This window comes from Rhodococcus sp. D-6, assembly GCF_040256695.1.
GTDB lineage: Bacteria > Actinomycetota > Actinomycetes > Mycobacteriales > Mycobacteriaceae > Rhodococcus > Rhodococcus pyridinivorans.
This window is the reverse complement of record NZ_CP132970.1, coordinates 3,672,651-4,134,023: the sequence shown is the minus strand read 5'-3', so window position 1 is coordinate 4,134,023 and position 461,373 is coordinate 3,672,651. Positions and strand designations below refer to the sequence as shown.

At 66.0% G+C, this 461,373-nt stretch carries 433 protein-coding genes, 1 tRNA gene, 16 pseudogenes, 1 riboswitch and 1 other annotated feature (1 of these 452 cut by a window edge); of the genes and pseudogenes, 260 read left to right on the top strand and 190 right to left on the bottom strand.

Translation table 11 applies throughout. The annotated features are described in order from the left end of the window. Positions 1-852 precede the first annotated feature (852 nt). The 3 genes from RBB84_RS19345 to RBB84_RS19335 all read left to right on the top strand — a co-directional run bounded on the left by RBB84_RS19345 (position 853) and on the right by RBB84_RS19335 (position 3,857). Positions 853-1,119: a hypothetical protein gene (locus tag RBB84_RS19345; protein ID WP_138846054.1), complete on the top strand. Its 267-nt coding sequence runs from the start codon at positions 853-855 to the stop codon at positions 1,117-1,119. A 34-nt stretch (positions 1,120-1,153) separates the two neighbouring features. Then, entirely contained in the window at positions 1,154-1,987 is an 834-nt protein-coding gene (locus RBB84_RS19340) for a DUF6884 domain-containing protein (RefSeq protein WP_350246514.1), read from the top strand. Between the two features lie 688 nt (positions 1,988-2,675). Continuing rightward, positions 2,676-3,857 carry a tyrosine-type recombinase/integrase gene (locus RBB84_RS19335; protein ID WP_350246512.1) on the top strand — a complete coding sequence of 394 codons (1,182 nt, stop codon included), beginning with the start codon at positions 2,676-2,678 and terminating at the stop codon, positions 3,855-3,857. Positions 3,858-3,979: 122 nt separating this feature from the next. On the opposite strand, the gene RBB84_RS19330 is transcribed toward RBB84_RS19335, so the two are convergent. The 3 genes from RBB84_RS19330 to RBB84_RS19320 form a co-directional block, all read right to left on the bottom strand. Then, entirely contained in the window at positions 3,980-4,231 is a 252-nt protein-coding gene (locus RBB84_RS19330) for a hypothetical protein (RefSeq protein ID WP_193904238.1), read from the bottom strand. Positions 4,232-4,811: 580 nt separating this feature from the next. Continuing rightward, positions 4,812-5,195 (bottom strand): hypothetical protein, encoded by a 384-nt coding sequence (locus RBB84_RS19325; protein ID WP_193904239.1) that lies wholly within the window; start codon positions 5,193-5,195, stop codon positions 4,812-4,814. Between the two features lie 63 nt (positions 5,196-5,258). Then, complete coding sequence (locus RBB84_RS19320) at positions 5,259-6,104, bottom strand: hypothetical protein (RefSeq protein ID WP_350246510.1); 846 nt, start codon at positions 6,102-6,104, stop codon at positions 5,259-5,261. 122 nt (positions 6,105-6,226) lie between these two features. On the opposite strand from RBB84_RS19320, the gene RBB84_RS19315 reads away from it, so the two are divergent. The 5 genes from RBB84_RS19315 to RBB84_RS19295 all read left to right on the top strand — a co-directional run bounded on the left by RBB84_RS19315 (position 6,227) and on the right by RBB84_RS19295 (position 10,754). Continuing rightward, positions 6,227-6,526: a hypothetical protein gene (locus RBB84_RS19315; RefSeq protein WP_193904241.1), complete on the top strand. Its 300-nt coding sequence runs from the start codon at positions 6,227-6,229 to the stop codon at positions 6,524-6,526. Between the two features lie 50 nt (positions 6,527-6,576). Further along, a complete protein-coding gene (locus tag RBB84_RS19310) occupies positions 6,577-7,881 on the top strand; it encodes a WGR domain-containing protein (protein ID WP_229568565.1) in 1,305 nt (434 codons plus the stop codon). A 337-nt stretch (positions 7,882-8,218) separates the two neighbouring features. After that, positions 8,219-9,313: a hypothetical protein gene (locus RBB84_RS19305; protein WP_350246507.1), complete on the top strand. Its 1,095-nt coding sequence runs from the start codon at positions 8,219-8,221 to the stop codon at positions 9,311-9,313. A gap of 284 nt (positions 9,314-9,597) precedes the next feature. Next, positions 9,598-10,089 carry a hypothetical protein gene (locus tag RBB84_RS19300; protein WP_350246506.1) on the top strand — a complete coding sequence of 164 codons (492 nt, stop codon included), beginning with the start codon at positions 9,598-9,600 and terminating at the stop codon, positions 10,087-10,089. Between the two features lie 101 nt (positions 10,090-10,190). Further along, positions 10,191-10,754 (top strand): helicase associated domain-containing protein, encoded by a 564-nt coding sequence (locus RBB84_RS19295; RefSeq protein ID WP_350246505.1) that lies wholly within the window; start codon positions 10,191-10,193, stop codon positions 10,752-10,754. A 158-nt stretch (positions 10,755-10,912) separates the two neighbouring features. On the opposite strand, the gene RBB84_RS19290 is transcribed toward RBB84_RS19295, so the two are convergent. Together RBB84_RS19290 and RBB84_RS19285 are read right to left on the bottom strand one after the other, a co-directional pair. Next, entirely contained in the window at positions 10,913-11,509 is a 597-nt protein-coding gene (locus RBB84_RS19290; protein ID WP_350246503.1) for a restriction endonuclease, read from the bottom strand. A 58-nt stretch (positions 11,510-11,567) separates the two neighbouring features. Further along, entirely contained in the window at positions 11,568-12,554 is a 987-nt protein-coding gene (locus RBB84_RS19285; RefSeq protein ID WP_350246501.1) for a hypothetical protein, read from the bottom strand. Positions 12,555-14,350: 1,796 nt separating this feature from the next. Here RBB84_RS19285 and RBB84_RS19280 point away from each other — a divergent pair. The 4 genes from RBB84_RS19280 to RBB84_RS19265 all read left to right on the top strand — a co-directional run bounded on the left by RBB84_RS19280 (position 14,351) and on the right by RBB84_RS19265 (position 19,470). Next, positions 14,351-14,947, top strand: coding sequence for a hypothetical protein (locus RBB84_RS19280; protein ID WP_175428141.1), 597 nt, complete (start codon positions 14,351-14,353; stop codon positions 14,945-14,947). A 409-nt stretch (positions 14,948-15,356) separates the two neighbouring features. After that, positions 15,357-15,590 carry a hypothetical protein gene (locus tag RBB84_RS19275; protein WP_138846041.1) on the top strand — a complete coding sequence of 78 codons (234 nt, stop codon included), beginning with the start codon at positions 15,357-15,359 and terminating at the stop codon, positions 15,588-15,590. Between the two features lie 2,207 nt (positions 15,591-17,797). Continuing rightward, complete coding sequence (locus RBB84_RS19270; protein ID WP_138846040.1) at positions 17,798-18,952, top strand: ParA family protein; 1,155 nt, start codon at positions 17,798-17,800, stop codon at positions 18,950-18,952. After that, complete coding sequence (locus tag RBB84_RS19265; RefSeq protein ID WP_228045357.1) at positions 18,952-19,470, top strand: hypothetical protein; 519 nt, start codon at positions 18,952-18,954, stop codon at positions 19,468-19,470. The genes RBB84_RS19270 and RBB84_RS19265 overlap by 1 nt, the downstream gene beginning before the upstream one ends. A gap of 178 nt (positions 19,471-19,648) precedes the next feature. Here the strand turns inward: RBB84_RS19265 and RBB84_RS19260 are convergent, their stop codons facing one another. After that, entirely contained in the window at positions 19,649-20,395 is a 747-nt protein-coding gene (locus tag RBB84_RS19260) for a hypothetical protein (protein ID WP_350246499.1), read from the bottom strand. 312 nt (positions 20,396-20,707) lie between these two features. On the opposite strand from RBB84_RS19260, the gene RBB84_RS19255 reads away from it, so the two are divergent. The 18 genes from RBB84_RS19255 to RBB84_RS19170 all read left to right on the top strand — a co-directional run bounded on the left by RBB84_RS19255 (position 20,708) and on the right by RBB84_RS19170 (position 33,835). Next, positions 20,708-21,082 carry a hypothetical protein gene (locus tag RBB84_RS19255; protein WP_169690342.1) on the top strand — a complete coding sequence of 125 codons (375 nt, stop codon included), beginning with the start codon at positions 20,708-20,710 and terminating at the stop codon, positions 21,080-21,082. Next, positions 21,075-21,800 carry a hypothetical protein gene (locus tag RBB84_RS19250; RefSeq protein ID WP_169690343.1) on the top strand — a complete coding sequence of 242 codons (726 nt, stop codon included), beginning with the start codon at positions 21,075-21,077 and terminating at the stop codon, positions 21,798-21,800. Before RBB84_RS19255 ends, RBB84_RS19250 begins: the two co-directional genes overlap by 8 nt. A gap of 168 nt (positions 21,801-21,968) precedes the next feature. Next, positions 21,969-22,382 carry a hypothetical protein gene (locus RBB84_RS19245; protein ID WP_229568573.1) on the top strand — a complete coding sequence of 138 codons (414 nt, stop codon included), beginning with the start codon at positions 21,969-21,971 and terminating at the stop codon, positions 22,380-22,382. A gap of 981 nt (positions 22,383-23,363) precedes the next feature. After that, positions 23,364-24,449, top strand: a complete 1,086-nt coding sequence (locus tag RBB84_RS19240) for a hypothetical protein (protein ID WP_350246496.1) — start codon at positions 23,364-23,366, stop codon at positions 24,447-24,449. Next, complete coding sequence (locus RBB84_RS19235; RefSeq protein WP_350246495.1) at positions 24,446-25,297, top strand: hypothetical protein; 852 nt, start codon at positions 24,446-24,448, stop codon at positions 25,295-25,297. The genes RBB84_RS19240 and RBB84_RS19235 overlap by 4 nt, the downstream gene beginning before the upstream one ends. Beyond that, a complete protein-coding gene (locus RBB84_RS19230) occupies positions 25,294-26,166 on the top strand; it encodes an AAA family ATPase (RefSeq protein WP_193904251.1) in 873 nt (290 codons plus the stop codon). Before RBB84_RS19235 ends, RBB84_RS19230 begins: the two co-directional genes overlap by 4 nt. A 99-nt stretch (positions 26,167-26,265) precedes the next feature. After that, a complete protein-coding gene (locus RBB84_RS19225; protein WP_350246493.1) occupies positions 26,266-26,703 on the top strand; it encodes a DUF6283 family protein in 438 nt (145 codons plus the stop codon). 306 nt (positions 26,704-27,009) lie between these two features. Further along, a complete protein-coding gene (locus RBB84_RS19220; RefSeq protein WP_193904253.1) occupies positions 27,010-27,405 on the top strand; it encodes a hypothetical protein in 396 nt (131 codons plus the stop codon). Positions 27,406-27,649: 244 nt separating this feature from the next. Continuing rightward, on the top strand, positions 27,650-28,231 hold the full coding sequence (locus RBB84_RS19215; RefSeq protein ID WP_193904254.1) for a hypothetical protein: 582 nt from the start codon (positions 27,650-27,652) through the stop codon (positions 28,229-28,231). 186 nt (positions 28,232-28,417) lie between these two features. Continuing rightward, positions 28,418-29,071 carry a hypothetical protein gene (locus tag RBB84_RS19210; RefSeq protein WP_350246491.1) on the top strand — a complete coding sequence of 218 codons (654 nt, stop codon included), beginning with the start codon at positions 28,418-28,420 and terminating at the stop codon, positions 29,069-29,071. 89 nt (positions 29,072-29,160) lie between these two features. Further along, positions 29,161-29,664 (top strand): AAA family ATPase, encoded by a 504-nt coding sequence (locus RBB84_RS19205; protein WP_350246490.1) that lies wholly within the window; start codon positions 29,161-29,163, stop codon positions 29,662-29,664. Between the two features lie 56 nt (positions 29,665-29,720). Beyond that, complete coding sequence (locus tag RBB84_RS19200) at positions 29,721-30,122, top strand: hypothetical protein (protein ID WP_193904257.1); 402 nt, start codon at positions 29,721-29,723, stop codon at positions 30,120-30,122. A gap of 152 nt (positions 30,123-30,274) precedes the next feature. Further along, positions 30,275-30,793 carry a hypothetical protein gene (locus RBB84_RS19195; RefSeq protein ID WP_193904258.1) on the top strand — a complete coding sequence of 173 codons (519 nt, stop codon included), beginning with the start codon at positions 30,275-30,277 and terminating at the stop codon, positions 30,791-30,793. A 112-nt stretch (positions 30,794-30,905) separates the two neighbouring features. Beyond that, positions 30,906-31,514 (top strand): exonuclease domain-containing protein, encoded by a 609-nt coding sequence (locus RBB84_RS19190; RefSeq protein WP_350246487.1) that lies wholly within the window; start codon positions 30,906-30,908, stop codon positions 31,512-31,514. Positions 31,515-31,705: 191 nt separating this feature from the next. Continuing rightward, positions 31,706-32,365, top strand: coding sequence for a hypothetical protein (locus RBB84_RS19185; RefSeq protein ID WP_350246486.1), 660 nt, complete (start codon positions 31,706-31,708; stop codon positions 32,363-32,365). A gap of 146 nt (positions 32,366-32,511) precedes the next feature. Beyond that, positions 32,512-32,814: a hypothetical protein gene (locus RBB84_RS19180; RefSeq protein WP_326603347.1), complete on the top strand. Its 303-nt coding sequence runs from the start codon at positions 32,512-32,514 to the stop codon at positions 32,812-32,814. Between the two features lie 389 nt (positions 32,815-33,203). After that, positions 33,204-33,389, top strand: coding sequence for a hypothetical protein (locus RBB84_RS19175; RefSeq protein WP_138846023.1), 186 nt, complete (start codon positions 33,204-33,206; stop codon positions 33,387-33,389). An 80-nt stretch (positions 33,390-33,469) separates the two neighbouring features. Beyond that, positions 33,470-33,835 (top strand): hypothetical protein, encoded by a 366-nt coding sequence (locus tag RBB84_RS19170; RefSeq protein ID WP_138846022.1) that lies wholly within the window; start codon positions 33,470-33,472, stop codon positions 33,833-33,835. A gap of 57 nt (positions 33,836-33,892) precedes the next feature. Here RBB84_RS19170 and RBB84_RS19165 read toward each other — a convergent pair whose 3' ends face one another. Beyond that, positions 33,893-34,159, bottom strand: coding sequence for a hypothetical protein (locus RBB84_RS19165; protein WP_138846021.1), 267 nt, complete (start codon positions 34,157-34,159; stop codon positions 33,893-33,895). A 257-nt stretch (positions 34,160-34,416) separates the two neighbouring features. Here RBB84_RS19165 and RBB84_RS19160 point away from each other — a divergent pair, with 257 nt between their 5' ends. Beyond that, positions 34,417-36,774 carry an ATP-dependent DNA helicase RecG gene (locus RBB84_RS19160; RefSeq protein WP_350246483.1) on the top strand — a complete coding sequence of 786 codons (2,358 nt, stop codon included), beginning with the start codon at positions 34,417-34,419 and terminating at the stop codon, positions 36,772-36,774. Here RBB84_RS19160 and RBB84_RS19155 read toward each other — a convergent pair. Then, on the bottom strand, positions 36,771-38,402 hold the full coding sequence (locus tag RBB84_RS19155; RefSeq protein WP_203011628.1) for an IS1634 family transposase: 1,632 nt from the start codon (positions 38,400-38,402) through the stop codon (positions 36,771-36,773). The two genes, RBB84_RS19160 and RBB84_RS19155, sit on opposite strands and share 4 nt — an antisense overlap. Before the next feature lie 177 nt (positions 38,403-38,579). Between RBB84_RS19155 and RBB84_RS19150 the strand changes: the two genes are divergently transcribed. Then, positions 38,580-38,846 carry a hypothetical protein gene (locus tag RBB84_RS19150; RefSeq protein WP_350246482.1) on the top strand — a complete coding sequence of 89 codons (267 nt, stop codon included), beginning with the start codon at positions 38,580-38,582 and terminating at the stop codon, positions 38,844-38,846. Positions 38,847-38,904: 58 nt separating this feature from the next. Here RBB84_RS19150 and RBB84_RS19145 read toward each other — a convergent pair whose 3' ends face one another. Together RBB84_RS19145 and RBB84_RS19140 are read right to left on the bottom strand one after the other, a co-directional pair. Next, on the bottom strand, positions 38,905-40,383 hold the full coding sequence (locus RBB84_RS19145; protein ID WP_350246480.1) for a phosphotransferase: 1,479 nt from the start codon (positions 40,381-40,383) through the stop codon (positions 38,905-38,907). Between the two features lie 55 nt (positions 40,384-40,438). Then, positions 40,439-40,720, bottom strand: coding sequence for a hypothetical protein (locus RBB84_RS19140; protein WP_350246478.1), 282 nt, complete (start codon positions 40,718-40,720; stop codon positions 40,439-40,441). Positions 40,721-41,000: 280 nt separating this feature from the next. On the opposite strand from RBB84_RS19140, the gene RBB84_RS19135 reads away from it, so the two are divergent. From RBB84_RS19135 to RBB84_RS19095, 9 genes and pseudogenes are all read left to right on the top strand, one after another. Then, the gene (locus RBB84_RS19135; RefSeq protein WP_193904264.1) at positions 41,001-41,351 is read left to right on the top strand and encodes a hypothetical protein; all 351 of its coding nucleotides are present in this window, start codon (positions 41,001-41,003) and stop codon (positions 41,349-41,351) included. A 398-nt stretch (positions 41,352-41,749) separates the two neighbouring features. Further along, positions 41,750-42,598: pseudogene (locus tag RBB84_RS19130) on the top strand (class I SAM-dependent DNA methyltransferase); the annotation flags it as partial. 37 nt (positions 42,599-42,635) lie between these two features. Next, positions 42,636-44,132 carry a site-specific integrase gene (locus RBB84_RS19125; protein WP_254584716.1) on the top strand — a complete coding sequence of 499 codons (1,497 nt, stop codon included), beginning with the start codon at positions 42,636-42,638 and terminating at the stop codon, positions 44,130-44,132. After that, positions 44,129-45,931: a hypothetical protein gene (locus RBB84_RS19120; RefSeq protein WP_191903119.1), complete on the top strand. Its 1,803-nt coding sequence runs from the start codon at positions 44,129-44,131 to the stop codon at positions 45,929-45,931. Before RBB84_RS19125 ends, RBB84_RS19120 begins: the two co-directional genes overlap by 4 nt. Next, the gene (locus tag RBB84_RS19115; protein WP_191903118.1) at positions 45,928-48,063 is read left to right on the top strand and encodes a hypothetical protein; all 2,136 of its coding nucleotides are present in this window, start codon (positions 45,928-45,930) and stop codon (positions 48,061-48,063) included. Before RBB84_RS19120 ends, RBB84_RS19115 begins: the two co-directional genes overlap by 4 nt. Beyond that, a complete protein-coding gene (locus tag RBB84_RS19110; protein WP_191903117.1) occupies positions 48,060-48,476 on the top strand; it encodes a hypothetical protein in 417 nt (138 codons plus the stop codon). Before RBB84_RS19115 ends, RBB84_RS19110 begins: the two co-directional genes overlap by 4 nt. A 55-nt stretch (positions 48,477-48,531) precedes the next feature. After that, positions 48,532-51,225 (top strand): DNA methyltransferase, encoded by a 2,694-nt coding sequence (locus RBB84_RS19105; protein WP_254584713.1) that lies wholly within the window; start codon positions 48,532-48,534, stop codon positions 51,223-51,225. A gap of 5 nt (positions 51,226-51,230) precedes the next feature. Further along, positions 51,231-53,186 (top strand): DEAD/DEAH box helicase, encoded by a 1,956-nt coding sequence (locus RBB84_RS19100; RefSeq protein ID WP_225223549.1) that lies wholly within the window; start codon positions 51,231-51,233, stop codon positions 53,184-53,186. Then, on the top strand, positions 53,183-54,334 hold the full coding sequence (locus RBB84_RS19095; protein WP_191903114.1) for a GIY-YIG nuclease family protein: 1,152 nt from the start codon (positions 53,183-53,185) through the stop codon (positions 54,332-54,334). The genes RBB84_RS19100 and RBB84_RS19095 overlap by 4 nt, the downstream gene beginning before the upstream one ends. 171 nt (positions 54,335-54,505) lie before the next feature. Here RBB84_RS19095 and RBB84_RS19090 read toward each other — a convergent pair whose 3' ends face one another. Beyond that, complete coding sequence (locus RBB84_RS19090; protein WP_203011628.1) at positions 54,506-56,137, bottom strand: IS1634 family transposase; 1,632 nt, start codon at positions 56,135-56,137, stop codon at positions 54,506-54,508. A 46-nt stretch (positions 56,138-56,183) separates the two neighbouring features. On the opposite strand from RBB84_RS19090, the gene RBB84_RS19085 reads away from it, so the two are divergent. Next, a complete protein-coding gene (locus tag RBB84_RS19085; RefSeq protein WP_350246475.1) occupies positions 56,184-56,558 on the top strand; it encodes a GIY-YIG nuclease family protein in 375 nt (124 codons plus the stop codon). Between the two features lie 34 nt (positions 56,559-56,592). On the opposite strand, the gene RBB84_RS19080 is transcribed toward RBB84_RS19085, so the two are convergent. Genes RBB84_RS19080 through RBB84_RS19065 form a run of 4 tightly spaced genes read right to left on the bottom strand, consistent with a single transcriptional unit; the run spans position 56,593 to position 58,602 of the window. After that, entirely contained in the window at positions 56,593-57,459 is an 867-nt protein-coding gene (locus tag RBB84_RS19080) for a hypothetical protein (RefSeq protein WP_350246474.1), read from the bottom strand. Continuing rightward, positions 57,456-57,728, bottom strand: a complete 273-nt coding sequence (locus RBB84_RS19075; RefSeq protein ID WP_350246473.1) for a hypothetical protein — start codon at positions 57,726-57,728, stop codon at positions 57,456-57,458. Before RBB84_RS19075 ends, RBB84_RS19080 begins: the two co-directional genes overlap by 4 nt. Before the next feature lie 2 nt (positions 57,729-57,730). Further along, positions 57,731-58,180 carry a hypothetical protein gene (locus RBB84_RS19070; RefSeq protein WP_350246472.1) on the bottom strand — a complete coding sequence of 150 codons (450 nt, stop codon included), beginning with the start codon at positions 58,178-58,180 and terminating at the stop codon, positions 57,731-57,733. Between the two features lie 35 nt (positions 58,181-58,215). Continuing rightward, positions 58,216-58,602, bottom strand: coding sequence for a TIR domain-containing protein (locus RBB84_RS19065; protein ID WP_350246470.1), 387 nt, complete (start codon positions 58,600-58,602; stop codon positions 58,216-58,218). Positions 58,603-58,776: 174 nt separating this feature from the next. Between RBB84_RS19065 and RBB84_RS19060 the strand changes: the two are divergent. From RBB84_RS19060 to RBB84_RS19035, 6 genes and pseudogenes are all read left to right on the top strand, one after another. Next, positions 58,777-59,682: pseudogene (locus RBB84_RS19060) on the top strand (N-6 DNA methylase); the annotation flags it as partial. Then, on the top strand, positions 59,679-60,932 hold the full coding sequence (locus RBB84_RS19055; RefSeq protein WP_193904266.1) for a restriction endonuclease subunit S: 1,254 nt from the start codon (positions 59,679-59,681) through the stop codon (positions 60,930-60,932). The pseudogene RBB84_RS19060 and the gene RBB84_RS19055, both read left to right, overlap by 4 nt. Then, positions 60,932-64,066, top strand: coding sequence for a type I restriction endonuclease (locus RBB84_RS19050; RefSeq protein WP_193904267.1), 3,135 nt, complete (start codon positions 60,932-60,934; stop codon positions 64,064-64,066). Before RBB84_RS19055 ends, RBB84_RS19050 begins: the two co-directional genes overlap by 1 nt. Before the next feature lie 166 nt (positions 64,067-64,232). Further along, the gene (gene mihF, locus RBB84_RS19045) at positions 64,233-64,547 is read left to right on the top strand and encodes an integration host factor, actinobacterial type (protein ID WP_350246468.1); all 315 of its coding nucleotides are present in this window, start codon (positions 64,233-64,235) and stop codon (positions 64,545-64,547) included. A gap of 118 nt (positions 64,548-64,665) precedes the next feature. Further along, positions 64,666-65,076 carry a hypothetical protein gene (locus tag RBB84_RS19040; RefSeq protein WP_350246467.1) on the top strand — a complete coding sequence of 137 codons (411 nt, stop codon included), beginning with the start codon at positions 64,666-64,668 and terminating at the stop codon, positions 65,074-65,076. Next, on the top strand, positions 65,067-65,474 hold the full coding sequence (locus RBB84_RS19035; RefSeq protein WP_350246465.1) for a hypothetical protein: 408 nt from the start codon (positions 65,067-65,069) through the stop codon (positions 65,472-65,474). Before RBB84_RS19040 ends, RBB84_RS19035 begins: the two co-directional genes overlap by 10 nt. A 196-nt stretch (positions 65,475-65,670) precedes the next feature. Here RBB84_RS19035 and RBB84_RS19030 read toward each other — a convergent pair whose 3' ends face one another. Beyond that, positions 65,671-65,883 (bottom strand): hypothetical protein, encoded by a 213-nt coding sequence (locus RBB84_RS19030; protein ID WP_326603369.1) that lies wholly within the window; start codon positions 65,881-65,883, stop codon positions 65,671-65,673. Further along, the gene (locus tag RBB84_RS19025; protein WP_350246464.1) at positions 65,876-67,480 is read right to left on the bottom strand and encodes a hypothetical protein; all 1,605 of its coding nucleotides are present in this window, start codon (positions 67,478-67,480) and stop codon (positions 65,876-65,878) included. The genes RBB84_RS19030 and RBB84_RS19025 overlap by 8 nt, the downstream gene beginning before the upstream one ends. Positions 67,481-67,601: 121 nt before the next feature. Here RBB84_RS19025 and RBB84_RS19020 point away from each other — a divergent pair, with 121 nt between their 5' ends. Next, positions 67,602-67,862, top strand: a complete 261-nt coding sequence (locus tag RBB84_RS19020) for a hypothetical protein (protein ID WP_350246462.1) — start codon at positions 67,602-67,604, stop codon at positions 67,860-67,862. A gap of 466 nt (positions 67,863-68,328) precedes the next feature. Here RBB84_RS19020 and RBB84_RS19015 read toward each other — a convergent pair whose 3' ends face one another. Together RBB84_RS19015 and RBB84_RS19010 are read right to left on the bottom strand one after the other, a co-directional pair. Beyond that, positions 68,329-68,715: a hypothetical protein gene (locus tag RBB84_RS19015; protein WP_350246461.1), complete on the bottom strand. Its 387-nt coding sequence runs from the start codon at positions 68,713-68,715 to the stop codon at positions 68,329-68,331. 455 nt (positions 68,716-69,170) lie between these two features. Continuing rightward, entirely contained in the window at positions 69,171-69,731 is a 561-nt protein-coding gene (locus RBB84_RS19010) for a hypothetical protein (protein ID WP_138845985.1), read from the bottom strand. 154 nt (positions 69,732-69,885) lie between these two features. Between RBB84_RS19010 and RBB84_RS19005 the strand changes: the two genes are divergently transcribed. From RBB84_RS19005 to RBB84_RS18965, 9 genes are all read left to right on the top strand, one after another. Next, positions 69,886-71,292: a hypothetical protein gene (locus RBB84_RS19005; RefSeq protein ID WP_350246460.1), complete on the top strand. Its 1,407-nt coding sequence runs from the start codon at positions 69,886-69,888 to the stop codon at positions 71,290-71,292. An 88-nt stretch (positions 71,293-71,380) separates the two neighbouring features. After that, the gene (locus tag RBB84_RS19000) at positions 71,381-71,620 is read left to right on the top strand and encodes a hypothetical protein (protein WP_350246459.1); all 240 of its coding nucleotides are present in this window, start codon (positions 71,381-71,383) and stop codon (positions 71,618-71,620) included. 301 nt (positions 71,621-71,921) lie between these two features. Beyond that, complete coding sequence (locus tag RBB84_RS18995; protein WP_138845982.1) at positions 71,922-72,365, top strand: hypothetical protein; 444 nt, start codon at positions 71,922-71,924, stop codon at positions 72,363-72,365. Positions 72,366-72,449: 84 nt separating this feature from the next. Next, a complete protein-coding gene (locus RBB84_RS18990; protein WP_138845981.1) occupies positions 72,450-72,683 on the top strand; it encodes a hypothetical protein in 234 nt (77 codons plus the stop codon). 243 nt (positions 72,684-72,926) lie between these two features. Next, positions 72,927-73,217: a hypothetical protein gene (locus tag RBB84_RS18985; protein WP_350246457.1), complete on the top strand. Its 291-nt coding sequence runs from the start codon at positions 72,927-72,929 to the stop codon at positions 73,215-73,217. After that, positions 73,214-74,863 (top strand): transposase, encoded by a 1,650-nt coding sequence (locus tag RBB84_RS18980; RefSeq protein ID WP_350246456.1) that lies wholly within the window; start codon positions 73,214-73,216, stop codon positions 74,861-74,863. The genes RBB84_RS18985 and RBB84_RS18980 overlap by 4 nt, the downstream gene beginning before the upstream one ends. Positions 74,864-75,249: 386 nt before the next feature. Continuing rightward, positions 75,250-75,984, top strand: coding sequence for a hypothetical protein (locus RBB84_RS18975; RefSeq protein ID WP_254707621.1), 735 nt, complete (start codon positions 75,250-75,252; stop codon positions 75,982-75,984). A 505-nt stretch (positions 75,985-76,489) separates the two neighbouring features. Next, positions 76,490-76,834, top strand: coding sequence for a hypothetical protein (locus RBB84_RS18970; RefSeq protein ID WP_138845978.1), 345 nt, complete (start codon positions 76,490-76,492; stop codon positions 76,832-76,834). 281 nt (positions 76,835-77,115) lie between these two features. After that, on the top strand, positions 77,116-77,715 hold the full coding sequence (locus tag RBB84_RS18965; RefSeq protein ID WP_229568609.1) for a DUF4190 domain-containing protein: 600 nt from the start codon (positions 77,116-77,118) through the stop codon (positions 77,713-77,715). Between the two features lie 63 nt (positions 77,716-77,778). Here the strand turns inward: RBB84_RS18965 and RBB84_RS18960 are convergent, their stop codons facing one another. From RBB84_RS18960 to RBB84_RS18950, 3 genes are all read right to left on the bottom strand, one after another. After that, positions 77,779-78,339 carry a hypothetical protein gene (locus tag RBB84_RS18960; protein WP_193904137.1) on the bottom strand — a complete coding sequence of 187 codons (561 nt, stop codon included), beginning with the start codon at positions 78,337-78,339 and terminating at the stop codon, positions 77,779-77,781. 103 nt (positions 78,340-78,442) lie between these two features. Continuing rightward, positions 78,443-78,880, bottom strand: coding sequence for a hypothetical protein (locus RBB84_RS18955; protein WP_138845976.1), 438 nt, complete (start codon positions 78,878-78,880; stop codon positions 78,443-78,445). Next, positions 78,877-80,178, bottom strand: coding sequence for an AAA family ATPase (locus RBB84_RS18950; protein ID WP_193904139.1), 1,302 nt, complete (start codon positions 80,176-80,178; stop codon positions 78,877-78,879). Before RBB84_RS18950 ends, RBB84_RS18955 begins: the two co-directional genes overlap by 4 nt. 292 nt (positions 80,179-80,470) lie before the next feature. On the opposite strand from RBB84_RS18950, the gene RBB84_RS18945 reads away from it, so the two are divergent. The 6 genes from RBB84_RS18945 to RBB84_RS18920 all read left to right on the top strand — a co-directional run bounded on the left by RBB84_RS18945 (position 80,471) and on the right by RBB84_RS18920 (position 87,279). Next, positions 80,471-80,917 (top strand): hypothetical protein, encoded by a 447-nt coding sequence (locus RBB84_RS18945; RefSeq protein WP_229568611.1) that lies wholly within the window; start codon positions 80,471-80,473, stop codon positions 80,915-80,917. Positions 80,918-81,281: 364 nt separating this feature from the next. Then, on the top strand, positions 81,282-81,692 hold the full coding sequence (locus RBB84_RS18940; protein ID WP_229568612.1) for a DUF6573 family protein: 411 nt from the start codon (positions 81,282-81,284) through the stop codon (positions 81,690-81,692). Positions 81,693-81,967: 275 nt separating this feature from the next. Beyond that, on the top strand, positions 81,968-83,662 hold the full coding sequence (locus RBB84_RS18935) for a VWA domain-containing protein (RefSeq protein ID WP_350246453.1): 1,695 nt from the start codon (positions 81,968-81,970) through the stop codon (positions 83,660-83,662). 607 nt (positions 83,663-84,269) lie between these two features. Beyond that, positions 84,270-84,698 (top strand): ImmA/IrrE family metallo-endopeptidase, encoded by a 429-nt coding sequence (locus tag RBB84_RS18930; protein WP_217580336.1) that lies wholly within the window; start codon positions 84,270-84,272, stop codon positions 84,696-84,698. Further along, positions 84,699-85,910: an MAB_1171c family putative transporter gene (locus RBB84_RS18925; protein ID WP_350246452.1), complete on the top strand. Its 1,212-nt coding sequence runs from the start codon at positions 84,699-84,701 to the stop codon at positions 85,908-85,910. Next, positions 85,903-87,279 carry a cytochrome P450 gene (locus RBB84_RS18920; protein WP_350246451.1) on the top strand — a complete coding sequence of 459 codons (1,377 nt, stop codon included), beginning with the start codon at positions 85,903-85,905 and terminating at the stop codon, positions 87,277-87,279. The genes RBB84_RS18925 and RBB84_RS18920 overlap by 8 nt, the downstream gene beginning before the upstream one ends. Here RBB84_RS18920 and RBB84_RS18915 read toward each other — a convergent pair. Both RBB84_RS18915 and RBB84_RS18910 read right to left on the bottom strand, forming a co-directional pair. Continuing rightward, positions 87,254-87,682, bottom strand: a complete 429-nt coding sequence (locus tag RBB84_RS18915; protein ID WP_169690397.1) for a hypothetical protein — start codon at positions 87,680-87,682, stop codon at positions 87,254-87,256. The two genes, RBB84_RS18920 and RBB84_RS18915, sit on opposite strands and share 26 nt — an antisense overlap. Further along, positions 87,679-88,353: a helix-turn-helix domain-containing protein gene (locus tag RBB84_RS18910; RefSeq protein ID WP_350246449.1), complete on the bottom strand. Its 675-nt coding sequence runs from the start codon at positions 88,351-88,353 to the stop codon at positions 87,679-87,681. Before RBB84_RS18910 ends, RBB84_RS18915 begins: the two co-directional genes overlap by 4 nt. A gap of 366 nt (positions 88,354-88,719) precedes the next feature. On the opposite strand from RBB84_RS18910, the gene RBB84_RS18905 reads away from it, so the two are divergent. From RBB84_RS18905 to RBB84_RS18870, 8 genes are all read left to right on the top strand, one after another. Next, positions 88,720-89,664, top strand: coding sequence for a DUF932 domain-containing protein (locus RBB84_RS18905; RefSeq protein ID WP_169690399.1), 945 nt, complete (start codon positions 88,720-88,722; stop codon positions 89,662-89,664). Between the two features lie 245 nt (positions 89,665-89,909). Next, positions 89,910-90,059, top strand: a complete 150-nt coding sequence (locus RBB84_RS18900) for a hypothetical protein (RefSeq protein ID WP_175428138.1) — start codon at positions 89,910-89,912, stop codon at positions 90,057-90,059. After that, positions 90,059-90,484 carry a hypothetical protein gene (locus tag RBB84_RS18895; RefSeq protein ID WP_138845965.1) on the top strand — a complete coding sequence of 142 codons (426 nt, stop codon included), beginning with the start codon at positions 90,059-90,061 and terminating at the stop codon, positions 90,482-90,484. Before RBB84_RS18900 ends, RBB84_RS18895 begins: the two co-directional genes overlap by 1 nt. Positions 90,485-90,642: 158 nt before the next feature. Further along, positions 90,643-91,278: a type IV toxin-antitoxin system AbiEi family antitoxin domain-containing protein gene (locus tag RBB84_RS18890; RefSeq protein ID WP_138845964.1), complete on the top strand. Its 636-nt coding sequence runs from the start codon at positions 90,643-90,645 to the stop codon at positions 91,276-91,278. Between the two features lie 353 nt (positions 91,279-91,631). Next, complete coding sequence (locus RBB84_RS18885) at positions 91,632-92,543, top strand: nucleotidyl transferase AbiEii/AbiGii toxin family protein (protein ID WP_229568621.1); 912 nt, start codon at positions 91,632-91,634, stop codon at positions 92,541-92,543. A gap of 169 nt (positions 92,544-92,712) precedes the next feature. Then, positions 92,713-93,099 (top strand): hypothetical protein, encoded by a 387-nt coding sequence (locus RBB84_RS18880; RefSeq protein ID WP_138845962.1) that lies wholly within the window; start codon positions 92,713-92,715, stop codon positions 93,097-93,099. Between the two features lie 107 nt (positions 93,100-93,206). After that, on the top strand, positions 93,207-93,434 hold the full coding sequence (locus RBB84_RS18875) for a hypothetical protein (RefSeq protein WP_350246446.1): 228 nt from the start codon (positions 93,207-93,209) through the stop codon (positions 93,432-93,434). Beyond that, positions 93,431-93,688 (top strand): GNAT family N-acetyltransferase, encoded by a 258-nt coding sequence (locus RBB84_RS18870; protein ID WP_350246444.1) that lies wholly within the window; start codon positions 93,431-93,433, stop codon positions 93,686-93,688. Before RBB84_RS18875 ends, RBB84_RS18870 begins: the two co-directional genes overlap by 4 nt. Before the next feature lie 80 nt (positions 93,689-93,768). Here the strand turns inward: RBB84_RS18870 and RBB84_RS18865 are convergent, their stop codons facing one another. Then, entirely contained in the window at positions 93,769-94,305 is a 537-nt protein-coding gene (locus RBB84_RS18865) for a hypothetical protein (RefSeq protein WP_350246443.1), read from the bottom strand. 38 nt (positions 94,306-94,343) lie between these two features. Here RBB84_RS18865 and dnaG point away from each other — a divergent pair, with 38 nt between their 5' ends. Beyond that, positions 94,344-96,086, top strand: a complete 1,743-nt coding sequence (gene dnaG / locus RBB84_RS18860) for a DNA primase (RefSeq protein ID WP_350246442.1) — start codon at positions 94,344-94,346, stop codon at positions 96,084-96,086. Positions 96,087-96,207: 121 nt separating this feature from the next. On the opposite strand, the gene RBB84_RS18855 is transcribed toward dnaG, so the two are convergent. Continuing rightward, positions 96,208-96,840, bottom strand: a complete 633-nt coding sequence (locus RBB84_RS18855; RefSeq protein WP_138845959.1) for a DUF2510 domain-containing protein — start codon at positions 96,838-96,840, stop codon at positions 96,208-96,210. 253 nt (positions 96,841-97,093) lie between these two features. Between RBB84_RS18855 and RBB84_RS18850 the strand changes: the two genes are divergently transcribed. The 5 genes from RBB84_RS18850 to RBB84_RS18830 all read left to right on the top strand — a co-directional run bounded on the left by RBB84_RS18850 (position 97,094) and on the right by RBB84_RS18830 (position 99,810). Beyond that, a complete protein-coding gene (locus RBB84_RS18850) occupies positions 97,094-97,759 on the top strand; it encodes a hypothetical protein (protein ID WP_193904151.1) in 666 nt (221 codons plus the stop codon). A 73-nt stretch (positions 97,760-97,832) separates the two neighbouring features. Beyond that, the gene (locus RBB84_RS18845) at positions 97,833-98,315 is read left to right on the top strand and encodes a hypothetical protein (RefSeq protein WP_350246440.1); all 483 of its coding nucleotides are present in this window, start codon (positions 97,833-97,835) and stop codon (positions 98,313-98,315) included. 82 nt (positions 98,316-98,397) lie between these two features. Beyond that, positions 98,398-98,901 carry a hypothetical protein gene (locus RBB84_RS18840; protein ID WP_326603422.1) on the top strand — a complete coding sequence of 168 codons (504 nt, stop codon included), beginning with the start codon at positions 98,398-98,400 and terminating at the stop codon, positions 98,899-98,901. A gap of 147 nt (positions 98,902-99,048) precedes the next feature. After that, positions 99,049-99,369 carry a hypothetical protein gene (locus tag RBB84_RS18835; RefSeq protein ID WP_193904154.1) on the top strand — a complete coding sequence of 107 codons (321 nt, stop codon included), beginning with the start codon at positions 99,049-99,051 and terminating at the stop codon, positions 99,367-99,369. A 3-nt stretch (positions 99,370-99,372) separates the two neighbouring features. Further along, a complete protein-coding gene (locus tag RBB84_RS18830) occupies positions 99,373-99,810 on the top strand; it encodes a hypothetical protein (protein ID WP_193904155.1) in 438 nt (145 codons plus the stop codon). Positions 99,811-100,119: 309 nt separating this feature from the next. On the opposite strand, the gene RBB84_RS18825 is transcribed toward RBB84_RS18830, so the two are convergent. Continuing rightward, entirely contained in the window at positions 100,120-101,355 is a 1,236-nt protein-coding gene (locus RBB84_RS18825) for a hypothetical protein (RefSeq protein WP_350246438.1), read from the bottom strand. A gap of 142 nt (positions 101,356-101,497) precedes the next feature. On the opposite strand from RBB84_RS18825, the gene RBB84_RS18820 reads away from it, so the two are divergent. Both RBB84_RS18820 and RBB84_RS18815 read left to right on the top strand, forming a co-directional pair. Further along, positions 101,498-102,802, top strand: coding sequence for a hypothetical protein (locus RBB84_RS18820; protein WP_138845951.1), 1,305 nt, complete (start codon positions 101,498-101,500; stop codon positions 102,800-102,802). An 86-nt stretch (positions 102,803-102,888) separates the two neighbouring features. Continuing rightward, positions 102,889-103,302 (top strand): hypothetical protein, encoded by a 414-nt coding sequence (locus RBB84_RS18815; protein WP_138845950.1) that lies wholly within the window; start codon positions 102,889-102,891, stop codon positions 103,300-103,302. 307 nt (positions 103,303-103,609) lie between these two features. Here RBB84_RS18815 and RBB84_RS18810 read toward each other — a convergent pair whose 3' ends face one another. Beyond that, positions 103,610-104,218 (bottom strand): hypothetical protein, encoded by a 609-nt coding sequence (locus tag RBB84_RS18810; RefSeq protein ID WP_138845949.1) that lies wholly within the window; start codon positions 104,216-104,218, stop codon positions 103,610-103,612. Positions 104,219-104,378: 160 nt separating this feature from the next. Between RBB84_RS18810 and RBB84_RS18805 the strand changes: the two genes are divergently transcribed. The 9 genes from RBB84_RS18805 (at position 104,379) to RBB84_RS18765 (ending at position 116,869) form a co-directional block, all read left to right on the top strand. Next, positions 104,379-106,700 carry an AAA family ATPase gene (locus RBB84_RS18805; protein WP_350246436.1) on the top strand — a complete coding sequence of 774 codons (2,322 nt, stop codon included), beginning with the start codon at positions 104,379-104,381 and terminating at the stop codon, positions 106,698-106,700. A 178-nt stretch (positions 106,701-106,878) separates the two neighbouring features. Beyond that, positions 106,879-108,072: an AAA family ATPase gene (locus RBB84_RS18800; protein ID WP_193904160.1), complete on the top strand. Its 1,194-nt coding sequence runs from the start codon at positions 106,879-106,881 to the stop codon at positions 108,070-108,072. 51 nt (positions 108,073-108,123) lie between these two features. After that, positions 108,124-109,917 carry a hypothetical protein gene (locus tag RBB84_RS18795; protein WP_350246434.1) on the top strand — a complete coding sequence of 598 codons (1,794 nt, stop codon included), beginning with the start codon at positions 108,124-108,126 and terminating at the stop codon, positions 109,915-109,917. Between the two features lie 89 nt (positions 109,918-110,006). Next, positions 110,007-110,570, top strand: coding sequence for a GNAT family N-acetyltransferase (locus RBB84_RS18790; protein WP_193904162.1), 564 nt, complete (start codon positions 110,007-110,009; stop codon positions 110,568-110,570). A 103-nt stretch (positions 110,571-110,673) separates the two neighbouring features. Beyond that, complete coding sequence (locus RBB84_RS18785; protein WP_193904163.1) at positions 110,674-111,468, top strand: hypothetical protein; 795 nt, start codon at positions 110,674-110,676, stop codon at positions 111,466-111,468. A 217-nt stretch (positions 111,469-111,685) separates the two neighbouring features. Next, a complete protein-coding gene (locus RBB84_RS18780) occupies positions 111,686-114,106 on the top strand; it encodes a hypothetical protein (protein ID WP_350246432.1) in 2,421 nt (806 codons plus the stop codon). A gap of 123 nt (positions 114,107-114,229) precedes the next feature. Next, positions 114,230-114,949: a hypothetical protein gene (locus tag RBB84_RS18775; RefSeq protein ID WP_350246430.1), complete on the top strand. Its 720-nt coding sequence runs from the start codon at positions 114,230-114,232 to the stop codon at positions 114,947-114,949. Between the two features lie 289 nt (positions 114,950-115,238). Next, positions 115,239-115,409, top strand: coding sequence for a hypothetical protein (locus tag RBB84_RS18770; RefSeq protein ID WP_193904166.1), 171 nt, complete (start codon positions 115,239-115,241; stop codon positions 115,407-115,409). Between the two features lie 266 nt (positions 115,410-115,675). Next, a complete protein-coding gene (locus RBB84_RS18765; protein WP_350246429.1) occupies positions 115,676-116,869 on the top strand; it encodes an IS110 family transposase in 1,194 nt (397 codons plus the stop codon). 18 nt (positions 116,870-116,887) lie between these two features. On the opposite strand, the gene RBB84_RS18760 is transcribed toward RBB84_RS18765, so the two are convergent. After that, positions 116,888-117,367, bottom strand: coding sequence for a GNAT family N-acetyltransferase (locus RBB84_RS18760; protein ID WP_350246427.1), 480 nt, complete (start codon positions 117,365-117,367; stop codon positions 116,888-116,890). Positions 117,368-117,542: 175 nt separating this feature from the next. On the opposite strand from RBB84_RS18760, the gene RBB84_RS18755 reads away from it, so the two are divergent. After that, the gene (locus tag RBB84_RS18755) at positions 117,543-118,583 is read left to right on the top strand and encodes a hypothetical protein (protein ID WP_193904169.1); all 1,041 of its coding nucleotides are present in this window, start codon (positions 117,543-117,545) and stop codon (positions 118,581-118,583) included. Between the two features lie 13 nt (positions 118,584-118,596). Here the strand turns inward: RBB84_RS18755 and RBB84_RS18750 are convergent, their stop codons facing one another. Next, the gene (locus RBB84_RS18750; RefSeq protein WP_193904170.1) at positions 118,597-118,950 is read right to left on the bottom strand and encodes a hypothetical protein; all 354 of its coding nucleotides are present in this window, start codon (positions 118,948-118,950) and stop codon (positions 118,597-118,599) included. A 160-nt stretch (positions 118,951-119,110) separates the two neighbouring features. On the opposite strand from RBB84_RS18750, the gene RBB84_RS18745 reads away from it, so the two are divergent. Next, on the top strand, positions 119,111-119,353 hold the full coding sequence (locus RBB84_RS18745; RefSeq protein ID WP_193904171.1) for a hypothetical protein: 243 nt from the start codon (positions 119,111-119,113) through the stop codon (positions 119,351-119,353). 95 nt (positions 119,354-119,448) lie between these two features. Further along, positions 119,449-119,601 (top strand): hypothetical protein, encoded by a 153-nt coding sequence (locus tag RBB84_RS18740; protein ID WP_169918160.1) that lies wholly within the window; start codon positions 119,449-119,451, stop codon positions 119,599-119,601. Between the two features lie 99 nt (positions 119,602-119,700). On the opposite strand, the gene RBB84_RS18735 is transcribed toward RBB84_RS18740, so the two are convergent. The 4 genes from RBB84_RS18735 to RBB84_RS18720 are packed head-to-tail and all read right to left on the bottom strand — an operon-like array spanning position 119,701 to position 121,383. Beyond that, on the bottom strand, positions 119,701-120,495 hold the full coding sequence (locus tag RBB84_RS18735) for a metal-dependent hydrolase (RefSeq protein WP_193904172.1): 795 nt from the start codon (positions 120,493-120,495) through the stop codon (positions 119,701-119,703). Continuing rightward, positions 120,489-120,752 (bottom strand): hypothetical protein, encoded by a 264-nt coding sequence (locus tag RBB84_RS18730; RefSeq protein WP_193904173.1) that lies wholly within the window; start codon positions 120,750-120,752, stop codon positions 120,489-120,491. Before RBB84_RS18730 ends, RBB84_RS18735 begins: the two co-directional genes overlap by 7 nt. Then, complete coding sequence (locus RBB84_RS18725; RefSeq protein ID WP_350246424.1) at positions 120,749-121,045, bottom strand: hypothetical protein; 297 nt, start codon at positions 121,043-121,045, stop codon at positions 120,749-120,751. The genes RBB84_RS18730 and RBB84_RS18725 overlap by 4 nt, the downstream gene beginning before the upstream one ends. After that, positions 121,045-121,383, bottom strand: a complete 339-nt coding sequence (locus RBB84_RS18720) for a hypothetical protein (protein WP_193904175.1) — start codon at positions 121,381-121,383, stop codon at positions 121,045-121,047. Before RBB84_RS18720 ends, RBB84_RS18725 begins: the two co-directional genes overlap by 1 nt. A 161-nt stretch (positions 121,384-121,544) precedes the next feature. Here RBB84_RS18720 and RBB84_RS18715 point away from each other — a divergent pair. Further along, positions 121,545-121,910 (top strand): annotated as a pseudogene (locus RBB84_RS18715) (zinc-ribbon domain-containing protein); the annotation flags it as partial. Positions 121,911-122,024: 114 nt separating this feature from the next. After that, on the top strand, positions 122,025-125,795 hold the full coding sequence (locus tag RBB84_RS18710) for a zinc-ribbon domain-containing protein (protein ID WP_350247689.1): 3,771 nt from the start codon (positions 122,025-122,027) through the stop codon (positions 125,793-125,795). A gap of 137 nt (positions 125,796-125,932) precedes the next feature. Here RBB84_RS18710 and RBB84_RS18705 read toward each other — a convergent pair whose 3' ends face one another. Further along, positions 125,933-128,614 carry an FtsK/SpoIIIE domain-containing protein gene (locus RBB84_RS18705; RefSeq protein ID WP_193904177.1) on the bottom strand — a complete coding sequence of 894 codons (2,682 nt, stop codon included), beginning with the start codon at positions 128,612-128,614 and terminating at the stop codon, positions 125,933-125,935. Positions 128,615-128,989: 375 nt separating this feature from the next. Between RBB84_RS18705 and RBB84_RS18700 the strand changes: the two genes are divergently transcribed. From RBB84_RS18700 to RBB84_RS18685, 4 genes are all read left to right on the top strand, one after another. Then, entirely contained in the window at positions 128,990-129,112 is a 123-nt protein-coding gene (locus tag RBB84_RS18700; RefSeq protein ID WP_265579977.1) for a hypothetical protein, read from the top strand. Between the two features lie 447 nt (positions 129,113-129,559). After that, positions 129,560-130,771 carry a hypothetical protein gene (locus tag RBB84_RS18695; RefSeq protein WP_138845936.1) on the top strand — a complete coding sequence of 404 codons (1,212 nt, stop codon included), beginning with the start codon at positions 129,560-129,562 and terminating at the stop codon, positions 130,769-130,771. 400 nt (positions 130,772-131,171) lie between these two features. Further along, entirely contained in the window at positions 131,172-131,564 is a 393-nt protein-coding gene (locus RBB84_RS18690) for a hypothetical protein (RefSeq protein ID WP_138845935.1), read from the top strand. Next, positions 131,561-132,307 carry an RES domain-containing protein gene (locus RBB84_RS18685; protein WP_138845934.1) on the top strand — a complete coding sequence of 249 codons (747 nt, stop codon included), beginning with the start codon at positions 131,561-131,563 and terminating at the stop codon, positions 132,305-132,307. Before RBB84_RS18690 ends, RBB84_RS18685 begins: the two co-directional genes overlap by 4 nt. Positions 132,308-132,472: 165 nt before the next feature. Here the strand turns inward: RBB84_RS18685 and RBB84_RS18680 are convergent, their stop codons facing one another. The 4 genes from RBB84_RS18680 to RBB84_RS18665 all read right to left on the bottom strand — a co-directional run bounded on the left by RBB84_RS18680 (position 132,473) and on the right by RBB84_RS18665 (position 135,637). Continuing rightward, a complete protein-coding gene (locus tag RBB84_RS18680; protein WP_138845933.1) occupies positions 132,473-132,730 on the bottom strand; it encodes a hypothetical protein in 258 nt (85 codons plus the stop codon). 72 nt (positions 132,731-132,802) lie between these two features. Continuing rightward, on the bottom strand, positions 132,803-133,312 hold the full coding sequence (locus tag RBB84_RS18675) for a single-stranded DNA-binding protein (RefSeq protein ID WP_138845932.1): 510 nt from the start codon (positions 133,310-133,312) through the stop codon (positions 132,803-132,805). 104 nt (positions 133,313-133,416) lie between these two features. After that, complete coding sequence (locus RBB84_RS18670; protein ID WP_350246421.1) at positions 133,417-134,985, bottom strand: hypothetical protein; 1,569 nt, start codon at positions 134,983-134,985, stop codon at positions 133,417-133,419. A gap of 319 nt (positions 134,986-135,304) precedes the next feature. Continuing rightward, positions 135,305-135,637 (bottom strand): hypothetical protein, encoded by a 333-nt coding sequence (locus RBB84_RS18665; protein ID WP_138845930.1) that lies wholly within the window; start codon positions 135,635-135,637, stop codon positions 135,305-135,307. 220 nt (positions 135,638-135,857) lie between these two features. On the opposite strand from RBB84_RS18665, the gene RBB84_RS18660 reads away from it, so the two are divergent. Together RBB84_RS18660 and RBB84_RS18655 are read left to right on the top strand one after the other, a co-directional pair. Further along, entirely contained in the window at positions 135,858-136,745 is an 888-nt protein-coding gene (locus tag RBB84_RS18660) for a hypothetical protein (protein WP_138845929.1), read from the top strand. After that, entirely contained in the window at positions 136,742-138,067 is a 1,326-nt protein-coding gene (locus tag RBB84_RS18655) for a DnaB-like helicase C-terminal domain-containing protein (RefSeq protein ID WP_193904180.1), read from the top strand. Before RBB84_RS18660 ends, RBB84_RS18655 begins: the two co-directional genes overlap by 4 nt. A 48-nt stretch (positions 138,068-138,115) precedes the next feature. On the opposite strand, the gene RBB84_RS18650 is transcribed toward RBB84_RS18655, so the two are convergent. The 4 genes from RBB84_RS18650 to RBB84_RS18635 all read right to left on the bottom strand — a co-directional run bounded on the left by RBB84_RS18650 (position 138,116) and on the right by RBB84_RS18635 (position 142,964). Continuing rightward, entirely contained in the window at positions 138,116-139,981 is a 1,866-nt protein-coding gene (locus RBB84_RS18650) for a hypothetical protein (protein WP_138845927.1), read from the bottom strand. 161 nt (positions 139,982-140,142) lie between these two features. After that, the gene (locus RBB84_RS18645) at positions 140,143-140,727 is read right to left on the bottom strand and encodes a hypothetical protein (protein ID WP_350246419.1); all 585 of its coding nucleotides are present in this window, start codon (positions 140,725-140,727) and stop codon (positions 140,143-140,145) included. A gap of 106 nt (positions 140,728-140,833) precedes the next feature. Further along, positions 140,834-141,505, bottom strand: coding sequence for a hypothetical protein (locus RBB84_RS18640; protein ID WP_350246418.1), 672 nt, complete (start codon positions 141,503-141,505; stop codon positions 140,834-140,836). Positions 141,506-141,830: 325 nt separating this feature from the next. Next, positions 141,831-142,964, bottom strand: coding sequence for a hypothetical protein (locus RBB84_RS18635; RefSeq protein ID WP_350246416.1), 1,134 nt, complete (start codon positions 142,962-142,964; stop codon positions 141,831-141,833). Positions 142,965-143,254: 290 nt separating this feature from the next. Between RBB84_RS18635 and RBB84_RS18630 the strand changes: the two genes are divergently transcribed. Then, positions 143,255-145,189, top strand: a complete 1,935-nt coding sequence (locus RBB84_RS18630; RefSeq protein WP_350246414.1) for a hypothetical protein — start codon at positions 143,255-143,257, stop codon at positions 145,187-145,189. Beyond that, complete coding sequence (locus RBB84_RS18625; RefSeq protein ID WP_350246413.1) at positions 145,186-145,566, top strand: hypothetical protein; 381 nt, start codon at positions 145,186-145,188, stop codon at positions 145,564-145,566. Before RBB84_RS18630 ends, RBB84_RS18625 begins: the two co-directional genes overlap by 4 nt. Positions 145,567-145,622: 56 nt before the next feature. Here RBB84_RS18625 and RBB84_RS18620 read toward each other — a convergent pair whose 3' ends face one another. Beyond that, on the bottom strand, positions 145,623-146,270 hold the full coding sequence (locus RBB84_RS18620; protein WP_350246411.1) for a hypothetical protein: 648 nt from the start codon (positions 146,268-146,270) through the stop codon (positions 145,623-145,625). A 215-nt stretch (positions 146,271-146,485) separates the two neighbouring features. On the opposite strand from RBB84_RS18620, the gene RBB84_RS18615 reads away from it, so the two are divergent. Genes RBB84_RS18615 through RBB84_RS18605 form a run of 3 tightly spaced genes read left to right on the top strand, consistent with a single transcriptional unit; the run spans position 146,486 to position 148,530 of the window. After that, positions 146,486-147,082 carry a hypothetical protein gene (locus RBB84_RS18615; protein ID WP_219129082.1) on the top strand — a complete coding sequence of 199 codons (597 nt, stop codon included), beginning with the start codon at positions 146,486-146,488 and terminating at the stop codon, positions 147,080-147,082. A 36-nt stretch (positions 147,083-147,118) separates the two neighbouring features. After that, the gene (locus tag RBB84_RS18610) at positions 147,119-147,541 is read left to right on the top strand and encodes a hypothetical protein (RefSeq protein ID WP_071935013.1); all 423 of its coding nucleotides are present in this window, start codon (positions 147,119-147,121) and stop codon (positions 147,539-147,541) included. Further along, positions 147,538-148,530 (top strand): hypothetical protein, encoded by a 993-nt coding sequence (locus RBB84_RS18605; protein WP_350246410.1) that lies wholly within the window; start codon positions 147,538-147,540, stop codon positions 148,528-148,530. The genes RBB84_RS18610 and RBB84_RS18605 overlap by 4 nt, the downstream gene beginning before the upstream one ends. Positions 148,531-148,563: 33 nt before the next feature. Here the strand turns inward: RBB84_RS18605 and RBB84_RS18600 are convergent, their stop codons facing one another. Continuing rightward, positions 148,564-148,875 carry a metalloregulator ArsR/SmtB family transcription factor gene (locus RBB84_RS18600; RefSeq protein WP_193904189.1) on the bottom strand — a complete coding sequence of 104 codons (312 nt, stop codon included), beginning with the start codon at positions 148,873-148,875 and terminating at the stop codon, positions 148,564-148,566. Between the two features lie 142 nt (positions 148,876-149,017). Here RBB84_RS18600 and RBB84_RS18595 point away from each other — a divergent pair, with 142 nt between their 5' ends. Together RBB84_RS18595 and RBB84_RS18590 are read left to right on the top strand one after the other, a co-directional pair. After that, the gene (locus tag RBB84_RS18595) at positions 149,018-149,317 is read left to right on the top strand and encodes a hypothetical protein (protein ID WP_193904190.1); all 300 of its coding nucleotides are present in this window, start codon (positions 149,018-149,020) and stop codon (positions 149,315-149,317) included. 66 nt (positions 149,318-149,383) lie between these two features. Further along, entirely contained in the window at positions 149,384-150,106 is a 723-nt protein-coding gene (locus tag RBB84_RS18590; RefSeq protein WP_350246408.1) for a hypothetical protein, read from the top strand. Between the two features lie 22 nt (positions 150,107-150,128). Here the strand turns inward: RBB84_RS18590 and RBB84_RS18585 are convergent, their stop codons facing one another. After that, the gene (locus tag RBB84_RS18585) at positions 150,129-150,575 is read right to left on the bottom strand and encodes a hypothetical protein (RefSeq protein WP_193904192.1); all 447 of its coding nucleotides are present in this window, start codon (positions 150,573-150,575) and stop codon (positions 150,129-150,131) included. A gap of 642 nt (positions 150,576-151,217) precedes the next feature. Between RBB84_RS18585 and RBB84_RS18580 the strand changes: the two genes are divergently transcribed. The 7 genes from RBB84_RS18580 (at position 151,218) to RBB84_RS18550 (ending at position 158,453) form a co-directional block, all read left to right on the top strand. Then, positions 151,218-152,462, top strand: coding sequence for an IS256-like element IS1164 family transposase (locus RBB84_RS18580; protein WP_255026428.1), 1,245 nt, complete (start codon positions 151,218-151,220; stop codon positions 152,460-152,462). A gap of 168 nt (positions 152,463-152,630) precedes the next feature. Next, on the top strand, positions 152,631-154,214 hold the full coding sequence (locus RBB84_RS18575) for an ABC transporter substrate-binding protein (RefSeq protein WP_350246406.1): 1,584 nt from the start codon (positions 152,631-152,633) through the stop codon (positions 154,212-154,214). Beyond that, entirely contained in the window at positions 154,211-155,254 is a 1,044-nt protein-coding gene (locus RBB84_RS18570; RefSeq protein ID WP_350246404.1) for an ABC transporter permease, read from the top strand. The genes RBB84_RS18575 and RBB84_RS18570 overlap by 4 nt, the downstream gene beginning before the upstream one ends. Continuing rightward, positions 155,247-156,083, top strand: coding sequence for an ABC transporter permease (locus tag RBB84_RS18565; RefSeq protein ID WP_350246403.1), 837 nt, complete (start codon positions 155,247-155,249; stop codon positions 156,081-156,083). Before RBB84_RS18570 ends, RBB84_RS18565 begins: the two co-directional genes overlap by 8 nt. Next, the gene (locus RBB84_RS18560; protein ID WP_350246401.1) at positions 156,080-157,012 is read left to right on the top strand and encodes an ABC transporter ATP-binding protein; all 933 of its coding nucleotides are present in this window, start codon (positions 156,080-156,082) and stop codon (positions 157,010-157,012) included. The genes RBB84_RS18565 and RBB84_RS18560 overlap by 4 nt, the downstream gene beginning before the upstream one ends. After that, complete coding sequence (locus RBB84_RS18555) at positions 157,009-157,623, top strand: ATP-binding cassette domain-containing protein (protein WP_350246399.1); 615 nt, start codon at positions 157,009-157,011, stop codon at positions 157,621-157,623. Before RBB84_RS18560 ends, RBB84_RS18555 begins: the two co-directional genes overlap by 4 nt. Positions 157,624-157,865: 242 nt before the next feature. Next, complete coding sequence (locus RBB84_RS18550) at positions 157,866-158,453, top strand: SDR family NAD(P)-dependent oxidoreductase (protein WP_350246397.1); 588 nt, start codon at positions 157,866-157,868, stop codon at positions 158,451-158,453. 236 nt (positions 158,454-158,689) lie between these two features. On the opposite strand, the pseudogene RBB84_RS18545 reads toward RBB84_RS18550, so the two are convergent. Further along, positions 158,690-160,260: pseudogene (locus tag RBB84_RS18545) on the bottom strand (FMN-binding glutamate synthase family protein). Positions 160,261-160,381: 121 nt separating this feature from the next. Here RBB84_RS18545 and RBB84_RS18540 point away from each other — a divergent pair. Beyond that, positions 160,382-162,757: an FdhF/YdeP family oxidoreductase gene (locus RBB84_RS18540; protein WP_350246395.1), complete on the top strand. Its 2,376-nt coding sequence runs from the start codon at positions 160,382-160,384 to the stop codon at positions 162,755-162,757. A gap of 7 nt (positions 162,758-162,764) precedes the next feature. Here RBB84_RS18540 and RBB84_RS18535 read toward each other — a convergent pair whose 3' ends face one another. After that, entirely contained in the window at positions 162,765-163,763 is a 999-nt protein-coding gene (locus tag RBB84_RS18535) for an MBL fold metallo-hydrolase (RefSeq protein ID WP_350246393.1), read from the bottom strand. A 98-nt stretch (positions 163,764-163,861) separates the two neighbouring features. Here RBB84_RS18535 and RBB84_RS18530 point away from each other — a divergent pair, with 98 nt between their 5' ends. Next, entirely contained in the window at positions 163,862-164,341 is a 480-nt protein-coding gene (locus RBB84_RS18530) for a TspO/MBR family protein (RefSeq protein ID WP_024102396.1), read from the top strand. Positions 164,342-164,683: 342 nt separating this feature from the next. Beyond that, positions 164,684-165,286 (top strand): annotated as a pseudogene (locus tag RBB84_RS18525) (carotenoid oxygenase family protein); the annotation flags it as partial. Here RBB84_RS18525 and RBB84_RS18520 read toward each other — a convergent pair. Then, complete coding sequence (locus RBB84_RS18520; RefSeq protein WP_006553111.1) at positions 165,265-165,468, bottom strand: hypothetical protein; 204 nt, start codon at positions 165,466-165,468, stop codon at positions 165,265-165,267. The pseudogene RBB84_RS18525 and the gene RBB84_RS18520 overlap by 22 nt on opposite strands. A 94-nt stretch (positions 165,469-165,562) precedes the next feature. Next, the gene (locus RBB84_RS18515; protein ID WP_006553112.1) at positions 165,563-166,846 is read right to left on the bottom strand and encodes an amino acid permease; all 1,284 of its coding nucleotides are present in this window, start codon (positions 166,844-166,846) and stop codon (positions 165,563-165,565) included. A gap of 68 nt (positions 166,847-166,914) precedes the next feature. Here RBB84_RS18515 and RBB84_RS18510 point away from each other — a divergent pair, with 68 nt between their 5' ends. From RBB84_RS18510 to RBB84_RS18495, 4 genes are all read left to right on the top strand, one after another. Then, entirely contained in the window at positions 166,915-167,673 is a 759-nt protein-coding gene (locus tag RBB84_RS18510; RefSeq protein ID WP_350246391.1) for an ArsR family transcriptional regulator, read from the top strand. 13 nt (positions 167,674-167,686) lie between these two features. Further along, positions 167,687-168,073 (top strand): VOC family protein, encoded by a 387-nt coding sequence (locus RBB84_RS18505; protein WP_006553114.1) that lies wholly within the window; start codon positions 167,687-167,689, stop codon positions 168,071-168,073. Between the two features lie 42 nt (positions 168,074-168,115). After that, positions 168,116-168,298: a hypothetical protein gene (locus RBB84_RS18500; protein ID WP_006553115.1), complete on the top strand. Its 183-nt coding sequence runs from the start codon at positions 168,116-168,118 to the stop codon at positions 168,296-168,298. A gap of 80 nt (positions 168,299-168,378) precedes the next feature. Continuing rightward, positions 168,379-169,725: a phosphotransferase family protein gene (locus RBB84_RS18495; RefSeq protein WP_024102392.1), complete on the top strand. Its 1,347-nt coding sequence runs from the start codon at positions 168,379-168,381 to the stop codon at positions 169,723-169,725. A gap of 4 nt (positions 169,726-169,729) precedes the next feature. Here the strand turns inward: RBB84_RS18495 and RBB84_RS18490 are convergent, their stop codons facing one another. Genes RBB84_RS18490 through RBB84_RS18480 form a run of 3 tightly spaced genes read right to left on the bottom strand, consistent with a single transcriptional unit; the run spans position 169,730 to position 172,211 of the window. Beyond that, positions 169,730-171,346, bottom strand: coding sequence for a cation acetate symporter (locus tag RBB84_RS18490; RefSeq protein WP_016692584.1), 1,617 nt, complete (start codon positions 171,344-171,346; stop codon positions 169,730-169,732). Then, positions 171,343-171,717 carry a DUF485 domain-containing protein gene (locus tag RBB84_RS18485; RefSeq protein WP_006553118.1) on the bottom strand — a complete coding sequence of 125 codons (375 nt, stop codon included), beginning with the start codon at positions 171,715-171,717 and terminating at the stop codon, positions 171,343-171,345. Before RBB84_RS18485 ends, RBB84_RS18490 begins: the two co-directional genes overlap by 4 nt. Continuing rightward, positions 171,714-172,211 carry a nuclear transport factor 2 family protein gene (locus RBB84_RS18480; RefSeq protein ID WP_350246388.1) on the bottom strand — a complete coding sequence of 166 codons (498 nt, stop codon included), beginning with the start codon at positions 172,209-172,211 and terminating at the stop codon, positions 171,714-171,716. The genes RBB84_RS18485 and RBB84_RS18480 overlap by 4 nt, the downstream gene beginning before the upstream one ends. Positions 172,212-172,336: 125 nt before the next feature. Here RBB84_RS18480 and RBB84_RS18475 point away from each other — a divergent pair, with 125 nt between their 5' ends. The 5 genes from RBB84_RS18475 to RBB84_RS18455 all read left to right on the top strand — a co-directional run bounded on the left by RBB84_RS18475 (position 172,337) and on the right by RBB84_RS18455 (position 177,522). After that, positions 172,337-172,936, top strand: a complete 600-nt coding sequence (locus RBB84_RS18475; RefSeq protein ID WP_024102390.1) for a TetR family transcriptional regulator — start codon at positions 172,337-172,339, stop codon at positions 172,934-172,936. Positions 172,937-173,022: 86 nt separating this feature from the next. Next, positions 173,023-174,219, top strand: a complete 1,197-nt coding sequence (locus RBB84_RS18470) for an acyl-CoA dehydrogenase family protein (protein WP_024102389.1) — start codon at positions 173,023-173,025, stop codon at positions 174,217-174,219. Continuing rightward, complete coding sequence (locus RBB84_RS18465; RefSeq protein ID WP_024102388.1) at positions 174,216-174,956, top strand: hotdog fold domain-containing protein; 741 nt, start codon at positions 174,216-174,218, stop codon at positions 174,954-174,956. The genes RBB84_RS18470 and RBB84_RS18465 overlap by 4 nt, the downstream gene beginning before the upstream one ends. Beyond that, positions 174,953-175,828: an alpha/beta hydrolase gene (locus RBB84_RS18460; protein ID WP_024102387.1), complete on the top strand. Its 876-nt coding sequence runs from the start codon at positions 174,953-174,955 to the stop codon at positions 175,826-175,828. Before RBB84_RS18465 ends, RBB84_RS18460 begins: the two co-directional genes overlap by 4 nt. Then, complete coding sequence (locus RBB84_RS18455; protein WP_024102386.1) at positions 175,825-177,522, top strand: AMP-binding protein; 1,698 nt, start codon at positions 175,825-175,827, stop codon at positions 177,520-177,522. Before RBB84_RS18460 ends, RBB84_RS18455 begins: the two co-directional genes overlap by 4 nt. A gap of 38 nt (positions 177,523-177,560) precedes the next feature. Here RBB84_RS18455 and RBB84_RS18450 read toward each other — a convergent pair whose 3' ends face one another. Both RBB84_RS18450 and RBB84_RS18445 read right to left on the bottom strand, forming a co-directional pair. Next, positions 177,561-178,859 (bottom strand): MFS transporter, encoded by a 1,299-nt coding sequence (locus RBB84_RS18450; RefSeq protein WP_019288841.1) that lies wholly within the window; start codon positions 178,857-178,859, stop codon positions 177,561-177,563. A 75-nt stretch (positions 178,860-178,934) separates the two neighbouring features. After that, on the bottom strand, positions 178,935-179,264 hold the full coding sequence (locus tag RBB84_RS18445; protein WP_006553126.1) for a GYD domain-containing protein: 330 nt from the start codon (positions 179,262-179,264) through the stop codon (positions 178,935-178,937). 127 nt (positions 179,265-179,391) lie between these two features. On the opposite strand from RBB84_RS18445, the gene RBB84_RS18440 reads away from it, so the two are divergent. Further along, entirely contained in the window at positions 179,392-179,799 is a 408-nt protein-coding gene (locus RBB84_RS18440; RefSeq protein WP_024102384.1) for a TIGR03618 family F420-dependent PPOX class oxidoreductase, read from the top strand. Between the two features lie 25 nt (positions 179,800-179,824). Here the strand turns inward: RBB84_RS18440 and RBB84_RS18435 are convergent, their stop codons facing one another. Further along, the gene (locus tag RBB84_RS18435) at positions 179,825-180,406 is read right to left on the bottom strand and encodes an HdeD family acid-resistance protein (RefSeq protein WP_064256428.1); all 582 of its coding nucleotides are present in this window, start codon (positions 180,404-180,406) and stop codon (positions 179,825-179,827) included. A gap of 98 nt (positions 180,407-180,504) precedes the next feature. Between RBB84_RS18435 and RBB84_RS18430 the strand changes: the two genes are divergently transcribed. Together RBB84_RS18430 and RBB84_RS18425 are read left to right on the top strand one after the other, a co-directional pair. Continuing rightward, complete coding sequence (locus tag RBB84_RS18430; RefSeq protein ID WP_024102382.1) at positions 180,505-181,317, top strand: DUF72 domain-containing protein; 813 nt, start codon at positions 180,505-180,507, stop codon at positions 181,315-181,317. Continuing rightward, a complete protein-coding gene (locus tag RBB84_RS18425) occupies positions 181,314-181,829 on the top strand; it encodes a hypothetical protein (protein ID WP_006553130.1) in 516 nt (171 codons plus the stop codon). Before RBB84_RS18430 ends, RBB84_RS18425 begins: the two co-directional genes overlap by 4 nt. 13 nt (positions 181,830-181,842) lie before the next feature. On the opposite strand, the gene RBB84_RS18420 is transcribed toward RBB84_RS18425, so the two are convergent. After that, positions 181,843-182,355 carry a MarR family transcriptional regulator gene (locus RBB84_RS18420; protein WP_064256429.1) on the bottom strand — a complete coding sequence of 171 codons (513 nt, stop codon included), beginning with the start codon at positions 182,353-182,355 and terminating at the stop codon, positions 181,843-181,845. 70 nt (positions 182,356-182,425) lie between these two features. Between RBB84_RS18420 and RBB84_RS18415 the strand changes: the two genes are divergently transcribed. Then, positions 182,426-183,838 carry an FUSC family protein gene (locus tag RBB84_RS18415; RefSeq protein ID WP_064256430.1) on the top strand — a complete coding sequence of 471 codons (1,413 nt, stop codon included), beginning with the start codon at positions 182,426-182,428 and terminating at the stop codon, positions 183,836-183,838. Positions 183,839-183,900: 62 nt separating this feature from the next. Here RBB84_RS18415 and RBB84_RS18410 read toward each other — a convergent pair whose 3' ends face one another. Beyond that, on the bottom strand, positions 183,901-184,299 hold the full coding sequence (locus RBB84_RS18410) for an Lsr2 family protein (protein WP_006553133.1): 399 nt from the start codon (positions 184,297-184,299) through the stop codon (positions 183,901-183,903). A 37-nt stretch (positions 184,300-184,336) separates the two neighbouring features. Beyond that, positions 184,337-185,413 carry a nucleoside hydrolase gene (locus RBB84_RS18405; protein WP_064256431.1) on the bottom strand — a complete coding sequence of 359 codons (1,077 nt, stop codon included), beginning with the start codon at positions 185,411-185,413 and terminating at the stop codon, positions 184,337-184,339. Between the two features lie 59 nt (positions 185,414-185,472). On the opposite strand from RBB84_RS18405, the gene RBB84_RS18400 reads away from it, so the two are divergent. Then, a complete protein-coding gene (locus tag RBB84_RS18400; protein WP_064256432.1) occupies positions 185,473-186,279 on the top strand; it encodes an acyl-CoA thioesterase domain-containing protein in 807 nt (268 codons plus the stop codon). A gap of 19 nt (positions 186,280-186,298) precedes the next feature. Beyond that, on the top strand, positions 186,299-186,949 hold the full coding sequence (locus tag RBB84_RS18395) for a cyclase family protein (RefSeq protein WP_024102378.1): 651 nt from the start codon (positions 186,299-186,301) through the stop codon (positions 186,947-186,949). A gap of 49 nt (positions 186,950-186,998) precedes the next feature. Here RBB84_RS18395 and RBB84_RS18390 read toward each other — a convergent pair whose 3' ends face one another. Next, positions 186,999-187,670 carry a FadR/GntR family transcriptional regulator gene (locus RBB84_RS18390; RefSeq protein WP_006553137.1) on the bottom strand — a complete coding sequence of 224 codons (672 nt, stop codon included), beginning with the start codon at positions 187,668-187,670 and terminating at the stop codon, positions 186,999-187,001. Positions 187,671-187,857: 187 nt separating this feature from the next. Between RBB84_RS18390 and RBB84_RS18385 the strand changes: the two genes are divergently transcribed. Further along, entirely contained in the window at positions 187,858-189,642 is a 1,785-nt protein-coding gene (locus RBB84_RS18385) for a 2-isopropylmalate synthase (RefSeq protein WP_064256433.1), read from the top strand. Here RBB84_RS18385 and RBB84_RS18380 read toward each other — a convergent pair. Beyond that, positions 189,611-190,342 carry a M50 family metallopeptidase gene (locus tag RBB84_RS18380; protein ID WP_006553139.1) on the bottom strand — a complete coding sequence of 244 codons (732 nt, stop codon included), beginning with the start codon at positions 190,340-190,342 and terminating at the stop codon, positions 189,611-189,613. The two genes, RBB84_RS18385 and RBB84_RS18380, sit on opposite strands and share 32 nt — an antisense overlap. A gap of 53 nt (positions 190,343-190,395) precedes the next feature. On the opposite strand from RBB84_RS18380, the gene RBB84_RS18375 reads away from it, so the two are divergent. Together RBB84_RS18375 and RBB84_RS18370 are read left to right on the top strand one after the other, a co-directional pair. After that, a complete protein-coding gene (locus RBB84_RS18375) occupies positions 190,396-191,094 on the top strand; it encodes an AzlC family ABC transporter permease (RefSeq protein ID WP_064256434.1) in 699 nt (232 codons plus the stop codon). Further along, positions 191,087-191,416: an AzlD domain-containing protein gene (locus RBB84_RS18370; RefSeq protein ID WP_059382666.1), complete on the top strand. Its 330-nt coding sequence runs from the start codon at positions 191,087-191,089 to the stop codon at positions 191,414-191,416. The genes RBB84_RS18375 and RBB84_RS18370 overlap by 8 nt, the downstream gene beginning before the upstream one ends. On the opposite strand, the gene RBB84_RS18365 is transcribed toward RBB84_RS18370, so the two are convergent. Further along, complete coding sequence (locus RBB84_RS18365) at positions 191,386-192,624, bottom strand: glycosyltransferase 87 family protein (protein ID WP_024102374.1); 1,239 nt, start codon at positions 192,622-192,624, stop codon at positions 191,386-191,388. The genes RBB84_RS18370 and RBB84_RS18365 overlap by 31 nt on opposite strands. A 232-nt stretch (positions 192,625-192,856) precedes the next feature. After that, a complete protein-coding gene (gene aztD, locus RBB84_RS18360) occupies positions 192,857-194,098 on the bottom strand; it encodes a zinc metallochaperone AztD (protein ID WP_024102373.1) in 1,242 nt (413 codons plus the stop codon). Between the two features lie 217 nt (positions 194,099-194,315). Here aztD and RBB84_RS18355 point away from each other — a divergent pair, with 217 nt between their 5' ends. Further along, a complete protein-coding gene (locus RBB84_RS18355; RefSeq protein ID WP_064256435.1) occupies positions 194,316-195,503 on the top strand; it encodes an ATP-binding protein in 1,188 nt (395 codons plus the stop codon). A 22-nt stretch (positions 195,504-195,525) separates the two neighbouring features. On the opposite strand, the gene RBB84_RS18350 is transcribed toward RBB84_RS18355, so the two are convergent. Next, positions 195,526-196,200 (bottom strand): nitroreductase, encoded by a 675-nt coding sequence (locus RBB84_RS18350; RefSeq protein WP_064256436.1) that lies wholly within the window; start codon positions 196,198-196,200, stop codon positions 195,526-195,528. 110 nt (positions 196,201-196,310) lie between these two features. After that, positions 196,311-197,318, bottom strand: a complete 1,008-nt coding sequence (locus RBB84_RS18345) for an NAD(P)H-dependent glycerol-3-phosphate dehydrogenase (RefSeq protein WP_064256437.1) — start codon at positions 197,316-197,318, stop codon at positions 196,311-196,313. 157 nt (positions 197,319-197,475) lie between these two features. Here RBB84_RS18345 and RBB84_RS18340 point away from each other — a divergent pair, with 157 nt between their 5' ends. Further along, the gene (locus RBB84_RS18340; RefSeq protein WP_026061046.1) at positions 197,476-197,925 is read left to right on the top strand and encodes a helix-turn-helix transcriptional regulator; all 450 of its coding nucleotides are present in this window, start codon (positions 197,476-197,478) and stop codon (positions 197,923-197,925) included. A gap of 5 nt (positions 197,926-197,930) precedes the next feature. Next, the gene (locus RBB84_RS18335) at positions 197,931-200,822 is read left to right on the top strand and encodes an ATP-binding cassette domain-containing protein (protein ID WP_350246379.1); all 2,892 of its coding nucleotides are present in this window, start codon (positions 197,931-197,933) and stop codon (positions 200,820-200,822) included. Here the strand turns inward: RBB84_RS18335 and RBB84_RS18330 are convergent. The 10 genes from RBB84_RS18330 to RBB84_RS18285 form a co-directional block, all read right to left on the bottom strand. Further along, entirely contained in the window at positions 200,812-202,053 is a 1,242-nt protein-coding gene (locus tag RBB84_RS18330; protein WP_024102367.1) for a benzoate/H(+) symporter BenE family transporter, read from the bottom strand. The genes RBB84_RS18335 and RBB84_RS18330 overlap by 11 nt on opposite strands. Before the next feature lie 12 nt (positions 202,054-202,065). Continuing rightward, entirely contained in the window at positions 202,066-204,795 is a 2,730-nt protein-coding gene (locus RBB84_RS18325; RefSeq protein ID WP_064256439.1) for a LuxR family transcriptional regulator, read from the bottom strand. Beyond that, positions 204,792-206,135 carry an aromatic acid/H+ symport family MFS transporter gene (locus RBB84_RS18320; protein WP_019288830.1) on the bottom strand — a complete coding sequence of 448 codons (1,344 nt, stop codon included), beginning with the start codon at positions 206,133-206,135 and terminating at the stop codon, positions 204,792-204,794. The genes RBB84_RS18325 and RBB84_RS18320 overlap by 4 nt, the downstream gene beginning before the upstream one ends. Positions 206,136-206,236: 101 nt before the next feature. Continuing rightward, positions 206,237-207,034 (bottom strand): benzoate diol dehydrogenase BenD, encoded by a 798-nt coding sequence (benD, locus tag RBB84_RS18315; protein ID WP_064256440.1) that lies wholly within the window; start codon positions 207,032-207,034, stop codon positions 206,237-206,239. After that, positions 207,031-208,650 carry a benzoate 1,2-dioxygenase electron transfer component BenC gene (gene benC, locus RBB84_RS18310; RefSeq protein WP_019288829.1) on the bottom strand — a complete coding sequence of 540 codons (1,620 nt, stop codon included), beginning with the start codon at positions 208,648-208,650 and terminating at the stop codon, positions 207,031-207,033. The genes benD and benC overlap by 4 nt, the downstream gene beginning before the upstream one ends. Before the next feature lie 32 nt (positions 208,651-208,682). After that, positions 208,683-209,186, bottom strand: a complete 504-nt coding sequence (gene benB / locus RBB84_RS18305) for a benzoate 1,2-dioxygenase small subunit (RefSeq protein WP_006553155.1) — start codon at positions 209,184-209,186, stop codon at positions 208,683-208,685. A gap of 14 nt (positions 209,187-209,200) precedes the next feature. Further along, positions 209,201-210,574 (bottom strand): benzoate 1,2-dioxygenase large subunit, encoded by a 1,374-nt coding sequence (benA, locus tag RBB84_RS18300; protein ID WP_006553156.1) that lies wholly within the window; start codon positions 210,572-210,574, stop codon positions 209,201-209,203. 185 nt (positions 210,575-210,759) lie between these two features. Further along, the gene (locus RBB84_RS18295) at positions 210,760-211,824 is read right to left on the bottom strand and encodes an IS630 family transposase (protein WP_350246376.1); all 1,065 of its coding nucleotides are present in this window, start codon (positions 211,822-211,824) and stop codon (positions 210,760-210,762) included. 185 nt (positions 211,825-212,009) lie between these two features. Continuing rightward, positions 212,010-213,002 (bottom strand): 2Fe-2S iron-sulfur cluster-binding protein, encoded by a 993-nt coding sequence (locus RBB84_RS18290; RefSeq protein WP_197481849.1) that lies wholly within the window; start codon positions 213,000-213,002, stop codon positions 212,010-212,012. Between the two features lie 2 nt (positions 213,003-213,004). Beyond that, a complete protein-coding gene (locus RBB84_RS18285; protein WP_024102362.1) occupies positions 213,005-214,216 on the bottom strand; it encodes a cytochrome P450 in 1,212 nt (403 codons plus the stop codon). A gap of 165 nt (positions 214,217-214,381) precedes the next feature. Here RBB84_RS18285 and RBB84_RS18280 point away from each other — a divergent pair, with 165 nt between their 5' ends. Further along, complete coding sequence (locus RBB84_RS18280; RefSeq protein WP_156666101.1) at positions 214,382-215,305, top strand: AraC family transcriptional regulator; 924 nt, start codon at positions 214,382-214,384, stop codon at positions 215,303-215,305. A 79-nt stretch (positions 215,306-215,384) separates the two neighbouring features. Here RBB84_RS18280 and RBB84_RS18275 read toward each other — a convergent pair whose 3' ends face one another. The 3 genes from RBB84_RS18275 to RBB84_RS18265 form a co-directional block, all read right to left on the bottom strand. After that, positions 215,385-215,879 carry a hypothetical protein gene (locus tag RBB84_RS18275; protein WP_064256509.1) on the bottom strand — a complete coding sequence of 165 codons (495 nt, stop codon included), beginning with the start codon at positions 215,877-215,879 and terminating at the stop codon, positions 215,385-215,387. A 90-nt stretch (positions 215,880-215,969) separates the two neighbouring features. Continuing rightward, the gene (locus RBB84_RS18270) at positions 215,970-217,583 is read right to left on the bottom strand and encodes a 4-hydroxyphenylacetate 3-hydroxylase N-terminal domain-containing protein (RefSeq protein WP_064256442.1); all 1,614 of its coding nucleotides are present in this window, start codon (positions 217,581-217,583) and stop codon (positions 215,970-215,972) included. Between the two features lie 34 nt (positions 217,584-217,617). Continuing rightward, positions 217,618-218,184, bottom strand: a complete 567-nt coding sequence (locus tag RBB84_RS18265; RefSeq protein ID WP_019288825.1) for a flavin reductase family protein — start codon at positions 218,182-218,184, stop codon at positions 217,618-217,620. Positions 218,185-218,438: 254 nt separating this feature from the next. Between RBB84_RS18265 and RBB84_RS18260 the strand changes: the two genes are divergently transcribed. Then, a complete protein-coding gene (locus RBB84_RS18260; RefSeq protein WP_064256443.1) occupies positions 218,439-219,359 on the top strand; it encodes an AraC family transcriptional regulator in 921 nt (306 codons plus the stop codon). Positions 219,360-219,369: 10 nt separating this feature from the next. Here RBB84_RS18260 and RBB84_RS18255 read toward each other — a convergent pair whose 3' ends face one another. Continuing rightward, positions 219,370-220,167, bottom strand: coding sequence for an IclR family transcriptional regulator C-terminal domain-containing protein (locus RBB84_RS18255; RefSeq protein WP_024102357.1), 798 nt, complete (start codon positions 220,165-220,167; stop codon positions 219,370-219,372). A gap of 190 nt (positions 220,168-220,357) precedes the next feature. Between RBB84_RS18255 and catA the strand changes: the two genes are divergently transcribed. From catA to RBB84_RS18230, 5 genes are all read left to right on the top strand, one after another. Beyond that, positions 220,358-221,209, top strand: a complete 852-nt coding sequence (catA, locus tag RBB84_RS18250; protein ID WP_006553165.1) for a catechol 1,2-dioxygenase — start codon at positions 220,358-220,360, stop codon at positions 221,207-221,209. Positions 221,210-221,360: 151 nt separating this feature from the next. After that, entirely contained in the window at positions 221,361-222,488 is a 1,128-nt protein-coding gene (locus RBB84_RS18245; RefSeq protein ID WP_006553166.1) for a muconate/chloromuconate family cycloisomerase, read from the top strand. 37 nt (positions 222,489-222,525) lie between these two features. Further along, the gene (gene catC, locus RBB84_RS18240) at positions 222,526-222,807 is read left to right on the top strand and encodes a muconolactone Delta-isomerase (protein WP_006553167.1); all 282 of its coding nucleotides are present in this window, start codon (positions 222,526-222,528) and stop codon (positions 222,805-222,807) included. Between the two features lie 34 nt (positions 222,808-222,841). Then, on the top strand, positions 222,842-223,978 hold the full coding sequence (locus RBB84_RS18235) for a nucleotide pyrophosphatase/phosphodiesterase family protein (RefSeq protein WP_064256444.1): 1,137 nt from the start codon (positions 222,842-222,844) through the stop codon (positions 223,976-223,978). A gap of 75 nt (positions 223,979-224,053) precedes the next feature. Then, a complete protein-coding gene (locus tag RBB84_RS18230; RefSeq protein ID WP_006553169.1) occupies positions 224,054-225,022 on the top strand; it encodes an alpha/beta hydrolase fold domain-containing protein in 969 nt (322 codons plus the stop codon). 4 nt (positions 225,023-225,026) lie between these two features. On the opposite strand, the gene ygiD is transcribed toward RBB84_RS18230, so the two are convergent. Next, entirely contained in the window at positions 225,027-225,869 is an 843-nt protein-coding gene (gene ygiD, locus RBB84_RS18225; protein WP_064256445.1) for a 4,5-DOPA dioxygenase extradiol, read from the bottom strand. Between the two features lie 37 nt (positions 225,870-225,906). Beyond that, a complete protein-coding gene (locus tag RBB84_RS18220) occupies positions 225,907-226,743 on the bottom strand; it encodes an alpha/beta hydrolase (RefSeq protein WP_060652640.1) in 837 nt (278 codons plus the stop codon). A 128-nt stretch (positions 226,744-226,871) separates the two neighbouring features. On the opposite strand from RBB84_RS18220, the gene RBB84_RS18215 reads away from it, so the two are divergent. The 3 genes and pseudogenes from RBB84_RS18215 to RBB84_RS18205 form a co-directional block, all read left to right on the top strand. Beyond that, the gene (locus tag RBB84_RS18215; protein ID WP_064256446.1) at positions 226,872-227,618 is read left to right on the top strand and encodes a hypothetical protein; all 747 of its coding nucleotides are present in this window, start codon (positions 226,872-226,874) and stop codon (positions 227,616-227,618) included. A gap of 205 nt (positions 227,619-227,823) precedes the next feature. Then, positions 227,824-229,503, top strand: a complete 1,680-nt coding sequence (locus RBB84_RS18210) for an ABC-F family ATP-binding cassette domain-containing protein (RefSeq protein WP_064256447.1) — start codon at positions 227,824-227,826, stop codon at positions 229,501-229,503. Then, positions 229,500-230,744, top strand: a pseudogene (locus RBB84_RS18205) (MFS transporter); the annotation flags it as partial. The gene RBB84_RS18210 and the pseudogene RBB84_RS18205, both read left to right, overlap by 4 nt. A 41-nt stretch (positions 230,745-230,785) precedes the next feature. Here RBB84_RS18205 and RBB84_RS18200 read toward each other — a convergent pair. Genes RBB84_RS18200 through RBB84_RS18190 form a run of 3 tightly spaced genes read right to left on the bottom strand, consistent with a single transcriptional unit; the run spans position 230,786 to position 234,269 of the window. Then, positions 230,786-232,138: an MFS transporter gene (locus RBB84_RS18200; RefSeq protein ID WP_064256448.1), complete on the bottom strand. Its 1,353-nt coding sequence runs from the start codon at positions 232,136-232,138 to the stop codon at positions 230,786-230,788. Positions 232,139-232,171: 33 nt separating this feature from the next. Further along, positions 232,172-233,152, bottom strand: coding sequence for a PDR/VanB family oxidoreductase (locus RBB84_RS18195; RefSeq protein ID WP_064256449.1), 981 nt, complete (start codon positions 233,150-233,152; stop codon positions 232,172-232,174). 1 nt (position 233,153) lies between these two features. Beyond that, positions 233,154-234,269: an aromatic ring-hydroxylating dioxygenase subunit alpha gene (locus RBB84_RS18190; RefSeq protein ID WP_064256510.1), complete on the bottom strand. Its 1,116-nt coding sequence runs from the start codon at positions 234,267-234,269 to the stop codon at positions 233,154-233,156. 129 nt (positions 234,270-234,398) lie between these two features. On the opposite strand from RBB84_RS18190, the gene RBB84_RS18185 reads away from it, so the two are divergent. Beyond that, positions 234,399-234,986 carry a PadR family transcriptional regulator gene (locus tag RBB84_RS18185; protein WP_024102343.1) on the top strand — a complete coding sequence of 196 codons (588 nt, stop codon included), beginning with the start codon at positions 234,399-234,401 and terminating at the stop codon, positions 234,984-234,986. Positions 234,987-235,081: 95 nt separating this feature from the next. Here RBB84_RS18185 and RBB84_RS18180 read toward each other — a convergent pair whose 3' ends face one another. Next, a complete protein-coding gene (locus RBB84_RS18180; RefSeq protein ID WP_006553175.1) occupies positions 235,082-235,978 on the bottom strand; it encodes a LysR family transcriptional regulator in 897 nt (298 codons plus the stop codon). Positions 235,979-236,131: 153 nt separating this feature from the next. Here RBB84_RS18180 and RBB84_RS18175 point away from each other — a divergent pair, with 153 nt between their 5' ends. From RBB84_RS18175 to RBB84_RS18135, 9 genes are all read left to right on the top strand, one after another. Further along, entirely contained in the window at positions 236,132-237,505 is a 1,374-nt protein-coding gene (locus RBB84_RS18175) for an NAD(P)/FAD-dependent oxidoreductase (RefSeq protein ID WP_064256450.1), read from the top strand. Between the two features lie 235 nt (positions 237,506-237,740). Further along, on the top strand, positions 237,741-238,169 hold the full coding sequence (gene acpS, locus RBB84_RS18170; RefSeq protein WP_024102341.1) for a holo-ACP synthase: 429 nt from the start codon (positions 237,741-237,743) through the stop codon (positions 238,167-238,169). Continuing rightward, complete coding sequence (locus RBB84_RS18165; RefSeq protein WP_024102340.1) at positions 238,166-238,408, top strand: acyl carrier protein; 243 nt, start codon at positions 238,166-238,168, stop codon at positions 238,406-238,408. Before acpS ends, RBB84_RS18165 begins: the two co-directional genes overlap by 4 nt. After that, a complete protein-coding gene (locus tag RBB84_RS18160) occupies positions 238,405-239,592 on the top strand; it encodes an acyl-CoA dehydrogenase family protein (protein WP_064256451.1) in 1,188 nt (395 codons plus the stop codon). Before RBB84_RS18165 ends, RBB84_RS18160 begins: the two co-directional genes overlap by 4 nt. Continuing rightward, positions 239,589-240,545 carry an amino acid--[acyl-carrier-protein] ligase gene (locus RBB84_RS18155; RefSeq protein ID WP_064256452.1) on the top strand — a complete coding sequence of 319 codons (957 nt, stop codon included), beginning with the start codon at positions 239,589-239,591 and terminating at the stop codon, positions 240,543-240,545. The genes RBB84_RS18160 and RBB84_RS18155 overlap by 4 nt, the downstream gene beginning before the upstream one ends. Next, positions 240,542-241,501, top strand: coding sequence for a DUF1839 family protein (locus RBB84_RS18150; RefSeq protein ID WP_024102337.1), 960 nt, complete (start codon positions 240,542-240,544; stop codon positions 241,499-241,501). The genes RBB84_RS18155 and RBB84_RS18150 overlap by 4 nt, the downstream gene beginning before the upstream one ends. 177 nt (positions 241,502-241,678) lie before the next feature. Next, positions 241,679-244,003 carry a glycoside hydrolase family 2 protein gene (locus tag RBB84_RS18145; protein ID WP_231912024.1) on the top strand — a complete coding sequence of 775 codons (2,325 nt, stop codon included), beginning with the start codon at positions 241,679-241,681 and terminating at the stop codon, positions 244,001-244,003. Between the two features lie 164 nt (positions 244,004-244,167). Then, positions 244,168-244,332, top strand: a complete 165-nt coding sequence (locus RBB84_RS18140) for a hypothetical protein (RefSeq protein ID WP_019288222.1) — start codon at positions 244,168-244,170, stop codon at positions 244,330-244,332. Between the two features lie 87 nt (positions 244,333-244,419). After that, positions 244,420-245,454 carry an NADP-dependent oxidoreductase gene (locus tag RBB84_RS18135; RefSeq protein ID WP_024102335.1) on the top strand — a complete coding sequence of 345 codons (1,035 nt, stop codon included), beginning with the start codon at positions 244,420-244,422 and terminating at the stop codon, positions 245,452-245,454. Positions 245,455-245,488: 34 nt separating this feature from the next. Here the strand turns inward: RBB84_RS18135 and RBB84_RS18130 are convergent, their stop codons facing one another. The 5 genes from RBB84_RS18130 to pcaB form a co-directional block, all read right to left on the bottom strand. Beyond that, positions 245,489-245,923 carry a hypothetical protein gene (locus RBB84_RS18130; RefSeq protein WP_174556246.1) on the bottom strand — a complete coding sequence of 145 codons (435 nt, stop codon included), beginning with the start codon at positions 245,921-245,923 and terminating at the stop codon, positions 245,489-245,491. A gap of 66 nt (positions 245,924-245,989) precedes the next feature. After that, positions 245,990-247,201, bottom strand: a complete 1,212-nt coding sequence (locus RBB84_RS18125) for an acetyl-CoA C-acetyltransferase (protein ID WP_024102334.1) — start codon at positions 247,199-247,201, stop codon at positions 245,990-245,992. A gap of 22 nt (positions 247,202-247,223) precedes the next feature. After that, the gene (locus RBB84_RS18120; RefSeq protein ID WP_006553186.1) at positions 247,224-248,045 is read right to left on the bottom strand and encodes an IclR family transcriptional regulator; all 822 of its coding nucleotides are present in this window, start codon (positions 248,043-248,045) and stop codon (positions 247,224-247,226) included. Then, positions 248,042-249,214 carry a 3-oxoadipate enol-lactonase gene (gene pcaD, locus RBB84_RS18115; protein ID WP_064256454.1) on the bottom strand — a complete coding sequence of 391 codons (1,173 nt, stop codon included), beginning with the start codon at positions 249,212-249,214 and terminating at the stop codon, positions 248,042-248,044. The genes RBB84_RS18120 and pcaD overlap by 4 nt, the downstream gene beginning before the upstream one ends. Beyond that, complete coding sequence (gene pcaB, locus RBB84_RS18110) at positions 249,211-250,560, bottom strand: 3-carboxy-cis,cis-muconate cycloisomerase (protein WP_064256455.1); 1,350 nt, start codon at positions 250,558-250,560, stop codon at positions 249,211-249,213. The genes pcaD and pcaB overlap by 4 nt, the downstream gene beginning before the upstream one ends. A 154-nt stretch (positions 250,561-250,714) precedes the next feature. Between pcaB and RBB84_RS18105 the strand changes: the two genes are divergently transcribed. Together RBB84_RS18105 and RBB84_RS18100 are read left to right on the top strand one after the other, a co-directional pair. Next, the gene (locus RBB84_RS18105; protein WP_006553189.1) at positions 250,715-251,461 is read left to right on the top strand and encodes a CoA transferase subunit A; all 747 of its coding nucleotides are present in this window, start codon (positions 250,715-250,717) and stop codon (positions 251,459-251,461) included. Beyond that, entirely contained in the window at positions 251,458-252,105 is a 648-nt protein-coding gene (locus tag RBB84_RS18100) for a CoA transferase subunit B (protein WP_019288227.1), read from the top strand. The genes RBB84_RS18105 and RBB84_RS18100 overlap by 4 nt, the downstream gene beginning before the upstream one ends. 55 nt (positions 252,106-252,160) lie before the next feature. Here the strand turns inward: RBB84_RS18100 and RBB84_RS18095 are convergent, their stop codons facing one another. From RBB84_RS18095 to RBB84_RS18055, 9 genes are all read right to left on the bottom strand, one after another. Beyond that, on the bottom strand, positions 252,161-253,291 hold the full coding sequence (locus RBB84_RS18095; RefSeq protein ID WP_024102332.1) for an AI-2E family transporter: 1,131 nt from the start codon (positions 253,289-253,291) through the stop codon (positions 252,161-252,163). A gap of 130 nt (positions 253,292-253,421) precedes the next feature. Beyond that, positions 253,422-253,498: transfer RNA gene (locus RBB84_RS18090), tRNA-Met, on the bottom strand. 148 nt (positions 253,499-253,646) lie between these two features. Beyond that, on the bottom strand, positions 253,647-254,477 hold the full coding sequence (locus RBB84_RS18085; RefSeq protein ID WP_064256456.1) for an SDR family NAD(P)-dependent oxidoreductase: 831 nt from the start codon (positions 254,475-254,477) through the stop codon (positions 253,647-253,649). After that, complete coding sequence (locus RBB84_RS18080; protein ID WP_064256457.1) at positions 254,477-254,959, bottom strand: nuclear transport factor 2 family protein; 483 nt, start codon at positions 254,957-254,959, stop codon at positions 254,477-254,479. The genes RBB84_RS18085 and RBB84_RS18080 overlap by 1 nt, the downstream gene beginning before the upstream one ends. A 102-nt stretch (positions 254,960-255,061) precedes the next feature. Beyond that, positions 255,062-255,682: an LON peptidase substrate-binding domain-containing protein gene (locus RBB84_RS18075; protein ID WP_019288231.1), complete on the bottom strand. Its 621-nt coding sequence runs from the start codon at positions 255,680-255,682 to the stop codon at positions 255,062-255,064. Further along, on the bottom strand, positions 255,682-256,155 hold the full coding sequence (locus tag RBB84_RS18070; RefSeq protein WP_006553195.1) for a DUF309 domain-containing protein: 474 nt from the start codon (positions 256,153-256,155) through the stop codon (positions 255,682-255,684). The genes RBB84_RS18075 and RBB84_RS18070 overlap by 1 nt, the downstream gene beginning before the upstream one ends. Before the next feature lie 37 nt (positions 256,156-256,192). Beyond that, positions 256,193-256,936: an ESX secretion-associated protein EspG gene (locus RBB84_RS18065; protein ID WP_039584226.1), complete on the bottom strand. Its 744-nt coding sequence runs from the start codon at positions 256,934-256,936 to the stop codon at positions 256,193-256,195. Between the two features lie 5 nt (positions 256,937-256,941). After that, positions 256,942-258,225, bottom strand: a complete 1,284-nt coding sequence (locus RBB84_RS18060; protein ID WP_064256458.1) for a PPE domain-containing protein — start codon at positions 258,223-258,225, stop codon at positions 256,942-256,944. Positions 258,226-258,328: 103 nt separating this feature from the next. Continuing rightward, the gene (locus RBB84_RS18055; RefSeq protein WP_064256459.1) at positions 258,329-258,931 is read right to left on the bottom strand and encodes a TetR/AcrR family transcriptional regulator; all 603 of its coding nucleotides are present in this window, start codon (positions 258,929-258,931) and stop codon (positions 258,329-258,331) included. Between the two features lie 292 nt (positions 258,932-259,223). Between RBB84_RS18055 and RBB84_RS18050 the strand changes: the two genes are divergently transcribed. From RBB84_RS18050 to RBB84_RS18040, 3 genes are all read left to right on the top strand, one after another. After that, positions 259,224-259,985, top strand: a complete 762-nt coding sequence (locus tag RBB84_RS18050) for a 3-oxoacyl-ACP reductase family protein (RefSeq protein WP_006554715.1) — start codon at positions 259,224-259,226, stop codon at positions 259,983-259,985. A 32-nt stretch (positions 259,986-260,017) separates the two neighbouring features. Then, the gene (fabG, locus tag RBB84_RS18045; RefSeq protein ID WP_006554714.1) at positions 260,018-260,776 is read left to right on the top strand and encodes a 3-oxoacyl-ACP reductase FabG; all 759 of its coding nucleotides are present in this window, start codon (positions 260,018-260,020) and stop codon (positions 260,774-260,776) included. Positions 260,777-260,895: 119 nt separating this feature from the next. Continuing rightward, entirely contained in the window at positions 260,896-261,108 is a 213-nt protein-coding gene (locus RBB84_RS18040) for a DUF4287 domain-containing protein (RefSeq protein ID WP_006554713.1), read from the top strand. 13 nt (positions 261,109-261,121) lie between these two features. Here RBB84_RS18040 and RBB84_RS18035 read toward each other — a convergent pair whose 3' ends face one another. Both RBB84_RS18035 and RBB84_RS18030 read right to left on the bottom strand, forming a co-directional pair. Then, the gene (locus RBB84_RS18035; RefSeq protein WP_039584222.1) at positions 261,122-262,225 is read right to left on the bottom strand and encodes a CoA transferase; all 1,104 of its coding nucleotides are present in this window, start codon (positions 262,223-262,225) and stop codon (positions 261,122-261,124) included. Then, on the bottom strand, positions 262,222-263,409 hold the full coding sequence (locus RBB84_RS18030; RefSeq protein ID WP_024102321.1) for an acyl-CoA dehydrogenase family protein: 1,188 nt from the start codon (positions 263,407-263,409) through the stop codon (positions 262,222-262,224). Before RBB84_RS18030 ends, RBB84_RS18035 begins: the two co-directional genes overlap by 4 nt. Before the next feature lie 120 nt (positions 263,410-263,529). Between RBB84_RS18030 and RBB84_RS18025 the strand changes: the two genes are divergently transcribed. Then, on the top strand, positions 263,530-264,561 hold the full coding sequence (locus RBB84_RS18025; RefSeq protein ID WP_064256460.1) for a LacI family DNA-binding transcriptional regulator: 1,032 nt from the start codon (positions 263,530-263,532) through the stop codon (positions 264,559-264,561). A 6-nt stretch (positions 264,562-264,567) separates the two neighbouring features. On the opposite strand, the gene RBB84_RS18020 is transcribed toward RBB84_RS18025, so the two are convergent. Further along, positions 264,568-265,899: a serine/threonine-protein kinase gene (locus RBB84_RS18020; protein ID WP_064256461.1), complete on the bottom strand. Its 1,332-nt coding sequence runs from the start codon at positions 265,897-265,899 to the stop codon at positions 264,568-264,570. Positions 265,900-266,057: 158 nt separating this feature from the next. Between RBB84_RS18020 and RBB84_RS18015 the strand changes: the two genes are divergently transcribed. The 4 genes from RBB84_RS18015 (at position 266,058) to RBB84_RS18000 (ending at position 270,517) form a co-directional block, all read left to right on the top strand. Next, a complete protein-coding gene (locus tag RBB84_RS18015; RefSeq protein WP_064256462.1) occupies positions 266,058-266,924 on the top strand; it encodes an SGNH/GDSL hydrolase family protein in 867 nt (288 codons plus the stop codon). A gap of 120 nt (positions 266,925-267,044) precedes the next feature. After that, the gene (locus tag RBB84_RS18010; protein WP_064256463.1) at positions 267,045-268,457 is read left to right on the top strand and encodes an ethanolamine ammonia-lyase subunit EutB; all 1,413 of its coding nucleotides are present in this window, start codon (positions 267,045-267,047) and stop codon (positions 268,455-268,457) included. Then, entirely contained in the window at positions 268,454-269,218 is a 765-nt protein-coding gene (gene eutC / locus RBB84_RS18005) for an ethanolamine ammonia-lyase subunit EutC (RefSeq protein ID WP_064060393.1), read from the top strand. Before RBB84_RS18010 ends, eutC begins: the two co-directional genes overlap by 4 nt. A gap of 525 nt (positions 269,219-269,743) precedes the next feature. Then, on the top strand, positions 269,744-270,517 hold the full coding sequence (locus RBB84_RS18000) for a PASTA domain-containing protein (protein ID WP_064256464.1): 774 nt from the start codon (positions 269,744-269,746) through the stop codon (positions 270,515-270,517). Here RBB84_RS18000 and RBB84_RS17995 read toward each other — a convergent pair. Both RBB84_RS17995 and RBB84_RS17990 read right to left on the bottom strand, forming a co-directional pair. Further along, positions 270,514-271,698, bottom strand: a complete 1,185-nt coding sequence (locus RBB84_RS17995; protein ID WP_064256465.1) for an FAD-dependent oxidoreductase — start codon at positions 271,696-271,698, stop codon at positions 270,514-270,516. The two genes, RBB84_RS18000 and RBB84_RS17995, sit on opposite strands and share 4 nt — an antisense overlap. A gap of 101 nt (positions 271,699-271,799) precedes the next feature. Then, the gene (locus tag RBB84_RS17990) at positions 271,800-272,717 is read right to left on the bottom strand and encodes an RNA polymerase sigma-70 factor (protein ID WP_064256466.1); all 918 of its coding nucleotides are present in this window, start codon (positions 272,715-272,717) and stop codon (positions 271,800-271,802) included. A gap of 1,009 nt (positions 272,718-273,726) precedes the next feature. Between RBB84_RS17990 and RBB84_RS17985 the strand changes: the two genes are divergently transcribed. Then, positions 273,727-274,341 carry a YdcF family protein gene (locus tag RBB84_RS17985; RefSeq protein WP_231912031.1) on the top strand — a complete coding sequence of 205 codons (615 nt, stop codon included), beginning with the start codon at positions 273,727-273,729 and terminating at the stop codon, positions 274,339-274,341. Positions 274,342-274,353: 12 nt separating this feature from the next. Here RBB84_RS17985 and RBB84_RS17980 read toward each other — a convergent pair whose 3' ends face one another. Together RBB84_RS17980 and RBB84_RS17975 are read right to left on the bottom strand one after the other, a co-directional pair. Next, positions 274,354-274,866, bottom strand: coding sequence for a DinB family protein (locus RBB84_RS17980; protein WP_231912025.1), 513 nt, complete (start codon positions 274,864-274,866; stop codon positions 274,354-274,356). A 98-nt stretch (positions 274,867-274,964) separates the two neighbouring features. Further along, a complete protein-coding gene (locus RBB84_RS17975; protein ID WP_064256468.1) occupies positions 274,965-275,585 on the bottom strand; it encodes a class I SAM-dependent methyltransferase in 621 nt (206 codons plus the stop codon). 148 nt (positions 275,586-275,733) lie between these two features. On the opposite strand from RBB84_RS17975, the gene RBB84_RS17970 reads away from it, so the two are divergent. From RBB84_RS17970 to RBB84_RS17960, 3 genes are all read left to right on the top strand, one after another. Continuing rightward, complete coding sequence (locus tag RBB84_RS17970; RefSeq protein ID WP_041803482.1) at positions 275,734-276,210, top strand: hypothetical protein; 477 nt, start codon at positions 275,734-275,736, stop codon at positions 276,208-276,210. 2 nt (positions 276,211-276,212) lie between these two features. Beyond that, complete coding sequence (locus RBB84_RS17965; RefSeq protein WP_064256469.1) at positions 276,213-276,410, top strand: helix-turn-helix transcriptional regulator; 198 nt, start codon at positions 276,213-276,215, stop codon at positions 276,408-276,410. 220 nt (positions 276,411-276,630) lie between these two features. Next, on the top strand, positions 276,631-277,743 hold the full coding sequence (locus RBB84_RS17960; protein WP_064256470.1) for an alpha/beta fold hydrolase: 1,113 nt from the start codon (positions 276,631-276,633) through the stop codon (positions 277,741-277,743). A 35-nt stretch (positions 277,744-277,778) separates the two neighbouring features. Here the strand turns inward: RBB84_RS17960 and RBB84_RS17955 are convergent, their stop codons facing one another. Together RBB84_RS17955 and RBB84_RS17950 are read right to left on the bottom strand one after the other, a co-directional pair. Then, positions 277,779-278,339, bottom strand: coding sequence for a TetR/AcrR family transcriptional regulator (locus RBB84_RS17955; RefSeq protein WP_064256471.1), 561 nt, complete (start codon positions 278,337-278,339; stop codon positions 277,779-277,781). Positions 278,340-278,499: 160 nt separating this feature from the next. Further along, positions 278,500-279,114, bottom strand: a complete 615-nt coding sequence (locus RBB84_RS17950; RefSeq protein WP_064256472.1) for a dihydrofolate reductase family protein — start codon at positions 279,112-279,114, stop codon at positions 278,500-278,502. A gap of 131 nt (positions 279,115-279,245) precedes the next feature. On the opposite strand from RBB84_RS17950, the gene RBB84_RS17945 reads away from it, so the two are divergent. After that, positions 279,246-279,662: a VOC family protein gene (locus RBB84_RS17945; RefSeq protein WP_350246361.1), complete on the top strand. Its 417-nt coding sequence runs from the start codon at positions 279,246-279,248 to the stop codon at positions 279,660-279,662. Here the strand turns inward: RBB84_RS17945 and RBB84_RS17940 are convergent. The 3 genes from RBB84_RS17940 to RBB84_RS17930 form a co-directional block, all read right to left on the bottom strand. Further along, on the bottom strand, positions 279,644-281,014 hold the full coding sequence (locus tag RBB84_RS17940) for an amino acid permease (protein ID WP_197481853.1): 1,371 nt from the start codon (positions 281,012-281,014) through the stop codon (positions 279,644-279,646). The two genes, RBB84_RS17945 and RBB84_RS17940, sit on opposite strands and share 19 nt — an antisense overlap. 145 nt (positions 281,015-281,159) lie before the next feature. After that, a complete protein-coding gene (locus RBB84_RS17935) occupies positions 281,160-282,413 on the bottom strand; it encodes a Glu/Leu/Phe/Val dehydrogenase dimerization domain-containing protein (protein WP_033097445.1) in 1,254 nt (417 codons plus the stop codon). A gap of 141 nt (positions 282,414-282,554) precedes the next feature. Beyond that, complete coding sequence (locus RBB84_RS17930; protein WP_006554689.1) at positions 282,555-283,064, bottom strand: winged helix-turn-helix transcriptional regulator; 510 nt, start codon at positions 283,062-283,064, stop codon at positions 282,555-282,557. Between the two features lie 186 nt (positions 283,065-283,250). Here RBB84_RS17930 and hppD point away from each other — a divergent pair, with 186 nt between their 5' ends. Continuing rightward, positions 283,251-284,456 carry a 4-hydroxyphenylpyruvate dioxygenase gene (hppD, locus tag RBB84_RS17925; protein WP_039583747.1) on the top strand — a complete coding sequence of 402 codons (1,206 nt, stop codon included), beginning with the start codon at positions 283,251-283,253 and terminating at the stop codon, positions 284,454-284,456. Positions 284,457-284,464: 8 nt separating this feature from the next. Here hppD and RBB84_RS17920 read toward each other — a convergent pair whose 3' ends face one another. Continuing rightward, complete coding sequence (locus RBB84_RS17920) at positions 284,465-284,905, bottom strand: SRPBCC family protein (protein WP_064256473.1); 441 nt, start codon at positions 284,903-284,905, stop codon at positions 284,465-284,467. Positions 284,906-285,055: 150 nt separating this feature from the next. Here RBB84_RS17920 and RBB84_RS17915 point away from each other — a divergent pair, with 150 nt between their 5' ends. The 5 genes from RBB84_RS17915 (at position 285,056) to RBB84_RS17895 (ending at position 289,919) form a co-directional block, all read left to right on the top strand. Then, positions 285,056-286,183, top strand: a complete 1,128-nt coding sequence (locus tag RBB84_RS17915; protein ID WP_006554686.1) for an NDMA-dependent alcohol dehydrogenase — start codon at positions 285,056-285,058, stop codon at positions 286,181-286,183. Positions 286,184-286,230: 47 nt separating this feature from the next. Beyond that, positions 286,231-286,857: a TetR/AcrR family transcriptional regulator gene (locus RBB84_RS17910; protein ID WP_064256474.1), complete on the top strand. Its 627-nt coding sequence runs from the start codon at positions 286,231-286,233 to the stop codon at positions 286,855-286,857. A 94-nt stretch (positions 286,858-286,951) separates the two neighbouring features. After that, complete coding sequence (locus RBB84_RS17905) at positions 286,952-288,163, top strand: acyl-CoA dehydrogenase family protein (protein WP_064256475.1); 1,212 nt, start codon at positions 286,952-286,954, stop codon at positions 288,161-288,163. Beyond that, the gene (locus tag RBB84_RS17900; protein WP_064256476.1) at positions 288,160-289,188 is read left to right on the top strand and encodes a phosphotransferase family protein; all 1,029 of its coding nucleotides are present in this window, start codon (positions 288,160-288,162) and stop codon (positions 289,186-289,188) included. The genes RBB84_RS17905 and RBB84_RS17900 overlap by 4 nt, the downstream gene beginning before the upstream one ends. Next, entirely contained in the window at positions 289,185-289,919 is a 735-nt protein-coding gene (locus RBB84_RS17895; RefSeq protein WP_019288270.1) for an SDR family oxidoreductase, read from the top strand. The genes RBB84_RS17900 and RBB84_RS17895 overlap by 4 nt, the downstream gene beginning before the upstream one ends. A 4-nt stretch (positions 289,920-289,923) precedes the next feature. Here RBB84_RS17895 and RBB84_RS17890 read toward each other — a convergent pair whose 3' ends face one another. Continuing rightward, positions 289,924-291,303, bottom strand: coding sequence for a cytochrome P450 (locus RBB84_RS17890; RefSeq protein ID WP_064256477.1), 1,380 nt, complete (start codon positions 291,301-291,303; stop codon positions 289,924-289,926). 95 nt (positions 291,304-291,398) lie between these two features. Between RBB84_RS17890 and RBB84_RS17885 the strand changes: the two genes are divergently transcribed. Beyond that, entirely contained in the window at positions 291,399-292,019 is a 621-nt protein-coding gene (locus RBB84_RS17885; RefSeq protein ID WP_006554893.1) for a TetR/AcrR family transcriptional regulator, read from the top strand. Positions 292,020-292,085: 66 nt separating this feature from the next. Here the strand turns inward: RBB84_RS17885 and RBB84_RS17880 are convergent, their stop codons facing one another. Further along, the gene (locus tag RBB84_RS17880; RefSeq protein ID WP_019288272.1) at positions 292,086-292,808 is read right to left on the bottom strand and encodes a hypothetical protein; all 723 of its coding nucleotides are present in this window, start codon (positions 292,806-292,808) and stop codon (positions 292,086-292,088) included. Positions 292,809-292,916: 108 nt separating this feature from the next. Here RBB84_RS17880 and RBB84_RS17875 point away from each other — a divergent pair, with 108 nt between their 5' ends. From RBB84_RS17875 to RBB84_RS17860, 4 genes are read left to right on the top strand one after another with little or no spacing between them, the layout of a single operon-like run. After that, positions 292,917-293,447, top strand: a complete 531-nt coding sequence (locus tag RBB84_RS17875; protein ID WP_064256478.1) for a methylated-DNA--[protein]-cysteine S-methyltransferase — start codon at positions 292,917-292,919, stop codon at positions 293,445-293,447. Beyond that, complete coding sequence (locus RBB84_RS17870) at positions 293,434-293,949, top strand: RNA polymerase sigma factor (protein WP_033097440.1); 516 nt, start codon at positions 293,434-293,436, stop codon at positions 293,947-293,949. The genes RBB84_RS17875 and RBB84_RS17870 overlap by 14 nt, the downstream gene beginning before the upstream one ends. Next, positions 293,937-294,533 (top strand): methylated-DNA--[protein]-cysteine S-methyltransferase, encoded by a 597-nt coding sequence (locus RBB84_RS17865; protein ID WP_006554657.1) that lies wholly within the window; start codon positions 293,937-293,939, stop codon positions 294,531-294,533. The genes RBB84_RS17870 and RBB84_RS17865 overlap by 13 nt, the downstream gene beginning before the upstream one ends. After that, complete coding sequence (locus tag RBB84_RS17860; RefSeq protein ID WP_006554658.1) at positions 294,530-295,426, top strand: AlkA N-terminal domain-containing protein; 897 nt, start codon at positions 294,530-294,532, stop codon at positions 295,424-295,426. Before RBB84_RS17865 ends, RBB84_RS17860 begins: the two co-directional genes overlap by 4 nt. On the opposite strand, the pseudogene RBB84_RS17855 reads toward RBB84_RS17860, so the two are convergent. Together RBB84_RS17855 and RBB84_RS17850 are read right to left on the bottom strand one after the other, a co-directional pair. Beyond that, positions 295,399-297,065 (bottom strand): annotated as a pseudogene (locus tag RBB84_RS17855) (bifunctional 3'-5' exonuclease/DNA polymerase). The gene RBB84_RS17860 and the pseudogene RBB84_RS17855 overlap by 28 nt on opposite strands. A gap of 27 nt (positions 297,066-297,092) precedes the next feature. Then, a complete protein-coding gene (locus tag RBB84_RS17850; protein ID WP_006554660.1) occupies positions 297,093-298,598 on the bottom strand; it encodes a DUF3533 domain-containing protein in 1,506 nt (501 codons plus the stop codon). Positions 298,599-298,814: 216 nt separating this feature from the next. Here RBB84_RS17850 and RBB84_RS17845 point away from each other — a divergent pair, with 216 nt between their 5' ends. Further along, the gene (locus tag RBB84_RS17845) at positions 298,815-299,219 is read left to right on the top strand and encodes a hypothetical protein (RefSeq protein ID WP_024102291.1); all 405 of its coding nucleotides are present in this window, start codon (positions 298,815-298,817) and stop codon (positions 299,217-299,219) included. 13 nt (positions 299,220-299,232) lie between these two features. Here the strand turns inward: RBB84_RS17845 and RBB84_RS17840 are convergent, their stop codons facing one another. Genes RBB84_RS17840 through RBB84_RS17830 form a run of 3 tightly spaced genes read right to left on the bottom strand, consistent with a single transcriptional unit; the run spans position 299,233 to position 301,646 of the window. Further along, entirely contained in the window at positions 299,233-299,907 is a 675-nt protein-coding gene (locus RBB84_RS17840; protein ID WP_064256479.1) for a response regulator transcription factor, read from the bottom strand. Further along, positions 299,895-300,986, bottom strand: a complete 1,092-nt coding sequence (locus RBB84_RS17835; RefSeq protein ID WP_064256480.1) for a histidine kinase — start codon at positions 300,984-300,986, stop codon at positions 299,895-299,897. The genes RBB84_RS17840 and RBB84_RS17835 overlap by 13 nt, the downstream gene beginning before the upstream one ends. Positions 300,987-300,995: 9 nt before the next feature. Beyond that, on the bottom strand, positions 300,996-301,646 hold the full coding sequence (locus RBB84_RS17830; RefSeq protein ID WP_064256481.1) for a DedA family protein: 651 nt from the start codon (positions 301,644-301,646) through the stop codon (positions 300,996-300,998). Positions 301,647-301,803: 157 nt separating this feature from the next. Between RBB84_RS17830 and RBB84_RS17825 the strand changes: the two genes are divergently transcribed. The 4 genes from RBB84_RS17825 (at position 301,804) to fahA (ending at position 305,709) form a co-directional block, all read left to right on the top strand. After that, positions 301,804-302,331, top strand: a complete 528-nt coding sequence (locus RBB84_RS17825; RefSeq protein ID WP_064256482.1) for a MarR family winged helix-turn-helix transcriptional regulator — start codon at positions 301,804-301,806, stop codon at positions 302,329-302,331. A 116-nt stretch (positions 302,332-302,447) separates the two neighbouring features. After that, a complete protein-coding gene (locus RBB84_RS17820; protein ID WP_064256483.1) occupies positions 302,448-303,650 on the top strand; it encodes a homogentisate 1,2-dioxygenase domain-containing protein in 1,203 nt (400 codons plus the stop codon). Continuing rightward, positions 303,647-304,528 (top strand): hypothetical protein, encoded by an 882-nt coding sequence (locus RBB84_RS17815; RefSeq protein WP_064256484.1) that lies wholly within the window; start codon positions 303,647-303,649, stop codon positions 304,526-304,528. The genes RBB84_RS17820 and RBB84_RS17815 overlap by 4 nt, the downstream gene beginning before the upstream one ends. Further along, positions 304,525-305,709, top strand: coding sequence for a fumarylacetoacetase (gene fahA, locus RBB84_RS17810; RefSeq protein WP_064256485.1), 1,185 nt, complete (start codon positions 304,525-304,527; stop codon positions 305,707-305,709). Before RBB84_RS17815 ends, fahA begins: the two co-directional genes overlap by 4 nt. A 100-nt stretch (positions 305,710-305,809) precedes the next feature. On the opposite strand, the gene RBB84_RS17805 is transcribed toward fahA, so the two are convergent. The 3 genes from RBB84_RS17805 to RBB84_RS17795 form a co-directional block, all read right to left on the bottom strand. Continuing rightward, positions 305,810-306,028, bottom strand: coding sequence for a helix-turn-helix transcriptional regulator (locus tag RBB84_RS17805; RefSeq protein WP_064256486.1), 219 nt, complete (start codon positions 306,026-306,028; stop codon positions 305,810-305,812). Continuing rightward, entirely contained in the window at positions 306,028-306,702 is a 675-nt protein-coding gene (locus tag RBB84_RS17800) for a hypothetical protein (RefSeq protein ID WP_064256487.1), read from the bottom strand. The genes RBB84_RS17805 and RBB84_RS17800 overlap by 1 nt, the downstream gene beginning before the upstream one ends. 123 nt (positions 306,703-306,825) lie before the next feature. Further along, on the bottom strand, positions 306,826-307,563 hold the full coding sequence (locus RBB84_RS17795) for an IclR family transcriptional regulator (protein ID WP_064256488.1): 738 nt from the start codon (positions 307,561-307,563) through the stop codon (positions 306,826-306,828). A 138-nt stretch (positions 307,564-307,701) separates the two neighbouring features. On the opposite strand from RBB84_RS17795, the gene RBB84_RS17790 reads away from it, so the two are divergent. After that, the gene (locus tag RBB84_RS17790; RefSeq protein ID WP_064256489.1) at positions 307,702-309,132 is read left to right on the top strand and encodes an acyl-CoA synthetase; all 1,431 of its coding nucleotides are present in this window, start codon (positions 307,702-307,704) and stop codon (positions 309,130-309,132) included. 6 nt (positions 309,133-309,138) lie between these two features. Here RBB84_RS17790 and RBB84_RS17785 read toward each other — a convergent pair whose 3' ends face one another. Beyond that, on the bottom strand, positions 309,139-309,867 hold the full coding sequence (locus RBB84_RS17785) for an MOSC domain-containing protein (protein ID WP_064256490.1): 729 nt from the start codon (positions 309,865-309,867) through the stop codon (positions 309,139-309,141). 195 nt (positions 309,868-310,062) lie between these two features. Here RBB84_RS17785 and RBB84_RS17780 point away from each other — a divergent pair, with 195 nt between their 5' ends. Both RBB84_RS17780 and thiC read left to right on the top strand, forming a co-directional pair. Continuing rightward, positions 310,063-310,386 carry a hypothetical protein gene (locus tag RBB84_RS17780; RefSeq protein ID WP_153008407.1) on the top strand — a complete coding sequence of 108 codons (324 nt, stop codon included), beginning with the start codon at positions 310,063-310,065 and terminating at the stop codon, positions 310,384-310,386. A 513-nt stretch (positions 310,387-310,899) separates the two neighbouring features. Continuing rightward, a riboswitch (TPP riboswitch) is annotated at positions 310,900-311,010 on the top strand. Then, entirely contained in the window at positions 311,008-312,792 is a 1,785-nt protein-coding gene (gene thiC, locus RBB84_RS17775; protein WP_064256491.1) for a phosphomethylpyrimidine synthase ThiC, read from the top strand. (Overlaps the previous riboswitch by 3 nt.) A gap of 87 nt (positions 312,793-312,879) precedes the next feature. Here the strand turns inward: thiC and RBB84_RS17770 are convergent, their stop codons facing one another. The 10 genes from RBB84_RS17770 to RBB84_RS17725 all read right to left on the bottom strand — a co-directional run bounded on the left by RBB84_RS17770 (position 312,880) and on the right by RBB84_RS17725 (position 324,303). Continuing rightward, positions 312,880-314,301 carry an NAD-binding protein gene (locus RBB84_RS17770; RefSeq protein ID WP_231912026.1) on the bottom strand — a complete coding sequence of 474 codons (1,422 nt, stop codon included), beginning with the start codon at positions 314,299-314,301 and terminating at the stop codon, positions 312,880-312,882. Between the two features lie 14 nt (positions 314,302-314,315). Beyond that, positions 314,316-315,077, bottom strand: coding sequence for an SDR family oxidoreductase (locus RBB84_RS17765; RefSeq protein ID WP_064256492.1), 762 nt, complete (start codon positions 315,075-315,077; stop codon positions 314,316-314,318). A 174-nt stretch (positions 315,078-315,251) separates the two neighbouring features. Beyond that, positions 315,252-316,562, bottom strand: a complete 1,311-nt coding sequence (locus tag RBB84_RS17760) for an MFS transporter (RefSeq protein WP_006552215.1) — start codon at positions 316,560-316,562, stop codon at positions 315,252-315,254. Positions 316,563-316,691: 129 nt separating this feature from the next. Beyond that, positions 316,692-317,330, bottom strand: coding sequence for a response regulator transcription factor (locus RBB84_RS17755; protein WP_006552214.1), 639 nt, complete (start codon positions 317,328-317,330; stop codon positions 316,692-316,694). Further along, positions 317,327-318,508 carry a GAF domain-containing protein gene (locus tag RBB84_RS17750; RefSeq protein WP_064256494.1) on the bottom strand — a complete coding sequence of 394 codons (1,182 nt, stop codon included), beginning with the start codon at positions 318,506-318,508 and terminating at the stop codon, positions 317,327-317,329. The genes RBB84_RS17755 and RBB84_RS17750 overlap by 4 nt, the downstream gene beginning before the upstream one ends. A gap of 55 nt (positions 318,509-318,563) precedes the next feature. Further along, positions 318,564-319,688, bottom strand: coding sequence for a glycoside hydrolase family 88 protein (locus tag RBB84_RS17745; protein ID WP_064256495.1), 1,125 nt, complete (start codon positions 319,686-319,688; stop codon positions 318,564-318,566). After that, positions 319,685-320,839, bottom strand: coding sequence for a zinc-binding dehydrogenase (locus RBB84_RS17740; protein WP_033097427.1), 1,155 nt, complete (start codon positions 320,837-320,839; stop codon positions 319,685-319,687). The genes RBB84_RS17745 and RBB84_RS17740 overlap by 4 nt, the downstream gene beginning before the upstream one ends. Beyond that, positions 320,836-322,035 (bottom strand): CaiB/BaiF CoA-transferase family protein, encoded by a 1,200-nt coding sequence (locus RBB84_RS17735; protein WP_024102240.1) that lies wholly within the window; start codon positions 322,033-322,035, stop codon positions 320,836-320,838. The genes RBB84_RS17740 and RBB84_RS17735 overlap by 4 nt, the downstream gene beginning before the upstream one ends. A gap of 7 nt (positions 322,036-322,042) precedes the next feature. Next, entirely contained in the window at positions 322,043-323,161 is a 1,119-nt protein-coding gene (locus tag RBB84_RS17730) for an acyl-CoA dehydrogenase family protein (RefSeq protein ID WP_006552209.1), read from the bottom strand. A 50-nt stretch (positions 323,162-323,211) separates the two neighbouring features. Next, positions 323,212-324,303, bottom strand: a complete 1,092-nt coding sequence (locus RBB84_RS17725) for a CaiB/BaiF CoA-transferase family protein (RefSeq protein ID WP_064256496.1) — start codon at positions 324,301-324,303, stop codon at positions 323,212-323,214. A gap of 207 nt (positions 324,304-324,510) precedes the next feature. Here RBB84_RS17725 and RBB84_RS17720 point away from each other — a divergent pair, with 207 nt between their 5' ends. Beyond that, on the top strand, positions 324,511-325,986 hold the full coding sequence (locus RBB84_RS17720) for an aldehyde dehydrogenase (NADP(+)) (RefSeq protein ID WP_064256497.1): 1,476 nt from the start codon (positions 324,511-324,513) through the stop codon (positions 325,984-325,986). A 331-nt stretch (positions 325,987-326,317) separates the two neighbouring features. Here the strand turns inward: RBB84_RS17720 and RBB84_RS17715 are convergent, their stop codons facing one another. After that, positions 326,318-327,505 (bottom strand): LysR substrate-binding domain-containing protein, encoded by a 1,188-nt coding sequence (locus RBB84_RS17715; protein WP_269454808.1) that lies wholly within the window; start codon positions 327,503-327,505, stop codon positions 326,318-326,320. Here RBB84_RS17715 and RBB84_RS17710 point away from each other — a divergent pair. From RBB84_RS17710 to RBB84_RS17700, 3 genes are all read left to right on the top strand, one after another. Next, positions 327,504-327,911 carry a hypothetical protein gene (locus RBB84_RS17710; protein ID WP_006553284.1) on the top strand — a complete coding sequence of 136 codons (408 nt, stop codon included), beginning with the start codon at positions 327,504-327,506 and terminating at the stop codon, positions 327,909-327,911. The two genes, RBB84_RS17715 and RBB84_RS17710, sit on opposite strands and share 2 nt — an antisense overlap. Positions 327,912-327,945: 34 nt before the next feature. Next, positions 327,946-328,815: an alpha/beta hydrolase gene (locus RBB84_RS17705; protein ID WP_019288297.1), complete on the top strand. Its 870-nt coding sequence runs from the start codon at positions 327,946-327,948 to the stop codon at positions 328,813-328,815. A 135-nt stretch (positions 328,816-328,950) separates the two neighbouring features. Next, positions 328,951-330,396, top strand: coding sequence for an NAD-dependent succinate-semialdehyde dehydrogenase (locus tag RBB84_RS17700; RefSeq protein WP_033097425.1), 1,446 nt, complete (start codon positions 328,951-328,953; stop codon positions 330,394-330,396). Between the two features lie 96 nt (positions 330,397-330,492). Here RBB84_RS17700 and RBB84_RS17695 read toward each other — a convergent pair whose 3' ends face one another. Next, entirely contained in the window at positions 330,493-331,083 is a 591-nt protein-coding gene (locus tag RBB84_RS17695; RefSeq protein ID WP_231912027.1) for an MHYT domain-containing protein, read from the bottom strand. Positions 331,084-331,773: 690 nt separating this feature from the next. Between RBB84_RS17695 and RBB84_RS17690 the strand changes: the two genes are divergently transcribed. The 3 genes from RBB84_RS17690 to RBB84_RS17680 all read left to right on the top strand — a co-directional run bounded on the left by RBB84_RS17690 (position 331,774) and on the right by RBB84_RS17680 (position 336,790). Next, entirely contained in the window at positions 331,774-333,417 is a 1,644-nt protein-coding gene (locus tag RBB84_RS17690) for an NAD(P)/FAD-dependent oxidoreductase (RefSeq protein ID WP_064256499.1), read from the top strand. A gap of 119 nt (positions 333,418-333,536) precedes the next feature. Beyond that, positions 333,537-334,598 (top strand): alpha/beta fold hydrolase, encoded by a 1,062-nt coding sequence (locus RBB84_RS17685; protein ID WP_024102233.1) that lies wholly within the window; start codon positions 333,537-333,539, stop codon positions 334,596-334,598. A 437-nt stretch (positions 334,599-335,035) separates the two neighbouring features. After that, positions 335,036-336,790 carry a helix-turn-helix domain-containing protein gene (locus RBB84_RS17680; protein WP_064256500.1) on the top strand — a complete coding sequence of 585 codons (1,755 nt, stop codon included), beginning with the start codon at positions 335,036-335,038 and terminating at the stop codon, positions 336,788-336,790. 327 nt (positions 336,791-337,117) lie between these two features. Here RBB84_RS17680 and RBB84_RS17675 read toward each other — a convergent pair whose 3' ends face one another. Beyond that, on the bottom strand, positions 337,118-338,299 hold the full coding sequence (locus tag RBB84_RS17675; protein WP_064256501.1) for a serine hydrolase domain-containing protein: 1,182 nt from the start codon (positions 338,297-338,299) through the stop codon (positions 337,118-337,120). Between the two features lie 242 nt (positions 338,300-338,541). On the opposite strand from RBB84_RS17675, the gene RBB84_RS17670 reads away from it, so the two are divergent. Next, the gene (locus tag RBB84_RS17670; RefSeq protein ID WP_006553292.1) at positions 338,542-339,438 is read left to right on the top strand and encodes an alpha/beta hydrolase fold domain-containing protein; all 897 of its coding nucleotides are present in this window, start codon (positions 338,542-338,544) and stop codon (positions 339,436-339,438) included. Positions 339,439-339,452: 14 nt separating this feature from the next. Then, positions 339,453-340,541, top strand: coding sequence for a helix-turn-helix domain-containing protein (locus RBB84_RS17665; protein WP_064256502.1), 1,089 nt, complete (start codon positions 339,453-339,455; stop codon positions 340,539-340,541). A gap of 114 nt (positions 340,542-340,655) precedes the next feature. On the opposite strand, the gene RBB84_RS17660 is transcribed toward RBB84_RS17665, so the two are convergent. Further along, the gene (locus RBB84_RS17660; RefSeq protein WP_064256503.1) at positions 340,656-340,883 is read right to left on the bottom strand and encodes a hypothetical protein; all 228 of its coding nucleotides are present in this window, start codon (positions 340,881-340,883) and stop codon (positions 340,656-340,658) included. A gap of 583 nt (positions 340,884-341,466) precedes the next feature. On the opposite strand from RBB84_RS17660, the gene RBB84_RS17655 reads away from it, so the two are divergent. From RBB84_RS17655 to RBB84_RS17635, 5 genes and pseudogenes are all read left to right on the top strand, one after another. Beyond that, positions 341,467-342,045 carry a TetR family transcriptional regulator gene (locus RBB84_RS17655; protein WP_231912029.1) on the top strand — a complete coding sequence of 193 codons (579 nt, stop codon included), beginning with the start codon at positions 341,467-341,469 and terminating at the stop codon, positions 342,043-342,045. A 452-nt stretch (positions 342,046-342,497) separates the two neighbouring features. Next, positions 342,498-343,028 (top strand): MarR family transcriptional regulator, encoded by a 531-nt coding sequence (locus RBB84_RS17650; protein WP_082921040.1) that lies wholly within the window; start codon positions 342,498-342,500, stop codon positions 343,026-343,028. 74 nt (positions 343,029-343,102) lie between these two features. Further along, positions 343,103-343,414: a DUF5313 family protein gene (locus tag RBB84_RS17645; protein ID WP_231912030.1), complete on the top strand. Its 312-nt coding sequence runs from the start codon at positions 343,103-343,105 to the stop codon at positions 343,412-343,414. 194 nt (positions 343,415-343,608) lie between these two features. Continuing rightward, a pseudogene (locus RBB84_RS17640) lies at positions 343,609-344,223 on the top strand (ParA family protein); the annotation flags it as partial. After that, a complete protein-coding gene (locus RBB84_RS17635) occupies positions 344,223-344,579 on the top strand; it encodes a hypothetical protein (protein ID WP_350246346.1) in 357 nt (118 codons plus the stop codon). The pseudogene RBB84_RS17640 and the gene RBB84_RS17635, both read left to right, overlap by 1 nt. 213 nt (positions 344,580-344,792) lie before the next feature. On the opposite strand, the gene RBB84_RS17630 is transcribed toward RBB84_RS17635, so the two are convergent. Next, a complete protein-coding gene (locus RBB84_RS17630; RefSeq protein ID WP_231912106.1) occupies positions 344,793-345,566 on the bottom strand; it encodes a 3-carboxyethylcatechol 2,3-dioxygenase in 774 nt (257 codons plus the stop codon). Between RBB84_RS17630 and RBB84_RS17625 the strand changes: the two are divergent. Both RBB84_RS17625 and RBB84_RS17620 read left to right on the top strand, forming a co-directional pair. Next, a pseudogene (locus RBB84_RS17625) lies at positions 345,508-345,861 on the top strand (glutathione-dependent formaldehyde dehydrogenase); the annotation flags it as partial. The gene RBB84_RS17630 and the pseudogene RBB84_RS17625 sit on opposite strands and share 59 nt — an antisense overlap. A gap of 234 nt (positions 345,862-346,095) precedes the next feature. After that, positions 346,096-346,872 (top strand): VOC family protein, encoded by a 777-nt coding sequence (locus tag RBB84_RS17620; RefSeq protein WP_064257374.1) that lies wholly within the window; start codon positions 346,096-346,098, stop codon positions 346,870-346,872. 200 nt (positions 346,873-347,072) lie between these two features. Here RBB84_RS17620 and RBB84_RS17615 read toward each other — a convergent pair whose 3' ends face one another. Then, positions 347,073-348,023: a hypothetical protein gene (locus RBB84_RS17615; RefSeq protein WP_064257378.1), complete on the bottom strand. Its 951-nt coding sequence runs from the start codon at positions 348,021-348,023 to the stop codon at positions 347,073-347,075. 550 nt (positions 348,024-348,573) lie between these two features. Between RBB84_RS17615 and RBB84_RS17610 the strand changes: the two genes are divergently transcribed. Beyond that, positions 348,574-349,290, top strand: a complete 717-nt coding sequence (locus tag RBB84_RS17610) for an ATP-binding protein (protein WP_231912105.1) — start codon at positions 348,574-348,576, stop codon at positions 349,288-349,290. A 765-nt stretch (positions 349,291-350,055) separates the two neighbouring features. Here the strand turns inward: RBB84_RS17610 and RBB84_RS17605 are convergent. The 11 genes and pseudogenes from RBB84_RS17605 to RBB84_RS17555 all read right to left on the bottom strand — a co-directional run bounded on the left by RBB84_RS17605 (position 350,056) and on the right by RBB84_RS17555 (position 360,523). Then, positions 350,056-350,496 (bottom strand): DUF1931 family protein, encoded by a 441-nt coding sequence (locus RBB84_RS17605; RefSeq protein WP_010595771.1) that lies wholly within the window; start codon positions 350,494-350,496, stop codon positions 350,056-350,058. A gap of 13 nt (positions 350,497-350,509) precedes the next feature. Beyond that, a complete protein-coding gene (locus RBB84_RS17600; protein ID WP_064257373.1) occupies positions 350,510-352,225 on the bottom strand; it encodes an FAD-dependent oxidoreductase in 1,716 nt (571 codons plus the stop codon). Continuing rightward, complete coding sequence (locus RBB84_RS17595) at positions 352,203-352,469, bottom strand: UBP-type zinc finger domain-containing protein (protein WP_071936080.1); 267 nt, start codon at positions 352,467-352,469, stop codon at positions 352,203-352,205. The genes RBB84_RS17600 and RBB84_RS17595 overlap by 23 nt, the downstream gene beginning before the upstream one ends. After that, positions 352,466-352,918 (bottom strand): thioredoxin, encoded by a 453-nt coding sequence (trxA, locus tag RBB84_RS17590; protein WP_064257372.1) that lies wholly within the window; start codon positions 352,916-352,918, stop codon positions 352,466-352,468. Before trxA ends, RBB84_RS17595 begins: the two co-directional genes overlap by 4 nt. A 14-nt stretch (positions 352,919-352,932) precedes the next feature. Further along, complete coding sequence (gene clpB, locus RBB84_RS17585) at positions 352,933-355,563, bottom strand: ATP-dependent chaperone ClpB (protein WP_064257371.1); 2,631 nt, start codon at positions 355,561-355,563, stop codon at positions 352,933-352,935. Then, complete coding sequence (locus RBB84_RS17580; protein WP_064257370.1) at positions 355,545-355,874, bottom strand: chaperone modulator CbpM; 330 nt, start codon at positions 355,872-355,874, stop codon at positions 355,545-355,547. Before RBB84_RS17580 ends, clpB begins: the two co-directional genes overlap by 19 nt. Next, a complete protein-coding gene (locus tag RBB84_RS17575; protein ID WP_006930779.1) occupies positions 355,871-356,791 on the bottom strand; it encodes a J domain-containing protein in 921 nt (306 codons plus the stop codon). Before RBB84_RS17575 ends, RBB84_RS17580 begins: the two co-directional genes overlap by 4 nt. Positions 356,792-356,796: 5 nt before the next feature. Beyond that, positions 356,797-357,321 (bottom strand): nucleotide exchange factor GrpE, encoded by a 525-nt coding sequence (locus RBB84_RS17570; protein WP_064257369.1) that lies wholly within the window; start codon positions 357,319-357,321, stop codon positions 356,797-356,799. Positions 357,322-357,329: 8 nt separating this feature from the next. After that, entirely contained in the window at positions 357,330-359,210 is a 1,881-nt protein-coding gene (dnaK, locus tag RBB84_RS17565; protein WP_064257368.1) for a molecular chaperone DnaK, read from the bottom strand. Between the two features lie 966 nt (positions 359,211-360,176). Further along, a pseudogene (locus RBB84_RS17560) lies at positions 360,177-360,284 on the bottom strand (ATP-binding protein); the annotation flags it as partial. Further along, complete coding sequence (locus tag RBB84_RS17555; RefSeq protein ID WP_156666200.1) at positions 360,239-360,523, bottom strand: hypothetical protein; 285 nt, start codon at positions 360,521-360,523, stop codon at positions 360,239-360,241. The gene RBB84_RS17555 and the pseudogene RBB84_RS17560, both read right to left, overlap by 46 nt. 391 nt (positions 360,524-360,914) lie before the next feature. Here RBB84_RS17555 and RBB84_RS17550 point away from each other — a divergent pair, with 391 nt between their 5' ends. From RBB84_RS17550 to RBB84_RS17535, 4 genes are read left to right on the top strand one after another with little or no spacing between them, the layout of a single operon-like run. After that, the gene (locus tag RBB84_RS17550; RefSeq protein ID WP_064257377.1) at positions 360,915-361,739 is read left to right on the top strand and encodes an IclR family transcriptional regulator; all 825 of its coding nucleotides are present in this window, start codon (positions 360,915-360,917) and stop codon (positions 361,737-361,739) included. A gap of 35 nt (positions 361,740-361,774) precedes the next feature. Beyond that, entirely contained in the window at positions 361,775-362,569 is a 795-nt protein-coding gene (locus tag RBB84_RS17545) for a fumarylacetoacetate hydrolase family protein (protein WP_064257366.1), read from the top strand. Then, positions 362,566-363,354, top strand: a complete 789-nt coding sequence (locus RBB84_RS17540) for a fumarylacetoacetate hydrolase family protein (RefSeq protein ID WP_064257365.1) — start codon at positions 362,566-362,568, stop codon at positions 363,352-363,354. The genes RBB84_RS17545 and RBB84_RS17540 overlap by 4 nt, the downstream gene beginning before the upstream one ends. A 2-nt stretch (positions 363,355-363,356) precedes the next feature. Beyond that, entirely contained in the window at positions 363,357-363,554 is a 198-nt protein-coding gene (locus RBB84_RS17535) for a tautomerase family protein (RefSeq protein ID WP_006551052.1), read from the top strand. Between the two features lie 414 nt (positions 363,555-363,968). On the opposite strand, the gene RBB84_RS17530 is transcribed toward RBB84_RS17535, so the two are convergent. Both RBB84_RS17530 and RBB84_RS17525 read right to left on the bottom strand, forming a co-directional pair. Next, entirely contained in the window at positions 363,969-364,994 is a 1,026-nt protein-coding gene (locus RBB84_RS17530; RefSeq protein WP_039957952.1) for an AraC family transcriptional regulator, read from the bottom strand. Positions 364,995-365,362: 368 nt separating this feature from the next. Next, complete coding sequence (locus tag RBB84_RS17525; RefSeq protein ID WP_350246342.1) at positions 365,363-366,211, bottom strand: helix-turn-helix domain-containing protein; 849 nt, start codon at positions 366,209-366,211, stop codon at positions 365,363-365,365. A gap of 218 nt (positions 366,212-366,429) precedes the next feature. Here RBB84_RS17525 and RBB84_RS17520 point away from each other — a divergent pair, with 218 nt between their 5' ends. From RBB84_RS17520 to nphA, 3 genes are all read left to right on the top strand, one after another. After that, on the top strand, positions 366,430-367,683 hold the full coding sequence (locus tag RBB84_RS17520; protein ID WP_350246341.1) for an IS256 family transposase: 1,254 nt from the start codon (positions 366,430-366,432) through the stop codon (positions 367,681-367,683). Between the two features lie 333 nt (positions 367,684-368,016). Beyond that, positions 368,017-369,522, top strand: a complete 1,506-nt coding sequence (locus tag RBB84_RS17515; RefSeq protein WP_156666202.1) for a 4-hydroxyphenylacetate 3-hydroxylase N-terminal domain-containing protein — start codon at positions 368,017-368,019, stop codon at positions 369,520-369,522. Positions 369,523-369,550: 28 nt separating this feature from the next. Next, on the top strand, positions 369,551-370,078 hold the full coding sequence (gene nphA, locus RBB84_RS17510; protein ID WP_064257376.1) for an NADH-dependent flavin reductase: 528 nt from the start codon (positions 369,551-369,553) through the stop codon (positions 370,076-370,078). Between the two features lie 67 nt (positions 370,079-370,145). Here the strand turns inward: nphA and RBB84_RS17505 are convergent. Both RBB84_RS17505 and RBB84_RS17500 read right to left on the bottom strand, forming a co-directional pair. Beyond that, positions 370,146-370,638: pseudogene (locus RBB84_RS17505) on the bottom strand (DDE-type integrase/transposase/recombinase); the annotation flags it as partial. 107 nt (positions 370,639-370,745) lie between these two features. Then, positions 370,746-371,819 (bottom strand): reverse transcriptase domain-containing protein, encoded by a 1,074-nt coding sequence (locus RBB84_RS17500; protein WP_231912133.1) that lies wholly within the window; start codon positions 371,817-371,819, stop codon positions 370,746-370,748. 3 nt (positions 371,820-371,822) lie between these two features. On the opposite strand from RBB84_RS17500, the pseudogene RBB84_RS17495 reads away from it, so the two are divergent. Next, positions 371,823-372,416, top strand: a pseudogene (locus RBB84_RS17495) (IS4 family transposase); the annotation flags it as partial. Between the two features lie 357 nt (positions 372,417-372,773). Here the strand turns inward: RBB84_RS17495 and RBB84_RS17490 are convergent. Continuing rightward, positions 372,774-374,137, bottom strand: a pseudogene (locus RBB84_RS17490) (IS1380 family transposase). A gap of 153 nt (positions 374,138-374,290) precedes the next feature. On the opposite strand from RBB84_RS17490, the gene RBB84_RS17485 reads away from it, so the two are divergent. From RBB84_RS17485 to RBB84_RS17475, 3 genes and pseudogenes are all read left to right on the top strand, one after another. Then, positions 374,291-375,555 (top strand): IS3 family transposase gene (locus tag RBB84_RS17485; RefSeq protein ID WP_156666269.1). Its coding sequence is split into 2 segments (ribosomal slippage): positions 374,291-374,588 and positions 374,588-375,555, totalling 1,266 coding nucleotides; the frame shifts between segments, so codons are not numbered across the junction. Beyond that, positions 374,578-374,709 (top strand) — a sequence feature (AL1L pseudoknot). Its footprint overlaps the gene before it by 132 nt. A gap of 882 nt (positions 375,556-376,437) precedes the next feature. After that, a pseudogene (locus tag RBB84_RS17480) lies at positions 376,438-376,653 on the top strand (hypothetical protein); the annotation flags it as partial. A gap of 207 nt (positions 376,654-376,860) precedes the next feature. Further along, positions 376,861-378,087 carry an IclR family transcriptional regulator C-terminal domain-containing protein gene (locus RBB84_RS17475; protein WP_350247685.1) on the top strand — a complete coding sequence of 409 codons (1,227 nt, stop codon included), beginning with the start codon at positions 376,861-376,863 and terminating at the stop codon, positions 378,085-378,087. Positions 378,088-378,168: 81 nt separating this feature from the next. Here RBB84_RS17475 and RBB84_RS17470 read toward each other — a convergent pair whose 3' ends face one another. Genes RBB84_RS17470 through RBB84_RS17460 form a run of 3 tightly spaced genes read right to left on the bottom strand, consistent with a single transcriptional unit; the run spans position 378,169 to position 381,195 of the window. Beyond that, complete coding sequence (locus RBB84_RS17470) at positions 378,169-378,807, bottom strand: RraA family protein (protein ID WP_064257616.1); 639 nt, start codon at positions 378,805-378,807, stop codon at positions 378,169-378,171. Positions 378,808-378,859: 52 nt separating this feature from the next. Continuing rightward, positions 378,860-379,864 (bottom strand): hydroxyacid dehydrogenase, encoded by a 1,005-nt coding sequence (locus RBB84_RS17465; protein ID WP_064257619.1) that lies wholly within the window; start codon positions 379,862-379,864, stop codon positions 378,860-378,862. A 41-nt stretch (positions 379,865-379,905) separates the two neighbouring features. Then, positions 379,906-381,195 carry an MFS transporter gene (locus tag RBB84_RS17460; RefSeq protein ID WP_231912136.1) on the bottom strand — a complete coding sequence of 430 codons (1,290 nt, stop codon included), beginning with the start codon at positions 381,193-381,195 and terminating at the stop codon, positions 379,906-379,908. A gap of 268 nt (positions 381,196-381,463) precedes the next feature. Between RBB84_RS17460 and RBB84_RS17455 the strand changes: the two genes are divergently transcribed. The 5 genes and pseudogenes from RBB84_RS17455 to RBB84_RS17435 all read left to right on the top strand — a co-directional run bounded on the left by RBB84_RS17455 (position 381,464) and on the right by RBB84_RS17435 (position 386,055). Then, on the top strand, positions 381,464-381,853 hold the full coding sequence (locus tag RBB84_RS17455; RefSeq protein WP_082921190.1) for a WhiB family transcriptional regulator: 390 nt from the start codon (positions 381,464-381,466) through the stop codon (positions 381,851-381,853). A gap of 525 nt (positions 381,854-382,378) precedes the next feature. Further along, a pseudogene (locus RBB84_RS17450) lies at positions 382,379-382,756 on the top strand (alpha-hydroxy-acid oxidizing protein); the annotation flags it as partial. A gap of 118 nt (positions 382,757-382,874) precedes the next feature. Further along, positions 382,875-383,330 (top strand): hypothetical protein, encoded by a 456-nt coding sequence (locus RBB84_RS17445; RefSeq protein ID WP_064257618.1) that lies wholly within the window; start codon positions 382,875-382,877, stop codon positions 383,328-383,330. Between the two features lie 273 nt (positions 383,331-383,603). After that, complete coding sequence (locus tag RBB84_RS17440) at positions 383,604-384,695, top strand: IS110 family transposase (protein WP_064257831.1); 1,092 nt, start codon at positions 383,604-383,606, stop codon at positions 384,693-384,695. Positions 384,696-385,095: 400 nt separating this feature from the next. Beyond that, a pseudogene (locus RBB84_RS17435) lies at positions 385,096-386,055 on the top strand (IS481 family transposase). Positions 386,056-386,068: 13 nt separating this feature from the next. Here RBB84_RS17435 and RBB84_RS17430 read toward each other — a convergent pair. Both RBB84_RS17430 and RBB84_RS17425 read right to left on the bottom strand, forming a co-directional pair. Beyond that, positions 386,069-387,247 carry a M20 family metallopeptidase gene (locus tag RBB84_RS17430; RefSeq protein WP_064257546.1) on the bottom strand — a complete coding sequence of 393 codons (1,179 nt, stop codon included), beginning with the start codon at positions 387,245-387,247 and terminating at the stop codon, positions 386,069-386,071. Then, positions 387,244-387,765, bottom strand: coding sequence for a VOC family protein (locus RBB84_RS17425; RefSeq protein ID WP_231912124.1), 522 nt, complete (start codon positions 387,763-387,765; stop codon positions 387,244-387,246). Before RBB84_RS17425 ends, RBB84_RS17430 begins: the two co-directional genes overlap by 4 nt. Before the next feature lie 107 nt (positions 387,766-387,872). On the opposite strand from RBB84_RS17425, the gene RBB84_RS17420 reads away from it, so the two are divergent. After that, positions 387,873-388,754 (top strand): MerR family transcriptional regulator, encoded by an 882-nt coding sequence (locus RBB84_RS17420; RefSeq protein WP_197481939.1) that lies wholly within the window; start codon positions 387,873-387,875, stop codon positions 388,752-388,754. Between the two features lie 73 nt (positions 388,755-388,827). Here the strand turns inward: RBB84_RS17420 and RBB84_RS17415 are convergent, their stop codons facing one another. From RBB84_RS17415 to RBB84_RS17395, 5 genes are read right to left on the bottom strand one after another with little or no spacing between them, the layout of a single operon-like run. Then, positions 388,828-389,610, bottom strand: coding sequence for a cyclase family protein (locus RBB84_RS17415; protein ID WP_082921173.1), 783 nt, complete (start codon positions 389,608-389,610; stop codon positions 388,828-388,830). Between the two features lie 10 nt (positions 389,611-389,620). After that, a complete protein-coding gene (locus RBB84_RS17410; RefSeq protein WP_064257543.1) occupies positions 389,621-390,193 on the bottom strand; it encodes a flavin reductase family protein in 573 nt (190 codons plus the stop codon). Further along, entirely contained in the window at positions 390,193-391,713 is a 1,521-nt protein-coding gene (locus RBB84_RS17405) for a 4-hydroxyphenylacetate 3-hydroxylase N-terminal domain-containing protein (RefSeq protein ID WP_064257542.1), read from the bottom strand. The genes RBB84_RS17410 and RBB84_RS17405 overlap by 1 nt, the downstream gene beginning before the upstream one ends. An 18-nt stretch (positions 391,714-391,731) precedes the next feature. Continuing rightward, positions 391,732-392,184, bottom strand: coding sequence for a RidA family protein (locus RBB84_RS17400; protein WP_197481938.1), 453 nt, complete (start codon positions 392,182-392,184; stop codon positions 391,732-391,734). Between the two features lie 32 nt (positions 392,185-392,216). Beyond that, positions 392,217-393,620 (bottom strand): cytosine permease, encoded by a 1,404-nt coding sequence (locus RBB84_RS17395; RefSeq protein ID WP_064257541.1) that lies wholly within the window; start codon positions 393,618-393,620, stop codon positions 392,217-392,219. A 223-nt stretch (positions 393,621-393,843) separates the two neighbouring features. On the opposite strand from RBB84_RS17395, the gene RBB84_RS17390 reads away from it, so the two are divergent. The 3 genes from RBB84_RS17390 to RBB84_RS17380 all read left to right on the top strand — a co-directional run bounded on the left by RBB84_RS17390 (position 393,844) and on the right by RBB84_RS17380 (position 396,334). Beyond that, positions 393,844-395,178 (top strand): L-serine ammonia-lyase, encoded by a 1,335-nt coding sequence (locus RBB84_RS17390; protein WP_064257540.1) that lies wholly within the window; start codon positions 393,844-393,846, stop codon positions 395,176-395,178. A gap of 34 nt (positions 395,179-395,212) precedes the next feature. Beyond that, complete coding sequence (locus RBB84_RS17385; protein WP_064257550.1) at positions 395,213-395,899, top strand: HAD family hydrolase; 687 nt, start codon at positions 395,213-395,215, stop codon at positions 395,897-395,899. Between the two features lie 102 nt (positions 395,900-396,001). Then, complete coding sequence (locus RBB84_RS17380; protein ID WP_064257539.1) at positions 396,002-396,334, top strand: hypothetical protein; 333 nt, start codon at positions 396,002-396,004, stop codon at positions 396,332-396,334. A 102-nt stretch (positions 396,335-396,436) separates the two neighbouring features. Here the strand turns inward: RBB84_RS17380 and RBB84_RS17375 are convergent, their stop codons facing one another. Continuing rightward, the gene (locus RBB84_RS17375) at positions 396,437-396,670 is read right to left on the bottom strand and encodes a hypothetical protein (RefSeq protein WP_064257538.1); all 234 of its coding nucleotides are present in this window, start codon (positions 396,668-396,670) and stop codon (positions 396,437-396,439) included. Positions 396,671-396,960: 290 nt separating this feature from the next. Between RBB84_RS17375 and RBB84_RS17370 the strand changes: the two genes are divergently transcribed. The 3 genes from RBB84_RS17370 to RBB84_RS17360 are packed head-to-tail and all read left to right on the top strand — an operon-like array spanning position 396,961 to position 399,945. Further along, positions 396,961-398,058, top strand: coding sequence for a tyrosine-type recombinase/integrase (locus RBB84_RS17370; RefSeq protein ID WP_156666253.1), 1,098 nt, complete (start codon positions 396,961-396,963; stop codon positions 398,056-398,058). 53 nt (positions 398,059-398,111) lie between these two features. Then, the gene (locus RBB84_RS17365) at positions 398,112-399,599 is read left to right on the top strand and encodes a tyrosine-type recombinase/integrase (protein ID WP_350246338.1); all 1,488 of its coding nucleotides are present in this window, start codon (positions 398,112-398,114) and stop codon (positions 399,597-399,599) included. Further along, a complete protein-coding gene (locus tag RBB84_RS17360) occupies positions 399,589-399,945 on the top strand; it encodes a DUF6262 family protein (RefSeq protein ID WP_082921171.1) in 357 nt (118 codons plus the stop codon). The genes RBB84_RS17365 and RBB84_RS17360 overlap by 11 nt, the downstream gene beginning before the upstream one ends. Positions 399,946-399,954: 9 nt before the next feature. On the opposite strand, the gene RBB84_RS17355 is transcribed toward RBB84_RS17360, so the two are convergent. From RBB84_RS17355 to RBB84_RS17330, 6 genes are all read right to left on the bottom strand, one after another. Beyond that, positions 399,955-401,120 (bottom strand): IS3 family transposase gene (locus tag RBB84_RS17355; protein ID WP_350246337.1). Its coding sequence is split into 2 segments (ribosomal slippage): positions 399,955-400,845 and positions 400,848-401,120, totalling 1,164 coding nucleotides; the frame shifts between segments, so codons are not numbered across the junction. Positions 401,121-401,223: 103 nt separating this feature from the next. Continuing rightward, a complete protein-coding gene (locus tag RBB84_RS17350; RefSeq protein ID WP_064257723.1) occupies positions 401,224-401,649 on the bottom strand; it encodes a tautomerase family protein in 426 nt (141 codons plus the stop codon). Between the two features lie 25 nt (positions 401,650-401,674). Beyond that, on the bottom strand, positions 401,675-402,427 hold the full coding sequence (locus tag RBB84_RS17345) for an SDR family oxidoreductase (RefSeq protein ID WP_024102192.1): 753 nt from the start codon (positions 402,425-402,427) through the stop codon (positions 401,675-401,677). An 87-nt stretch (positions 402,428-402,514) separates the two neighbouring features. Continuing rightward, the gene (locus RBB84_RS17340; protein ID WP_064257722.1) at positions 402,515-403,993 is read right to left on the bottom strand and encodes an aldehyde dehydrogenase; all 1,479 of its coding nucleotides are present in this window, start codon (positions 403,991-403,993) and stop codon (positions 402,515-402,517) included. A gap of 14 nt (positions 403,994-404,007) precedes the next feature. Then, a complete protein-coding gene (gene dmpG, locus RBB84_RS17335) occupies positions 404,008-404,994 on the bottom strand; it encodes a 4-hydroxy-2-oxovalerate aldolase (protein WP_231912156.1) in 987 nt (328 codons plus the stop codon). A 65-nt stretch (positions 404,995-405,059) separates the two neighbouring features. Further along, the gene (locus RBB84_RS17330; RefSeq protein WP_006551041.1) at positions 405,060-405,938 is read right to left on the bottom strand and encodes an acetaldehyde dehydrogenase (acetylating); all 879 of its coding nucleotides are present in this window, start codon (positions 405,936-405,938) and stop codon (positions 405,060-405,062) included. Between the two features lie 222 nt (positions 405,939-406,160). Between RBB84_RS17330 and RBB84_RS17325 the strand changes: the two genes are divergently transcribed. Next, on the top strand, positions 406,161-407,255 hold the full coding sequence (locus tag RBB84_RS17325) for a VOC family protein (RefSeq protein ID WP_024102189.1): 1,095 nt from the start codon (positions 406,161-406,163) through the stop codon (positions 407,253-407,255). 399 nt (positions 407,256-407,654) lie between these two features. After that, the gene (locus RBB84_RS17320; protein WP_138941515.1) at positions 407,655-407,837 is read left to right on the top strand and encodes a hypothetical protein; all 183 of its coding nucleotides are present in this window, start codon (positions 407,655-407,657) and stop codon (positions 407,835-407,837) included. Between the two features lie 133 nt (positions 407,838-407,970). Here the strand turns inward: RBB84_RS17320 and RBB84_RS17315 are convergent. The 3 genes from RBB84_RS17315 to RBB84_RS17305 all read right to left on the bottom strand — a co-directional run bounded on the left by RBB84_RS17315 (position 407,971) and on the right by RBB84_RS17305 (position 412,160). Further along, positions 407,971-409,229 (bottom strand): IS3 family transposase gene (locus RBB84_RS17315; RefSeq protein WP_153008518.1). Its coding sequence is split into 2 segments (ribosomal slippage): positions 407,971-408,884 and positions 408,884-409,229, totalling 1,260 coding nucleotides; the frame shifts between segments, so codons are not numbered across the junction. 578 nt (positions 409,230-409,807) lie between these two features. Beyond that, the gene (locus RBB84_RS17310; RefSeq protein ID WP_019290748.1) at positions 409,808-410,848 is read right to left on the bottom strand and encodes a 2Fe-2S iron-sulfur cluster-binding protein; all 1,041 of its coding nucleotides are present in this window, start codon (positions 410,846-410,848) and stop codon (positions 409,808-409,810) included. Between the two features lie 97 nt (positions 410,849-410,945). Next, complete coding sequence (locus tag RBB84_RS17305; protein WP_024102186.1) at positions 410,946-412,160, bottom strand: cytochrome P450; 1,215 nt, start codon at positions 412,158-412,160, stop codon at positions 410,946-410,948. A 338-nt stretch (positions 412,161-412,498) separates the two neighbouring features. On the opposite strand from RBB84_RS17305, the gene RBB84_RS17300 reads away from it, so the two are divergent. The 3 genes from RBB84_RS17300 (at position 412,499) to RBB84_RS17290 (ending at position 416,979) form a co-directional block, all read left to right on the top strand. Beyond that, positions 412,499-413,743 carry an IS256 family transposase gene (locus RBB84_RS17300; RefSeq protein ID WP_350246327.1) on the top strand — a complete coding sequence of 415 codons (1,245 nt, stop codon included), beginning with the start codon at positions 412,499-412,501 and terminating at the stop codon, positions 413,741-413,743. A 1,198-nt stretch (positions 413,744-414,941) separates the two neighbouring features. Next, positions 414,942-415,913 (top strand): LLM class F420-dependent oxidoreductase, encoded by a 972-nt coding sequence (locus RBB84_RS17295; RefSeq protein ID WP_019290753.1) that lies wholly within the window; start codon positions 414,942-414,944, stop codon positions 415,911-415,913. 133 nt (positions 415,914-416,046) lie between these two features. Beyond that, complete coding sequence (locus RBB84_RS17290; protein WP_350246335.1) at positions 416,047-416,979, top strand: alpha/beta hydrolase; 933 nt, start codon at positions 416,047-416,049, stop codon at positions 416,977-416,979. Here the strand turns inward: RBB84_RS17290 and RBB84_RS17285 are convergent. Beyond that, positions 416,949-418,124, bottom strand: coding sequence for an MFS transporter (locus tag RBB84_RS17285; protein WP_006551035.1), 1,176 nt, complete (start codon positions 418,122-418,124; stop codon positions 416,949-416,951). The genes RBB84_RS17290 and RBB84_RS17285 overlap by 31 nt on opposite strands. Positions 418,125-418,265: 141 nt before the next feature. On the opposite strand from RBB84_RS17285, the gene RBB84_RS17280 reads away from it, so the two are divergent. The 14 genes from RBB84_RS17280 (at position 418,266) to RBB84_RS17215 (ending at position 437,746) form a co-directional block, all read left to right on the top strand. Next, on the top strand, positions 418,266-419,663 hold the full coding sequence (locus RBB84_RS17280; RefSeq protein ID WP_064257025.1) for an amidase: 1,398 nt from the start codon (positions 418,266-418,268) through the stop codon (positions 419,661-419,663). Between the two features lie 21 nt (positions 419,664-419,684). Further along, positions 419,685-420,788 carry an XdhC family protein gene (locus tag RBB84_RS17275; protein ID WP_024102181.1) on the top strand — a complete coding sequence of 368 codons (1,104 nt, stop codon included), beginning with the start codon at positions 419,685-419,687 and terminating at the stop codon, positions 420,786-420,788. A 54-nt stretch (positions 420,789-420,842) separates the two neighbouring features. Then, positions 420,843-422,546: a PucR family transcriptional regulator gene (locus RBB84_RS17270; RefSeq protein ID WP_024102180.1), complete on the top strand. Its 1,704-nt coding sequence runs from the start codon at positions 420,843-420,845 to the stop codon at positions 422,544-422,546. Positions 422,547-422,723: 177 nt separating this feature from the next. Continuing rightward, positions 422,724-424,172 (top strand): solute carrier family 23 protein, encoded by a 1,449-nt coding sequence (locus RBB84_RS17265; protein ID WP_006551031.1) that lies wholly within the window; start codon positions 422,724-422,726, stop codon positions 424,170-424,172. Positions 424,173-424,259: 87 nt separating this feature from the next. Beyond that, complete coding sequence (locus RBB84_RS17260; RefSeq protein ID WP_064257026.1) at positions 424,260-425,174, top strand: FAD binding domain-containing protein; 915 nt, start codon at positions 424,260-424,262, stop codon at positions 425,172-425,174. Continuing rightward, positions 425,171-425,842, top strand: coding sequence for a (2Fe-2S)-binding protein (locus RBB84_RS17255; protein ID WP_064257027.1), 672 nt, complete (start codon positions 425,171-425,173; stop codon positions 425,840-425,842). The genes RBB84_RS17260 and RBB84_RS17255 overlap by 4 nt, the downstream gene beginning before the upstream one ends. Beyond that, entirely contained in the window at positions 425,839-428,367 is a 2,529-nt protein-coding gene (gene cutA / locus RBB84_RS17250) for an aerobic carbon-monoxide dehydrogenase large subunit (protein ID WP_064257028.1), read from the top strand. The genes RBB84_RS17255 and cutA overlap by 4 nt, the downstream gene beginning before the upstream one ends. After that, complete coding sequence (locus RBB84_RS17245; protein WP_006551024.1) at positions 428,364-429,041, top strand: carbon monoxide dehydrogenase subunit G; 678 nt, start codon at positions 428,364-428,366, stop codon at positions 429,039-429,041. Before cutA ends, RBB84_RS17245 begins: the two co-directional genes overlap by 4 nt. 196 nt (positions 429,042-429,237) lie before the next feature. Next, entirely contained in the window at positions 429,238-431,340 is a 2,103-nt protein-coding gene (locus RBB84_RS17240; protein ID WP_064257029.1) for a hydantoinase/oxoprolinase family protein, read from the top strand. Then, the gene (locus RBB84_RS17235) at positions 431,337-433,289 is read left to right on the top strand and encodes a hydantoinase B/oxoprolinase family protein (protein ID WP_006551022.1); all 1,953 of its coding nucleotides are present in this window, start codon (positions 431,337-431,339) and stop codon (positions 433,287-433,289) included. Before RBB84_RS17240 ends, RBB84_RS17235 begins: the two co-directional genes overlap by 4 nt. Then, on the top strand, positions 433,289-434,137 hold the full coding sequence (locus RBB84_RS17230) for an NmrA family NAD(P)-binding protein (RefSeq protein ID WP_064257030.1): 849 nt from the start codon (positions 433,289-433,291) through the stop codon (positions 434,135-434,137). Before RBB84_RS17235 ends, RBB84_RS17230 begins: the two co-directional genes overlap by 1 nt. 26 nt (positions 434,138-434,163) lie before the next feature. Next, a complete protein-coding gene (locus RBB84_RS17225) occupies positions 434,164-434,979 on the top strand; it encodes an enoyl-CoA hydratase (RefSeq protein WP_006551020.1) in 816 nt (271 codons plus the stop codon). A 57-nt stretch (positions 434,980-435,036) separates the two neighbouring features. Next, positions 435,037-436,554: an acyl-CoA synthetase gene (locus RBB84_RS17220; protein WP_064257031.1), complete on the top strand. Its 1,518-nt coding sequence runs from the start codon at positions 435,037-435,039 to the stop codon at positions 436,552-436,554. Positions 436,555-436,594: 40 nt separating this feature from the next. Then, on the top strand, positions 436,595-437,746 hold the full coding sequence (locus RBB84_RS17215; protein WP_006551018.1) for an acyl-CoA dehydrogenase family protein: 1,152 nt from the start codon (positions 436,595-436,597) through the stop codon (positions 437,744-437,746). 30 nt (positions 437,747-437,776) lie between these two features. Here the strand turns inward: RBB84_RS17215 and RBB84_RS17210 are convergent, their stop codons facing one another. The 5 genes from RBB84_RS17210 to RBB84_RS17190 form a co-directional block, all read right to left on the bottom strand. Continuing rightward, a complete protein-coding gene (locus tag RBB84_RS17210; RefSeq protein WP_064257032.1) occupies positions 437,777-438,616 on the bottom strand; it encodes an alpha/beta hydrolase in 840 nt (279 codons plus the stop codon). A 75-nt stretch (positions 438,617-438,691) separates the two neighbouring features. Next, positions 438,692-439,291, bottom strand: coding sequence for a class I SAM-dependent methyltransferase (locus tag RBB84_RS17205; RefSeq protein WP_082921091.1), 600 nt, complete (start codon positions 439,289-439,291; stop codon positions 438,692-438,694). 475 nt (positions 439,292-439,766) lie between these two features. Continuing rightward, a complete protein-coding gene (locus RBB84_RS17200; RefSeq protein WP_019290767.1) occupies positions 439,767-440,306 on the bottom strand; it encodes an acyl-CoA thioesterase in 540 nt (179 codons plus the stop codon). A gap of 33 nt (positions 440,307-440,339) precedes the next feature. Then, complete coding sequence (locus RBB84_RS17195; RefSeq protein ID WP_019290768.1) at positions 440,340-440,819, bottom strand: MarR family transcriptional regulator; 480 nt, start codon at positions 440,817-440,819, stop codon at positions 440,340-440,342. Positions 440,820-440,862: 43 nt separating this feature from the next. Then, a complete protein-coding gene (locus RBB84_RS17190; protein ID WP_228045189.1) occupies positions 440,863-441,795 on the bottom strand; it encodes a DNA-3-methyladenine glycosylase 2 family protein in 933 nt (310 codons plus the stop codon). 155 nt (positions 441,796-441,950) lie between these two features. On the opposite strand from RBB84_RS17190, the gene RBB84_RS17185 reads away from it, so the two are divergent. After that, positions 441,951-442,469, top strand: a complete 519-nt coding sequence (locus tag RBB84_RS17185) for a ribonuclease H (RefSeq protein ID WP_033098456.1) — start codon at positions 441,951-441,953, stop codon at positions 442,467-442,469. A 12-nt stretch (positions 442,470-442,481) separates the two neighbouring features. Here the strand turns inward: RBB84_RS17185 and RBB84_RS17180 are convergent, their stop codons facing one another. From RBB84_RS17180 to RBB84_RS17165, 4 genes are all read right to left on the bottom strand, one after another. Beyond that, positions 442,482-443,240 carry an ATP-binding cassette domain-containing protein gene (locus RBB84_RS17180; protein WP_064257033.1) on the bottom strand — a complete coding sequence of 253 codons (759 nt, stop codon included), beginning with the start codon at positions 443,238-443,240 and terminating at the stop codon, positions 442,482-442,484. Further along, positions 443,237-444,247 (bottom strand): iron chelate uptake ABC transporter family permease subunit, encoded by a 1,011-nt coding sequence (locus tag RBB84_RS17175; RefSeq protein ID WP_231912080.1) that lies wholly within the window; start codon positions 444,245-444,247, stop codon positions 443,237-443,239. Before RBB84_RS17175 ends, RBB84_RS17180 begins: the two co-directional genes overlap by 4 nt. After that, a complete protein-coding gene (locus tag RBB84_RS17170; protein ID WP_064257035.1) occupies positions 444,234-445,202 on the bottom strand; it encodes an iron chelate uptake ABC transporter family permease subunit in 969 nt (322 codons plus the stop codon). The genes RBB84_RS17175 and RBB84_RS17170 overlap by 14 nt, the downstream gene beginning before the upstream one ends. A gap of 100 nt (positions 445,203-445,302) precedes the next feature. Continuing rightward, entirely contained in the window at positions 445,303-446,286 is a 984-nt protein-coding gene (locus tag RBB84_RS17165) for an ABC transporter substrate-binding protein (protein WP_064257036.1), read from the bottom strand. A gap of 191 nt (positions 446,287-446,477) precedes the next feature. Here RBB84_RS17165 and RBB84_RS17160 point away from each other — a divergent pair, with 191 nt between their 5' ends. Next, positions 446,478-447,356: an amidohydrolase family protein gene (locus RBB84_RS17160; RefSeq protein ID WP_006551007.1), complete on the top strand. Its 879-nt coding sequence runs from the start codon at positions 446,478-446,480 to the stop codon at positions 447,354-447,356. Between the two features lie 16 nt (positions 447,357-447,372). On the opposite strand, the gene RBB84_RS17155 is transcribed toward RBB84_RS17160, so the two are convergent. Beyond that, positions 447,373-449,010 carry a class I adenylate-forming enzyme family protein gene (locus tag RBB84_RS17155; protein ID WP_197481884.1) on the bottom strand — a complete coding sequence of 546 codons (1,638 nt, stop codon included), beginning with the start codon at positions 449,008-449,010 and terminating at the stop codon, positions 447,373-447,375. Positions 449,011-449,314: 304 nt separating this feature from the next. On the opposite strand from RBB84_RS17155, the gene RBB84_RS17150 reads away from it, so the two are divergent. From RBB84_RS17150 to RBB84_RS17130, 5 genes are all read left to right on the top strand, one after another. Beyond that, complete coding sequence (locus RBB84_RS17150; RefSeq protein WP_197481885.1) at positions 449,315-450,706, top strand: ABC transporter substrate-binding protein; 1,392 nt, start codon at positions 449,315-449,317, stop codon at positions 450,704-450,706. A 65-nt stretch (positions 450,707-450,771) separates the two neighbouring features. Beyond that, on the top strand, positions 450,772-453,042 hold the full coding sequence (locus RBB84_RS17145) for an ABC transporter permease (RefSeq protein ID WP_024102161.1): 2,271 nt from the start codon (positions 450,772-450,774) through the stop codon (positions 453,040-453,042). Continuing rightward, positions 453,035-453,778 carry an ABC transporter ATP-binding protein gene (locus tag RBB84_RS17140; protein ID WP_064257038.1) on the top strand — a complete coding sequence of 248 codons (744 nt, stop codon included), beginning with the start codon at positions 453,035-453,037 and terminating at the stop codon, positions 453,776-453,778. The genes RBB84_RS17145 and RBB84_RS17140 overlap by 8 nt, the downstream gene beginning before the upstream one ends. Continuing rightward, the gene (locus tag RBB84_RS17135; RefSeq protein WP_006551002.1) at positions 453,775-454,479 is read left to right on the top strand and encodes an ABC transporter ATP-binding protein; all 705 of its coding nucleotides are present in this window, start codon (positions 453,775-453,777) and stop codon (positions 454,477-454,479) included. The genes RBB84_RS17140 and RBB84_RS17135 overlap by 4 nt, the downstream gene beginning before the upstream one ends. Continuing rightward, positions 454,476-454,841, top strand: a complete 366-nt coding sequence (locus tag RBB84_RS17130; protein WP_082921089.1) for a hypothetical protein — start codon at positions 454,476-454,478, stop codon at positions 454,839-454,841. The genes RBB84_RS17135 and RBB84_RS17130 overlap by 4 nt, the downstream gene beginning before the upstream one ends. A gap of 71 nt (positions 454,842-454,912) precedes the next feature. Here RBB84_RS17130 and RBB84_RS17125 read toward each other — a convergent pair whose 3' ends face one another. Next, entirely contained in the window at positions 454,913-456,226 is a 1,314-nt protein-coding gene (locus RBB84_RS17125; RefSeq protein WP_006551000.1) for a bifunctional o-acetylhomoserine/o-acetylserine sulfhydrylase, read from the bottom strand. A gap of 377 nt (positions 456,227-456,603) precedes the next feature. Between RBB84_RS17125 and RBB84_RS17120 the strand changes: the two genes are divergently transcribed. Beyond that, positions 456,604-457,443, top strand: a complete 840-nt coding sequence (locus RBB84_RS17120) for an IclR family transcriptional regulator (RefSeq protein ID WP_041803465.1) — start codon at positions 456,604-456,606, stop codon at positions 457,441-457,443. Positions 457,444-457,549: 106 nt separating this feature from the next. On the opposite strand, the gene RBB84_RS17115 is transcribed toward RBB84_RS17120, so the two are convergent. From RBB84_RS17115 to RBB84_RS17105, 3 genes are all read right to left on the bottom strand, one after another. Continuing rightward, the gene (locus RBB84_RS17115) at positions 457,550-458,482 is read right to left on the bottom strand and encodes a diiron oxygenase (RefSeq protein WP_006550998.1); all 933 of its coding nucleotides are present in this window, start codon (positions 458,480-458,482) and stop codon (positions 457,550-457,552) included. Between the two features lie 118 nt (positions 458,483-458,600). After that, positions 458,601-459,023 (bottom strand): MFS transporter, encoded by a 423-nt coding sequence (locus RBB84_RS17110; protein WP_231912081.1) that lies wholly within the window; start codon positions 459,021-459,023, stop codon positions 458,601-458,603. A 314-nt stretch (positions 459,024-459,337) separates the two neighbouring features. Continuing rightward, positions 459,338-460,435 carry an adenylate/guanylate cyclase domain-containing protein gene (locus tag RBB84_RS17105; protein WP_024102157.1) on the bottom strand — a complete coding sequence of 366 codons (1,098 nt, stop codon included), beginning with the start codon at positions 460,433-460,435 and terminating at the stop codon, positions 459,338-459,340. Between the two features lie 140 nt (positions 460,436-460,575). On the opposite strand from RBB84_RS17105, the gene RBB84_RS17100 reads away from it, so the two are divergent. Beyond that, a protein-coding gene (locus RBB84_RS17100) for a DUF6319 family protein (protein WP_064257046.1) crosses the window boundary here: on the top strand, positions 460,576-461,373 show its 5' portion. It continues 39 nt past the right edge of the window; only the first 798 of its 837 coding nucleotides appear in the window; the start codon lies at positions 460,576-460,578; its stop codon lies beyond the right edge, outside the window.

Here is a 461,373-nt window from a genome sequence, read left to right as displayed (position 1 = left end):
GCGCATCATAGGAAAGAGGTCGCCGATCGCCGAGGTAACGCGGTGTGAAGCAACTGGGGTCCATCGTCCGATTGCTCTGATCGGTGGCGCCCGAGGTTCGCGTCAGGCTCGACGTGCCCACGGTTGGTGGCCGACCAGCACATCTCGGAATAGTGCCGCCGGCGGGGGACGACTGCGGACTTTGCGTGACCGGCAGTCCCAGGATCATTCGATGGGGATCTACGTAGCGGGGGTCGTTGCGACAGGATCATCTGGAGTCCTGCACGTACCTGACCTCAATCTCGCTGGTCGGGGGCACTTTTCCGACTCCCGATACTGACACGAATTTGAGAAATCGACACGCCGCTGACAGCCAACTGACATGAAATTGAGAAACTGACACTGAAACCGAGAACCAACAGTGACCTGGGGTTTTGTGGCGGAACAGGGATGTATTTCAAGTAACGTCCCGTTTTGATGGTGCGAGCAGCGCTAATGACAGTTAGCGCCAACACTGATGCGATGACCAGGAATGTGGCGATCACCGACTTTGAGGCGGTCCGCCTATCCGCACGCCGAGGGAATCCGGTCATTTCGGGCGTCAGGTGACCGACGCCGACGGGCGCTGAATCCCCCTCGCCACGGCCCATTGCGACTCATCGACCCGCTGCGGAAACCCCAAGATGAGGATTCGGCCACCTCATGGCGCAACCCGTTATGTCACGTGACGGAACGGGCCGGTGAGGCCGCCCAACTACCCGCCCGACCAGGACATTCCCCTCCGCCAGCCAACGCCCAGCGGCAACTGAAACACCCCGAACATCGGCCCGACAGTATCCCAACGACCTGATCGCCAGACGCTTGGAGCCGCCGATGACCTACCGCAACCGCCCCTCCCGCATCGCCGTCGCAACGCTGCTCGCCGCCACCACCACATTGACCCTCGCCGCCTGCACCCCCACCAGCGACAATGCCCCGAAAGTCACCCGAATCGAAGGCGACCCCAAGACCTGGGTTCGCGTCCACACCATCGAGCTCTCCGACGGAACGTCCGTCCTGTGCCTTTGGGAGCAGAGCACCGGCTATGACGCCGGCGGCCTCAGCTGCGACTGGGCGAACAAGACCACCCCCAGCGAGTAGCCACTCCCTTCCCCCAAACCCCAAGGACATCTCGATGCCGCCGAACTTCCGCCCCACATACGACTACGACGACCCCGACCTGACCCCACCCTCCCCCGGGGTCGACCTGATCATGCAGGTAGGACTCGTGGAATCGCTGCCCGGAATCGGTCCCGCCACCGGCGGACAGTACATCGGAATCCCCCGCGCGATCGGTCCGCTGCACACCCGTCTCTGGAGACCCCACGACCAGGTCGAAATGACCCTCCCCAACACCGATCTGCAGCTCTGGCACGCCCCGTTCCACGTCGCTGGCCATAGCCACGGCGAGTTCAAGCTCTCGGAACGGCGCGGCTGGCACTGGCTACGGTGGACGGTCGCCGACCATGTCACACACGACCTCCGCCAGCTCCGGACTGAAGCGGACCTCGGGGTCACTCCGGTCTACTCCGAGACGGCGAGCGATCCGCTGGTCATCGTTCCCTGTGGAGCCGCCAAAGCGCCCTTTCCCTGCCCGGCCGGAGAGCTGTACACCGGCAGCTACCACCGACTCACCCGCCGCGCCGCCGATGCCCTCACCAGCAGCGACAACATCCGCATCATCAGCGCCCTCCACGGCCTACTACCCCTGGACCAGGTCATCGCACCGTACGATCTGCGCTTCGGCCGACCGGGATCCGTCACCGCCGAGCAGCTCCAGGAGCAGGCCGATCAGCAGGGACTCCTCGGACACCCCAATGTCGTCATCCTGGCCGGACGTGACTACACCAGGCTCGCGCAGCAGGTGTGGCCACACGCCCGCACCCCACTCGCTGGCACCCGCAGCATCGGAGAACAGCAGCATCGCCTCGCACGCATGGCAATGCACCGATCGCAAGCCTTCCGATGAACTGGCTGATTTCCGCAGTGGGGTCGATACAGTGGGGCAAATCTATGGGAAGGCACGTGATGGCGTTCATTTGTGTATGCGGTGTGCGGTATCCATCAGCTAGTGCTGCTGTCGGATGCCCGCGGTGCGGTGCACGGAAGATCGTGCGTCAGCAGGTGCAAAACGCTGTGGTTCCTCCCCGTCCGCGATCCAAGCCTGGCAAGAAAAAGCAGGTAAAGCCGCTCGCGATTGGCGGTGAGTCGGTCAAGAATGCCGTTCATCTAGCGGTTCAGAGCCACATAGCCCGAATCGGACTTCCCGACAGGGAAGTTCTTGAATCCGGGTCACCAGTCAACACGGTGATGCAGCACATTGCAGACTCATGTTCGCCTGCGGAACTGGCGCGTCTACGCAATGAAGCCCTTGAGCTCCAACAGTCCTTAAGCGCTCTCATAGAACTGGAGTTCACCGAACAAGCGAAAGAGCGACGGACGAAGAACCGCCGTAAGCCGACGCAGGTCCGTACCGTCGTTGGCGGTGGCCTCCCCGGTATGGGACATCGCGGATAGGCCGGCCATATGACAGACTCCAGATCACTCCTCCGGGCACTGTGCCTGGCCCGGTTCCAATAGCGATTCAACTGAACCGCGGTCCCACCGAGGCGTCGGTGCTCCTCGGTAGGCTCCCTCCAGACAGGAGAGGAGCGGCGTTGACCACAGAGCACTTGCTGGGAGAAACCATCCTTGCCGCACCGGCCCCGGTGGCCGCGGGTAACCCGGAGCTGTCCACAGCCCCCGTCCTCTCCGCTGAATCCAAAGCTCGCATCGTCGCCGTTCTCGAACAGCGCCACTCCCCCTCCACTGCCCGCAACTACCGGCAGGACTGGGAGAAGTTCACCGCCTGGTGCAGCGCCCACGGCCACATCTCGATACCGGCCCACCCCGCCGTCGTCGCCGACTACCTCACCGAATGCGCGGACCTGCGTACCGAGACCGGCGAGCGCGCCTACTCGATGAACACCCTCGCCCGGTGGGTCGCCTCGATCAACTACTGGCACCGCGCCGTCGACCACCGCGCACCCGGCGAATACCAGCTCGTCAAGGACACCATCTCCGGTCTGCGCCGTACCTACGCCGCGGCCGGCGACCGTCCCGTCAAACGCGTCGCGCCGCTCGAGCTCGCCGAGATCGAGCACATCGTCACGACTCTCCGCGGCGAGGCCAAGACCTGGCAATCCCGAACGCGCGAGCGCCGCGACTCCGCACTGCTCCTCCTTGGGTTCCTCGGTGCGTTCCGCCGGTCAGAGCTGTCCGACCTGCAGATCCGCGACGTCACCATCCACTCCAGCGATGGCCTCCACATGAGGGTCCGCCGCTCGAAGACCGACCAAACCGGCCACGGCCTGATCAAGGCCGCCCCTGTCGCCCTCACCCACACCGTGTGCGGCCCCTGCGCCTACCGCCGCTGGCTCGACGTGATCGCCGCCCACCAAGCTGCCGGCCGACCCGGCATCATCCGACTGCTCCGCACCGACGACTATCCAACCGGGCACGTCTGCCATCTCCCCCACCCCCAGCTCACCGACATCGACGTGCCGGTGTTCCGGCCGATCCGCGTCAACGGCAACCTCGGCGACACCGCACTGTCCGGGCAGGCCATCCACGCCGTCTACCGCAGGGCAGCCCACGCCGGCGGCCTCTCCCCCGCGAAGATCGCCCAACTCGGCGGCCACTCCGTCCGCGCCGGGTTCGTCACCGAAGCACTCCGCAACGGCGCACAACCCCACGAAATCCAGCGGCAGACCGGGCACGCCTCCCCCACCACCGTCGGGATCTACGCCCGCGAGCACAACCCGCTGACGGGCAACGCTGTCACCCGTTTCGCTCGCTGACCGAAAGTTGTTCGCGAGCTGCTCGACGCGGACCAGCACCGATCAGATACGAACGGCGGCGGCCTGCCCGTTGTCTCGGGACAGCCCACCGCCGTTTCGCTATTCGGTCTTACCGGCTGCGGCTATGTCCCGTACGCCAGGGCCGCGACTGCTACGGCCGCCGCCACCGGGGAGAGGAACAGCAGCGGGAACTCCTCGGCGATCCGCAGCCGGATGACGCCGCGGTACGAGGCGAACGCAATCCCGAACACGACGATCGCGGCGATCAGCAGCAGCCACCACACCGGGTCAAACGCGCCGACCAGGTCGGGGACAAACGGCGGCGCCTCCGGCTTGACCTCGGGAATCTGAGCGAACGCAGGGGGGACGGACACGAAGCCTCCTATGTGGTGCGGATCGCTCGATCGGGGTGCCGAGCGTGAACCGAGAATCTCCCATCGGGCACCGACGTGTTTCACCGTCACAGGCAGGGATCAGTGAGTGCGTCACTGTCTGTGGCACCACCACCAGGCGGCACGACCACCAGGCGGCACTCCCTGGCTCGATGTTCGCGTAAGTGATGTCCTCGGGGGAGATATGGCGCCCCACCACTCCAGCGCCCCCAGACCGGCTACGCCTCCCCGCCACCGTCGAGATCTTCGCCCGCGAGCACAACCTGCTAACCGGCAATGGCGTCACCATCAACACTGTCGGAGCGGTGGGGCGACTCCTGCCGGGAAGAAGTCGAGGCGGATCGCTTCCGACCGCGGTACCTCGTGTGAATCGATGATGCTCCGTGCACAGGCAGGGTCGCATGACTATGCGAATACTCGAATTGTTCGCTGCCTTCCTCGCACACCGGTGCTCGAGACCAGCCGGCGTCCACCAAGTCTCGAACTCAACCGCGCACGCTTTCCCCGCATATCCCCGACGCTTCACCACAGACCAGGGACGATCAGCGCAGGTGGAGACCCATCACCACATCGACATCTGCTGGTCATCGACCGAACGGCGCCGCCGCGATCGGTTGTCCGACGTCCCTTCCACCGGCTGGTCCGTTGACCACCTCGTCCTCGCCGGACTTGCACCGATCCCGGTCGCGTCGCCGATCTGCTCCCACGTCATCCCAACGCGCAGCGCGCGCTGCACGTCCAGCACCGGATCGACACCGGCGCGATGTGCGATCGCGATCCGCGTCAGCAGCCGCGCCTCGCTGTCGTCCCGTAGTTGGTCTGCCGAGTGGGCGCGGGCAGGGCCGATCGCGCTGTCCACGACTCGGTCGAGCAGCACGTCGACCTTCTCCGCGAACAGGTCAGCGGCGTCAGCGAGTCGCTCGCGGTCGACCCAGGGCTCACCCATGTCGGCAGTGTAAGCAGTGGAAACGGCCCCTCGCATGCGATAACGACCGAGGACAACCGGCGGCTATCCGAGGAGGAAGCTGCGCGCAGTCTCCAACGTTGGCTCGACGACATCCATCGCGTAGACGTTCCGGTGCGAGCTGCCCCAGTTGTACGGGGCGTGAGCGGCGGGGTGACTGAAGTTCGCGATCGCGGTGGCGACGCCGGCGAACTCGGCGTACTCGAGCTGCTCGTTCGCCGGATCGATCCGCTCAACATGCTTGAGGTGCGGCGCGATCAGCGACCGAAGTGCCTTGCTCTGCAGGATCACCATGGTGGGCTCGAGGATCCGGATCGTCGCCGCAAGGTGCGGGAGGCATGCCCGGTCCATCGCCGGCACCTGCGCGGCCTGAAATCGGCGGCCCTTCGCCGAGTCGACCGGCCGCACCGCCGAGCACAATCGCTTGTTCACCAGGGCATAGCACTGCATGACGTGCTGCGGCACCGGGTGATTCGCCAGCGGCAACAACTCCCCAGCACGGTCATCGCCCAGGCCGCGGCCGAACGCGGCGCGCAGTGCGCTGGTGGTGCCGAGCATGTGTGCATGGCGGGCGCCGAACCTCATCCCGATCGCTTCGTCCTGTTGCAGTCGCCGCGTCTCGAGGGAGATGTGCCGGTCCGGGCGCCCCATCTCCATGCCCAGCACCAGCACTCGCAGGGGGACGCCGTCTTCGAATAGGTCGTAGTGCAGGCCCACGTGAGAGAGCTGTCCTTCGTAGAAGTCGGCAGCCTTCTTCGCGGCCGCACTGCCACAGCTGGCACTGGATCGGCAGACGAAACCGCCCGCACCGAACACCGACCTGGACATGTACTCGTCGAGCTCAGCGATCCGCTGACGGGTCCGCACCGGGTCACTCGTGAACTGAGCCATCTGCGCAACCTACCGGCGGCCGCCCAGCACCCAGCCCGACTCACGGATTGCCGTGCTGAAACACCTGGACCGGCCCACTCCTACGTTTGCCCCAGACCAGCACCGACGACCAGGAGAACACCATGACGACCCACTCCGACAGCCCCGCCACCGTCGCGCACATCGAGATTGCGCCAGGCGAGCTCACCCACATCACCGGCGCCGTGATCGTCGGCGCCCACGACGGCCACGTCCGCGTCACCGGCACCGTCGAACTGTCGGACGTCATGCCCAGAATGGTCAGCGTCGAGACCGAGGCCGGAACCCTCTACCTCGACCAGGATTTGCCGGTCACGATCGTCAACCCGACCCTCCAGTCGAGCGAGGACCGCGACGACATCGAGGGCCTGGCTCACACCGTCGGCCTGCTCAAGGCGTCTTGACCCCCCACGACCAGCACATCGACTCGCCCCGGAAGGAAACAAGGACCGCAGTGACCACTACCGCTCACATCAACGAGGCCGTCTACATCGACCCGCGCGCCGGGAACGACAAGTTCTACCGGACCTTCACCTTCGGCTCCGCATGGGTTTCCCAGTACGGCCGAAACGGCACCCTGGGCACCTTCACCAAGATCGTCGAGACCGCCAGCCCCGAGGCGGCAGTGAAGGCCGCCGCCGCCAAGTTCGCCGGCAAGGTGAAGAAGGGCTACGAGCCCGTGCGCTCGGGTGGCGTCGAAACCAGCACCGTCATCACCGCGGACAACCTCGCGGTGCTCGATACGCTCGTGGAGAGTCTGCAGAAGGGCGACGCCGTCGGCATCGTCACCGAGCCGGTCGCCGCCGTCGAGATGGATACCCGTCGTGAAGACTTCACCGCTGCCGCTGTCGAGGCACTGACCGCCACCTCGTTCCTCGGGGAGCCCGCGGTCGCCGAGGACACCATGCCCTCGCTGCCGGTGCGACCGATGCTCGCCTCCGTGCAGCCCGCCGAGATCGTGGCGGACGCGATGGACTCCGACGACTGGTGCGCCCAGTTCAAGTACGACGGCGACCGCGTCGTCATCGAAATCGACAACGGCGAGATTCGCGTCCTCAACCGCCAGGGGCAGGCGAAGGTCCGCAACGTCGGACCGTCGCACCTGCATCCGTTCAGCGCCTTGCACTCCGGGCGCTGGGTTTTCGACGGTGAGGTAGTGGGACGCACCCTGGTGCTCTTTGACCTCATCGTCGCCACCGACGGCATCAACACCTGGGCGCGCGAGTCCATGGGGTTCCCGGTCCGCCACCACACGCTCACCATTCTCACCGAGGTGTTGGGCATCCCCGCCGTCGACAAGGCCACGGAGGGCAGCCCGGTGGTGCTCGCGCCCGTCGCGGTGACCGCGCAGCACAAGGCTGACATGCTCGAATCCGCTGTGGCCGAGCAGCGCGAAGGCATCATCCTGCGCCACTACTGCGGGACATACGAGTCCGGTCGCCGCTCGACCATGCTGGTCAAGCACAAGCTCATCAAGGACGTCGACGTCGTCGTCACCGCCCTGCACCCGGTGAAGGACTCCGCGGAGCTCGCCGTCCACGACGCCGAGGGGAACCTCGTCCAGGTCGGTACCGCGTCCACCATCGGCAAGGGCGCAGTCGAGGTCGGTCAGGTCTGGGTGGTGACGTTCCTGTACGTCGCCAACCCCGAGCACCCGCGGATGGTTCAGCCGCGCCTGATCCGCCAGCGCCACGACAAGGCCCCCACGGAGTGCCTGCTCGACCAGTTCGCCGACGCAGGCACCAACAAGGCCGTCTGACCAGCACCCGATCGGCGTCAGAAGCCCCCGACACCACCCGGTGCCGGGGGCTTCCTGGTGCTGGCGGGGTGCGCGCCCCCCTCAGCGAACCGGCCGCAGCTGCCCGATCTCGGCCCGCCGAGTCCCGTCCGGATCGGCCACCATGAGGTAGCGAGGTGACCAGCGCAGACACGGTCGGCCGCTCAAAGTGTCCTGACACCCCGCACGACCTGCGCATCGGCCCGTCCCCTGGCATTCCGCGGGAGGCGGGCCGACCCGGTGCTCACCCTGGCTAGCCTTCCCAGGTGACCGACGCACCCATCCTCATGCCGGACCAGGGCGATGCGAGCATGACGCCATGACGAGCTCCTACCCCCTCGGCGACCTCGTGCCGGCCATCGCGATCGGCGCGCGGTACAGGTACGACTGGCAGCTGTTCGCGGACTGGTGCACCGCGGTCGACGCGCCTGCGCTACCCGCGGACCCGCTCACGATTGCGATGTTCCTCGACGAGCACCCGGCCGCGACGGGAACCCACCGGCGGCGTCTGTCCGCGATCAACACCGTCCACACCCGCTGCGGTTACCCCGCGCCCGGGACCGCGCACGCGCTGCGGGAACGCCTGACCCGCCGCACACGACCGCGTCCGGACCTGCGGGACACCGCATTGGAAGCGATTCGCCGACTGCCGACCACGGGTTGGCCCGGAGGTCTCTTCGGCCGACGCGACGCCCTCCTACTCACCCTGACCTGCCGCGTGGGCCTCTCCCCCATCCAAGTCGGACGCCTCCAACGCAGCGACGTCACCTTCGACGGCCGCACCCTCCGCATCCCCAGCCACGGCATCGTCATCCCCCACGACCCCCACGAATCACCCCGCACCGAACAGGTCGCCGTGTACCTGCGGTGGGCCAGACTGCAGGCCTTCACCGACCGCACCCCCTCCAACCGGTGGCTCGGCGAATCCCTCACCAACGCCACCCCGGTCACCGACGACTCCGCCACCGGCCTCCAACTGCTCCCCGCGATCCGGCACAACGGGCCGCTGCTGCCCTCGTTCGACAAATGGGGCCACGCCAGCCTGAGCCGCGTCGGCCTGTCCCGCCGCGCCATCACCCGCATCCTCACCGCGCACCTGAGCGGCACCACCAGCACTCGGGAACAACGGCAGGTGAAGTTCTTCGACGACGGCTGGGCCGACGCCGTCGAGGATGTCGTCGAAGCCATCAGCGAAGACGAGAAGGACAGCACCGAGCCTGTCGAGCCCCCAGAGTTGTCCAGCGAGGAGCTCGCAGCACGCTACGAAGCAGGTCTCGCCGCGCGCCGCGGCACCGCGAAAGCGATGGCAGACCTTGAGCCGGCCTTCGAAGAGCTCGACGACCGCACCGACGAACTCCTTGCTCGCATTCAAGACCTCCTCGAATTCGTCGAAGGATCCCCGCCCCGAGCTTGAGGTAGTCCCGGCTCTGTCGGGGTAAGGCCGTACGCTCGGCCCTCTCCGATGGAAGGGGAACCGTCGCCGTGCTTGGCATTACCGCTGAATCAGCGCCTGTTGTTTCTGCCGCTGCGACCGTAGGCGGAGCGATAGCGACGTCGTTATCGGTTGCCGTCGCCGCGTTCCTCGGTGTGCGATCGCTACGCGCGCAGGCCGCTGACAGTCACGCTCGATCGCGTCCGATGGTCGGCGCTGCCCTGACGCTCGACCCCCACCCCACGAGTCAAAGCGCGGATCTAGAGGTGCGGAACTACGGCCAGACCGTCGCCTACGACGTCACGGTGACCTTCGACCCGCCGCTTGCCGATACCGGCACGCGATCCGGCCAGCCGAGCCTCGTGCCGTTCTTGATACAGCGTTACGACCAGACCACCCCAAACCTGATGCCCGGCACGATGCTGAAAAATACGTGGTACATCCTGCACGAGGAAGCGGCCGGCGAATCGGTGAACGACGAGCCGATCGCCGATCGCGTGGTTGCGACCATCGAGTACTTCGACGCCCCGAACACCCCTGGAGACGGTGGTCGGCGCCGCCGTCGTAGCCGATTCGAGGATCGTTTCGTCCTCGACATTACGACGCTCTACGGCGAGGCCCGCACGATGCACTCCGACGACCACCTCGGTCTGCACAAGCGATCCACACAGACGTTGGAGGCGATGCGACGGGATCTGTCGACTATCGCGAGCAGCGCGAAGAAGGTCGCACTCGGCGACCTCAGCGAGAGCCGATAACGCTTGACCTGGACTGTCGTGTCCAGTCCGAGGTTAGGAACCGCCACCGCGGAGCCTCGACCGATCCGGACTGGAGAAGGCGGTTTCTAACCTCTGCGGGCATGAGGGAGAAGCGGTTCGAGACGGGTCTGTCGCACCTTCGTACCTACGTCGAACAGCACGGTGACGGGCACGTGCCCCGGTCCTGGATGTGCCCGGACTGCGGGTTCGCTCTGGGTAGCTGGGTTGCCCATAAGCGGGCCGCGATCCGCGCCGGCAACACCTCGCTGGGTCCGGAACGGATCGCTCAGCTCCACGCCGTCGGCTTCGAGACCACGAGCCCTCGCGGTGTACGCGGCCCCACCTCACTGCACCAGCAGCAGTGGGATCACGGACTGAACCATCTGCGGGCGTACGTCGCCACCCATGGCAACGCCGATGTCCCCCGCCGCCGCGTCACCGAGGATGGCTTCGCCCTCGGCATGTGGGTGCAGTCGCGCCGCAAGGAACTGCGAGCCGGAAAGCTCACCGCCCCGGACCGCCTGGAGGCACTGTCCAAGCTCGGGTTCATGGAGCACTCCGACCGCCGCGGAGGATTCGCCGCACCCAGCCGGAATACCGCCGCTGAAACAGGTGGAGAAGCGGTAGGCAATCATGGAGACACGTCGAGGCAGAACTTGGCGTAACAGACAACGGCACTGTTTTCCTCCCCTCGAAACAGTGCCCCGCCGGTCACCGCGCTCCTCCCCTCACCGCGGTGACCACACGGCCCGGGCTCGCGTCTCCCTCCCCTCGACGCGAGCCCGGGCCGCACTCATCTCGACGCTCGGAGGGGCCGCTTCCCCTACTTGACGCCTGGCTGATAGACCCGGGCAAGCACCAGCCCCAGCACAGACAGCGCAAGGAATCCAAGCCACACCGGGGCGGCGGACGGGACCGTCAAGACAGAAATGAACAGCCCGCAAATCGACACAACCAGCAGGCTCGACCACACCACCGTGCGGACCGTAACCATGAACGCGGCCCTTGCGGCACGAGCCGCGCGGACCTGATCGATACCCGCCACGAAGTCCTTCGCGTGCTGGTTGACAGGGAACAAATTGCCGTCGGAGGTATAGGCGAACAAGCCGATCCCGTGCTCGTCTGCGTACCCGACGGCGTCCTGCGTGTACGGCGAAGGGGACAGCAGCTCCGCGAAGAACAGCATGTCCTTGGAATGTTCTGCGCCCCGCGCCCCGTACAAGCGTTGCAGATCCGGCCGCCCCACCTTCGAATGCATCCACTTCACTTGAGCGACTGCACGGCGGGCAACGACGTCGACGCCCCCGTCCGCGCCGCGCCCGGTCACCCTCGCATCCGGGAAGCCCATATCCCTCATCTGTGACGCCGCGAACTGCTCGGCGTCCTCTGGAGTGGTGATGTATCGGGACCGAGAATCCATGGCGCGACCTCCGGATCTGCCGACACTGTAGCCACTCGTAGCACGCATTCAGGTCAGATCAGGAGCCCAAACTCTGCAGACGTTGCAGCGTTCGCGGACGCATCAACCACTCCTCGAACTCCAACGCAGAGTCATCCCGCTCCCACACCTGCAGCCACTGCCGCCACACCCGATACGAGCACCGCAGCGACGGCGGCAGCGTCTTCTGCGACAGCGCGTACCGCACCCCGTCATCACGGCCCTGCGCCGGCCGCACCACCATCGGCCGACCCTTCACAGACCAGTCCGGAGCCTGTCCGGACTCAAGGAAACCAAGGTCCGCGAGCAACCCGTCATCCCACCCACCGACACTGCGCCGACCCTCCAACTGCATCTGCACATCCGGGGTGACCTCCCACAACACCTGCGCGATATGACCGGCCTCAATCGACATCTTGTAGCCCCGCAGCACCTGCAGCATCCGCCACCGCTCCTTGTGCGTGATCTCCATTTCCACAGCCACAATCCGCCCACCGACAATCGCCGTGAAGTCCGGCCAATGCAGCTCCCCCGCCACCCCGACCGGCACCCCGAACCACCGCGCACGCCCCGCCCCATCCATCGTCGGCGAGACCGCCATTCCGAACTCATCCGCCGCCGACGACCCCGCCACCGCCACACCCACGAACCGTGCGAACGCCTCCGCCGCCTGCCCACTGTCATTCGCGCGTTCCACCGCCCGCATCTGCCGCTCGGACACCACCCGCACCCCACGGGCACGCATCCGCAGCGCCGCCTCCGCCACCAACAACCGGTGCAGCATCCGCTCCTCCGACGGCACCAACGCCCGCAGCTCCGGGAACCCCGGGGCCGCCGCGGCCGCCATCCCCGCCGCCGTCGGATACAACACCGTCCCCGCCCACCGAAGGTTGTCGGACCGCTCCAACAGCCCTGCCTCCCGCATGTACTGCACCCGCTTGCGCGCCGTCTCCCACACCCCGCCATAGAAGTGTTCGGCGGCGTGCCGAAGCGTGATCGCACCGAACGCACCGGCGAACTCCAACAACTGCTCATCCCCCGGCGTCCGACGCCACCCGTGCCGCCGCACCGTCCCCGACGACATCCCCTGATTCCCCCGCCGCGCAGCCGCCGCCCGCCGCTTCCGCGTCATCGGAACCCGGTACCCCGCCCCCAAATCAGACGCCTTCTCCACGTACTCCGGCACCAACACCACTCCTCACATCACGTCCAACGCGCCAGCCCCAGACCCCGCAGCCACACCAGCCACAAGGCCCCCACCAACGCGCCCCCCACCCGGGGGCTTACCGCGCACACCCCATCACCCGCCTTCTCCACCTGAAACACCTGCGAAAAGCCCCCACCCCACCCCCGCCGACCACCGCCACTCACCTCCACCCGGGGGTGTCGCGGGTTCCACTGGTCTCGTGCCTCGCCGGTGGTGCCCCTGCTGCCCCCTCTTGGGGTGTCGGTGCCCGCGCGGTGCGTGGGGGTCACCCCTTTTGGGCGGCCTTGGTGTGAACCCCTTGGTTCCTCGCTCGCTCGGAACGCTGCGTGGTTCACGGGCCGCCCAGGGGTGAGGACCCCCTCGCATCGCGTGGGTGTGTGGTGGTCGCCTTGGACGAGGGGTGTTGCCCCCGGGGCAGCGCGGGTTGCCCTTGTCGGGTCAACCTGCTGCGGCGGCCGCGCAGGGGTGGTGACTGTCGGGTTCGCGCCGGAGGCGCTGCCGGGCACGGCCGCGGGGTGTTCACCCCGGTTGGTGGCTTCTGGGTGGTTGCGGTGATCGCCGTCCTGCCGGGTGGGCCTCCGGCCCGAACGTGCGCACCTCACCGGAGGCGCCGTCCCCGACTGGGGTTGTTGCGGCGGTGGCGTAGGTCTTCCCTCGGGCCGCCCCTTGTGGGTGACAGTCGGGTCGTCGGGCTGCCCCGAGTGGACGCCGAGTCATCCCGACGGACAACCCCGAGGGGCGGGTCGCACGCGTCGAACGCTCGGACCGCCGGCCAACCACGATCTGAGCGGAGCGAACCCGCCGCTAAACCACACACCCACCCGGCCACCGCGAGGCCACCCCTCCCGACCCGGCACACGAGGATGTGCCGCCGAAATCAGGAACCCCGCCCCGTCACCAACGGCGCGTTGCAGCGACCGCGCCAACCCCCCCTGAAACTCCGTCGACCCGCCCGGTGCTGTGTCGACCCGAAGTGACCTCACGGGTCAGCACAGGGCCAACCCCGCCACGGGCCAACCATCCACGTCGCACGCCACCCACGTCGCAGGCCCACAAGCCACCCCCGAAGCCGACCCCCGCCCAACCCACAGCCGACAACGATCCGGCCGGAGGCCACCCCCCCCGGTCACCCCACCAGCCCGGCACACGAGGATGTGCCGCCGAAATCAGGAACCCCACCCCGTCACCAACGGCGCGTTGCAGCGACCGCGCCGAACGACACCCACCGACCCGTGCGGCACCGAAGGCGCACCGCCCCCGGAAACGAACCACCCACCAACACCGCGCAGGTCAACCCCCGGCCCCCTACCGGCGGCCGGGAGCCTGGGGAACCGGCGCCCTCAACCCAGCCCCACGGGCTGGGTTGCCCGGCCACCCTCCGGGTGACCGGGACGGGCACCGGCACCCCAGGACGAACACCCCCAACGACGACGACCCGTCGCCCCGGGACACCCACACACCCCGGCCACACCGGCAGGCGCCCACCCCACCCACCACAGGTGGCTGGGTTTTGGGCGCGCGGTGCGGGCGTGGGCGGTGGGGTGCGTGGTTCGGGCACCCAAGCGGTGTGTCTATGTATTGTGGACGTAGACACATTTTCGGGAGTCGAGAAGGCGGTGCTGTCCGTGAACGCGGTGGTCACAGACTCGGTGCGGGAGCAGGCCGCAGCCTTGGATGCGTTGCGTAGCGCTCATGCCCGCGAGAGCGACGAGCGTGGCCGGCTCGCGATGGCCACCGCGGTGACCGGTGCCGCGTTGGTGCGGGCTCGGGAGATGGACGTGCCGTGGCGGCAGTGCCAGGAGGCTCTCGGCGGGATCAACCGGGCCGCTGCGAACGTGCGGTGGAAGAACGCGCGGCAGCGAGCCGCCACCGGGGTGGATGCGGACTCCTCCCCCGATGCGCTGTCCGAGTTCGCGGACCGCTGGGGCGGCGACCGTCCGCTGCGTGAGCTCCAGGCCCTCGAGGTCGCTGCAGAGTGCGGTGCCCGCCAGGCCGGCGAAGTGGAGCGAGCGGCGTGTGAGGCGGAGCCGGGCCGCCGGGACTACGAGATCGACGACCTCGTCGGTCGCACGGTCGAGGATGCGGTCGAGGCCGGGCGCCTGGCGCTGGTACGCGCGGCTCGCAGCGGTCCGGTCCCCACGCTTGAGGCATGGCGGATCGTGTCGGAAGCAGCTGCAGCGTTCCGCCCGCTGTGGCGGCACACCGACCGGTGAGCAGCCCGGGGGCGCGTTGACACGCCGACGGGCCGGTGGCGGGTTCGCCGGTGGTCACCGCGTGTTCCCCGTACGCTGAGATCGGTCACGCCGCCCTCCGTGGTGGTAGCGGAATCCGATCGATCGAGGAATCCGACCCTGTCCGCCCGCGTGGACAGCGGTCGCGGGGTTGTCGTCCACGTGCCTCTGGTGGTCGCATGGACGCGAGCGTGACGACGGGGCCGGCTCCTTTTCGGGGAGCCGGCCCCGAGGCGTTTCCGGACCCGACGCGGGTGTCTCCCTCCGCCGCCTCGTGTCTCCCCGGGAGACCGCTGTCCAGCCAGGTCGCAGGGCATCGCCGGCGGTATGTCCCGTCGCCGGACTCTCGGGTCTGCAACAGGCGGTGAACCGGCTCGGTCCACTCGTGGCCATGAGCACTCGAACAGGCACCAGCGACCTCGCCTTCGCGTTCGCGGCCGCACCGCTTCCGGCAGTTCTCGGGATCGGCGCGCTTGCGCTCCTCGGTCTCCTCGCGCTGGGTGTCGCGCTGCACCAGCCGCGGTACGCGAACCTCGGCGCTAGAAGCTGCCTCTGGCGCCCGCTGACGGGCTCCGCCGCAGTCCTCGCCGCCACCGTGGCGGTCGCGTACTGGCTGTTCCCGTGAGAGCTTCCCGCTCCCGCCTGAGCGGAGGGCTCGACGAGGCTCACCTGCTCTCGCCGGACCCCGGTCGGCGAGGGGTGTCTCCTCGGCTCGGTCGTGTGGGCTCCGAGACCGCTGTTCGGCCCGCAGGCGGCCCGGAGGACGCGAAACGCGGCACGCCCTCTGAGCGCTCCGCTCCCCCTTTCTGGCACAGGAACCCCAGATTGGCTTTTTCGTCCGCGAGCGTGGCTCTCAGGCGGCAAAACGGGGGTCTCTCGTTCGCGTTCGGGACCTCAGATCTCCGATTGACCCGGAAACGCGTCAGCGAGCCGCTGACGCGTCGAGGACGCAAATCGGGCCTCCGGGTCCGTCCGACGCCGTTTCGGGCGCCAGCGGGCCGCGCAGGCATCCGCAGGCCCCATCCGGCGCAGCCCGCCAGCCGACCAATCGCGGCCAGGACGATTCGACGCCACCCGAGCCGCCCCGGTCGCCGACCTCGGGCCCGACGAGTCGCCCGTCGCCCGTGCCGCACGACTCCCCCGCTCCACACGACTCCCCCGCTCCACACGACTCCCATGAGCCGTGCATCGCAGGGGAAACCCCCGCGCCGCACGAAACCAGGGTGACCCCTGGGATACACGCAACACGCCAGACACGCGATACACGCAATACCCGGGTAATACACGAAACACGCGACACCCAATGGGCACGAGACCGGCACGAATGCAGGGATACGCGCGAAACACGAGAACCGAGCGCCACACGTGGGCCACGCGCAAAACGCGAAACACGGGATACACATGAAACCCGCGCACTCCCCAAATTGCGCGAACTACCCGACACCCAAGACACACACGCCACACGCCAGAACCCGGTATCCCACGACACACGAGATACCCGCTCAACCCGAGTACGCCGGGCCGCGCTGGAAATGCGCGACACCCGCGATACCCGCCTACACCTCCCCTCCCCCGCCCCACCCGGATCCCGCGAAACACGCGCCCCCCGGCATTGCCCGGACTCCCCCGAGACCCGGGACACCCGCTTCACCCGCGCACGCCCGGACTCCCCAGCTCCGCTCGACTCCCGCGATACCCGACAACACCGGCTTTCACTGGAGACGCGCGAGACCCGCGATACCCGTCCGCACCCCTGCTCCCCCGCCCCACCGGACTCGCGCGATACCCGTCTACACCCCGACTCCCTAGGCCCACCCGACTCCCGCGATACCCCTGAAGCCCGCGACTCCCGCGAGTCACATGACTCCCCCACTCCCATGACCCCCGCGAGACCCCACCAACACAAGACACCCGCGAAACCCCAAGTACCCGCGAACCCCATGTGACACGCGATTCCCCCGATGCACGCGTTCCGTGCAATACCCGGGCAATAGGGGTACTGCGTGAAACACGAGAGTCACACGAAACCCCACGTCAACCGGTAAAACGGGAACAACTGGAGACACACTCAACCGGGACAACACGCGAAACGCACGACCAACGCGACACCCACGAATCACGCGGAGCCTGGGAACAGTGGGACACCCACGCCACACGCGATACCGGTGCATCCCAACACACACACGAATCGCCGGTTACCCGCTATACCCCTCGAATACGAGATACCCGGAACTTACTGGTATAGCGGAATACCCGGCCAACACGTGCCACACCGGTCACCCAACGAACACACCTCATACGCGATACCCGAACCTGACGGGAAGAGGGGGTAACACGAGACACCCGCGTTACCCGGAGAGGGCGTGCCACCCACGAATCGTGGGTCACACGTGACCCCCGCAGTACCCGACTGACCCATGCCACACGGGTTATCCACGGCACCCTTGTCACCCGCGAAACCCGGGAAGCGAGGGCGACACGCGAGACACGAGATACACGAGATACACGTGGCATACCCGACACCAGTGGTATGCGTGATACCCGTGACCAGCATGGAACCAGAGAAATGGGGGAGACACTCTAAACACGCGCATCACTAGAAACCGGGTGGACACACGAGACACGCTGTCCACGCGTTACCCTTCAACCACGCGAACCTCTCCAGTCACGGGAGTCACGCGCTACCACCGGACCCTGTGACACACGCGGATCGCGTGGAGAACCCGCCACCTACGGTTCTCGCACCACATCAACCACCAGAACACGAGGAGCTGCCGTGCAGCCTACGAATCTCGTCGCCCCCTCGCGTCGACACAGCGGGGGAGGGGTCCGATGAGCCTGACCCCTGCGGAACTCAACGCCGCACTCGACAAGTCCTGCTCGATGACCTCTCAGAAGGGTGGAGTCGCCAAGACCACCACCACCGCCCAGTACGCGAAGTTCCTCGCGAACGTCGGTGTGAAGGTCCTGATCGTCGACGCCGATACCAACCGCAGCATGACGGTCCTTACCGGCACCGGGCCGACTGTCGAGGACCCCGTCTCGATCGCCGACCTGATCAAGTACCCGACCGAGCCCAGCATCGTCGCTCGCGCTGCGCACCTGGCTACCGAACCGTGGCAGCCCGACACAACCCGGCCCTGGAAGCTCGGGGGAGCGCTCGTACCCGGAGGATCGGTTCATGTTGTGCCCTCACCGGGCGCAGCGCTGCAGGAGATCGCGGACGAGAAGCCCGCAGCCGCGCACTTGCGATTGTGGAAGGGGTTGCACGAGTCCGGACTGTCCTCGGACTACGACGTCGTGTTGATCGACTGCCCACCCTCGGTGGGGTCGACCACGGAACTCGCGATTCTCGCCTCCGGATGGGCCATCTTCCCGGCCCACCCGGAACTGCTCGGCACGGTCGGGTTCGCTGACGGCGTCCGAGCGGTCCAGCACTTCGCGGAGGCCTGGCGTCATCCGCTCGCAGTGGCAGGCGTCGTGGTCACCAAGGTCAACCGCACCACCGAGCACCGCATCGGAGTCGAAGGCACGGTCCAGTTCGTGAATGGGACCTGGCCTGACTCCGGCTTCGACGCCGACGATCCGCGGGACGCGTTCGCATCCGGGGTGTGGGCGCCGGCTATCAACGAAGCCGCGTTCGTCGCTGCTGCCAACGGTCGTGGCGAGTCCGTCGCCGACGCTCTGCCCTCGATGTTCACTGCAGCGGGGGAGCCGAAGATCAATACCGACTCGCAGTTGCGCCTGGTGTCCGCCTACATGCGGCACGCACTCAACCTTCTCGCGCTGCTCGCCCCGGAGCGGTACGAGGACACCATCGAGAAGCTCCAGAACGAACAGCTTCCTCAGGTGATGCGTGAGGTCCTGTTCGAGAGCCCGCTCAAGTTCACCGTCGAACCCGACGAAGACGACCATGTGCCGGCCGCAGACGCCGGTGGAGATGAAGGTGCGGCGGTTGCCGTGGCCGTCGCAGAAGGAGTTCAGTAATGGCGAAGATGACGTCAGGTCGACCCGATCGCTTCGGCGGCGGCACTCTGCCTCCGGCGTTCGTTGGCGCAACGGCACCTGCAGCAACGGCACCTGCAGCTGTCGAGCCCTCGCTCACTGCCGTCCCGGAGACGACGCCGGTGGCCGAGACTCCCGCACCCGCGCCGTCGGAGGTCGAGGAAGCTCCGGAACCGAAGGCCGCTCCGGAACCGACGAAGAAAAAGAGCACCACGTCGCGCAGCAAGCGGGTCGTCGAATCCACTAACAGCGAGGTCCGTCGCAAGTACGTCGAGTGGGACCAGTCGATCGAGGACGAGTTCCAGGACGGCTGCGACGACTGGTACGGCGACCGCGACCGTCGTGAGCGCAAGCGTCGCCTTGGCCGCCGTCCGTCGGACAACGCTATGGTCATCGCGTTGATGCGCCTCGGTCTCGAGACGATCGCCAAGGACCCGAAGGCCAACGATCGGCTTGAGGATCTGCTGCCGGTCGACGCACGGCGCCGCCGAAAGTCCTGAGCGCCCTATATATATACAGAGAGAGCCGTATCCCCGGGACGACCACGTGTCTCCCGGGGATACCGCTGTCCGGGGTAGGGGAGTGGTGCCCTACCACCCACACCCATCTCTGCATCGAGCTCTGTATTGAGCGAGGCCTATCTCTATAGGGCGCTGAAGGTGGGAGCGGTTGATTCCTCTAGTTGAGGTCACGCATCGGATCTGCGCAGGTCACAGCGCCGTCGAAGGTAATCCACGTGACGCGATCGAGCTCACCCGAGCCTGCGAGCAACGGTGTCGCCAAGGCATACCCGTTGAAACGGATCGATCGACGGTCGGGACTGACGATCACATTCGGCCCCCGGCCCCCCATGGCCCAGGAGGCGTGAGCCTTCCATCCAGTCCCCGTTTCATCTACCCACCCGAGGAGCACGGATGGACTGTAGGGCGGTCGATTGCTTCGCGGTTTCGGCACTTCATACTCGGCCTGCAAACCGACGTTGAGCGACTCGAAGACACCATCTTCGTTGGCGGAGTAGCCCCAACCCGTCCCGCTTATAGGCGGCGGATCTCCAACGGTCTCGCAGTGCACGCTGGTCGGCACCACAACGCCTTGCCAGCCACCAGCTACTTGTACGTGCGCTCCCACCGTTTCCATGAACTCCGCCGGTGGCATCGGTAAGGCGGCAGGTTCGTCGATCGTGCCCCCGAACCTGACCTGCGGCTTCTCATGTGGAACGGCTGCGGGCGTAGGAGAGGGAATGGTCGAAGTCTGGGTGGCCGTGCTGCTGGTGGGCGGGGAGGCTACTGGTGCGGTGGTGGATGCCCAGCTCGGTGTGGCGACGGTGGATGGAGCCGACGGCGCATCGGCGGTTTCCTCCGGGGACACCGAAACCTCTGGTCCGCACGCCGCGGCCATCACCGTCAGAGCTGCCAGAGCCAGCATCCGTCGCATCGCACAGTCCAATCGGAGGTGGGGAAGGAGTCTCATTCTCACCCGGCACAGTCACCGGGGCGGTTTCTACGCTGGGTGAGAGTCGGAGCATTCGCATCGTTGGTGGAGCCGAGAGGACGCGGCCTTACGAATCTCCCCGTCTCCCCGGGAGACGCCTGTCCGCCTCCGTGGTCGCAGGAGAGAAACCCGCCGGCGGGGGACACGTGCCCGAAGGTTCGTCGAATTCCTCCAGGTCAGCGCCGGTGGAGAAGCGACATGGTCCTATGTCGCGACCACCACGCCCAACCACCCAGGAGGACCGCGATGACCGAGACGATGCCCGCGCGATGGGACCGCGCAACGGCGACCACGCTCGCCCGTCTCCGCGAGACGACCGGCCGCCCGGTGAGCTTCCTGGTGACTCAAGCGGTCCTCCACGCGACCAATGACGGAGCCAATCTGACCAATTACTTCGCCACCCCCGCCCGTGGTGACACCGTCCGCACGACCGTCACCCTGCACGGCGACGTCGCCAGCAAGCTCGACTCGATCGCCGCAGCACATCCGTCGGCAAGAGGAGTGCGCAGTAGATACGCCGTGGTTCGGGCCTGCGTGCGATGGTGGCTCGACACCGACCTCGATGACCTGTCCGCTCGCCTGGGCGGGCAGTGGCTCCGAGTGGAGGCGCGTCGTGCCTGAACCCCGTCAACTGCGGAGACCGCGCCGGACTACCAGCGGCCCCGGCTTCGTCCAGATCCCCAAGACGTTCGAGAAGCAGTGCCTGGCCGACGAACTCACCCTCGAAGAGATCGGACTGCTCACCCTCGCGAACACCCATCCCGAGACCAAACACGTCGGCGTCCTCTACCGCCCGAACGAATGGAACGACGTGTTCGGCGGAACCAGTCACGTCGGGCGACTCCTCGATAACCTGCAGGCCAAAGGAAAGCTCGCCCTCGATGGGTACTGGGTCCTCATCCGCGGCTGGATGCCCACTCGCGGGTTTCGTCAGCCGAAGTACTTCTCCTCTGGTCTGTACAGCCTTGTGCACCAAGTCGACTCACCGCTGCTCCGGATGGTGATCGGATCCGAACTCCTCGGCCTGCGACTGTGCGACCAGACGCCCGCGGACCTGGAGAAGAACCGGATGTACCAGTACGCCTCGGAGTACTGGGAGGAAATCACCGGCTGCCCTTTAATTCCCGCCAGTTCGATGACCGGCGACCTCCTGCGGCCCCCGGAGGAGATGCTCGATCACCTTGCTGTGATGCCCGGCGCGGAAACGGCATTCAAAGGCCTCACCTCGCGGTCGTGGTCCGTGATCGACGAGCCGCTGCGTGCCCCCCTGCAGCGCTCACTGTTGTCCCGGTTCGGAGACAATCGGTTCGGGCATCTCAACAGCACCCGGCTCGGTTGACCGGCTCTGTCCGCTGCACCGTTGCATGAACGGCGGGCCCGCCACTGGTGGGCCCGCCGAGCTATATCCACGGCCGGTGGATCCCAACAACTCCCGAGCTTCCGGTACGAGACGGTCAGCGCAGCCCACCACCGCCGCAGCCGCCGGCCGATTTCAAGGGAGTTGCCCATGCCTGCCACTCGTTCCGCAGAACGCACTGAGTTCCTCACCGATGTCTTCACTACCGCGATGGAAGGCGGGGTCTCGTACTGGGCATCAGTGCTCGAGTACAGGCACACCGAGTCGCCGCGGGCGGTGCTCGTTCACACCGAGGAGCTCATTCTCGGTCACGAGACCATGAGCTGGGTTCCCGGTCCGGACGCGGAGGAACTTATCGTCGATCTCGATGTCGTAGCGCGAGGGATCAGTCGAATCGTCAAGGGAGAGGTCGACTACTTGCCCGAGACGCATCGCGCGCGGATCGCCGCCGCCAGCCGGGAGAACGACATGATGCCGGCGGATGGCCGACACGGTGACATCGACGCGGGGATCGCCGAGCACGTCGTGCAGGCAGCACTGTTCGGTGCGATCGTGCACGGTTGAGCATTTGGCTACGACAGGAACAAGCCCGTCCCGATCACGTCGGGGCGGGCTTCGTCGTAGGGTCGGAACTACCTTCGCAGGACGGGATTTCGAGCTGTCCACGAAAGGGCTCGGCGGGGCATTTGTCCGGTATTTCCGGTGGTGTAGGGGTGGTGTAGGTCTGCCATAGGGTATGCCGATTTCCGTCGGCCCCGATCTGGCATAGCCCTGCCATACCCAATGCCGATTCAGACTATTCGGACAGTCATGGGGTATGCCATCCGCGCGATGAACGATGGGTTCCGGAATCATCACCGCAGGTCAAGCCACACGCTCTGGAACGACGCTTGTGTGGCGTAGGGTATGCCGCCCAATCGGTCTGGCATAGGCGTGGCATAGGGGTGGCATACCCATGGCATACCGCCTATCGCGCGAATAAGAACTGAGATATAAGAACTACTAGTGGTCACCTTGGGTAGGTGGGGGGTGTGGGGGGAGGGGCAAATTCGCGACGCACGGTCGCCACACGAACGCGACCTGCAGCCGGCTCGACGCTGCGGACCCAACGAACCGTCGCCAGGCTGCAGGCCCGCTGTCCCGGCTGACGCCGAGACGCCCAGATCGATCCGCCTCTCAGACGTTCTGAAACCCCCGACCGGGCACAGGAACCCACCCCACACTCTTCAGGCGTCCCACGGCCCGCACAGCCGTACAAAACATCGACCGGAGAACAGCCGCCCGGCCGCCTCTCGACGCCAGCTCACCCGCGTAACCCTCTGCCCGTCCATCGGATGCGCCCCTTCCCGGGCGCCGGCCCCGCCCGTTTCCGTTCGATGCACCCTCACCGAACAGGCACACCCGGTCGCGGTCGAATCAAGGCGCCACCTCGATAGGGACACCGAAACTGCTGGACACACGACCATTTCGTCTTCCGACCGGACTGGAGAAGCGAAACCGTAGCCTTTCGCGCACCACCACGACCACCAATCGAAAGGCCCCGGTATGCCCCTCCGCGCAGCCGCGGACACCGAACTCGCCACAGTCGTCTCGGACGCGGTCGCAGCCGCCCTGCCCGCCTTCATCGACGCTGTTACCGCAGCCGTGCTGTCCGACCCTCGCCTCACCGTCCAGCAGAGCTTCATCGCCGACACACCCGCACCGGCAGGTGCCACTGCCGGGCTTCAAGCGGTGCTCGCCGCGAACCCGAAGCACCGGCCGACCGACCCGGACGCGTGGATCGCCGCGGTCGCCGAGCACTACCCGGCCGCTGCGCCGGCGCTGGAGTGGGCATGGTCCGATCAGTGCCCTACCGACTACTGGCGACGCCTCCGCGGTGCACCGAGCATCGCCAGGAGGCAAGGGCGCAGTACCCGAAGCGAACTCGACCAGCTGCTGTCCGAGCACTCTCTTGCCACCACTCGAGATCGCGCCGACCTCGTCATCGACCTCAGCGCTGCCGTCGAGACTGTGCGGGCCGCGATCGCCGAACGGCACACCGCAAAGGCGACCTACACCTGGCGGCGCAACCTTCTCGCCGCCGCGCACGTCACCGGCGGCAACCTTCATCAGGCCGTCACCGTGATCTGCTGGTGCCTGCGCTCACGGCCCCACTGGCAGCGCACCATCACCCAGGCCCCGTCGAAGTCCACCTTCGAGAAGATGCTCGGCGACTGGCGCGCCGATGGACAGGACTGGACCATCGCCGATGTCGCCGAACCCGAGATGGCTGAGCAACTGCGCGACCTCGGACGGACATGGACGCGGTACCAGAGCAAGCACGGGGGAGGGGCGTCTCCGTCGGTGCCCCGCACCGGCCGCAACCTCCACCGCGCCCTCGCAGGCGACGGCATCGAGGCGGTTCCGGCCGCCGAGCTCGGTGCGCTGATGCGGTGGTGGTTCGAGGAGGGCAATGCCCGCTTCCACATCCGGGACGCCGATTTCCCCACCCCTGACGTTGTGTCGCGCGCGCTGCTCGCGATGCGGACCTCCCGTACCGCAGGTCCGTCGAACGGCGTCGCCGCCACCAACACCGCCGCCTCGGGGGTGCGCGCCCATACCGATCTGAGCGAACTCGAGGGACTTGCATGATCACACCCAACAGCCCCCGCCGCATCTCCGCGGTCCTCGGACAGGTCACCACGATCGAGGTGCCCTGCCGCGATTGCGGCGCTCTCGTCGCTCGTCCCGCACAGCTTCCCGGCCGCCCGGAAGGCTGGCGCGACGCTGTCCGGTGTCGGGTGCATGCCGCCGCAGCAGGCGTCGACGCCGCCTCTGCCCGCGCCGCGTCCGCCCGAGATCGCGACCGTCAGACGTGGTTCGACACTGTCCGCGCATTCGACGCGGTCGCCGGATACGAGCACGCGAGTGTCGACGAGATCGACTCGACCAAGACTGCTGCCGCATGCCGTCGCCTCATCGATACCCACACCGCGGCCGATCCGCACGGCGGTCATCGCGGTGGCATCGCGCTCATCGGACCCACCGGGATCGGCAAGACCCGCGCCATGTTCTCAGTCGTCAATGCGCTCGCCCCCGGCCGCCGCGCGCTCGTCGGCAGCGAAGACACCATCCTCGCCGTCGACGTGCCGCCGTGGGAACTCACCGCCGCGATCACCGCGCGGATCACCGGAGTCGAAGTCCTCGGCATCGACGACGTCGGAGTGTCCCTACGCCGGCCCGACGAGCGAATGCTCGCCTGGAAGGCATTGGCCGACGCAGTAGCCCGTGCCACTCACCCAGTGACAGTCGTGATCACCACGAACTTGCAGGGGTGGACGGCGTTGACCGGTTGGGTTGGCGCGCAGGCTGCATCGCGATTGTCCGGATGGATGCCGCTGGCGTCCCCGGGGTGGACCGATCGCCGCACAGGTAGAACGCATGAGCAGTGGCGCAACGACCTGCTCGCCGCCCAACGACCCGAGGAGCGAAACCGATGAGCCAGACCGGCATCGAACTCCCCGAGGCGCTCGAGATCCCGGCCCGCGGATGGCTGCGGGGCCTGTTCGATCGCAGTGCACCGGACCTTGCTGGCCAGATGGACGCCGCGGTCGCCGCGGTGCGTTCGAGTCGTCGACCCGAGTACGTGGCGGTGTTCGGAGGCAAGGGGGGAGCGGGCAAGACGACCACCTCCACCGGGATCGGGTCGATGCTCGCCGCGGTGATGCGTGACCGGGTGGCAGTTGTCGACTCCAACCCGGACAAGGGCACGCTGCGACTCAAGTTCCCGAAAGGGCAGTCCGCGCTCCCGCTGCAGCAGCTCGCCGGCCGTACCGAGGTGCTCCATAGTTACTCGGACCTGCGGCCGTATCTGCTGTCCAACGACCTCGGCCTCGACGCGCTCACCTCGACGCGGCACCGGGACACGACCTCGGACGGTCCGGTGTACGCCGAGATCCTCGACTTCCTCACCGCCGACTACCGCGTGGTCGTCGCCGACTGCGGCACCAGCGCAACGTCCGATGTGGCCCGTGAGGTCCTGGCCCGTGCCACGCAGTTGGTGGTCGTCACGCCGGCCCAGATCGACGGGTTCTACGCGCTGCTGGAGACACTCGATGAGCTGGTCGACATGCGGCGTTCCAAGCTGCTCGGCGATGCGGTGGCGGTGATCAACGGGATCCACGAGTCGACCTCGGTGGACGTCGACAAGATCCACGCTGATCTCAAGCGGCGTGTGCGGGCGGTGCGGCGGATCCCGCACGATCCGCTCTTGGCAGCAGGTGCGGCGTTCGACTTCGGCCAGCTTCAGCCGGGGACGAAGGTGGCCTACGCGGAACTGGCGGCGACGGTGACGGCCAGATTCCGGTAGCCGGCCGCGTCGTCGGCGCTGCAACAGTGTCGGTCCCGGTGGGCAGGGTTTGTGATGCGTGAGCGATTCGCCACGTGAAGTCGTGGGGAGGGGTAGGCGATGTCGGGGGAGTTGAATCGACAGTTCAAGGAAGGGCTACCGCGGCGGCGTCGACCGTGCGTGGAGTGCCCGTGGCGCCGTGATGTCGCGGCGGGGAAGTTCGGGCGGGACCGTTTCGATGCGCTGGCGGGCACCGCGGGAGGCCCGGGGTGTGAGGCGGGCGTCGGCGCTCCGATGTTCGTGTGCCACAAGTCGCGGGAAGGCTCCGACAAGGCGTGCGCGGGGTGGCTCGCCACCGTCGGGGCCGACCATCTCGGCGTCCGGATCGCGGTGGTACGCGGGGATCTCGACCCGGCGGCGCTGCAGCCCGGTGAGGGGTGGCCGCTGCTGTTCGACAGCTTCGAAGAGATGGCCGCCGTGCAGGCCGCGGCCGATGGTGCGTTCTGTGAGACCGGAACCGGTAGCGGTACACCGATGATCGAGGCCAGGGAAGGGTGACACGAGCGATGAGCAGGCTTGTTGGCGAGAGTGCGGTCACGCAGCGGTATGCGTTCTGTGAGCCCGTCACCGCTGCGGCGATGGGCAAGATCCACCTTCGGTCAACCGAGGGGCACCCTGGTTCGCCCGCGGGTTTGCCTGCCGGAACGGCGGCGCTGTGTGGCCGTGACCTTCGGTCCGGGTGGGATCTCGAGCTGATGGCCACCGAGGAGTCCATCGCAGAGGCTGGACGACCGCGCGCCAGCGACGGCCATGTGTGGTTGTGCAGCCTGTGCGCTGAGCAGTACGCGAGGGAGGAGCATGGCGATGTCGCCGACGTCTGACGTGTTGGGTCCGGGAGTTCCGGAGGTGCCGGGTATCGCGCCGAGTGTGACGTTCGGGTGGGTTCCGGGGCTGATCGGCAACGAGCCGGGCGTCGTAGTCGAAGGAATTCCTGGGTTGGTGGGCGACGGTCCGGGCATCGTTGTCGGTGGGGTGATCGGATTCCCAGAGTCGGCGAGCGCCATCCCGGGGATGACGGTCGGCCTGCCGCCGGGGCCGATCGGTGTGGGCCTCGGTGACGTGGGCCCTGTGGTGAGCGACTCGTCGGATTCGGTGGCCATGTTGTTGCTGCTGTCCTCGGTGGCATCGGGGTGTGCGGCTGTCGGTTTGGTGTTGATCGTCGTGACCTTGCTGGGCCGTCGTTCGCGGACTCGGTCTTGAACGTGCGTCGGATGCCGGGTGGCTTGGAGCCAGACCTGTCCGGTGCCGGTTCGCGTTCTTGGGCGGTGCATAGCTGGCCGGCCGATCGTCGACCGCGTCTTGCGGCACGCCGAGATGGGCGAGCGCGTGGCGATTTTCGTCTCGGCAGTTCAGCGCCGTGCACCAGTAGCGAAGTCTGCAACACACGCTGTACGCCGGCGGCATCGTCGGTTGCAGCAGTTCTCACCGACACTCTGGAGTACACGTGAACGCAGACAATCGAATCCCCGCCAGCTCCCCGTGGGGTGCTGTGCAGTACGGCAGCGTCGTCGCCGACGGCATCATCACCGTCTCCACGGCCGGACACGGGGGTGTGCGGATCAGCCCGGAGCGGTTCAAGCAGATGCCCGCCGCACTTCGAATCGGACGACGGCGCTGGTTCGAGGAGGACTGCGAGGCCGCTCTTGTGGGACTCGCATTCGCCGATGACCTTGGGCTCGACGATCGTCGCCGGGCTCAGGTTGCGCAGTCGGTGGCCGACTGGTTCCCGACGAAGTGGGAAGCGCACTTCGGTCGCACGCTCGAGCCGGGGGAGTCGTACCTGCGGGACAAGGAGACCTTCGAGGTGGCCACCGCCGACCAGTTCGTCGCCGACAGCGCGTTGGGGGACTGGCACGAGGACGTCCCGGAGGGGATGGTCGGGGTGACCGCGCTCCGCCGCGGCGACGGCGCCCGCGGCAGGTTCCTGGTCGCCCACGACCGGTACTCCCAGCGCGGCAAGTTCGGGTACGTGCTCGACGAGGCGGTCGACGTGGTGTGGTCGTCCGCACCGAAGCTCGCGGCGTAGTCACCGGACATGGGTCGGCCCTCGGGGGAAGTCACTCCCCGGGGGGTCGACCCGCGTCGTCTCCATGACGCCGGCGGACAGCCGGCGATGTTGATTCGCGCCGTGCGGTGCAGCGCTGCAACACCTGCGATCCCCGCTCGCGAACCTTGCGTCGCCCGATAGGCCCCGACAGTGAGGAACCGAATTATGGGAACCGACGTCTACTCATCCACCCGACTGACCATCACTGAAGAGCAGTCGACCGCGCCGACGTTCAAGGAGATCGTCGACCGGCTGCTGGAGATCCCCGAACTCGACGAGGTCGACGCGTCCGACACGCCCTTCGACACCGTCTTGTCGGCGCTGATGTCGACGATGTACGAAGCGACCGGCACGGACGAAATCGAGAAGGACGGCGACACGTTCGTGCTCTCCGTTTCCGGGTGGGGGCGGCTCCGAGGAATGGAGGAAACCCTGCGGGTGCTCGCCGATGCTGGCTTCGTGGGCGAGATCGAATGTGAGGACGAGCACAGCGACCGGTGGCGGTACCGGATCGACGACGCCGGGCTCGTTCACCGTGATGCAGGCGAAACCATCTACACGGGGGGCCCGATCACAGGGGTCTGGCTTGTGCAGATGCAGCCCCCAGATGACAGCGATCTCGACCACGTCGCCGTCGTCGGCGCCGAACAGGACGCCGAGCCGATTCTCGCCGGCTGGGCGCGCAGGGACGCCCGCGAACTCATCGAGCGCGGCGAGCTGGCCGCCTCGCGTATCGACCTCGATGTGGACGATTCGGCGTTCCTTGACAGGTGGGCCGAGGTCGGCGGCGTGAAGTGGGATGTCTACCAGCCGAAGTGACTACCGCGGACGTGGGGGTCGGGGTGAAACACCCCGACACCACGCCACGCACGGTGGTGGACATCCCGCTCCCACCGAAAGGACCGACTGTGCAGATCTTCGACCTCCCGACCAACCTGGCCTGCATCCAGCCTGATTCGGCGGGAAGCGAGAACTGGGTCGGACTCACCCGCGGCCTGCCGGGCTCGGGCAAGAGCTCTCTCGCTCGGTTGTGGGTGCAGCAGGACCCGGAGCGCCGGGTTCGGATCAGCCGTGACGATCTCCGCGCCGAACTGTTCTCCGGCTCCGGCCAGCTCACCGAAGAGCAGGAGAAGGTCATCACCTTGACTCAACGAGCGCGGACCGCGGCAGCGCTCGGGCAGGGCCGCTCGGTCGTGTGCGACGACACCCTGCTCGACCCAGCACACCTCACAGCGTGGGAGGAGTTCCTCGCCCCGTTCGGCGTCCCCGTCGTCGTGGTCGACGTACCGACCCCAGTCGACGAGTGCATCCGTCGCGACCGCGAACGCGGCGCCGCAGGAGGACGACAGGTCGGGGAGGCGGTCATCCGCATGCTCGCCGACCGCTACGGATACCCGGGTGGACAGTGCTGACCGGCAGACTCGTCGGGCAGGGCGAGCCGGACAAGGGGGCTCGTACCGTGCCCGCCATGAACAATGCTGTCCGCCAATCAGAACCGCTGCCCGTGTGGGTTGTCGTGGCCGACACGACAGGACGGCTCGCCGCGCCCTGCCAGGCCGTGGGCATCACGGCGCACCGAGCGTTGCTGGTCGCCGCGACAGACGACGTCGACGCATTCGTCGCGGCGGTCGCACGGTTCGGCGTGACTGTTCCGTCGCGGCGTCGCGGTGACCTCCTGCCGGCGGGGGTGGTGCAGGCGGTATTCGACCCGATTGTCGGTACGACTCGCGAGCGTCCTGGCCGGTTGCTCGCTCGATGTGGTGATGGCCGGGACGGTGCTGTCCTCGTCGACGGTGACCTGGTGGTGCCCTGGGCCGACCTCGGAGACCTGACCGCGCTCGCTGCCGAAGCCGCACGCACCGCGGCATAGCCGGGGACGTGCACGACCGCCGGGACAGTCACAGCAGTAGCGGCAGCCAGGGCGTGCATCGTCCGCCGGCCCGGTCTGGCTGAAACACGCAGGGCCCCGGCTTCATAGCGTCCATCCTCGACAGCTTCCCGTAGATGCCCCGAGGAGAACCCATGACGGCGACCGACGCGCCCGATGCCTACCTGACCGCGGCGCTCGCCGACCATGGTGACCCGCTGACCGGCGACCAGTACGTCGAGCGCGTGCTGCTCGCGCGGCAGGCGGCGTGGGCGGATCAGCACCGCGCCGTGGGAGAGGCGAAGGGCCTCAAGCTGTCACGGATCATCACGCCGCTGCTGCCGGACTTCGTGCTGGAGGCGGACATCGCGCACGTACAGCTTCCGCAGGCGACGCCCAAGCACCGGCCGCGGCCGCGGCGCTACCGTCCCGCGTCGTACTGGCAGGACCGCGTGAACAAGGTCGGCGCGCAGATGGAGACGCTGGCGGAGCCGATCATCACCGACCGCGCCGCGGCGGGAGGCGCCGCGCTGGGCCCGCGGCGAACCCGCAGGGTCCAACAGCAGGAGGACACACGGCTGGCCCGCTACACCCAGCTCCAGCGGCAGCACGGCCACGCGCAACAGATGCTGCGGGCCGCGCAGGCGCGGGAGGCGTGTCACACCCAGGGGTGACGATCACCCACAGAGACTGCGGCCGCCGCGTCGGCCGAAACCGGTGCGGCGGCGGCGAACGACTCACGTAGCGTGCGCCGCCGCACCATCCGAGAGAAGAGGGAGAAACCAGATGAGCGTGGATGGGTTCGTATTCGTCGACCTCGAAACCACCGGCACCAGAGCAGCCGAACACGAGATCCTCGAGATCGGCTTCGCGCTGTACTCCGTGGACCTCGAGCCGGTCGAGCGGTTCGAGATGCTCGCGGTCACCACCGGCACCGCAGTCCTGATCGAGCGGGTCCGAAACGACCCGGCCTACGACTTCATTACCCGGATGCACACCAAGAACGGCCTGTTCGCGGAGCTCGAAAAGCAACTCGTCACCCTCGGCGACAAGGTCCCTACGGACCTGTCGGGGTACGAATCCGAGATCGTCGACATCCTCGCCCGGTGGGGAGTGGACGAATCCACCCCGCTGTGCGGGTGCTCGCACCGCATGGATCGTGAGTTCCTCGACCGGTGGTTGCCGAAGGTCGAGGCGATGTTCTCGTACCGCATGATCGACGCGCGGTCGTTCTGCGAAGCCGGAGCGATCCTCGACGCCGGGCGTACCGCCGAACGCCTCAAACTCGTCGACGAGTACGGCACCGCAAACCATCGGGTGGCCGAGGACATCCACTACGCCGCGAACCTGCTGCGCGTCTTCCACGATCGGGCCCCGATTCCATTCGGCGCCTGAACCGCATACCAACTCAGGGTCGGCCCGTCCCCTTTCCGGAGGGGCGGGCCGACCCGTATTCGTTGCTCCGCTCGGCTGTCCACACCCCCCACCGCAGCCCACAGGCCTGATGGTCTGCGGCGGACTGCAACACGACCACCGGTGGCACCGGAAGGTCAAGGGCATCAACTTCGATTCGCCGGGAGGCCACCGTGACCGTCACCTTCGACCCGCCGCTGCTGCAGCGCATCGCCGGCTACAACCGCACGCTCCGCGAGGAGATCGCCGAGCGTGCGGCCGCGCAGCGCGCTCTCGCCGCCCGCGCTCTCGCGTTTGCTGCTCACGCGGTGAATCCGGATGCGCACACCGTCACGGTGCACGAGATCGACTCGTGGTTCGCATTCACGGACGTCACCTGCACGGGACCCGACGGCTCGCTGCGCGCGGTAAAGGGCTTGCCTGTCGAGGTGCTCAGCGTCGTCAGCGCCGCGCTGGCGACCCTTTGCCCTGGCGAAGCGTGCGCGCCGTGGAGGCGGGCCCAATCCACCGCTGAGCTGGACATCGCAGCTGCGCTCGTCCCGGCCGCCGGGTACCCATTTCAGACTGTCGAAGAGCGGGTCCTTGGCGCGCTCGAGAAGCAGACCGGCAAGACGATCCGAAAGGTTGAGATCACCAGCGAGGAGTTCGAAAACGGCTTCTACCCCTCGACCACGGTGGAGGTCGATTTCACCGATGGCGACAGCGAGCACGTGTACTTCGAGGCGTTCGCCGATGGGGATTTCCTCTCAGAGTTGCACGAATACCAGGGTCAGTTCGGTCGCAACACCCGCATCGTGATCACCCGGTCCGCACAGGGCATCACGATCGACTGATCACCGCGCACGGCCCGCACCGGGGATGGCGGGCCGTGCGCCTTCCTTTCAGCTCGTCGGTTGTCCGCAGCACCCGCTGACCCATCGTCGACCCATCCACGCCGGTGCTCGTGTGCCGGCGACCGAACCGAACTGGAGACGAACTCATGACCACGAACCCGCACGATCCGACCAACCTCACCGAGGTCGCCAACAAGCGAGGCACCTTCATCCGCGTTGGTCAACAGTGGTGCGACAACAGCCCGACTCGGGATCCGATCCGGCACTTCACTATCGAGGCGATCGAGGAGACCTACGGCCACCATCAGGCCATCTGCCGGATCACCCACGGCACCGACCGCGCCACCGGTGGCCGCGTGCCGATTGATCGGGTGGTGAGCATCGACGTCGACCGGTTACACCCGGTCCGCACCGGCTACCGACAAGTCGACCCCTCCGATCCGACGTGACCCGGGTCGTGAACGGTCTCGGCCATGGAGGTCTTCGGAGGACTGTGAAAAGCCACCGGGTGCACCGCACCGTCGTTCGCACTGTCGTCGTGCGACCTGGAACCTGTCCGCCCGCACCAAGTTGGGGGAGGGTGGAGAAGCCGGCCCTCATGCTGCCTGTCACGTGATGACGAGGGGATGGCATGGGATTTCCGGGGATCGACGGTCGCATCGGCGAGGCTGATCGTTTGAAGAATCCGCGTGCCGTTCGAAAGTTGTCCGTATGTCAGACGAGTCGGTGCAGCCGCTCATGGCGGAACACCCGTGCCGTAACGGATGAAACACCTATCGGATGTGTTTCTAGCGTTGCAATTGCCATCACGGAGATTGCAACGCGAGGAGGACACGCCATGCCGCGAAGGATTCGACCCGAATGCACGTGCGGGACCTGGGATCGGCTTCACGAGCCTCACTGCGACCGCCGCACCCGCGACTTCATCGAGAACGACGAATTCGATGACGCGGTCGACGAGTTCAGGGACGACTGGGAACCGACCCCGACCGACTACGTCGCTGCCGGGCTCAACATCGCCTGACACCTCTACCGCGGCTGCCCCGTGCACCTGGCGGGGCAGCCGCCGTATCTGCCTGCCCTCAACACCGAAAGTGAGGACTGATGTCCGAAGCCACCCGTCCCAAGAGCACCATCGCGCAGATCATCACCGCCGTCGCCGCGGTCACCGGCGTCGTTCTGCTGGTGCTCGCGGGCGTCGTCTTTGCACAGATCGCCGAGCAGTCGGCTGTCACCGTCCCCAGCGCCGTCAAACAGTGGGCGTGCCTGCCCTACACCGAGTACGTCCTCGACCAGCACCGCGCCGGTCTGACGCCCGAGCAGATCCGGGCGACCCTCGACGTCGTCGAACTCGACCGCGGTTCACAACCGGGAGTCACCCCTGCCACTGTGAACATCGACGAACCACGACTCGACTCGATCGACACATGCGGTTTGCCCGCCGAGATCATCGACGCGGCCGCGAAGTAGCGACGTCAGCACCGGCCCCGGCCCCGTCCCTCGCGCGAGGGACGGGGCCGTCATCGTCTACCGGGCGACGCGTTCACGCGCGTCGAGTTCCTTGCCGAGCAGGTCGAACTCGGTGAGCATCCGGTACCAGTCCTCGACATGGTGCTCGACGTCGTAACCGGCCTCGAACAGACGTCGGATGAGGTCGAGCTGCTGGTTGTACCGGTCGACCCAGGCAGGCGCCCACACGGTGCCGTTCCAGCGCCGGTAGCCGTACGGCATGTGCTCCCAGCCACGGATGCCGGGCGGAAACGACTGCGAAGCAGCAGAAGCAGAAACGAACATGAGGCCCTCCTGCGGGGGCTCGGGCGCAGCGGAAGGCCGCGCAGGCGGTGGGCCACCGACGGTGGCCCCGGGTCCTCATGTGGTGTGCAGCGACGGTATCGACCGCAGGCACGTGGTGTTTCAGCTGCCGCTCCACTGGTGAAGCCGGCCGGTACCGTGCCGCTCGCGGCGCACGCCGGAGTTTGTCGGGGTGTACAGGGAAGATGCGCGCAGATGCGAGCTGTCCGCCGTTGTCGGGCAGGGAAGGGTGAGGTGAGGTGACCGCAGTCGAGCAGGTCGATACCTTGCGGGCCGCGGTGATTGCGCTTCACCAGTCGGGTTCGGCGACAGCCATTCTGTCGGCCGCCGCACGGTCGGCGCACTGGCACCCCGCCGTCGTCGAGCGCGTTCGAGCTCAGTTGCCGGCCTTCGCCGACCAGCTCGGCGCCCTCGGGTTCGACCTCACCCAGCTCCTCGGTCCCACCGCCCAGAAAGCGAAGCCCCCGCCGCAGCGCGCGCCGCGGCATGGCTTCGGCGCCGGCCCGCCGCGTGTCCCACTGGATCCGGCACTGCGCGCTCCACAGCACGCTGCGCCGCGGCGTGGTTTCGGTGCCGGCCCTGCCGCGCCAGCCACCGATCCGGCCCTGCACCAGGGGACACCGAAACCGCAGCACACAACCCGAAACGCTCGCCCCCGCCACGACGTCGAGATCCGCACCATCCCGACGCTGTCGGCCGCAGCCGTCCTCAGGCAGCCCTCCCACAAGCCACCACTCGAGTTCGAAGGCACTCTCGACGGACTGCGCGGCGTCCCCATCGATGACCTCGCCGGCATCCGAGACGACGCCGGCATCGGCGACAAGGAACTCGAACGCCTCACCGCCGCCGGCATCGCCACGGTCTACGACCTGATGATGCGGGTGCCGCTGCGCTACATCGACCGCTCCGAGATCACCCCCATGTCGGCCCTGCGGCCCGGGATGAAGAACGTCGCCACCGTCGGCAAGGTGCTGTCCACCAAAGCCGACTGGGGCAAGAAGTACGCCCGCATCGAGATCGGCGCCGGCGGCTACCGGGTCACCTCGATGCAATTCCAGCAGCCGTGGCTGGCGCAGCGCTTCCGCCGTGACGACCTCGTGCTGATGTGGGGTGACGTCACCGAATGGGAAGGGTTCATCCAGATGGGCGGTGCGCTGATCGCGCCGATGCGCGATGCCACCGCCCCGTTCGTGCCGGTGTACCCGCAGTCCGACAAACACCAGGTCTCGACGTGGACGCTGCACCGCGCCGCCCTCGACGCGCTGCGCCGTCTGCCCGCGCTCGACGATCCGCTCCCGGATCAGATCCGCACCGCCCGGCAGTTGCCGGGTCGGCTCGAGGCGCTGCGCGCCGTGCACGTCCCCGACAACGCCGCAGATGCCACCTCGGGCAGGGACCGTCTCGCGTACGACGAGCTGCTGCGGATGCAGTTGGCGATGGGTGTGCAGCGCAACGCCGCCCGGCAGCGACCCGCGGTAGTGCACGCACCCACCGGCACGCTCACCCGCCCGTGGCTCGATTCGCTGCCGTGGCCACTGACCGGTGCCCAGACCCGCGTCCTGAAGGAGATCGCCGCCGATCTGCGGGCGCCGTCGCCGATGAAGCGGCTACTGCAGGGAGACGTTGGTAGCGGGAAGACCGCCACGGCCATCGGTGCCATGCTCATGGCCGTCGAAGGCGGCCACCAGGCAGCCCTCATGGCACCCATCGGCGTCCTCGTCCAGCAGCACTACGAGGAGATCGCCGAAACCTGCGAGCAGCTCGGCCTTCGAGCCGTCCTCGTCCCGGGCAAGAACAAGCCCAAGGCCCGACGCGAGGCGCTCGCCGGCCTCGCCTCGGGGGAGATCCACATCGCCGTCGGCACCACCGGCCTGCTGTCCGAGGACGTGCAGTTCAAAAGCCTCGGTCTCGCAGTGATCGACGAGCAGCACCGGTTTGGAGTGAACCAGCGTGCAGCGTTGCTCGCCAAGGGCCCCGGCGGTGCGATCGCCGACGAACTCGGCGCCACCGCCACACCCATTCCGCGTACCGCGGCGATGACCCAGTTCGGTGACGTCGACATCTCCATCCTCGATGAGCTGCCCCCGGGCCGGACTCCGATCAAGACTCGGTGGGAACCGGTGGTCCCCCTGGACGACCCGGCCCACGAACACTGGGTCTTCGTCCGCTCCCAGATCGCCGAAGGTCGACAGGCGTTCGTGGTCTGCCCGCTTGTTGCCGAGCCGGAAACGAAGGCCGGCCAGGAATCCGAAGCGCAGTCCGCTGCCGCCATGGAAACCGCGACAGCGCTCTCCGACGGTGCACTGTCCGGGCTGCGGATCGCGGTGGTTACCGGCCGGCAGAAGCCGGCCGACCGAGCCGAGATCATGCACGCCTTCAGCATCGGAGAGCTCGACGTGCTCGTCGCGACCACGGTGATCGAAGTCGGTGTGTCGGTACCGAACGCCACCACCATCACCATCCTCGACGCCGGCAACTTCGGTCTCGCGCAGCTCCACCAGCTCCGCGGCCGCGTCGGACGAGGCAAGCACCCCGGGTTCTGCGTCCTCACCGGTGAGGTGTCCGACATCGGACCTGAGTTAGGACATTTGGCTTAGTGTCCCGATTCGAACCCGAGACGGGTGAGAATCTCCAGCTCGGCAGCAGGGATCTGCGGCGGAAAGTCCTGGACGGCACCGTTGATGGCGATGGTCGAGGTCCGCAGCGGCCGCAGTTGCTTGACCAGCCTCGCGACCGCGACACCGGTGTGGTCCTGGGCGCAGCGGGCGACGGCCAGAGCGGCGAACACGATGGTCAGGTGCGCCTCGATGGCGTCGCGGGTGCGGTGGAACATCGGCCGTGCCCGCAGATCGGTCTTCGACATGCGAAACGACTGCTCGACATGCCACAGGTCGTGGTACTTGCCGATCACCTCGCCCGGTTCCATGAGCGTGACCGGGATGTTGGTGACGTATCCCTTCAAGCCGACCAGCGATCGAGCTCGTGCCAGCGCGGCATCATCGAGTCGCTGACCTGCGCTGGTGGTCTTGACGAAGCGCGTCGCCTTCGACTTCTGGGTGCCCTCGACCACCGCCCGCGCCCTCGCCTCCTGGGCATTGAGAGTCTGGTTGTCGCGCACGGCACGTTTGCGGGTGTACTGCCAGATCGCCCGCCACGAGGTGGGATGCCGAACCGGATCCCAGACCGGTTCGGCCCGCCTTTTCACGGTGTTGACCACGCTGCGGGCGTGCCGGGGGGTGACGGTGTCGATGATCTGCCCATCGGTGAACACATCACCGTGCCAATGGAAATGGGACGTCAGATCAGCGGGCGCCTTCGTCACCCGGGAGCCGACGATGAACTTCAGGCCGGCCTCGTCGAGAGCGGTGAGATTCGCCGCCGACAGCATGCCGGCGTCGGCGGCGATGACCATCTCCACGCCCTCGAGGTCGTGCCGGGCCTGGAACTGACGCACCATGGGGACCAGGGTGTGGGTTTCGGCCTTGTTGCCTTCGAAACAGGCGATCTCCAGTGGGAACCCGGTGCGGTCGACGAGCAACCCGACCACGATTTGTGGATCGACCCGGCGCTCTTTGGAGTAGCCGACCTTGCGCAGGTCGTCTTCCTTCTCGGCCTCGAAGTACAAGGTGGTCACATCGAACAGCAGCAATCCCAACCCGCCGGTGCTGGCCGCGTACTCGAAGCAGCGGCGGGCGATCCGGTCGCGGTAGTCGCCGGTGATGATCTGCGCGAGGTGGCGTTGAATCGTTTTGTACGACACCGGATCAGCGCCGAGATCGCCGAGGACGCGCAGGGCATCGATCTTCGAGGTCGGTTCGACGATCCGGGCGATGACCAGGTCTTTGAACACCGCGTCGTCGATGATGTCGAAGCCGAGCCCGTCGTAGACGAAGGTGAGCACGTCGTAGAGCAACCGGGCGCTGGTGCGCACGGTTCGTCCCGCCCCGGCGAGCTCGCCACCCTTGCTCGTCGTCGGGCCGGGCAGTTGGCCGGTCCGCCAGTCGGCAACATCGGCGATCTGCTCGACGGGCGTCGGCACATCCAGCTCCAGCACGCCTTGATCGCCGTGCAGCAGGTGTCGGGCTCGTTCGAGCAGAATGCCCAGCTCGACGTCGGTATGCGCGGACCCGACGTGAGCGAGGATCTCGTGCCGGCCGCGGTGTTTGCGCACGACCTGCACCGCGACCGCTCCGGATGCGGTGCGCACTTTCCGCACGAATGCCACGGCCCGAACCTACCTGCTTAGTGTCCCGATCCGCTTCGTCGACGTCGTGAATGCGCAGGTGGAAGCCTCGACAGGTGTTCTACCCGCCAGTAATGTCCTAACTCAGGAGGCAAGCACCCCGGGTTCTGCGTCCTCACCGGTGAGGTGTCCGACATCGGACAGGCCCGCATGGACGCGATGTGCGAAACGACGGACGGCTTCAAGCTCGCCAACGTCGACCTCGAGCTCCGCGGACCCGGCGCACTCGCTGGCACCGCCCAGGCCGGGCACCGCGCAGGGCTGCTCGTCGCGGACCTGCTCGCCGACGCCGAGCTGATGCACGCCGCCCGCGCGGACGCACAGCAGATGCTCGCGGCCGACCCACACCTCCTCCGCCGACCGACCCTGCGCGCCGAAGTCGAACGCGCCTTGGGGGAGGACGCCCACTACCTGCGGCGAAGTTGAGCGCTATGCGGGGAAGACGTTGGCAGTCCTGCAGGGGTGCAGATCGACAGCCGCATACTTAGACCACCCTGCTGCTGGTCCACCGACTGTCTGGGGAAATAGGAATCTGAGCGGTCAGTTCCTGAAGGATGTCGCGGAGCGCTTCCACAATGACAGCCCCTTCGGCGTTGATGTTGTTCCTGGTCCATTCTCTGACCAATGTCCGTTTCCCTCCAGAATCGGTCCGATGGACCTCCGCGACTAGGTCGACCGTCGGGCGAGCCGAGTCGTCCCCCATCACGCCGCCGACAATCGTCTGAAGGTCTCCCTGGTCTGGCACGAGTCGGAGGATCAGCGCTCCCTCCCACGGCTCGGGCGGAGGAGGCCCATCTCCCTCATAATCACCGATGGGCGCATTCCGGCCGTGAGACGCCAAAACGGCTGGGCCATCGACCTGATCATCGGCATCGAAACGCCAATCAACTTTGACGCTTGAGTCGAAGACCACGTTCTTAAATGCAGACTTGATCTCCGACTGAAGGGTTGTGAAATACTGTGCTTTGGCCTGATTGAACCTCTCGTGGTTGGTCACCAATGTTCCGTAGACGCTGCGAGGAGAGGGTGCGGGCTCTATGCCTTGCGTCAAACGAAGCCAGGACTGGAATTCGTCCCGAATTTCCCGTGCGGTCGGTCTGCGGAATGGATCATTCGATGTGGCATCCCGGAGAAGTGGGTCGAGGGGATAACCCGCTGGCCCGAAAAAGCGGCGGAACGAATAGGCCCACTCCGTGGTTGAGTTCATCTCTCCCTGTGGTGGGAACAAGATCGGTACCTCGGCTCGCTCTTCGGTGGCGTCCGGCTCTTCGGTCGCGTCCGCCAAAGCGCACTCGTACTGGTACTCAGCTAGAGACCACATTGTCTTTATGAGTGAGTACACGTCCGCAGCGGGCCAATATGTAGTGGGTTTCGGATTTAGCGCCTCGGGTGCTAAGTAAGCGAACGGCCCAAGCTTGTTGAGCTCTTGGGTGTGTCTCACTCTGTCTTCCCAGCCCGCGATTCCGAAGTCGCCAAACGCGGGGGTGTTCTCAAGCCAGAAGAGGTTGTCCGGTTTGATATCGCGATGCGTGAGTCCCTTCTCCTGATGGAGTTTAAAAAGGGTGTCCGCTAACTCAGCGAACAGGCTGACCAACGAGCGGAAATCCTTGCCGCGAACATAGTCCTGCAGGGGCGTCGCGGTCTGCATGACGAACCATCGGGGGCGTTCTCCAGGCTCTCGATCAAGGAGAGGAACCACGCCCTTGATTCTCCCCAACGCTTCCAACCCTTTGACCTCGTTGAAGAAGCGTTCCCGGGCGGTTTTCGACGCATCGTCGTTCCGCATACGTTTGGCTACTGCGCGTTTGGGAGGTTGCCGGGGACGAGGAATCACACTATCAATGGACCATACATGTGCACCGCCGAGTTTCTTTCTCAGAACCCAGCGGTCGCCGATTCGGTCATTCGTTTCCCACTTTGGGAGCGGAACGTAACTGCCGTTGTCGTCATGCGAACTGGTCACAAGTGAAGATTAGCGAAGGATCGTTGGTGTACGGCGAAGCTGGTGAGGCGGTCGATTACTCGTGTACGACATCGGCGGTCGACGACGGGTAACCGGTGAGGTCGGTGCTGCACCACCATTGCCCGTCGCGCCGGTAACCGTTCGTTGCCAGGACGTCGTCGGCGAGCTGCTGACCCCAGGCCGGGGTCGGGTGGTCGCCCACGGGGATCTCCTGCTCCCAGGCGGGAGGATCATTCGGGTGGCTGTCGGCGTCCACCGCGGTCAGATCGATCGTGTTGTCGCACGCGCTCGGGTGCATGGCGATGGTCGCGGTGATCAGCAGTGACGTGTCCTTCATGACGCATCCCTCCGTTCGGATCGGTTGATGCGCAGCACGTTATGAACGCCGGGTGCGGGGTGTTTCACACGCGCGTGTCGGTGCACAGAGGTGTCCGGCCGGTTCGCGTGCACAAGGCCGGCCAGACAGACAAGATGGGCCTGCCAGCCGTAGGCCTGCCAGCCGTACCGGTCATCGGTGCAACACCCCCCTCCCGTCAAGGGAATCTGGTGCCACGAAACAGGACATGAAGCCCCGACCATCCGGGTTGGGGCCCGACCGTCGAAAGGGGGAGTGCGGCATGCGCACTCGTACCGTTTCCGATCTGCACCTGTGCCCGTCCTGCGGACACGGAATCGTTCGTGCACGCTCGCTCACAGCCCAGGAGCTCGCCGACGGTGCTCCACAGGACAACCTGGCGGTCATCGGGTGCTGCGCCACCCACAGTGATCCGGCCGTCGTCGCCGTGTACGTTCCGGCCGTGACAGTCGCAGCGTGGCCGACGATCACCGCCGACACCGCTATCGACTCGTTCTGCCCCGACTGCGGCGACACCGCGACCGGCTGCAAGTACCTGCAGCGCGGGGTGCCGGGGCTCGCCGAGCGCGTGGAAGCGCGGGCACGTGCGGACGAGAAGGCCGGAATGGACTAGGTTCGGTCGCCGCACGGACGCTGCCCCGACCATGAAGTACAGGGGCGGGGCAGCTCCATGTTGGCGTTGCCCGATGGATCCGCACGATCGAGTGCCGCCCCACTGGCCGGACAAAGGAGTGTCGGCTCCTTCGGCCTCCGACACGATCAAGTCCGTGCACGGTCAGCGCAGGCACGAATGCCACCCGTTCCGACAGGCCCACGGAAGCCGATTGCCGCAGAGTTGCCAAGCCCCGTCGTCGCAGCCGCCCTCATGGAACGGGGAGGGTTACAGTGCGCGATGATGTCTCTCTGACGTACCGGCTGCTACAGGCTGTGTGCCGCCTGTCCGGACGGCGTGCACAGGCTCGCTGCTGGGCGTCCGAATCGGTCGTCGAGTGAGCCTTTGTAAGGAGCGTTGTGAGCACCCTCGGTAGCTTCATCTGGTCGATCGCCGACCAACTTCGGGGTCCTTATCGCCCCAACCAGTACGGCAACGTGATCCTCCCGCTCACGATCCTGCGTCGTCTCGACTGCATCATCGAGCCCGATCGGGAGACGGTGCGCGAGCTGGCGGCGAAGTACGACAACCCCAACAGGCTCAAGATCGAGGTCAAGAAGGCCACCGGGCGGCCGTTCTACAACACCTCGAACTACTCCTTCACCAACCTCCTCCAAGACGCCGACGGGCTGGCGGACAACTTGGCCGACTACATCGACCGGTTCTCGCCCGATGTCGATGTGTTCGAGTACTTCGACTTCAAAAAGGAGATCCTCGCCCTGGAGAAGGCGGAGCTGCTGCGCGAGGTCATCACGTCCTTCAAGGCGATCGACCTGCATCCGGACGTCGTCTCCAACGCCGACATGGGCGATGCGTTCGAGTACATCATCCGCAAGTTCAACGAGGCGGCGAACGAAACCTCCGGTGACCACTACACCCCGCGGGACGCGATCCGGCTGCTGGTGGACCTGCTCTTCGCGGAGAAGGATGTCGACCTGACCGAGGCCGGCATCGTCCGCACGCTGTACGACCCCACCGCGGGCACCGGCGGCATGCTCGCGCTGGCCGAGGAGCACCTGCTTGCACAGAACCCCGACGCGAAGCTGAGCCTGTATGGCCAGGAGTACAACCCGCAGTCGTACGCGATCTGCAAGTCCGACCTGCTCGCCAAGGGCCACGACGCGACCAACATCGCCTTCGGCAACACCCTCACCGACGACGCGTTCAAGGGCCGCCACTTCGACTTCTGCATGTCCAACCCGCCGTTCCGTAAAATGTCGGCGTGTTGTGGCATCGTATGTTGCTGTGAAGCAGAGCGAGGAGATGCGCGGATGGCGGCTGGCCTATGCGCGGCCTAGCCGTCGGCGCCTGACCTCCCCGGTGGCGCTCAAGTACGCACCCACGATCGATGCGCGAGAAGCCGCTGTTGGAATCCGCCCGGGACAACCGTTCCTGCTGTCACCTACCGGACGACCTGACATCGACGTCTCACTGTTCTTCGCTTCCGACACGTTCACGCGTCTGGCAGCCGATTCCCAGGCCTCGTACGCGATGGACCTCAAGGTCTTCCTGTCGTTCCTCGCCGTCCAGGGAGTGGATTGGCGGGACGCCACCCACGATGACCTCGCCGACTTCGAGTTCTGGCGCAGGCGCGACGACCGAAACCCTCGTCGAGTGAGTGCGGCCAAGTTCTCGCGGGAGCTTGCGGCGATCTCGAAGTTTTACAGCTGGCAGCAACACCGAGGCACGGTGAGCCGTTCACCTGTGGTGATGGTCAACCAGGGGAAACCCGCCGGTCCGCGGAGCCTACGTCCGGAGCTGCTGCCGAAAAGCGTGCGTTCGACCCGAGTGAAGTGGTTGACCCCCCGCGCCTACGTACGGTGGCGCGACATCGGACTCGGCGGATACCTCCCGGACGGTACGCGGGACGAGCGGTGGCGCGGCCGCAACGACGGCCGAAACCTTGCTCTTGCAGAAACCTTGTGGTCCAGTGGATTACGACTCCGAGAAGGAGGATCGCTGGTACTCGCCGAGCTACCGTCGTTCGCCTCGGAACTGCAGTACACCCGGGGCCGGGTCAGCGAATCGGTGGCCAAGGGTGGCCGTGGGCGGGACTTCTGGATCTCGGGCCGCACCTTGAAATTGATCGACAACTACTGCGAGTCGACTCGACGTGAAGCCGTCCACCGTGCCCAGCGCGAAGGCCGCTACACCGCGATCACCACGAAGAAGGTGGTGGACCGGGTCGACCATCGCCGAATCGTCCACTACCGAGACGGTGACGGCCGACCGGCCACTGTGCCCCTGGACAACCTCGACTGGAAAGACCGACTCGACTTCTTCGTCGAGGGCGAGAGCGGACTCGAGCCCTGGATGCTGTGGCTGTCGGAAGCCGGACTGCCTCTGCCCTACCGCACCTGGGAGGCCGTGTTCTCTACGGCCAACGCACGTTGCCACGGACTCGGGGTAGACATTCGGTGCCACCCGCACATGCTGCGGCACTCGTTTGCGCTGCGAATGTTGGTCGCGCTCATCTACACCCATGACCTGCGGATGGGGATCACGGCGGCCGAACGCCGCGAGTTCCGCCATCTGTTCGGCGATCCGTGGGTCCTCGTGCAAACGATGCTCGGGCACGCAAACCTCGCGACGACCCGGGACTGCTACCTCGAACCGGTATCCGGACTTCAGGTCGAGTTGTTCCTCAACTCCGACCCGGCCGACGGGTCACTGATCGACGACCTCGTCTCCCGGGTCGCACAACTCTCGCCCCGCATCCAGGACAGCGAGGATCGGCGATGAGCCCGTCGACGTCAGCATCGCTGCCACCCGCAAAGTACGCCCGGCCGTCCCTGATCGACGTCGCCGTGAGACAGGTGAACTTCGTTGATCCCGACGGTCGCAGCAAGGTTTTCGACTTCACCGATATTCATGCAGCACCAGCACTTCTCGATGACCTCGTCCGTGCGTTCGCCAGCGGAGTCGCACCGGGAGGGCGCTGGCAGTCCGTCGCGACAGCAGAAGCGGCGGCCGGCACGGCCAAGCACCTGGCCCGCTACCTGACCGAGGTCCATCCACACGTCATCTCGCTGGCCGATCTGACTGCCGAAGTGTGGTGGGCTTGGCGATCGGAGAAGGACAAGCACACGCGCTGGCCCGGGCAGGTGACGATGATGCGGGCCCTGCTGTCGGAGGCGACCACGCTGCCGCAGTCGACCCGTCGAGCGATGCGCGCGAAGGCGGTGAAACCACGTAAGCGTCTCCCGGCGAATGACGCCTACACCCGTGATGAGTTCACGGCGATCCGCACTGCGGCGAATCAACGTGTGAACCAAACTCTTCGCCGAATCGAGACGAACACTGCGGCGATGCAGCGCTACCTCGACGGCGCCGAACCTGCCGACGCCCCGTCCTTCCGAGTTCAGGGCACACGGTGGACTGTCGGGTCCCTGTTGGCCCACCTGTCCCGCACCGGGATGATGCCGTCCCAGTACCTCGCCTGGGCAGTGAGCCAGAAGAGCTGCTTCGACCTGCGCGGCGTCACCAACCCGGCGCAAGCACTGTTCCCGAGCATCGACGAGGTGCAGTGCCTGATGGTGCTGCTCGTGTGCGAGCGAGGATTCAACCTTTCGGTGATGAACGCGCTGACCGTCGACTCGTTCCGGGCATCGGACCCGGGCACCGAGGAACCCGTTCACACCGTAGACGTCGACAAACCGCGACGAGGAACCCGGCGATACTCCACCGAGATCCTCGTTGGCGAGGCCGGAAAGCTCTGGGAGCGTGCGGTCACCCTGACCCAGCCGTGCCGAGACGCCCTGGACGCGATCGGCCGTCCGACCGACAAACTGCTGGTCGCCCACCGGCACAAGAACCTCACATCGGACGGCCCGTTCCGCACCGAGTGGACGACCGCTTGCCTCGGCACGTCCAGCGCAAGCCGGACCTCAGGCGGCCCGACGTGGACGTTTCGGCGTCTCCGGTTGACCGAGCAGGTCTTGAACCAGACGGCACGACAGAACACCGAGACCGAGAGCGAGGACATCTACCGGCGCCCGGACCCGCTCACCGCAGAAGCAGCCTCCGAGACGATCACTGCCGGGTTGAACGACGCCGTCGCACACGCACACGCCTCGGTCCACGTCCGCGCGATGAGCATCAGTGAGGTCGAGCAGGCGAAGCAGAACCCGGAAGCAGTGGCCTCGGCCCTTGATGTCCCGGTTCACACGCTCGAGTTGCTCCTGGCGGGACGCCTGGACACGCCGACCGCGGCCTGCGTGGACTTTTTCGGCAGCCCATTCGCCGTCGAGGCTGGCCAACCATGCCCGGCCTCGTTCTTCGCGTGCTTCGCATGCGGCAACGCAGTGATCACGCCCCGGCATCTGCCACGCCTGGTCGTCCTCCTCGACGCACTCGACGACATCGCGACCGTGGTGACCTCGAACCGGTGGGACCGAGACTTCGCCGAACACTACGCACGGCTGCGCACCATCCTCACGACCAACGCCAAGACCGCCGAGATCGTCCAAGCACGTGATGCTGCCCGCGACGAGGACCGAGAGATCGTCCACCGGCTGCTGAATCGGAGGCTCGACGGATGACGGCGCACTTTTCCACAGCAGCATCTGTCCCAACCCCGGTGGCCGTGTCGGACTCCGATCCGATCATCGTCGACAAGACCCGCATCGCACCTACCTACACCGAGCCGATCTCTCGGTTCGGAGACAACCGCTGGGATCTCGCTCCACTACTGCACAAACCCACCGTTACGGGCTCTCGATCCATCAACTTCGACACCTTCCCGCCGCCGTTCCGTTCGGCAGCGAAGCGGCTCCTCTGGCTCTGCCTGAACGTGCCCACACCCATAGAGGACCTGGAACGACCGACCGCGACGCGTTCCCAGTTGTCGGTCGGCTCCATCGTCGTTTACGCCGGATTTCTGCGGCTGTGGATGACATGGCTTGATGGACAAGACATTCACCGCCTCGACGGTGTTACCGACAACGTGTATCGACGCTACTGCTCCGAGATAGCCGCCAGCGGGCTTAGTCGTGAGAGCCAGGCGAACCGACTCTTCGCGATCACACGATGCTGGCTGTACGGGCCGTACCTACCCGACACCGATACCTTGATCCGCCCCTACTGGGAAGACACCCTCGCCCGAGCGGACGTCCTCGGCGACGCCAAGTGGTCCGCGGAGAACCGCACTCCGCCGATCCATCCGCAGACCATGTCGGCGCTGCTCGTCTGGGCGATCCGGTTCTGCACCGACTTCAGTGCGGACATCATCGCAGCGACCCGCACCAAGTCGAATCCACCACGTATTCCGCATCTCGACGGCCTGACGCCCAGCGAGCGTTTCGGCAACTATGCACAGCAGCGGCGGAGGTCGTCCAAGACGATTCCAGGGTTCTACCCGAACAACCGCCCAGGCCAACGCTGCATCGCCAAGCAGTTCATCGGGTGGCAGGTGGGACTGGATACGGAGGACGTCCTTCACCTTGGTGCGATGGATCGCGTCTTCGGTGATCTCGAGCCGATTGACGAGGCAGAGCTGCCGGTACCGATCACCGGCACCATCGATAACCAACCCTGGACCGGGGGAATCAACTTCTACGACGTCGACGACCTGTCCCGCCTATTGTCGACCGCAGCATTCATTGTGGTGGCGTACCTGACCGGCATGCGCGGCGAAGAATGTCGAGCATTGCGGCATGGCTGCTGCCGCACGACCACCGACGAGACGACCGGGCAGGCCAGATACCTAATCTACGGCCGCGTCTTCAAGAACGCACTCGACGAGTCCGGCAACACCCTTCCGGGCGGAAGCGAGCGCGACCAACCGTGGCAGGCAATCACGCCAGTCGCCAAAGCAATCGAAGTGATGGAAGCACTGCATCCCGACAGTGACCTGCTCTTTCCGCTCCGGGCATTCACGCCGTTCCGGAACACTGACGCCGACAAGTCCGTGCATCCACGGATGATTCGTGACCGCACAATGGACCTGATCTCCTGGTGCAACACCAAGGCCGACGAGTTCGGCCGTCCCTACGAACTCATTCCCGCTGATCCCGACGGCCCGGTTGTCCTCAAACGATTCCGTCGCACCCTCGCGTGGTTCATCTACCGCCAACCCGGGGGACGGATCTCACTGGGGATCCAGTACGGACACCTTCGGGGACACAGCACCGACGGCTACGGCTCCCGAGTCGCCAGCGGCCTACGGGACGTGTTCCCCATGGAAGAGGCCCTGGCTGCTGCCGAGTACCTCGAAGCCGCCTACACCCGCCTCGACAACGGCGAATCCGTTACCGGGCCCGCCGCGCAGCGGTACCGGGACGGCGTCCGCCTCTACCGCCGACAGTTCGGTGGCCGGTACCTGACCAACCGTCAAGCCGCAGCCCTGCGCTCGAACCCGCGGTTGCGGATCTACGACAACAACGAGCAGTTCGTGAGCTGCTGCTACGACCAGTCCAAAGCCCTGTGCCACCCCGATCGGGACAGAGCAACAAGGGTCGAGGCGTCACCGGACATCACCAACTGCCAACCCAACTGCGGCAACATCGCGCGCACCGACCGCAATATCGCCGACGCCGAAGCGGCCATGGACCAGGCCCGCAACGAGATCGCGAGTCCGGCCACCCCGCTCCCACTGAAAGTGCGTTTGGAACAACGCATCGACAACCTGAACCAGATCATCGATCACCACCGCAATCCTCGGGGACACCGATGACGATGGAAACAACAGACGACGACGTACGGCGGGCGATCCGCGACGCGATGAACCGCCTCATCGCAGGCGAAGCCCTGCACTCGGACGGCAAGCTCACCATCAAATCGCTCGCCGAAGAAGCGCAGATCAAACGCTGGCTACTCACGCACCGCCACACCGACCTTCAAGCCGAGTTCCGAGCACGGATAGCGAACACCGACGCCCCACCTGCATTGGTGGCGCTTCGCGATGAGCGAGATGACGCACAGCGACGCATCGACGAACTCACCGCACACGTCACAGCCCTGCAGGAAACCGTCCACCAACTCGAACGGATCATTCAGATGCTGGCGCTGGAGAACGATCAGCTACGGGAACGTCAACGCCCCGGGCGAGTCGTGCCGATCGGTCCACGTCAGGGAGAGAAACAGTGAACAGAGACCGTTCCATCACCACCTGGTCAGGAAAGAAAGAAGCAGGAGCACCGACATGCGGTTAAACCTCAAATCCGTCGAGGAACGCGTGAAGCCGCTGGCGAACCGCACGTCCTACGACCGCGAGTTCATCTTCGAACTCCTCGCAGCCTACGGACGCTCAGCCGGCAATATCACCAGGTTGCGCAACGGCTCCCTGAACATCGCTGACGACCCGACCACCGAGGTCGGACAGAAGAACGTCGTCTACTTCAAGTCGACCACCGAGGATCTGTACGGCGTCATCGACGAGTTGCGGACCTCACCGACCGTCGTCAGGTACAGCTGCCGATTTGTCATCGTCACAGATTTCAAGGATCTACTGGCGGTCGACACCAAAACCAACGAGACGCTGGCAGCGCCCATCACCGACATCGACAAACACTTCACGTTCTTCCTGCCGTGGGCGGGGATGGAGAAGGCCCAGTACGTCGGTGAGGCGCATGCGGACGTCAAAGCAGCCGAACGTATGGCGAAGCTGTTCGACGAACTGGTCGCGATCAACCCGGGGATTCACGGGTCTCCGCAAGCCCGCCATGCCCTCAACGTGTTCTTCACCAGGTTGCTGTTCTGCTTCTTTGCTGAGGACACCGGGATCTTCAAGTCGGGCCAGTTCACCGAAGCCGTAAGCAACCTCACCCAGCCGGACGGCTCCGACGTCGACCAGCTCTTGACCGACCTCTTCACCGCCCTCGACACGCCTGACGGCTCCCCGAAGCCGGCCCACCTCGCCGCGTTTCCGTATGTGAACGGCCGCCTCTTCACAGTCGAGGCACACCACACAGTTCCGAAGTTCAACAAGAAGGCCCGAGACCTGCTGATCGAATCCGGCCGATTGCTCTGGAGCGAGATCAACCCCGACATCTTCGGATCGATGTTCCAAGCTGTGGTGACACCTGGGCAACGATCGGATCTTGGACAGCATTACACGTCGGTTCCGAACATTCTGAAGACGATCGAGCCCTTGTTCCTCGACGACCTCAAGGAACAGCTGAATGCAGGCTTCGGCAGTATCACTAAGCTCGAAGCGCTATTGACACGCATCAGCAAGATCAAAATCTTCGACCCCGCCTGTGGATCGGGAAACTTCCTGGTCATCGCCTACAAAGAGCTACGCAAACTCGAACACGCGATCCTCGAGCGGCTCCAGGATCTGCGCACGGACCGGCAGCATGCGATGTTCGTGGGGTCGCAAATCAACATCGAGAACTTCTTCGGCATCGAGCTCGACGACTTTGCTGTCGAGGTCGCGATCTTGTCCCTATGGATCGCAAAACACCAGATGAACGTTGAATTCTTCGACAAGTTCGGAATTGACCTGCCGCTGATCCCGCTAAAAGAAGCTGGACGAGTCAGGCAAGGGAACGCGACCCGCGTCGACTGGCAGCAAGTCTGCCCAAACAGCGGGAATGAAGAGATTTATCTCATAGGGAACCCTCCATATGCTGGTGGTAAGGTTCAAACGAAAGAGCAAAAGACTGACTATTCGTACGTATTCGGAACTCGTCCGTACTCGAAGAATCTAAACTATATATCCCTCTGGTTCATCAAGGGCGCTGACTACATTAAGGGAACGCGCGCTGAAATTGCTTTTGTTACCACTAATTCCATTTCGCAGGGTGAGCACGTAGGCCTCCTATTTCCAACCCTGTTCGGCATGGGGCTGGAAATCGGTTACGCCTACACTTCCTTCAAGTGGGAGAACAATGCGCGCCGCAACGCTGGCGTAACCGTCGCGGTTGTTAACCTCCGGAATGCCCGGGCGGGGGTGAAATACCTCTATTCCAACGAACTTCGCATCGAAGCGGATAATATCAATGGGTATCTCGCAGATGGCCCCTTCGTGCTGATCGAACGACGGAAGTCTCCAATTGGCTGCGGTGGCGAGCTTCCCTCAATGGTGTTCGGATCCATGCCACGTGACGGAGGGGGGTTAATCCTCACTCCCGAGGAAAAGGAAAGGCTCGTAGCTGAGGCGCCCGACGCTGAGGCTTTCGTTAAGGCGTACGTCGGATCAGACGAGTTCATCAAAGGTCTCACACGGTACTGCCTGTGGATCGACGACAGAGATTTGGCACGTGCGCGATCGATCAAGCCGATCGTCCAGCGATTGGAACTAGTTTCTGCGAGCAGGTCTGCAAGTAAAGCCCCAAGCACAGTTGCATTCGCTGAGAAACCGCACCGATTTGTTCAGATCAGTTATAAACCAACCGAGTCAATAATTATTCCGAGCATCTCATCGGAACGTCGCGATTACATCCCGATCGGGTACCTCGATGCCGATACGGTCGTCTCGAATAAGGCGTTTGCCTTGTATAATGCCGAGCCGTGGGTATTCTCACTGTTGACTTCGCGCATGCATATGACTTGGACGCGGGCGGTCACCGGCCGTCACGAAATGCGTTATCAGTACTCAAATACGATCGTCTACAACAATTTCCCAGTGCCTCGCCTCACTAGCTCTACGAAGGCGGAGATGAACGAATTGGCTTTGCGAGTACTCGATGTACGCGAGTACCACTCCGAGAAGACGCTCGCTGACCTCTACGATCCTGACCTCATGCCCGACGACCTACGGTTGGCTCACCAGGAACTCGATCAGGCCGTCGACGTGATCTACCGGAAGCGAGGCTTCGACTCCGATGAGGATCGGTTGTCGTTCTTGTTCGGTATGTACGAGCAGACGGCGAATGCGGAGGCGAAGAAGTGAGTACTATGAAAAAGCCAGTGAATATCGTCGACGTTAAGTACGCCCAGACGGGCGGGAGCGTCGACACGGATTCGCTCGGTATGCGCGAGATGCAGCAGCGCGTGTTTGCCCAGCGAGACGCTCAGTACCTTCTACTGAAGGCGCCGCCGGCTTCAGGAAAGTCTCGAGCCTTGATGTTCGTTGCCTTGGATAAGCTCTACAACCAGGGGCGTAAGAAAGTCATCGTCGCCGTACCGGAGCGTTCGATCGGTGGATCATTCGCGAGCACGGAACTGACTCGGCACGGGTTCTGGGCTGATTGGGAGGTGGAGCCCCGCAACAACCTCTGCATGCCTGGCGGTCCAGCAAGCAAGGTGCAGCACTTCGTCGACTTCCTCGCAGGGAGCGACCCGATTCTCGTGTGCACGCACGCAACGCTTCGATTTGCCTATGACAAGCTCCCGGCGTCCGCTTTCGACAGCACGGTCCTCGCTATTGACGAGTTTCACCATGTTTCGGCCGACACACAGAGCAGCCGGCTGGGCGAGCTACTCAAGGGAGTAATGGCCGGGTCGGACGTCCATATCGTCGCGATGACCGGCTCTTACTTCCGTGGGGACACAGTGCCCGTGCTCCTTCCCGAGGATGAAGCGAAGTTCACACCGGTTACGTTCAACTACTACGACCAGCTCAACGGCTACCAGCACCTGAAGTCCCTCGGAATTGGACACCACTTTTACCAGGGCCGCTACACAAGTGCGATCCACGAGATCCTCGACCCAGCAAAGAAGACTCTGGTCCACATCCCGAACGTTAATAGCGGCGAGTCGACCAAAGACAAGATCGAAGAAGTCGGATTCATCCTCGATGCGATCGGCGAGGTCATCAGCCAGGACGACACCGGAATCCTGAACGTTCGCGCTAAGGACGGCACGATCCTGCGAGTGGCGGATCTTGTCGATGACAGTGACCAGATCAAGCGAGCCGAGACCCTGCACTATCTCACTGCCGTGGCATCCAAGAACCGCGATGCTGTCGATGTCATCGTCGCGTTGGGGATGGCCAAAGAAGGCTTCGACTGGCCGTACTGTGAGCACGCGCTGACAGTCGGCTACCGGGCATCACTTACCGAGGTCATCCAGATCATCGGCCGCGTCACCCGCGACAGCCCAGGCAAGACACATGCCCAGTTCACCAATCTGATCGCGCAGCCTGATGCGACCACTGACGACGTCAAGCTGTCGGTGAACAACATGCTGAAAGCAATTACCGCTTCGCTGCTCATGGAGCAGGTACTCGCACCGAACTTCACCTTCAAGACGAAGATGAGTGACGACGACAAACCGAAGGCGGGTGAGCTCAAGGTCAAGGGTTTCAAGGAGCCCAGCTCCGAGCGGGTGAAGCAGATCGTTGCGACCGATCTGAACGATCTCAAAGCGACGATCCTTCAGGACGAGACGTTCACCAAGGCTGCCGCGGGCAACCTCGATGCTGAGGTGACGAACAAGGTACTGATACCGAAGATCATCCGTGAGCGGTACCCCGACCTGAGCGAAGCCCAGGTCGAAGAATTGCGTCAGCAGGTCGTGGTCGACTCGGTCATCAAGAACGGAGAAGTACGCGAGGTTGGTGACAAGCGTTTCATCCGTATGGCGGACAAGTTCGTCAACATCGACGACCTCGACATCAACCTCATTGACAAGGTCAACCCGTTCCAGCGGGCCTTCGAAGTGCTGTCGAAGTCGGTGACCCCGCAAGTCCTCCGCATCATTCAAGACCAAATCACGGCTACCCGTGTCGAGGTCACAGAGGACGAAGCACGCCTACTGTGGCCCAAGATTCAACAGTTCGCGAAGGTCAAAGGCCGGAAACCCGACCTGCGCAGCGATGACCCGACCGAAAAGCGTTACGCGGAAGTGCTTCTCTTCCTTCAGAAGAAGAAGCGTGAGCACGACGAACGACAGAGGATGGTGCAGGAATGATTTCCGACGACCTTCAGAGCATCTTCGACTCGGACGACAGCGGACTCCTCGACGCACCCGAGAAGACTGTCAAACTCACGTCGAGTGATCGTCTGGAACGCTCGTTCCTTGAGATCGTCTCGTTCTACCGTGAGCACGGCAGGATCCCGCGATCGGACACTCGGGAGATCGCCGAGCGTAAGCTGGGAGCCCGGCTCGACGGAATCCTCGCGAATGACGAGAAGATCGCGGCGCTGGCGCATCTCGACGAGTTCGGACTGCTCGTTGTTCCTGAGCCGCCACGGTCGATCGATGAGTTGCTCGAGAACGACGATCTGGATCTTCTCGACGACACCAGCGGACTCCTCGACACTTCGGATTTGCCTTCTCGTGCACCGCGATCTGAGCCGGACGCTATCGCGCAGAGGGTCAAGAGCGCCGACTTCGCGGCGTTCGAACCGCTGTTCAAGCAGAAGCACGCCGAGTTGGCAGCCGGCGTTTCGAAGCTCATCGACTTTCCGGGTGAGAAGTATGTCAAGGAGGGTGCGTTCTTCGTGCTCGCCGGCGTCATGGCATTCGTGGCCGAGGTGCGCGAGCCCGCAGAGGAGGGGGGCGCGAAGGAGCGGTTGCGGTGCATCTTCGAAAACGGCACCGAGTCCTCGATGTACCGCCGGTCGCTCGCCACACGACTCTACGAAGCTCGTAGAAAGAACGAAGGCTCCTACGCTGTCATTAATGCAGAGCTCGACGGCATCCTTGACGACGATCAACACACCGGGTACATCTACGTTCTGAAGTCTCTTAGTGACGACCCACAGATCTCTTCGATCGAGGACCTCTACAAGATCGGATTCACGACGGGATCCGTCGAGAAGCGGATTGAGCACGCCGCTGACCAGCCGACCTACCTGATGGCCCCAGTCGAGGTTGTGGCGACCTATCGCACGTACAACATGAAGACATCCGTCCTGGAGCACCTGCTACATCGTGTCTTCAGCGACGTCAAACTCAGTATCGAACAGGTTGGGAAAGACAGGCGGGTCTATGTTCCGTCCGAGTGGTACGTAGCGCCTCTGGATGCAATCGACGAAGCGATCAGCATGATCGGATCGGGTGACATCGTGAACTACGAGTACAGCGCGGAGCGGAGGCGTCTTGAACGTCGGTAGGAATCGGCTAGGAAACCTTGTATGTGGAGGCCGGCTAATCGCATTCTGATTTCACTGTATTCAAGAGTGGGATATCGCCGTTCACAAGGGGATTGATAATTTCGTCGAGAACATAGGATTCGGACCGTCGCATGCGCTGTTCAAGCTCCAACCTGAGTTAGGACATTTGGCTTAGTGTCCCGATTCGAACCCGAGACGGGTGAGAATCTCCAGCTCGGCAGCAGGGATCTGCGGCGGAAAGTCCTGGACGGCACCGTTGATGGCGATGGTCGAGGTCCGCAGCGGCCGCAGTTGCTTGACCAGCCTCGCGACCGCGACACCGGTGTGGTCCTGGGCGCAGCGGGCGACGGCCAGAGCGGCGAACACGATGGTCAGGTGCGCCTCGATGGCGTCGCGGGTGCGGTGGAACATCGGCCGTGCCCGCAGATCGGTCTTCGACATGCGAAACGACTGCTCGACATGCCACAGGTCGTGGTACTTGCCGATCACCTCGCCCGGTTCCATGAGCGTGACCGGGATGTTGGTGACGTATCCCTTCAAGCCGACCAGCGATCGAGCTCGTGCCAGCGCGGCATCATCGAGTCGCTGACCTGCGCTGGTGGTCTTGACGAAGCGCGTCGCCTTCGACTTCTGGGTGCCCTCGACCACCGCCCGCGCCCTCGCCTCCTGGGCATTGAGAGTCTGGTTGTCGCGCACGGCACGTTTGCGGGTGTACTGCCAGATCGCCCGCCACGAGGTGGGATGCCGAACCGGATCCCAGACCGGTTCGGCCCGCCTTTTCACGGTGTTGACCACGCTGCGGGCGTGCCGGGGGGTGACGGTGTCGATGATCTGCCCATCGGTGAACACATCACCGTGCCAATGGAAATGGGACGTCAGATCAGCGGGCGCCTTCGTCACCCGGGAGCCGACGATGAACTTCAGGCCGGCCTCGTCGAGAGCGGTGAGATTCGCCGCCGACAGCATGCCGGCGTCGGCGGCGATGACCATCTCCACGCCCTCGAGGTCGTGCCGGGCCTGGAACTGACGCACCATGGGGACCAGGGTGTGGGTTTCGGCCTTGTTGCCTTCGAAACAGGCGATCTCCAGTGGGAACCCGGTGCGGTCGACGAGCAACCCGACCACGATTTGTGGATCGACCCGGCGCTCTTTGGAGTAGCCGACCTTGCGCAGGTCGTCTTCCTTCTCGGCCTCGAAGTACAAGGTGGTCACATCGAACAGCAGCAATCCCAACCCGCCGGTGCTGGCCGCGTACTCGAAGCAGCGGCGGGCGATCCGGTCGCGGTAGTCGCCGGTGATGATCTGCGCGAGGTGGCGTTGAATCGTTTTGTACGACACCGGATCAGCGCCGAGATCGCCGAGGACGCGCAGGGCATCGATCTTCGAGGTCGGTTCGACGATCCGGGCGATGACCAGGTCTTTGAACACCGCGTCGTCGATGATGTCGAAGCCGAGCCCGTCGTAGACGAAGGTGAGCACGTCGTAGAGCAACCGGGCGCTGGTGCGCACGGTTCGTCCCGCCCCGGCGAGCTCGCCACCCTTGCTCGTCGTCGGGCCGGGCAGTTGGCCGGTCCGCCAGTCGGCAACATCGGCGATCTGCTCGACGGGCGTCGGCACATCCAGCTCCAGCACGCCTTGATCGCCGTGCAGCAGGTGTCGGGCTCGTTCGAGCAGAATGCCCAGCTCGACGTCGGTATGCGCGGACCCGACGTGAGCGAGGATCTCGTGCCGGCCGCGGTGTTTGCGCACGACCTGCACCGCGACCGCTCCGGATGCGGTGCGCACTTTCCGCACGAATGCCACGGCCCGAACCTACCTGCTTAGTGTCCCGATCCGCTTCGTCGACGTCGTGAATGCGCAGGTGGAAGCCTCGACAGGTGTTCTACCCGCCAGTAATGTCCTAACTCAGGCGACGGGATCCGTCGAGAAGCGGATTGAGCACGCCGCTGACCAGCCGACCTACCTGATGGCCCCAGTCGAGGTTGTGGCGACCTATCGCACGTACAACATGAAGACATCCGTCCTGGAGCACCTGCTACATCGTGTCTTCAGCGACGTCAAACTCAGTATCGAACAGGTTGGGAAAGACAGGCGGGTCTATGTTCCGTCCGAGTGGTACGTAGCGCCTCTGGATGCAATCGACGAAGCGATCAGCATGATCGGATCGGGTGACATCGTGAACTACGAGTACAGCGCGGAGCGGAGGCGTCTTGAACGTCGGTAGGAATCGGCTAGGAAACCTTGTATGTGGAGGCCGGCTAATCGCATTCTGATTTCACTGTATTCAAGAGTGGGATATCGCCGTTCACAAGGGGATTGATAATTTCGTCGAGAACATAGGATTCGGACCGTCGCATGCGCTGTTCAAGCTCCAAGCGCGCCATGGGACGCGATGCGTCCCGCGCCCACTCGGTGACGTCCAGCACGTTGCTCGTCGCATTCGAATAGTCGATGTGATCGCGAATCTGCATTTCGTTCCAGCCAAGTGGAGCTTTGAACTCTAGGATTGGTGTCGGCCCAGATTCATCAATCGGGATGGCACGGAATGGGTCAGGGGCCAGCGATCGAACCAACTGCAAGGGTTCGGCCAGGCCGACGCGGATGTTCACAATGTGTGCAGCGAGGGCGTGTCCGCGCCGGTGTCGATCAATCATGGCGAGCCTGTTCAGCCACCACAGGACGTTCGACATATGGTCAGGTGCTGCATTGAACGGTTGTATGTGACGGAGCAGGCGGAAGGTGTCGTCCGACATTGCCTTCATCCGGCCACGATGGTCCCTGCTGTCGAACTTTTCGGCATCGGTGAAGATCGGAAAGTAGATGCCCGATTCAGCTGGCGGTGGATTCTTGCCGCTGTCGCGAACAGCGAGGTGGTAGGCGAGTCCGTCCAGTGCTGACCGTAGCTCGTAGAGCCATTCACCAAACAACGTGCTGAGGCGGGTCGGCATTGGTCGCACTGTCTTGATCACAAAGAACCAGGAGTCGTCACTGGCTGGGACGGCGCCGAGCTGTCGGGGTTTCGTGTCCAGGTATTCATTCCAGACGTGGCCGATCTCAGCGCGGAGTTCACCAGCACGGTCGACGCGGTCCCGGAGGATTTCGACGGGCCAGTCGTCGACGGTCACAGTGACTCGAGGATTGCTCGGAGAAACGGGGAGTCCTCACCTTGGACAGCGTGGGGCAATTCTGCGAAGGGCACACTGGATTCGTGTTGCTTGCCTCGCATCGACATCCAGGCCGTCCAGGCATCGTGGACGTCCTCAAGAGTCGTTTCCGGCCCCTTCACCCTGGCGAGCACCGCGTACATGAGCAACAGAGGATACGAATCGTCCGGCAGGACGTCGGCCGACAGATTGCTCTTGATCCGCTCAGCGAGCTGCTCGATGTAGTTCACGGTCACCACCAAATCACGTAGATCGCCAACATTGCGTACAGCACTGCAAAGAGCAGCGGGACGAGCCTCTCGATCTGGCCGAGCTCTGCATAGCGCTTTCGCCAGCTACTCACTGGGTCTTGCTTCAGGTGCTCCCACTCATCCTTGAAGAGATGGATCTGCAAATGCCCCGCCTCAAGCTGATTGATGACCGCAAATTTCGCGCTGTTGAGATCACGATACGAACGGAGCAGCATCCACCATGAGCACGCGATGAGGACGCCGGCGATCGCGGCGAGAGTAAGGACAAAGCGGTCCGGCGTCGGATCGTCCTTCGTTCCAGTGTTCACTGCAAAAGCGCCGAGGGCGACTGCGAGTCCAGCCTGAATCGAGAAGAAGAACGTGTTCGCAGTTGCCCGCCGAGCGGAGACGCGGTCGGCCATCTCCACGGCGAGTTTGTACTGCTCGAACACACATGGATCGAATGGCTGCGCCGGATCAGAGGGTGTCATCGACTGCCGCCGATCAGGGCTTTCAGGTTGTCCCAGGTCCATCGATAAATCTGGTCCGTAGTCTTGGCTGAAGACGGCTTTCGGCAGGTCTGCCCCGACCGGCCCCAGAGGAGGAAGTAGTTGATTCCTTCCTGTTGGGCGAGGGACAGCTCGTACGCAACACCACTCGCGGTATTGGTGTTCGTCCCGCAGATGACCGCAACGACGTCGGACGCGCGAATCCTTCTCCGGGCTTCTTCTTTCCACCCCGGCGACGCTGTCTTGATTGACCAGTCACTGATCTCGAACGGAGAACCGGCATTCTTCGACTGTCCGATCAGGAAGTTCTTCAAGTCGAGGTCGTAGTCGTAGTCGAAGCTGACGAACACGCGAGTCTTGGTCACTGCACGCCTTCCAGCGAGATGAGTTCGGGTAGTGCACAGAGTCGGAGCCAGGCCCTAAACGACCATCGATCCGACTAGGGGCATCAGGTTACATCCAGCGTCTGACAGGCTCCGCTCAGAAGATCAGCACCGCTAATCGACCCGGCAGGCAACACGCCGAAACCCTGCAGGGAACCGCCCTACGGCGTCGACTGGAAGCAGTACGCCAAGGCGGTCACGAAAGAGCGCGACGAAGCAGGCCCCTATGGCCGCTTTGCCCCCGGTCTGCCGTCGACGTCGGACGGGCAGATGCTTTTCCTGCTCCACCTGGCCCACAAGATGCGCGCCCCCGAGGACGGCGGCGGCCGCGTCGGCATCGTCATGAACGGCTCGCCACTCTTCAACGGCGCCGCCGAGTCCGGCCCCTCCAACATCCGCAGGTGGCTACTTGAGAACGACCTGGTCGAGGCCATCGTCGCACTGCCGACCAACATGTTCTTCAACACCGGCATCGCCACCTACATCTGGATCCTCGATAACACTAAGCACTCCGACCGCAAGGGTTTGGTCCAGCTCATCGACGGCACCTCGTTCTGGACCAAGATGCGCAAGAATCTCGGATCTAAGGGCCGCGAGATCAGCGATGCCGACCGCGCCGCGATCGTGAAGTTGTACGCCGACTTCACCGACGCCAACTCGGAGCACTCTAAGCTGCTGCGCAACGACGAGTTCGGCTACTGGACAATCACCGTCGAGCGGCCTCTCCTCGACGAGTCCGGCAACCCCGTCGTTGACCGCAAGGGCAAGCCCAAACCGGACCCGAAAAAACGCGATACCGAGAACGTTCCGTTCACCTACGGAGGCTCTACCGCTGGCGACGTGGGCAAGACCGAGGTCATCCAGGCCTACTTCGACGCCGAGGTGAAGCCGCACGTCCCCAACGCCTGGATCGACTGGGCTAAGGTCAAGACCGGCTACGAGATCCCCTTTACCCGCTACTTCTATAGGTACATCCCACCCCGGCCACTCGCCGAGATCGATGCCGATCTGGAGAAGCAGGTTGCCAAGATCCTCGACCTCCTGCGGGAGGTCGAGGGGTGACCCAAGCACAGTTCGATTTTGAGCAGGCATGGGCAGGCAGCGTTCCGGCTCGCTGGCGCTGGACTCGGAACAAGGAACTTCTGTCCGAGTCGCAGGCCCTCACTGCCGATGGCTCGGAGGAGCTCCTCAGCGTTTCGCATCTGACAGGGATCACTCCAAAGTCGGAAAAGAATGTGACGATGACTGCAGCTGAGAGCCTTAAGGGCTACCGCCTGGTGGAGACTGGCGATCTCGTCATCAACACCATGTGGGCGTGGATGGGAGCGCTTGGCGTTGCGAAGCAGTCGGGGATTGTAAGCCCGGCTTACGGGGTCTACAAACCTCGCCAAGATGCGCCCTTTCATCCGGTGTTTTATGACTACTTCTACAGATCGATTCCGTACGTGATGGAGATGACTCGTCTCTCACGCGGCATTTGGTCCTCGCGGCTGCGGCTTTATCCGGATGTCTTTCTCCGCATGGCGATTCCGATTCCACCGCTGGAGGAGCAGCGCGCCATCGCCGACTACCTCGACCGCGAGACCGCCCGCATCGACACGCTCATCGAAGAGCAGCAGCGCCTGATCGAGATGCTCCGCGAGCGCCGACGTGTGCTGGTCACCCGCGCCGTCTGCTTCGGGGTGGACGAAGACGTCGAACTTCGCGACAGCGGTGACCCTGTGGTCGGTCTGGTCCCCCGTCATTGGACGGTCAAGGCCGTCCGCCACTGGATGGAAAGCCTCGACGGTCAGCGCATCCCGCTGAGTGGCGAGGAACGTGCCGACCGTCGCGGTGACTTCAACTACTACGGAGCATCCGGAGTGATCGATCACGTCGACGGCTACTTGTTCGACGAACCGCTTGTGTTGGTCTCTGAAGATGGAGCCAATCTCCTGATGCGCTCCACGCCGATTGCCTTTGCTGCCAAGGGGCGCTACTGGGTGAACAACCATGCCCACGTCCTTCGTCCTCTAGGCGATGGCGACGTCGACTTTTGGGCCCAGAGGCTAGAAGCACTTGATGTCACCACCGTCGTTTCTGGATCGGCGCAGCCCAAGTTGACCGCTGGAGCCCTAATGGGACTCCGGGTTTCTGCACCTGATGACATCAACGAGCAGCGACGAATCGCTGCATATCTGGCCGAGCAGACCTCAAAGATTGACGTGCTGATCGCAGAGTCGGAGCGCTTCGTTCAACTATCACGGGAGCGGCGTGCCGCGCTGATCACCGCGGCAGTGACCGGGCAGATCGACATACGGGAGACGGGGTAATGGCCGATCACAACGAGATCGTCTTCGAGTCCGAGATCTGTGCGTACCTGGAAGCCCACGGGTGGCTGCACTCGGCGAACGACACCGGATACGACCGGGAACGGGCGCTGTTCCCCGAGGACCTGTTTGCCTGGCTGCAGGAGACCCAACAGACGGCGTACGAGAAGGCTTTGAAGGCCGCTGGGTCCCAGGCGAAATTCCTCGACGTGCTGACCACGGCGCTCGACAAGCCTCTCGAACACGGTGGCGGGACGCTGAACATCCTGCGCAACGGGGTGCAATACATCGGTGGCGGCCGGTTGAAAATGGCCCAGTTCCGCCCCGAAACCAGCCTGAACGCGACCACCAACGAGCAGTACGCGGCGATGCGGGTGCGGGTGATGCGGCAGGTGCATTTCTCCACCGCAGACCAACGCTGCATCGACCTGGTCTTTTTCGTTAACGGCCTCCCGGTCGCCACCGTGGAGTTGAAGACCGACTTCACCCAGTCTCTCGACGAGGCGATCAACCAGTACCGCAAAGACCGGCATCCGATGACCAACGGGCGGGTCGAGCCGCTGCTGTCGTTCGGATGCCGGGCGCTGGTGCATTTCGCGGTCTCCAACGACCTGGCCGCGATGACCACCCGGCTCGAAGGTGAGAAGACGCACTTCCTGCCGTTCAACATGGGCTACAAGGGCGGCGCAGGGAACCCGCCGGCCGAGGGCGGGCGGTCGGCGACGGCGTACCTGTGGGAGCGGGTCTGGGACAAGGACGCCTGGCTGAACATCATCGGTCGGCTGATGATCGTGGAGACCAAGGAAGAATGGGATGTCGCGACCGGGACGTCGGTGCGGCGTACGAGCATGCTCTTCCCGCGGTTCCACCAGTGGGAGGCTGTGACGAACATCGTCGCCGCGGTGCGCGAGGAGGGGGTCGGGCATCGTTACCTGATCGAGCACTCGGCCGGGTCGGGGAAGACGAACACCATCGCCTGGACCGCCCACCGCCTCGCCCGTCTGCACGTCAGCGACGAGAAGGTGTTCGACTCGGTGATCGTGGTCGTGGATCGCACCGTGCTCGACGGGCAACTCCAGGAGGCGATCCGGCAGATCGACGGGTCCGGGAAGATCGTGGCCACGATCAGCCCGGAGGACGTCCGCAAGGCGGGGGCGAAGTCGAAATCCGGGCTGCTGGCAACCGCGCTCAAGAACGGGGAGCTGATCATCGCGGTGACGGTGCAGACCTTCCCGTTCGCCCTCGACGAGATCCGGAAGGACTCGTCATTGAAGGGCCGGCGGTTCGCGGTGATCGCCGACGAGGCGCACTCCTCGCAGTCGGGTCAGATCTCCGCCAAGCTCAAGGCCGTGCTGACCGCGGAGGAGGTCAAGGAGATCGAGGAGGGCGGTGAGGTCGACGTCGAGTCGATCCTGGCTGCGGAGATGACCGAGCGAGCCGACTCGGAGACCATCTCCTACTTCGCGTTCACAGCGACGCCGAAGAACAAGACCCTGGAGCTCTTCGGACGTAAGGGGCCTGACGGGAAGCCGGTCGAGTTCCACCTCTACTCGATGCGCCAGGCGATCGAAGAGGGTTACATCCTCGACGTGCTCAAGGGCTACCAGACCTACGACACCGCGCTGAAGATCGCCGGCAAGGCCGAGAGCGGCGACGGCGGCGAGGTGGAGGAGTCCGCGGCGCGTAAGGGGTTGATGCGGTGGGTGAAACTGCACCCGACCAACATCAGCCAGAAGGTGCAGATCATCGTCGAGCACTTCCATACCAATGTCGCCCACCTGCTCGAGGGCAAGGCGAAGGCGATGGTCGTGACCGATTCGCGCAAGGCCGCGGTGAAGTACAAGAAGGCGATCGACGCCTACATCGCCAAACGAGCGGCCCTGGACGCCTCGTACAACTACCGCACCCTGGTCGCATTCTCCGGTGCGGTGACGATGGACGAGGACGAGCAGTGGGCGTCGGAGTGGGGGCCGCAGCCGAGCAAGGACGACGAGTTCACCGAGGCCAACCTGAATCCCGGTGCCGGCTCGGACCTGGCGGCGGCCTTTAAGGGCACGACGTACACGATCATGTTGGTTGCCAACAAGTTCCAGACTGGGTTCGACCAGCCGTTGCTCTCGGCGATGTACGTCGACAAGAAGCTCTCCGGGGTCACGGCCGTGCAGACCCTCTCCCGGCTCAACCGCACCCATCGCACCGCGAGCGGGGAGCAGAAGCGCAAGACGTTCGTCATCGACTTCGTGAACAAGCCCGAGGACATTCGGGCGGCGTTCGAGCCGTACTTCACGGGCGCCAGCCTCGAGACCGAGACCGACCCGTACGTCGTCGTCCATCTCGCCACCAAGCTCGCCCAGGCCGGGATCTACACCCCCGAGCAGGTGCGTGAGGTCGCCGAACTGTGGGTCACCCGCAAGGGCAACAACGCACTCTCGGCCGCGATCGGCCCGGCCAAGCACGGCTTCGCCCGCCGCTACGCGGGGGCGCTCGAGGCCGACGACAAGGTCACCCTCAACACCCTCGACCTTTTCCGCAAGGACGTCTCTACCTACGTGCGGCTCTACGACTTCATGAGCCAGATCGTCGACTACGGCGACCCGTACATGGAGATGCTGTCGATCTTCCTGCGGCTGCTCGAGCGGGTGATCGCGGACTCTGCCTGGGCTGCGGAGGTCGATCTCTCCGACGTGGTCCTGGTCGGGGTCAAGCACACCAAGGCGGCTGCGGTCGACATCGCGCTGACCGGGGACGGTCAGCTCAAGGGCATCAACGCCGCCGGCACCGGCACCCGCAAGGAACCGAAGTACGTTGCCCTGCAGGTCGTCATCGACAAGATGAACGACCTCTTCGGCGCGGAAGCCTTTACCGATTCACAGATCCGCGAGTTCGTGCAAGGACTGGTGCAGCGACTGCTCGACTACCCGGACCTGGTCAACCAGACCAAGGTGAACTCGAAGAAGCAGTTCATGGAATCGCAGGACTTCCACTCGGCGGTGACCGAGGCGGTCGTCGACAACCAGGAGGCCCACAACACCATGGCCGACTACTTCTTCAGCGACGGCCCCGCCATCAGCGCCGTCATCGTGGCGCTCGCGGATGCGTTCTACGAGGCAGCGATCGATCAGCAGACGCAGGTATAAGCGGCCCTACCCCGGCACGGTGCCATGCGGATCAGGCGAAACGGTGGCAGTGCCGCTGATTCGGTGCGGTGGGCGCATTGGGTGGAGAAGTCGAACGGCAGGATCTGCGTGCAGTTGCCGCACCCCTGGCGGCACAACCGAATCGACTACCTCGAGGAGAACACTGATGGCTCTTCCCCAGCTGTCCCCCGAAGCACGTCAGCAGGCGCTCGCGAAGGCTGGCGCGGCTCGACGCACCCGCGCACTCATCAAGGAGGACCTCAAGAAGGGCCGGGTCGAGCTGCAGGATGTAATCCGGCGAGCCGAAACGGACGAGGTCCTCGCCAAGATGAAGGTCATCGACCTGATCGCAGCTCTTCCGAAGTTCGGGAAGACGAAGGCGTCCGCAGTGATGGTCGATCTCGACATCGCGGAGAACCGGAGCATCCGCGGTCTCGGCCAGAACCAGCGAGGCGCACTGCTGCAACGGTTCGCCAGCTGACATCTGCCTATCGGCTGCCGGCCCATCATCACGGTGGGTCGGCAGTCGGCGTGCAACACCAGAACGTCACGTACGAGACCGTGGCGGCATCTTCCATCCAGTAGAAGGAGCCGCAACGATGCTGCAGATCACCCGCAATCCGGAGCAACCCCTCGACGCCGACAAGGTCGATCATCTGACCCCCGAGCACTTCACCGACCTTGATGAAGTGCGCTACCTGATCTTCGCGCACGAGCACGTGTTCGCCTCGATCGTGCCGGAAGTGACGATTGTGCCCGCGGTCCGTGTGGGACTGGTCGGCGACGGCGACCCGATCGCCGAATTGGTCGCATCGATCAGCCGAATCGAACCGGGTCGCGTGGTCACCACCGACCTCATCGTCACCGACCTCGGGGAGTGGACATCCGACACGACCTGCAACGGATATGAGCTGGCCGAGCAAGTCCTCGATGAGGTCGTGGACCTCATCAATGAGGCCCTGTCGAACGCCATGCACCTCGTGGCCACGGTGGGTGCGCCGTGCGCGTGATGAACCCCGGCAGCGGTGAACCTCGGCCGTATCCTCGACGCACCGATGCCGATGCCCCCGCCGATGATGGCGGGCAGGAGGATTTGATGGCCAAGGTCAAAGACACAGTCACCGTGAGGCTGCCCGGGGAACACCGTGCGGTCTCCTGGTCCGGAGGAGTATTCGTCGGGGACCCCGAACTCGTCTCGACTGCCCAGGGTCTCGCGGCGATCGCGGCGCAGGTCGAGGTCGCCCCGCCCGGGGGGTACGCCACCGCGGGCGCGGACAGCAGGCAAGGGGCGATGGTGGCGATGCTGGGCGCGGCCCGCGGTCGCGGCATCGTGGTTGAGGACGACCCGGAACTGTGGGACGGCATCATCGACCCCGACGCTGATGATGGCGGCGAAATCATTCATTGAACGGAAGGCGCTTTCGCACATGGACTATCGCAGCACCCACGCAGTCGGCCGTCGACGCGACCCTCGAGACCGCCCCCGCGCGCCGCGCCCGGCGACCACGGACCGCCCTGCCACCGGGCCGAACATGACCGAGATGATCCACCGAGAGCTGTTCTCCGACTACAGGCCGACGGGGCCGAAATAGTCCGGTCTCCGGTCAGTGGGCGGTTCGGGCCTCGGTGATCAATTCCTGGGGCATCGCCCGCTGCCCTTCCTGCGCGCGGACCCACTGCACAGCCTCGGAAGGGGACATCCCCAACACCTGTCCCAGCGCGGAAACCGTGGTGACCAGAGTCCCGTCCGCCGTGCGAACATCCCAGGCCCGCATGTCCCAGAACGTCGGGAACGGGCGCCGCGCTCGCTCAGACACGCTCAACCTCCCACTGTGCACGGCCACCGACCACGATGACCTCTTCCTCGGACAAGCATCCCATTCCCGTTCGGGGCAACGACAGGATCCGCGAGGCATGGACGGTGCCGTGCAGCCGCACCGACACGTACTCATCGTCGTCCCACTCGCGGCGGGCGAAGTAGGACGACACCTCACCGCGAAGGGTGAACGACGCCGCCGGGTTCAACGTCAGATCCGCCGGCTGTCGATCACCTTTCACCGCCGGCACCCACGCAGGAGCAGGGGAGCCGGTCGGAAACCACATCCCACGCGAGATCGACACCTCGGAAATCCCACGCGCGGCGAGATGCCTTTGCGTGAGCGCGTACTGGGCCTGCACCACCGCCCGGGCCCGCCGCGCTTCCACCGACTGCGGCGGGTCGGAGTCGGGATGGACGAATACATCCCGGACCGCGGACTGCATATGCACCGCCGCGGGCGACATGTCCCGCTCTGTGTGCGCAGCCCACGCCGACATCGCCTGCGAGGCGACCGTGCGCCGAGCGAGGACCGCGACAGATCCCGTCTCGCTCGGGGTCACCATGCGGTGATCGACCCGCTCGCCGGTCCCGATCTGCCGCCACGGTTCGTCGTTGGCTGTCCGCCAGCACAACCCGGCCGCAGACTGACCCCATTGCGCTCGATCGGGTGCCGCCAGCGCTGCGCACTCTGCGTCATCGAACAGTTCGCGGTCCTCGACGTCGGCCATCTCGTCCCCCAGTCGGGCAGCATTGTCACGCTTGACCGGCACCGCGAACGGCTCGAGCGCGCCCTGCGACAGCACGACCGGCACAGGCTCGCCGTCGATGTGGTCGTCCTCGATGCACGCCCGCTGTGCCCGATCGAGTGCCATGTCCCGATGCGCTGCGAACTCGGCGCTGTTTGTATCCAGTGACCCGTCCGCCCGGCGGGGGATCTCCGGCAAGCCCTGGGGGAGTGGCCCGTACCGGTCGTCCCGGCACACGGTGGTGATCGCGTCGGCGTCGGCGGCGGTCAGCGGAATGTCCTGATACAGGCTGGTCGACAGGGATTGCGCAGCAGCGGTTCCGGCTGCGGTGGTCGCTGGTGTCGGGGGCGGAAGGTGGGTGCTGGCGGTGAGGGCGAGGCGGCGGGCGTCGAGGATGACCGATGGGCAACGGTGGGAGGCCGCGGCGAACTGGCCGCACGCGGGACAGCGATCGCCGCCACCTCGGACCTGCGGAGGTGTCCATCCATCGGCCGCTGCCGGGTTCGCCGCGATGTCGGCAGCTCGGCGGCGCGCGAGCCCACGCGTGACGAGCCGGCGGAGTTCGGCGGCCTGCTCTGGCTGTCCGCACTGTTCGTGGGCGTGGGCCTCGAGCATCAGGTTGTGCACGCCGCGGGCGGTGGACGCAAGGTCGATGCGTTGCTGCTGAAGTTTGCGTCGTGCTTGGTCGAGCTCGCCGGCGGACTGGTCGAGCCATGCCTGGGACGTCGGTTGCCGTGCTGCGGTTGCCAGTCGCGCATCGTGGGTGAGCTGTAGCCGTCGAACCTCCTGCTCGGCGCGGTCGAGGCGATCAGCGGTGTGGGGGAAGCACCGTCTGCCGACACGGCACACTGCGGGTCCTCCTGGTCTGTGGGTTGCGGGTCGCGCACACCGTAGAAACGCCGTTCACCACCGCCAGGCGGCCGACTTTCCGGCGCAACATCGGATGGGTGCGGTCGTAGCGTTCTCTGTCATGACCAGTACTGACCCGTCCACCGAACGTGAATCGGTGACCGTCGTGACCATCGACCACCGGCATGGCAACACCGTGTCGGCCCACCGCACCGAGGCTGGCGCTCAGCGCGTGCTGCGCGAACACGTGGAGACGTGGTGGCATGAACTCGCAGACGAGCCCGGCCCGGTCCCCGACGGTCCGAGTGCAGCGATCGACGAGTACTTCACCCGGCACCCGAGCGACTTCTACACAACCGAAGTCGTCGAACTCCTGGACTGATACGACGCAGCAATGCACCCGCCCCAGCCCGGGTGCTCTGCCTTCAACCCGCAGCTGACGAACTGACGCGGCGTCTTCGGCTGGGCTGTCATCCCCGGCCGAGGTCGAGAATTAAAATCGAATACATGTTCGATCACTGGCCGTCTGGGTTAGGTCCTCCGCCGTACCGCGTCGTGGACCCGCCGACGCCAGTGATCGTGCACATCGCCTCCGCTATCGGCTCCACCGACGGACGCCGTGCCAACGAGCTGCCACTTCGAGTGCGCGCGGAAGGACTCGCCCTGGACCTCCAGGTACCGGGGGCCTTATCGGCGTGGGCGCGGGTGAATACGGGGGGCTGGATCTGTCGCGTTTCGTTCCAGATCCCGACCGGCAACGGCCGCGGCTACCTCGAAGTCGACCAATGGTGCCCCGCCTCAGCTGTCCGACCGTGCAAGTGAGACCGGTTCCGCCGATGGCGATCGCCTCAGAGCTGCAGGATCGAGCAGTCGTAGAACCACCAGGCCTCGATCCGATCCCTGTCGGTCCTGATCGTGATGTCAACAGGGCCGGTGCCGCCGGCCGGTACGACGAACGCGAAGGTCGGGACGTGCGGTGCGTCGTTGAACGAAGCGGCGATTCCCGGCCCAGATACATGGCAGAAGCCCGGGAAATTCGGACCGACAGAAAGTGAGTTGACCCGGCAGGTCAGCAGGTTTCCGCCGCCGGTCGGGGCTTCGGTGAGATTGATGTGCGCTTCAGGGACGACGTGCGACGGCGGGTCGGGATTGAACCACCACCCGAGCCCGCATCCGTTGCGTTCTGCATCGTAGGAAAAAGCGTGCCGGAACGTGAGCCACGCGTGCTCATCCACGGGTGCCGCGGGCTGAGGTCAGCTACGCGCCGCACCAGCGGCCGATGCTCCCAGTCCAAAGCATCGATCTCGTGATCGAGAAGGAATCGTTCAGGCGCTGCGGGCACTTCTCGTAGCGTCACTCCTTCTCGTTTAGCGAAGGCAGCCATTTCCGAGAGTGAGATTTTCACCTATTCAGCGTGAACCTGCGAAAGGGAGTGGCTAGCCAGCGACCGGGTGAGAGCTCTCCAGAGCGAGGCAAATGGGCTGTACTGGGCGGCAGCACCTCAGGGACCACTCGATGTGGCATCCACGGACGCCAGAAAACGCGCTGGTCCGACGCTTGATCGCTCTGTCCGCGAAGGGTGGAGAACGTTCATGGTCCTATTCGGCCCATGAATCGTCGACGCCCGCCGCGCCGGAAGCAGGGCTGTGCCCCACGCTGCCGGAACCTTGTGGGCGCCGGCGGGGATGGGCTACCCGCAGAACTGCGCCGCCCGCGCGCGCAGCAACTCCGGGTCGCGCTCGATGAGCTCGACAGGGGTATGCCCGTCGACTGTGGTCATCCACCAACGGGCAACCGCCCATCCATCGCCGTGCTCGGTGACCTGCCGGTTTACTTCCGCCACCACCGGGTGGACCCGCGCCCGGGCGAGATCGAACTGGAACGCCGGGAACAGAAATCGGCCCTGTACCTCCACACCGACGATCTCGCCGCGCGAACGCAGGCGCGACGCGACAGCCCGGTTGCTCGATCCGCGCGCACCGACCGCTTCGGCGACGTCCACCGCGGTGAGCATGGGTTGGCCGAGCACGACGTTCTGTTCCGCGATCGCGGCGCGGGCGGCTGCGAGGGCCTGCTCGACGAGCTGTCCGACGCCGGCCTCGGTGACGGCGGTCAGCGTCGGGCCCATCGCCAGCAGAGTCGCGAGCTGGTCGCGGACGGTCGCGAAGGCTGGGCGGCGGTCGAGTTCGGTGAGTATTGCGCGCACGAACTCCGAATCGCTGAGGTCGGCGAGCTGGTCGCGCGGCGGCATGCGGTCCTTTCGTTGACGGCTCGTAGCGGTGGTTACGCAATCTTGCACCGTTGCGCGCGTTGCACCTACTCCATCACCTCGCGACCTCCTCCCGCAGACGGTGGGGACACCGAAAGCACAGGTAGAGCCGGTCGGGAAACAGGGAGAGACATTCGTGTGTGACGGGATCAACGATCCGGGCGGGCCACGTCGATGCCCCTCACAGCGCGGCGAACGGCGCCGCGAATACCGGCGTGCGCTCTACGCGGCGCAGAAGGCCGCGACCATCGCCGATCCCGCCGGACCCGAACCCACACATGGCGACCACTCGGCGATCGCGACAGACGAGCAAGTGCGCGAGGCATGCGCCGCAGCGAGCGCCCTGTTCGACGCGTTCGCCGGCAACCAGAACGTCGGGACGCTCCGCCGGTATGAATCTGCTGTCCGCTACGCCGGCGAGCTCGTGGCCACCCAGGTCGACGCCGAGATCGCTGCCCGCCTCGACCCGACCGAACTCGACCGACTCGACGCCGACGCCGCCGCGCTCGAGGCAGCCGTCATCGAGCACGCCCGGGAGAAACGTGCCGTAGAGCAGCGAGTGCATGACCTCACGGCCAAGCTACGACGACTACCGCCGCCGGAACGCGTCCAGTACCTCGACGAGATCGACGAGCTCGTCAATGACTTCAACCAGCGAAGCCGAACACTGCAGGCCACTGCCGCGGAGATCGAACGGCGTCGGCTCGCGCACGGTGCCGCCGAAGGTCGCGTCGCTGCAGAAGTGCTCGGCCGCTACCGCGAGTACGGCACCGTCGTACCCGATGTCCACCAGAGCACCACGAAACGGGCACAGCAGGTCACCGCCGCAGCCTCCACCGTCTTCCCAGCAGACTGGATGACCGCGTCCAACAACAGCCGCCGAATGATCGTCAAAGAGTCCAAGGACCGCGCGTACTACCAGCACCAATCGAGAGTGCGTGTCTCCGAGAACACCGACTACGACTACAGCGACGACCCGACGTCCGAGCAGACCTGGGCAACCCGCAAGGAGATGCCGCCGGCACCGGAGAAGTCGACCGTCGACCGGATGCGTGAACTCGATTGGCCCGACGGCGACCCGAAGTGGGTCGCTGTCCGGGACCCGGAAACGCGTCGCTGGGGATGGAAGCTGCGCATGACCTACAAGGGCACCGTGACGATGTCGGAGCTGCGGGTTCCCAGCTCCGCATCGAGCGCCGAGGACACCCACCGCACGGCGATCCACGAGATGTCACACCGCGTCGAGACATTCAACGTTGCGGCGACCGCTGCGTGCCTGAGCTTCCGGGAACGCCGCACGACCTCAGTAGACGGGATCCCGCATACGTTGCAGCAGTACGCGAAGGGGGAGTACGTGCGCCCCGATGACTTCGTCGACGTCTACGTCGGAAAGCAGTACCAGTCGTCGGTACACACCGAGGTGCTGTCGATGGGGATGGAATCGGTGTTCGGGGGCTCCCATGGGGGACTCAAGGGCCGCCACGGTTACCGCGCCGATCCCGAGCACCGGCACCTGATCTTGGGTCTCTGCGCCACCGCCTAAACCCGGCTGTTGCAGCTGCAACACCGCGGATTCCCGTTTCTAACGTCTCAATCGACCGAGATCGACTGAGCCCAAAGGGGAATCCACGATGGCGCACCTGCCCTACACCGTAACCCGCCGACCTGCCGAGCTCGCCGTACACCGCCGCACCCACCTCCACGTGGTGAGGCCGGCGGTGGCTCCCCGGCCCACGCTCGAAGAGGAGCTGCTCGCGCGTCTGGATACGTGGATGGCGCACCATCCGACTTCGGCGAGCATTGTCGCCGGCGGCAGCGTCGTCGCATTGATGTTCCTGGCGGCCTATGCCGTGGTCGTGTCGAGCATCTGACACAGCACTACGCGCCGTGAGAACGGTGCGACACCTGTACCGATGCACGCGAATCCGCGCAGTCCTCCGGTATCTTCACACCACCACCACCGCGGGGACCATCGCAGCGTCCACCGAGACCAAAAGAGCCGCCAACGATGACGGTTGCCCGCATCCAAGAGGCAGGTACCCCGAGGTGAACCTGCTTGTCAGCGTGCGTATCCCGACCGTAGTGCGGTCAATCCCGACTGCAACACTCTCCACCCTGGTCGGCAAAGTCGTTCCCGTCAGCACCGAGAACGACCGAAAGAAGTTGCCCACCATGCCTGCTCCCGTGATCCCCACCAAGTCTGACTTCGCTGAAATTCACGGCATCGACACCGAGACGGGCTACCTCGTCGACGTCGACGGTGCGTTCCTCGGGGTTGACCCGGCCATCACCGCCTCCAAGCACAAGCTGTTCATCGCCGCGGCGACCGCCGCCGCCCGTCTGCTGCGCGCCCGCCCCTCCGCTGGCACCGCCACCGTGTGGAGCCGCAGCCACCAGCGCCTGTGGGACGCGATGAACATCGATCTCCGGCAACTCCGCGGCCACGTCCATCACGACGCCACCCGCCGGCTGCGCGACGCGATCGACCAGGCCCGCGTCGAGCGTCGCCTCCGCGAGAACGGTCAGCCCTTGCCCCCGCGCAACGCCGTCTACCTCAAGGCCCTGGCCAGCGAAATCCGCCTCGCCGAGCGTTCCGTCGCCGCTCTGGCCGCCTGACCCCGCTGCGCCTCGCCCGGCCCCCCGGGGCGGGGCGCAGCGGCCTCCAACCACCCGTCTCGCTTCACCCGCCCAGGAGTCCGCATGAGCGATCAGCCACTGATCCGCGTCACCATCACCGAGACTGTCGTCTACAAGCGCGACTACACACCCGAGGAAATCGTCGAGGTCGACCGCGGGTTGGCCGGCCGCCCTCCCGACGCGATCACCACCCTCATTAACGAGCACGGGGACAGTGAGGGGCGCTTGTACGAGGACATGGAGCGCCACAACGAGGTCATCAGCGCAATCGTCGAGGCGGTGCTCATCGACGAGTGACCGGCGCTGCCGCCCGTCGCAGGGAACTGCTGCATGGGCACGGCCGGCCAGGCGCTGTCCGTCGGTTCCCGAGGCGTCGTCTTGCCTGGAACGAGCACAAGCTTCGGCGTCTGTGGCTGTGCAACATTTGGAGAGGGGCGGCCCTACATTTTGTGCATCGGATCTGCTCACACCCCCCGCATTGAACGGAGAGTCACGGTGCACACACCTACCGACAAAACCGAACTTGATCTTGTTACTGCGGTGCTTCTCGTCGTACCCGAAGCAACCACCATCACCCTGGAGCTCGCGGACTTCACCGAGACGCCCACCTGGGACACGATGGTCGTGCTCACCATGGGAAAGTACGCAGCACTCGACGCGCTGGAACTCGACGCAGACGTCCTCGCAGCGTTCTCCGCAGCGCATCCGCCAACAGACCGGTACGTCATCGACGTCGACGCCGCCCTCACCGCGCCCCTCACACCTCCCATCCCGCTTCCCCTGCTAACCCCGACGTCCGAACCGATCCGAATCCCGCGGGCGGCATCATGACCCAGCCCAAGCTCGCACACGCCACCGAGTGGGGGCGGATGTACGGCCGGTTCGTGGGAGACCGGCCGCGTGTGCCCTCGATTACGACCGTCCTGGGGGAAGCCCCGGACACCCTGCACGGGTGGCACGCCCGTGTCGCAGCCGACGCGATGAAGGCCTACCTCGACGGCGGTGACGCGCTGGCCCGGTACCCGCACGTGACCGCCGCGATCGACGAAGCCCGCGCCCGCAACCGCGACGTGGACCGTGCAGCGCGCAAGGCGATCGCGGGCACTGGCCTGTGGTTGGCTGACCAGGCGGCCGAGCGAGGCGATCGTGTGCACGACTACGCCGAACAGGTAGCCCGCTACTGTCCTGGTGTGCAGTTGCGATACCGGTACCGCCTCTATCCGACTCCCGGCCAGCAGAATGCGCTGGCTCAGGCGCTCGGGTGTGCGCGGGTGGTATTCAATGATGCGATCGCCGCCCGCGAGCGTGCTCGTCGGGACGGTCTGCCGTACCCGAAGGACGCGGAGTTGTCGAAAGCGCTCACTGCAGCCAAGCGGACCCCCGAGCGGAAGTGGCTGGGCGAAGTGTCGTCGGTGGTGCTTCAACAGGCTCTCGCAGACGCGAACACCGCCTACCGCAATTTCTTCGCCTCGATCAGCGGCAAACGCAAGGGCCGGAAAGTCGGGCCGCCGCGGTTCCGGTCCCGCCGGGACCACAGGCAGACCATCCGGTTCACCCGCAACGCCTGCTTCGCTGTCACTGGCAGTCGCATGTTGCGGCTGCCGAAGATCGGGGACGTGAAACTCGCCTGGTCCCGGGAATTGCCGTCGGAACCGTCCTCGGTCACTGTCGTCAAGGATGCAGCCGGACGCTACTTCGCTTCATTCGTGGTCGAGACCAGTAACGAGCCCTTGCCCGAACTCGACGCCGAGGTCGGAATCGATCTGGGGTTGACAACGTTCGCGGTCCTTTCCAACGGCACGATCATCGATTCTCCGAAGTTCTTCCGCCGCGCCGAACGTAAACTCCGCAAGGCGCAACAGGATCTGTCCAGGAAGGAGAAGGGCAGCAGGAACCGAGCCAAGGCGCGATTGCGCGTTGCGAGGGCTCATGCCAGGGTGTCTGATGCCCGCAAGGACTGGGCACACAAACACTCCACGACGATCATCCGCGAGAACCAAGCGATGTACGTCGAGGATCTGTGTGTCACGGGGTTGGCGCGGACCCACCTGGCGAAATCGGTGCACGACGCTGGGTGGGCCACGTTTATCCGGTTGCTTGAGGAGAAAGCCGCCCGGTACGGACGAGTGGTCGGAAAGGTAAATCGGTTCTTCCCGTCGTCCCAGACTTGCTCGACGTGCGGTCGGATCGACGGACCGAAGCCGCTGTCGGTCCGGACCTGGACTTGCCCGTGCGGAGCAGTTCATGACCGGGATCTGAACGCTGCACGAAACATCCTCGCCGCCGGACGGGCGGAGAGGCAAAACGCCTGCGGAGAGACGGTAAGCCTCCCACATAACGGGGAGCACGACTCGATGAAACAGGAACCCACCGAGAGCGCCACGGGCGTTGGTAGGAATCCTCGGACTTCGGACCGAGGAGGACGTCAAAAGTCGAAGGAATCGTTCAACGGCCAATTGAAGCGACTCGACCGATAGCCGGATTTCAGCTTGTGGCGGGGGCGAATCTCAGGAGTACCGCACCGACACGCAGATCCGGCGTGTGGAACCGGGGCGTAGGGGTAAGCCCGCCATGCTCGTGGGAAGCGGTATTTGCGACCTGAGACTTGGCCGCACTTGCTGGTGCGCTGTCCCGAGGGTTCCCGGTGAGTGCCTGTGTCGTCCAAGAGCATCGGTCGAAGCCGCGGGTAATGGCATTCCCGCCCGGGACTGATCGAGTGGCTGGACCAGATCGTCCCGCGGCCACTCCGGGCGTGAAGACGCAGCGCATTGCCATTGGAGAAACGCGCGGGCCGTTTCCGGTTTGTTGCGTCAACCCCATTACTCTCATGGGTGCGTTACGACACGACAGCTGGAGGATGAGAGTGGGTCAGCCGAACAAGGGACGGTTTCTCGACCGCCCGACCCCTTGGGTAGACCCGCCCGCGCCTGGCCCGACCGTGGTCATCGACATCGATGGCCCGCTGGCCAACATGGATGAGTTCGCCCACCTGATTCAGGCCCCCAAGTACAAGGACCGGGACTGGAAGGCCTTCCACAGTCACTTCGGCGACGCCGCACTCAACCGAGCCGGCGGCCGTCTCGTCCGCGACCTCGTCGACGCAGGCTTCACCATCGCGTACACCACCACGCGTCTCGACACGTTCATGCCGACCACCGACTACTGGATTCGGCAGAAGTCCCTGCCTCCGGGGCATATCGAGTGCCGCGAATTCTGGACCGATGGCACCGTCCGCCCGTCCCTCGACATCAAGCGCCGGCACTGGTGGAAGTGGGTCGACAAGTACGAGGACCAGTCACCGGTTGTGGCTTGGATCGACGATGGTCCCGAGGCCGTGGCGATGCTCGCCGAGCAGGGCTGTCCGGTCTGGAAGTTCGACCAGCTCGTCGTCGAGCACCTCGCCGGCAACCTGCTGCCGACGATCGAGCGCGGCCCCCGCCCCGCGGAGGAACTCGCCAAGCAGCGCGCCGAAGCACGCCCGATATTCGACGAGGCCGAAGCGGAACACCAGCGCAAGCACAAGAAATGGCAGCAGGCACACGTAGCCCGAATGAAGCAGCGGCAGAGGGAGCGCCGCCAACGACGCGCCCAGTCGTGAGCGGCCCCCACCGGGCAGGTACTTCGTTGGCACCGCCGTCGCCTACTCCCTGCTGACCGTTCTCGCTGCCCTTGGTCGTACCCCGGATCCGGGACCTCATCGGGTCGGCGCGGACCGTGTTCGCCGCCGCGCTACCGTCCCATCCGGCATCGGTGACCCCAGGGGCACTTGAATGCGACCTGACAGTGACAATGCCGCAGACCAGATCCTTCGTACCGCCAATGACCAGGCTGGCGAGGTCGACCGCGGGTACCGCGGCATTGGGCAGTGTTTACTCTGCGCGGGCCGAGACTCTCTCGTGCTGTCCGGCTTCCGGACGGTGACGATTCTGGGGCGCAATGAGCACCGTTTTCGGCTGCGACACCGCCACGGCCTTCCAAAGTTCCCTGCCGAAGAGCGATATAAACCCCTGGTCCGTGTCGATGAGTAGCGATGCAACACGGCGCCGTCGCGTTCATAGCGTGGCGGTCGAATCCAATCCGCCGAGTTCGCCCAGGAGAACCGTATGGCCACCATCGCTGACCTTGAAACCCACCTCCGCAACCTCTACGAAGAGCAATCTCAGGCGAATCTCGAGATCGAGACGACCAGCATGGCGCTGATCGCCGCGCTGCTGTGTGAAGCAGTCCCGGCCGCAGCGCACCTGCTGCTCGACTGGAGTGACCAGGGCCCGCACCACGCCCTTGCCGATGTCACCGCTGCCGACGGCACGTCGCTGATGGAACAGGTTGAGGACCAGGCCGAGGACGTCGCGGTGTACGTGACGAACCTGCGCGGTGCCATCGCCGACCGCTTCGAACCGATCAACCCCGAGGGCGGGATCTATCGGGTAGAGCTTGCTCGCTTCTGATGCCCGCAATTACGGTGGGCCGCTCTCGTGCGAGGGCGGCCCACCGGCATATCGGCTTGAGGTGATGCACTCGGATGTAATTCGATCGAACTACATCCCGAGTGTGTCCCCCGTCCGGGACTCTAAAATGCCTGCACGATGCTCGAATGTCCTCGAATCCTTCATATCCCGCAGCGCAACCTCGGTCGGATACTGATGCCGCAGCGGCTCCGCCTCGTGCTCCCCAACTCGGGAAGATCGTGCTGTTCCTCGGATTGGGTGCCTTCCTAGGATCTATCGTCATGCTCTTGGTCTACAGGGGTATACCCGAGCCCCTGATGGCTGTCCCTGGGGTCATCGCACTGGGGATCGCTGCTGTCCTGGGCTATTACGCCTACACAACCTATCGGGAAGAAGACGGCCGCCTGCAATGGTGGCAGCTGCTCACTCCCGCGTTTCTCGCTGTCGGCGCGATTTCCTTCTTCTACGCCGCCACAGGCGCCCCCGTGTTGTTCACTCTGCTTTTCCTCGTCCGGCTCGGCGGTTTGCTGGCACTTGTTGTGGGCGGGATCATCGCAATCGTGCAGGCATCGAGTCGGCCGGCGACATCGTCTGCCAGTACGCTGGTCGCTCCCATCGTCGGGTACACGGCACAGGGAGAGCCCGTGTACGGCGCTCCGATGCGTTCACAGTCCACCAATATTCTCGCGATTCTCGCCCTGGTGTTCGGCCTGCTCGGTGGCGTTCTTGGGGTGGTGTTCGGGCACATCGCACTGAGCCAGATCAACCGAACAGGTGAGAACGGTCGCGGCCTGGCCATCGCAGGTTTGGTGCTCGGCTACATCTCGGTAGTCGCTTGGATCATCGTCGTCATTGTCGCCGTCGAGGCCGTCACTATCTGAGCGGCCCCGACGTCCCCGTAACGTGCCCGCCCCGGAAGGGGCGGGCACGCCCGTTTACAGGGGTCACGCCCAGGTGATGCGGCTGGCACCGTGCTCGAGTGCCCAGACCGCGAGATCGTGCAGTTGGGTGAGTCGACGACTGTCGTAGCCCTCGGCGCGACCGCAGTCGATCATCCGAGGACCGATCGTGCGGGCCGGTACACCAGCGGACGTGGGTGTGGCCAGTGCGAGGAGTGTGCGTCCGAGGAACTGCTCGCAGGACTCCTCACCCCATAGATCGTCCTCACCAGCGGTCTGCACCTCGTGGCTGTCGTTCGTGCCGACGACGTCGCCCGCGTCGAGCCCGGGGAGCAGACCGAGTAACCGCAGCAGGTGACGGGCGTTCGCGTTCGACGCATTCACCCATGGAATCTCTTGGTCGCCGTGCACCGGTTCGACCAGGTACGCCCCGTAGGTGCGAACAGCCTTGGGATCGGTGCAACCGGGTAGCGGCTCCCGGGTGGTCTCAAGTTCGGCCACGCGGGCGTACGCGGCCTCACGGGTGGCGTGCTGTTCCCGGCCACCTTCACCGTCGGTGACGTCGAAGCCGGTGGGCTCGATTTCGGGGGTGAAGGTGACCGACATGCTGCCTCCTGAAGAACGGTGGTTCGGCGATTCCGAACCGGTGCAACCACTCTCGCTCTGACACTCAAAGGGTGTTGCACATCAGGACGGTCGGCTAGCCGATTCACCCGACCACGAATCCCGCGATCGGCGGCAAGTCGACACCATCGGGGCGGTCGACGAGCCGTAGTCCGTCCCGGCGCACCGGTGAGCCTTCCTTGTAGTACGTCAGTACCTGCGCAGCGAGCGCCCGCGTTGCCTCCTCGCGAGTGCGGGTTCTCATGCGGCGCAGCCGAATGTCGGCGTCGAACACGACGGTGGTGTCGTGCACTGACACCCTGCCTTGATCGATCGTCGGCACGCCCGTCATGTTCGCTGCCCACGCGTACCCGACGACCTGCTCGAGATAGGCCACCGCATCCTCGTCGGGCTCGTCGTCGAAGATGACCCCGAACCGGGTATATCTGTCGAAGTCAACACCGGATGCGCTGAGCGGACGCAACACTGCGCCACCGCGCCAGGCTGGAAGCTGCTGCCGCATGTTCGGTCGAATGACTGTCATGCGCGGCCGCCGAGCGCGAGGGGTTGCACGCCCATCCCGTAGACGTCATGGATCGCGTCCTGAACGCACTCGATGCTGTCGAGGTCGGTGCAGGCCGAGAGCATCGTCGCGAGTGCAACCTCCAATCCGAGGCCAGCGTCGAGGACCTTCTGCGTGACCAGCAGGTCCGCGATCTGAGGCACCCAGCAACCGAGGCCACCGTCGTTCTTCTCCTCGGCGTTGCGGGTGTGCAGGTTGCGGGCGACCTTGATCAGCTTCGGGTCGACACCGGCTGCCTCCGCGGCCGTGAAGTCCGCTGCAACCTCGATCGCGATCGGGAACCGCCGCTTGATCGCGTCATCGAGTGGGCGAACGCCCTGGCCGTACTCGTTGTAGCCGATGACCATCCAGAACCCGTCAGCGGCGACGACCGGTTCGGACCCCGGCAGATCGTCGATGTTCAGGGTGCGGCGCCCGTCGGCCACCGACATGAGCACGGCCATGGTCTCGGACGGCACGCGAGAGGCCTCGTCGAGGAAGAACACCTTGCCTTCGCGCATCGCTCGGGTCAGCGGACCGTCGCGCCATTCGAACCCACCATCGGGCAGCGGAAGGTACTGGCCGACGAAGTGCGAGACGTTGGTATCACCATGGCCCTGCATCACGACCAGGTCGGTGCCGAACGCGCCGTAGGGCACGGTGGACTTACCGCCGCCCGCGGGTCCGTGCAGGCGCACGAACAGATCGGGCGAGTTGGCGCGCAGATGCCGCATGAGGGCGACGTCGGTATGCCCGGCGACCTGTCGTGGGTACATCGTGTGCCCGTTCGGCAGCACGATCCCGTTGCGCTCGCTGGGGTCGACGGTCAGGCCGGTCACCCGCGAGGCCGACGGCGCTGCGGTGGCAGCGGTGGCAGATGCCGGCACGGGGGAGAGGGTCTGAGCGACCACGGCCTCGACGGTCGAGACGTCAGCCGACAACACCGCGTTCTCATGTTGAGCAACGGCGACGAGTTCGGCGGGATCGATCTCGCCGGTGGCTGCGACGTCGAAGGTGACCGGACCTGCAAGGACCGTGTCGTAGCTGCCCTTCGAGCACTTTTTCGTCCATACATCGGCCATCGCGGCGACCGCAGTGTCGATCGAGGCGTACTGCTTGTTGGACTGAACGCGCATCCGGTTGCCGACCCAGTTGGCGAAGCCGCCGGAGGCCGTGGCGAATCGGAAGGACGAGCCGTCGCGGTACACGAATGCCGCGTATACCTTCTGCTCGGGGCTATTCGGATCCTGGACGGCGAATCCGGCGACGGTCGTGGTCATGGCGTGTTCTCCTGATGGTGTTGGTCGTAATCGGTGTGCCACCAACGTATGAACGGTCACGCCACGGTGTTTCAGACCTCGAAGGTGGTGCGGTCGGCTGCGTAGGCTCTACCGCACTCTGACCGCGCTTCCTCTCAGCCACTTCCAGGCGTGTTTTCCCACGTTCGACGAGATCTGTCCGGGGCGCGGTGATGACCGGATGTATACCCGGAATTTGGGTGGTGCAACACCTTTCGCGTGTGGTTCGTAGCGTCGGCAGCGTTCACGATCGCGAGATGACGAGGAGCAGGCGATGTACTACACAGATCTCAAAGGCGAGCCCGCCGTGGGTGAACTCTGGTCGCCCGGCCCGAAGATGCACACCGTGTGGGTTCTCACCGCTGGCGAACCAATCGTCGTCGACACCCGCACGATGACCGAGATGCGCTACCTGGCCCCCGAGCTGGGCGTTCCGCATTCGAAGAGCGCCGTCGACGCGGCGCGGAAGGTTATCGAGGCGTGCCCTGCCTCCGGATATCCGCGCACTCTCACTCCTCGCGATGCTGCCGAGGCTGAGGCAGTCGGCCACGCCCGCACCGTCATCGCCGAACGTCAGGCATTCGACAACGACTGGCATCAGCGGCAGATTCGCCGTGGTCAGCGCGCCCCGTTGAGCAAGAAGGCGTGGGCAGAGCTGTTCGCAGCACGCATCGCTGAGTTCACCGTCGACAGTCCGGTCCTGTTGGCCCCGGCCGCTTGAGCCGATGAACGCAACGTCTCCGGCCATGCGGGTCGGAGGCGTTGCGTTCGATGTCAGCGCTGCGCGGGCCGGCGCACCTCACCATCGGAGCCGCACCTCGGGCCCTCAGCTGTTCGTGATCTGCACCCGTGCACGGTGAGCAGCTATGGCCGATCTGGACGATCCATGTGTCATCGGAGGCGCGCTGCCGCTGTCCGCCCGACCTCGCCAAAGTGAACGTCACTGACGCGACGGCGAAGCCCGAATCGACGCGATCCGCTGTGCCGCGGCACGCGCCAAGCAGCCAATTCACTATGAAACACGTTTGCAGACAACGTCATAACGTCGTTCCCATCGACATCATGACGGATCCACGGAGGAATTGATGAGCAGTGCACGAGTCATTGACCAGCTCGAGGTCATCCACACCTACAGTCGCGCCGACGCGATCGCAGACGGTGTTCTGCACGATGTCACCGAGCTCGCCGCCGAACAGGGCATCCAGTACCCGGTCGCGATCGCAACCCACGCGTGGGATGCCGCCGTGGCCTGGGACCCCGCGCACGGTGCGATGCAGGACGAGACCGGCCGCCAGTGGGACGTACTGACAATGGCTGCCATGGCGTTGCGTCGCGCCCGTCGGCTCGGTCTGACGGGCCTGCAGATCTTCACCGTGTACGTCGTCCCGAACCGTCCCGGTGCCGACGAGCCGGAGCCGGTCAACCTCGGCATCTCCGTCGGTCCCGGCGACAACTACGAGCCGGTGCTGACGATCACGGGACCCGCGGACCTCTGACGCGGTTGGGCGTATCCCTTCGTCCCCCGTCCCGGAACGGGTCCGTTCCGGGACGGGGCGTCACGAGACCAATCGGAGTCATCGCGGCTGCCGCGATGACGTGCCGATAGTGGTTCCCTGCCGAGAAGACTGTCCGCCCGCAGTGGATCCTCCGCCGGCGCACATCCTGCGATGGGAACCGACCGGCTGCCTCCGGAACGCTCGCTTGCAACTCTGTAGGACCGACGTCGAGACGATCGGTGCAACCACAAACCCACGACCGACAGGAGCACCGAATGCCCGCCACCGCCACTGCTACCACTGCTCGCACCGCTTGGGAGAGTCCGGCCCACCCACAGTGGCGACAGCTCGGCTCCCGGCTGACCGACTGGGTCGACACTCTCACCCCACGCCGCGACGTCCTCGTGTCGGTGCTCCCGCATCATCCGGGCAGCGGCCAGCCCGCAGGGGTGTTCAACCACCGCACCGCTCGCATCACCCTCGACGCCACCCAAGCGATGCCCGGTCGACCCGACCCCGATCGCATCGATCTACGCGACGAGCGGGACCGCGCGCGATTCCCGGTTCTAACCGGCGTCCTCGCTCACGAGGTAGGCCACGCCACCCACACGACGCGTCGCTACGGGTTGAACGGCGCTGTCGCAGAGTGGGCAGCGTTGCTCGAGGAGCCGCGCATGGAGGGCCGGGTGGCCGCAGGTAATCCCCAGGCGCGCCGTTGGTTGCAGGCCTCGGCGCTGCACCTACTCGGGCAGATCGATCCCACAAGCACCGATCACGCCGCCCGCACCCTGGTCCTGCTCGGTGGCCGCATTCTGGCTGGTGTGCTCGACGAGGAGTCGTTGCCGGACCTGGACGCCGCGTTGGCGCCGTGGTTGACCTCGGAGCAGATCGCCGTCATTGCCGAGCAGACCGACCGGGCGGTCTCCGCGGCCGACGGTGATACCGAGGCAATCACCGCCGCCGCCGAGACGATCGCCTCGCTGTTCGGAGACGACGCCGAGATCGCGCGCGACGGAGACGGTGACGGTGAGGGTGACTGCGGTGCGCATTACGGCCCGCCCGGGGACGGTCCGCTCGCGGCTGCGCTGACTGCTGTCGCTGTTGTCGCTGCCCGAGAGCTGCGTGCGGCTGCCGGCATCGTCGATCCGTCCCCTGCGGCTGCGGCTGCTCGCGCAGCGCGGCAGGCCCACACTGCACGGGCCGCCGAGGACCAGCGCATCGCCCGCCAGGGACTGCACGAGTCTCGTCGACGCCAACCGACTGCTGACGATCACAAGCACGCGAAGGCACTGACTCGGAGCCTCGAGTCGGCGGCATTGCGTGCTGTCGATGTGGCCCGCACGCCGTCGTCGACCCCACCGGGACGACTGCGGACCTCGCAATTGGTGCGGAGGCAGGGACAGATTCATGCCCGGGTGCGGCCGACCGCGACCCCATGGGAGAACGCCCGCCGACGGACGGTCGACACACCCAGCCTGCTCGTGGGGGTCGCGCTCGACATCTCCGGGTCGATGGAACCTTTCGCTGAGCCCACAGCGGTGGCCGCATGGGCGCTGGCCCGGGCCGTACGACAGGTCGGCGGCAAGGCCGCGACAGTGACCTGGAATCACACTCCGTCATTGCTGCCGGTCGCAGCCGTGAGTGGATCGGTCCCTGTGCCGGCGATCGGCGGGGGATCCATCGGCTTGCCGGCTGCGCTGCGCGTCCTCGACCGCGAGCTCGTCCTCGGTCGCGATCAGGGCGCTCGGATGGTCGTTGTGGTGACGGACGGTGATCTTCCGAACCCTGTCGCGGTGCGCGAGGAGGTGGAGAGGTTGATCGCTGCTGGTGTGCGGGTCTTGTGGCTTGTGACGGAGGACGGTGGGATGACACCGCCTGTGGGGGCAGAGGTCGCGGTGATCGAGGACCCGAGCCGCATCGGGCAGCTTATCGGTGCTGCGGCGGTGACTGCGTTGAGGTCGGAGAAGTGACAGGTCGTGGAAATAGCTCAGCCCCCACCGTGTGGTGGGGGCTGGGACTCTTAAGACTCGCGCTCGCATGAACTCAGCGTCTGCGGCACGTACGGCTGTGTCGGCCGACCCGGCAAGCCGGGGTCTGTATGTGTGCTTCCCCTCGGGGCGCGGGATCAGTATGGCACAAGATGTGGCTTACGCAAAGCCCCAATGTGGCTTAAAAGTTGCTTCGTGATGCTGCTGCCTGCCATCCCTGGTGGCTCATATGCACCTTAGCCAGCACAAGTTTATGTTTCAATCGGGTGCGCCAACGATTCGGGACAAAGCAACAATTTGCCCTCGGATTGCCCAAAGGTGATGCTGACGGAGCAACGAAAAAACCCCACGAACCCGCCTCGATTCATGCCCTGCGCAGCGGTGATCGTATGGTGGAGCGACGATCGAGCCATGCAATCCGCGTAGCGATAGCCCGGGGGGGCGCGCGAGATGGAGGTAACCAGGGGTGGCGCAGTACGACCCAGGTGAGCAGACGGACCCAAACGCACGGAAGCGCGTCGACGAACTGCTTGTCGAAATCCACGAGTCGATGCCCGGCCCGTGGTCATTCGAAGAGTTCAGGACGTGGTTGTCTCGCCGCCGCGGCGTCCCCATCGAGATTCGGCCCCGACCGGACGATCAGCACGTCGACGCTCCATGTGGGTGGACCCTTGTCTGCGAGGACCGCGACATCGTCTACTACCCCCTCGACACACCTGAGACCCGATCACGATTCATCACCTACCACGAGTTCGCACACCTGCTGTTCAACCACGACGACGGTGAAACCGATCGCCAAGCCCTGGCCCGCGAACTCGCTCCCGACGTGGACCCCGAACTCGTGAAGAAGGTCTTCGGCCGCACAAACTACGACCGACCCGAAGAACAGGAGGCCGAACTCCTTGCCCTGCACCTACTGCGCAATGACGTCGAACACCTGGGCATCGGTGTCCGATCCAGCAACCCGAAAGTTGCCACGCGCGTCGGTCGGGCGCTACGGCTGCTTCGGGGTCGATAGATGACCTCGACACTGCCGGCCGCCATCGAGTGGCCGATGATGATCATCCTTCTCACCGTCGCCCTGCTACGGGCGCTGTTCCTACACTCGCGCCTCGACCAGCGATTGACGACCATGCTCGTCTTCTGGGGATTCTGTGCACTCCTGCGTGACCCCCACATCCAGGACCAGCTGGCCCAGCACCTCGTGGATCCGTCAGTTATCCGTCAGACAACCCACATGTTCGCCATGCTCGCCAGTGCGGCGATCATCGGCGCATGCGCGCTCTGGGCCGCCCCTGCGGAACGATCGACGACCGGTCTCGCCGCCGCATGGCACCGGCCCGAAACGCAGCCGATCGTCTATACCGTGGTCTTGACCATGGGACTCGCGCTCTTCCCGCTCTCTGCACCTGCCCGTGCCGCCGGACAGACGCTCGAACAACATGGCGGATGGCAGCTGATCGCCTACATGGTGGTCTATGCGGCCCCTACGATCGTCGCGATCAGCGCGGTGGCGGTGCTCCTCATCGAAGCGGCACGGCAAACGAAGAGTGCGCTGGCGGCCGTCGGATTCGCGCTGGCCGTCGTGGCGTGCGCGATCTCCCTGCTCGACTCCACCACCCGCATCATCAACGCCTGTTTCCTCTACGGCGGTCACCGCAACGCGTTCACAATCTGGCGTAGCGAATCGAACGATGTGCTGTTCTTGCCCGAAGTGACCCTCATCGCGCTCGTACTGACCGGCCCGCTGGTGAACCGACTGGCAGAGCGAATGGGACTGGACAAATCGAGCCGTCAGGTCCGCCGTCTCACCCCCATGTGGAACGACCTGTCCGGCGCTGTGCCGACCGTCATCCTGCAACAGCGCCCCGACCGCGCCGACGAGCTCGCTCAGCGAATGAGCATCGAAATCTGGGACACCCTAATCCGGCTTCGCGACTATCTTCCGCCGCGACTGATTCCCCGGCGCACCCCCGACCTGTCGCACATCCGTGAGCGCGACCGGGTCGGCGTGACAGCAGCGCTTGCGGTGCAGGAGGCGATCGAGGGCTATCGCACCGGGACTCCTCCCGAGTCGTCTTCCGCCACTCCCTCCGACCTCAACCATCTCGATCTTGAAGAACTGGCCCGCGGATGGGTACTAGCTCCTCACACCCTCCGCACCGAGACCGAAGAACAGACAACCACGGAAGGACATGGGCGGCCCGGGCTGTCCACACCACATGGCTGAGCACAACACCATTCCGCATCCCCCCAAACGACTTCCCATCGTCGGCGACGTACTCGGCATGGATCGCGCCAAGCCCAACCAGAAGACCCTCGTCATGCACGAGCTTCTCGGCCCGATCTACCGCCGCACGATCATGGGCATGCACCTGACCTTCGCGTCCGGCGCCGACGTCGTGGCTGACCTCAACGACGAGACCCGATTCCGCAAGCACGTGGGCCGGCCGATCGCCCAGCTGCGTGAACTTGCCGGCAACGGCCTGTTCACCGCAGACAATGGAACCGGCGCCTGGACCGCAGCCCACAACGTCCTCATGCCCGGGTTCACCAAGGACGCCATGCGGGGCTACCACGACACGATGAGCGACACCCTCGCCGAACTCCTCAAGTCCTGGGACCAACGCCCGAGCCAGGCCCTCGACGTCACATCCGAGATGAGCAAGCTGACCAGCGAGGTCATCGGCAGGTGCGGATTCGGCCGCTCGTTCGGCTCGTTCGACCGCGACGAAGTCGACCCCTTCGTCTCAGCCATCCAACGCGCTCTCGACTACTCACAGCGCTCGTCGATCCCACTGCCGATCCTGGGCAAGCTGCTCGGCCGCGCAGAGGCCCGCCAGAACGTCGAGGACATCGCCTACCTGCGCTCGGTCGTCGACGACGTGATCGACGCCCGAGCGCAGGGCACCGGGACACATTCCGATCTGCTCGACCTGATGCTCAACAACCCGGACCCTGACACCGGGAAGAACCTCGACCGCGAAAACATCCGCGACCAGGTGATCACCTTCCTGATCGCCGGCAACGAGACCACGTCGAATGCGCTGTCGTTCGCGCTGCATCTGCTTGCCACCCATCCGGAAGTTGCCGCCCAAGTTCGCGCCGAGATCGACGCCGTGTGGCCGGATCGGTCCCGGCCGCAGCTATCCTTCGACCAGGTTTCCAAGCTGCGCTACACCCGCCGAGTGATCGACGAGACGTTGCGTCTGTGGCCTGCAGCGCCAGGCTACTTCCGGGAAGCAATCGAGGACACCACCGTGGCCGGCGGCTACGAGTTCAAGGCAGGGGACTGGGCATTCATCCTGTTGCTGCGTCTGCACCGGGACCCGGTCTGGGGGCCTGACCCCGAGCGCTTCGACCCGGATCGGTTCCTGCCCGAGAACGTCAAGGCACGTCCCGGTCACGTCTACAAGCCCTTCGGCACCGGGATTCGGTCGTGCATCGGTCGGCAGTTCGCGTTGCACGAGATGCAGCTCGCGCTGGCGACGATCGTGCACCAGTACGACCTGGTGGCCGACCCGGACTACTCCTTGGAGGTTGCCGAACTGCTGACCTTGCGGCCGGCAGGGCTCAAACTCGAGTTCCGTCCGAGGTAATGGAGCCGCGGCGGTGTTCGTCCACCAGCGCCTCGAGTTCGGTAACCAGCGATTCGAGGCTGCTCTGGGCGCCATCGCCGCCGCGGAAGCAGATGCCGTTGAGTTTGGCGTCGCGGGCTGCGATCAGCGCGCGGAACTGCAGGTCGTAGTTCGCGGTCCCCGGAAGGTCGATCAAGTAGTTCTCGGGAGCAGAGAACTCACGAGCGATGGCTGCGAGGAGGTCATCGCCCGCGCCCGGGTGGGTACCGCTGCGCAACGCGATGATGTCATCGGCGGTGATCTCTGTACCCAGATCAGCAGATACCGCTGCGGCGACAGACTGAGCAGACCGCTCGGACTGTCCGAACTCATGGGCGAGCTGGAACAGCCGGTCTACACGCGTAGCCACTTCGGCAGCTGTCACGAGTCGATGCCTCCTCTGCGGCTAGCGAATCGTTCCTCGAATCGTGCCGCTAGTTCTTCCGGTATGCCGTTTGCGCGGCCAATCAACCAGCGCCGGTAGTAGCGCTCCTCGGCAGAGGGTTCCTCAGGATCGACCGGTTCAGCAAGATGCGCGCTGAACGCGAATTCGATCATGGTAGGGATGCCGTTCTTCGAACTACGGTTCCGTTCGAGGATGTCGGTGACCCAGGTCCCGGTCAGGGAGGAAACAAAGCGCTGCAACGCCTCAGTGGTGCTGGCCAGCCGATGATTGCCGTCGTCTTCCTCGGCGAGGACAGTCAACGAATTCAGGATCTCCAACAGTTCCGTGAGCTGCTCGAGCGAAACAGGGACTTCCATCGGCCCGAGTTCGAACGCTGGCGCAAGGGAAGCTGGACGGACTGGAGGTTCGGGCAGAGGGGTGGGATGTCCGCCGGCCCACACACGTGCCGCGCTGCCCGGCTCCCATCGCAACGCATGATCGAAGCGATTGCGGGTGGTGGCGGTCGGCTCGCTGCCTTCCGCGCGCTCAATGCGCGTCTGTGTGGTGTCCGAGGGGCCACCAGCTGCTGTGACGTCGTCCTGCGTCATCCCGAGTGCTTCGCGGCGCTCGCGCACGATACGTCCGAAGCGGACGCGGTTGGACGCCTTCATGCCTCACAGCCTAGGGGACCAAGCGACATCAAAGCTAATTGATGGCGAAAAAAGTTCACGATCGACATGCCTCCTTATTCGCCACATGACCTGCGGCTATTACATCTGTCTTGGACATGTCCTCTGTTCGAATGATGCCAGGGTGTCACTTTTGAAGCCGCACGACGGGACGGATGCGCAGCATTATGTCCGATAGAAACACTGGTTCTCCCGGCTGTCCGACGCGAAGCGACCGCTTCTCGCAGTACAGGCACGGTTCATGAGAACTAACTGTGGACGCTCCATTCGCGTGAGATCTGAAACACAGCAGCGGCCCGTTCATAGCGTCGAATCCGACATCGCATCCCAGCCACATCGGAGGTTCACATGACCGCTCCCGCCGCCACCCGCATCCCCGCCAGCCGCGCACTCGGCGCCGACATCAGCGCCGCACGCAACGTCCACGATGCCCTCGAACTCGCCGGGCTGGCCTGGGGGATCGAAGAGCACCCGGCCGATAGCTTCGCCCTCACCACCCCAGGTGGGGTCACCATGACCGGCATGCCGGGGATGCGCTTCTTCCTGCGTTCGGACACCAAGGAGGCGTTGCACCTCGGCGGTGCCCGGTACACACCTGTCACCAACGCGGACGCATTCGCCGCCGCCGACGCTGCGGTCGCGATGGGCGCCCGGTTCGCCACCGGCGGCGCCTTGCGCGGGGGTCGACAGACGTACTTGGAGCTGGATCTGCCGGATGCGGCGGTGAAGGTCGGCGGCAAGGATCTGGTGGCCTTCACGCTCCTACTTCGCACTGCCCACGATGGGTCCGGCCGCGTCTCGGGCGAGGCCCGAGTGAAGCGTCTGGTCTGCACGAATGGGATGACCGCAAACATCGGGTTTCCCGCTACGTTCGCGATCGGTCACACCCGTTCCGCGCACGATCGACTCGCTGCCGCTACGACGATGGTTCAGGGCGCGGTCCGCTTCGCGAAGGAGTTCAGCGCGATCGCGGATCACATGCTCGACACCCCGATGACGCTGACTGAGTTCGGCGCGTTCATCGACGCTATGTACCCGCGGCCCGACGAAGAGAACGCGCGCGAGTTCGGCCGGTGGGAGCGCCGTCGTCACGAGCTGATCGAACTGTTCCGCTTCGCGGACACCAACGATCTCGGCCGGGGAAGCCGCTGGGGCGCGTACTCGGCGCTGACCGAGTACGTCGACTGGTTCGCACCGGTCCGGGGCGGCGACGACGCCCGGGCGACGCGTCAACTCGACGGCACCGCCCAAGGCGCCAAGGACCGGGCAATGAAGATTCTCGCCGGCGTTTGATCGCTCGCTGGAAAGGGCGGGGAGGCCTGCAGGCCTCCCCGCCCTTTCTCGTCGGCGCGTTGTGCTGTCCGCCTCTAATTCAGCCGACCTCCCGCGAACCGTGGGTATCACGGGTATCACGGGTATCGCGTGTTTTCCGGGTACTAGGACTGCAACACTGCAGGTCGGAGGGGAGCAGGGTCGAGTCATCACTCCAACCAGCAGAAAGGACACCCGTGATGACCATCGTGCAGCCAACCGGGAAAATGAGTGCCCGGCAGCTCCGCCACAAGCTCAACGTCGCCCACGCGTCCGGGCGGCTTCAGCCCAACGGCCGCGCACGCGCCGCGAAGGGCAAGTGGCGGGGCGACCGCTCCGCCACCCGCCGCCGTGCGATCTCCGAGCAGGTGAGGTGATGACTGTTCTCGACACGATCTGCGCTCAGATCGACGTATGGGAGAGCGTTCGGAACGACGCCACCGATCAGATCGCGCGCTTGGCGGTCGAACGCGTCCGACAGGTTGCTGCCGTGGTGCACCCGGATGCTCGGGCCTTGCACCTGGGCTGTGACGGTGACGGGTACTACCTCATGGGCATGTTCGCCGATGGCGGCCGCGACATGATCGACGGCACGGTCGACATCGATGGCATCGATCCCGACGATGACCTCACCGACGTTGTCTCGGCGCTCCCTTCGGGTGCTGCCGCCTACGACCGTGACGCCCAGACGTATCTCGTCACGCTGCCTGGTGGCGCGCCTCGGTGCGCTGCGTGCGGTCGCACCTATGACGAGGACGACTCGTGCGCCGACGACCTCTACGGTCGTCATCGCTTCGCCTGACCATCCACCTCGCGGCCTCACCCGACCTCTGTGGGGTGAGGCCGCTGGTGTGCATGGCGGGACGGGGCAATGGGGCTGTCCGTTAGGCGCGGAGGACGCTACGGATGCCGAAATATGTGACTGAAATACCCGTTCCATGAAAGGGGTACTTTTGCAGCATGAACGGGACACGCTGGTTGACAATCGCAGCCGAACTCGCCACCACCCAATGGGGCCTGTTCACCACCGCCCAAGCCCGCGCCGCCGGCATGCACCCCAAGCACCTCGCCACCCTCGCCGACGCCGGCGCCATCCACCACGTCCGCCACGGCATCCACCGCATCCACGGCGCCCCCTGGCACCCCCACGAAGACCTCCGGGCAGCCTGGCTCGCACTCGACCCCACCCGCACCGCCGACGAGCGCCTCACCGAAGACCCCATCACCGCAGCCGTCTCACACCGCAGTGCCGCCAAGGTCCTTCAGCTCGGCGACGTCGATGCAGACCACCTCGAGTTCACCCTCCCGCGCCGGCGCCAGACCCGACTGGCCGACCAGCGATTCCACGTCGGCGCCCTCGCCTCCGACGACACCGAGCTCGTCGACGGCCTACCCGTCACCACCGCAGCACGCACCATCGACGACCTCGCCGCCGACCTCCTCGACGGTGGCCACCTCGCCGGAATCATCCACACCGCAATCAGCACCGGACGACTCACCTACGACGCGGCCGCCACAATCCTCGACCGGCACTCCCGCCGCTACGGCCACCCCCGCAACAACGGCCAGCGGCTGCTCGAGCATCTCCTCGCCTGACCAACACCCAGAGGTTCATCCTCGGGGCACACGGGGTCTACTCAATCGCCGGGAGACAACGGTAGACCGACCATCTCCTCGAACTCTGCCCGGCGATCGTCCTCCAACCTGTCCCAGACATCCCGGTACGAGTGCCACGGGATGCCATGGTGAATCCCAGCAGGCTCGCCCCAAAAGCCGACGTTCAACTGCTGTTACCGGCGACGCGGGAATGCACTGCAGCGTCATGAACTGTCGGTCCCCCCTGTCCGCGAACACGCTCACGCTCCCAGGAGACGCCGGCTATTCGTCGCCCTCCCGGACCGGAAACTGCACTGCAACACCGGGAACCACCGCCGCAGACGATTCCCTGCATGACCCAGCGATACCGCAGCACCGGCGCCTTCCACATGGCCCTGAACGCACGCATCAAGTCCGTAGCTGCTGCCACCGGCGCACCAGCCGCACAGGTCCGCCGCCAGTTCCTGGCTCAACGGTTCCTTGCCCGCGTGTTCGCCGACCCCACCGCTCCCTGGATCCTGACCGGCGGCACCGGGCTCCTGGTCCGTCTCGCAGGCGCACGGCACAGCGAGGACCTCGACCTGCTCCACACCAGCGCAGGCACCGACGCCGAAACGGCAATCGACGACCTGCGAGCGACCATCGCCGCTACCGAAGGTCTCGACCCGTTCCGGTTCACGATCAGCGTGCCAGCCACGCTCCACGGCCTGACCGGCGGCGCCACCGTGCGCGTCAACGCACACCTCGGAACCACCCCCGCCGGGAACTTCCCCGTCGACCTGGTCGTCGGCCGTAGCACCGTCGGACGCATCGAACGCCTCGCTCCGGCACCGGTACTCGACCTCGACGGCATCACCCCCACGCCCGCGATCGCCCTCTATCCCATCGCGGACCAGCTGGCCGACAAGATCGCCGCGACCTACTTCCGCTACGGCCCGCGTCGCTCGCCGTCGACCCGCTTCCACGACCTGGTCGATCTGCTGTTCATCGTCACCCATTGCGCCATCCCCGCCGCCGACACCCATGCGGCGCTCACCAGCGAATTCCGCCGTCGACAGATGCCCGCCGTCACAGCCATATCCGTACCCGGCGACCGCTGGCATGACGGCTACCGTCGCACCGCTCGACTCGCTGGACTCCCCTCCGAGTACACCGATCTCGACCACGCCCTCGCGACGGTGGGCGCATGCCTGAACCCACTGCTCGACAGCACCCGCACCACCGGCACGTGGTGCCCGGACGCTGGCGCCTGGCTCGACGACTAACCGTCCCGGGGCTCACGCCCGGCACCCTCCCGGCCAGAACTCACGCTGTCCGACACCCTCGCACGTGGCGAATGCCCAAACCAGCACTGCACAGATCGCCGCTGCAACAACGGAACTCGGCGCACGAGACGGTGAAACCGCACCGCCGCCCTAACACCAGGAGCCGACCATGACCCTGTCGCTGATCATCCCGATGGCCGCATTCGTCGCCGCTGCCGGCATCGGAGCCCGCAAGTGGCTCTACGTCCCCTTGGTGCTGCTCGCGATCCCCGCGCCCGCAGTCGCCACGGTCCTCGCCTCGATTGCCCTGGTCTGGCTCGCTCGCCGCTACGCCGCCAACGCTCGCCCCATCGCCTCCAGCATCCTCGCCGCAATTTCCCTCATTGGCTGGTTCATCGGCACCGGTCCCAGTCTGCAGGGCTACGGCGCGTTCTCGCTGCTCCTGATCCTCGTTGGCCTCGCCCTCACCGCGGTATCCCTCATCCGAATCACCGGCGCGGATATGGAACCCCAACCTGAGGTCGCGTCGAAGTCAGCCACCGAGTCCAACGCCTGACCTCCGGCCTGGCCGCCAATTGATGAACCAGCGCCGACAACCGGGATTGGCCATGGGTTCTGTCCAACCAATGCGAGAACCCCAGCACCAGCGAGGACGATGGACCGATGCCATACGAACCCATGACCCTGACCACCGCCGATGCAGGGCAACTGCTGACCCTCCAACGCGCCGCTTACGTCGCCGAAGCGCAGGCCCACCGAGACCTCGAACTCCCACCGCTGACCGAAACCCTCGACGAACTGATCACCGAACTCGTCCAGCCCGCGGTCACCGCATTAGGCATCCGCGACGACACCGGACGCCTCATCGCTGCCGTCCGCCTCCCCGCATGAACCACGAACCCCATGCGGCCGAACTTGGCCGCCTCGTCGTCGCACCCGACCAGCAAGGTCGCGGCCTTGGCACCCAACTTCTTCACCATGCCGAGATGCACCTGCAACCGCGAGTGACCGAACTACGACTGTTCACCGGTGAACACAGCGAAGCCAACCTGCGCCTGTACGGAGGACACGGTTACCGCAAAACCGGGCGCACGCCGACCCCCGCCGGCTACGCCCTGATCCACCTCACCAAGCACCTCAACTGACCGCTGTTCACCCACGCGAAGCCGGTGGTGGCTGGCCACGGGATCGGGATCACGCGCAGCCAGCCCGAGACCTCCAACGATCAGAGTTCGCCCGCAACGTCGGCTCGGTAGTGCCTGTTGCTGTCGTCGAGAACCTCATCCCAGTCGACCCCAACCGCATCCGTGAGATGGTGCAGATCAACAAGCAGATCGAGGACCCCGATCTTCAGATCCTCACCGGCATCGCCGACCAGCCGCATGTAGTCGGCGAGCACTCCCACGACGTTCAGCGCCCGCACCGCGTTCGCCTCCGCCGGATCCTCGATCTCGTAGCAACGGGGCGTCTGACTGTGAAGGACCATCGCCTTCGCGAGATCCTCGGCAGATTCCGCAGCCCGCAACGTGGGCAATGCCTTCACCGGCATGGGTCCTCCAGATTTCGTAGTGATCGAGAATGACGGCACCATCGTCGAATCCGTACCTGCCTGGTGTTTCACACCCCATCCCTGCTGCACACTGCCAGTGCTGCGCTGCCGGCCGCGGAGGCGTCTTTGGCAATCGGTCGGCGTGGTGAAGCCCGACCGTACGGTGGCCTCCGCCGCTTGGAGCACCATCAAGCGAGCGTCGAGCGGGGCCACCAGCTGGCTCTCGGCGCGGTAACCGTGAGGAGCGTTGCATGAGGATCCCCGATGACACCCTCGAACAGATCCGGGAGCGGGCCAGGATCGACGAGATCGTCGCCCGCTATACGCGTCTGGTTCCTGCATCCAGGGGAGAGGCGAAGGGCTGCTGTCCGCTCCCGGACCATGACGAAAGGACGCCCTCGTTCTACGTCAACCCCGGAACCGGGGTCTTTCACTGCTTCGGGTGCGACCGAGGCGGGGATGTCATCACCTTTCTCGAACTCGTCGAGCAGCTCACCTTCCGTGAAGCGGTCGAACAGCTCGCCGAACAGGTTGGGGCGGCGATCCTGACCGACCGCGAGCAGGCACACCGCAGCAGCACAGAAGGGACACCGAAACTGCTGCGTGCAGCCCTAGAGATCGCCGCCGAGGTGTACGCAACCGCGATCACTGACGACCCCGCCGCCGCGTCTGCCCGTGAGTACCTGACCGAGCGCGGCTTCACCGACGCGCACATCCGTCAGTGGGGGATCGGCTTCGCACCTCGCGGCCGCACCACGGTCCTCGGCGCACACCTGGCCACCCGCGGGCTGCCCGCGAATGCTGGACACGATGCCGGGCTCATCCGTCGGGGCCGGGCCGGTCAGCCCTACGACACCTTCGCCGGCCGACTGATCTGGCCCCTGCGCGACCCGCAGGGCCGCATCGTCGGGCTCGCCGGTCGCAGCCTCGATGACCCCGGCCACAACCCCGACCGCTACCGCAAATACGTCAACAGCGACGACAGTGCTCTGTTCCGCAAGTCCGACACGCTTTTCGGGCTTGCAGCCGCACGACCCGCCATCGTCAGGCAGCGACGCGTGATCGTCGTCGAGGGATACACCGACGTCATGGCAGTGGCAGCCGCCGGACATCCCGAGGTCGTCGGTGTGTGCGGCACCGCTTTCACCGCGACACACGCACGACTGCTGTCCAGACTCCTCGGGTCCGACGGAGAGATCGTCGTGATGTTCGACGCGGACGACGCGGGCCAGACCGCCGCCTGGAAGATCGCTGTCGCCTGCCACCAGTTCGCGACGGTCACCCTCGCAGTTCCGGGGAAGAGCGGTTCGGACCCGTGTCAGCTGCGCGCCGATCACGGCGACCAAGCCGTAAGGGACGCCGTAAACGCACGTCAACCTCTGATTCGGCAGATCCTCGGCCGCCTCCTCGTCGACGCTGACACACCCGAGAAGGCAGCCGTGGCCGCGCGCCGGGCAACAGCGATGCTCGGCGAACTCACCGACGACGTCCTGATCCTGCGGTACCGACGATGGCTGGCCGGCGAACTCGGGATCCCCGAAGGCCAACTTCAGGTCCCCGCCCCACCGTCACCACCGCCGTCCCTCAAAGTCACTCCGATCGAGCGTTTGGACTGCATTCGAGATCTCGCGGCCCAACTCGTCGACGACCCAACACTGTGGAGTCGCCTGCAGCTACCCGAGGTGCTCGAACTCGCAGATCTGCTTCCCGACCGGTACTGCGCCGTCGTCGAGCGCGCCGCGGTGGCCCCACCGGAGATCCCGGACCGATGGGCCTGGCTGCTGTCCACGGCTCCCGATGAGGCAGCGCGTGCTGCGGTGACAGCGTTGCGGGCCGGCGCACCGCTGCAGCGGGAGCCGATGAGAGCGGTGAGCGAATGTGCGCGGGCGTACGGCCCGGCGCGGTTGGCTGCGGTGCGGGCGGTAACAGCCGACCCCGACTCGGTTGGCAGGTTCGCCCAGTTGGCGGCCGGGCTATCCCGTGTCATGAAGTGATCTGGTGGGTTAGGTTCCACAGCAGAGGGATCAAGTCAGGTGCAGAGCAGATTCGCAGCGAGGGCAGTTCAACGCTGACCGGGACCGATCCAGAGCATCGGTCCCGGTCAGACGAGGAGAATTACGCGGGTTCGCAGACGCGCCCTGAGTTGGGGCGTAGCTCGTTGCCGTTGATCTCGAGGCCCGTTTGTGCGGCGCCTAGCCGGCCGACAGCAACCTTGCCGGTGCCAATGCGGTTCACAGAACCGTCGGGGTTGGGAGTGGCGCAGTCGTAGTAGATGAAGTATCCGCCGTCGGGCTTCTCGCGCATGATGCGCTGCATCAGGTTGACATGGATTCGGCGCAGGCCAAGCGCGTCATCGCTGCCGAGGTGAACATGGGCGATGATGAGGTCATCGTCGTCGCTGGCGATCTCGTACGGCGGTACCTCGACCTCTGCGACGGGGGCGGTCGATGAGCTTGTCGCTGCCGGAGCTGCGGATTCGTCGCGGTCGGGACCGAACACGAAGCGATCGCACGCGACGAGAACCAAGTACACGACAACGATTCCGCCCACGACCTTCGCCGCGGTGGTCTTCCAGTTTCGTGAATTGGTCTCCTGAGGCTGTTGAGATTCTGGGTGCCCCGCCGCTGGAAGAGGTGGTGCTGAATTCGTGGCCTGGTGGGTGTGTTCTGTCCACCGATGTCCATCCCACCAACGAACGAGGTGGGGGTTGTCGGGATCGGGGTGCCAGCCGGGCGGCGGGGTGGTCATGCGCTGTTGATTCCTTTCGTCCGCTAATTATCTGGACTGGACTGCTCGTCGTTACCTCACGGAGTGAGGTCCGCGTCACCCGGCGGCGCCCCGCTGCCTCGCGATCGGCGCTCTCGCAGCGCCCGACGGAGAGGAGCTCGATCGTCTCGAAGCGAAGTCTCGACACAGACTGCAACACCGGCGCATTGGTGTCGGCATCGTTGCTTACGTTCGGAGCAACGATCGAAAACACACCAACCGGAAGGACTTACCGATGACGACAGGATTCACCGCGCCGCGCGGTCGAGGACGGCGAAGCCCCGTCAAGCCGATTGGTTCGACGCGACCCGCGGCCGCCGCGCCGGCCCAGGAGCCGACACCCACCGGCGACCCGACACCGACCCCGCCCGAGCCAACCCCGGCCGCGACCGGCGACGCCGCACCCTCACCCTCACCCGCCGCCGAGTTCACTCCCGAGGGGGAGGAGCAAGCCACAGTCCCCGAGCCGACTCGCGGCGTCCCGTCGGGTTCCGCGCCCGATTCGGCGTCGACTGCCGAAGCACCGGCCGCGCCGGTACGCGAGCAGCCGCGCCCCGCTGCACAGGCGAAGCCGCGGACCACCGCACCCACCCCGGAGCCGGAGCAGCCCGCAGTCCCGGTCGCCCAGCCCGAGCAGGACCAGCAGCCCACGCCTCTCCCCAGGGAAGCCTCGCGAACCGCCGGCCACCCCACCCCCGCCACGCCGCTCGTGGTGGTCTCGAACGGGACCGTCAGCTATGCCAGCTCTTCGATCCACGTGCTCGACCTCGACGCCGCCACCCGCGCCGACAACGCACACGCCGTCCTCGACACCATCACTGCGCTCAAGGAAGCCGCCACCGACGGACCGGTCGAAGACCTGGTCAACACGTTGTTCGGCATCCTGCGCGCCAAGGTCTGAGAACCACACACAGCTCCGCCCCGATGCGTTGGGGCGGGCCGGACCACACCACGAGCCACCGAAGGGAAGACCCATGATCACCGTCAGTGCGGAACCCGCAACGGTCGCCAGTTTCGCAGCCCACCTGATCGCCGACGAGGACCGGATCGACCGCCTCCTCCCGAAAGACCCGTGGTTCCACCACGGCTCTGCCTACCTCGACAGCGCATACGGCATTCTCGCCGAATACCTGGCCGGAGTCTGGCAGACGCTGACCTCGACCGAGCCTGCCCTCGCCCTGCACGGTGCGGTCGCCGGCGCTGCCGTCGAGGTCACCGTGGACCTCGTCGGACCCGAACCGAATGAGCAATCCCTCAGCGGCGTCGTGTACCTCGACCTCCCGAACATCGACACCCTCCGACTCGCACTCCCGAACGTCACCCGCGATACCGACATGTTCTCCGCGCACCACCTGTACGACCCTGCCGCCCAGATCAACCACGTGATCGCGACCCTGTGCGATCTCGTCAACAGGGCACTGAAGCCGGTATCCACACTGCTCGACACCACGGCCTGACGGCCGCACAAGCTCTGAAACACCCGCCATCGCAGGCCCATAACGTTCGGGACGAACCAACAACCTCCCGAAAGGACCACTCATGACACCTGCGACTCTGCCCGCGACGGAACTGCCCATCCCCGACCTCGACTGGTCGATCGCGTCCTACAAAGGCCACCCGACCTCCGACGGTTTCGCGTACGTCGCGAGTCTGCGGCGCAACGGCAAGAAGGTCGCCAGCGTCGAGCACGACGGCCGCGGCGGCACCGTGATGGTGTTCTGGACTACGGCCGCGAAGGAACACCGCCAGGCCTGGAACCGGTGGGTCGCCGACTACCAGAGCCTGCACCCTGAGAACGCTGCCTACGAACCCGAGAGCACTGCCGTCGAGTCGCTGATCGACGAGTACGAGGTTGCAGCGAAGCTCCGACGTGCGACACGGCGCGAAACGCCCGTGCTTCGACCCGGCGAATCCGTCCTCTCCTCCGGCGGCTTCACCGCACTTCGCGGTCTCCCTGACTCGCCCGAGGTCAAGGCATTCCTGAGGAAGCCCGACCACGACTTCGATCGATTCTGGGACGGAAAGCGCTGGGTCAAGCTGTGAGATACGCGGGCCGGTGACGAGCGAATTGCTTGCCACCGGCCCGTTCTCGTTCTGCGACGCCGCCGACTGGATAACCAGCGACGTAGCGTCTCGCACCGAGCACACCGGATCGTTCCCTACCGGTGACCCCAACGACAGGAGACGAGTATGCCCCAGCGCGACAGCATTGTGGTCCTCACCGAGAGTGAGGCCGCCGTGGTCACGGCCGCCACCAACAACGACCACATCAAGGAGGCGATCAAGGCGCTCAATGCTCGGATCACCGAGAACAGCGCGGCCATGAAGTCGACGCGGTCGGGACCGAAGACCTCCGAGGAGTTCGAGAAGGCGCGGAACGCGGCACAGGAGAACCTCCAGTTGCTGGAGGCGCTGCCCGAGAGTGAGGGCAAGGCCGCGTTGGTCAACGAGTTGAAGCAGGCCGCCGTCCTCTTCGACGAGGGTCTGGCCATGCACGGGCAGGGAAACTGACCTATGACCGCAACGATGGATGCAGCAGATCAAGGGCTCGCGACGAAGGCAGCCCGCATCCAGGCGATGCGTGCGCGGCTGTCGGTTCTCGATCCCGACCAGTCTCGGCTGTTCGCAGAGACCGCAGCAGCAGCGTCCGATGCCCAGAGCAACGCATTGGACGAGCTCACGGAGGTGATCGAAAGTCGAGGCGTTGCAATGGGTTTCTATCGGGAGTCGCGTCCGCGTGCATTTCTGGCGCATGAGGCCGTGTGTCGAGATGCCCGGCTGCCTGGGGTTTTTCCCTACGGCGCGGAGGCAGCGGCGGTGAGCGCGTCCGCGGCGATCCTCTACGAAAACGAGGCACTGGTTGCCGGCCATGGGGTGCGCTCCGCTTTGTTGGCTCCGGTGGTGGCCATCCTCGGTCCGGAGCGGGACTGGACGGTGCCCGAAGCAGGCTGACTCGTTCGGCCACGCCGATACGCCGGTGTATCCACAGTCACTGTGGGGTGCGCCGGCGTATTTCGTTGTGCATCAATAGGGCAGACGTGTCGACTTGATGCCTGCCGGGGTGGGCGAGGGGACCTCGGTCGGCGTGAGGTCGACAAGGCCGCAGGTGCCGCATCCAGTGTGAGCCGACCGCCCGCAGGACGAGATGCCGGAGCTGGCGCCGGTCGGCCTGTCGGTGGATGAGCACGACGAGTACCCCGCTCGAATCGTGCTCATCGAACGGGGAGGTGGTTGCTGCAGAGCGAAAGAAGCTGGGGTCGCTCAGAAGCAGTGTGGGGCGATGGCCTCGAACACGCGGGGTCTCGTGACAGATGGCACGGCGCGGTCAGCGTGCTCAGCTCTGGGGCTGCGGCCATGAAGAGGGATCGCCACATGAACAGATGTGCTGACTGGATCCAGTTGTGTGCGTGGAGGATCGATGCCAGTGGCGTCACGGGGTCTCGTGAACAATCTCACCGTGCACAGTCGCGTTCGGCCAGGGTGCGTAGCCGTACTAGGTGCGCGCATCGATCGGGAGTGCACTCTCGCGGACGTGCCGGGAGAGGAGAACGGAGAGCCGGTCCTGTTCGACCTCCGTAACCGGCTGGTGACGGGAGGGGTCGACGAACCCGAATAGAGCCCGTGCGCGCCTGCCGGCGAATCCGCGCGCAGCGACGGCGTCCTCTGCTGCACGATTCGTGCGATGTCGACCTTGCCGGCACGGAATCGACGGGGGATGCGGCCGGTGAGTCGGCGTAGCAACGCCCGAGGTGTACGAGAGAAGGCAGCTGCGGTAACAGCGTCGGCCGGGATGCTCGGCTCGGCGGTGTCGGGGACGATCAGGTCGTCGAAGGACAGCTGACCGTTGTCCACGGCGCGATCCTGGGACTCGGTCTCAATGTCGTGCTCGACGTCCAGGGTTTCGAGCTCGACGACAACCTCATCGAGCGCCTTCTTGCGCGGTGGCTTCGTTTCGAATGCGTCGCGGACCCCGAGGTTGAGCGCCAATTTGTGGACGTTGCGGTAGTGCATGCGGAGGATCTTGCCGAGGAAGTTCATCGACTTGCCCTGCTTGGCACCCCGCAGGACGATCGCTTCACTTTCGGCGGCGCTGAATTCGTGCTCGCGGAGCAGCCCGGGGTCGTGGAAGGCGAGCTCGACAACATTCTCGTCTGGCCTGTCCAGGTCAGATCTGTTGTCGTCAGTGGCCTCCGGTCGCTTGGCGGTGTCGGGGATCCATTTGAGGGCGGTGTCGTCGGCGTGGATGTCGGCGTCGGGGTATCCGTCGTAGTCCCATGCCACCCCGGCGCGGACGACTGCGCACGGGCCGATGCCGTCGAGGATTTCGACTCGGGTCCGGGTGCGGCATGCTTGCACGAGGGGGCAGGTAGCGCAAACAGCAACGGCGCGTTGACGATCCGACGTTTCGTCAGACTCGAACACGTCGAGGATGGCGTCGCAAAGACGGTCAGCAGAATCGGCGACACCAATAGGGTCGCCGAGCACAGCTGTGCTCATGGTGTGTCCTATGCAAGTTGTGTGGCAGATCCGATGGTGATCACTCTAGCGCACTGCGAGCGAAGTGGTGGGATGCGCTGCTGTTTCGGTGGCCCCGAGTTGCGTTGCAACACACGGAGAAGCGAAATGTCACCGTTGGACCATGACCTACCGATTCGCCACCATCGGATGCACGCACGCCGGCTACAGCACCCGCGGCATGCGGATGCACCGCCCCACCGGCTGGAATCTCCGCGTCGTCGACGGCCAACTCGCATACAGCCAGGCCGTCACTCAGATCATCGACGCCGGCTGCCGAGGTCTGTGGCACGGAGGAGACGTCACTCACTGGTCCCGCCCACTGCCGCGCGACGTCGAATCAGTCCAGCGTCTCGACGACCTCATCTTTGACGCGGGACTCTGGAACGGGAAGAACAGCGGCAACCACTGCGCAGGCTCGGGTGCAGACCTTTCCGCCGTTGCCATGTTCGACCGACCCACGATGAACGCCTTCACCGTCTATCCCGACAGCCGCCGCGCGCCGGAAGACAGCGTCGGCCCGTACCCCGGCCTCTACGAGATCCACCAACCCGACCCCGATCAGGCCATCTACCTGCACGTCGTAAGCCACTACGGTCTCGACCCGGATCTCCGCAACCAGGGCATCCACATCGAACCGGAGCCTCTCGACCACGGCATCAACATCTTGTGCTCGCACGGCATCTTCGTCGGGGACGAACGCCTCTACAAGGCCGCCGAACGGCACGGCGCCGACCGCCTCGTCCCGACCGAGTGGGTAACCCGAGGGTTCGACCTCACCCTCCTGTCGGACTTCCACACGCCCGGCCCCGTCAACGGATTCGGAGACCCCGATGGGCGTGGTCAGGTCTGGTACACCGGCTCGACGGTCCGCCGCGGATTCTCCGACGACGAGTCGCCCCGAGGATGGCTCCAAGTCGACCTTCCCGACGCCGGCGCACCCCACGTGACACTGCGCGAGATCTGGCAGCGCCCACAGCGTGACTTCGACCCGATCGACGCCACCACCATGACGGTCACGCAGATCAACGACCTGGTGCGCGATCGCCTCGCTGCACAGCGCTGGATCGACGCCGAGTCGGAAGCTCTCACCGGCGACGGCGGATGGATCCTGCGTCAGCGCATCGTCGGCGCCACACCGCAGCAGCGGCAAGGCATCTACGAACTCGCCGGGGAATGGGCGAATGCAGCACGCGACGCAGCGTACTGGTCCACCACCTTCGAAAACCCGCTCAGCGGAATCTCACTCGCGCAGCCCACCCACGAACAAATCTCGATCACCGAGCGCGTCGTCGACCTGCAAGTCGCGCTCGACCACCGCACCGATCACGGAAACGTCGGCAAGACCCTGCGCGACGCCCCCGAGTCTCTCCGCGAAGCCGCCCTTACCCAGGCCCGCGCCGCACTCGGCGCACCCTGCACGGCCTGACACTCGGAGAATCAAACCCCTACCCTCCCACCACCAAGACATGCCGATGCGCACAATCGACATCCGACCACCACAGAGGAGCAGCCATGTCGCCCACAGTCGACGATCCGTTGACGGACCACGGCCTACCCGTGTTCGTGCTTCCTGACGGAACGGTCCTGCCTTCGACCGATGCACACGGAAGACCGATCGCAGGATTCAACGGTCTGGCTATCGGGACCGGCCCCGACGGTGAGATCGTGATCATGCCCTCGGACTGGTCGAGCAGTGACACAGATGTGGACTGGACGCCGTTTTCAGGAGTCGTCCACAACGGTGCCGCGGTCGTCGATGTACCTGTCGCAGCAGCGGGTGAGACGCAATCGGCTGTGGCGGCGCCGATGTCCCCGGAGTCGTGGGGCGACTCGTTGACGACCGTGCTCGTGTCAGTGTCCGTGCTGGCCTTCGCGGTCGCTGCCGTCCTGGGTGCCAGAATCTGGCGTCGCATGAGTCGGTCCTGATGAGAGACGACCTCGACCAGGTCTCTGATCGGCAAGGACCGGATCGTAGTCATCCGCTGTGCCTCGCAGGCTCGCCGCGCTGGGCAAACCGAGGGTGAGATCGGCGTCTGTATCCAGCCGGACTGTGCCTCGGAACCGATCCTCAGACCTGCTCGGAGGTGTCCACGCCGACGCAGTCCGGCAGAGTCGGTGGTGGACGGTTGCGAGGTGTGCCGCCCACCAGCGCTCGGGCGCATGTTTGTTCTCTGGAGCAAGTGACGTGCAGGACCGCCTGCTCGCTGCCATGTTCCGTGGACTCCGTCGACGGTTACCACAGTGCCAGGGGCGTGCCGGCGTCCTCTGCGGCCCGGATGCGTGCCTCGATTCGGGCCGCGCTGTCGCCGTTGCGCAGCCCTGCCCGTACCGCTTCGGCGATTGCACGACTGCGCCCGGCCGAGCCGCGCACATCGGCGAGAGGCGAATTGAAATTGCGGCGCCGACGCAGGTACTCGATGCGGTTGGTGCCGTTCGTACCGAGCCGCATGTGCCGGGGATTGGTGCAGGCCGCGTAGTCACATTGATGACAGACGGTGACGTCGTCGGTGGCGGCCCAACCGAGCCTGGGGATCACGTCGTATTCGAGTTGATAGGCGAACAGATGAGCCGGGACGGTCCCGCGGCGTTCGAGTCCGATGTTGCCGGCTCGGAACGAACCGTGGCCGGTGGAGCTGATGGCACCGATGAACGGCCAGCAGGTTTGGGGACTGCGGCGGTAGCGCTTGGCTTCGAACCGAGCGACGACCACCGGATCGGACAACCACTGCCGCCACAGGTCGGCCGGCACCCGCACCGGGCGACGATCACCGAGTAGAGCCAGCTGCTCGCCGCGGTCGGGCACTCCCTCGAGGTCGAGCATCAGACCGCTGTCCACCGACACTGCCCACCACCTTCCTCCGGCCACGCCCCTCCGATCGTACGGGCATTTCCGCAGGTCGGCGAGACATACTCGATGTCGGTGTCACGACTGAAACACCCACCCCGAGCCGTTCGTAGCGTCACAGGCATCGACAGGCACCATCACGAAAGGGACCGGGATCATGCTGCGGTTGAAGTCGCTGGAGATCACCAACATCCGCTCCGTCGAGCACATGACACTCGATGTGGACCCGGACGGCACGACCGCTCTGTACGGCCCCTCGGGGGTCGGCAAGTCGGGCATCCTCGACGCGTTGCCGTGGTGCCTGTGGGGAGACACCGGGTCAGCCGGATCGGCAGCTGCACTGCGCCGCGAGGGATCCACCGAACCCGCCCAGGTCACCGCCACCGTTCTCATCGGCAGCGACGAGGTCGTCGCCGTACGCCGGATCACCCGCTCCGAGGCCGGTGTCGAATCCGCGTCGGCGAAACTGTGGATCAACGGCGTCAAGCAGTCGAACGTCACGCCGGCGTCGTTGACCCGGATCATCACCGAGCTGACCGGGCTGACCGCGAAGACGTTCCGCGGCGCGTTCTACATGGCGCAGGGGCAACTGACCGAACTGATGACGGGCACCCCTGCGAAGGTGCAGGAAACGTTCGAAGAGCTGACCGGCCTCGACGACCTGACCAAGCGTATCCAGGGACTGCGTGAAGAGTGCAAGGACGCCGCGGTCCGGGCCGAGGCACTGCCCGGTGACCCGGCCGAGGTGAAGCGAACCGCCGACGACGCCGAGGAAGCCGGGGCCGAAAGTGATCGCCTGCAGCAGGAATGCAACCGAGCCGCGGCTGACGCTGCCGAAGCCCGGACCATCTGGGATGCCGCCAACCAGCAGGCGAAGGAACTGCAGCGCGCCGAACGCCTCGCCCGCGATTCCCGCGAAGCCGTAGTCGGCGCCCAGGCACTTGCAGCGGACGCCGGGCAGGCTGTCGACGCGGCCCGCCAACGTCTCCACGATCTCGGTGAGGCAACCAGCGGGGATCACGAACCGCGGGGCGCCGTCGCCCGCCAGGCGTGCACCGATCTCGAACACGCGCTCGGCGAACTGACCCGCCGCGGCACGGAACTCAAGTCCGCCGCCGGGCAGGAGAGCAGTGCCCGGACCGCCGCCGAGCAGGCCCGCGCCGCACACGCGGCCGTCGACCCGGATGCGTTGGCCGCCGCGGTGACCGCCGGGCAGGCCGAGGTGGAGGCCGCGCGAAGTGCACACCAGGAGGCCCTGCGGGCAGCGCACGTCGCCGACGCCGCCGTCGCCCAACGCGACGAGGCCATCGCGACGCTCTCCCGCGCGATGGACGCTGCCGCATGCCCGACCTGCCGACAGGACGTCGGCGACGTCGCCGCCCTGATCGACGAGCAGCGCACGATCCTGGACCAGGCACGTGCGGAGGCGACGGCCGCCCACCAGAGGGCAACCGCGCTGGACCGGGCCCTGCTCGACACCGAGACCCGGCTGCGCAAGGCCCACGACGCTCTCGCGAACGTCGACAGCCTCGCGCGCGTCGCCGAGCACGCGGAGGCCGCGGCCAGCGCCGCGACCCGGCACGCCGACCAGGCCGCCGGGTCGCTGGCCGAGCTGGTCGCCACTCACCAGAACGCACCGGCACCAGCCGGGCGGGACGAGATCCACCGGGCAGCGCTCACCGTGCACGAGCAACTGACCGCACAGCTCGCCACCGCACGCACGGTCACGACGGCATGGAATGCGTTGGCCGACGCCCTCACCCGGGCGGCTGCTGCCGGCGAGCGCGTCGAGGTGGCACGCGCCGCGGTGGTGGACGCACCGAGCCCCACCGACGTCGCGGCCGCCGAGTCCCGCGAAGCAAACGCACGCGCCGCCCTCGACGCTGCACAGGCACGCGCCGCGGACGCCGCAGCGCACGCCCAGGCCGCGCGCGCCACAGCGATGCAACTCGACGGCATCGCCGACGATGCCGCCACCCGATGGGAGCTCAAGAGAGAGGCCGCCGAAAAGGCGGAGATCGCCCGCATCGCCCGTGACATCGGAATCGCCCTGCGCCGAGATCTGCTCGCCGAGTACTGCGCCACGATCTCCGCAGCAGCGACCGACATCCTGACCCGACTGGGCGGAGAACATGTGGGGTTCGTGATCGACGAGACGTTCGTACCGCAGGTGGTGTTGCCCGACGGGACAACCCGCGCCACCCGGCAGCTCTCCGGCGGCGAGAAGGCCCGCGCCGCGGTGTGCGCATTCATCGGGTTCTCCCGCCAGCTCGCCGGCGGTGGCAAGCCCGGCATGCTGTTCGCCGACGAAATTACCGCCTCGCAGGACGAAGCATTCCGGCGGGACATGCTGACGATGCTGCGCGCCCTGGAAATGCCGATGATCGTCGTCTCGCACACCGCCGACGTCCTCGACATCGCGTCGCGGGTGATCCGCCTGCAGCGCCCGCCACTCGGATCCACCCAGCTCGCCGCGTGATCAGCGGCCACCTCGGCTGTCGATGATCGCGATGTCAAGACAGCCGGGGTGGACCATCGCTCGTCTACCGTTCGACCGCTCCACCACCCTTCGAAAGGATCACCACCTCGTGCTCGCCTACGGATACGTCGGATTCCCTGCAGGGTCAGGGAACTCGTCAAGTGCAGCGATAGACCTGGTGCTGCTGCGTGACGGGACGCCGCGACGCTGCCACGGCACGATCGGCGCGTCTGCCTGGGAGTCCACACCCACTGGATATGACTCGCTGCTCGACGGGATCCTGCAGCTGGGGTCGAACGTCGAAGACACCCGCGACCGAATCGGCGACCCAGATTCGCTGCCGATGCGCGTGATCGAACTCGCCGACACCGTCACCGACGACCGGGTCCCGAACGCCTTCATGGTCGCGTACTTCAAGTCGGACGACCCCGACAAGCAGATCGAACAGTTCGCCAGCGCCGCCTTGGCCGCCGGTAGCGACGCCCCCGCGGTGGACTGGGACAGCGACCCCGCCGGCACCGACCTGGAACCGGCAACCGCCTCCGACCCCGACCAGACGTACAGCACCCCGTCCGGGGACCCCTACCTCCCGCGGATGGTCGGCGGCATCGTCGACGTCACCGTCGTGCGCGCCGCCATCGCCCACGGGTGGACCGTCGGCCTCGCCGGCGAACCTGGCTCAGGCAAGACCACGCTCGCGCAGGTCGCAGCGCCGGACCTGCTGCAGTTGACGTTCCACGGCGAGACAACCGTCGAAGACATCGTCGGCCGCTATAACCCCGATCCGACTGCACCGTCGGGGTTCGCCTGGGTCGACGGGCCCCTGCTGCAGGCCATGCGGGAAGGACGTCCGTTCCTGGCCGACGAGCTGCCGCGCGCGCCGCAGGAAGTGCAATCAGTGTTCCTCTCCGTGTGCGATCACCGCCGCACCTACATCGACACCTCCAACCCCCATGTCGGTCAGGTCGACGCCGCCGACGGCTTCGCGGTGCTGATCGCGTACAACCCCGGCTCCGGGTTCGGGATCCCCGAGGCGCTGCACGACCGGATCGCGTTCACCGTCACCGTTCCCACGGACCTGTCGACCGCGGAGAACCTCGGGGTACCGAAGGCATTCGTCGACGCCGCCCGCGCCCTGATGACAGCGAACGACGTCGCACGAGCGAAGAGCCTTGAGTCGGTGTGGGTGCCGTCGCTGCGCGCTCTGCTGAAGGCCCGCGACATCGCCCCGGTACTCGGCATCGGCTTCGCAGCACGATCGTTGGTGTCGGCCTGCCCGGAGCCGCTCCTGCGCGGCCGAGTCGCCCAGGAGCTGGAAAAGCACCTCAGCCTGGGTTCGGGCGAGCTCGGCGTACTCGTCGCCCAGTCCTGACCAACACACACATCCGCACCAGAATCGGGTGCATCGAGAAGGGAATCCGCAGTGGGGCCGCAGAGTTGGGAGCTGACCGGATGGTCGGCCACCGAATGGGCACGGCAGATCGCCGGCCGCGGCGACGTCACCGTCACCATCGACGCGACACCGGGCGGAGTCGACGTCGACCCGACATCCGGGCAGATCCGCATCGACCCGCACGCGGCAGAGCTGTCCGTCGACGGTCGCGGACGCGTTCCGACGACCAGGACGCTCATCGATCGCCTGTCCCACCCGATCCTGGCTGGCCTCGTCCTCGACGGAGCCTCACGCGCAGCGCATTCGCGGTGGCGCGGCCGGGTCGGCGACGACGTCCCGGCGGGGGTGCTCGAGGTCGCGTGGGCGCTCGACGCCGCGCGTGCGCACCGCAGGCTGATCATCCGCAGCCCGAGGTCACGGCTGTTCCTCCGGGCGGCCGCCCCGGTGACGATGTCGGTCGTGGGGTCGCCGCGCGTGTTGCTCGAACGCGCGCTGCCCCAGGTCGACGCCGGGGTGCTTCCGCGGTGGGTGGGTGAGCGGACTCGCCCGGTCGTGGAGGAGGAGTTCGGCGCCGACGTCGTCGCCGAGTGCACGCAGATCTGGCGTCAGGTCCTCGCTCTGCGTGACAGCGACGAGGAGCAGTTGTTGGCGTTGTCCGAGCAGTGGTGTCGGCTGCTTCCGGATGCGGATCCCGACAGTGGAAGTGGGGCAGGCGCCGGTCCGGGGGAGGGCGCACTGCAGTCGGTCGGTAGCGACGACCTTTCCGGGGCTGCCGGCGACGGCGTCGGCGGTGACCCCGGGGCCGACCCGAGCGACCCGGAAGCGGCCCCGGGGGAAGGCGCCAGCGATGTCAGCGACCGACTCGACCCCGGCACCGGGATCGGCTCGGGCTGGACAGACCTGCTGCGCGACCTGGTCGCGGAGACCTTCGCCGAGGCAGAACTCGAACTCCACCAGGCGGTCGGCCCGCAACCGACACCCGAGAAGCGCGCCGACAACACCCAACGCGACCTCGCCGCGGCCGCAGCACGAGCGGTGTTCGACGCGAAGGCCCCCACCCGCATCCGGAACCGTCCGCCCACCGACGCGGAGATTGCCAAACGCGCCGCGATCGTGCACCGCCTCAAACGCGCCCAGTACGAAGCGCCCCGCCAGGTCACCGAACACGTGGCCTACCCGGCGGGCAAGGCCCGCACGAGCGGACTCGTCCAACGCGCAGCGCAACGCGCCAACGGGCAGGTCGTCACCGCGACCCCCTGGCGCCGCAACCGGCGCAAGGTCGCCGAGAAGCCGCCCCTGCACGTCGGTGTCGTCGTCGATGTCTCCGGATCGATGGACCGCTGGCTCCCCGCCGCTGGCACGGTGATCTGGTCCCTCGCGGAGGCCGCGGCGGAGCTCGGCGGCACCGCAGCAGCCACAGGTTTCGGCGGCACCGTCACCGCGCTGCTCGGACCTCGCGCCCGCGCGAACCGAGTGCCCGTCGTCCCTGGTGGATCGTCCTCAACCGGGTGCGCCGAAGCGATGTCCGCGGTCACCGCCGGCGCCGACCTCACCACCGCCTTCGGGGCCCGCGTCCTCGTCGTCCTCACCGACGGTGAACTCCCCAGCCACGAAGCCTCCGCCATCGAGGACCGCGTGCGCTACCTACGCCGAAACGACGTCCATGTCGTGTGGGCGCTGACCGGTGACCGCGAGCGAGCCTCGGTCATCCCCGAGGACACCACGGTCGTCGACCACGTCACCCCGAACGACTTCGCCGGACTCGTCTCCGACGCCATCGCGATCGCACTCGAACGAACTCACCGCTCCCGTGGGGTGGCCTGACAGTGACAGCGGGACGCTACGTCGCGACCTCCTGGATGCCGTTGACCAGCGCGCGTGCGTGTCTGGGGCGCTCCGTACGGTTGATGGCTATGACCCTGCGACCCCTCGGAACAGACCCCGATTCCGGCCAGCTCAAGCAAGAGGTTGAGCGCTGGTATTCCGAGGAGGATGCACGTCACTGGATGGGGGACGGGTTCAACGCCCGCATTTTTCTGGAGCGCATCAGCGGGCCGGGCACCAGCGCCGTCGACGACCAGCGCAGCAACCACAGGTGCGCGACCCTCGGATGGGTGCTGTTCGACGACGCCAACCGCCCGGTGGCATTCATGGGTGGGGATGTGACGGTCAAGCGGGCACTCACCACAGCCGAAGATGGCCAGGTGATATGGAAAAAAGACGGACCACGAACGCTGGGATTCACGTACGTCGTCGCCCCAGAGCATCGAGGTCAGCGCTACGGCCGAAAACTGGTGCGCGCTGCCCTTGAACACGAAACCCTGGCCGAGGTCGATGTTCTGAGCTGCTCGATCGATCGGAAGAACGAGGCCAGCGTGAAGTTGATCCGAGGAATTCCCGAGTTCCGGGAAACGGGAGGCGACGACAAGTCCGCATTCTTCGAGTACGAGAGGTCGACCAGGCCGCACTCAGAATGAACGCTGTTCGAGGAGCGCTGTCCTCGCGTACCCGTCTGCTGGAGAAGGTGCCGCGCATGATGCCGAGCACCTGAATGCTCCCCGGCAGAATGTGAGGCCCTCCGTGACCGAACCGACCGTCCGTCACCCGATCAGCATCGAAGACGCCACCCGCCTCGACCCCGCCCAGATCGCACCCCCGATCGTCGTCACCGACGGCGAACACACCGAGATCGGTTCCGCCCACGGCCGAGTCCTGCCGCTGATCGGCCACCGCCGCCCCTACATCTACGACGTGTCCCTGCCCGACAAACGCCGCGTCTACGCCGACACCCCCGAAGACGCGATAGCAGTCATCATCGGCGGTGACTACGCCGAGAAGCTCGCCGCCCTACGCGATCTCGAATCGTCGATCGACGACACCGCGATCGACGAGGCATGGCTGGCCCTGGCCCGCCTCCGGCACGCCCACGCCGACAGGCTCCGACTGGCCCTGCAGCAGCAGATCAACGACCTGGCCCAGCGGGACGGCAGCTGGGACCACCTCGACGCCGAGGAACAGCAGCAGCTGACCAAAGCCGCGGACCCCGACGGCCCCTATCCGGTGGGCGTCCTCGAGGAAATCCCGTTCGTCGACGAGGAAGACCACCTGCGCACCCGGATGACGGGTGTGTGGTCCGCGCGGGTGTCGCTGGTCCTCAACACCGGTGACTACGACCCCTACTCGAACACCCCGCTCCCGCTGTCGGAAATGACCCGCGACGGCGTGGTCGTGCCGGGCGACCCGAACCTGGTCGTCCTCGACATCGGCGACAGTGTTGCCTACCTGGAGTCCCTGGAGAAGGCCGGCTGGCTGACCATGTCGGTGTTGCCTGCCGAGCAGCCCGACCCGATCTTCCGGGGCATCAACCCGAGCTGACCGCTGTCCGCCGAGGTCATCTCCACCGCGAGACGCTGTGATTCGACCTCCGCGACACCGGTGCTGTCGGTGCATGCCGCCAGGATGAACAGCAATCGGATCTGCCACACACCCCTAGCGAGGAAGGAGTCGGCGCGGCCAAGATGCCGCCGCCGGTAGCAACATGGTTTGCAGAGAGAACAAAGCGAGGTCGACCGCAATCCGCCTCGCGAAGGAAATGTGCAAGGCACAGGGGCTGGGCTCCCTGCACGACCGTGAATTGCAGTCCGCCATTCACGAGCGGCAGCATCACTTCGACGGCGCCCCACCGATGACCACTGAACAGCAGATCGCGTTCGTCGAAGGCCTGCGCCAGCAGATCGAGAACGATCCGTCGATCTCGGAGCGGGAGAAGTACCGGCAGAGCTGGGATCAGCCCGGAGTGATTACCCGCCTCGACACCGAACTTGACCGCCTCAAGACCGGGATGTATACCGACCGCTTCGGTAACAAGACACCGCTGACGGACGCGCAGAAAAACGCCGGCAACCAGCTGCAGGCAATCCAGTACCTCGGAACCATGGTGCCGCGCATCCAGTCCGCGAAGGCCACGTACTTCGAGATCAACGCTCGGCACACCGGCCGCAGCATCGGTGAAGTGCAGGCCGAGTGGGATTCGATCATGGCGCGCCAGGGAACCGGCCGCGGCAGCGTCGGTATCTCGTTGAAGGATTCGTGGCGCGACGATCTCGCGGTCGCAGGCCTGTCCGCGCAGGGACAGGCTGACATCGGCCAGTCCAAGCGAGCCCGGGATGCCCTGGCAGAAATGGAAGAGCGGCGCCTCGCGCACCTGGCGAAACAGCCGAGCCGCCCGACGATCCGACCCGAGCACCGTCGTGTGTACGCGCAGTCCGCCAACCCGAATGTGCGGTGCGAACAGTGCGGCCAGTTCGGTCACGAGCAGCCCGCCTGCCCGAACGGTGACCTCGCCGCCCGCCGGAAAGAACTGCAGGCCGAGCACCACGCCGCGACCAACGCCCTCAAGGCCGCATCGGTGCAGCAGGTTCTCGACTCGGGGCAAGAGCCGGTCTATCTGCGCCGCGACGGCGTCGAGGTCGGCGGCGATGAAGCGCGCCGGCTCCTCGAGCAGGACCGCGACAGCTTCGCCGGCGGGCAGCCGATCACCACGGTCGCCGAAGCGAACGCGCGACTGAAGGCCGTCGCCAACAGCGACGCCGAGCTGCAGCAGCAGATGGCGGCCCGCACCGGTGGGGTGTCGTCGTGGGTGCAGGAGGTCGCGTACAACGAGGAGTCCGGCCTGATGATGGTCACGACCGCGCCGCGGACCCGCAAGGACGGGCAGGTCTCGCCCGGAAAGACGTACCCGTACCGCGTGTCCAAGGAAGAGGCCGCGCAGATCCTCACCTCCGATGAGGTCGGCCGCGCGATCTCCAACACCGTCATGCGCCGCGGCAACGGCAAGACCAACGACGCCTACCACTGGGAGAACGCTGCCGACGCGCAGGCCGCGCAGGAGCAACGCAAGTGCCCGACCTGCGGGCGGTGGGCGTCGATGACGTCCTCGCATGCGTGCCCGGTTCCCGGCTCGGCGGCCGCCGACAACAGCATGGCCGATCGCGCGCAGCAGACGCACTGGCGAGCCCAAGCTCGTGCGGCACGGGAAGCCGGTCTGGAACCGCCGGCGCCGCCGATGCAGCGGGTCCACTTGATGTCGCAGCGGCAGTTCAAGCTCCCCGGCGGTGGCATCGCGAATGTGCCACCGCCGCGCGATGTCCGCGACCAAGTCGCCGCTGGCCGCGCGGCCGCCCCGTCGGTCAGCTTCCGGTACCCCGAGGCGACTGTCTCCGGGCAGGCGACCGTCTGGCGCGACGAGTCCGGCGTCGACGTCGTGTCCCCGTTCCCGCAGGCCGGTGGGAACGGGATGCGCTGCACCTGCGGGAAGTTCAGCAGTGGTGGCCGCTGCGAGCACATCGGGAAGGCGCTGCACAGCCTCGGTGACGCGTACGGGGCCGCACCGACCGGGGACACCGCGCTGCGGCCCGGGGTCTCGATGGCGGAGCTGCGCCGCGAGCGCACGTCCGACACCGCCTACGACGCGCCCCGCGCACCGCTCGAGCGCATGAACTACTCACGCATCCAGAACCTGCGCGCCCAACGCCAGGACACCCACAAGGAAGGCCTGTTCGAGAAGCAGCGTCGAGGTGAGCCGATCAACACCCCGTCGGTGAAGCCACCGAAGAACACCGAAGGCCAAGCGGTTGCCTGGCCGACAACGTTCGAACGGGAAGGCAAGGGCGGCGCGAACTCCGACCGCCCCACCGACCTCAACGACGTCGCCGACGTGCAGTACCGGCTCCGGGCCGCACTGTTCGCCCGCACCCGCACGCACTACTCGGTGCTGCGAGACAAGGACGGCGGGATGCGGATCACCATTCCGAAGGCGCGGCGTGGCAAGGACGGCACGATCCCGTTCCCCGAACGGGCTCGCCTGGCGGACACTCTCGGTATCCCGGCGCATCTGTCCCGCGCGAACGGCGTGTACATCCCCGCGGACACGTCGTGGCGGCACGAGATGCTGTCCCGCGCGTACGGTGACACGCCGCCGCCGATCCGGGCGGCCCGCTACACCGTCGCCTGACGTACGCACCGAAATGCCTGTGGCCCCGAAGAAATCTTCGGGGCCACAGGAGTGTGGCGCGTGACTCTGGCGTCAAATAGAGTTGAGTGTCTGTTCGTACGCCGACAGGATTGCGAGGGAACTGTGGAAAGCGACTTCAATCGCCTTTCGGAAGCGCTCTTCCAACCATATGTTGATGGGTGGTCGCAGGCGCGTCGCGATCGTATTCAGCTAGCCCTCGTCGATGGTGGACCTGTTCTGGAGACGGACGTAACCGAGCTCTTGATGGCGATGTCCGGGGACCTGGAACAATATTTCCTGACGATCGTCTGGGACACGGTAGGGCTGGGCGACCCGCCTAAGCGCGCGTTCGTGGTTGACAGTCGATTTTTCGTTAGCCGTTTTCCTTCTCCCTCAGGGTGCAAACACGTTCCTGACATGTGCGTGGTTCGAACTGACGAAACTGGGGAGCCACTGGAGCTTCTGGTTGTCATCGAGGCAAAGGGAAACGCTCAGGTCAACGGAGATCGGGGATACTGCAAGGCTAGGGGTTCGACCTACTCGAACCAGGCAATAGCCTATCCGGCCGGGTGTTGGACCAGCGCAAACGTAGACAAGGCGAAGATGCTATGGATCGGTCCGGATTACGCCATAGGCCATGAGCGCGGACCCTGGGGAACGAAGGGACTGATCCCGTCGGACGTCACTCGTTACGACCTGGGAACGGCCTTTGCTGAGCAGGAAGCGGCACGAGAACGGTGGATAGGGCTCGGGTGGGGTGAACTGTCGGACAAGCTCCGTTCGCACCCAGATGGTGGTCTCGTTGCGAGAGTGCTCGACACGTGGAGTCGGCATTTCGTCTGACGGAGCATCGGAGACGCTGTGTGATCACTGCTATCGAGACCCTCGAAGACCACGATGTCGTCGACCCGAACACTGGCCCTGCACCGATGAGGAAGCTTGCAAACTCGTCGGCAAGGTCGCCGAAGCTGCTGTCCGCTACCAAATTCCCGGTCCTGATCGTCAGGAATGAGTGGACTCAACTGGCTGCGGTACCGCAGGTTTCGGGTGCCAGTAGTCCGCGACGACCTACCTCTGGGCAGCACGGATCCAGTCACTGAACTCAACACAACCGCCTCGATAGGCTGCAGCAATGAGCATCGAATCCTGGATTGTCGTCGCAGTTCTCGTGGCATCCGCCCTCGGCCTCGCACGCGTACTGTGGACGAACTGGGGCAAGCACACCCCCGCCCCCACCAACGGTCCGGTGATGCCCACTCTGAACGGTGACGCCTCCAACCAGAACCAGAATCCGATCGTGTAGAACGCGACGGCATCATGCCGGCGCGCACCGAGATCCCGTTACCTTCTTCGTAGTCCCGCACCGCGGGGCCACGGTCGCCAGGTTCGGTATGACTTTCTTCCCCTGTCTCTCGAATGATCCGGGGGGTGGTGTCGCCGAGCCTGGTGGCATCGGTAGACCGCTGATAGGGACAAGGCCACCGGGTTCGAGGTAGGTCTCTTTGTAACGTGGGTGCCGGGTATCGATGCTGGATCGGCGACCGGTAGGACCGGACGAAAGACTGCTTCATGGACACGAGTTACGCCGTGTTTTGCGGCATCGACGTGGGTAAAAGCGATCATCACGCGGTCGGGCTGGACACCGCCGGCGGCCGACTGTTCGACAAGGCACTGCCGAACGACGAGGCCCGACTACGGGCTGTGTTCGCGGATCTGGCCGTACACGGGCCGATCCTGGTGGTCGTCGATCAACCGAACACGATCGGCGCGCTGCCGGTCACCGTTGCCCGAGCTTGCGGTCACGACGTCGCCTACCTGCCGGGGTTGTCGATGCGCCGGGTCGCCGACCTGTATCCGGGGCAAGCGAAAACCGATGCCCGCGATGCGTTCATCATCGCCGATACCGCCCGCACCATGCCGCACACGCTGCGCCGGGTCGACGTCGGTGACGAGACCCTGACCGAATTCGGTGTGCTCGTCGGGTTCGACGACGACCTCGCCGGCGAGGCGACCCGGGTCAGCAACCGCATCCGAGGACTGCTCACCGGCATCCACCCTGCCCTCGAACGAGTACTGGGACCTCGGATCAACCATCTGGCTGTCCTCGAGATCCTGTCCCGCTATGGCGGACCGGTCGGGATCCGACAGGCCGGCAAACGCCGAATCACCACCCTCGCGGTCAAACGCGCACCGCGGATGGGCGCCAGGTTGGCCGAGGAAATCTTCGCCGCCCTGGACGCGCAGACCGTGACGGTTCCCGGCAGCAAGGCCGCCGAGATCGTGCTGCCGAAACTCGCCGACTCGCTCAAAGAGGTGCTGCAACAACGCAGAACCATCGGTGACGACGTCGAGAGGATTCTCGACGAGCACCCTCTTTCCCAGGTCCTGACCTCGATGCCCGGCATCGGAGTCAGGACCGCAGCACGCATCCTCATCGAGATCGGTGACGGTTCGGACTTCGCCTCGGCCGGGCACCTCGCCGCCTACGCCGGCATCGCCCCGGTCACCCACCGCTCCGGCACCTCGATCCGCGGCGAGCACCCGGCCCGCTCGGGCAACCGGAAACTCAAACGCGCCCTGTTCCTGTCCGCGTTCGCGGCCCTGCACGACCCGACCAGCCGCGCCTACTACGACCGCAAACGCGCCGAGGGCAAGAGACACAACGCCGCCCTGATCTGCCTCGCCCGACGTCGCTGCGACGTCCTGCACGCGATGCTCAAGAACAAGACCTTCTACCAGCCACCAACCGCAGACGCGGCGTGATCACGCCCAGCAGGCGTGCTAACGCACTCGCTTCGCCAGATGGACCAGCGCATAGCCGCCTGGAGTCGGAGTTCGGTGCGTTTCCTGATAACCGAACCGAGAGTAGAGCCGCAGGTTGCCGAGGCTGCGCTCACCCGTGAACAACTGCAGATCAGTGATCTGCTCAGGTAGTCGCTCTTCCACCAGTTCGAGCAGTCGACTGCCCCGGCCCCGGCCCTGCATGTCCGGGGCCACGACCAGCCGTCCCAACTCGGCGATGTGAAGCTCCGGCAGAGAGAGATACACGCGCACGGCGGCGACGAGACGCCGGGAGTCATCGCGCAACCCGAACGCGAGAACGTCGGGCTGCGTCAGCTCGCTCACCAACTCGGCGAAGGGCTGCATCAACGGGGGAAGGTTCACGTCATCGTGGGCCTGAGCCTCAGTCACATACGCAGCCCGCTGCAACGTCAGCAGCTCACCCGCGTCCCCACCCGACAGCGTCACAACGGATTCCATGCACGTCGACTATTCCAGCCCCTACCGGACCGCACTCCAGTGGCATCCCCGAGCGGTTGACATCAACATAGGGACACCCCCCGGCCTCATGGGCACCGCACGGTCGGTCGCCTGACGCTGGCGAAGCGCCCCGCTAACGTCGCGGCCATCCGAGACGCCCCAGGGAGGACGCCCCATGACAACCACAGTCGACACCCTCGACGAACACGACGTCGTCGACCCCAACGCCGGCCCGTGCACCGAAGAAGAAGCGCGCGCACTCGTCCGCGAGGTCGCCGAAGCCGCTGTCCGCTTCGAAGACGCGATGCAGCAGATATTCCGAAGGCGAGCGTGGGAGCCCCTCGGCTATGACAACCCACAGGACCTGATCCTCGGTGAGTTCAAGGACGGCGGCCTGATCAACCCACGCACCGGGAAACCCTATGGGCGCGCGCATATCTACCGCATGGCCCGCACCGCCCTGTTCCTCCACGAGGTGTCCTCCCGCACCGGAGTGGATGCGACTGAGCTGGACGTCGCGGAGAAGGCGCTGCGGGCCGCGAGGGAGAACGGTGTCGACGACGTCACGATGCTCACCCAGATCGAGAACCGCGTCATCGCCGCCGCGGATAGCGGGGAGCAGCCTGACAGCGAGGCCGTGCAGGAAATCGTCGAGTCGGTAATCGCGGAAGCTGCCGGCCGCGCGCCCGCACCGCCGGCCGCGGAGGCGACCCCGAGCACCGATTTCGCAGGAGCGCCGGACACCGACGGCCCAGCTCCCGCCCCGCAGGTCCCTTCGGGCGCGGACGGGGACGTTCCTGCGGCGTCGGAAGGCGATGATCCGACCGACTGGCCGAACACCGATCCCCACCACGAACGCGACACCGGCATCGACGTCAACGTGGACGATCCGTTCGGGGCGTTCGGCGCACAACCCACCGGTTCAATGGCCCCCGATGGGGGACAGTCATGGGCAGAAACCCTCGCTCGTACCGACGACTTCATCCGGTTCACCGACACCCTGCGACTGATCAACGAGATGGGCCGCAAGCTGCCCGAGGTGTCCCAGGTCGCCGAGAAGCTCCCCGAGTTCCTCGACGCCTGCGACGATTCCGAACTGACCGCATTCTCCGAGGCCCTCGACGACGTCGACATGCTGCTGCGCGAGATCCCGCAGATCCGTGAGGCGATCCGCGCCATCCAGGAGTGCACCCAGGACCGCGCCGAAATGATGTAAAGCCCCAGGTCTGTCAGTCCCCGACGACGGACCCGTCGCTGACCCGCCGGTACGGCTGAGAGCCGCAGGAGGACACTTCGACGACAGTTCCGTCTTCGAGGAACACGAACGAGCGTTGCCCGCCTGCCGAGAACGGCAGCGGCCGGGACGAGTAGTACGACGTCCGTCCCTGGTACGCCGCCCACCGGTAGTAGCCGATCGACCGCATGTACTTGGCGTGAGCCTCCGAGACTGCCGCGTATGCACGCATCCATTCGATGCTGGCGCGCTCGTAGCGAGCTGGAACGAAGCCGTAGTGCCACGCATCCGTGGCGATCTCCGTCTGTACCCCGTGCTTCGCGTCAGTGGCGGGCAGGGTTGTGGCCATGGAGCCTCCATAACAGTTGAGAAGTGGGCTCCACGAAGGTCTCCCACGCGCAGCCGATGTGTTTCACTCACCGTCGCGGCGGCTCGCTCGTAGATTCTGTCCGGGATCTGGGGTGACTTGGCTCGTAATGCACGGTCGATTCGAATGGAGGACAAGGCGAGTGGCGAGAAGTCGACGGGCACGGCTGGGACGAGCGCTGGAGAACACCAGTGCCCTGCACCTCAGCGGGCGGACATGGGACGACCCGTTCGACGGTGATCCCGACGGGACGGAAAAATCCCTGGTGGTCGAGGTCGAACCATTCCCCACGGATATGAACGGGACGATCGTCCTTGGCAACTCATCGAGCCCGGCACCAGGCGCCGGCGTCGCCGATTCCGCCGACGACAGCGACACCAACTGACGTGGCAGAGCACGGCCTATCGGTTTGAAACACCCACGGCGACCGGTTGCGAAAGTTGTGTCATCACAACAGCACAGCGAACGGCAGGAGCAGCCATGAAGCGCAAGACCGTCGGCGGAGACGAACGAGACGCCTTCACCCGCGTGAGCCGCCGGGCCACCAACTGGAAGCCCGGAGAAGTGAAGCGGATTAAGGAACGCGCCAACCGCCGGGAACGTCGAGCAGTACGACGCGAACTCGCCGCCTGATACACGAGAAGGGTGTCATCCCAGAGGTTCCTCTGGGTGACACCCTTCTTGCGTTCGTGCTTTCTACGCCTATCGGCGCTCCCGGAGTGCTCACCGTGATCAGCGGACGGCTGCGGCGTCGGCGACCGCTTCGAACCCCGGGACCGTCAGCACAGCCAGGACGACCGTCGCGGCTGTGAGAGCCGGAAGCAGCACGATCTTCTCGAACGGCCCGTTCGCGTGGATCCGCAGCAGCGAGGGCAGCGTGAACTCCCACCAACGCTTGCCGTTCACCGTCACCAGCGGCGCGAGGAACGGAATGCCCTCACGGGTGATGCCGTCGCCGATGCAGTGCGTGATGCACCCGAGCGCGACAGCGACCCCGAGGGACACCGAACCGGTCTCGGCGGGGAATGCCTGCCACGCGATCACCGACAGCAACGCGGCCGCGAGTGTGACGGCGAGCCAACCCTGCTTCTTCGACCAGTCCCCGGCCAGCCCCCGAATCGCGAGCCCGAGGGTGACGAACAGCGTCCCGACAATCGCCGGCTTCCCGAACGTCGCGACCAACATCGACACAACCACGCCCAGGACCACTGCGAACAGCAGCGTGTGAGTGAGGGTGCGGTGTCCGTCCGAACGGGTTCCGTCGCGCCGGGTGCCGGTCAACCCGTGGAAGGCCGCGGACACCGCATTGATGCACTCGGACGCCATCTGCGAGACCACGCCGAACGACCGGGCCACTGTCGACTGCGGGTGATCGAGATCGGGCAACAGCGCTGATCCCGCACAGACCCCCGCCCAGGCGAACGTCTCGGCGAGCGAGGACGGACCACCCCAGCCGGTCGGGAGGACCGCAGCGGCCGCGAGTCCGACCGCGGCGCCGGACATCGCGTGTGTCGGACCCATCACCATGACGACACCCCCACCATCGACGGGGCGAGGCTCTCGACGGCAGGCTCGCTGTCCGGTGCTGTCACAGGGTTCCCGCCGATCAGGTCGAAAAGGGCCGGCAGCCACTGGTAGGTCAGGTCGGCGATCGTGTTCACAACCGTCTCGAAGAGCCGGACGATGGTTGTCGAGTCCATGCCCTCGGACTCCGACCAGTTCACCCAGCCGCGGAACACGCCGAGGCCGACCGCCACCCACAGCACGTACTTCAGGATGCTCACCCGTCGTTCCCTTCCGATGCCGGTGCGGTGGTCGACAGTTGGTCGCGGATCGTTTCGCCGAGCTGCGTCCCGGCGCCGTCGGTGACCTTCTCAAGCTGTTCCTTGGCGGTGTCACTGCCCCGATCGAACAGCTCGCTGATCATCTGCTGGCCGGTGCGGAACCACCCGTCGTCACCGACTTTGGTGCCGCCGGTCACGTACTGGAAGACCCCGAAGACGATCCCGATGAAGACGATGAAGAACACGACCCGCGAGACAATTCCTTCACGCGGGCCTTTCCTCGGCGGCGCCATCAGCAATCACCAGCAGAGTCGCGGTCCGAGCCGCTGGGCCCTTTCAGCCACTTCTGGACCTGGGGCATGGATACCCGAGCCACCCAAGTGACCACCACGATGCCTATCCCGGCCGACGCTATACGGATACGCCCTTCGGTATCGGCCCGCTGCCAAGATGCCACCACCTCGACCACACCGTCCGGGACGTAGTCCAGCCACAGGATCAGCAGCATGCTCCAGCCCGACAGAACAGTCGCCGTCAGGGCCGCCGCGTGAAAAACCTTCGGCTGACTGGCCCATGCCCGGAGGCGGTCGAGGCGGTGCGAGAGCGAAGAGGTCAGGTTCGGTGTGGTCATCAGGCGTCCTTTCGATTGGTGGCGACAACCGTACGAACCGGCTTCTCCAGTTTGGGGTTCTGTCTCGTGCAGTGATCAGTGGCCCCTGGAGTAATGGAAGGGGGTCGGTGAACGACACAATCTCCTGGAAATAGCTGCACGCACAGATCAGGAAGCTGCCGGTGACACGTTCTTCTGACCCTCGATCGCTTCTGTCCGCGTTCCCTGAGGTGGCGGCCGAGTGGGACTACGACGCGAACGGCGGCCTGACACCGGACCAGATAACGCCGGGAAGCAAGAAAAACGTGGGTTGGAAGTGTAAGGCGTATGGCCATACGTGGCCGGCGTCAGTCGACAACCGCACCAAGGGGCGGGGATGCCCCGTATGCGGAGGTAAGCAAGTACTGGCGGGGTTCAACGACCTTGCGTCGCGGTACCCGGAGGTGGCGGCGGAGTGGGACTACGACGCGAACAAAGACCTCAAGCCAGACCAGGTAACCCCGGGAAGTAACAAGCCAGCGCACTGGCGATGTAAGGCGCACGGACATACATGGGAAGTCCCTATCAGCAAACGCACCCAGAAGAAGCCCCAGGGGTGTCCGTATTGCTCCAACCAGCGGGTCTGGACGGGGTTCAATGACCTTGCGTCGCAGTTTCCCAAGGTGGCGGCCGAGTGGGACTACGAGAAGAACGAAGAGCTCACGCCCGAGGCGGTTGTCGCTGGCAGCAACAAGAAGGCGTACTGGAAGTGCCTGGCGCATGGGCATCGGTGGTCCGCCAAGATTTCCGAGCGCACCCGCGGGGGGACCGGTTGTCCTGTGTGTTCCAACAACGTGGTGCTTCCAGGATTCAATGACTTCCAGTCTCAGTTTCCTCACCTCGTTCAGGAGTGGGACTTCGAGGCGAATTTGGAGAAGTTGGACCTGCGACCTGACCAGATCACCCCAGGAAGCAACAAGGCGGTGTACTGGAAATGTCGGAATCATGGCCACCAATGGAAAACGCAGGTAAACAAGCGTACTCAGAACGGTAGCGGCTGTCCCTTCTGCAGTGGACGACGAGTACTTGCCGGGTTTAACGACTTAGAATCTCGGCGCCCCGGGATTGCTGCAGAGTGGGATCGCGAGAACAATAAGGATCTACGACCTGATCAGGTCACGGTGAGTAGCAACCACAAAGTGCACTGGAAGGGTAGTTGTGGTCACTCTTGGCGAGCCATCATCGCGACCCGCACCAACGGCAACGATGGTTGTCCCGTGTGTCAGAACCAGCAGATACTCCCTGGGTACAACGACCTGAAGACGCACTACCCTGTCGTCGCTGCAGAGTGGGACTACGAGGAGAACAACGGTCGTGGACCGGAGCAGTTCAGTCCGGGAAGCAGCGAGATGATCCACTGGAAGTGCCAGAAGGCCGGTCACCAGTGGGAAACTGTGATCGTAAGCCGCACCCACGGCGGAACAGGCTGCCCGTATTGCTCGGGCAGGCTCGCGCTCCGGGGGGTCAACGACCTCGCCACGACGCGTCCGGATCTGGTTGCCGAGTGGGATTTCGAGGAAAACAAGGGGCGTACTCCGGCTGAGGTTGCTGCAGGATCGGACTTCGAAGCTGATTGGGTGTGCCCGAACGGGCACAAGTACAAGATGAAGGTGCAATGGCGTACCCGCGCTGTTCGGCCATTGGGGTGTCATTGCCAGGGGAGGTACTGGAACGCCCGAAGGTTGGAAGGCTTCGTCGCGGACCTGGCCATGTACACCGACTCGATGACACCGGCCATGTTGTACGCGGTCTGTCAGCAGGCCGGAGTACTGACCTCCTCGAAGGCGGACGTCATCGGGAAAGTCCTCACCGACCCGACACGTTTGAAAGACCTTGTTGCCGAACCTGACACAGGCACACCTGAAGGAGAGGGATCTGACGCACTACCCGAGAACGACGTAACACCCTCTGACGCGGAGGACGAGCTGGATGCGCTCGATCCGGAAGGTCATCTCCCCACCGCGGCGGAAGTGATTGATGCTGCATCCGGATCGGCTGACCTTCCGGCTGCGGACCAACGGAGCGACTCGTCTGTGCTTCCAGAGCTCAGGGTCGAGGACATCCTCTCGATGGGAAAAAAGTTCTTCGCCAACGCAGACGAGGACACAGTCGACTTCCTCAGTGCTGCCGCGGCAGCGCAAATCTGGAAGATTGCATATCGGCTCGACGCGGATACTGTCACCGTCGAAGAGCGGTCCCGCCTCGTGGCGGAGCTGGACAAGACCCGTACGCCCTGCGCCGACCAGTATTCGGAACTCATTCGCGTTCGATTCCGCACGGAGTACGACCAAGCTCTGGAGCTTGTACCGCCGGCGGGGTGGTCGTTCATCCCCCCTGGCGCAACCGAAACAGTGCAACCGAACCTGATGCAACGCCATGTCGCGGTCCAGGTGCTGAACCGGCGACGGGTGGGCAACTGGTCTGGCACGGGCGCGGGAAAAACGGTTTCGGCGATTCTTGCGGCAGGGCTCCTCGATGCGGGAACAGATGGTGGTCTCGTGCTTGTCGTCTGCCCTAATAACGTCGTGTCCGGCTGGGTGAACTCGGTCGAGAACTGCTTCCCTCATGCGCAGGTAGCGCAGCGGACCCTGACACCGACATGGGCAAACGAGCAGGGGCCGCGGTGGCTGATCGTCAACTACGATCGGCTGCCCGGCAATCAAGGCACCCTGAAACAACTTATCGCCGACCATCGCATCGACATGCTCGTCGTAGACGAAGTCCACTATGTGAAGGAACGAGAGAAGGTCAACCCCTCCCAACGCCGAACGGTGTTGGCCGGTGTCGCGGTCGAGGCTGCGCGGTCGAACCCTCATCTCGCCGTGCTCGCAATGTCTGCCACTCCGGTGGTCAACGATCTGCACGAAGCCCGTAGCTTGCTTGAGCTCGTGGAAGGGATGCAGCTCGACGACCTCGGCACAGCACGGTCCGTGCCGAATGCGATGCGAATCCACCAATATCTGACGCGAGTGGGCTCACGGTGGCTACCCAGCTACAGCGCCCAGCTCGATGCCACGACCGTATCGCTCGACGTCACCCATCGCATCGACGACATCATCGCCCTGGGCCGGTCACCGGTGCCGTCAGCGCTGGACCAGTTGCTCGTCGAAGACAAGCTCGATGTGATCGTGGACCACTGCAGTACCACCGGGAAAACCCTGATCTACACCCAATTCGTCACCGGCATCATTGAGCAGATCACCGGCACACTGGAAGCCGCCGGATTCCGAGTCGGCCTGTTCACGGGCCAGGACAAGTCCGGCTATGCACGGTTCATCGGCCGCTGGCCCAATGGTGACCGCATTCCCGATGATGAGCAGGTCGATGTGCTAATCGGTTCCGAAGCCATATCCACCGGTGTGGACGGACTCCAGCACGTCTGCGACACCCTCATTTTCGCGACATTGCCGTGGACCCACGCCAACTACCAACAAATTGTTGGACGCATCCACCGCCAAGGACAGGCGGCAAGGACCGTGAAGGTCGTCATCCCCACCACCTATGCCGACGTTCCTACCGCGGACGGAACAGAGCGGTGGTCGTGGTGCGGGCAACGGTGGGCTCGGGTCGAAATGAAGGAGTCCTTGGCGGACTGCGCCGTTGACGGGGTGGTTCCCAAGGGCGTGCTGGTCAGTCCCACGGAAGCAGCACGAGCGTCGCTCGAATGGCTTCGCAGACTGCGAAATAACCAAATCCAAACGGCCTCGCGCCGGCCACTCGACCAACTCCTCGGCGCCGATGTCGACAGGATGACACCGACAGCGAAGTTCCGCCGTTTCAGTGAACTGTCTACGGTCCACGGTGCGTGGGCGACGACGAGTTCGGTGGTCACTCACACCAGGCTCACCGAGGATCCAGCCGAATGGCATCGTTACCACGCCCTCTACAGGGAAGCACGCAAAAAGTGGGAGGTCGTACCTGCATACGAGTTCGCGCGCTGGCTGAACGAGCGGAAACGGCCATGCGTCGTCGCGGACATGGGTTGCGGAGAGATGCTGCTCGCTGAACGGGTCACGGCGGACCACACCATCCTGCCTTTCGATCATGTCGCTTTCGATGCTCGTGTCACCGCCTGCGACATCGCAGATCTGCCGCTGGACGACGCATCGGTCGACATCGCAGTCCTGTCCTTGGCATTGATGGGGAAGAACCATCCGGACTACCTCCGGGAAGCACACAGGATCCTGCCGGTCGACGGTCATCTCTGGCTGTGCGAACCAACCTCGTCCGTCGGATCAGACGTGGGTCGTCTGCGCGCTGTCGTCGCAAGCTACGGCTTCGAGCTGTTCCGGGTCCAAACTCGGGGCCAGTTCACCTTTGTCCGTGCGCTCAAGTCGGATTCTGATCCGCAGGGAGCCGGTCTTCCCGTGAAGCTAACTGGACACGAATCGTAAGGCGGCTCAGCACCAACGACGTGCGCTATCTTCGGCTGTTCGAACGTCCCCGTGGTGCAGTGCATAACCTGATTGCTCTGCTCCACGGGTCGTCCGCCTCGCCTAGATGTCTTTCCGGAGAGTTCACAGAAGCGAGGTCACCAAGGATCGTCCCAGTCGTCCTCATCTTCGGACACCGGTGCAATCCCGACCGTGGCAGCTGCGGGCGCGGCAGGAGCCGGTAGAGGGCCAGCCGCCGACACGGAAGCTGCCTTGTCGATCCTCACCCGGAGCACCGGTTGTCGTGCTGAGGCTATGGGTTCGTCGGTCAGCACCCACCGGGGCTCTCGTCCACCATCGGAGTTCGGGACCATCACCTGCTGGTACCCCTGCGTGGCGAGCAGTTCACGCAGGCGGTCCTTGGACCCGGTGATCGGATGCGCGGGCCGCGGCGCCACCGAGGCAGGCCAGGGTGCGTCCTCGGTGGAGTTCGGAAGATACGGCACCTGCACTACGCGGAATCCGAGTTCGCTGGTGGTGGCCCAGGCCCGCCCCTTCGGTGTTCCCTCCTCAGGGAATCGGGTGCCGTGATTCGTGTCGAGAATCTGCTTCGAGGTGTACTCGTTGACCGGCCCGACGCAAAGCCGGAACTCGCACATCTCCTTGAGCTGAGTGGACATGCGGTCCTTGTCGGGCTTCTGCGCCGCCAGGATCATGTTGATCTCCAGAGCGCGGGCGAGCTGTCCGAGTTCCTCCATCTGGGTCCGGGCGGTCACCTTCTGTGCCTCGATGTCCTCGTTGTCGGACTTCATCCAGAAGTTCGCGAGCTCGTCGAAGAACAGGATCAGCCGCTTCGGGGCGGGGCCGTCCTCGGCCTCGAACTCGGGATGCTCGGCATACAACTTCCGCAGGTAGCGCAGGTTTCGCACGCCCCGCTTGTTGAGGATCGTCTGGCGGCGGTCCATCTCCTGGCGCACATATCCGACGGCATCGACGATCTCGAGCGCTCCGGCGGCGAAGCGGATAACCGAGGGGAACTCGGGAGTCCACGTGAAGTCGGTTCGCTTGGGGTCACAGACGATGATCTCGGCGACGTCGCTGCACCACAACGTCAAGAACAGGATGATGTCGAGGCTGCAGCTCTTGCCGGCGCCGGTGCGGCCGCCGATAAGGCCATGCGCGCATTTATTGAGATCCCAATAAAATTCGCCACCACCCTTCTGCGGACCGATGTAGATCTTGCCCTCGCGGAACTTCTCCACCATCTCCTCGAACAGCGGGGTCCCGTTCTCGGGGAACGCGATTGCATTGGCCAGTCGTGGCACTGCAGTGAGATTGACCAGCCCCTCGGCCGAGCGCCAGTCGTAGTGCCAGTCGCACGCGGTGTATAGGCCGTCGTAGTGCTGTTCGAACGCATCCTTGGTCTCGGCCTTCGAGACGTCCAACGCGCCGAACCGCACCCGGACCTGCGCCGGCAATGCGACGGGCGCCTCGTCATCGCAGGGCTCCCACGAGATCACCTCGACGTCGACATCGCTGCGACGGCCGCCGAACTTCTGCTCGACGACACTGCGGAGCCGCTTGAGTTCGAGCTTTCGCAGGGCTGCGATGTGGTTGGACGGGAAGGCACGCGCCTCGACGGTGGTCGTCGCACCGACCGTCCACTCGTAGGCCCACACCACGCCGGCAGTGGACGCGGTCATGGCGTCGTCGATCACGTTCTCCACCGCCCGTTGGTCGCGGCCGGTCGTGAACGCGCCGGACCCGAAGTCCGCGGTGAACGCGATCGGCACCCACGGATCCCCGTGGACTTCCTCCTGCCAACCGGTGACCCGCGAGGTAGCCGAGTCCTTCGTACGCGCAGCCTTGGCCTGTCCTGCGATGAGATCGGCAACCCACCGAGCGGACCGCTTGCGCTTGGCGCCGATGGAGTCAGGATCGACACCGGTGATCTCGAGGGTGCCGTCGGACCAGGTATAGATCCATTCGATCCCGCGCAGATACTCGGCGTCGCAGGCCCGTTCGATGCCGTCACGGGTGTCCTGGGCAGCGACGTTGTGCGACCCGAAAGCGAACGCGATGGCGGCGGGGACGGGGACGGGTCCTTCGGTGGGGTGCTCTCGGGTTGCCCAGTCGGTGACCTGCAGGTCGTACATCCCGTCGGTGAGGTGCTTCGGCGTCAGCTTGAACCAGTCGGTGAATTTGCTGCGTAGATATGCGATCTCGCGCTGCTGATACAGGCGCTCGTCCCCTGCCGGCACCGCCTCGGCGCGGAGCTGTCCAGTCTTGGGATTGGTGGAGTACACCCACCCACCGCCGCTTTCGGTGTAGGGGCTGGGGACCTGGTCCAGTGCCTTTTCCAGTAGTCCGCGGGCCAGGGGTGGCGCCGCGGGAGCGGTCTTCGCGAATGTCACGTCCATCACGAGCGGCCGGTTCTTCGCACCCCATCGCGACACCTTGATCCGCGAGGAGGCCGGCACCCGTACCGCAGTGGTGGAGCGGGGATGCCCGGCGACCTGTCGGGTGTCCTCCACCAGGCCCTCGACGAACCGCCGACGGGCCGGCATCACTCGCATAGCCCTCCCGACAGTCACCGCACCGCCGAGGAGCAGCAGGCCTGCGATCAGGAGCGGCATCGTGGCACCGGATAGGTAGCCGGTCGCTGCGGTGGCGACGAGTAGAAGCCAGTTCCACACTGACCGGCGCAAGCCGAGCAGGGGAGTCGAGTCGGTGAACCAGGTCAGGGTCAGCCAGTCTCGTAGGACTTCGGTTCCCTTCTGCTTCGCCTTCGCCTTGGCGGCGGCACCCGCGCGGGCACCGAATTTGGATCGGGTGGGCATCGGCTCCGGCCTCCCAGTCGACGAACAGGACGGCCACACCGTACGAGGGCAGTTATCCGCCCTCCTCGACATCGTCTGAACGGTCTCGGCGGTGACGTGGCCGCCGTGCGAGGAGGTCTACTTCGGGCTGTACGTGCCGTCCTGGAGGTCGCGGCGATCGCGGTTCAGGCGGGAATCAGCGAGGCCACTCGTCCATGAGGATGGTCGTCGGGGAAGCTCCGGTACCGAATGCCGCGAAAGTACGTAGCCGGCGATTCGTTCCGCCACCGCCGGGCACGTGGCGCCGTCATCGTCTGGTGCAGCACCTCCGTTCGGGAGAGTCAGAACACCGGTTGCCGCTTACCTCGTGGTGTCTCTGTTGCCGGAGGAAGGTCGGTGTCTGCGAATGAAGCCCACTACGAGCCAGGACACGGCGACGACGCCGAAGCCAATCCCGGGGCCCACGGAGTCGGAGGCGAGGTTCCAGATGCACAGCAGCCCGAAGAGCGCCGCGAGTAGCAGATGCGTGCCAAATCCGGGTCGTTCCCGGCTGCTCCGGGTCGTGGGGGTTCGCGCTTGCATGCCCGGCACCGTACGGCAGGACTCAGCCGGAAGTTGCGTTCCTGCCGGTCACAGGTGGTCCGTAGCGCGCCGCAAGTCCTGCGGACGCCGACAGTCCGGTCGATTACGTCGCTACCCCGGCTGCAAGCAACGTCTCGTTGGAGGTTGACGTCGCCACTTGCGTCAACAGTGCAATCCACCTCGCGGCACGAACGGCACCGCGGTGATGTTCGAGCACCTGGGCTCGCGTGCTGACTGCATTGGCGCGGTGATCGCCAGGGGGCGAGGGTGTCTGTGCGGGAACGGTTTTCGGCTTGAAACACCTTCTCGTCCGGTTCATACCTTCGTCGCATCGGATCTGCTCTGCGACAAGGACACACACCCATGCCGATTTCATGCACTGCAATGCCCATCGCTGAAGGCCCAGCACCCAAGGTCGTGCTTTCTTGGGGCCTTGGCGAAGATTCGACGGCCATCATCCTGCGGTGGCTCGAGGATCCGACCAGCCGCGATTTCGACCTTGACGAATTGGTCATCGTGGTTGCGATGACCGGTAACGAGTGGGAAGCCAGTCGGGCCGTCCTCGAACAGCACGTCCTGCCCCGGATCGCGGACGCACAGGTCAGGCTCATCCAGGTTGCGCGATCGCAGCGCCACACCACCATCGCCGGTGATGGTGTTGTGATTCTGGACGATTCCCGTACGCCGACACGGTTGTACCTCGAGGGTGACTATTCCCTGTGGGACGAGATGACTTCTGCTGGAACGATTCCGCAGTCTGGCGGGGCGAGGCTTTGCTCGGTCCATTCCAAGGGTGATGCGCTGGACCCGGTGATTTCCCGTGTCACCCGAGGCAATCCATACCGCCACGTGATCGGATTCGAAGCGGGGGAGACCGCACGGGCGGCTAAGGATGCGTTGCACAACACTTCGCTTCGGATCGGCGAGTACCCCTTGATCGAGTGGGGCTGGGATCGAGCGGCCGCTGTCGCGTACACGCAGTCCGTTATCGGGACCAGCCCAGGTAAATCGGCCTGCACTTTCTGCCCGTATTCTCTGCAGAATCGCGTGAGTCGAGCTGCGGTACTGAGTCGCTACGCGGCCGAACCTGCAGTCGGGGCGCACGCACTGCTCATGGAGCACCTAGCGCTGGCCCTGAATCCCACCCAAGGACTCGTAGGCGGACGCCGACTGATCGACGTGGTGCGCGCGCATGGCGAACTCGACGTGGTCCTGGACGCACTCGATGCCGATCTCGACGAACGCGAACATGCCCTCTACGAGGTGCGGCGCATCCTGCGGCCCCGCAAAACCGACCCGACGAAGCTGGGCAACGCCGCACGTTCGGTCCGGATCCGTTGCCGAGGATCACGTAGTGCGATGGAGGGCATGCTGCGTCGGCTCGCCGATGAGGGCGTTCGCAGGGGGCTGATCGAGGCAGAGACCGGCGAGGATGGCATTCTCCGCATCTATCAGTACCGCCGCGGCCCGGTGTTCCCGACGGTCGAACGCTTCTTCGTAGTCGCCCCCGCCCTCGCGCACGAGAAGGAACACGAGCGTTTCGATCAGTGGTGGGCCGACGCTCGCCGCGGTGGCAGGCGCGCCGTGGCAGCCTGACGCCGGCCTCGGACGGCCGCCCGGAGCATGGGTAGCAACGACGAGCTCGGCCCCCCACTTGGTGGTGGGCCGAGCTCGTACGCCTATCCAGGGCAGATCCGATGATTCCTCTGTCCGGCGAGCCGAGGCAGAGGACCGGCGCGGTCGCTGCCGGTGACACCGGCAGGTCTTCTCGCTGCCCAGCGAGCGCTTCGTCCCGGCGGACTGTGAGCGGGCTTGCCTGTGTCGTTAGGTAAGAGGTGCGAGAAGCCGGAATGGTTCCCGCGAACGGGCTGATTTCTTCCATTCGGGCCTCTCCGGTTTGGGCCCATGGTCGATGCCTCCCTGCGAGCCGTCGGTCGGACGGGAACATGGACGGCATTGACCGTGTGATTTACCATGTGATCAGGAGGTGGATGCTATGACAACCGCACACCCACGCCCCGACCTCGCCGCCTACAACGACGCCGCCCGCATGACCCAATCTGAGCTTGTCACCGCGCTGCGCGATTTGCTCGGCGCCAAGCTGGTCGCCTACCTGGGGAAGGTGAAGGAAACCCGCGCGGTGCGCCAGTGGGCCGAGGGCACCCGCACCATCAACAACGACACCGACGTCGAACGCCTGCGCATCGCCTACCGCGCCGCCCGGCTGATCGCCGAACGCGACACCCCCGCCGTGGCGCAGACCTGGTTCCAGGGTCTGAACCCGATCCTCGACGACCGCCCGCCGGCGCTGCTGCTGCGCGAGGGCGAGCTGTCCGACGTCGGCCCGCAGGTCCTCGCCGCGGCCCGGCAGTTCGCGGCGGTCGGATGAGCGCACCGGATCGAACGCTGATCTCCACTCCGCGCGGTGATGTCCGCTGCGTCCACGTCGACGGCGCGGCCGCCTACCGGGTGGGCTACCCGCCGACCTCGTGGGAGTGGACACCGTGGGAGTTCGCCACCGACGGGCGCTTCACCGGCCGCTGGGACGACCCGGCGGGAGTGTGGCGAACCCTGTACGTCGGCGCGACCCGCCTGTCCTGCTATCTCGAGGTCCTCGCCTACGCCCGCACGAGCGACGAGCTCAGTGCCGCGCTCGACGAGATCGACGACGACGACGAGGGTGAGTTCCCCACCATCGCGCCGGGTCGTGTCCCACGATCGTGGATGTCGTCCCGGGTGACCGGCAGCGGCACGATCACCGGATGGTTCGTCGTGCCCGGCGACCCCGAGTCGGTGGCCACCCTGCGAGCCCTGTTCCGGCCGCATGCGATCCGGCTCGGTCTGCTCGATCTCGACACCGCGGCGATCCGCGACGGCCGCCCGCGTGCCCTGACCCAGGCGATCTCGCAGTGGGTCAACACTCTTCCCGATCCCGACGGTGAGCCGGTGGCCGGCATCGAGTTCGAGTCCCGGCACGGTGACGGGCTGGTGCTCTGGGCGCTGTACGAGCGTCCCGGTGACGGACCGGTCAGCAAGAACGTTACGGTGCTGGACTACGGCCCGGTCGAGGAGCACGACCCCGATCTGATCGAAGCGATGCGTCTGCACAACCTGGTCTGGGAGGACGACTGAATCTGTCCGTCCAGCGGCCGGCGACGTCTCCTTGTCACATGAGGAGATCGGTTGCTGACCGAACACGCCAGGGGAGTGCAGCGCTGACATCCCGGCGAAGCGAGCCCTGGTTATCCGTTGGACGACCGGGGCTCGCTCATCGGGGCGGGTTGTCCGCTGGGTGGTTCACCGGCGGTTTCTGGCGGCGAGGTCCACGGCCTGAGCGGCGGCCAGCCTCTCCATCGCCTCCGCGCGGAGCGCGTTCGCGGTGGTCTCGACGCCGTGGATGTACACGGCCGGTCCCCAGGGCCCGGTGTTGTCGACTCTGATGTCGCCGTCGGCGAACCAGGTCTGGCCGTCCTCATCGTCGATGCCCTCGGGCAGTGCCTGGACCGTACTGCCGCAGTGGAGGCACCCGGTGTCGGTGTTGGTGGTGCGTGTCACGACTGCTCCTTTCGCATGGAAAGGCGGCAGACACCAGGATCGGCGCCTGCCGCCTCGCAATGGCTGGTCGGGTCAGAACGGCGGTTCGTCGCTGCCACCGGCGTTGGCGCCGGCGTAGTTGCCGTTCTGCGGGGAACTGCCCCACGGATCGTCGGTCGGCGCACCGCCACCGGAGTGGGACTGCCCGCCGCCGAAACCACCCCCGGTTCCGCCGCTGCGGCCGGACTTGGTGACCTTCGCGGAGGCGTAGCGCAGGGAGGGGCCGATCTCGTCGACCTCGAGCTCGACGACGGTGCGCTTCTCACCCTCCCGGGTTTCGTACGAACGCTGCTTGAGGCGCCCCTGCACGATCACCCGTGAGCCGCGGGTCAGCGTCTCGGCGACATTCTCGGCAGCCTCACGCCAGATGGTGCAGCGCATGAACAGTGCCTCGCCGTCCTTCCACTCGTTCGACTGCCGGTCGAAGTTGCGGGGCGTGGACGCCACGGTGAAGTTCGCGACTGCGGCGCCCGCAGGGGTGAATCGCAGCTCGGGGTCGGCTGTCAGATTGCCGACGATGGTGAGGACGGTGTCGCCTGCCATGGTGGTGCCTTTCGTGTGATGGTGCGGTGGTAGTGGGTCGAGCGTCCCGGGCGCAGGTGGCGGGTGTTTCAGATCCGGCGACCTACGCCCGGAAGGTGCTGCTGTCAGCTGGCTTTGCGGTTCTCCGGGTCGTTGTTGAATGCCTGGCCCGCCTGCTGGCGGAAGGCCATCGGGTCGGCGGCCCACTGCGCGACCTGGCGAGTGAAGGCGCTGGCCTCGATCTCGCGGAGCACGCCGGTGGGTACCTTGAAGGTGGCCTTGAGGATGAAGCGCAGGTCGTCGATGTAGTCGCTCATGCCGCACGCGTCCGCCAGGTTCTTCCACGCGGTCACCGCGTCCGGATCCTCACCGGCGGTCACTGGCCGGGGCTGCTGGATCTGCTGTACCGGTGCGCTCTCGCCGCCGCTCGGCTGCCGCTGCGCAGGCGAGTCGCCGCCATTCTGGGACGGCTGTGCCGCGGTGTTCTGCCCGCGCCCTGCACGTGGATTCTGTGGCTCCGTGGCCGGTTCGAGGTCAATCTTCAGGTAAGCCGCCATCATTCGCTGCGTGCGCGCGAAGTCCTCTGTTGCCGCCTTCCCGACGACCTTCACCCACTCACGGCGTGCGCGGTCGTCGGTGATGTGCTCGACCGCGTACGGGTAGCGGGTCGTGATCACCTGCTGCACCCATTGGCCCGCTTCCTTGTGGGACGTCTCGTTCCGGTTGACCGCGCCGACGACGTGCTTCTGCACCTGGTCAGCGAGCCACAGCAGCAATTCGGTCAGCTGCCATACGTGTTCGAGGGACTCCTCCTCGGTCAACTCGGGCTGCTCGGGCTCCTCGACCGCGGTCAGAGCGTCCTGGAACAGGTACACCGCCGACTGGTGGGTGGCCCGCAGCTTCGCCGCGAGGTACGAGCCCATGTTCGGGCGACCATCGCTGTTGACCGGCTCCCAGGCCTTCGCCTCCGCGACCAGACCCGGCCGACCGCGCACGACAGGGTTGGCGGCAGACGACGACTGTCGGGTCTGGGCACTCTTCCCACCGGCGATCTTCCCGGCGATCGCCTCGGCAATCGCGTCAACATCGGGAGCGCTACCGGACGGAGTCGCGTTGGTGATGCCACCGGTGCGCTTACCGTCGGCCACCAAGCATCGCCAGCCCTCCGGCGGCAGATCCCCGAGTTTGTTGCCGCGCAACTGCGTCCACTCACTGATGTCGGAACGCAGGTCCTTATCCGACGCGATCGCTGTATCAGCGGGATCGTCGACGGAACCGGCCGCGACGATGACTTTCACGCAGTTCGCCTTGGTCGCCTGGGGCTGCCCCGACAGGGATTCACCCGTGGCGCCACGCAGGGTGTGGATCGGGGTGCGCGGATCGATGGGCTCGTCCCGCTTCTTCTCCACGTGCTTACGGCGGCGGGTCTCGATCGCCACATACACCGGTGTGCCCGTCTCGTAGGCCTGGCGCAGGCGGTGGGCGAGCGGCCCACCGGGTTCGGCGGAGGCACCGAAGTCGTGCTGCATGCCCTGCGCGCCGCTCGAGGCGTCGAACTTGACGTACACGGTGTCGAAGCCGTCACCAGTGGACTTTTCGACGAACTCCTTGATCGCGATCGAGGCGTACTCCTCGACGAACGTCTCGGCTCGGACGGTGATGGCGGTGCCATCCTCCGGGTTCCCGATCCGCATCGGGTTGCGATCGTAGGCAACGAAACGAGCGACGTTGGCGCTGGGTCGAGACGCGATGGGGGACATGGAGCTCTCTCCTGGTGCTCGTCGTGAACTGGTGACTGCAACGCTAGAGACGCTCACCGACAGTGTTTCACTCGTTGCGCCACTGGTGGCGGACTCCGCACCGCGCAGTGTGACCGCCGCGTTCTCCACCGAACCCGAGAGGCTGGAACCGCTGTGCCTTCCAGCCAGCGCCCGAGCACCTGCGTGCGACGATGCCCCACCCCGAAGGTTCGGAGCGGGGGCACCAATGCCCGAAGGCGTGGCCGTCGACCTGTCAGCAGTCGGGCAACCGGTTGATGACCCCCTTGAAGCTGCTGCCGGCGCTCCACCCCTCGACACCGGTGACGTGGTTGCGGGAGAAGATCCAGAAGTTGGATTGCGGGCCGCTGGTGTCGGGTCCGTATGTCCCGCAGATCATCGTGACGCCCTGTCCGATGTAGCCACGGCCGATCACCGCTGAACGGCCGTCCGGAGCAGAACGGATGTTGACGCCGTTGCTCTGGTAATCGGTGACGGTCTCGGCCGATGCCGGTGCGGCGGTCGCAACCGCCCCGAGGGTAAGAGCGGTGCCGGCCATCGCGGCGGCGATGATCCTCCTGCAGTTCATGTGTTCTCCCACGGTCGGGCATGCCACGCATGGCATGCGCTGATTCGCAGCGTTGAGTGCTGCTCCCTAGTTCGAGTGCGCAGGGATGGCGAATGTTCCGGCGAATCGACAAGTCGGTGAACAGCCACATATCCGGAGCGACGTCTGAACTGGTCATCAGCGAACTGACATCACAACGTGCGCGGCCGTAGCGGAGAAGCAGATCCCTAACGTCAGCCGCATGACGCACTTCTCGGCGCAAGACCTACTCGACAGCGGTGCCCGCGTGATCTGCCCGGGCTGCAACTGGCTCGTCGTGGCGGGTCCCGCGTGCCGCAAGTGCGGACGCAGTCTCACTCGCGACACCGCGACACCGACCAGATCCGCCCCTAGGACATCGGATCGTCAACGACCCCCCGCCAGTAAGACCACCACCGCCGACGATCACCGCGGTGACGCTGTCCTTACCGACGCCGCACTCGGCGGCATGACCGGGCGCATCGATCGCACCATCTGGCTGGTCGTCCACGGTGACCCGAAATCGCAAGGTTCCATGGTCGCTGTCGCCCCAGGCCGCGTGAAGGCCTCCGACCCGACCATGTACGCCTGGCGCGACAACATCACCGGCGAAGCACTCCGAGAACTCGGTGTGCAGTGGCGACCGATCGACGGCCCCGCCCTGATCGACGTCGCGTTCACCATGCCGTTTCCCCGCAGCTTCGAGGACCAGACCTCCCGCATCACACCGGTCGTCGCGGGGGAACTGCCTCGGATCCCGGCGATGCAACCTCCGGACCGAGACAAGCTCCTGCGAGCCGTGCAGGACGCACTGTCCCCGAACGACCGAGCGAACAAGGGCGGCAAGGCAACCCAGGCATTCGACAAGAGATTCAAGCTCGCCGTCGACGACTCCCGATTCGTCTACGGCGCCGAAGCGAAGACCTACGCCCGTCCCGGCCACACCCACGCCTGGGCACTCGACCGACCCGGCGCCGTCATCCGCGTCCGCATGATCGACGCCCCCGGAACGCACTTCCCCGAGCCGACCCTCCGCGATCCCGGTCCACTACCCGCACAGATCCGCACCATGCACGAGCGGCTCCTGCATCGCACCGGAGCTCTGCGATGAGCACGGCGATGGTGCTGTCCGAGCGGATCGTCCTCGGCACGATGCTGCGCGGTGACGACCCCGGGTTCACCACAGATACCCTCGGCCGACTCACCCCCGCAGCCTTCACCGTCCCTGCTCACCGCACTGTCTTCACCGCTATCGCGCGTACCGCCGACACCGGCACCGTCGACCTGTCGACAGTCATGGTCACCCTCGAGACCACCGACACCCTCGCCACCGTTGGTGGATTCGACGTCCTCGCGGCCGCGGTGCAGGAATCGTTCACCTCCACCGCACCAACCGATCACGTCGCTCGCATCGCGGATAAGGCCGCGGTCGACGCCCGACGGCGGGCACTTCAGCAGGCCGTGGTTGCGCTCGACGACGGTCAGGACCTCGACACCAACCGGGCGTTCCTGATGGACGCGCTCGCCTCCACCTCAGCGACCGCCCAACTGCTGCCGTCGATCAGCGACCAGGTCAACGAGTACTTCGCGCTGCTCGACCAGCGCCTCAACGGGGAAGTGCCCGCCGGTCTACGCACGGGCTGGTCGCGTTTCGACGAGATCACCCTCGGCCTGCAACCGGGCAGCCTCGTCACCGTCGCCGGCCGCGCGGGCACCGGCAAGACCGTCGCGATGATGGACTGGACCCGCCAGGCATGTCGAGACGACTGCGGAGTGCTCTACGTGGCGCTCGAAATGTCAGCACAGCAGATGATCGAACGCGCGATCTCCGCCGAAGCCTGCGTGGAGCTCAACAAGCTCCGAGAACCCGGATGCCTCGACGACGACCAGTGGGACCGTGTCTCGGGGGCGATCTCGACGATTGCGGCCTGGCCGCTGTTCATCGATACCCGCTCCCGCACCGTCGCTGACATCCGCAGGGCCGCCACCGCCGCGAAAGCTGCCCTCGCCGAGAGCGGCCGGGAGCTCCGTCTGATCGTCGTGGACTACCTGCAGCTGCTGTCCAGTGATGGCGGCCGCGGCTCGATGAACCGGGCGGAGGAAGTCGGACGGTTCACCCGCGGCCTGAAACTCCTCGGCGGCGAACTCGAAACCGTCGTCGTCGCCGGATCACAGTTCAACCGCTCGGCGGCCGACCCGAACAAACTGCCGCGGCTCGACGAACTCAAGGAATCCGGATCCATCGAGGAGGACTCCGACATCGTCCTGGCATTGCACCGCCCGCACGCGATCGATGGACAGATCGGAATGGCCACCGCCGACGAGATCACCGGACTGATCTTGAAGAACAGGCACGGCGCCGCACAGGCGCAGTTCGAACGCGCCTGGCACGGACATCTCGCATCTACAGACGAGCCGATGCGTCGACGGTGAGCACCCCCACCAGCAACAGCAACAAGCCGTGAGTGATGCATGAACCGATCATGTCGACTCGGGGTCAAGTGCTGGTGAGCCGAGGAGCGCGGCCAGGGCACGGTGGGACTGGTTGACCTGTTTGCTGATCGGCCTCTGAATTCCCCACTGGTCGAGAAAGTCATCCAATCGGATTGGAATTGGTGTGCGCATGCAGGCGTGGCGCCAACCTCCGATCAATTCGACGATGTCGCCTGGATAGTGATCGGCTATTCCTTCGAGCAGTTGGAGGTCTGCGTACGTGAGGACGGCTGGGGCGAAGACATGGGGCTCGAACTCGGTGAAAATGGGAAGGCTGCGGACTTGGAGGTCATAGTCGATCAACGTGGTGTTGGGTAGTCCGGTATCGGGTACAATCACCAGCGGAATGAAGTCGGTGTCTGATCCAACATTCGTTCCGTCCCACCCACGATCTCGCAACTCGGAAATCGTCGCGGCCAGCTGTTTGAACTTTCGATCGGTGAAGGTCCGGTCGATGTCACCTTCGTATGCCTCCACCGAGGCGAGTCCCTGCGCGAGTGCGGCGTTCATGGGGTGGTTCGTGGCATCGAGGACCACAGTGATCTTGTCACCGAGAAGTGCCCAGTCGCAGCTCGACGGTATTCGGCCTGCCCGTGTTGTCCACTGGGCTTGCATCTCCTTTTCCGTGACCATATGGGAGATCAATCGGCTACTGCGGGCCATCCGCGTCAACACGCGGCCTACCTGGTGTTCAAACGTGAAATCCATAGCTTGGTTGAACCGCTTCGCAGTAGTGCGGTGGCCGGCCGCTTCGAAGCTGCCAAAGGTCTCCCAGTGGAGAGTTGACCCGAAGAATCGATCGATTCCCCACTGGTAACGCAGGAGAAGGAAGGTGTCGGGATCGATTGCCACGAAGGGAAACTGAGTCATGGTGTATCGCTGGTGGCCCACTTCGCCGCGTGCCCGATCCTCAAGCATGTGCCGTTGAAACTTGGCAGGTGAGAGGGACATGCTGCGAGCAAGAAGATCCACAGCGGCAGGCTCGGCACCTTTATCAAGAAGCGCGTTGCGGGTGAATTCGAGCGCACCATTTCGGACCTGGGCCTCGACGATACGGCCGAGTTGGAGGACCCCCCTGAGGTCGACGCCGGTGGCCGAAGCAAATGCATCCGCTGGTGTCTGCCCTAGAAGAGGATCGTTGACTTCGATTGGCCACGGTGAAAACCATGTATCGTAGGTGTTGGCCTGCAGAATCTCCAGTTTGAGTGTCGTGTCGTAGAGATAGGATGCGATCTCATCGGGGATGAGTTCGCGTAGTGCAATCCGGGTGGCATCCAAGTCCATCGCGAAGGTCCGGGACACAACCTCTTGGATCTCCTGCTCGGTAGGTAGGTCACCTGCGAATTCCGGATGGCTGTGTTGCTCAGAGGAGATCGACAGTAGGAGCCTGCCCAGGCGGTCTGTGTCCAACGGTGGCAGTGTGGTGTCGAAGGCGCCATGTTCAAGGATCTCGCGCATGAGCTGACCTAGTCCTCGAGAAGTCAGAAAATGATCGCCTTGGCGAACGTGCGTGAAGGCCCGTGACGCCCACGGCGCCTCGATGTCGACAAGGACTCGCTCTGAGATGGGTCGGACCTGCCAGTGCGTACTCCGCGCAATGTCGAGCTCCGAGTACAGCTCCGCCACCATCGTCAGTGCCTGATGAGCGTTGACGGAGGCGATCAATTCGGCGCGCGCGTCGGGCGACAGTGGCGTCAGCCCGACGTTGCCGCACACAAGGACAAAACCGGATGGTTGCGTGTGGGCCGGTAGATCCGGCGGGGGCTGTGCGGCAGATCTTTCGGAGGGCAGGCACGGTGAAACCTTCGGCTTTGGGCCGCGCTTTCCGTTCCGTCGACCGTATTTTTTCGTCATGACCCCTCGTATCGACGCCACCGCTCCCGGCTAGGTGGAACGGTTTGCGCTCTGGTCTGGAAGTTATCGACCTCAACCTGGCAACTGACCGCGAGAATAGCTGCCGTCGGTAGCCCATCTCATGTGGTCCCGCGGCGGCAGAAGAAGTGCTGGACCACTGGCTACGGCACCCGTTCATCGGTGACTCCTGTGTCGGCATCACCTGCGAAGATCGCAAGGTGCGACACAACAAGGGAACAACGGGCACGGGCATGGGCGGCTCTGTCGTCCGGGTAAAGCGTGCCGAGAAGCCGCCCCGGGCCGACGTCACCTGTCCGGTCTGTAAGGAACCGAAGCGCTACCCCTGCAAGCGGTACGACGAGAAGAAGCGGAAGATGGTCGCACTCCCCAAGATCCACGCCGAACGGGAGGCGCTGCAGAAGCAGTGGCTCGCAGACCGCAGGGAACGTCTCGCGGACAAACCCCAGTCGCCACAGGGGTGGCACAGCGTCGATCCCGAATAGGAGACCATGATGACGAACCCTGCCGACCTGTACGACCGCGCCAGAGATGCCCTCGGGCAGCTTCGTGACCTTCGCCGAACCCTGGTCGCCCTGTCCCGCGAGTATGCCGACCTCGAACCCCACGAGCTCGCTGTAGACAACCTCGGTGAAGCGCTCACCGCGGGGGATGCGATCGCCGGGATTCTGGACGGCCTCTCGACCGTCGACCGGGCCATCGAGGACGTCGACGATGCTCTCGACCACCCTCTCCAGCTGGCCAGTCGCCTCGGACGCCTGCAGCCGGTTCGCCCTGAGGGCAAGTGATCGGATCAGGAGGCTCCGACCCTGCATTGACGCGGGCCGCCAGCGTCTAGTCAGCAGCCGTGGACGCCTTCGTCGCGATGATGTTCCACCAGTTGCCGGCGACATTGATCGTCGAGCCTTCGATGCGGCCGGTGGTGGTGGTGAACTGGCCGACCAAGACGCGGCCGTCGCTGTGGCCGACCCCGGTCAGCGTCGAGTGAACCTGAGGGCCGCTGCCCTCGACGATGGCGGTGGTGGTGAACAGGCGGGCATCGGAAAGGCCGTACTTCAACGGTTCCTCGTTGGTGACCTCGGTGACCACGTCGACCGTCTTCCCTCCGACAGTCACAGTGTACTGCGAGCAGGCCTGCGCGAAATCGGTGACGGCATTGAGGCTGTTCTCAGTCGCGGTAGCAACCGTGGTGGAGAAGGACTGCTCGGTGTCGAGGTTCTCGCCGACCTGTCCAGCCCAGCTGTCACCGCCCCGCGCGGTCGCCCACAGGGCTGCCCCACGGTCCCCATCAGGCCCGCACTCGGTGGGGGAGTAGACCAGGCCATCGCTCGTCCCAGCCGCGGTGACGATCGCGGGAATCACCGAGACCGGCCGATCGGCGGGATCAGTGATCTCCCATCCGTCGAAAACGGTGCGGGGGAAGTCGAGGGCGGTGACGGTATTCCCGCGTAGGTCCTCGGTCGTGCTGGTGTCGATGTTTGTACTGCTGCAGCCGGCGACGGTCACAGCGAGAAGGGTGGCGGTCGAAACGGTCCGAAGGACAGGACGAGTGCTCACAGATAGTCCTCAAGGGGTAGGGAGACGTTTTCTGGACAGCATGACTATCCTGTTCTCCACCCGTGGTGTACGAGACGATGCAACTGGTGTGGCGCCGTCCACGCTGGCACGTTTGGGGCACAGAAGTGCGCTACGAAGGTGTGACGGTGTCGTGGACCGCGAGCCGCTGTGTCACGAGTGCTTCAGAGTCCCCGATTGGGTCGGGTCGTTCACCCTTGGTCGGGGCGCTTTGCGCATAGCGAGGTAGCGCACGTGGTTCTGCGCCCCTGGGGTGTCACTCATAATCTACGGAATAGACGACCTTTGCGATAAACCGGAACGATCCGCTGGGCGCATGGCTTCCCAAACTCAGTGTTTGCTGGGTGACCTTTTCGGAAGGTCCGCGCGGAAATTCGAGATCGTCAAACGACGCGATGGCAATGTCGTCTCCTTCCGCAGGGAAACTACCGCTATTGTCTTCGATCCCTATTACGTCTACATTAACTAAACTTTCGCTGAACGTCGAGAAGCTGCTAGGCCCGAAATTCAATCTCATTGTGGCAGGGATATTGGGTACGGACTTGCCTGAGTCCACTACTACGCCATTCCACTCCTCGCTATCGCTGTCGTTGCCTTCCGAAACGGAGATCGAAAAATCAGCCTGCCCCTCGGAAAGGTCGTCATTATCATCGACTATGAACAAATCAGTAAGCCTGAATTGTAGACGCCTCCGTTTCAGCGTCATTGTTTCGGGTTGTGCCTGCGAACCGAGATTCAAAACATAGTCCCAGTGACCGTTCGGACTCCACACCAGTGCGACAAAGAAATATTCATTTCCAGGTAAGAGGGGCTCGCGGGTGTCTTGACGGGGTAAGTCGACTATATAGAGCTGGTTCATCGAGTTCGCGGTGAGAGATACGGAGCTCGCGACTACGCTGTCGTGGTCGAACGTTGCCAGATCATTTGCCAGTATTGGTGGATTCTTCGCTAACTGGATTCGTGCCATGCAAGGGGGGCAAGTTGCGATACTGGCCGCGACGAATGTTCCTCCAGGGCTAAATGAAAGCTGCGGATTCTGTTGGCATCGACTGATAAGTCCCCGCTCTGACATCTTTCCGCCTTTACGCAAGGAAGGGAAGTTTAGAGCGCCTTCAACCTTTCCTCCTCCGTCTGCTCTGCCATTTCCGTTAAGATATAAACGGACTTGATACAAGCATCCGAAAGGGAGGTTAGATCGAGTTTGTGTAGCTACTTGATCGCCGGACCATGTTAACTCGAAGTCCGGAATATCTTTACCGACTAAGACGATTCGCTCCCAGGTTTCAACTTGGTGTTTTGTCGAGGAGGAAGAGGTTCCTGGGATGATGGTAAATTCTGCTGCGCCATCCCAGGCAACTTCACCTTCGTGGGAAAAAACGAGATCATTCATAGTGTGCCTTCGCTATTTCTCGTGTCTGTTTCGGCAAACTCACTCAACAAGTTGAGGTTGGCGGTGTGTTCCTTACGCACCCGTAGGTCGCGCCAGTGCAGGGGTGGTGCGACGAACAAAGCTGATCTCTTCCAAGCATGATCCCAAACGTCATCCTGGGATGTCACCGTTGATTTACGGGCCTAACGGGATGCCGATTGGGGGATTCGTGAGGGAAAGTTGGGCAGACTAGGCATCGATCCGACATCGCTCACCTCCGCGTGGAGAAGTGACCCGCAATCATCGGCTGCATGTCCCACCCTGTCCTGGCCATCGACGTCGGAGCGTGCACGCTCACCGCGGCCATTCGTGATGCCAGCCGCCGTGTGACCCCTCTTCTGGTCGATGGCACCACCACCCCGTCGGCACGGTTGGTTGTGCAGGCCGGGCAACCTCGGCCGGCCCGCGAGGACGACCCAGTGACGTTGGCGCAGCTCGGACCGCTGGTCGACCGACTCGACGTGCCATCCCTCGTCATCGACGGAGTGTCCTGGTCGATCGAAGCGCTGACCGAGCTGCTGTTGCGCCCCGTGCTCGAGGCGGCACGCACCCAGCTCGGGACAACCCCCCAGATCGTGCTGATCGTGCCCTCGACGTGGACTCCCGAACTGCGGCGCCGCTTCCAACGGATCGTGCACGCTGCACTGACCCGCACCGTCACCCTCATCCCCTCCGACAAAGCCCTCGCCTACGCCCTCCCCGCACTGCCGGTCGGTGCTGGGATCGTCGCTGTCGACTGCGGAGCCACCGACCTGTCAGCGATCGCCGTCGTCGGTGGTGAGCGCGGCCCACGGATCATCGGACGTGCCCAATCAGACAGCGGCGGAGACATCTTCGACCGATTCCTCCTCGCCAACGCACTCACCGACGCCGGCTTCCCGGACCAGGCCCTGGATGCCCGATGGGGCTTCGCCGGCGTCCCCCGGGTACGCGCTGCCCGAGAAGCGCTCGCGGACAGCGACGCCGTCACCGTCCACCTGCCCCGGCCCGTCGGACGGATCACGCTGTCCGAACAGGACGTTGACGCGACCGGCGCACAGTACTTCGCCCACCGATTCAGCGAGCTGCTGACGCGGCTCGACGAGAACGCCACCGAACCGATCAGTCACCGACTGATGCTGAGCGGTGGACTGGCCTACGACCCGGCCGTACCCGCCGCTGCGCGGGTTCACGGCCCCGTGAAAGTGATGGCTCATCCCCAGCACGTGCTGTGCCGCGGTGCCCTCACCTTCGCAGCTGCAGCGATCGACAGCACCGACGATCCGGGACCCCGCCCTATCACCGACACCGACGAGGACGACGAACCCGCGCCCGGCGGAATCTCCAAACGCACCCTCGCACTCTTCGGTGGTGTCGGCGCGAGCGTGGTGGTCATCGCCGTCGCAGGCGGACTGGCGCTGTCGGCAGCGATGACCGGCGCACCGGACTTTCGCGAGCAGGAGCTGCCGAACGTCGCCGCATCGGTCCTTCCGGCCAACCAGTCGATCACCGGCGTGAGCCTTCGGTCGTGGACGGACGGTGCTGATGCCACCAACGCGACCACCCGAAGCCTGTCCGCCGCCGATGCGCGATCGTTGGCGTGCGGTGGCACCCGGCCGGCGGCCGGCGCCGAGGCGGACGGGATGCGGTGGCAGTCCTCGCGGATCTTCGTCTCCGACGACACCGCCGCAGATGCCGGGGCCGGCGCGAAGGCAACGTCCTGGGACAACTTCGACCCCTCCGCCGCCACGAACGTGATCGTCACCGCAGCGATTGTCGGTCGCGACGACCGCGAATCGGTGTGGCGGGACATCAGCGCGAGCAACCAGCGCTGCCCGTCCACCAAGGACGACCTGGTGCGGACCATCGTTGTCATTCCCCAGACCGGACCCGACCCCGGGCCGCCGAGCTACGCCCAGGAGATACCGGTGGCCTCGACGTCCCGAACCTCGACCACGCCACCGACGAGCACCACGCGGGCACCGCAGGGGGGAGTGGCCATGAGTACCCAACGGCAGGCCTGGCGCGGGCTCACCCCGGCGAGCGTGTCAGGGACCGGCACCGACATGCACGTCACCTGCGTCCTCGACATCGACGGCGTGGTCCTCAAACGCTCCTGCGCCACCGCCGAGGACTCCGGCACCGCAGACCACCTCGCGCAGCAGGCCGCAGTCGCATTCAACCCGGCCCCGGAGATCACACGATGACCCGCCCCGACCACACCAAGGCAATGACCGCCGCCACCCGAGTCGATGTGCAGGTCGTCCAGCTCGCGCCGCCGGTGCTCATCCGCCGCGCGATCGCGCACTACAACGCCCGCCTCGCCCCCGGAAAACAGCCGGCCGAGACAACCTCGAGCGAAGCATTCCTCAAACGGTTGTGCGTGAATTGGCTGCGGCACATCGGATCGAACTACGACGCGCACCGCAACGGCGTCCGCAGAAGCGGCGGGCAACAGCTGTCCGACACTGCCGGCACCGTCATTAAGAAGAGGGTGCTCGTGGAGATTGCGCGGGCCTACCCCTGGCTGGCCGAGGAAGCCAGACGCCAGTACCTCGACCTCGACCGGCCGAACCGACGCTGACCCCCGGGTGGGAGGACGTCGCCCGTTGGCCCGCCCTCCCGCCCAAGGGGCGTGTTCTACTCGTGCACGAGGCTGCGCACCGCCGCGTGCTGCAGCTCGTCATGGATCGCGTACCAACGGTCCTCCACGGCAGGCCACGCCTGGTCGATCGCGTTGGCGATCTGTTCATCGGTCGCCGCGCGCAGCCGGGCACGCTCGACGTCGCTGAGGTGAGGATCCTCGGTGGCTTCGCTGCACACGACATCGGGCGGGAACACCGACAGTGCGAGCGACCGCGCCGGGGGTGGACACAGCAGCCCGGTCAACCTGCGGACCAACTCGTTGAAGTAGGCGACGGTGCCGTCGATCAGATCGAAGACAGTGAACTCCTCGCCCAGCGGCAATTGCCATACCGAGTCGATCCCGACATCGCAGATGCCGAAGCTATCGAGGAAAACCTGCATCGTCAGGCCGTTTCCTGTAGGGAACCCCTCACCGTCACAGGTGAACTCGCCGTAGACGCTCACACGCGCCTCGGTACTGGACTTCCACGCCGCGTACTCGGTGAGCGACTCGAGCAGCGACCGCAGATATTCCAGGCATGCGCGCTCGGCCTCGGCGTCGTGGAAGTCGAGGTTCGCGAACTGCTCGGCGAACGAGGAGTCGGGGTCATCGAGCAGCGCGTTGAGCACGCAACGCTCGTAGCTGATCGTCAACGGGGTCACGGGAAACCTCCCAGGTCGATGTGCGGTGACACCAGCGATCGTTCGGAGGCTGTGGTGGCGGTGTTGCAGTGCGGTGTCGGCGAGCGCAGTGCTGTCCGTCGTGATGCCCGAGCGGTGCCGGCGTCTCGTGTGGCGACCACGGTCTGCAACACCGGTTTCCTCCATCGAGACGATCGAAGAGTCCGATCCCCCAGCGCACGAGAGGATTTCGAGAGATGAGCTGCTACGAATGGGAGGCCGGGACGATCACCCTGCCAGCGGCCGCGGTGCCCGGTCTACGCAAGGCACTCAACGCCTCCGCGATCACCTACAGGGCACTCGTCGTGGCTGAAATCGACGCTGTGTGGAACGACGTCAAGGCCCTGCCCCTGGCCAAGCGGGTTGCCGCGATCCCCTACGGAGTGTCGATTCCGGTGTCGTACGACGACGTGCACACGCATCGCCGTGCCGATGCCCGGATGCGCGCACAGTCCATCGTCAAATCCAACGGCGGACGCAAGCCGACCCGAGCGGTCATCGCCGCCGCGTTCCCCGTCCCCAACGCTCGGACCCGCGAATGGGGAGAGAGCGAGTTCGGCCTGACACTCGAAGGACGCACCCTCCACTGGGAAGTCCCCCAGAACAACCACGCCCGGGACCACGCCGCCGTCACCGGCCTGTATCAGGCTGCACTGACGTATCTCAACGACGTCACCTGGACCCGCGGTACCGGCGGCGTGATCGTCGGCAACGACGAATACAACCGAGACACCACCTACGAAGGCGGTGGCGGCAACTACGTGACACATCGGTTCGGACCGGCGGGCCAGTAACCGATCCGGGGAGGCAGCGACCCACGCGGTGAAGCGGTGAACCCGCCAGCTACCGTCGCCGCCACCATGACCGCCCTGCGTCCTGCCTCACCACACGCCGTCGCCGCCACAGCCATCGCCACGGCCGCCCTCACCGGAGCCACAGTCGGATGGATCCTCATGCGCGTGGCCTACCGCCTCGACCGCCTCGCCGCACCAGATGGTGCCGGGGATCCCGTCTGGTCCCTCACGTGGACCGACGCCAGCTTCCCGTTCACCATGGTGGCCCTCGTCGTCGGTGCCTTCACCGTGCTGTTCGCGGCCCTCGCCGCCGCAGTAGTGCTTGCCCACCAAGCGAGCACCCGAGACATCACCCGCCAGCGCCGCATCCTCGCCACCGGCACAACAACCCCCCTGCTCAGGCGTCCGGCCGTCCCGGACGCTGTCCAACCTCCGAATCGAGGAGCTCACCCACGATGACCATGCACGCGCTTCCCACCTGGGACGCCCGACTCGCCGCCGCCAGCGCGGTCACCGACCACGCCGAAGCGGTCGCGTGGCTGCGGAACCGCCTTGCAGCCGCGCTCCGCTCCCATGTCGAGGTGGACCTGGCCGCGGCCTGGAATCCGGATCTGCAGTCCACCGGTGTGCGCTTGGCGGCCTGGCTCGCTCACGCCTACGGCTACGTCGCCGCCGTGCCCACCGGCGACCTCGCTGCCGGCGCGGAGATGCCGATGGTCGGCCAGTGGCTGACCGATCGCGCCGATCGACTGGCCGAGATGCCGCTGCTCATCGCCTCACCGGCCGCAGGTGCGGTCGCAATCGCTGCCGCACACGCACTGACCAGCGACGACGTCGCAGCGCTCGGTGTGCAGGCCGAGGAGCTGCCGTACACGCAGGCCCACCTGACCTTCTCCGCTCCGTTCACGGTCACCGCCGACGGTGACGACGCCGCGACCGAGACCATCCACGCGCTGAGTTGGTGGCCCGCCGGGGGAGGATTCCGCATCGCCGACTGGATCTCGACGTACGACACCCTCACCACTGATGAGGCAGGTCGCGCGGACGCCGCCGCCCGCGCGTACGGGGGTGCGGCCCTGCCCGCTCTGATGCTCGACGCCGAGCGTCTGCACCCGCAGGTGTGGGCGGCCCCCGAGACGGGCGATCCACACGAGCGTGAGGGCCAGTTCAGCTTCGATGTACCGGTGTACGACCGGCGGGGTGATCTGTTCAGCCGGGTGGCGCTCGTGGTGCGACACCTGATCGCCGCGGGGATCCTCCACACGTCCATCGAGCGGGTCCGGCCTCCCGGTTCGACCGGGCACGTCACCCGCACCCCGGTCGTCGTGCTGCGCACCGACGATGATGATCGGCACACAAGCCGGCTGGCCGTGTACGGATCGTCAGTGGCGATGCGCCGACGCCGTACAGGACTCGACCTGCACTGGAACGACGCGGTTCTTGGCTGAACCGCTATCCGGGGACGGAGCAGGGAAAGCCACTCAGTGCTGGTGGTCGGCCCCGACCGTATGCAGCAACGAGTGGACGGTCGCATCTACCAACCGGTACCGCATCAGCCGCCCTTGCCGTGTCGCCGCGACCCATCCCTGCTCCCGTAACAGCCGCAGTGCCTGCGACAGCGCAGTTGGCCGCATACCGACCGCGTCGGCCAGGTCGGAGATGCACAAGTCCGGCTCGTGATGCAGGTGATGCAGGATCCGCAGTCGATTCGGATCGGCGAGGAGATCGAATCGGCGGGACCACTGCTGCAGATCCTCGTCGGTGGTCGGCGCGGCCACTGTGCGCGTGGGCATCCTCGGGGCTCCTCGAAGTCGGCGATGTCGGTGCACGCCGGAGAGTAACGACGGTCTTCGCCACCGCCAGGTGCAACACCGTCGACGTCGCCGCGGACGCTCAAAGATGTACCGCCCATACAGCTTTCGATGGAGGATTCCCATGACCGAGACCACCACAGAACGCCGCGACCGAATCGTCGAGATCTACCGTGACGACACCGCCCACGTCGTGGCCTACGCGGGCGTCGCCTACCACCTGACCCCCTGCTGCGACGCCTCCGCGAAAGGCTCGCTGGGCGGCATCGTGTGCCGGTCCTGCTATCAGGAGGTCTGCCCGATGTACGGGATGGGCTGGGCGCTCACCGACGACAAGGACTGGGCACGGTTCCGCGCCTACATGCTTGCCGAATACCCCGCCTCGGCGCAGAGCCTGGACGAACGCCGCGCACTCGCCCTCTAAGGTCCAGCCAGGGGACACCGGCAGCCGGATCCCGCATTCCCCGTGGTGGTCGGGCAGGATCAGGCCATGGCACCGACCGATCTGAGCACCGTCGAACCGCCCGAGGCATGCCTGGCATGGGTGAAGTCCGCTCACCCTCGCCAGGTCATCCTCGATCATCCGGTCACCGTGAATCTGACCTGGTGGAATGATGCGCTGCGCGAGCGTGGCCTTCCCGGAGGGCCCGTCGTCGGACGGGACAGCACCGGGCACCGTGTCGACCACGGCAGGGCTGTCATCACCCGCGGGGACATCTTCGCGCTCGCGGCTGCGTCGTCGGGTTCTCCCACCGATACCCTCGCTCTGCTGTGGCACACCCTCGCGTGGGGCGCGGGCGGGAAGGTGCGGCAGATTCTCAACCGGATGGATTCGGTGTCCCGGGACCGCTCCGTTGCCGCGCTGGCGTTGCGTACGGCCGCGCAACTGTCTCACCGCGACCCCGAACGTGCCTACGACACGCTCTACCCGCGGGGCGCCCCCGCGATCGCCCATCTCGGCCCGGCGTTCTTCACGAAGTACCTGTACTTCGCCGGGGCAGGTGCACCGGATCACCCGTCGTTGATCCTCGACAGCCGTGTTGCGGCCGCCTTGGTCGACATCGGGTGGACCTCATTGCATCCCGAAACGGGTTGGCCGGCCGAGACGTACCAGCGGTACTGCTCCCTGCTCGCTCGGTGGGCGCAGGAGGCCGGCAATGTGCGCCCGGATCTGTTCGAACGGTGGTTGTTCGACCATTCGGGCAATCCCTGACCTGCGCGAGCCCGGGTGCATGTCAAGCGATGTAGACCCAGTGGCCGTTGGAGCATTGCTGCTTGCGGCCGTCGGGGGTGTACGTGATGACGCCTTGGTCGGCTGCCGGGCACGGTCCTGCGACGGCACCGCCACCGCCGTTCGTGCCTGGCGGCAGCGGCGGGTTGTTGACCGAGTCGAACTGGTCGGCGCAGTACTGCGTCCATGAGGACGAGGTGCCGTCGGTGTAGTACGTCGTGCCGCGGTTGTAGAAGTTCTTGTCTGTTCCGCACCACGCGATTAGCTTGTCCGCCGTCGACTGCTGAGATTGGGCTTGGGGATCGGGGTATGAGCCTCCGGTGTAGGGGTTGCGGCAGACGGTGCCGTCGCACTCGAAGGTGTTGGCCTCACGTTCCTGCCGGAAGTACTCGTCGCCGCCGCGCTGGTCGTAGCACCACTGGGAGAACGCCTTTGTGCCATCGCTCCACATCGCTTTTCCTGGGGTGCCATCCAGGCATTCGACGACGTAAGGTTCTGCGACGGTCTCGGCTGAGGCCGTGGTGCTCGTGGCGACGGGCACAGGTTCCGGCTCGGTCGAGGGCGTCGCCGACAGTGTGGCCGATGTTGTTGTCGGTGGCGGTGTCGAAACCGTCGTGGCCGTGGCCGGCGCCGCGGCGTTCGTATCGCCGTCCTCGGAACAGCCGGTCACCAACAGGACCATAGACATCAGCCCAACTGCCGCAATCGCCCTCATAACCTTCGCTTTCACAACGAAGCCACGAAGGCCCCGACTCGAATACCTGCTGGTCCGTGCACCTAGCCATCGCCGGGCAAAGCCCGGGCATTACAGCGGAGCGGGTCGCTGACCGGCGCTCGTGCATCGCGTACCGCGGGCACTGCCTGCCGAACAACGCCCTTGGCACCTCGGTTCGACCCACCGATCGCGCGCCGCTTGGCGACATGGGCGTCGAGCGGCCTTCCGCTGGTCAGCGGAGATGGAGAGGTTGCGTCCATCAGGATGGTGTACGAGCCGGATCGGATCCGATGACCGGCGTGTCGTAACCGGACGAAAGACGGTCACCGCGTGATTCTTCGAGAGAGCTACCAACTCGACTCGACGAAAGAGCACGCGATGACCACTGCCCACGATATCGACCTCCGCCAGCTTGTCGAAGACCGACTCACCGGCGCCAGCCCCGACCTGCTGCGCGAGCTGCTGACGATGTTCATCCACGCCCTGATGGGCGCCGAGGCCGACGCCCTGTGCGGCGCCGACTACGGCCAACGCTCCGACGAACGCGTCAACGTTCGCAACGGCTACCGGCACCGCGACTTCGACACCCGCGTCGGCACCCTCGACGTGGCCATCCCCAAGCTGCGGTCCGGCTCGTACTTCCCGGACTGGCTGCTGCAACGGCGCAAGCGGGCCGAACGAGCCCTGACCTCGGTTGTTGCGACCTGCTACCTGCTCGGGGTCTCGACCCGGCGGATGGAGAAACTCGTCGATACCCTCGGGATCACCTCGCTGTCGAAGTCGCAGGTCTCGGTGATGGCGAAAGACCTCGACACCCAGGTCGAGGCCTTCCGGAACCGACCCCTCGATGCGGGCCCGTACACGTTCGTCGCCGCCGACGCCCTGGTCCTCAAGGTCCGCGAGAACGGACGGGTGGTGAACGTGCACGCCCTGGTCGCGGTCGGGGTCAACGCCGACGGCTACCGCGAGATCCTGGGGCTGGACGTCACCTCCGCCGAGGACGGCGCCGGCTGGCTGACCTTCTTCCGCGGGTTGGTCGCCCGCGGCCTGTCCGGGGTGCGGTTGGTGACCTCCGATGCCCACGCCGGCCTCGTCGCGGCGATCGGCGCAACCCTGCCCGGCGCCTCCTGGCAGCGGTGCCGCACCCACTACTCGACGAACCTCATGGCCGTCACACCGAAGTCGTCGTGGCCCTGGGTGAAGACACTGCTGCACTCCGTGTACGACCAGCCCGACGCGGATTCCGTTCACGCACAATACGATCGAATCATCGATGCACTCACCGAGAAGCTGCCGAAGGTGGCCGATCACCTCGACGCCGCCCGGTCGGATCTGTTGGCGTTCACCGCGTTCCCGAAGCAGATCTGGAAACAGATCTGGAGCAACAATCCGCAGGAGCGCCTCAATAAGGAGATCCGCCGCCGGACCGACGTGGTGGGGATCTTCCCGGACCGCACCGCTCTGATCCGACTCGTCGGGGCGGTGCTGGCCGAGCAGCACGACGAGTGGATCGAAGGCCGCCGCTACCTCGGCCTCGACGTACTCGCCCGCTCCCGCACCGGCAAGCCCGCCGACAGTGTCACCGAGGGCACCGAGGAGGTGACACCGGCCTTGACCGCCTGATCCACCGACGAGGAATCACGCGACGACGTCGTACACCACCTCACGGGACTTGACCGATGGAGAAGGCGAAATCTAACTTCGACACCTGCACGACCATGCAGGTGTCGCCGTACTTGGGGGGCACCGTGACCGGAAGGCCCCTGAGTGCGCACACGATCCCGAACCGCGATGGCAGTCGCTGTCCTCGCCACGGTCGCCGCCGCGACGGCTTGCGCGACCGTCCCCGCAGCGCCCCCCGTACCAGCCGATGGCCTGGTTCTTGCCGATGGTTTCGACCTCGGTGGTTACAACCCGATCGCCGGTCACGGTGAGGCGGGGGAGTCGAAGCTCTATGACGGCCTGCTGCGGCTGGTCGGCGGCGACGGGATGCCGACCTTCGAGCCGGCACTCGCCGCGGAGATGCCGACCGTCAGCGACGACGGGCTGCACTGGGAAGTGACGATCCGAGACGGCGTGAGGTTCACCGATGGCACCACCGTGGATGCCGAGGACATCGCCGCGACCTACCGCGCGATCCTCGACCCGGCCTCCGCATCCCCGCTGGCAACCTCGCTGAACATGATCGAGTCCGTCACCGCGACCGGGCCGCATGCGGTGCGTTTCGATCTGAGGTATTCGTACGCGGCGCTGCCGACGAAGCTGCTGATCGGGATCGTGCCGGCCGAACGCCTGTCCGGCGGCCTCGCATCGGAGTCGGTCCTCAATACCGCCCCGGTCGGCACCGGCCCCTACACGTTGGTATCGCTGCGTCCGGACCAGGCGGTGTTCGAGGCGAACGCGGACTACTGGGACGGTGCACCGCAGGTCGAGCATCTGACGGTGGTGCACGTCCCGGACGACAACGCGCGCGCCCAGCGGCTGGTGGCGGGGGAGGTCGACGGCGCGAACCTGCCGCCCCGGCTCGCCGCGACCTTCACCGACCGGCCGGGGTTCGAGGTGGCGTCGAACACTTCCGCCGACTGGCGCGCGGTGAGCCTGCCCGCCGGCAACCCGGTCACCGCGGACCCGGCGATCCGCGCCGCGCTGAACCGGGCGGTGGACCGGCAGGCGATCGTCGACCACGTGCTGGCTGGCTACGGGCGTCCCGCGTCGACGCCGCTGCCCGAGGTGTACGGCGCGGCGTACGAGCCGACCGCGGCATTCGAGTTCGACCCGGCGGCCGCCGAGCAGATCCTCGACGCCGCCGGCTGGATCCGATCCGCCGACGGAGTGCGTGAGAAGGCAGGAGTCCGGGCGGAGTTCACGGTCATGTACTTCCCCGAGGACACCCTGCGCCGCGACCTGGCGCAGGCGTTCGCCACCGACGCCGACCGCATCGGGGTGCGGGTGAAGGTGCAGCCCGTCGACCGCGCGAGCCTGCCCGATCGGCTGCCGGTCGAGGCGGGTCTGCTCGGGGGCGGTGACCTGCCCTACGACCCGGATCCGCAGATCTACAGCACGCTGCACTCGAGCTACGCCCAGCCCGGTGTCGGCTCGCCCTACGACAACGCCTCCGGTTATGTGAACCCGGTCGTGGACGCCGCTCTCGATGCGGCGCGCCGCACCACCGACCCCGACGAGCGCGCCGCGCAGTACCGCAGCGTCCAGTCGGCGTATGTCGCCGATCCCGGCTATGTGATGCTCGTGTTCCTCGACCACACCTATGTCTCCAGGGACACCGAGTACACAGGTAGCACCCCGATTCTGGAGCCACACAGTCACGGTGCCTCGTGGGGGCCGTGGTGGAACCTGCGCGAATGGACGCGGCCATGACCACCACCGTCACCCGACCGGCCGCGGCCACCGCGCAGACCACGACAGCTCGCACCCGTTGCCGCCGGGGCAGGGGAATCGCCCGGATGAGCGTCCGGCGGGCGCTGTTCGCGATCCCGCTGACCGCAGCGGTCTCGCTCGCGTTGTTCGCCCTGGCTGCAGGCTCGCCGTTCGATCCGCTCGCCGGCTATCTCGGGGACCGCTACCTGACGATGTCGACAGCCGACAAACAGCGTGTGGCAACCGAACTCGGCCTCGATGCGCCGTGGTGGCAGCAGTGGGCGAGCTGGATCGGCCACGCCGTCACCGGTGACCTCGGGTCCTCGCGCAGCTACGCCCAACCGGTCACCACCGTGCTGGCCGAGCGCGGACCCTGGACGCTGCTACTGTCCGGCACCGCCCTCGCGGCCGCCATCGTGCTCGCGCTGGCCGCCGGGATGTGGGCGGGCCTGCACCCCCGGGGCCGACTCGACCGCGCCATCGCAGCAACTGCAACCGTGGTGCAAGCCGTACCCCCGTTCGTGCTGTCCCTCGGCGCGGTGACCGTCTTCGCGGTCTCCCTGCGGTGGTTGCCGGTGGCAGGGCTGACCGACCCCGGCGCCGACCCCACCGCCGCGCAGATCGCCCGGCATCTGGTCCTGCCGGCGGCGGTGCTGACCCTGTCGCTGCTGCCGTGGCTGGTGCACTCGCTGCGTCAATCCGTGCGCAGCGCCGCCGAATCCGACGCCGTCCTCGGCGCCCGCGCCCGCGGCCTGCCCGAACCGGTCGTCGTCGGCCGTCATCTGCTGCCCGCCGCGCTCGGGCCGTTCACCACCGTCATCGGGCTGCGGCTGCCCGAGCTGCTCGTCGGAGCGGCGATCGTCGAGGAGATCTTTTCCTGGCCCGGGCTCGCCGGCAGCCTCGTCACCGCCGCCCGCGAACTGGACTTCCCGCTGCTCGCCGCCCTGACGATCGGCACCACCTGGCTGGTGCTGGCCGGGTCGCTGCTCGCCGACCTCGCACACGCGCTCCTCGACCCGCGGGTGGCCGACGATGCGTAGCCTCCGGCACCGCCCCCACCGCGTGGCCGGGGCGATCGCTGTTCTCACCGTGATCGCGGTGTACGCGCTGGTCGTCCCGATGCTGACCGGGACAAACCCAGGATTGACCGACTTCGCAGCCGCCTACCAACCGCCGTCCGGCTCGCACTGGTTCGGCACCGACCTTGCCGGCCGGGACCTGTTCGTCCGCACTGCCGCCGGGCTGCGGGTGTCCCTGGTGATCGCCGCGGTCTGCGCGGTCGCTTCCGCAGTCTTGGGGGTGGCGGTCGGTGTCGCCGCCGGCGCACTCGGCGGCTGGGTCGACCGGATCGTGATGCGGCTGGTCGACGGGATCAACGCGCTGCCGCACCTGCTCCTCGGGATCGTTGTCGTCGCGTTCTATCCCGGCAATCTGGTCGCGATCGTCGCGTCGATCGCGCTCACCCACTGGACGCAGGTAGCGCGCATCGCGCGCGCCGAGGTCCGCGCCGCGCGTTCGGCCACCTACCTCGAGGCCGCGCGCCTGTCCGGCGCGACCCGCACCCGGATCGCCATTACCCATCTCGTCCCGGCCGCCGCGGGGCAGGGGATCGTCGCGGTGATTCTGCTGCTCCCGCACGCGATCTGGCACGAGTCCACGCTCTCGTTCCTCGGCCTCGGGTTGCCCCCGGACCAGGCGTCGGTCGGGACGCTGCTGCAGGACGCCCGCGCCGCCGTGCTGACCGGTGCCTGGTGGACCCTGCTGTTCCCCGCGGCCGCCCTGGTCGTCACCACTCTCGCCGTCGCGGTCGTCGGCGCCGCCGTGGATCACCGCATCACCCCGCCACTGCCGGAAAGGGCTATCCGATGACCACCGCCGCGCTGACCCTCGACGGGTTGACCGTCCGTATCCCGACCGCCGCCGGAACCGTGCACGCCGCCACCGATGTCGACCTCACCCTGGCCGCCGGGCAGGTACACGCCCTGGTCGGCGAATCCGGCTGCGGAAAATCCGTCGTCGGCGCCGCGATCTGCGGGCTGCTGCCGAGGGCAGCGACCGTCCACGGCGGCATCACCCTCCACCGCCCCGGCAGCGGCGACGTGCACCTCGATCGATCCGGGGCGCGCACCTGGCGGCAGGTCCGCGGCCGCCGGATCGCATGGATCCCGCAGTCCGGCGCCACCTACCTCACCCCGGTCCGCAGCGTCGGCGACCAGCTCGCGGAAACGTGCCGGCACCTACGCAGCGCGCACACCCCGGCCGCGCTGTTGACCCGGGTCGGCCTCGAGCCCGCCGTCGCCGGCCTCTACCCGCACGAACTCTCGGGCGGCATGGCTCAACGCGCCGCGATCGCCTTCGCCCTCGCGGGGGACCCGCAGGTCATCGTCGCCGACGAACCCACCTCGAATCTCGACCCCGACCTGACCGAGCACACCCTGCGGCTGCTCCGGGCGGCCGCAGACGCCGGGGCCGCGGTCCTGCTCATCAGCCACGACCTCGACACCCTCCCGGACCACACCGACCGCATCGCCGTCATGTACGCCTCACGCCTCGTCGAAACCGGCCCCACCGCAGCCGTGTTCGCCGACCCCTGGCATCCCTACACCCGCGACCTGCTCGCCGCGCTCCCGAGCGGCGGACTGCACCCGATCCCCGGCATGCCCCCGACCCTGACAGACCTGCCGAACGAGTGCATCTACCACCGACGCCGACCCGCACCCGGATTCTCCGGCGGACCCACCTACATCGCACAACATGGTGACCGGTCCGTGCGTCGCCTGATCGGGGCCGTCTCGTGAGTCTGCAGGCCCACCGCATCACCGCCGGTCATCACGGGGGCGAGCCTGTGCTCACCAACGTCAGCCTGACCATCCCCGCCGGCAGCATCACAGGACTCACCGGAGCATCCGGCAGCGGCAAAACCACCCTCGCGCGCGTCCTGGCCGGACTGCACACCCCGCAACACGGCCACATCACCCTCGACAACAAGCCGCTGTCCGTCGCGGCGCCCGGCACGGTCGCGATGCTGTTCCAATCACCCCGCAATGCCGTCACCGCACGGTGGACCCTCGGCCGGATCATCGCCGAACCCCTCCGCACCCGCCGAGGTCGCGCCGACACCGTCCACGCCACCGCACAGCGAGTCGGGCTGACCGACGATCTCCTCGCCCGCCGTCCCCACCAGGTGTCCGACGGGCAACTCCAACGCGCCTGCCTTGCGCGCGCTCTCGTCCAACGGCCTCGCTACCTGATCTGCGACGAGATGACCGCGATGCTCGACCCGGCCACCACCGCGGCGCTGACCACGGTCATCACCGAGGAAACCCGCAGTGGCCTCGGCGTTCTCGCCATCAGCCACCACCATGGTCTTCTCGAGGTCTGGGCTGATCACGTGATCGCCTGGGCGTGACCACTGAGCCGGAAGGGACTCTCCACACAGGCTGGCGGTTCCGGCAGCATCGACTTGACACCAGCGTGAGGTGAGGAACCATCGCTTGGGGCTGGTCGTCATCAGAGCAGGCTATCGAGCAGACGAACGGCCAATCCTGAGCAACCACTCTGCGACGCCCTGACGAAGTGCACGCCAGATCTGGGCCGACGGTTGCGCCCGACAACGAATCGCCTACTCGATAGTATGTTCGAATTGCTGAGGTGGTGGACCATGGCGGTAGCCGCGGTATCGGCGCCGCCATTGCCGCGCAACTCGCCGACACCGGCGCAAGCGTGGTGATCGCAGGCGTCCTCGACGACAAAGGAGTCAAGACCACAGCCGATCTCGGCGGCAAGGCGAAGTACGTCCATCTGGACGTGACCGACGAACAGGACTGGCTCCGCGCACTCGACATCGCCGAATCGGTCGGTCCACTTCGTGCCTTGATCAACAACGCCGGGATTCTGGCGGCCGGCACCATCGAGGAGCAGGACCGCGCCGAGTTCGAGCATGTCCTGCAGGTCAATCTGGTCGGGACCTGGCTGGGCATGCATGTCGCCGGTCCGGTCCTGCGCCGCAGCCACGGCACGATCGACGGTGTCCTGGTCGAGGAAGCGTCGTCGGAGCAGGATTCGGTACTGCGTGTCGATGGGGATCGCGACGGGTGCCGACATGTGGCCTCGGCCCCTCTCATCGCGTTCGCATGGAACGAGTTCTGTTCCGCCCCTGCCTTACTCCACGCTGCACCAACTCGACACTGTCACCCGGTGATTTGTTCAGGCAACCATTCCTCGGGAAGAAATTGGTAGTCACCCTCCCTGGGTCATCCGAAGGTACGGATGCCGAGGTTCGACGAACGGCTGTGACATTCTCGAGATGGTTCCGGACCGGTAGAGGGTGATGACGCATGCTCCACCGAGACCGATTGTGCTGCAGATCCACACGGTTCCGCCGACCTCTGTGTGTCGGCGGTGTCGTGCAGATTGCCAGACCGGTTCCGGTCGGTGGGTCGTTCGGTCCGTACCGCCGACGCACGCGCGCACGACTACGACGTAGCCGTCGACTCCTCCGTCCCACCCGGTGTCGTCACCGCTTCCGCGGTCATCAGACGCGTGATCTCCTCCCGGTCCGCCTGCGACGGCAGTCCCCACCCGTCTCGGTAGCCGTACAGCTCCCGCAGGGTGACGGCGCGTCGATTGCCGTCGGCGATCTCGATGTCGTCGACAGTGATGAGGCCGGGATGCGCCACACCCGTCGCCTGCGCGATCTTGAACACGTCGCGGCGGAGGGCTTCGATGTAGTCGGCGACGCGGTCGGCCTTGGTCGGGACGTCGAGTCCTCGGGTGAGCCAACGGTTCTGCGTCGCCACGCCGGTGGGGCACCGGTCGGTATGGCATTTCTGCGCCTGGATGCATCCGATCGAGAACATCGGTTCGCGGGCAACGTTGACCATGTCGCATCCGAGCGCCATCGCCACCACCGCGTTGTCGGGCAGGCCGAGTTTGCCGGCACCGATGAAGGTGACGTCGTCGGTCAAGCCGGCTTCGGCGAATGTCGCGTAGACCCGCGCGAAGCCGCTGCGGAACGGAAGCGATACGGCGTCGGCGAACACCAATGGTGCAGCGCCGGTTCCACCTTCGCCGCCGTCGATGGTGACGAAGTCGACTCCGCGGTCGGTCTCGCTCATCTGGCGTGTGAGTTCGTCCCAGAAGGTCGTGTCGCCCACGGCGGACTTGATCCCCACGGGAAGTCCCGTTTCGGCTGCGAGCAGTTCGACCCAGTCGAGCAGGCTGTCGATGTCGTGGAACTCCGTGTGCCGCGACGGGCTCACGCAGTCCTTGCCGACGGGGATTCCACGGACCTCGGCGATCTCCGGGGTGACCTTGGCTCCGGGTAGCAATCCGCCCAGTCCGGGCTTGGCGCCTTGGCTGAGTTTGATCTCCAGGGCACGCACGGGTGCCGATTCGACGACCCGCTTCAGTCGTGCGAGGTCGAAGTGTCCGTCCTCGTCGCGGCACCCGAAATAGCCGGTGCCGATCTGGAAGATCAATTCTCCGCTGTTGCGGTGGTACGTCGTCAGGCCGCCTTCACCGGTGTTCTGCAGGCATCCGGCCGTCCCGGCACCCCGGTTGAGTGCTTCCCGGCGGCACCGGACAGCGAACCGAAGCTCATCGCCGAGATGTTGACGAACGACTCGGGACGGAAGGCACGGGTACGTCCCCGGGCAGCGCCGAGCACCTTCGCGGACGGGAGCGACACCTTGTCGCCCCCGTGAGGGGCACTCGACGGCGGCAGGTCCGAGAACGTGCGGTGCTTGATGATCGTGTACCCGTCGGTGTACTCGATGTCGTTGTCGCTGCCGAATCCGAAGGTGTTGGTGACGTTCTTCGACGAAGCGTATATCCACCGGCGCTGATCGCGGTTGAACGGCCGTTCCTCGTTGTTGTTCGTCGTGATGTACTGCCGCAGTTCGGGTCCCAGCGACTCCAGCAGATAGCGACCGTGCCCGAGAATCGGGAAGTTGCGTAGCAGCGAATGGCGCTTCTGCACAAGATCGTAGGCACCGACAGCGGCCGCCGCAGCGGCCGGGATTCCGAGCATTTTCGACCGTCCCATTTCCCGAGAGTACGTCCGGGTGGGGCTGCGGGATGCGGGTCCGGGCGTAATCGCCGACCCGTTTCGGCAGGCGGCGGACCGGGGTACTCCTCGGCAAACCGTGCGTGGGAGAGGTGATCGAATGCGGAACCGTGACCGGCGGGCCGACTACGACGAAGGCGACCTCGAGGTCGAAGACCGGAAGAAGGCCGCAGCGGGTGTCACCGGCGTCGCCATGGCGGTGAAGCGATCCCTCGAGCAGATGGGGCTGGTGCGTTCGGTCGAGACACTGCTCGAGTTGAACCAGGCCGAAGGGTTCGACTGCCCGAGTTGCGCGTGGCCCGATCCCGACCCCGGTCATCGCAAGATCGCCGAGTTCTGCGAGAACGGCGCCAAGGCCGTCGCCGAGGAGGGCACCAAGCGACGTGCCGACCCGAGCTTCTTCGCCAGGTACAGCATCGCGGAACTGGCCGAGCACAGCGAGCTGTGGCTCGGCAAGCAGGGCCGCATCACGCATCCGATGGTCAAGCGGCCCGGCGCCACGCACTACACCCCGATCGAGTGGGACGAGGCCTTCACCCTCATCGGTGAACAGCTGAAGTCGCTGGACAGCCCCGATCAGGCCACCTTCTACACGTCCGGACGGGCATCGAACGAAGCGGCCTTCGTGTACCAGCTGTTCGCGCGGGCGTTCGGGACCAACAATCTGCCCGACTGCTCGAACATGTGCCACGAGTCCACGAGCATCGCGCTGCAGGAGTCGATCGGCATCGGCAAGGCCAGCGTCACGCTCGACGATGTGCACCACGCCGAGCTGATCATCCTGCAGGGGCAGAACCCCGGCACCAACCACCCGCGCATGCTCACCGCACTCGAAGAGGCCAAGCAGAACGGCGCGAAGATCCTGACGATCAACCCGCTGCGCGAAGCGGGGCTGGTCAACTTCCGGAACCCGCAGACACCGCGCGGCGTGCTCGGTCGGGGAACGGATCTGTCCGACCTGCATCTGTCGATCAAGGTGAATGGCGACCTCGCGCTGTTGCAGGCGTTCGGGTCGCTGCTCGTCGAATGGGACGCGCTCGACCACGACTTCGTGCAGAGCCGCACCCGGGGATTCGACGAATGGGTCGAACACGTCCGGGACATCGACTGGGACGAGGTGGTCGCCGCGACCGGCCTGTCGCGTCAGCAGATCACCGAGGCTGCGCAGATGCTGCGACGCTCGAAGGCAACGGTCTTCTGCTGGGCCATGGGCCTGACTCAACACCGCAACGCGGTCGCGACCATCAAGGAGATCTGCAATCTCGCATTCGCGCAGGGCAACATCGGTAAGCGCGGCGCCGGCCTCATGCCCGTGCGCGGACACTCGAACGTCCAGGGCGACCGCACGATGGGGATCTGGGAACGCGCACCGCAGAGTTTCCTCGACGCGGTCGAGAAGGAGTTCGGTTTCGGTCCTCCTCGTGAGAACGGTTACGACACGGTCGATTCGATCAAGGCGATGCGCGACGGCAAGGTGCGGTTCTTCCTCGGCCTCGGCGGCAACTTCGTGCAGGCGGCACCGGACACTGCCGTCACCGCCGGGGCGATGGCAGGTATCGACATGACGGTGCACATCTCGACGAAACCCAACCGCTCCCATCTGGTCTGCGGCAGAACCGCATTGATCCTTCCGTCGCTCGGGCGCACCGACAAGGACGTCCAGGCCTCGGGACCGCAGTTCGTGTCGGTCGAGGACACGACGTGCGCGGTCCACGCCTCCCGAGGACCGCTGAAACCGCCCAGCGAGCACGTGCGATCGGAGGTCGCGATCATCACGGGCATCGCCGAGGCCACGCTCGGCGACCGCTACGGGATCGACTGGAAGGCGATGCGCGACGACTACGCGAACATCCGCTCGCGCATCTCCCGCGTCGTCCCGGGTTGTGAAGGCTACGAGGTCAATGTCCGGCGTCCGGGAGGGTTCATCCTGCCGCATCCGCCTCGCGATACCCGAAGCTTCGAGACCGATTCGGGTAAGGCGGAATTCGCCGTCTCGCCGGTGGAGGTGGTTCAGGTCCCGCCGGGGCATCTGTTGCTGCAGACGATGCGCAGTCACGACCAGTTCAACACCACCATCTACGGCCTCAGCGACCGCTACCGCGGGATCGAGGGCGGCCGTCGCGTCGTGTTCATGCACCGGGACGACATCGCCGCACTGGGTTTCGACGACGGAGACTTCGTCGACCTGTTCACACGATGGGACGGCGACGACCGCGAACGGTGCGCCACGAGGTTCCGGATCGTCGAGTACGACCTGCCGAGGGGAAGTGCGGCCGCCTACTATCCGGAGACCAACCCTCTCGTCCCGCTCGATTCGACTGCGCTGAAGAGCAACTGCCCCACCTACAAGTCGATCGTGATCTCCCTGACGCCCGCCGGAAGTCGCGACGACGAGTGCCCGGATGTGCTCGGAACCGCGCCCGCGGGATCGGATTGGTCGCACAAGACGACCCCGGAGCCGAAGCACCTGTCCTGACCGTCGATCAGGACGCCTCGAATGTGCCTTCGCGCAGCAGGGTCTCGGCCGTCACGAAGGCCGTAGCGCGTCGCCTCACGGTGGGCGGCGCCGGTGGGTTGCCGTTCCACTGGTCGAACAGGGTGCTCAGGCTCAACGCGATGCGCTCCGGCGACTCCCAGTGACGCCACGCATCGATGTCTTTCGTGCGCACTAGCATCCGCGCTGTCTCGAGCGGAGTGAGTCCGGCCCGGTAATGATCGTGGGCGGCGTCGCGCAGCCACAGCCAGTAGTCGCGCAGTGCTCGGATCTCCGCCGCACCGCAGGTCGGTCCGTGTCCGGGCACGTACACCGCGGCGTCCCAGCCGAGCAGACGGTCGAGCGCCGACAACCAGTTGTCGAGCGGGCCGTGCCACAGGATCGGAGTCGAACCGATGAACAGCAGGTCGCCGGTGAAGACCACGCCGGCGTCGGGGACACGGGCGACGAGATCGCCGGCCGTGTGGCACGGCCCGAGCTGCTCGAGTTCGACCACGCGACCACCGATCTCCAGAGACAGCGAGGTCGTGAAAATGGTGTCGGGCATCCGGGGTGTGCGACGGGGAAAGCGGGCGTCGCCGCGGACGCGCGCCATGTAGGCACCTGCCGCGCCGATCGGTCCCGGCAGCCGCCGGATCAGCGAGCCCGTGCCCGCAAGCACCGTGAGGGCGCGCGGTGGAAGATCTTCGCGCATGGCGTCCAGTGCGGCGGCGCTGGTGATGATCCGTGTGTCGGATGGCAGCGTGTCGTTGCCCCACCAGTGGTCACCGTCGCTGTGGGTGTTCACCGCGTCGGTGATCGGAGCATGGGCGACCAGCGGTGCCTGCGCCTCGGCGATGCGCTGCGCCCATGCGACGTCCCATGCGGTATCGACGACCAGCGACGCCGTTCCCGGTGCGACGACCAACCCGGTGTTGGCCTCACCCCAACCGCCGGGGGTGCGCACGAACGCCCAGACCCCGTCACCGACCTGCTGCAATCCACTCATGTCGACCTCCCGGCCCGCCACCCTACCGAGGTGTCCGTTTCGTGCGCCTTCGGCTCGGGTAGCCGACGATCAACCGTCATCCACAGGAGCCGACAGACATGAGACTCAGTACCGTTCTCGCGACCGCCGCTGCCACCACGACCACCGCGATCGTCGGATCGATCGCCTCCCAGGACACGGACTCCCGGTGGTACCGCAAGTTGCGTAAGCCCGGTTTCCAGCCTCCGGCCGCGGCGTTCCCGATCGTCTGGACGGCGCTGTATGCCGATATCGCTGTCACCTCGGCCGTCGCGATCGACGAGTACACCGACGCCGACGACTACGCGGGTCGTCGCAACTACATCGCGGCTCTGGCTACGAATCTCGTTCTCAACGCGTCGTGGTCGTGGGTGTTCTTCAAGTGGCATCGGTTGATGCCTGCCACTGTGGTCGCCGCCCTACTCGCCGCCAGTACCGCAGATCTGACCCGCCGGACGGCCGCGGCGAATCCGGCTGCGGGGGCCGCGCTGGCTCCGTACTCGGCGTGGACGGCGTTCGCCACGCTGCTGACCGGACGGATCACGCAGCTCAACCGCTGATCCGCGTGAGTCAGGACGGTAAATCGCGTTCGTGACATACGCGGCGACGTCGGCGTGGGTCATGTGCCGGGCGGGGGAGAGCAACTGGCTGAAGACCACGCCCACCATGAATTCCACTGCTGTCTCCGGGGTCGGCCCGAGGTGCGCAGCCAGGGGTGGGCCGGTGATGTGCTTCAGTGCCCGCTCGGTGACGATATCGACCAGTGTGCTGCCCTTTCGGAGCGGATGAGCCACGGTTCGTCGGCGAATCGCAGGCGACCGAGGACAAGTTGTTCGAGAGTGTCGAGCTCGTGGTTCACGATGACGCCCAGCAGATGGCCCTTCGATGCGTACCGGCGATAGATGGTTGGACCGTGGTGGTCGGCTGCACGGGCCCGCGACGATCCCGATTCCCGAGCTCGGATTCGTCCACGACTTCGCGCTGACCGATCGGCACATGGTGTTCGTGCTGGGACCCTTGCTGGTTCGGAATCCCGTCCCGGTTGCACTGGGGTTGCGCCCTTCGACGATCCGTTGTCGTACCGACCGGAACTCGGCACCACCATCGTCCTGGTGTTGCGGGACGGTGGTGACCCGGCGACCTTCGAACACGACGCGCTGTTCCACTTTCACGTCACCAACGCCCACGAGGCCGGCGATCGCACCGTCGTCGAACTCGTCGCGCACGATCCGGCCGGCGGCTGGGAAGGGTAGAACGGTCACCTGCGCAACTATCGGGGCGATGCCGGACCGGCCTTCGGCGGCACGCTCACTCGGCTGACCGTCGACCGCAGGGCCCGCCGCATCACCGCCACCGCGCTCGACGATCACGGATGCGAATTCCCTCGACTCGACCCGCGGTTCGCCACCACCGAACATCGCTACAGCTACACCGCGTCGGCATCGGTCCCGGGAGGGGATCCCGACTCGGTCACCATGATCGATCACCGTACGGGCACGACGAACCGGTACACGGCCGAGGCCGGCACCACCGTCTGTGAACCTCTGTTCGCACCGGCAGCGACGCCGAGGGCGGCGGCTGATCGCTGACGCTCGAACACCAGCCTGCGCGCAGGGGCAGCAGGCTTCTCGTCCTGCGCGCCGACCGACCGGGCGACGGACCGGTCGCGGCGGTGATCCTGCAGCACTACGTGCCGATGACCTCCCACGGCGCGTTTCGGCCCGACAGTGGCGCTACCTCCGACCGGCGGTAGGCCGATGGGCATCTCATTTCTGACGGATCTACCGTTGCGGTTCAACCGGTTCCGGCTGGGACCTGAAGCGCCGACGTGTGGCGTAGATCAGCGCGCCCACTGCGATCACGGCCGTACCGGTGAGCACCGATGAGCCGGGCAGCGTGAACGCCAGGGTCAGGCATCCGGCCAGCCCGAGTGAAGCGATGATGCGCCCGCGTCGCCCGCCCGGAAGCGTCCAGGCGGAGGCGTTGGCGACGGCGTAGTAGACCAGCACCCCGAACGACGAGAATCCGATCGCGGCACGGACATCTGCGGTTGCGGCGACGACCGCGACGATCACTCCGACAGCGAGTTCGGCTCGATGTGGCACCGCGAACCGGGGGTGCACCGCGGCCAGCGCGTGCGGCAGATGCCGGTCCCGTGCCATCGCGAAGGTGGTGCGCGACACTCCCAGCACCAGGGCGAGCAGTGAACCCAGAGCGGCAACGACGGCCCCGGCGCGCACCACCGGCTCCAACCACTCGACCCCGGCCGCGGTCACCACACTCGACAACGGTGCAGTCGCTTCGGCCAGCGTGCGAGGGCCCAATACCAGCAGCGCGACCGAAGCGACCGCCAGATAGACGAGCAGGGTGACGCCCAGTGCCATCGAGATCGCGCGCGGTATCGTGCGCGCCGGTTCGCGTACCTCCTCGCCGAGGGTGGCGATCCGCGCGTACCCGGCGAAGGCGAAGAACAACAACCCGCCCGCCTGCAGCACCCCGCCCACGGTGATGTCGGTGCCGAACCCGAGTCGGGCCACCTCGGTGGAGCCGGAGGTAGACCCTGCGACAACCACCGCGGCGAGTACGGCCAGCACGATCGCCACGATGATCCGGGTCGCCAGTGCCGACTTCTGGACACCGCGATAGTTCACCGCCGTGAGCAACACGACCGCGGCGACCGCAACCGCGTGCGCCTGCTCGGGCCAAATGTAGAGGCCGACGGTCAACGCCATGGCCGCGCACGAGGCGGTCTTGCCGACCACGAAACACCAGCCTGCCAGATATCCCCAGAACTCGCCGAGCCGTTCGCGTCCGTACACATATGTGCCACCGGAGACCGGGTACCGTGCCGCCAGCCGTCCCGACGAGGACGCATTGCAGTACGCCACGATTGCCGCCACCGCGAGCCCGATCAGCAGGCCCGACCCCGCAGCTCCGGCTGCGGGCGCCAGGGCCACGAAGATCCCCGCCCCGAGCATCGATCCGAGGCCGATCACGACTGCGTCGGCCGCCCCGAGGCGCCGTTGTAACCCCTCGGGCGTGCCCGTCCCTGTCGTCTCCGACATCACGGCTCCTTCGCGCGCATCCAAATTGAATCAAAATGATTTGATGTATCTGGTGCTATCATCGGGTGATGAAGTCGGTGCGTCAACCTGTCCCGGCCTTCGTGCAGTTGGCCGCCCACCCGGTGCGGTGGCAGCTGCTCGCGGCGCTGTCCGGCGGCGACTATCGGGTCCGGGAGATGGTGTCACTGGTCGGGGAGCCGCAGAACCTCGTCTCCTATCACCTCCGCCTGCTCCGCGACGGCGGGCTGGTGCGGGTTTCCCGCAGCAGCTTCGACGGCCGCGACAGCTACTACCACCTCGACCTCGACCGGTGCACCGAGATGCTGGCCGGCGTAGGTGCCGCACTGCATCCGGGGTTGGGGTGCAACCGCCCGCCTGTGACGTTCACATCCGAGACGCCCTCACCGGTGCTGTTCGTGTGCACAGGCAACAGTGCGCGCTCCGCAATCGCGGAAGCTCTGCTCCGGCAGCGCACCGGCGGGACCGTCGACACGACCAGCGCAGGCACCTGCCCGAAACGGAACATGCACCCGAACACGGTGCGGGTGCTGCGAGAAGAATTCGGGATCGACATCGCCGACCGACATCCCCGCCACCTCGACAGTCTCGCCGGCCGCCGGTTCGGCACGGTGATCACCTTGTGCGACAGGGCCCGCGAGGTATGCCCCGAATTCGACGGCGAGACTCGCCGGATCCACTGGAGTATCCCCGACCCGGCGGCGGCCGGCGGTGCCGACGAAGAGACCTATCCGGCCTTCCGTGTCATCGCGGCCGAGATCGACACCCGCATCCGATATCTGTGCGAGACCCATGCCGTCACAACATGACCAGGAGCAACCGATGACCACTACCGACGAATACGTCAGCGTCCGATACCTCGTCGACGACGTGCCCGCGGCCGTCGCCTTCTACACCCGTTATCTCGGCTTCACCGTGCTCACCCACCCCGCGCCCGCTTTCGCCGATGTGATCAGGGGTTCGCTGCGGCTGCTGCTGTCCGGGCCGGCGAGTTCCGGGGCCCGCGCCACCCCCGAGGAGTTCGTCGGTCCGGGCCGTAACCGGATCCACCTCGTCGTCGACGACCTCGACGCCGAGATCGCTCGCCTGCGTGGTGCCGGCATAGAACTCCGAAGCGATGTGGTGACCGGTCCGGGCGGTCGTCAGATCCTGCTCGCCGACCCCGCCGGCAATCCGATCGAACTGTTCCAGCCGGCGGCCGACAGATGACCGACCCCGAAGCGCCGACCCGCGATGGGTGATGATGGAGGCATGTTGGAAACACCCGTCGTCATCGGTATCGGATCGATCTGCGTGGGGTTCGTCTTCTTCATGCTCGCCGCGACGGGGACGCGATCACGCTGGGACAAGAAGATCACGATCACGCTGTTCGCGCTCGCCATCGTCTTCATGACGATCATCCCGGTGATCGGCGCGGTGGGGTTCGCAGCCTGACCCTCCACGGCCGAAGTACTCGCACACCGCGGATCACCGTGGGAGTATCCACCGCAGGAAACCGAACAGGGGAGGTCGCGGTGGGTGGCGTCAGCGGTGAATTGAAAGACGAACTGACGAAGCGTCTTTCGTCGGTACTCGACGGCAGTTGGACGCTGCGGCGCATCGAACGGCTCACCGGTGGTGCGAGCCGCGAGACCTGGGCGATCACCGCGGTGTCGGCCACCGGCGACACCCGGGAGTTGATCCTGCGCCGCGACCCGCCAGGACGCGAGGACGCACGCAGGATCGCAATGGAAGCGGCGTCCTTCGACGAGGCCGCCCGCATCGGCGTGCCCGTGCCCGACGTGATCGACCGCAGCGGCGACGAACCGCACCCCGGGATCGGCGCCTACCTCGTGATGTCGAAGGTGCCCGGCGAGGCACTGCCGCAGAAGTTGTTGCGCGACGAGAATCTGGCCGAGGTCCGCGCCGCACTGCCCTACGAACTCGGACGCATCCTCGCCCGGATCCACCGCATGGACATCGAGGCCGTACCGAACCTGCCCGAACACGACCCGCTGACCTCCCTGTTCGACGAGTACCTCACCAACGGCAACCCCGTGCCGACGCTCGAGGCCGCGTTCGCGTGGCTCCTCCGCAACCGTCCACCGGCGACCGGGAAAACGTTCGTGCACGGCGACTTCCGCAACGGGAACCTCCTCGTCGACGCGGAGGGCGTGCGCGGGGTGCTCGATTGGGAACTGGCGCACGTCGGTGACCCGATGGAGGACCTCGGGTGGCTGTGCACCCGGACCTGGCGTTTCGGTTCGCCGCATCCGGTGGGCGGATTCGGTTCCCGCGACGACCTGTTCCGCGGGTACGCCGACGAATCGGGCGAGAGTCCCGACCCCGAGGTCCTCCACTGGTGGGAGGTCTACGGCTCGCTGCGGTGGGCGGTGATCTGCCGGATGCAGGCCGCCGCAGCGGCGACGGGAGGCGACAACACCCTCGAACTGCTCGCCATCGGCCGGCGCGTCGCCGAGTGCGAACACGACCTGCTGGACCTGCTCGACGTCCCTCCCCACGACGAGACGGAGACTCCGCCCGCCACCCCACAGTTCCTGGGAGCACCGCCCGTCGAGGAGCTGCTCGGGGCAGTGCGCGAGTTCGTCCTGGAGGTCGGGGCGGGCGCCGATGCGAAGACCCGCTACCGCAGCCGGGTGGCGGCGCACGTTCTCGGCATCGCCGCACGGGAGGCCCTCTTCGCCCCGGCGGTGCGGGAGACCTATCGGGTGCGGCTCGCCGGGCTCGGCTACCGCTCCGAAGCCGAACTCGCCCTCGGTGTGCGTGCAGGACGAGATCACCTCGACGACCCGCAGGTCGCCGAGGTGGTCAGGGGGTTGGCCGCGAACCGGCTGAAGGTCGCGAACCCGAAATATCGCTGACGGATCAGTGCGTGGCGGCGACCTCCGCGCCGATGCCGGTCTCCGCGCGCACCAGCATCTCCGCGAACTTTTCGTCCTCGAGGCGGCCTCGTCCCCGACGCTTCTCGCCGACGATCGATCCGATCACGCACGCGGCAATGCCGAGCGGCATGGTGACGATCACCGGGAGCTGGATGGTCAGGGGAGCGGGGCCGCTGCCCATCCACAGGGCCTCGGTGAACATCAGGCTCACGACCGTCGAGACGAGACCGGTGAGCACACCCCAGACCGCGCCGGTGGCGTTGAAGCGCCGCCAGTTCAGGCTCAGCACGAGAGCGGGCAGATGCGCACTGCCGGCCACCATGAACGCCATGCCCATGAAGAAGGTGATGTTGGTGTCGTCGCCGATGAGCATGGCCAGGCCGATGGCGAGGACGCTGAAGGACACGGCCCCGTACCGGGCGATGCGGGCCTGGGCCTGGTCCTCCCGGGCCTGCTCGTCCGCGTCGAGATTCTCGATCGGTTCCTTCCGCGTGACCGCCGGCCACACGTCGCGGGCGAAGGTGCCGGCCGCGGAGATCACGACACCGGCGACCACTGCGACGATGGACGCGAAGGCGACCGCGGCGACGAGTGCGAGCGCGATGGACCCACCGACCGTGCCGGCTCCGCCACCGAGTTCGGTGACGAGGACGGGTGCCGCAAGGTTGCCACCGGGCCCGACGAGATCGGTGCCGTTCGGTCCGAGCACGGCCGCGGCGCCGAAGCCCATCACGATGACGATCAGATAGAACAGGCTGCACAGCGCGACGGTCCAGCCGAGCGAGCGACGTGCCGTCGTGGCCTCGGGGACGGTGAAGAACCGGATGAGGATGTGCGCCATTCCGGCGGTGCCCAGGGCGAACGCGAGCGCGTAGGAGACGAGGTTGATCGCGCTGGTCTGGCCGAAGATCAGGCCGGGGGACAGGATCGCGTCGCCCGCGACGGCGTTGTCGGTTGCGGCGTCGAGGACCTTCGGGAATGCGAACCCGAACTGCGCCAGGATGCCGAAGCACACGATGATCGCGAGCACCGACAGGATCGTCGACTTGATGACCTGCACCCAGGTGGTGGCGAGCATGCCCCCCACGAAGACGTAGATGCCCATGAGCGATCCGGCGACCACCACCGACAGCCAGAACGGGATGCCCGAGACGGATTCGAGGAGCACACCCGCGGCGACGAGCTGGGCGAGCAGCACGAAGGTGCCGGTGGCGATCGTGCTCAGCGCGACCGCGACCCGCACGTTCCGCGAGTCGGTGCGGAAGACGAGGACGTCGGCGAGGGTGTACTTGCCGAGATTGCGCATCTTCTCCGCGAGGAGGAACAGCACCGGCAGGAACGAGATGACGGACGTGAACAGGATGACGGTGCCGTCGACGCCCTTGGAGAAGATCAGGCCGGTGGTGCCGAGGAAGCTGCCGGCGGAGATGAATTCGCCCGCGATGGCGAATCCGTTCTGCCAACTCGAGATCGAGCGACCTGCGGCGAAGAATCCGTCGGCGCTCTTCGCGCGCCGGGATGCAGCGAAGGTCACCCATAGGGTCAGGGAGATGACGGCGCTGCAGATCGCGATGGCGAGATAATCGGCGTCACCGGTCATGATGCGACCTCCTCGGATGCGGGACGGTTCCGTTCGACGGCCACCACGGCGTCGTCGACGGCGGGGCCGATGTAGGTGCGGGAGAGACGGAAGTACGCCCAGACCAGCACCCAGGTTCCGGCGAACTGGGAGAACACCACCCACAGCGACAGCGGGATGCCGAGGACGACGGTGGCGCCGAGTTGGTCGGGGAACCCGATGAAGGCGACGAGGAAGGACGTGAACAGCACGACGGTAATGCCACCGAGCGTGTTGGTCACGCGGGCGCGTCGGCGACGCAACTCGGCGATCTCGGGAAGACGGAGCATCCGCGTCCAGACGAGCTCGTCCTCCGGGGACGAGGTGGGGACGCCGTTCACGGTGTCGGTCATGCCCGCACCGCCGCGCCGCGGGCGCTGTCGAGCGCGAAGAGGTTCTCGTCCCACCCGGCCTCGAGCGGTCCGAAGAAGTGGAAACGCACCTGCTTGACCTTGTAGAGCCAGCGGCCGTCGACCTTGACGACCTCGTCGTTGTAGCGACCGGCCGCGATCGCGGGGGTGCCGTCGGTGACACACGGCTGCCACAGGAACGAGCGCACGGTGGCGCGGTCACCGTCGAGGTCGATCTCGAGGTTCGTGATGAAGTGCCAGAAGGAGGTCAGGCCGCCGTCGGCGAGTCCCGCGAAGAAGGCGCGCATCTCCTCCTTTCCTTGCGGGTGGGACAGGCCGTCGAACTCGCCGTCATCGGTGAACAGCTCCATGAGCGCGTCCCAGTTGCCGTCGTCGAGGTGGCGGCAGTACTGCGCATCGAGCTTCCGGATCGCCTCGAGGTCTTCGAGGTGGGTGATGCGGTCGAGCAGGGACGGTCCGGGATGGGGGCTGGACACAGCAGATCCTCCGTTGTGCGTTTTATTAACGTCCGTTCATGTGAGCTGGACCATAACAAGCGTGCGCATGCCCGTCAACGGGAAGGTTCTTGCTGGTCGGCGCGATGTGTGCCTACTGTGCAGGGATGAACAGCCGGTCGAACGGAGCGTCCTCGTCCATTCGGGAACGGATTCTCGAGACCGCGCTCGACGAGTTCTACGAGTGCGGATTCCACGGGGCGACGATGCGCAATATCGCCAACGCCGCAGGTTGCAGCGCTGCCAACGTCTACAACCACTTCGAGAACAAGTCGGAACTGCTCGTGGAAATTCTCCGCCGCGCGAGTGACGAGCAGTTCACGGCGACCCGCAACGCGCTGCGCAAGGTCCGTGACGATCCGGCCGAGCGGTGGCGCGCGGCGGTCGCGGCCCACGCGCTGTACACCGCGCGGAATCCGCGGGCCTGCCTGGTGGCGAATTCGGAACTGCGGTATCTCGGCCCGCTCGACCGCAAGCGCGTGGTGGGCTCACGCGACGCGCAGGAACAACTCTTCGTCGATATCGCGGAAGACGGTGTGGAGCAGGGACTTTTCACGATCGAACGAGTGCATCAAGGGGTCACCGCGGTGCTGACGATGTGCGCCGGCATCCCCCTCTGGTTCCGGGAGAGCGGACCCCTCTCGGCACAGGAGGTCGCCGACGATTTCGCCGGATACGCGCTCAATCTGGTCGGATATTCGCGCTGAACCGTTGACGGGTCATGGGTGCCGTGCTGTACTGGGTGAACAAGCGTTAATGATCTACTCCGGTCCATCGAAGGAGTGCACCTCCCATGACCCACCGCCCCTCGCAGCCGCGCACCGATTCCCCGCGCTATCTCACCGAGGAACGCCTCGCGATCCGCGACCTCGCCCGCGACTTCGCGATGACGAAGGTGCTGCCCGTCGCCAACGAACTCGACCCGGTCCAGGGCACCATCCCCGACTCCCTCAAGAAGGAGATGGCCGAGATCGGCTTCTTCGGGATCATGATCCCCGAGGAACACGGCGGTCTCGGGCTCGGCGTCTTCGAGTACTGCCTCGTGGCCGAGGAGCTGTCGCGGGCATGGATGAGCGTGTCGGGTCTGCTCGCCCGCGGCAACGGCATGGGCGGCGGCTTCACTCCCGAGCAGGAGGCGGCGCTGCTGCCGAAGGTCGCGCGCGGTGAGTACCTCGGCGCGTATGCCCTGTCGGAGGCCGAGGCCGGCTCCGACGTCGCGAACATCTCGTGCCGCGCCGTGCGCGAGGGCGACGAGTGGGTCGTCAACGGCACCAAGATGTGGTGCACCTATGCCGACGAGGCCGACTACCTCGTGCTCTTCGCCCGCACCGATCCGAACAAGGACCCGGCCAAGCCGCATCGCGGCATCAGCGCCTTCCTCGTCGAGAAGGAACGCGGTGTGTTCCCCGAGGGCATCTCGGGTACCAAGGTCCGCAAGATCGGCTACTTCGGGTGGAGTACCTGGGAACTGTCGTTCGACAACTTCCGCATCCCGGCCGACAAGATGCTCGGCGAGGAGGGCAAGGGCTTCTATCTCGCCGTGTCCGGTCTCGAGGTGGGCCGTGCCCACACTGCCGCCCGCGCCATCGGTCTCGCCCGCGCCGCGCTCGAGGATTCGATCGAGTACGTGCACACCCGCCGCCAGTTCGGCCGTCCCATCGGCGATTTCCAGCATCTGAGGTTCAAGATCGCGAAGATGGCCGCCGACATCGAGGCAGCGCGCCAGCTGATGTACTCGGTCGCCACCGACATCGATACCGGCCGGCGGTGCTCGCTCGAGGCGTCGATGTGCAAGCTCGTCGCCACCGAGATGGCCGAGCAGGTCACCAGCGAGGCCGTGCAGATCCACGGCGGCGCCGGATACACCACCGACTTCCAGGTCGAACGCCATTGGCGCGACGCACGTCTGACGAAGATCTTCGAGGGCACCAGCGAGATCCAGATGCGCATCATCTCCGACGAACTCCTGGGAAGGCCCGAGCAGGCATGAGCGCACACACCGTCACCCGCCCGCTCACCGTCGGGGACCGCACCGCCTCGGAACCCCGCACCGTGGCCGATGTCCTGACCGCCTCCGGTACGGTGGCACCGGCGAACTCACCCGTCCTCGGTGCCCTGGCCGTCGCCTCGCTCGTCCCGTCCGTTCCCGGTGGCGTACCGTCCGGATTCGACTGGAACGCACACGATCCGGTCTCCGCATCGGACGTCGTATCGGCGGACACCGCGATCACCCGCGTGTCCGGACGGACCGCGCACCGCTACGTCCGGCTCGTGGACCAGGCCGGCACGGTACGCGAATCCGGCACCGAGACATGGACCTTCGACGACGAACAGCCGACGGTTCCCGAACTGGACTTCTGCACACCCGCCTGGGGCGCACTGCTCGCCGAGAGCCTCTCGGAAGACCGGGACTTCACTTCCTCGCTGTCCACCTGGGACGGCACCGTCGGACTGCGCAGCGGCGAGATCGAACTGCACCTGCGCATCTACAAGGGGCGGATCGTCGACGTCACCCGGCGCACCCCGCACGGCGCGACGTTCACCTTCGTCGCGTCCGACCACGCCTGGACCGATCTCGTCCTGTCCGAGGAGAACGACTTCATGCGCCGCGCCATCCGCGGCGAATTCTCCTCCACCGGAGACGGATACGAATACCTACGCCTGACCAAGCCGCTCAACACGATCATCGGGCACGCCCGCGCCCTCGCCCGAAAGGCCCGCTCATGATCGAGGCCCGCTACCTGGAGATCGGCGGAGCGCTCGGCTTCGTCGAGATCGTCACTCCCGACGCACGATCCGGCAACGCGCTCGACGCGACCGACCTGCCCACCGTCCTGTGTATCCACACTGCGGGCCAGAGCGGCGTGCAGTGGCGCCACGCGGCCCGGGATCTCGCCGACCGCGGCTACCGGGTGGTCGTCCCCGACCTGCCCGGCCACGGACGTTCCGAACCGGCACCCGGCGGCCCCGTCACGAGCCTGATCACCTACGGCGACTGGTTGTGCGAGGTGCTCGACGCGCTCGGGATCGACCGGCCGTTCGTCATGGGCTGCTCGATCGGGGGCAAGCTCACACTCGAACTCGCGACCCGCCCGGACCGTCCGCTGTCCGGGGCCGTGGCGATGGAAGCCGAGCCCGGCCCGGGCCGCGTCAACGTCACCGGTCTGCGCCGCGAACTCGAGGACGTCGCCGGACCGTCGCGCTCCGAGCGCACCTATCTGGGAACTCTTGCATCCGTGGGACGTTCGGTTCCGGAGGTGAAGGCGCACACGATCGCGCTCATGCACAAGCGGGAGGACCCGGAGATCTCGTCGTCCGACCTCATCGGCTGGGGAACCCACGACGTGCGCGACCGCCTCGACCGGGTGACCGCACCGATCCACCTCGTCGCCGGCGTCGACGACCCGTGGATCGACCCCGACGCCGTGGCCCGGGCAGCGGACACCATCAACGACGCACTTCCCGGACGCGCCCGCTTCACGGCACTGGCCGGTATCGGGCACTATCCGATGGAGGAGATCGACGACTTCGCCGCGCTCGCCGACACCTGGATCGGTGAACTGCGTCGGGTCGCTGTTCCCGAGGAGGCAGCGCTGTGACCACCACCCGCACCGACACCCTGCCCGCACTGCTCGACGGGCTCGTCGCCGCGAATCCGGATGCCCCGATCGCCTACGACATCGTCGACGACGTGGCGGTGGCCCGCAGCCGCGGAGAGTTCCGCGACCGGGTCGAGGCCGTGCGCAGCGAACTCGACGGCATCGGCTTGCGCGCCGGCCAGTGCATCGCGGTGATGTTGCCGAACTGGTCCGACGCACTCGTGTGGCAGTTCGCGGCCTCCGCGCTCGGTGCCCACGTCATCGGTGTCAACACCCGCTACAACACCCGTGAGGTCGCGCACATACTCACCGCCGCACGACCTGCCGTCGTGGCCGTGCCGGCTGCCTTCCACGGACTCGACCTGTTCGGTCGGCTCACCGAGGCCGCGGCGTCCGTGCCCGATGTGTCCACCCCGGTGGTTGCGGTGGTGCCCGGACCGGCGAACCCCTCGGCGTCCCCGGCCGACTTCGATCTCGGCGGAGGCGCGTGGACGGCCGGCAGCGGCGACACGCGTGGCGCGAGCGCTCCCGAGACCCCCGACACCGCGACACTCACGCCGGCCGGGATCGACGACGATCCCGAGGATCGGATCGCGGTGGCGTTCACGACATCCGGTTCCACGGGCGTGCCCAAGCTGGCCGCACATCGCGGCAACGCGGTCGTCCGTCACGGACGCGCCGACGCCGCGGTCATGAAGGTCGCCGAGGGCGACGTGGCGTTGTGCGTGCTCCCGGTCTCGGGTGTCTTCGGTTTCAGTACCGCGATGGCGGCGCTCGCCGGTGGGGGAGCGCTGCTCATGGAGACGGTATTCGATCCGGATGCGGTCCTGCGCCGGATGCGGGAGGTCGGGGTCACGCACGCGGTGGGCGCCGACGACCTGTTCGGCCGTCTCTACGACGCCTGGCACGACGGCGAACGCGTCGATCTGTCGTCATTGCGCTGGGTCGGCATCGCCGACTTCCTCGGCCGCTCCCACGAGATCGCCCGATGGCTGCGCGACGAATTCGGCACCCACACCTCCGGTGTGTTCGGTTCGTCCGAGGTCTTCGCCCTCGCGATGCTGTGGAACGCCGACGATCCGGAATCGGTGCGTTGGAACGGTGGCGGACGCGCGGTCGACACGGCGATCGAACTGCGGGTCGCCGATCCCTACGACGATCGGGTCCTCCCGGCCGGCGAACAGGGCGAACTGCAGTTCCGCGGCCCGAACGTCGTCGACGCCTATCTCGGCAACCCCGACGCCGCCGCGCGCGCGTTCACGGCCGACGGTTGGTTCCGCAGCGGCGACCTCGCCGTCGACCTCGGCGACGGGGGTTTCCGTTACGTCTGCCGGATGGGCGACGTCCTGCGCCTGCGCGGCTTCCTCGTCGACCCCGCCGAGATCGAGACGCGTCTGGCGGAGCATCCCGGCGTGGCCACGGCCAAGGTCGTCGGCATCGCCGGCGACGGCGGTTACACGGAGGCGATCGGTTTCGTCGTCCCCACCGACGACGCACCCGCGGACACGACCTCGGTGACCCTTCGGGCCTGGTGCCGCGAGACCCTCGCCGCCTTCAAGGTGCCCACGGCGATCCATGTCATCGAACGGATGCCCACCACGGTCGGGGGCAACGGCTCGAAGATCCGCGCCGTGGAACTGCGCGAGTGGGCCCGCGAGTGGGCCGGTAGTGAACGCGACTTCCGAGCCGGATAGCGTCCTGCGTCGTCACGATCCGCACGCGGTCGCGTCGCTCAGTTGCGGCCCATCGGTGCGGTCGTGGCGACGCGGCCCCTGGTGAGAATCGACAGCGACGCGGCGACCGCGCACAGGGACGCTCCGGCCCACCACGCGTAGGTGTAGGTGCCGAGGTTGTCGCGGATGACCCCGGCTCCGAAAGCGGCCGCCGCGGCACCGATCTGGTGGGAGGCGAACACCCAGCCGAACACGATGGTTCCGCGGTCGCCGAAGATCCGGCGGCACAGCATCGCAGTCGGCGGCACGGTGGCGACCCAGTCCAGGCCGTAGACCACGACGAACAGGATCATGCTGGGGTGCACGGACTCCTGCAGCAACCAGGGCAGCAGGAGCAGACCCACGCCGCGGAAGGTGTAGTAGAAGGCCAGCAGCTTGCGGGGGTCGAACTTGTCGGTCAGCCATCCGGAGGCGATGGTGCCGACGATGTCGAAGATCCCCACGGCGGCCATGAGGCTCGCCGCGGTGGTCGTGGGCATGCCGTGGTCGTGGGCCGACGGGATGAAGTGGATGCCGACGAGTCCGTTGGTGGTGGCTCCGCAGATGGCGAAGGCGATCGCGAGGGCCCAGAACGCCCGGTGACGCACCGCGAAGACCAGCCCTTCGAGAGCGCGGCCGACGGCACCACCGGTCGCCCGCGCCGGCGCGATGTAGGTCTCGGGGTCGGCCCCGTAGGGCAGGACGCCGCGCTCGTCGGGATGATCGCGGATCACCGCCCACACCAGCGGGACGACGACGAGCGCCGCCGCGGCGATCACGAGGGAGGCCTGCCGCCACCCGACGTTCTCCGCGAGCGCGGCCACGGGAGGGAGGATCACCAGCTGGCCGGTCGCGGAACCGGCCGTGAGGATGCCCATCACCAGGCCGCGCCGCTCGACGAACCACCGGTCGGCGATGGTCGCCGCCAGGACCAAAGCCATCGACCCCGTGCCGGTACCGATGAGCAGTCCCCAGAACACGAGCAACTGCCACGAGGCGGTCATGGCGACGCTGCCACCGGCGCCGAGGGCCACCAGGAACAGCGCCGACGAGATCACCCGGCGCATGCCGAACCGGTCCATCAGGGCGGCGGCGAACGGTGCGACGAGTCCGAACAGGACGAGGTTGATGCTGACCGCGAGCGACATGACGCTCGTCGACCAGCCGAACTCGTCGTGCAGCGGCACCATGAGCGCGCCGGGTGCCGCCCGGAAGCCGGCGGCGCCGAACAACGCGAGGAAGGCCACCGCGGCGACCCACCATGCCGGGTGGATGCGGGCCGGTCGGTGGTCACTGCGCTGGGCCGGGCGCACACTCATCACGAATTCACTTTCTTCGAGAAAGCAACAGGATGAGCAGACGATACCCAGCAGTGCGTCGCGGGAGGCGAGCGGTCAGCCGTCCTGGCTCCCCGGCGTCCGGTAACTCGCGTCGCGGCGCGCGGCCTCGTCGACCTGTTCGGGGGTGAGCAGGGCGATCGGCGTGGAGCGCGCGGCGCCGGAGGCGATGGTGCGGAGTTCGAGTGTCGCGGCCGCGATCTCGTCGGGCACCTCGCCGAGCACGTACAGATCGTGACCACCGAGCGCGAAGTGCACCGAATCGACCGTCCCGCCCACACTTTCGACCATCCGGACGATGGCGTCGCGCCGGGACGTACCGCCGTCCGTGAGCAACCCGCGTGCGCCGTCCGCGGTGTAGTTCACCTGCCAGAGATATCGCGGCATGATCGTCTCCTTTCGAGGATCCCGACCTCCATGGTCGGTCCTCCCCTCGTCACCCGGGACGGTTTCGCCGGGAATCGCGGCCTAGTCTCGATATCGAGATCCATCCACCGCATCGAAAGGGAGTGCCGTGCCGAAACGACCCGTGCCCGGGGCCGTCGCAGAATTCCTCACCCAGCCCAACTACGCCACGATCAGCTCTCTGCGCCCGGACGGTCATCCGGTGTCCGTTCCGACCTGGTACGTCTACGAGGACGGCCGCATCCTCGTCAACATGGACTCCACCCGTAAGCGCCTCGACTACCTGCGGAACGATCCGCGGGTGAGCCTGTCGGCGATGGATCCGCAGGACTGGATCACGCACGTGAGCCTCCAGGGGCGGGTCGTCGAATTCACCGACGATCCGTCCCTGGAGGACATCGACCGGATCGCTCGCCACTACACGGGCGAGCCGTACCACGCGCGCGACGGCAAGCGCGTCAACGCGTGGATCGAGATCGACCGCTGGCACGCGTGGGGTCGCCTGCGCAACGCCTGAGATCGATCGGGGAAAAGGCCGGTGGTCAGATGACGCCGGCCTTCTTCGCCGCACTGCGTGCCTGGAACGCCAGGATGATGAGCAGCACGCCGAACAGGATCGCGTAGATGCCGAGCAGGACGATCAGGCTCAGGATGCCCTCGCCGGGGAAGATCAGCAGCACGATGCCGAACAGGACGGCGACGACGCCGGCGAGCACCGACCACACCCATCCGGACTCGGGGACCTTCCGGAACCGGATGCCGCCGACGATGCCGGTGATGCCGAACAGGATGGCGTAGAACGCGATCACGTACAGCAGTGCGAGTGCGGTGATGCCGGGCCAGAACAGTGCGACGAGGCCGGCGAGGACGGAGATGACGCCCATGGCGAGCCACCAGCCCCAGCCCTCGGGCTTGTCACGGACCGACTGGACGACCAGTACGATGCCGTCGATGATCGCGTAGGCCGCGAAGACGACCACCAGCGCCCACACGGTGATGCCGGGCCAGACGAGTGCGACGACACCGAAGAGGACCGCGAGGATGCCGCGCAGCAGCACCACCCACCAGATCTGCTTCAGTAATGATCGGAACGGATCGTTGGAAGAAACCGAGCTCGTGGACATGACGGCTCCTGGCGTGTGATGTGATCTTGTAGCCCAGAGGATAAGCGCGGTCGTGCTGCTTCGCGTGCCGAATCGAAGCCGAGGTTACGCTCGGAAACGTGGCCGGGGCGAGGATCGGGATATCGGGATGGCGCTATCCGGGCTGGCGCGGAGACTTCTATCCGGAAGGACTCGTCCAACGCCGGGAACTCGAATACGCCGCCCAGCGGTTCGGATCGATCGAGATCAACGGCTCGTTCTATTCGCTGCAGCGCCCGAGCAGCTATCTCGCGTGGCGGGACGCCGCACCCGACGACTTCGTCTACGCCGTCAAGGGCGGGCGGTTCGTCACCCACATGAAACGGCTCGCGGGTGTCGACGACGCCCTCGCCAATTTCTTCGCCTCCGGTGTGCTCGCGCTCGGCCCGAAACTCGGTCCGGTGCTGTGGCAGCTCCCGCCGACGCTCGGTTTCGAGGAGGACAGGTTCGCGGACTTCTTCACCCGGTTGCCCCGCACGACGATGGCCGCCGGCGAACTCGCCCGCCGGCACACCGACAAACTCGCCGACGATCGGGTGTGGGTGGAGGTGGACGCCGAGCGTCCGCTGCGGCACGCCGTCGAGGTGCGGCATCCCGACCTCGCGAGCCCGCAGGCCGTGGAGTTGCTGCGCGCGCACGACATCGGGCTCGTCGTCGCCGACACGGCCGGAAAGTTCCCGTTCCTCACCGACGTCACGAGCGATTTCGTCTACGTGCGGATGCACGGCGACAAGGAGCTGTATGCGAGCGGGTACACCCCCGACGTTCTCGACGTGTGGGCCGAGCGGATCCGCGGATGGCTGGGCGACGGCAGGGACGTCTACGTGTACTTCGACAACGACATGAAAGGCTGTGCACCGCACGACGCGCTCGCGTTGCAGGAACGCCTGTGACCGGGCGTCCGGAGGAAGGACAGGAGATCGCTGTGTGGCCCGACCACTGGCCGAGAACGCCGCGGGAGATCGCGACGGCCACCGCCGATGCGCTCGCCGCTGCCCGCAGCGAGTCGGCCGAGCCCTTCGACGAGGCGGTCGCGGTACTGGTCGACCTGCCCTACGAGCAGGTCACGGCCGTGCACGCGGGCATGGTCCGGGAGTTGCTCGAGGAACTGCATCCCGACGGTCTCGCCGGTGAGGACGTGCAGGCCGTGCTCGAACGCTCCGTCCGTTCCGGACTGCGATGGCTGCCATCGCTCGAACCCGAAGCCGTTGTTGCTGTGCTCACGGGTGCGCTCGGAGTGTCCGATTCCGACGCCGAACGCCCGAAGATCCGTCCCGAGCAGTATCTGGCCGCGGGCCTGCTCGTCGTCGCCGATCTCGTCGCTGCACGCCGCGTGGCTCCCGAGGCGTATCTGCGCCGCGCCGTGAGCGAGATCGAACGGGCCGAGACGCAGGAGATGCCCTGACCTGTTCGGGGGATCAGGCCGGATAGTGGTTCTCGACGTTGCGGACGACCTTGCGCAACAGGTCGGACAGGACCTGAACCTCGTCGTCGTCGAGTCCGTCGAGCATCTGCCGCTCGCGTGCCAGGCGTCGCGGGAACTCGTTCTCGACGAGTGCGCGCCCGTCGTCGGTGAGGGTGAGGAGGACGACGCGGCCGTCGCGTTCGAGTCGTGTGCGTTCGACGAGACCGAGTTTGGCGAGTCGCTCGGTGTGCTTCGTCGTCGACGCACCGGAGATCCCCGTGATCGAGGTGACTTCGCTGGCGCGTAACGGGTGGTCGCTGCGGGCGAGCGCGCTGAGTACCTCGAACTCGCTGCGGCTGATGCCGCTCGGTTCGAGTTCCCGATCGAAGTAGGTGAGCGCGAGCGACCCGATGCGGGTGATGCGACCGATCACGTCGATGGGGCGCAGGTCGAGGCCGGGGTAGTGGGAGGTCCATCCGAGACGTACGCGATCGACGTAATCGGGCTGGGGCGTCTCGGAGGGCATGTGGCAAGTCTAACGGCAGCGGACGAACAATTTCATAGATATTTTACCAGTGAAACAATAGGGTGGACGGATGCTGGACCGCCGACTCGACGACCGCCCTCAGCTCCGTCACACCCGGAGAGCGCTCGCGCATCCGCTGTCGGCGAGCGCGTGGAAGGACGCCCTCGAAGTGCGGCGCGGCGATCCGACCGTGGCCGTGGCGCTGCGCGTGGGGTTCGCGACGATGCTCGCCCTCGTCGGCGGCGGTCTGCTCGGTTACGGACAAGTCGCCGGCTTCGCCGCCCTCGGCGCACTCACCAGTGCCTTCCTGCGATACGAACCGTATCCGCTTCTCGCCGTGCGCCTTCCGTGGGTCGGCCTCGGCATCGTCGGTTACACCGCCTTCGGGGCTGCGCTCGGCGCGATGGGCGCCCCGCTGTGGGTGCAGATCGTTGCGCTCTCGCTGGGCTCGGCCGTCGCGTACTGGGTGTTCACGGCCTTCTCGCTCATGGGCCCCGGCCCGGTGATCCTCATCTTCGCGGCCGCCGGCGCCGCCGGTTTCTCCGACGGATGGGGCGATGCGGGCCTGGTCACCGCCGCGGCGACCATCGGTGCGCTGCTCGGATATGTCATCGCGATGCTCCCCGCGCTCTCCCATCCCCACACGCCCGCTCGTCTGGCGGTCGCACGCGCCCTCGCGGCGGTCTCCGCCGTCGAGATCCGCGGTGCGGACGCCGTTCCCGCTGCGCGACAGAGCATCCGGAAGGCGCGCGAGACCGTCGCACTGAACGCCCCGCGACGTCCGGACGCCCATGTCCACGAACTGGCCGCACTGCTCGACGCGGCCGAGACGGTTCTCGACAGCGGGTCGCACGACACCTCCCGCGCACGTCGCGACGATTTCTCCCGATTCGAGAAGGAACTTCGGAAAGCGCGGCGCGACATCGAGATTCCGCGTGTCGATGCCGAGGGGCGGCCGGTGCTGCCCACGCCGCCCGGCTTCGTCCGCGAAGGATGCGGTCGTCTGCTCGACCGTCTCGTGCTGATCGGAGCGGCCCGGATCTTCGTGGCGTCGTTGCTCGCCGCGTCGTTCGCCGCACCGATCGGGCTCGACCATCCGTTGTGGGCTGCGATGGGTGCCATGGCGGCGCTGCAAGGATTGAACTATCGCAACACTGTTCAGCGCGGTATCCAGCGTCTGATCGGAAATGTCGGCGGCGCCATGATCGCTGCCGTGCTGCTCGCGCTCGACCTGGGCTACTGGCCGGTGGTCGCGGCCGCCGTGCTGTTCCAGACGCTCACCGAACTCACGGTGACCCGGAACTACGGGCTCGCCTCGGTCGGGGTGACGACGATGGCGTTGCTGCTCACCGGTCTCGGGCAGCACGCGGGTCCGGGCCTCGCCGTCAACCGGGTCGCCGACACCGTCATCGGCGTGGTCGTGGGCGTGATCGTCGCTGCGGTGACCATCCGACGCGACGACCGGCACCATCTCGTCGCGTGACGAGGCGGCACCGGTCGTCGGTGGTGTTCATGGCCTGCCGCGGGGAGGCAGCCGGGTGATGCTCAGGAGTGAGCGGCTTCGAACCGCTCGAGGATGTGACGCGGGATCCGGCCGCGCGAGCTGACGTCGTAACCCTTGTTACGGGCCCAGTGCCGGATCGCGGCCAGTTGCTCCGGCGACCGGGTGGGCGGAATCGCCTTGTGAGTCCCCGCCGTCCGTGTGCGGGCCTTCGTTGCCGTCTGCTTCGGCGTGATGGTGCGGGTGCTCGAAGCGGGCTTCTCAGGTGCCTTCTCGTGCAACCACGGGCGGAGTACCGCCAGGAACTTGTCTGCGTTCGCCGGCCGCAGGTCGATTTCGTACTCGTCGTCGTCGACCGTGATGCGGAACGACTGCGCCAGGCCGTCCATGATCGGTTGGCCGTCGATATCGTCGAAATATTGGACGCGCACTTTCTGTGCCACGTTTATCTCCTTGTCCCCGAACTGTGCGCTGTCGACGCTAGTTCTTACTCGGGGGTAGGTTCAAGTCGCGAATGTACGATCCCACCCGCTCGACGAAATGATCGAAGAACTCTGCCGGACGGGTGCCCGCCACGATATCCGCGTTCGGCGTCCTCTGCCACATACCGGACAGATCGGCGACCGTCGTGCCCCGGGTGAGCCGTCCGTCGAGCTCGACGTCGACCGTCGCGGGCCGGGAGGTGTAGGGAACCGTGCCCAGCGCGACCGCCGCGGCGAACGGGTCGTGCACGTGCGCGAGGAAGCCCAGGCCCTGGTCACGGTGGAATTCCATGTAGAACCGCAGTGCATCGGAGATGTGGCGGACGAGAGGGACATCGGCCGTCGACCGCGTACCGCGCGGAGCGTCCGGGGACAGCTCCCCGGATCGGGGCACACCGACGACGTCCCCGATCCGCGCGACATGCTCGGGATGCATCTCGATCGACTCCGTGACATCGAGCGGGCACACGATCGGTCGCCGGTCCGGAGGGACGATCGAGAACGCGTCGAACACGACCTTGGCGGCCTCCGGATCCACCGCGACGTTCCATTCCGAGGTCGGCGTCGTATTACCGGGATGGTGGAAACACCCACCCATGATCACGAGGCGACGCAACCGCGACGGCAATTCCGGGTCGATGCGCAGGGCGAGGGCGAGGTTGGTGAGGGGGCCGGTGACGAGCCCGGTGAGCTCTCCCGGATGCTCGCGGGTGAGATCGACCCACGCCTGCGCGGCCGATCGCGGCGACCGCGACTGCGACGCAGCGGGGAGTTCCGCATACCCGATCCCCTGTGGACCGTGCGTGTCCTCGGTGGTCATCAGTGGCGTGACCAGCGGAACCTGCGATCCGGCAGCCACTTCGATATCGGACCGACCGCACACCTCGAGCCACGACAGCGTGTTGGCGGTGACCTGGTCCACCGGCACGTTCCCCGCCGTGCACAGGGCGGCGACGATCTCGGCTTCCGGGCTCGCGACGAGATAGAGCAGGGCGAGAGCGTCGTCGATGCCGGTGTCGACGTCGACGATCAGGCGGGTACGGGCAGCCGGAACATCGGGTTCGTGTACATGCACGATCCCATCTTCGGGTATCCCGATGAGCGCACCGCGGCCGGTGCTGGGAGAATTCCCGAATGCACGAGCGCAAGAACCGCGGTTTTTTCACCGAGGACGACGGTGTCTACCTGCCCACGAAGTATGCGACCAGCCCGTGGTCGGACACGATGCTCAACGGGCCGTGTGTGAGCGGTCTGGTGGCGCGTGAGCTCGAGATCCACCATGCCGTCGAGGGTTTCGTCCCGTCCCGGTTCACGCTCGATCTCTTCAGGCCGGTCCGCAACGAGCCGATCACCTTCACCACCACCCGGGTGCGCGACGGCAACCGCATCCGCGTCGCCGACGCGAACCTGATGCAGGGTGGAGAGGTGTCGGCGCGCGCGACGCTCACCTTCCTCCGCAAGTCGGCGCCGCCGCCCGGGTCGGTGTGGTTGCGCGGCGAGTCCCCGACGCCTCCTCCCGGTTCCCCGGAGACGCAGCCCGGGCCGCTCGAGTACTCGTCGTGGTACGGCAGCGACGGCCCGGGATGGACGCGGGTGCGGTCGGAACACCAGAACTCCGATCGCAAGCGCCTGTGGTCGCGGCAGCTGCCGATCATCGTCGGCGAGGAGCTGTCGCCGTTCGTCAACACCGCGACCGTCGGTGAGGGCACGTCGTTCGTGGCCAACTGGTCGGACAAAGGTGTCGGCTACATCAATTCCGATGTCACCCTGGCACTGTCCCGCCTGCCGGAAGGACCGGAGGTCGGTATCGAGGCCGACAACCACATCAGCAGCGAGGGCATCGCGGTCGGCACGGCGGTGCTGTTCGACCGTCTCGGCGCGTTCGGCACCGGTGTGGTCACGGCGCTCGCGAATGCGCAGCGGCAGGTCGATTTCGGCTGACCCGAACAGGAGTGATGTCATGCGTGTTCGGCGGATCGTCGACCTGACCCACGTGATCTCCCCGGCCATCCAGGTCTATCCCGGGGATCCGGCACCGACGTTCACACCGCACGCCACCGTCGAGACCGACGGATTCGACCTGATGCGCATCGACATGGGATCGCAGACCGGGACCCACGTCGACGCGCCGCGACACGTGCGCAGCGGCGGCGCCGCGATCGACGCGGTACCGCCGGAGAACTTCGTGGGACGCGGAGTGGTGCTCGACGTGCGCGCCCGCGTCGGCGCCGGTGCGCTCGTCACCGCCGACATGTGGGGTGGGCCTGCGATCGGCTCCGGCGACATCGCGCTGGTCCTCACCGGCTGGTCGCGGTATTTCGGCACCGACCGCTATTTCGAGCATCCGGCCCTGAGCGTCGACGCGTGCCGGTGGTTGCTCGACCGCGGCGTCCGCACGGTCGGAATCGACGCGCCGAGCGTGGATCCCACGGGCGACGAGACGCTCGCAGCGCACCACGTGCTCGCCGACGCGGGCGCGATCATCTGCGAGAACCTGCGCAATCTCGACGCGATCGACTTCGCGGATCCGCTCGTGTCCTTGCTGCCGATCCCGTTCGCGGGCGTCGACGGGGCCCCGGTGAGGGCGGTCGCGATGCAGATCGAGAAGTGACCGTCCCGCACCCGGGAGGTCGAGAACCGTCCGCAGAGAACCGGCCCGGCTATCGGCCGAGTGCCGTCGTGAGCGAGGACAAGTGGTCGCGGGTGACGGCGGCGGCGGTCACCCCGTCACGGTCCGCGATGGCGTCGTAGATGCGTCGGTGGGTATCGTGGTCGGCGTCGTCCCCGTGGGTGCCGCGCGTGCGGAGCATTTCGATCATGGCGTGACGGTTACGGGGTGTGAAGCCGTCGAACAGGTCGAGAAGGATCGGGTTGTGTGCGGCGACCACGATGGTGCGGTGGAAGACGATGTCGGTGTCGACGTGTTCCTCGATGGCCGTGCGATGGGTTTCGCGTTCCCGCAGTGACTTCTTCAATGCCCGCAGTTCGGCGGGGGTGCGGCGCGCGGCGGCAAGGGCCGAGGCCTCGACCTCGACGGCGATGCGGGCCTCGATCACGGCGAGGATGTCGGCGCGCGCGACCGTGCGCGTCCAGTCCTCGGGTGCGTCGAGAGCGGTGACGAACACGCCGGCGCCCTGCCGGGTGGTCAGGATGCCGCGTCCGGCGAGCTGACGGATCGCTTCGCGGACGGTGGAGCGGCCGACGCCGAGCTGCGGAGCCAGCGTCGTCTCGCCGGGCAGCTTGGCGCCGAGCGGCCATTCTCCGGATCGGATGCGCTCGAGGAGCAGTTCGGCGGCCTGGTCGGCGAGAGGCTCGCGGCGGACGACGGTCATGGTTCCATCATCGCAGAGTCGCCTACTCCTCTACTTGTCCGAGGAGTTATGTTAGCCTTCGGGACATGCGCTCCTTCGCGTTCCTTCTCCTTCGCCGCCACGGCGGGGCCTAGCCGGACCGGCTCCCCGTCGTGGAGTCGAACACGCGTCGGTCCCTCGTAACGACGATCGACGAAGGACTTCTCCGATGAGCACCAGCACGTTCCCGCGAATCTTCACTCCTGCCGGTCCGGTTCCTGCCGACGCCCCCGTCTGGAACAGGCAGCGGCACTCCGCCATGCCCTCACATCGCTACCGCGATGTGTACTCTCGCGTGGAGGTTCCACTGGCGCAACGGAACTGGCCCACACAACGTCTGACCGCTGCCCCGCTGTGGGTGCCGGTGGACCTGCGCGACGGTAACCAGGCACTGGCCGAACCGATGGATCCCGGCCGCAAACGCCGCTTCTTCGAGCTGATGGTCGCGATGGGATACAAGGAGATCGAGGTCGGTTATCCGTCCGCCTCGCAGACCGACTTCGACTTCGTGCGCCTGATCGTCGAGACCGACATCGCGCCGCCGGACGTCACCATCGTGGTGTTCACCCCGGCACGTCGCGACCTCATCGAGCGGACGGTGGAATCCGTCCGGGGTGTCCGCAACGAGGTCGTCGTCCACATGTACACCGCGACCGCTCCCACCTGGCGCGAGGTCGTCCTCGACCGCGACCGTACCGCGCTGACGGAACTGATCGTCGCCGGTGGCCGCGACGTCCTGGAACTGGCCGGCGACCTGCCGAACGTGCGGTTCGAGTTCTCACCCGAGGTCTTCAACCTCACCGAACCCGACTACGCGCTCGAGGTGTGCGACGCGATCACCGAATTGTGGGACGCGACCCCCGAACGGCCGGTGATCGTGAATCTTCCGGCCACCGTCGAGATCGCGACCCCGAACGTCTATGCCGACCAGATCGAGTACATGCACACCAACCTCGCGCGACGCGACGCGGTGATCCTGTCCGTGCACCCGCACAACGATCGCGGCACAGGTATCGCGTGCGCCGAACTCGCCGTCCTCGCCGGGGCGCAGCGGGTCGAAGGGTGCGTGTTCGGCAACGGGGAACGCACCGGCAACGTCGACATTGCGACACTCGCACTGAACCTCCACGCACAGGGCATCGATCCGATGATCGATTTCTCCGACATCGACGAGATCCGCCGCACCGTCGAATACTGCAATCGCATCGAGATCCACCCGAGGCACCCGTATGTCGGCGACCTGGTGCACACCGCCTTCAGCGGCACTCATCAGGACGCGATCAGGAAAGGGTTCGCCGAGCACCGGGCACGCGCCGTCGCCGAGGGCCGTCCCGAGTCCGAGATCGATTGGCGAGTACCGTATCTGCCGATCGATCCCGCCGACATAGGACGTACCTACGACGCGGTGATCCGTGTCAATTCGCAATCCGGTAAGGGCGGGGTCGCCTACCTGCTCGAGAGCGAATACGGCATCGAAATTCCGCGTCGGCTCCAGATCGACTTCACTCGCCACGTGCAAGACCACACCGACACCAGCGGCGGGGAGGTCACTGCGACCGAACTGTGGGAGATCTTCGACACCGCATATCTCGCACGGCCGGACGTCCCGGGTGCACCGGTGCTGCGCGCCTTCGACGTGACCGACGCGGGCACCACGATCACGCTGGGTGTCGGCGGCACCGAACACCGCAGTGTCCACGAGGGCGTGGGTCCCGTCGAAGCATCGACCGACGCTCTCGCCCGTCTCGGCATCGATATCGAGGTGCTCGGCCTCCATCAGAGCAGCGTCGGCACCGACGCACTCACCCTGATCGAATTCCGCAGCGGCGACGACACACGGTGGGCAGCGGGGCGTCACCGCTCCGTGCTCACCGCGAGCCTGCACGCGGTCGTCCGTGCTGCCGCCTGCATCCCGAGGCCACTCAGGACAGCTGGGTCACCACGATCCGTGTGACGCCGTAGAAGGCGGTACCCGCCGTGACGATCGCGAACAGCGCGATCCATACGGCCGCCGGAACGCGGGTCAGTCCGCGCAACTGGTCGGCGTCCGAACCCCGGCCACGACCGCGCGAATGGGTGCGGGCGAGTTCGAGGACCGGGCGGGTCGCGCCGAGGAGCAAGACCCATGTGATCAGGTACGCCGCGGTGTACCGGACGATCGGGTCCCCGAGATAGGCGGCCGCACCGACGAGCGCACCCGCGATCACCACCGAGACGAATCCGTACAGATTGCGGATCAGCAGCAACAGGACGGCGAGCGCGGCGAGGATCGACCACAGCACCGCGGCGGGCCGATCCAGGGTCAGCAGCGTCGCCGCCGCGAATCCCAGCACGGCCGGACCGGTGTACCCGGCGAAGGTGGTCGCGACCATGCCGGGGCCTCGCGGGTTGCCGGACGACACCATCACCCCCGAGGTGTCGCTGTGCAGACGGATGCCCGACAGCTTTCGGCCCACGAGCGCCGCGACCAGCGCGTGCGACCCCTCGTGCGCCTGCGTGACGACATGGCGGGTCTTCAGCCACAGCGGCCGAACGGTGACGAGCACGAGTGCGACGATCGCCGTTCCGACGACGACCACCGTCGGAGCGGGCTGGTCGACGGTCGACACGGCCTGCCAGGCGGAGGACACGACCTCCGTGAACGAGGTGGACACAGATCACCTTCCTCCGGGCCGGGCGCCGAGACTTCCGGCCCGGCGATAGCCTGATGAGCATGCCCGACCGTCGTACCCTCGAGATCCGCGCGGGTATCAAGGACTCTTGGGCCGTCGGGCTGGGACTGATCCCGCTGGGGCTCGCGTTCGGTGTGGTTCTCACCCAGGGCGGGTTCGAATGGTGGTGGGCGCCGATCTTCTCCACCGTCATCTACGCGGGGTCGATGGAGTTCCTCGCGATCGGTCTGATCGCGGCGGTCACGCCGCTCGCCTCGGTCGCCGCGGCGACGCTGCTGGTGAACTTCCGGCACGTCTTCTACGGCCTGTCGTTCCCGCTGCACCGCATCCGCAGCCGGCTCGGGCGTCTCTACGGCGTCTATGCGCTCACCGACGAGTCGTACGCGATCGTCGCCCCCAAGGCACGTGAGCCGCTCTCGGGTACCCGCATCCTCACGGTCCAGGTGCTCTGCCAGCTGATGTGGGTCGTGTCGGGCACGATCGGCGCGTTGATCGGGGCAGTGCTCCCCGACGGGCTCGCCGGACTCGAGTTTGCCCTCACGGCACTGTTCGCGGTGCTTGCGATCGATGCCTTCCGCTCCAACCGCGACGTGCCGGCGCCGGTGCTCGCGCTGGTCTGCGGTCTCGTCGCATTGCTGGTCGCGAAAAGCCAGATGCTCGTCGTCGGGCTCGGGTTGTTCGTGGTGTGCCTGTTCGTGCGGTTCGTCTACCGGAACAAGGTGGCCCGTGCCTGAGTCGGTGCCCGGCGCCGGATATGTCCTCGGCGCTCTGGCGGTGATGTTCGTCGTGACGGTCGCGTTGCGCGCGGCGCCGTTCCTCGCGTTGTCGGCGCTGAAGAACTCCGCCTTCGTCGATTTCCTGGGCCGTACGATGCCCGCGGGCGTCATGGTGATCCTGGTGATGTACACACTGCGTGACGTGGGGGAGTCGACCTGGCTACCCGCGACCGTCGGTCTCGCGGGCACGATCGCGGTGCATCTGTGGCGACGCAACGCCGCGCTGAGCACCGTTGTCGGGACGGGTCTCTATCTCGTCGCGTCGGCGTTCTGGACCTGAGCCGGCGCGGCGACGGTCTCCTCGCGCTCGACGGCGTTCTCGGCACCGGGGCGACGATGGCGCGCGGCGACCATCGCGGCGACGAAGACTGCGATCGCGGCCAGGCACTGCGAGGTCCCGAGGACTTCGAGGAGCAACTGCTCGACCCAGCCGCCGGAGGACGCCTCACGCAGCAGGTGGTTGGGTCCGATGAGGAAGACCACGGTGGCGGGCCCCAGCACGGGCCACCAGCGGCGGTAGGCCGGCGCGACGAGCAGCGGCACGAGGAACAGCGCGTACACCCAGTGGTGGGTGACGGCGATCGGAGCGGCGAGCAGCGACGCCAGGCCCACCAGGGCCACCGCGACCACGGGCTCGTCGGCACGCAGGAAGCGGTAGGCGGCCCACGCGGTACCGGCCACGACGACCAGGGCACCGGCCAGCCACAGCGCCTTGGCGGTGCCGTCGGAGAAGTCGAAACGGGCGATGAGACCGGTGAGCGCCTGGTTGCGGAAGAACGACGGGTCGCCGGCGCGGTCGGTCGCGAAGAACTCCGTGGTCCAGAAGTAGACGGTCGAATCGGGGCGCAGCCAGTAGCCGAACGCGACGGTCGCGGCAAAGGCGCTCAGCGCGCGGAATGCCGACGGCCAGTCGCGGCGCAGCAGGAAGATCAGGCCGAAGGCGGCCGGGGTCACCTTGATGGCGGCGGCCAGCGCGATGCCGACACCGCGGAAGCGCTTCGGGATCACACCGAGCAGGTCGGCGACCACCAGTGCCATGAGCACGATGTTGATCTGGCCGAACGTGAAGTTGGAGCGGAACGGCTCGAGCCACAGCACCGGTCCGAGCGACGCGGCTGCGATCAGGCTCGGCTGCGACATGTCGAGTCGCTGGTAGACGACCTTGAGCACCCACCACACGAGAGCGATGAGTCCGATCGTCCACAACACCTGCAGGGCGGTGCTGCCCACCAACGCCATCGGGGCGAAGAGGAACGCCGCGAAGGGTGGGTAGATGAACCGGAAACCGGAATGGCTGAAGAACCCCTCGGTGTACAGCGGGGTGTGGTGCAGGAAGGCCCAGCCGGCATCGCGGAAGACGTCGAGATCCATGAGGTACTCGTTCAGCGCGTCGCGCAGGTATCCCGCGACTGCCAGCGCCGAGACCGTCAGACCGATGGCGATCAACAAGGATCGAACAGGTCGGGTACGGACTTCGGTCAACAGCACGGGCGGTACCTCCCGGTAGGAAACAGGTGCGTCGCCACGTTACACAATCGTTGTCTTCGGGATCAGGCGACGAGAGTATCGCCTCCCCAACCGTTTTGGTCGAGAAATCCGTTTCGCGAACTTGAAGAGTGAGGCGGATCACGTTGCGGAAGGATTTCGACCGGCCGGATGTGAGGGGACTATTCGGCTTTCTAGCTCCATAACTAGAAAGCCGAATACTCCGGTAGCGGGGTCAGGCGACGCCGCTGATCTCGTTCGGGGTGTGCGGCAGTTCGGCAGAGCGGATCTCACCCGAGGTCACGTCCACCGCGTACAGGGAATCGGTGGCGGGATCGGTGACGAACGCCGTATCGCCCCGCACCTCGAGTGCGGGCCGAGGTGCCTGCCACTCGTCGGGCTCGGTCCACGGCTCGAGCACCTCGATCCGCCGGACGATCTCGCCGGAGTCGGGATCGATCACGTGGAGGTTGCCGTCGGTGCCGAGAACGAGTGCTTCCCCTGCCGGTCCGCGACCGAGGGAGCGGAAGGTGTAACTCGTACCGAGGTCGACGAGACGCACCGACGCCGTGCGGGTGTCCACGAGCGCGACGCGCTCGGGCCGCTCGAGCTCGGCGTCGGGATCGGTCTTGTAGTCGCCGAGGACGACGGGCGAGTCCTCGCTGCCGGCCTGGTTCCCGATCCGGCCGTAGGGGTCGGGCACCGGCGCCTTTGTGAACGTTCCGTCGCGGAAGATCACCATGCCGTCCTCGCATCCGAAGGCGACGACCCCGTCGGCCGCGACCGTCTCACCGTGCACACCCGGGCACTGTTCGGTGCGCGTGATCTCGGTGCCGTTCTCGTCGAGCAGCGCTACACCGGTCCGATCCTCGGAATCGCCGAGGGTGACGAGCATGCCGCCGTCGGGCATCGGGACGGCCACGCCGTGGTGGGCCTCGGGGAGCGCGCGACTGTCGAGATCCGGCAGGTCGGTCGCCGAGGCGAGATCGGCGGGGTCGAACACGTCGATGCGTCCGGTGCCGTCGTCGAACAGGGCGGTGACCCCGGCGTGCGGCACGACGTGTCCGGGCTTCTCGGCGGCGAACGTCAGGTCGGTGAGCGTGGGTGCGCCGGCGTAGTGGTGACCGTGGTCGCCGTGGGCTTCCGTCCAGCTGCCGGTGTCGAGCACGCGGAATCCGCCTTCGGTGGAGATCAGCACGTGGCGTCCGTCGCCGGCAGGGGAGAGGCGGTTGAAACCGTCGAGTGCGAAGTCGTCGACGACGGTGAGTTCTCCTTCCTCGACGACGAGGACGCCGCCGTCGTAGGTCAGGGCGAGGCGCGGCTGCGCCGTCGCCACTTCGGAAGCGGCGGCGGAGGTCGTCGTCTCGGGGGTGTCGGCCGCAGTGGTGTCGGCCTCGGTCGTACCGCCGCAGGCGGCGGCGAAGGTTGCAGCGACGACGGTGAGGGCGGCGCCGCCGTAGCGGGAGAGCGTTGTCATGGGGAAAGAAATAGCCACTATCGAAAATGAATGTCAAAGTCTGAAATGCGCATGCGTGCATGTCGCTCTGGGCGGCCGAGGTTGCAGTTGTTGTCGAGAAATCTCCGAAATGTCGACAACAACTGCGGTTTCGAGCTCGGACATACGCGAATACGGCCGTCTACGACACGCACTAGATGAGCTCAGAATCCGATGAGTTCGCCGTTAGCATCGACGGATGGATCCTGTCCGCAACCCGTACGCCCCGGGCGCGGGACAGCGCCCGCCCGAGCTCGCCGGCCGCGAGAAGCAACTCACCGCGTTCGAGGTGGTCCTCGAACGGATCGCCCGGGAACGACCCGAACGCAGCGTCGTCCTCACCGGCCTCCGCGGTGTCGGCAAGACCGTCCTTCTCAACCATCTGCGCTCCGCCGCCATCGCGAAGAGCTGGGGCACCGGCAAGATCGAGGCCCGTCCCGATCAAGGACTGCGACGCCCCCTGTCGTCGGCGCTGCACATGGCGGTCCGCGAGATCGCCGCCGCGCATCCGGATCCGGAATCGGTGGAGTACTTCCTCGGGGTGCTCAAGTCGTTCGCGCTGCGGGCTACCGCCGACAAGGGCATGCGCGAACGCTGGCAACCCGGCATCGATGCTCCGGCAGTGAAAGGGCGGGCCGACTCGGGCGACATCGAGATCGACCTCGTCGAACTGCTTGTCGACGCAGCAGGACTCGCACGCGACGTGGGCGTGGGCATCGCATTGTTCATCGACGAGATGCAGGACCTCGGCTCCGACGACGTCTCAGCGATCTGCGGGGCCTGCCACGAGCTGAGCCAGGACGCCGCGCCGCTCATCGTCGTCGGGGCCGGTCTGCCGCACCTGCCCGCGGTGCTGTCGGCGTCGAAGTCCTACTCCGAGCGGCTGTTCACCTACCACCGCATCGACCGGCTCGACCGTGCGGCAGCGGATCTCGCGCTCATCGCGCCTGCGGCACGAGAGGACGTCGAGTTCACGCAGGACGCCCTCGACCTGCTGTACGAAACCGCCGACGGCTACCCGTATTTCGTGCAGGCCTATGGTAAGGCGACCTGGGACGTCGCAGCGGATTCGCCGATCACCGCCGACGACGTGCGGGTCGCGGCACCGACTGCGGAAGAGGAACTCGCCGTCGGCTTCTTCGGCTCCCGCTACGAACGGGCGACCCCCGCCGAACGCGAATACATGCGGGCCATGGCGGATCTGGCGGGCGACGACGGGCCTGTCGCGACCTCGAAGATCGCCGTCGAACTCGGACGGAAGCCTGCCTCCCTGTCACCTGCGCGCGACGGATTGATCAAGAAGGGCCTGATCTATTCCGCCGAGCGCGGGTTCATCGGGTTCACCGTTCCGCACTTCGGGCGGTACCTGCGCGCCCAGAACGACTGACCCGGCCGGGGTGATCGAAAGTTCAGTCGACCCACTCGACGGTCTCGTCGAGCGACGCGCGATTCGTGCGACACGCATTGGCCGGGTGCGCCTCGTCGGCGTAACCGAACGAGATGGCGCAGACGATGTCGCGGTCGTCGCCGATGTTCAGTTCGCGTCGCAGCGTGGTGGCCGTCATCGCGACGGCGGCCTGCGGGACGGCGGCGATGCCGAGCGACTCGGCGGCGAGCAGCAGGGTCGAAACGTAGCCACCGCAGTCGACGGCGCCGTACACGCCGAGGGCCTTGTCGGAGGTGATGATCGCGACGTGCGGTGCGCCGAAGAAGCGGTAGTTCTCGAGCATCTGCTCGGTGCGGCGCTGGTAGTCGTCGCGGGCGATGCCCAGCGCGTTGTACAGGGCGTAGCCGGCGCCGCGGCGACGCTCGGCATAGGCGCCGCGGTATTCGGCGGGTCCCGGGATGTCGGGATCCATGTTCCCCGAGGTGGCCTGCGCGTAGACGGCGTCGCGCAGGCGGTTGGTGGCGTCGCCGCTGACGATGTGCACCTGCCAGGGTTGGGAGTTGCACCAGGACGCGGTGCGCTGACCCATCTGCAGCATGCGTTCGATGTCCTCGCGCGGGACCTGTTTCGTCAGGAAGGCGCGGCAGCTGAAACGGGTGTCGAGCAGGGACGACAGCGCGTCGGCGGCAGAAGTCATGTCACCACGATGGCACATCACTTCACCGAGCGTTCGTTCAGCCGGTCGGGAGCACACGACAGGCGACTATTTGGCTTTCTACGATCCGTCCGAGAAAGCGGTAGAGAAGGTCAGACGATGTCCCTCTCGTCGCCGGGTGTGACCCGGCGCAGCCCCCGATAGGCATCGGTGGGGGTGCTCTTCCCGGTCACCACGGCCGCCACCTCGGCGGCGATCGGCATCTCCACCCCGTACTCGCGGGCGAGTTCCATGACCGTCGGCGCGGTCTTCACCCCTTCGGCGACCTGCCCCAGCGCCTCGACGGCCTCGTCGATGCTGAGCCCGCGCGCCAGCGCCTCACCGACCCGGCGGTTCCGCGACGACGGACTCGTGCACGTCGCGATGAGATCACCCATCCCCGTGAGGCCCGCGAACGTGCGCGGATCCGCACCCATGGCCTCACCGAGACGCGTCATCTCCGCCAGCCCACGGGCGAGGACCATCGCGCGGGTGTTGTCGCCGACGCTGAGTCCTTCGGCCATGCCGGCCGCGATCGCCACGATGTTCTTGAGGATCCCGCCCAGTTCGCAGCCGAGCACGTCGGTATTGCGATAGACGCGGAACAACGACGTGGCGAACAGCGGTTGCAGCGCCGCACTCACCGCTTCGTCCTGCATCGCGACCACCGACGCGGCGGCCATGCCGTCGGCGATCTCCCCGGCGATGTTCGGACCCGCGAGCAGCCCGACGGGGTGCCCCGGAAGGCATTCGGCGATCACCTCGGTGGGCCGCAGGCGGGTGCCCGGCTCGAGGCCCTTCACGAGCGAGACGACCGGAACCCACGCGCGGATCTCGTCGACGACCTGCTCGAGTGTCTTGCGCACTGCATGCGACGGCACACCGATCACCAGGACGTCGGCTTCGCGGGCGGCCTCTTCGAGATCGGACGTCGCGCGCAGGCCCTGCGGCAGTGGCCGTTCGCCGAGATATCGACGGTTGCGGTGCTCGGTGTCGATCTCACGCGCGATGTCGTCGTTGCGGGCCCACAACGTCGCCGGGGTGTTGCGTGCGGCCAACGACGCGATCGTGGTTCCCCACGATCCCGATCCGAGAACGACGACGCGAACCGCACGAGCCATCGGTGACCTTTCGTCCGTACGGGCAGGTATCGACAGAGTGTCAGTTTTCCGGTCCCGGCGGGTCCGGTTTGTGGTCCCGGGATCCTCGCGGGGCGGATGTGCTGTGGAGGCGCACGACGACAGGATCGAGGCGGCGCATCGTGGCACGATCGGACCCGTGCCCGGTAAACCCGTCACCGATCAGCGTCTGCGCGACCTCGCGTTGCTGCGCCGCGTCCGCGACCGCATCGACCGCGAGTACGCCCAGCCCCTCGACGTCGAGGCCCTCGCCCGCGGCGTGAACATGTCGGCCGGCCATCTCAGCCGCCAGTTCAGGCTCGCGTACGGCGAGTCGCCCTATTCGTATCTCATGACCCGGCGTATCGAGCGGGCCATGACGTTGCTGCGACGCGGCGACCTCACCGTCACCGAGGTGTGCTTCGAGGTGGGCTGTTCGTCGCTCGGCACCTTCAGTACCCGGTTCACGGAACTCGTCGGCGTGCCCCCGAGCGTGTACCGCAAGCAGGCGGCCGAGGAGACGAACGGCATCCCGTCGTGCGTGGCGAAGAATGTCACCAGACCGATCAGGAATCGAGAAGCGCGGACGGGTCCGCCGGTCATACCGTGATCGGCATGGACATCACCATTCACCAGACATTCCTTCCGCACACCGATCCCGAGGCGTCCCTCGCGTTCTACCGCGACACCCTCGGCTTCGATGTCCTCAACGACGTCGGTTACGCCGGGAAACGCTGGATCACCCTCGGCCGCAGCGACACTCCCGGCACGTCCCTGGTGCTGTACCCGCCGGACGCCGACCCCGGCATCACGGAGGAGGAGAACGCCACCATCGCCGAGATGATGGCCAAGGGCACCTTCGCGTCGATCATCCTCGCGACGAAGGATCTCGACGGGGCGTTCGAGCAGCTGCAGGCCGGCGACACCGAGATCGTCCAGGGAACCCACCGACCAGCCGTACGGCGTCCGCGACTGCGCTCTCCGCGACCCCGCGGGAAACATGGTCCGCATCCAGCAATTGCGCTGACCGATCCCACGATCGGCCTTACTCTCCGATCGTCGCACCCGTTCCGCCCCGCATCCGTACGACCACTGGAGTCTTCGAACATGACCTCGACGAAGGACACACCGGCACATGCAGCGCACGTCGCCGACACCCACGATGCGATCCGGGTCCACGGAGCGCGCGTGAACAATCTCCGCGACATCAGCGTGGAGATCCCCAAGCGGCGATTGACGGTGTTCACCGGTGTCTCCGGCTCGGGCAAGAGTTCGCTGGTGTTCAGCACGATCGCCGCCGAGTCGCAGCGCCTGATCAACGAGACGTACAGCGCGTTCGTGCAGGGATTCATGCCGACCCTGGCCCGCCCGGACGTCGACGTGCTCGACGGCATCACCGCGGCGATCATCGTCGGCCAGGAACGGATGGGATCGAATCCGCGCTCGACGGTGGGCACCGCCACCGATGCCAACGCGATGCTTCGCATCCTGTTCAGCCGGGTTGCGGAGCCGCACATCGGTCCGCCCAACGCCTACTCGTTCAACGTGCCGTCGGTGCGGGCCAGTGGTGCGGTGACGGTGGAGAGGGGCGCGGGGAAGACCCAGGCCGAGAAGGTGACCTTCAACCGGCTCGGCGGCATGTGCCCGCGATGCGAGGGCAAGGGCAACATCTCCGATTTCGACCTGACCGTGCTCTACGACGACGGTCTCTCCCTCAACGAGGGCGCCCTGAAGATCCCCGGCTACAGCATGGACGGCTGGTACGGCCGGATCTACCGCGGCTGCGGCTTCTTCGATCCCGACAAGCCGATCGCGAAGTTCACCAAGCGGCAACTCCACGACCTGCTCTACAAGGAACCCACCAAGATCAAGGTGGAGGGCGTCAACGTCACCTTCGAGGGCCTGATCCCGAAGATCCAGAAGTCGTTCCTGTCCAAGGATCTCGACGCGATGCAACCGCACATCCGTGCGTTCGTCGAGAAGGCCGTCGTCTTCTCCACATGCCCGGACTGTGAAGGGACGCGTCTCGCCCCCGAGGCGCGGTCGTCGAAGATCGACGGCAGGAGCATCGCGGATGTGTGCGCGATGCAGATCAGCGATCTCGCCGAATGGGTGCGCGGACTGGATCTTCCGCAGGTTGCCCCGCTGCTGAAAAACCTTTGTCATCTGCTCGACTCCTTCGCGGACATCGGGCTGGGATATCTGTCGCTGGATCGTCCCACCGGCACCCTGTCCGGCGGAGAATCGCAGCGCATCAAGATGATCCGCCATCTCGGATCGTCGCTGACCGATATCACCTACGTCTTCGACGAACCGACGATCGGCATGCACCCGCACGACATCGCGCGGATGAACAACCTGCTGCTGCAACTGCGCGACAAGGGCAACACCGTGCTCGTCGTCGAACACAAACCCGAGGCCATCGCGATCGCCGACCACATCGTCGATCTCGGCCCGCGCGCCGGCACCGAGGGCGGACAGGTGGTCTTCGAGGGCACCGTCGACGAACTGCGGCGTGCCGAGACCCTCACCGGTCGTCACCTCGACGACCGGGCGTCGCTGAAACCGACGGTGCGCACCCCGAGCGGAGCCCTGAAGGTCCGCGGCGCAGACACGCACAACCTGCAGAACGTCGACGTCGATATCCCGCTCGGCGTGCTCGTCGTGGTGACCGGCGTGGCCGGATCGGGCAAGAGTTCGCTGATCCACGGTTCGGTGGCCGACGGCGACGGCGTGGTCACGATCGACCAGAGCCCCATCAAGGGCTCGCGTCGCAGCAACCCCGCGACCTACACGGGTCTTCTCGAACCGATCCGCAAGGCGTTCGCGAAGGCCAACGGTGTCAAGCCGGCCCTGTTCAGTTCCAACTCCGAGGGCGCCTGCCCGACCTGCAACGGCGCCGGTGTCGTCTACACCGACCTCGGGGTGATGGCCACCGTCGAATCGGTTTGCGAGGACTGCGAGGGCAAGCGCTTCCAGACCGCCGTGCTCGACTACACCCTGGCGGGGAAGAACATCGCCGAGGTGCTCGCCATGTCCGTCGCGCAGGCCCAGGAGTACTTCGCCGACGGCGAGGCACGCACCCCGGCGGCGTCGAAGATCCTGCAGCGACTGTCCGACGTCGGCCTCGGCTATCTGCGGCTCGGCCAGCCCCTGACCACCCTGTCGGGCGGTGAGCGGCAGCGGCTCAAGCTCGCCACCGCGATGGCAGAGAAGGGGGAGACCTACATCCTCGACGAACCCACCACGGGCCTGCACCTCGCCGACGTCGAACAGCTGCTCGGTCTGCTCGACCGGCTCGTCGAGTCCGGCAAGTCGGTGATCGTCATCGAACACCACCAGGCCGTGATGGCCCACGGCGACTGGATCATCGACCTCGGTCCCGGCGCCGGCCACGACGGTGGACGCATCGTCTTCGAGGGCACCCCCAGCGAACTCGTGAAGGAGCGGTCGACGCTCACCGGCGAGCATCTCTCCGAGTACGTCGGGGTCGGGGTCAGCGGCTGAAGTCCGGACGCTCCATCAGCCACGACACGGCCACACCCGCGACGAGCCCCCAGAACGCCGCGCCGATGTTCCAGACGGTGATGTTCGAGGCGGTGACCACGAACGCGACGAGCGCACCCATGGTGTGCTTGCTCGCGAACCCGGCCACGAAGGCGCCCTGCAACGCTTTGAGCATCGCCAGGCCGCCGAGAGTCGCGACGAACGAGGCGGGCGCGGCGATCATCCACCGGACGAACAGCGGCGCGAACAGTCCGAAGACGATCGCCAGCGTCCCGCATGTGATCGCCGCGGTGTACTGACGGGACCGTTCGCCCGACGACACGAGCAGCGCGTTGGTCGGTCCGGTCAGACAGGTCGACACGGCGCCGACGCACGCGGCAAGGAAGGACCACAGTCCGCACGCGATCGCCGAGACGTTGACGGGCGGATTGTGCCCGGCCGAGCGCAGCACCGCGATACCTTGCCCGTTCTGCACGACCAGCACGGTGATCGCGAGCGGCACGACGAGTTCGAGGATCGCCGACCACGTGAACTGCGGGGCGGTGAACACCGGTGCGGCGAAGACCGCGCTGTCGGTCCCGGACGGTGAGAACCGGTCCGACAGCGCGACCGCGCCCACCCCGGCGAGCAGGGCGCCGAGGATGGGAGGCATCCACTTACCGAGGACTGCAACGGAACTGAGCAGGAGGAAGACGATCACCATCGGTGCGGCGATGGCGACGTCGGAACCGAGCGCCGAAACCAGATCGATGCCGAACTTCAGGAACACCCCCGCGACCATCGCCATGACGATGGGCATCGGCAACGCTTCCATCACTCGGCGCACCAGTCCCGAGGCCCCCAGCACCGTCACGAGGGCCGCTGTCACGAAGAATGCGCCGACCACCTCCGCCCAGCTCAGGTGGGTGAGCGACCCGCCGACCAGCACGGTGCCGGGGATGGTCCAGAAGAACCCGAGCGGTTGCCGGTAGGCGACGCTCATCACGATGGTGAGCAGCCCGTTGAGGGCGAACACCCCGAAGATCCACGACGCCAACTGCGGTGCGCTCAGCCCGCCCGCGGCGCCGGCGGCGAGGATCACGGCGACCGGTCCGGTGCACGAGAAGACGAGCCCGATCAAGCCGTTCGCGGCGTATCGTGGGCCGAGATCCCGGAGTATCCCGCGCGGTCCGACGACGGGACGCACGGGGCGTTCGAACAGATCGGTCTCGGCGGTGGGGCGATCGTCCACGGCGGTCAATGGTCAACCTCGATCCTGTTGTCGGAACTTCGCGGCGAGCTCGCTGCGCGAGCGGATGCCGAACTTCGAGTACACGCGGGTCAGGTGGTACTGCACGGTCTTGACGGACAGGAACAGCTCACCGGCGACTTCCTTGTTGGTGCGGCCCGACGCGACGAGTGTGGCCACGGCGCGTTCCTGCGGAGTGAGGGTCGTGAAATCCGAACGCGGAGTCTCGGTCTCGCCGTCGCCGATACGAAGACCACCGGCCTTGAGTTCCCGGTCGCAACGTTCCACGTACGAGACGGCGCCGAGCGACGCGTACAGCTCACGGGCGGTGCGGATCACCGCGTCGGCGTCGCGGCGACGCCCCGCGCGGCGCATCGTCTGGCCGCACGCGAAGTTGATGCGTGCACGGTCGTAGGGCAGTGGCAGCGTGTCGATCTCGTCGAGTGCGTGTTCGAAAGCGTCGCGGGCGGCGTCGATGTCGCCGCGGGCTCCGAGGATGCGACCGCGCACGTAACCGAGGCGGGCCTTGGCGGAGCGGTGACCGCGTTCGGCGGCGAGTTCCTCGTGCGGCCGCAGGAATTCGTCCGCTTCGTCGACGCGTCCGGTGATCACGAGGGCGTTGCCGTAGAGATCCGGCCACGGCCAGTGGCCGGGTTCGTCGACGGCGCCCCGCTCGCGCATGGTGACGATCGGTTCCAGATAGCGCAACACGCTCGTGTAGTCGGAGACCACCTCGGCGCACTGCGCCAGGCACAGGCAGGCCGGTACGAGCATGAGCGGGTAGTCGTTGTTCCCGGCGCGGGCACGGTGGGCGTGTTCCCGTGCCGCGGTCCAGTTCCCGCGCAGCGCCTGGACCTGGGCGCCGGTCCAGTGGACGAGCGGTCGGAGCAGATCGAGTTGTGTCGCGTCGAGCTGCGCCGCCGCGCGATCGACGGTGCGCAGCGCGTCGGACCACGCACCGAGCGCGAATTGTGTTCGCGCGAGCCAGGCCTGCGCCCACAGCGAGATGCGCAGCGACCCGCCGCGGAAGATGGTCGGTTCGGCCGCCTCGAGTTCGGTCCGGGCGAGATCGGGCCGGTCGAGCACCAATGCGAGCCACCCCTCGGCCATGCGGATGCGCTGGCTCTGCGCTCCGAGCCGGATGACATCGGACAGAGCCGAATACGACTCGACGGCCTCATCGACGCGACCGGTCATCGCCAGCCCGAGTCCGCGGATGGCCCGGGACTCGACGACGGGTGGAGCCGTCTCGGGGAGGGTGTCCGCGGCACGATCGGCCCACAGGACAAGATCGTCGCCGCGCAGCCGTGCCAACGAATGCAACACCATGCGTTGCGAGATCGTCGCGGCGAGTTCGGGTTCGGATTCCGGATCGTCGAGCATCGACCACGCTTCGGTGAGAAGGTGGTGCGCTTCCGCGGCCCGCCCCCGCTGGATCGCGAGATAGCCGAGCACGGCGTTGCGCATCGGTCCGCTCGGCACGCTCTCGATCTCGGGGACGAACGTCTGGGCCTGGGGCAGGTCGGCCGCACCGGTCAGTGCGTCGACACCGCGGATCATCCTGCGGGTCCGTAGTTCTCGGTCGAGAGTGATACGGCTCGCGGTGATGAGCGCTTCGGCCGCTTGGGACCAGGCGCCGTCGGCGGCGCATCGCCGGGCGTAAGCGTCGAGGTCGGCGGCGAGTTCCTCGTTTCCGGTCGGTGTCGCGGACACCAGGTGGAACAACCGGGCGCCCTCGTCGTCGACGAGCGAAGCGGCCCGCGCGTGCAGGCTGTGCCAGCGGGCCGGGCCGATCTCGTCGGCCACGGCGGCGCGGGTCATGGGATCGGGGAACGACAACGACACCACGCCCCGCTGTTCACGCATCGTGAGCAGACCGAGCCGGTGGGCCTCGTCGAGCGGCCCGGTCGTGTCGCCGACCTCGGCGAGTTCGGCGACGAGCGCGAGGGATTCGGTGGCTCCCCGTGTCGCGGCGGTGTCCAGGACGGCGACCGATTCGACGAGCGCGCGCGTGTCCGGTGAACACCGGGCAAGGATGCGACCCACTTTCCCCGCGTGTTGTCTCGGTGCTGGGAAACGCGCCTGCCAGCGGTGCCATTCGTCGCGAGGGATCTCGTCGAGAAGCTGCAGGATCGAGCGGGTGTTCCCGAGCGTGTGTTCCTGCAGGCGACGCGCCGTCCACGCGGACAGGTCGACGCCGATGCGATGCAGTGCGAGTTGCGCGACATCCGGGGGCGCCAGCGCGCCGACGTGGAGGGTGTCCACGCGGTGGCTGTTCGAGAGGAGGTCGGCGGTCGCCGGGGCGACATCGTCGGGAAGCACGTCGGGCACGATCCAGATCATGAGCAGGGGACGTCCGTGCGCTCGCCTCAGCGACGACGACAGCGACTGCAACGACTCGGCATCCGCGTAGTGCGCGTCGTCGACGACGATCACCGTCGCGTCGTCGATCCGGTCGAGGAGCGTGCGTGCCGCCTCCACCGGGTCGCCCGCCGTGACGGTGTCACCGAGCAGCTGTTCGAGCACGGACCACGGATGGCCGGCTTCCCAGCGGGCCCCGGTCGCGTCGTGTACGGCGAGGTCGTCGTGGCGAGCGACGAAATACGAAACGAGGGAGGATTTCCCGACGCCGGACGCCCCCTCGACGAGGACCAGCGAGGGGACACCCGCGCGGGCTTCGTCGAGGAGGCGTTCGAGTTGCAACAACTCGGAGTTCCGGCCGATCAGCACAACGTTGTCCGTCACACATCCACGGTAGTCGGCACGGGGCGATCGGAACTGCGGACCGGCGAGACGGACTGGACCGGGCGGGGCACGAACCACGTGACCAGACCACCGGCGAGCGCGATACCCGCGAAGATGTAGAAGTTCACGTTGTTCGCGAAGCCCGCGCCGATGAGCAGACCTCCGATGACCGGGCCGACGATGCCGCCCAGGCGGCCGAAGCCGGCGCACCACGCCACACCCGCAGCGCGGGCGGGGGTGTCGTAGTAGTTGGACACGAACCCGTAGATGAGCACCTGGGTGCCGATCGTGCCCGTACCGGCGATCGCGACGGCGGTGAGCAGCACCGGCAGCGGGAAACCGAGCGTGAGCAGCACGAGGGCCACGGCCGCGAGGAAGAAGGTGGTGACGATGACGGACTGCGGTCCGCGGCCGTCGGCGACCTTCGAGGCGAGCAGGCCGCCGAGGATGGCGCCGCCGTTGAGGACGAGGAGGAAGGCGAGCGAGCCGTTGGCGTTGTAACCGGCGTCGGCCATGATCTTCGGCAGCCAGGTGTTGAGGCCGTAGGTGAGCAGCAGACCGGCGAAGCTCATCATGCCGAGCAGTCCCGTACCGAGGGCGTACTTGCGGGTCGCGAGTGCCGCGAAACCGATCTTCTCGGTGGAAGCGACAGGTGCTGCGGACGGCAGCGGGAAACCGAACTTCTCGCACACACGCTGCGCCTCGTCGGAGCGTCCCCGCGACTGCAGCCAGGCGGGCGACTCGGGAAGCTTCATCAGTGCCAGCGGGAGCAGGATGAGCAGCGGCAACGCGCCGATGAGGAACAGTCCGCGCCAGCCGATCGCGTCGCGCAGCAGGATCGCGAGCAGCGAGGCCATCACACCACCGGCGGGGACACCGCTGTAGACGATGGCGTTGAACAGGTTGCGCTTGCCGGGCGGAGCGAACTCGGCGACCACGGCTCCGGCGGTGGCGACGAGACCGCCGACGCCGATGCCGGTGAAGAAGCGGAGCGCGCCGAACATCGTGATGCTCGTGGAGAAGGCCGCCGCACCCATGCCGACGGAGAACCAGACGATGTTGATCAACATCATCTTCCGGCGGCCGACGCGGTCACCGAACGCACCGGTCAGCAGCGCGCCGACCATGACGCCGATGAGCGCGTAGGAGCCGAGGGCACCACCCTGCTGGGCAGAGATCTCCCCGAGCTGGGTCGGATCGGCCATCAGGGTCGGAAGGACGGTGCCGTACACGACGAGGTCGTAGCCGTCGAAGATGATCGCGAGGGTGGCGAGCGCGACGATCCAGATGACGCTGCGCCGATGTTGTGGACTGGCCCAGGTCTGCGTGGCGTGGGGCATGCGTTGCTCCGGTCTGTGGGTGGAGTCACAAGAGGATTCGGGGAGAAAAGTGGCCTCACCGGGGGGGACTGGCGCCTCCGGTGAGGCCGAGCGAGGGGCGGTCAGCCCAGATCGCCGCCGGCGACGGGAAGAACCGTGCCGGTGATGTAGGAGGCCTCCTCGGAGGCCAGGAAACAGATCGCGGCGGCCTGCTCGTCGAGCGTGCCGTACCGCTTGAGCAGGGAGGAATCGACGGTCTGGTCCACGATCTGCTGGTACCAGGCCTTCTCCTGCTCGGACTGCGGCGACGGACCGCGCGCGATCCGCCGCTCGGGAGCGACGGTGCCGCCCGGGGCGGTCGCCACCACGCGGACCCCGTAGGGGGCGAGTTCGAGGGCGAGCGACGCGGTGATCGCGTTGACCCCACCCTTCGCCGCCGAATACGGCACGCGGTTGACGCCGCGGGTCGCGACCGACGAGACGTTCACGATCGTGCCGGCGCGTCGCTCGATCAGATGGGGAGCGGCGGCGCGACACGTCCACAGAGTGGGGAACAGCGACCGCCGGATCTCCTTCTCGATCTCCTCCGGCGCATAGTGCTCGTACGGCTTGGCCCGGATCGTGCCGCCGACGACGTTGATCAGCACGTCGATGCGGCCGGTGGTGCGGACGGCGTGGGAGATCGCCTCCTCCGCGCCCTCGAAGGTCTCGAGATCCGCCGTCACCGAATGCGCCTTGCCGCCCGCCTCGCGCAGCTGCTCGGCCACCTCGTGGACGAGATCCGCGCGGTCGACGAGCACGACCTCACCGCCCTCGGCGGCGATGCGGGTCGCCACCGTGAGACCGATGCCCTGCGCGGCGCCGGTGATCGTCAGGCACCGTCCGTCGAACCGGCCCGGGAAGATCTTCGTTTCGATCATGAGGAGACACCTGCTGGGGCACCGCTGGCGATGGCGCGACGCATCGTCTCCTTGGCGTGCTGCGAGTGGACGACGATCAGGTCGCGCGCGGCGGCCTTGTCGCCCTTCTCGAACGCCTCGACGAGCTGCAGGTGCTCGTCGACGATGTGTTCCTCGATCCACTGCGCGTCGCGCAGGACCTGCTTCATCAACCGGGTGACCTCGAGCTTGTTGTAGGCCTCGAGCAGCACCGGGTTGGTGCAACAGCGGAAGAGGAACTCGTGGAAGGCCGCATTGGTGTCGGTGAACGCCGCGGCGTCGGTGAAGTGGTCGCCTTCGACCGACGCGCCGGACGCCTCGGCGAGGATGCGGAACTCGACGAGCTGCTCCGGCGTGAGCCGGCCGATCGTGAGTTCGACGACCCCGAGTTCGAGGGCCATGCGGGCGTCGAACTGCTCGTCCGATTCGGCGACGGGCGGATGCTCCTCGCCGATCTCGTAATTGCCGGGCTCGGGGTTCTCGAGCACCACCGGACGACCGGTCTCGGCGGCAGCCTTCTCCGCCGCGGCCTTCTCGGCGTCGGTGGCAGCGGGTGCGGTTGCCCCACCCGGGGTGGCCGAGGTGTTGAACTTCTCGAAGTAGAAGTTCGTCGGCTCGATACCGTTCTCGGACAGGTGGTTACGCACCGCCTCCACCATGGGCGGCGGACCGCACAGGTAAATGTCCACATCACCGTCGTTGAGGTGCGACGGCTCGAACAGACCCGTCACGTATCCCTTGTTCGGGGCGGACGACGCTTCGTCGGCGACGCAGTAGTCGAACGTGAAGTTCGGCAGCCGCTTCGTGTACTCCTCGAGCGCGTCGAGTTCGACGAGATCGTGATCGAAGGTGACACCGTAGATCAGGTGCACCGGCTGGTCCGAGCCGTCGGCCTCGATCTTCGACAGGATCGACAGCAGCGGCGCCAGGCCGGTACCGCCGGCGAGCAGCAGCGACGGACGCTTGCGCTCGCGCAGGAAGAAGCTGCCGAATGGGCCGGTGAACTCCAGGGTATCGCCGACCTGCGCGCGGTCGCGCAGGTACTCGGACATCAGACCGTCCTCGGTGATCTTCACGAGGAACGCGAGCGAATTCTCGTGCGGGCCGGTGCTGAACGAGTACGAGCGGGTCGCCGGCTTACCGGTGCCGTCGTCGCTGCCGGGCACGCCGATGTTGACGTACTGACCGGGCAGGAACACCAGATCGTCACGGTTGTCGATCTCGACGGTGAACCCGACGACGCTCTCGGAGTAACGGCGCAGATCCGTGATGGTCGCGCTGTACGAGGCGGCCGCGGTCTTCGCGACATCGGAGGTGCTCGCGATCTGCACCACCAGATCGGATTCCGGCATCATCTGGCACGGCAGGCAGTAACCCTGCTCGGCCTCTTCGTCGGTGAGGGCGTCCTCGATGTAGTCGCCGCCGTCGTAGCTGCCCGATTCGCAGAAGGCCTTGCAGGTTCCGCACGCGCCGTCGCGGCAGTCGAGCGGAATGTTGATGCGAGCCTTGTACGAGGCGTCGGCGACGGTCTCGTTCGGGTTGACCTTGATGAAGCGGGTGACCCCGTCCTCGAAGCTCAATGCCACCTGGTAAGCCATGGCACGTGCCTCCTTTCGTGATCGGGGTGGAACTAGACGACGTAGACGTCGACGATGTGGTGGATGTAGTCGTTCTTCAGGACGATCTTCTTCTTCTTGATCACCGGCTGTGCGCCCGAGACATCGAGGGTGAGGAAGGTGGTCCCGAAGTAGGTGTCGGTGGTGTTGTAGCGGAAGTACAACGAGAACCAGTTGTGCCGCAGATCGATTTCGGTGCCGCGACGCTCGAGGATCTCGACGTTGGTGATGTTGTGTCCCGTGCGGGGTTCGGGCAGCGAGGTCGCCGACGAACGGTCGGTGCGAATGCGGAACACCCGGTCCTCGAGGCCGCCGCGATTCGGGTAGTAGATCAGCGAGATCTCGGTCTGCGGGTTCTCGGTGAGAGCACCGTCGTCGTCCCAGGCCGGCATCCAGTACTCGGCATCGGGGTGGTAGCACTCGAGCCACTGCTCGAACTCGCGGTCGTCGAGCAGTCGGGCCTCACGGTAGAGGAACTGTTCGATGTCGGTCTGCGTGAATTCGTGTACGGCAGTCATGATTCCGGTTCCTCTCAGAGCGCGGACGGGTCGGCGGCGGAACTCTCGGCGGCGATGGCCTCGCGCATCGCTTCGAGCCAGTAGCCGTGCTGGATCGGGTACAGGCCTTCGTCCTCGGTCTTCACACCGCTCGACAGCACCTTCGTCATGCCGAGATCCTGAGCGACCTCGTCGGGTCCGTTGAGGATGTGGGTTGCACCGCGGCTCATGTCGTTCCAGGGCGCAGCCGATGCGAGGTAGGTCTTCTGGCAGGAGCGGAACTCCTCGAGATCATCCGGGGTGGCCATGCCGGTCGCGTTGAAGAAGTCCTCGTACTGACGGATCCGGTTGGCGCGGGACTCGGCGCTCTCACCCTTCGGTGCGATGCAGTAGATCGTCACCTCGGTCTTGTCCACGGAGATCGGGCGGAAGTGCCGAATCTGCGAGGAGAACTGGTCCATGATGTACACGTTCGGGTACAGGCACAGGTTGCGCGACGCGCCGACCATGAACTCGGCCTTCTTCTCGCCGAACTCCTTCGCGAGTTCGTCCTTGCGCGGGTACAGCGGACGGTCCTCGGGGTTGCCCCACCACATCCACAGCAGCAGGTGGCCGTGGTCGAACGAGTAGTAGCCGCCGCCCTGCTTGCCCCAGGTGCCGGCGTCCATCGCCTTGGTCTCGTTGCTGGACTCACCGGCAGTGCGGCGCGCGGTGGTCGCGGCATAGTTCCAGTGGGTGGCCGAGACGTGGTAACCGTCGGCGCCGTTCTCGGCCTGCAGCTTCCAGTTGCCGTCGTAGGTATAGGTGGACGAACCGCGCAGCACCTCGAGGCCCTCGGGGGACTGGTCGACGAGCATGTCGATCATCTTCGTGGTGTCACCGAGGTGGTCCTCGAGCGACTTGACATCGGGATTCAGGCTGCCGAACAGGAAACCGCGGTAGCTCTCGAAACGAGCGACCTTCCGCAGGTCGTGGCTGCCGTCGGTGTTGAACTGCTCGGGATAGCCGGCGTCGCGGGGATCCTTGACCTTCAGCAGCTTTCCGTTGTTGCGGAACGTCCAGCCGTGGAAGGGGCACGTGAAGGTGGTGCGGTTGTCGGTCTTGCGACGGCACAGCATCGCACCGCGGTGGCTGCACGCGTTGATCAGGCAGTGCAGCTCGCCTTCCTTGTCGCGGCTGATGACGACGGGCTGGCGGCCGATGTACGTGGTGAAGTAATCACCGACGTTCGGGACCTGGCTCTCGTGGGCGAGGTACACCCAGTTGCCCTCGAAGATGTGCTTCATCTCGAGTTCGAAGATCTCCTCGTCGGTGAAGACGTCACGGCGGATCTGGTACCGCCCGGTGCTCGGGTCTTCGACGAGTGCGCCGTCGAGGCGAGTGCGCACGTGCTCCACGATGTCGGTCATGGGATCCTCCAGGTATCGGCTTCGTTCCCGGGACGGACAGGGCGTGTCCGACGCGGCCGAGCCTGTACTGAAGATTCGTGGTGACCGGGGTCTTTCTCCGGTCCGGCTCGACGCGATGTGTCCGGCGATATCTCCACGATGACAGCCTGTGGCTACGGTCACACCAGGCAAATACCTAGGGATACCTAGTGGTCCGTGGTTGAAGTGTCTTGCCGATCAGCCTTGGCCAGGATCTGGTCGGCTGTCTTGGTCCACACGAACGGAGCGCATCGGGTGTTCCAGCCGGTGATGAACGCACGGATCTTGGCGTTGAGTTCCTTGACACTGCCGAAGGTGCCGCGATGAATAGCTTGCCGTTCGATGATGCCGAACCACACCTCGACCAGGTTCATCCACGACGCGGAGGTCGGGGTGAAATGCACATGGAATCGAGGATGTTCGGCCAGCCAGGCTCGGATTTCGGCCTTCTTGTGGGTGGCGTAGTTGTCCATCACCAAATGCAGATCTTGTTCCGGATATGCCCGGTCGAGATGCCGAAGAAAGGTGAGGAACTCTTGATGACGATGCCGGGGTCGACACAGTCCGGTGACCTTGCCGGTAGCGATGTCGAGAGCTGCGAACAACGTCGAGGTGCCGTGCCGAACGTAGTCGTGGGTGCGTTTCTCGACCGAACCGATCCGCATCGGCAGCATCGGCGCGGTCCGGTCCAGCGCCTGGATCTGCGACTTCTCATCGACACACAACACGATCGCGTTCTCCGGCGGGGCGAGATACAAACCGACGACGTCGGTGACCTTGGCGACCAGTTCCGGGTCGGTAGAGAACTTGAATGTTTCACTGCGCCAAGGCTTGACACCGTACTCACGCCACGCCGCGGCCACCGTGGTGTTGTCGATACCGAGATGCTTCCCGAGCAATCGACTGCTCCAATGCGTGACCCCGTACTTCTTCGGCGGCGGCGCGAGCGTCGCGGCGACGACCTTCGCGTGATCAACACTGCGGGGCCGACCCGAGCGGTGCTCGTCGACCAGGCCGGCGATCCCCGCCTGCTCGTACCGACTGCGCCACAGAGTCACCGTCGGCCGCGACACCCCGACCGTGTGCGCGATCTGCGTGTTGGACTCGCCGTCGGCCGCAAGCAGCATCATCCGTGCTCGCCGTGCCACGTCCGCACGGACGGTCTTGGAGCGGACCAACGCAGCCAGCTCGTCTCGATCCCCGTCATGCAACACCAAAGGAGCAACTCGCATGCCGCAGTATCTCAAACCCGACCGCAAAACTACTTTTCCCACGCTGCACTAGGACCCCTGGGTGGGGGGTCGAAAGGCCCTCGAGCGACCGGAGGCGGAAAGACCCCTCGACACGGCCGTACCGCTCGTGCGCATCGCGGTGCCGGAGCAGCGCGTGCGTACGAGCGGTACGGGGATGAGGGTATTCAGCCGGCCGGGGTGAACCGTTCGCGCCGGATGCGTCGCGGCGACATGCGGCGACGCTTGAACGCCTTCACTGATGCCTCGACGAACGCGTCCGATCCGCAGATGTAACCGGTGAACTCCTTCGCGGACGCGACGTCCTCGAGGAAGGCGTCGGTGACGTATCCGTCGCGGTCTCCGCCGCTCTCCCTGCTCACGCAGGTGATGTAGCGGAAACCGTGATGACGGGTCTCCAGTTCGCGGAGAAACTCGACTTCGTACAGGTCCGCGCAGGTACGGACCCCGTGGTAGAGCAGGATCTGCCGGTCGGGGACGAGGGAGAGCGCCTGCCGGACGATGGCCTCGAGCGGGGCGAGGCCCGTCCCACCGCCGAGCAGGACGATCGGGCCGGTGCCCTCCAGATCGAAGGTGAAGTCGCCGTACGGGCCGGTGACGGTCACGCGTTCACCCACGTCGATGCGCTCGAAGACCCATTCGCTCGCGACTCCACCGGGTTGCCGGCGGATGTGCAGTTCGAGCTCTTTGGCCTCGGAGGGCGGATTCGCGAGTGAGTACTGCCGTCGGATCTCGGTCCCGGGAACTGTCACCTCCACGTACTGCCCGGCCGAGAACTCGAGCGGTTCGTCGGCGGTGAGCAACACCTTGCGTGTGTCGGCGGCGATGTCGCGTACCTCGGCGACGGTGACGACGACGTCGCGCAGCACGTGCGTGCTGGCGGGTTCCTCCGTTGCGGGGGTCTCGAAGGCGACGTCGCCGCGCGGGGTGGCCTGGCACGCGAGGACGAATCCGGCCGCGAGTTCGTCGGCGGTGAGCGTCTCCTCCGGCGAGTTCCGATGATCGAGTTCGCCGTCGAGGACCTTGATCTTGCAGGTGCCGCAGGTTCCCTGGTTGCAGGAGTTGGGCATCCAGTTGCCGTTGCGCAGGAACGCTTCCAGCACCGTCCGACCGGGTTCGCAGGGAACGACGCCGGTGCCCGCGGTCAGTGTGTACGGCATGGTCAGATCTCCCACCGGGCGTGCAGGGTCTTCGGGCCGCGGAAACCCCAACCCCAGAATTCGACGTCCTCGGAAGTGTCCCGCTCGAGATTGGGGATGGTCTCGAGCAGTTCTTCGAGACCGATGCGGCTCACGTTGTTCGCGAAGTAGATTCCCGCGCAGGCATGCTTGCCGGCACCGAAGGCGAGGTGGGGGAGCGGCGGGCGGGTCAGGTCGTAGCGGCTGGGGGCGTCGAACACGTCGATGTCGTGGTTCGCCGACCCGTAGGACAGCATGACCACCGACCCTTCACTGATCTCGATTCCTGATACGACGGTGTCGCGCTTGGCGATACGTGCGGTGCCGGACCAGATCGGGGCGGTCCAGCGCATCCCTTCGGCGATCGCGCGGGGGATGAGTCCCGGTTCGTCCACCACGGCTTCGAACTGTTCGGGGCGGGTGAACAGGCCTGCCAGGGTGGAACTCATGGCGTGTCCCGGTTCCTGCATGGCGCCGAGGAGGAAGACGTACAGCGTCGGGTAGATGTAGTCGCGGTCCCGCGTCTGTCCTTCGGGCATCCCGTCGTGCAGCCAGTGCGAGATGGCGCTGTCGTCGGGATGCTCGATCCAGTGGTCGATCAGCGGGTCGACGACGGAACGGATCTCCTCCTTGGCGCGGTCGCCCTCGTCGAAACGTTCCTGGTTCAGAAAGTTTCCGTCCTCGTCCATCGCTGCGTTGGTGAACGAATCCGACAGTTTGTGGAACCATTCGCGCAGTTTGTCCGAACTGACGTCCTTCAGTCCGAGGAGATCTCCGAGCGACCGCACACTCACCGGCTCGCAGAACTGGGCGACGAGATCGGCCCTGCCGTCGGACTCGAACGCCTCGACATAGCGTCGTGCGATCGGGCGGACGAGATCCTCGATCCAGCGGTCCACCTCGGCGGGCTGGAGGGCGGGTTCGACCATCGACCGCAGGTCGCGGTGGATGTCGTCGTTGACGCCGATGATCGCGGGATGACCGAAGGTGCGGCCACCGGCGGGGGTGATGATGCCGTCGAAGTCGTCGCCGGCCGCGACCGCACGGCACGCTTCGGTCGTGGACGCTACGTAGGCGCCGAGGACGGGCACGAAGGCGACCGGAGCTTCGGCGCGCAAGCGCTCGTAGACCGGGTACGGATTGCGCTCGAGTTCTTCCATGGTGATCTCGTCGAGCCACGAAAGGGTGCTGGTCATCGGTGTACCTCCGGGTCGGGAGCCGTCCGGCGACGGCCGGGCCGTTGTTGACGTGGCCAGGACCATACGAGTCGGCCGACGGGCCGGTCGATGCACATTGCGCGGTCCCTGGACGAATCACGCGACTATGTGATCCAGGTCTCGGAAGCGGTTAGTCTCGAAGGCGTGAGTGTGCCCGAGATCGAGGACTGGGACGACGCCTCGCGCGTCGTGGCGGACGTGTACTTCCCGCACCGATTGACGGACCTCGGAAAGGTGGATCGTCCTGAGCTCGAATTGGTCTCGGCCGATCTCGGGGGTGTCACGATCGGTCGGATGGGCTGGGGAGCGGACGTCGCGATCGAATGCGAGTATCCGGGCGCCTACGAGGTGAACATACCGCTGAGCGGGCGGCTCGAATCGCGGGGGCGCTCGGGCACCGTCGTCTCCGAACCTGGCTCGGCGACAGTCTTCCGCGCGGACACCCCGTCGCTCATCACACGGTGGGACGCCGAATGTTCGGTCCTCGGAATCAAGTTCGATCGAGAACATCTCGAACGCGAAGCGGACCGCATTCTCGGTGGTCCGTTGCGGTCGCGCCTCGAACTTCCCGACCGCCTCGATCTGCGGGGGTCAGCGCAGGAATGGCACCGTCTCGTGGCAGCGCTGAGCGAGCAGCTCGCCGGGCCGACCTGGGTGCTCACGAATCCTCTCGTGTCGGCCCAGCTCGGCGGTGCGGTCACCACGGCCTTCGTTCTGGCGGTCGCGCCGGCCGACGAAATGTCACCGGCACCCCGCCCGGGCATGGTCCGGCGGGTGTTGAATGCTCTGCAGGAGGATCCGGGTCGTGTCTGGACGGCAGCCGACATGGCGGAGATCGCCGGAACCAGTGTGCGCAGGTTGCAGGAGGCGTTCTCCGAGTACGTGGGCAGCAGTCCGTCCGCGTGTCTGCGCGACATCCGGCTCGATCGCGCCCACGCGGATCTTACTGCCGGGGGAATCACCGTGGCAGATGTGGCTTTCCGGTGGGGTTTCGGCCATCCGGGGCGTTTCGCCGCCGCCTTCAGGAAGCGGTACGGCGTCACCCCTACGGAAGTCCTGCGGGGCTGAACGCATGCGGATTCGGACGCACACGTATGCGGGTGACGACCTCGTGGTCGTCACCCGCTCGTGCGTCCTCTCGGACGGCTCAGCCGAACCAGAGGATGGGTGTGGGCCGATCGAACGAAAGCTCAGGGTAGTCGTCGTCCGCGACCGGCGTCCGCAGCCGCCGCTCGACGTAGTCCAGACCGTTGCTGCGCATGTATTCGATGCAGGACACCGTGTACCCGACGGAGTCCGTGCGCGTACTGACGATGGGGCGGAACAGATTCGGGAAGCCGTGCACCGTCAGGGCATCGCGCTCGAGCGCGGCGCCGCCTCGGCCCTGCAGTGTGAGGCCGCCGTGCCCGTCTACGACGAACTTCGCTCGGCCGACGACGGTGCCGCAGATGAGGATCTCCCACCGATGGTCGATGTCGTCGTAGCGGACGGCGCTCGCGGTGCCGATCTCGTGGACCGCCAGCCGTAGTTCGTCGCGCAACCGGGCCGAGACCCGCTGGGAGGCGAAGGAGCGTCCGAGGACTACCGCGTCGAATTCCGGTGCAGGGGGATGGGACACGGAGGTCGAAGCGGTCGTGGTCATCTCGGACGCTCCTTCGCGGTGGGTGGATGTTGGGGGCCGCGCGCGGACGGGCAGGAGAACGGAGATCATCCGCCCGCGCGCGGGAGTCGGTTACCTGTAGAACGCGCTGACGTCGGAGTTGCCGATCAGGTCGGGCACGGTCCAGCCGTCGAGGTCGTACTCACTCATGAACTGCTCCGCGAAGCCCTTCATGGAGGCGACGTCACCGCGGCTCTCGGCGGCGAACAGCAGCTCGGCCTTGACGTTCTCGTGGTTGCCGGCATAGTTCCGTTCGTACAGTTCGTGGCGGCCACCGAACTCGGAGCCGATCGAATCCCACAGTGCCTTCATGACCTTCACGCGGTCGACCGCCTGGATGCCGTCGGAGCCGCGGACATACTTGTCGAGGTAAGGACGCACGTCCGGGTTCTTGAAGTCGGCGGCGGACGAGGGCAGGTAGATCAGGCCCGAGGCGACGTCCTGCTCGATGATCTCCTTGATGCGCGGGTAGCCCTGCATCGCGAACATGCGGTAGGTGAGGCCGTATTCGAGCTTGGGGATTACGGTGCCGTCGATCCACGGCTCCGGGTTGTTCACCATGGAGTCGGTGAGCGACCAGAACAGGTTGCGCCAGCCGATGACCTCACCGACACGGGTCTGCACGCCGCGGAATCCGCCGGCGCCGGTGGCGTCGAGAGCCTTCATGAGGAGACCGGCGATGAAGTCGAGCTTGACCGCGAGTCGCGTGCAGCCCTGCAGCGTGAAGCGCTGGAGGAAGCCGGAGCCGCCGAGGAAGTTGTTGATCTTCTCGACGTCCCCGTACATGAAGACGTTCTCCCAGGGCACGAGCACCTTGTCGAAGATGAAGATCGCGTCGTTCTCGTCCATCCGCGAGGAGATCGGGTAGTCGAACGGGGAGCCGACGATGTTCGCGTTCTGAGAGTAGGAGGCGCGCGAGATGAGCTTGATGCCGGGTGCGTCCATCGGCACCGTGCAGATCAGCGCGAATTCCTTCTTCTTGATCGGCAGACCGTAGTGAGCGATGAAGTTGTAGTTCGTGATGGCCGAGCCGGTCGCGACGACCTTGGCGCCGGAGACGATGAGGCCGGCGTCGGTCTCCTTCTCGACCTTCATGAACACGTCGCCGACCTGGTCCGGCGGTAGCTGACGGTCGACCGGCGGATTGATGATCGCGTGGTTCCAGTACAGGACCTTCTCCTGCGACTCGCGGTACCAGCGCTTCGCGTTGTCCTGGAAGGGCGAGTAGAACTCGTCGTTCGCGCCGAGCGTGCCGAGGAAGGACGCCTTGTAGTCGGGGCTGCGGCCCATCCAGCCGTAGGTCAGCCGTGCCCAGGTGGCGATGGCGTCGCGGTCGGCCCGCAGGTCGTCGGCGGACTTCGGGGTGCGGAAGAACGGCATGGTCACGCCGCCGTTGCCGGTGTCGGTGGGGGTGGTGAGGGTGTTGACGTGCTCACCGGTGTGGAGGGCGTCGTAGAGGCGCGCCGTCATCCGGATCGAGTTGCGGAAGGCCGGATGGTTGGTGAAGTCCTTGACTCGCTCACCGTGCAGGTAGATCTCGCGACCGTCGTCGATGGAGGCGATGTACTCGTCGCCGGTCATGGGGCGGGAGGCGAAGTTCTTCTGCTGGTTGGCCGGGGAGTCCGCGGCGACGTTCACCTTGGAACGATCGAGGGTCTCCGAGGGCCGGGGTTCGGTGGTGGTCATGGGATTTCTCCTTGTCCGGGGGAGTGGAAGATGTTCAGGCGTGGGCTGCGGCGAGGTGGAACGGCACGAAGCGGGTCTGCGAGTCGAACCATCCGCTGTGCGGATCGTCGAGCGAGCCGTTCCACGCGGTGGACGTGCTCGGGGCGCCGAGATCATGGAAAGTGCTGCGGTAGAACAGGAGCGGGTCGACCGTCTCGTCGAAGGTGGCGTCGACGATCTCGCCGATGTAGATGATGTGGTCGCCGCCGTCGTATTCGCGCCAGGGCGTGCACGACAGTGTCGCGGCGGTGCCGGCGAGGATCGGGGCGGTGGGGCCCTGCTCCCAGACCGGCTCGGGCGACTGGGGGCGTCCTGCGAAGTGCAGTGCAGTGTCGAGCTGGTTTGCGGCGAGGATGTTGACCGCGAACGGCGCGTCGGACAGGAACCGGCAGGCCTTGGAGGTGCGGGTCAGGGTGACCTGGCACAGGCGGGGCTCGAGCGAGACGGCGGTGAAGGCGGTGACGGTCGCGCCGTGGGGCTCTCCGTCGCTGTTCGCGCAGGTGATGACGGTGACGCCGCTGGCGAACTGTCCGAAGATATTGCGGAGTGTGCGCTGATCCATGTCTGCGTCCTCCTGTCCGGTGCGGGTTGTGGTGGACTTCGATTCGATGTGACACAGACCATATGGACGTCGTGGAACTTGTGCGATCCAGTGAGCGCGGTCACTATCCACCTAGCGCGGTGAGTGGGCCGAAGGGCCCTGTTTGCCTGGGGCCGTGTTCCGCATCACACTGGATCGCACGTGCTCGAACCACACGGATGCGCAGGTCGGAGCGCCGACGACGAGCTGGAAACGAAGGTGAGGGGCCGATGGCAATGGAGCCGACTTCGGGGCCGGTCGATTGGGAAGGGGTGGAAGAGGCTGTCTCGAATGCCTATTTCGAGCACGAACTGACGCCGCTCGACGACGTCGCGCCCTCGCTCCGGCTCCGCACACTGCCGCTCGGGCCGATCCGTCTCACGCGCATCGGCTGGGGAGCGGCGGTGTCGATCCGCAGCGAACATCCCGGGGCGTACGCGGTGAACATTCCGATCGCCGGTCGGATCGCCGCCGGCAACGGGTTGGTGTCGGAGGTCGGGCACGCCGCCGTCTTCCGTCCCGACACCGCAGCTCCGGAACAGAAGTGGACGAACGACTGCGAGATCGTCGGGATCAAGCTCGAACGCAACTATCTACAGCGCGAGATGTCGCGCATCCTCGCCCGTCCCGACCTGCAGCTCCCGAATCGGGTGGATCTGACGACGCAGGCGGGCCAGAGCTGGATGACGCTGTTGCGCTCGGTCGTGGAACAGCTCAAAACGGACGAATCGCTCTGGCGGAATCCGCTTGTCTCGGAGCAGTTGTCGGGTGCTCTGACGACCTCGTTCATCCTCGCGGTCATGCCGGAGGACGCGGATCCGACCGGCGGGGCGCGCCCGCGCATCATCAAGCGTGTCCTCGACCGGTTGCACGAGGATCCCGCCTCGGCGTGGACCACCGCCGAGATGGCCGAGGTGGCCGGGGTCAGCGTGCGGCGCCTGCAGGAGGGGTTCCGCGAATATCTCGGGGTGTGCCCGCGCGACTATCTGCTCGACCTGCGCCTCGAGCGCATCCACGAGGAACTCGCGGTGGGCGATGCGGCGGAACTGTCGGTCACCGATGTGGCTCTGAAGTGGGGTATCACCCATACCGGCCGGTTCGCGGCGGCCTACAAGCGCAAGTACGGGGTGGCACCGTCGGTCACGCTGCGTGGGTGATCGAGGGCCGTCAGTTGTGGTGGTAGCCGAGCTCGCTGCTGAGCCTTTCGGCGCAGTTCACGACCCTTTTCGTAGCGAGATCGCGGAACGAGTCGAGGGTGTGCCGACCGGTCGACGTCGAGCACGCGAGCACTCCCACGGCATAGCCGGAGGGGTCGAAGACGGGAGCGGCGATCGTGATGAGCCCTTCCTCGAGTTCGGCGGAGGTGATCGCGTAGCCGCGGTTGCGCACGTGGGCCAGTTCGGCACGCAGGTCGTCGGGGTTGTCGATCGTCGCGCTCGTGAATCGTACGAACTCGGTTTCCTCGAGCACGCGATCGACGATTTCGCGTGGTGACCAGGCCAGCAGCGCCCGACCCATCGACGTCGCGTAGGCGGGGACGCGGGTGCCGACGGAGACGTTGATGGTCATGATCCGGCGGACCGGGACGCGTGCGGCGTAGACGACCTCGGTGCCGTCGAGTACGCCGAGGGATGCGGATTCGTTGGCGTGCTCGGCGATCTCGACGAGTTTCGGCAATGCCGAGTCCACGAGAGTGTGGGATTCGGTGTAGTGCCGGCCGATACTGAGCACGCGTGGAGTGAGCGACCATCTCGTGCCGTGCGAGGTGACGTAGCCGAGTTTCTGCAGGGTCAGCAGGATCCGGCGGACCGCGGGTCGCGACAGGTCGGTCTTGGCGGCCAGCTCGGCCAGGCTGGGGTTCGGGTCCTTGTCGTCGAAGGCGTGCAATACCGCAAAACCACGTTCGATGCTCTGGATGAAGTCTCGATCGTTGCTAGGGCCATTACCTAGGTCGATGCTCGGCATCCTGCCTCCTACCTGCGTACTTGTTGATACTGCCCGATCCGGTGTTGACAAGCTGTGTGACACCACGCACAGTATGTGATGTACGCACTGCGATACACAAGTACGCACAGCGTACTGACCGGTGATCACCGCAGCCCCTGTGTCGCACCGGCCCCACACTTCCGATAGTTCAGTCCCCACGAGGAGAGCCATGACCACCATGGAGAACCCCACCGCCCACGGGTCCGGCAACGCTGCGACCGACAAGTTCAAGTCCGAGCGGGTCACGTCCGACACCTCGGTCGAGCGTGCGTCGGCGATCTACCAGGACGTGATCGGGGCTTTCGCCGACATCATCCAGAAGCACCAGGTGACCTACGACGAGTACCGGGTGCTCAAGCAGTGGCTCATCGACGTGGGTGAATACGGCGAGTGGCCGCTGTGGCTGGACGTCTTCCTCGAGCACGAGATCGAGAAGGTGCACTACAACCGCAAGGGCTTCACCGGCACCAAGGGCTCCATCGAAGGCCCCTACTACGTCCCGGACAGCCCGAAGCTCCCGGCCAAGTGCACGATGCCGATGCGCGAGAAGGACAAGGTCGCGCCGCCGCTGGTCTTCAAGGGCCAGGTCACCGACCTCGAGGGCAACGGCCTGCATGGCGCCACCGTCGAGCTGTGGCACGCCGACGAAGAGGGCTTCTACTCGCAGTTCGCCCCCGGTATCCCCGAGTGGAACCTGCGCGGCACCGTCGAGGTCGACGAGAACGGCAACTTCGAGATCACCACGCTCAAGCCGGCTCCCTACAAGATCCCGGCCGACGGACCGACCGGCTGGTTCATCAGCTCCTACGGCGGACACCCCTGGCGTCCGGCCCACCTGCACCTCATGGTGAAGGCTCCCGGCAAGCGCGCCATCACCACCCAGCTGTACTTCAAGGGCGGCGAGTGGGTCGAGGACGACGTCGCCACGGCCGTCAAGCCCGAGCTCATCCTGGATCCGCAGCCCAACGCCGACGGCATCGACGAAGTGACCTACAACTTCGTACTCGACCCCGAAGCGTGATCCGCACCGCGGAAACCGCCCGATCCGGCCCCCGCGCGCGAGTCGGTTCTGCGTAACGAATGCCGGTGCCCCACTGGGGTACCGGCATTCGTGCTGAATGCAGGGTCGACGTATTCCCCGTCACACCCCGATCCGATTGTGAGCAATTCCGATGTCCGACCCCGATCTGAAGATCGCCTCCGTCACCACGACGATCATCGATGTACCGCTGATCCGACCCCACAAGTTCGCCACCACCACCGCCGAAGCGCAGCCGATCCTGCTCGTCGCGGTGACCACCGAGGGCGGCGTCACTGGTTACGGTGAAGGCGTCGTGCCGGGCGGGCCGTGGTGGGGCGGCGAATCGGTCGAGACGATGCAGCAGATCGTCGATCGCTACATCGGGCCCTACATCATCGGACGCGGAGTCGACGAGATCAGTGGCGTCATGGTCGATATCGAGCGCATCGTCGCCAACGCGCGATTCGCGAAGGCCGCCGTCGACGTCGCGATGCACGACGCGTGGGGACGCGCGCTGGGTGTGCCGGTCGCGTCGCTGCTCGGCGGTGCCTTCCGGACCGGCGTCGACGTGCGGTGGGCGCTCGGCGCCGCGCCGCTCGAAGAGATCGTCGAGGAGGTCACCCACAAGCGTGAGCAGCGCCTGAACTACTCCTTCAAGCTCAAGATGGGTGCGCTCGACCCGGCAGTCGACACCGATCGTGTCGTCAAGATCGTCGAGGCGTTCGGCGGCGAGGTCGGATTCAGCATCGACGTCAACGCCCGCTGGGACCGTTTCACCGCGCTGCGCCACGTCCCGCAGCTCGTCGACGGTGGAGTCGAGCTCATCGAACAGCCCACTCCCGCAGATCAACTCGACGTGCTCGCCGAGATCAACCGACGCGTCTCGGCGCCGGTGATGGCCGACGAGTCCGTGCAGACCCCGCACGACGCGTACGAGGTGGCCAAGCTCGGCGCCGCCGACGTCGTCGCGCTCAAGACCACCAAGTGCGGCGGACTGCAGCGCAGCAAGCAGGTCGTCGCCGTCGCGAAGGCGGCCGGCCTGCGGTGCCACGGTGCGACCTCCATCGAAGGCCCCATCGGGACCGCCGCGTCCGTCCACTTCGCCTGCGCCGAACCGGGGATCGACTACGGCACCGAACTGTTCGGTCCGCAGTTGTTCGCCGTCGAACTGCTGCAGGAGCCGCTCGACTACTCCGAGGGCCAGGTGCACCTGCCCGAGGGGCCGGGACTCGGCGTCGAACTCGACATGGACGTCGTGAAGAAGTACGCGCGTTCCTGATTCGCGCTCTCGTCAGAACAGAAGAAGGAGAAACATCATGGCACTGTTCCACGTTCGGATGGACGTCGACATCCCCCGCGATCTGGACCCCGACGTGCGCGCCGAGACCGTCGCGAAGGAGAAGGCCTACAGCCAGGATCTCCAGCGCCAGGGCAAGTGGCGGGAGATCTGGCGGATCGTCGGCCAGTACAGCAACATCTCGATCTTCGACGTCGAGTCGGCCGACGAATTGCACGAGATCCTGTGGAACCTGCCGTTGTTCCCCTACATGAACATCGAGGTCATGCCGCTGACGAAGCACGGCTCCGACATCAAGTGACCCTCGGCGCAGGCGAGTGGCTCATACTCGGGTTATGAGCCTGCCACTGCGCGACGTCTACGCCGAGCCGACCCTCGCCGACCTGATGCCTTCGGTGCTCTCGTCCGCGGGGGTCGCCGGTGAGACCAACCGACTCGATCTCACTCCCGTCGATCACACCGTCGTCCTACTCGTCGACGGGATGGGATGGGAGCTGCTGCAGCGCAACGCGAAAGCCGCTCCGTACCTGACGCAGGTGCCGGGGAGACCGATGCGTGCCGGCTTCCCGACGACCACCGCCGTCAGCCTCGCTTCCCTCGGGACGGGGCTGCCGTCCGGCCTCCACGGCATCACCGGTTACCAGTCGTACGTCGACGAGATCGAGGCCCCGGTCAACTGGCTCCGCTGGACCCTCGCCGGAACCGCGATCGACCAGCGCGACGATCTTGTACCCGAGACCGTGCAGCCCCACCCGACGGTGTTCGAACGCGGCCGCGAGGCGGGCCTGACCGTCACCACCGTCGTGCCGAATGCCTTCGAGGGCAGCGGCCTCACCCGGGCCGTGCTGCGCGGCGGCAACTTCGTCGGGGTCTCCGCCTACGGCGATCTGCTCGCCCAGGTCGTCGCCGCGGTGAGCGCCGGCGACCGCAGCCTCGTCTACTGCTACATCGGCGAGGTCGACACCCTCGGACACGTCTACGGACCGGAGTCCGCGGCGTGGCTCGCGCAACTCACGGTGGTCGATCGTTTCGTCGCGCAACTCGCCGACGCGCTGCCGACCGGCACGCGCCTGCTCGTCACCGCCGATCACGGCATGGTCGACGCCTCGCGGGGTCGCCGCATCGACTTCGACCACACCCCGGGTCTCGGTGAGGACGTCACCGTCATCGCCGGGGAACCGCGGTGCCGCCACATCTACACCTACCACGTCGACCGGGTCCTCGAACGCTGGCGCAACGAACTCGGCGACCACGCGTGGGTCGGCACCCGCGACGACGCGTTCGCGGCGTGCCTGTTCGGATCCGATCCCGATCCGGCGCTGGCCAAACGGATCGGCGACATCGTGGCCGTCGGACGCGGCGAATCGACGGTGATCCGCAGCGACGGCGAGCAGGTCATGTCGAACCTTCCCGGGCAGCACGGGGCGTTGACCGACGAGGAACTGCTCGTGCCGCTGCTGCGGATCGGGTGACGCGTTCGAGGTCCGGGGCCGCCGGGTGTCGGAACTCTCGATGCCCGAGACGTATCGGTCACATAGTGTGTGCACATGCGTACCGATGCGGTGACCTGGCACGACCGCAGCAGTAGGGTCGCGCTGATCCTCCTGTGGGTGGTCCGGATCCTCTTCAAGCCGATTCTGAGTCTCTGGCCGAGCAACGACTTCGGCATCGCCGTGCTCGGCCGGCTGTCGTGGGTGGTCGACAGGATCACGCCCACGCCGCGCGCCGTGCACGTCACGCAGACCGAACTCGGCGGAGTGCCCGGTGAGCGGATCATCTCCCCGAAGCCGGTCGACGACCCGCTCGACGACGCCACCATCCTCTACTTCCACGGCGGCGGCTTCATCTTCTGCGGCCCGTCCACCCACCGTCAGCTGTGCGTGCAGCTCGCGCTCGATTCCGGCGCCCCGGTGTACTCGATGGACTACCGGCAGGTGCCCGCGGTGCCGATCGCAGGTTCGGTGCAGGACGCGATGAACGCCTACACCGCTCTGCTCGAGGTGGCCGACGATCCCACCCGCATCGTCGTCGGCGGCGACTCGGCCGGCGGTTATCTCGCGGCGAAGGTCGCCGAACTCGCCGCGCGTCGCGGCATCCAGCGACCGGCCGCGGTGATCGGGTACTCGCCGCTGCTCAACCTCGACCTCGACAAGCACGACCCGAAGTACATGGCGAGGGACGCCTACCTGCCCATCAAGGCACTCGGGAAGATCAGTCCGCGCTGGTTCGCCGGGGAAGAGGCGATCGAGGGCGAGACGAACCCCGTCGACGCCGATCCGGCGCTGTTCCCTCCCATGTTCATGTGCGCCGCCGAATATGAGCTGACCAGGCCGGACGTGGAGATCATGACCGAACGACTCGCGTCGGCGGGACGCACCGTGGAGACACATCTGTGGCGCGGGCAGATCCACGCGTGGCCGGTCCTGGCCCGCGCGATCCCCGAAGCCATGGAACTGATCGGGCTCAGCACCCGGTTCGCGCGACGCGCGATCGTCGCAGTGGACGACGCCGCCTGAGCGCTCACAGGTTGGTGTCGGGCGGCTCCGGGCTCTCGGGCAGTCCGGCGCCGTGGCCGTCCCCGTCGCGCGGCGGACAGTTCCCGCCGACGGCGTACGACGTCATCGACAGCGATCCGTACTCGACACCGTCGACGAGGGTCTCCGGTTGCTCCCCGGACTCGGCGGCCAGACCCGCGACGTACAGCAACGGCAGGAAATGATCGGGGGTCGGCACCGCGTGGCGGTAATCGGAGTGCTCACCCAGCGCCGCGGCGTCACCGGGACGGTCGCGCAGAACGGCGAAGGCGTCCTCGTCGAATCGGTGCGCCCAGTCGAACCCCGCGCCCGGGCGTCGCGGATCCATCGCGCCGAGGTTGTGGACGACGTTGCCGCTCGCGACGATCAACACCCCGCGATCGCGGAGTCCGGCGAGACGGGCTCCGAGTTCGACGTGATAGTCGAGCGGCTTGCAGGCGTTGAGGCTGAGCTGCACCACCGGGACATCCGCCTCCGGGAAGGCGTGGGTGAGCACCGACCAGGTGCCGTGGTCGATACCCCACGAGTCGACGTCGGCACCCACCCACGTCGGGTGGACGAGGTCGGCGATCTCCTCCGCCAGTTCCGGAGCACCCGGCGCCGGATACTCGACGTCGAACAACTCCTGCGGGAACCCGAAGAAGTCGTGGATCGTGCGCGGCGACCGCATCGCGGTCACCGCGGTGGCGTTGATGAACCAGTGGGCGGAGATCGCCAGGATCGCGCGGGGCGTCGGCACAGATCGCCCGAACGCCGCCCAGGCCTGCGTGTACCGATTCGATTCGAGCGCGTTGAGCGGACTGCCGTGGCCGACGAACGCGACCGGCATGCGTGACGACACGACCCCTCCTCCCGGTTGTCGAGCCTCAGTTGTCGAGTCGTGTCTTCAACCAGGCCGTCAGGTCGTCGAGCACGCGGTCCTTCTCCGGCTCGTTGAACACCTCGTGGTACAGCCCGTCGTACAACTTCAACGTCAGGTCCTTCGAACCCGCACGATCGGCGATGAGCTGCGCCCCGGCCGGATCGGCGAGAGCATCGGCGGTTCCGTGCATGACGAGCAACGGCAACGTCAGGCCCGGAAGACGACGTTCGAGGCTCTGCTCGTTGAGCACCAGCACCCGTGCAAGCCCGGCGGGCACGAGACCGTGGTGCACGAGCGGATCGGCGTCGTACGCCGCGACCACTGCAGGATCGCGCGAGACCGCCTTGCTGTCGAGCTTCTGCACCGGCACACCCGGCAGGAAACGCCCGATCAGCTTGCCGATCTCCACGACCGGTTTCGGCGTGCCCGACGTGACGATCACCGCCGGCCCCGACAACACGAGCGCGTCGAGCCGGTCCTGATGATCGAGCGCGTAGGCCAGAGCGATCGCACCGCCCATCGAGTGACCGAGCATGAAGACCGGCAGGCCGGGATGCGCATGGGTCGCCAGATCGATCAGGCTGTCCAGGTCGTCGGTGAACTCGCGCATCTCCTGGGCGCGCACACGCTTGCCGCCCGACCGTCCGTGACCGCGGTGGTCGGGGGAGTACACGACGAGGCCGAGATCGGTGAGCCGCGCGACGACGTGGTCGTAGCGACGTGCGTGCTCACCCAGCCCGTGGCTGAGGATCAGCACGCCGGTAGGGGCCTCCGGCGACCACACGTCGTACACGATCGGGATCGCGCCGACGCCGGTGAACGACGATTCGGTGTGCTCCATGAGCGCCTCCTGCGGCCTCGTCGACAGCTGTTCCTCGCATCCTCGCACGAGTACCGGGTCGGAGGCTTGTGTCCGGCCGGAGACGGGAGCACGCTCGGAAGAAGGGGGTGCGACCGAGGAGAGCTGTGATGGAAACCGAGATCACCGAGATCGCTCCGGATGTCTACCGCGTGTCCACATTTCTCGACGCGGCGAACCTGACGATGAACCAGTTCCTCGTGGACGGTGACGAACCACTGCTGTTCCACACCGGTTATCGCGCGCTGTTCCCGTCGGTGTCGGACGCGGTGGCGCGGTTGATACCGCTGGATCGGTTGCGGTGGATCACCTTCGGACACGTCGAGGCCGACGAGTGCGGCTCGATGAATTCTTGGCTCGAGGTGGCGCCGGCTGCCGAAGTCGCGCACGGCGCGATGGGCTGTTTCGTCCAGGTCGCCGATCTTGCGGACCGTCCACCGCATCCGTTGCAGGACGGGGACGTCCTGGACACCGGGCGCCGTCGGGTGCGGCACATCGACACCCCGCACGTTCCGCACGGGTGGGACGCGGGCGTGATGTTCGAGGAGACGACGTCGACCCTGTTGTGCGGCGACCTGTTCACGGCCTTCGGCAGGTATCCGGCACGCACGACGAGCGAGATCGTCGGGCCCGCTCTGGAGGCGGAGGACCTGGGGCGTGCGACCTGTCTGACCCCCGCACTCGGTCCGACCATCCGCGCACTCGCGAGTCTGCAACCGAGCACCCTCGCACCCATGCACGCCCCTGCCTACGAAGGTGAGTGCGCCGCGACGCTCGGAGAACTCGCCGCGGCCTACGAGGAACGGTTCGCCGCCGAGACGGACGCATGCCGTGACCGAGGATCGAAATTCGATTGACGGTGGTCGGGCGCTCGGTACCCTGGAGATCATGATCCAGGCGCTCTACTTCCACTGACGACACCCCCTCCGCGACTCGGGACGTACTCCGAGGTCGCGGTTCGAGCCGTACCCGAATACGGCCGAGTGTCCGGCCGTTCGTCAGCGAGCGCATCCTCCCACCCATGATCCGGGGACGAGTGCGCCTCCGCCCGGAGGAAACCACATGACCATCAGCATCACCCTGCCCCGGCGCTCCCGCGCCCAACTCGGCGCCGTCGACGTCCACCTCGCTCGGGACGGCCATCCCGTCCTGCGCGGCGTCGACCTCGCGGTCACGCCGGGGTCCCGGCTCGGCGTCGTCGGCGAGAACGGACGCGGCAAATCCACACTGCTGCACGTGCTCGCCGGCCGCCTCGAACCGGACTCGGGGACCGTGCGCCGGTTCGGTTCGTTCGGCATCGCCGAGCAGGAGATGACCGTCGCGCAGGGGCGCACCGTCGGCGATCTCGTCGACATCGAGCTGGCGCACGTCCGCGCCGCTCTGCGTGCGCTCGACGAGAGCACCGCAGCGCTCGCCGACGAGCGTCCGGGAGCCGCCGACGCGTACGCCGACGCTCTCGAGATCGCCGAGCAACTCGACGCGTGGGACGCCGACCGCCGGGTCGATACCGCCCTCGAAGCGCTCGGCGCCGTCACCGACCGTTCGCGACCGCTGGCGGAGATGTCGGTCGGGCAGCGCTACCGCGTGCGCCTGGCCGCACTGCTCGGCGCCGAACACGATTTCCTGCTGCTCGACGAGCCGACCAACCATCTCGACGCGTCGGGACTCGACTACCTCACCGAACGCCTGCAGCAGACCCGCAGCGGCGTGGTCCTCGTCAGCCACGACCGCGCCCTGCTGACCGACGTCGCCACGTCGATCCTCGACCTGAACCCGAGCCGCGACGGTCGTCCGCGCCTGTACGGCGGGGGATATGCCGGCTTCCGGACTGGACGCGAGGCCGAATACGCCCGTTGGGTGAGCGAATACGCCCGCGAGCAGGCCGAGCGGGCCCGGCTGGAGTCGGACCTCGAATCCGCGCAGGATCGGCTCGTCACCGGCTGGCGGCCGGAGAAGGGCACCGGCAAGCACCAGCGTGCCACCCGTGCGCCGGCGCTCGTGCAGTCGGTGCACCGTCGTCAGGAAGCACTGGACGACCATGCGGTGGCGGTACCGGTACCGCCGCTGCAGTTCTCGATGCCGGCGCTCGGCGCGGAGGCCGACGGGATCGACCCGGACACACCGTTGGTGCGCGTCGAGGACGTCATGGTGCGTGGCCGGCTCGACCGTCCGGTCAGTCTGGCCGTCCTCGCCGGTTCGCGGCTCGTCATCACCGGACCCAACGGCGCCGGCAAGTCGACGCTGCTCGCGGTGCTGGCCGGTGAGGTCGAACCGACGGCGGGGACCCGTGAGAGCGATCCCGTCGTGCGGATCGGACGGCTCGCTCAGGAATCGCCGGCACCGTCGGCGGCGCGGGTACAGCAGGTCTACGACGCGCACGTCGGCGAACTGATCGTCGCCGGCCTCGTCCCCGACCAGGGCGCCGTCGATCTCGACGAACTCGGACTGTTCACCGAACGCGACCTCGGCAAGCGGGTCCGAGACCTGTCGATGGGACAGCAACGACGCCTCGACCTGGCGATGGTGCTCGCCGCGCGACCGCACGTGCTGCTGCTCGACGAGCCCACCAACCACCTGTCGATCACGCTGGTGGACGAGTTGACCGACGCCCTGGGGGCAACCGACGCCGCGGTCGCCGTGGCCACCCACGACCGGCAGATGCGACGGGACATCGCCCACTGGCCGCACCTGGCGTTGGGGCTCGCCCCGAAGGAATGCACCCGGAAAGGACCGAAGCCATGAACGCTCGGGTGCGCGCACTGGCACCCCTGCGGCACCGCGACTACCGCCTGCTGATCGGTGCCGTCGCGGCGGAATTGTTCGCGGCCGGGATGTGGACGGTCGTGATGGTCTTCCAGGTGATCGCCATCCGCGACACCCCGACCGCCCTGTCGATGGTCGCGGCGTGCCTGAGCGCCGGCCTGCTCGCGTTCGCGCTCGTGGGCGGGATCGCGGCCGACCGGTTGCCGAAACGGGCCGTGCTGGTCGCGGTGCAGGCGGTGAACCTCGTGACGGTTTCTCTCGTGACGGCGCTGGCGCTCTCCGACGCGATAGCGCTGTGGCACATGGCGGTTGCGTCGGCGGTGCTGGGCGCGGGCACGGCGTTCTTCTTCCCCACCTACACCGCGCTGTTGCCGAATGTGTTGCCCGCGGAGGAACTTCTCGCCGCGAACGGGATGGAGGGCGCGCTGCGACCGACCCTCCAGCAGGGCGCCGGACCGGCCGTGGCCGGAATGGTGGTCGGAGCGTTCATCCCGGCGACGGGCGCGTTCATCGTCGCCGCCTTCCACGCGTGTGCGCTCGTGTTGTTGTTGTGCGTGCGCGTCCCCCGGGAACGGATGGAAGAGACCGAGTCGCAGGAGAAGACGAGTGTGCTCGCCGATCTGAAGGAAGGCATCTCCTTCACGATCACCACACCGTGGCTGTTGTGGACCCTGATCGCCGCGTGCGTCATGACCTTCGTCGTCATGGGGCCGGTCGAGGTGTTGCTGCCGTTCATCACCCGCGAATTGTTCGACAACGGGGAGCAACGGTTCGGCACGATCCTCGCGGCCTTCGGTGTGGGTGGAGCCCTGGGTTCGTTGGCGGTGTCGTCGCGACCTCTGCCGCGTCGCTACCTGACCATCATGCTGATGTGCTGGGGTGTGGGAACTCTGCCGTTGGCCGTCTTCGCCTTCACGACGTCGTTCACGGTCATGATCATCGCGACGTTCGTCATCGGATTCGCCGACGCGGCGGGCATGGTCCTGTGGGGGACCCTGCTGCAGAGGCGCGTACCGCTCGGCATGATCGGCCGGGTGGCGAGCCTGGACTTCTTCGTCTCGCTCGCCCTCATGCCGGTGTCGATCGCGGTAACAGGTCCGCTGTCCACGGTGGTGCCGCGGTGGGTGCTGTTCACCGTGGCTGGTGTGGCACCGCTGGTGCTGATGCTGATCGCGCTCGTCGCCGGGCGGATGTTCGCGGACGAGATCGCGAACCCCCTGGACACCGGCAACGAGCGCGTCGACATCGTGGTGGAACCGGCTCAGCGTGCCGAGTCGGTGGAGACGGCGGCAGGCACCGCCTCGGACGAGGCGTCCGCCGAGTGTGCCGGGCGCAGCGCGAACAGTGCCACTGCGGCGAGCACGACCACGCCGGCCACTCCGAAGTAGAGCTGTTCGGGCGTCCATCCCGCATCGAGGAGCACACGGGCCGCGGTCGGTGCGAGGATGGCACCCGCTCGGCCGATACCGATGGCGGAACCGACGCCGGTGGCCCGCACCTGCGGTCCGTAGAGGGACGGCGCGAGGGTGTACAGGCCGGCGATGCACCCGTTGATGAGTCCGCCGATCAGGATGCCGAGTGCGAACGCCAGCGTCAGCGTCGAGATCGACATGATGAAGACGGTCATGGTCGCGGCGGCGGCGATGGTGAAGGTGAGCAGGACCGACCGGGTGGCCCAGCGGCTGGCGAACACTCCGAAGAGCACCGAACCGACGGTGCCGCCGAGGGTGAGCATCATGCCCGCCGTGGCGCTCTGGTCCTTCGTGAGACCGGCGGTCTCCAGCAGCGACGGCGTCCACGAGTTGACGAAGTAGAAACCGAACATGGTGGCGAAGAAGGCCGCCCAGAGCAGCACCGTCGAGCGGGTGTTGCTTCCGGAGAACAGGTCCGAGATCCGTCCTGCCCGCGGTGCCGCCTTGTCGGCGGAACGGGCGAGCGCCGGGACGGGGCTCTGGCCGATGCGTCGCGCGATGGTGTTGATCCGGTCGAGATCGCCTGCGCGTCCCCGGCTGGTGAGGAAGTCCAGGGATTCGGGCAGCAGGACGACGAGGAGGGCGAGTGCCAGGCCGGTGAGGACGGCGCCGGTGACGAAGACTGCACGCCAACCGTATCCGCTCTGCAGACCGACGGCGGCCATGCCGCCGATCGTGGCACCTACACCGTATCCGGCGGTGTAGATGCTGATGGCCAGACCACGCCAGCGGGCCGACGAGTATTCGCTCGCGATGACGGTGGTGCAGGCGAGGACGCCGCCGATACCGAGTCCGGTGATGACCCGCCAGATGCCGAGTTCCCACGCCGATCCGGCGCTCGCGGACAGGCCCATGCCGGCGGTGGCGAGTGCGACCGACATCAGGATCAGGGGCCGTCGGCCGATCCGGTCGGCCATCGGGGCGAGAGCGAGAGCGCCGACGGCCATGCCGATCAGACCCGCGCTGAGCAGCACGCCGAGTTCCGATCCGCCGAGGCCGAAGTCGCTGCCGATGCTCTTGGCGGTGAACGCCAGGGCCATGACGTCGAATCCGTCGAGGATGTTCAGCACGACGCACAGGGCGACGACCATCCATTGGTAGGGATGCATCGGCGAGGCGTCGATGCGTGCGCGAAGATCCATCGTGTTTCCTCGTGGTGTGAAAATGCGCGGTTGTCAGGGAAGGTCGAGCGTGACGACACCCGTCGTCGATCGGGGCGATGCCGAATCGCGCACCACGCGTGACACGCAGGCGCACATCCGACGCGAGGAGCGCTTCTGCTCCTCGCTGAAGAAGACATCGCGGTGGTCGACGCGACCGTCGAGCGAGGCGACGGAGACCTCGCACAGGCCGCATTCGCCCTTGCGGCAGTCGAACATCATGTCGACGCCGGCACGCCGGAGGGCGTCGAGCATCGATTCGTCGGAACCGACGGTGGTGGTGACGTCGAGTTCGGGCACGGTGACCGTGAACTCCTCGGCGTCGAACCATCCACTGTTGCCGAAGGTCTCGTAGCGGAGGTTCGGCATCGGCAGGTCGCGGTCGTGCCACCGGCGCCGCACGGCGTCCATCAGGCGGATCGGACCGCACATGTACAGCTCGGTGGTGTGATCGACGCCGTCGACGAGCGCGGCGACGTCCAATCCTGTTCCCTCGTCGTCGATGTGGACGTCGAGACGGTCGCTGTGGAGGGCTTCGAGTTCGGGCAGGAAGGCCATCGCGGAACGGCTGCGACCGACGTACACGAAGCGGTAGTCGGCATCGAGGCGGCGGAGCACGGCTCCCATCGCGCGGACGGCGGTGATGCCGATGCCGCCGGCGAGCAGGACGTAGCGCGGTGCGCCGACCCGCAGCGGGAAGTTCTGGAGCGGCTCGGTGATCTCGAGTTCGTCGCCGGGACACAGCGAGTGCATGTACTCGGAGCCGCCGCGCGAGGTGGGGGAGCGGTGGACGCCGAGTGTGAGGCGACCGTCCGGACCACCCGCCGCGAGGGAGTACGAACGCGTGTCGCCAGAGGGGAGACGCACGTCGATGTGGGCGCCTGGTTCGACGCGGTGGGCGGTGTCGGCGGCGAGGGTGATCTCGGCGATCGAATCGGCGGCCCGCTCGACACTCACGACTCGGGCTCGCTGCCAACGGATCTGGTTGTTGCTCATGTCAGTGGGCTCCCTCGGGAACGGCGGTGGCCGAGGTGAGGTTCCGCTCCGCTTCGACCATGCGCTGGATCAGGCGTCGCACCCACATGCCGCCGGCGTCGATGTTGAGGTTGTAGAACTCGTGATCCGGGTTCGCCTCGATGGCCTTCTGCTGCGCGGTGAGCATCGCCTCGTCCTCACCGAACACGCCGTGCACGCCGTCGCGCAGCTGCGTGGTGATGAGCTGGCTGTCGAGGCGGTAGTTGCGCATGAACGCCCAGAAGTAGAGGGCGGTGCTCTCGTCGACGGGGGAGATGGTGTTCATGACGAAGCCGTTGACGCCCTGGCTGCGGTCGCCCTCGGGAGCACCGGTGCCGGCCTTGGCCACACCGACGTCGATGCGGATCGTGGACGGTGCCTGGAACTCGATGATCTGCCAGCGGTCGACCTTGCCCTCGAAGCCGGGGAACTTGTCGCGCATGTTCTTGAGCCAGAACGGCGGTGCGTCGATGTCGTGCATCCAGCGGGTGACCGTGACGGTGCGGTCGTCGTGGGTGACGACGAAGTCGGACTCGCTCAGTTCGTCCTGGCCGATGGACGACGAGTGCACGAACTCCTCGTGGGTGAGGTCCATGAGGTTGTCGAGGACGAGCTGGTAGTTGGCCTGCACGTCGATCGTGCGTCCGTCGCCCGCCCAGTCGGGGGAGTCCATCTGGAACATGTCCGGGATGAGATCGGGATCGGCCTGCGTCGGGTCGCCCGGCCAGACCCACACGAAGCGGTGCCGCTCGACGACGGGATAGGACGCCACCATCGCGGACGGGTTGATCGTCTGCTGGGCGGGCATGTGTGTGCAGCGACCTGCGGAGTTGTACTGAAGGCCGTGGTAGGGGCACTGGATGCCCTCGCTACCGATGAGCTTGCCCATCGACAGCGGCGCGAGGCGGTGCCAGCAGGCGTCGGCGAGGGCGACGGGACGGCCCTCCTCGGTGCGGTAGAGGGCCATCGGCTTGCCGGCGATGGTGCGGGCGAGGATCTCGCGGCGACCCACCTCGTGATCCCAGGCGACGACGTACCAGGCGTCGAGCGGGTAGGCCATGTTCTTCGCGGTCGCCCCGGTGGGGCCGAGATCGGTCATGTCGGATCCTCCGAACACTGAGGGTGAAATAACTATCTACATAGATAGTCGGTGAGCTGGAGCACACACTATCTATCGATATAGTTATTCGCAAGGGTGGAATACTCGCCCGAGGAAAGGTGGTGGTCCATGAGCCTGCGATACGCGCTGCTCGCGTTGCTCACCGCCGAGCCTCTGACCGGCTACGACGCGGCGAAACGGTTCGGCGGGTCGGTCGGGCACGTCTGGCATGCGCCCGACTCGCAGATCTACCCCGAACTACGCCGGATGGAGCGCGAGGGCCTCGTCGAGGGCGAACAGGTGCGCTGGGGTCCCAACAGCACCAAGACCCGGTACTCGATCACCGGGGAGGGCGTCCGGGCCTTCCGCGAATGGATGTCCACCCCGCTGGACTACGCCCCGGTGCGCGACGCCGCCCACATGCGCGCGGCCTACTTCGAATGGACCGACCCGGACAGCGCTCGCGAGTGCCTGGAACGGCACATCGATCACTACACCGAACAGATCGCCCAGTGGACCACGGTGCGCGATGCGATCCTCGACCTCAGCAACGCGACCATCGCGCGACGCGTGCAGAAGTATCCGGCCGAGGACCACGAGCGGATCATCGCGTTCAAGGCGTTCGCGTACGACGGTCTCATCGGCCGGGGCGAGGCCGAGATCGCGTGGGCACGTCAGGGCCTCGAACTCCTCGACAAGCTGTCGCCGCGCAACTGAGGCGCCCCGGGACCACAGCGACGCGCGAACTGGTCAGCGGAGCGCGGAATTGCACGCACCGATGACCGTTTCGCGCTCCGACGTGTGCGATCGGATCACGGCGTGCTGTCCGTCGGCGGCACGATCGAATGGGCGAGCGCCCGCATGAGGAACTCGAGTTCGGGATTGGGCGTCGCGTTGCTCCGCACCACCCCGCACACCGGAACCTGCAGCCGGTGGTGGATCTCGCGCATGAACTTCAGCCCCTTGCGGGGTGTGTCGGCCGCGGTGCCGGCGTAGAGCACGGTCCACGCCCTCGGGTTGGTGAGCACCTCGAGAGTCGCGGTGTGGTCGCTCGCGATCGGAGGTCCGAGGCGCACGCGACGACCGACCTCGACGAAGGCGTCCTCGACCACGCGGTGCAACAGCACCTGGCTGCCGCGCGGCGGCAGCAGCAGCGGGTAGTGGGCGAGGTCGCCGAGATCGACGGTGGAGAACGCCGACAGCGGGTGCTCGCTGGACGTGACGATGACGAGCTCTTCGATGCCGAGACGGATCGCCTCGAGCCCCGGGCGGTCGACGTCGCCGCGGATGAGCGCGAGATCGGCATCCCCGGACGCGACGGCGTTGACGCGGTCGGTGAAGTCCTTGATGACGAACTCCACGTCGATCTTGGGGTGACGTTCGCGGACGCTGGAGATGGCGTCGAGGCTCTGCGCCGCGAAGCTCATGTTCGCCGTGATGCGGATGCTCTCCCGCGGTTCGTGGCCCACTTCCAGGGCCTTCGCCTCGAGGCTGAGCACCTCGGCGGCGATCGGCATCAGGCGTCGGCCGGCCGAGGTGAGCTTGACCGAACGGGTGGTGCGGTCGAACAGGGTGGTGCCCAGTTCGTGCTCGAGCTTCGCGATCTGATGGCTGATCGCCGACTGCGAGATGAAGCAGCGCTGGGCAGCACGGGAGAAGCTGCCCTCCTCGCCGACGGCGAAGAAGTAGCGCAACTGACGGAAATCCATGGCTCCTCCCGGGAACGTGCCATCCGCATTTATGAGCGAAACAGATAACAGTTTTTCGAATATCCCAGGTTAGTGGATAGCAAGGGTACTTCGTACCTACCTTGGTAGTCATACATCAACGGAGATGACAAGTACGTGGAGGTTTACGACAGCATGGACGATGCGGACACAGCGACCCTGGTCGATCGGACGGACGTCGTCATCGTGGGTTCCGGCTTCGGAGCATTGGCCACCGCCAAGAAGCTCGCCAAGGCCGGCACGACCTTCGTTCTGATCTCGGAGACCACCGAGCATCTTTTCCAGCCTTTGCTCTACCAGGTCGCCACCGGCGTCCTTTCACCCGGCGAGATCGCCCCGTCCGTGCGCGCGATCCTGGCCGAATACCCCAACGCCGACGTCCGCCTGGGCCGCGTCGTCGATGTGCTCCCCGAGGAGAACACGGTTGTCTACGAGGCCGGCGGTCAGCGCCTGCGTCTCGGCTACAAGTACCTCGTCGCCGCGACCGGCGCCCGCCAGGCGTACTTCGGACGCGACGAGTTCGCCGACCTGACGTACGCGCTGAAGACCGTCGAGGACGCCGAGAAGCTGCGTCGCCAGATCGTGCGCTGCTTCGAGGAAGCACACGTCACCACCGATGCCGAGCGTCGGAAGAACCTGCTCAGCTTCATCGTCGTAGGCGCCGGCCCGACGGGCGTCGAGCTCGCGGGACAGATCAAGGAGCTCGCGCAGCGCTACTTCGCCGAGAACATCGGCAACATCCGCGCCGACGACGTCACCGTCACGCTCGTCGAGGGCGCAGACAAGGTTCTGCCCCCGTTCGGTGGCAAGCTCAGCGAGTACTCCAAGGAGTCGCTCGAGAAGAGCGGTGTCGACGTCGTCCTCGGCACGATGGTCACCGACATCGACGAGCACGGTGCCACGCTCACCACGCCCACGACCGAGGAGACCCGCCGCCTCACCGCGGAGACCATCATCTGGTCGGCAGGCATCCAGGCCAACGACTTCGCCGACGTACTCGCCGAGCGCACCGGCTGCGAGACGGTCCGCGGCGGACGCCTGCTCGTCGACCCCGACTTCACCGTCGGCCGCAGCGACAACATCTTCGCCATCGGCGACATGGTCACCCTCGACAACCTGCCGGCGCAGTCGCCGTTCGCCATGCAGGGTGGCCGCCACGTCGCGAAGATGATCACCGGCAAGGTCGCGATGGGCACCCCGTTCCAGTACAAGGACAAGGGAAGCATGGCGATCATCAACCGGTTCCGCGCCATCACGCGGGTCGGGAAGATCGAGCTCACCGGCTTCATCGCGTGGGTGCTGTGGCTCGCCGTCCACCTCGTCTACCTGGTTGGCTTCCGCAACCGCTACATCGCCGTCATGTCGTGGTGCGGTTCCTTCCTCGGACACCGCCGCCCCCACTTCTACTATGCGCAGGACGCCGTCCCGGTGCCCGCTGCGGAGAAGGAGGAGCCGGCAGCGAAGGACGAGCCGGAGAGCGACAAGGAACCCGTGCGGACGTCCGCATAACTTCAGATCCCCGAAAGGCTCCGACCACCCGGTCGGGGCCTTTCGTCGTTGACGCGCCGAACCGGGATCGACGCCGCGTGTTGCGGTGGCGAGCCCCGGTTCACCACGTGAACCGACGCGCCCGGCGGGTGAAAGTCGGGGTGATTTCCGGGATGTCCTGCAAGCCAGAGACGTTCGGCTGGTGTACATCGGCCGACCTGCGGCTACCGTGTGCAGCGCATCCCGAGGAGTGACCATGAACGATGGCAGCGGCCCCCGCGTCGCGACGACACGTGTCGGCTGCGATGTCGTCACCGTCCGAGACATCGCGTCGAGCATCGACCGGTTCGGCGACCGCTACCTGCAGCGTGTGTTCACCCCGCACGAGCTGGACGTATGCACCGGACCGGGGCGCGCCCAACGCCTCGCGGCGCGCTTCGCCGCGAAAGAAGCCGTCATGAAGGTCCTGCGTCCGCGCGAGCACGCGGTTCCCTGGCAGGCCATCGAAATCCGCCGCGCGGACTGGGGCGGATGCGCTGTCGTACTGGCCGGTAACGCGGCCGCCCTGGCGCGAGATGAACAGGTGACCGACATACAGGTCTCGATCTCCCACGAGCCCGAATACGCCATCGCGACGGTCGTGGCGACCCGCGTCGACGAAGCAGAAACTGGAGAACACCCATGACGGAGCAGGTGATCCGCAAGGTCCTCGGTGAGCACGCGAAGCTGTCGGTCGACAGCACGGCGCTCGACCCCGCCGCAGACCTCTACGAGCTCGGCCTGACATCGCACGCCAGCGTGAACGTGATGCTCGCCCTCGAAGACGCCTTCGACGTGGAATTCCCCGACGAACTGCTGCGCAAGAGCACCTTCGCGAGCGTCGGCGCCATCAGGTCGGCGTTGACGGAACTGGGCGTCGCGTGACGTCGACGTCCGCGCCCCTCACCGTCGCGGAGAAGGCCGGGCTGTCGCTGCTCGCCCGTGCCGAACTCGTCGGACGCGAGAGCGCCGGCCCCGCGGCCGCCGCGGTGGATCGTGAGGGACGGTTCCCGCACGAGGCAGTCGACGCGCTGCGCATCCACAAGCTGCTGAACTGCGCCGTCCCCGTCGATCAGGGTGGGGAGGGAGCGTCCCTCGGTGAGCTGTGCGCCGTCGCCCGAATCCTCGGCCGGTACTGCGCCTCCACCGCGATGATCTTCGCGATGCACCAGACGCAGATCCTGTCGCTGGTGCATCACTCCACTCCCGGTGTGGCCACCTTCGTCGCCGAAGCGGTGGCGAACGATTACCTGATCGCTTCGGCGACCACCGAACTCGGCACCGGTGGCGACGTGCGCAGCAGCGTCTGCGCCGTGGCCCGCGACGGCGACACCGTCACGCTGACGAAGAACGCGCCGGTCATCTCGTACGGCGAGTACGCCGACGCGATCCTGGTGACCGCGCGTCGCACCGCCGACAGCCCGCCCAGCGACCAGGTGCTCGTCGTGTGCCGACGCGACGACGTGACCCTCGAACCCACCGGCAGCTGGGACACCCTCGGGCTGCGCGGTACGTGCAGCCCCGGATTCGTCCTCACCGCCACGACGTCCGCCGATCTCGTGGTCGGCACGGCCTACGCCGAGATCTCCTCGCGCACCATGCTTCCCGTCTCACACAGTGTGTGGTCGGCGGTGTGGCTCGGAATCGCCGACGCGGCGCTGGAGAAGGCCCGCTCGTTCGTGCGTTCGGCGGCCCGCCGCAGCCCGGGGGTCACCCCGCCCGGTGCGCTGCGACTCGCCGAAGCGGCCGCCGTGCACCAGCAGTTCTCCGATCTCGTCGCCGCGTCCGCCGCCCGGTTCGACGCCGCCGCGTCGGCGCAGGAGGAATCGATGTCGGGCATGGGTTTCTCGCTCGCCATGAACAACCTCAAGGTCACTGCGTCCACGCTCGTCGTGGATCTGGTGAACCGCGCGATGCTCATCTGCGGGATCGCCGGATACCGCGAGGATTCGCAGTACTCACTCGGCCGCCACCTGCGCGACGCGCACGGTGCCGCCGTGATGGTCAACAACGACCGCATCATGAACAACTCGGCCCAATTGTCGATCGCCTACCGGGGGACGCTGTGACAAGTACAGCCATTGCCAGCACCGCAACCGACGAGCTGTCCGAGCTCGAGCGTGCCCGCCTCGACTTCCAGCAGCAGTTGCTCGAGGCCGAACTGCTCGTGGAGACCGGTGTTCCCGGCCTCTACGGTCGGTCGGGTGTCTTCGAGGACATCGTCGACGGCATCGACCGCGTGGTGGTCGCGGCAGGTCCGGGTCGGGCCGCGACGCGCCTGCGCTTCCCGCCGGTCTTCCCGCGGACGAGTTTCGAGCGCACCGACTACATCGCCTCCTTCCCGCACCTGACCGGAGCGGTGAACACCTTTGCGGGCAGCAACGCCGAGCACGCCGAACTGCTCGCCGCGCGGTCGAAGGGCGAGGCGTGGGATCCGTGGCTCGAACCCGCCGACACCGTGCTCGTCTCCGCCGCATGCCATCCCGCCTACTCGCGGTACACCGGTACGCTGCGTGAGGGCGGTGAACTGCTCGACGTTCTCGGTTACTGCTTCCGGCACGAGCCGGCCGTCGACCCCGCTCGCATGCAGGCCTTCCGGATGCACGAGTTCGTGCGTATCGGTACCGAGAACGACGCTGCGCAGCATCGTGATTCCTGGGTGGAGCGAGGACTCGAGGTGCTCGACTCGCTGGGCCTCGACGCGACCGCTGTACCTGCCAACGACCCGTTCTTCGGGCGGGCCGGGCGCATGCTGGCCGTCAACCAGCGCATCGAGAACCTCAAGACCGAGCTGACGGTCCGGCTCTACGGCGACCTCGACGACGGCACCGCCGTGGTCTCGTGCAATTGCCACCGTGAGCACTTCGGCGAGACCTTCGAGATTCGCACTGCCGACGGCGAAGTCGCGCACAGCGCGTGCGTCGGATTCGGAATGGAGCGGATCGCCCTGGCGCTGTTGCGGACCCACGGACTCGACGTCGACCGCTGGCCCGCACCGGTACGCGACAGGCTGTTCCCGTGAGCGATCGGCTCATCGACGTCCGCGTCGACGGGTACTCGCCGCACTTCGTGCACGCTGCCGACCGGATCTGGACCGAGACCAACTGCTACGTCGACCTGTGGGTAGAGGCGCTGCATTCGCTCGGCCACGATCCGGTCCCCGCTGCCGCGTGCGCGTTCTCGGCCCGGTTCGACGGAGCCCAATGGACCTTCCTCAAGTTCCGCCCCGAGGACCTGTTGGCGCTGTACGGGATCGACGTCGCGGAGATGAACGTCTGGCGCCGCCCCGTGGATCACCTCGAGGGCAATGCCGCCGCCGGACTGCTGTCGACGATCGAGGTGGACGCCTTCTGGTTGCCCGACACCGAGGGAACCGGTTACCGGGAGAGTCGTTCGAAGACGACGATCGTGCCCAATCTCATCGATCGCGACAGCGGGACGCTCGAGTACTTCCACAACAGCGGCTATCACGTTCTCACCGGTGAGGACTTCCGCGGAGTCTTCGGCCTCGACGAGCCGGTGCCCACCTGGCCTCCCTATCTCGAACAGGTGCGCCTCGACGCGGCACAACCGCAGTGCGACGCCTTCGACACCGTGGTGCTCCGGCACCTGCGCATGCGCGCCGGCTCGAATCCGGTGCGCGAGCTCGGCGAGCGGGTGCTCGCCGACATCGACCCGATTCGCACCGGAGGGATGGACGTCTTCCATCCGTGGACGTTCGGGGTGCTCCGTCAGTGCGGTGCCACCGCCGAACTTGCCGCGGACGTCAGCGTCTACATGGACGGTCGCGGATATCCCGGTGCGGCTGCCGCAGCCGACGGATTCCGCGCGGTCGCCGAGGGCGCGAAGAGCGTGCAGTTCCGGATGGCGCGTGCGGCACGCGGCCGCAATGTCGACCCCGGCGACCAGCTGATAGCGATGGCCGCTGCCTGGGAGGACGCCATGGCGACCGTCGTCCGCGCCGCCGGGGTGCGGTGACGGGATTCGACGCACATGGATCTCCTGCACGATGCGCGATGGCGTTGTCTCCGTGTCGCTCCCGGGACAGTCGAGCACCCCGGTGAGTTTCCGGCGGACGGTCCTTGGCTGCCGGTCCGTATACCCGGGACGGCGGCAGGCGCGATCCGGGAATCCGAGGGAGTCGCGGCGGCCAGGGTGTCGTCTCCCGACAGCGACGACTGGTGGTTCGTCACCGACGTCGAGGTGTCCGGCGACGGACCGTGGCGTCTGACCTTCGACGGGCTCGCGACACTCGCGGACGTGTGGGTCGACGGCACACTCGTCGCGACGTCGGAATCGATGTTCGTGCCGCTGACCGTCGTCCTCGGCTACCTGCCGTCGACGATGCGGATCGCGGTCCGGTGCGCCTCGCTCGACGCTGCTCTCCGCAAGCGTCGGCCACGCGGACGGTGGCGTTCGTCGCTCGTGTCGGCCCAAGGATTGCGGTGGTTCCGCACCACCATGCTCGGGCGAGCCCCGGTGTACGCGGGGGCTCCGGCGCCGGTCGGTCCGTGGCGTCCCGTGCGTCTCGTCGATTCCGGTGAGCCCGTTGTGCTGGAACGTGGGATACGGACAGCTCTGCGGGGATCCGACGGGATCGTCGACGCCGATCTCGTGCTGGCCGGCACCGCCGTCCCCGAGGTGACTGTGGAGATCGGAGGGGCGACGGCGCACGTCCGACCCGAATACGGGCCGGACGGGACAGCACGCGTGCACATGCAGGTGACGCTCCCCGAGGTGGAACGGTGGTGGCCGCACACCTACGGCGCCCCCCACCTGTACGCCGCACATCTGATTCTGGATGGGCAACGAATTACGCTGGGGAACATCGGATTCCGGTCGGTCGAGCGCTCAACGGGCGACGGGTTCGGCTTACGAATCAATGACGTCGACGTCTTCTGCCGCGGCCTGGTGTGGACACCGACCGATCCGATCTCGCTGAACGACCCGAGCGCAACCCGGCGCATCCTCGAACGCTGCGTGTCGGCGGGCGTGAACACGATCCGCATCCCCGGCACGATGGTCTACGAGGACGACGAATTCTACTCGGCGTGTGCGGAACTGGGCATCATGGTGTGGCAGGACGTCATGCTCGCCACCACCGACCCGCCCGACGACCCGCACTTCCGCTCGCTGCTCGAGGACGAGATCCGTGCGCTGGCGCGCCGATGGGGCGGGAACCCGGCACCTGTGGTGATGTGTGGGGGCAGCGAGACCGAGCAGCAACCTGCCATGCTCGGACTGATGGAGGCATCCATCCCGGCGATCGACGACTGGTTGCCCGCAATCGTCGACCGTGAGCTACCGGGCACGGTGTGGGTGTCGTCGTCACCATCCGCGCCCCCGCGCAGCGACGTACTGCCGATCGCAGTGGGTTCGGGTGTGGCGCACTACTTCGGTGTCGGGGGTTACCGCCGTCCCCTCGACGACGTGCGTGCCGCCGGCGTGCGCTTCGCCGCCGAATGCCTCGCGTTCTCGATTCCGCCTTCCGACATGGCGATCGAGGCCGAGTTCGGCAGTGTGAATGTCGCGGGTCACCATCCACGATGGAAGGCGGCTGTGCCGCGCGACAACGGGGCGTCGTGGGACTTCGAGGACGTGCGAGACCACTATGTGCGCACGATCTTCGGGGTCGACCCAGCCGAGGTGCGGTGGGTGGACCCCACGCGATATCTCGCGCTCGGACGGGCAGCGATCTGCGAAGCGTTCACCGAGGTACTGCAGTACTGGCGACGATCCGGATCAGGATGTCGCGGTGCCCTGATCCTGTCCGCCCGCGACCTGCAGCCGGGTGCCGGGTGGGGCGTGCTCGACGCCGACGGGAACCCGAAGGCGCCGTGGTGGGTCCTGGCACGGGTGTTCGCCCCCGTCACCGTGCTCCTCACCGACGACGGGCTCGACGGCCTGCGCGTGGACGCGATCAACGACACCGCCGAGATCCTCGACGTCACGCTGCAGTTGCAGGCCCATACGCCCTCCGGTGCGGTACCGGTGGACGTGTCGGTGCCGCTGCGTCTCGAACCGCACGAGACCCGGGTGTTCTCGTGGGCCGCGGTGACGGGCGGTTTCACCGATGTCAATTTTGCGTATCGATTCGGGCCGCGCACTTTCGACACGGCGACCGCCCGACTGGTCGACCACACCGGTGCAGTGTTGGCGGAGTCGGTGTATCTCGTGGGTGGTCCGGCACGTCCCGTCGAGCGCGGGATCGGTCTCGCGGCGACCGCTCGACCCGTCCCGGACGGGTGGAGTGTGGAGGTGCGGACCGAGGGTGCGGCACAGTACGTGCATCTCGACATCACCGGCGGTGACCTGCAGGATTCCTGGTTCCACCTGCCGCCCGGAGGTACTCGCACGATCGCCGTGCGGGCCTGCGTTCCGGCCGCGACGTTGAGCGGCTGGGTGGGGGCATCGAACTCGGCCACGAGTGTGCCGATCCGGGTGCTTCCGACCTCCGAGGGCAACGAGGTCGACGGGTAACCTCCCGGGGCTGCAGGCGGGGCGGTGTGCGGCGCGCCGAAATCGACAGGTGCATATCGGGCATCGACGGGGTATATGTATCTCCCAAGGGGTCGCTCACCCGATTTGCACCTTCTGCACGGTGCCGGTGGCCACCTCTCCCCGCCTTCCGAGAGGAGATCGACATGGCGATCCGCTCCACGTCACAGATGGGTGCTTCGCGCACCGCTTCGTCCACTCGCCGTCCTGTCCGGGTCGAGCAGGACGGACCGTCCTTCACCGAGGTCATCCACTCGCAGCTGTTCTCGAACTACCAGGTGCCTCGCGGCGAGGTGCAGCGCAGCGCCTGATCGGGACCACCTCAGGCGCGGCATCGTGCCTGCCGGGGTGCCCCCGCGCGGCGTTTAGGACACCAGCGCATGCGGCACACTGTCGGCATGAGTGAAGCCACGACGAGTCAGAGCACCCGCATCGTTCTCGCATCGCGCCCGGAGGGGGCGCCCACCGCCGACAACTTCCGTCTCGAGACGGTGGATCTGCCCGAGGTCGGCGACGGCCAGATCCTCCTGCGCGTCGTCTACCTGTCCCTCGACCCGTACATGCGCGGTCGGATGAGCACAGCGAAGTCGTATGCCGCGCACGTCGAACTCGGGGACGTGATGGTCGCCGGAACGGTGGGCCAGGTCGTCGAATCGCGGTACGACGGCCTCGAGCCGGGCGACTACGTGCTGGCCGGAGCCGGCTGGCAGTCGCACGCCGTCCTCGACGGCTCCACCGTTCGTAAGCTCGATCCGCAGGCCGCACCGATCTCCACCGCTGTGGGAGTCCTCGGAATGCCCGGCTTCACAGCCTATTCCGGGCTCCTGAAGATCGGGCAGCCGAAGAAGGGTGAGACCGTCGTCGTCGCTGCCGCCACCGGGCCCGTGGGATCGGCGGTGGGGCAGATCGCGAAGCTGAAGGGCGCCCGCGCGGTCGGTATCGCCGGCGGCCCGGAGAAGTGCCGCGCACTGATCGACGAGTTCGGTTTCGACGCGGCGATCGACCACCGCGACCCGAACTTCGCCGACAAGCTGGCGGAGGCGGTGCCCGACGGTATCGACGTGTACTTCGAGAACGTCGGCGGCCCCGTCCAGGAAGCGGTGTGGCCGCTGCTCAACACCTATGCGCGAATCCCGGTATGCGGTCTGGTCGCGCAGTACAACGGTGCTGACCTCAACCGCAAGGACCGTCTTCCGGGACTGTTCAACTCGATCCTCACCAAGAGCCTCACGATCCGCGGCTTCATCCAGAGCGAGTTCGTGAAGGAGATGTACGGCGACTTCCTGCGTGAAGCCTCGGCATGGGTCCGCGACGGAAAGCTCCAGTATCGCGAGGACATCGTCGACGGACTCGAGAACGCCCCGGAGGCGTTCATCGGCATGCTCGAAGGAAAGAACTTCGGGAAGATGCTCGTGCGGGTCGCGCCGGAGTAACGGGCACCAGGTCCGCCCTCCGGCGCCGGCCGCGTCAGCGTCGGGGGGTTCCGGTGGACCACAGGGCCCACAGGACGAGCACGGGCTGGAAGAACAAGCGGATCAGGCGCTTACGGTCGGTGTCGAGACCGAAGGCGCTGCGCTTGCCGAGATACTGGGCGATGTTGCCCGGGAAGACGGCGGCGAAGAACAGTGCGGCCAGGCGGCCGACACGGACGCGGTCGCGGTTCGCCACGGCGAGTCCGGCGCCGAGCATGATCTCGACACCGCCGGACGCCATGACCACGCCGTCCTTGTCCATCGGCACCCAGTCGGGCACCTGGGCCTGGAAGTCCTTGCGGGCCCAGAAGAGATGGCTCAGTCCGGCGAAGACGAGTGAGGCGGCCAGCAGATAACGCGCGAGGGTCCGGGCTCGTGTCGTGGGCGGAGCAGGGGCTTCGGTCGGGGGAGTTATCTGAACTTCGCTCATGATCACGAGCGTACGGACTGTACGGTGCTCGCGACGGGGATCGCGTCGCGAGCACCGTAGGTCACGTCAGGCGATGCGTTCGAATACAGCGGCGAGCCCCTGGCCGCCGCCGATGCACATCGTCTCGAGTCCGTAGCGACCCTCACGACGATCGAGTTCGCGCAGCAGGGTGGCGAGGATGCGTCCGCCGGTCGCGCCCACCGGATGTCCGAGGGAGATGCCGGAGCCGTTGGGATTCAGGCGCGAGTCGTCGGCCTCGATGCCCCACGAGCGGGTGACGGCCAGGGCCTGTGCGGCGAACGCCTCGTTGAGTTCGATGACGTCCATGTCGGCGAGCGTCAGTCCGAGGCGGCCGAGCGCCTTCTCGCTGGCGGGCACCGGGCCGATGCCCATGGTGCGCGGCGGCACACCGGCCACCGCCCAGCTTGCGAGGCGGGCCAGCGGACGCAGACCCAGCGCGGCGGCCTTCTCTGTGGTGGTGACGATCGCGAGGGCGGCACCGTCGTTCTGGCCGCTGGCGTTGCCGGCGGTGACGGTGGACTCGGGATCGATCTTGCCGCGGATCGGGCGCAGCTTGGCGAGGGTCTCCATCGAGGTGTCGGCGCGGGGGTGCTCGTCGGTGTCGACGACGAGCGGATCGCCCTTGCGCTGCGGCACGCTCACGGACACGATCTCCTGCGCGAACACACCGTTCTTCTGCGCGGCGACGGCCCGCTGGTGCGACTGCACGGCCAGGGCGTCCTGGTCCTCACGGCTGATGGAGAACTCGGCGCGCAGGTTCTCGGCGGTCTCGATCATGCCGCCGGGCACGGGGAAGTCGCGTCCGCCGGCGGTGACGCGGGCACGGGCCAGGCGATCGGACAGAGCGACGGCTTCGCCCTTGACGCCCCAGCGCATGCCGGTGGCGTAGAACTCGGCCTGGCTCATCGATTCGGCGCCGCCGGCGAGGATCAGGTCGCTCGCGCCGGTCTGCACCTGCATGACGGCCTGCACGATCGCCTGCAGACCCGAGCCGCAGCGACGGTCGACCTGCAGCCCCGGAACGTCCACCCCGAGGCCGGCGTTGAGGGCGGCGACGCGGCCGAGGGCGGGGGCCTCACCGTTGGGGGAGGCCTGGCCGAGGAAGACGTCGTCGATGTCGGAACCGGTGATACCGGTGCGGGCGACGAGTTCGCGGATGACGGTGGCCGCGAGATCCTCGGGGGCGATGTCCTTCAGGACGCCGCCGAACCTACCTACCGGGGTGCGCAGGGGTTCGCAGATCACTACGTCGGTCATGATGTACCTCGATCGGGGTTGTTCACTGGTGGGTCTGGGTGCGGGCGAGATCGGTGGAGATTGCTCCGGCGGTGGCGAGCAACGCCGGGACGAGCTCGTCGTGCACGGTCTCCATCCGGTAGCGGGCCGCGTGGGTCGACAGGTTCACCGACGCCACAACGGTTCCCGACGCATCGCGGATGGGCGCGGCGAGCGAGCGCAGGCCCTCCTCGAGTTCCTGGTCGACGATGCAGTATCCGTTGCGTCGTACCGTGGCGATCTCGGCGCGCAATTCCTCGGCGGTGGTGACGGTGTTGCCGGTGATGGGAGCGAATTCGGCGCGCGCGAGGTAGGCGTCGAGTTCGTCATCGTTCAAACCGGCGAGCAGTACCCGTCCCATGGAGGTCGCGTAGGCGGGGAAACGGGTGCCGAGGGTGATGGTGACGGTCATGATGCGGCTGACGGGAACTCGTGCGACGTAGACGACGTCGGTGCCGTCGAGCACCGACACCGAGGTCGATTCCTTGACTTTCTCGGCGAGCGCCTCGAGATGGGGTCGCGCGACCTCCGGCAGCGTCAGCGCCGACAGGTAGCTGTAGCCGAGTTCGAGCACCCGTGGGGTGAGCCAGAACTGGGATCCGTCGGTGCGGACGTAACCGAGTTCGATGAGAGTCAACAGGAATCGGCGCGCAGTAGCGCGGGTGAGTCCGGTCGCGCGGGCGACGTCGGAGAGCGACTGCCGCTGGGCGTGCGCACCGAAGGCCTTGATGACCGACAGGCCACGTGCCAGCGACTGCACGTAATCGGGCGACGCCCCGGGGTTCTCGCGAACGACCTCGGGGGCGGTGACGTCGGGAGTGCTCACGAGCCCGCACCTCCCTCGGTGTCGGCGAGTGCCTGCTTGCCGAGCGCGAATGCCCGGTTGCTGTTGGGGACACCCGCGTAGACCGCGGTGTGCAGAAAGACCTCGACGAGGTCGTCGGGATCGATCCCGGCGCGCAGGGCTGCACGGATGTGCATGTCGAGTTCGTGCTCGTTGCCGACCGCGGTGAGGATCGCGAGGGTCAACAGCCGGCGGGTGCGGTGATCCAGACCCGGACGCGCCCAGATGTCTCCCCACGCGGTGCGGGTGATGAAATCCTGGAAGGGCCGGGTGAATTCGGTGGCCGACTCGATGGACCGGTCGACGTGTGCGTCACCGAGGACGGATCGGCGCACCCGCAGACCCTCCTCGAACGCCGCGGTGCGGTGTGCGGCGGACGGCGTGGCGCGCGACGAGATGTGCTCGCGGATCAGCTTCGTGACCCGTCCTGCCTGCTCCACGTTGGCGAGGTGTGCGCCGGGGGAGAGGACGTGGAAGGTGGAGTCGGCGATTCCGTCGGCCAGTTGCTGCATCGTCGACGGCGGGGTGGCGGGGTCCTGCTCACCGGCGATCACCAGGGTGGGCGCGACGATCCGGGCGAGGTCGGGACGGCCGTCCCAGGTCGCCAGTGCCTCGCAACACGCGGCGTAGCCCTCGTCGGTGGTGCCCTTCACCATCTCGACGTGGCGGGCGACGAGCTCCGGATCGTGTTCGGCCAGTTCGGGAGTGAACCACCGCGAGACGATCGAATCGGCGATCGAGGCCAGGCCGTCGTTGCGGACCGATGCCGCCCGGTCGTACCAGGGCTGGGCGGGCTGGAAGGCCGGCGAGGTGCACAGCAGCGTCAGCGTGCGCACGCGCTCGGGGTGATGCGCCGCGAGCCACTGCCCGACGGCACCGCCGAGCGACAGGCCGACGTAGTGGACGGCGCCGACTTCGAGCGAGTCGAGCAGGGCGACGACGTCACCGGCGAGTTCCTCGATCGTGTAGGGACCGGACGGCGCGGGCGATGCGCCGTGCCCGCGATGGTCGGCCGCGACGACGTTCCAGTCGGTCGCCAGAGCGTGGATCTGCGGTCCCCACATCGACAGGTCCGAACCCAGCGAACCGAGGAACAGGACGGTCGGCTTCGTGGGGTCGCCGTACTGTTCGTAGTTGAGCGTGACGGTCATCGGGCATCTCCTGTGGTTCGGTTCGTGCTGTCGTGACGGGCGAGAACGCGATCGACGATGTCTGCGGCATGGCCGAGATAGCGCGTGGGATCGAGAAGTTCGCGCACGTCCTGCGGGTCGAGATGTGCGGTGATGGCGGGATCCTCGTCGAGCGACCTACCGGCGACCGCCGCATCGGTGACGATCGAGCGGGCGTCGTCGGTGTGTTCGGCGAGTGCGGCCGTGACCTTCTCGGCGAGGATCGCCCCTCCGGTGAGCGCGAGATTGCGGTCGAGCGCGTCGGTGTGGACGTGCAGACCGTTCAGGCTCGTCGAGAGTTGGTGCGCGGCACCGCCGGTGAGGCGCAGGATATCGGCGAGGGTCTCCCATTCGGCGTGCCAGGCGCCGGCGGCCCGCTGGAACTCGTGGTCGGTCGACGACAGGATCGTCGAGACGAGACCGGGAACGCGCCGGGCAGCGGCGCGCGCGGTGATCGCCGCGACGGGATTGCGCTTGTGCGGCATGGCCGACGAACCGCCGGGCGCATCCTCGCTCACCTCACCGAACTCGGTGCTCGCCATGAGTACGACGTCGGTGGCGGGTTTCGCGACCGCGCCCGCGGCGACACCGAGTGTGCCCGTGAGGGTCGTGACGGGGGTGCGGGCGGTGTGCCACGGCGCGACGGGACGCGCGAGCCCGAGCAGGTCGGCGACCGCGTCGGCGAACGCGAAACCGTCGGGATGGACGGCGGCGAGCGTGCCGGCGGCTCCGCCGTACTGGGCGGGTAGGGCGGACAACACGCGGTCGAGTGCGCCGGCGGCGTCGTCGAGGGACAGGAGCCAGCCGGCGGCGAGCGCGCCGAAGGTGGTCGGCAGTGCCTGCTGGCCGAGCGTGCGCGCGACCATCGGTGTCTCGCGATGGGTGGCGGCGAGGCGGGCTGCGCCGTCGGCTGCGGAGCGCAGGTTCGCCAGCGCGATCCCTCCTGCGCGGCGGGCGAGCAGCATCAGCGCGGTGTCGAGCACGTCCTGGCTGGTCGCGCCGACGTGCACGGCACGCGCAGGGGCGTCGGCGCGCTCGCGTAGCAGGGAGACCAGGGGGATGACGGCGTTGCCCCCCGCCGCGGACCGTCGACCGAGGTCGGCGGGATCGAGTTCCTCGGCGAGCGAGGCCGCGGCTGTCGCGACGGCGTCGGCGTGGGTGTTCTTGACACGGCCGAGTGCGGCGGCCGCGCGGGTCAGCGCGACCTCCACGTCGAGCAGGGCACCGATCCACGCGCGATCCGACAGGGCGACGCCGAGTTCGTCCGCGCCGAAGACGGGATCGAACAGCGGACCCCGATATCCGGGGTCGGGGGATGAGGGGGACACGGACCTCCGATCCGAAACGTTCGCTATGTGGACGGATGGACGCTATGCGAACAGGCTAGTGCGGCCGTTCTGCGCTTGCAACGATCCTGCGCGGATTTGTTCGCATTGCGGACGGGAGTTCACATGACGTACACCTGAGGGTATCGTGGCACACATGGACAAAGTCGTTGCCTCCGCCGCCGAGGCCGTAGCCGACATCCCCGACGGCGTCACGATCGCTGTCGGAGGGTTCGGTCTGGTCGGCATCCCCGAGATCCTCATCAACGCGTTGCTCGATCAGGGCGCCACCGACCTCGAGACCGTCAGTAACAACTGCGGTACCGACGGCTTCGGGCTCGGCCTGCTGCTCGAGAAGGGCCGCATCCGCCGCACCATCTCGTCGTACGTCGGCTCCAACAAGGAGTTCGCGCGCCAGTACCTCGCCGGTGAACTCGAAGTCGAACTCACTCCGCAGGGCACGCTCGCCGAGCGCCTGCGCGCCGGTGGTGCGGGCATCCCCGCCTTCTTCACCCCGGCAGGGGTCGGCACGGCCGTCGAGGAAGGCGGACTCCCGCTGCGCTACGACGGTCACGGCGGCATCGCCCTCGCGTCGCAGCCGAAGGAGACCCGGGAGTTCGACGGCGAAACCTACGTGCTCGAACGCGGCATCGTCGCCGATTACGCGCTCGTGCACGCCTGGAAGGGCGACCGCCACGGCAACCTCGTCTACCGAGCAAGCGCCCGCAACTTCAACCCGCCGGCCGCCGCCTCGGGTCGCATCACGATCGCGCAGGTCGAGCACCTCGTCGAACCCGGCGAACTCGACCCCAACGAAATCCACACGCCCGGCATCCACGTGCAGCGTGTCGTACACGTCGGCCCCGTCGAGGTCGGCATCGAGAACCGGACGGTGCGCTCATGACACAGGCAACGAAGAAGGGGCTGACCCGCGAGGAGATGGCGGCACGCGTCGCCAAGGAACTCGAGGACGGCCAGTACGTCAACCTCGGAATCGGCATGCCCACCCTCGTGCCGAACTACCTCGAATCCGGCGTCGAGGTCATCCTGCACTCGGAGAACGGTGTGCTCGGCGTCGGCCCGTACCCGACCGAGGACGAACTCGACCCCGAGCTCATCAACGCCGGCAAGGAGACGATCACCGCGATCCCCGGCGCGTCGTACTTCGACTCGGCGCAGTCGTTCGGCATGATCCGCGGCGGCCAGATCGACGTCGCCGTCCTCGGCGCGATGCAGGTCTCCGCCAAGGGCGACATCGCCAACTGGATGGTGCCCGGTGCGATGGTCAAGGGCATGGGCGGCGCGATGGACCTCGTCCACGGCGCCAAGCGCGTCATCGTGATGATGGATCACGTCACCAAGAAGGGCGACCCGAAGATCCTCGAGGAGTGCGTCCTGCCGCTCACCGGTCGTGGATGCGTGCAGCGCATCATCACCGACCTCGCGGTCATCGACGTCACCGACGAGGGACTGAAGCTCGTCGAGACGGCACCCGGCGTGACCACCGAGGACGTCGTCGCTGCGACGGCGGCGAAGCTGATCGTCTGATCGGACGACGACGGGGCCGGGCGCGAGAAGATCTCACGCCCGGCCCTCTCGTCTCTCAGTCGTAGTCGTCGTTGTCTGCCGTGAGCTCCGGGGCGTCGGGTTCCGGTTCCTCTCCACCCACCTCAGGGATCAGTTCGTAGCGGTGCCCGAACGACTCGGCCAGCGCCTGCAGGATCGCCACCACCGGCACGGACACCAGAGCCCCCACCGGGCCGAACAGGGTGGCGCCGACGATCACCGAACCGAACGCCACCGCCGGGTGGATCGACACCGTGCGGGCCGTGATGCGCGGGTGCAGCACATAGTTCTCGATCTGCTGGTAGACCGTGCCGAAGGCGATCACCCACACGCCGTCGAGCGGTTGCTGCACCGCGGCGATGAGCGCGGGGAGCCCGATCGCGAGATAGGTGCCGAGGGTGGGGATGAACTGCGAGACCACCCCGGTCCAGATCGCGAGGGGCAGCCAGTACGGAACCCCGATGATGAGGAAGAAGATTCCGGTGAAGATCGACGCCGCGGCGGCGAGGATCAACCGGGAGACGACATAGCCGCCGGCCTTCTCCACCGAGGTCTCCCACACGTTCGCGATCAGCTGCTGCTGCCGGGCCGGGAACCAGCTCGCGATCGTCCGGCGCATCTTCGGCCCCTCGGCCGACATGTAGAAGACGAACAGCAGCATCGTCAGGATCTGGAACAGGGCACCGACCAGAGTGCTGAGGACGCCGAGGACACCGGGCGTGAACCGTTGCGCTAGATCGCGAACCGTATCGGGCGTGATCTTGAACAGCTCGTCCCCGGTCTTGAAGTTGGTGTCGAAGGTGCGGTTCGCCCAATCGGTGAGGCGTGTGAGCGCATCCGGAAGTGTGGTGAGCAACTGGGCGATCTGGTCGAACAGGAGCGTGCCGAACACCGCGAAGAACCCGATGGTGAGTGCGATCAGGGAGAACAGCACGAGGCCGGTGCCGGCACCGCGACGCATCCCGAACCGTTCGAGGCGGTCGACGATCGGTTCGATCGTGATGCTGAACAACCACGCCAGGAACAGCAGGCCGAGGAAGCCCTTCAGATTGTGGAAGAGCCAGCCCGACATCTGATAGAAGGCGACGGCCAGCAGAACACCGACGATCGTGGGCCGGAGCCAGCGGGGAGTTCGTGGTCGATCGGCGACGGTTGCGCGCTTGGCCATCACACCCTCCCGCTCTGCAGAGACTCTGCCGCGAAATCTACTCGGTGAGCGCGGCCGGGGGAGCCGTACCGAGACCGAGGAGCATTCACAGAAGAACCGGCCCGGACTCGTGTGAGTCCGGGCCGGTCGGTGGTAGCGGGGACAGGATTCGAACCTGCGACCTCTGGGTTATGAGCCCAGCGAGCTACCGAGCTGCTCCACCCCGCGTTGCATGTCCAACCATACACGACTTCCGAGGGTGCTCTGACCACCCCTCGTCCGGGCCGCCGAATCGAGGGGGAGGTTGTGTGCGACTTCCGCGGTTCCGACGCACACAACCTCCCCTGGCTTCGCCTCCCGACAGCCGCGGTCGTTGTCAGAACAACGGCCCGCCCCCGAAGATGTCCCGGTGTGAATCGGGTTGGTTGCCTTCGACGTCCACGATGCCGTAGTCGAGCGCGGTCTCTGCGGTGATGAGGGTGCGACCGCTGCGCGCGTTCACCTCGGGGTCGGCCGCGAGCGCGACGATCACCCGTCCGATGAACTCCGGTGTCTCGGCGTTGGCCAGCGAGAAGCCCTCGAAGTTGTCGATGCCGCGGGCGAGCATGGCCTCGTTCTTCACCAGTCCCGGCCACAGCGACAGGGTGGTCACCCCGGTGCCCCGGAGTTCGACGGCCATGTCGGCGGCCATCTTGTCCAGGCCGGCCTTCGACATGCCGTACAGCACCGAATGCAGGTAGCCGCGGGTGCCGAACGACGAGATATTGATGATCATCCCGCTTTTGCGCGGCACCATCAGCTGCGCGGCTTCGACGGAGGCGACGTAGTGCGCGCGGAGACCCACGCCGATCAGGCTGTCCCAGTCGCTGATAGGACGCTTCCAGAACGGTTCGGAGAACCCGGCGAACCCCGGCGGTGACGCCCACACGTTGTTGACGAGCAGGTCGAGCCGGGAATCCTGCTCGTCGGCGATCCGGCGGAAGAGGTCGTGGATCTGCGCGTCGTCGCGGTGGTCGCACTGCACCGCGATGCCGTACCCGCCGCGTTCGGTGACCTCCGCCGCGGTGCGGTCGAGCGGTCCGTCGACGCCGACGGGGCCGCGGGCGGTGACGTAGACGGTCCAGCCGTCGGAGCCGAGCGCGCACGCGATGCCCTTGCCGACGCTGCGACTCGCGCCGGTGACCACCGCGACCTTTGCTTCTGCCATCACTGCACCACTTCCACGTCGTCGGTGAGAGCCCGCTGGATCGACCACAGCACCTTCACGTGGCAGCGGGAGATCTTCCATTCGTCGTTCTCGACCACGTAGTCGTCGTCGTAGTCGAGCGCGGTGACCCGTTCGGTGCGGGCACGCAGATCCACCTGCCGAAATCGCAGCGTCCAGGCGCCGGTCGCGGTGTCGGACCCGGTCAGGTGGATGCTCGGATGCATGCCGTGATGCATGTCGAGCACGACGTAGCGGTCGTCGATCCGTTCCAGAGCGATCCGGGAGTAGATGTCGACCAGGGCGTCGGCGTCGTCGAAGCTGCCCAGCGCCGGTCCGTAGTAGATGTCGGCGCCGTGCGCGACGAAGCACCTGCGCATCGCCTCCGGGTCCTTGGTGTCGCACGCCCGGAAGTAGCGATGCTTGAGCATCCGGATCTCTTCGAGGGCTTCGAGCCGGGCCAACCGTTGTTCGACGGTGTCCATCGGGGTGCCTTCCGGTCGGGGACGAACAATGTCCCGGACCCTAGCCCGCAACCGTGAGATCGGAAGGGCGATGTTCCCACTCACCGGGTGGGCGCACGCGTCTCAGCCCTTCAGCTTCCATTCCGCGAGATCGACTGCGGTGGAGATCGCTTCGAGCAGCACGGCCATACGTTCGGCCGGACCCGGTGCGGCGAGAACCGCGTACCGGTCCGCTTCGCCCATCGGTACGTACCGGGCGAGCGCGAACAGTCGCGCCCCGGGATCCTCCGGTAGTTCGGTGGTGGCGGGAGGCAACGGAGCACGGCCACCCGTGAGGCGGTCGAGCACCCCGTACAATCGGCCCATCGGTCCGGTGATCGCGGCGAAATCCACCGGCCCCGAATCGGTGTCGGGCCAGGGCTCCACCTCGGCGATGGGGTAGGGATCGTCGGGCAACCATCGGGTGACGCGAATGCGTTCCTCCGCAATGCATTCGAGTTCGCGGCGGCCTGCACCGACCTCGGCGTCGACCATGATCCGTGCGACGGTGCCGACGTCGTGTCGCTGCTCGCCTCCGCCCACCTCGTGTCCCCGGGCGATGAGGACGACTCCGAAGCGGGGGCCGTCCGGTGATGCCGTGCAGTCCTGGACGAGTTGCTGGTATCTCGGCTCGAAGATGCGCAACGGCAGGTCGGACCCGGGAAGCAGTGCGGTGCCGAGCGGGAACATGGGCAGTGTCGGCATCAGGGCATCCTCAGGCGCGGGGTCGGGGGAGCGGGGATCGGTTCGTCGCGAGCGATCTCGGTGAGCAGATGATCGGCCCAACTCGCCAGGCCGTCGATGTCGAGCCGGTACGGCGGTTCGTCCTCGTAGTGCCGCACCCGCGCCTGTCCCTGCTTCAACAGTGACTCCGCGCCGGTGGGGTTGCCCCGGAGCAGGTGGGTCAGCCCCACGGCGAGCTGGGCGAGGCCCTGCCACAGGGGACGTTCCTCGGGTGGTGCCTTCTTCCACATTGCCTCGAAGACCTCGTGGGCATGGAACGGAAAACCGTGGTCGAGGAGACGCTGACCTTCGGCGATGGTCTCCTCGACATCCAGATCGAGGTCTTCGGGAACACGTTCGACGCCTTCTTCGCCCGGCGGCAACGGACGCCCCAGGGCGTCGCGCGGACGCGCGTTCTGCGGCCTGCCGTCGGGTGTGCGGTCCCGGTCCGTCATGTCGCCAGCCTAGACGAACGGCCGCTTCGGGAAGGGATCACTGGCGTCGCAGAACGCCGCTCCGACCCTCGTGCGAGGGCCTGCGCATTCGGGACAGTTGCGCCGACAGTTCCCGGACGAAAGCGTCGACGGTGCCCGGTGCGACGCGGAGGTCGGGACCGGGGACGAAGAGATACCGGCCGTCGCCCACGACGTCGAACCAGCCGATGTCGGCGACGGGTGTGTACCCCGGATTCGAGTACCGCAGGACGCGGATACTGCCGGTGGCCGTGCGCTCGCGACGCAGCAACCGGCGCAACGACTCTGCGTGCGTGCCACCCGCAGGGCGGCGGACCGCGCCGAACTCGGATGGCTCGAGCACGTCGCGGCTCGAGGCGGTGCGTGCGTGTTCGCGGCCCGCTGCCACGACCGGAAGGTGCCCGAGGATCGCACCCGCGAGGTCGGTGGTCGTGGTGATGCGGATGTCGCCTGCGGCAGGCGCCTGACGGGCGAGGACGGCCTGCTCGCCGGTCGCGGCGGCACGGACGAAGACCTCGTAGGCCGGGTCGGTGGAGCGGCCGTAGACCTCCACCGCGACCTCCCCGATCAGCAGGATCCGCATCGCGTCGTCGAGGGCAGGGTCGGGTGTCTCGTGCAGCCACGTGCGGGCGGCCTGGAGGTTCGCGGCGTGCTCGTCCTCCCATATCGCCGAGGTGCGATAACGCAGTGGGAAGGGGAACTCGTCGCCGCCCGCGGCGGTCCACGCCGCCAGGAATCGGTCGGGTGTGAGATGCCGGTCCATAGCGTTCAGGCCCCCAGAACCGGCGGGGCGGTGTCGGGCAGCGACCCGATCAGTTCGTTCCCGTTCTCACCGGTGACGAGATAACCGGCCGCGCGTTTGTCCTGCTCGTCGCCGCGGGACGAGGCTGGCGGGATCATTCCCGGCATCATGCCGAACGGACGGGCGCCGGCACCCCGCGCTGCGGCGGCACCGGGCCCACCGGCGACACCACCGGCGGGCGCAGCTCCGGCGACGAGCGGAGCGGGACCCGCCGCGGGCGATGCGCCCGCAGAGCCGACACCCCCGGCGCCCGGTAGGCCACCGCCGACACCTCCGCCCGACCCGGAGGGCGGCGAACCGTACGACTGACCGGTCGGGCTCGCGGAGTTGCCGCCCGCGGCCGGGGAGGTGGATGCAGGAGTGGTCGCTGCGGACTCGTTCGAACCCACGCCACCTGCCGAATCGGTACCTTCCGCCCGGCCGTCCGTGCCTTCACCGGACGACGGTGCGTCCGTACGGTTCTCCGCTTCCGTGGCGGTCTGCCCACCCGGACGTTCTCCGTCCCCGCCCGGGATTCCCGTCGGGTCGCCGGTGGTCCGGGCGCCGCCGACACCTGGTGTGCCGTAACCCTGGGGAACGAATGCCTCCGTGGCGCGACTCGTCGTGGCGGCATACGGGGAGGGCAGGACCGGAACCGCCGTGCCGGAATCGCGGTAGTACGGCTTGTAGAGGGCTTCCATCACCCGCACGGCCTGGGCGCGAACGGCTTCCTCCTGGCGGGCGGCAGCAGTACCGGCGACGGGATCGAGCGCGTACAGCACCGACGACGTAATCACCGTGGGTGGAGGCACGGACGCTCGCACCCGTTCGCCGACGTCGGCGGCAATACGGAGTTTCTCGGACGTCGCGCGTGCGGCATCGGACAACTGTTGTGCGGATTCGCCGAATCGCACCGTCGCGCCCATCGCGGCGTCGGCCGCCGGACCCTCCCAGTGTTGGCCGATGAGCTTGCGGATCATCAGCGTTCCCCACGCGACGGTGAGGCTGAAACCCTTTCCGAGTTCGGCCCATTCGGTGGCCAGGGTGGTCATCGCGACGGGATTGATGCTCTGGGCGAGCCGGTGGATGTCGGCATGCTCCATGCCGTGGAAGTTCTCGAATGCTGCGATGTATTCGGGATCGACTCCCGCGTCGATGCGCGCGGCCAGCGCGTCGTAATTGGACTGCCGGCGGGCGACGGAGTCGGGGGCTGGGGCGTCGACCCCGAGCGACACCAGTAGTCGGTCGACGACGTTGTCATTCGTGGACATGGACGACAGCTCCCCCTCGATGCTCTCGCGTCTCGAGGAGCCGACGGCGGCGCGATATCCCCCTGCCCACGTAGATCCCCCCGATCCGATGGTGGCGACGATGCTAACGCACGGCACCGACCAGGCGCAGGGCAAGATCGGCATACAGGTTGCTGATCGTCGCGGCGTCGTCGTAGCGGCCCGAGGGATACCAACGGCACACGTCGACGCAGAGCGACATCAGGGCGAGAGTGACACCTTCGGCATCCGGGAGGGTGAACTCGCCCGAGACGTGGCCGGCGTCCACGACACCCCGCACGACCTGCGTGGTCTGCCGTCGTAGTCCGACGATCGTGCGGTAGTGCTCGCGGTCGAGCGCGGCCAGCTCGTACTGGATGACCCGGCTCCATCGGTGGTTCTCCGCCTGCCAGGCGGCGAAGCGGCCGATGACGGAGGCGAGCCGAACGGACGGCTCGGCATCGGGGCGGTCAGCGTTCTCGACGACCTGCAGGGCGAGCGCGTGTCCCTCGTAGGCGATGGCGAAGAGTAGCTCCTCCTTGGACGCGTAGTGCGGATACATCGCGGCGGGACTCATGCCGAGTCGCGCCGCGATCCGGCGCGTCGTGGTGCCGCCGTAGCCGTGCTCCGCGAACTCGTCTATCGCGGCCGTGCGGATGCGAGCCGCGGCCTTGGATCCGCCGACGACGTCGTCCCATGCGTCACTCACGAGAGCGCTTCCGTTCTGTCCGGTTGGTGTTGACAAGCCCGCTACGGCATCGCACGATAAGCGAGCGCTTAGAAATAAGCCAGTGCTTATCGACTTGGTAACGGTGGGTGCGACGCGGGGTCCTCTCCGCGCTGCAACGCCCGCGGCAACATAGGATCCGCCGAAGAGAAGAATAGGAACTGGCTCTGAAAGGCAGTGCTGTCCAATCAAATTGGATACAGGCTGTTTGGTGGATGAGAAGGCGGTCGGCTATACAGTTCCTGTAGGCCCCGTCACAGCGAGGAGATGACGTATGTCCGTGCTCGACCGCTTCCGTCTCGACGGCCGCGTTGCCATCGTCACCGGTGCCTCTTCGGGCCTCGGTGTCGCATTCACCCGAGGGCTGGCCGAGGCAGGGGCCGACGTCGTGCTCGCCGCACGCCGCCTCGACCGTCTCGAGGAGACCGCCGCGCTGGTCCGGGAGGCCGGACGGCAGGCCGTCACGGTCGAGACCGACATCGCTGATCCCGAACAGGCGCAGCGCATGGTCGATCATGCGGTCGAGCAACTCGGCCGGGTGGACATCCTCATCAACAATGCCGGTATCGGCACCGCCGTGCCCGCCACCAAGGAGACCCCCGAGCAGTTCCGGCAGGTCATCGACATCAACCTGAACGGATCCTATTGGGCGGCACAGGCCGTCGGCCGTGTGATGCAGCCCGGTAGCTCGATCGTCAACATCTCGTCGGTTCTCGGTCTCACCACGGCAGGCCTGCCGCAGGCCGCGTACTCGGCCAGTAAGGCGGGCGTCATCGGCCTCACGCGCGACCTCGCGCAGCAGTGGGGAGCACGCAAGGGAATCCGCGTCAACGCCATCGCACCCGGCTTCTTCCGGACGGAGATGACGGACGAATACCAGCCCGGATACCTCGACTCGATGAAGCAGCGAATCATCCTCGGCCGGACCGGGGATGCCGAGGAGATCGCAGCCACTGCGGTCTGGCTGGCGTCCGACGCCTCCGCCTACGTCACCGGTCAGACCATCGCCGTGGACGGCGGACTCACCATCACCTGACGGCACCACCCATCCCCCAACGGAGGAACGCTATGAGCACACAGCCCCGCACTGCCATCGTCACAGGAGCCGCACGCGGTATCGGCGCAGCCGTCGCCAAGCGGCTCGCCGGCGACGGCTACCGGGTCGCCGTCCTCGACCTCGACGAATCCGCCTGCAAGGACACCGTTTCGGCTATCGAGTCCGCCGGCGGCAAGGCGCTCGCCGTGGGTGCCGACGTCTCCGACGAGAAGTCCGTCGCCGCTGCCGTCGAGAAGGTCGCCACCGAACTCGGCGAGCCCACCGTCCTGATCAACAACGCCGGCATCACCCGCGACAACCTGCTGTTCAAGATGACGGTCGAGGACTGGGACGCCGTCATGAACGTGCACCTGCGTGGCGCCTTCCTCATGACGCGTGCCGTCCAGAGCTACATGGTCGACGCCAAGTTCGGTCGCATCGTCAACCTCTCGAGCACCTCGGCCCTCGGCAACCGCGGCCAGGTCAACTACTCCGCTGCCAAGGCCGGCATGCAGGGCTTCACGAAGACCCTCGCAATCGAGCTGGGCAAGTTCGGTGTCACCGCCAACGCCATCGCGCCGGGTTTCATCGCCACCGAGATGACCGCCGCGACCGCCGAGCGTCTCGGCCTGTCGTTCGACGACTTCAAGTCGAACATCGCGGCCGACATCCCGGTCGGCCGTATCGGCGAGGTCGACGACATCGCCCACACCGCATCGTTCCTCGCGTCCGAGGGCGCGGGCTTCGTGTCCGGTCAGGTCATCTATGTGGCCGGTGGCCCGAAGGCCTGATCCCCTTCCGTACATCCGTGCCGCCGCGTCCCATCCGGGACTGCGGCGCCGCGGTCTTTCTGTTGCGGATCGAACGGAACGGCCCGACCGTGTCGGTCGCCTCGGTTAACCTCTCCGGCATGAGCGAGAAGGTCAAGGGGCCCCAGTCGTACTTTCCGTCGATCGAGCAGAAGTACGGACGCCCGATCGAGGAGTGGAAGAACATGATCCGCGCCTCGGATCTCGCCGAGCACATGGAGCTCGTGAACTGGCTGAAGCAGGAACACGGGATGGGCCACGGGCACGCGAATGCTCTCGTCGCCCACACTCTGAAGGAACAGAAGTCCGAGTGACGAGAGCGTCCGACTACGCCAGCCGCGGGGGTGCGGTGCGGTAGGTCGCAGGGGTGGCGCTGAGCCGGATCGGGTTGGCGATCTGACGAAGCGGAGCGTCCCGGTCGGGATCGTCGATCGACACCACCGGCGACAGGCCGAGTCGTTCGGCGAGCGCGACCGCGTCAGCGATGTCGTTGAGCGGTCCGCACGGCACCCGGGCTGCGGTCAGAGCGTCGAACCACGCGTCGGCGGTGTCCGTCGACAGCAATTCGTCGAGGATCTTCGTCAGCTCCTCCCGGTTCGCGACGCGGGCGGTGTTCGTGGTGAACCGCTCGTCGGTGGCGAGTTCGGGTGCGCCGAGAACCGCGACCAGGGAAGCGAATTGACGGTCGTTGCCCACGGCGAGGACGAACGGCCGGTCTGCCGTGTGGAACACCTCGTAGGGCGCGATGCTCGGATGGCGATTGCCCATCGCCTTCGGCACCACTCCTGCCGCGACGTAGCCGGACGATTGGTTCGCCAGCGCCGACAACAGGGACGACAGCAGGTTCACCTCGACACGCTGGCCCTCGCCGGTGCGGTCGCGGTGCCGTAGCGCGGCGAGAATGCCGAGCGCAGCGTGCATTCCGGTGATGATGTCGACCACGGCGACACCGACCTTGGTGGGTGTCGCATGGTCGGGCCCGGTGATGCTCATCAGACCGCCGACGGCTTGGATGAGCAGGTCGTAACCGGGCAGGTCGTTGTGCCCGCCGAAGCCGGTGATCGAGGTGTAGACGATGCCGGGGTCGAGTTCCCGGACCTGCTCGTATCCGAGCCCGAGCCGAGTCATCGTGCCGGGCAGGAAGTTCTCGACGACGACATCGGCGCGGGCGACGAGATCGCGTGCCTGCTCGAGTCCTTCGTCGGTGGTCAGGTCGATGGCCACCGATTTCTTGTTGCGGTTGACGCCGAGGAAATAGGTCGACTCGTCGCCGGCCCAGGGTGGTCCCCAGTGCCGGGTGTCGTCCCCGAAGCCGGGTCGTTCGATCTTGACGACCTCTGCCCCGAGGTCGGCGAGCAGCATGGTGGCGTAGGGGCCGGCGAGCACGCGACCGAAGTCGGCGATCACCAGCCCTTCCAACGCTCCGCTCACCGGAAGGCTGCCTCACCGGTCAGAGCCTTGCCGATGGTCAGCTGATGGACCTCGGAGGTGCCCTCGTAGGTCAGTACCGATTCGAGGTTGTTGGCGTGACGGATGACGGGGTACTCGAGCGTGATTCCGTTGGCGCCGAGGATGGTCCGGCACTCGCGGGCGATGGCGATGGCCTCACGCACGTTGTTGAGCTTGCCGAGGCTGACCTGTTCCGGGGCGATCTCGCCGCGGTCCTTGATGCGACCGAGGTGGTAGGCGAGCAGGTGGCCCTTGCCGACCTCGAGCGCCATGTCGGCGATCTTGGCCTGGGTGAGCTGGTAGCCGGCGAGCGGCTTGTCGAACACTTCGCGGGACTGCGAGTACTCGATGGCGGTCTCGAGGCAGTCGCGGGCGGCACCGATGGCACCGAAGACGATGCCGAAGCGGGCCTCGCCGAGGGAGGTCAGCGGTCCGCGCAGACCCTCGGCCTTCGGCATCATCGCCGAGGAGGGCAGACGCACGCCGTCGAGGATGAGCTCCGATGTGACCGAGGCGCGCAGCGACATCTTGGAGTGGATCTCCGGTGCGGAGAAACCGGGGGTGTCGGTGGGGACGACGAAGCCGCGGATGCCCTTGGCGCCTTCTTCGAGGTCGGTCTGCGCCCAGACGACGGCGACGTCGGCGATCGAGCCGTTGGTGATCCACATCTTGGTGCCGTTGAGGATCCAGTCGTCGCCGTCGCGCTTTGCGTTGGTGCGCATCCCGGCGGGGTTGGAACCGAAGTCGGGCTCGGTCAGGCCGAAGCAACCGATGGCCTCACCGGCGGCCATGCGGGGGAGCCATTCCTGCTTCTGCTCCTCGCTGCCCCAGTGGTGGATGGAGAACATCGCCAGCGAGCCCTGCACGGACACGAGGCTGCGGATGCCGGAGTCGACGGCCTCGAGTTCGAGGCAGGCCAGGCCGTAGGCGGTGGCGCTCATGCCGGCGCAGCCGTAGCCGTCGAGGTGCATGCCGAGCACGCCCAGCTGTCCGAGTTCCTTGGCGAGCTCGCGTGCCGGGAGCTTGGCTTCCTCGAACCACTGGGCCACGTGCGGGCGGATGCGCTCGTTGCCGAACTTGCGGACGGTGTCGCGGATGTCGATCTCCTCCTGCTCGAGCAGGGAGTCGAGGGCGAACAGCTGGGTGAGCGACTGAGCGTTGGACATGGCCTTCTCCGGTGGTCGAGGAAACGTTTGTCAGAACGATTGTGAGAACGTTTGCGCGATCGATTGCATGGCCTACGCTAAAGACACGTTCCGGGCACGTCAACTCGGAACGCGAACTCGATGCCGTACGAGCAGGAGAGCCGCATGCCCCGTCCCGACCGCGCCCCGACGCTCAAGGAGATCGCCGAGCGCGCCGGTGTCCACGTCTCGACGGCATCCCGTGTGCTGCGCCAGCCCGAACCGGTCGACGGCTGGTCGGACTCGGCACTGCGGGTGCGGGAGGTCGCGGCCGAACTGGGATATCGCCCCAACCTGTGGGCGGCGAGCTTGCGGACCCGCAAGACCACGACCCTCGGTGTCGTCATGCCGCGACTCACCGACGGCGTGGTCGCCACGACCTACCAGGGCATCGAGGAAGCCGCCACGAAAGCGGGCTACTCGGTACTGCTGTCGAGCCCACCCGACGACCTCGAGGCACAACGTCGCGCCATCGCGCTGCTCGTGGGCCGGCAGGTCGACGGTCTGCTGCTGAGCAGCATGCACCTCCCGGGTGGTCCGTTCGTCGAGTCGCTGGTACTCGGATCGCTGCCCATCCTCGCGGTCACCCGGCACGCCGATGCGGGGTTGCCGTTCGTGGTGGGCGACGACTACCGGGGTGGAGCACTGGCCGCCCGGCACCTTCTCGACCGCGGCTACGACGACCTGGCGATCATCGCCGGCCCCGACCACGCCAGCACCGCCCGCGACCGCCGCGACGGCTTCGTCGACACTCTGAAGGAAGCGTCGGCGCCACTGCCGCCCGAGCGGATCATGCGGTCGAGCTTCGACGTCGCCGGGGGTGTGGAGGCCGCGCGTGCGCTGCTGGACCGCCCCGACCGTCCCCGCGCGATCTTCGCGGTCAGCGACACCATCGCCATCGGCATCCTCGGTGTCGCCCGCGACCTCGGTCTGTCCATCCCGGACGATCTCGCCGTGGTCGGCTACAACGACATCCCCGTCGTGGCGCAGCTGCCGGTTCCGCTCACCACCGTGCGATCGCCCGCGCACGATATCGGGGTGACGGCCATCGAGCGGCTCCTCGAACTCGTGCGAAATGGAGGAACGGAATCGACGCGACTTCCCGTCGAACTCGTGGTGCGCGCCTCGAGCTGAGCGATCTCACCCGTTACCGCGGCCACTGTTCCCGTTGCCGGTGTTTCCGTTCCCATTGCCGTTGTTGCCGTTGTGGTTCCCGTTGTTCCCCTGCGAGTTTCCGTTTCCGTTACCGTTGTTGTTGCCGGGTCCGCTGTTCCCGCGGGACTCGGGTTCGGACCTCGTGGGCCCGGCATCCGCAGGCGGTGCGACGGGAGTGGTCTCCGGAGCGGGCACGACGGGCGGAACCACGGCGGTCTCGTCCACTGTGCGCGCCGGGGCGACCGTGGATTCGGGGGGCGCAGGAAGCTCGGTGGTGGCCGGTACCCGCTCGGGCGTCGATGCGGACATGCCCGGCGTCCGCGTCTCCGGTGTGGCCGCCGGCGGGGAATCGCCCCGCCCGAATCCGAGTGCGAGACCGCCCACGGCGAGCGCCCCGACCAGCGTCAGACCCGCTGCGACGAGAACTCCACGTGAACGGTCCGTGCTTGCAGTGGTCGTCGGTCCGCCGATCTCACTCGCCGGCAGGAAGGCTGTCGCAGCGCGGTTTCCGTCGGAATTCTGCAATGCCACGAGCATCTCGTGCGCACTGCGGAACCGGTCGGAAGGCTCTCGTGCCATGGCCCGTTCGATCACCGCGACGAACCCCGGATGGGCGTCCGGGCGGAGATCGGCGAGTGGCCGCGGACGGTCGTGCGTGATGGCCCGTGCCAGCGCGAGGATGTTGTCCTCGGCGAACGGTCTCCGCCCGCACAGGGACTCGTAGCCGACGATGCCGACCGCGTACAGATCGTCCGTCACGGACGCAGGGTGTCCGGTGATGCGGTCCGGGCTCAGATAGGCGACGGTCCCCACGAGTTCACCGGTGTGGGTGAGGTCGTCGCCGACGCTCTTCGCGATACCGAAGTCGGCGACCTTGATCTCGCCGTTCTCTGTGATGAGCACGTTCGCCGGCTTGATGTCCCGGTGGAGGATCCCCGCACCGTGCGCGGCGACGAGCGCCTCGAGAATTCCGGCGAGCACCGTGCGCACCCGATCGGCGGGTAGGGGTCCGCGGGTGATGTCGTCGGCGAGGGTCCGCCCGGAGAGCCGTTCCATAACGATGTAAGGACGTCCGTCGTGTTCACCCGTGTCGTACACGGCGACGATGCGAGGGTGGTTCAGGGCCGCGGCGGCCCGGGCCTCGACTTCGAAACGACGTCGTACGTCCGGTCTGCTGCAGACCTCCCGTCCGAGCAGTTTGACGGCGACGGGCCGGTGGAGGCGGGTGTCCCAACCGTCGTGGATCTCGCCGCTGCCGCCCACGCCGAGCAGACCGCTCAGCTCGTAGCGGCCGTCGAGAACTTTGTGGACGGTCACAGGTCGACGGTAGCCGTTCGAAGGGGGGAGTAAACAAAATGCGCTGGTGGGAGGATGTGTGCCCGAGCTTCATCCGTGATCTTCACCCGGTGCTCGTAACGCGTTTGTAATTCGTGCCGATCTCATGCCCGGGAGAACCACGCTGCCGGAGGGTCTGGATGAAGACGATTGTGCGAGCCGGGATCGTCGCCGGCATGGCAGCTGCATCGATGGTGTGGCCGGTGTCCGCGATGAGCGACCCGGGTAGCGAGCAGGGCATCCGATACGTCGCGCTCGGTGACTCGCGTGCCGCCGGACCCTACCTCGACGCAGCGGCGATGCTCAGCGGATGTGCCCGCGCGGATGCGGGATATCCGAACCTCGTCGCGGCTTCGCTTCAGACCGTCAGCTTCGTCAACGTCGCGTGTTCGGGTGCACGCACCGAGCACATCACGTCCGTCCCGCAGGAGACGTCGACCGGATCGGTCCCGCCGCAGATCGATTCGCTCACTCCGGACACGAATCTCGTCACGCTGAGCATCGGCGGCAACGATGTCGGCTGGGCGGGGCTCGTCTCGGCCTGTTACACCGAGCTTCCGGGCGGCGATGCGCACTGCCGCACCGATTCGGGCACCACGTCGCGCATGGATGCCGCCCTGAGTGCACTCGGACCGAAGCTCACCGCGACACTCACCGCCGTCCAGCAACGCGCACCGCGCGCACGGGTTTTGCTGGTCGGGCACGGCGGTGTTTTCGGCAACCGGGGTTGCTGGCCCAACATCCCCACCAGCGATGCCGACGCCTCCTTCGTGACGAACTTCTTCGTGCGGATGAACCGAGTACTCGCCCGCTCCGCCGGCGAGGCCGGTGCCGAGTTCGTCGACGTCATGGCGGGATCGGAAGGGCACGACGCGTGTGCGCCGTCCGAGCAGCGCTTCTACGAGGGACGGCAGTCGCTGTCGCTGGCGAAGGCACTGCACCCCACCGCTGCGGGGATGCGGCACATGGCGCAGCGGGTGACGAACGTTTGGTACCAGCGAGGCTAGGAACCGACGACCAGCGACGTTTCGTTCGCGACACTCGCCGGACACGACAGCGAAAAAGTGGAATGCTGCACTCCACTGCGTGCTCACATCCGTCGAACCGGTCCTGCGCGGGAGGCCTCGATGACGATCTACCGACAACAGCTCGGCGGAACCGGTTACGTCTTCGACGGCCTCGTCGATCTGCTCGGCAAAGCATCCCCGCGCCGCTCGGGCGATGAACTCGCCGGCTGCGCCGCCACCTCGGACGCCGAACGCGCCGCGGCACAGCTGGCCCTCGCCGACCTCCCGCTGACCACCTTCCTCACCGAGGCAGTCGTCCCGTACGAGACCGACGAGGTCACCAGGCTGATCGTCGACACCCACGACGCGACGGCCTTCGCGCCGGTCTCGCACATGACCGTCGGGGAACTGCGCGACCACCTCCTGGAGGTCGCGGCCCGACCGGACTCCGCCGACGTGCTCGCGGCACTCGCGCCGGGACTCACCCCGGAGACGGTCGCGGCGACCAGCAAGATCATGCGCAATCAAGACCTCATCGCGGTCTCCCGCGCTGCGACGGTGACCAGCGCGTTCCGCACGACCATCGGATTGCCCGGGCGGCTCGCGACGCGCCTGCAACCGAACCATCCCGTCGACGACCCGCGTGGGGTCGCCGCGTCCGTTCTCGACGGCCTGCTGATGGGATGCGGCGACGCGGTCGTCGGCATCAATCCGGCGAGCGACTCGCCGCACGCCGTGTCCGACCTGCTGCACCTACTCGACGAGATCCGGCAGCGATTCGAGATCCCCACCCAGTCGTGCGTGCTCACCCACGTCACCACCACGATCGATCTGATCGAGAAGGACGCACCCGTCGACCTGGTGTTCCAGTCCGTTGCCGGCACCGAGGGCGCCAACCGCAGCTTCGGTGTGGACCTTGCAGTGCTGCGGGAGGGCAACGAGGCCGGCAGGTCGCTGCGACGGGGGACCGTCGGCAACAACGTCATGTACTTCGAGACCGGGCAGGGTTCGGCGTTGTCGTCGGGAACCCATTTCGGAACCGGTGGCAGGCCGGTGGATCAGCAGACCCTCGAAGCGCGCGCCTATGCCGTTGCGCGCGAGTTCGAACCGCTGCTCGTCAACACCGTCGTCGGGTTCATCGGACCGGAATACCTGTACGACGGCAAACAGATCATCCGCGCGGGTCTCGAAGACCAGTTCTGCGGCAAACTCCTCGGCCTTCCGATGGGCGTGGACGTCTGCTACACCAATCATGCCGAGGCCGATCAGGACGACATGGACACCCTGCTGACCCTGTTGGCCGTTGCCGGAACAGCATTCGTGATCACAGTGCCGGGTGCCGACGACGTGATGCTCGGCTATCAATCGCTTTCGTTCCACGACGCGCTGTACGTGCGGGAGGCCGCCGACCTGCGGCCGGCACCGGAATTCGAGGACTGGCTACGCAGGCAGGGCATGGCGGACGACGTCGGTCGCATCCTGCCGGTGGACGTCGGCGCGTCCCCTCTGCGCGCACTCGGAGGTGCCTTGTGAGCGACCTGTGGGACGAATTGCGCCGGAACACCCAGGCACGGATCGGACTGGGACGCACCGGGAACAGCATCCCGACGCGCCGTCATCTGGAATTCGTGGCGGCCCATGCCGAGGCGCGCGACGCCGTGCACGTCCCGCTCGATGTGCATTCCTTGGCTCAGCGGGTTCGTGATCTCGGGCTCGGTGAGCAGTTGATCGTGGAAAGCGCAGCAGGAGATCGCAGTACGTATCTGCGTCGCCCCGACCTCGGCCGGCAGCTCGCCGAGGGGACCACGCTGCCGCGCATGGAGGCCGATCTCGGTATCGCGCTGTGCGACGGGTTGTCGTCCACCGCTCTCGACGCCCACGGACCCGATCTGCTCGCGGCGATCGTCGCTGCCCTGCCCGGGTTGACCGTGGCGTCACCGGTGATCGCGACGCAGGCCCGCGTCGCGCTGGGCGACCATATCGGTGAGCGGCTCGGCGTCACGACGATGCTCGTGATCATCGGCGAACGCCCCGGCCTGTCGGTGGCCGACAGTGTCGGCGTGTACCTGACGCACCACCCGACGCCGGGACGCAGTGACGCCGAACGCAACTGCGTGTCGAACATCCACCCGCCCGGCGGGATGACCTACGAGCACGCGGCGCGCGTCGTCGCAGCCCTCGTGAACGGGGCGCGGCAGTTGGGGGCGTCGGGGGTCGCGTTGAAGGACACCTCGCGGGATCCCGCACTCACCGACCCCGACAGCGGAGCGCGAAACGGTCAGCAGAGCGCGTAATAGCGCGCACCTATGACCACTTCACGCTCTGCTGCCCTCGGTCGAGGGCGGAGGATTGCGCCGTTGTGTGCAGATTGACAGGGTACATCTCACTCGTCCCACTGCCTATGTTGCTGTGCCCGAGCAAGCTTCTCGAGAGGTAGACAACCTGAAGATGAGGCTCACAACCCTGCTGGTCGACCATCTGGGTCAGGGGCCGATGCTGCCGAGCATGATGCCGACGCTTGCGGCGAGCGACGCGATCAGATGTGCGTTGTAGCGCTGGTCGAAATCTCGAGTACTCATTGGGTCTCCTATTTGCGATTCGTGGAACTTGTTCGGGTCAAGCGGTTTCGGGAAGCGGGTTCTTCAACGAAGCGACGATGTTTTTCGCGATCGTCGACGCCACCTCCGGCGAAACGTTCGCGTCGTGGCAGCGCCTCGCCGCGACCGCCAGCCGATCGGCGACCTCGTTGAGCGGGTCAGCGCGTGTGCGGTCGAGAAAGCAGCGGCACACGGGGCCTGGTGTCGGGTTGAAGGAGAAACATGAAGTTCGTCGTCCCCTACCTGCGAGTCGTAGCGGGGATGTTCGCCGCCATCACGCTGTGGCTGGCGATCGTGGAAGTAGTCAACGGCAACCTTGCCGACGCGATCCTGTTCGTGGCATTCGCGGCCGGCCTGGGATATCTCGCGATCGGCAAGCCTCTGCGCGACCGTCGCAGGCGGATCAAGGCCGAGCAGGACGCGATCGCCGCACGCGCCGAAGTCGGTCACCGCGCGTTCCTCGCAGGGGATGTGCGGGCCGCGATGGCGCCGCCGCCCGAGCCGCCGAAGCCTCCGAGGATCCGGCGCGGGGTGGTCATCGCCGCTGCCGTCGCCGGACTGATCGTCCTTATGGGAATCATCGGTGACATCTCGGACGGGCTGGATTCACCCACGAAGGACGACGCGAGTACGACTCCTCGCGCTGCCGCACCGACGACCACCACGCCGTACACGACCTCGGCTGCCACCACCGCACGGACCGTCGCTCCGGAAACCACTCCCGCCACGAGAGTTTCCACCACGCAGGTTGCGGCGGTCGCGTCCACCGCGGTGATGCCGAATGTCGTGTGCATGGATCTCCAAGCGGCGCAGGACACCATCCAGGCCGCAGGCGTGTTCTACTCCACGAGCGTCGACGCGACCGGTCAGGGACGCGCGCAGGTATGGGACAGGAACTGGGTCGTCGTCGACCAGACTCCCTCGGCGGGAGCATCGATCGGTGAAGGCGACCCAGTGCTGTCGGTTCTGAAAGAGGACGAGTTCAGCGGTTGTTAGGCCATCGGTTGCTCCGTGCGGGAGAGATCCTCGGGGGCGGTGTTCGACGGATGCCGGCCGCCCCTCGGGAATCCCACCGATCCCGGCCGTAGGGCCTCGACCCGCAGGCCCGCCATCGCGGCCTTCAGTCCGAGATCCTTGATGGTCGAGGCGATTCGGCCGGCATACGCCTGTTCCTTCGGGTTGTCGTCCCGTTCGTGGAACTGGACGACACCGACGCGTCGGCCCAGGCTCACACCGACGCCGTTGAACCCGAAATCGAGGTTCGCGGGTTCTTCACCGGCGATACGGCTGAGAACCGTATCGGCCGCAGCCAGGCCGGTGGGCAGGGCGGACTGGCATGCCATCCGCACCGGCTCTCCCGACGGTGCCGCGCAGTCACCGGCGGCGATCACGCGGTCGTCGTCGATGCTGGTCATCGTTTCGTCGGTGAGGATCCGGCCGAGTTCATCCGTCCTGAAGCCGCTGGAGTGGGCCAGTTCGGGAACGCCGAATCCGGCGGTCCAGACGGTGATCGCACTCTCGAGGACGGTGTCGTCGTCGAGCGTGAAGCCGTCGGGTCCGACGCGAGTGACACGCGCGTTCTCGATGATCTCCACCCGCAGGCCCGCGAGCCGTTCGTAGGTTGCGGCACGGGCCTTCTCGGACAACATCGGGCCGATGACACCGCTGCACACGAGGCGCACGCGACGTCCCTGTTCGGCCAGCTCGCCGGCTGTTTCGAGCCCTGTGAGTCCGGCGCCGACGACGGTGACGACGGCATCCGGCCCGAGGCTGCTCAGCGCGTACTGCAGGCGCTCGGCATACTCGAATTCGGCCACCGGAAAGGCGAACTCCTCGACGCCAGGAACGGTGGACCGTCTTGTGGCGGTACTTCCGACGGCGTAGACGAGATAGTCGTAGTCGACCGTTCCACCGGATGCGAGATGGACGGTGCACGTGCCGGGTTCGATGCGGGTCGCGGTATCGACCAGAAGGTCGACTCCTTTCGCCAGAAGTTTGCGGTAGTCGCCGGATGCATGGTGGTTGCCGACCGCGAACTGGTGCAACCGGGTTCGCTGGACGAAGTGCGGCCGGGGATTGACGACGGTGACCGCAGCCTTCCTGCTCATGCGGTTGGCGGCGACCGTTCCGGCGTATCCGCCGCCGATGACGACGACACGGGGGCGTGTGTTGAACATGGCTTCTCCGATCCGTTCGTTGGCTCTGTGGGGAGCCCTCGTCATCTAGGACCGGACAGCTACGTCGTTTGTGACATGCCGCGCCGAACAATCGGGAGGATTCAAGGTCGTTGCAGGTCACGGAGCTTCTGGGCGAGCACCCGCACATCGGCCACTCGCCCCAGGTGGGCGAGCTTGTCCGGATTGATCAGCACCCGGACCGCGCCGATCTTCCCGTCCGTCACGTCGAACGTCATGACCTGCACGATGGCGCCGTCGGCGTCCCGCACGATCAGGCCGGGGAGCCTGTTGATCTCGTGGGATTCGAGCGACATGCCGAGCTGGCCCATGGGCGAGACGAACGAGGCCAGCAACCGCATGACCTTCTCGCCGCCGACCACGATCTTGCGGATGGCAGGTGCCTTGCCACCGCTGTCGGCGACGAGTTGCACATCGGCGGCCAGCAGGTCGCGCAGGGCGTCGACATCGCCGTCCTGGAACGCCGTGAGGAATCGTGCGGTGAGTTGCTCGTGCGCCTGCGGGTCGGTGTCGAACCGCGCCGAACCTTGATCGACGTGGCGTCGCGCCCGCACCGCGAGCTGCCGGCACGCCGTTTCGGAGCGGTCGACGATCTCGGCAATCTCCGAGAAACCGAATCCGAATGCCTCGCGCAACACGAAGACGGCGCGTTCGAGCGGACTGAGACGTTCGAGCAGTACCAGCGCTGCCGTCGAGATCGATTCCCGCAGTTCGGCCGAGCGCGCCGGATCGTCGTAGGGCTCCTCGAGTATCGGTTCCGGTAGCCACTCGCCCACATATCGTTCGCGCCGCGCCCGCGCCGATTCGAGCATGTTGATCGACACCCGGGTGACGACGGTGGACAGGAATGCTCGGGCCGAATCCGGTTCGACGCCGGAGGTTTCGTATCGCACCCAGGTCTCCTGGACCGCGTCCTCGGCTTCGGTCACGCTCCCGAGGATGCGGTAGGCGATGGCGAACAACAGTGGACGCAGGTTCTCGAACTCTTCGACGCCGGTCACGTCGGCCCCTCCCGTAGACCCGTGCTCCGATCACAGCACTCCACCCGGGGTTCGCGCAACGAGGATGAATTCGATCGGGAACGAATCGGGCGCCCTGCGGGCGGCTGCCCTCGACCGATCGGAGACCCTTCGGGTCCCTGAGTCGTCGTCCCCTTCCCCAAGGCTGCCCGGTCGCCATACCCCGATAGACCGTCTCGGCCAGCACGGATAGCCCCACGTCGCGGAGGACGTGCGGCTCGCACTGGACCCGGTCGTTCGTGTCGACCCGCACGATCGGGTGCTCCACCACCAGCTGTGGAGACGAGGGATACTGGTGCCCAGTCGGTTTCGAGACAGGGAACGGCCCCGGCTCGCAGCGTCGGCGCGCTGACGTCGGACTGTGGGAGACGAGCGACGAGCTGCGTCGACGCGCCTCGGCTACCGGAACGGCCCTCGTGCGCGACGATGCAGGTGAAACGCCTCGAGCCCTCCGATCACGGTGGGTCGGAGGGCTGGAAAGTCAGGACGTCGGGCGTGAACCCGGGGGAGCGGGTGTGTGTCGGCCGGCGCGGACGAATGCGCTCGCGGCTCGTTGCTGGAATACGCCTCTCGAAGGCGTGTGGATAGACTCCACCCTACGGTGCATGACAGTCCCTATCTGTCTTGTGCCCAGACCCCGGTGAGGTGTTGGCGCACCTTCCGGGGTCGACCTGTTTTCAGGTCGGTGGAGGGATGGTCGCACGGGTGTGCGAAGTCGTCAACTCGAACACACATTCTGTTTCTGTCTGTTCTGCAAGTACGGGAAGCGCAGTGATTCGTCCGAATGGCGCCTCTTGCAACGATTGTCGCGCTTGTTCATGGATAGACCAGTGGTTCGGATGTAAAACCGATTGTCAGCCGTCATCGAATCCGACGCGGCCTATGGTGATACTTCTTCGCGTCGAGCTCCAACTTCCCACACGTGCGCGTCGAGATGGCACAGTGCGGCACGGCCGATGTCCGGGAAGAAAGGGGGGCTCGCGTGGGAGCTGTGCGACGCACGGTGGTGGCGACCGCAGTCGCGGCCACAGCCGCGGTAGGTGTATCGACGGGGCAGGCAGCGGCGACTCCTGCAATCGACACCGTCGTGAACGGTGCACTGTCCGTCACCCCGCTGTGCCAGGGAACCATCGACGCGCTGATCATCGCGTGCACCGAGCTCGAGAAGCTGACACCGCACTTCCCGCTGATGCTCGACCTGAATCCGCGGGGTACGCATCTCGTCGTGCTCGGGGCCGGACTCACCGATGACGGCAAGATCCGGCCGGTGCTCGAAGAACGACTCGAAGCGGCTCTCCGTGCAGCGCAACGCTATCCGGAATCTCCGATCGTCGTCACCGGTGGCGTGCCGCGCAACGGCGTCACCGAAGCGGAGGCCATGAAGGACTGGCTGGTCGTGCGAGGCATTCCGCCGGAGCGCATCACCGAGGAATCGCAGTCGACCTCCACCGTCGAGAACGCACGCTTCACCAACGACGTTCTGCTCGAACGGCGAGCCACGGGCGCTGTGCTGGTGACGAACCGCGACCACCTCGAACGCGCGATGATCAACTTCCGGCAGGCGGTCGACGCGCGCATTCCGATCGCGGGCATCGTCCCAGCGTAAACGCAGGAAGTATCAGCCCGGCGTATTCGCCTTCCGCGTCAGTACCTGACTGATCTCCGAAACATTCTTCGCCAGTTCGAAGTTGACCCACCCGGCTACTTCCCACAGAGGTGAAGGTTCGGGCATGAGGCCGACGATCGTCTTCTCGATGTCGGCAGTCTCGAGAAGTGCGGCCCATTCGGTGCGAAGAGCCCGGATGCGGCCGGTCGAGCCGGACCATTCGTAGGCGTCCGGCCCGACCGCAGTTCCCCCACTGCAGACCGCCACGGTGTTCGTCCACCACCACTCGATGTGCCAGAGCAGCCACGCAATCGTGGGCTCGGGGAAGGCCTCGGCCGTCTCGTCCGGCCAGTCGGCGACGAGACGCCCGTCGACCCGCCGGACGCCCACGGAGTTCGACGACGGCTCCCAGTGCACGGCAGCCTCGTCGATCCGCGGCAGGACATGTTGTTCCGTGAAGAGCCAGACCAGGTCGAGTTGCTTCAGCAGCGTGCGCGTGGCGAGTGGCAGGGTGTCCGAGGGCATGCATGCAATCATCGCGGACATAGTGGACATGTGCTCGATGTCGACACCGTGTATCTGTCCCCGGAAGTGTGCAAACGTTGCTGTGCAGTTGTCCGCCTTCACGCGGTCGGTGTCGCCACTCCCAGCGACAGCGCACCGAAGAACTTCGGCGTCTTCTCCTCGTAGAAGGTGTCGAGTTCGCGGATCTCGAACCCCGCACCGCGGACGAGGTCGGCGATTTGTCGTGTCAGATGGCAACCACCCGCGACGCGCTTCTGGATCGGTTCGAGCCGGTGCTGCCACCGCCGGACGTTCTCGTCCGGCGCGAGTCCGTGTTCGACGAAATGCAGGGTGCCGCCCGGTGCGAGGACACGACGTATCTCGCGCAGAGCCGCGTCGGCATCGGGGATGGTGCACAGCGTCCACGTCGACAGTGCGCTGTCGAAGGTGTTGTCCTCGAACGGGAGTGACTGACCGTCCAGGCCGGATCGTTCGATGCGCACGGGGGAGTCGTCGATGCGCGGACGTGCGAGCTTCCATCCGAGGTCCGCGGGTTCGACGGCGCTGACCGACTCGACGGTGGTGGGGTAGTAGGGAACGTTGAGACCGGATCCGAATCCGATCTCGACGACGCGGCCGCTCAGGCCGGCGCACACTCGTTTCCGGTTCGCTTCGGTGAACGACGGTGCACAGGCGATGTTCACCAGTCGCGGTACGACGTGATCGTTGTAGAGGCTCATGGCAGTCCCTTCGCCTGGTGGCGTGTCGATCTGCTCGATCCATCATGACACCTGCCCGGCCGAACGGAACCCCTCGTTTCTGTCGCACCGAACGGACTGTTAAGTTACCTTTACATGTAAAGTGTGCTTTACGGCGAAAGGGGAAACGATGGACAGCGGGGGTGCCGGATCGGTGGTCGGGCGAAGCAAGTGGGGCAAGGTGCGGATGGGTTCGCGGTGGATCGGCGCGGTACCGCCGGCGATCGCCCTCGGAATCCTGGCCACAGCCGTTCTGGCAGCGGTGGTAGCTGCTCTGGGGCTGGTGCCCGACTATCCCGTGGCCGCCGGCGTGGCGGTCGCGCTGGCGACCGCACCCTCACTGTCGGCCCTGTCGTGGGTGCTCCTCGTGGATCGGTCGACCCTCGAAGGCGCCACGGACCGGCCCGAGGATTCGGTCGAGTCGTCCTGGTACGAGAAAGCCGCCTCGGGCGCTTTCACCGACATCCTCCTCGTCACGGGCCTGGGGTGCACCGCTCTGGCGTTCGCTCCGATCGAGGTCGAGGGCCTGCACGCGCTGATGGCGGTCATCCTCGTGGCTTTCGCGTCGTTCGGTGTGCGCTACGCCGTGCAGCGTCGGAAGGGCTGAGGGTGCGGAATTCGCTGGCGGCCCTGCGCGCGGAGAGCGGATGGTCGCAGCAGAGGCTTGCCGACGAACTCGGGGTATCGCGCCAGACGATCATCTCGATCGAGAAGGGGCGATTCGACCCGTCCCTTCCGTTGGCGTTCCGCATCGCGCACCTGTTCGGACGTCGAATCGAGGACATATTCCTACCCGGCGAGGGATAAGCGAAGGGGCCGAGCGGATTCCCCGACAGAACCCGCTCGGCCACTTGCCGATCACTCGAGCGTACTACCGGCGTCAACGGTGAGTGTGAGTCCGGTGATGTCGTCGACGTACACCTCGCCCTTCCTTCTTGACCGGCATCCAAGAAGCCTTTACCGTAATCGTCACGCCTTCTTGAATGGCGTCCAAGAGATGTGGTGGTGAAGCGGGAGGGTGCTAGTCATGAACATCGGTGAGTCTGCCGATCGGCGCGAGGTGGTAGCGGTGCAGCGGCGCGAGGTCTCGTTCGTCTCCGGCCAGGACGAGTGCGCGGCATGGCTGTACACCGCACCCGACCTGAACGGTCCGCGCCCGATGGTGATCATGGGGCACGGGCTCGGAGCGGTGCGGGAGATGCGCCTGGATGCCTACGCGGAACGGTTCGCCGCCGCGGGATGGTCGGTGCTGGTGTTCGACTATCGTCACCTCGGGGCCAGCGGCGGAGCACCGCGCCAGATCCTCGACATCGGCCGGCAACGCGCCGACTGGCATGCCGCTCTGGCCTTCGCGCGCACACTTCCTGAGGTCGACGTCAACCGGATAGCCGTGTGGGGCAGTTCGTTCGGCGGAGGTCATGTCCTTCGAGTCGCCTCCGAGGACACCCGTATCGCGGCGATCGTGGCGCAGTGCCCCTTCACTGACGGTCCGGCGTCGTTGCGCGCGCGGATACGGACCGGCCCGCTGAGCGTGGTGGCACTGACAGTGGCAGGCATTCTCGACACGGTCGGGTCGTGGTTCGGCGCGAAGCCGATCCTGTTGCCGATGGCGGGGACGTCCTGGATGCCCGCGTTCGTGGCCTCACCCGACGCCCTCGCCGGCGCTTCCGCACTCCTGCCCGCGGGGACCCGGCTCTCGCGGCGCACCAGCGCGGTGTTGAAACGACTTCCGTCGGTGCGGGCTCAGCTGTCGAAGAACATCGAGCTGACGGAGATCGACGGTGGGGAAGAACCCGAGACCGGGGTCGGCCGCGACAGCGTCTGGGGTGTACTGCGCGGTCCGAACGGCGAATTCGAGGCGGCCAATGCCCTCGCTGCCCGGCTGGCGCTGCGTCTTCCGCTCGATCGACCCGGTCGTGCGCTGGCCCGCTTCAGCATTCCGACGTTGCTGTGTGTCTGCGACAACGACGCGGCCGCGCCCGCGAAGACCACGAAGCGTCACGCACAGGGTCTGGCGCACGTACAGGTTCAGAGCTACGTGTGTGACCACTTCGACATCTACGTCGGTGACCACTTCGAACGCGCCGTGCGTGACCAACTCTATTTCCTGGAAAGGCAATTCGACCGCACCGCACAGTAGGTCGCTCCGCGTTCGTGGACGCGCAGATCAGGTGCTCAGCCGGTGGCTGCGGCACGACTGCGAGCGCTGCTGAGCAACGTCTCGATCACCGCGCGCCGCTGAGCCTGATCCGTCGGGTGCATCAGCAAGCCCTCGACCACGAAAACGCCGATCGAGACCAGCGGATCGACTTCGTCAGCGGGCACGCCGAGTCCGATCAGCTCCGCCCGGAACAATCCTTCGGCCAGTGTGTGGAACTGCTCGTGCCATTGCTGAACGGACGCGGACTTCTCGGCGCGTGTGTGCACCGTGCTCACCAACCGACCCAGTTGCTCCAATTCTTCGACCAACCACAAGAGTCGATCGGCCAGGCCCGAGCCCAGTATCTCGCTGTAGGAGGCCATCGAGTCGGCTAGAACCGCATCCAGGACCGCGATCAATATCGAGTCCTTGTCCTGGAAGTACCAGTACAGCGTGTTCGACACGACTCCGGCGTCACGGGCGATCCGCGTCATCGATGCCGCGTCGTATCCTTCCTCGACGAACAACCGCCGGGCGGCTACCACGATCTCTGCGCGTTTCTCTTCCCGATCCTGCGGACGTCTGTTGCGGGGCATCTCCAGTCCTGACCTAGTTCCCGCCCCGATGCTATCTTGACCGGCCCCCAAGAGCGGGCCCCGGCCGACCGTTCCGGAACGAGGTCCGTAACGGTCTCGAACAGATGATGAGGCAGGCGAGCCAGAGCAGCTCTCGATACAGACCGGCTCGTACTTCGGGTCACTCGACTTCGGCGAGTCCGTACTCGGGTCGTCCGGCAGGCCGATACACGGTGATGACGACACCGGTCGAGGTGGTGCGCGATTCGACGAGATCGAACTTCGTGTCGCGACCCCCGATCGGGAACAGTCGCCGCCCCTGACCGAGGACGACCGGGAACGTGATGAGGCGGTACTCGTCGACGAGACCGTGTTCGAAGAGGGTGTGGACCAGACGGATGCTGCCGTGCACCTGCAGTTCCCGTCCCGGCTGCTTCTTCAGTTCCGCGACCGCGGTGGGCACGTCGCCCTCGAGGACCGTCGTGTTCTGCCACTCGGGGGCGGTGAGCGTCGTGGAGGCGACGTACTTCGGGAGGGTGTTGAGTGCACGGGCGACCGGATCGTCGGGATCGGTCGAGTTCGGCCACGACGCAGCGAAGACGTCGTAGGTGTTCCGGCCCAGCAGGAATGCGTCGACCTTCGAGAACACCTCGTCGATGAACTTGCCGGTGTCCTCGTCGAACAGCGGCACCACCCAACCGCCGCGGTCGAAGCCGTCACTGCGGTCCTCGTCGGGGCCACCCGGTCCCTGGGCCACACCGTCGGCCGATACGAAGGTCGTCACCGTGAGCTTCATCGTCGTCCCCTTTCGAAGGTTGTCGCCGAGTACAGACCCGGGAAGCGGGGAGAACTCATCGCTTGCATCCCTCCGGCACGGAAGGTATCTCTGGACGCAGCGTCGCGTGTCGATGACGGACTGCGTCAGGCATGGAGGCGCGGGACCACAAGGAGTTCTCCTTGAGTATTGCGTTCAACCACACCATCGTCGCGGCCGACGACAAGCAGCATTCGGCCTACTTCCTCACCACCCTGTTCGGGCTGCCCGATCCGGTGCCCGCCGGGCACTTCCTCGCTGTCGAACTCGCCAACGGCGTCACCCTCGATTTCGCCGAACCGCCACCGGATGTGGAGTATCCGCCGCAGCACTACGCATTCCTGGTGTCGGAGGAGGAGTTCGACGAGATCTACGCCCGGATCCTCGAGCAGAAGATCGAACACTGGGCCGATCCCCGGCAGTCGGCGCAAGGCATCAACAGAAACGACGGGGGTCGAGGAACCTACTTCCTCGACCCCGCCGGTCACTTCATGGAGATAATCACGCGTCCCTACGGTTGGCGCTCCTGAACCGTCTCGACCCGAGCCGTCCCGGCCGCAGCGCGTCGCCGTGCCAGCACCGTGCAGGTACCGGCGATCGCTGCGGTCAACGCGCCGGTCGCGAGCAGCTGCGTGCGGGCAGCGGTGTCGAACAGGGCGAGCACCGCGATGCCGGCCAGCAGACCGAGCGTCGCGTACGACAGGTACGGGAAGCCCCACATCTTCAGCGGCAGTGCATCCTCGGTGCCGTTGCGGCGTGCGCGACGACGGAGCACGAGGTGCGAGACCGCGACGAACGTCCACAGCACCAGGATCGTAGAGCCGACGGCGTTGAGCAGCAGCGGCAGCACCCGGTCGGGGTAGAGATAGTTCAGTCCGACCGTGACGAAGCCGAACGCTACCGAGGCGAGCACCGCATTGCGGGGAACGCCGTTGGACGACAGCCGCCCGAAGACGGGGTGCGCCGATCCGCGGTGCGACAGCGAGAAGATCATCCGGGAAGCGCTGAACAGCATCGCGTTGAGCGACGAGAGCAGCGCGACCACGACGATCACGGTCATCACCGCGGCGGCGCCCGGGACGGCCCCGGCCTGCAGCACGGCGACGAACGGACCGGTCGCGAGATCCTCGGAGGTCCACGGCAGGATCGTCACCATCACGAGCACCGACCCGATGTAGAACACGAGGATGCGCCACACCAGGGTGCGCACCGCGCGGCCCACGTTGCGACGGGGATCGGCGGTCTCCGCGGCGGCGATCGCGATGATCTCGGTGCCACCGAACGCGAAGACCACGATGAGCAGGCCGGCGGCGATACCGGCGATACCGGTGGGGGCGAACCCGCCGTGCGCCGTGAGGTTGGAGAAGCCGGTCGTCTCGAAGGTGGGCATCCACCCGGCGATCATCGCGATGCCGATCACCAGGAAGCCGACGATCGCGACGATCTTGATTGCGGCGAACCAGAATTCGACCTCACCGAAGCGGCGGACGCCGACCAGGTTCACGCTCGTCAGCACGACCATGTAGAACAGCGCGGACGCCCACTGGGGGATGCCGGGCAGCGCCACCGCGGTGATCGCGGCGGCGCCGGTGGCCTCCGCGGCGATCACGATGATGACCTGCACCCAGTACAACCATCCGATGGTCCGTCCCGCGACAGGGCCCAGCGCGTTCTCGGTGTGCTCGGAGAACGCACCGCTGGCGGGGTTGGCCGCGGCCATCTCGCCCATCATGCGCATCACGAACACGACGAGAACGGCCGCCACCAGGAACGAGATCAGGATCGCCGGGCCGGCGACGGCGATACCCGCCCCCGACCCGACGAACAGGCCGGCCCCGATGGCGCCACCGAGGCTCATCATGACGAGCTGGCGGGGCCGCATGGCACGATGCAGGCCGGCGGTGCTCTGGGCGCCGGTCGTCGTCCCGGCGGTGCTCTGGGCGCCGGTCGTCGTCCCGGCGGTGCCCTGGGCGCCGGTCGTCGTCCCGGCGGTGCCCTGGGCGCCGGTCGTCGCCGTGGCCAGGGTGTCAGTCATCGATGCGCTCCCCGGCCGGGACCAGCTGGTCCAGTGCGATCTCGAAGGCGGTCGCGGCGAGTCCGGTGAGCTCGGTCGACCGGTCGTGGCAGCGGCGCAGTGCCGTCTCGATGGTGGTGGACACATCGCCGAAGATGGCGGCGTCGGAGACCTCCACGTCGCCCTCCATGAGCTGGGCGAAGGCCCGGGCCATACCGCAGTTGGCGATGAAGTCGGGGATCACGGCGACGGACTTGTCGGCGTGCTCGTAGGTGGGGCCGTAGAAGATCTCGTCGTCGGCGAACGGAACGTTGGCGCCGGAAGCGATCGACTCGAGTCCCGCGGCGACCATGCGGTCGACCTGCTCGCGGGTGACGAGGCGGCTCGCGGCGCAGGGGAGGAAGATCTCGGCTCCGAGATCCCAGATGCGGGCGTTCACCTCGTCGAAGGGGATCATGCGGTCGCTGTGCAGGGCGTTACCGTCGCGCTCGAGCAGCAGGGTGCGGACCTCGTCGAAGGAGAGACCCTCGGGTGCGAGGATGCCGCCGTCGCGGTCGATGATGCCCACGATCGAGGCGCCGGCCTGAGCGAGATAGTAGGCAGCAGCGGCGCCGACGTTGCCCCAGCCCTGCACCACGACGCGTTTGCCGGCGAGGTCGGTGCCCCGATAGACGAGCTGGTGGTGACGGACCGACTCGGCGACGCCGTAACCGGTGATCAGATCGGCGACAGTGTATTTCGTGCTGGTGGCAGGGGTAAACCGCGCGTCCTCGACGACCTTCGCGACGCCGAGTCGCAGCTGGCCCACCCGCTGGATGCGCTGGCGCTCGTCCTTGCCGAAGTGTCCGTTGACGACACCTTCCTGCGGGTGCCACAAGCCGTTGGACTCGGTGAGGGGAACGACCTCGTTCATCTCGTCGACGTTGAGGTCGCCGCCGGTGCCGTAGTAGGCACGCAGCAGGGGAGTGACGGCCGCGAACCAGCGGCGCAGCACGCCTTCCTTGCGGGGGTCGGACGGATCGAAATCGATGCCGGACTTGGCACCGCCGATCGCAGGTCCGGAGACGGTGAACTTGATCTCCATGGTCTTCGCCAGCGACTCGACCTCGCGCCGGTCGAGGCCGCGGCGCATGCGGGTGCCGCCGCCGGCCGCGCCGCCCCGCAGCGAGTTGATGACGACCCAGCCCCGGGCGGTGGTCTCGGTGTCGTGCCACTCGAAGACGATCTCGGGGGCTTTTTCTTCGAATCGCGTCAGCAGGTTCTTCATGGCGAAAGACTGTGACGGCAGTAACAAATGCTGCGCAACTGTGCTTCATCGAACTGTGCAGCGTGCGGAGGGTCCGGATGCCCGAAGCGCTTTTTTCTGTGCAATCCGGCTAGTCGGAGACGGATTGTGGACGTGATCGGTTCAGCGGCGGTAGGCCGGTGCCTTCGCGGATCGTTCCGGCTCGAGGGTGCGGAGCAGCGGCATCGCCCGGTAGTGCACCACTTCCGACAGCACCATCACACTCGTGGACCGCGCGACGATCGAGGAGCGGTTCAGCTCGATGAGGGTCTGTTGGAGACCGAGGTGTGATTCGGCTCCGATGCGGCACAGGACGTCGCCCGCGCCGGTGGTGGCGAACGCCTCGAGGACACCGGGGATGCCTTCGAGGACCTCGGTGACGTCTTCGAGCGCGCCCTGCACGATCTCCATCGTCACGAACGCCTGCACTTCGAAACCTGCTGCGGCGAGGTTGATCCGGGGTTCGTAGCCGGCGATGACCCCGGTGTCCTCGAGGCGTCGCAGGCGGGCCGAGACGGTGGCGCGCGCGACCTTCAATCGACGGGACAGTTCGAGCGCGCCGATCTTCGGGTCGGCGTGCAGGGCCTCGAGGAGAGCGAAATCCAATTCGTCCAGCTGCACGGGCTCGCGCATCGCGGTTCCTTCCCATCGAGCGCCGAAAACTAGTCCGATTGTATAGGTGAACGCGCGGATTCCGGCAGATTCCAGTCAGTCGGACCAGTTGCGGAAGGCGACGTTGCGTCGCACCGACGGGTGGGTTTCTCCTGGTGACACACGACACAACGACTGTGCCGCAGTGAGCGGCAGGAGGTTGCAGCGATGACTCTGGAATACACCCTGACCGACAGCGAACGACTCGCTCAGCTCGACGCCGAGGAGCTCCGGCGCCTGGTCGGTCTCGTGGAGTACGACAGCGAACGGGATCCCTTCCCCGTCAGCGGCTGGGACGCCGTGGTGTGGGTGGTCGGAAACGCCACGCAGACGGCGCACTACTACCAGTCCGCCTACGGCATGGAACTCATCGCCTATTCCGGACCCACCACCGGCAACCGCGACCATCACGCCTACGTACTGCGCAGCGGCGCCGTGCGATTCGTGATCAAGGGTGCGGTGGATCCGGACAGCCCTCTGATCGAGCACCACCGTCTCCACGGTGACGGCGTCGTCGACATCGCGCTCCAGGTTCCGGACGTCGACAAGTGCATCGAGCACGCCCGCAAGCAGGGGGCGACCGTCCTCGAGGAACCCTACGAGATCAGCGACGAGAACGGCTCCGTCCGCATCGGCGCCATCGCGACCTACGGCGACACGCGGCACACGCTCGTCGACCGGTCGCGCTACAACGGCCCGTACCTGCCCGGCTACATCGAGCGCACCTCGACCTACCGCAAGCGTGAGGGTGCGCCCAAGCGCATCTTCCAGGCGCTCGACCACGTCGTCGGCAACGTCGAACTCGGGCGCATGGACGAGTGGGTCGACTTCTACAACCGCGTCATGGGTTTCACGAACATGGCGGAGTTCATCGGCGACGACATCGCCACCGACTACTCGGCGCTCATGAGCAAGGTGGTGTGCAACGGCAACCACCGCGTGAAGTTCCCGCTCAACGAGCCCGCCATCGCGAAGAAGCGTTCGCAGATCGACGAGTACCTCGACTTCTACCGCGGACCGGGTGCACAGCACCTCGCGCTGGCCACCAACGACATCCTCACGGCGGTCGACCAGTTGCGCGAGGAGGGTGTCGAGTTCCTCGCGACTCCCGATGCGTACTACGACGATCCGGAGCTGCGCGCCCGTATCGGTGAGGTCCGGGTGCCGATCGAGGAGCTGAAGAAGCGGGGCATCCTGGTCGACCGCGACGAGGACGGCTACCTGCTGCAGATCTTCACCAAGCCCGTCGGCGACCGCCCGACCGTGTTCTTCGAGCTGATCGAGCGCCACGGCTCGCTCGGCTTCGGCAAGGGCAACTTCAAGGCGCTGTTCGAGGCGATCGAGCGGGAGCAGGCCGCGCGCGGCAATTTCTGAGTCCGGTCCTAGACGAGCTGACCGAGCCGCGTGCGCAACGCGTGCTCGGTCTGCCGGATCGCCGTTCCCACAATCGGTTCGATGAGCATGCCGAGTGTGCGGCCGGCGATCCCGCCGGGCAGTCGGTAGCCGAAGTCGACGTCGAGCCGCGTCGCGTCGCCGAGGTCCGTGAAGGTCCATGACGACGCGGCGCGGAATCCGGCGATCGAGTCGAGGACGATCACGCGATTGCGTTCCCATTCGACGACTTCCACGCGCGAGCCGAGATCCTTGGGGCCGATCCGCATGGTCGAGTCGTAGATGGCACCAAGGCCGGAGACCTGCTCGCTCACGGGTTGGAAGCGGTCCACCCCGAACATCCAGTCGGGGACGTTCCGGTAGTCGTCGACGTAGGTGAACGCGAGGTCGATAGGGATGTCTGCGACGGCGCTGTGGCGGACGTGAATCATGGCTGGAGCCCTTCACGAGAAGTTGTCTGTTACCAAATGTAGCGGGTAACTGCCCGCTGTGGAAGAGGTCCGAACCCGTTGCTCTAACGTCCGATAAGTGTTTGAATGCCGTGACGAACGTCACACACACTTTCGGTTCAGGAGGCTCGGGTGAAGACGAAGGCAGCAGTCGTCAAGGGAATCAACCAGCCGTGGGAGATCGAGGAGATCGATCTCGGCGATCCCGTCGCAGGTGAGGTGCAGATCCGCCTCGCGGCCTCGGGTCTGTGCCATTCCGACGAGCATCTGCGCTCGGGGGCGACACCGCTTCCGTCCTTCCCGGTCCTCGGTGGTCACGAGGGCGCGGGCGTGGTCACCAAGGTGGGTCCGGGAGTGCGGGGTCTCGAGGAGGGCGACCACGTCGTCCTCGCGTTCATCCCCGCCTGCGGCCGCTGTCGGGCCTGCGCCAAGGGCATGCAGAACATCTGCGACGAGGGTGCCGGCCTGCTCACCGGTCAGGCGATCTCCGACAAGACCTACCGCGCGACGCTGAACGGCGACCCGGTGCTGCAGATGTGCCTGCTCGGCACGTTCGCGCCGTACGTCACGGTCAACGAGGCGTCGGTCATCAAGATCGAGAAGGACATCCCGCTCGAGAAGGCGGCCCTGCTCGGGTGCGGTGTCGCGACCGGCTGGGGTTCGGCCACCGAGATCGGCGGCACCAAGCTCGGCGACACCGTGGTCGTCATCGGTGTCGGCGGTGTCGGCATCAACTCCGTCCAGGGAGCGGCGCACGCCGGGGCGCGGTTCGTTGTCGCGATCGACCCGGTCGAGTTCAAGCGGCAGAAGGCCAAGGAGTTCGGCGCGACGCATGTCTTCGCGTCGATCGAGGAGGCCGCACCGGTGATCGGTGAGATCACGTGGGGTCAGATGGCCAACGTCACCGTCATCACCGTCGGCGAGATCACCGGCGACATCATCGGCCCCGCACTGGGTCTCACCGCCAAGGGTGGCCAGGTCGTGGTCGTCGGCATGGGTCACGCCACCGACTCGCAGGTGACGATGAGCCTGTTCGAGCTGACGCTGCTGCAGAAGCGTCTGCAGGGGGCCATCTTCGGTGGCACCGGCCCGCGCTCGCAGATCCCCAAGTTGCTCGAGCTGTACCGGAACGGGCAGCTCGACCTCGACAACCTCGTCACCAAGACCTACAAGCTCGAGGACATCAACGAGGGCTACGCCGACATGCACGCCGGCAAGAACCTCCGCGGTCTCGTCCTCTACGGCGAGGACGACTACTGATCCTGTGAGCGCCGACGTCGCCGGAGCCGTCCCTTACGGTGTTGAGCATGGACACGCGTGAGGATTCGGTTTCCGGCGACGTCGGCTCTTGGCGGGACTACGGCCCGACCGACCTGCCGAAGCCGCTCGCCGCTGCACTCGAGGCGTTCGCCGAACGCGGTTACGACGGCACGTCCATCCGCGAGGTCGCGTCGCGGTCCGGTCTGTCGGTGCCGGGTCTGTACCACCACTACCCCTCGAAGCAGGCGCTGCTCGTCTCGCTCACGACCACCGTGCTGCACGACCTGCTCGCCCGCAGCCGGCAGGCGATCGATGAAGCCGGACCAACCCCCTCCGAGAAGTTCGACGCCGTCGTCGAGTCGCTGCTGCGCTTCCATATGTTCCGCCGCGATCAGGCGTTCGTGGCGTCGACCGAGATGCGCAGCATGGAACCCGAGGCCCGCCGTGCATTCGTCGCCCTGCGCGACGAGCAGCAGTGCATGATCGACGAGATCGTCGAGGCCGGTGTCGCCGACGGCACCTTCTCCACGCCCTATCCGAAGGACGCCAGTCGCGCCGTGACGACGATGTGCGTCGCGGTGGCGAGCTGGTACCGGCCGGACGGTTCGCTGTCGCCGGACGAGATCGTGCACCGCTACCTGCAGGTCGCGCGGAACGCGGTCGGAGCGAGGTAGCCGAGCACCCCGTCCGGGCTTGACCCGATGGCGGGGGATATGCCACCGTGAACTCGACCGAGCGATCGATCGGTCGGTATGGAAGGAGCTCAGCATGGCGGTCGACCTGTCCTACTCGGATCACGTCCGGGACCTCATCGCGCGGACCGAACAGTTCATCCGCGACGAGGTGCTTCCCGTCGAGGACGCTCACGGTGGCGACATCGCCGCGGCCGGTGGCGACGCGATCCGGGCGGATCTGCAGAAGGCCGCCAAGGCTGTCGGCGTCTTCGCTCCGCATGCGCCCGTCGAATACGGCGGCCACGGCCTGGACATGTCCGACCGCGCCCCGGTCTTCGAGGCCGCGGGCTACTCGCTCTTCGGCCCCACCGCGCTCAACATCGCCGCCCCCGACGAGGGCAACGTGCACATGCTCGCGCACATCGCCAGCGACGAGCAGAAGCAGCAGTTCCTCGCGCCCCTCGCCGCCGGCGACGTGCGCTCGGCCTTCGCGATGACCGAGCCCGCCCCCGGTGCCGGCGCCGATCCCAACGCTCTGAACACGCGCGCCGAGAAGGTCTCCGGTGGCTGGAAGATCAACGGCCGCAAGCACTTCATCACCGGTGCCGACGGTGCCGGATTCTTCATCATCATGGCCCGCACCTCGGGTGAGCCCGGTCAGCGCGGCGGCGCCACGATGTTCCTCGCGCCCGCCGACACCGCGGGCCTGAAGGTCGGCCGCCACATCAACACTCTCGACCGCTCCATGATCGGTGGTCACTGCGAGGTCGACTTCGAGGACCTGTTCGTCCCCGACTCCGCCGTGCTCGGCGAGGTCGACCAGGGCTTCGCCTACGCGCAGGTGCGCCTCGGCCCCGCCCGCATGACGCACGTGATGCGCTGGCTCGGCGCCGCCCGCCGCGGTCACGACACCGCCGTCCGCTACGTCGCGGAGCGTGAAGGATTCGGCTCCCGCCTCGGCGATCTCGGCATGATCCAGAAGATGATCGCCGACAACGAGATCGACATCGCCGCGACCCGCGCACTGCTCGTGCAGGCGTGCTGGGAACTCGACCAGGGTTCGCACGCCTCGAACGCCACGTCGATCGCCAAGACCTTCGCCGCCGAGGCGATCTTCCGCATCGTCGACCGCTCCGCTCAGATGTGCGGCGGTCTCGGTGTCTCCGAGGACCTTCCGATCGCACGCCTCACCCGCGAGGTCCGGCCGTTCCGCGTGTACGACGGCCCGTCCGAGGTTCACCGCTGGGCCATCGCCAAGCGTGCCGTCGGCGCCGTCCGCAAGGCAGCCTGCGAGGCCGCGAAATGACCGCAGTGCACGAGGGACTCGACCTCGCCGTCCTCGAGCGCTTCCTCGCCGATTGCGGTGTGACCGTTCAGGGTGAACTCCGGGCGGAGCTCATCTCGGGCGGCAAGTCCAACCTCACCTACGGGCTGCGCGACGAGAAGTCCCACTGGGTCCTGCGTCGCCCTCCGACCACGGGTCTGACCCCGTCGGCGCACGACGTCGCCCGAGAGTTCCGCATCACGTCGGCGCTGAAGGGCACCGGTGTGCCGGTCGCGCCCACCGTCGTCCAGTGCGAGGATGACTCGGTGATGGGTGCGCCGTTCACCGTCGTCGAGTTCGTCGACGGACGTGTGGTGCGCAGCAAGGCCGACCTCGATGCGCTCGGTGACGACGAGATCGACCGCTGCGTCGGTGAACTCGTGCGCATCATCGCCGAGTTGCACAACGTCGACTTCGAGGCCGTCGGTCTCGGGGGACTGGGCCGGCCGGACGGCTACGTGACCCGGCAGGTGAAGCTGTGGGCGAGCCAGTGGGGGCGCGTGAGGACCCGCGAACTTCCGGACCTCGAACGGCTGCACGCCGCGCTCGCCGAGTCGATTCCGGAATCACCCGCTCCGTCGATCGTGCACGGCGACTACCGCATCGACAACACCATCCTGGACCCGACCGATCCGACATGCGTCGTCGCCGTGGTGGACTGGGAACTGTCCACCCTCGGCGACCCGCTCACCGATCTCGCCATGATGTGCGCGTACCGGCATCCGGCCCTTGACGACATCCTGGGATTCCCGGCGGCATGGTCGAGCGACCGCCTGCCGGCAGCGGACGATCTGGTGCAGCGCTACGCCACGGCGTCGGGTCGCGACATCGCCGACTGGAACTTCTACATGGGTCTGGCCTACCTCAAGCTCGCCGTGATCGCCGAGGGCATCAACCATCGGTGGCGTGCCGGGGCGACCGTCGGCGACGGTTTCGACTGTGCCGGTGAAGCCGTGCCGGACCTGGTGGCAGCAGGACTCGCAGCACTGAAGGGAGCCCACGCGTGACCAGCGCGCTCGTGACCGGAGCATCGAGGGGAATCGGCCTCGGTATCGCAACCCGTCTCGCCGAACGCGGCTATTCACTGACGATCAGCGCCCGCGGAGCGGAACGCCTCGAGAGCGTCGCCGAGCGTCTGCTGGAGGCGGGTGCCAAGGAGGTACGCGCCGTCGCAGCCGATCTCGCTGATCCGGAAGCCACCGCACGTGTCGTGGAGACGCACCGCGAAGCGTTCGGTTCCATGAAGGCTCTGATCCTCAATGCCGGTGTCGGCACGGCAGGTCCGATCGCCGAGTTCCCGGCCCGGCGGTTCGACAAGACGGTCGCCGTGAACCTCAACGCCCCGTTCGCGCTCATCCAGGCGTCGCTGCCGTTGCTGCGCACCGAGGCGGAGAACGATCCAGCCCGCGGATCGAAGATCGTTGCGCTCTCGTCGATCACAGGTGTCTACGCCGAGGCCGGTCTCGCCGCCTACGGTGCAACGAAGGCCGCGTTGATCTCGCTGGTGGAGACGCTCAACGCCGAGGAGTCCGGCAACGGCATCTCGGCATCGGCGCTCGCCCCCGCCTACGTCGACACCGACATGTCCGACTGGATCAAGGACAAGATCCCGGCCGAGTCCATGATCGAGGTGAACGACGTCGTCGAGATCGTCGACGCGCTGCTCGAGCTGTCGTCGCGGGCGGTGGTGCCCAAGCTCGTGCTCAGCCGCGCGGGCGCAGGTCTCTACACGGCCTGATTGTCTATATGGCCTGACGATCGGGGTCGGTCGACCGCAGTCGCAGGTCGACCGGCTGTCCGTCCGACGGGAACGGCAACGACGTGAAGTCGAGCGGGGCGACGTAGCCGGGGTCGACGTGCCACTCGAAGCGCAGCAGCAGTTGGTGGAAGATCGCTTTGACCTCGACCCCGGCGAAGTGCATGCCGAGGCATTTGTGCACGCCCCCACCGAACGGCTCCCACGCATAGCGGTGCACCTTGTCCTCGCGTCGATGCTCCGCGAAGCGTTCGGGATCGAAACGTTCGGGCTCCGGCCAGTATTCCGCCATGTGGTGCGTGAAGTGCGGTGCCACGGAGGCATACGTACCGGCCGGCACGAAATATCCCCGGACCTCGGTGTCGCGCACGGCCCGTCGCGCCAGGACCGGGACCGGGGAGACCAGCCGGAGGCATTCCTTCATCACCAGATCGAGGCTGCCGAGCGCGTCGAGATCGGCGTGACTCGGTGCGGCGGTGCCCAGCGCGAGCGACTCGGCCCGGCACCGGTCCTGCCACTGCGGGTGTTGCCCGAGATACTGCATCATCGTGGAGATCGTGATGGTCGACGTGTCGTGCGCGGCCATCAGCAGGAAGATCATGTGATCGACGATCTCGTCGTCGCTGAACCGTTGTCCCGCTTCGGATTCGATGTGGCACAACACGGAGAAGAGGTCGTCCGTCTCGCGCGAGCGTCGTGCCGGTAGATAGTGCCGGAAGAAGTCCTCGAGCACTCGGCGTCCGTCGAGTCCGCGTTTCCATCTGGTGCCGGGGACGGGATACCGCACGATCGAGGTCGCAGCCTGCACACAGTCGATGAATGCCTTCTTCACCACTTCGATCTCGGCCGGCGTGGAGTCCTCGGCGCCGCCCATGAAGATGTCGGTGGCAAGATCGAGCGTGAGTGTCTTCAGTGCCGTGTAGGCGCGGAATCCGTCGCGGGGAACCCACCTGTCGAGCTTCTGGGCGATCGACGGATTCATGGCATCGACGGTCTTCTCGAGGCGTGATCGGGTGAACGCCTGCTGCATGATGCGGCGGTGTCGGAGATGTTCCTCCGAGTCGAGGAGCATGAGGCCACCGTGGAAGAACGGCCCGATCAGTGCCGACCAGCCGTCGCCGTTGGCGAAGGCCCGGTCCTTGTTCTGCAGCACCTCCTGGCAGGCGTCGGGTCCGAGAACCGAGATCCAGCGTCGACCGGCCGCAGAGAAACAGGAGACCTCGCCGTATCGGTCCCAGTGCTTCTGCATCATCGCGAGTGGATCGCGGATGTATTCGAGGACGTGCCCGATACCGGGTATTCCCGATCGTCCCGGGACCGGGCGCAGATGGGAGTGGGCGGGGGGAGCCGCCAGGATCCGGGTCACGACGAACCTCCAGTTCTGCGGATATCTGACAGGAGACCCTGTCAGATTTGGGTGTAGTCTGCGTCACATCGGTCCGGTCTGTCAAGATCGGTCCCATGACTTCCCCCGCGCCCCGCCGCTATGCCGGTCTGAGCGGCGAACAGCGTGTCGCGCTGCGGCGCGAAGCCCTGCTCGAAGCAGGACTGGAACTGTTCGCGGCCTCGGGGAAGAGCGGCGCCACCATGACCGCCATGTGCGCCCACGCCAAGCTGACGGAGCGGTATTTCTACGAGAATTTCACCAGCAGGGACGATCTGCTGCAGCAGGTCCTCGACAAGATCGCCGACGAGGTGCGCGAGGCCGTACTCGCCGCGCTCCGCACCGGTACGGGCACACTCGAAGACCTCGTGCGGAACGCCATCGCGTCGTTCGTCGCGATCCTCACCGACGACCCGCGCAAGGGCCGGGTCTCACTCATCGAGTCCGCCGGCTTCGAACCCCTGCGCACCCACAGACGAGCGTCGCTACGGAGTTTCGCCCAGATGGTCGCCGACGAAGCGACCCGCATGTACGGCGACCGGGCGTGGCCGCCCGAACGGGGCGAGATCAACGGACTGCTGTTCGTCGGGGGTCTGGCCGAACTGGTCACCGCGTGGTTGAACGACGAGATCGCCATCTCGCCCGACGAGATCGTCGACGTGGCGACGCACCAGTTCCTCTCCACGGCCCATCAGTAGAGCCGTCCGGGGGCGGTCGATCATCACCAACCGCGGTGCGGTCGATCATCACCGACCGCGGTGCGGTCAATCATCACCGTTGGTTTCCTTCTCCACGCCGCGTCGGCGCAGGAAGTTGAACCCGGGCACGCCCACGATGGCCTGGCGGACGTCCTTGGCGACGAGGAGCAGTTCGTGGATCTCGGGGGAGACGGTGTCGAGTGTCGCCATGATGGGCAGGACCGCGTCGACCCGCTCGGTGATCTCGGGGAGCCGGTCGATGAGCTTGATCGCGGCGCGCAGTTCTTTTGGTGAGAACTCCTCGACGAACTGGGTGGCGAGGGGAGCGGCACGTTCGGCGAGGGGTTTGTAGGTCTCGAGCAGTTCCCCGGCGGCGTCGGAGCTGCGGCCGGCGGACTCGACGACGATCCGCGCGTCGGCCGCGACCACCGTCGCATCGCGCACGACCCCGCCCGTCGAGTCGATGATCTCCGTGGCGCGCGTGACCGCATCGGCGGCTTCCTCCACCACACCGATGGTCGAGGCGATCACCTGCGTGGCCTGCGCGACGGCCACCGACGCTCCCTCGACGATGTCGGTGGCGTCGGTGACCACGCTGTCGATGCGGCGGATCAGCGATTCGACCGAGTCGATGAGCGATTCGGCCTCGCTGAGCAGGCCTTCCACCCGCGTCGGGAGCGACAGTGCGAACTCGGCGGTCTCGCGGGTGCGTCCGAGCACGGTCCGGGTGACGTCGACGATGGAACCGGCGACCGAGACTCCGAGCGCGGGCACAGGCAGCGAGATCATGTCGTCATAGTGCAGTACGTCCGATCGTCGTGATCGCGGACCTCACATTTTCGGCGTCCCGTTCGTCTACCCGGTACAGAGCACACACCGGATGGAAGGATCGAGGCCGTGACCGCATTGCGCACCCACACCGTGATCGACACACCGATCGGCGAGTTGACGTTGGTGAACACCGACGGCGTCCTGAGCGGCGTGTACATGGCCGAGCATCACCCCGCGCCCGACCGCGCCGGTTTCGGCGAGCAGGTCACCGGGGGGTTCGACGAGGCGATCACCCAGTTCGATGAGTACTTCGCGGGTCGCCGTACCCGGTTCACCGTCCCCATCGCTCCCGTCGGCACCCCGTTCCAACGCGAGGTGTGGGAGGCGCTGATGACGATCGAGTACGGCACCACGCGCACCTACTCGGAGATTGCACTCGCCCTCGGCCGGCCCACTGCGGTACGGGCGGTCGCTGCGGCCAATGCCCGCAACCCGCTCTGCATCATCGTGCCGTGCCATCGCGTCATCGGTAGCAGCGGCAAGCTCACCGGTTACGCCGGTGGTCTCGAGCGCAAACGCTTCCTGCTCGAACAGGAGGCACGGGTGCTGAGTTCCGCCGAGCCCGATGTCGCCGGCGATACCCATGTCCCTGCCTGATCACCTACCGCGGGCGAGCCTGCCTCCTTTCGAGGAGGTGGTCACCCGCCACGGCGCGACGGTCCTCCGGGTCTGCCGCGCACTGCTCGGACCGGTCGACGCCGACGACGCCTGGTCCGAGACCTTCCTCGCGGCGTTGCGCGCCTATCCCGACCTGCCACCGGGCAGCAACATCGAAGCGTGGCTCGTGACCATCGCGCACCGCAAGGCCGTCGACATCCACCGGGTGCGCGGGCGGACGCCGGTGCCCACCGAGAACCTCCCCGAACCCGCGTCGGCCACGGGAAACCCCGGTGAGGGCGACGACGAACTGTGGAGCGCGGTCGCCGAACTTCCCTTCACGCAGCGTGCGGCGCTGGTCTACCACTATGTCGGAGGCCTGCCCTATGCGGAGATAGGCACGATCCTCGGCAACAGCCCGGCCGCGGCACGTCGCGCGGCGGCCGACGGTCGGGCTGCGTTGCGTCGTCGGATCGAACACGGAACAGGATGTCGCTCATGAACTTTCCACAACCCTCGGTCGGATCGGCCGATCTCGCGTGGTTGCGGGAGAAGCTCGTACTCGATGCCGAGGCGGCCGGGTTGCTCGATGTCGCGTTCCGCGTCGTCGACACCCCCGTCGGTCCGCTCCTGCTGGCCACCACCCCCGTCGGACTCGTGCGGGTCGCCTACGTCGCCGACGGATCCGACGCCGTGCTCGACGAACTCTCCCGCCGGATCAGCCCGCGCGTGCTCGACGCGCCGCGGCGACTCGACCCGGTGGTCCGGCAACTCGACGAGTACTTCGCCGGTACGAGGACACATTTCGACGTTCCGCTCGATCTGCGTCTCGCCGACGGATTCCGTCGTGAAGTGATCACGCGTCTGCCCGAGATCGAATACGGGCGCACGGCGAGCTATGCCGAGATCGCCGCCGCGGCCGGGAGCCCGCGCGCGGTGCGGGCGGTCGGTACGGCGTGCGCGAAGAACCCGCTGCCCGTGGTGGTGCCGTGCCATCGGGTGGTGCGCAGCGACGGCAGCATGGGGCAGTACGTCGGGGGAGTCGAGGCGAAGAGGGCGCTGCTGCAACTCGAGTCGGTGGCATGATCACCACCCTCCGGATCCCGGTGGCCGAACCCGTTGCGGTGGGGCCGATGCTCGCGTCGCTGCGAAGCCACACCGTCCCCGGCTGTGAACACCACAACAGCGCTACCGGCACCCATCACCGCGCGATCCGCACGAACGGCGGCGCCGCGCACGTCGCCGTCCGCTTCGCCGACCCTGCGACACCCGACGACGGGAGACACGGGGATGTGCGACATCTCGAGGTTCATGTCGAGACCGCAGGTCGCGCGGATGTCGAGGAGATCGAAGAGAGGGTCCGGAAGTGGCTCGATCTCGGCGTCGACCCGTCCGTCGTGGATGCGGCATTCGAGCCCGATCCCGTGCTCGGGCCTCTCGTGCAGACCCACCCCGGTCTGCGCGTGCTCGGCACCACCGACTGGTTCGCCACCGCCGTGTCGACAGTGCTCGGACAGCAGGTGAGTGTCGCTGCGGCATGCACATTCGCAGGACGACTCGTCGCAGCCTTCGGCGACGGTGCACCCGGTGGGTTGCGATGCTTCCCTACGCCGCACCGACTCGCGACGGTCGAGCAGAGCGAGCTGCGTGCCGTCATCGGCACGACGCAGTCGCGCGCCCGCACCGTCGCCGAACTGGCCCGGGCCGCAGCCGACGGGGTGGCGCCGGAGCATCTGTCGTTCGCGGCAGACCTTCTCGCGCTTCCCGGGATCGGACCGTGGACCGTCGACTATCTCGCTCTACGACTCGGCGACCGCGACGCGTATCCGTCCGGCGACCTCGTTCTCCGACGAGCCCTGCAGGTGGAGAGTGCGCGCGAAGCCGCCGAGCGCGCCGAACAATGGCGGCCGTGGCGGGCCTACGCCGTCATGCATCTGTGGACACACGCCACCTACTCGCCGCCCGCATCCTCGGCGTAGACGCTGCGCACGGCGGTGTCCATCGGGAAACGAACCTGCGTGTCGCCGAACATCAGGCGCGTCGCCACCTCGACCGACGCCGTGATGTGCGACGACGCGAGTTCCGGGTTGCCGGTGTGCACCACCACCTCGTCGTGCTGGAAGAACACGAGATCGCCGGCCGTCGGGTCGGGATCGGTGGTCAGCCGCCGTCGCAGTTCCGCAAGCACGCACAGCGCCCACTCGGCCGCGGTGGCCTGCACGACGAAGTTCCGCGTGAACCGGCCCCGCGCATGCGCATCACCGTGGGAGTGGAAGCCTTCCGGAGCGGGTGGGCACGCACGGCCCAGCCACGAATGCACCACCTCGCCACGTTCACCCGCACGGGCGGCACGTTCGACGAAGTCGACGGCGGTCGGGAAGCTGCGACGCAGCACCGTCAGCAGGGCACGCGCGTCGCCCGACGTGGCGCCGTACAGTACGCCGAGCACCGCGACCTTCGCCTTCGCGCGGTCGCCGCCGAAGGACGCCGCGGCGACCGGGGCGTACAGATCGTCCGAACCGGCCGCCGCGACCATGCGCCGATCGCCCGACATCGCCGCCAGGATGCGCGGTTCGAGCTGGCCCGCGTCGGCGACGACGAACGACCGCCCCGGGTCGGCGATCACGCTCGACCGCAGCGCCTTGGGGATCTGCAGAGCGCCACCGCCGCGACTCGCCCACCGGCCCGATACGACCGCGCCGGGAACATAGACCGGACGGAACCGGTCGTCGCGGACCCAGGTGTCGAGCCAGTGCCAGCCGTTCGTGCTGTACAACTTCGACAGCTCGCGGTGCCGCAGCAACAGCGGCACCGCGGGATGGTCGATCCGCTGCAGCACATGCTTGCGGGTCGACTCGACGGTGATGCCCTCGCGACGGAACGCCTCGAGCACCTCGCTGTGGGAGGCGGGATTCACGGGGCGGCCGAAGACCGCGCTGACCTCCTCGACCACTTCGGCGATACGGCTCGGCAGGTCGTAGCCGGTCGGGCGCGGCCCGAGGGTGTCCTCGAGGAGGCGACGATGCGCTTGCGCCGAGAACGGCAACCCGTCGAAACCCATCTCGGCCGCTGCGAGAGCGCCGGCCGATTCGGCGGCGGTGAGCAACTCGAGGCGGGCGTCGCCGGAGATGCGGCGACGTTGCTCGGCGAACTGCTCGACCACCGCCTCGACGTCGATCGCGGGAGCCGCATCGAAGAGGCCGGGCCGCTCGTCGACCGGCTCCTCCGCAGTGGGCGGGGGCCCTCGCGTACGGCAAGGATGGCGCCGGTGGTGGCGAGATCGTGGCATCGCTGCACCCGAACATCGGCGCGGAGCAGTTCGGGATAGACCGATGCCGTCGAGGTCCACACCCAGCGCGGTCGCGATTCGGCTTCGATCGCAGCGACTGCATCCGCGAATCCGGGGTACTCCCGCACCGAGCTGAGCGGCGCACCGAATGCGTCGACCTCGACGATGCTTGCACCGCGACGGCCCCGGCCGTCCGCAGGATGAGGAACGACGACCGTGCGCACCCATACAGTGTGCTCCATCACGGCGACAGACCCCGACGCGCGGTGACCCCCCGATTCACCCTCGAATTCACCCGTATCGAGAGCGATCCCCGCGAGAACCGCCACTACCGTGGTAGTGGAGGGACTCCGCCGCTACCCCCGACGCGCGGCGGGGTCCCCCATTTCGTTGGTGGGCCCGTCGCTTTCGCCCGCATGCTCGGAGCTGCCGGAGGATTCGCCCGTATCGTCACGATCGTCCTCACCGGCGTCCACGCTGTCGTTCGAACGAACCGTGTCGGTCGCGACCGCAGAATCCCGAACCTGCTGTCGCGACGGCCGCCAGGGCAGACGCACGGGTGCGTCCGCGGCCCGGTGGAAACCGACGCGGTCGTAGATCCACGTCACCAGGGCGCCGACGACGAGACCGAACACGACGCCGACGATCGTCATCGTCACGCCGTGGCCGAGCCCGGCGTCGGGTCGTCCGTCGAAGTAGAGGATGGACCGCACCGCGAGATAGATCTGGTGCATCGGCTCGAAGGTCGACAACCATTCGAACATCCGCGGGGTGGCCTCGATCGGAATGGTGCCACCGGACGACGGCAGGCCGAGCACGATGAACACGATCAGGTTCACCAGCAGGCCCGCCGCGCCGAAGATCGACATCACCGCGAGGGACGTGATGCCCACGGCCGAGATCGCGAGCGCCCCGTACTCCCACAGCAGCAGCGCGCGCGGCGCCGGCATACCGAGTGCGGTGGCGATCCACACATACAACGCCGAGACGATCAACGACATGACCACCGTGATGCCCCACTTGAGTGCCAGCACCTGCAGGCGCGACATCCGGGTGGTCTCCCGCGCGATGTAGAGGGGGCCGTATTCGGTGGGCACGAAACCGAGGGCGCTGTCGACGACCGCGTTGATGATCGTGGCGCCGGTGAAGCCGGCCAGGATCAGCAGCAGGGTGTAGAAGAAGGCGGACAGGCCGGCGCCCGTCCCGTCGGGCAGCGGCTTGTGCTCGACGGTGAGTGCATCGATCGGCTGGGTCAGGACGAGGCTGGAAGCTCCGGACAATTGCAGGTCGGGTGCCGACTCTGCGAGCGTCGCGGTGACGGTCTCGGTCAGCTGCTGCCCGACCGTGTCGTTCACCTGGGTCAGCGCGCGGTCGCCGATCGTCGTGACGATGCCCGTCGCGAACGCGCCCGTCCGGGGATTCGTGTAGAGGGTGATGATCGGCTTCTCGATGTCACCGGGAACGACCGAGGCCTGCGCGAGGATCGAGATGCGTTTGGTGAAGTCGCTCGGGATGACGATCGCGCCGTACAGGCTGCCGTCGTCGAGGCCCTGGTTGGCGGCCGAGATTCCCATCCGTCGGAGGTCGATCTCCTCGGGATCGATGCCGTCGAGGATGCCCTCGGTGATCTGGTCGCCGAAGTTCTGTCGCTCGTCCGATCCGGGCAGCACATCGCCGACGTCCTGATTGACGATGGCCATCGGGAACTGTCTCAGGTTCTCGCTCGGATCGAGGAGTGCGCCGAGATAGAAGTAGGCCAGGGCACTCATCATCGCTGCGACGACAGCGAAGGGCGCGAGCCAGAAGCGCGGGCTGCGAAGGGTGCCGTGGTGCGGATCGGTGGTCGACTGGGTTGAACTCACCTATCAATTGTGCACACAGATGTGTGCTCTTGGAGGGCTCGAGTGCTCGAATGCACGCGAGGTCGGGTTGCGTGATCTGTCACTCGAAGGAGACCTCCCCGCCCGAATTGCCGGAAAGCGTCGGAGATCGACAATTTCGGTTTGTCGTATCGGACCCCGCGGTCCGTGTTTCGATGTGGTCGACGGACGGATCCGACAGAATGGGTGGAGGGAACGATGGCGAACGGATTTCGGCGGGTACTGCGAGCGGGAGCGGTCGCCGCAGTGACAGGAGGGATCGTCCTCGGCGGCGCCGGCATCGCGGCGGCGCAGGACGAGTGGCCGGTCCAGCAACCCAACAGCCCGATCTACGTGTACGACGTGGACCCCGCCAACTGGCTCACGCCGGACGAGCTTGCCTACTGGAATCCGCTGGTGAACGAGCCGCGGCTGACCTCGCCCTTCGGCACGAACACCCGCATCGTGTGTCAGGGCTTCCACGGCGTGACGACCGATTGCTGGCAGGCCGACCTCGAAGGCCGTCCACATAAGCTTCAGCGTCTGCCCGCGAACCTTCCGAATGTGACGGGGTCGAGCGCACCCGGCGGAGGCGTCGGGCACTTCGTGTATCCGCTCTTCTGATCCGCACGGGGCGTCAGCGGTCGTCCCGTGAGCTCGGGGTGCCTGTGCTCTCGAGATAGAGGAGAACCGCCCGTACCCGCCGACTACGGTCGGCCTCGCGCGGCAGGTCGAGCTTCACGAAGATCGAATTGACGTGCTTCTCGACGGCGCTGACCGACATGGTCAGACGATCGGCGATGCCGGTGTTCGTCAGCCCCTGGGCGAGGGCCTCGAGCACCTCGCGTTCGCGTTCGGTGAGGGTGGCGACAGGGTCGGTGCGGCGGGTGTTCGCGAACAGTTGCCGCACCACCTCGGGATCGAAGGCCGTCCCGCCCGCGGCCACACGTTCCAGGTCGGTGAGGAATGCCCCCACGTCCGACACGCGATCCTTGAGCAGATAGCCCACGCCACCCCAGCCGTTCGTGAGCAGGCCGGTCGCGTTCCGGTGCTCGACGTACTGCGACAGCACGAGCACAGCGACCTGCGGGTGTTCCTCCTTGATGCGCCGCGCCGCGTCGATGCCCTCCGTCGAGTAGGTCGGGGGCATACGCACGTCGAGCAGCACGAGGTCGGGCACGTCGCGCTCGATGACGTGGTGCAACTCGACGGCATTTCCCACGCCGGCGATCACCTCATGGCCTTCGTCCGCGAACAACCGCGACAAACCCTCGCGGAGAAGGGTCGAGTCCTCGGCAATCACGATGCGCACGGGATCCTCGCTTCCACGACGGTCGGCCCTCCGCGGGGGCTGTGTACGGAGAACTGCCCGTCCAGCGCGGCGACACGGCGCGCGAGACCTGTCAGCCCGGAGCCCGTCATCTCGGCCCCGCCACATCCGTCGTCGACGACCGTGACCGTGACGACGTGACCGTCCGCCGCGACGGTCACCGACACGTTGTCGGCGCCGGAGTGCTTCGTCGAGTTCGTGACCCCTTCCGCGGCAACGTAGTACGCGGCTGCCGCGACATCGTGTGGTGGTTCCGGGTCGATCGACAGATCCAGGTCGACGGGGAGGAAGGTGTGCGCGGACAACCCTTCCAGTGCCGCGGCGAGTCCGTGTTCGTCGAGCGCGGCCGGGTATATCCGCCATGCCACGTCGCGCAGTTCGGTGAGCAACGCCTGCGCCTGGGCGACGGCGTTGTCGAGGTCGGCGATGAGGTTCCCGCCGCCGCGTTCGGCGGTGCGACGCGCGCGACCGACGTCGAGTGCGAGCGCGACGGCCCGCTGCTGGACGTCGTCGTGCAGGGCGCGTTCGATCCGCCGGCGTTCGTCGTCGATGGCGGTGACGACGTCGGCGCGGGTGCGCTGCAGGTCGCGGAGGCGATGCTGCGTGGCATCGTCGCCGAGCAACCGCAGGGCTGTGCGGACGTCCCACTGGCCCACGATCATCGCCATCCGGACGGAGAGATAGATCATCACGGCGGCGACGAGGAGCGAGACGAGACCGTCGGCGACGGAGATGCGACCGCCTGCCAGCAGGACGATCGCCCAGCCCCCGTAGCCGGTCGCGGAGATCAGGACGAGCAGGACGACGAGGCCGACGAGCGGACCGTAGGCCAGGCGGACGAGGAAATATCCGGTCGGCTCGCGATCCGGAAGATCCCGGACCGCCTCGGCGTCGAACCATCGCACGAGACGAATACGGTCGCGTTCGGCCGCGCGACCCGGTCCGTCGGTGGTACGGCGAGCCGATGCCGCCGCACCCGTCACCGCGGTGACGATCCCGAGCAGAAGCCCGACGACGGCGCGGACCGAGGTCCCGAGTGAGCGCCGAAGGTGATCGACCACGGACCGACCCTAACGGGCGCGAATCGATCGGACACGGCGGACGACGAACACCGCCACTGCTGCGACCACCGCGACGATCACGAGTTTCTGCAGCACATCGGCATACGGTTCGACGACTCCCCAGTTCTCACCGAGGAGGTATCCGGCGAGTACGAAGATCGAGTTCCACAGGGCGCTACCGAGGGCGGTCAGGACGACGAACCGACCGACGGGCATGGCCTCCACCCCGGCGGGAACCGAGATCACGCTCCGCACGAGCGGCACCATCCGGCCGAGGAGCACCGACTTCTCGCCGTGCCGGGCGAACCACTCTTCGCCGCGCCGCAGATCGGGGGTGTTCACCAGGGGGAGTCGCTCGACCACGGCATACATTCGCTGACGGCCGAAGGCGCGCCCGGCGAGGTAGAGCAGCAGTGCGCCGACGAGGGATCCGAGGGTGGTCCACACGACGGCCGAGACGAGGGAGATCTCCCCGCGGGAGGCCGCGAAGCCGGCGAGGGGAAGGATCACCTCGCTCGGGATCGGCGGGAAGAGGTTCTCCGCGGCGACCGCGAGACCGGCACCGGGTGCTCCGAGCATCTCCATCAGCTGCAACGAGAGGCCTGCGAGGCCGTCGAGTTCATCGGTAGGTGACTGCGGGAGGGTCTGTGCGAAGTTCATGCCCGGAACGCTAGGAGCAACGAACGCGCAGGTCGCTGCGGTTTTCCGCCGACTTCACGGCATTCGGGGTGCGGTTTTCCGCAGTCCCGCCGATCTCCGGGTGATCCACCGGATAGTAAATGGATGAATTATCCCGGATCTGCGGTACTGTGACCGCATGTCCGGACCCCGCGACCTCGACTACTGGTCCTTCGTCGAACTCGCGCAGGAGCGTCTGAACAGCAAGTTCGGCGAACATCACCGCAGCGCGACCGAAGTCCTGCTCACGCTCAACCGGGCCTCGGACATCGTCACCTACGACCTCGAAGCTGCGGTTCACCGTCCCCGCGGCAGGTCGTGGTCGGCCTATCGGCTCATGTTCGTCATCTGGCTTGCCGGCCCGATCGAGCCGAACGTCGCCGCGCGACTCACCGGCATGAGTCGCGCCGCCGTCTCGAACCTTGCGAAACCGCTGGTCGAAGCGGGGATCCTGGAGAAGACGCCGGTCAGTCACGACGCGCGTTCGGTGCAGTTGTCACTCACCGAAGCGGGGGAGAAGGAGATCCGCGACAGTTTCCGCGCGCAGAACGAGCGTGAGGCGGCCTGGGTGGAGGTGCTCACCCCCACCGAGCAGCAGATTCTCGTGATGCTCCTGAACAAGCTGATCACCAACCGCAGCCAGTTCGACGTGCGCGGACGCAACTGACACAGCCTCGTGACCTCTCTGTGGTTGCGCTCACGCCCTCCGGTTAGTTAACGTATTTACTAATTCCAGGCGAGCGACCTTCCCTCGCACGCCCGAGATCCGCGAGGAGTCAGATCATGGCGTTCTACCGACAGCTCGGCGTCATCCCGCCGAAGCGTCACACCCAGCACCGTGACGAGAACGGCAACCTGTACTACGAAGAGCTGATGGGCGAGGAGGGCTTCTCGTCCGACTCGGCGCTGCTCTACCACCGGTACATCCCGTCGGCGATCGTCGACGCCACCGAGTGGAAGCTGCCCGATCAGACCACCACGCCCAACCATCCGCTCGAGCCGCGGCACCTGAAGCTGCACGATCTGTTCCCCGAGACGATCTGGGCCGAGACGGACGTCGTGACCGGTCGTCGTCTGGTCCTGGGCAACGCCGACGTCCGCATCTCGTACGTCGTGTCGTCCAAGCCCTCGCCGCTGTACCGCAACGTCGTCGGCGACGAGATGGTCTACGTCGAGTCCGGTGAGGCCACCGTCGAGACGGTCTTCGGCCCCCTCGAGGCGAAGCCCGGCGACTACGTCCTGCTGCCGATGGCCACCACCCACCGTTGGGTGCCCAAGGGCGATGCACCGCTGCGCGCCTACACGATCGAGGCCAACAGCCACATCGTCCCGCCCAAGCGTTACCTGTCGAAGTTCGGGCAGTTCCTCGAGCACGCGCCGTTCTGCGAGCGCGACCTCCACGGCCCGACCGAACTGATGCAGGTCGAGGAGGAGAACGTCGAGGTGCTCGTCAAGCACCGCACCTCGCACGGCGTCGTCGGCACCCGCTACCTGATGCCGCACCACCCCTTCGACGTGGTCGGCTGGGACGGCTGCCTGTACCCGTACACCTTCTCGATCCACGACTACGAGCCCATCACCGGCCGTGTCCACCAGCCGCCGCCGGCGCACCAGGCGTTCGAGGGCAACAACTTCGTCATCTGCAACTTCGTGCCCCGCAAGGTGGACTACCACCCGCTGGCCGTGCCGGTGCCGTACTACCACTCGAACGTCGACTCCGACGAGGTCATGTTCTATTGCGGCGGCGACTACGAGGCCCGCAAGGGATCGGGCATCGGCCAGGGGTCGATCTCGGTGCACCCCGGTGGTCACGCGCACGGCCCGCAGCCGGGTGCCTACGAGCGCAGCATCGGTGTGGAGTTCTTCGACGAACTCGCCGTCATGGTCGACACCTTCCGCCCGCTCGAACTCGGTGAGGGTGCGCTCGCGTGCGAGGACGCCGCCTACGCCGGCAGCTGGAACCGCAATGCAGGAGCGGCCAAGTGACTTTCGGACCTCTTCTGACCGGACTGTGCGACGACGCTGCGCTGTTCCCTCCGGGCAACGCTCCGCTGCCCGTCGCCGTCCCCGCCCACGCCGGGCACCGCTCGTCCGCGCACGCACCGCTCGTCGGAGCGTTCGTCTTCCCGGCCGGTCGCCTCGGTGAACTAGCAGATCACCTGGCGCAGCACCCGTATCCCGGTGAGCTGGCCCTGAGCCTGACCGCACCGACCGGCACCGCCGCCGTCCGGCCCGCACTCGAGCAGGTCGACGCAATGGACTCGGTGTCCGTGGTGGCCCTCGAGATCGCGGTCCCCGCAGAGCAATCCGTCGACGAGCTGTTCGCGGCGCTCGACGAGATCAGGGTGAGTCGACCGGATATCGATGTATTCGTCGAGGTTCCGCGTGACGAGCGCCGAGCCGAGATCCTCGCCCGACTGACCGGGACGCCGTACGCCGCCAAGTTCCGCACCGGCGGGATCGTGGCGGAGGCTTATCCGGACGAAGCCGAGCTCGCCGCAGCGGTCTCGACGGTCGTCACCACGGGAGTTCCGTTCAAGGCGACCGCCGGTCTGCACCACGCGGTGCGCAACACCGACCCGAGGACGGGCTTCGAACAGCACGGGTTCGTGAACCTGTTGGCCGCGGTGGACGCGGTGCTGTCCGGAGCCGACATCGACGAGGTCGCGTCCGTGCTGGCCGAACGTGACGGGGCAGTGCTCTCCGCACGTCTCGGCGCACTCTCCGACGACCGGGCCGCAGAGGTCCGGCGCCGTTTCCTGTCGTACGGCACTTGCAGCATCGCCGAACCGCTCGAGGATCTGCTCGGACTCGGTCTGGCACCCTCGACCGTTTCCCCGATCACCGAAGGAACGAACGCATGACCACCATCGCCATTCCGGAGGGCTCGCTCTTCGGCCTCGACAACCTGCCGTACGGCATCTTCTCCACGGCCGACAGCGAACCCCGCGTCGGTGTCCGCGTCGGAGATTCGGTCCTCGACCTGAGCCGTGTCTTCGAGGACGACATCGTCTTCGCCGAGCCGTCGCTCAACGCGTTCATGGCCCGGGGCCGCGCCCGGTGGGACGAAGTCCGCTCTGCGATCAAGGAACTCGTCGCCGGTGACGTCGCCGACGAGGCCGTCTTCGCCGTCGCCGACGTGACGATGCACCTGCCGATCGAGGTGGCCGACTACGTCGACTTCTACGCGTCGGAGAACCACGCGTCGAACCTCGGCCGGCTGTTCCGCCCGCAGAATCCCGACCCGCTGATGCCGAACTGGAAGCACCTGCCCGTCGGCTACCACGGCCGGTCGAGCACCGTCGTGACCTCGGGCGTCGACATCGTGCGTCCGTGCGGACAGCGCAAGGGTCCCAACGATCCTGTGCCGGTCTTCGGTCCGTCGATCCGCCTCGACATCGAGGCCGAGATGGGCTTCATTGTCGGTGTCGGCTCCCCGATGGGTTCGCGGATCACCCCCGACGAGTTCGCCGACCACTGCTTCGGCGCGGTCATCCTCAACGACTGGTCGGCCCGCGACATCCAGGCGTGGGAGTACGTGCCGCTGGGCCCGAACCTCGGCAAGTCCTTCGCGACGTCGATCTCACCGTGGGTCGTCCCGATCGCCGCGCTCGAGGCCGCCCGCATCGACACCCCGGTGCAGGACCCGGAACCGCTGCCGTACCTGAAGGGCACCGAGAAGTGGGGCTTGGACATCGATCTCGAGGTCGAGTGGAACGGGCACGTCGTGTCGCGCCCGCCGTACGCGCAGATGTACTGGTCGCCCGCGCAGATGCTCGCCCACACCTCGGTCAACGGTGCCGCGACCCGCACCGGTGATCTGTTCGGCTCCGGCACCATCTCGGGCCCGGAGAAGGACCAGCGCGGCGCCTTCATCGAACTGACCTGGGGCGGAGCAGAACCCGTGCAGGTCGGCGACGAGACGCGCACCTTCGTCGAGGACGGCGACGAGATCGCCATCTCTGCCACCGCGCCCGGCCCGAACGGGACCCGCATCGGCTTCGGTGAGGTCCGCACCCGCATTCTTCCCGCGATCGGGGAATAGAGGAAACAGGTCCGTGCGTCAGCCGGAGCGCCACCGGCCGGGCCGATCGGCGATGCCCGGAACCCACGAGGTTCCGGGCATCGCTGTTTTCCGGGGTCGGTCAGTCGACCGAAAGAATGTCGCCCACAGAGCAATCCAGTACGCGGCACAGGGCGGTGAGGGTCGAGAAGCGGATCGCGCGGGCGCGTCCGTTCTTGAGTACCGACAGGTTCACCACGCTGACGCCGACCTTGTCGGCCAACTCGGTGAGCGTCATGCCCCGATCGGCCAGCAGCTCGTCGAGATGACACCGGACGGCATGCTCGGTTTCCGGAGGCATCAGACGAGTCCTTCGTTGTCGCGCGCCATGCGGCTGCCGATCCGCAGTACCACGCCCACGGCCGAGATCACCATGCAGAAGACGTAGGCGTACCAGAACTCCGGTCCGAGAGGCGCGTTCGAGAGGACCTCGTTCATGTCCACGTCACGGATCAACATGTTGGTGCCCAGCGTGCGGGGAATCATCGGGACGATGATGGTCGCGATCGCCACCATCGACGTGACCCACACGAGCCGGATGACACCCCGGTCGAACAATCGGCCCCGGACGAATCGCACGACGATCCAGCTCAGCAGGGCCAGGGCTGTCAGGTAACCGAACGTCTGTACCGCCTCCCCGGCGCGGAGGAGGCCGACGCTGACGGGTGAGAGGGGGTCGGTCGGAACGTCGATCACCGTCGTCGAGGTGGTCTGGAGGTCGGTGCCGTTCGGGGTGGACAGCACCGGCGCCGCTGCCGCGTCGTCGAACCGGACCCGCGCGGTCACGATGCCGTCGCCGAGGGAGCTCGCGAGGTCGCGGACATAGGTGAAGAGCACGATCAGTGAGGTCAGCGCGAAGACGGTGAGGGACGCCCGCAGATCGGTGCGGTCCTTCTTCGACGTCTCGGTGGGGGAGAGCGTGTCGGGTTCGGTGCCCGGGCCCTGGGGGCGGTCGGTGTCGTGGGTGGAATTCATGGTCGTCTCCGAACTCGCCGGACGGCGGGGTTATCGATTGTCGATACCATCGATAATCGTTATACCTATCGATAAACGATATGTCCAGAGGTGGGGGCGCCCGCCAGTCCTGCTCGGAGCGGATCAGGGTAGGCGACGTTCGATCGCGTCCCGCGCTGCCAGCGCCTTCGCGCCGTAGTCGGCGAAGAGGTCGGGTGTCAGCCGCGAAGCCGGACCGGAGATGCTGAAGCAACCGCGCACGGTGCCACCGCGCCCACGCAGCGCGACGGCGACGGCGGCGATGCCGTCGTGCAGCCCTTGTTCGGTCACGGCATACCCGCGGGCGCGGATCTCGGCGATCTCCTCGCGCAGCGCCGCCGGTTCGGTGACGGTGCGCTCGGTCAGTGATGGGAGCTCGGTCGCGAGGAAGTCTTCGATCCGTTCGTCGGGCAGCGACGCGAGATAGGCCTTGCCGGTCGACGCGGCGTGGAGGGGAAGGCGCGTGCCGAGGGCGAGGAAGGCGCGCAGCTGATGGGGACTGTCGAGTCGCTCGATCAGGACCAGCTCGTTCCCGTCCGGCACGGCGAGATGGACGGTCTCACCCGTCTCGGCCTGCAGGCGGTTCAGTTCCGGGAGTGCGACCTCGCGCAGGTCGTCGCCGGACGACATCGCACTGCCCAGGCTGAACGCGCGGCCGGTAATGACCCACTGCCCGGCGTTCGCCGCCGAGGGGCGCAGCCAGCCGGCCTCGGCGAGGGTCCTGAGGCATCGCTGGACGGTGCTCTTGGGGACGTCGAGGCGCTTGCTCAACTCCGACAGCCCGACCGGTTGCGTGGTCGCGACCTCCTCGAACACGCGGAGTGCGGTGAGAACGCTGTTCATCGGAACCTTTCACGCGTCGTTGACGGCAGGCGTCACGGAATATAGGTTGAGCCGGACTGCATCGTAGCACATCGGTCCACAATATGGACCAGACGCTGCGCGACACCGTCCGGCAGGACGTCGAGAAGGGACCCACCGATGACCACCACGCCCGTGCCGTTGCTGACCTCGCTCACCGAGTCCGGAGCAGGCGGCGACGACCGCAGTGCCGTCCGAGTCGGAGACGGATCGCTCACCCGTTCCGAACTGATCGCAGCCGCCGCCGCGGTGGCCGACGAGGTCGCCGGTTCCTCGCGGGTCGCCATCGACGCCACCGCGAGCATCGAGACGGTGATCGCCACGACCGGATGCCTCATGGCCGGTGTGGCCGCCGTGCCGGTGCCGCCGGATTCCGGTCCGGCCGAACGCGCGCACATCCTGAAGGACTCGGGTGCGCAGGTGTGGCTCGGCACTGCCCCCGAGGACGTCACCCTGCCCGCGATCCCGGTCGACGCGAACGCGCGCTCGTCGTCCTCGCACGCCGAGGCGGACCCGGGCAGCGCCGCAATGATCATGTACACCTCCGGAACCACCGGTGCCCCCAAGGGAGTCGTGCTCTCGCGGTCCGCCGTGGCGGCCGGCCTCGACGGTCTCGCCGAGGCATGGAACTGGACGTCCGACGACACGCTCGTCCACGGACTTCCCCTGTTCCACGTCCACGGACTAATCCTCGGTGTCGTCGGCGCGCTCCGGCAGGGCTCGCCACTCGTGCACACGGTGCGACCGAAACCCGAAGCCTATGCGGCAGCCGGTGGTTCGCTGTACTTCGGTGTTCCTACCGTGTGGTCGCGGGTCGCTGCCGACGAATCATCCGCTCGCGCACTGTCGTCCGCGCGACTTCTGGTGTCGGGCAGTGCGCCCCTTCCCGTTCCGGTCTTCGAGCGCATGCTCGCCCTCACCGGCTCCGCGCCGATCGAGCGGTACGGGATGAGCGAAACGATCATCACGATCAGCACACGCCACGACGGTGAGCGCCGGCCCGGCTGGGTGGGACTGCCGATCCAGGGCGTCTCCACCCGCCTGCGCGACCAGGCCGGCAACCTCGTGCCGCACGACGGCGACACCCTCGGCCAGTTGGAGGTGTCCGGCGCGACCCTGTTCGACGGCTACCTGAACAACCCCGAGAAGACCGCCGAGTCGATGACCGAAGACGGCTGGTTCAAGACCGGCGACATCGCCGTGATCGACGACCAGGGTTTCCACCGCATCGTCGGCCGCGAATCGGTCGACATGATCAAGTCCGGCGGCTACCGGATCGGCGCCGGCGAGGTGGAGCATGCGCTGCTGAACCATGCCGGCGTGCAGGAGGCGGCGGTGGTGGGTGTGCCGGACGACGATCTCGGACAGCGGATCGTCGCCTACGTCGTCGGGGATCTCCGTGATCCGGGCGAACTCTCGGACTTCGTCGCGCAGACCCTGTCGATCCACAAGCGCCCCCGCGAGATCCGTACCGCCGACGCTCTTCCGCGCAACGCCATGGGCAAGGTGCAGAAGAAGCTTCTCGTCGAGGACTACCTCGCCGGGAAGTGACCCGGTCTACCCGATCCGGACTTCGTCGCCGACGGTGATGTCGCCGGGAGTCGGGACGGTCGCGTAGACACCGATGCACGGCATCGGCTTGCCCTCCGGCACATTGGGCACCTGATGCGCGGTCATCACCTCACGCAGCATGTCGCGCCGCGCGGGAACCTCCTGATGGGGGAGCGTCACCATGACGCACCGCGCGGTGCGCTTGTGCGGTTCGAGGACTGCCGAGCCCACCGACACCCGTCGGCCGATCCATTCGTCCTCCACGAAACCGGTCGTGTCCGGAGTGTCGACGACCAACTGCGGCCGGAACCGCCGCAACGCGACATCGGTGGGGTCGCCGGTGCCGAGCGCTTCGACCGCGGAGCGGGAGACGAGATGCACCGGCGCCTCGTCGTAGGTGCGGTCACGCGGTTCGAGCCGCACGTCGTGACCAACCAGCTTCGACAGCAGGTCGTCGACCTCGGGATCGTCGCCGCGCACCACCGTGCCGTCGGCGAGCGTGAGTTCGAGTGCCGCCGGATCGCGGGGGTCGTCGTCGTTCAGAAGTCGTGCGGAGCAGGTCAACAGCAGTCCGTAGCGTCGGAAACGCTTCGCACTCGCGATGTTTCCGGTTTCGGCGTCGACCAGCGCCCACAGGTGGTCGCCGCGCACACCGTCCGCTTCGATCGCTGCGGCGTCGATCCGTTCTCCTCCGAACGATTTCACCGGATAACGCCACACCTGATCGATACGCACGACTCGTGAGCATACGGGGAACTGGGGAAAATGTTACGTGCGATTCCAACTCGTGGACGAAAACACCCGAGTCTCCGCCATGTTCTTCAACGGCGCATTGCAGATGACCTCACCACTGTTGGAACCGATGAGCGAATCCACCGCACCACTGCTCGCGATCTACCCCAATCGCAGAAACATGAGGTGGACACGTGGATGCTGCGCCGTGCCGCGGTCGATGCACGCCGCCGACTCCCGAAGCTGGATGACCCGAATCCCTCGACCTTGCTGGCTCAACGGAAGCTGCCGTCGCAGCTGACCGCGCTACGCGCTGTCCATGTCCCCGCATCCAAACAGCACGCAGAAAAGGGACGGGACCGACAGGCCTATGACGAACTCCTGCGGTCGCAGCTTGCCCTCGGAGTGCTTCGAAACGCACAAGCCGCAGAAGTCGGCATCGCCCACAAGCCCACCGGACGACTGCTCGATGCATGGTTGGCCGGCCTGCCGTACACCCCACAGGTGCACAGCTGCGGGTGATAGCCGATATCCACACCGACATGACCGCCTCCGGCCGATGAATCGGCTGCTGCAGGGAGACGTCGGCGCCGGAAAGGCCCCCGTCCTGGCAGCCACTGCGTTTGCGTTACTGGTAATCGAAGGCGGCTTTCAGGCGGTCCTCATGGCCCCGACCGATATTCTCGCTCGGCGCAACACTTCGAAGAGATCGCCGAAGCATTACGGCCTCTCGGCGTGACCGTCGACCTGCTGGTGTCCCGGACCTGCCTCTCCCCCGATCGACGCCGGTCGAGTTCGAAACCATCATGACCACACCAGTCGCACAGGCTGCGTGACCGAAACTGTCACCGAATCGTGCAGCAGTCCCCATCGAAGGCCAGCTGTGCGGACAAGGTCCCGATCTCCTCGAGTCGACAGTCGATGACATTCAGAAGAGTACCTCCTCGTAGCTCGTACAGGACGGGCCGACTTCGCACCGCTCCGACGACCGGACCAGCTACATCTGCAGCGAGACGAGTCGGGTGTTAGGGTCTGTGACGTCCCCACGGGAGCCCTATTGCAGGGGCTGAGATCGGGCTGAGGCAGCCTGCGACCGTCGAACCTGCCCGGGTAATGCCGGCGAAGGAAGTAGGAACGATTCCGATGAGTGCATCCAATTCGCATGCCCTGAGCTATGTCCACGACGAGGAACACGACCTGCGTGTACCTGTCACAGAGATCCGCTTGAACGACTCTCCCGGCGGGGTGCCGAACCCGCCGCTGCAGGTCTACCGCACTGCAGGTCCCGGTAGCGATCCGCTGGTCGGGCTCCCGCCGACGCGCGCCGACTGGATTGCTGCTCGCGGCGACGTCGAGCACTACCCGGGGCGAGAACGGGATCTGCTCGACGATGGCCGCTCGGCTGTGCGGCGTGGAGAGGCGTCCCAGGAGTGGAAGGGGCCCCGACCTGTCCCGGTGCGAGCGAAGACAGGCCGGACGGTCACGCAGATGCACTATGCCCGGGCGGGGATCATCACCCAGGAAATGCGGTTCGTGGCGCTGCGGGAGAACTGCGACGTGGAACTGGTGCGCTCGGAGGTGGCGGCGGGTCGGGCGATCATCCCCGCCAACGTCAACCACCCCGAGTCCGAGCCGATGATCATCGGCAAGTCCTTCCTGGTGAAGATCAATGCCAACATCGGCAACTCAGCGGTGACCAGCTCCATCGTCGACGAAGTCGACAAGATGCGCTGGGCCACCCGTTGGGGCGCGGACACTGTGATGGACCTGTCCACCGGCGAAGATATCCACACCACCCGAGAATGGATCATTCGCAACTCCCCGGTGCCGATCGGCACGGTGCCGATCTACCAGGCTCTGGAGAAGGTCGCCGGCCAGGCCGATGCGCTGACGTGGGAGATCTTCCGCGACACCGTGATCGAGCAGTGTGAGCAGGGTGTGGACTACATGACCATCCACGCCGGAGTGCTGCTGCGCTACGTACCGCTCACGGCCGAGCGGCTCACCGGCATCGTCTCCCGAGGTGGGTCGATCATGGCCGGTTGGTGCCTCGCCCATCACGAGGAAAATTTTCTCTACACCCACTTCGACGAACTGTGCGAGATCTTCGCCCGCTACGACGTGGCATTTTCCCTCGGGGACGGGCTGCGACCGGGGTCGATCGCCGACGCCAATGACGCCGCGCAGTACGCCGAACTGGACACTCTTGCCGAACTGACCACCCGTGCCTGGGCTCACGACGTTCAGGTGATGGTCGAAGGCCCTGGCCACATCCCGATCCATCGGGTGCGGGAAAATGTGGAGCGTCAACAGAAGTTATGTCATGGAGCGCCTTTCTACACCCTGGGGCCGCTGGTGACCGACATTGCTCCGGGCTACGACCACATCACCTCCGCGATCGGGGCCACCGAGATCGCCCGCCATGGCACCGCGATGCTGTGTTATGTCACCCCGAAGGAGCATCTGGGACTGCCGAATCGGGACGACGTCAAGACCGGGGTCATCACGTACAAGATCGCCGCTCATGCCGCCGACATCGCCAAGGGCCATCCCGGTGCCGTCGAGCGTGACGACGCGTTGTCGAAGGCGCGTTTCGAGTTTCGGTGGCGGGATCAGTTCGCTCTGTCGCTGGATCCGGATACGGCCGAGCAGTTCCATGACGAGACGCTTCCGGCCGAACCGGCCAAGACAGCGCACTTCTGCTCGATGTGTGGGCCGAAGTTCTGCTCGATGCGTATCTCCCAAGACATCCGGACCAGGTTCGGTGACGCCGCCGACCAGGCCGCCGTCGCCGGGATGCAACATATGTCCGACCAGTTCAGGGCCGCCGGCAGCACGGTGTACTTGAACGCGCCCACCGTTCCGGCCCTCGAGGATGTGGCGGGGCACGAGTCGATCGGAGCCGAAACGGGCGGTGTGCCCACGTAAGGAGTCGGGTGAGTTCCCAATGTCGCTGGCGGTCACAGTGCGACGGAGGAAACTCGCCAGCGCTGCATGACTGGACAATCGTCGACGCTATTGTCTGTCGGCTCCGGATTCGTGCCATGTTGATGTGCGCTGCCTCGAAGGCGTTCGTCGGAGTCGTACCTCGAACGAGGGGTAGTGAGCATCTGTCCCGGTGACATGGGGGCAATGGTGTCGTGCGGCGAGGACGAACTGTTCGAAGGACCCGTCGAGTTCGAGGTGGATCGTGTCGTTTGCGACTACCACACGGTGTGCGTCGAGACCGAGCAGTCGGGCGACGACGAAGGTTGCACTCAAGGTTGCGACATTCCTGGTGATCCCTAGCGGGAGGAGGGATCCGGTGTCGGTGAGGGCTTCGTGTTCGCCGGCTCTGAGGACGAGTCTGGCGTCGGGGTGCACTCCGTGGGCTGCTACGGACACGGCGATGTTGTCACGATCGTCGGAGCCCACGGCGGCAAGGCATCGGGCCCGGTCGAGGCGGGCGCGTTCGAGGAGGGTTCTGTCGGTACCGTGCCCGACGATGGTGGGAATGTTCAGTGCTCGAGCCAGGCGCAGATTGCGGGCTCGATCGTCGCGTTCGATGGCGACGACGGGAATGCCGAGTTTGCGGAGTTCGAGGCACAACCGGAGACCGACCTGTCCCAATCCGACGACGATGACGTGGTTGCGGCGGGGGAGAACCCGTTGACCGATCAAGCCGATGAGGCTGGTTCCGAGCAGACGTTCGATTATCCCGGCGGTGAACATGGCGGTGAACACGATCGCCGCCAACATCGCCAGAGCCGCGAACACGTCATAGGTGTGGTCGCCGTATGAGGCCGGTGCGGGACCGACGGTGGCGACGACCTGGACTGCTTCTTTGAGGGACTCGACCCAGTGGTGCCCTTTGCCGACGGTGAGCCATATCCAATCGATCAGGAGGATGGCGAGCAGTCCGATAAGGCCGGTGAGCAGCATGCGGGTGCCGGCGTCGTGGGATCGCAGTGTGCCTACGGAGTGGACGAATCGGCGGCGAATTCTGCTGGTGCGGCTGTGGGGTAGCGGCTGCCAGGTCGGTTGGTCACCGTGGGCGGATTGTCGGAGGACGCGTGTGGTGCCATCGGGCGCGGTGTGCGCGGCGTCGATCGTGGCAGCGATGCACGGGCCGGCCAGGGACGGTGTCGCGAGGTCTGCGGGGGAGGTTACCTGACAGTGGGGAATCAATCGGGTGAGCTGGTTGGCGATGGTGCGATCGAAGACGGTCACGACCATCGGTGTGTGGGGACTGATGTGGGCGATGGCGAGGGCATAACGGACGGCGACCGCGTCGTCGTGGGTGACGACGGCGACCCCGGCCGGGTCGTGCTGGGTGATCTGCAGAAGTTCCGGGTCGTCGGGTGCATCGAGGTGGACAACATCGAAGTGGCGTTGGGTGAGCGACGCGCACACGAGCCGGGCAACATTCGACGCGCCGATGACAACGAATGGGGACATCGGGCCGACGTCGATCACCGCACAGGTGCAGGGAACGAGGTGTAGGCAGTGAAGATGCCACCGGAGCCGATATCGGATGTTGGGTCGATCAGCTCCGGCAGCACCGCTTCGAGGCGTATCGGGGCAGCAGCGGTGACACTTGTCTCCGGAGTCGGGGTGGGTACCAGACGAATATTGTTGATCCGCAAGAAGTTACTGCCGAGTTCACGTCCGGCGGCGAGAGCGAAGGATTCGATTGCGCCGTCCATGGAGTCTCGCGCCGGTCCTCGATCGGTGTCGGTGATTCTGCGGAGCGTATCCAGGCCGGTGACGGTGACGATCGATCCGATGCTGCCGGTGCGGTGCAGGGATACTGCAGCACGTCTGGTCGTGTGGAACAACAACGCCATGTGGTCGTAGGTGAACCGGCCCCAGTCGGCGGGGCGGATCTCGCTCAGCGAGTGGCATGCTGTTTCCGGGCCGGGTAGCCATGCGGTGTGCACGAGCGCGTCGATGCCGCCATATCGTCGCTCGAGGTGGGTGAACATGTTGTCGACGTCGGATTCGAGGGTCAGATCGGCCGCGACCGGATGAGCGATCCCGTCGTCATCGGCGACTCGGCCGGCGAGGTGCTCGGCAGCATCGAGGGTGAAGCTGTGCGTGAACACGTGGTGTCCAGCTGCTGCCAACGTTCGGGCCACGTGGGCACCTTCGTTCTGTTCGACGCCGGTGACCAGGACACGCAGTGAGGTGGTGGGTAGAGCCAACGGGTGCAGCGACGGTTCGGCGATGCTCATCTGGACTCGTTTCGAGGGTGCCGGGGGCGCGGGGGGAGGAGTTCCGCGCCCCCGGGAATCGGGGTGGGATGGATGTCTGTCGAGGTCCACGGCCGTGGGATCGTGTGCGGACGAATCGGCGGCCGGCCGAAGGGGGCGGGACGTCGGCGACCGGGGACCGGTGCGTGCGCGTGCTCAGTGAGAGGTCGGTGACAGCTGTTCCTGTCCGGAGGTTTCGTCGTTGTCGGACAGGTCCTGTCGGTAAGTCTCGCGCATGGCGATCACGCAGACGACGGAGACGGCGCACATTGCGACCATGAACAGCGCCACGGCGACGTACGAGCCGGTGCGATCGAGCAGGTAGGTGGCGACGATCGGTGCGGGAGCGCTCGAGGCGAGGGTGCCGATCGTGTAGCCGAAGGAGATTCCGGTGTAGCGGATGCGGGTGTCGAAGGCTTCGGCGAAGAAGGCTGCGAGGGGACCGTAGGAGGTGGCGAAGGCGAGGCAGAACACCACGAACCCGATCATCGCCAGCGCGAAGGATCCGGAGTTGACCAGCCAGAACCAGGGGAAGGTGAACAGCAGCATGGCGAGAACCCCGGCGAGGAAGACCGGCTTTCGGCCGTAGGCGTCCGACAGCTTGCCGAACAACGGTAGTGCGACGAACGTGACCGCCATGGCGACGAGGACGAGTGTCAGCATCTGGTTTCGGGTGTAGCCGACCTGCGTGACGCCGTAGCTGAGGCCGAATACCGTAGTGCCGTAGAAGGTGACGCCGATGGCGAAGTAGGCACCACAGGTCAGGAGGACCTGCTTGGGGTAGTGGCGAAGGACCACCCCGATGGGCAGCTTCTCCAACTGTGCGTTCTTCTTGACGCGGTCGAAGTTCGGGCTTTCGCCGACATGCAGTCGGACGAACAGGCCGATCGCGACGAATGCGCCGCCGATCAAGAAGGGAATGCGCCATCCCCAGGATTCGAACGCTTCGGGAGACAGTCCGGCCATCAACAGGAAGACCGTGTTACCGAGCATCAGTCCTGCCGGCACGCCCATTTGCACCCAGCTGCCGTAGTAGCCGCGTTTGTCGGCGGGAGCGTGTTCGACGGCCATGAGGATCGCCCCGCCGATCTCACCACCGAGTGCGAGACCCTGCACGAAACGCAAGGTGACGAGGATGATCGGTGCGGCGACGCCGATGGTCTCGTAGCTCGGGAGCAGCCCGACTCCGAGAGTGGTCAAGCCCATGATGGTCAAGGTGATCACGAGCATGGACTTGCGTCCGATCCGGTCACCGAAGTGACCGAACACCACTCCGCCGAGCGGGCGCGCCACGAAGGCGGCAGAGAACGTGGCAAAGGCGAGCAGAGTGCCGATCAGAGAGTCGAACTCGGGGAAGAAGATCTTGTTGAAGACGAGTCCGGCTGCGGTGCCGTAGATGAAGAAGTCGTACCATTCGACTGTTGTGCCGACACCGCTGGCAAAGCCTACTTTCGATGTTTGGGACATTTTGGGCATGTGGGGCCTCCGTTGCCGCGAGCGCGAGATGATTTCTGCGGCTCAATATATGGGTGACCCAGAACACATAACATCTCCATGTGGAGAGGTGGAGTGCGCTCCGGGTATAGCGAATTCGATTCAGAGCAAGCGAAGTTCGTGAGCGCGTGCAATGGCTTCGACGCGATTGCGCGCGTTCAGTTTCTGCATGGCGCTCTGCAGATAGGTCTTTACGGTGTTGCGGGTGAGAGACAGTTCCTGAGCGATTTCGGGATTGCTGTGACCCATGGCCGCAAAACGCAGCACTTCGTACTCGCGCCGGGTCAGGCCGGCCCGGTACAGCGCCTCGGAGGTCACGACTTTTCGTGGTCCCGTCAACCTCGGGTCGACCACCCGGATTCCGCTGGACACACGGTGAATGGCTGTGGCGAAGTCCTGTCCGCTGATGTCCTTGACGAGGCAGCCGTCGGCGCCTGCTTCCATCAGTAGATCGATGGCACCGTGATCGGCGAACGCGGTGAACAGCAGTATCCGCGCGTGCGGCGCGACTCGACGAAGACGCGGAATCAGTTCCGGTGCAGGGATATCGGGGAGCCGAAGATCGAGGAGGATGACGTCGACGGACAGGGTGCGGGCCAATTCGACCGCGGCAGAGCCGGTCAGTGCACCTCCCACGACTTCGAGGTCGGTGTCCTCGCGGGCGAGTAGTTCCACGCCGCCACGCACGATCGGATGATCGTCGACGACGAGGATGCGGATGGTCTTCGGTGGCGCGGTCATGTGCTCGGTCCCTCCAGAGCGTCTACCCAGCCGCGCACGGTGGTGCCGCTTTCGTCGTCGCTGACCACCGACATGCCGCCCCCGAGCCGCTCGAGGCGCCCTGCAGCCAATCCGAGCCCCAGCTGGCTTCCTCGCATCGGATCGTCGGTGCCGTCGACGCCCCGGCCGTCGTCGCTGATGACGACCGTCACCTTGCCCGACCGCGCCGACAAGCTGACCACCACAGTGGACGCGTCGGCGTGTTTCTCCACGTTGACCAGCGCTTCGCGAACAAGGCGTTGGAGTGCCTCGACGCGGCTGGCATCGAGGTCGGGGGATTCGGTCAGGGGCACGAAACGGGCCGGGATACCGGTCCGGAGCGTGAATGCCTGGCAGTCCTCCTCGATGCCGACCGGAAGATTCCGTTCGGGGGGCCGCGCGGTGAGGTCGGTCAGCGATCTGCGGATGGAAGCATTGACGGCGTGTACCTGTTCGGTGATCTCGTGCAGGCGATCGTGGATCGCCTGCGCGTCAGCGAGGGCGCGCAGGCTCTGCAGTTCGGCACCGATCCGGAAAAGGACCGGGCTCACGGAATCGTGTAGGGATTCGGCGAGCCGTTTCCGTTCGGCTTCGAGGGCGAGTTCTGTCTGGGTGGCGGCCCTTTGGGCGCTGAGGAGAGTGACGGCGGCCGTTTCGGCGATCGATTGGATCTCTGCGATGACTCGATCACCGAAGGACGAATATTCGCGGGTGCCGACGTACATGGCGCCGAGTACATGACCTTCATAAGCCATGGGCACGGCAAGCATTCCTCGCAGTGACTCCTGTTCGACGAGCGCGTCGAAGTCGTGGGTGATTCCGGGATCGGACAGATAGTCCCGTACCCAGACGGGTTGTTGGAGCATGATGCTCTTGCCGCCGAGCCCGATCCCTTCCGGCACCACCAGTCGGTGCAGAGCGTTGCTCTTCGTGCCCTGCCAACTGCGGTGAACCATCACCCCATCGACCTCGACGCGCCCGATGAGCGACATGTCGAAGTCGCCGATCTCCCGGATCCGCTGGCCTGCTGTGGTCATCGCCGACGCTTCGTCGGTCAGAACCAGCAGCTCGGCGCGCGAAAGTGCGAGATTGTCGAGGATCGACGGTTTGAGGTCCGAGTGGGTGAACTCGTGAGCTGCAGTAGGTGTATTTTCCGACACCGGCTTTCCTCGATCTTCTTTCCGGGGTCTCGGGTGACCCGTCATGGTAGTTCGGTCACAACTTCAGCGTATCGGACCGGTTGTTCAGGTTGATCAGGCACTCGAGCAGGAAGTAGTCGCCCCAGATCAGTTCGTTTCGGGTCGCGAAGTCGCGGCGTTTGTCGAAGCAACCGTCCATCAGGATCCCGGCCGGTCTGCTGTCGTGTGGTCCGGTGGGGGTGAGGTGATCGAGGAGTGCCTCGACGTGGGCGACGGCCCGGTCCCGGAAGTCGGTCCGCTCAGGGACGAGCCGATCGAGCTTGAGCAGCGCGGCAGCGGCGATGGCCGTGGCGGAGGTGTCGATCGGTACGTCCGGACCGCTGCCGGCGTCGAAGTCCCAGGACACGACGCCGCCGTTCGGTGTGCGGTCGAGCCACCATTCGGCCAGTCGGACGGCGGTCGGCAGGAAGGACGGCGATGCCCACTGCGCAGCCTGGGCGTATGCCACCATCGCCCACGCCTGTGCCCGGCCCCAGGTACTGTCGGCGTTCATGCCCTTGTGGGTGTAGCGATCCAGCAGTGCACCATTGGATGTGTCGAATCGTGCCGACTGGCAGACCGAGCCATCGGTGCGGATGCACAGTTCGATGTGCCGCTGCGCGTGGCGGATCGCGGCGTCGAGGAAGCGTGGGTCGCCGGTATGTGCCGAGGCCCACGACAGCAGCGCGACGGTGCCCGGGACGGCGTCGATGTTCGCGGCGCCTTCTCCGACCGCCTCTGCTTCTTCTGCTTCTGCTCCGAGTGGGATGATGCCGGCGCGATCGTTGAAGCTGGTGAGCAGGCCGTGGGCACCTGCCAGAGCGGTCTGCGCCGCGTCGTCGCTTCCGGTGACGAGGTGGTTGACTGCGGCCCCGTACCAGAAGAGGAAGCCGCGGAATGCGGTGTCGGAATTCTGCCGGGGCAGGATCTGCGCGGTGATGTCGTCGGCGAGGTGCGCCAGGCGCTCGTCACCCGAGGCGGCGAAGCCGAGTGCGGCCAAGCCACCCCAGAATCCTCCGGTCCAGTTTCCGTCGGCGGTGGTGGTCCATTCGCCGGATTCGATGTCGCCGTAGTGCGGGAAGGTGCCGTCGGTCTGCTTGGCGGTCGAGTCGATCCGCTCTAGCATCGCCTCGATCGCCGCGGTGTACGGGGAGTTGGTCACGACCGGCCTCCGGTGGTGAGGACCGACTTGAGCGTGCGCCCGTCCCGCATATCGGTCATGGCATCGTCCGCCTCGGTGAGCGGGTATTCGGTGACCATCGACGCGAGATCGAAGTGGGCGGTCAGCCGGGGGAGGGATTCGACGTATTCGAGGTGGTTCTGCGGAGAGAACGCCCAGCTTCCCAGCACCTGCAGCTGCTTTTTGGTGATGTAGTGGGGGTTGATCGGAGTGGTGCCGTGGTCGGTGTACTGCCCGACGACGAGGTACTTGCCGCCGCGGCGGGCGAGGTCGATGCCTTCGGCTACTGCGGTCGGGACGCCGGTGGCCTCGATGACGACGTCGGCGCCGCGCCCGTCCGGTGTGTGCGCGAGGATCCGTTCCAGGCGGGCCTCTTGATCGGTCTCGGTGAAGATGTCGATGTGGATGTCGCCGATGCCGGCGGCCTGCGCGACCTCGAGACGGTTGGCCGGCCCGCCGACGATGATCACTTTTGCTGCGCCGGCGAGTGTGGCGTACATGGCGCAGGCCAGGCCGACCGGTCCGCTGCCCTGGACCACGACGACATCACCTGTCTGCGGCTTGGCGATATCGTTCACGGCGTGCACGGCCGTCGGGCCGGCGCAGCCGAGTGCGATCACCTGCTGCGGGGTCACCGAGGACGGGATGCGGATGATCGTCGAGCCGGGCTGGAGGTAGATCTGTTCGGACCACCCACCCGACAGATGGGGCCAGTCGGCCGACGACTGGTTGATGCCGTACACCTTGCGGGTCTCGCACAGCGACGGTTCGTGCTGGTCCTGGCAGTAGTAGCAGTGCCCGCAGGGGATGTTGGACGCCCATGAGATCGCGTCCCCGACGTGCAGTTGCTCGCCCCGGGCATCGGTGGTGACTCCCTCGCCGAGGGCGTGTACGCGACCGACCGCCTCGTGTCCGAGGATGAGCGGTACCGGAATGGGCAGGCGACCTTGCTGCAGGTGGATGTCGGTTCCGCAGATTCCCGCGTGCGTGACGTCGACGACGACCGCGCCGGCATCGGGGGTCACGCGCGGAAACGTCGTCGCGGTCATGGTCTGTCCGAAGCCTTCGAGCACCATCGCGGTGGCGGTGCCGGTGGTCGGGCTCGTCGGGTCCGTCTGCATCGCATTACTCATCGGATCACTCCCTTATTGCGCAAGGTCTGGACATCGGACTCGGAGATACCGAGCTCATGGAGGATTTCGTCGGCATGTTCACTGACCGCCGGCACCCCACGGTGCACCTGGGCGGGGGTGCGGGACAACGTGACAGGGTTGCCCATCAACCGGGTGGTGCGCACACCCTCGATCTCGACGTCGACGAGCGTGCCGTTGTGCCGCGTCTGGGGATGATCGAGCGCTTCTTGCAGGGTGAGCAGCGGTGCGCACAGCAGATCGACCCCGTCGAACAACTCTGCCGCCTCGGCGGTGCTCAACTGTGCGACCAGCGGACGCAGAACCGCGTTGGCGGCCTCTTTGTTCTCTGCCTGGAGCTGTGGTGTGGCGAACGTCGGCTGGACGGACAGATCGTCGATGTCGAGAGCTTTGCATGCCAGACCCAGAGCGTTCTCGCGGAACAGGCCGAGTACCAAGAGCAGACCGTCGGTCGTTTCGAAGATGCCGCTGTACCAGTCGCTGACCCAGTTGGTCTCACGCTGGTACGCCAGCAGTGTGGAGCTTTCGAGAGTCTGCAGGGCCAGTGCTGTATCGAAGAGGTTGACGCTGACCTTCTGGCCGCGGCCGGAGCGCTCGCGTTCGAACAGTGCTGCCAAGATTCCCTGGGCGAGGGCCATACCCGAGGCGTAGTCCACGGTCGGTACCGGATGTACGTATGCCGAGATCGACGGGTCGCCGCACGCGCGTGCCATTCCGCTCAGTGCCTGCGCGAGCATGTCCTGGCCTGCTTTGTGGGCGTATGGCCCGGTCTCGCCGAATCCGGTCGCAGTGCCGTAGACGAGCCGAGGATAGCGCTCGTGCAGATCGTCGTAGGTCAAGCCCAGTCGTTCGACTGCCGCGGTCCGGTAGCTGTGGATGAGAACATCCGCCTCCGCGAGGAGCTGATGGAGAATGTCCTGCCCCTCAGAGGTTTTCAGGTTCAGTGCGATGCTGCGCTTGTTGCGGTTGACCGCGGCGAAGTAGGCACTGGGGCGACCTTCGTCGAGTGACTCGCGATCGAGGCCTCGCAGCATGTCTCCGTTGACACCGCGCTCGACCTTGATCACTTCGGCGCCGAGGTCGCCGAGAACCTGCGCGGCCACGGGCGCCTGCATGATCTCGCCGAGGTCGAGGACCCGGATGCCGCTCAGCGCTTGTTGTTGCTGGGGGTGGTGCACGGTGCGCCTACTTTCCGTATACCGACTTGGCGATGATGAGTCGCTGGATCTGGTTGGTGCCCTCATAGATCTGGGTGATCTTGGCGTCGCGCATCATCCGCTCGACCGGATAATCACGGACATAGCCGTATCCGCCGTGCAGTTGGAGCGCATCGGTGGTCACCGACATGGCGGTGTCGCTGCACAGCAGCTTCGCCATGGCCGCCTTCGTCCGTCCCGCCGGTTCCCCGTCGTCGATGAGACGGGCTGCGTCGTACAGCAGCGTGCGGGCCGACTCGATCTTGACGGCCATATCGGCGACCATGCCGCGCAGAAGCTGGAAGCGGGAGATGGACTGGCCGAACTGCTCGCGGTCGGTCGTGTACGACACGGCGGCATCGAATGCGCCCTGTGCGATGCCGAGAGCCTGCGCGGCGATGAGTGCCCGGCTGACGTTCAGTTCCTCGGAGATGTACGCGAACCCCTGGTAGGGGTCGTTGACGACCCGGACGGCGGGCAGTCGGCACTCGTCGAAGTTCACGTCGGTCGTGGGGCTGCCGCGCATACCCATCTTCTTTTCGGGAGCGCCGAAACTGACGCCGGCGTCGTCCTTGTGCACCATGAAGATGCCGAGTGACTTCTCTCCGGTCTTCGCCAGCACGGCGTACCAGTCGGCCCACGGCGCATTGCTGATGAACCGCTTCTGACCGTTGAGGATCCAGTCGGACCCATCCTGGGTTGCGGTCGTTGCGATCGCCGACAGGTCCGAGCCCACGCGCGGCTCGGTCATGCACCATGCGGCGCCGGCGGCGCCCGATGCGACGTTCGGTACCACCAGTTGCTTGAGTTCGTCGGAGCCTTGACGGAGCACGGTGGAGGTGCCGGCCCAGTTGACCAGCATGACCAGTGCCGTGCTTGCACAGGACGCTGCGACTTCTTCTACAGCGATGACCTGGGCGAGCAGGTCGGCTCCACTGCCGCCGAGGCTCTCGGGGTAGGCGAGTCCGGGCAGGTCGTTGCTGCGCAGGGCTGCCCAGGATTCCGAGGGGAATCGTTCCTTGTCGTCCACATCGGCGGCGTGCGGTGCGATCTTGGTCTGCGCGAGTTTGCGGACGCTCTCGCGGAATTCGCGATACTCGATACTCATGAATTACTCCTGGTCTGTGTGGGGAAGGTGATGATTCGGAAGTTCGACGGTCACAGTGGGGGCCAGCTCAGACCCGTCACGGACGAGGGGATACCGGCTGCGGCCGCCCGGTGGGCGAGGTCTTCGGCGACACCGGCACGGCGCAGCACTTCCTCGGTCTTGACGTGGGTGTCGGTGGCGCGCCGTGTCGGGCCGTCGGAGAACACCGGGACCACGGGGACCGAATCCAGTGCGAAGTCCGGGTCCCGGGCCACGATCTGATCGAAGGTGGCGAGTTCGTGCGGTTCGAGTACCGGTGTCACGCAGGCATCGACATCGGCGAACACTGTGGTCCACTCCGCCATCGTCTTCGTCTCGAATGCTGTGGTCAGTGACTTTTCGATGTGGTCCCAGGTGGACTCGTCGAAATGGTTCGGAACGGCACCGAGGTCGAGGGTGGTCCACAACCGTTCGAAGAAGGCGGTCTCGAGGGCCCCGACTGCGACGTAGCGATCGTCGGAGCAGCGGTAGCACCGATAGAACGGCATCGATCCGGTCAGTACGCCGTGTCCACGTCCGGGCAGCGTCGGCGTCTGCCAATCGACGAAGTTCATTCCCATCATCGACAGCACGCCGTCGACCATGGCGGCATCGATGTACCGGCCTTTGCCTGTACGCGTGCGGTCGTAGAGGGCGGACATGATGCCGAATGCCGACAGCAATCCGCCGCCTGCGAAGTCGGCGACCAGGTTCAGCGGCAGTGTCGGCGGGTGATCCGAGGGGCCGAAGGTCCCGAGGGCACCGGCGATGGCCAGGTAGTTGATGTCGTGCCCGGCGCGCTGCGCCATGGGCCCGTTCTGGCCGTAGCCCGTCACGCTGCAGTAGACGAGTCCGGGATTGAGGGCCGACAGTTCCGTGTAACCGGCGCCCAGCTTGTCTGCCACTCCGGGGCGGAATCCTTCCATGAAGACGTCGGCTTCCGAAACGAGGGTGTGCAGGGCGTCGAGGCCGTCGGCGGTCTTGAGATCGAGCGAGATGAATTCCTTGCCTCGCGACAGCGCGGGCACCGGAAGCCCGGAACGACCACCACCGATTGCGATCACTTCTGCGCCGAGGTCCGCGAGCAGCATGCTCGCGTACGGTCCGGGCGCCAGACGTGTCATATCCAGTACCCGAACCCCCGCGAGTGGTCCTGTCGTTGCGGTCATCGTCGTCCTCCAAAGTCATCCGGTATCTCGTGTGATGCCCATCCTGGAGGCGGTGACTGCACTCACACCATCTCCATGTGGAGATGTCGCATCACATCGGTTCTCCCGCACACTGAGATCCACACACTCAGCACGGAATGCTCCGAATTCGACAGGACAGCAATGGAAACCACTGCGACAGACACTCTTCTCGACACCTCCGCGCAGGATTACGAGCGGATTCTCGACGCCGCCGAGGCCGCCGCGGCGCCTCTTGCTCGTACGGACCTGCACGAGCGAGCGCACCTTCTGCGGTCGGTGGCCGATGCGCTCGACGCCACAGCGTCGGAACTGGTGCCGCTGGCGGCCGCCGACAGTTCACTGCCCGAGCCGCGCCTGCGCGGCGAAGTCACGCGGACGACGACGCAGCTGCGGATGTTCGCCGAGGTCGTCGAGGAGGGCTCCTGGCTGGAAGCGATCATCGACACGGCCGATCCGGATGCGCACCCTGCTCCGCGTCCCGATCTGCGTCGGATGCTCGTACCCACCGGACCTGTCGCAGTGTTCGGTGCGAGCAACTTTCCGTTCGCATTCGGACTCGGCGGCGGAGACACTGCTTCGGCATTGGCTGCCGGCTGCCCCGTCGTGGCCAAAGCCCACCCTGCTCAGCCGCGATTGACCGCCGCTTATGCGCGGGCGATCGACGAGGGACTGCGGGCGGGCGGCGCCCCGGACGGCACCTTCGGGGTTGTGCAGGGCGCCGAGATCGGACGTCAGCTCGTCCAGGATCGGCGTATCACCGCCGTCGGGTTCACCGGCTCGACATCGGGTGGCCGTGCGCTGGCCGATCTGGCAGCCGGTCGCCCGGATCCCATCCCGTTCTACGGTGAGCTCGGCAGCACCAATCCGGTGTTCGTGACACCTGCGGCCGCCGAGGACCGGTCGGGCAAGATCGCCGGCGAGTTCCTCGAATCGTTGCTGCTCGGTGCGGGTCAGTTCTGCACCAAGCCGGGGCTGCTGTTCGTTCCCGAGCAGAGTTCGATCGAGTGGCTCGTTCGAACCGCGGTCGCCGATGATTCGTTCCGTCTGCTGCACGCAGGGATCAGGCAGTCGTTTCTCGAGGTGTCCCAGCAGATCCTCGACCATCCCGAGGTCCGGCCGGTGGCAGTGCCCGAGCAGAGTGGTCTGGACGATCTGTCGGTGCGCCCGGTCATCGGCGTGACCGACGCTCGGGCACTGCGTCGAAACCCTCAGGACCTGCTCGAAGAATGCTTCGGTCCGTTCGGGCTGATCGTGACCTACACATCGATCGAGGAGCTGTACGCGGCGATGGCTGTCCTGCCGGGCACGTTGACAGCGACCGTCCACGGAACCGATGACGATCCCGATGCTGCGGGACTGCTCGGTGCGCTTGCGCGCCGTGCGGGGCGCGTGATCTGGAATGGATGGCCCACCGGTGTGGCCGTGGGTTGGGCTCAGCACCACGGTGGTCCCTACCCGGCCACCAACTCGGTACACACCTCCGTCGGAGCGACCGCGATTCGGCGGTTCCTGCGTCCGGTCGCCTACCAGTCGGTGCCCGAAGCGAACCTGCCGTCCGCTCTCGTCGATGCGAACCCGTGGGGTATCCCCCGCCGGGTGAACGGCCGGCTGTCGTAGGGCCATCGCTGCTCGCGATGTCGCCTCGGTTCGGACTGGGTGCGCAGAGGACTGCGTCTGTTGCGTGGCTCCGGACCGGGTTTGCATGTGGCGTTGTGTCACACGACCTTCCGGAGCAGCGCGGGTAGTCACGCCCAGGTGTGCTGCACAACCAACGACACGGCGGTCTCCGGAGGGAGGCCGCCGTGTCGTTGGTTGTCTGCAACAGGTCCACGTCGGCTCGGGAAAGACCGTGACCGTTCGTGACGTCGAGCGGTACTCGCACGCTGAGCAATGGGTTCGGTAAGAAGGCACCAGTGATCGGAACGCTGATTCGAGGGGCCAGGAGAAGTCAGCCTGTCGTGCGGTGGGCACCTTCGGTGATCGAGTTGTGAGGCCGGGTGGACCATGCTCCGGGCACGGTGTGGAGCGAGGCCACAGCGCGTGCTGTGTCGATGAAATCCTGTACGGGTTTGGACGCGACATCCGTGCGCCAGGCGATGGACAGCGCCGTGGGAGGGATGTCGGTCACCGGCACGAATGCCAGGCTCGGTCTGCTGTAGAAGCGTTGCGTCGATGCTTGTGAGAATGCCACGCCGCGCTCGGCGAGGATCGCTTCGAAGCATTCGTCGACGGTGGCGACGTCTGCGCCGACCCGCACCGGTTCGCCTTGGCGCGATTCTGTGGCCAGCCAGTAGTTTCGCCAGTTCTCGGGGGCTTTGCGTGCGACGAAGAACTCGTTGGTGACCTGTTCGACGCTCACCTCGGGCAACTGGGCGAGCGGATGATTCGCGGACACGACCATCACCCGGGGTTCGACGAACAGGGCTTCCATGCCCAGCCAGTCCTGCATCAACAGCGGGGGCCGGACGAAGGCGACATCGGAGGATCCGTCGGCCAACCCGACATACGGGTCGGAGAAATCGTAGGAATGCATCTGCACCTGGATGCCCGGATGCAGCGACTGGAACGTACTGAGAATGTGCGGTGTGAGCTCGGCAGCTGCGTTGCCTTGAAAGCCGATGACCAACTTGCGGGTACTGACGCCGTGGGCGGCTTCGCGGGTGAGGTTGACGGCTCGTTCGGCGTTCGCCAGCAACCGGCGGCTTTCGTCGAGCAGGATCTGGCCGGCAGGGGTCAGTTCGACATGCCTGCTGCTGCGCAGCAGCAGCACCGCGCCGAGGTTCTGCTCGAGTTTGCGGATCTGCACGCTCAATGAGGGCTGAGCGATGTGCAGACGGGCGGCTGCGCGCCCGAAGTGCAGCTCGTCCGCAACTGCCACAAAATAGGACAGAAGTCGCAGGTCGAGCTGGGGTTGCATGTTTCCGAAGATAGCCAACACCACCCCGGGAGACCAGTAGTCATTGCCTATCGATCCGGGCCGGATAGGTATTGGACGCACCCGGCGGACACGAGGTGTGATGGCTGTCATGGCCGACACGGCATCCAGGAGGCCAGCACTTTCCGGATTCGGGTCGGCATACCGGAGCGAGTGCTCGCACTCGGCCTCGCTGTCTCCCTCATCGAAGGAATCCCACATGACCGTCACTACGCGTGCCCTCGACACGGCCGACTGGGCTGCCTCGTTCACCGAGGCGAACAACACCGACCCCGAGATCCAGGCACACGGCAAGTACTTCACCTGCTCGTACCTGCTCGACATGACCGACCACACGTTCGTCATCCAGATGAGCCGCGGCAACGTGGTGGACATCGCGATCGACCCCGGTCCGCTGGATGTGCCGTACCAGTTCGCGCTGCGTGCCAGCGCTGAGACCTGGCGCAACTTCGGCGTCCCGGTGCCCGCCCCGATGTACCACGGCATCTGGGCCGCGAGCTTCCAGCGCGACATGAAGCTCGAAGGCGACATCCTGGTGCTGATGCAGAACCTGCGGTGCATCACCCGCCAGATCGAACTCCTGCGCACCGTCGGCGTCCCGGTCTGATCCTCCCACCCCCTTTGAGCCGTAAGGAACACTGATGAGCAAGATTTCCCCGGTCACCGGCCACTACGTCGACGTCGACGTCGACGGACTGCTGTACAAGGTCTTCTACCTCGAGAACGGCACCGGCCAGCCGCTGGTGTGCCAGCACACCGCCGGCTGCCACAACCACCAGTGGCGCGGTCTGCTCGAAGACGAGGAGATCACCGCCAACTACCGTGTCATCGCCTACGACCTGCCGCGGCACGGCAAGTCCGATCCGCCGGAGAACACCGAATGGTGGACCGAGGAGTACCAGCTTTCCGCGGACCACTTCGCCAATTTCATCGTGGCGTTGTGCGACGCGCTCGAACTCGAGAACCCGATCTTCATGGGATCCTCGTTCGGTGGGAACATCGCCCTGCAGCTTGCGCTTCGGCACCCTGACCGCTTCGCCGGCGTCATCCCTGTCGAGGGTGCGGACTATTCGCCGGGCTTCTACCTCGACTGGTGGCAGCACCCCCACGCCAACGCGGCACAGGTCTGCGCGAGCGGCGTGTGGGACCTGATGGCACCTCAGTCGCCGGAGGCGGATCGCTGGAAGACCTGGTTCTACTACAGCCAGGGTTCCGAGTCCTTCCGCGGTGACCTGCACTTCTACTCGGTCGATCACGACCTGCGCGGAAAGCTCGCGGACATCGACGGTGACCGGTGCCCGGTTGTGATGCTGACCGGTGACTACGACTACCTCACCACCCCCGAGGACAGCGCCCGGACCGCGGCGCAGATCCCGAACGCCGAGTTCATCGAGATGAAGGAGATCGGCCACTTCCCGATGAGCGAAAACCACACTGTCTTCCGTGGATATCTCATCCGGGCACTCGAAACCCTCCAGGACAAGGCACGCAAGTCCATCACCACCAGCTAGTACCCGCTCGCCCGCTCGGGTGTGGCCACCGAACGCGCGTGGCTACACCCGAGCGACCTGCATCGGCCTCGGCTCCCGGTTCGGGTGCCGACTGGTCGGGCGTGGCGATGAACCTTCACACACTCGGCAGGAGCTATGACCCACACTCTCCCCGCGGGCGTCCCCACCCAACTCTGGGTCGGTGGAGAACTCGTCGATTCGTCTACCGGCACCACTTTCCCCGTAGAGGACCCCGCGACCGGTGCCGTGATTGCGCATGTCGCCGATGCCGCGCCCGAGGATGGACGCCGAGCTCTCGAACACGCCACTGCTGTGCAGGGGGACTGGGCGCGGACTCCCTCGCGTCGACGTGCCGAAATACTGCGCACCGCATTCGAACTCATCCACCAGCGGGCAGACGACCTCGCGCGCACCATCACTCTCGAGATGGGTAAACCGCTCCACGAGGCGTATGCGGAGATCGAATACGGCGCATCATTCCTGCACTGGTTTGCCGAGGAAGCGAACCGAATCAGCGGGCGAGTCTCGCCGTCCCCCTCGGGAACCGGCACCATCGTCGTCACCAGAGAACCGGTCGGGCCGGTACTGGCCATCACCCCCTGGAACTTTCCGTTGGCCATGGCCACGCGCAAGATCGGTCCAGCATTGGCGGCCGGATGTTCGATCATCGTCAAACCAGCGGCCGAAACGCCTTTGACGATGCTGCTCGTCGGTCAGATTTTCGCCGATGCGGGTCTGCCCGAGGGTGTGCTGTCGATTCTGCCGACCTCCGATGCTGCAGCGCTGACCGCACCACTGATCAGCAGCGCTGATCTGCGCAAGATCACGTTCACCGGATCCACCGGTGTCGGCAAGATGCTGGTTCGTCAATCAGCGGATCGGCTCCTGCGGATGTCGATGGAACTCGGAGGCAATGCCCCCTTCCTCGTGTTCGATGACGCTGATGTCGATGCAGCGGTCGACGGCGCGATGGCTGCAAAATTCCGCAACGGCGGCCAAGCATGTACAGCAGCCAACCGATTCCACGTCGCACGTAGCGTCGCAGAAGAGTTCAGCGAGAAGTTCACGGCACGCATCGGTGCCTTGCGCACCGGACACGGTCTCGACGCAGGAACCGATATCGGACCGCTGATCACCGCGAAGCAGTGCGCCACCGTCGATGCTCTGGTCGAAGACGCCGTCGCGAAGGGTGCGCGTATCCGCATCGGCGGTGGCCGTCCTGACGGGCCGGGAACGTTCTATTCCCCCACCGTTCTCGACGGCGTGAGTCCCGACGCGCGTCTGCTGCGTGAGGAGATTTTCGGCCCGGTAGCCGCGATCACCACCTTCGATACGGAGGACGAAGCGATCGCGGCGGCGAACAACACCGAATACGGCCTCGCTGCGTACTTCTACACCCAGAATCTCGACCGAGCGTCCCGAGTCGCCAACGCACTCGAGACCGGCATGGTCGGAATCAACCGAGGCATCATCGCCGACGCGGCCGCGCCCTTCGGAGGGGTGAAGGAGTCCGGCTTCGGCCGCGAAGGATCGGTCGAAGGTATCGACGAGTATCTCGCCACCAAGTACATCGCACACTGATCACCAGTGGCAGCATCCAGACCGGCGAATGCCCCTGCCCTCAACAAACACTCGTGCGCCGGGGGCTGGTGAAGGACCCGCCGAACGGTGGGTCCTTCACCAGAGAGGTGGTTGCCGCACTCGTTCGTGTGGCACTACCTGCACATCACCCTTGCGAAGGGGGTCGGCAGGTCGACGCGGAACGTCTCGACGGGTGTCGAGTTCAGCTGTGGCCTCCTGCCCTCGGTCACCGGGGTAGGGGACGGCATCATTGATCTCCGCGCTCCACGTGGCGATCGCTTCGTCGACCTCGGTGTCGGCACTCTGACGAGCGAGCACCAATGCGACGAGCGGCGCCGCCAGTATGGTCGTGCCGAGAATGTATGCCTGAAGCATCGAATCGAGGAGCGTCACGCCCTCCGGCGTGGTGGCGGTCGAGTCCAAGGACGCGTGAAATCCAGCCATGCCGCAGTAGTGCATCAGGCTCACCGCGAAGCCCATCATGGCGATGAAGTGGGTCATCCGGATCCCGACACCGCTGATGGACAAGGCTGCCATCACCAACCAGCGCCAGCATGTCGGACCGAGTGGGGTGGTAGCGGCTCGGCGAGCGCAGGACAGGCCGACGAAGGACCCGGCGATCGAGGTGCCGTAGGCGAGAAAGAGCGCCCACAGTCCCAGATCGAGATGGTGCATTTCGTGTGACATCAGTGTTCCTTACCAAGGCACGCTCGAGCACCTGCGCCGGCGGTGATGCGCCGAACCGTTCGGGCAGGACTGCGATCTCGGCCCTCCGAGCAGCGACAGACTGTTCGTTTTGCATGATCATGCGTACTCTGAACAGGTTTATTCGGTCTCGTGGCCATGATTCGGTGAATTTCCCTTTCATTCGGGTAGTCGGGAAGCTGTGGTTCGTCCCGTCTTCGTGGCGGCTACCGGGGGATGAGGGATCAGGCGATGGCAATTCGAATTGCAGCTACCAGAACAGAGTTCGGATTCTGTGGCATCCAACGGTCGCGGTTGGAAGGCCGGAATGTGTCGGATCGCCGACTGTGTGCTCATATCGGTGCGGCGGCGACCCGAATCGAGATGGCGATCGCGGCGGTGTCGAGCATGCGGCAAGATGGGTCCGGAACTGGACTGGTGGTAGAAATCATTGCGTAACAGTATATTCCGGATATACTGCAGGCCTCTTTGCCGAAGGTTGCCCACCGCGTCGTCGAAAACATCCCCCGAGTTGTAAATCGGTTCTGCTGGGGTGCTGGCGGTGCGAGAGGCGCCGGACTCGGTGATATCCGTGTCTGCGAAGCCGGGAAGTGTCCGAAGATGGGACAGCCGAGTGAGGCGCACATCACGATGATGGCTTCCACGTGACCTGAACTACAGAAAGGCTAGGACATGTCGCCTCACTTTTCCTCTGCGGTCGGACTTGCTGATACCGAGGTGTCACTCGAGCTGGACGCGTTGATCATCGGTGCGGGAGTCGCCGGCCTGTATCAGCTGCATCAGCTTCGCGAGCTGGGGCTGCGGGTGCGCGCCTTCGATACCGCCTCCGACGTCGGCGGCACCTGGTACTGGAATCGTTATCCGGGTGCTCGATTCGATTCGGAGGCCTACATCTACCAGTACCTGTTTTCCGATGAGCTGTACAAGAACTGGAGCTGGAGTCAGCGTTTCCCCGGCCAACCCGAGATCGAGCAGTGGTTGCATTATGTGACCGACAGTCTCGATCTGCGTCGCGACATCCAATTCTCGACGACGATCACCAGTGCGCATTACGTCGAGGACTCGAAGCGATGGATCGTGCGCACCGATCGCGGGGACACGATTGCCACCCAGTTCCTGATCACCTGCGCCGGCATGCTGTCGGCACCGATGTCGTCGGTGTTCGAGGGTCAGGAAAGCTTCGCCGGCCCGATCTTCCACACCTCTCGATGGCCGAAGGAGGGCGCCGATGTCGCGGGCAAGAAAGTTGCAGTGATCGGTGTCGGCGCCACCGGGATCCAGGTCATCCAGACCATCGCCGACAAGGTCGAACATCTGAAGGTGTTCATCCGTACACCGCAGTACGCCCTGCCGATGAAGAATCCGTCCTACGACGACCGGGATGTTGCCGCGTACAAGGAGCGCTTCGAGGAACTTCGCGCGACGTTGCCGCATACGTTCAGTGGCTTCGAATACGACTTCGAGCATGCATGGGTCGACCTGACTCCCGAGCAACGGCGGGAAAGGCTCGAAGAGATCTATGACAACGGTTCACTCAAGCTCTGGCTCGCTTCTTTCGCGGAGGTGTTCTCCGATGAAGAGGTCAGTGAGCAGGTGTCCGAGTTCGTGCGAGAGAAGATGCGTGCGCGACTGAAGGATCCGAAGCTGTGTGAACTGTTGATTCCGACCGACTACGGCTTCGGTACACACCGGGTACCGCTGGAAACCAATTATCTCGAGGTCTACCACCGTCCGAATGTCGAAGCAGTGGGGGTGCGCACCAATCCGATCAGCCGAATCGTCCCGGAAGGGATCCTGTTGGACGACGGCACGCTGCACGAAGTCGACGTCATCATCCTGGCCACGGGATTCGATGCGGGATCCGGCGCGCTGACACGAATCGACATCCGTGGACGTGAGGACCGATCGCTCACGAGCGACTGGTCGCGTGACATCCGCACGACGATGGGCCTGATGGTGCACGGCTATCCCAACATGCTGACCACCGGTGCCCCACTCGCCCCCTCCGCGGCTCTGTGCAACATGACCACCTGTCTGCAGCAACAGACCGAATGGATCACCGAATGCATCCGGCACATGCGTGAGCACGGGTACACCGTCATCGAACCGACCGTCGAGGGTGAGGGCGAATGGGTCGCCCACCACGACGAAACCGCGAATGCCACGCTGATCTCGAAGACCAATTCCTGGTACAACGGCGCGAACGTTCCCGGAAAACCTCGCCGCGTGCTGTCCTACACCGGCGGGGTCGGCACCTATCGAGAACTCACTCTCGCGGCCGCCGCGGCCGGCTACAAGGGATTCCAGCTGAGCTGACCTTCTCGGATATCCGACCCCTGCGGTCGACCACTGCTCGTCTCACCGCGGCGTACGCACATGTCATCGGGTGAGCACGCGCTGCTACCGCTTTCTCATAGCTCAGGAGGACGATCTCGATGATCGACAACCCGTACTACACGCACGACTTCCACGGTGATTACGACCTGATCGGCATCGGAGCCCTCGACCTCGAGGAGGGTGGCTCGATCCCGGACTGCCGGCTCGCAGTGGCAACGTTCGGAACGCTGAACGAAGCCAAGGACAACGCAATCCTCATCCCCACCTGGTACTCGGGGACCCACCAGATCTGGCGCGACGCATACATCGGTCCTGACCATGCTCTCGACCCGAGCAAGTATTTCATCGTCTGCGTGGATCAGATCGGCAACGGTCTGTCGACGTCTCCCCACAACGCCACCGGCGTCAACGCAGAGATCGCCATGTCGAACTTCCCTCGTGTTCGGATCGGGGACAATGTCGTGGCCCAGGAGCGGCTGCTCCGGGAGCATTTCGGTATCGAACGCCTCGCGTTGGTGACGGGAGGCTCCATGGGAGCTCAACAGACCTACGAATGGGCGGTGAGGTTCCCCGACAAGGTTCTGCGCGCCGCACCGATTGCCGGTACGGCACGCAACACTCCCGGTGATTTCTTGATCGCGGAGATCATGCGCGAAGCGATCCTGTCGGATCCGGGCTGGAACGGCGGCGAATACACCTCGCATACGCAGGTCGTCGACGGCCTCACCAGGCAGGCTCACATCTGGGGAGTGCTCGGATTCTCGACCGAGTTCTGGAAGCAAGAAGTATGGCGAGCAATGGAGTTCGAATCCCTGGACGCGTTCCTGACCGGATTCCTCGAGCCCTACTTCACGGCGATGGATCCCAACGCACTCCTCACTCAATCCTGGGCCTGGCAACGCGGCGACGTCTCTCGGCATACCGGGGGAGACCTGGCCGCTGCACTCGGACGGATCACCGCCAAGACCTTCGTGATTCCCATCGATGAAGACCAGTTGTTCCCGGTCCGCGACTGTGCTGCCGAGCAGGAACTGATCAAGGGCAGTGAACTGCGCGTGGTCGAAGATGTGCTCGGGCATTTGGGCCTGTTCGCTGTCGCTCCGACCTACATGCCGCAGATCGACCGCCACCTTGCGGATCTTCTCGCGATCGAGGTCTGAAGCGGTGCCGCCACGACAACGGTCCACGTGGGCGGGACGGTAGTGAGTGTGCCCGCCGGCGGTCGTGGCGGCAGAGAACATCGAGATTCTTGCGCGGTTGCCGGCGATGTCGACCTCTATGCGTAGGGCGGGGCAGGTGATGGAACGGGCTCGGCTTCCCCTGCGGGGTGAAGCCGAGCCCGGTGATCCGGTCGCCGTCGACGACCTGACGTCAGTCTCCTGATGGTGGTGTGCACCCCGGATCGCGGCAGTCGGTGGTCCGAGGAGTAGGCGCGGTGCGGACCGCGAGTGCCGATCTCCGGCCGGCGGGGTGGCCGTACCCGCCCCGCTACTGCCGTTGGAGACGGCAGATCGATGTCCTATTCTGGGACATCCACAGAATGTGACGTGCGGCACATTGAGGGGGATGGCAGTACTGCGACCTGCAAGGAAATGTGATGGACAGTGATAACCGCCGGCGCCGCGTGACCACCGCCCGGCATCTCCATGACCTCGCCGGTTCCCCCTCCGAGGACGTCTCGCCCCTCATCGCGCAGTCATGGCGACGCTCACGTCAGGCGGGTGTCATCCCGGACGGCTCGCACCTTCCACAGCTACAGTACGTCGAAGACCTCGATCTTCGCCGACGACTGGTGCGATGCGCCCTGCCGATCCTCGATCGGCTCCATGACGACCTGTCCGACATGTCCCTCAGTGTCGCGTTGAGTGACGAGCATGCGCGTGTGCTGGTCCGGCGGGACAATGATCCCGTCCTCGCCGCGAAGCTGGACAAGGTGTACTTCGCTCCCGGGTTCACCTACGCCGAAGAGCTCGTCGGTACCAATGGAGTGGGCACAGCCCTCGAGACCGGGATGGCCGTCTACGTCGACGGCGCTCAGCACTATCACGAATCGATCCAGTATTTCACCTGTGCCGGCGCGCCCATTCACAACCCCACCACCGGCCGTGTCGAAGGACTGATCGACATCACAGGCTTGACCCACACATCGAACCCGTTGATGCGCCAGCTCGCCCTTGGAGCGGCTCGTGATATCGAGTCGGCTCTTCGCGCCACGGGATCGATCAAGCAACAGCTCGTGCTCGGCGAGTTCCTCGTCGCCTGTCGGCGCCGGCAGACGGCGGTGTACTCACTCAGTTGCGGTGTTTTCATGTCGAACGAGATCGGCTCGCGCCTTCTCGACCCGATCGACGAGGCTTTTCTCCGCGAGGAAGCACAGTCGATGCTCGATCCGTCACGAGTTGCCCAGTTCGACCTGCGCCTTCCGTCCGGAGGTAGCATCACCGTCAAGCGCACTCTCGTCGAACATGGCGGCGACATCGCCGGCATCGTCTTCGAAGTCGAGGCGACATCGTGTCCCACGAAGATCATGCAACCCCGGCGCACGGTTCCCGTGTTTCCGGGGGTGGCGGGGTCTTCGCTCCAATGGAACCGGTGTCGAGGGGAGTTGACGTCCCTCGCCGCGACAGATGCCAACGTGATCCTCAAAGGTGAACCAGGAAGCGGCAAACTCACTCTCGTTCGGGGCATGCACCTGTACAAGAATCCGCAGGCCCCGATTGTCGTCGTGGATTGCTCTGCTGAAAAGTCCGCTCACGAGGAATTGCGCACTGCGCTCGACTCCGCGGCGACCACGATCGTCCTTCGTCGCATCGACCGACTCGACGCGAGCACCGATGAGCTCTTTGCCGACCTCATATCCGCCGACCAGCACCGATACCCCGCTCGGTGGATCGTCGCGACCACATCCACTGATGGGGACGCACTTCAGGATTCTGCTCTCGCCGAGCATTTCATCGCCACCGTCGAGGTCCTCGCATTGCGTCATCACCCCGATGACATCCCGGACATCATCCGAATGCACCTTGCACCTCACCGCGAAACCGCTTTCAGCGACGACACGATGCGAACCCTGAAGAAGTACCACTGGCCCGGCAACGTCCGTGAACTGGTCGGCACTCTCAATCACGTACTTCGCGCCAAGCCCGCGGGAACGATCGCAGTAGCTGATCTGCCTCCAGCGCTCAGCTCCGCGCCTCGCCGGACGATGACGGCAATGGAAAGAGTCGAGCGCGATGCCATAGTGGCTGCGCTACGGGACAGCGGTGGCAATCGTGTCGCCGCCGCGAAATTGCTGGGGATCGCAAGGTCGTCTCTCTACCGCAAGATCGACACGTTCGGCATCCACGTGTGATCGCGCAGAATGCGTGATCCGAGAGTCGTCCTATGGCCTTGCGTGCGGTAGCGGTGACTGTCGGAAGGTGCGGCCCTCGCGGCAAGCCCGTGGGAGACGACGGTGTTCGCGCTCGACCTGTTGCACCCAGACCTCGAACAGCGTGGCAACACCACACCGCTGCGGGTGTTTCGACACCCGCAGCGGTGTGGTGTCCGTGCGTCGGGTGGGGATTTCACCCGAGCTCGTTGATGTCGTCGTGTGGCTGTTCGGCGAGCGCGCCGGTTACGCGAGCGGTCAACGGATCGAGGTCGATGTCCGGTGCCGCGGCCCGGGATGGAACCGGGGTCAGGAAAGGGCTCGGTAGACGGCGGTCTCCATGTCGAGGTAACCACCGAGCGAGCTGGGGTCGGCGAACGGGAAGATCTGCGTCGCCCAGTAGCCTCCGATCTTGTTGTGCCGGTCGATCCAGTAGTAGAGGTTGGCCAGGCCTGCCCAGGCGAGAGAGCCTGCGGGACGGCCCGTGGGTGCTTCGGTTTCGTTGGTCATGAACGTGTAGCACCAGCCCTTGCGCTGGCCAGGGAAGAACTCGGCGTCGTTCGACAGAGACCTGATGACACCCGGAAGCATCTTCACGGTCAGGTCGCCGAGGTCGTTTCTGGTCGCCCACTCGACGGTGTCGGGGCGGAGGATGACGGTGCCGTCGTCTGCCTCGCCGTCGTTGAGCCACATCCGGATGAAGGCGAGGTAGTCACCGACGGTGGAGAACAGTCCGTGCCCACCCATGTCGACCTCGGGCGGGGTGGGGATGACGAAATCGGTGGCCTGGAGTCCGTCGTCGGTGCGCTGGTGCATGGTCGCCAGACGCGCGCGCATGTCGTCGGACGGAGTGAAGGACGTCGATGTCATGCCGAGGGGGTCGAGGACTCGTGTCTTCAGCGCCTCGCCGAGGCGGGTGCCGACGATGCCTTCGATCACCTGGCCTGCCCAGTCGATATTCGAGCCGTACTCCCACTGGGTGCCGGGATCGAACAGCAGCGGTGTCTCGAGCGCGTCCTTGGTGGCGGTGACGATGCTGGGCTGACCGTGGTTCTCGGCGAGGCGGTTGTACGTCTCGTTGAAGAAGTCGTATCCGAAGCCGGCGGTGTGCAGCAGTAGTTGGCGGGTCGTGATGTCGGTCTTCGGTGCTCGCAGCATCGGCTCACCGTTCGAGTCGAAGCCCTCGATGACCTGGAGTTCGCCGATCGCGGGCGCGTACTCCTCGGCCGGGGAATCCAGGTCGAGATCACCGGATTCCACGAGTTGCAGCGCCACGGTGCCGGTGAGGGCTTTGGTGGTCGAGAAGATGCTGAAGACGGTGTCATCGGTCATCGGTTGATCGTTGTCGACAGACCGTACCCCAGCGGACTCGATGAACAGGGTTTCCTGGTTGTTCGTCATGCCCGCTACTACTCCGGGCACGGCACCGCTGTTCACCGTGGTGTGGATGACTTCGCGGGCTGAGTCGACGACGCGTTGGGTATCGGACATGGGGGTTGTTCCTCTCGTTCGGTCGACAGTGACGCTGCTCCAAGTTTCACAAGAGTGTGATGGGTGTCTCAACCGACGCAGCGGCGCAGTTTCGCTCTGTTTCCCCGCCGAATGGCGGGTCCCTCGGTCGAGCGGCCGCCGTATCCTCGATGCGAGTCTTCGAGGAGGTGACGATGGCCCGAGCCGTGCCCCGTCCACCATTCGATGCCGAACTCAAGGCGGGATTGGCTGTGGTAGGCGGTATGTTCCCTCCGACCATCACTGCGGACCTGATCGAGTTCATGCGTACGTCCTATGCGTCCCCTCCGATGGACGAGGAATTCGACCGCCGACGGATCGCGGTGAACGACGTGACCTTCCCCGGGGGTGATGGCGCTGCCGTCAACGCTGCGGTGCTTCGTTCCCGGGACTTCAGCGGGCCCCGTCCTGCGGTGCTGTACGCGCACTCCGGAGGATTGATGTTCGGAGACATGTTCAGCGGCCTGGACCTGGTGCTGGACTGGGTGACCGAACTGGGGGCGGTTCTTGTCACGGTCGAATATCGTTTGGCCCCTGAGTATCCCGACCCCTACCCGCGTGAGGACATGTATGCCGCCCTGGAGTGGTTGGCTGCGCATGTCACCGATCTGGACGTGCGGGCGGACCGGATCCTGGTCGCAGGTGCCAGCTCCGGTGGCGGACTGGCAGCCGGTCTCGCGCTGGCTGCGCGGGACCGCGGTGGTCCCCGGTTGTGTGGGCAGGTGCTCGACTATCCGATGCTCGACGACCGGTGCACGACCGCTTCGATCGAGCAGTTCGACGGTATCGGTGTGTGGGACCGGATCAGCAACGAAACCGGCTGGACCGCCCTGCTGGGTGAGCAGCGGGGCACCGACCTTGTCTCGCCGTATGCAGCCCCGGCCCGCGCGCAGAATCTGCGCGGATTGCCGCCGGCCTTCATCGACGTCGGTGCGGCCGAGATCTTCCGGGACGAGGCGATCGACTATGCCAACAGGATCTGGCAAGCCGGTGGCGATGCCGAGTTGCACGTATGGTCCGGCGCCTTTCACGCGTGCGACATTTTCGCCCCGCACACCAGCGTGGGCCGGTCCATGATCCGGACCCGCAACACCTGGGTCGAGAAAATCCTTGCGGACTGAGGGCAGGAACGAATATGCAAGAGCTACTCGGACGGATCGCCCGCCTCGATCCCAGCGCCAGTTTGGGTCTGCGTGTCATCGCGTGCTTCGACGAGTTGATCGTCGGCAACGTCAACACCCGTGCCCTGCTCGCAACCGCTGCCGCGCTGGCCGGTTGTACTGCAGGGTTCCGGCAGAGCGTCCCGCCGCGGACTCTACGAGTCACTCCGAAAGGAGAAGCAGTGCAGGGTCAATCGCCGACAGATCCTTCGAATCTGCACGTGACGTCGGAGGACGGCATCGACGTCTGGCTCGAACGCGACGGTGCTGCTGGGCCGAACGACGCACTCATCCTCGAGCGCTTGGCACTGGCTGTGCGGATCCGGAACGGGCGTGGAGCCCGGGAGATCGACAATCGCCGCCACCTCGGCATACTCACCGGTCGCGAGAGCATTCCCGACGAGCGCTTGACCGCGGCGAGTGCGCTCGGATTGTCGGCAACGGGCCTGTATCGCCTCGTTGTGGCACCGCTGTTCGCGGTGTGGCGCAATCATCCCGCCGGCCCGGAGGACGTGATCGCCACCCCGTTCGGTCCGGTCCACGCCATCGTTGTGCCGGAGCGGTACCCGCCGTTCGGCGCTTCGCCGTGCGGTATCGGAACAGCCACGCCGCCGGACTCGTTGGATCGGTCGTTCCGGACCGCGATGGTCGCTCTGCGCCTGTGCCGAACCCCGAAGGAACCCCAGGTTGTGGCCGACTCCTACGGGGGTCTGATCGAACTGCTTGCCGACGCCGATGAGCACGCTCCGCACAGCGACGCCGACCGTGTCGAGGCCATCGCACACTACGCCTGGGGGATGGAGACGATCGATGCCGTCGTCGCTGCGCAGTCCGTTCGGGAAGCGGCGCGACTGCTCAACATCCACCACAGCACGCTTCAGAGCAGGATCGATACCATCACTGCGACACTCGGTTTCAACCCGTTCGAGGGATTCGGGCGCAGCCGGCTCGGGGCAGCGTTCCTGCTGCATCGCCTGCGTACGTCGACGGTCCTCGACCTGCCGGCGGCTGCGGCACCCGGCAATGTCGCCGTGCTCGGTCCTGCTCGCCGCGCGACGGTATGAGGCCGTCGACGCTTCATGATGTGGTCTCGGTCATCTCGGTGCCGGTTCGGTGCGTTGGCGTGTCGGTGATCGCCGGAAGCGGCACAGCATTGTGCGGGTGATGTCCCTGCGACGTCAGCTCCGGGCGGCGGAGCCGTCTTCATCCCAGTCGGGCAGGGCCGGCACTCGGGTGGCGAGGGCGGTATCGGCGACGATCAGCACGACTGCGATTGCGCGAGCCAGAGGCCGGATTACGAGGCTGGAAATCATCAGAGAACGGCCTTCCTTGGTCGTATGTCGTTCGGTGGAGCCGAGGCGTCCCGTCGGGAGAACGGGTCTGCCGATCGCGATCAGACCTGCCATCTACGTGCCGGAGGTGATCGTCCGGGCGGTTCAGCTCGGACGACAGCAGCGGTAATCAAGTATTCAACTATAATTATGCTACCCGGTTCCGAAAATCAAGTCGATCATGCCACGCGCCGAACGAGCAGTCGGACTCCCGAATCGGTCTCTGTGAGCGGCACTGCCCTCGTTCGTGGGAAAGCGTAAAGAGGATTCCGATAAGGGAGAGCGCTCCGACGGTGGGAGCGATCGGCGTACCGGCTGTCCCGCAAGCAAACACCGACGAACGGCATCGATGGGACATGGCGGGCCCTTCAATCGAACGGATAGGACACAACCCGCCCTACACGGGTCGGTGTGGAAGTTCCCGGATGCCCTGCCCGTTGGAGGGGGCAGGCAGGGCATCCGGGACGGGGTCGGTTCACCGACCGGGAACCACGGTCCGCCTACAGGGGGGGTGACGGATCGTGGTGGTGTTGCAAGATCGTCTTTATCGGTCGCATCGCGCGTCGCCTATATTTACGGTACCGAGTACCCAAAATCAAGTCTCGGGTCGAAAAGAGGGGGGAATGCGATGGCTACCGGCAGGCGTGGACGTCCTCAGGTGTCGTCTCGTGCGCAGGTCGAGGTCGCCGCGTTCGAACTGTTCCTCGAACGAGGCTATGCGGAGACGTCGATCATGGATATCGTTGCGGCCGCAGGGATCAGCAAGACCACCTTCTTCCGGTACTTCTCCAGCAAAGCGGCACTCGTGTGGTTTCCTTTCGAGGAAAGTACCCGCGACCTCCAGCGCTCCTTCGGCACGGTTGACGACGAGGTGCCGGTCATGGAGGCGATCCGGGTCGGGGTGATCGATACGGTAGCGGCCCGACTCGACGACGAGGGCGTCTGGACCGCCCAGATTCGGATCCTCGACGCCTCACCGGAATTGCAGGCCGAGGGTGCTCAACGGTGGTTGGTGTGGTCCGAGGTCGTCTCGACGTTCGTTGCGTCCCGTATCGGTACGCGTCCGGCGGCGGTGGTGCCGGCTGCTGTCGGGGGTGCGGTGCAGTCCGTGGTGCTCGCCGTCCTGCGCGAGGGAGTGAGGTCTCCCGCATCCCCCAGTGAGGTGTTGACCACTCTCGATAAGTCGTTGGCTTCGCTGGGGTACGGCCTGCAGAAGTGGATCGACGAACAACCTTGAAAGGAAGGCGCATCGGCCTCCTCTGCAGTGGCGGACCTACGTGCGAGATGTACCCGAGGTCCAGTGACGTGCGCATCATCGATGTACCGGATCGGTGCACCGCCGGTGGCGGTGGTGGTCTGCCCCCGGACGGGACCCACCGTATCCCGACCCGTCGCCGTCCGGAATGCCGGCCGTCGATCGTGAGGCGCCGCATCGTGCCGACCCGCAGGCCAGGCAGAGTTCGTCGCCGCTCGACCCAATGGGAACTGATGAAGTATCTGGCCGGTGATGCGCGTGGCGTCGCTGGGTTCGGTATTCGCGACACTTCGAGGGATCGGAGTGGGTGCGCAGGTGCGAGGCGCACTTGTTCGGATATCGAACTGCATCGCGGGTCGTGCCGGTGATGCACATCTCGAATATTGCTCGCACACGATTCGTTCGTGCACGACTGAGTCCGGTATGCTCGTCCTGTGACCATAGGTGACCTCGCTTCGATCGGGAACGACGACCTCCTGGCGTTGGACCGGCAGGTCTGCTTCGCGCTTGCCGTTGCCAACCGGGCCGTCCTGGCTGTCTACCGGCCTATCCTCGAGCCTCTAGGCCTCACTCACCCGCAATACCTGGTGATGTTGGCGCTGTGGGAGAAAGCTCCGATGTCGGTCAAGGCGATCGGCGAAGCGCTGGCTCTGGACTCGCCCACGCTCTCGCCTTTGTTGAAGCGCCTCGAAGCCTCACAGCTGATCACTCGCTCGCGCAGTCGTGTAGACGAACGTCAACTGGTCATCGATCTCACTGCCCAAGGTCGAGCCCTGCGGAACGAAGCCCAGAAAGTCCCGGTCGCCGTGGTCGAGAAGCTCGGTGTTTCGCCGGCGGAGCTCCAGGAGCTGCATCGGGCACTGACCCTTCTCAATGATGCTGCAGCACATGCAATAACCAGTTCGGATCGACGTCCGTCCCGAGATCCATCCGAGCCACCGGATACAACGAAGGGAACGCTGTGACGACCCCACTTCGCACACGACCTACCGTAATTCAGCGCCTGGCCTATGTGGTTGGCCGCCCCCTGCCTCCGCAGATGCAGGACTGGGTCCGTAACGACATCCTGGGGCCGGGCGGCGTGCGCCGCTATCTTCTCAGGTGGAATGTACCGGTCATCCCGCTGCTGCTGTTGTTCCTGCTGATCCCGGGACCGGTATGGATTCCCGTCTCCATGATGATGTTGCTGCTCTTGCCCTGGACGTACTTTTCTGTGGCGTTGATGAGCATCTGGCAACGTCATCGACTTCAGCAACACGGTCTCGATCCTGATCTGCTCGGTGCGAAGGCGCAGGCGCGTGCCTCGCGTGAACGCGAGGACTACGAACGTCGGTTCGGTCGCACAGCCTAGGCAATGTGCGCAACCCTGACGCGGAGTCAGGGTTGCGGACCGGCGCCTATCTCACCCATGTCGGCGGGTTGTCGGGCAGCAGGGCCATCCCCGGTGTAACCGGAGGGTGAGTGCGTACTGCATATGGCGGCGACAGTCGTCGTTCGGAGTAGCGGTGCTGCGCAAGCCGGGGAGAAGAAGATCAACTCGCCGGCGGTGACGATGACGATGTTCAGTCCCCGGTCGCCGCGATCTCCGTCGACCCCCAGGGCTCCGCAGTCTGGTGGGCCTCACGTGTCGAGGAACTGCCGTTTATGATCGACCAGGTCCACGACAACCTCGACGTGCTACGTAATCTCGACAAGTTGCCCGGCATCAAGCACGTCTATGTCGACACCCCGGGCTGGATCGACCTGTCCGGTGCCGACGACGGCACCGATGTCCTCGGCACCGGCAGTTCCGCCGACGCGTTGCGCGCGGTGCTCGAGGTCGCCGATCTGGTCATCGTTCCGATCGAACCCGAGCCGCTGTGTTTCGATCCCACCGCGCGCACGATCAAGCAGGTCATCGAACCGATCGGCAAGAAATTCATTGTCGTGGTGAACAATTGGGATCCCCGCGACGGCAAGGTCGACCTCGAACAGACCTGCGAGTTCGTCCAGGCCAACGGATGGTCCCTCGCCCGAACGGTGTTGCGGCACTACAAGGTCCACACCCGTGCCGCCGCCGAAGGCCGCGTCGTCACCGAATACGAAGCCAACCGCGTCTCGTTGCAGGCACGGGAGGATTTCTACAAGCTCAGCCTCGAGCTCGCGGACGGTGGTCGCTGATGCCGCCCAAGGGTGGGCGCGCGAACTTCGCCTCCCTCGTCGGAGCAGTCGGCGACAACTCCCCGGTCGACCGCAAGCGCACCCCGCACCCACAAAGACGAAGACGACGATCGAGCCTCTCGAAGGCCAACTGCTCGACGATGTTCCGGTCGATCAGCTCATCGCCAACCCCCGCAACCCGCGAGCCTGAGGCGCCGCAGCCGAAAGAACCTGCGAGCAAGCTCGAGCCGGTGGACAAGGTGGCTCAGGCACTCAAGCGCCTGGGAGCGGATCCGGATGTGCTGGCCGCGGCGGTGCGGAAGCACTTCACCGATGACGAGTGCCGCAAGCTCATCGATGCACTCGAGCTCCGGTAACTGCAATTCGAAATCAATAGCCTTATTTCGCAGTGGTGTTCATTGTTGAACCGTGTGTCGGGGGATGTACTCAGAACAAGGGCTCGGCATGGCAGAAAGCCCGCGAGCCTGCAGTAGTGCACTGCTTGATAACCGCGGCGGTGCGGTGATGGCCGCGCTCAGTCGGATTTGTCGAACAACGACAGGAACCTTTTCCGTGGGTGCAGGTGCCGGTCATTTCGTGTGGTTCGAGGAGAGGGTGAGGGCTGTCGTGATTGCGAATCCTGCTATCCACTCCGGGATTGCGCGGTAAAAGCTCGAGGTGACCTGGTAGGGGCCGTTGGCATGGAGCGCGGCGTAGGCGGCGATCCAGGTGCGCACCTCATGGGACGAGTGGCCGGCCTGCTCGACGAACCAGTCATTGGTCCACGTGTCGATTTGTTCGAGTTCTCCGGATGCCAGAATCTCGAGAAGATGCTGGTCCCAGTGGGGGTTCAACGGCTGAATGGTGGCGGTACCGGCAGCGAAGTCTCGACCGGCGGTGATGACGCGTTGTTCGCGGGCCTTGCGTTCGGCGTCGCTCGGATTGCGGCCGTCGATCAACCGTTCGCGCACCTGCTCAGGCGAGCTGGTGAACTGCGGAATCGGTGGGTCGTGGGAGAGCCCTCCGGATCCGACGAACAGGACGCGTTTGTCCAGTTTGTTGGCTGCTCGTCCGACAGCTTCGCCGAGCAGCCGAACTCGGCTGACGGGGCCGAGGGGTTCGGCGACGGAGTTGATGAAGATCGGCACGGTCGGTACTGCGATGATCGATCTGACGAGTAGTTGTAGAGCCTGGGCGAAACCGTGGTCGACGTGCATGCGTTCGGAGAACGCGGCGTCGATACCGCTATCGAGTACTTCGCGCGTAATAGTGCGGGCGGCGTCGCGGTCGACGTCGAGGGGGCCTGCGCTGGGGCGTAAGGCGATGGAGATGGCCGGGGTGGATCGACTCGATGCGCTGTACACCGCGATCGACGCCGTGCGGCGCGGTGGAACGATCTCGATCAGCGGGGTCTACGGCGGCATGAAGGATCCGCTGCCGATGATGACGATGTTCGACAAGCAGCTGCAGCTGCGTATGGGTCAGTGCAATGTGCGGCGGTGGACCGAGGATTTGCTGCCGCTGGTCGACGATCCCTCGGACCCGCTGGGGGTGCTCGACCTCGAGACGCACACGGCGCCGCTGGATGAGGCGCCGGCGATGTACGAGAAGTTCCAGAAGAAGAAAGACGGCTGCATCACGGTGGTCCTCAAGCCGTAGCCCCGGCCGGGCGGCGCGACTTCCCCGTGGGATCGGGCTCGGACGGTCATGCCTCGACCGTGGTCCGGTGGTCATGGGCGCAGTGCGCTATCCAGTGATGTGCTTGTGGTGACATGCGGACCGAACGGGCGGTACCGACGGTTCGCGAAGCACGACAGTGAATCCCTGGCTCTGCCGTCGAATGTCGGTGCCGCGGGCTAGCGTCGAGTGTGTCCACCCGGCGGAGGAGCAGCGATGAGCGCGGTCACCACGAATCAACCTCTCGGCACCCCCACCTGGATCGACCTGGACATCCCGGATCTCGACCGGGCGATGGCCTTCTACGGGTCGGTCTTGGGTTGGGAGTTCGACATCGGTCCGGAGGAGTACGGCAGGTACACGATGTGTCTGCTCGGCGGCAAAAAGGTCGCCGCGCTGATGCCGAATCTGGACGAGAACGCGACGGAGTTCTGGTGGAACGTCTACCTGGCGACTGACGATGTCGATGCGACGGTCGCTCGGTCCGTCGCTGCGGGCGGCGCGCTGCTGACGGAGCCGATGGACATCGCCGACCAAGGTCGGATGGCGATAGTGCGGGATCCGTCCGGTGCGCAGTTCGGCCTGTGGCAGGGACGGGCACATGTCGGTTGCGAGCTCGTGAACGAGCCGAACACATTGTTACGCAACGACTTGGTGACCCCGAACCCCGGTCCGGCGCGGGAATTCTACGCGGCGGTGTTCGACTTCACTCTGGACGGGAACGACGACCTGCCCGGCGTGGATTTCACCTTTCTGCGCAGACCGGATGGGCACGAGATCGGCGGCATCGTGGGTGACCCGTCCGCCGCGGCGTCCTCCTGGGGCACGCTCTTCCAGGTAGTCGATAGCGACGTGGTCGTCGCCGCGGCCCGGGCCGGCGGGGGTACCGCGGACGATCCAACGGATATGCCGTACGGGCGGACCGCGGAGGTCACCGATCCGTTCGGTGCGAAGTTCACAGTGGGTTCCCCGCTGCGGGGTGTACAGGGGTAGACGCTCCAATCGTGCTATCTGCCCGCAGTTGGTGCGTGCTCGGTGGCGCCGACAGTGATCGCGGCCCGTCGGCCTGGGTGCTTTGAAGAGGCGGCAGCGCCGCTCCTTGCGAGCGTCGCTTCCTTTCGGCTTTTGCGTTGAGCGGATCCGCCATCGGATTGTTGGTCAGAGTGAAGCAAGGTGTGCGGGGAGTCGAGGGGTTATAGCCTCCACAACCGCAGCAATGCTGCGCGCAGGCTCGGGGAGATGACACGGTGATCGTTGTGCAGGCGCGGGTTCGGGTGGCCGTGCTCGGCGAGGCTTCGCGCGGCGTCCGCTATTGAGATGGGGTCGAGGTCGGTGCGGACGCGTAGCCGGTAGGCCACCGCAGAGCGGGTGTGGGGGATGCGGTGCGGGCCGGTGTCGACGACGGCCGGCGGATGCAGCCGGGTGTCGTCGACGCTGATCCGGAGGATGACGTCGCCGGGCTGCAGGAGGGTGCGGCGGTCGGGACCGGGAGTGTTCTGGCGGATCCATGCGGTGCGGTAGCGCGGAGCCGACCCGTTTCGGCCGGTGGTGGTTGCGGCCCATGATGTTTCGTCGTCGTTGGTGCGGGTGTAGTCGCTGAGGTGCCGTAGGAACATCCGGCGCACGGGGGTAGGAAGAAAATCGTGACCGGTGCGGGTGCGGCTGCCGATCCCTGTTAGGGGCACCACTCGTCCGATCTGCCAGATCGCGGTGGCACTGTCGAGGAATACGTCGTCGACCACGACAGTGTCTTCGAGATCGTCGAGGAAGGCGTGTGCGGCGGCGATGGCGTCGGGGTCGTCGGTGATCAGCGCGGTTTCGTCGGCCACGGTGGAGCTGATCGAGGCGCTGGCAGGGCCGACGATCACCGTCTCGCCGGTGAGGATCAGGCCGGTGTGCAGGTTCGGAGTCGACAGCACGCGCACGCCGGCGTTGAGGAAGTGGGCGAGGGCGGTGGGGGAGGTGGCGTGCGCGCGGACGGCGGGTCGTGCGGCGTTGACGATGAGTTGGTCCCCGGCGCGCAGTGGTAGCAGGTCGGGGGCGGTGTGGTCGAGGTAGGCGATGGCGACGCGGTGGGGACCGGGTCCGCGGAGGGTAGCGGTGATGTGTGGCCAGGGGTGGGGTGCGTGCAGGGTCGTACCCACGGTCGGCACGGTAGCGAAGGATGATGCGGTGCGCGGGCTAGATGACGAGCGCCGTGTGTCCTGTCGGTGTGGGGTGGGGTTCTGCGGGGGGGGGCGACGTTACTGCCGGATCGGGTGCTTTATTTCGGGTGCGAAGGGTTGCGTCGGAGGATTCGTTCGTGCGGATGACAAGTCTTCTATGAGGGTGGTGGCGGTTGCGACACTGAGGTGCCGCAGTGCCCTGATAGGAAGCAGGGGGCTCGTATAGGGCACTGCGGCACCTCGTTTTGCCTACGGCGTCGGCGTAGCGGGAATGGCTCCGTCCGCAACCAGGGGCATCGCCGCCGCTGACCTCGCTCCAGTCGGGTCAGGCGACGGGTTTGAGCGCTGTGTATCCAGGCACGGTCGGGATTCGGATGGTTCCGGCGGTAGGCACTTCTGCGCGAGATCTCGCAGATCCGTGAGGCGATCCGCGCCCTCCAGGAGGGGCGTCCAGGAGCGTGCCGAGCTGATGTCATCTCGTGAATCGGGGACTTTATGGGAAAGTATTGGAAAAAGTCCATATCTCTCTATGCTGTTCCATACGGATCTAGAACTGAACCCCTTCAAGCCCGGGTCAGGATTGCGGCCTCCCGCGCTGGAAGGTCGGGACAAACAGATCGGGGCGTTCGACTTGCTCGTCGCGCGAAGCAAGCGACGCAACTACGACCGGGGCATGGTCCTGTCCGGCCTGCGTGGAGTCGGTAAAACGACTTTGTTGAACACTCTCGCCGAACATGCCGACCGGGAAGGTTGGCTGACTATCGGCATCGAAGCACGACCCAACGCTGCCGGTACCGCCGCTGTGCGCGCCAAACTGGGCCAGGAACTGACTGTCGGCTTGCGCCGATACAGCCGCAAGCACAAAATTCAGAAGCTCATCGATCCCCTGATCGAGCTGGCCCGCGGATTCTCCGTCGAAATCGGCCTCGGGCCGGCCACCGTCAACGTCGGCACCTCTCAACCCGCGGCTTCGAGCGGCGACATCGACCTCGACATTGAGGAACTCGTCGAAGCGATCACCGCCGCACTCAAACCTCGGGGCAGCGCCTTCGGCCTGTTCATCGACGAAATGCAGGACCTCGACGCGGACCTGCTCTCGGCGCTGTTGACCGTCCAACACCGGGCCAGCATCTTTATTCGACCTGTTCGCAGGTGCGCGCGTTGCACGGTTGAGTATGCCGGTGACGGCGGGGCGATTAGGGGAGAGGGCCATGACTGTAACTCTTGTCGGGACACGCACACGTAGCGGCTTGCGGTGACTGTGCTCGAGGCCTCGAGCAGAGAGTCTTCGAGCATGTTGCGCAGCCGCTGCGTTGTTCTTTCTCGTGGTGGAAGCGGAGTCTGTCCAGTGTTCGCCGGTTGATCCGGAGATCGACAGGTTCGTCGAGGTCAAGACCGGTGTCTGGGGCGCGGGAGGTGCGGATGTGCGGTACGGCGCCCGGTGGTGCTCCGCGGGATGGTGGCGCGGTTGCGGGGTCACAGCGTACGGAACCCGGAATCCCTCTTGTCGGTACCAGCCGTCGACGTGCTCGGTCGGGTTGGTGTATGCGGTGCCCGTCGCGGTGAAGCGGGTGCAACGGTTCATGAGAGAAAGTGTGCGTGAACGCGACTACATGGACCGAGTAGGTCCGTCCCCGGCCCGCGCATCCCGTGCATGTTGGAAGCGGGTATCGAGCGTGTCTATGCGGGGTGGTGAAGTTGCGGCACGCCCCGGGGTGACCCCTCCTTCTGTATGTCGCTACAGATCGAGTTGACGGAGCGGCGCAATGTAGGTCGACGACGAAGCGGCAACGAGAGGTGTTCCGCCCGGATGAACGTGGTGATGTATCAGCATGCTTCGACGACAACGACCACAGGGGGGAAGACCGATACGTGGATGTTGATCGTCTTCATCTACGAGATGTTGTTTGTGAGTAGCGGTCCATTCCGCCTTTGTATCTCGGCCAGATCACATCGTCCTCGATGTGTCTGGCACGTTTGTCCGCCATCAGTGCCCGGTCGCTGGCTGGGTTCAGAGGAGTTGATGGAAGATGTCGAGGGTGACGTTCCACTCGGCGGTCCCGGGGTTTTTGCGGTCCGGCTGGACAGTGACGAAAGTGCGCGCCAGCGCCACGCTCAAGCCGCCGGCAATCAGCGGCAATCTCTGCTCGGTTCTCTCGGAGAGGGCTACGTCCAAGGGCGGTTGGGCCGCCAGTTGGTCGAGCAGAGGTTGTAGTTCGATCTCCTCGTCCAGCTTCTCGAATCGGTCGATGCTCTCCTGCAGCCCCTTGGTGATCGGCAGGTCCCACGGTTCGATCACGTCCCGCAGGTTTGCCTTTGCCGAGGCCTTGCCGATGAGGATCACGTCGTAGATCTTGTCGTCGATGAAATCTGTATAGCGTTTGAGATCGTTCCGGTCGACGTGCAGTCCAGCCGCTACCCGGAAGAACCGCTGGAATTTTGCAGTGCCCATCACTGGCATGTCGTCAGCTCCTCTCGAAGTATTCATGGATTTGTCGTACCGCCATCGCTCCTTCACCGACAGCGGATGCGACCCGTTTTACCGAGCCGCTGCGGACGTCACCCGCTGCGAACAGACCGGCCCGGCTCGTTTCGAGTGTTCTCGACGGCGGGGCGTCGATTCTCTGGTTGCTGTCCTCACGGGCGGGGACGGCGTCCACGCCCGTGAGGACGAAGCCGTGATCGTCGAGTGCGATCGCGTCGGTCAGCCACCCGGTATGCGGCATCGCCCCGATGAAGACGAACAGAGCGTGCACCCGGATCTTGGCCTTGTCGCCCGTGCGATTGTCCTCGATTGCAATCTCTTCGAGGTGCTTGTCGCCGTGGACCTCACGAATCTCGGCGTTTCGGTGCACGGTCACGCGCGGATGGCGTTCGATCTGGTCGACGAGATACCGGGACATACTTTTTCCGAGGTCGTGGCCGCGGATGAGGAGGTGAACGTGGGAAACTTGGTCTGCGAGGAAGACGGTGGCCTGGCCGGCGGAGTTTCCGCCGCCGACGATGGCTACAGGGTCGGTGCCGCACAGCCGCGCTTCCTGATTGGTTGCGGCGTAATACACGCTTCTCCCCTCCAGTGCCTCGATTCCCGGAACCTCCAACTTGCGATATCGCGCCCCGGTGGCGAGCACGACCGCCCGGGCGCGGATCTCGCCGCCGTCCGCCAGTTGGAGCACATGGTGCCCGCCCTCGGATCCCAAACCGGTCACCTCCGCCGACACGAGAAGGCGGGTACCGAACTTCCCGGCCTGAATCACGGCCCGCTCCGCCAATTCGGCACCGGAGATCCCTGCCGGAAAGCCCAGGTAGTTCTCGATCCGGGAGGAGGTGCTAGCCTGCCCACCTGCAGCGATCGACTCCAGTGTCACCGTGTTCAACCCGTCGGATGAGCCGTACACGGACGCGGCCAGACCCGCCGGTCCGGCACCTACGACGACGAGGTCGCATACGTCATGCGCTGCGTCCGGGACCGGAAGCCCGATGATGCGGGCGAGTTCGGCGTTCGTCGGATTGCGCAGCACCTTCTCGCCGTGCCAGATCACGACGGGAGTGTCCTCTGGGGCGACACCCAGGCTTTGCAGCAGTTGCTCCGCCCGTTCGTCTTGCTCCAGATCGATCCATTTGTGGGGCAGCCGGTTGCGCATCGCGAACTCGCGAAGCCGCAACGTGTCCGGGGAATAGCAGGAGCCGATGATTCGGAACCCCGAACCGAGCCCGATCAGTAGGTGCCGGCGCACCAGGTAGGCCCGCAGGATCAGATCGCTGAGCACGAGGTCGTGGGCGACGAGCTCGCGCACCCGCTCGGCTGGGACGACGAGCACCTCGCCGTCCTCGATCGCCTCGGCGGTGAAGAACGCCACCTGGCTATCCAGCAGTCCGAGCTCGCCCAGGAATCGGCCCGGACCGTGCAGGCGCAATATCCGACGCTCACCGTCCTCGGCGCCCTCGTCGATGATCGCGACCTTGCCGGAAAGGACGACGAAGAAGTCGCTGCTGCGGGTGCCCGCTCGAATCAGCACCTCGCCGGCGTGAACCGATCGACGTGTGCCTCCGGTCTCGAGCGTCGCTACCTGGGCGTCCGTCAACCGCGGGAATGCCCCGACTGTATCCGGAGTCTCGTCGTCGACGAGCTGACCGTCGCCGAGGCGTGGGGCGTCCTCAGACGAAATTCTGGTCGACATAACACCAACGCCAATCTTCACCGGGTTCCATCGACTGGACGATCGGATGGCCAAGGGCGTGAGCGTGTGCGCTCGCGTGCTTGCCCGGCGAGGAGTCGCAGCAACCGACGTGTCCGCACGACAGACACAGCCTCAGATGTACCCACGGGGTGCCGAGGCGAAGACATTCCTCGCAACCTTGTGGAGTGCGGGGCGCCACGGCCCGGATCGCGATCACATGTGGGTCCGCGTGGGCAAAAGTCATGAGTTCGCCTCCTTGCCTGCTTTTTCCGAGAGCGCCTGATCGAGCCATGTGCGCAACACCGGTACCGGAGCGGCGCCCGCCTGACGAGCGAGTACCTCACCTCGGTCCATCACCAGCAGCGTCGGAACGGCACTGACGGTGAAACGTTCGGCCGTCTGGGGTGCAGCATCCACGTCGACCTTGACGAGCTTGATCTGACCCGCGCGTTCTGTGGCGAGCTGCTCGAGCGCGGGGCTGACCATTCGGCACGGAGCGCACCACGTCGCCCAGAGGTCAACGAGTACAGGCACCGAGGATTTCTCGGCGACCTCCGCGAAGTCGCCGTCCCCTGCCGAGGCGATCCAGGGCAGCGGCTCGTGGCAATTTCCGCAGCGGGGTCTCCCGTTCCCGGCCGCCGGTACCCTGTTGACCTTGCCGCAGTGTGGGCACTTCACCTTGTCGGATCCCATGACGACACCCCTTCTCAGGCCGCGATGGCGGGTTCCGTATATGCGACGGACAGTTCGCCGTCATCGACCGTGACATCGATGGTGCCGCCCGGTTCGATTTCGCCGCGCAACAGCGCACGACCTATCCTGGTTTCGACCTCATGGGCGATATACCTGCGCAGGGGTCGTGCACCGTAGACCGGGTCGAAACCGTGTTCGGCGATGAGCCGGCGTGCTTCCGGTGTGATATTCAAGTGTATCTGTCTCTCTGACAATCTGTTCCGAAGATCGGTGAGTTGTAGCTCGACGATATGTTCGATCTGGGGCAGCGTGAGCGGGGTGAACAACACGATGTCGTCGATCCGGTTGAGGAACTCGGGACGGAAGTGCCCGCGCAGTTCCGCCAGCACCCGCGCCCGGGCGTCCGGCTTGATCTCGCCGTCCGCTGTGACTCCGTCGAGGAGATGCTGGGATCCGATGTTCGAGGTCATGATGATCACCGTGTTCCGGAAATCGACCTGCCTGCCTTGAGAATCGGTGATCCGGCCGTCGTCGAGCACCTGTAGAAGGGTATTGAAGACGTCGGCATGGGCCTTCTCGATCTCGTCGAAGAGCACCACGGAGTACGGCTTGCGACGCACCGCCTCGGTGAGCTGACCCCCCTCGTCATACCCGACGTACCCGGGGGGTGCACCGATGAGTCTGCTCACCGTGTGCCGTTCCTGGTACTCGCTCATATCCAGGCGCACCATGTTGTCTTCGCTGTCGAAGAGGGCACTGGCCAGCGTCTTTGCGAGTTCGGTCTTCCCCACACCTGTCGGGCCCAGGAAGATGAACGAACCGATCGGCCGGCGCGGATCGCGGATACCCGACCTTGCTCTGATTACCGCGTCTGCGACTAGTTGTACCGCCTCGTCCTGACCGATGACTCTCTCGTGCAGGATCTCGTCGAGCTTCAACAGTTTCTCCCGCTCGCCTTCCTGCAGTCGAGCGACCGGGATACCCGTCCATGCGGCCACGATTTCTGCGATCTCGTCTTCGGTGACCACCTCGCGCAGCAACGGATTGCGGCCTTGCCTGGTGGCCAATTGCTCCTCCGCCGCCTTGAGTTTGCGTTCGAGTTCGGTGATCTCGCCGTATCGCAGCTCGGCGGCCCGATTGAGGTCGTAATTGCGTTCGGCCTCCTCGGCTTCGTGTCGCAATCGTTCCAGCTCTCCCCGTAGCTCCTGCACCCGACGGATCGCTTGGCGCTCTGCCTCCCACTGAGCGTGCCGGGCGTCGGTCTCGGCCCGCAGATCGGCCAGTTCCTTACGCAACTCCTCGAGGCGTGTCTTGCTGGCGGCGTCCGTTTCCTTGGACAGGGCGGCCTCTTCGATCTCCAGCCGGGTCACTTTCCGGGTGAGTTCGTCGAGTTCGGCGGGCATCGAGTCGATTTCGGTTCGTAGCCGGGCGCACGCTTCATCTACCAGGTCGATCGCCTTGTCCGGAAGGAAACGGTCGGTGATGTACCGGTGCGAGAGGGTCACGGCGGCCACCAGTGCGCCGTCCTGGATCTTCACGCCGTGAAACACCTCGAGGCGTTCTCGAAGTCCGCGCAGAATCGAGATTGCATCCTCGGCACTGGGCTCGTCGACGAGCACGGTCTGGAATCGACGCTCCAATGCTGCATCGGATTCGATGTGCTTGCGATACTCGTCGAGAGTGGTGGCACCGATCATGTGCAGTTCGCCGCGGGCGAGCATCGGTTTGAGCATGTTGCCGGCGTCGAGAGATCCCTCGCCGCCGACCGATCCTGCGCCGACGACGGTGTGTAACTCGTCGACGAACAACAGGATGCGCCCCTCGGCCGCTTTCACCTCGGACAGCACCGCCTGCAGCCGTTCCTCGAACTCGCCGCGGTACTTCGCGCCGGCCACCAGGGAACCCATGTCGAGCGAGAAGATCGTTTTGTCGCGTAGGCCCTCGGGCACGTCGCCGCGGACGATCCGCTGGGCGAGGCCCTCGACGATCGCGGTCTTACCGACGCCGGGGTCGCCGATCAGCACCGGATTGTTCTTCGTCTTCCGGCTCAGGATCTGCGTTACCCTGCGGATCTCGGCATCTCGGCCGATGACCGGATCGAGTTTGCCTGCCCGCCCCTCGGAGACGAGGTCGCGTCCGTACTTCTCCAGCGCCTCGTACGCCCCTTCCGGGGTGGCCGAGGTGACGCGCTGATTGCCGCGCACTTTCGTCAGCGCCGTGAGGAAGGCGTCTCGTGTGACCCCATGACTGGTGAGAACCCGTCCGGCCGCACTGGTCGACCCCTCCTCGGAGAGGGCCATCACGAGATGCTCCACCGACACGTAGGAATCCTTGAGTCGCTTTGCCTCTCGTTCGGCGGCGTCGAGCAGTTTGGCCAGGCGCTGGGTGATCGTCACCTGACCGGGTGTCGCGCCGGGGCCGCTGACCTTCGGCCTACGCGACAGTTCACGTTCCAGATCGGAGCGTAGGGCATCGACGTTCGCGCCGGCCTGCTCGAGCAGTCGGGGTACCAACCCTTCCTGCTGATCGACCAACGCGAGCAGCAGGTGCTCTCCGTCGACCTCGGTGTGACCCATTCTGGTCGCGACGTTCTGGGCTTCCTGCAGGGCTTCTCGTGACTTTTCAGTCAGGCTGCCGGTGTCCATGGGGGTGTCCTCCTTCTGCGGGAAGCTGCTTCGAGTTTCTCGATTCGATCCAGCAGATCGAGCACGAGCCCGATTGCCGAGTAGTTCAGGCCCAGGCCGGTCCGCAGCCGTTGGATGCGGGCGGCGTGGACCACTTCGGATGGTTCGAACGACATCTCGCCGCCGGCGTCGCGGTGGGCGTCGATCAGGCCGAGAGCCACGAGTTTTCTTGCCAGGTCGGGGTGCAGCCCGGTACGTTCGGCGAAGACATCCAGCGACATTCCGGTACGGCGAACCAATATGTACTGGGTGCCCGGGGTCGGGGTGCTCATGGCTGTTTCCTCGGGTCGAAGTTCGATTCGGCGGCCAACTGTTCGAACAGCTCGCGTTCACGTGCTGTCGGTTTCGATGGCACCATCACCTTGATTTCGGCGTAGAGGTTGCCGTTGGAGCCTCGCGGGTTGGGCATGCCTTCTCCGCGCAGGCGCAGCTTCCTACCTGTCGACGAGCCCGGTACGACTTTGACTTTCGCCTCACCGCCGGGAGTGGGAACGGCGACCGTCGCGCCGAGGGCTGCTTCCCAGGGGGAGACGGGAAGGTCGACGTAGATGTCCCGGCCCTGTACGCGGAACCGGGAATGCGGTTTGATCCGGACCACGAGGTACAGATCCCCGGGCGGTGCGCCGCCGTTGCCTCGGCCCCCTTGCCCGGCCAGCCGGATTCTTTGGCCGTCGAGGACACCGACCGGAATGTTGACGTCGTATCGCCGTCCGTCCAGACGGAGAGTGCGTTTGCCGCCCCGGTACGCCTCTTCCAGGGTCAGTTCCAGTTCCGCTTCCTGATCGGCGCCGGGAATCGGGCCGTACGCGCCACCGCCGCCGAACATCTGTCCGAAGAGGTCCTCGAAGTCGACGCCCCCCTCGCCGTCTGTGCCGTGTCCGAAGTGCACCCTCCGGCCCCCACCGCTGTACCTTCCGCCGCCGTACCCGCCGGCGCTTGCCCGGACCCGTTCGTCGTAGTCCTCGGGTACCCGACGGAAGTCGTCCCCGAATCGGTCGTAGCGTTTCCGGGTGTCTGGGTCGGATAACACTTGGTAGGCCTCATTGATCTCTTTGAACTTGTCTTCCGCAGTGGGGTCTTTGTTGATGTCGGGGTGATATTTGCGGGCAAGTCGGCGGTAGGCCTGCTGGATTTCGTCGGTGTCGGCGCTGCGCGGGACCCCGAGCGCTTCGTAGTAGTCACGCGCCATGGCGCTCACTCCTCAGGTCGGCTGACGACCACGGTGGCGGGACGCAACTGCTGTCCGTTTTCTCCGTAACCTGGCCGCAAGACCTCGATCACGGTTCCGGAGGGAAGGTCGGGTTGGGTCACCACACTGACTACTTCGTGGAGTTCCGGGGTGAACGGCACACCGACCTCGTCGTGGCGCTCGAAGCCGAGCCGTGACAGTATCTGCACCGCTTGGTCCCGGATTGCCTTCACACCCTCGACGACGGCCTGAGGATCGCTATCCGCATGGGCCAGCGCGAGCTCCAAGTTGTCCAGGACAGGCAGCCACGCCGCCGATACCCTCGCTGTCTCCGCGGCGCGTTCACGGTCGAGATCTTTGGCATACCGCTTGCGCAGGTTGTCCAGATCTGCGAGTGCTCTGCGCCAGCGGTCCTCGAGTTGAGCCAGCTTGGCTTCGGTATCGGTGTGATCAGGCCTCGTCTCGGTCTGGTCCGTGTCAGTACGGTCGGTAGCCTGCTCGGTCGTCGAATGATCAGCAGATCTGTCCATCAGGTGCCTCAGCTCCGATCGAACTCGGCGTCGATCACGTCGTCGTCATCCGACGACGCAGCGTCTCTTCCGCCGGTCTGGTATCCCTCGCCGCCGTTTTGAACCGCTGCAAGCCCGTAGAGCAACTGCTGCAGCTCCGAGGTCAGTGGCTCTACCTCCGAGGGTGGAGCACCGTCTTCTACAGCCTTCCTCGCGTCGGCGATCAACATCTCGGCACGCGCTTTCTCGTGCGGTGGCGCACTGTCACCCAGTTCGGAAAGTCGCCGTTCCACCTGGTAGGCAACCGAATCGAGGGCGTTACGTGCGTCGACCGCCTTGCGCAGCTCCTCGTCCTCACGCCGGTTCCGTTCGGCCTCGGCGAGCATGCGCTCGACCTCGCTCTGGTCGAGGTTGCCCTGTTCGCTGATCGTGATGCTCTGCTCCTTGCCGGTGTCTTTGTCACGGGCGGTGACGTTGAGAATGCCGTTGGCATCGATATCGAATGTGACTTCGACCTGCGCCTCGCCGCGTGGCGCAGGTCGGATGTCTTCCAGCCGGAACCGGCCCAGCACCCGGTTGTCGGCGGCGCGTTCGCGTTCGCCCTGCAGGACTACGACGTCCACGGCGGACTGATTGTCTTCCGCTGTGGAGAACACTTCGCTGCGTCGGGCGGGGATCGTCGTGTTGCGCTCGATGATCTTGGTCATTACCCCGCCCTGCGTCTCGACGCCGAGGGACAGTGGGGTGACGTCGAGCAACAGTACGTCGGAGACCTCGCCTTTGAGCACGCCTGCCTGGACCGCGGCACCGAGCGCCACGACCTCGTCCGGGTTGACGCCCATGTGGGGATCCTTACCGCCGGTGAGCCGGCGAACGAGTGCCTGTACCGCCGGAATGCGTGTCGAACCACCGACCAGGATCACCTCGTGGATGTCGTTGGCGGTGATCTTGGCGTCACTCATTGCCTGCTTTACCGGACCGAGGCAGCGTTCCACCAGATCTGCCGTCAGATCCTCGAACTTCGATCGCATGATCGTGGTGGTGAGGTGTTTGGGGCCGTTCGCGTCTGCGGTGACGAAGGGCAGGTTGACCTGGGCTTGAGTTACCGAGGACAACTCGACCTTGGCCTTCTCTGCCGCCTCGAAGAGTCGTTGCAGCGCTTGTGGATCCTTGCGCAGATCGATGTTCTCCGCGCTCTGGAACTCGTCGGCGAGGTAGTCCACCAGGCGCCGGTCGAAATCGTCTCCGCCGAGGTGGGAGTCGCCGGCCGTCGAGCGAACCTCGACTACTCCCTCGCCGACATCGAGCAGGCTCACATCGAACGTGCCGCCGCCGAGGTCGAAGACCAGTACGGTCTCGTGGGTCTGTTTGTCCATGCCGTACGCCAATGCCGCCGCGGTCGGCTCGTTGATGATCCGCAGGACCTCGAGGCCCGCGATCCGGCCGGCGTCCTTGGTGGCGTTGCGCTGCGCGTCGTTGAAGTAGGCCGGAACGGTGATGACCGCTTCCTTGACCTTCTCGCCGAGGAACTTGCTGGCGTCGTCGACGAGTTTGCGCAGCACCAGGGCACTGATCTCCTCTGGTGCGTACTTCTTACCTCGCACGTCGAATCGTGCCTCACCGTTGTCGCCCGGTACGACGTCGAAGCTGACCGCTTTGGCCTCCTCGGAGATCTCGTCGAAATGACGTCCGATGAAGCGTTTCGCCGAGTAGATCGTGCCCTTCGGGTTCAGGATCGCCTGTCGTCGGGCCAGCTGACCCACCAGGCGCTCGCCGCTATCGGTGAATGCCACCACCGACGGCGTCGTCCGCGCACCCTCGACATTGGAGATCACCACCGGTTCGCCGCCTTGCCAGCTTGCGATGACCGAGTTGGTGGTGCCCAAGTCGATGCCTACCGCAGTTGCCATGATTCATTCCTTTCGATTGGTCCGGCCGGTGAGTCGGCGGACGGCTTGGTCCGCGACTTCGACGTCGGCGAGGACTTCGGAGTGCCGTGGTTGTGTAGGGACATGGTCGTAAGGACTGGGAACGAGGTGAAGTCGCGCTGGCTGCCCTGTCCGGTGATGCGTGCATGAGCAGGCCGAACGGAGCGCCGACAACGGCACCGAAGATCGGCGCGTAGAAGCTGAGATCGAGGCGTGTACACGGCGGCCGGCCTCGGTGGAGTAATCCAAAGATCCAGCCTGATGGTGTAGCTGTCCACGCGCCCGCGGCGGCGCGGGCGCGGCCCAGCGGTAGTTCAGTGTGCCGATGACCTATTCGACCGGCTCGATGTCCTGGCGCACGATGGCTAGTTTGCCTACTGCGAAATGCTGGCCGGAGAGGTCGTCGACGGCGTTTTCAGTTTCGGCGAAGTTGGCGAACGTTACTATATTTGAAGGGCAGATCGGTGCGGACGTACCGTGGTAGTCCCGCCACTGGACTCTGACATCACCTCCCTGCCTGATGGGTTGGCCGGCCAGAATATCTCCGTGTGGTGCCGCTGCCGTGGATGCCTGGGGTTTTGCGTAGGGGCAGTCCCAGTGTCATCCGATGCGGTTCGGCCGCAGTGAGAATTGTCGCGTCAAGATCGCGTGAGTCCTGCATGTACCTGGCCTCTGCCTCGGTCCGGGGCACTTCTCAGTATCGCCCAGAACGGTGCCTACCGTCATGGAATGGGGGAATCGACGCGGCGGGTTCAAGTATTGGTCGTAACCCTGCTGATTGGAGAGAAGTGTGCGGATGGGACGAAGAGAGCAAAACGGGAGTCGAGTGTCGGCAACGCTTGAATTCGAGGCCGATGCGACGGTGGAGAACGAGAGCACCGTGTCGGTGTGTGGCTAGTCTGCCTAATTCTCCATTCTGATCCTGGGAAGACTGTCGATTCCGCGTCCTCAAACGCGGTAGCTGGCACCTTCGAGCGTCAACACGTCGGCGTGATGGACGATCCGGTCGATCATCGCGGCGGCGACGGCCTGATCACCGAAGACCCGACCTGACCTTCGTCGTCCGGCGGGACCGCTCCGCGGGGCATCGTGGCTTTCGACGCCGCGACCCGATCGGCGAATCGCGCCGAAATATAGCGACGCACAGTTGATTCCGATACCGGGACACCGTGGTCGTCGCGCAGTCGTTGGGCGATCGTTGCTACGGTCACCGACTCGTCGAGCTGGCCTTCGATCCAGGTGTGGTGGGCGGCGATCGCCGGCCAGGTCACCGCCCGCGCCGTCGGGTCCACCACTTAGGGGAACCAGGCCCCGATCAACTCGCACCACAGGTTCTCGTCGAATTTGTGGCCGTCGCCGGGGGCAGCCCCGCCTCCAGCGCAGGGGCCAGGTACTTGCGGATGGGGAATTGCATGACCGCTGACAACCGCAGGAACCACATGGTTCGATCCGGTCAGCGGAGACGAGGGAAGCGACACGCGGGCCGAGATATCTGTGTGCCACTCGGGGGATCGAAGGTCGCGGTTGGTGGGCTGTCGGTCGTGAACTCGTGCGCTCGAGGTCATTCATTCGTGCGCTTCAGGACATGTTCGTTCTCTGCTCGGCCACCTAGTGTTCCACCTCACAGCGATGCGACGGGGTTGCTCAACCGTCATCCAGATTGAACTTTGAAAGGTGGCTGTCGGCGTGGCTGGTCTGCAAACAGTGCAAAAGATTGGTCCGGTGCTCGATCTGTTCACAGTTCAGCGTCCGGAATGGGGTGTTTCCGAAGTTGCAGCGGCCATCGACGTGCCCCGGTCGAGTGCTCATGCATTGCTGGCCAGTCTCGTCGACACCGGGTTGTTGCAGTGCCGGAATCGCGGCCGATACCGGCTCGGCTGGCGCATCGTCGAATTGGGGGAAACACTCCGCAGCACTGTGGACGTACGGTCCTGTTCCGCTCCTGTGTTGGAAGAGCTGGTCGAAAACTATGGAGAAACGACACACCTGGCCATCATGGAACGCTGGAGTGTCCTCTACGTCGACAAGGTGATCGGTACGCACAACATCACCGTGCAGGGGGCTCGAGTGGGCACCCGGCTCGATGCCCACTCCACAGCTGTGGGCAAGGTCCTGCTCGCGCAACTCGACAAGACTGAATTACAGCGGTACTTGACAGCGCGTCCGTTACGTCGATTGACACAGTCGACGACTACGAGTCCGCATGCGCTCGCCGATGCTCTCGAAATGACTCGCATGGCTGGTGTCGCGGTGGACATGGGCGAGACGGTGTCGGAGGTGCACTGTGTCGCCGCACCGGTACGAGACGACATGGGTTCGGTGGTTGCTGCAGTGAGCATAAGTGTTCCGGCCACCCGATTCGCTTCGCGGCGAGCTCAACTCGAGCGTGCTGTGATCGCTGCCGCCAACAAGATCACTCGCTCTATTGCCGAAGCGGCGGACATCGTTCCACTCGAATCCCGGAACCACCCGTCGCTGGAGCCGGTCGGTAGCTGTCCCCGAGCGTCCTGACATCTGTATCAACCGCACGACACAACCGAGGAACTATGGATATTGCTGTTCAGAAGGCAGCGGATCGTCTGCTCGACGCGTATCGCACCGCCGAGCCGATCGACCCGCTGACGCCCGAGTATCCCGACGCATCCCTAGAAGTGGCATACCGCATCCAGCAGGCGCAAGTAGAGCAGTGGACATCGGCCGGCGATGTCGTCAAGGGACACAAGGTAGGCCTCGCGTCGCGAGCAATTCAGCGACAGATGGGGGTCGACCAGCCCGACTTCGGGCATCTCACCCAGAGCATGTTTCATCTGGAGCACCATCCCATCGCCAGCGGCACATTTCTGCAACCGCGTATCGAACCGGAGATTGCATTCGTCCTTGGTCGTCCACTGGCCGGCCCAGGCGTGACTGCCGCAGAGGCAGCGCGGGCAGTGGATTTCGTCCTGCCTGCGCTGGAGATTGTGGATTCGCGGATCAAGGATTGGAAGATCGGAATTTTCGACACCATCGCCGACAACGCTTCGTCCGGCGGGGTCATACTCGGCAGTTGCCCGGTCTCGTTGGACCAGCTGGATCTGCGTCTGGCTGGCTGTAACCTGCACATCAACGGCCAGCTCGTCGCAACCGGTGCCGGTGGCGCAGTTCTCGGGTCACCGCTCAATGCGCTGGTGTGGCTGGCCAACACGGTGGGTCCGCTCGGCGTGACCCTCGAGCCGGGGCACGTGGTGCTGCCCGGCTCGATGACCGGTGCGTATCCTGTCGCACCCGGCGATTCCATCGTCGCGACTATCAGTGGGCTCGGCACCGTCACCGCCGTGCTCGGCGGAAAGGACGAACAGTGACCGAGCAACTATGGAGCCCGGCCAAAGTGGCCGATGTTCTTATACGAGCGGAGGATAGCGGCGTCGCGCAGACGTCGATTCTCGCAGAATGGGACGGTCTCGATCTGGCCGCGGCATATGAGGCTCAAGATATTGCGCTGCGAATGCGGATCTCGCGAGGGGAGAGGGTCACCGGTGTCAAACTGGGTGTGACCTCCAAGGCGAAGCAGCGTCAGGTGGGAGTCGACTCGCCGTCGACGGCGTGGTTGACGGACGCGATGATCCTTCCGATCGGTGAGCCGGTGCCCCGGGAGAAGATGATCCACGCGCGTGCCGAACCGGAGATTGCGTTCGTCATGGGACGTCGACTCGAAGGGCCCGGGGTCTCGGCGGCGACTGCGCTCGCGGCGGTCGACCATGTGGTCGGTGCGATCGAAATCATCGACAGCCGGTTCTCGGGTTACAAGTTCTCCATGATGGATGCTGTCGCGGACAACAATTCGTCCGGCCGGTACGTCACCGGTCCCATCAGTGTGCGGCCGGACTCGCTGGACCTCGGTCTCGAAGCCTGCTTGCTCGAAGTGGACGGTGAGATCGTCGATTCGGCGACAGGAGCTGCTGTGCACGGCCATCCGGCGGAGGCGCTGGCTTTCGCGGCGAACACCCTCGCCGAGCGTGGCCTGGCAATCGAGCCGGGCTGGGTGATCCTCACCGGGGGGATGACGGATGCGGTTCCGGTCCGGCCGGGGGCGCGGATCGCTGCTCACTTCACTCATCTCGGTACCGTCAATGTGTCAGGAGGCTGATGATGCCGTTCATCGAGGTGACTATTTCCGCAGGGCGTTCGCCCGAACAGCTCCGCGCACTGATACATGAACTCACCTTTGCCGCCCAGCGGGCCGTGGACGCGCCGTTGAGCAACATTCGGGTGGTGCTGCGTGAAGTTCCGGCTACTCACTTTGCCGCCGGTGATGTGACGATTGCAGAACGATCTCCTGCTCAATGACTTTCGTTTGATTCTCCCGAACGATCTTCGTGTCAATGCAAGCGAGTCGGGACAAGACGATGAGTGCAAGGGACACGTAGACCGGGCTTGGGACGGACTGCCCTGTTCCTTCTCTCGTTCGGGGAGTCGCTATGACGACGGCACGTCGTCGCCGGCAATGCCTTGACCGGGGACAGACGAGCAACGTCGCAGATGGCTGCGGTTGGACGTCGCAGGCGAGATCGTCGGAAATCTACGAGGGAGTCGACGAGATTCAACGCTGGTGCTGGCGCGTTCGATTTGCGGACGCGCCAGCACGCCGGGTAGACGAGATTGCGCAACAGCTTGCCAGCGGTTGCTGAAAACCTTCGCGGGAGTTCGGAAACTGCTATTGGATACACGATGACGGCTACAGGTCAGAACGTGGCGGTCTGGTCACCCGTTGTCGCTGCTGGTGCTGGTGCCGAGTTGCTGCATGCGGAAATGCAGTGGGCTGGTCCCGAAGCGACGTCGGAACGCTCGACTGAAATGCGAGACATCGCGGAAACCTACGCGGACGCTGATGGTAGAGATCGTGGCGTCGGTGCTCAGCAAGAGTTTGCGAGCTCGCTCGAGCCGCTGTTGATTCAGCCATGTGCGTGGTGTCGTGCCTGCTGCGCTGAATAGTTTGTGGATGTACCGCACGGACATTCCCAGTTCGGCTGCAAGGTCGCTGATCGAGTAATCGGGGTCTGTCATGTGTCGTTGCATTGCCTGCTGTATGACTCGAAAGTCCTTGTTGTGAACTCGTTTGGTGGTGTTGAACGGAGTTGTGCGTTCACTGATGGCGGATACGAGTAGGTCCATCGCGCACGCGGCAACGGAGGCTGAGGAGTTGGGCGAAAGAAGGGAGTCGTCAGTGGCCATGTCGACGAATAGGCGAGAGACGTATCGGCTGATGCCGCTGCGGCCGGAAAAACCTTCACCGGTAATCTCCGCTACGGCTTCCAGGGGAAGATGTGGCGCAAACACCGCGCGCGGCGCGCGGACGACAATCTGCTCGAACTCGGTCTGGGCGTCGACGATGAACGGCGCCGATGAGTCGAGGATTCCGAACGCCCCGCTTTCGAGCTTTGCGGACCGAGAGTGTTGACCGATGACCGCTGTACCGCTCGTGATCAAGCACAGTAGGTAGTCGTCGTTGGGATCGGACGAGATCATGTTCGGGGTGCGGATTACTGTGTGTGGGTCTGCGCGTACGACACTGACTGTGACGTCGACGAAGGGACGCACCGACAGTTCCGCCCCGAACGAGTCCGATATGTCAGGCCAGTCGACGTCGAGTTCGCAGTATGTCGAGTCGAGTGTGTCTATCCACCGCGAACGTACCTCGCTCGATTCGAGCTCGCGTGTGCTGATTACGACCTTGGCGCTGGCCTTGTCGGTGCAATCGGAGTCATTGTTCTGTGCACTGTCGGTCATGTCGCTGCTCACCTCCATATTCTAGTGTTGCAGATCACACCGGCTTCGAATGTAGGAGGTATTCGCTCCCCGGAGTCACGCCCACAGCTTCCACGTCCCGCACTCGTCCCGAACGGAGTAGATCGTGACCCGCGCTGCTCCGCCTGGGGCGATTGGATCACCTGAAGGAATGACACCGACCGGAACCCCATGACGCTCGACTTCGCCGCGAAGCACCCGTGTCCTACGTCCGCGTAGTCGGCATGCATCTGGTGTCGATCTCGCGAACTGTCTCGACGGAAGAGTTCGCGGTAGAGGGCGCAGGACCGGCTCGACTGTCGGTATGAGCCGCGGAGGTGACCCGGAGCGAATCGGGCCACCTGTGTAGGTCAGCGGTGTTCGGTTCGATAACGGCCAGGGCTGGAACCGTATGCGGCGCGGAATGTGCGGCTGAAATGGGACACATCGCGAAAGCCTGATTGCTCACTCACTTCGGCGACTGTCAGATCGGTGCTCAGGAGGTACTTACGTGCTCGCTCCACCCGTGTGCGGTACAGCCAGGCGCGGGGGGTCGTGCCTTGCTCACGGAAGAGGTTTTGAATGTGTCGCACAGACATCCCCGCTTCTGCAGCGACCCTGGAAAGTGATAAAGCGGGATCGTGTAGCTGTCGCTCGACGATCCGCTGCACTTCGGCCAGATCACGCGCGTGACTGATCTTCGTCGGGTCGGTCTCGGTGGCGCTGTCGGTGAGGGCGGTGACCAGCAGGTCGAGAGCGACGGATGATATCGAGACCGCTGACCTCGTCGGCAGTGTCCGGTCCTGTTCGGCGACGTCGAGGAGGAACCTGCTCACGAGTCGGCCCGTTCCCGAGATCCCACTGATGGGCAGCCCGGTTCCCTGCTCGAGTACTCGCTGGGGTAACCGCGCTTCGAGCAGGGGTCGGGGAGTGTCGATGACGACCTGACGAAAATTCGACTCGGCTTCGAATTCGAACGGGGCGGCGCAGTCCAGTAACGCGAACGATCCCTGCTCGAGAACTCCGCTGCGTCCGTTTTGGGTGACGCGGACGTTACCGTCGGTCACCACCAACACGAGGAAGTCTCCCGCGTCGTCCGAACGCACCATCGCCGGCGAACGGATGACCGAGTGGACGTCCGCGCGCATCGTGCTGACATGCAGTTCTCCGATGGGATGACCGCCCCATTCTGCGATGAACGGTTGCGTGGATTGGGCCATGCCACGTCCGACTCGCAATAGAGGGTGCCGACTGTGTTCGCCCACAGATTACGGCCTTCCGTGGAGTCGAGTCCTCGCCGTATCAGTAGTGCCCCATAGAGTGGTGTAACCCGATGACCGGGACCACAACCGGCAGTGTGTTGCTGCTGGACGTGAAACGGTCACCGCGTGATCCTTCGAGTCAACCTTCCACAGAATCCTCGAACGGAGTCATCACGATGACCGCACCCCACATTGTCGACCCTGCAGGCGTATTGCACCAAGCCCTGACCGACGCGTCGCCCGATCTGATGCGCGAACTGCTGCAAACCATCATCAACGCCCTGCTCTCCGCCGAAGCCGACGCGGTCTGCGGCGCCGAATGGGGCCAACAGTCCACCGAACGAGTCAACCAGCGCAACGGCTACCGGCACCGCCCGCTCGACACCCGCGTCGGCACCATCGACGTCGCGGTCCCCAAACTCCGATCCGGAACGTATTTTCCCGAATGGCTCCTCGAACGCCGTAAACGCGCCGAAGCGGCATTGATCACCGTGGTCGCCGACTGCTACCTGGCCGGGGTCTCCACCCGCCGGATGGACAAGCTGGTCAAAACCCTCGGCATCAACGCACTGTCGAAATCCCAGGTCTCACGCATGGCCGAGGACCTCGACGAGCAGGTCGCCGCCTTCCGGCAACGCCGCCTCGATCACGCGGGCCCGTTCACGTTCGTCGCCGCCGACGCATTGACGATGAAAGTCCGCGAGAACAAGCAGGTCGTGAACGCAGTCGCGATGGTCGCCACCGGAGTCAACGCCGACGGGCACCGCGAAGTGCTGGGCTTGCATGTGGCCACCAGCGAGACCGGGCCTGCATGGAACACCTTCTTCGCCGACCTGGTCGCTCGAGGTCTGAGCGGGGTCCGGTTGGTCACCTCCGATGCGCACCGTGGTCTGGTCGATGCGATCGCGGCGAACCTGCCCGGTGCGGCGTGGCAGCGGTGCCGGACCCATTACGCGGCGAACCTGATGAGTGTGTGTCCGAAGAGCATGTGGCCGGCGGTCAAGGCGATGTTGCATTCGGTCTACGACCAGCCGACCGCCGATGCGGTCGATGCTCAGTTCGATCGTCTCGTCGAGTACACCGAGGACCGGCTCCCGGCGGTGGCGGAGCATCTGGGTAATGCTCGACCGGATCTGTTGTCGTTCAGTGCGTTTCCCAAGGATGTGTGGACTCAGGTGTGGTCGAACAATCCGGCCGAGCGTCTCAATCGAGAAATCCGGCGTCGGACCGATGCGGTGGGGATCTTCCCCAACCGTGACGCCGTCGTCAGGCTGGTCGGTGCTGTTCTGGCTGAGCAGACCGATGAATGGGCGGAGGGCCGGCGGTATCTCGGGCTCGAGGTGCTGGCTCGTTGTCGTGCTGTTGGTGCGGAGCCGGAGTCCTGCGGGGAGGTGGTTACAGAGCCTGCCGCCGCGATTCCTGCTGCATAGTCAGGACAGGAAAAAGGATCACCGTCCTACACCACCTATCGGGGCTTGACCCGCGTATCGAGAGATACCACAGTGGGTTTGGTGGATTTACGCGTGGAGTCACTCCATCGTTCGCGCTCAGTCATGTTTATCGGTACCTCCGGAATCTAGTGTTCCGTGTCACAGGGAGCTGGCTCTGTACGGACCGTCGAGTGCGGAATTGCCTCGGAGCGGCGCCTGGATTCGCATCGGCCGAGAACACCGTCTCGGTCTGAGCTCGACAACAGGAGTGAGCACGTGACGACGCCAACTATTCTCGAGACCTCCACCGGAACCCCCAACGATGTCCGGCCGATGACCGGCGCGGAGTACATCGAGTCCTTGAAGGATGGACGCGAAGTGTATTTCCGCGGAGAACGTGTCCCGGATGTCACGACTCATCCGGCTTTCCGGAATTCGGTTCGCTCGATCGCTCGGATGTACGACGCGCTTCATACCCCCGAAGCCCAGGGGGTGCTGGCGGTGCCGACCGATACGGGTAACGGTGGATTCACGCACCCGTTCTTCAAGACCGCCCACAGTTCCGACGATCTTCTTCTGTCCCGCGACGCGATCGTCGCGTGGCAACGTGAGGTGTACGGGTGGATGGGCCGGTCGCCCGACTACAAGGCCTCTTTCCTCGGGACCCTCGGTGCCAACGCGGACTTCTACGGTGAGTACAGGCAGAACGCACTCGACTGGTACAAGAAGGCGCAGGAGCGGGTGCTCTATCTCAATCACGCGATCGTCAATCCGCCCATCGACCGTGATAAGCCTGCCGACGAGACCGCGGACATCTGCGTACATGTGGTGGAGGAAACCGACGCCGGCGTGATCGTTTCCGGCGCCAAAGTGGTGGCGACCGGGTCTGCGATCACCAATGCCAATTTCATCGCCCATTATGGACTTCCGCTGCGCAACAAGAAGTTCGGGTTGATCTTCACTGTTCCGATGGACTCGCCGGGCTTGAAGCTGTTCTGTCGGACGTCCTACGAGATGAACGCTGCAGTGATGGGCAGCCCGTTCGATAATCCCTTGTCGAGCCGCTTCGACGAGAACGACGCGATCATGGTGTTCGATCGTGTGCTGGTTCCATGGGAGAACGTGTTTGCCTATGACGCGGACACCACGAACGGATTTGTGACGAAGTCCGGGTTCATGGCTCGGTTCATGTTCCATGGTTGTGCACGCTTGGCGGTCAAGCTCGACTTCATCGCCGGCTGTGTTCTGAAGGCGGTGGAGACGACAGGTACCAACAATTTTCGTGGTGTCCAGATGCAGATCGGCGAGATCCTCAACTGGCGCGATATGTTCTGGGGCTTGTCGGATGCGATGGCCAAGTCTCCCGATGAGTGGGTGAACGGGGCTGTGCAGCCGAACCTGAACTACGGTCTGGCCTATCGCACGTTCATGGGGGTGGGCTATCCGCGGATCAAGGAGATCATCCAGCAGACGCTCGGTAGCAGCTTGATCTACCTGAATTCGCATTCGAGCGACTGGGGTAACCCCGACATCCGGCCCTACCTCGACCAGTACGTGCGCGGGTCCAACGGCATCACCGCGATCGATCGTGTGCAGCTGCTCAAGCTGCTGTGGGATGCCGTGGGCACCGAGTTCGGAGGTCGGCACGAGCTGTACGAGCGCAACTACGGTGGCGACCACGAGGCCGTCCGCTTCCAGACATTGTTCGCCTACCAGGCCCAGGGACTGGATACCGAGCTCAAGGGCTTCGCCGAGAAGTGCATGTCCGAGTACAACGTCGACGGGTGGACACGTCCGGACTTGATCAACAATGATGATCTGAAGATCGTGCGTGGTTGAACGGGACGCGACGATGACGAGCACGACCATGACCGACAACACCCCGAACGGCGGGATCGAGGTCACCCCCCTACAGATGCGGAAGGCCCTCGGCCGGTTCGCCAGCGGCGTCACCATCGTCACCACCGCCGAAAGCGAGGACGACGCGTCGGTGCACGGTATGACGGCCAACGCATTCACCTCCGTTTCGCTCGACCCCCCGCTTGTTCTGATATCCATCGCGAACCGAGCCAAGACGAACGAGCGGATCAACAAGACCGGCAAGTACGGTGTTTCGATCCTGGCGACAGATCAGGAGCCGTTGTCACTGCACTTCGCAGGAGCTGCCCATCAACCCGATCTGGTGCGATTCGTCTGGCGCCGGGAGGTTCCTCTCCTCGAAGGCGCGCTGGTGCACCTGGCCTGTTCGGTGGACGCCTCGTATCCCGCCGGTGACCACACGTTGCACGTGGGCCGAGTGGAGCAACTGTGGTATGACGACGGACATCCGCTCGTCTTCTACACCGGTAGCTTCCGGTCGCTCGAGTTGCTCCGCGACGACCCGTGGGGGTTCTGAGTAAACCCCTCGGACAGGGGGTGGGATTGCCGAAGGGGACTGCTGCACGATCGGGTGACAGTTTCGGTCACGCAGCCTGTGCGGCTGGTGTGGTCATGATCGTCTCGAACTCGACGGGCGTCAATCTGCCGAGTCTGAGCTGACGTCGCCGACGGTGGTAGGTCCGCTCGATCCAGGTGACGATCGCGATGCGCAACTGCTCGCGTGTGGCCCAACGCTGCCGGTAGAGGACGTTGCGCTGGAGCAGCGCAAAGAACGATTGTGACACTTTCAGCATGCTGCGCGGCATTGTCGCCGGCCGCCCCGACCCGGCCCATCGATCCGACCAGGTCGTGACGACCGAGGGCGCGAACGAATTTCTGGCTTCGGAATTGTGATCCGCGATCGGAATGAACCACGCACCCGGCGACCGAGTCCCGCCGTGCCACCGCGGATTCGAGGGCGGCCACGGCGAGGCGAGACTTCATCCGATCGCTGATGGAGTAGCCGACGATCCGGTTCGAGTAGATGTCCTTGACCGCCCACAGATAGAGCTTGCCTTCGTCGGTGCGGTGTTCGGTGTAGGGGTCGGACCGGGGCGCCCTGCCAGCCTCTCGGCTAGTGGGTTTCCCCGGCCCGCCCTCCGAACCGGACGTGCGACTTTCACCGCATCCGGCTCTCCACGTATTCATGCCGCTGGGACAGGTTCAGGCTTTGTTGCACTCGACCACGGGGTCGGGATCTTGGTGCCCCGATAGCGATAGCGCTCGATGGCGACCGCGTTTGCTCGGAACATGTCGATTCCGCCGGCACGGATGTGCCATCCGGGCAGATAGCGCCGGACCAGGGTGTGCATGTTCAGCCCGAGGTGTCGTTTGCGGAGCCAGCCCACGACCCGCCAGAAGGCGAAATGGTCGAGGTAGCCGAAGGTCCGCGAGGACACTCCATGGCGGAAGTAAGTGCACCAGCCCCGCAGCGTCGGATTCAACCGGCGCAGCAGGTCTGCGAGCGTTCGATGTGTTGCACGGCGCGTCAGCATTCTCACCTTGCCGATGATCGAAGCCAACGACTTCTTCGACGGGTAGGTGTAGATCGCCTTCTTGCCGGTCCGGCTCCGCCAAGCACGGCGCTGGATGCGCCAGCCGAGGAAGTCGAACCCCTCATCGATGTGACAGATCCTCGTCTTCTCGGTCGACAGGCGTAGGCCCATCGGTGCGAGCACCGCGCCGGCCTCGTCCCACAGCGCTTCTGCGTCGGCGCGTTGGCCGTGGATGAGGACTACGAAGTCGTCGGCGTAGCGGACGAGCTTCATGACCGCACCCCCGGCGCGCCGATGCTTGGCACGTGTCCACTCTGGGCCGAGTGCTTCCCACTTGGCGGCGAAGTGCTCGTCCAGCACGGACAGGGCGATGTTGGCCAGCAGCGGCGAGAGAATCCCACCTTGAGGTGTGCCGGTGATCGTCTCGCGGTTCAGGCCGTCCTCGGTGAGGACCCCGGCCCGCAAGAACGCCTTGACCCAGCCCAGGACCCGCTTGTCCCCGACGCGCCTGCGCACCCGCCCCATGAGGGCGGTGTGGTCGATCTCGTCGAAGCATGCCTTGATGTCCGCCTCGAACACCCACTCGTAGTTCCGGGTAGGTGATGCAAGGTAGTGAATCTCGGCGATCGCGTCCTGGGCACGGCGACGAGGACGGAAGCCGTAGGAACACGGCTTGAAATCCGCCTCGAAGACCGGCTCGACTCCGAGCGGGAGCTGGCGCACGATCTGATGGACACCCTCGAACCCGGGATGCTGCTGCTCGCCGACCGCGGCCTCTACGGATTCGACATGTGGACCCAAGCCGCCACCACCGGCGCCGACCTGCTGTGGAGGGTCAAGTCGACGCTCTCACCTCGATACCTCGAGCCCCTCGACGACGGATCCTGGCTGGCACAGATCATCCCCACCTCCGGAAAGGATCGGCAGCAGCGAACACCGCTCACGGTGCGCGTAATCGACTACACCCTCGACGACGGGCGGGAGAACCCCGAGCAGTACCGGCTGCTGACCACGATCCTCGACCCCTCCGATGCACCTGCAGAAGAGTTGGCCCTCGCCTACGCCCAGCGTTGGGAAATCGAGAACATCTTCGACGAACTCAAGACCCACCAACGCGGCCCCCGCGCCGTCCTGCGGTCGAAATCCCCACCGTTGGTTCGGCAGGAAATCTGGGGGCACTTGTGCTGCCACTACGCCATCCGCACCCTGATGCGCGACGCCGCGACCGCCGGCCGTCACGACCCTGACCGGATGTCCTTCGTCACCGCCTTGCGAATCACCCGACGATCGCTGTCCCACAGTTCTTTTTCCCCCTCATGACCACACTGCAGTCCTCCGACTGTGGGATCAGGGCATCGCCAAACTACTGCGCCGCGTCAACCCGGTACGCCGACTCCGCGCCAACCCCCGCGTCGTCAAACGCAAAGTTCTCAAATGGGCAAGCCAAACGGGCCACCACCAACACCATCCGCAACCTACCCAGTCACCGATATGCACCATTTTGTTCACTAACTGAACGGTATTGGCTTTAGCCTGAATCCACCGACGGGATGCCGAAGCCCGTTCCGGCCGGGTGAGTGGATGTATGGGCAGTTGCGGGCATGCGGTGACCGCTGGTCTGCCCAGCTTTTCCACGATGCGGTCCCGGTCGTGCCGTCTCGGCGGGTCGGTCTGTGTTCAGGCGATAGCTGGCGGGCTGTGGCCGATGGTGTTGGCCCACAATCGAAGCCATGCAGCCGACCAGGGCCAGTGCGTGGGTAGTCGCAAGATCGGTTTTCGCTGCGGTCGACACAATCGGGCCGGGATATTGACGACCTTGCGTCGTAGCGTCGCCCCACGGGCGCGAACAAGCGCACCACCTGCAAGAACGCCGGTCGCGCGCAGGAGATTGTGGGCGATCGCCGCGCAGAGCACCCACGCGGAGTTCGCCCCGAAGCACCCCGACGGCATGTGCGCCAGGGGTCCGTCGATGAGGTCGGCGAAGACGGTTTCGATGATCGCGTGCCGGCGATGGGTGACATCGGCGTCGGCGGCCGGGGCGGTGGTGTTGGTGAAGAACGGGTGGTATCGCCAGACCGGGAACAACGCGTCGGGGTAGCGGGCGTCTTTGGCGCGGCGCACGATCAACCGTGCGGTGACCGGAGTCTTGGTGGAAGCGAAAGCGGTGTAGGTGGTTTCGGCGACCTCGGCATCAGAGATCCACGCTCCGGTGTCCGGGTCGCGGACCGCTCCGGGATACTTCACCGGGGTCCACGCCTCGTCGGCGATGGCGTCGATCGCGCGTTGGACGGCGGTGTTCTTGGCCAGGACGAGCGAGAAGCACACGTTCGCGCGCAGGCACGCCGAGATGACCGCGCGCGGGTGCCGTAGGCGGAATCACCGCGGACCACGAGGGCACCGGTTGCGCCCGCTGCCCGGGCGGTGACGATGGCCTGAGTAACCATCCGACCTGCATCTTTACCGGATCCGGCTTTCCCGGCGCGCAGTCGCATGCCGGTGATGATCGGTGCGGAGTCGGCCGTGCTGAGCGTCGTCGCCAGCGGGGACAGGCCTTTGCGCAGGATCTGTTTGCCGGCGATCTTCGTGTGTCCGTAGGAGGCGCCTTGCTTGGCGTGGCCGTGGACCGGGCGCAGCAGCGAGTCGATGTCGAGGAACGCCTGCTTGGCCAAACCGGGCAGGATCTCGACTCGGGCGGTGAGTGCGATCAGGTGTTCGCGGAGCACGGATTCGAGCTGACGGGCATGACCGAAGCTGAACTCGCGCAGCAGTGTTCCCACAGTCGAGGGTGCATAGACACCTGCGAACAGGTGTGTCATGCCGCCCGAGCGCAGCAGGTCGATATCGTCGATGCTGTCGGCGCCTGTGCACATCCCGGCGATCAGGGTGAGCAGTTTCGGTGCCGGGTTCGCCGCTCCGGAGGCGACCTTGGTGGTGGTGATCGAGATCTTCTCCGAGGGCAGGTCCGGCAGGCGGGTGTGCTCGGCCAGGGTCATGACCGGGACCAGGCCGGCGCACGAGACGAGGTTGTCCTCGTCGAACATCGCGGAGCCGTCGACGAACTTGTGGGACACTTTTACCGGAAGTGCCTTTCCTGAACTGGTGGATTTGTTGTGTGAGAACTCCAATCGTCCCAGTTCAGGGTGAACCGTCCTGGCCGAGGTGGAGGCTCCTGATCCAACAAGGAGAATGCTGGTATGCCTGCACCGAGGAAGTACGACGCCGAGACCCAAGTGCGTGCGGTCCGGATGTATCGGGACCGGATCGCCGAACGCGGAGGCTCGAAGATTGCCGCCCGGCGCCATGTCGGCGAGTTGCTCGGCATCGCGCCGGCAACACTGCGGAATTGGATCGAAACCGCAGAACGAAAGGATTCCCCGACCGTCTCGACGTCGGACAACGATGCCGACCTCGACGAGGTGCGTCGACTGCGTAAAGAGAACGCCGAATTACGCAGGGCCAAAGAGATTTTGAAGACCACGAGTGCGTTTTTCGCAGCGGCGGAGGTCGACCGCCGCCTGCGGTGATCGTCGACTACATCGACGCCCACCGCTCCCGCTTCGGGGTCGACCCGATCTGTGCCGTGCTCACCGAGCACGACATCAGCATCGCCCCGTCCACCTACTACAAGGCCAAGGCCCGCGGACGTATCTCCGAAGCGCAACTGGCCGACGCCTACGCCGCGAACACCGTGCACGCGGTGTACGTGGCCAATCGGCAGGTCTACGGTGTCCGCAAACTCTGGCACGCGATGAAACGCGCTGGTCACGACATCGGCCGCGATCAGGTAGCCCGCCTGATGACGATCACCGGCATCACCGGAGTCGTGCGCGGCAGACGCCGCACGGTCACCACCGAGCGCGATGATCGAGCGCCTCGGCACCCCGATCTGATCGAGCGGAACTGGGACGCGCCGCAGTGCCCGGACCAATGGTGGGTCGCCGATTTCACCTACTGTTGGACGTTGGCCGGGTTCGTCTATACTGCGTTCTGCGTCGACGTCTACTCCCGCCGGATTCTGGGATGGCGGGTGATGACAACGAAGGCCACCCCACTGGTCCACGGTGTTCTCGAACAAGCTCTGTTCACGAGAAGAAGAACCGACTTCCATTTCACGTCAACAGGTTTGGTTTACCACTCCGATGCCGGAAGTCAATACGCCTCTCTCGCCTTCACCGAAGCTCTGATCGAGTCGGGGATCGCTGGTTCCATCGGCAGCGTCGGCGACGCCCTCGACAATGCCCTGATGGAATCAACGATCGGTCTCTACAAGACCGAGCTGATCGACCGGGCACAGTCCTGGTCCGGCCGAGCCGAGGTCGAGCGGGAAACCGCCGAGTGGGTCCGCCGGTTCAATGCGGACCGGTTGCATTCGTCGATCGACTATCTGTCGCCGATCGAGTACGAGACGCGTTACCGTGAACAGCGCCCTACCGTCGCCTCGGTCCTCGAGGTGGCCTGAACGAAGTCTCTACCGGATCCAGGGCGGTTCAGGGGGCGCTTTCTTCAGTTCGACACGTTGCCACGCAGCCGATCCTTCGGTGGAATCAGGTTTAGGAAGGAAGTCACGTCAGGATGGAGTCGGGGTCGCACTCGATCCGACCGGACGACATCGTAATCGGCCAGACGTACTCCTACAGGACCTCGACGAACAAGACGCGCTGGTGCACGCATGTGATCAGGTCCACATCAGTCATGACCAACTCGTTGCCGCCGCCCAAGAGGTCGATCCCAGCCTCGCTGGCGCTTTGCGAGCTACACCGAGAACCCCTCGCCTGTCTCCGTGCCACAGGGTCGCGTACCGCTGTTCTTCTCGGACCTAATGCGCGCCGCCTGTTGCCGCGGTGGCACTGGTTACCGCTGATGGATCCACTTTTGACCTTGAATACCTGGCTCGTCCGCCCACCGGTGACTCGAAAATAGTGGCAGAGGTCGGCGCGACTGTGGCTGAGCCGCGCACCCACGACGAGATTGGATAGCACCGCTACTGCGCCCTCGAATCCTGGCGGCACGCGCTGATCGCCTTCGGGACGGGCGGCTATCTCGACCTCAACACCGCACTGCGACAGCAGTCCGGCGTGCCGTCTGTGATCTGACAACCGCGCCATCGCCACCCGCGGAACACAGGTTCAACGAGGGAATTCACGTCTGTGCCGTTCAGTCACTTGGCCGCACTGCGCGCCGAACATTCTGAAACGCGCAGTAGAGTATCACTTCAAGAGATTTGGCTCGCCGTCTTCTTGCCGGGCAGCATTTCCTGCTTCATCGTGGTGGTGGGGCCAACTTGGCCAAGATGCTCATTTTTTGGGACGACGTCCTAATATAGTGCTGGTAAGTCAGTAACATGGGCGGGAACCGGCTATGGGTGAGAGGGCAACATATGAGCGCTGCAGGAAGCGCGGCTCCTGCGCCCACTAACGAGTGGGATCGTAATCGGTTGCCGGTAGCTACTGGCACCGACAGGATCGTCACCACCTTGAACGAGTTGGCCGGCCGCCGAGATGGCGCTTCTTGGGGGGTGCGTGAACTTGCAGAGGAGTTGGGTGCGAGTCGGAGCACGGTGAACCGGACTTTGCAGGGCTTGTCCGATATCGGTCTGGCGACCAGGGATTCGAACGGTAACTATGCCGTTGGGCCGCGATTCCGAGTACTCGCCTCGAGGCTCCTCGAGCGTCACCCGCTGCTCGGCAGTGCCCGGCCGACCATCGACACACTAGCGCAGTCGTGCGATGCGACAACCATACTGGCGTTGTACGAACCGTCGAGCATGCGCGCCTTCGTCGCGGTAGCCGCCGTTGCGCCGGGGCCTATTCGTTACGATCTCAGCCCTGGGACGGTTCTTCCGGTGCACGCGGGCGCCGCCGGTCGGGCGATCCTGGCTCAGCTCGGAGCGGAGTCGCTCAGCGAGGTGGACTTGACGTCCTTCACCAGCGAGACTTTGACCGATCGGTCAGCGCTTGAGGCGGTGCTCGCGCAGGATCGTGCCAACGGCTACACGATCAGTGTCGGCCAGCACTTCGCGTTGGCCGCGGGCGTAGCGGCACCGTTCCGGTTCGGGGAATTGCTCGGCGCAGTCTCGGTGACCCGTCCGCGTTACGACACCTCCGACGAGGATCTGCGCCGATTCGCGCCGCTCGTGCAGGACGCGGCACGCCGGCTCTCGGCACTCCCGATGCCGACGGCGAGTGATCCGGCGCCTCGGAATGTGCCGAGAGCTCATGGTGTGGCCGCGGTCGAGTCGCTGTGCGAAGCGGAAAGCAGTACGGCATTGGTGCGATTCGAGCGACTGGTGAGCGCATTGGTCGCTCATCCCGCCGGTATCGAGTCGATGAGCAGACCACTGGGCAAGCGAATCGGGGCGAACCCCGCGACTGCAGCCAAGCTGCTCGCAGCGGCGCTCAAAGCCGGTATTGCGATCATGCGTGACGATCGGGCGATGGCGGGGCCACGATTGCTGCACTGGGCGGCGGCAGTTGGGTCATCCGTCGACTTGGAAGCGGTGATCGGCGGTATCGCGCAGGCGTTGGCGGCCGAAATCGGGGAGACAGTCGGTGTGACCGCATTTGATCACACCACTGTGTGCGCCGAGCAGACGATTGTGGTGCCCGGTACTCGCCCGATGCATTACGGGCTCGCCACCGGCGTGGAAGTTCCACTGCATGCCGGCGCGGCGGGCAAAGCGATTCTGGCGGAGTTGCCGGCCGACACGCTCGACGATCTCGCGCTGACGAAGTACACCGAACGCACGGTAACCAATCGAGCGGAGTTGAGCGTGGAGCTGGGGCAAATCCGGGCGAAAGGGTGGGCCACCGGTGATGGTGAGCGCATTCCGGATGCTTTCGGTGTTGCTGCACCGTATTTCGTTGACGGTGTCGTTGGAGGATCGGTGACCGTCACGATTCCGCGCTACCGGATACCGGAACTCGACATCGACAGCGTGGCTGCCGCGGTGCTGCGCGCTACGCGAGAGATCACCAGGATGTTGACGGTCTAAGCCGACGACCGAGTGAACTCAACACAATGTGCCCGCACCATGCTGTGCACGGTGCGGGCACATTTCCTTTCCATCCCGGATTTACGTAAGGGCGGTGCGAATCGCCTCGCGCATTTTCTGTTCGGTGGATTCCTGGTTTCGAGTCCGGACGAGGGTGTCGGACAACTCGGCGCGAGGAACGATGACGACGCCGTCGGTGTCTCCGAGGATGGCGTCGCCGGGATTGCAGACCACATGTCCGCAAGCGACCGAGAATCCCACGGCGCCGGGCCCGTTCTTCCACGGTCCGGCAGGGCTGGTACCGCGAGCGAAAACCGGAAGTTTCATGGCTGCAAGTTCGTCGACGTCGCGGGTGGCGCCGTCGATGACGACCCCAGCAATGCCCTTAGCGACGCAGATCTCGCCAAGGATGTCGCCGAAAACGGCGCGGCTGGTCTCACCGTTGCCGTTGATGACCAACACGTCGCCGGGCCGGGCGTCGTCGAGAGCGCGATGGATGGCCAGGTTGTCACCCTCACGGGCTTGGATCGGCAGAACAGTGCCGGCCATGCGCAGACTAGGGGTGACGAGTTTGATATCGGCGGCCATCAAACCCATGCGGTTACGGGCGTCACCGATGAGGGCGACCGGGTACTCGGCGAGGGCGGTGATTTCGTCGAGCGGCGCGCGTTCCCAAGGCTCGGCGATCACGATGTTGTCGGCATTGGCGGTGATGAACATGGGTGTTCTCTTTCTGTGGGGTCGCAGGCCGACCCGTCGGGGTGGGGCGGGATCAGCGGAGGATCTGCAGGTCGGGTGCAGTGATGGCATTGACAGCGTGGTCGGGAACTCTGCCGGTCAATGCTTGGAGGATGGACCGGGCGACGGCGAGTCCGGCGTTGCGCAGTGATTCGTCGGTCTGCCCCGCAATGTGGGGTGTGACGATCAGGTTGTCGTGGGAGGCAAGGTATTTCGCAAGTCGAGGGGAGTGTGCGAACGGGTTCTTCGGGTCCGCGGCTTCCCCTTCGAGTACGTCGAGGCCTGCGGCGGCGAGGTGCCCCTGGGCGAGCGCGTCGAGGAGAGCGTTCTCGTCGATAAGACCTCCACGAGCGGTGTTGATCAGGACTGCGCCGGGACGCATCCGTGCGAAGGTGTCGGCGTCGAACAGATGCCGGGTCTCGCCGGTCAGGGGGAGGTGCAGACTGATGATGTCGGCGTCTGTGATCAGTTGCTCGGCGGTGACCGGTACGCAGCCGCGCTGCTCGATGTCAGAGTCGGCGACGAACGGGTCGGAGACGAGCACCTGCATCCCGAACCCCCGGGCGATGTCCGCGACGTTGGTGGCGATGTTGCCGAAGCCGAGCATGCCCAGGGTTCGGCCGCCGAGTTCGAACCCGGTCAGGGTCGGCTTGAGGTCACCCCAGCCGCCGGCCGTGGTCCCGTTGGCCGCAGTCGGCGTCTTGCGTGCCAGTGCGAGCAGCAGCGTGAAGACGTGTTCGGCGACGGCGCGGCTGTTGCTTCCTGGTGTGGTGGTCACCCACACCGAGGCGGCGGTGGCAGCGGGGATGTCGACGTTGTCGGTTCCGACCCCGTGCCGGGCGATGATCTTGAGGTTGGGTGAGGCCGCGATCTTGTCGGCGTCAAAGGTGTCGGCGCGCAGGACGACACCTTCGACCTGGTCCTGGATGTCGCTGTAGGGCACGGCGTTGTCCCCGTATCCCAGATGGACGGTGCCGAGCGTGGCCAGTGCGGTGACTGCGTCGGGATGGATCGGTTCGGTGACGTAGAGCGTGTACACGGTCGGGTCCAATCTTCGAGCACCGGTGAGTGGGTGCGCGTTCAGCGGTAGAGGTGGGTGTCGGTGGTGTTGGGCCGGACGAGGCCAAGGACGATGGTGAGGCCGAGCAGACCGACGGCCACGAGGATGTAGGCCGGGACCAGGTTGTTGTCGGTGACGTCGATGAGCCAGGTCGCGAGGAACGGGCTGAGTCCGCCGCCGATGACAGCGCCGACGCTGTGCCCGAATGCGACGCCGGTGTGGCGAACCTGCACCGGGAAAAACTCGGTCATCGAGGCGTAGGTACCGGCCTGGCACAGCGCATACGGGATCATGCCGATCATCAGGCCAGCGATAGCGAGACCGACGGAGTGCTGGCCCATCAGTAGGAATGAGGGAATCGTCACCAGCACGTATGCGGAGTAGGAAAAGATCAGGACCTTCTTCGCCCCGACACGGGTGCCGAGCAGGCCGGCGAAAGGAATGAACACCGCAGCGGCGAGCACCGCGAGCAGCACGATCGTCGACGCCTGTCCCTTGCTGAAGCCGAGGACATTGCTGAAGTACACCGCGACGAACACGGTGCCGAGGTAGGTGCCGGTGTTCTGGACGATCGAGATTCCGACGACCTTGGCCAAAGGAGCGCGGTGCCGGGTGATCAATGCCCGGAACGGCTTGTCTGTGGTGGTCTCCTCGGCGCGTGAGGCAGCGAACTCGGGGCTGTCCTCGATGCTCAGTCGCAGGTAGAGACAAAGGATTCCGAGCGGCACGGCAAGCAGGAACGGGATGCGCCAGCCCCAGGACTCCATGGTCTCGGCCGGCAGCAGGGTTGCAGCCAGCGCGGCCATACCGGCCGCGGCGCCCTTGCCGAGCTGAGCGACGCCGGGGATGAATGAAACGTAGAACGACCGTCGCTGCGGGGAGGCCCATTCGCGGATGTAGCTGGCAGCGCCGCCGATCTCGCCGCCGGTCGAAAAGCCCTGCAGCATCCGGAACAGCACCAGCAGGATCGGGGCAGCGACACCGATCTGTGCGTATCCCGGCAGCATGCCGGTCAGCGCGGCCGCTGCGCTCATCAGTCCGATGCTCGCGATCAGGCTGGTGCGGCGGCCCACGCGGTCGCCCAGCCTTCCGAAGTAGATCGCGCCGAGTGGCCGCACGACAAACGCGGAGCCGAACACCAGCAGTGTGTTCAGCAACCCAATCATCGGATCATCGCTGGGGAAAAACACGATCGACAGGGTCGCGGCCACGTAACCGTAGACGCTGAAGTCGTAGTACTCGATGAAGGTGCCGAACGCCGCAACGCCGGTTGCCTTCTTGGCCTTCTTCCTGTGGTCATCCACGGTCATTGATCTAACCGTGCCGGTTGTCGGTGAGGTCACGACGCCCTCCCTCATGGTGGTTAAATAATGGGACATTGTCCCAACTTATAACGAGTGTGGCCTGGAGCACGTATTCGTGTCAACCTCTCTTCCACTGTATTTATGCAAAAGCCAGCTCAGGTTTGACATGGCGGACATGCGACCTCCACAATTTAGTGGGACGATGTCCCAATTTCTGCACGATGCAGCGTTCGGTGGTCGCCCGGCCGCCCAATCCGTTGGAGGAAATGCCGCGATGCCATCGCTCACCTCGTCGACTCCACGACTTCAGCCTTGCCTCGAGGCCTGGGACTGGCAATTGCGGGCCCGCTGCCGTGGCTTCAGCACGGCGGCCTTTTTTCCGCCGGACCGCGAGACACGCGGTGCTCGGCTTCGGCGGGAACAGGAGGCGAAGCGGGTCTGTCAGCAGTGTCCGGTGGTCCGAGAGTGCCGGAGCCACGCACTGCGGGTCGGGGAACGATACGGAGTCTGGGGCGGGACGTCGGAAACCGATCGTCGTGACCTGGCCGCCGGGAGCGCGGCGACGCCGGTCCGTGCGCTGCACACCGGTGCGCAGGGGAGCGTCGCGACGCATCCCCACCCCGCGGCCGCCGACTCGACTCGGCAAGAGCTGATTCCCGCGTAGCTGGTTCGCGGGGCCGCCCGGCGCCCCACGTGGCCCACACACCTCCTCCTCGCCCTTCGGACGACTACCTCCGCCCGCAGGTCGGCAGGGTCTCGAGGGTGATCCCCTGCCTGCCGTCCTGCGCGCGGACTGTCCCGCGACCGGCGAGTATCGAGGACATGGCGGTGGGTGCCTCCGGACACAATCCGCAGGTACCCACCCCCGCCGTCATCGGGGTGGGCCCGACGGCGACCTCGTGTGCCCGCGGTCGCCGTCGCCGTCGCCCCAAATTCTGCTCTGGAGAATCTTCGCGTCTGCCCATGTGATCACCACCAACCGGCTACCGCGAGATGAGGATCCACGTACAGCACACGAAATGCCACGAGGTCCCCGGTGGGCGCTCATGCCTGACGTAACGCCCCGGACTGTCGTGGCGACTGGCGCGAGGAGCGGCGTACTGGGGACCGGGAGCGGCAGTACTCGTGCGCAGCGGCGACGGCGCGCCAACCCCATTCTCGGTGACCTCATCGCCGTGCACGACAGCGTCTGCCGCGGTTCGCCTACGGCTTCATCGAGAGTGGGACGGGGGAGGAGCTCGGTTCCGCGCGCAACCGCGGAGCCCTCGACCGCATCGAGGTCATGCCGCGCTACTGCGGGATCCGTGCCGTCGACACGACCACCACGCTGTTCGGTGGGACCTACACGGCGCCGTTCGGGATCGCTCCGACCGGAAACGACGGCGTGGTGTGGCCAGGGGCCACCAGCCTGTGGGCCCGGACCGCAAGGGACCACAACCTCCCGTACATGCTCGGTACCCTCGCGTCGGCCTCGATCGAGGAGGGTGCGGACATCTGTCCGGACCAACTGTGGTTCCAGGTGTACGGCCTGCCCGCCGACGATCACCGCGACACCTTCGACATGGTCGACCGCTGTGCGCGGGCCGGGGTCAAGGTCCTTACGCTCGCGCTCGACGCGCTGGTCCGCGCTATCGGTCGAACTGGGTTTTGCGGCGCAGCACGGGCGACGGTTCGAGCTGACCCCGATGGTCCTCGAACTGGGGTACGCCAACCTGTCCCGCTTCAAGCTCGCCGATGTGTGGCGGCCGCACCTGGACGAGCTGGCGCGCAGCCTCGGGGCGTCGGCCGCCGCCGTCCTCGAGGGTACGGACATTCGCTACGTGAGCCGCTCCGACCTCGCCTCCCGCATGTCGGTCTCCCTGCGACCGGGCAGCCGCCTACCTGCTCACGTCACCGCAGCGGGCAATGTCATCCTTACCGCACTGGACGCCACCGCGGGGCGCTGTCGGACCAGGGTCTCGAAGTCGGCGTGCGGGCCGTTGCGGTCCCGGTCCGGCCTCGACGTCGGCGCGCTCACCGTCTCCGTGCTCGAATCCACGGAGCCCACCAGTGTTCTGGTCGCCCGGTGCCTGCCACCGCTGCTTGAGACCGCCGGGAAGGTGTCGCTCGAGCTTCGCGCGGGCATCGACCTGACGGGTTGACCCGCGGCTCCCGGCCGGTCGAACACGGTGGGGTGATGGCGGACCCGGTCCACCGCCACCCCACCGCCCCGCATCGCACCGCAGAGAGGGAGCGAAGACCGGCCCGGTCGTGCCGGGCGGGCCTCAGGAAGCGCTCGACGACCGATCTAGACGGTATGGGCAGCCCCGGCGTTGAGTCAGGGGTTGCGGGCCGGGGCCCCTCTCACCCATGTTCGTGGGTTACCGAGTAGGAATCCCCCTGCCCGGCCTATCCGACAGTGGTGGGAGGCCCCGGTGTTTACCGAGCGTACGAGCGTAGGACTGGACGTGCACGCACGTTCGGTCGCAGCAGCAGCCATCGACAGCGTCACCGGCGAAGTGCTCCAAACCAAACTGACGCCGTCCTATGACCACATCCGATCCTGGATTGCGCAGCTACCAGGCCCGGCAGCAGTGACCTACGAGGCCGGCCCGACAGGCTTCGGCTTGTACCGATATCTGACCGAAGCGAGCATTCGGTGTGTGGTCGCCGCTCCGTCGAAGCTGCACAAACCCGCCGGGGATCGGGTCAAGACCGATGCCCGCGATGCGCTGCATCTGGCCCGGTTGCTGCGCCTGGACGAAGTCACCTCGGTGTCGATCCCGTCCGTCGGGCAGGAAGCGGCGCGGGATCTGGTCCGGGCCCGGGAGGACTGCCGCGGAGATCTGATGCGGGCACGGCACCGGTTGTCGAAACTGCTGCTGCGCCGCGGCATCGTCTACTACGGCGGACAGGCCTGGAGCGGGGCGCACGACCGCTGGTTGCGTACCGAGGCCGCACCGCAGTTGACCTCGCCGGCGACACGGATGGCGTTCGACGCCGACTACGACCACGTGCTCACCATGCAGGCGCGGCGCCGACGACTCGATGTGGCGATCGAGGAGATGGCCGTGGCCAGTGAATTGACTCCGGTGGTGCGCCGGATGTGCTGCCTGCGTGGGGTGTCCACCTTGACCGGGTTCGGTCTGGCGGTGGAGATCGGGGACTGGACTCGGTTCACTGGCAACACCATCGGCTCGTTCGTCGGGTTGGTGCCCTCGGAGTATTCCTCGGGATCGTCGCGGGCGCAGGGGTCGATCACCAAGACCGGAAATTCTCATGCGCGTCGGCTGTTGGTGGAAGCGGCCTGGCATCACCGCGCCCGCTATCACGTCGGAGCGGTAATGCGGTCGCGATGGGATCTGGCCCCGGCCGCGGCCCGGGCCCGTGGTGATGAGGGCAACCGCCGGTTGCACGGGCGCTGGGTGGGGTTCCTCGAACGCCGCAAACGACCCGTCGTCGCGAATGCGGCGATCGCCCGGGAGTTGGCGGGGTGGTGCTGGTCGCTGGCGGTGATGGATTGCTGAAGCCGGCCTGATGGACTGCTTCGTCCCATGGGTTCGGTGGTGGCAGCGCGTGGATCGACCCGCGATACACCTATGAGCAGGCCTTCCGGGGTCGACGCTCGATGCTAGAGATGCGGATGCGATCCAGCCGAAATCCCGTCCTGCGGTAGCCAACCCGCGTATATCAGTCTGACCGCGCGTCGTATTGTCGACACGCTCACCACGCAGACTCGAGGGCGAAGCAATGAGGCGCCGTCAGGGTCGCTCCCCGACGGCGCCTCACCTTGCCCTCTTGACAAAGGTTCTTACATATCAGGTGTACTCGGCCGGGACGTTGGTAGCAGGCGTGTCGGCTTGATGTGAAGAGAACCTCCGAGTGGGGTGTGGCTTGTCTAAGGCCCACATCCGCTCGGAGGTTCTCGTGTCCCACCGTAATGCCCGCACGACTTATCTCGGAAGATTGCTCATCATCGAGCGCTACCGAGACGGCTGGCCCAAAGCGCATATCGCCAGCGCAATGGGGATTTCCCGCAAGTGTGTGTCCACCTGGGTGACCCGCTACGAGACCGAGGGCGAGGCAGGACTGCACGACCGGTCCTCGCGCCCGCACACGATGCCGACCCGAACCGCGGCGGAGGTCGAGGCACGGATCGTGGCACTGCGCACGCGTGAACGGCGTGGACGGACTGGCTCGCGGCCGAGCTCGGAGTTCCGGCCCGCACCATCTCCCGGGTTCTCCGACGCCACCAGGTGCCCCACCTGGCCGACTGCGACCCGCTGACCGGGCAAGTGATCCGGGCGTCGAAGACGACCGCGGTGCGCTACGAACGTCGGCGCCCGGGCGAACTGGTGCACATGGACGCCCGTAAAGCTCGGACGGATCCCCGACGGCGGCGGCTGGCGGGCCCTCGGTCGACAGAACCGGCCCCGCAACCGCACGACGAAGGTGGGCTTCGATTATGTGCATTCGTTCGTCGACGATCATTCCCGGCTCGCGTACTCGGAGATCCTCCCGGACGAAAAGGGTGCCACCTGTGCAGGTTTCCTGATCCGTGCGATCGACTACTTCGCCGGCCACGGCATCACCCGGATCGAACGGTTGATGACCGACAATGCGTGGGCCTACCGGTACTCGCTGCGCACCGTGTGCGCCGAATTCGGGATTCGGCAGAAGTTCATCAAACCGCATTGTCCGTGGCAGAACGGCAAGGTCGAACGCCTGAACCGCACCGTGCAGACCGAGTGGGCCTACCGGCAGGTGTTCACCAGCAACGCCGAACGAGCTGATGCCCTTGCACCCTGGCTGGAGTACTACAACACTCGACGGCGTCACAGCGCACTCGGAGGACTTCCACCGGTCAGCCGACTGGCACCAACCTGATGGCCGGGTACATCTAGGCGGCCGCGGACAGGCGGCCGCGGACCCAGGCGCCGACTAGTTCGGCGGTGGGTGTGAGGACGTCGTCGGCGAAGGTCGCCCGCGCCGAGTGGTTCGAGGGCGGATTCGGTTCGTCGCTGGTGCGGGCTCCGACGAGGAGGAACACACCCGGAATCTCGCGGAGGATCCAGGAGAAGTCCTCGGAGATCCCGATGGGCTGGTCCAGGAGCGTCACCGACCGGCCCGCGTCCGCGGCGATGCTCGTGAACAGGTCGAGTTCGGCGCCGTCGCTTACCGTGGGGACGGTGTCCCTAGTGAGTGCGATGTCGGCGGTGACGCCGTGCGCGCACGCGACACCGTTGACGGTGCGCTGCACGATCTCCTGCAGGTCACCGTCAGTCTGCTCGGAGAACGACCGGATGACGCCTGCCAGTTCGGCGTGATCCGGGATGACGTTGCGGGCCGAACCCGCGTTCAGGGCCCCGAAGGTGACGGTGGACGGCTCGAACATCGACACGCCGTGCGCGGTGGCGATACCCACGGCGCCGACGATCTCGGCGGCGGCGTTGAGCGGGTTGCGCGCCAGGTGCGGTGCGGAGCCGTGCCCGCCGCGCCCGTTGACCGTGATGTCGACGAGGGTGGATCCGGACAGCACCGCTCCGGCGCGGGAGGCGTACTCGCCCGGCTCGAGCAGGTGCGCCAGCAGGTGCAGCCCGAGCGTGGCCATCGGGCGGGCGCCGGACACGGTGACCAGGCCCTCACGGAGCGCCAGCTGTGCCCCGCCGTGCCCTTCTTCGCCCGGCTGGAAGAAGAAGACGGCATCGCCGTGCAGTTCGTCGCGCCGGTTGTGGGTGTCGATCGCGGCGGCGAGGACGATCGCCATGTGGCCGTCGTGGCCGCAGGCGTGCATGGCGCCGTTCGTCGCCGCCCACGGCAGCCCGGTGTCCTCCTGCACCGGGAGGGCGTCCATGTCGGACCGGACCAGCACCGTCGGGACGAGGGCGGGATCGCTGCGGTCCACGTTCGTGCCCCGCACGATGGCGGTCACCGAGGTCATCTCGGTACCGACCACGACCTCGAGGCCCGCTGCCGTGAGCCGCTTGAGCAGCAGCGCCTGGGTGCGGGGAAGCTGAAGCCCGATCTCCGGGATCTGGTGCAGTTCGTGTCGGAAGTCGATGATGTCGGTGGGTTTCATCGGGTGCTCCAGAGGTCGCGGTTGAGGGTGATCGGGGGCAGGCCCGGCCGGGCCAGCGTGAAGGATTCGATGGCTGCGGGCCCGGGCCGCCGGACGAGCTCGGTGGGACCGGGGGGAAGGGCGAGCGGGGCCACGTCCGGCCCGGTCACCACGAGCCGGGTGAGCTCGGTCGGGTTCTCGGTGTCGCCGGGAAAGGGCTGGTCCGAGGGGCGCTCCAGGATGAACGGCCGGTCCGGTGCCGCCGCGGCCTCGTCGCAGCCCTGCACGCTGACCGCCACTCCCGCTCGTTCGAGCGTGCAGGCACGGACGGGGTCCGTCGGCCCGGCGACTGCCCAGCCGGCGGCCCACCGGCAGCTGTCGAGGGCGGCCGTGACCAATTGGCCGAAGGGGTGACCGGCCGCCACGATGTGGTCGTCGACGGTCACCAGCTCCAGGTACGACGCCCCCAGCGGGAAGATGATGTTCCGGGTGCCTGCGGTGTGGTGAGACCCACCGCCGCTCGGTGCGATTCCTGTCACGTTCGCGACTAGCTGTGCGGCAAAGTTCAAGTCTGTGTGGGGGAGAACGATATGATCGACACTTACGTGCACCGCGATCCAGGTGTCCTTTCGTGAGGTTGAGTTTCGTGTCAGTTGCTGGTGATGCTGTTGCGCCTGATTCCGTCGCATCGCAGCCGGGGGCGGAGTTCGTCACCGGCCAGGATTCCCCCGCGGTGATGCTGAAGATCGGCCAGGCGGCACGGATTGTGGGCGTCTCCACATCGCGTATCCGATTGTGGGAGAGCGAAAGACTGATCACTCCGCACCGCACGCCATCGGGTCAGCGGCTGTTCACCATGCGTGACGTCAAACGGTTGGAGAAGATCCGGCGTCTGCTCGAGTCGGGTTCGATGACGATGGTGGGTGTCCGCAAGGCTCTTGACGACAAGCACGACGAGGCTCCTGCGGCGGACGCGGATGCCGCATCCACCGCGCTCGGAGCAAGGGTGAAGGCGCTTCGACTGAGCAACAGGATGAGCCTGCGTGACCTCTCCCGGGAGATCGCGATCAGTCCGTCGGCACTGAGTGCATTCGAACGCGGCCAGAGCAAGCCATCCATCGGCCGGATCACCCAGATCGCGCACGCTCTGGGAACGACCACTCCGGAACTGCTGGGCGTACCGGCCGCCGAGGACCGCATGGTGGTGCGTGCCGACAGTCGGAAGGAACTCCCGCTCGCCGTCGAGGGCGTGACGATCGAGAACCTGTACCAGACCTCGACCGTCCTGCAGTCTCAGATGGTGACCATCGAACCGGGCTACGGCAGCGGGGAACCGATGACCCATGCTGGCGAGGAGTTCCTCACTGTCGTAGAGGGCGAGGTCGAGATCGTGCTCGACGGAATCGAGACGATCCTCCTCGCCACCGGCGACTCGATGACCTTTGCCAGTACCCGTCCACATACCTACGCCAATCGGGGAATGGTCACGGCCAGGGTGGTGTGGGTCAACACCCCTCCGACCTTCTGACGCCGCCGTTGTTCTGAACGCCGCCGTGCGGTGCCCGACCACGCAGCTGCGCCGGGCACCGCACAACGGGGCATCAGTCCAGAACCGCGACGGCGCGGATCGGAGATCCGGTACCACCCACGAGATTCAGGGGCAGACCGTAGTAGTCGAACCGGGTGTTCACCAGCTGGCCCAGGTTCTGTAGGTGTTCGGTGTTCACGATGCCGTACTTCTTGCAGACCATGTGCCCCGCGAACGAGGTGTCGAGACTGTTGTCGATCGCATTGCAATCGGTCCCGATGTTCACCACACCCTTGCGCGCCAGGTACTCGGCACCGGCCCAGGAGAAGCCGGGGTTCTCGTCGATGTACTTGCGCTCGGGGAACCACCGGTCACCGTAATCGAACCACGCGAGCACGATGTCGCCCGGTCGGATCTCCTCGCCGGCCTGCGCCAGCTTCTCCTCGGCGAGCTTGACGTCGTCCTCGTCGGCCGATCCACGAGACTCCGGGTCCGGGGACTGGAACTGCACGTGTGACAGGTCGAGGCAGACTGCCGATCCGTAGTAGTACGCGAGCGGAGTGTTGTCGATGGTGGACCCCTCGGGGTCGTACTCGATGGTGGCATCGGCGTGGGTGCCCGCGTGCTCGCTGATCACGAGGTTGCGGGCGTAGAACCCGTCCTTGGTGCCGTACATCTCCTTGAACTGCTCGTGTGTCTGGTTGACCGGCGTGAAGGTGCGCTGGTGCCCGAACCACATGGGCATGCCCTCGTACACCGGCCGGGTGAGGTCGACGATGCGCTTGCGGTTGGTGAGCAGCTCCGCCCCGAGCGTGGGTGTCTGCTGAACGCCCTTCCCGGCTTCGATTGTAGTCATGATCCCTTCCTTATCTTTCTGAATTCCCGGCCGCGAACGAACCGAAGGTCCTGTCGAAGAAGGTAAGCGGCGAGACGGTGTCGGCGTGCTCACCCGCGCAGGCGCTGACCACGTCGGCGATCACCAGCAGGTGGTCGATCGCCTCGACGACGTAGGCGACGGTACACTCGAGGTTGTAGATCGCACCCTCGATCACAGGAAGCGTCAGCGTCGGGCTGGGCTCGCCGAGATGCTCCTCGGGAATGAACTTCGGCGAACCGGGTGCCGCGAGTGCATTCGCGAGATCTGCCATCGCATGCGGCAGGATCGCCACGCCGAACTGCTCGTGCTCGGCGATGTACGCGCCAGTGGCCGTGGTCTTCTTGATGGACAAAGAGATTCGGGCCGGATCCGCGGAGAACGAGGACACCGAACTCAGTGTTACTCCCCACGGCTGACCGTCGACCTCCGTGGTCACCACGACCACGCCGCTGGCCAGCTTGCGCATGGACGCGGCGAAGTCGGGTGCAGCCAGGCACTTCGGCGCAGGCTTCGTAGCGGCACGCAGGGCGGCGGCGCGCCGCTCGTCGGTGGGGGCGGTCATCACGGAATCCCGACGTAGTCGCGGACGCGGCGGGCGGCGGCGGTGCGGTCGGTCTTCGAGTAGACCAGGTTCCGCACGAAGGCCGGCGGGGTGGCGTTGACGTTTTCGAACAGGCCGACCCGTCCGGCGTGGGCACCGGCGACGAGGTCCCACACGAAGTTGAAGAAGGTGTTCTTGTCTCGTGCGGAGACGCCGGTTCCGGGGAAGAATTCCTCCATCCGTGCGCCGAATTCCGGGTGGTCCCAGACTTTCTCGGGCCAGCGGGCAATCAGCGCCTGACCGCACAGGTCGCGGAGCAGGTAGGTGATGCGGGGGTAGTTCTCGATCGAGTACAGGCGACCCGCGGTCGTGAGTTCCGGGTTCGGCACCTGCAGGCCGCACCAGTCAACCGATTCGTGGATCGTGGCCAGCGAGTACGCCTTGAGGGTCTGGGCGTAGAGGGTGATGTCGGCAACGGCCGACTGTACGCCGGGGATCTTGTCGGTGCCGAGGATCTCGGTGATGACCTGGGCGACGCCGGTGAACATCTCGGCACGGAAGGCGAGGCGGGTCATGACGGACCACAGGGAGTAGGCGCAGGACTCGTAGTACAGGTCGAGCAGGCCGAGGTTGTACTTGCTGAAGACGTACTCGTGCGGAATGAAGACATTGTCGAAGATGATCGTCTGATCGAGTTCCTCGCCCTGGTGGTCGAGGGGGTGATCGTTGCGAGGGGTGTTCATCTTGGCGGTCGGCTCGCGCAGGATCAGTGACAGACCGGGAGAGTTGACCGGAATCGCCGCCCAGATCGCCGCCTCCGGGCCGACGCCGCCGCCGAGAGTGGTGGACAGGGTGAAGAAGTGGGCGAGCGAGCCAATGCTGCCCGCGACCTTGGCGCCGGAGAGGACGATGCCGTCCGGGCGGTCCTCGACGATCCGCAGCTGCGACGGTCGGTCATTGCGTGGGATTCGCTTGTCGGACTGTGGGTCCGCGATGAGGTCGGTGCTCAGAAGGTTGTGGTCACCGGACAGCGTGACAAAGTTCCGGATGTTCTCGGCGAACTCGGGGTTCTCCGCCTCGATGCGGTCGATGGTGGAGAGGAAGCCCAGGGCCATCATGGCGCCGTAGTCGTTCGGTCGGCCGTACATGCCCATGGTGCGCTGGGTGATCAACCGGGTGGCCTCACGCTTGGCCAGTAGGTCGTCGCGGGTGCGCGGCACCTGCCAGCCGATGGCTCGGCGTCCGCCGTCCTCGCCGACGTAGGTCAGCACGTCGCGGGTCTCGGCGTCGAACTGCGCGTCCTGGATACCTGCGAGGGTGTTGACAGCGCGAAGGTCGGGGTGGTCGGAGACGTCGGCCACCTCCTCGCCCTGCGAGGTAATGATGCGACGGCCGTCGCGCAGCGAGGCCTTGTACTGGGCGCCGGTGAGCAGGTGGCCGCCGCCGCTGGCGGCGAGTTGCTCGGTGACCTTGCCGATGTGCAGGCGCTCGGCCTCCTCCTGGGACAGTGGAGACGTGGCGGGGGGAGTGGTAAGAGTCATTGAGGGGTTCCTTCCTAATCAGCTGCGGATGACGGCGATGGCTTCGACCTCAATGAGGAAGCCGTCGTACATGAGGCCGGCGACGCGAACGCCGGTGCCGGCCGGACCGTTCTCGGGCAGGAACTCCATCCGCACCCTGGTCATCTTTTCCCAGTTCTCGCGGACTTCCTCACCGGAACCCTCGAAGCAGTAGTAGGTGTTGAGCTTGACCACGTCGTCCCAGGTGGCCCCCGCCTCGGCGAGAACGGAGGTCAGCGAGTTGAAGACGTTACGGGTCTGCACCTCGATGTCGCCCTCGCCGATCACGTTGCCGTTCTCGTCGGAGGACAGCTGCCCCCCGGTGAAGACGAGATTGCCGACGCGCCAGCCCTGAGCGAACGGGGTCGGGATGTGGTGGGTCCAGGTGCTGGCCATCAGCCGCTGGCGGTCGGTTCCGTCGCCGACGAGTGCGGCGATGTCGGTCGTCGTCATTGCGTTCCTTCTTTGTTGGGGTTGGTTGGCGGTCATGCGCTCGCGTAGGTCGGAGCCGAGGTGCTCTTGTTGCGCGAGTTCAGTTGGAGCAGGACGAGATACAGAACGAAGCTGGCGATCGATCCGACGAGCCAGGACAAGTCGACGCCGTTCATCGCTGCGGCCACCGAGCCGGTGAAGAACGCTCCGGACATGAACGGCATCTGGATGATGAACCCGACCGCGTAGGTGACCAGGGCGGGCACGTTGAATGCGCCGTAACCGGCCTTCGGGTCGCTGAAGGACTCGACGTCGTACTCGCCCTTGGCGATCACGTAGTAGTCGACCAGGTTGACCACGCTCCACGGGATGAGCAGGCACATCAGGAAGTGAATAAAGTTGGAGTAGTTGACGAGGAAGTTGTCGGCGAACAGCAGTGCGACGAAGAAGGCGACCGCGGCGGTTGCCGTGGCAACGGCGTTGCGGGCGCTGGCGCCGGGGCTCCAGGTCGGGCGGAAAGTCTGCACGAAGGTCAAGGTGCACAGCGAGGGGCCATACAGGTTGATCACTGCGGCATCCAGTGCACCGAGGAACAGCATCACCAGGACGAACACCGCGACCGGACCGGGCATGAGGTCGACCAGCTGGGAGACGGTGCCGTCACCACCGGCGACCGAGACCAGCAACGACCCGAGGATCATCACCGGAATCGCTCCGAGAACCGCCCCGAAGTAGGTGTACATGAAGGCGGACGACGACGGCGTGTTCACGGGCAGGTAGCGCGAGTAGTCGGACACGTAGGGCGAGTAGGCGATCTGCCAGGTCGCGGCGATGGAGGTCATCCCCAGGAACCCGATCAGGCTGAAACCGGTGTCCATGGAGGCCACGGACCCGGATCCGCCGGCGATCGCGGTGTAGACGGCGATCAGCACGACGGCCAGTGCGAACAGGGCGAGCAGGATGCGGTTGAGGCGGTGGATGAACTCGTACCCGAAGATCACTGCCACGAGCGTGAGCAGTGTGGTCAAGAGCAACGCTACCGTCGGGTTCAGACCCGGCACGAGTGCGACCAGCGTGTCGCGTGCGAGCACGATGATCGAGGCGAGGAAGCCGAGGTACATCATGATCACCACGACCAACACCAGCAACGAACCATACATGCCGAACTGGCCTCGTGCCTGAATCATCTGCGGCACACCGAGTTTCGCTCCTTGCACCGAGTGCAGCGCCATGAACACCGCGCCGATGAGGTTGCCGACAATGATCGCCGCGATCCCGGTTGCGACGTCGAGTCCGTACACCGTGGGTGCGAGCACGCCCATCACGAGAGTGAGGGGCATGATCTGCACGCCGAACCAGACCGAGAACAGGTGCCGCGCACTACCCGTGCGCCGACTCTCCGGAACGGGCTGAATCGTCAGATCCTCGATGAGCGAGGTCGTCTCATTGGCTGTCATTGGCGTCTCCGCGTGAAAGGGAAGGTCCCCCGAACGGGGTGTACGGATAAGCTACACCTGTGCGGTAGGAAATTACTAGCACTTCTTCGTTTGGTTTCTCAATGGAAACTTGCCCGAAACAGTCAGAAACAGCCCTTGATTCGGAGTCGCGAGGGGGGGACCATGGAGAGCTGTGCGAGAAACTTTAACTAGTGCAGTAGGCATTAGAGCAGCCTCCGTCCCTATGAGGGAGATGTTCACAGTCGGCATCGGACCGTCGAGCAGCCACACCGTCGGCCCCATGCGGGCCGCCGGAATGTTCGTCGACCACCTCACCGCCGCAGGACTGATAGGAGAGGCCAACAGGATCCGTGTGGTCCTGCGCGGCTCCCTCGGGGCAACGGGAGTCGGTCACGGAACTCCGGACGCGGTCGTGGCCGGACTGCTCGGATGGGCGCCCGAGACATGTGACCCCGACCGGGTCCACGGACTGTGGGCAGCCCTGCAGGAATACCCGTTCATCGAGGTCAAGGGCCATTCGATCCGGGTGGAGCACGCCGATGTCGAGCTCGCTCCCACCCTGCCGCACCCCGAGCACCCGAACGCCCTCGACGTCATCGCCCTAGGCGCGGACGGCCGGACCATAGCCGAACGCTGCTACCTATCCGTCGGTGGCGGCTTCGTGGTGACACAGGGCCAACAGGCCGCCGAGACGAGTGCCGTCCCGATCCCCTACACCTCCTACGACGACCTCGTCGCGACGTGCAACGAGATGGGTCTCACCGTGGCACAGGTCGTCGCGCGGAACGAAGTTGCACTCGGTGCCGATCCGCGCGAGGACGCGCTCGCCATCTGGGCCGAGATGTCCGCGTGCATCCGCAACGGGTGCACCCGCACGGAAGACGCCCTTCCCGGTGGGCTCCTCGTGCGCCGGCGCGCTCCTACCCTCGCCCGCACGGTCGACACCGGAACCGAAGACGGCCTCAGCGAATGGATCTCCCGCATCCAGCTCGCCGCGCTCGCGGTCAACGAGGAGAACGCATCCGGCCACCGCGTCGTCACGGCGCCGACGAACGGCGCGGCGGGAATCATGCCTGCCGTCATCGACCACTACACGCGGTTGCCGGGATCGACCCCGGACGGGGTGGTGGACATGCTCCTCACCGCCACCGCGATCGGCGGCATCATCAAGTCCGGCGCCTCCATCTCGGGCGCCGAGGTCGGTTGCCAGGGCGAGGTGGGATCCGCGTGCGCGATGGCGGCGGGTGCCCTGTGCGCCGTTCTGGGCGGAACCCCGGAGCAGGTCGGCAAGGCCGCGGAAATGGGCCTCGAACACCACCTCGGCCTCACCTGCGATCCGGTCGGTGGCCTCGTGCAGATACCCTGTATCGAACGTAACGCCATCGCGGCGGTCACCGCCGTTCAGGCCGCCATCCTCACACTTCGGGAAGGCATCAGCGAGCACCACGTCTCGCTCGACACGGTCATCCGCACCATGGCGCGCGTCGGAGCGGACATGCACGACAAGTATAAGGAAACCTCGCTGGGCGGCCTGGCTGTCAGCGTGCCGGAGTGCTGATCTGCTCCCCGAGCGACCCGAAGAAAGGATGAATGTGGCCACCGACGTCTTCTTCGACTTCTTCGGCACACTCGTCGACTACGACCCGTCCATCCATCCGGCGTCGCACAACGCGCCCCACGAGTTCGGTCTTCGGGCCGGTGTCCGGCTGACCGGCGACGAGGCCGACGCACTGTGGGACCGAGCCTGGACCGAACTCGACCGGCACGGCACCGTCACCGGCGTGGAGCACTCGATGCGCGACATCGCGGGCCGCTACTGGGAACTGCTCGGCTCACCGACCGTCGGCGACGGGGAGTTCGACCGCCTCGTCGCCGACTACCTCGACGCATGGACAGCCGAGATCACGCCCGCCGCGTTCGCGGCGGACTGCCTGGCGGATCTCGCGGCCGACCACCGCCTGACGATCGTCAGCAACACCCACGACGCCGCGTTGGTTCCGGCGCTGGCGCGCCGGTTCGGCCTCGACACCCACATCTCGGAAATCGTCACCTCGATCGAGGTCGGGTGGCGGAAGCCGCACCCGGAGATATTCCGCATCGCCATGGACCGGCGGGGCGTCCGTGCGGACGCCGTGGTGTTCGTCGGCGACAACTGGACCGCGGATGTGGAAGGCCCGCAGCGGGCCGGAATGACGGCCTTCTACGTGGGTAAGGCGGGCGCCGAACGCACCCCCACCTCGCTCGACCGTCTCCCCGACCTCATCCGCGCGCTGGCCTGACCCTGCGGGGAGGGCCGCGGGCGCCGGTGTCGCGCGGCACAGCGAACAGCTCCAGGTGCACAGCAGAGGCTGTTGCAGCACGATCGGCCCCAGGAAGGCGTTATGAAAGCACAGTCCGACCGGTTAGTCTTCGACGAGAATGACGTCGAGGTCACCGACCACAAGTCGTATGCGGCCGGTGTCCCCGCCGTGCTGGTGTCCCTCAAGAGGGGGCTCGAACAGATGGGGCCGATGCGGACCGCACGCACCCTGACGCGTCTGACCGGACTGGCAGCACGGGCCGTCATCGACGACTGCCGTTGTGAGCGGCAGGTCTCGCCGTGCAGCGCGGCGAGTCCTTCCTTGACAGCGATCGCGGCAATGACGAGGGTGACAACCGGGTCGGCCCACGACCACCCGAAGGCGCTGTTGACGAGCAGCACCGCGGACAGGTAGGCCGCTTCACTCATCAGGTCGACGGTGAGCAACCTGCGTGCAGTGTCGAGTTCGTTCCAGGTGGCATCGACTGCGGTGGGATCCGAACCACCTCGCCGCGAGTCACGACCCAGGTGCCTCGAATGCCGGAGGGCCGAAGTCGGCGGCGACCTCCGGAGCATCGACCTCGAGCACTGCATAGGCGGCACGCACCTGCTCGAGCACCCGCTCCGGGTACGGGTCGCCCGCTGCTTCGCAGCCCTTCGCCGCCGCCAACGCGGTCTCGATGGCCGCGGCGTCGTCACCGAACACGAACGCTTGCACCTGGTACAGGTAGCTGGATGCGCAGGTCGTCATCAGTCAACGGTAGAATCTGCCTCGGCCATCGTGCGTCACCCACACCGGCCGCGCCGGCTCCGCTCCCGTGCGGTCGGCACCGACATCGGCTCGGATGTCCTGTTCGGTGTCGCCGGCCAGCGCCGGCCTCAATGCCCCGATTCACGTCCGGCAATCGACCGATATCTTCAGTCGCTTCTAATGTGTCTTCGACGTAGCTCACGGGGTGTTTGATGCTCTACTCCGCGTCATGGACGGGCTACCGTCGCTGCCGTCCATGACGTAGGTGGCGGGAGGCGCAAGTGCGAGTGATGCGGGTGCTGGATCCGGTGAGCGATGCGGTGTCGTTCACGCTGCTTGACGAGAAAGGAGTCGTGGCTCCGGTCGAACGCTATTTGCGGTACCTGGCTGACACGGAACGGTCACCGAACACCATCAAGGCGCACGCCCATGACCTCAAGGACTGGTTCATGTTCCTGATGGATCGTGACTGTGACTGGACGACAGTGCATTTGGATGATGTCGGGGCGTTCATCCGGTGGCTGCGCCTGCCACTCGAGATGCGTGACCAGTCGGTGTCGGTGCTACCGTCCGTCGCGCATCACTGCAGCGAGGCCACCGTGAACCGGAAGCTGTCGACGGTCTCGGTGTTCTACCAGCATGCCGCGCGTCACGGCCTCGACCTTGGCGAGTTGCTCACGTGCTGGGATCCCGGCGCCCGTCCCGGCAGCGGGTGGAAACCATTCCTGCACCACATCAGCAAGAGCGCACGGAAGCCACGGCGGGCCGTGAAACTGCCGACCACCGCAAAGATTCCGCGAATCCTCACAGCTGACGAGGCACAAACCATCCTGGATTCGTGCGACCACCTGCGGGATCGTTTCCTGTTCGCACTGCTCTACGACACGGGGATGCGGATCGGTGAGGCTCTGGGTCTGCGGCACGAGGACATATCCGCCGCCGAACGTGAAGTCACGGTCCGCCGTCGTATCAACTCCAACGGCGCCCGCTCGAAATCGCCGCGATCACGGACCATCCCCGTCAGTGTGCAGCTGATCCGCCTGTACGCCGATTACCTCCACACCGAGTACGGGGACCTCGACTCGGACTATGTGTTCGTCAACCTCTGGGGCCGGCCCCATGGTGCGGCACTGACCTACTCGGCGGCTCACGCACTCGTGCGACGACTGCGCCGACGGACCGAAATCGACTTCGATCCGCACTGGTACCGGCACACCTACGCCACCAGAATGCTTCGCGACAATGTTCCCGTCGAAGTGGTCGCCAAACTCCTTGGGCATGCCTCGTTGACCACCACCGTCAGCACCTACGGGCATCTGTCGAACGACGACGCACGCCGAGCGCTCATCGATGCCGGCTGGTTCACCGACACGGAAGTGATCTCGTGAGCGGCCTGCGCCCGGTGCCGCCGAGCGAGGAGCGCCCACCCGCCGACACCGGCGTGCACGACGGTGTCGGGCCGACCGACCAATCCCGCTCACGGCGGCGGACGACGCTGGATCCGTGGGATACCGAATACCCGAAGGACGTGTGGAACGCGCGCACGCTCGGCATCACGGCGCGCGGAACGGTCACGATCCGCTTCGATTCCATCACCCGTCCATGGCTGAGGGAACCCGCCAAGAAGTGGGCGCGGTGGCGCCTGTCAACCGGGCTGACAGTCGAATCGGCTGTGATGGGCACGAAGGCCGTCGCAGCCTTCGACGCTTTCCTCGATTCCAGCGGCGCGGCTGTGAACGGAACCTCTGACATCGACCGCGGCCTGATCGAGCGGTTCCTCGCCTACCTGCATTCCCATCGCGCCGGTCAGGCATCCCACCGTCTGGCGGTGGGTCAGTTCAACCTGTTCCTGCTCACCGTGCGTCGGCACGGGTGGATCACCGATCTGTCCAGCACCGCCATGATCTACACCGAGGACTACCCGAAGGAATCCATCCGGCAACCGCGGGCGTTGAGCGAGCACATCATGAGCCAGCTCGAGGATCCGGACAATCTGTGCAAGTGGCCCAATTCTCATCATCGCCTGATCACGAGGATCTTGATACGTTGCGGCCTGCGGATCAGCGACGCCGTCGCCCTCACCCAGGACTGCATCGTCCGAGACAAGGACGGCGCTCCCTACCTGCGGTACCTCAACCACAAGATGAAACGGGAGGCGCTGGTCCCGATCGACGAAGAGCTCGAACAAGCAATCGTCGACCATATCGCCGAAATCGGCTACACCGGTCCCACAGTCGGTGGCTCACCGGTCTTGTTCCCGTGCACCCGATCTGGCGTCAACGGCGACGGACATGTCAGCACCCACACGTACCGGACGTCCCTGCAACGGTGGGTGGCCCGCTGCAACATCACCGACGAACACGGCCGGCCCGCGGTGGTCAGCGCCCACCGATTCCGCCACACACTGGGCACGAGGTTGATCAACCTCGACGTCCCACAAGAGGTGGTCCGGAGGATTCTCGATCACGACTCGCACCAAATGACCGCCCACTACGCCAGATTGAGTGACACCACCATTCGCCGTCACTGGGAGGCGGCCCGGAAAGTCAACGCGTCTGGCATTGAGGTCACCCTTGACCCCGAGGGGCCGCTCGCCGAAGCGGCGTGGTCCAAGCAACGCCTCGGCCGTGCTACCCAAGCGCTGCCCAACGGCTATTGCGGCCTGCCGGTCCAACAGACATGCCCGCACGCCAACGCCTGCCTGACCTGCCCGACTTTCCTCACCACCGCCGAGTTCCTGCCCCAGCACCGCAAGCACCGCACCCAAGTCCTGCAGATCATCTCTGCCGCTGAAGCTCGTGGCCAACAACGGATCGTCGAGATGAACACCCAAGTGCTCGGAAACCTCGACAGGATCATCGACGCCCTGGGCGACGATCGCGACGCACATCCACCCACCGAACCGACAGGCGCCGATCATGCGAGCTGACAACAGCCGCTTCCTCCACCAGGCTGCACAGCGGCGACACGAACTGACCCGATCCAAAGCGATCTCCGCACTACGCCAACTCCACGACCAGGGAAAGCCGGTGACATTCGAATCCGTCGCCGCCGAAGCTCGGATCTCACGCTCATGGCTGTACACCCAACCCGATGTACGGGACGAGATCATCAAGCTGCGAGCCGAACACCGCTCAACGCCTTCTGAGCGGCCCGCACACCGAACACGAGACCGCGCCAGCATCGACTCACTTCAAGCACGCCTTGCCGTCGCTCACAACCGCATCAGCACACTCACTTCGGAGAACGAGAGGGACTGCTGCACGATCCGGTGACAGATACGGTCACGCAGCCTGTGCGGCTGGTGTGGTCATGATTGTCTCGAACTCAACCGGCGTCAACCGGCCGAGTCTGAGCTGACGTCGCCGGCGATGGTAGGTCCGCTCGATCCAGGTGACGATCGCGATGCGTAACTGCTCGCGAGTGCCCCAATGCTGCCGGTCGAGGACGTTGCGTTGGAGCAGCGCAAAGAACGATTCCATCGCGGCGTTGTCGCCGGCCGCCCCGACCCGACCCATCGACCCGACCAGGTCGTGGCGACCGAGGGTGCGGACGAATTTCCGGCTACGAAATTGCGAGCCGCGATCGGAGTGGACCACGCATCCGGCGACCGAACCTCGCCGGGCCACTGCGGATTCGAGAGCGGCCACGGCGAGGCGGGACTTCATCCGATCACTGATGGAGTAGCCGACGATCCGGTTCGAGTAGACATCCTTGATCGCACACAGATAGAGCTTGCCTTCGTCGGTGCGGTGTTCGGTGATGTCGGTGAGCCACAATCGGTTCGGCTCGTCCGCGGTGAAGATGCGGCCGACGAGATCGTCGTGCACTGGTGGCCCGGAACGGCCTTTCTTCGAGCCGCGTTTCTTCCCGAAGACGCTCCACCATTTGTTGGTCGAGCAGATCCGCCAGGCTGTGCGGTCCGACATCGACTCGCCCGCGTCGCGGGCTTCGTCGGCGAGGAACCGATAGCCGAACTCGGGGTCTTCGCGGTGAGCGTCGAACAGTGCGTTCGCCCGGTACGCCTCCTCGAGCTCGGCATCGGTAACCGGGCGCTCGAGCCACCGGTAGTAGGGCTGACGGGCAAGCTCGAGGACCCGGCACGACACCGCGACGGGAATCCTGTCCGCGGCGAGCTGCTTCACGAGCGGGTAGAGCCTTTTCCCGGAAGATTCGCCTGGGAGAGATACGCGGCAGCCCGGCGCAGCACTTCGTTCTCTTGCTCGAGCAGGCGGATGCGTTTGCGCGCTTCGCGCAGTTCGGCGTTCTCGCTGGCGGTGGTGCCGGGTGTGATGCCGGCTTCGACGTCGGCCTTTCGCATCCAGTTGGTCAGACAGGATTCGCTGATGCCGAAGTCCGCGGCGATCTGCCGCAGGTGCTGGCCTGGTTCGCGGTTTCGGGCCACCCGGACGACGTCGTCGCGGAACTCTTTCGGATAGGGCTTGGGCACGGGTCCATCCTTCCAGCAGTGCCTGACGGCACCACAGTTCAGATGTCACCTGCTCCTACATCAGTCCCAAGGTCGATCCCACCCCCTTGCGGTGTCGGGTAGATCAGATGGACGATCCGCTGTCCGCGCGAGCGGCGATTTCGTCGGCGCGTACCCCCGCTGCTGAGTGGCCGCCGATGAACCAGTTCGCCGGGTCCACCTCGATGATCCGACCACGGACGGCCGAACGCGGCACCCCGAGTACATCGACGATCAGGTCGGTGAACCGGGCCGCGAGCTCCTCGCGCTGTGCGCGAGGACGACCCGCCAGCACGATGGCTGTAAAGTACGGTGCAGCCGTGCTGCTCTCGGAGGCAACCGCGCCGGCGACCGCGACATCATCGGTGGTGTAGCGGACGATGAAGGTCCGAACTCGCTCGAGCGGGGAGTCGAGAACCTCCGAATAGCAGTGGCTCGCCTCGACAAGCAGACGGTGCCGCTGCTCGGCGCTGAACCGTCCGTCGAGCAGATGGAAATGTGCGACAGGCATGAGAGGGCCTTTCTGGAGTGGTGCTCTACTGGACGCCGTGGCGTGTGCCGGCGTCGACGTTGAGGACGCTGCCGTGCAGCACGCTCGCCTCGGGGGCGAGCAGCATCTCGAGGATCCAGCCGAGCTCGTCCAGCGTCGGTAACCGGCCGAGCGTGGTCTTGGCGCGGTAGCGCTCCCAAATGGTGTCGAGATCGCGGCCGGTCTCGGCTGCTTCGGTTTCGACGAATTTGCGGAGCCGTGGCGTGTCGACCGGGCCGGGCGCGATGGTGTGTGTGGTGATGCCCTTCGGTCCGTACAGGGCGCTGAGCTGGCGCATCAGATTGAACACTGCGGCGTTGACGGTGCCCGGCGCGGCGTCGAGCGGGCCGGGTTCGAAACCGAGCGATCCGGCGACGGCGACGAATCGCGATCCGGGGACCAGCTGGCCGCGGACTGCGTGCAGCAGCCGTACCAGCCCGCCGACCTTGATGTTCGCCCCTACAGCAAGCTCGCCGGGGCTGATGGTGTCGGCGGAACCACGTACCGGCAGACCCGCGGCGAACACGGCCATCCGGATCGGCGCGTCGACATAGGCGGAGATCGCCTCGATCGCACTGTCGTCGCTGATGTCGGCGACACAGGGGATGATCAGGCTGTTTTCGGCTGCAAGGGTTTTGAGGTCTTCGGCGTTGCGCGCGACCGCGATCACGCGTAGGCCTCGACGGACCAGGCGTCGGGTGAACTCGGTGCCCATCGCACCGGTGGCGCCGACGACGACACACAACTTGGGGCAGGTCACGGGTGATTACTCCTCGGGGAGAAGCGGGGACGGCCGGTGCAGCACCTACTGCACCGGCCGCCCACGTGGATGAGTCGAAGGACCGGATCAGCCGCGCAGCCGAAGGGTCACGGCGCGCGGTTCGGTGAAGAAGTCGCGGGAGTACTGACCGCCTTCACGTCCCAGGCCGCTGGCGCCTTCGCCTCCGAAGGGGAGACGCAGGTCGCGTTCGAAGAAGCAGTTGATCCATACGGTGCCGGCCTTCCAGCGCGCGGCCATCCGGTGGGCGCGGTCGAGGTTCTGGGTGAACAGCATCCCGGCCAGGCCATAGCGTGAGTCGTTGGCGATGCGCAGTGCCTCGTCTTCTGTGTCGAAACCCAGGACGGTTTCGACGGGCCCGAAGATCTCCTCTTGCGCGGTCCGGGAGTCATTGGTCAGCCCAGTGATGACGGTGGGGGGATAGTAGAAGCCCTTGGCGTGGGCGTCGCCGGTCAGACGGGCGCCGCCGGTGACGACTTTCCCGCCTTCCTGCTGCGCGAGTTCGACATAGCCGTGGACTTTGTCGAGATGGCGTTGTTCGATGAGCGGGCCGATGAAGTTCGACGGATCCTTCGGATCGCCGACGCTGAGCTTGTTCGCCTCATCGACGAACCGCTCGAGGAACTCGTCCATGATGCTGTTCTGCACGAGCAGTCGGGATCCGGCCAGGCACACCTGTCCGTTGCCGCCGAAGATCGCACGGATCGACATCGGTACGGCCACGTCGAGGTCGGCGTCGGCGAAGATGATGTTTGCGGACTTTCCGCCCATCTCGGCCGAGACCGGCGTGTGGTTGGGTGCTGCTGCCTGAAGGATCTTGACTCCTGTGGCACTCGACCCGGTGAAGGTGATCCGGTCGACTCGCGGATCGGAGGTCAGCGGGCCGGCGACGGCTTCGCCACCGAAACCGTGTACTACGTTGAGTACTCCGTCGGGCAGTCCGGCTTCGAGTGCGAGTTCGGCGAAGCGGTGTGCAGTCAGTGGGGTTTGGGGTGCCGGTTTGAGGATTGCGGTGTTACCGAACGCCAGGGCGGGCGCGATCTTCCAGGTGGCCAGCATCAGGGGTGCGTTCCAGGGGCTGATCGCCGAGACCACGCCGGCAGGCGGGTAGAGCACGTAGGACAGCAGATCCCCGTCGGGGTAGGCCTCGTTGGCGGCCATCGACGCGTAGTCGGCGAAGAACCGCAGGTTGTGCGCCACGCGCGGGATTTCGGCGTGCAGGGACTGGTTGATGCCCTTACCGCCGTCGCGGGTTTCGAGCTGGGCGAGTTCTTCGCGGTGCTCGTCGACCTTGTCGGCGACCGCGTGCAGGATCTTTGCGCGTTCCTTCGGCGACATCTGTGGCCAGGGCCCGCTGTCGAAGGCGTGGCGGGCGGCGGTGATCGCAGCTTGTCCGTCTTCGGCGGTGCCCTTGGGTACGACACCGAGTAGCGACCCGTCGTGCGGATCGATCGATTCGAAAGTTGCTCCGTCCGATGCGTGCTTCCATTCGCCGCCGATGAGATGACGGACCTGTGTGATCGACGGCGCGTTGTGGGTGTGGGTCATGACAGTCTCCTGTGTCAGACTCCGGCGCGGGCCGGGAGTTCGTAGGTGCGGCCGGCGAGCTCGGAAGCGACGTCGATGATCATGTCCTCCTGGCCGCCGATGACACCGCGTCGGCCGAGTTCGATCAGGATGTCGCGGGTGGAGACACCGAATTTCTTCGCGGCACGCTTGGTGGGATGGAAGAACGTCGAGTAGACACCGGCGTAGCCGAGGATCAGTGCGGTCTCGTCGACGATCTGGGGTTCTTTCATCAGCGGCGCGACGACGTGCTCGGCGGTGTCGATGAGCGGGAACAGGTCGACGCCGGTGTCCCAGCCGGCTCGTTCGAACGCGGCGGCCAATACCTCGGTCTGGGCGTTGCCGGCGCTGGCGCCGAGCCCGCGCAGAGATCCGTCGATGAACGTCGCCCCATTCTCGGCGGCAGTGAGCGCGTTGGCGATACCCACCCCGAGGTTGTTGTGGGCGTGGAAGCCGATGTCGGCGGAGATCGCCTGCCGCAGCGCGGCGACGCGCTCGCCGGCGTGCTGCGGCACCATGGCGCCGGCAGAGTCGACGACGTAGACGACGTCGGCGCCGTAGGAATCGAGCTTGGCGGCTTGCTCGGCGAGCGGCTCGGGGTCGAGTTTATGGCTCATCATCAGGAACGTCATGACGTTGAGGCCGTGTTCTTTCGCCCATTCGATGGGTTGCTGGCCGCAGTCGGCTTCGGTGCAGTGCACCGCTACCCGGACGGTTTTGATGCCCGCGTCGATCGCTCTTTGCAGTTCGGCGAGGGTAGCGATGCCCGGCACGTAGAGCGCGGCGATGTCGGCGTTGTCGACGGCGTCGACCGCGGCGCGCACGTACTCGGGGTCGGTGGCGGCGGCGAAGCCGTACTGGATGGACGAGGCGCCGAGGCCGATGCCGTGGGCGACCTCGATGGTCGGGATGCCGGCCTGATCGAGTCCGCGGGCGATATCGGCGACGTTCTGCGTGGTGAACTGATGCGAGACCGACGACATGCCGTCGCGCAGTGTGGTGTCGACGAGGGTGACCTTGCGGGGTGTGTCGGTGGTGGCGGTGGTGGTCACTGGATTGCTTCCTTGACGAGGGTGCGCTGGGCCATGACGTCGGCGACCTGCACGGCGGCGGCGGTGATGATGTCGAGATTTCCGGCGTAGGTGGGCAAGAAGTCGCCGGCGCCGACGACCTCGAGCATGACGGTGACCTGGTCGCCGTCGACGTCGACCAGGCGCAGGGTGTAGCCGGGGACGTACTGCTGGACCTTGGCGACCATGTCGATCACTGCGCGCTCGATCGCGGCCGGGTCGGGGTTGCGGACTTTGGCGTAGACCGTGTCGCGCATGTTCATCGGTGGTTCGGCTGGGTTGATCACCGAGATGGCCTTGGCGCGATCGGCTCCGGCGACCTGGGCAAGTGCCTTGCCGGTTTTCTCGCTGAATTCGCTGAGGTTCTGCCGGGTGCCGGGTCCGGCGCTGTGCGAGGCGATGGCAGCGACGATCTCGCCGTAGGACGCGTCGGCGACCTCGTTGATGGCATACAGGATCGGGATGGTGGCCTGGCCGGCGCAACTGACCATGTTCACGTTCGGCGCGTCCAAGTGCGTGCTGAGGTTCACGGCCGGCACCACGTACGGGCCCACTGAGGCAGGTGTCAGATCGATCGCGCGGATGCCGGCTTCGGCGTAGCGCGGGGCAGCGGCGGCGTGGACTTTCGCTGACGTCGCTTCGAAGACCACGTCGGGAAGGTCGGGCCGGTTGAGCAGCCAGTCGATTCCCTTTGCGGAGGCCTCGAGGCCTTCCTGTCGGGCTCGTTCGAGCCCCTCGCTGGTCGGATCGATACCGATCATGTACATGGGATCGACGTGCTCGGATCGCAGCAACTTGTACATCAGGTCTGTTCCGATGTTGCCGGATCCGACGATCGCAGCTTTCAATCGACTCATCTGTGCGGCCTTCCCTGAACTCTCGGGTGATGGGCTCGACGCTAGGAAGGGGTTGCTGGTCGGAAGGCGGAAATCCTGTGGTCCTGAACATGTGCGCGGTCGGGAACGTCCCTGTTCGGTTATCCCGGATGTCGGCGACTGCCTGGTTTACATCGCCGCAAGCTCGTGGTCACCACCACAGCCCGGTGCAGCTCGCCCGGACAGCTCAGATCAGGAGTAGCCATGACCGAACTCACTGCTCGATTCGATATCGCGCATCTCGCCCGCGCCGAACTGTTCACTCCCAAGCCGCAGGAGACGCTCGACTTCTTCACCAAGTTCCTCGGCATGTATGTCACTCATCGGGAGGGTCAGTCCGTATACCTTCGAGGCTACGAGGATCCGTACCAGTGGAGCTTGAAGATCACCGAGGCACCCGAGGCAGGAATGGGTCACGCCGCGCTGCGCGCGAGCTCTCCGGAAGCACTCGAACGTCGGGTGGCATCGCTCGAGCAGGGCAACGTCGACGGTAAGTGGAGCGAGGACCAGTTCGGTTACGGCAAGACCTTCGAGTTCCAGTCCCCGGATGGACACAACCTGCAGTTGTTGTGGGAGGTCGAGAAGTACGTCGCCCCGACGGCACTGCAGAGCAAGATCCTTTCGCGTCCTTCCAAGAAGCCGCTGTCGGGTATTCCGGTCAAGCGCATCGATCACCTCAACCTGATGGCGTCGAATGTCACCGCGCTCAAGGAATCGTTCGAGCAGCACCTCGGGTTCCGGACCACTGAACGTGTCGTCGACGGCAACGTCGAAATCGGGGCGTGGATGAGCTCGAATCTGCTCGGTCACGAAGTTGCCTGTATGCGCGACATGACCGGTGGGAACGGCAAGCTTCATCACGTGGCGTTCTACTACGGCACCGGACAGCACCTGGCCGACGCGGTCGAGATGTTCCGTGACTATGACATCCGGATCGAGGCTGGTCCGGATAAGCACGGCATCACCCAGGGGCAGTTCCTGTACGTGTTCGAGCCCGGTGGAAACCGTATCGAGCTGTTCGGTGAAGCCGGCTATCTGCATCTCGATCCTGACGCTGAGACCAAGACCTGGCAGATGTCCGACATCGATACCGGTCTCGCTGTTGGCGGTGCGCAGCTGCCGTGGGAAACGTACTTTACGTACGGCACTCCCAATCCGCTCGCGCTGGACCAGCACATCGAGAAGTTCGCTCACTTCGGTCCCGGCGCGCCGATCGAGGATCCGGATGTGGCTGCTGCCGAGCAGGCCATCCCGGACGACATCGACCACTCGCGGGCGGTTTCCGGTTCGCCCGCCTGATCGGGATCGTGCACCCGCTCAACCGCAATCGTGTGATTGTTGTTGAGAGCCTGAGGTCTCCGATGTGGACAGCGAGTTGAACAACTCTCCACATCGGAGACCTTTGTGTGTACAGGAGCGCTTCCCATACAGAATTGCCGTTGGTGTAGTCGAATCGACGGACTGAGGGGCGATGTCCATCGGCGGGTGGTCTCGAATGAGGTCCGTGGCGGTCGAGTTCTTCCTCTGCTGTGAAGGAAATCGGTGTCGGTTCGGGATGACGGCATTGAGCGTCAACTCCACCCTGGGAAGGGCTGCTGGCGCTGATGGCGAAGTTCGCAGGGATACCGTCGCAGCCCAGCTGGGTCCGTTGAGCAGTGCTACCAGATGTCTTGTCTCCCTATCCTGTCAGGAGATGTCATGGAATATCCCATTCGTTATCGAGTATCAGATTCGACGACCGAATCGGTGACCGCACGCGATCTCGAGGTAGTGCTGCAAGCGCTGACCGGTCGCCCTATGGAGGCCGTTGATATCGAGGCTGTCGAGTCTGCTCTCGACCTCGAGAGGATGTCTCGTGTGGGTATCCCGCATCAGTTGTGAAGACATACTGTCGAATTCGATGGTGCATTGCTCTGGTGCACAGTACAACTGGCCTGTACGAGATGCTTGTGCTCGCCTAGAGCTGTGGCGGGCAGGGGGGCCTTACCCCCAGCAAATGGACACGGGTGGTGGATTACGCCGCGGATGCCAGCGTAGCGATGTAGAGGGTCTCGTAGGTGTTCGGGGACCGGTGTCCGCACCAGGAATGTCGTCGTCGGGTGTTGTAGCGGGTGACCCAACGGAACACCTGACGCCGGCACGTGGCTTCGTCCGACCAGACGTTCGCGTTCTGGAGGACTTCTCGTTTGAGGGCGGCGTTGAAGGATTCGGCGAGACTGTTGTCGGCGCTCGTGCCGACTTTACCCATCGACTGGGTGACGCCGAGGTCGGCGCAGAGGGAAGCGAAATCCTTCGAGGTGTATTGCGCGCCGTGATCGGAGTGAAAGATAGACCCGGACAATCCATTACGATCTCCATGAGCAGCAAGGAGAGCGTCGGCGACGAGGTCGGTGCGCATATGGTCGGCGATCGCCCAGCCGGCGAGTTTGCGGGAGTAGCAATCGATCACCGTCGCCAGATACAGGTTGGCACCGCCCTCGATCGGTAAATATGTAATGTCGCCGACGTAGATACAGTTCGGTGCAGGGGCGGTGAAGTCCCGCTCGAGCAGGTCGGGCACCTTCTGGTCCGCAGGTTCTGGGACGGTGGTCGTGACCCGTCGTCGACGGCGGTAGCCGACAATGCTGTTCTGACGCATCACCCGGGCCACCCGCTTGTGGTTGACCCTCTCGTTCACGGTGACGCCATCGTTGAGTTCTGCGGTGATCCTGGGTGCTCCGTAGGTGTTGTCCTCGGTATGGATCGCCCGGATTCGTTCGGCCAGCTGCGCGTCGGCCGCGGCGCGAGCGGTCCTGTCCGGCTCGGCGGACTTCCAGGCGTAGTAGGACGAACGCTCGAGCTCGACGAGCTCGCACAACCGCTTCACCTGATAGGTGTCGGAGTGGTCGGCGACGAACTGGAAGCGGGTCACCAGTTCGTCTCCCCGGCGAAATACTTGGCCGCCTTACGAAGGATCTCGCGTTCGGTGGTGAGCTTGGTTGCTTCCGCTCGTAGGGCGGCATTCTCGGCTTCGAGACGGGCGAGTTTCTGCTCGACGGTCTCCGATTCGCTACCCGTGCCGGAGCTCAGGCTATGAGGCCGTGCCGGAGTATGCACCCGGGTGCCGTCGACGTGGGTTTTGGTGCCGGTCCCGTACTGGTCGATCCAGCCTGTCAAGGTGCCGCGCACGACCCCGAGGTCAGCGGCGATACCTCGGATCGTCGCGCCCGGCGTGGACTCGTACAACTCGACCGCCTGGCGCCGGAACTCCTCCGAGTAGTTCTTTCGTGACATGACTGAAGATCATCTCGCTTCCCCAGCAGATGCTGGATTCAGCGTGTCCAAGAACCGGGGTCAAGGCCCGGGGTAGGAATGCGAAAAAGGCCGGCAGTCGCGATACCAAGGATTGTGACGAAGGCCGAGGTGATGGCCGCCCCTGGTTCGGAGGGGCGATTGCCTGTGAACACGGTGGTCAAGACTGATGGACCGATGCCGTTGGTGAACTGCAGCAGAGCGCAGAGCGAGCTGCCGGGCGAGCCAGCCTCCTCGGATTACTCGGGCTGAAGGCAATATTTCCCGCCACTTGCCATGCTCGATAAATCGGGACTCGGAACATCCGAGGACGCGAGCTGGATACGGTGACGCCTAACCCCGCAGGACCGTGCATCCGCCGACGTCACTGAAGTCGCGCAATTGGGGTTCTTGCATGCTCGGCGGTTCACGGGGGCGGGGTTACAGAACGGCCTTCGGGTCCAGCTTTGCGGAAGATCTGCGGGTTACGTCCCCGGGCGAATGAACTGGCAACGAACAAAGTCTGGGGCAGCGAGTACATACGCGCTGCCCCAGACTCTTGTCGTGGTGGATCCTGAAGGTCAGAGCACTGCCGGCGCTGTGCTGGTTGCGGGCGTGATGGCGAACTCCTCGCGGAAGATCAATCGAGGAGCCATACGCCTGCGCTTGAGTGCCTTGACCGCCGCATCGACCATCGCGGGTGGGCCGCACAGGAATGCGCTCATCCCCTTGCACGAGGGAAAGTCGCTGACCACGACATCGGTGACCAGCCCGGTTGCCCCTTCCCACTGCTCCTCGCTGAGAACGGGTCGGTAGTGGAAATGCGGGTGCCGGTGTTCGAGATCGCGGAAGAATTCGACATCGTAGAGGTCTTCCCGCCGGCGGCCGCCGTGGTAGAGGAACAGTTCTGGGACCAGGTCCTCGACGAGGGCGTGTTGGACGATCGATTTCAGTGGAGCCAACCCCGTCCCACCGCCGATCAAGATCGCCGGTTCATCCTGTTTCGCGACGAGATTGAACTGCCCGAGGGGGCCGCGCAGCGAGACTCGTTCCCCGAGCGTCATTGAGCGGAAGATCCACCCATCGGTCGACAACCCGCCCGCGGTGAGCTTGATGTGAAATTCCAGCCGCCGAGTCTCGGTCGGAGGATTAGCCATCGAGTACTGCCGCGCCCCTGCGTGCTCAGGAACGATGAGTTCGGCGTACTGACCGGCATTGAACTGCATCGGAGTGTCCAACTCGATCACCAGTCTGCGCGTGTTGGCAGCGATGTCGTCCAACACGACGACGGTGCCTTCATAGTCGCGTAGAGGATGACGAGGCACGCCGTCATCGCTGACGTTGCCGAGCGGCTCGACGGTCAAGTCCGAGCGGGGAGTGGCCATACACCCCAGAGCCAGTCCTTCGGCCCTTTCCTCGACGGTCAGGGTGTACTCCGGAGTCTGACGGTGGTCGACCTCACCGCGCAGCACCTTGAGTTTGCATGTCCCGCAGGTTCCCTGAGTGCACGAGTGGGGCAGCCACTCGTTGGCCCGCAGGGCAGCATCGAGAATGGATTGGGTTTCTTCAACGGCAATGTCCGTGTTCTTTCCCTCTATACGGACCAAATATTGATCAGACATTTCCGGTAGCGCTCCAATTCAATATCGATAACCTCGGGTGTTCCCGATGCTCGCCGTATCTGTGCAGATGATTCAGGAGGGGTGAGGTCGAGGTCGCCTACACTTCCCATTCGACAAACAGCTGCTTGGGGCCGCGGAAACCCCATCCCCAAAAGTCCACCTCGTGGGTTTCGTCTCGTTCGATGTTCGGAATTGCCTCGAGCAATTCTTCGAGTCCGATTCGGACGACTGCATTGGCGAAATAGGTTCCGGCGCATGCGTGTTTTCCGCCGCCGAAGGTCATGTTCGGCACCAGGGCACGATCGAGGTCGTATTCGGTGGGGGCGTTGTACGCGTTTTCGTCCTGATTGGCCGAACCGTACGACAGCATCACGATCGAACCCTCAGGAAGCGTGACCCCGCCCACGGTAACTTCTCTCGCGGCGCGCTTGACCGCGGCGGACCAGATCGGGGCAACCCAGCGCATGCCCTCGGATGCGGCGCGGGGGATCAGAGTCGGATCGTCGATGACACGTTCGAGCTGGTCCGGTCGGCTGAACAGTCCGGCCAAGGTCGTGGCCATGGCATGACCGGGCTCCTGCATTGCTCCGAGCAGGAAGACATACAGGTTGGGGTAGATGACGTCGCGACTGCGGGTCTGGCCCTCCGGCATCCCGTCGTGCAGCCAGTGCGAGATGGCTGAATGGTCCGGTTCGACGATCCATTTGTCGATCTTCGGGTCGACATGCGCGATGATTTCCGCTTTGGCGCGGTCGCCGGGGGCGAACCCTTCGGGGTTGGCGAACTCACCGTTTTCGTCGACTGCCGCATTGGTGAACGACACGCTCAGATTGTGGAACCACTCGCGCAGTTTTTCGGTGCTGACATCCCCGAGACCGAGCAGGTCGCCCAGTGCGCGGACACTCACCGGCTCGCAGTAGGCGGCGACGATATCCGCGTGCCCGTCGTTCTCGAACTCGGCAATGCGCTGTCGCGCAAACGGTCGGACGAGATCGTCGATGTACTTGTCGACGGCTGAGGGCTGCAGGTGTGGTTCGACCATGTCCCTCAGGTTGCGGTGCTCGTCTCCGTTGGTATTCAGCAATGCCTGAGGGCCGAAGGTGCGGCCGCCGGCAGCGGAGATCACCGCAGGCCAGGTTGTGTCGTCTTTGGAGATCTCAGCACACAGTTCTTTCGTCGAGACGATGTGCATGCCGAGGGCGGGAACGTAGGCAATGGGTGCCTCTTTGCGGAGGCGCTCGTAGAACGGGTATGGATCGGCCTCGAGCTCCTCGATGGTGATTTCGTCGATGAAGCTGCGGGTGGAAGTCATCATGCTCCTTCTGATTTCGGGTGCTTTGAGCCGGGAGGCGGGCTGAGGCGGCTGTGAGCTGCTTCGGTTGACCAGGCGGAGGTGATCGTCGGGTCAGCGAAGCGCTGGTAAATGTCTGTGTGAGCTGGCCGCGACAAACGTCAGTTGGGTGTGCCGATTATCGGGATGTCTGATGGGACCTGATCGCTAGCGTGTGCTGCGCTCGAGGGTTGCGTCCATGAAGATGGTGTACGAACCGGACCTGAACGAACTGGCCGGCGTGTCGTAACCGAACGAAAGACGGTCACCGCGTGATTCTTCGAGAGAGCTACCAACTCGACTCGACGAAAGAGCACGCGATGACCACTGCCTACGATATCGATCTGCGCCAGCTTGTCGAAGACCGACTCACCGGCGCCAGCCCCGACCTGCTGCGCGAGCTGCTGACGATGTTCGTCCACGCCCTGATGGGCGCCGAGGCCGACGCGCTGTGCGGCGCCGACTACGGCCAACGCTCCGACGAACGCGTCAACGTCCGGAACGGGTACCGGCATCGGGACTTCGATACCCGCGTCGGCACCCTCGACTTGGCCATCCCCAAGCTGCGGCAGGGTTCGTACTTCCCGGACTGGCTGCTCGAGCGGCGCAAGCGGGCCGAACGTGCCCTGACCTCGGTTGTTGCGACCTGCTACCTGCTCGGCGTCTCGACCCGCCGGATGGAAAAACTCGTCGACACCCTCGGGATCACTTCGCTGTCGAAGTCCCAGGTCAGCGTGATGGCGAAAGATCTCGACGCCCAGGTCGAGGCCTTCCGGAACCGACCCCTCGATGCGGGCCCGTACACGTTCGTCGCCGCCGACGCCCTGGTGCTCAAGGTCCGCGAGAACGGGCGGGTGGTGAACGTGCACGCCCTGGTCGCGGTCGGGGTCAACGCCGACGGTTACCGCGAGATCCTGGGGCTGGACGTCACCTCCAGCGAGGACGGCGCCGGCTGGCTGACCTTCTTCCGGGGCCTGGTGGCCCGCGGACTGACCGGGGTGAGGCTGGTGACCTCCGATGCCCACACCGGCCTCGTCGCGGCGATCGGCGCCACCTTGCCCGGCGCCTCCTGGCAGAGGTGCCGCACCCACTACGCGACCAACCTCATGGCCGTCACACCGAAGTCGTCGTGGCCCTGGGTGAAGACGCTACTGCATTCGGTCTACGACCAGCCCGACGCGGATTCCGTTCACGCCCAATATGATCGAGTGATCGATGCCCTCGAAGCCAAGCTGCCGAAGGTCGCCGAGCACCTCGACGCCGCCCGGGTCGACCTGTTGGCGTTCACCGCGTTCCCCAAGCAGATCTGGCGGCAGATCTGGTCCAACAATCCGCAGGAGCGGCTCAACAAGGAGATCCGCCGTCGGACCGACGTGGTGGGGATCTTCCCGGACCGCACCGCTCTGATCCGACTTGTCGGAGCGGTGCTGGCCGAACAGCACGACGAGTGGATCGAAGGCCGCCGCTACCTCGGCCTCGACGTACTCGCCCGTTCCCGCACCGACAAGCGCGCCGACAGCGTCGCCGAGGAGACCGAGGAGGTGACACCGGCCTTGACCGCCTGATCCACCGACGAGGAATCACGCGACGACGTCGTACACCACCTCACGGGACTTGACCGCGCTCGAGAGCGTCGAGAGAGCTGGTACGAAGTGCTGCACGGTCGAGTCGTGTGTCAGGGGCCTCGTTCATCCTCGGACGCCACTGGCGCGGATCTTCGTAGCAGCGCAGACAAGCTGCTCGGACCTCACTATGGGTCCCCGTCCACGCCTAGAAACCGCGTAAAGACGATCTCAGTTCCCCGGGGTTGGAGGCTCAGTGGTTTCGCGTGCGCCAGAGATTGGATATCGAACCGGTCGCGGCGGTCACTCATGCGTCGTTCTCCTTCGTCACCTGCGGCGGAGTGAGAGGTGGTGTGGCGGCCTGCGGGTGGCGGCGCGCACACGAATAGCGTCGGGCATGAGCCCGCAGGATCCGGCTTCCCAACTTCACCGAACCGCGTCGGTTTGTGTCTGATGTCACGAGGATGGTCGGAATCGTCGGCTGTGCGTCGCACTGTTCGGGATAGCCGAACGGAAAGGGTGAATCGTCGGGACATTTTCGGCTGCACCGGAAATGCGACGTGTCAGGGATGATTCGGGGAGCATCCCTGAGCTTCGTTGTTGGGTCCGGTCGAAAAGTGAGCAGCTGGCCCCGAGGTGGTCGCACTCCATCGTGTGCGACACGCACCTGCACAGCTGGAGGCTGTGCCGTCGACTCGATATGTCAATAGGGCGCGGGGCGGCGCCCACTGTCTGCCAAACCCCGACGATTCCTCGAGCTGTGTGCCCGCCGATAGGGCGTACGCACCGTCGCTCGACAGGTTGGAGCCCGACCTGCCGCCGGGGAGTTGGGCCGACGGCTAAATCCTCGAGTGGGACGGCAGATCGATCACGACCGTCGCCCCACTCGACCGCCTCGTCGTCCGCGAGATCAGTTCCCTCTGTCTGCCCGAAGACTAGCGGATCCAGATCGCGGACCTCCGTCGGGACGGCATCAGCGTGGTCGGAACTGTCCGACTTCCGAGCGCCGTCAACAGGATTTAGCCTCAATGCACCGATCGGCTGATGCGGTCGTCGTGACTTCCTTTGCGCACCTTCGGACAGAGTCTGGACACAGCTGACCGGACACCGAGGACCGGAGTGGGCGCGGGGCGGGCTCGATCGCCCGGGGCGGGACACGCCCGGATATGACCTGAACCACAGTGTGGCTAGGGTGACGGTCATGACGGAGAACACGACACGACGATGGGGCCTGACCGTCCCGCTCGACGGCATCCCCCTGCCCGACCAGCGACGCATCATCGAAGAGCTCCCCGATCTCGGGTACACGGACGTGTGGTCGTCCGAGGCCGGCGCTGCCGATGCGTTCACCCCGCTGACCCTCGCGAGCGTGTGGGCTCCCGGCCTGCGCCTGGGTACCGCGATCGTCCCCGTCTACACTCGCGGCCCCGCGACGCTGGCCATGTCGGCCGCGAGCCTCGCCGCCGCCGCACCCGGCCGCTTCGTGCTCGGGGTGGGCACCTCCTCCGACGTCATCGTGGAGAAGTGGAACGGCATCCCCTTCGAGGAACCGTTCAAGCGTGCCCGTGACACCCTGCGGTTCCTGCGTGCGGCGCTGGCGGGGGAGAAGGTCTCCGAGAAGTACGACACCTTCGCCGTCGACGGCTTCCGGGCCGGCGTCGTACCCGACCCGGCGCCGCCGGTGCTGCTGGCGGCACTGCGCCCGGGCATGCTGCGTCTGGCCGGACGTGAGGCCGACGGCGCCATCATCAACTGGCTGTCCGCCGACGACGTCCGCACCGTGGCGCCCTACGTCCACGAGGGCGGCGAGAACAAGGAGATCGTCGCGCGGATCTTCGTGCTCCCCGGCTTCGACACCGAGACCGCCCGCGCCATCGGCCGCCGCATGATCGCCGCCTACATGAACGTCCCCGTCTATCGGGCCTTCCACGAATTCCTCGGCCGTTCGGACGATTTCGCCGGCATGTGGAAGGCGTGGGCGGAAGGCGACCGCAAGGCCGCCCTCGAAGCGATCCCGGACCACGTGGTCGACGCCCTCGTGATCCACGGCGAACCCGAGGCCTGCCGCGAGCATGTGGAGCGCTACGTCGAGGCAGGTGTGACCACCCCGGCCATCGCCCTGGTGCCCTCGGGCGATCCCGCACCGATGATCCGGGCGCTCGCCCCGCGCTGACGCCCGGACGTCACGATTCGATGTCGGTGGTTAACGGCACCCGAGGGCGACGCGACAACTCCTGCAGATGCGCTGTGCAGGAGGCGAGATGGCCGAGCCGACGTCGAGTACGGACCCGAACACGATCGCTCGTGTGACCGTGGTTGCCGACGACGGAGTGCCGTTGGCCACCACGGTGACCGGATCGCGGGATGCGGGTCTGACCCTCGTGTGCCTGCACGGCCACTGCCAGGACGCCGCGAGCTGGGATGCCGTCTGCGAATCGGTGGACCTGCCGGGTCTGCGCATCGTCCGCTACGACCAGCGAGGACACGGTCGTTCCGGGACCGGCGACGTCACGGCGTGCACGGTCTCCGGGATGGCCGACGACCTCGACGCGGTGCTCCGGACCCTCGCGCCGGACGGACCGGTGGTGCTGGCGGGATATTCGATGGGCGGCATGGTCGCACTGTCCTACGTCCGTCGTCACCCTGACGCCGTCGGCGACCGCATCGTGGGTGTCGGCCTGTTCGCCACCGCAGCGTCGGGACTCGCGGACGGCGGTATCGGACGCTATCTGCGGCATCCGGCCGCCTTCATCGTGCACCGGGCGGTGTCGCGTGCACCGCGCGTCATGGAGTTGTCGAAACGCGCCGGGGGCCGGGTGTGCACGGTTGCCGCACGCAGGCGCACGGAGGAATCGTGGCTGCGGGTGGTCGGATCGGCGCTGTCGAACGAGACCTCCGTCGTCACCTGGTCGCGACTGCTGGCCGACTTCGCGGTGCTCGACGAGTCCGCCGCCCTCGATGTGCTCGCCAGAGTGCCGGTGGTCATCGCGGCGGGCACGGAGGACGTCTTCGTGCCCTTGTCGTTGTCGGAGATGATGACGGCGCGGCTGCCGCACGCGAACCTCGTGCGGTTCGTCGGTGCCGGTCACCGCGTGCTCGCCGACCGTCCCCAGGAGGTCGCCGGTGCGCTGTCGGATCTGCTCGGGCACGTGCGCGCCCTGGACCCCGTCGGCCTGGACCCTGTCGGCCTGGACCCCGTCGGCCTCGCTCAGCGCGAGCCGACGAGGGTCGCTTCCTGATCGGCGAGCAACTTCCGGGGGACGAGCGCGAGCACGAGCAGTGCCACGGCGACCGCGAAGCATGCGACGAACCCGACGTGGGGTGCGGCGAGCGAGATGACGAAGGGCACCGCGAAACCCAGATAGATCAGGCAGTAGAAGACGGCGACGGTCTGCGCCAGCTCGTCCGGCGGAGCGATGTGCTCGACGGTGACGAGACCGGAGACGAGCAGCATGCCGTAACCCCCGCCGAGAAGGACGGCGGTGACGAGGACGGCAAGCACCGATACCGGGCCGTCGACGAGCACTGCGACGCCGGCGGTCACGAAGCCCAGCACACCGAGACCCACCCCCGTCCAGACGCCACGGTCCTCACCGTGCCGGGTGATGCGCCGGGCCACGGGCTGGATCAACGCACCGGTGAGCAGGGTCAGGGCGGCGACCACGCCGGTGAACGCGACGGCCACGCTGTCCACGCGGCCCGAGACGATCGGCGGCATCGTGGCGAACGAGACGGTCGCGCATCCGAAGACCCACGGGGCCCACGGCACGACACCCCAGCGGAAGCGCGGGGACGACAGCGTCGACAGGCGCCACGAGCCCTGCACGGTGCGGGGCCGGTGGGCGTCGGGGACGGTCCACACCAGTACCAGCGCGACCACCATCAGAGCGATGTGCACGAGATAGGGCAGACGGTCGGGGGCGGGCAGCCACTGCGCGATGAGACCGGCGAACAGGGCGCCGCTGCCGAATCCCGCCGACAGTGAGACGGCGGCTCGGCGCGCTCCCACACCTGGACCTTCGCTCAGTTCCTTCATCCACGCGGTGCCTGCTCCGAACGCCATCCCGGATGCCAATCCGGCGAGGACCCGGCCGAGATACAGCAACGCCGGGATATCGGCGCCGAGAAGCAGGACGATCGACGACACGATGCTCACCGGGATCATCGCCCGGATCACCGGACGACGCCCGATCCGGTCGGCCACGCGCCCGAAGTAGAGCAGGGCGGGGATCAACCCGACGATGTAGGAGCCGAGCATGGCGGTGAACGAGTCGCTGCCGAGTCCCAGGTGGTCGCGGTAGACGAGCTGCATCGGAGCGAACTGATTGGCGCCCCAGCTCACCGCGAATACGGCGAACGCGAGACGAGCCCAGGACGGAATCATTCCCCGATCCTCTCAGGCCCGTTCCGGCGGGAAAGTATCAACTCTTCACACCGCGGCGACCGGCTTCCTGTGGAGTGTGGACGTAGGAGGGGCCCGGAGCCGGCCATAGCGTTCTCGTCGAACGCAGACCAAGGAGGGCCAGTGGCGGTAGACGGTCGATCCCCGACGCTCGACACCGAGCGCACCGGCACGTGGACCGGCGCCGACGCGCGGTCGATCGCCGCCGTGGTCCGCAACCGCGAGGTCACCGCCCGTCGGGTCGTCGAGGACCATCTCGCCCTGATCGCCGAGCAGAACACGCGCCTCAACGCGATCGTCACCGTCGCGGCGGAGAGTGCCCTCGCCGAGGCCGACGCCCTCGACCGACGCCTCGACCGCGGCGAGGTGGCCGGTCCGCTCGCCGGGGTGCCGTTCACCGTCAAGGACCTCATCGCCACCGCAGGCGTGCGCACGACGGCCGCCTCGAGGGCGCTGGCTGACAACGTCCCCGTCGTCGATGCACCGGCCGTCGCCGCGATGAAGGCGGCCGGCGCGATCCTCGTCGGCAAGACCAACACGCCCGAATTCGGGACCTCCGGGCTCACCGACAACGAGATGTTCGGACCGGCCGTGAACCCGCTCGGCAGCCCCGAGTCGCCGCGCTCACCCGGCGGATCCAGCGGGGGCGAAGCCGCATCGATCGCGTCGGGCATGAGCGTCCTCGGATTGGGCACCGATTTCGGCGGGTCCGTGCGCTGGCCCGCGCACTGCACCGGCCTGTGCTCGATCCGCCCCACCGTCGGCCGGGTGTCCGCGGACGGCCAGTACCCGGGGGTGCTCGTCGGCGATCATGTACGTGCCAATCCGACGACGGTGCACGGCGCGCTGCAGACCGTCGGGCCCATGACACGGAACCTCGACGACCTCGTCCTCGCCCTGCGCATGATCTCCGAACCGCACGTCGCGTGGACCGACCCGGCGACCGTCGACGTCGACACGCTGACGATCACCTGGGCGCCCGGGGAGGGCACCGTGCCCGTCGACGACGAGATCGAGGACGTCGTCCGCGAGAGCGCGCGGCGCCTCGGTGCCCGTGAATACCGCGGGTCGGCCCTGGTAGAGGGGAACGAGTTGTTCGGGCGGCTGAGGGCCACCCAGACCCACGCCGACATCGACGCGCTGGCGAGGACCGACCGCTTCGGTGCTGTCATCCGCGACCTGCTGTCCACGGCCGGTCGCGCCGAACATCGGGAGGTGGAGGGCCTCTGGGCGTGGCGCACCGCGCTGATCCATCGCCTGCTCGACGAGATGGGCGACGTGCTGGTGCTGCCGGTCGCGTCCATCGGGGCGCCTCCGCTCAGCGACGATCGTTTCGCTGTCGGCGACCGGCTGCTCACCTGGCAGGAGGCACTGGCGAGCTGCCGCACGATCAGCGTCACCGGCCTCCCGTCCGTCGTCGTCCCTGTCGGGCGGACGAGTGACGGCATGCCCATCGGCGTGCAGGTCGTCGCGCGCCCCTTCCACGACCACGTCGCGCTGGCCGTCGCCGCGCGTCTGTGACACACCGGTAAGGAGACCGCTGTGCGGGACATTCTCGACGAGCTGTCGCGATGGTTCGACGACGGTGAGACGTTCGCGCTCGCAACCGTCGTGCGCACCTGGAAGTCGTCGCCGCGCGAACCCGGCGCCGCGATGGCCGTCTCGCGGTCGGGCGAGGTGGTGGGCAGTGTCTCGGGAGGGTGCATCGAAGGCGCGCTGTACGACATCGCGGGTGACGTGCTCGCCGACGGGCGTGCACGGACCGAGGTCTTCCGCGTCACTGACGACGACGCCTTCGGAGTGGGTCTGACCTGCGGCGGCACCATCGAGGTGTTCGTGCAGCGGGTCGATGCCGCGACCTATCCCGAGTTCCCCGAGGTGGCACGGCGGATCGGGGCTGGAGAGCCGGTCGCCGTCGTTACCGATCGGGAGTCCGCCGACCATCGTGTGGTCACCCTCGACGGGGGCGACGGCACCGACGTCGGGGACGAGGTGCGCCTGCGCCTGTCCTACGGCGCTTCGGAGGTCTATGTCGACGAGGGGCGTGCGCAGATCGTGGAGATCTTCGCGCCGCGACCGCGGATGTACGTCTTCGGTGCCATCGACTTCGCGTCCGCCCTGTGCACGCTGGGGAAGTTTGCCGGTTACCGCGTGACGGTGATCGACGCCCGGCCCGTCTTCGCGACGCCCGCCCGATTCCCCGACGCCGACGAGGTCGTGGTGGCGTGGCCGCACGTCTTCCTCGAGTCGGCGCCGATCGACCCCACCACGGTCGTCGCGGTGCTCACCCACGACGAGAAGTTCGACATCCCACTGCTCGAACGCGCCCTCCGCTGCGAGGCCGGATACATCGGGGCGATGGGCAGCCGCTCCACGCACGAGCGCCGGGTCGCCCTGTTGCGCGAGGCCGGTCTGTCCGCCGACGAACTGGGACGGCTGCACTCGCCGATCGGACTCGACCTCGGGGCGCGCACCCCGGAGGAAACGGCCGTGTCGATCTTCGCCGAGGTCCTCGTGAGCACGCGCGGTGCCACCGGACGCAGCCTCGCGACACTGCGCGGACCCATCCACCGGGTCCCGGCGGGACGTGCTGCCCGACCTGCGGCTTGTCCGCCTGCGATTGACGGTGTTGCCACAGCCCTCTAATGTCACGTGTCTCCCACGCAGGGGTGAACGACTGGCAGGTGGACGGGTATTGCTGTGACGGTGCGCAAGGCTGAGAAACCGGGGCCCAGCGCAGCCGAACCGGATCGCAGCGCAGCCGATCCGGAGGACAGCGCAGCGGTCGCATTCGAACCCTGCCCGCTCACGGACGTCGTCTCCTCGGGCTTCCTCGTCGCACCGACGGTGCTCGCCGGTGACGTCTCCACGGCGCGAGCCGTCACCGGGGTCGCGGTGATGATGCTCCCCGAGATCGGTCCCTGGTTGCGTCCGGGACTGCTGCTCGTCACCTCCACCACCGTGCTCGCGCGACTCGCCGTGCCGATCGCCGACTTCCTGGCGCGGCTGGACCGGAGCGAGGTCTCGGCTCTGGTGGTCCGACTCGACACCGGACACCCGCTGCCGCAGGGTCTCACGGACGACGTTCCCCTCCCTGTGCTGACGACGCCGGAGGAGGTCGTCGCGGATCACCGTCTCGCGCGGGATCTCCGCGACATGGCCGTCGCTCAGGTGGAAGCGGTCTTCGAGGCGGATCACCTCCGTCGCGGGCTGCTCGAGATCGTCATGGCGGGTGGTGGGCACAGGGCGCTCGCCGAAGGCATCTCGCGCCGGCTCGGCGGGGCGGTTCTGATCACCACGCCCGACGGACGCCAGACCTACAGGGCCGGAAAAGAGTCCGATTTCGCCTGGCTGTCCTCGACGGCGGCTGTCGACGCGACTGGCCGGGTGCGGACCGATTCGATCGAGGGCGGGCTCGGTCTGCACCGATTCGGCAACGAGTACGTGGCGATCGCCGCGATCTCCGCCAATGGCATAGACCACGGCCGGCTCGTGTTCTTCTGTCCCGCACGCGATCTCTCCGCGCCGGATCTGTATCTCGTGGAGCAGGCGGCGACGGTGTGTGCGCTCGTCGTCAGTCGTGAACTCGCAGTGTCGGCGGTCGAGGAGAAGCACCGGGCCAACTTCGTCCGGGACCTGTTGCGCGGCCGCGCCGGTGAACCCGAACAGGTGATCGTGCACGCCCAGATGTTCGGCTGGAATCTCGACCGCCCGGTGGTGGTGGTCGCCGTCGAACCCGATCGCGTGGACGACGATTCCTCGGCGGCACCGGCGCGACTGCCCGTCGTGGAACGGCAGGCCCGCGCGTTCGCGGGTGCGCTCGCCGGCCGCGATTCCGGAGCGTCCGTCACGGCCCTGGCGACCGAGACCGTCGTGCTCATGGGTGAGGGCAGCGACACGATGACCCTCGTGCACGAACTCGTCGCCCAGGTGCGCGGAGCCGGTGGGGGAGGACGTCGCCCGTTCGGTGTGGGGGTCTCGCGTGCGTCGTCGTCCACCGACGACCTGCCGGTGCTCTACGCCCAGGCGCGCACGGCACTCGAAGTGGGGCGCAAGATCTCCGGGCCGTGGGCGGTGACCCATTTCGACGATCTGGGTGTGTACCGGTTGCTGAGCCTCGTCGAGGACACCGAGGAACTCGAGTCGTTCGCGCGCGAGACGCTCAAGGAACTGACCGACGGCACGGCCGAGGCGCAGGACATGTGCCGTACCCTCGAGGTGCTCCTCGCCACCAACATCAACATCGCAGAAGCCGCGCGCCAGTTACATTTTCATTACAACACTCTGCGCTATCGTGTGGCGAAACTCGAAAAGATCCTCGGTCCCTTCACCGAGCAGCCCGAACTGCGGCTGGACCTTTCGCTCGCCCTCAAGATCATCGCGATGCGCGGGATCGATTCCTGACGATCAACCACCGATCTTGCCAATTTCGGAAGGTCGCTCCTGGCAGATTCCTCCCACGCCGGGCCGGAGCTGCTCCGTTAGCGTTTGCGGCTACCGAAGTACACGTGTGATCGGCAACACAGGCGTAACGATCCACGTGAACGCTATCGGCACCCACACTCTGCTGAAAGGTCCGATATGCCCATCTGGACAGTGCACGGAGACGGCAAGAACATAGAACCGGGACAGGTCGTGGCGCCGATGGAGCGCCTGAGTTGGGGCCGCACCATCGGCCTGGGCGGCCAGCACGTGGTGTCGATGTTCGGCGCCACCTTCGTCTTCCCCATCATCATGGGACTCAACCCGCAACTCGCAGTCATGCTTTCGGGCTTCTGCACCCTGTTCTTCCTCGCTGTCGTCAAGGGCCGGATCCCCAGCTATCTCGGTACCTCCGCGGCCTTCGTCGGCGGCATCGCCGCGATCTACGCCCAGGGCGGCTCGCCGTCGGAGGTCACCGGTGCGATCATGGTCTCCGGGCTCGTGCTCGCCGCGATCGGTGTGGTGATCCACTTCCTCGGCGGCTCGCTGGTCTTCAAGATCCTGCCGCCGGTCGTCACCGGCGCGGTGGTCATGCTCATCGGCTTCAACCTGGCGCCGGTGGTGGCCGGTACCTACTGGCCGCAGGATCAGTGGGTCGCGCTGACGGTGATGATCGCGCTGATCGTGGGCAGTGTCGTGCTGCGCGGCTTCCTCGGCCGCGTCGCCATCTTCCTGGCATTGCTGTTCGGCTACGCACTGTCGTGGATCCTCGACCGGATCAGCGGACCGATCACCTCCTACGACGCCGGTGCCGACGCCGTCACCGAACACTTCCGCGTGAACTGGGACGGCGTCGCGTCCGCGCCGTGGTTCGGTCTGCCGCCGTTCACGGACGAAGCCGCCGGTGTCGTCGGCATCCATGCCCCGTCGTTCAGCCTCACCTTCATCGTGCTCGTGCTGCCCGGCGTCATCGCCCTGATCGCGGAGAACGCCGGACACGTCAAAGCGGTCGCCGAGATCACCAAGACCGATCTCGACCCCATGATGGGACGCGCGCTGGCCGGTGACGGTCTCGCCACGGCCCTCGCCACCGGTGTCGGCGGTTCCCCGACGACGACCTACGCGGAGAACATCGGCGTCATGGCCGCGACCCGCGTGTACTCGACGGCCGCCTACGCCGCGGCCGGTGTCATCGCGATGCTCCTCGGCTTCTCCCCGAAGTTCGGCGCGGTCATCTCCGCGACCCCCGGCGGCGTGCTCGGCGGCATCACCGTGGTCCTCTACGGCATCATTGGCCTGCTCGGCGCCAAGATCTGGAAGGAGAACGGCGTCGACTTCGGCGACCCGCGCAACCTCATGCCCGTCGCGGCCGGCCTGATCATCGCCATCGGCGACACCAGCCTCGAGTTCACCGACACGTTCTCGCTGAGCGGCATCGCGCTGGGCACCATCGTCGTGATCGGTCTCTACCACCTGTGCCGGGTCATCGCCCCCAAGGACATCGCACCCGAGGATCCCGATACCCCCTCCGATCAGGGAGAACCGGTCCGGACGGAGCCCGATCCCGACGGGGAGAGCGGCGCCGGGAGGCTGAAGGAGTTCGCGTGACCTCTATTACATCTGACATTGTCGACCGGTGAGCTTTGTCACTTCTCCACGAAACGCCGATCACACTATGCGGGCAGGATCTGTTCAATGAAACCGTCGCCACTCACCTACCACCGACCGCGGTCGATCGATGAAGCCTGCGAGATCCTCGCGGGGGTCGCGCACGAGGGCAAAGTGCTCGCCGGCGGCCAGTCACTGATTCCGCTGCTGTCGATGCGCCTGGCGGCACCGGCTCACCTCGTCGACATCGGCTCGATCCCGCGCCTCGACGCGATCTCCGCTTCACCGGAACTCGGCGTCACCTTCGACGCTCTCACCACCCACACAGCGCTCGAATCCGATTCGACGGTCGCGCAGGTCCAGCCCCTGCTGGGCCGCGCGCTCCGGTTGGTCGCACATCCGACCATCCGCAATCGCGGAACGACCGTGGGATCGATCGTCCACGCCGATCCGTCCGCGGAGATGCCGGCCGTGCTGTCGCTGCTCGGGGGAACGCTCACCGTTCGCTCCGTCCGCGGAGTCCGGCAGATCCCCGCCGCCGAGCTGTTCGCCGGGCCGCTCGAATCGACCCTCGAGGCCGACGAGATCGCCACCAGCGTGACGGTGCCGGCTGCGCGGCCGGGCACCGGCACCGCCATCGACGAGATCGCACGACGCCACGGCGACTACGCACTCGTCGGCGTGGTCGCGCAGGTGGTGGTCGAGGACGGCGCGGTGACGTCCGCCCGGATGACCTACGTCTCCGCGGGAGAACTCGGGCAGGTCGTCGACTACACCGACATCCTGCGCGGAGCCTCGGCGCACGACGAGCGCGACCCGCTCTGGCAGCAGGTCGCGGAGAAGGCACGCGAGACCGTCGAGACGGAGGCGGACATCCACGCCACCGACCGCTACCGGTCGCAGCTGGTGGCGGCACTGACCGGCCGTGTCGGCTTCGCGGCCGCGCAGGACGCGATCCGCGACGACACACGGGTACCGATGCACACGGGAGGAAGTCGATGACGAGCTCGATCCACAAGGGTGGTCGCGATGCCTCGCGGCGGACCGTCGCCGAACAGGTCGATGAGCTGCAGGTGGAGACCGGCGAGCACCACGTCGCCGTGACCTTCACCCTCAACGGCGTGACGCAGACCGTGGTGCTGCCCTCGCGCACGCTGGCATCGGACGCGATCCGTCATCACCTCCGCCGGACCGGGACCCATGTGGGATGCGAGCACGGTGTGTGCGGCGCGTGCACGGTGCTGCTCGACGGCAAGCCGGTGCGGTCGTGCCTCGTGCTCGCTGCGAGCCTCGAGGGCCGCTCGGTGACGACGGTCGAAGGGCTCGTCGAACCGGACGGCACCCTGCATCCCGTGCAGGAGGCGTTCGTCGACTGCCACGGTCTGCAATGCGGTTTCTGCACACCGGGATTCGTCACCACAATCGCCGCCTTCCTCGAGGAGAACCCGTCGCCCACCCACGAGGAGGCGACCGAGGCGATCGCCGGCAACCTCTGCCGGTGCACGGGCTACCAGAACATCCGGGCGGCCGTGTTGCGCGCCGCCGAGATCAAGCGCGAACGGTCCGGAGGCTCACCGCTCGGCCCCGACAGCGAGGCGGCACGCGCCTCGCTCGACGCCAAGGTCCGCGGCGCCACCGCTCCGGTCGGAGGAAAGGCAGGACGAGCATGACCAGCGTCTCCGATTCGCCCGTCTCCACCTCGGTCTCGACGAGCACGGCAACCGACCTCGCCCCCGCCGACATCGGTGGTGCCACCGAGTCGGGCAAGTCGTTCGGCAAGCCCATCCCGCGTGTCGAGGACAACCGGCTCGTCAGCGGTAACGGCCGCTATCTCGACGATCTCGGGCACGGCGCGCTCGCCGCGGCCTTCGTCCGGTCGCCGCACGCGCACGCCCGCATCCTCGACATCTCCGTCGATGCGGCTCTCGAACTGCCGGGCGTGCACGCCATCTACACCTACGACGATCTCGAGGCCGACTCGCCCGAGATGGCCGAGAACCTCCCACTGCTCATCCCGCACCCCGCGATCACCGCTCCGCGCAACGGATATCCGCTCGCCAAGGACGAGGTGAACCATGTCGGCGAGGCGATCGTGATGGTCGTGGCCGACAACCGGTACATCGCCGAGGACGCCTGCGCGCTGATCGACATCACCTACGAGGCCCTTCCGGCCGTGGTCGGTGTCGACACCGCACGCAACGCCGAGCACGTCGTCCATCCGGATGTGCCCGACAACGTCGCGGCGCACCTCCAGCACGGGTTCGGCGACATCGAGGCGGAACTCGCCGCGGCACCGCACACGTTGACCCTCGACCTCGAGATCGAACGTTCGGCGTCGATGCCGATGGAGGGCAAGGGCGTCTACGCCCGCTGGGACGACGACGAGAAGGTGCTGACCTTCTGGACGTCCACCCAAACCTCGACGTCCGCCCGTGCTGCGATCGCCGCGCGACTGGGCATGGCGCACAACAAGGTCCATTGCATCGCCCCCGACGTCGGTGGTGGTTTCGGTGTGAAGATCGTCCACCCGTGGCCCGAGGAGGTCATGGTCACCTGGGCCGCCCGCAAGCTGGGGCAGGCCGGGATCTCCAGCGAGGTCAAGTGGGTCGAGGACCGGCGCGAACATTTCATCTCGAGCGCCCACGAGCGCGGGCAGGTCCACGAGGTCACCGTCGGGTTCGACGACGACGGCAGGCTGCTGGCCTTCGACTTCTCGATCTGGCACGACAACGGCGCGTACCTGCCGTACGGAATCATCGTGCTGCTCAACACCTCCACCCAGGTGCTCGGCCCCTACAAACCGCGCGCCTTCCGGGTGGACGCCTATTCGCTGTACACCAACACGGTCATCGTCACGCCCTACCGCGGCGCGGGACGACCCCAGGGCGTGTTCGCAATGGAGCGGGCGATGGACGCCATCGCCAAGCATCTCGGCAAGGACGTCCTCGAGGTCCGCGAGACCAACTTCATCCGCCCCGAGGAGATGCCCTACGACTTCCACCTGATCTTCCAGGACGGCCGTCCCCTCATCTACGACACCGGCGACTACCAGGCCGGAATGGACAAGCTCAAGAAGCTCATCGGCTGGGACGAGTTCGCCGAGTACAAGGAACGTGCCCGCGCCGAGGGCCGCCGCGTCGGAATCGGTGTGGGAGCGTACGTCGAGGGCACTGGACCGGGCCCGTACGAGGGCGCACACGTGCTCATCGAGACCTCGGGCAAGGTCAAGGCCGCCACGGGCCTGACCACCCAGGGCCAGGGACACCAGACCTCCTTCGCGCAGATCGTCGCGGACGATCTCGGTGTGCCGGTCTCCGATGTCGAGATCGTCACCGGCGACACCCGCCGATTCGGGTACGCGGTCGGCACGTTCGCCTCGCGCGGTGCCGTGATGTCCGGATCCGCCTTCCACGTCGCCGCGCAGATGGTGGCGGAGAAGGCGAAGAAGATCGCCGCGGACCACCTCCACGCCGACGTCGCCGATCTCGAACTGCGCGAGGGGCACGTGTGCGTGGTGGGCACCGAACCCGGCGCGGAGGGCACCTCGATCCCACTCGGTGTCGTGGCCGTACTGTCGAACCCGCTCCGCTACGCCTTCGACGACGCATCCCGTCGCGCAACGGGATTCGCGAACGCCGAGACCGACATGTCGGTGCCGCCCGTCCTCGAGGGTGAGCAGCCCGGCCTGGAGGCGACCGGCTACTACTCGCCGCCCACCTCGACGTTCGCGTCGGGAATCCACGCGGCGATCGTCGAGACCGATCCCGTCACCGCCGAGATCCGGGTGCTCCGGTACGCGGTGGTGCACGACTGCGGCAACGTCATCAACCCGCGCATCGTCGAAGGCCAGGTGCAGGGCGCGGTTGCGCAGGGCATCGGCGGCGCACTCTATGAGAAGATCGTCTACGACGAGCACGGGCAGATGCTCAACGCGTCGTACATGGACTTCCTCATGCCCTTCGTGACGGAGATGCCCGACTCTCTCGAGATGGACCACACCGTCACCCCGTCCGCACTCAATCCCCTCGGGATGAAGGGCGCCGGTGAGGCCGGTGTCATCCCGACCTCGGCGGTGATCGCCGCGGCCGTCGAGGACGCGGAGGGTATCCCGATCACCAGCATGCCGATTTCCCCCTCGGAGTTGTTCGAGCTGCGTCTGACCCACGCGGCGTCCCGAAACAAGGAGAACGAATGAGAATCGCCGGTACCGCGCAACTGCAGGCACCTCCCGACGTGGTGTACGACAGCCTGCAGGACGGCCGTGTTCTCGCGGCGACGATCCCGGGTGTGCAGTCGCTCGAGCAGATCAACGACAACCACTACAAGCTGTCCATCACCGCCGGAGTGGCCTCCATCAAGGGCACCTACGACGGGGAAGTGGTTCTGTCGCAGCAGAATCGCCCCGAATCGTTCGTGATGACGGCATCGGGATCCGGTGCCCCGGGAACGGTCAAGGCCGATGTGACGGTGCGTCTCGAAGAACGCGACGGCGGCACCGTGCTCACCTACGACGCGGACGCGGTCGTCGGCGGCATGGTCGGTGGTGTCGGACAACGGATGATCACCGGTGTCGCCAAGAAGATGGCCGGTGTGTTCTTCAACGGCATCGACGGTGTGATCGCCGACGGTCTGCCGGCGGCGCCGAGTGCGGCCGAAGCCGAAGTTGTCGCGGGCGTGAACGGAGCCGAGGTGGCCGAGGTCGCCGAGGGTGCGGGTGTGAAGACCACCGCGCTGCCCGTGGCCGCTGCGTCCGCTGCACCGGTACCGGCCGGAACACCTTCGGTAGCAACCGTTCTTCTGTCCGCGGGAGTGGGCGCCGGTATCGCGCTGGCGGGCGTCGCCCTGGGAGCGATCCTCGCCCGACGCTGACCTTCTCGTCGAATCTCCACGGCACCCCCGGGCCATCACGGCCCGGGGGTGCCGTCGTCTGCAGGTGGCAGGTGCACGAACCCCGAACTCCAGGCGACGAGTTCGGCGAGATGTGACAAAGAAACACCGCCGCTCAGGGGGTGGAATGTCATCAGACGTCAGGTGGGACACCGGCGAGACGAACCCAGGAGGAAACATGGGATCCAGGAAGATTCGGGTCGGTATCGATACCGGCGGAACATTCACGGACGTGGTCGCGGTGGACGACGAGTCCGGCGCCATCGTCACCACGAAGACCCCGTCGACACCGCAGGATCCGGCCATCGGCTTCCTCGCAGGCATCGAGAAGGTCCTCGCGCAGCTCGGCGAGACCGGCGACGCGATCGACGCCGTCAGTCACGGCACCACCGTCGCGACCAACAAGCTCCTCGAGGGCAAGGTCGGCACCCTCGGATTCATCACCACCGAGGGCTACGAACACGTCCTCGAGATCGCCCGCCAGTCGGTCCCCGACGGCTACGGCAACTCCTACTTCTGGGTCAAGCCCGACCGCATCGTGCCGGCCGACCGTGTCCGCACCATCCGCGGTCGTCTCGCCTACAATGGCAGCGAGATTCGTCCCCTGAACGAGGACGACGTCCGCGCCGCCGCCCGCTTCTTCAAGGACCGCGAGATCCGCACCGTCGGCGTGTGCCTCATGCACTCTTACGCCAACCCCGAGCACGAGCGCCGCGTCCGCGACATCCTCATGGAGGAGTACCCGGAGGCGACCGTGAGCATCTCCAGCGAGGTGCTGCGCGAGTACCGCGAGTACGAGCGGTCCATCACGACCCTCGTCGACGCCGCGGTCAAGCCCAACATCCGCAACTACGTCAACAACATCGCGAACCGGCTCCGCGAGTTCTCCTCCGCCGAGGGCGAACAGCGCGACATCCCGTTCTACGTGATGAAGTCCAACGGTGGCGTGCTGTCGGCGAAGGAGGTCGTGCACCAGCCGATCACGACCGTGCTCTCCGGCCCTGCAGCCGGTGCCCTGGGTGCGGCGCTGATTGCCGGCGTCGCCGGTGTCGACCAGGTGCTGACCTGCGACGGTGGCGGCACCTCCACGGACGTCACCGTGGTCGTCGGCGGCGAGCCGGCACTCACCACGGAAGGTCGCGTGGGTGTCTACCCGTCCAAGATCCCCATGATCGACGTGGTGACCGTCGGCGCCGGCGGTGGCTCCATCGCGTGGATGACCCCCGAGGGCACCCTGCGCGTCGGCCCGCAGTCGGCGGGCGCCGATCCCGGACCCCTGTGCTACGCCAAGGGTGGCAACGAGCCGACCATCACCGACGCCCACGTCCTGCTCGGTCGCATCCCTCCCCACCTGCTCGGCGGTGAGATCCCGCTCGACACCGAGCTCGCCCGCAAGGGCGTCGAGGAGCTCGCACACCGTCTCGGCCTCGAATTCGAGGCGTGCGCCACGGGCATTCTCGAAGTGTCGGCCTGGAACCAGGCCAACGCGCTGCGCCAGATCACCGTCAAGCGTGGTCTCGACGTCCGCGACTTCACCTTGGTGACCTTCGGCGGCTCCGGGTCGCTGCTGGCCTGTCGCCTCATCGACATCCTCGGTCTCAAGGACGTCCTCGTGCCGCTCGAGCCCGGCAACGTCTCGGCCTTCGGGCTGCTGACCGTCGATGTCCGCAACGACTATGTGCAGACGCACGTCAGCCGCCACGACCGGTTGGAGATCGAGGAACTGCAGGCCGGACTCGACGCCCTCGCGGCCGAGGCCGAACGTGCCCTGGGGGAAGAGGGATTCGGGCCCGATCAGCGGCAGTACGCCCGCTCGGCGGACCTGCGCTATTTCGGCCAGGCCTTCGAGGTGCGTGTGCCGGTCGGCGACGGCCCCATCACCCAGGAACTGATGGACGAGGCGGCCGAACGCTTCCACCAGGCCCATCGCGAGCTCTACGGCTACGACTTCCGCAACGATCCCCACCAGCACGTGGAATGGGTCAACCTCCGCGTCAGTGGTATCGGCCCAATCAAGCGACCGGAACTCGCCGAGATCGCCCCGGGCACGGGGGCGGACGACGCGCTCACCGGCACCCGTCAGGCGTACTTCGACGAGTGGGTCACCACCCGCGTGTACGACCGCGCCCGCCTCGGCGCCGGCGACGAACTCGAAGGTCCCGCCGTGATCGAGGAATTCAGCTCGACCATCCCGGTTCATCCCGGATTCCGCGCTCGCATCGACACTTTCGGCAACATCCGCCTCAGCAAGACGTCCGACTCGAACGGAGCCACCCGATGACTGCGACTCTCGAACCCGCCGCGGCCACGACCCGCAAGCCCTTCCGGCTGACCGACGCTTCGGGTAGCGCTCCCGATCCGGTGCTGGTCGAGATCGTCGCCGGCTACCTCGCCAGTGTCGAGATGGAGGTGGAGACCTCCATCTCCCGGACCTCGCGCTCGCCGATGATCCGCGACGCCCACGACTTCCGTGCCGGCATCCACGACCGCAACCTGCGCAAGCTCACCGGTCGTTCGTACTCGGCGCTCGTGCATCCGGTGGCGCGGGACTTCCCGCTCGAGACGATGAAGCCCGGCGACGTCTTCTTCCACAACGACGTCTACCTCTCCGAAGGCGGCATCGGGCACCTGCCCGACCTGTGCGTCACGGTCCCGGTCTTCGCGACCCGCCCCGGCGACACCGAGCCTTCGGTGGTCGCGTTCGTGCAGGCCTTCGGCCACCACGACGACATCGGCGGTTGCTGCCCGGGCTCCATGCCCTCGGGTGCGACCACCGTGTACGAGGAGGGACTGATGGTCCCGCCGATCAAGCTGTGGGACCAGGGCGTTCCCAACGAGGCGGCGCTGCGGATCATGACCCGCAACTCCCGCATGCCCGATTCGCTCGCCGCCGACCTCGACGCCGAGTGCTCGGCGTGCCTCATGGGTGCGCGTCGACTGTCGGAACTGTTCGAACGCTACGGTGTCGAGACCGTCGAGGCCTGCTTCGACGCGATCCTCGACGCCACCACGGAGACCTACCGCCGCGAGATCCTCAGCAAGATCCCGGTGGGCACGTACACCTGGGAGGACTACGCCGAGCACGACGGTGTGGACGAGCCCATGCTGCACGTGCAGCGCATCACCCTCACCAAGACCTCCCCGGAGGACGAGGGCGGCGAGCGCCTGATCCTGGACTTCAACGGCACCGGTCCGCAGGCGAAGGGCCCGATCAACCACTGCGGTGACTACGCCGACGGCAACTTCCTCATCAAGTGGCTGGCGCCGATCCTCCGCAACCTGGCCGACACCCCGGACCGCATGGCGGAACTGGACGTCAACGAAGGTGTCGTGCCGCTGATCGAGATGAGGTTCCCGGAGCCGGGCACGCTCATCACGCCGATCTTCCCCGCTCCCACCAACGCTCGCACGTTCGTGATCCTGCGTCTGCTCGGTGTGCTCTCCGGTGTGGTCGCCAAGGCGGTCGACGGCAACATGCCCGCCGACCAGGAGACCATCCGCTACACCGGTGTGTACGGCGAGGACTTCGACGGCCACTCCTACCTCATGCGTGAGGTGCTCGGCGGCGGCTCCGGCGGCCGGCACTACGCCGACGGTGAGGACACCATCCACGTGGTGCCCGACTCGCGGAACCTGCCCACGGAGTTCACCGAGAGCCGTTTCCCGTTCATCGTCGAGAAGCTGGGTCTGGCAATCGATTCCGGTGGGGCCGGCCGCTACCGCGGTGGTCTCGGCTACGAGAAGCACATCCGCATGCTCAAGGACGCGAACTTCATGTCCATCGCGGACCGTTCGATCCTCGCCTGCTGGGGCGTCAAGGGCGGCAAGGCCGGCAAGCCGTTCTCCGTCACCCTCGATCCCGGCGGCCCGAACGAGCGCGAGTTCGACGCCCTCACGGACGCCGAGCCGATCAAGGCCGGCGAGGTCGTGCGCATCCGCACCACCGGTGGCGGTGGCTGGGGCGACCCGCTCGATCGTCCGATCGACGAGGTGGTCCGGGACGTGCTGTGGCGCAAGGTGTCCGTCGAGGGCGCCCGCGACGACTACGGCGTGATCCTGAAGGACACCTCGGCGGAGGAGCCCGTCGCCGACGTCGAGGCCACCGAGGCGCTGCGTGCGCAGATGCGCGCCGAGCGCGGCGAGGAAGAGCCCTTCTTCGACCGCGGTCCCGGTTACGCCCGCCTGTCGGGTGGTGCCGAGTTCGCCGAGTACGACTTCATCGGCAACTGATGTCGACGACGGCCACTTTCTCCCGCGGCACCGATCTCGCAGTGATCGGTGCCGCGGGGAAGACCGGAACGGCTGTCATCGCGGCGCTGGAGACAGCAGACACGACCCCCGTCCGCCGAGTGGTGCACACCGCTCGGCAGGCGGGGGATCGTGCTGTCGACCTCGAGACCGGTGCCGGGCTCGTCGACGCCCTGTCGGGCTGCCGTGGCGTCTACTTCATCGCCCCGAACATGCACCCCGACGAACCGGCGCTGTTCGAACGGTTCCTCGCGGCGGTGGCCGAGGCAGGTGTCGATCACGTCGTCTACCACTCCGTCGCCTGGCCGTACACGCCGGCGATGCCGCACCACCTCGACAAGGCGCGTTGCGAGGACATCCTGCACGCTTCCGGGGTGCAATGGACCGTTCTGCAGCCCTGCGCGTACACGGAGAACTTCGCATCCGTCCTCGACGGCTCGGTCGATGCACTCGACGTCCCCTACGACCCCGACGCGCCGTTCTCGTTCGTCGCCCTGTCGGACGTCGCGACGGTGGCGGCCCGTGTCCTCGTCGAGGGTACGGACATCCACCACGGCGCCACCTACGAGCTCGGGGGACCGGACTCGGTGAGTGTGCGGCAGCTGTGCGCGGTCGCCGGGCGGTCGGTGGAGATCGAGCAGGTGTCCGTCCCGGTGTGGATGGAGCGCCACGGCCGCGACCTGCCCGCGGATACCCGGGAGCGTCTGGCGGCGATGTTCGACTTCTACGACGATCACGGCTTCGTCGCAGGGAGCGCCGTGACGGCGGCACTGCTCGGTCGGGCGCCCGCCCGCGTCGCGGATCTCGTCTCGTCGATGCCGCGCCGGTAACCCGCCGGTGGTGTAGGAAAGGGAACGTGACGGATCGCTCTGCGGACGGCCCCGACGCCGTCGACACCCTGCCCCCGCCCGTGCTCATCGCTGTCGACGAGGCCAGCGGTATCGGGGTGCTCACCCTCGACCGCCCGGAGCAGCGCAACCCGCTGTCGGTGGAGACGATGCGCGAGGTCATCGCCGGTCTGACGGCGCTCGCGGCCGACACGAAGGTGATCGTGGTCCGGGCGGAAGGCCCGGTGTTCTCGGCCGGGCACGACCTGCGGCAGATGATCGGACGCACGCTCGACGAGGAACGCGCGATCTTCGAGACGTGCAACGAGATGATGCGGACCGTGCAGTCGATCCCTCAACCGGTGATCGCATCGGTGCAGGGCACGGCGCTCGCGGCGGGATGCCAGCTCGTCGCTGCGTGCGATCTCGCCGTCGCTGCCGGCGACGCCCGCTTCGGTACCCCGGGTGTGCGGATCGGGTTGTTCTGCTCGACGCCGATGGTCGCGGTCAGCCGCGCGATCGGCCGCAAGCGGGCGCTGCAGATGCTGCTGACCGGCGACACCATCGACGCGCAGACCGCCGCCGACTGGGGCCTGGTGAACTACGTCGTCGAACCGGAGACGCTGGAGACCGCGACCACCGAGCTCGCCCTGAAGATCGCCACGTCGTCCCCCGAGACGATGCGGATCGGCAAGGAGGCGTTCTACCGACAGATCGATCTGCCGCAAGAGACGGCCTATGCCGCAATGGCGGAGACGATGGCGTCGAACGCGATGATCGACGACGCGCAGGAGGGGATGACGGCCTTCCTCGAGAAGCGGGCACCGGTCTGGAAGGACCGTTGATCCCGAGCGATCGCTAGGTCTGGACTAGTTGGTTGGACGTCCTATAAAGTTCACTGCATGACCCCCGACCCGCGTCAGAGCACCGTCGACGGCATCCTCCACCGCACCGCCGCGCGCTATCCCGCCCGCGTCGCACTCCGCTTCGGCGACCGGCAGTTCACCTACCGGGAACTCGACGACGCCGTCACCCGTGCCGCTGCGCACCTGCTCTCGTTGGGCCTGTCCAAGGGCGACCGCGTGGCCGCCTACGGCACCAACTCCGACGGCTACGCGATCGGATATCTCGCCGCTGCCCGCGCCGGCCTGGTGCACGTGCCGATCAACTACGCACTGCGCGGCGAGGAACTGTCGTACCTGCTCGGTCAGTCGGGCGCGAAAGCCGTGCTCGTCGACCCCGTGCTGCGCGACAATCTCGACGCCGTCCTGGCCGACGTGCCGGCCGAGACCGTCGTCCCGCTCCGCGACGCCGACGACTCCCTGGTGACGGTCGCGCAGACCGGCGACGTGCCGGCGCTCGACGTCGCCGTGGCCGACACCGACCTCGTCCAGCTCCTCTACACCTCGGGCACGACGTCGAAGCCCAAGGGCGCCATGATGACCCACCGGGCGCTCACCTTCGAATACATGTCGTCGATCGAGGCGCTCGACCTGTCGGCCGGCGACGACCCGCTCGTGTGCATGCCGCTCTACCACTCCGCGGCGATGCACGTCTTCCTCATCCCGTACTTCGCGGTCGGTGCGACCGTGCGGCTGCTGCCCGCACCCGACGTCGCCGAGATCCTGCGGCTGGTGGAGGAGGAGCGCATCGGATCGCTGTTCCTCGCCCCGACGGTGTGGGTGCCGCTGACCAACCATCCCGACCTCGACGAGCGCGACCTGTCGTCGCTGCGCAAGGCGCAGTACGGAGCGTCGATCATGCCCGTCACCGTCCTCGAGCGACTCCGCGGCCGCTACCCGGAGCTCGGCTTCTACAACTGTTTCGGCCAATCCGAGATCGGTCCGCTCGCCACCGTCCTCCGCCCCGAGGAACACGACGCGCGTCCCGCCTCGTGCGGCCGGGCCGTGCTGTTCGCCGAAACCCGCGTCGTCGACGCCGACGGCAACGACGTCCCCGACGGTGAACCCGGTGAGATCCTGTACCGCTCACCGCAACTGTGCCTGGGCTATTGGGAGAATCCCGCCGCGACGGAGGAGGCCTTTCGCGACGGCTGGTTCCACTCCGGCGACCTCGTCACCCGCGACGCCGAAGGCTTCATCACCGTCGTCGACCGCATCAAGGACGTCATCAACACCGGCGGCATCCTCGTCGCCTCACGTGAGGTCGAGGACGCGATCTACACGCATCCGGCCGTCGCGGAGGTCGCGGTGATCGGTACTCCGGACGAGAAATGGATCGAAGCGGTGACCGCGGTGGTCGTCCTCAAGGACGGTCACGAGCTCGACGAGCCCACCTTGATCGACCACGTCAAGCAGCGTCTCGCACCGTTCAAGGTGCCCAAGGCCGTTCGCTTCGCCGACGTCCTGCCGCGTAACCAGAGCGGCAAGCTCCTCAAGCGCGAACTGCGCGGATCCTGACCACTCCGACCGAACACTGCGAAAAGGAAATCCGAACCCGATGCCGAAGAAGCACGTCGCCTCCTGGTACGACGACGAGGTCTCTGCCGTCTACGATCTCGCGCGCGAGTTCTTCGATCGCGAGGTCATGGGCAAGGCCGAGAAGTGGGACTCGCAGCGTCGTATCGATCGTGAGGTGTGGCTCGAGGCCGGCAAACTCGGTCTGCTGTGCTGCTCGATCCCCGAGGAGTACGGCGGAGGCGGCGGTACCTTCGCGCACGACCTCGCGGTGTTCGACGCGCAGGGCTACTCCGGCGATCTCGCGTTCGGCAACTCCGTGCACAGCGGCATCGTCGCGCACTACATCCTCGAATACGGCAACGAGGAGCAGAAGAAGACGTGGCTGCCGGGCATGGCCACCGGCGAGATCCTCGGTGCCATCGGCATGACCGAACCCGGCGCGGGTTCGGACCTCAAAGCGATCAAGACCACCGCGGTGCGCGACGGCGACCACTACGTCGTCAACGGCTCGAAGACCTTCATCACCAACGGTTCTTCGGCCGACGTCATCGTCCTCGCCGTCAAAACCGACCCGAAGGCAGGCGCCAAGGGTGTGTCGCTGCTCATCGTGGATCTCCGTGACGCCCCGGGCTTCTCGGTGGGCCGTGTGCTCGACAAGGTCGGCCAGCACGCCGCCGACACCTCCGAGCTGTCGTTCGTCGACGTGCGCGTGCCCGTGACGAACCTGCTCGGCGAATCCGAAGGTCTCGGCTTCGGTCAGCTCATGGCACAGCTCGTGCAGGAACGTCTGATCATCGGCGCGCAGGCCGCCGGTGCGATGGACCGGGCCGTCGAGGAGACCGTCCGCTACACCAAGGCGCGACAGGCATTCGGGCACAGCCTGTTCGAGTTCCAGAACACGGCCTTCGAACTCGCCGAGTGCCAAACCATCGCCCGCACCTGCCGCATCTTCCTCGACCACTGCATCGAGCAGCACCTGAAGGGCCAACTCGATCCGTCCGATGCCGCGATGGTCAAGTACTGGCTGACCGACAAGCAGTGCGAGGTCATCGACCGGTGCGTGCAGTTGCACGGCGGCTACGGCTACATGCGCGAATACCTCATCGCGCGGATGTACGAGGACGCGCGCGTCCAGCGGATCTACGCCGGCGCGAACGAGGTCATGAAGCAGATCATCGCGCGGGCGCTGTAACCGCCGAGTCGTATCCGGATGCGGGACGTCTCAGCGGGCTGTGGCGGTCAAGAACTCTTCGATCGCCGCTGTGAGCTTCTCGGGCTGGTCTTCGGCCAGCAGGGTGTAGCTGTCGTCGATTTCGACCAGCCGCGCGTCGGGGAAGGCCTCGGCGAGGCGTCGCCCGTGATCGCGCGGCATCATGCGGTCCTCGGTGGCCCACACGACCAGCACCGGCCCGGAGAATTGCGCCGCTTTCGCAGCGATCTCGAGCAGCTGTTGCTTGGGCGGGGACGAGAGTGCGTACTTGGCCAGATCACGCCGGATGTTCCGGTCGACGGTGGCCGGGCGGAACCAGGCGTCCATGACGGGTCCGGGTACCGGACGTTTGCTCATCCATCCCCAGGTGCCGGGGCCACGCCGGCCGAACTTCGTGCCGAGCACCGCCATGAGCAGGCGTACCCCACCCGGAAGCTTGACCAGCGGCAGGAGTCGTTTCACCGGGCCGGGAGGGTAGTTGTCGAATGCCTCGCACGCGGCGAGCACGAGTCGCGAGACCCGTTCGGGATTCGACACGGCGAAGAAGGCCTGGGCGCCGCCCCAATCGTTCTGGATCAGCGTGACGTCACGCAGGTCGAGAGCGTCGAGGAACTCCCCGATGAGATGGCCCATGCCGACGAGGGTGAGGTCTGCCTCCGGGCGCATCGGTATGCGGTGCGAGCCGAGAGGCCAGGTCGGCGCGATGCAGCGGTAGGTGCCGCGGAGTTGTTCCACGACGTTTCGCCACGCGGTTCCGTCCATCAGTAGACCGTGGATGAACACGAGAACCGGTCCGTCGCCACCGGTGTCCTCGTACTCGATCGTTCCTGCCGAAAGCTCGATGTCGAACACGCGATCCCCCTTCGCGTCGAGTCGTCGAGATACTTCCACAGTTCGACGCCGATCACCGGGATTTCACTGATTCCCTCAGAGGGGCTTGGTCCAGTCCAGCGTGTAGCGGTAGTAGAAGCGTCGATGGATACGGCTTCCGGGCAGCACCATCGCGGCCGCGCGACGGATATCGGCGAGTGACTCGCGGGGTTGTTCGGTCGTCATGCCGGGGTAGCCGGATTCGCGGTGGATGGTGCTCGCTACGCGAACGGGAAGAACAAGGGCCCCGGCGACGAGCCGATCGATCACGGTCTTGTTGGCAGACAGCCCCACGATGCGCAGGCTCCCTCCCGGGGCCAGAAGTTCTCGCATGCGTTCGAGCGCGATGTTCAGCGGCATGTGATGGAGGGTGGCGACGCACGTGATCAGGTCGAAGCGCCGATCATCGAGTTCCGACGAGGTGAGGACATCTCCCTCGACGAGGTGCGCGTCGGGGGTGTCGGCAAGGCGTGCGCGCGCTCGGGCGACAGCCGAGTGATCCGAATCGATGCCGGTGACCGATGCAGCTGCCGTGGCGAGTTTCCGAAGGAGAAGTCCGTCGCCGCAGCCGATATCGAGGACGCTGCTGTCACGGTGCGGAACCGCTGCGAGCAACTCCGAGTGGAAGGCCGTGTTGTGATTCCGATACTCGGTCACGATGCTCCTTTCTCGTCGTCGGGAACGTGTCAGGGTGCATGAGGTCGGGTCCGCGGAATCGCCGACGGTATCGAGCGTGAACTCGACGCATCGGGCTGGGGCACCTGCCACATCGTCGGGAACTCCCTCCGTGGACAGGTCGGGTTCGAACTCGAACGCCATGGCCGTGCACGTTCGCCGGCTGCTGTCAGTCCGAGTCGCGGTCGGAAACGTTTGTCATGGAGGGAGTTCCGTATCGGCTTGTCGTTCATTGCGCAGTTTCCGTCGGCGGCAGCGGCGCGGGTGCTCGGTGAGCGGGCCTGGGCACGGCTCCAACGACCGATCCTCCGGAACGCGAGCCGGCGACTCGACGCCGTACCACCCGAGGATGCTGCGAATGTCGTCCGCGCAGTGTCCCACTGCCCGATCTACCTCACGAGGCTGCTCGCCGGCCTTCGCGACGGGCCGTTGACGGACCTTCACCGGGCGAAGTATCTCACCACGGCCGGCTCGTGGTGAGATACTTCGCCATCTCCTGACTCTGCGCGCGGTGCATGCGGCGGTGCTCCGCCCGCTCGTCACCGGACTCGTTCAGCTTGCGTTCCTCGTCGGATTCGGGCAGCACCGGTGGGACCTGCATGGTTCGACCGCCGTCGTCGACGGCGACGAAGGTGAGGAAGGCGGTGGCGGCGATGCGCCGCTCCCCGCTGCGCAGATCTTCGGCGGTGACCTTGACGAAGACCTCCATCGAGCTACGTCCGGTCCACGTCACGAACGACTCGAGGCACACCGAATCGGACGGACGGACGGGTTCGAGGAAGGCCACGGAATCGGTCGAGGCCGTCACAACCGAGGCACGACTGTGACGGGTCGCCGAGATCGACGCGGTCATGTCGATGTCGCTCATCAGCTTCCCGCCGAACAACGTGTTGTGGTCGTTGACGTCGTTGGGAAACACCCTGCTGGTCTTGACGACTCGCGATTCTCGGCAAGGTTTGGCCTGCACGCCGATGGTCCTTTCGTAGATCGTGCTCACGGCGGGATCTCCGCCGGATGCACCTCTACAAGCCTACGACTGCTGCGCGGAAATCGGCGCAGGCCTGGTGTGATACTCGACAATCCTGGTCAGCATGGCGGTGAGCTGTGCGCGTTCGGCCGCGTCGAGGGGAGCGAACGCCTCGTCCTGCGCCGCGGTGAGCATCCGGTCGAGATCGAACAGTCGCCGGCGCCCGCGCTGGGGGAGGGTGATGATGTTGCGTCGCCGATCGGTCGGGTCGGGTGCTCGTTCGACGAAACGCCGGTCGACGAGTGCGTCGACGGCGGCGGCGACGTCGCTGCGATCGAGTCCGCAGCGACGGGCGAGGTCGATCTGACTGGACGGACCGTGTACCTCGAGGGCGGCCAGGATCCGGTAGTGGTGACCTCGGGCATCGGCGGAATCGAGGCGGTCGAACACGACGCGATGCACGTGTCGCGCCGCCAGGGTCATCAGGTAGCTCGGGAGGTGTCCGAGCCGATCGGGGCCGGCCGCGTCGTGGGTGGCGGACATGTGACCGAGTCTACGATTACGGGCCCTGTGGATCGAGACCCCGTCACCGCCGACGGTGGTCGGTGATGGGGGTGCGAGGGCCGCGTTTCGGAACCTGCGCGTACCCACCGGACTCCACGATCAGTCGAACCGCCCGATAGCGTTGCGGGCGCAGGGGTTCGAGGTATTCGATCATGCCGGGATCGTCGAGGGGCTTACCGAGCAGCGCCCATCCGACGACCTTCGCGAGGTGGTAGTCGCCGACGGAGAGCGCATCGGTGTCGCCGAACGCGCGCTGGGCGACCTCCGCGGCCGTCCACACGCCCACCCCCGGCACGACCCGCAACTTCCGTCGGGCGTCGGCGGCCGGTTCATGCACGAGGCGCTCGAGGGAGTCGGCGACCTGCGCGCACCGCACCACAGTGCGTGCGCGGCCGGGGTCGACGTTCGCCCGATGGAACTCCCAGGACGGCACGGTCCGCCAGGTCGCCGCGGAGGGCGGCACGCGCATGCCCTCCGGGGCCGGACCGGGCGCCGGATCGCCGAACCACGTGACGAGACGACGCCAGGACGCGAACGCCGCCACCCCGTGCACCCGCTGTTCCAGGATGGCCGGCACCAGGGATTCGAGCACCCGGCCCGTGCGGGTGATGCGCAGGGCAGGCATGCGTCGGTGCGCCTCGACGAGCAGGGGATGCTCGGGTACGAAGCCGGATGGGTCGTCGTCGGCGCCGAGCAGCGCCGGAAGCCGATCGACCAACTCGGATGCGCCCGGACCCCACGCCAGACACCGCGCGCCGTGCGGACCGTCCTGGGTGAGTCGGTACGTCACGGCACCGGTGTTCATCCGGGAGGTACGCCAGACGGCGCCGGCGACGACGCGATGACACGGATCCCACGGCCCGCGCTGCAGCGGGCGCAGGGTGCGCACCACGTCGACCGGCCACGGCACGCGCACGCGGGTGTCGAGGGGTGCTTCGTCCGCCACGCTCGCGATGCGACGGCCTCGCTCGTCGGACACGGTCACCGTCCTACCGTACTCTGTGCGCTGGAGCCGACTTTCGCGACTCTGTGCGCTGGAGGCGACTTTCGCGACTCTGTGCGCTCGAGCCGACTTTCGTGGTGTCGGAGGGTGCGGCTATGGTCGGGCGCATGATCATCGTGAGCACCGACGGATCCTGCCTTCGCAATCCCGGTGGCGCCATCGGGTGGGCGTGGGTCAATCACGAGGGGCCCAGCGCGTCGGGCGGTGAGCGTTCGGGCACGAATCAGATCGCCGAGCTCCGGGCGGTGCTCGAGGCACTGCGCGCGCATCCCGGCGCCGAGCCGATGATCATCGAATCCGATTCGCAGTACGCGATCAAGTGCGCCTCCGAATGGCTGCCCGGATGGAAGCGCAAGGGTTGGAAGACGGCCACCGGCGCGCCGGTGAAGAACCTCGAACTCGTGCGCGCCATCGACCGCGAGCTCACCGACCGCACCGGTCCGGTGCGGTTCCGCTGGGTGCGCGGCCACGTCGGCAACCACTTCAACGAGATGGCCGACACGCTCGCCGGCCAGGCCGCCCGCGAGATCGCGGCGCAGCCCGGACCGATCGAGGTGCCGAGCACGCCCGTGGTCGCGCACAAGCCGCCGAAGTGCGCCGACGACGCCGAATTGACCTTGTTCTGAGCGAAGTTCCGCTCAGCGCGCGTAGACGGCGGTGGGTTGCCCGTTGATCGCGTGGACGGTCACGGGGGTATCGAACACGTCGGTGAGGATCTCGTCCCGCATGATCTCGTCGGACGTGCCGCTGGTGACGATCAGGCCGTCGCGCAACGCGATGATGTGATCGGAGTACGCGGCGGCGATGTTCACGTCGTGAATGACGAGCACGATCGTCTTGCCCAGTTCGTCCGCCGTCCGCCGCAGCTGACGCATCATCAACACGGCGTGCTTCATGTCGAGGTTGTTGAGCGGCTCGTCGAGCAGCACGTACTTGGTGTCCTGTGCCAGCACCATCGCCACGAAGGTGCGCTGCCGCTGACCGCCGGAGAGCTGGTCGAGGAAGCGGTCTGCGAGGTCGGTGAGGTTGAGGAATTCCATCGCCTCGTCGACGTGCCGCACGTCTTCCGCGGTGAGTCTGCCCTGGCAGTGCGGGAATCGACCGAAGCCGACCAGTTCGCGGACCGTCAGGCGCGCGGTGATGTGGTTCTCCTGCCGCAGGATCGACAGATGCTTGGCCAGCTCCCGGGTCTTCGTGGAATGCACGTCGAGTCCGCCCACGGTGACGGTGCCGCTGGTGGGTTGCAGCAGTCGGCCGATGATCGTCATGAGCGTCGACTTGCCGGCACCGTTCGGTCCGATCAGGGAGGTGATGCCGCCCTCGCGGATCGTGCCGGAGACGGGTCCGAGGACCCGCTTGTCCTGGTACGACATCGAGACGTCGTGGAACTCGATCACAGCGTTCCCTTTCTCAGGAGCATGAACAGGAACAGGATGCCGCCGACGAACTCGATGATCACCGTCAGGAACCCTCCCGCGTAGAAGATGTGCTGCATGAAGAACTGGCCGAAGGCGAGGGTGATCACGCCGAGCAGGAACGCCATGGGCATGACGTACTGGTGCTTGTACGAACCGGCGATCTGGTAGGCGAGGGTGGCGACGAGGAAGCCGAAGAAGGTCATGGGCCCGGCCAATGCGGTCGCGAACGCCACGAGCAGCGCGATGAGGACGAGCATCAGCGTCAACTCGCGCTTGTAGGCGACACCGATGTTGGTTGCGGTGTCGCGGCCGAGCAGCAGCGCATCGAGACGGTGGCGACGGCGCCACAGGATCACCCCCACGACGATGCAGATGCCGAACGCGAGGGGCAGATAGTCGCCGGGTACGGACGACAGGCGACCCATCAGCTCGACCGAGAGCATGTCGTACTCGGTGGGGGAGAGCACCCGCTGGATGAACGTCGAGAGACTGTCGAACGCCATTCCGAGTACGACGCCGACGAGCAGCATCAGGAACAGGCTGCCGAAACGGCCGGAGAACAACCAGCGATAGAGCAGCGTCGCCAGTGCCACCATGAGCCCGGTCTGGAGGACGAGCTTCGGGATGCCTTCGGAGGTCGCGATCGCGGTGGCTCCGAAGAGGAAGACCGTCAGCGTCTGCATCAGCGTGTACAGGGAATCGAACCCGATGATGGACGGCGTGAGGATGCGGTTGTCGGTGACCGTGTGGAACACGACGGTCCCCATGCCGTGCGCGAACGCCGCGACCACCATGGCTCCCAGGACGGTGAGCCGGCGAGGGAAGGTGAAGTCGAACGAGCCGCGGATGAACAGGAACAGATAGCAGGCGACCGCCACGGCGGCGATCGCGGCGACGATGGCCAGGCGCACTCCCGGCGACAGGCGACGGCGCTCACCCTTGCCGGTCGGGACGGCCCGGGCGCGTACGGAATCAAGCACTGACATGACGACGCTGCCTCAGAACGAGAGTGATGAAGACGACGGCGCCGACGACGCCGAGGACGACGGACGCGGGAATCTCCATGGGGGCGACGATCGTGCGGCCGACGAGATCGCACGCGAGCAGTAGTCCGGCGCCGATGACGGCGACCCAGGGCAGGTTCTTGTGCATGTCGTCGCCGAGCATCATCGACACGAGATTCGGGACGATCAGGCCGAGGAACGGGATGAAGCCCACCACCACGGTAGTGACGCCGGTGGCGATCGCGACGAGCATGACGCCGAGGAAGACGACCTGCTCGTACTTCAGCCCCACGTTGGTGGCGAGGTCTCTACCGAGACCGGCGATGGTGAACCGGTCGGCGAGGAGATAGGCGAGGACGGCGACGGCGAGCACCGCCCACAGCGGTTCGTAGAAGCCGCGAACCACGCTGCTGAAGCCACCCGAACGCCACGCCGACATCGACTGCAGCAGGTCGAAGTTGCCGGCGAGGAAAGTGGTGATCGAGCCGACCACGGCACCGAGCATGATGCCGACGAGCGGCACGATGATCGACGACTTCAGCGCGATCCGGCGCAGGACGACGATGAACACCATCGTTCCCGCGAACGCGAAGATCACCGAGATCACCATCTTGACCATCGGCGACGCGTCGGGAACGACGATCAATGTGGCCAGCAGGCCGAGACCGGCCCACTGCGCGGTGCCCGCGGTGGTCGGTTCGACGAACTTGTTCTGGGTGATCAACTGCATGATCACGCCCGAGATGCTCATCGCGACGGTCGCGAAGATCAGGGCGAGGGTTCGCGGCACGCGGGAGATGAAGAACATCTCGCGGGCCGCCGGGTCGTGGATCAGCGATTCGAGGGTGATGTCGTAGCCGCCGACCATCAGGGACGCCACGGTCAGTGCCAGAACGACCACCGAGATCACCGGCAGCAGCACTTTGTTCTTCGTCATGGGGGCTCGGATCCGGAGAAGGTGCGCTCACACACGCAGCCTGCCCCGGCCCGTGATTCGGCTCGGGGCAGGCTGCTGTGGAGCGTCGAACAACAGGGACTTACTGTGCCGACTGGTTCGCAGCTTCGAACGCGTCGGCGATCTGCTGGAACGCTTCGGTGTAGGACTCGATGCCCTCACGCTTGTAGAAGTCGCCGTCCAGGTAGATGATCTGGTCCTTCGTGGCGAAGGTGGTGTTGGCGAACGCTTCCTGCGCGTCGATCACCGCGGCGGCCGGCTGCGGGGCTTCCTCGCCCGGCACGGCGGTGGCGGAGTCGCGGTCCAGGACGATCATCCAGTCGGGGTTCGCCTGCGCGATGGTCTCGGGAGCGAGACCGGAATCGCCGTGGACATCACCGGCGTCGCCGGCGAAGACGTCCTTCAGGTTCACGCCCTCGAGGAGGCGACCGATACGGCCTGCACCGTTGTCGATCTTGCCGCCCGCGACGACCGCGAGGAAGACGCTCTCACCGTTCGTGGCGTCCTGGGCAGCTTCGGTGGCAGCCTCGAGCTCGGCGACGATCTCCTCGGCCTCGGCTTCCTTCTCGAAGATCTGCCCGAGCGCGAGGGCCTGATCCTTCAGTCCCTGGATGTAGCCGCCCTCGGAATCGTCCAGCGCGGAGACGTCGACGACCGGCGCGATCTTCGACAGTTCTCCGGTGAACTCGGTGAAGCGCGAACCACCGATGATCAGATCCGGCTCGGCCTCGCTGACCAGTTCGAGCTTCGGCTCGCGGTGCGTGCCGACATCGAGGATGGAGTCGTCCTCACGCCACTCGTCGAAGCCCGTGTTGGGGAGGAGGGTCTTCGGCAGGGCGACGGGCGTGATGCCCCAATCGCGCAGCATCTCGAACGACTTGTTGTCGAGGGCCACCACACGCTCGGGGTCCGTAGGAACTTCCATCTCACCGTTGTTGGTCTCGATGGTGACGGTCGCGCCGTTCTCGGCGTCGGCGCTGTCGATACCGCTGTCACCGCAGGCGGTCAGGACGAGCGCCCCGGCGAAGGCCGGTGCGAGGAGCAGACGCTTGAGATTCAGTTTCACGGGTGACTCCGAGGAAGGGTCGGACGGCGTGCTGACATGTGCCAAGACGCTCGCGGATCGGTAATTCAAGTTTCACATAGTATTGGTAAGGCAAACCTTTGTCCTGCTGGGGGTATGTGACAACGATCTCCCGGAGCGAATATCAACTACTCACGTCACCCCTGCTGAGGGTCGCCGGATAGGGTCGCGGCATGAACGAAGTCGAGTCGGTCGCACGCTTTCGGAGCACCCACGGTCTCGATCACCTGATCGACGTCCACACGCACTTCATGCCCCGCCAGGTCATGGACAAGGTCTGGGCGTACTTCGACTCCGCAGGTCCGCTCGTCGGACGGCCCTGGCCGATCACCTACCGGCACGACGAGGAGGAACGCGTCGCGCGTCTCCGCGACTTCGGGGTACGCCGGTTCACCGCCATGCTGTACCCGCACAAGCCGGAGATGGCGGCGTGGCTCAACTCGTGGGCGGCCGACTTCGCGGCCCGGACCCCCGACTGTCTCCACACCGCCACCTTCTACCCGGAGGCCGAGGCGAAGGAGTACGTCGCGTCGGCGATCGAGGCGGGCGCGCGCGTGTTCAAATCCCACATCCAGGTCGGCGATTACTCGCCGCTCGATCCGCTCCTCGACGACGTGTGGGGCCTGCTCGAGGACTCGGGCGTGCCCATCGTCGTGCACTGCGGGTCGGGCCCGGCGCCCGGCACGTACACCGGTCCGGCTCCGATGCAGGAACTCATGCGCCGGTACCCGCAGCTGACGGTGATCGTCGCGCACATGGGCCTGCCCGAGTACCGCGAGTTCCTCGACCTCGCGGAACAGTACGAGCGGGTGTATCTCGACACGACGATGGCGTTCACCGATTTCGTCGAGGAGGACACACCCTTCCCGAGGGATCAGCTGCCGCGTCTCGACGCGCTGCGTCGGAAGATCCTGCTCGGCACGGATTTTCCGAACATTCCGTACGACTATCTGCACCAGCTCGAGGTGCTCGAGCGCGTCGCGCCCGACAGCGAGTGGATCCGCGCGGTGTGCCGCGACAACGCCACGTCGCTGTTCGGGCTCGGCGAGTGATCGACGGGTTCGCCGGTCAGATGGTGATCGAGCGTCGGACGATCTTGCCGGTCGCGTTGCGGGGGAGCAGATCCTGCGTGATCCGCCAGACGGTAGGGACCTTGTAGTAGGCCAGTCGCTCGGCGCAGAAGGCTCGCAACTCGTCCTCGGTGATCGTGCTGCCGGGTCGCAGCACGACGACGGCGGCGATCTCCTGTCCCAGATCCTCGTGGTCCACGCCGATCACGGCGCTCTCGACGACGCCGGGGTGCTCGTCGAGGCACTGTTCGATCTCCGTGGGATAGACGTTCTCGCCGCCGCGCAGGATGAGATCGGACCGTCGGCCCGTGAGCCGCAGACGTCCGTTCTCGATCGTGCCGTAGTCGCCGGTACGCAACCATCCCTCCGGGGTGATGGCCGCGTCCGTTGCGGCCGGATCCTCCCAGTAGCCGAGCATTACGTAGGGACTGCGGACGCAGATCTCACCCTCGGTGCCGTCGGGCACCCGTTCGCCGAACGGATCGCGGATCTCCATGCTCACCGTGATGATGGGGGAGCCGAGGGTTCCGGGAAAGGCCTCGATTTCCGGGGCCGTCGCCATGGCGATCGCGGTGCTGCACTCGGTCAGCCCATAGCTGTCCACCAGAGCCTGTCGCGCGAAGGGGAACTTCGCCTGCAGGCGTTGCTTGAACTCGGGGGAGGACGGAGCAGAAGCCAGCGCGAACGCAGTGAGCGAGCCGAGGTCGTACTTGTCGGTGTTCTCGTGCTCGAGCATGCGCGAAGCCATCGTCGGCACCGCACCCCAGTTGGTCACCCTCTCGCGCTCGATGAGCGTGAAGACCTTGTCGACGTCGAACCCGCCTTCCGTCATGACAGCGGCGCTTCCCGTTGCGAGTCGCGGCACCGCAAGGTTGTGCAGGCTCGCGATGTGGAACAACGGTGAGGTCAGGAGATACCGGTTGTCGTTGGGCACCGAGTCGTCATAGGGGCGCTGCTGCATCGCGGCAACCAGCGCGTCGGAGTACCGGTGATAGTCGACGACGGCGAGCACGTTGCGGTGGGAGTGCAGTGCCCCCTTGGGACGCCCACTGGTACCGCTCGTGAACAGGATGACCGCGGGATCGTCCTCCTCCACGTCCGCCGACGGCAGTTCGGCGCCGGACGCCGCGGCCACGATCCGGGGCACGTCCTGCTCGGTGGTGAGCAGATCGAACCCGGAGACCCCCGCTCTCTCCAGCAACTCGGCGCGCTTGGCGTCGGCGACGATCACCTTGGGCCGCACCAGGTTCACGCCGTACGCGATCTCGGGCGGCGTCCACCAGGAGTTCAGGCCCACTGCAATTGCACCCAGGCACTGAGCGGCCCAGAAGGTGATGATCCATTCGGGGGAGTTGGCCGCGAGAAGCGCGACGCGGTCGCCCTTCTTCACGCCGTGGTCGTCGCGCAGGACGGTCGCCAGGGCGGCGACGGCGTCGGCGTGCGCGCTGAACGAGAGGCGGCGATCGGCCGTCACGAGGTAGTCGCGGTCGCCCCATTGCCGGGACGCGGCGACGAGGTCGCCGATGCGGCGGTCGCGGTTGCGCATGACCTGCATCCGGTTGCCGCGCACGTCCTCTTCGACGATTTCGAATCGGCCACCGGGGCCGGTGAGCTGGGAAACGACCATCTGCAACATCTGCTGCAGATCTGCTTGTGCTGTCAAGGATTCGCCTTTCTCGGTCCCGCACGGTTTCGTCGCGCAGCAGGACGTACACAGGGGGATCGGAGAACTGTTTCGGGTGACGTAGTGCATCGAACCCTAGGCGCTGTGTTCACTGTCACAGATTTGTCCCGGTGAGTGAGAGTGGCCCAGGTCTCACTCTGTGGGGTGGCTACCTTCGCGACACCCGGCCTACCGTCCGGCGCCCCGGAATTGCGCTTCAGCCCAGACCGAGACCAAGGAGTCCATCGTCGTGAAACTCAGCGCTGCCTCGAAATCGATGGCGGGTCTGTTCGCCGTCGTAGTGGCGACGTCCGCTTGTGCGTCGGACCGCGGCGCCGACCCGTCGGCGGGCGCCCTCGCTCCGGCAGCCGCCGCAGCGGCGGCCCCCAAGGCCGAGGAATCGTTCGGAACCCTCGCGTCTCCGTGCGGGCCGGGGGATGCGGCAGGAAGCACCGACCAGGGAGTGTCGGATACCGAGATCCGCATCGGATACGGCGACGACCGGGGCTACTCGAAAAGTCCCGGACTCAACAAGGAGATCGGTGATGCCGTCTCCGCGATGATCGACTGGTGCAATGCCCAGGGTGGCATCAACGGTCGCACGATCGTCGGTACCCACTACGACGCTGCGATGACGCAGGCCAACGCCGTGATGCAGAACGCGTGTGCGAGCGAGTTCATGATGGTCGGTCACGGCTTCGCCATGGACCAGACGTCCGAGCAGACTCGGGTCGCGTGCAATCTCGCTGCTGTCCCCGCCTTCACCGTGTCCCCCGACGCGGCCAACGGCCCGATGACCTACCAGGGCGTCCCGTTCCCGGTCGACTACGCGAACGGCTCGCAGTGGTTCCAGATCGCCGAGATGTACCCGGACCTGGTCGGCGAGTTCGACGTCATCGACAGCACGATGCCCACGATCATCTCGGCGAGCACCAAGATCCGGTCCATCGCCGAGGCCGCCGGCTTCACGCTGAAGAACTGCGGTGTCACGCTCAACTACGAGGGCGAGTCGAGTTACGCGCCCTTCGCCGAGAAGTTCAAGCAGTGCGGCGTCAAGGGCCTGTGGACGTCCCGTTCTCCGGTGCCGGCCGAGTTCAACTTCGTGAAGGCACTCGACCAGGCCGGCATCGACCCGATCCTGCTCGGTGAGGCCACCTGGTACGGCAACGCCGCCCAGGCGTGGAACGGGGAGAGCGGTCTGCTCGACAACCTCCACGCCGGCATGACCTTCCAGATGATCGAGAACGCTGATGCCGTACCGGCCGTGAAGAAGTACGTCGAGCTGGTCACCGAGCAGGACGGCAAGACCGCGCTGCTCGGCATGCAGGCCACCTCTTCGTTCCTGTTGTGGGCGACCGCTGCGGACGCCTGCGGATCGGACCTGTCCCGTCAGTGCGTCATCGACGAACTGTCCCGAATCGACGAGTGGGACGGAGGCGGGCTGCACGCCGTCACCGATCCCGGGAACAACATGCCGGCAACCTGCGGGCTCGTCGTGAGGCTCACCGGCGCCGAATACACCCAGGCGTTCCCCACGGAGGCCGGCACCTTCAAGTGCGACGACCGCTACCGCGTCGCAACCGATCCGAGCACGTGGGGCACCGAACTCGGACCCGACCGCGTCGCGACGAAATACCTGAACCCGAACATCATCAGACCGACCGTCTGATCCGAGCGCCCGGTGCCGGCGAGGCCTGACACGCACTCGCCGGCACCCCGACCAGAGGTACTCGTATGGACACCTTTCTGACCTTCACGATCGTGGGGTTGGTGCTCGGATCGGTTTACGCGATCGCTGCATCGGGCCTCGTTCTCACCTACAACACGTCCGGCATCTTCAACTTCGCGCACGGCGCACAGGCGATGCTCGGTGCGTTCGCCTACTGGCAACTGCGCTACGGCTGGGGGCTGCCCACACCCGTCGCGTTGCTTCTCGTCCTCGGCGTCCTCGGCCCGATGACGGGCCTGTTGCTCTACGTCGTGATCATGCGCGGCATGCGTGACACCGCCGAGGTCACCAAAATCGTCGTCACCGTGTCGATCCTGCTCGGCATGGTCTCGGTGTCGCACTGGTTCTGGCATCCGGAGACCGCACGCACCATGACGATGTTCTTCGGCGACCAGGCAAGGATCGACCTCTTCGGCGTCACCATTCGCTACCACGAATTGATCTGTCTCGCCGCCGCGGTGCTCATCGCCGTGGGACTGCGAATCATGTTCGTGCGCACCCGCGTCGGAGTGGCGATGCGAGGTGTGGTCGATGATCCCGATCTGCTGCGCCTGAACGGGCACGACCCCGACCGGCTCGCCGCGCTGTCCTGGATGATGGGTTCGACCCTCGCGGTGCTGGCAGGTGTCCTCGTGACACCGATCAACGGTGGCACCCTCGAAGCGAACATGCTGACCCTGCTCGTCATCGACGCGTTCGCGGCGGCGATGTTCGGCCGGCTGCGCAGCATTCCGCGCACCTTCGCCGGTGCGCTGTTCCTCGGCCTGGCAGCCACATACGTGCTCGCCTACTTCCCGACCGCGTGGACGTGGACGTCGAATCTGCGGGTGTCCCTGCCGATGATCGCGCTGTTCGTGGTTCTCGTCGTACTGCCGCAGGATCGGTTGCGCGGTGCCGTCACCCGTACCCGGGAGCGCTACCACGTGCCGTCGGTGCGCAAGGCGATCGCCTGGGCGGTCGCGCTCGTCGTCATCGTCTATGCCATCCGCCTGCTCATGGTGACGTCGGCGGTCACGACCCTCACGATCGGCATGGCCTTCGCGATCATCGCGTTGTCGCTGACCCTGCTGACCGGATACGCGGGCGAGATGAACCTCGCGCCGGTATCTTTCGGTGCCATCGCGACGATCGTGGCGTTCCACTTCGGTATCTCCGGGAGCGGACTGGCTGCCCACCTGAACCTGTGGGGCGTGGCGCTCGGCGTCGCCGTCACGGCCGTGATCGGCGGGCTCATTGCGCTTCCGGCCCTGCGGTTGCGCGGCCTCTATCTCGCCCTGGCCACGATGGCGTTCGGTGTGTTCCTGTCGAACATGGTGCTGCGCGACACCACCCAGCACGAGCTGTTCGGAATCAGGTTCTCGCTGTTCACCGACGGCAACATCGCGATCCCGCCGTTGAAGGTCGGCCCACTCGACCTGCGGAACGAGACGGCCTTCCTCATGACGGTGACGGTGATCTTCGCCGTTCTCGGCGTGGGCCTCATCGCCCTGCGCAACAGCGGCTACGGCCGCCGGCTCGCAGCGATGAAGGACAGCCCCGCCGCGGCGGCGATGCTCGGCCAGAGCCTGGTGCGTCTGAAGCTCGGAGTCTTCACCCTGTCGGCGGGCATCGCCGGACTGGGCGGGCTGTTCATGTCGAGTGCGATGGGCTCGGTGTCGAACGAAAGCTTCTCGATCATGGTGAGCTTGTCGCTGCTGATGCTCACCGTCGTGGCCGGTATCGGTTACGTCTCCGGTGCGCTGTTCGGTGGTCTGATGTCGGGTATCGGCTTCGCCGTCATCATGGTTTCGTTCTCCGATCTCGCTGCGGGACAGCCGGAACTGGCCGGAATGTGGACCTTCCTCGGTCACGTCGCCGCAGTGAGCCCCGCGCTCATCGGTATCGGCGTCGCGGCCAACCCGAGCGGCAGCGTCCACCAGATGGTGGAGGGCTACCGTCACCTGAAGAACGCGGAGCCCGTGCTGGTCGGGGGTGCCGCGGTGGTGCTCGTGTCCTACCTGCTCGCGCTCGTCGGCGTGCTCGACAACTGGTGGTTCGCGTCGATCACCATCGCGACGGTGTTCATGCTTCCGGTCGTGGGACAGTGGCTGATGCCCGAAGCTGTGCTCGGCGCAGAGGAAGCGCAACGTCGCGCGCCGCTGGTTCCCGAACGGATCGGAATCGACGAGCCCTACAACGAGCAGGCACGGGACGAGATCGACCGTGAACTCGGCATCGACGAACTTCTGGCCGCACGTGCCACCGGGTCGGAGAAGGAACTGATTCCTCATGGCTGAGACACTCATTCTGGAAACACGCGGAATCACAGTCCGATTCGGCGGACACGTCGCGGTCGAGGACGTGAGCCTCGGAATCGAACCGGGAACGGTGACGGGCCTGATCGGACCCAACGGGGCCGGGAAGACGACCCTGTTCAACACGATCACCGGCCTGCAACGGCCGACGGTAGGCAAGGTCTTCCTCGATGGTCGTGACATCACGTCGCTACCGCCCTACAAGCGGGCCCGCATGGGTATGGCCCGCACGTTCCAGCGTCTCGAGTTGTTCGTGTCGCTGTCCGTGCGCGACAACCTCCGAGTGGCCGGGGACATCCACAATGCCAACGGACGCAACAAGATCGATCTGGAAGAGGAAGTCGACCGGCTCCTCGAGCTGACCGGCCTGGCCGATATCGCGAGCACCGACGTCTCGGATGTGCCCACCGGCCGCGCCCGCGTCGTGGAGGTCGCCCGCGCGTTGATGACCTCGCCGCGGGTGCTGCTGCTCGACGAACCCGCCTCCGGGCAGACGGAACAGGAAACGGAGGCGTTCGCCGCCCTGCTCCGCGATCTGGCCGATTCGGGTCTCGCGATCTGCCTCGTCGAGCACGACATTCCGCTCGTGATGAAGATCTGCTCCCGGATTCACGTGCTCGACTACGGCGCGGTGCTGGCCAGTGGCGTCCCGGACGAGATCAAGAACGATCCGGCAGTGATCAACGCCTACATCGGCACCGAGGAGGAAGCGGTATGAGCGTCGAACCGTTGCTCGAACTGTCGGGTGTCCGGGCCGGATACGGTGCGATCGAGGTGCTGCACAGCGTGGATCTCATACTCGAACCGGGCGCGGTGGTCGCCCTGCTCGGGCCCAACGGCGGAGGTAAGACGACGACCCTGCGCGTGTGCTCGGGTATCCATCCGGTCTCGTCGGGTGAGTTCCGGCTGGCCGGCCGCGTCGTCAACGGTGTGTCCGCAGCGGAATTCGCACGTCTGGGGGTGTGCTCGATTCCCGAGGGACGCGGCATCTTCCCCAACCTCACCGTCCGCGAGAACCTGTGGATCGGAACCGGCACCGGTGTTCCTCTCGCAGACCTCGAAGAGGTGGCGTACACGCGATTCCCCGTTCTCGGTGAGCGCCGATCGCAGCTGGCCGGTTCGATGTCCGGCGGCGAACAGCAGATGCTTGCGCTGTCGCGGGCGCTCGGTACCCATCCCACGGTGCTGTTGCTCGACGAACTGTCGATGGGCCTGGCACCGCGCATCGTCTCCCGGATCTACGACATCGTCGGCGAACTCGCCGCCGAGGGGGTGTCGATTCTCGTAGCCGAACAGTTCGCGCGAGCGGTGCTCCCGATCGCCACCAGTGCCGCGCTGATGTTGCAGGGCCGGGTGGTGCGCACGGGCGATCCGGCGGAGATCGAAGAAGAACTTTCCACCACCTATCTAGGAGGATGACCATGACCGCACTCGCCGACGAGCGACGTGAACAGTTCAAGAAGGACGTTGCAGCGCTGGGTCTCGACGCTCCCCGTCCGGATTCGGGAGGAAAGGCCCGCATCGTCGGCCTGGCCCTGATGGTGATCGGCGCCGTCGCGATCTTCGTCGTCTACATTGCGTCGCTGACCCTCTCCGATACCCGTGACCTGCTGTCCTACCAGTTGCTCGCTCTCGGCTTCGTGGCTGTCACTCTGATCGGTGTGGCGGTCCATCTCGCCGCCGCGGTCACTCGTGTCCTGCGTCTGTGGCTGGTCAGGCAGTTGCTCGAGAGCAGCACGCAGGCCGAGCGGATCGCGCAGGCGCTCGCACGCAACGACTGAGCGCACATACGCCGAACGCGGCGACGGCCCACCCCGAGGGATGGGCCGTCGCCGTTGTCGATGTGCGGGAATCAGCTGCCGGCAGCCTCGAGACCGGTGGTGATGTCGGCAAGGATGTCGTCGATGTTCTCGATGCCCACGGCGAGTCGCACGAGACCCGGGGTGACACCCGCGGCGATCTGCTCCTCGCCGGTGAGCTGCGAGTGGGTGGTCGACGCGGGGTGGATGACCAGCGAACGGACGTCGCCGATGTTCGCGACGTGGCTGTGCAGGGTCAGCGCGTTGACGAAGCGCTTGCCGGCGTCGATGCCGCCGGAGAGCTCGAACACCACGATCGCACCGGCGCCGCGCGGGGTGAGCTGCTGGGCGCGGTCGTACCACGGCGAGGACTTCAGGCCGGCGTAGGCGACGGAGGTGACCTCCGGGCGTCCCTCGAGGAACTCGGCGACCTTCTGTGCGTTCTCCACGTGCCGCTCGATGCGCAGACTCAGCGTCTCGATGCCCTGCGAGATGAGGAAGGCGTTGAACGGGGAGACCGCCGCGCCCATGTCGCGCAGCAGTTGCACGCGCGCCTTGAGTGCGTAGGCCGGAGCGCCGAGGTCGGCGAAGACGACACCGTGGTAGCTCGGGTCGGGGGTCGTGAAACCGACGTGGCGGCCCTGCGTCCAGTCGAACGTGCCGCCGTCGACGATGACACCGGCGATGGCCGTGCCGTGGCCGCCGAGGTACTTGGTGGCCGAGTGCACGACGATGTCGGCACCGTGCTCGAGCGGGCGGAGCAGGTAGGGGGTGGCGACCGTGTTGTCGACGATCAGCGGTAGCCCGTTCTCGTGGGCGACACCCGAGATGCCGGGCAGGTCGAGGATGTGGTTCTTCGGGTTGGCGATCGTCTCGCCGAAGAACGCGCGGGTGTTGTCGCGGACGGCCTCGCGCCACTGGTCGAGGTTGTCGGGATCCTGGACGAAGGTGACCTCGATGCCGAGCTTGGGCAGCGTGTAGTGGAACAGGTTGTACGTGCCGCCGTAGAGATACGGGCTCGACACGATGTGATCGCCGGCCTGCGCCAGGTTGAGGATCGCGAAGGTCTCGGCGGCCTGTCCGGACGCGAGGAGGAGGGCGGCGACGCCACCTTCGAGGGCAGCGATGCGCTGCTCGACCGCGTCCTGCGTCGGGTTCATGATGCGGGTGTAGATGTTGCCCGGTTCGGCGAGACCGAACAGCGCCGCGGCGTGATCGGTGTTGTCGAAGGTGTAGCTGGTGGTCTGGTAGATGGGCAGGGCCCGGGCCTTCGTGTCGCCGCCGGCGGGCTGTCCCACGTGGATCTGCTTGGTCTCGAAGCTCCAGTTCGCGCTGGGATCGGTTGCTTCAGGGGTGGTGTCGCTCATGGCTCTGCTCCGGATTCGGGATGTGTTCTGATCGTCGACATGCTGACCTTCGGGCCCCGCACACGACATCACCGTACGGCGGTGTGGAGGGGGCAGGAACGGGTGCGGCGGTCAGCGGGCCAGGCACCCGCGGATACACGAGAGTTGGGCACGACGGTGCGGCGACCGGCTCGCGCGCTCGTACGTCTTGCTCACGGTCCCGACAATAACCTGTCCGCACGATTCCGACCAGACTCATAGGAATTCGCTCTCGCCAGGAAACTGACTCCGGAGTACCTACAGTCTGTGTGTACCCCTTCCGGTGTGACCTCTGTTACTGCTAACGTTCTGGAACAGATTCCAGTTTCATGAGGCGCGCAGGGTCGTGGCCAGGACTTATGGAGGTGCAGTTGACCGCCGTCGACTCCGCGCTCGAGCCCGTCGGAACCTCGTCGAAACGAGAACTTCCACCATCGATGGTCGATCGGATGACCCTCATCCTGGAGGCCTTCGACAGCCGCGGCGCACTCACTCTCGAAGAGGTCACCTGTCGCTCCGGGTTGCCCCGTTCGACGGTGCACCGCATCCTCGATCACCTCGTGCGTCGCGACTGGATCGAGCACGCATCCTTCGGCTACTGCCTCGGCCCGCGTGCCCTCGGTCTCGGTGGCAGCGACACGGGCCACCGCCGCATCCGGGAGGCCGCTGCGCCGCATCTCCACGACCTGGCGATGCAGACCGGCGCCGTCGTCCACTTGACGGTCCTCGAGGGCAACGAGGTGCTCTACCTCGACAAGGTTGGTGGACAGTTCGCGTCGAGCGTGCCGTCACGGGTGGGCGGTCGGTTCCCCGCCTACGCCACCGCGGCCGGCAAGTCCATCCTCGCGTGGCTCGAGCCCGAACGCATCGACGCGCTGTACGGCAAGACTCTCGTGCCGTGCACCGAGCGCACCATCCGCGATCACGTCGCACTGCACCAGGAGCTCAACCGCATTCGCAAGCGTCGTGGCGTCGCGTTCGAACGTGAGGAAGCTGCGCGGGGCATCGGATGCGTGGGCGTCGCGCTCCGCGGCGTCGACGGCCCGGTCGCCGCCCTGTCGCTGGCAGCGGACGCGCGTTCGACCCGCCTGGAGTGGGTGGCGCCGATCGTCGCCGATACCGCTCGAAAGATCACGCGCACGCTGTTCCCGGAGCAGGAGCGCGACGACAGCCTACAGGCCACCGAGAAGGTGGGCTGACGCCTTTCGGCTTTCGCCACGAAGGACTGTGCGCAGTTCTCGTCGGAAATCCCTCGAGGAGATCGACGAGAACTGCGCACAGTTCGTTGTATGGCCGTAGGCCGTGTCAGAGCAGGTGGACCTTCTTGTAGAGGATCTTCGACGGTCCGCCGATGAGGCCGACGTTGTCGAGGAAGGTCATCAGCTTCGCGCCGGACTTGCGCACGCGATCGTGATAGTGCTTGTTGCCCTTCGCCTCTTGCAGAGCGCGCTCGCGATCGAGGCCCGCATTGGCGTAAACGTCGGGGTGGATCATGCTCTTGACGACGAAGAACACCACGAGCGCGGTGTTGAACCGCTCGAACGCGAGTCGCGTGCGGCTCGCACCGGCGAGTCGGCGTGCGACCTCCTCGCGGGCGAAGCGGATGTGGCGCGCTTCCTCGAGGACGTGGATCTTCGACACCGCGCGGGTGACGGGCTGCACCCGCTCGTCGCGCATGAAGTCGCGCTGCATCATGTCGAGGATCTCCTCGGCAGCCATGACCGATGCATAGGCGTTGGCGCCCTTGAAGAAATGGCCCCACAGGCGACCGAGCTGGTGGATGTAGCGGGCCGGACCGTAGCCCGGCATGTTCAGCCGTTCGCCGGCGCGCGCGAACATCACCGAGTGGCGGCACTCGTCGGCGACCTCGGTGAGGGCGAACTGGACGTGACGCGAATGCTTGTCGCGGTCGTAGACGTCGCGCAGGAGCATCTGCATGAGCAGGATCTCGAACCACAGGCCGACGCTCGAAACGCTCGCGGCCTCATGCTTGGTCAGCTCGATGCGCTGTTCGTCGGTGAGCTCGTCCCACAGTGCGGTGCCGTAGAGCGTGCTCCATTCGGGGGTCATTCCGAACTTGTCGTCGGGGACGGGGGCTTCCCAGTCCACCTCGACGACCGGGTCGTACGACTTACGTGCGGACGAGGCGAGCAGTCGTCCGGCGGTTTCTTCGCGATCGGACAGTGCGACGCCGGGGATGAAGCCCTTGCTGGTCTCGCGGGTGAGCGATGCGGTCATGCCTCCACCTTTTTAGTGTGACGACTAGTAACTGTTATCCAGGTTAGCGTGATCACGCGCACAGCACAATGCCCGCGACCTGCGTCGCGGGCATCGAGAAAGAAAAGAGAGGGGAGGGTTACGAGCGCCGGGGTGGCCAGAAGGCGGAGATCAACGCTCCGACCAGCAAGATCGCGGCGACTGCCCACGATGCCTGCTGCAAGCCGTCGAGGAAGGCGTTCTGTGCGAGTTCGGCGAGTTGCTCGCCCTGCGGACCCGCATGCTCGGCGACCTGTATCGCGGCGGCGAGCGAATCCTGCACGGCGGCCCGGGCCGGCTCGGGGATCATCGGCGCCACCGGATCGATGCCGTGCCCGTAGGCTGCGGCCAGGACGCTGCCCGTGATCGCAACACCGATCGCCGCACCGATCTTGCGGGTCGCGTCGTCGACCGCCGCATGGGGGCGGGTGGTGAACGCGAACCGACGGTGGTCGGTCAGTTCGGTGCCGGCGATCGCGTCCCCCCTTTCGCCCCGGTGCGGGCAGCACTGAGGCTGCCGCACGCGTTCCTTTCCGGCGGTGCCGGTGTCAGATCTCGGCGGTGACGGTATCGCGGGGTACCGGCATGTTCTGTTCGGCCCGCACCACTACGGCGTGGTGGGGTGCGCGCGGAGGAGTCGTCCCTGGATACACGAGGGTTGTTTCTGCGATAGTGCGGTGATCGGAACCGGTTCGGCGACCGGGGGATGTGAACCTGTGGTGCTACGCAGGATGCCGCGGTACTTCGTGGTCTCCTCGAGGGCGAAGGAGGTCGGAAGAAGTATCAGTGGGTATGAAGGAGTATCGGGCTTCTCGTCGACTGTTGTCAGCCCGCCGGTCACAGACCCATGTCCTCGTCGTGCAGACCCTCCACGCCCACCGCCGCCTTCTTCTCCTCGCGCGGACGACGCAGGACGTACAGCCGCGAATGCTGGAAGTCCCGCAGCCGCAGCGTGCGCACCGTCTGGAAGCGGAACTCCTCGCAGTCGGAGAGGGCATCGGCGAGGTTCTCGTCGACGAGGATCGTGCCCGGCCGCGCCGCGCCGGTGAGACGGGCCGCGATGTTGACGACCGAACCGAACAGGTCGCCGAAGCGCGGCAACGCCTGGCCCCACGCCAGTCCGATCCGCAGGTCCGGATAGTCCTTCTGGGACCTGAACGAATCCTGCAGTTCGAGGGCGATCCGTGCGGCGTCGACCGGACGTTCGGCCGCGAACATCACCTCGTCGCCGACGGTTTTGATCACCCAGCCGTTGTGCCGGGCGATGACGTCGGAGACCTCCGATTCGAAGTAGTCGAGCAGCTCGCTCAGCGCGGCCGCATCGATCTGCCGGGTCAACCGTGTGTAGCCGACCATGTCGGCGAAACCGACGACCAACTCGTGGAGCTCCCCGGAATCCTGCGGGCGCGCGGCGGCCCGGGCGGTCGTGGCCACCAGGTGCCGACGCCACATGTGGCTCTGGAGGCTCACCGCGAGCTCGGTCGTGCGATCGACGATGTGGTCGATCAGCGCGCGGATCTCCTCTTCCTGCGGGGGAGTCTCCGTTTTCGCGTAGGCGGAGGCCAACTGGGTGAAGACGTGGGTGTTGAGCAGATTCAGTTGCCACTCGGTCAGCCGCGACATCGACTGTCCGATCGACCGGGCCGCGGGCACCTCGAGGCTTTCGTCGATCGCGCCGCTCGCGATGATGGCCGCCGTCGCACGCAGGGCCTCGACGTCGCCGTCGGTGAACATCACGACGTCGGGATCGGGATCGACGGTCAGACCGAGTGCCTGCCACAGCCGGCGCACCCGCGCAGGTGCGAGCCCGCACAACTCGGCCACCTCGTTCAGGGTGTAACGAAGAGGACCACCGAGCAGCGCGTTCTCCAGCTGTGACTGGATCACGGACAGCACGTCGGTTCCTGATGCAGGTGCCGGATCGGACGGGGTCACTACTCCATCCTTACCGTGCCCCGGGCCCATGCGCGCGGCAGGTCGTATCGAACAGGCGTACAGGCGTGTCGTACGGATGTGCGACAGTGACCGACATCGAAGCCCTGCCGACCCTTCGGCGAACCGAGAAAGGACGTCGCATGTCGCCCCGCAGACGCGCGGACCACCTGACGGAGGAACAACTCGGAGAGCTCGGTGCCGCTCTCGCCGAGGGGCGCCGCGCGACCGTCTACCTCGTCGAGGGCATTCCGAGTCTCGGCATCGACCCGGGGACGTCGGCGCGGGTGGTATCGATCAGCGGCAGCACCGTGATGGTGCGGCCGAAGGGCGTCGACGACGAGTTGCCGTTCGAGACCGACGAACTGCGCGCCACCCGCGAGCCGGCCGGAACGAAGCGCGCACCGGCGAAGACCGCACGCACGTCCGGTGGTGCGAAGCCCGCTCCGGCGAAGGCAGCTCCCGCGAAGGTGGCACCTGTGCAACCCACGACCCCACGGGCTACCGCATCCAGGCCTGCTGCACCGAAGCCTGCTCCCCAGAAATCCGAGAGCCCAGCAGTCGCTGCGGTTCCCCGCGCCCAGGAGAAGAAGCCCGTGACCCAGACGACCCCCGCTTCGTCCGACACTCCCGCCTCCCGGCCGCCGGCACCGGCGAAGCCGAAGGCCCCGGCCCGCAAAGCGAAGAAGGCGCCGTCGATCACGATCACCGTCACGATCGACCCGGAGAACGAGTGGACGGTGGGGGTCGCGCACGGCACCCGCAAGGTCGGTAAGCCCGCAACGGTCGCACCCGACGCCGTCGAACGTGCGGTGAAGGAACTCGGCGATCCCACGGCCACCGAGGCCGTCCAGTCGGTGATCGAGGAGGCGCGTCGCGCGGCCGAGGAGCGGGTCGCGCAGCTCAGCCGCGAGCTCGAGGAGGCCCGTCAAGCTCTGGAA

Bases quoted from the DNA above. Each gene is read 5' to 3' on its own strand.
- RBB84_RS18255 (WP_024102357.1), bottom strand. From the start codon at position 220,167: ATGCCGAGCATCGACCTAGGTAATGGCCCTAGCAACGATCGAGACTTC.
- RBB84_RS19020 (WP_350246462.1), top strand. From the start codon at position 67,602: ATGACCAGTACTGACCCGTCCACCGAACGTGAATCGGTGACCGTCGTG.
- RBB84_RS18940 (WP_229568612.1), top strand. From the start codon at position 81,282: ATGAGCAGTGCACGAGTCATTGACCAGCTCGAGGTCATCCACACCTAC.
- RBB84_RS18840 (WP_326603422.1), top strand. From the start codon at position 98,398: ATGACACCTGCGACTCTGCCCGCGACGGAACTGCCCATCCCCGACCTC.
- RBB84_RS19110 (WP_191903117.1), top strand. From the start codon at position 48,060: ATGACGATGGAAACAACAGACGACGACGTACGGCGGGCGATCCGCGAC.
- RBB84_RS17870 (WP_033097440.1), top strand. From the start codon at position 293,434: ATGTCCCTGCCTGATCACCTACCGCGGGCGAGCCTGCCTCCTTTCGAG.
- RBB84_RS17695 (WP_231912027.1), bottom strand. From the start codon at position 331,083: ATGTCACACGAAATGCACCATCTCGATCTGGGACTGTGGGCGCTCTTT.
- RBB84_RS17235 (WP_006551022.1), top strand. From the start codon at position 431,337: ATGACTGCGACTCTCGAACCCGCCGCGGCCACGACCCGCAAGCCCTTC.
- RBB84_RS18515 (WP_006553112.1), bottom strand. From the start codon at position 166,846: ATGTCGGAGACGACAGGGACGGGCACGCCCGAGGGGTTACAACGGCGC.
- RBB84_RS18050 (WP_006554715.1), top strand. From the start codon at position 259,224: ATGTCCGTGCTCGACCGCTTCCGTCTCGACGGCCGCGTTGCCATCGTC.
- RBB84_RS17395 (WP_064257541.1), bottom strand. From the start codon at position 393,620: ATGACAGCCAATGAGACGACCTCGCTCATCGAGGATCTGACGATTCAG.
- RBB84_RS18935 (WP_350246453.1), top strand. From the start codon at position 81,968: ATGCCCGCCACCGCCACTGCTACCACTGCTCGCACCGCTTGGGAGAGT.
- RBB84_RS19120 (WP_191903119.1), top strand. From the start codon at position 44,129: ATGAGCCCGTCGACGTCAGCATCGCTGCCACCCGCAAAGTACGCCCGG.
- RBB84_RS18420 (WP_064256429.1), bottom strand. From the start codon at position 182,355: ATGCCCTCCGAGACGCCCCAGCCCGATTACGTCGATCGCGTACGTCTC.
- RBB84_RS17995 (WP_064256465.1), bottom strand. From the start codon at position 271,698: ATGTTCAACACACGCCCCCGTGTCGTCGTCATCGGCGGCGGATACGCC.
- RBB84_RS17195 (WP_019290768.1), bottom strand. From the start codon at position 440,819: ATGTCCGCCACCCACGACGCGGCCGGCCCCGATCGGCTCGGACACCTC.
- RBB84_RS18105 (WP_006553189.1), top strand. From the start codon at position 250,715: ATGGACAAAGTCGTTGCCTCCGCCGCCGAGGCCGTAGCCGACATCCCC.
- RBB84_RS18950 (WP_193904139.1), bottom strand. From the start codon at position 80,178: ATGACCACGACCGTCGCCGGATTCGCCGTCCAGGATCCGAATAGCCCC.
- benA (WP_006553156.1), bottom strand. From the start codon at position 210,574: ATGACCGACATCGTGGAGCACGTGCGCACTCGCCTCGACGGCGCACTC.
- RBB84_RS18445 (WP_006553126.1), bottom strand. From the start codon at position 179,264: ATGCCGCGATATCTCTGGCAGGTGAACTACACCGCGGACGGCGCACGC.
- RBB84_RS18855 (WP_138845959.1), bottom strand. From the start codon at position 96,840: ATGACCACCCCGCCGCCCGGCTGGCACCCCGATCCCGACAACCCCCAC.
- RBB84_RS18095 (WP_024102332.1), bottom strand. From the start codon at position 253,291: ATGGCCAAGCGCGCAACCGTCGCCGATCGACCACGAACTCCCCGCTGG.
- RBB84_RS19260 (WP_350246499.1), bottom strand. From the start codon at position 20,395: ATGCTGGCTCTGGCAGCTCTGACGGTGATGGCCGCGGCGTGCGGACCA.
- RBB84_RS19100 (WP_225223549.1), top strand. From the start codon at position 51,231: ATGAAAAAGCCAGTGAATATCGTCGACGTTAAGTACGCCCAGACGGGC.
- RBB84_RS17975 (WP_064256468.1), bottom strand. From the start codon at position 275,585: ATGAGCCTCTACAACGATCACGTCGTACCGCGACTGGTGAACATCGCC.
- RBB84_RS18030 (WP_024102321.1), bottom strand. From the start codon at position 263,409: ATGTCCAACGCTCAGTCGCTCACCCAGCTGTTCGCCCTCGACTCCCTG.
- RBB84_RS17390 (WP_064257540.1), top strand. From the start codon at position 393,844: ATGAGGGAGATGTTCACAGTCGGCATCGGACCGTCGAGCAGCCACACC.
- RBB84_RS17160 (WP_006551007.1), top strand. From the start codon at position 446,478: ATGAACGAAGTCGAGTCGGTCGCACGCTTTCGGAGCACCCACGGTCTC.
- RBB84_RS17535 (WP_006551052.1), top strand. From the start codon at position 363,357: ATGCCGTTCATCGAGGTGACTATTTCCGCAGGGCGTTCGCCCGAACAG.
- RBB84_RS17140 (WP_064257038.1), top strand. From the start codon at position 453,035: ATGGCTGAGACACTCATTCTGGAAACACGCGGAATCACAGTCCGATTC.
- RBB84_RS19195 (WP_193904258.1), top strand. From the start codon at position 30,275: ATGACGGCGACCGACGCGCCCGATGCCTACCTGACCGCGGCGCTCGCC.
- RBB84_RS18650 (WP_138845927.1), bottom strand. From the start codon at position 139,981: ATGACGAAAAAATACGGTCGACGGAACGGAAAGCGCGGCCCAAAGCCG.
- RBB84_RS18615 (WP_219129082.1), top strand. From the start codon at position 146,486: ATGAGCTGCTACGAATGGGAGGCCGGGACGATCACCCTGCCAGCGGCC.
- nphA (WP_064257376.1), top strand. From the start codon at position 369,551: ATGACCGACAACACCCCGAACGGCGGGATCGAGGTCACCCCCCTACAG.
- RBB84_RS17470 (WP_064257616.1), bottom strand. From the start codon at position 378,807: ATGTTCATCACCGCCAATGCCGACAACATCGTGATCGCCGAGCCTTGG.
- RBB84_RS17400 (WP_197481938.1), bottom strand. From the start codon at position 392,184: ATGACGACGACCGACATCGCCGCACTCGTCGGCGACGGAACCGACCGC.
- RBB84_RS18180 (WP_006553175.1), bottom strand. From the start codon at position 235,978: ATGGATTTCCGTCAGTTGCGCTACTTCTTCGCCGTCGGCGAGGAGGGC.
- RBB84_RS18265 (WP_019288825.1), bottom strand. From the start codon at position 218,184: ATGGATCAGCGCACACTCCGCAATATCTTCGGACAGTTCGCCAGCGGC.
- RBB84_RS18540 (WP_350246395.1), top strand. From the start codon at position 160,382: ATGCGGAACCGTGACCGGCGGGCCGACTACGACGAAGGCGACCTCGAG.
- RBB84_RS18490 (WP_016692584.1), bottom strand. From the start codon at position 171,346: ATGACCGGTGACGCCGATTATCTCGCCATCGCGATCTGCAGCGCCGTC.
- RBB84_RS18635 (WP_350246416.1), bottom strand. From the start codon at position 142,964: ATGAATGATCTCGTTTTTTCCCACGAAGGTGAAGTTGCCTGGGATGGC.
- RBB84_RS17800 (WP_064256487.1), bottom strand. From the start codon at position 306,702: ATGAATTCCACCCACGACACCGACCGCCCCCAGGGCCCGGGCACCGAA.
- RBB84_RS17605 (WP_010595771.1), bottom strand. From the start codon at position 350,496: ATGGGCACTGCAAAATTCCAGCGGTTCTTCCGGGTAGCGGCTGGACTG.
- RBB84_RS17120 (WP_041803465.1), top strand. From the start codon at position 456,604: ATGGAGGTGCAGTTGACCGCCGTCGACTCCGCGCTCGAGCCCGTCGGA.
- RBB84_RS18070 (WP_006553195.1), bottom strand. From the start codon at position 256,155: ATGACGGACCGGGACCGCACACCCGACGGCAGGCCGCAGAACGCGCGT.
- RBB84_RS18880 (WP_138845962.1), top strand. From the start codon at position 92,713: ATGACCCTGTCGCTGATCATCCCGATGGCCGCATTCGTCGCCGCTGCC.
- RBB84_RS17755 (WP_006552214.1), bottom strand. From the start codon at position 317,330: ATGACCGCGCCACCGAAGACCATCCGCATCCTCGTCGTCGACGATCAT.
- acpS (WP_024102341.1), top strand. From the start codon at position 237,741: ATGAACGATGGCAGCGGCCCCCGCGTCGCGACGACACGTGTCGGCTGC.
- RBB84_RS18385 (WP_064256433.1), top strand. From the start codon at position 187,858: ATGAGCACCAGCACGTTCCCGCGAATCTTCACTCCTGCCGGTCCGGTT.
- RBB84_RS18655 (WP_193904180.1), top strand. From the start codon at position 136,742: ATGAGCACGGCGATGGTGCTGTCCGAGCGGATCGTCCTCGGCACGATG.
- benD (WP_064256440.1), bottom strand. From the start codon at position 207,034: ATGATCGAAACGAAGATCTTCCCGGGCCGGTTCGACGGACGGTGCCTG.
- RBB84_RS18200 (WP_064256448.1), bottom strand. From the start codon at position 232,138: ATGGATCTTCGCGCACGCATCGACGCCTCGCCGATGCATCCCTACCAA.
- RBB84_RS18595 (WP_193904190.1), top strand. From the start codon at position 149,018: ATGACCGAGACCACCACAGAACGCCGCGACCGAATCGTCGAGATCTAC.
- RBB84_RS18185 (WP_024102343.1), top strand. From the start codon at position 234,399: ATGAGCCTGCGATACGCGCTGCTCGCGTTGCTCACCGCCGAGCCTCTG.
- pcaD (WP_064256454.1), bottom strand. From the start codon at position 249,214: ATGACCGTCACGCTCAACTACGAACAGTACGGCGACCCCACGAAGCCG.
- RBB84_RS18820 (WP_138845951.1), top strand. From the start codon at position 101,498: ATGACCTACCGATTCGCCACCATCGGATGCACGCACGCCGGCTACAGC.
- RBB84_RS19170 (WP_138846022.1), top strand. From the start codon at position 33,470: ATGTCCGAAGCCACCCGTCCCAAGAGCACCATCGCGCAGATCATCACC.
- RBB84_RS18685 (WP_138845934.1), top strand. From the start codon at position 131,561: ATGAGCGCACCGGATCGAACGCTGATCTCCACTCCGCGCGGTGATGTC.
- RBB84_RS17620 (WP_064257374.1), top strand. From the start codon at position 346,096: ATGAGCGCGGTCACCACGAATCAACCTCTCGGCACCCCCACCTGGATC.
- RBB84_RS18395 (WP_024102378.1), top strand. From the start codon at position 186,299: ATGCGTGTTCGGCGGATCGTCGACCTGACCCACGTGATCTCCCCGGCC.
- RBB84_RS17285 (WP_006551035.1), bottom strand. From the start codon at position 418,124: ATGATTCCGTCCTGGGCTCGTCTCGCGTTCGCCGTATTCGCGGTGAGC.
- RBB84_RS18210 (WP_064256447.1), top strand. From the start codon at position 227,824: ATGACCATCAGCATCACCCTGCCCCGGCGCTCCCGCGCCCAACTCGGC.
- RBB84_RS18390 (WP_006553137.1), bottom strand. From the start codon at position 187,670: ATGACCGTCGTCCGCCGCGAGCCTCTCGCCGACCAGGCCGCCGAACTG.
- RBB84_RS18450 (WP_019288841.1), bottom strand. From the start codon at position 178,859: ATGAGTGTGCGCCCGGCCCAGCGCAGTGACCACCGACCGGCCCGCATC.
- RBB84_RS18290 (WP_197481849.1), bottom strand. From the start codon at position 213,002: ATGCCGTACACACTGACCGCGGGCACCGGCGTCGTTCCCTGCGAACCC.
- RBB84_RS18245 (WP_006553166.1), top strand. From the start codon at position 221,361: ATGTCCGACCCCGATCTGAAGATCGCCTCCGTCACCACGACGATCATC.
- RBB84_RS17680 (WP_064256500.1), top strand. From the start codon at position 335,036: ATGGACAGTGATAACCGCCGGCGCCGCGTGACCACCGCCCGGCATCTC.
- RBB84_RS17635 (WP_350246346.1), top strand. From the start codon at position 344,223: ATGCCGCCCAAGGGTGGGCGCGCGAACTTCGCCTCCCTCGTCGGAGCA.
- RBB84_RS18505 (WP_006553114.1), top strand. From the start codon at position 167,687: ATGACCACTACCGACGAATACGTCAGCGTCCGATACCTCGTCGACGAC.
- RBB84_RS19115 (WP_191903118.1), top strand. From the start codon at position 45,928: ATGACGGCGCACTTTTCCACAGCAGCATCTGTCCCAACCCCGGTGGCC.
- RBB84_RS18665 (WP_138845930.1), bottom strand. From the start codon at position 135,637: ATGAACTGCAGGAGGATCATCGCCGCCGCGATGGCCGGCACCGCTCTT.
- RBB84_RS17130 (WP_082921089.1), top strand. From the start codon at position 454,476: ATGACCATGACCGCACTCGCCGACGAGCGACGTGAACAGTTCAAGAAG.
- RBB84_RS18580 (WP_255026428.1), top strand. From the start codon at position 151,218: ATGACCACTGCCCACGATATCGACCTCCGCCAGCTTGTCGAAGACCGA.
- RBB84_RS17795 (WP_064256488.1), bottom strand. From the start codon at position 307,563: ATGAACAGCGTTCTCACCGCACTCCGCGTGTTCGAGGAGGTCGCGACC.
- clpB (WP_064257371.1), bottom strand. From the start codon at position 355,563: ATGGACACCGGCAGCCTGACTGAAAAGTCACGAGAAGCCCTGCAGGAA.
- RBB84_RS19180 (WP_326603347.1), top strand. From the start codon at position 32,512: ATGACCACGAACCCGCACGATCCGACCAACCTCACCGAGGTCGCCAAC.
- RBB84_RS18235 (WP_064256444.1), top strand. From the start codon at position 222,842: ATGAGCCTGCCACTGCGCGACGTCTACGCCGAGCCGACCCTCGCCGAC.
- RBB84_RS18195 (WP_064256449.1), bottom strand. From the start codon at position 233,152: ATGAGCAACAACCAGATCCGTTGGCAGCGAGCCCGAGTCGTGAGTGTC.
- RBB84_RS18955 (WP_138845976.1), bottom strand. From the start codon at position 78,880: ATGACAGTCATTCGACCGAACATGCGGCAGCAGCTTCCAGCCTGGCGC.
- ygiD (WP_064256445.1), bottom strand. From the start codon at position 225,869: ATGCCGGTCGCGTTCGTCGGCCACGGCAGTCCGCTCAACGCGCTCGAA.
- RBB84_RS17545 (WP_064257366.1), top strand. From the start codon at position 361,775: ATGGATATTGCTGTTCAGAAGGCAGCGGATCGTCTGCTCGACGCGTAT.
- RBB84_RS18605 (WP_350246410.1), top strand. From the start codon at position 147,538: ATGACCATGCACGCGCTTCCCACCTGGGACGCCCGACTCGCCGCCGCC.
- RBB84_RS17240 (WP_064257029.1), top strand. From the start codon at position 429,238: ATGGGATCCAGGAAGATTCGGGTCGGTATCGATACCGGCGGAACATTC.
- RBB84_RS17370 (WP_156666253.1), top strand. From the start codon at position 396,961: ATGCGGGTGCTGGATCCGGTGAGCGATGCGGTGTCGTTCACGCTGCTT.
- RBB84_RS17780 (WP_153008407.1), top strand. From the start codon at position 310,063: ATGCTGCGCCGTGCCGCGGTCGATGCACGCCGCCGACTCCCGAAGCTG.
- RBB84_RS17660 (WP_064256503.1), bottom strand. From the start codon at position 340,883: ATGGCAGGTCTGATCGCGATCGGCAGACCCGTTCTCCCGACGGGACGC.
- RBB84_RS18560 (WP_350246401.1), top strand. From the start codon at position 156,080: ATGACCACCGCCGCGCTGACCCTCGACGGGTTGACCGTCCGTATCCCG.
- RBB84_RS17310 (WP_019290748.1), bottom strand. From the start codon at position 410,848: ATGTCTGATCAATATTTGGTCCGTATAGAGGGAAAGAACACGGACATT.
- RBB84_RS17175 (WP_231912080.1), bottom strand. From the start codon at position 444,247: ATGTCAGTGCTTGATTCCGTACGCGCCCGGGCCGTCCCGACCGGCAAG.
- RBB84_RS17380 (WP_064257539.1), top strand. From the start codon at position 396,002: ATGAAAGCACAGTCCGACCGGTTAGTCTTCGACGAGAATGACGTCGAG.
- RBB84_RS18355 (WP_064256435.1), top strand. From the start codon at position 194,316: ATGGATCCTGTCCGCAACCCGTACGCCCCGGGCGCGGGACAGCGCCCG.
- RBB84_RS17530 (WP_039957952.1), bottom strand. From the start codon at position 364,994: ATGACCGACAGTGCACAGAACAATGACTCCGATTGCACCGACAAGGCC.
- RBB84_RS19200 (WP_193904257.1), top strand. From the start codon at position 29,721: ATGAACAATGCTGTCCGCCAATCAGAACCGCTGCCCGTGTGGGTTGTC.
- RBB84_RS18015 (WP_064256462.1), top strand. From the start codon at position 266,058: ATGAAGACGATTGTGCGAGCCGGGATCGTCGCCGGCATGGCAGCTGCA.
- RBB84_RS17705 (WP_019288297.1), top strand. From the start codon at position 327,946: ATGAGCAAGATTTCCCCGGTCACCGGCCACTACGTCGACGTCGACGTC.
- RBB84_RS18125 (WP_024102334.1), bottom strand. From the start codon at position 247,201: ATGACCGACGTAGTGATCTGCGAACCCCTGCGCACCCCGGTAGGTAGG.
- catA (WP_006553165.1), top strand. From the start codon at position 220,358: ATGACCACCATGGAGAACCCCACCGCCCACGGGTCCGGCAACGCTGCG.
- RBB84_RS17765 (WP_064256492.1), bottom strand. From the start codon at position 315,077: ATGAGCATCGCCGAACCGTCGCTGCACCCGTTGGCTCTACCCACCACC.
- RBB84_RS17265 (WP_006551031.1), top strand. From the start codon at position 422,724: ATGCCCATCTGGACAGTGCACGGAGACGGCAAGAACATAGAACCGGGA.
- RBB84_RS17600 (WP_064257373.1), bottom strand. From the start codon at position 352,225: ATGTCGACCAGAATTTCGTCTGAGGACGCCCCACGCCTCGGCGACGGT.
- RBB84_RS17410 (WP_064257543.1), bottom strand. From the start codon at position 390,193: ATGACCGCCCCCACCGACGAGCGGCGCGCCGCCGCCCTGCGTGCCGCT.
- RBB84_RS17725 (WP_064256496.1), bottom strand. From the start codon at position 324,303: ATGACACGTCTGGCGCCCGGACCGTACGCGAGCATGCTGCTCGCGGAC.
- RBB84_RS17905 (WP_064256475.1), top strand. From the start codon at position 286,952: ATGGCGGTCGACCTGTCCTACTCGGATCACGTCCGGGACCTCATCGCG.
- catC (WP_006553167.1), top strand. From the start codon at position 222,526: ATGGCACTGTTCCACGTTCGGATGGACGTCGACATCCCCCGCGATCTG.
- RBB84_RS18910 (WP_350246449.1), bottom strand. From the start codon at position 88,353: ATGAAGGCGTCCAACCGCGTCCGCTTCGGACGTATCGTGCGCGAGCGC.
- RBB84_RS18965 (WP_229568609.1), top strand. From the start codon at position 77,116: ATGCTCTTGGTCTACAGGGGTATACCCGAGCCCCTGATGGCTGTCCCT.
- RBB84_RS17525 (WP_350246342.1), bottom strand. From the start codon at position 366,211: ATGGCCCAATCCACGCAACCGTTCATCGCAGAATGGGGCGGTCATCCC.
- RBB84_RS18990 (WP_138845981.1), top strand. From the start codon at position 72,450: ATGAGCGATCAGCCACTGATCCGCGTCACCATCACCGAGACTGTCGTC.
- RBB84_RS19140 (WP_350246478.1), bottom strand. From the start codon at position 40,720: ATGAAGGACACGTCACTGCTGATCACCGCGACCATCGCCATGCACCCG.
- RBB84_RS17245 (WP_006551024.1), top strand. From the start codon at position 428,364: ATGAGAATCGCCGGTACCGCGCAACTGCAGGCACCTCCCGACGTGGTG.
- RBB84_RS17170 (WP_064257035.1), bottom strand. From the start codon at position 445,202: ATGACGAAGAACAAAGTGCTGCTGCCGGTGATCTCGGTGGTCGTTCTG.
- RBB84_RS18850 (WP_193904151.1), top strand. From the start codon at position 97,094: ATGACGACAGGATTCACCGCGCCGCGCGGTCGAGGACGGCGAAGCCCC.
- RBB84_RS18905 (WP_169690399.1), top strand. From the start codon at position 88,720: ATGACCGCTCCCGCCGCCACCCGCATCCCCGCCAGCCGCGCACTCGGC.
- RBB84_RS17230 (WP_064257030.1), top strand. From the start codon at position 433,289: ATGTCGACGACGGCCACTTTCTCCCGCGGCACCGATCTCGCAGTGATC.
- RBB84_RS19270 (WP_138846040.1), top strand. From the start codon at position 17,798: ATGAGCCTGACCCCTGCGGAACTCAACGCCGCACTCGACAAGTCCTGC.
- RBB84_RS18100 (WP_019288227.1), top strand. From the start codon at position 251,458: ATGACACAGGCAACGAAGAAGGGGCTGACCCGCGAGGAGATGGCGGCA.
- RBB84_RS18980 (WP_350246456.1), top strand. From the start codon at position 73,214: ATGACCCAGCCCAAGCTCGCACACGCCACCGAGTGGGGGCGGATGTAC.
- RBB84_RS18630 (WP_350246414.1), top strand. From the start codon at position 143,255: ATGTCCCACCCTGTCCTGGCCATCGACGTCGGAGCGTGCACGCTCACC.
- RBB84_RS18165 (WP_024102340.1), top strand. From the start codon at position 238,166: ATGACGGAGCAGGTGATCCGCAAGGTCCTCGGTGAGCACGCGAAGCTG.
- RBB84_RS17675 (WP_064256501.1), bottom strand. From the start codon at position 338,299: ATGTCCGATACCCAACGCGTCGTCGACTCAGCCCGCGAAGTCATCCAC.
- RBB84_RS17255 (WP_064257027.1), top strand. From the start codon at position 425,171: ATGACGAGCTCGATCCACAAGGGTGGTCGCGATGCCTCGCGGCGGACC.
- RBB84_RS18970 (WP_138845978.1), top strand. From the start codon at position 76,490: ATGGCCACCATCGCTGACCTTGAAACCCACCTCCGCAACCTCTACGAA.
- mihF (WP_350246468.1), top strand. From the start codon at position 64,233: ATGGCTCTTCCCCAGCTGTCCCCCGAAGCACGTCAGCAGGCGCTCGCG.
- RBB84_RS17825 (WP_064256482.1), top strand. From the start codon at position 301,804: ATGTCCGGACCCCGCGACCTCGACTACTGGTCCTTCGTCGAACTCGCG.
- RBB84_RS18400 (WP_064256432.1), top strand. From the start codon at position 185,473: ATGCACGAGCGCAAGAACCGCGGTTTTTTCACCGAGGACGACGGTGTC.
- RBB84_RS18530 (WP_024102396.1), top strand. From the start codon at position 163,862: ATGAGACTCAGTACCGTTCTCGCGACCGCCGCTGCCACCACGACCACC.
- RBB84_RS19295 (WP_350246505.1), top strand. From the start codon at position 10,191: ATGAGGGAGAAGCGGTTCGAGACGGGTCTGTCGCACCTTCGTACCTAC.
- RBB84_RS18000 (WP_064256464.1), top strand. From the start codon at position 269,744: ATGAAGTTCGTCGTCCCCTACCTGCGAGTCGTAGCGGGGATGTTCGCC.
- dnaG (WP_350246442.1), top strand. From the start codon at position 94,344: ATGAGGATCCCCGATGACACCCTCGAACAGATCCGGGAGCGGGCCAGG.
- RBB84_RS18510 (WP_350246391.1), top strand. From the start codon at position 166,915: ATGAAGTCGGTGCGTCAACCTGTCCCGGCCTTCGTGCAGTTGGCCGCC.
- RBB84_RS18835 (WP_193904154.1), top strand. From the start codon at position 99,049: ATGCCCCAGCGCGACAGCATTGTGGTCCTCACCGAGAGTGAGGCCGCC.
- fabG (WP_006554714.1), top strand. From the start codon at position 260,018: ATGAGCACACAGCCCCGCACTGCCATCGTCACAGGAGCCGCACGCGGT.
- RBB84_RS17805 (WP_064256486.1), bottom strand. From the start codon at position 306,028: ATGCCTCCGGAAACCGAGCATGCCGTCCGGTGTCATCTCGACGAGCTG.
- RBB84_RS17295 (WP_019290753.1), top strand. From the start codon at position 414,942: ATGACGGAGAACACGACACGACGATGGGGCCTGACCGTCCCGCTCGAC.
- RBB84_RS18130 (WP_174556246.1), bottom strand. From the start codon at position 245,923: ATGAGCGAAGTTCAGATAACTCCCCCGACCGAAGCCCCTGCTCCGCCC.
- RBB84_RS18485 (WP_006553118.1), bottom strand. From the start codon at position 171,717: ATGACCGACACCGTGAACGGCGTCCCCACCTCGTCCCCGGAGGACGAG.
- RBB84_RS17305 (WP_024102186.1), bottom strand. From the start codon at position 412,160: ATGACTTCCACCCGCAGCTTCATCGACGAAATCACCATCGAGGAGCTC.
- RBB84_RS18465 (WP_024102388.1), top strand. From the start codon at position 174,216: ATGAGCGCACACACCGTCACCCGCCCGCTCACCGTCGGGGACCGCACC.
- RBB84_RS17150 (WP_197481885.1), top strand. From the start codon at position 449,315: ATGGCGGGTCTGTTCGCCGTCGTAGTGGCGACGTCCGCTTGTGCGTCG.
- aztD (WP_024102373.1), bottom strand. From the start codon at position 194,098: ATGACAACGCTCTCCCGCTACGGCGGCGCCGCCCTCACCGTCGTCGCT.
- RBB84_RS17185 (WP_033098456.1), top strand. From the start codon at position 441,951: ATGATCATCGTGAGCACCGACGGATCCTGCCTTCGCAATCCCGGTGGC.
- RBB84_RS18320 (WP_019288830.1), bottom strand. From the start codon at position 206,135: ATGCCCCACGCCACGCAGACCTGGGCCAGTCCACAACATCGGCGCAGC.
- RBB84_RS18885 (WP_229568621.1), top strand. From the start codon at position 91,632: ATGACCCAGCGATACCGCAGCACCGGCGCCTTCCACATGGCCCTGAAC.
- RBB84_RS17900 (WP_064256476.1), top strand. From the start codon at position 288,160: ATGACCGCAGTGCACGAGGGACTCGACCTCGCCGTCCTCGAGCGCTTC.
- RBB84_RS17930 (WP_006554689.1), bottom strand. From the start codon at position 283,064: ATGCGCGAGCCCGTGCAGCTGGACGAATTGGATTTCGCTCTCCTCGAG.
- RBB84_RS18890 (WP_138845964.1), top strand. From the start codon at position 90,643: ATGAACGGGACACGCTGGTTGACAATCGCAGCCGAACTCGCCACCACC.
- RBB84_RS18375 (WP_064256434.1), top strand. From the start codon at position 190,396: ATGAGCATGCCCGACCGTCGTACCCTCGAGATCCGCGCGGGTATCAAG.
- RBB84_RS18960 (WP_193904137.1), bottom strand. From the start codon at position 78,339: ATGTCGGTCACCTTCACCCCCGAAATCGAGCCCACCGGCTTCGACGTC.
- RBB84_RS17115 (WP_006550998.1), bottom strand. From the start codon at position 458,482: ATGACCGCATCGCTCACCCGCGAGACCAGCAAGGGCTTCATCCCCGGC.
- fahA (WP_064256485.1), top strand. From the start codon at position 304,525: ATGACCACCATCGCCATTCCGGAGGGCTCGCTCTTCGGCCTCGACAAC.
- RBB84_RS17690 (WP_064256499.1), top strand. From the start codon at position 331,774: ATGTCGCCTCACTTTTCCTCTGCGGTCGGACTTGCTGATACCGAGGTG.
- RBB84_RS17770 (WP_231912026.1), bottom strand. From the start codon at position 314,301: ATGTCCCCATTCGTTGTCATCGGCGCGTCGAATGTTGCCCGGCTCGTG.
- RBB84_RS18705 (WP_193904177.1), bottom strand. From the start codon at position 128,614: ATGCCCACCCGATCCAAATTCGGTGCCCGCGCGGGTGCCGCCGCCAAG.
- RBB84_RS17580 (WP_064257370.1), bottom strand. From the start codon at position 355,874: ATGAGCACCCCGACCCCGGGCACCCAGTACATATTGGTTCGCCGTACC.
- RBB84_RS17865 (WP_006554657.1), top strand. From the start codon at position 293,937: ATGTCGCTCATGAACTTTCCACAACCCTCGGTCGGATCGGCCGATCTC.
- RBB84_RS17645 (WP_231912030.1), top strand. From the start codon at position 343,103: ATGCAGGACTGGGTCCGTAACGACATCCTGGGGCCGGGCGGCGTGCGC.
- RBB84_RS19220 (WP_193904253.1), top strand. From the start codon at position 27,010: ATGTCGCCGACGTCTGACGTGTTGGGTCCGGGAGTTCCGGAGGTGCCG.
- RBB84_RS17515 (WP_156666202.1), top strand. From the start codon at position 368,017: ATGACCGGCGCGGAGTACATCGAGTCCTTGAAGGATGGACGCGAAGTG.
- RBB84_RS19175 (WP_138846023.1), top strand. From the start codon at position 33,204: ATGCCGCGAAGGATTCGACCCGAATGCACGTGCGGGACCTGGGATCGG.
- RBB84_RS18925 (WP_350246452.1), top strand. From the start codon at position 84,699: ATGACCTCGACACTGCCGGCCGCCATCGAGTGGCCGATGATGATCATC.
- RBB84_RS19095 (WP_191903114.1), top strand. From the start codon at position 53,183: ATGATTTCCGACGACCTTCAGAGCATCTTCGACTCGGACGACAGCGGA.
- RBB84_RS17340 (WP_064257722.1), bottom strand. From the start codon at position 403,993: ATGACCCACACCCACAACGCGCCGTCGATCACACAGGTCCGTCATCTC.
- RBB84_RS18565 (WP_350246403.1), top strand. From the start codon at position 155,247: ATGCGTAGCCTCCGGCACCGCCCCCACCGCGTGGCCGGGGCGATCGCT.
- RBB84_RS19235 (WP_350246495.1), top strand. From the start codon at position 24,446: ATGATCACACCCAACAGCCCCCGCCGCATCTCCGCGGTCCTCGGACAG.
- RBB84_RS18080 (WP_064256457.1), bottom strand. From the start codon at position 254,959: ATGGACACCGTCGAACAACGGTTGGCCCGGCTCGAAGCCCTCGAAGAG.
- RBB84_RS17880 (WP_019288272.1), bottom strand. From the start codon at position 292,808: ATGATCTCGCTGCCTGTGCCCGCGCTCGGAGTCTCGGTCGCCGGTTCC.
- RBB84_RS19240 (WP_350246496.1), top strand. From the start codon at position 23,364: ATGCCCCTCCGCGCAGCCGCGGACACCGAACTCGCCACAGTCGTCTCG.
- RBB84_RS17325 (WP_024102189.1), top strand. From the start codon at position 406,161: ATGACCGAACTCACTGCTCGATTCGATATCGCGCATCTCGCCCGCGCC.
- RBB84_RS19190 (WP_350246487.1), top strand. From the start codon at position 30,906: ATGAGCGTGGATGGGTTCGTATTCGTCGACCTCGAAACCACCGGCACC.
- RBB84_RS18900 (WP_175428138.1), top strand. From the start codon at position 89,910: ATGAGTGCCCGGCAGCTCCGCCACAAGCTCAACGTCGCCCACGCGTCC.
- RBB84_RS18230 (WP_006553169.1), top strand. From the start codon at position 224,054: ATGCGTACCGATGCGGTGACCTGGCACGACCGCAGCAGTAGGGTCGCG.
- RBB84_RS18590 (WP_350246408.1), top strand. From the start codon at position 149,384: ATGGCACCGACCGATCTGAGCACCGTCGAACCGCCCGAGGCATGCCTG.
- trxA (WP_064257372.1), bottom strand. From the start codon at position 352,918: ATGGGATCCGACAAGGTGAAGTGCCCACACTGCGGCAAGGTCAACAGG.
- RBB84_RS18770 (WP_193904166.1), top strand. From the start codon at position 115,239: ATGAGCATCGAATCCTGGATTGTCGTCGCAGTTCTCGTGGCATCCGCC.
- RBB84_RS19165 (WP_138846021.1), bottom strand. From the start codon at position 34,159: ATGTTCGTTTCTGCTTCTGCTGCTTCGCAGTCGTTTCCGCCCGGCATC.
- RBB84_RS17970 (WP_041803482.1), top strand. From the start codon at position 275,734: ATGGACAGCGGGGGTGCCGGATCGGTGGTCGGGCGAAGCAAGTGGGGC.
- RBB84_RS17980 (WP_231912025.1), bottom strand. From the start codon at position 274,866: ATGCCCTCGGACACCCTGCCACTCGCCACGCGCACGCTGCTGAAGCAA.
- RBB84_RS19315 (WP_193904241.1), top strand. From the start codon at position 6,227: ATGACGACCCACTCCGACAGCCCCGCCACCGTCGCGCACATCGAGATT.
- RBB84_RS18845 (WP_350246440.1), top strand. From the start codon at position 97,833: ATGATCACCGTCAGTGCGGAACCCGCAACGGTCGCCAGTTTCGCAGCC.
- RBB84_RS18920 (WP_350246451.1), top strand. From the start codon at position 85,903: ATGGCTGAGCACAACACCATTCCGCATCCCCCCAAACGACTTCCCATC.
- RBB84_RS18805 (WP_350246436.1), top strand. From the start codon at position 104,379: ATGCTGCGGTTGAAGTCGCTGGAGATCACCAACATCCGCTCCGTCGAG.
- RBB84_RS17155 (WP_197481884.1), bottom strand. From the start codon at position 449,010: ATGTTGCAGATGGTCGTTTCCCAGCTCACCGGCCCCGGTGGCCGATTC.
- RBB84_RS18135 (WP_024102335.1), top strand. From the start codon at position 244,420: ATGAGTGAAGCCACGACGAGTCAGAGCACCCGCATCGTTCTCGCATCG.
- RBB84_RS18010 (WP_064256463.1), top strand. From the start codon at position 267,045: ATGACGATCTACCGACAACAGCTCGGCGGAACCGGTTACGTCTTCGAC.
- RBB84_RS19265 (WP_228045357.1), top strand. From the start codon at position 18,952: ATGGCGAAGATGACGTCAGGTCGACCCGATCGCTTCGGCGGCGGCACT.
- RBB84_RS18780 (WP_350246432.1), top strand. From the start codon at position 111,686: ATGTGCAAGGCACAGGGGCTGGGCTCCCTGCACGACCGTGAATTGCAG.
- RBB84_RS17950 (WP_064256472.1), bottom strand. From the start codon at position 279,114: ATGAAGCTCACGGTGACGACCTTCGTATCGGCCGACGGTGTGGCCCAG.
- RBB84_RS17960 (WP_064256470.1), top strand. From the start codon at position 276,631: ATGAACATCGGTGAGTCTGCCGATCGGCGCGAGGTGGTAGCGGTGCAG.
- RBB84_RS19040 (WP_350246467.1), top strand. From the start codon at position 64,666: ATGCTGCAGATCACCCGCAATCCGGAGCAACCCCTCGACGCCGACAAG.
- RBB84_RS17860 (WP_006554658.1), top strand. From the start codon at position 294,530: ATGATCACCACCCTCCGGATCCCGGTGGCCGAACCCGTTGCGGTGGGG.
- RBB84_RS18755 (WP_193904169.1), top strand. From the start codon at position 117,543: ATGACAACCACAGTCGACACCCTCGACGAACACGACGTCGTCGACCCC.
- RBB84_RS18585 (WP_193904192.1), bottom strand. From the start codon at position 150,575: ATGTGGAGCGATGGCACAAAGGCGTTCTCCCAGTGGTGCTACGACCAG.
- RBB84_RS18140 (WP_019288222.1), top strand. From the start codon at position 244,168: ATGGCGATCCGCTCCACGTCACAGATGGGTGCTTCGCGCACCGCTTCG.
- RBB84_RS17715 (WP_269454808.1), bottom strand. From the start codon at position 327,505: ATGTGGGATTCCTTCGATGAGGGAGACAGCGAGGCCGAGTGCGAGCAC.
- RBB84_RS17730 (WP_006552209.1), bottom strand. From the start codon at position 323,161: ATGAGTATCGAGTATCGCGAATTCCGCGAGAGCGTCCGCAAACTCGCG.
- RBB84_RS17220 (WP_064257031.1), top strand. From the start codon at position 435,037: ATGACCCCCGACCCGCGTCAGAGCACCGTCGACGGCATCCTCCACCGC.
- RBB84_RS18750 (WP_193904170.1), bottom strand. From the start codon at position 118,950: ATGGCCACAACCCTGCCCGCCACTGACGCGAAGCACGGGGTACAGACG.
- RBB84_RS17935 (WP_033097445.1), bottom strand. From the start codon at position 282,413: ATGAAGAACCTGCTGACGCGATTCGAAGAAAAAGCCCCCGAGATCGTC.
- RBB84_RS17430 (WP_064257546.1), bottom strand. From the start codon at position 387,247: ATGAAACCCACCGACATCATCGACTTCCGACACGAACTGCACCAGATC.
- RBB84_RS18025 (WP_064256460.1), top strand. From the start codon at position 263,530: ATGCCGTACGAGCAGGAGAGCCGCATGCCCCGTCCCGACCGCGCCCCG.
- RBB84_RS17300 (WP_350246327.1), top strand. From the start codon at position 412,499: ATGACCACTGCCTACGATATCGATCTGCGCCAGCTTGTCGAAGACCGA.
- RBB84_RS17920 (WP_064256473.1), bottom strand. From the start codon at position 284,905: ATGATTCACGTCCGCCACAGCGCCGTCGCAGACATCCCTATCGACCTC.
- RBB84_RS17260 (WP_064257026.1), top strand. From the start codon at position 424,260: ATGAAACCGTCGCCACTCACCTACCACCGACCGCGGTCGATCGATGAA.
- RBB84_RS19105 (WP_254584713.1), top strand. From the start codon at position 48,532: ATGCGGTTAAACCTCAAATCCGTCGAGGAACGCGTGAAGCCGCTGGCG.
- RBB84_RS18270 (WP_064256442.1), bottom strand. From the start codon at position 217,583: ATGACCACCACCGAACCCCGGCCCTCGGAGACCCTCGATCGTTCCAAG.
- RBB84_RS18415 (WP_064256430.1), top strand. From the start codon at position 182,426: ATGCTGGACCGCCGACTCGACGACCGCCCTCAGCTCCGTCACACCCGG.
- RBB84_RS18675 (WP_138845932.1), bottom strand. From the start codon at position 133,312: ATGGCAGGCGACACCGTCCTCACCATCGTCGGCAATCTGACAGCCGAC.
- RBB84_RS17820 (WP_064256483.1), top strand. From the start codon at position 302,448: ATGGCGTTCTACCGACAGCTCGGCGTCATCCCGCCGAAGCGTCACACC.
- RBB84_RS17320 (WP_138941515.1), top strand. From the start codon at position 407,655: ATGGAATATCCCATTCGTTATCGAGTATCAGATTCGACGACCGAATCG.
- thiC (WP_064256491.1), top strand. From the start codon at position 311,008: ATGAGTGCATCCAATTCGCATGCCCTGAGCTATGTCCACGACGAGGAA.
- RBB84_RS19210 (WP_350246491.1), top strand. From the start codon at position 28,418: ATGGGAACCGACGTCTACTCATCCACCCGACTGACCATCACTGAAGAG.
- RBB84_RS18600 (WP_193904189.1), bottom strand. From the start codon at position 148,875: ATGCCCACGCGCACAGTGGCCGCGCCGACCACCGACGAGGATCTGCAG.
- RBB84_RS18275 (WP_064256509.1), bottom strand. From the start codon at position 215,879: ATGACCACGACCGCTTCGACCTCCGTGTCCCATCCCCCTGCACCGGAA.
- RBB84_RS18695 (WP_138845936.1), top strand. From the start codon at position 129,560: ATGCCCATCGCTGAAGGCCCAGCACCCAAGGTCGTGCTTTCTTGGGGC.
- RBB84_RS17145 (WP_024102161.1), top strand. From the start codon at position 450,772: ATGGACACCTTTCTGACCTTCACGATCGTGGGGTTGGTGCTCGGATCG.
- RBB84_RS17845 (WP_024102291.1), top strand. From the start codon at position 298,815: ATGGCGAACGGATTTCGGCGGGTACTGCGAGCGGGAGCGGTCGCCGCA.
- RBB84_RS18830 (WP_193904155.1), top strand. From the start codon at position 99,373: ATGACCGCAACGATGGATGCAGCAGATCAAGGGCTCGCGACGAAGGCA.
- RBB84_RS18350 (WP_064256436.1), bottom strand. From the start codon at position 196,200: ATGACTTCTGCCGCCGACGCGCTGTCGTCCCTGCTCGACACCCGTTTC.
- RBB84_RS18500 (WP_006553115.1), top strand. From the start codon at position 168,116: ATGTTGGAAACACCCGTCGTCATCGGTATCGGATCGATCTGCGTGGGG.
- benB (WP_006553155.1), bottom strand. From the start codon at position 209,186: ATGACTGCCGTACACGAATTCACGCAGACCGACATCGAACAGTTCCTC.
- RBB84_RS17455 (WP_082921190.1), top strand. From the start codon at position 381,464: ATGCCATCGCTCACCTCGTCGACTCCACGACTTCAGCCTTGCCTCGAG.
- RBB84_RS18765 (WP_350246429.1), top strand. From the start codon at position 115,676: ATGGACACGAGTTACGCCGTGTTTTGCGGCATCGACGTGGGTAAAAGC.
- RBB84_RS17670 (WP_006553292.1), top strand. From the start codon at position 338,542: ATGTTCCCTCCGACCATCACTGCGGACCTGATCGAGTTCATGCGTACG.
- RBB84_RS18790 (WP_193904162.1), top strand. From the start codon at position 110,007: ATGACCCTGCGACCCCTCGGAACAGACCCCGATTCCGGCCAGCTCAAG.
- RBB84_RS19225 (WP_350246493.1), top strand. From the start codon at position 26,266: ATGTCGGGGGAGTTGAATCGACAGTTCAAGGAAGGGCTACCGCGGCGG.
- RBB84_RS18825 (WP_350246438.1), bottom strand. From the start codon at position 101,355: ATGAGCACAGCTGTGCTCGGCGACCCTATTGGTGTCGCCGATTCTGCT.
- RBB84_RS17595 (WP_071936080.1), bottom strand. From the start codon at position 352,469: ATGACTTTTGCCCACGCGGACCCACATGTGATCGCGATCCGGGCCGTG.
- RBB84_RS19010 (WP_138845985.1), bottom strand. From the start codon at position 69,731: ATGCCGCCGCGCGACCAGCTCGCCGACCTCAGCGATTCGGAGTTCGTG.
- RBB84_RS18870 (WP_350246444.1), top strand. From the start codon at position 93,431: ATGAACCACGAACCCCATGCGGCCGAACTTGGCCGCCTCGTCGTCGCA.
- RBB84_RS18260 (WP_064256443.1), top strand. From the start codon at position 218,439: ATGGAGCCGACTTCGGGGCCGGTCGATTGGGAAGGGGTGGAAGAGGCT.
- RBB84_RS17575 (WP_006930779.1), bottom strand. From the start codon at position 356,791: ATGGCGCGTGACTACTACGAAGCGCTCGGGGTCCCGCGCAGCGCCGAC.
- RBB84_RS19290 (WP_350246503.1), bottom strand. From the start codon at position 11,509: ATGGATTCTCGGTCCCGATACATCACCACTCCAGAGGACGCCGAGCAG.
- RBB84_RS17885 (WP_006554893.1), top strand. From the start codon at position 291,399: ATGACTTCCCCCGCGCCCCGCCGCTATGCCGGTCTGAGCGGCGAACAG.
- RBB84_RS18335 (WP_350246379.1), top strand. From the start codon at position 197,931: ATGGACATCACCATTCACCAGACATTCCTTCCGCACACCGATCCCGAG.
- RBB84_RS17910 (WP_064256474.1), top strand. From the start codon at position 286,231: ATGGACACGCGTGAGGATTCGGTTTCCGGCGACGTCGGCTCTTGGCGG.
- RBB84_RS19275 (WP_138846041.1), top strand. From the start codon at position 15,357: ATGAGCACTCGAACAGGCACCAGCGACCTCGCCTTCGCGTTCGCGGCC.
- RBB84_RS18660 (WP_138845929.1), top strand. From the start codon at position 135,858: ATGACGCACTTCTCGGCGCAAGACCTACTCGACAGCGGTGCCCGCGTG.
- RBB84_RS17945 (WP_350246361.1), top strand. From the start codon at position 279,246: ATGGAGGCGCGGGACCACAAGGAGTTCTCCTTGAGTATTGCGTTCAAC.
- RBB84_RS18670 (WP_350246421.1), bottom strand. From the start codon at position 134,985: ATGCGGATCGGGAACCCGGAGGATGGCACCGCCATCACCGTCCGAGCC.
- dmpG (WP_231912156.1), bottom strand. From the start codon at position 404,994: ATGTCGTCGGTCTCGCATCAGTTCACCACGCAGAACGTCGCCGATATC.
- RBB84_RS19150 (WP_350246482.1), top strand. From the start codon at position 38,580: ATGTGCGAAACGACGGACGGCTTCAAGCTCGCCAACGTCGACCTCGAG.
- RBB84_RS18815 (WP_138845950.1), top strand. From the start codon at position 102,889: ATGTCGCCCACAGTCGACGATCCGTTGACGGACCACGGCCTACCCGTG.
- RBB84_RS17760 (WP_006552215.1), bottom strand. From the start codon at position 316,562: ATGTCCCAAACATCGAAAGTAGGCTTTGCCAGCGGTGTCGGCACAACA.
- RBB84_RS17570 (WP_064257369.1), bottom strand. From the start codon at position 357,321: ATGGACAGATCTGCTGATCATTCGACGACCGAGCAGGCTACCGACCGT.
- RBB84_RS18570 (WP_350246404.1), top strand. From the start codon at position 154,211: ATGACCACCACCGTCACCCGACCGGCCGCGGCCACCGCGCAGACCACG.
- RBB84_RS17125 (WP_006551000.1), bottom strand. From the start codon at position 456,226: ATGAGCGACACCACCCCTGAAGCAACCGATCCCAGCGCGAACTGGAGC.
- RBB84_RS18475 (WP_024102390.1), top strand. From the start codon at position 172,337: ATGAACAGCCGGTCGAACGGAGCGTCCTCGTCCATTCGGGAACGGATT.
- RBB84_RS17720 (WP_064256497.1), top strand. From the start codon at position 324,511: ATGGAAACCACTGCGACAGACACTCTTCTCGACACCTCCGCGCAGGAT.
- RBB84_RS17610 (WP_231912105.1), top strand. From the start codon at position 348,574: ATGCTGTTCCATACGGATCTAGAACTGAACCCCTTCAAGCCCGGGTCA.
- RBB84_RS18740 (WP_169918160.1), top strand. From the start codon at position 119,449: ATGAAGCGCAAGACCGTCGGCGGAGACGAACGAGACGCCTTCACCCGC.
- RBB84_RS19345 (WP_138846054.1), top strand. From the start codon at position 853: ATGACCTACCGCAACCGCCCCTCCCGCATCGCCGTCGCAACGCTGCTC.
- RBB84_RS17830 (WP_064256481.1), bottom strand. From the start codon at position 301,646: ATGAACTTCGCACAGACCCTCCCGCAGTCACCTACCGATGAACTCGAC.
- RBB84_RS18435 (WP_064256428.1), bottom strand. From the start codon at position 180,406: ATGTCCACGAGCTCGGTTTCTTCCAACGATCCGTTCCGATCATTACTG.
- RBB84_RS19305 (WP_350246507.1), top strand. From the start codon at position 8,219: ATGACGAGCTCCTACCCCCTCGGCGACCTCGTGCCGGCCATCGCGATC.
- RBB84_RS17135 (WP_006551002.1), top strand. From the start codon at position 453,775: ATGAGCGTCGAACCGTTGCTCGAACTGTCGGGTGTCCGGGCCGGATAC.
- RBB84_RS17710 (WP_006553284.1), top strand. From the start codon at position 327,504: ATGACCGTCACTACGCGTGCCCTCGACACGGCCGACTGGGCTGCCTCG.
- RBB84_RS18760 (WP_350246427.1), bottom strand. From the start codon at position 117,367: ATGGAATCCGTTGTGACGCTGTCGGGTGGGGACGCGGGTGAGCTGCTG.
- RBB84_RS18875 (WP_350246446.1), top strand. From the start codon at position 93,207: ATGCCATACGAACCCATGACCCTGACCACCGCCGATGCAGGGCAACTG.
- RBB84_RS17350 (WP_064257723.1), bottom strand. From the start codon at position 401,649: ATGCCTGTCGCACATTTCCATCTGCTCGACGGACGGTTCAGCGCCGAG.
- RBB84_RS18175 (WP_064256450.1), top strand. From the start codon at position 236,132: ATGGACGATGCGGACACAGCGACCCTGGTCGATCGGACGGACGTCGTC.
- RBB84_RS18535 (WP_350246393.1), bottom strand. From the start codon at position 163,763: ATGAGTGGATTGCAGCAGGTCGGTGACGGGGTCTGGGCGTTCGTGCGC.
- RBB84_RS19340 (WP_350246514.1), top strand. From the start codon at position 1,154: ATGCCGCCGAACTTCCGCCCCACATACGACTACGACGACCCCGACCTG.
- RBB84_RS18220 (WP_060652640.1), bottom strand. From the start codon at position 226,743: ATGGAGCACACCGAATCGTCGTTCACCGGCGTCGGCGCGATCCCGATC.
- RBB84_RS18075 (WP_019288231.1), bottom strand. From the start codon at position 255,682: ATGCCGACACTGCCCATGTTCCCGCTCGGCACCGCACTGCTTCCCGGG.
- RBB84_RS18725 (WP_350246424.1), bottom strand. From the start codon at position 121,045: ATGGCGCCGCCGAGGAAAGGCCCGCGTGAAGGAATTGTCTCGCGGGTC.
- RBB84_RS17215 (WP_006551018.1), top strand. From the start codon at position 436,595: ATGCCGAAGAAGCACGTCGCCTCCTGGTACGACGACGAGGTCTCTGCC.
- RBB84_RS17415 (WP_082921173.1), bottom strand. From the start codon at position 389,610: ATGACTACAATCGAAGCCGGGAAGGGCGTTCAGCAGACACCCACGCTC.
- RBB84_RS18345 (WP_064256437.1), bottom strand. From the start codon at position 197,318: ATGGCTCGTGCGGTTCGCGTCGTCGTTCTCGGATCGGGATCGTGGGGA.
- RBB84_RS18190 (WP_064256510.1), bottom strand. From the start codon at position 234,269: ATGACCGATCTCGGCCCCACCGGGGCGACCGCGAAGAACATGGCCTAC.
- RBB84_RS18575 (WP_350246406.1), top strand. From the start codon at position 152,631: ATGGCAGTCGCTGTCCTCGCCACGGTCGCCGCCGCGACGGCTTGCGCG.
- RBB84_RS17740 (WP_033097427.1), bottom strand. From the start codon at position 320,839: ATGAGTAATGCGATGCAGACGGACCCGACGAGCCCGACCACCGGCACC.
- RBB84_RS18690 (WP_138845935.1), top strand. From the start codon at position 131,172: ATGACAACCGCACACCCACGCCCCGACCTCGCCGCCTACAACGACGCC.
- RBB84_RS18460 (WP_024102387.1), top strand. From the start codon at position 174,953: ATGATCGAGGCCCGCTACCTGGAGATCGGCGGAGCGCTCGGCTTCGTC.
- RBB84_RS18895 (WP_138845965.1), top strand. From the start codon at position 90,059: ATGACTGTTCTCGACACGATCTGCGCTCAGATCGACGTATGGGAGAGC.
- RBB84_RS19000 (WP_350246459.1), top strand. From the start codon at position 71,381: ATGGCGCACCTGCCCTACACCGTAACCCGCCGACCTGCCGAGCTCGCC.
- RBB84_RS17520 (WP_350246341.1), top strand. From the start codon at position 366,430: ATGACCGCACCCCACATTGTCGACCCTGCAGGCGTATTGCACCAAGCC.
- RBB84_RS18995 (WP_138845982.1), top strand. From the start codon at position 71,922: ATGCCTGCTCCCGTGATCCCCACCAAGTCTGACTTCGCTGAAATTCAC.
- RBB84_RS18040 (WP_006554713.1), top strand. From the start codon at position 260,896: ATGAGCGAGAAGGTCAAGGGGCCCCAGTCGTACTTTCCGTCGATCGAG.
- RBB84_RS19320 (WP_350246510.1), bottom strand. From the start codon at position 6,104: ATGGCTCAGTTCACGAGTGACCCGGTGCGGACCCGTCAGCGGATCGCT.
- RBB84_RS17360 (WP_082921171.1), top strand. From the start codon at position 399,589: ATGCGAGCTGACAACAGCCGCTTCCTCCACCAGGCTGCACAGCGGCGA.
- hppD (WP_039583747.1), top strand. From the start codon at position 283,251: ATGACTCTGGAATACACCCTGACCGACAGCGAACGACTCGCTCAGCTC.
- RBB84_RS18720 (WP_193904175.1), bottom strand. From the start codon at position 121,383: ATGACCACACCGAACCTGACCTCTTCGCTCTCGCACCGCCTCGACCGC.
- RBB84_RS18065 (WP_039584226.1), bottom strand. From the start codon at position 256,936: ATGGACCGGCATCTCACACCCGACCGATTCCTGGCGGCGTGGACCGCC.
- benC (WP_019288829.1), bottom strand. From the start codon at position 208,650: ATGGCTTACCAGGTGGCATTGAGCTTCGAGGACGGGGTCACCCGCTTC.
- RBB84_RS17405 (WP_064257542.1), bottom strand. From the start codon at position 391,713: ATGACTCTTACCACTCCCCCCGCCACGTCTCCACTGTCCCAGGAGGAG.
- RBB84_RS18285 (WP_024102362.1), bottom strand. From the start codon at position 214,216: ATGACCAGCACCCTTTCGTGGCTCGACGAGATCACCATGGAAGAACTC.
- RBB84_RS17685 (WP_024102233.1), top strand. From the start codon at position 333,537: ATGATCGACAACCCGTACTACACGCACGACTTCCACGGTGATTACGAC.
- RBB84_RS18945 (WP_229568611.1), top strand. From the start codon at position 80,471: ATGTACTACACAGATCTCAAAGGCGAGCCCGCCGTGGGTGAACTCTGG.
- RBB84_RS17475 (WP_350247685.1), top strand. From the start codon at position 376,861: ATGCGCGCCTTCGTCGCGGTAGCCGCCGTTGCGCCGGGGCCTATTCGT.
- RBB84_RS18295 (WP_350246376.1), bottom strand. From the start codon at position 211,824: ATGCGAGTTGCTCCTTTGGTGTTGCATGACGGGGATCGAGACGAGCTG.
- RBB84_RS17955 (WP_064256471.1), bottom strand. From the start codon at position 278,339: ATGCCCCGCAACAGACGTCCGCAGGATCGGGAAGAGAAACGCGCAGAG.
- RBB84_RS17665 (WP_064256502.1), top strand. From the start codon at position 339,453: ATGCAAGAGCTACTCGGACGGATCGCCCGCCTCGATCCCAGCGCCAGT.
- RBB84_RS18470 (WP_024102389.1), top strand. From the start codon at position 173,023: ATGACCCACCGCCCCTCGCAGCCGCGCACCGATTCCCCGCGCTATCTC.
- RBB84_RS18735 (WP_193904172.1), bottom strand. From the start codon at position 120,495: ATGGTGATGGGTCCGACACACGCGATGTCCGGCGCCGCGGTCGGACTC.
- cutA (WP_064257028.1), top strand. From the start codon at position 425,839: ATGACCAGCGTCTCCGATTCGCCCGTCTCCACCTCGGTCTCGACGAGC.
- RBB84_RS19230 (WP_193904251.1), top strand. From the start codon at position 25,294: ATGAGCCAGACCGGCATCGAACTCCCCGAGGCGCTCGAGATCCCGGCC.
- RBB84_RS18060 (WP_064256458.1), bottom strand. From the start codon at position 258,225: ATGTCCACGAATGACAACGTCGTCGACCGACTACTGGTGTCGCTCGGG.
- RBB84_RS19245 (WP_229568573.1), top strand. From the start codon at position 21,969: ATGCCTGCCACTCGTTCCGCAGAACGCACTGAGTTCCTCACCGATGTC.
- RBB84_RS17790 (WP_064256489.1), top strand. From the start codon at position 307,702: ATGACCACCACGCCCGTGCCGTTGCTGACCTCGCTCACCGAGTCCGGA.
- RBB84_RS19255 (WP_169690342.1), top strand. From the start codon at position 20,708: ATGACCGAGACGATGCCCGCGCGATGGGACCGCGCAACGGCGACCACG.
- RBB84_RS17460 (WP_231912136.1), bottom strand. From the start codon at position 381,195: ATGACCGTGGATGACCACAGGAAGAAGGCCAAGAAGGCAACCGGCGTT.
- RBB84_RS18625 (WP_350246413.1), top strand. From the start codon at position 145,186: ATGACCCGCCCCGACCACACCAAGGCAATGACCGCCGCCACCCGAGTC.
- RBB84_RS17330 (WP_006551041.1), bottom strand. From the start codon at position 405,938: ATGAGTCGATTGAAAGCTGCGATCGTCGGATCCGGCAACATCGGAACA.
- RBB84_RS17375 (WP_064257538.1), bottom strand. From the start codon at position 396,670: ATGACGACCTGCGCATCCAGCTACCTGTACCAGGTGCAAGCGTTCGTG.
- RBB84_RS19325 (WP_193904239.1), bottom strand. From the start codon at position 5,195: ATGGGTGAGCCCTGGGTCGACCGCGAGCGACTCGCTGACGCCGCTGAC.
- RBB84_RS19135 (WP_193904264.1), top strand. From the start codon at position 41,001: ATGCGCACTCGTACCGTTTCCGATCTGCACCTGTGCCCGTCCTGCGGA.
- dnaK (WP_064257368.1), bottom strand. From the start codon at position 359,210: ATGGCAACTGCGGTAGGCATCGACTTGGGCACCACCAACTCGGTCATC.
- RBB84_RS18215 (WP_064256446.1), top strand. From the start codon at position 226,872: ATGGAAACCGAGATCACCGAGATCGCTCCGGATGTCTACCGCGTGTCC.
- RBB84_RS17700 (WP_033097425.1), top strand. From the start codon at position 328,951: ATGACCCACACTCTCCCCGCGGGCGTCCCCACCCAACTCTGGGTCGGT.
- RBB84_RS18085 (WP_064256456.1), bottom strand. From the start codon at position 254,477: ATGGCAGAAGCAAAGGTCGCGGTGGTCACCGGCGCGAGTCGCAGCGTC.
- RBB84_RS17445 (WP_064257618.1), top strand. From the start codon at position 382,875: ATGGTCCTCGAACTGGGGTACGCCAACCTGTCCCGCTTCAAGCTCGCC.
- RBB84_RS17940 (WP_197481853.1), bottom strand. From the start codon at position 281,014: ATGCGGCCCCGCCAGCTCGTCATGATGAGCCTCGGTGGCGCCATCGGG.
- RBB84_RS19050 (WP_193904267.1), top strand. From the start codon at position 60,932: ATGGCCGATCACAACGAGATCGTCTTCGAGTCCGAGATCTGTGCGTAC.